The organism is Rhodoferax potami, assembly GCF_032193765.1.
Taxonomy (GTDB): Bacteria; Pseudomonadota; Gammaproteobacteria; order Burkholderiales; family Burkholderiaceae_C; genus Allorhodoferax; species Allorhodoferax potami.
In genome coordinates this window covers 2,953,650-3,400,323 of sequence record NZ_JAVBIJ010000001.1, presented here as the reverse complement: position 1 = coordinate 3,400,323, position 446,674 = coordinate 2,953,650, and the positions used below count along the sequence as shown (strand labels likewise).

At 60.8% G+C, this 446,674-nt stretch carries 440 protein-coding genes, 5 tRNA genes, 11 pseudogenes and 1 riboswitch (2 of these 457 only partly in view); of the genes and pseudogenes, 275 read left to right on the top strand and 181 right to left on the bottom strand.

What is annotated here, in order from left to right:
* The 4 genes in view from RAE21_RS16455 to RAE21_RS16440 are tightly spaced (at most 60 nt apart) and all read left to right on the top strand, a layout consistent with a single transcriptional unit that may run on beyond the window.
* Window positions 1–1,416, top strand: partial view of a glycoside hydrolase family 2 protein gene (locus RAE21_RS16455; RefSeq protein WP_313882286.1) — the 3' portion only. The gene continues 831 nt to the left of window position 1, outside the view; only the last 1,416 of its 2,247 coding nucleotides appear in the window; its start codon lies off the left edge, out of view; the stop codon is at window positions 1,414–1,416.
* 26 nt (window positions 1,417–1,442) lie between these two features.
* A complete protein-coding gene (locus RAE21_RS16450; protein ID WP_313882285.1) occupies window positions 1,443–2,543 on the top strand; it encodes an ABC transporter ATP-binding protein in 1,101 nt (366 codons plus the stop codon).
* 9 nt (window positions 2,544–2,552) lie between these two features.
* A complete protein-coding gene (locus RAE21_RS16445) occupies window positions 2,553–4,727 on the top strand; it encodes an alpha-galactosidase (protein ID WP_313882284.1) in 2,175 nt (724 codons plus the stop codon).
* Window positions 4,728–4,787: 60 nt separating this feature from the next.
* Entirely contained in the window at window positions 4,788–5,114 is a 327-nt protein-coding gene (locus RAE21_RS16440) for a rhodanese-like domain-containing protein (RefSeq protein WP_313882283.1), read from the top strand.
* 24 nt (window positions 5,115–5,138) lie between these two features.
* Here RAE21_RS16440 and RAE21_RS16435 read toward each other — a convergent pair whose 3' ends face one another.
* Window positions 5,139–6,143, bottom strand: a complete 1,005-nt coding sequence (locus RAE21_RS16435; RefSeq protein WP_313882282.1) for a DUF1176 domain-containing protein — start codon at window positions 6,141–6,143, stop codon at window positions 5,139–5,141.
* 70 nt (window positions 6,144–6,213) lie between these two features.
* Here RAE21_RS16435 and RAE21_RS16430 point away from each other — a divergent pair, with 70 nt between their 5' ends.
* Entirely contained in the window at window positions 6,214–6,717 is a 504-nt protein-coding gene (locus tag RAE21_RS16430; RefSeq protein WP_313882281.1) for a DNA-deoxyinosine glycosylase, read from the top strand.
* Between the two features lie 13 nt (window positions 6,718–6,730).
* Here the strand turns inward: RAE21_RS16430 and RAE21_RS16425 are convergent.
* A pseudogene (locus RAE21_RS16425) lies at window positions 6,731–6,883 on the bottom strand (PEP-CTERM sorting domain-containing protein); the annotation flags it as partial.
* A gap of 598 nt (window positions 6,884–7,481) precedes the next feature.
* Here RAE21_RS16425 and RAE21_RS16420 point away from each other — a divergent pair.
* On the top strand, window positions 7,482–7,901 hold the full coding sequence (locus tag RAE21_RS16420) for a hypothetical protein (RefSeq protein ID WP_313882280.1): 420 nt from the start codon (window positions 7,482–7,484) through the stop codon (window positions 7,899–7,901).
* An 87-nt stretch (window positions 7,902–7,988) separates the two neighbouring features.
* Here the strand turns inward: RAE21_RS16420 and RAE21_RS16415 are convergent, their stop codons facing one another.
* Genes RAE21_RS16415 through dcm form a run of 4 tightly spaced genes read right to left on the bottom strand, consistent with a single transcriptional unit; the run spans window position 7,989 to window position 11,305 of the window.
* Complete coding sequence (locus RAE21_RS16415; protein WP_313882279.1) at window positions 7,989–9,281, bottom strand: MvaI/BcnI family restriction endonuclease; 1,293 nt, start codon at window positions 9,279–9,281, stop codon at window positions 7,989–7,991.
* A gap of 42 nt (window positions 9,282–9,323) precedes the next feature.
* A complete protein-coding gene (locus tag RAE21_RS16410) occupies window positions 9,324–9,752 on the bottom strand; it encodes a very short patch repair endonuclease (protein ID WP_313882278.1) in 429 nt (142 codons plus the stop codon).
* Entirely contained in the window at window positions 9,749–10,024 is a 276-nt protein-coding gene (locus RAE21_RS16405; RefSeq protein WP_313882277.1) for a hypothetical protein, read from the bottom strand. The genes RAE21_RS16410 and RAE21_RS16405 overlap by 4 nt, the downstream gene beginning before the upstream one ends.
* Window positions 10,025–10,045: 21 nt before the next feature.
* Window positions 10,046–11,305 (bottom strand): DNA (cytosine-5-)-methyltransferase, encoded by a 1,260-nt coding sequence (gene dcm, locus RAE21_RS16400; RefSeq protein ID WP_313882276.1) that lies wholly within the window; start codon window positions 11,303–11,305, stop codon window positions 10,046–10,048.
* 160 nt (window positions 11,306–11,465) lie between these two features.
* Here dcm and RAE21_RS16395 point away from each other — a divergent pair, with 160 nt between their 5' ends.
* Window positions 11,466–12,566 (top strand): 3-deoxy-7-phosphoheptulonate synthase, encoded by a 1,101-nt coding sequence (locus RAE21_RS16395; protein WP_313882275.1) that lies wholly within the window; start codon window positions 11,466–11,468, stop codon window positions 12,564–12,566.
* Here RAE21_RS16395 and cynS read toward each other — a convergent pair whose 3' ends face one another.
* From cynS to chvE (RAE21_RS16315), 16 genes and pseudogenes are all read right to left on the bottom strand, one after another.
* Window positions 12,567–13,010, bottom strand: a complete 444-nt coding sequence (cynS, locus tag RAE21_RS16390; RefSeq protein WP_313874652.1) for a cyanase — start codon at window positions 13,008–13,010, stop codon at window positions 12,567–12,569.
* A gap of 43 nt (window positions 13,011–13,053) precedes the next feature.
* Complete coding sequence (locus tag RAE21_RS16385) at window positions 13,054–13,500, bottom strand: nuclear transport factor 2 family protein (RefSeq protein WP_313882274.1); 447 nt, start codon at window positions 13,498–13,500, stop codon at window positions 13,054–13,056.
* Entirely contained in the window at window positions 13,497–14,378 is an 882-nt protein-coding gene (locus tag RAE21_RS16380) for an ABC transporter ATP-binding protein (protein WP_313882273.1), read from the bottom strand. Before RAE21_RS16380 ends, RAE21_RS16385 begins: the two co-directional genes overlap by 4 nt.
* 13 nt (window positions 14,379–14,391) lie before the next feature.
* Window positions 14,392–15,249, bottom strand: coding sequence for a nitrate ABC transporter permease (gene ntrB / locus RAE21_RS16375; RefSeq protein ID WP_313882272.1), 858 nt, complete (start codon window positions 15,247–15,249; stop codon window positions 14,392–14,394).
* Between the two features lie 2 nt (window positions 15,250–15,251).
* On the bottom strand, window positions 15,252–16,667 hold the full coding sequence (locus RAE21_RS16370; protein WP_313882271.1) for a CmpA/NrtA family ABC transporter substrate-binding protein: 1,416 nt from the start codon (window positions 16,665–16,667) through the stop codon (window positions 15,252–15,254).
* Window positions 16,668–16,786: 119 nt separating this feature from the next.
* Entirely contained in the window at window positions 16,787–17,458 is a 672-nt protein-coding gene (locus RAE21_RS16365; RefSeq protein WP_313882270.1) for a response regulator transcription factor, read from the bottom strand.
* 2 nt (window positions 17,459–17,460) lie between these two features.
* On the bottom strand, window positions 17,461–18,654 hold the full coding sequence (locus RAE21_RS16360; RefSeq protein ID WP_313882269.1) for a PAS domain-containing sensor histidine kinase: 1,194 nt from the start codon (window positions 18,652–18,654) through the stop codon (window positions 17,461–17,463).
* A 45-nt stretch (window positions 18,655–18,699) separates the two neighbouring features.
* The gene (locus tag RAE21_RS16355) at window positions 18,700–19,497 is read right to left on the bottom strand and encodes a FliA/WhiG family RNA polymerase sigma factor (protein WP_313882268.1); all 798 of its coding nucleotides are present in this window, start codon (window positions 19,495–19,497) and stop codon (window positions 18,700–18,702) included.
* An 83-nt stretch (window positions 19,498–19,580) separates the two neighbouring features.
* A pseudogene (locus RAE21_RS16350) lies at window positions 19,581–20,340 on the bottom strand (TIGR00266 family protein).
* Window positions 20,341–20,465: 125 nt separating this feature from the next.
* Window positions 20,466–21,530 carry a multiple monosaccharide ABC transporter substrate-binding protein gene (gene chvE / locus RAE21_RS16345; RefSeq protein WP_313882267.1) on the bottom strand — a complete coding sequence of 355 codons (1,065 nt, stop codon included), beginning with the start codon at window positions 21,528–21,530 and terminating at the stop codon, window positions 20,466–20,468.
* A gap of 17 nt (window positions 21,531–21,547) precedes the next feature.
* Complete coding sequence (locus tag RAE21_RS16340) at window positions 21,548–22,987, bottom strand: aldehyde dehydrogenase family protein (protein ID WP_313882266.1); 1,440 nt, start codon at window positions 22,985–22,987, stop codon at window positions 21,548–21,550.
* A 16-nt stretch (window positions 22,988–23,003) separates the two neighbouring features.
* Window positions 23,004–24,164 carry a Gfo/Idh/MocA family protein gene (locus RAE21_RS16335; protein ID WP_313882265.1) on the bottom strand — a complete coding sequence of 387 codons (1,161 nt, stop codon included), beginning with the start codon at window positions 24,162–24,164 and terminating at the stop codon, window positions 23,004–23,006.
* 33 nt (window positions 24,165–24,197) lie between these two features.
* Window positions 24,198–25,127: a dihydrodipicolinate synthase family protein gene (locus RAE21_RS16330; protein WP_313882264.1), complete on the bottom strand. Its 930-nt coding sequence runs from the start codon at window positions 25,125–25,127 to the stop codon at window positions 24,198–24,200.
* A gap of 9 nt (window positions 25,128–25,136) precedes the next feature.
* On the bottom strand, window positions 25,137–26,330 hold the full coding sequence (gene mmsB / locus RAE21_RS16325; RefSeq protein WP_313882263.1) for a multiple monosaccharide ABC transporter permease: 1,194 nt from the start codon (window positions 26,328–26,330) through the stop codon (window positions 25,137–25,139).
* 1 nt (window position 26,331) lies between these two features.
* Window positions 26,332–27,864: a multiple monosaccharide ABC transporter ATP-binding protein gene (gene mmsA / locus RAE21_RS16320; protein WP_313882262.1), complete on the bottom strand. Its 1,533-nt coding sequence runs from the start codon at window positions 27,862–27,864 to the stop codon at window positions 26,332–26,334.
* An 87-nt stretch (window positions 27,865–27,951) separates the two neighbouring features.
* Window positions 27,952–28,980 (bottom strand): multiple monosaccharide ABC transporter substrate-binding protein, encoded by a 1,029-nt coding sequence (gene chvE / locus RAE21_RS16315; protein ID WP_313882723.1) that lies wholly within the window; start codon window positions 28,978–28,980, stop codon window positions 27,952–27,954.
* Between the two features lie 194 nt (window positions 28,981–29,174).
* On the opposite strand from chvE (RAE21_RS16315), the gene RAE21_RS16310 reads away from it, so the two are divergent.
* Window positions 29,175–30,149 (top strand): LysR family transcriptional regulator, encoded by a 975-nt coding sequence (locus tag RAE21_RS16310; protein WP_313874643.1) that lies wholly within the window; start codon window positions 29,175–29,177, stop codon window positions 30,147–30,149.
* Between the two features lie 12 nt (window positions 30,150–30,161).
* On the opposite strand, the gene RAE21_RS16305 is transcribed toward RAE21_RS16310, so the two are convergent.
* Entirely contained in the window at window positions 30,162–30,938 is a 777-nt protein-coding gene (locus RAE21_RS16305) for an SDR family NAD(P)-dependent oxidoreductase (protein ID WP_313882261.1), read from the bottom strand.
* A gap of 136 nt (window positions 30,939–31,074) precedes the next feature.
* On the opposite strand from RAE21_RS16305, the gene RAE21_RS16300 reads away from it, so the two are divergent.
* Both RAE21_RS16300 and RAE21_RS16295 read left to right on the top strand, forming a co-directional pair.
* Window positions 31,075–32,799, top strand: a complete 1,725-nt coding sequence (locus tag RAE21_RS16300) for an IlvD/Edd family dehydratase (RefSeq protein ID WP_313882260.1) — start codon at window positions 31,075–31,077, stop codon at window positions 32,797–32,799.
* Window positions 32,800–32,920: 121 nt separating this feature from the next.
* Window positions 32,921–34,462, top strand: coding sequence for a methyl-accepting chemotaxis protein (locus RAE21_RS16295; RefSeq protein ID WP_313882259.1), 1,542 nt, complete (start codon window positions 32,921–32,923; stop codon window positions 34,460–34,462).
* 260 nt (window positions 34,463–34,722) lie between these two features.
* Here RAE21_RS16295 and infA read toward each other — a convergent pair whose 3' ends face one another.
* Window positions 34,723–34,971: a translation initiation factor IF-1 gene (gene infA, locus RAE21_RS16290; RefSeq protein ID WP_087495722.1), complete on the bottom strand. Its 249-nt coding sequence runs from the start codon at window positions 34,969–34,971 to the stop codon at window positions 34,723–34,725.
* 455 nt (window positions 34,972–35,426) lie between these two features.
* Between infA and RAE21_RS16285 the strand changes: the two genes are divergently transcribed.
* Window positions 35,427–36,215 (top strand): glutamine amidotransferase-related protein, encoded by a 789-nt coding sequence (locus RAE21_RS16285; RefSeq protein WP_313882258.1) that lies wholly within the window; start codon window positions 35,427–35,429, stop codon window positions 36,213–36,215.
* Here the strand turns inward: RAE21_RS16285 and RAE21_RS16280 are convergent.
* Entirely contained in the window at window positions 36,212–36,697 is a 486-nt protein-coding gene (locus RAE21_RS16280) for a HugZ family pyridoxamine 5'-phosphate oxidase (protein ID WP_313882257.1), read from the bottom strand. The two genes, RAE21_RS16285 and RAE21_RS16280, sit on opposite strands and share 4 nt — an antisense overlap.
* A 246-nt stretch (window positions 36,698–36,943) precedes the next feature.
* Between RAE21_RS16280 and RAE21_RS16275 the strand changes: the two genes are divergently transcribed.
* Window positions 36,944–37,408, top strand: coding sequence for an Lrp/AsnC family transcriptional regulator (locus RAE21_RS16275; RefSeq protein ID WP_313882256.1), 465 nt, complete (start codon window positions 36,944–36,946; stop codon window positions 37,406–37,408).
* Window positions 37,409–37,413: 5 nt separating this feature from the next.
* Here the strand turns inward: RAE21_RS16275 and minE are convergent, their stop codons facing one another.
* Genes minE through minC form a run of 3 tightly spaced genes read right to left on the bottom strand, consistent with a single transcriptional unit; the run spans window position 37,414 to window position 39,290 of the window.
* Complete coding sequence (gene minE, locus RAE21_RS16270; protein WP_313874637.1) at window positions 37,414–37,674, bottom strand: cell division topological specificity factor MinE; 261 nt, start codon at window positions 37,672–37,674, stop codon at window positions 37,414–37,416.
* 4 nt (window positions 37,675–37,678) lie between these two features.
* Complete coding sequence (gene minD / locus RAE21_RS16265) at window positions 37,679–38,494, bottom strand: septum site-determining protein MinD (protein ID WP_313874636.1); 816 nt, start codon at window positions 38,492–38,494, stop codon at window positions 37,679–37,681.
* A 31-nt stretch (window positions 38,495–38,525) separates the two neighbouring features.
* The gene (gene minC / locus RAE21_RS16260) at window positions 38,526–39,290 is read right to left on the bottom strand and encodes a septum site-determining protein MinC (protein ID WP_313882255.1); all 765 of its coding nucleotides are present in this window, start codon (window positions 39,288–39,290) and stop codon (window positions 38,526–38,528) included.
* Between the two features lie 490 nt (window positions 39,291–39,780).
* Here minC and RAE21_RS16255 point away from each other — a divergent pair, with 490 nt between their 5' ends.
* Window positions 39,781–41,340, top strand: a complete 1,560-nt coding sequence (locus RAE21_RS16255) for a sensor domain-containing diguanylate cyclase (protein WP_313882254.1) — start codon at window positions 39,781–39,783, stop codon at window positions 41,338–41,340.
* A gap of 7 nt (window positions 41,341–41,347) precedes the next feature.
* Here the strand turns inward: RAE21_RS16255 and RAE21_RS16250 are convergent, their stop codons facing one another.
* The 3 genes from RAE21_RS16250 to RAE21_RS16240 form a co-directional block, all read right to left on the bottom strand.
* Window positions 41,348–41,563 carry a DUF2788 domain-containing protein gene (locus RAE21_RS16250; protein ID WP_313874633.1) on the bottom strand — a complete coding sequence of 72 codons (216 nt, stop codon included), beginning with the start codon at window positions 41,561–41,563 and terminating at the stop codon, window positions 41,348–41,350.
* A complete protein-coding gene (locus RAE21_RS16245) occupies window positions 41,563–42,375 on the bottom strand; it encodes a DUF2189 domain-containing protein (RefSeq protein WP_313882253.1) in 813 nt (270 codons plus the stop codon). The genes RAE21_RS16250 and RAE21_RS16245 overlap by 1 nt, the downstream gene beginning before the upstream one ends.
* Window positions 42,376–42,459: 84 nt before the next feature.
* Window positions 42,460–42,945 carry a Spy/CpxP family protein refolding chaperone gene (locus RAE21_RS16240; protein ID WP_313882252.1) on the bottom strand — a complete coding sequence of 162 codons (486 nt, stop codon included), beginning with the start codon at window positions 42,943–42,945 and terminating at the stop codon, window positions 42,460–42,462.
* A 150-nt stretch (window positions 42,946–43,095) separates the two neighbouring features.
* Here RAE21_RS16240 and RAE21_RS16235 point away from each other — a divergent pair, with 150 nt between their 5' ends.
* Both RAE21_RS16235 and RAE21_RS16230 read left to right on the top strand, forming a co-directional pair.
* On the top strand, window positions 43,096–44,031 hold the full coding sequence (locus RAE21_RS16235) for a recombination-associated protein RdgC (RefSeq protein ID WP_313882251.1): 936 nt from the start codon (window positions 43,096–43,098) through the stop codon (window positions 44,029–44,031).
* Window positions 44,032–44,119: 88 nt separating this feature from the next.
* Entirely contained in the window at window positions 44,120–45,010 is an 891-nt protein-coding gene (locus RAE21_RS16230; protein ID WP_313882250.1) for a dienelactone hydrolase family protein, read from the top strand.
* Window positions 45,011–45,013: 3 nt separating this feature from the next.
* Here RAE21_RS16230 and RAE21_RS16225 read toward each other — a convergent pair whose 3' ends face one another.
* From RAE21_RS16225 to RAE21_RS16210, 4 genes are all read right to left on the bottom strand, one after another.
* Window positions 45,014–45,568 (bottom strand): glycine zipper domain-containing protein, encoded by a 555-nt coding sequence (locus RAE21_RS16225; protein ID WP_313882249.1) that lies wholly within the window; start codon window positions 45,566–45,568, stop codon window positions 45,014–45,016.
* Between the two features lie 145 nt (window positions 45,569–45,713).
* Window positions 45,714–45,905 (bottom strand): YgaP family membrane protein, encoded by a 192-nt coding sequence (locus tag RAE21_RS16220; RefSeq protein ID WP_313882248.1) that lies wholly within the window; start codon window positions 45,903–45,905, stop codon window positions 45,714–45,716.
* Window positions 45,906–46,042: 137 nt separating this feature from the next.
* On the bottom strand, window positions 46,043–46,495 hold the full coding sequence (gene cueR, locus RAE21_RS16215; protein ID WP_313882247.1) for a Cu(I)-responsive transcriptional regulator: 453 nt from the start codon (window positions 46,493–46,495) through the stop codon (window positions 46,043–46,045).
* Window positions 46,479–46,676, bottom strand: coding sequence for a heavy-metal-associated domain-containing protein (locus RAE21_RS16210; protein ID WP_313868156.1), 198 nt, complete (start codon window positions 46,674–46,676; stop codon window positions 46,479–46,481). The genes cueR and RAE21_RS16210 overlap by 17 nt, the downstream gene beginning before the upstream one ends.
* A 145-nt stretch (window positions 46,677–46,821) precedes the next feature.
* Between RAE21_RS16210 and RAE21_RS16205 the strand changes: the two genes are divergently transcribed.
* The 6 genes from RAE21_RS16205 (at window position 46,822) to RAE21_RS16180 (ending at window position 53,471) form a co-directional block, all read left to right on the top strand.
* Window positions 46,822–47,277, top strand: a complete 456-nt coding sequence (locus RAE21_RS16205) for a GNAT family N-acetyltransferase (protein WP_313882246.1) — start codon at window positions 46,822–46,824, stop codon at window positions 47,275–47,277.
* Between the two features lie 33 nt (window positions 47,278–47,310).
* Complete coding sequence (locus RAE21_RS16200; protein ID WP_313882245.1) at window positions 47,311–49,566, top strand: heavy metal translocating P-type ATPase; 2,256 nt, start codon at window positions 47,311–47,313, stop codon at window positions 49,564–49,566.
* A gap of 87 nt (window positions 49,567–49,653) precedes the next feature.
* On the top strand, window positions 49,654–49,992 hold the full coding sequence (locus RAE21_RS16195) for a YnfA family protein (protein WP_313874615.1): 339 nt from the start codon (window positions 49,654–49,656) through the stop codon (window positions 49,990–49,992).
* Between the two features lie 166 nt (window positions 49,993–50,158).
* On the top strand, window positions 50,159–51,733 hold the full coding sequence (locus tag RAE21_RS16190; protein ID WP_313882244.1) for a methyl-accepting chemotaxis protein: 1,575 nt from the start codon (window positions 50,159–50,161) through the stop codon (window positions 51,731–51,733).
* A complete protein-coding gene (locus tag RAE21_RS16185) occupies window positions 51,733–52,959 on the top strand; it encodes a YbfB/YjiJ family MFS transporter (protein WP_313882243.1) in 1,227 nt (408 codons plus the stop codon). Before RAE21_RS16190 ends, RAE21_RS16185 begins: the two co-directional genes overlap by 1 nt.
* A gap of 53 nt (window positions 52,960–53,012) precedes the next feature.
* The gene (locus RAE21_RS16180; RefSeq protein WP_313882242.1) at window positions 53,013–53,471 is read left to right on the top strand and encodes a hypothetical protein; all 459 of its coding nucleotides are present in this window, start codon (window positions 53,013–53,015) and stop codon (window positions 53,469–53,471) included.
* 211 nt (window positions 53,472–53,682) lie between these two features.
* Here RAE21_RS16180 and gstA read toward each other — a convergent pair whose 3' ends face one another.
* Genes gstA through RAE21_RS16165 form a run of 3 tightly spaced genes read right to left on the bottom strand, consistent with a single transcriptional unit; the run spans window position 53,683 to window position 56,712 of the window.
* Window positions 53,683–54,291, bottom strand: a complete 609-nt coding sequence (gene gstA, locus RAE21_RS16175; protein WP_313882241.1) for a glutathione transferase GstA — start codon at window positions 54,289–54,291, stop codon at window positions 53,683–53,685.
* A 30-nt stretch (window positions 54,292–54,321) separates the two neighbouring features.
* Window positions 54,322–55,947, bottom strand: a complete 1,626-nt coding sequence (locus RAE21_RS16170) for a GMC family oxidoreductase (protein ID WP_313882240.1) — start codon at window positions 55,945–55,947, stop codon at window positions 54,322–54,324.
* A gap of 6 nt (window positions 55,948–55,953) precedes the next feature.
* Window positions 55,954–56,712: a class II aldolase/adducin family protein gene (locus tag RAE21_RS16165; RefSeq protein ID WP_313882239.1), complete on the bottom strand. Its 759-nt coding sequence runs from the start codon at window positions 56,710–56,712 to the stop codon at window positions 55,954–55,956.
* Window positions 56,713–56,811: 99 nt separating this feature from the next.
* On the opposite strand from RAE21_RS16165, the gene RAE21_RS16160 reads away from it, so the two are divergent.
* From RAE21_RS16160 to RAE21_RS16115, 10 genes and pseudogenes are all read left to right on the top strand, one after another.
* A complete protein-coding gene (locus RAE21_RS16160) occupies window positions 56,812–57,507 on the top strand; it encodes a Crp/Fnr family transcriptional regulator (protein ID WP_313882238.1) in 696 nt (231 codons plus the stop codon).
* A gap of 267 nt (window positions 57,508–57,774) precedes the next feature.
* Window positions 57,775–59,832, top strand: a complete 2,058-nt coding sequence (gene mnmG, locus RAE21_RS16155; protein WP_313882237.1) for a tRNA uridine-5-carboxymethylaminomethyl(34) synthesis enzyme MnmG — start codon at window positions 57,775–57,777, stop codon at window positions 59,830–59,832.
* Window positions 59,829–60,506, top strand: coding sequence for a 16S rRNA (guanine(527)-N(7))-methyltransferase RsmG (rsmG, locus tag RAE21_RS16150; RefSeq protein WP_313882236.1), 678 nt, complete (start codon window positions 59,829–59,831; stop codon window positions 60,504–60,506). Before mnmG ends, rsmG begins: the two co-directional genes overlap by 4 nt.
* Window positions 60,507–60,928: 422 nt before the next feature.
* Window positions 60,929–61,549, top strand: coding sequence for a LysE family transporter (locus RAE21_RS16145; RefSeq protein WP_313882235.1), 621 nt, complete (start codon window positions 60,929–60,931; stop codon window positions 61,547–61,549).
* Window positions 61,550–61,594: 45 nt separating this feature from the next.
* The gene (locus RAE21_RS16140; RefSeq protein ID WP_313882234.1) at window positions 61,595–62,380 is read left to right on the top strand and encodes a ParA family protein; all 786 of its coding nucleotides are present in this window, start codon (window positions 61,595–61,597) and stop codon (window positions 62,378–62,380) included.
* 73 nt (window positions 62,381–62,453) lie between these two features.
* Window positions 62,454–62,999: an RBBP9/YdeN family alpha/beta hydrolase gene (locus tag RAE21_RS16135; protein WP_313882233.1), complete on the top strand. Its 546-nt coding sequence runs from the start codon at window positions 62,454–62,456 to the stop codon at window positions 62,997–62,999.
* Between the two features lie 43 nt (window positions 63,000–63,042).
* Window positions 63,043–64,008, top strand: coding sequence for a ParB/RepB/Spo0J family partition protein (locus RAE21_RS16130; RefSeq protein WP_313882232.1), 966 nt, complete (start codon window positions 63,043–63,045; stop codon window positions 64,006–64,008).
* 74 nt (window positions 64,009–64,082) lie between these two features.
* Window positions 64,083–64,862 (top strand): class I SAM-dependent methyltransferase, encoded by a 780-nt coding sequence (locus RAE21_RS16125; protein ID WP_313882231.1) that lies wholly within the window; start codon window positions 64,083–64,085, stop codon window positions 64,860–64,862.
* Complete coding sequence (locus RAE21_RS16120) at window positions 64,859–65,605, top strand: HD-GYP domain-containing protein (protein ID WP_313882230.1); 747 nt, start codon at window positions 64,859–64,861, stop codon at window positions 65,603–65,605. Before RAE21_RS16125 ends, RAE21_RS16120 begins: the two co-directional genes overlap by 4 nt.
* Window positions 65,606–65,747: 142 nt before the next feature.
* Window positions 65,748–68,502: pseudogene (locus tag RAE21_RS16115) on the top strand (ImpA family metalloprotease).
* 47 nt (window positions 68,503–68,549) lie between these two features.
* On the opposite strand, the gene RAE21_RS16110 reads toward RAE21_RS16115, so the two are convergent.
* From RAE21_RS16110 to RAE21_RS16100, 3 genes are all read right to left on the bottom strand, one after another.
* A complete protein-coding gene (locus RAE21_RS16110) occupies window positions 68,550–69,461 on the bottom strand; it encodes a hypothetical protein (protein ID WP_313882229.1) in 912 nt (303 codons plus the stop codon).
* 11 nt (window positions 69,462–69,472) lie between these two features.
* Window positions 69,473–70,039: a LemA family protein gene (locus RAE21_RS16105; RefSeq protein WP_313874597.1), complete on the bottom strand. Its 567-nt coding sequence runs from the start codon at window positions 70,037–70,039 to the stop codon at window positions 69,473–69,475.
* Between the two features lie 76 nt (window positions 70,040–70,115).
* Window positions 70,116–71,540 (bottom strand): FAD-binding oxidoreductase, encoded by a 1,425-nt coding sequence (locus tag RAE21_RS16100; RefSeq protein WP_313882228.1) that lies wholly within the window; start codon window positions 71,538–71,540, stop codon window positions 70,116–70,118.
* A 101-nt stretch (window positions 71,541–71,641) separates the two neighbouring features.
* On the opposite strand from RAE21_RS16100, the gene RAE21_RS16095 reads away from it, so the two are divergent.
* The gene (locus RAE21_RS16095; protein ID WP_313882227.1) at window positions 71,642–72,226 is read left to right on the top strand and encodes a cob(I)yrinic acid a,c-diamide adenosyltransferase; all 585 of its coding nucleotides are present in this window, start codon (window positions 71,642–71,644) and stop codon (window positions 72,224–72,226) included.
* A gap of 7 nt (window positions 72,227–72,233) precedes the next feature.
* On the opposite strand, the gene RAE21_RS16090 is transcribed toward RAE21_RS16095, so the two are convergent.
* Window positions 72,234–73,013, bottom strand: a complete 780-nt coding sequence (locus RAE21_RS16090; protein ID WP_313882226.1) for a hypothetical protein — start codon at window positions 73,011–73,013, stop codon at window positions 72,234–72,236.
* 117 nt (window positions 73,014–73,130) lie between these two features.
* Between RAE21_RS16090 and RAE21_RS16085 the strand changes: the two genes are divergently transcribed.
* Window positions 73,131–74,279 carry a GGDEF domain-containing protein gene (locus RAE21_RS16085; protein WP_313882225.1) on the top strand — a complete coding sequence of 383 codons (1,149 nt, stop codon included), beginning with the start codon at window positions 73,131–73,133 and terminating at the stop codon, window positions 74,277–74,279.
* A 10-nt stretch (window positions 74,280–74,289) separates the two neighbouring features.
* Here the strand turns inward: RAE21_RS16085 and RAE21_RS16080 are convergent, their stop codons facing one another.
* The 5 genes from RAE21_RS16080 to RAE21_RS16060 all read right to left on the bottom strand — a co-directional run bounded on the left by RAE21_RS16080 (window position 74,290) and on the right by RAE21_RS16060 (window position 79,174).
* Window positions 74,290–74,712 (bottom strand): hotdog fold thioesterase, encoded by a 423-nt coding sequence (locus tag RAE21_RS16080; protein WP_313882224.1) that lies wholly within the window; start codon window positions 74,710–74,712, stop codon window positions 74,290–74,292.
* A 139-nt stretch (window positions 74,713–74,851) separates the two neighbouring features.
* Window positions 74,852–75,958: an ABC transporter substrate-binding protein gene (locus tag RAE21_RS16075; protein ID WP_428984039.1), complete on the bottom strand. Its 1,107-nt coding sequence runs from the start codon at window positions 75,956–75,958 to the stop codon at window positions 74,852–74,854.
* Window positions 75,959–76,002: 44 nt separating this feature from the next.
* Complete coding sequence (locus tag RAE21_RS16070; protein ID WP_313880006.1) at window positions 76,003–77,514, bottom strand: tripartite tricarboxylate transporter permease; 1,512 nt, start codon at window positions 77,512–77,514, stop codon at window positions 76,003–76,005.
* 34 nt (window positions 77,515–77,548) lie between these two features.
* Window positions 77,549–78,037: a tripartite tricarboxylate transporter TctB family protein gene (locus RAE21_RS16065; RefSeq protein WP_313882223.1), complete on the bottom strand. Its 489-nt coding sequence runs from the start codon at window positions 78,035–78,037 to the stop codon at window positions 77,549–77,551.
* A gap of 150 nt (window positions 78,038–78,187) precedes the next feature.
* Entirely contained in the window at window positions 78,188–79,174 is a 987-nt protein-coding gene (locus tag RAE21_RS16060; protein ID WP_313882222.1) for a TRAP transporter substrate-binding protein, read from the bottom strand.
* 82 nt (window positions 79,175–79,256) lie between these two features.
* On the opposite strand from RAE21_RS16060, the gene RAE21_RS16055 reads away from it, so the two are divergent.
* The 8 genes from RAE21_RS16055 to RAE21_RS16020 all read left to right on the top strand — a co-directional run bounded on the left by RAE21_RS16055 (window position 79,257) and on the right by RAE21_RS16020 (window position 86,944).
* Window positions 79,257–81,182: a two-component system sensor histidine kinase NtrB gene (locus RAE21_RS16055; RefSeq protein WP_313882221.1), complete on the top strand. Its 1,926-nt coding sequence runs from the start codon at window positions 79,257–79,259 to the stop codon at window positions 81,180–81,182.
* A gap of 19 nt (window positions 81,183–81,201) precedes the next feature.
* Window positions 81,202–81,843, top strand: coding sequence for a response regulator transcription factor (locus RAE21_RS16050; protein WP_313882220.1), 642 nt, complete (start codon window positions 81,202–81,204; stop codon window positions 81,841–81,843).
* A 149-nt stretch (window positions 81,844–81,992) separates the two neighbouring features.
* The gene (locus RAE21_RS16045; RefSeq protein WP_313882219.1) at window positions 81,993–82,811 is read left to right on the top strand and encodes an ABC transporter ATP-binding protein; all 819 of its coding nucleotides are present in this window, start codon (window positions 81,993–81,995) and stop codon (window positions 82,809–82,811) included.
* Window positions 82,798–83,691 carry an ABC transporter permease gene (locus RAE21_RS16040; protein WP_313882218.1) on the top strand — a complete coding sequence of 298 codons (894 nt, stop codon included), beginning with the start codon at window positions 82,798–82,800 and terminating at the stop codon, window positions 83,689–83,691. Before RAE21_RS16045 ends, RAE21_RS16040 begins: the two co-directional genes overlap by 14 nt.
* Window positions 83,688–84,575 carry an ABC transporter permease gene (locus RAE21_RS16035; protein WP_313882217.1) on the top strand — a complete coding sequence of 296 codons (888 nt, stop codon included), beginning with the start codon at window positions 83,688–83,690 and terminating at the stop codon, window positions 84,573–84,575. The genes RAE21_RS16040 and RAE21_RS16035 overlap by 4 nt, the downstream gene beginning before the upstream one ends.
* Window positions 84,576–84,629: 54 nt before the next feature.
* Complete coding sequence (locus tag RAE21_RS16030) at window positions 84,630–85,634, top strand: ABC transporter substrate-binding protein (protein ID WP_313874584.1); 1,005 nt, start codon at window positions 84,630–84,632, stop codon at window positions 85,632–85,634.
* 100 nt (window positions 85,635–85,734) lie between these two features.
* Window positions 85,735–86,361, top strand: coding sequence for a TetR/AcrR family transcriptional regulator (locus RAE21_RS16025; protein ID WP_313882216.1), 627 nt, complete (start codon window positions 85,735–85,737; stop codon window positions 86,359–86,361).
* Between the two features lie 166 nt (window positions 86,362–86,527).
* Window positions 86,528–86,944 (top strand): hypothetical protein, encoded by a 417-nt coding sequence (locus RAE21_RS16020; protein WP_313882215.1) that lies wholly within the window; start codon window positions 86,528–86,530, stop codon window positions 86,942–86,944.
* A 204-nt stretch (window positions 86,945–87,148) separates the two neighbouring features.
* Here RAE21_RS16020 and RAE21_RS16015 read toward each other — a convergent pair whose 3' ends face one another.
* The 7 genes and pseudogenes from RAE21_RS16015 to nhaR all read right to left on the bottom strand — a co-directional run bounded on the left by RAE21_RS16015 (window position 87,149) and on the right by nhaR (window position 93,507).
* Window positions 87,149–88,240, bottom strand: a complete 1,092-nt coding sequence (locus RAE21_RS16015) for a sulfate/molybdate ABC transporter ATP-binding protein (protein ID WP_313874581.1) — start codon at window positions 88,238–88,240, stop codon at window positions 87,149–87,151.
* Window positions 88,241–88,266: 26 nt separating this feature from the next.
* Window positions 88,267–89,154 carry a sulfate ABC transporter permease subunit CysW gene (gene cysW / locus RAE21_RS16010; protein ID WP_313882214.1) on the bottom strand — a complete coding sequence of 296 codons (888 nt, stop codon included), beginning with the start codon at window positions 89,152–89,154 and terminating at the stop codon, window positions 88,267–88,269.
* A 2-nt stretch (window positions 89,155–89,156) separates the two neighbouring features.
* Window positions 89,157–90,014, bottom strand: coding sequence for a sulfate ABC transporter permease subunit CysT (gene cysT / locus RAE21_RS16005; RefSeq protein ID WP_313882213.1), 858 nt, complete (start codon window positions 90,012–90,014; stop codon window positions 89,157–89,159).
* On the bottom strand, window positions 90,015–91,016 hold the full coding sequence (locus tag RAE21_RS16000) for a sulfate ABC transporter substrate-binding protein (protein WP_313882212.1): 1,002 nt from the start codon (window positions 91,014–91,016) through the stop codon (window positions 90,015–90,017).
* Window positions 91,017–91,173: 157 nt separating this feature from the next.
* Window positions 91,174–92,061 carry a MipA/OmpV family protein gene (locus tag RAE21_RS15995; protein ID WP_313882211.1) on the bottom strand — a complete coding sequence of 296 codons (888 nt, stop codon included), beginning with the start codon at window positions 92,059–92,061 and terminating at the stop codon, window positions 91,174–91,176.
* 21 nt (window positions 92,062–92,082) lie between these two features.
* Complete coding sequence (locus RAE21_RS15990; RefSeq protein WP_313882210.1) at window positions 92,083–92,550, bottom strand: CopD family protein; 468 nt, start codon at window positions 92,548–92,550, stop codon at window positions 92,083–92,085.
* 64 nt (window positions 92,551–92,614) lie between these two features.
* A pseudogene (gene nhaR / locus RAE21_RS15985) lies at window positions 92,615–93,507 on the bottom strand (transcriptional activator NhaR).
* Window positions 93,508–93,639: 132 nt separating this feature from the next.
* On the opposite strand from nhaR, the gene RAE21_RS15980 reads away from it, so the two are divergent.
* On the top strand, window positions 93,640–94,170 hold the full coding sequence (locus RAE21_RS15980; protein ID WP_313874574.1) for an Rrf2 family transcriptional regulator: 531 nt from the start codon (window positions 93,640–93,642) through the stop codon (window positions 94,168–94,170).
* Window positions 94,171–94,281: 111 nt separating this feature from the next.
* Here the strand turns inward: RAE21_RS15980 and RAE21_RS15975 are convergent, their stop codons facing one another.
* The 4 genes from RAE21_RS15975 to RAE21_RS15960 are packed head-to-tail and all read right to left on the bottom strand — an operon-like array spanning window position 94,282 to window position 95,921.
* Window positions 94,282–94,629, bottom strand: a complete 348-nt coding sequence (locus RAE21_RS15975; RefSeq protein ID WP_313874573.1) for a protein tyrosine phosphatase family protein — start codon at window positions 94,627–94,629, stop codon at window positions 94,282–94,284.
* 6 nt (window positions 94,630–94,635) lie between these two features.
* On the bottom strand, window positions 94,636–95,088 hold the full coding sequence (locus tag RAE21_RS15970; protein ID WP_313882209.1) for a DUF6691 family protein: 453 nt from the start codon (window positions 95,086–95,088) through the stop codon (window positions 94,636–94,638).
* A gap of 29 nt (window positions 95,089–95,117) precedes the next feature.
* Entirely contained in the window at window positions 95,118–95,549 is a 432-nt protein-coding gene (locus RAE21_RS15965; protein WP_313882208.1) for a YeeE/YedE family protein, read from the bottom strand.
* A gap of 27 nt (window positions 95,550–95,576) precedes the next feature.
* A complete protein-coding gene (locus RAE21_RS15960) occupies window positions 95,577–95,921 on the bottom strand; it encodes an ArsR/SmtB family transcription factor (RefSeq protein WP_313882207.1) in 345 nt (114 codons plus the stop codon).
* Window positions 95,922–96,030: 109 nt separating this feature from the next.
* Between RAE21_RS15960 and RAE21_RS15955 the strand changes: the two genes are divergently transcribed.
* The 4 genes from RAE21_RS15955 (at window position 96,031) to RAE21_RS15940 (ending at window position 100,398) form a co-directional block, all read left to right on the top strand.
* The gene (locus tag RAE21_RS15955) at window positions 96,031–96,945 is read left to right on the top strand and encodes an MBL fold metallo-hydrolase (RefSeq protein ID WP_313882206.1); all 915 of its coding nucleotides are present in this window, start codon (window positions 96,031–96,033) and stop codon (window positions 96,943–96,945) included.
* Window positions 96,946–96,948: 3 nt separating this feature from the next.
* Entirely contained in the window at window positions 96,949–97,566 is a 618-nt protein-coding gene (locus RAE21_RS15950) for a DUF599 family protein (RefSeq protein ID WP_313882205.1), read from the top strand.
* Between the two features lie 135 nt (window positions 97,567–97,701).
* Entirely contained in the window at window positions 97,702–98,544 is an 843-nt protein-coding gene (locus tag RAE21_RS15945; protein WP_313882204.1) for a phosphate/phosphite/phosphonate ABC transporter substrate-binding protein, read from the top strand.
* 18 nt (window positions 98,545–98,562) lie between these two features.
* Window positions 98,563–100,398, top strand: coding sequence for a sensor histidine kinase (locus RAE21_RS15940; RefSeq protein WP_313882203.1), 1,836 nt, complete (start codon window positions 98,563–98,565; stop codon window positions 100,396–100,398).
* Between the two features lie 53 nt (window positions 100,399–100,451).
* Here RAE21_RS15940 and RAE21_RS15935 read toward each other — a convergent pair whose 3' ends face one another.
* From RAE21_RS15935 to RAE21_RS15890, 10 genes are all read right to left on the bottom strand, one after another.
* Window positions 100,452–101,519, bottom strand: coding sequence for a DMT family transporter (locus RAE21_RS15935; protein ID WP_313882202.1), 1,068 nt, complete (start codon window positions 101,517–101,519; stop codon window positions 100,452–100,454).
* 5 nt (window positions 101,520–101,524) lie between these two features.
* Entirely contained in the window at window positions 101,525–101,833 is a 309-nt protein-coding gene (locus RAE21_RS15930) for a copper-binding protein (RefSeq protein ID WP_313882201.1), read from the bottom strand.
* 12 nt (window positions 101,834–101,845) lie between these two features.
* Complete coding sequence (locus RAE21_RS15925; RefSeq protein WP_313882200.1) at window positions 101,846–102,301, bottom strand: DUF411 domain-containing protein; 456 nt, start codon at window positions 102,299–102,301, stop codon at window positions 101,846–101,848.
* On the bottom strand, window positions 102,301–102,777 hold the full coding sequence (locus RAE21_RS15920; RefSeq protein ID WP_313882199.1) for a cupredoxin domain-containing protein: 477 nt from the start codon (window positions 102,775–102,777) through the stop codon (window positions 102,301–102,303). The genes RAE21_RS15925 and RAE21_RS15920 overlap by 1 nt, the downstream gene beginning before the upstream one ends.
* 32 nt (window positions 102,778–102,809) lie before the next feature.
* Window positions 102,810–104,222, bottom strand: coding sequence for a multicopper oxidase family protein (locus tag RAE21_RS15915; protein ID WP_313882198.1), 1,413 nt, complete (start codon window positions 104,220–104,222; stop codon window positions 102,810–102,812).
* A 27-nt stretch (window positions 104,223–104,249) separates the two neighbouring features.
* Window positions 104,250–105,416: a TolC family protein gene (locus RAE21_RS15910; RefSeq protein WP_313882197.1), complete on the bottom strand. Its 1,167-nt coding sequence runs from the start codon at window positions 105,414–105,416 to the stop codon at window positions 104,250–104,252.
* Window positions 105,413–105,733 (bottom strand): hypothetical protein, encoded by a 321-nt coding sequence (locus tag RAE21_RS15905; protein ID WP_313882196.1) that lies wholly within the window; start codon window positions 105,731–105,733, stop codon window positions 105,413–105,415. The genes RAE21_RS15910 and RAE21_RS15905 overlap by 4 nt, the downstream gene beginning before the upstream one ends.
* Window positions 105,734–105,826: 93 nt before the next feature.
* Complete coding sequence (locus RAE21_RS15900) at window positions 105,827–106,255, bottom strand: hypothetical protein (RefSeq protein ID WP_313882195.1); 429 nt, start codon at window positions 106,253–106,255, stop codon at window positions 105,827–105,829.
* A 112-nt stretch (window positions 106,256–106,367) separates the two neighbouring features.
* Window positions 106,368–106,631, bottom strand: a complete 264-nt coding sequence (locus RAE21_RS15895; RefSeq protein ID WP_313882194.1) for a hypothetical protein — start codon at window positions 106,629–106,631, stop codon at window positions 106,368–106,370.
* 4 nt (window positions 106,632–106,635) lie between these two features.
* Window positions 106,636–106,857 (bottom strand): hypothetical protein, encoded by a 222-nt coding sequence (locus RAE21_RS15890; protein WP_313874554.1) that lies wholly within the window; start codon window positions 106,855–106,857, stop codon window positions 106,636–106,638.
* A gap of 124 nt (window positions 106,858–106,981) precedes the next feature.
* On the opposite strand from RAE21_RS15890, the gene RAE21_RS15885 reads away from it, so the two are divergent.
* On the top strand, window positions 106,982–108,913 hold the full coding sequence (locus RAE21_RS15885) for a 3'-5' exonuclease (RefSeq protein ID WP_313882193.1): 1,932 nt from the start codon (window positions 106,982–106,984) through the stop codon (window positions 108,911–108,913).
* On the opposite strand, the gene RAE21_RS15880 is transcribed toward RAE21_RS15885, so the two are convergent.
* Complete coding sequence (locus RAE21_RS15880; RefSeq protein ID WP_313882192.1) at window positions 108,903–109,436, bottom strand: RBBP9/YdeN family alpha/beta hydrolase; 534 nt, start codon at window positions 109,434–109,436, stop codon at window positions 108,903–108,905. The two genes, RAE21_RS15885 and RAE21_RS15880, sit on opposite strands and share 11 nt — an antisense overlap.
* A gap of 134 nt (window positions 109,437–109,570) precedes the next feature.
* On the opposite strand from RAE21_RS15880, the gene RAE21_RS15875 reads away from it, so the two are divergent.
* Window positions 109,571–110,461, top strand: coding sequence for a DMT family transporter (locus RAE21_RS15875; RefSeq protein WP_313882191.1), 891 nt, complete (start codon window positions 109,571–109,573; stop codon window positions 110,459–110,461).
* A gap of 61 nt (window positions 110,462–110,522) precedes the next feature.
* Here the strand turns inward: RAE21_RS15875 and RAE21_RS15870 are convergent, their stop codons facing one another.
* Window positions 110,523–111,575: a sulfate ABC transporter substrate-binding protein gene (locus RAE21_RS15870; protein WP_313882190.1), complete on the bottom strand. Its 1,053-nt coding sequence runs from the start codon at window positions 111,573–111,575 to the stop codon at window positions 110,523–110,525.
* Window positions 111,576–111,955: 380 nt separating this feature from the next.
* Between RAE21_RS15870 and RAE21_RS15865 the strand changes: the two genes are divergently transcribed.
* The 7 genes from RAE21_RS15865 (at window position 111,956) to RAE21_RS15835 (ending at window position 119,366) form a co-directional block, all read left to right on the top strand.
* Window positions 111,956–113,260 carry an ABC transporter substrate-binding protein gene (locus RAE21_RS15865; RefSeq protein WP_313874551.1) on the top strand — a complete coding sequence of 435 codons (1,305 nt, stop codon included), beginning with the start codon at window positions 111,956–111,958 and terminating at the stop codon, window positions 113,258–113,260.
* A 119-nt stretch (window positions 113,261–113,379) separates the two neighbouring features.
* Entirely contained in the window at window positions 113,380–114,240 is an 861-nt protein-coding gene (locus tag RAE21_RS15860) for a carbohydrate ABC transporter permease (protein WP_313882189.1), read from the top strand.
* Window positions 114,241–114,247: 7 nt separating this feature from the next.
* Window positions 114,248–115,078 (top strand): carbohydrate ABC transporter permease, encoded by an 831-nt coding sequence (locus tag RAE21_RS15855; protein WP_313882188.1) that lies wholly within the window; start codon window positions 114,248–114,250, stop codon window positions 115,076–115,078.
* A gap of 26 nt (window positions 115,079–115,104) precedes the next feature.
* Window positions 115,105–116,148 (top strand): ABC transporter ATP-binding protein, encoded by a 1,044-nt coding sequence (locus RAE21_RS15850; protein ID WP_313882187.1) that lies wholly within the window; start codon window positions 115,105–115,107, stop codon window positions 116,146–116,148.
* Entirely contained in the window at window positions 116,148–116,900 is a 753-nt protein-coding gene (locus RAE21_RS15845; protein ID WP_313882186.1) for an SDR family oxidoreductase, read from the top strand. Before RAE21_RS15850 ends, RAE21_RS15845 begins: the two co-directional genes overlap by 1 nt.
* 44 nt (window positions 116,901–116,944) lie before the next feature.
* Window positions 116,945–118,357 (top strand): D-arabinitol 4-dehydrogenase, encoded by a 1,413-nt coding sequence (gene dalD / locus RAE21_RS15840; RefSeq protein ID WP_313882185.1) that lies wholly within the window; start codon window positions 116,945–116,947, stop codon window positions 118,355–118,357.
* 43 nt (window positions 118,358–118,400) lie between these two features.
* Window positions 118,401–119,366, top strand: a complete 966-nt coding sequence (locus RAE21_RS15835; RefSeq protein WP_313882184.1) for an AraC family transcriptional regulator — start codon at window positions 118,401–118,403, stop codon at window positions 119,364–119,366.
* Here the strand turns inward: RAE21_RS15835 and RAE21_RS15830 are convergent.
* Window positions 119,363–120,160, bottom strand: coding sequence for an AraC family transcriptional regulator (locus RAE21_RS15830; RefSeq protein ID WP_313882183.1), 798 nt, complete (start codon window positions 120,158–120,160; stop codon window positions 119,363–119,365). The two genes, RAE21_RS15835 and RAE21_RS15830, sit on opposite strands and share 4 nt — an antisense overlap.
* A gap of 95 nt (window positions 120,161–120,255) precedes the next feature.
* On the opposite strand from RAE21_RS15830, the gene RAE21_RS15825 reads away from it, so the two are divergent.
* From RAE21_RS15825 to RAE21_RS15815, 3 genes are all read left to right on the top strand, one after another.
* Entirely contained in the window at window positions 120,256–121,203 is a 948-nt protein-coding gene (locus RAE21_RS15825; RefSeq protein WP_313882182.1) for a DMT family transporter, read from the top strand.
* A 221-nt stretch (window positions 121,204–121,424) separates the two neighbouring features.
* Entirely contained in the window at window positions 121,425–122,699 is a 1,275-nt protein-coding gene (locus tag RAE21_RS15820; protein WP_313882181.1) for an efflux RND transporter periplasmic adaptor subunit, read from the top strand.
* A complete protein-coding gene (locus tag RAE21_RS15815; protein WP_313882180.1) occupies window positions 122,696–125,785 on the top strand; it encodes an efflux RND transporter permease subunit in 3,090 nt (1,029 codons plus the stop codon). Before RAE21_RS15820 ends, RAE21_RS15815 begins: the two co-directional genes overlap by 4 nt.
* On the opposite strand, the gene RAE21_RS15810 is transcribed toward RAE21_RS15815, so the two are convergent.
* The gene (locus RAE21_RS15810) at window positions 125,782–126,531 is read right to left on the bottom strand and encodes a TerC family protein (RefSeq protein WP_313874540.1); all 750 of its coding nucleotides are present in this window, start codon (window positions 126,529–126,531) and stop codon (window positions 125,782–125,784) included. The genes RAE21_RS15815 and RAE21_RS15810 overlap by 4 nt on opposite strands.
* 98 nt (window positions 126,532–126,629) lie before the next feature.
* Between RAE21_RS15810 and otnI the strand changes: the two genes are divergently transcribed.
* The 3 genes from otnI to RAE21_RS15795 are packed head-to-tail and all read left to right on the top strand — an operon-like array spanning window position 126,630 to window position 129,117.
* Window positions 126,630–127,442, top strand: a complete 813-nt coding sequence (gene otnI / locus RAE21_RS15805) for a 2-oxo-tetronate isomerase (RefSeq protein WP_313882179.1) — start codon at window positions 126,630–126,632, stop codon at window positions 127,440–127,442.
* A 17-nt stretch (window positions 127,443–127,459) separates the two neighbouring features.
* Window positions 127,460–128,446, top strand: a complete 987-nt coding sequence (locus tag RAE21_RS15800) for an MYG1 family protein (protein WP_313882178.1) — start codon at window positions 127,460–127,462, stop codon at window positions 128,444–128,446.
* Window positions 128,443–129,117 (top strand): Mpv17/PMP22 family protein, encoded by a 675-nt coding sequence (locus RAE21_RS15795; RefSeq protein WP_313874537.1) that lies wholly within the window; start codon window positions 128,443–128,445, stop codon window positions 129,115–129,117. The genes RAE21_RS15800 and RAE21_RS15795 overlap by 4 nt, the downstream gene beginning before the upstream one ends.
* A 49-nt stretch (window positions 129,118–129,166) precedes the next feature.
* Here the strand turns inward: RAE21_RS15795 and RAE21_RS15790 are convergent, their stop codons facing one another.
* On the bottom strand, window positions 129,167–129,760 hold the full coding sequence (locus tag RAE21_RS15790; RefSeq protein ID WP_313882177.1) for a tRNA-uridine aminocarboxypropyltransferase: 594 nt from the start codon (window positions 129,758–129,760) through the stop codon (window positions 129,167–129,169).
* A gap of 64 nt (window positions 129,761–129,824) precedes the next feature.
* On the bottom strand, window positions 129,825–130,682 hold the full coding sequence (gene yghU, locus RAE21_RS15785) for a glutathione-dependent disulfide-bond oxidoreductase (RefSeq protein ID WP_313882176.1): 858 nt from the start codon (window positions 130,680–130,682) through the stop codon (window positions 129,825–129,827).
* Between the two features lie 104 nt (window positions 130,683–130,786).
* Here yghU and RAE21_RS15780 point away from each other — a divergent pair, with 104 nt between their 5' ends.
* The 4 genes from RAE21_RS15780 to RAE21_RS15765 all read left to right on the top strand — a co-directional run bounded on the left by RAE21_RS15780 (window position 130,787) and on the right by RAE21_RS15765 (window position 133,619).
* The gene (locus tag RAE21_RS15780; RefSeq protein WP_313874534.1) at window positions 130,787–131,131 is read left to right on the top strand and encodes a DMT family protein; all 345 of its coding nucleotides are present in this window, start codon (window positions 130,787–130,789) and stop codon (window positions 131,129–131,131) included.
* Between the two features lie 22 nt (window positions 131,132–131,153).
* Window positions 131,154–131,366 carry a DUF4287 domain-containing protein gene (locus RAE21_RS15775; RefSeq protein ID WP_313882175.1) on the top strand — a complete coding sequence of 71 codons (213 nt, stop codon included), beginning with the start codon at window positions 131,154–131,156 and terminating at the stop codon, window positions 131,364–131,366.
* The gene (gene add, locus RAE21_RS15770; RefSeq protein ID WP_313882174.1) at window positions 131,363–132,376 is read left to right on the top strand and encodes an adenosine deaminase; all 1,014 of its coding nucleotides are present in this window, start codon (window positions 131,363–131,365) and stop codon (window positions 132,374–132,376) included. Before RAE21_RS15775 ends, add begins: the two co-directional genes overlap by 4 nt.
* A gap of 118 nt (window positions 132,377–132,494) precedes the next feature.
* Entirely contained in the window at window positions 132,495–133,619 is a 1,125-nt protein-coding gene (locus tag RAE21_RS15765) for a GTP pyrophosphokinase (protein WP_313882173.1), read from the top strand.
* 91 nt (window positions 133,620–133,710) lie between these two features.
* Here the strand turns inward: RAE21_RS15765 and RAE21_RS15760 are convergent, their stop codons facing one another.
* The 7 genes from RAE21_RS15760 to RAE21_RS15730 form a co-directional block, all read right to left on the bottom strand.
* Window positions 133,711–134,982, bottom strand: coding sequence for a Zn-dependent hydrolase (locus tag RAE21_RS15760; RefSeq protein WP_313882172.1), 1,272 nt, complete (start codon window positions 134,980–134,982; stop codon window positions 133,711–133,713).
* A 10-nt stretch (window positions 134,983–134,992) separates the two neighbouring features.
* Window positions 134,993–136,435: a dihydropyrimidinase gene (gene hydA / locus RAE21_RS15755; protein WP_313882171.1), complete on the bottom strand. Its 1,443-nt coding sequence runs from the start codon at window positions 136,433–136,435 to the stop codon at window positions 134,993–134,995.
* An 88-nt stretch (window positions 136,436–136,523) separates the two neighbouring features.
* A complete protein-coding gene (gene preA / locus RAE21_RS15750; RefSeq protein ID WP_313882170.1) occupies window positions 136,524–137,831 on the bottom strand; it encodes an NAD-dependent dihydropyrimidine dehydrogenase subunit PreA in 1,308 nt (435 codons plus the stop codon).
* A 28-nt stretch (window positions 137,832–137,859) separates the two neighbouring features.
* Window positions 137,860–139,212: an NAD(P)-dependent oxidoreductase gene (locus RAE21_RS15745; RefSeq protein WP_313882169.1), complete on the bottom strand. Its 1,353-nt coding sequence runs from the start codon at window positions 139,210–139,212 to the stop codon at window positions 137,860–137,862.
* 268 nt (window positions 139,213–139,480) lie between these two features.
* A complete protein-coding gene (locus tag RAE21_RS15740; RefSeq protein ID WP_313882168.1) occupies window positions 139,481–140,389 on the bottom strand; it encodes a LysR substrate-binding domain-containing protein in 909 nt (302 codons plus the stop codon).
* 8 nt (window positions 140,390–140,397) lie between these two features.
* The gene (locus RAE21_RS15735) at window positions 140,398–141,201 is read right to left on the bottom strand and encodes a carbon-nitrogen hydrolase family protein (RefSeq protein WP_313882167.1); all 804 of its coding nucleotides are present in this window, start codon (window positions 141,199–141,201) and stop codon (window positions 140,398–140,400) included.
* Between the two features lie 5 nt (window positions 141,202–141,206).
* Complete coding sequence (locus tag RAE21_RS15730) at window positions 141,207–142,889, bottom strand: flavin monoamine oxidase family protein (RefSeq protein ID WP_313882166.1); 1,683 nt, start codon at window positions 142,887–142,889, stop codon at window positions 141,207–141,209.
* Window positions 142,890–143,087: 198 nt separating this feature from the next.
* On the opposite strand from RAE21_RS15730, the gene RAE21_RS15725 reads away from it, so the two are divergent.
* Both RAE21_RS15725 and RAE21_RS15720 read left to right on the top strand, forming a co-directional pair.
* Window positions 143,088–144,284, top strand: a complete 1,197-nt coding sequence (locus RAE21_RS15725; protein WP_313882165.1) for an acyl-CoA dehydrogenase — start codon at window positions 143,088–143,090, stop codon at window positions 144,282–144,284.
* 75 nt (window positions 144,285–144,359) lie between these two features.
* Window positions 144,360–145,397, top strand: a complete 1,038-nt coding sequence (locus RAE21_RS15720) for a LacI family DNA-binding transcriptional regulator (protein ID WP_313882164.1) — start codon at window positions 144,360–144,362, stop codon at window positions 145,395–145,397.
* A gap of 51 nt (window positions 145,398–145,448) precedes the next feature.
* Here RAE21_RS15720 and RAE21_RS15715 read toward each other — a convergent pair whose 3' ends face one another.
* The gene (locus RAE21_RS15715; RefSeq protein WP_428984037.1) at window positions 145,449–146,795 is read right to left on the bottom strand and encodes a GH1 family beta-glucosidase; all 1,347 of its coding nucleotides are present in this window, start codon (window positions 146,793–146,795) and stop codon (window positions 145,449–145,451) included.
* Between the two features lie 106 nt (window positions 146,796–146,901).
* On the opposite strand from RAE21_RS15715, the gene RAE21_RS15710 reads away from it, so the two are divergent.
* Window positions 146,902–148,194 (top strand): CaiB/BaiF CoA transferase family protein, encoded by a 1,293-nt coding sequence (locus tag RAE21_RS15710; protein WP_313882162.1) that lies wholly within the window; start codon window positions 146,902–146,904, stop codon window positions 148,192–148,194.
* Between the two features lie 12 nt (window positions 148,195–148,206).
* On the opposite strand, the gene RAE21_RS15705 is transcribed toward RAE21_RS15710, so the two are convergent.
* Window positions 148,207–150,186, bottom strand: a complete 1,980-nt coding sequence (locus RAE21_RS15705; RefSeq protein ID WP_313882161.1) for an ATP-binding cassette domain-containing protein — start codon at window positions 150,184–150,186, stop codon at window positions 148,207–148,209.
* Between the two features lie 69 nt (window positions 150,187–150,255).
* A pseudogene (locus tag RAE21_RS19360) lies at window positions 150,256–150,860 on the bottom strand (GGDEF domain-containing protein).
* Between the two features lie 646 nt (window positions 150,861–151,506).
* Here RAE21_RS19360 and RAE21_RS15695 point away from each other — a divergent pair.
* Window positions 151,507–152,370 carry a pirin family protein gene (locus tag RAE21_RS15695; protein ID WP_313882159.1) on the top strand — a complete coding sequence of 288 codons (864 nt, stop codon included), beginning with the start codon at window positions 151,507–151,509 and terminating at the stop codon, window positions 152,368–152,370.
* On the opposite strand, the gene RAE21_RS15690 is transcribed toward RAE21_RS15695, so the two are convergent.
* Window positions 152,342–153,376: an LLM class flavin-dependent oxidoreductase gene (locus RAE21_RS15690; RefSeq protein ID WP_313882158.1), complete on the bottom strand. Its 1,035-nt coding sequence runs from the start codon at window positions 153,374–153,376 to the stop codon at window positions 152,342–152,344. The two genes, RAE21_RS15695 and RAE21_RS15690, sit on opposite strands and share 29 nt — an antisense overlap.
* Window positions 153,377–153,498: 122 nt before the next feature.
* On the opposite strand from RAE21_RS15690, the gene RAE21_RS15685 reads away from it, so the two are divergent.
* The 3 genes and pseudogenes from RAE21_RS15685 to RAE21_RS15675 all read left to right on the top strand — a co-directional run bounded on the left by RAE21_RS15685 (window position 153,499) and on the right by RAE21_RS15675 (window position 154,814).
* Window positions 153,499–153,984 (top strand): FxDxF family PEP-CTERM protein, encoded by a 486-nt coding sequence (locus tag RAE21_RS15685; RefSeq protein WP_313882157.1) that lies wholly within the window; start codon window positions 153,499–153,501, stop codon window positions 153,982–153,984.
* Between the two features lie 55 nt (window positions 153,985–154,039).
* Window positions 154,040–154,495: pseudogene (locus RAE21_RS15680) on the top strand (FxDxF family PEP-CTERM protein); the annotation flags it as partial.
* Window positions 154,496–154,643: 148 nt separating this feature from the next.
* Window positions 154,644–154,814: a hypothetical protein gene (locus tag RAE21_RS15675; protein WP_313882155.1), complete on the top strand. Its 171-nt coding sequence runs from the start codon at window positions 154,644–154,646 to the stop codon at window positions 154,812–154,814.
* A gap of 123 nt (window positions 154,815–154,937) precedes the next feature.
* On the opposite strand, the gene RAE21_RS15670 is transcribed toward RAE21_RS15675, so the two are convergent.
* Entirely contained in the window at window positions 154,938–156,443 is a 1,506-nt protein-coding gene (locus RAE21_RS15670) for a CoA-acylating methylmalonate-semialdehyde dehydrogenase (RefSeq protein WP_313882154.1), read from the bottom strand.
* 87 nt (window positions 156,444–156,530) lie between these two features.
* Window positions 156,531–157,841, bottom strand: a complete 1,311-nt coding sequence (gene aptA / locus RAE21_RS15665; RefSeq protein ID WP_313882721.1) for an omega-aminotransferase AptA — start codon at window positions 157,839–157,841, stop codon at window positions 156,531–156,533.
* A gap of 262 nt (window positions 157,842–158,103) precedes the next feature.
* On the opposite strand from aptA, the gene RAE21_RS15660 reads away from it, so the two are divergent.
* Window positions 158,104–159,039, top strand: coding sequence for a LysR family transcriptional regulator (locus tag RAE21_RS15660; protein WP_313882153.1), 936 nt, complete (start codon window positions 158,104–158,106; stop codon window positions 159,037–159,039).
* Between the two features lie 301 nt (window positions 159,040–159,340).
* Here the strand turns inward: RAE21_RS15660 and RAE21_RS15655 are convergent, their stop codons facing one another.
* Window positions 159,341–160,666, bottom strand: coding sequence for a D-amino acid dehydrogenase (locus RAE21_RS15655; RefSeq protein WP_313882152.1), 1,326 nt, complete (start codon window positions 160,664–160,666; stop codon window positions 159,341–159,343).
* Between the two features lie 86 nt (window positions 160,667–160,752).
* Here RAE21_RS15655 and RAE21_RS15650 point away from each other — a divergent pair, with 86 nt between their 5' ends.
* Complete coding sequence (locus RAE21_RS15650; RefSeq protein ID WP_313882151.1) at window positions 160,753–161,670, top strand: LysR family transcriptional regulator ArgP; 918 nt, start codon at window positions 160,753–160,755, stop codon at window positions 161,668–161,670.
* 65 nt (window positions 161,671–161,735) lie between these two features.
* Window positions 161,736–162,365 carry a TetR/AcrR family transcriptional regulator gene (locus tag RAE21_RS15645; RefSeq protein ID WP_313882720.1) on the top strand — a complete coding sequence of 210 codons (630 nt, stop codon included), beginning with the start codon at window positions 161,736–161,738 and terminating at the stop codon, window positions 162,363–162,365.
* Window positions 162,366–162,413: 48 nt separating this feature from the next.
* Here RAE21_RS15645 and RAE21_RS15640 read toward each other — a convergent pair whose 3' ends face one another.
* Window positions 162,414–163,337: an aldose 1-epimerase gene (locus RAE21_RS15640; RefSeq protein WP_313882150.1), complete on the bottom strand. Its 924-nt coding sequence runs from the start codon at window positions 163,335–163,337 to the stop codon at window positions 162,414–162,416.
* 400 nt (window positions 163,338–163,737) lie between these two features.
* Here RAE21_RS15640 and RAE21_RS15635 point away from each other — a divergent pair, with 400 nt between their 5' ends.
* From RAE21_RS15635 to RAE21_RS15615, 5 genes are all read left to right on the top strand, one after another.
* A complete protein-coding gene (locus tag RAE21_RS15635; protein WP_313874503.1) occupies window positions 163,738–164,703 on the top strand; it encodes an ABC transporter substrate-binding protein in 966 nt (321 codons plus the stop codon).
* A gap of 81 nt (window positions 164,704–164,784) precedes the next feature.
* Window positions 164,785–166,323 carry a sugar ABC transporter ATP-binding protein gene (locus tag RAE21_RS15630; protein ID WP_313882149.1) on the top strand — a complete coding sequence of 513 codons (1,539 nt, stop codon included), beginning with the start codon at window positions 164,785–164,787 and terminating at the stop codon, window positions 166,321–166,323.
* On the top strand, window positions 166,320–167,387 hold the full coding sequence (locus tag RAE21_RS15625; RefSeq protein WP_313882148.1) for an ABC transporter permease: 1,068 nt from the start codon (window positions 166,320–166,322) through the stop codon (window positions 167,385–167,387). The genes RAE21_RS15630 and RAE21_RS15625 overlap by 4 nt, the downstream gene beginning before the upstream one ends.
* Entirely contained in the window at window positions 167,384–168,352 is a 969-nt protein-coding gene (yjfF, locus tag RAE21_RS15620; RefSeq protein WP_313882147.1) for a galactofuranose ABC transporter, permease protein YjfF, read from the top strand. Before RAE21_RS15625 ends, yjfF begins: the two co-directional genes overlap by 4 nt.
* A gap of 85 nt (window positions 168,353–168,437) precedes the next feature.
* Window positions 168,438–169,421 (top strand): aldo/keto reductase, encoded by a 984-nt coding sequence (locus RAE21_RS15615; RefSeq protein WP_313882146.1) that lies wholly within the window; start codon window positions 168,438–168,440, stop codon window positions 169,419–169,421.
* A gap of 27 nt (window positions 169,422–169,448) precedes the next feature.
* On the opposite strand, the gene RAE21_RS15610 is transcribed toward RAE21_RS15615, so the two are convergent.
* Window positions 169,449–169,871, bottom strand: a complete 423-nt coding sequence (locus RAE21_RS15610) for a universal stress protein (RefSeq protein WP_313882145.1) — start codon at window positions 169,869–169,871, stop codon at window positions 169,449–169,451.
* An 89-nt stretch (window positions 169,872–169,960) separates the two neighbouring features.
* Between RAE21_RS15610 and RAE21_RS15605 the strand changes: the two genes are divergently transcribed.
* Complete coding sequence (locus RAE21_RS15605; protein ID WP_313882144.1) at window positions 169,961–170,854, top strand: DNA ligase; 894 nt, start codon at window positions 169,961–169,963, stop codon at window positions 170,852–170,854.
* Window positions 170,855–170,865: 11 nt separating this feature from the next.
* On the opposite strand, the gene RAE21_RS15600 is transcribed toward RAE21_RS15605, so the two are convergent.
* On the bottom strand, window positions 170,866–171,666 hold the full coding sequence (locus tag RAE21_RS15600) for a metallophosphoesterase (protein ID WP_313882143.1): 801 nt from the start codon (window positions 171,664–171,666) through the stop codon (window positions 170,866–170,868).
* Window positions 171,663–172,625 (bottom strand): LysR family transcriptional regulator, encoded by a 963-nt coding sequence (locus tag RAE21_RS15595; RefSeq protein WP_313882142.1) that lies wholly within the window; start codon window positions 172,623–172,625, stop codon window positions 171,663–171,665. Before RAE21_RS15595 ends, RAE21_RS15600 begins: the two co-directional genes overlap by 4 nt.
* Before the next feature lie 130 nt (window positions 172,626–172,755).
* On the opposite strand from RAE21_RS15595, the gene RAE21_RS15590 reads away from it, so the two are divergent.
* The gene (locus RAE21_RS15590; protein WP_313874494.1) at window positions 172,756–173,163 is read left to right on the top strand and encodes a hypothetical protein; all 408 of its coding nucleotides are present in this window, start codon (window positions 172,756–172,758) and stop codon (window positions 173,161–173,163) included.
* Between the two features lie 126 nt (window positions 173,164–173,289).
* On the opposite strand, the gene RAE21_RS15585 is transcribed toward RAE21_RS15590, so the two are convergent.
* The 3 genes from RAE21_RS15585 to RAE21_RS15575 all read right to left on the bottom strand — a co-directional run bounded on the left by RAE21_RS15585 (window position 173,290) and on the right by RAE21_RS15575 (window position 176,174).
* A complete protein-coding gene (locus RAE21_RS15585; protein ID WP_313882141.1) occupies window positions 173,290–175,176 on the bottom strand; it encodes a phosphoenolpyruvate carboxykinase (GTP) in 1,887 nt (628 codons plus the stop codon).
* Between the two features lie 261 nt (window positions 175,177–175,437).
* Window positions 175,438–176,019: a glutathione peroxidase gene (locus RAE21_RS15580; protein WP_313882140.1), complete on the bottom strand. Its 582-nt coding sequence runs from the start codon at window positions 176,017–176,019 to the stop codon at window positions 175,438–175,440.
* Window positions 176,020–176,033: 14 nt separating this feature from the next.
* The gene (locus RAE21_RS15575) at window positions 176,034–176,174 is read right to left on the bottom strand and encodes a hypothetical protein (protein ID WP_313874491.1); all 141 of its coding nucleotides are present in this window, start codon (window positions 176,172–176,174) and stop codon (window positions 176,034–176,036) included.
* Window positions 176,175–176,330: 156 nt separating this feature from the next.
* On the opposite strand from RAE21_RS15575, the gene RAE21_RS15570 reads away from it, so the two are divergent.
* Entirely contained in the window at window positions 176,331–178,658 is a 2,328-nt protein-coding gene (locus RAE21_RS15570; protein ID WP_313882139.1) for an ATP-binding protein, read from the top strand.
* A gap of 176 nt (window positions 178,659–178,834) precedes the next feature.
* Complete coding sequence (locus tag RAE21_RS15565) at window positions 178,835–179,128, top strand: hypothetical protein (protein WP_313882138.1); 294 nt, start codon at window positions 178,835–178,837, stop codon at window positions 179,126–179,128.
* Window positions 179,129–179,135: 7 nt separating this feature from the next.
* Here the strand turns inward: RAE21_RS15565 and recQ are convergent, their stop codons facing one another.
* Window positions 179,136–180,914 (bottom strand): DNA helicase RecQ, encoded by a 1,779-nt coding sequence (gene recQ, locus RAE21_RS15560; RefSeq protein WP_428984036.1) that lies wholly within the window; start codon window positions 180,912–180,914, stop codon window positions 179,136–179,138.
* Between the two features lie 310 nt (window positions 180,915–181,224).
* Window positions 181,225–181,305: riboswitch (S-adenosyl-L-homocysteine riboswitch) on the top strand.
* Window positions 181,306–181,329: 24 nt separating this feature from the next.
* On the opposite strand from recQ, the gene RAE21_RS15555 reads away from it, so the two are divergent.
* From RAE21_RS15555 to RAE21_RS15520, 8 genes are all read left to right on the top strand, one after another.
* A complete protein-coding gene (locus tag RAE21_RS15555) occupies window positions 181,330–182,406 on the top strand; it encodes a homocysteine S-methyltransferase family protein (RefSeq protein ID WP_313882136.1) in 1,077 nt (358 codons plus the stop codon).
* Window positions 182,407–182,420: 14 nt separating this feature from the next.
* A complete protein-coding gene (locus RAE21_RS15550; RefSeq protein ID WP_313882135.1) occupies window positions 182,421–183,419 on the top strand; it encodes a Gfo/Idh/MocA family protein in 999 nt (332 codons plus the stop codon).
* 29 nt (window positions 183,420–183,448) lie between these two features.
* A complete protein-coding gene (gene metH, locus RAE21_RS15545; protein ID WP_313882134.1) occupies window positions 183,449–186,214 on the top strand; it encodes a methionine synthase in 2,766 nt (921 codons plus the stop codon).
* A 176-nt stretch (window positions 186,215–186,390) separates the two neighbouring features.
* The gene (locus RAE21_RS15540; protein WP_313882133.1) at window positions 186,391–187,203 is read left to right on the top strand and encodes an outer membrane lipoprotein; all 813 of its coding nucleotides are present in this window, start codon (window positions 186,391–186,393) and stop codon (window positions 187,201–187,203) included.
* A gap of 45 nt (window positions 187,204–187,248) precedes the next feature.
* Complete coding sequence (locus RAE21_RS15535) at window positions 187,249–189,015, top strand: GspE/PulE family protein (protein WP_313882132.1); 1,767 nt, start codon at window positions 187,249–187,251, stop codon at window positions 189,013–189,015.
* 2 nt (window positions 189,016–189,017) lie between these two features.
* Window positions 189,018–190,256 carry a type II secretion system F family protein gene (locus tag RAE21_RS15530; RefSeq protein WP_313882131.1) on the top strand — a complete coding sequence of 413 codons (1,239 nt, stop codon included), beginning with the start codon at window positions 189,018–189,020 and terminating at the stop codon, window positions 190,254–190,256.
* Window positions 190,257–190,259: 3 nt separating this feature from the next.
* Window positions 190,260–190,778, top strand: coding sequence for a hypothetical protein (locus tag RAE21_RS15525; protein WP_313882130.1), 519 nt, complete (start codon window positions 190,260–190,262; stop codon window positions 190,776–190,778).
* Between the two features lie 149 nt (window positions 190,779–190,927).
* The gene (locus RAE21_RS15520; protein WP_313882129.1) at window positions 190,928–191,317 is read left to right on the top strand and encodes a pilin; all 390 of its coding nucleotides are present in this window, start codon (window positions 190,928–190,930) and stop codon (window positions 191,315–191,317) included.
* Between the two features lie 62 nt (window positions 191,318–191,379).
* Here RAE21_RS15520 and RAE21_RS15515 read toward each other — a convergent pair whose 3' ends face one another.
* Window positions 191,380–193,482 (bottom strand): O-antigen ligase family protein, encoded by a 2,103-nt coding sequence (locus RAE21_RS15515; RefSeq protein WP_313882128.1) that lies wholly within the window; start codon window positions 193,480–193,482, stop codon window positions 191,380–191,382.
* Window positions 193,483–193,611: 129 nt separating this feature from the next.
* On the opposite strand from RAE21_RS15515, the gene RAE21_RS15510 reads away from it, so the two are divergent.
* The 12 genes from RAE21_RS15510 to RAE21_RS15455 all read left to right on the top strand — a co-directional run bounded on the left by RAE21_RS15510 (window position 193,612) and on the right by RAE21_RS15455 (window position 206,455).
* Window positions 193,612–194,160: a pilus assembly FimT family protein gene (locus RAE21_RS15510; RefSeq protein ID WP_313882127.1), complete on the top strand. Its 549-nt coding sequence runs from the start codon at window positions 193,612–193,614 to the stop codon at window positions 194,158–194,160.
* Window positions 194,153–194,587, top strand: coding sequence for a type IV pilus modification PilV family protein (locus RAE21_RS15505; protein ID WP_313882126.1), 435 nt, complete (start codon window positions 194,153–194,155; stop codon window positions 194,585–194,587). Before RAE21_RS15510 ends, RAE21_RS15505 begins: the two co-directional genes overlap by 8 nt.
* Before the next feature lie 2 nt (window positions 194,588–194,589).
* Window positions 194,590–195,507, top strand: a complete 918-nt coding sequence (locus tag RAE21_RS15500; RefSeq protein WP_313882125.1) for a type II secretion system protein — start codon at window positions 194,590–194,592, stop codon at window positions 195,505–195,507.
* A complete protein-coding gene (locus tag RAE21_RS15495) occupies window positions 195,504–195,920 on the top strand; it encodes a hypothetical protein (RefSeq protein ID WP_313882124.1) in 417 nt (138 codons plus the stop codon). Before RAE21_RS15500 ends, RAE21_RS15495 begins: the two co-directional genes overlap by 4 nt.
* The gene (locus RAE21_RS15490) at window positions 195,920–199,708 is read left to right on the top strand and encodes a LamG-like jellyroll fold domain-containing protein (RefSeq protein ID WP_313882123.1); all 3,789 of its coding nucleotides are present in this window, start codon (window positions 195,920–195,922) and stop codon (window positions 199,706–199,708) included. The genes RAE21_RS15495 and RAE21_RS15490 overlap by 1 nt, the downstream gene beginning before the upstream one ends.
* 161 nt (window positions 199,709–199,869) lie before the next feature.
* On the top strand, window positions 199,870–200,919 hold the full coding sequence (locus RAE21_RS15485) for a hypothetical protein (RefSeq protein WP_313882122.1): 1,050 nt from the start codon (window positions 199,870–199,872) through the stop codon (window positions 200,917–200,919).
* A 21-nt stretch (window positions 200,920–200,940) separates the two neighbouring features.
* On the top strand, window positions 200,941–201,621 hold the full coding sequence (locus RAE21_RS15480) for a PilN domain-containing protein (RefSeq protein ID WP_313882121.1): 681 nt from the start codon (window positions 200,941–200,943) through the stop codon (window positions 201,619–201,621).
* Window positions 201,618–202,241: a hypothetical protein gene (locus RAE21_RS15475; RefSeq protein WP_313882120.1), complete on the top strand. Its 624-nt coding sequence runs from the start codon at window positions 201,618–201,620 to the stop codon at window positions 202,239–202,241. Before RAE21_RS15480 ends, RAE21_RS15475 begins: the two co-directional genes overlap by 4 nt.
* Window positions 202,238–202,714 (top strand): hypothetical protein, encoded by a 477-nt coding sequence (locus RAE21_RS15470; RefSeq protein WP_313882119.1) that lies wholly within the window; start codon window positions 202,238–202,240, stop codon window positions 202,712–202,714. The genes RAE21_RS15475 and RAE21_RS15470 overlap by 4 nt, the downstream gene beginning before the upstream one ends.
* Before the next feature lie 11 nt (window positions 202,715–202,725).
* A complete protein-coding gene (locus tag RAE21_RS15465) occupies window positions 202,726–204,474 on the top strand; it encodes a secretin N-terminal domain-containing protein (RefSeq protein WP_313882118.1) in 1,749 nt (582 codons plus the stop codon).
* Window positions 204,474–205,388 carry an ExeA family protein gene (locus tag RAE21_RS15460; RefSeq protein WP_313882117.1) on the top strand — a complete coding sequence of 305 codons (915 nt, stop codon included), beginning with the start codon at window positions 204,474–204,476 and terminating at the stop codon, window positions 205,386–205,388. The genes RAE21_RS15465 and RAE21_RS15460 overlap by 1 nt, the downstream gene beginning before the upstream one ends.
* A complete protein-coding gene (locus tag RAE21_RS15455; RefSeq protein ID WP_313882116.1) occupies window positions 205,385–206,455 on the top strand; it encodes a tetratricopeptide repeat protein in 1,071 nt (356 codons plus the stop codon). Before RAE21_RS15460 ends, RAE21_RS15455 begins: the two co-directional genes overlap by 4 nt.
* A gap of 75 nt (window positions 206,456–206,530) precedes the next feature.
* Here RAE21_RS15455 and RAE21_RS15450 read toward each other — a convergent pair whose 3' ends face one another.
* Entirely contained in the window at window positions 206,531–208,084 is a 1,554-nt protein-coding gene (locus RAE21_RS15450) for a YifB family Mg chelatase-like AAA ATPase (RefSeq protein WP_313882115.1), read from the bottom strand.
* Window positions 208,085–208,333: 249 nt separating this feature from the next.
* On the opposite strand from RAE21_RS15450, the gene glnK reads away from it, so the two are divergent.
* From glnK to glcF, 6 genes and pseudogenes are all read left to right on the top strand, one after another.
* Window positions 208,334–208,672 carry a P-II family nitrogen regulator gene (gene glnK, locus RAE21_RS15445; RefSeq protein ID WP_087495551.1) on the top strand — a complete coding sequence of 113 codons (339 nt, stop codon included), beginning with the start codon at window positions 208,334–208,336 and terminating at the stop codon, window positions 208,670–208,672.
* Between the two features lie 18 nt (window positions 208,673–208,690).
* Window positions 208,691–210,205 carry an ammonium transporter gene (locus RAE21_RS15440; RefSeq protein WP_313882114.1) on the top strand — a complete coding sequence of 505 codons (1,515 nt, stop codon included), beginning with the start codon at window positions 208,691–208,693 and terminating at the stop codon, window positions 210,203–210,205.
* Window positions 210,206–210,351: 146 nt separating this feature from the next.
* Window positions 210,352–211,218: an aldose 1-epimerase gene (locus tag RAE21_RS15435; RefSeq protein ID WP_313882113.1), complete on the top strand. Its 867-nt coding sequence runs from the start codon at window positions 210,352–210,354 to the stop codon at window positions 211,216–211,218.
* On the top strand, window positions 211,215–212,126 hold the full coding sequence (locus tag RAE21_RS15430) for an SMP-30/gluconolactonase/LRE family protein (protein WP_313882112.1): 912 nt from the start codon (window positions 211,215–211,217) through the stop codon (window positions 212,124–212,126). Before RAE21_RS15435 ends, RAE21_RS15430 begins: the two co-directional genes overlap by 4 nt.
* Window positions 212,127–212,247: 121 nt before the next feature.
* Window positions 212,248–213,416: pseudogene (gene glcE, locus RAE21_RS15425) on the top strand (glycolate oxidase subunit GlcE).
* Window positions 213,417–213,441: 25 nt separating this feature from the next.
* Window positions 213,442–214,682, top strand: a pseudogene (gene glcF / locus RAE21_RS15420) (glycolate oxidase subunit GlcF).
* A 40-nt stretch (window positions 214,683–214,722) separates the two neighbouring features.
* Here the strand turns inward: glcF and RAE21_RS15415 are convergent.
* Window positions 214,723–215,208 (bottom strand): glutathione peroxidase, encoded by a 486-nt coding sequence (locus tag RAE21_RS15415; RefSeq protein ID WP_313882111.1) that lies wholly within the window; start codon window positions 215,206–215,208, stop codon window positions 214,723–214,725.
* Window positions 215,209–215,308: 100 nt separating this feature from the next.
* Here RAE21_RS15415 and RAE21_RS15410 point away from each other — a divergent pair, with 100 nt between their 5' ends.
* Window positions 215,309–216,535: a GGDEF domain-containing protein gene (locus RAE21_RS15410; protein ID WP_313882110.1), complete on the top strand. Its 1,227-nt coding sequence runs from the start codon at window positions 215,309–215,311 to the stop codon at window positions 216,533–216,535.
* Window positions 216,536–216,565: 30 nt separating this feature from the next.
* On the opposite strand, the gene lplT is transcribed toward RAE21_RS15410, so the two are convergent.
* On the bottom strand, window positions 216,566–217,849 hold the full coding sequence (gene lplT, locus RAE21_RS15405; RefSeq protein WP_313882109.1) for a lysophospholipid transporter LplT: 1,284 nt from the start codon (window positions 217,847–217,849) through the stop codon (window positions 216,566–216,568).
* A gap of 126 nt (window positions 217,850–217,975) precedes the next feature.
* Here lplT and alr point away from each other — a divergent pair, with 126 nt between their 5' ends.
* Together alr and RAE21_RS15395 are read left to right on the top strand one after the other, a co-directional pair.
* On the top strand, window positions 217,976–219,070 hold the full coding sequence (alr, locus tag RAE21_RS15400) for an alanine racemase (protein ID WP_313882108.1): 1,095 nt from the start codon (window positions 217,976–217,978) through the stop codon (window positions 219,068–219,070).
* Window positions 219,071–219,075: 5 nt separating this feature from the next.
* Window positions 219,076–220,287 (top strand): HD-GYP domain-containing protein, encoded by a 1,212-nt coding sequence (locus RAE21_RS15395; RefSeq protein ID WP_313882107.1) that lies wholly within the window; start codon window positions 219,076–219,078, stop codon window positions 220,285–220,287.
* Here the strand turns inward: RAE21_RS15395 and RAE21_RS15390 are convergent, their stop codons facing one another.
* Window positions 220,288–222,888, bottom strand: a complete 2,601-nt coding sequence (locus tag RAE21_RS15390) for a cation-translocating P-type ATPase (RefSeq protein ID WP_313882106.1) — start codon at window positions 222,886–222,888, stop codon at window positions 220,288–220,290.
* Between the two features lie 157 nt (window positions 222,889–223,045).
* On the opposite strand from RAE21_RS15390, the gene radA reads away from it, so the two are divergent.
* The 11 genes and pseudogenes from radA to waaF all read left to right on the top strand — a co-directional run bounded on the left by radA (window position 223,046) and on the right by waaF (window position 231,468).
* The gene (gene radA / locus RAE21_RS15385) at window positions 223,046–224,413 is read left to right on the top strand and encodes a DNA repair protein RadA (RefSeq protein WP_313874453.1); all 1,368 of its coding nucleotides are present in this window, start codon (window positions 223,046–223,048) and stop codon (window positions 224,411–224,413) included.
* A gap of 39 nt (window positions 224,414–224,452) precedes the next feature.
* Window positions 224,453–224,788, top strand: coding sequence for a hypothetical protein (locus RAE21_RS15380; RefSeq protein ID WP_313882105.1), 336 nt, complete (start codon window positions 224,453–224,455; stop codon window positions 224,786–224,788).
* Between the two features lie 48 nt (window positions 224,789–224,836).
* Complete coding sequence (locus tag RAE21_RS15375) at window positions 224,837–225,256, top strand: DUF1924 domain-containing protein (protein WP_428984035.1); 420 nt, start codon at window positions 224,837–224,839, stop codon at window positions 225,254–225,256.
* A gap of 72 nt (window positions 225,257–225,328) precedes the next feature.
* Complete coding sequence (locus RAE21_RS15370) at window positions 225,329–225,811, top strand: diheme cytochrome c (protein WP_313882104.1); 483 nt, start codon at window positions 225,329–225,331, stop codon at window positions 225,809–225,811.
* Between the two features lie 15 nt (window positions 225,812–225,826).
* A complete protein-coding gene (locus tag RAE21_RS15365) occupies window positions 225,827–226,588 on the top strand; it encodes a cytochrome b/b6 domain-containing protein (protein WP_313882103.1) in 762 nt (253 codons plus the stop codon).
* A gap of 88 nt (window positions 226,589–226,676) precedes the next feature.
* Window positions 226,677–227,345 (top strand): response regulator, encoded by a 669-nt coding sequence (locus RAE21_RS15360; protein ID WP_313882102.1) that lies wholly within the window; start codon window positions 226,677–226,679, stop codon window positions 227,343–227,345.
* Window positions 227,342–228,700, top strand: coding sequence for an ATP-binding protein (locus RAE21_RS15355; protein WP_313882101.1), 1,359 nt, complete (start codon window positions 227,342–227,344; stop codon window positions 228,698–228,700). Before RAE21_RS15360 ends, RAE21_RS15355 begins: the two co-directional genes overlap by 4 nt.
* Window positions 228,701–228,761: 61 nt before the next feature.
* The gene (locus RAE21_RS15350) at window positions 228,762–229,214 is read left to right on the top strand and encodes a glycerate kinase (RefSeq protein WP_313882100.1); all 453 of its coding nucleotides are present in this window, start codon (window positions 228,762–228,764) and stop codon (window positions 229,212–229,214) included.
* A gap of 50 nt (window positions 229,215–229,264) precedes the next feature.
* Window positions 229,265–230,216: pseudogene (locus tag RAE21_RS15345) on the top strand (branched-chain amino acid transaminase).
* Between the two features lie 2 nt (window positions 230,217–230,218).
* Complete coding sequence (locus RAE21_RS15340; protein ID WP_313874446.1) at window positions 230,219–230,425, top strand: zinc-finger domain-containing protein; 207 nt, start codon at window positions 230,219–230,221, stop codon at window positions 230,423–230,425.
* A gap of 8 nt (window positions 230,426–230,433) precedes the next feature.
* Window positions 230,434–231,468 (top strand): lipopolysaccharide heptosyltransferase II, encoded by a 1,035-nt coding sequence (waaF, locus tag RAE21_RS15335; RefSeq protein ID WP_313882099.1) that lies wholly within the window; start codon window positions 230,434–230,436, stop codon window positions 231,466–231,468.
* A 285-nt stretch (window positions 231,469–231,753) separates the two neighbouring features.
* Here the strand turns inward: waaF and RAE21_RS15330 are convergent, their stop codons facing one another.
* The gene (locus tag RAE21_RS15330) at window positions 231,754–232,416 is read right to left on the bottom strand and encodes a nucleoside/nucleotide kinase family protein (protein WP_313882098.1); all 663 of its coding nucleotides are present in this window, start codon (window positions 232,414–232,416) and stop codon (window positions 231,754–231,756) included.
* A 129-nt stretch (window positions 232,417–232,545) separates the two neighbouring features.
* On the opposite strand from RAE21_RS15330, the gene RAE21_RS15325 reads away from it, so the two are divergent.
* From RAE21_RS15325 to RAE21_RS15310, 4 genes are all read left to right on the top strand, one after another.
* Window positions 232,546–233,532 (top strand): sugar ABC transporter substrate-binding protein, encoded by a 987-nt coding sequence (locus RAE21_RS15325; protein ID WP_313882097.1) that lies wholly within the window; start codon window positions 232,546–232,548, stop codon window positions 233,530–233,532.
* 141 nt (window positions 233,533–233,673) lie between these two features.
* Entirely contained in the window at window positions 233,674–234,633 is a 960-nt protein-coding gene (locus RAE21_RS15320; protein ID WP_313882096.1) for an ABC transporter permease, read from the top strand.
* Window positions 234,633–235,421 carry an ATP-binding cassette domain-containing protein gene (locus RAE21_RS15315; RefSeq protein WP_313882095.1) on the top strand — a complete coding sequence of 263 codons (789 nt, stop codon included), beginning with the start codon at window positions 234,633–234,635 and terminating at the stop codon, window positions 235,419–235,421. The genes RAE21_RS15320 and RAE21_RS15315 overlap by 1 nt, the downstream gene beginning before the upstream one ends.
* A gap of 92 nt (window positions 235,422–235,513) precedes the next feature.
* The gene (locus RAE21_RS15310) at window positions 235,514–236,773 is read left to right on the top strand and encodes an ROK family transcriptional regulator (RefSeq protein ID WP_313882094.1); all 1,260 of its coding nucleotides are present in this window, start codon (window positions 235,514–235,516) and stop codon (window positions 236,771–236,773) included.
* A gap of 4 nt (window positions 236,774–236,777) precedes the next feature.
* Here the strand turns inward: RAE21_RS15310 and RAE21_RS15305 are convergent, their stop codons facing one another.
* From RAE21_RS15305 to RAE21_RS15295, 3 genes are all read right to left on the bottom strand, one after another.
* Window positions 236,778–238,025, bottom strand: coding sequence for a sensor histidine kinase (locus tag RAE21_RS15305; protein ID WP_313882093.1), 1,248 nt, complete (start codon window positions 238,023–238,025; stop codon window positions 236,778–236,780).
* Between the two features lie 6 nt (window positions 238,026–238,031).
* Window positions 238,032–238,748: a response regulator gene (locus tag RAE21_RS15300; protein WP_313882092.1), complete on the bottom strand. Its 717-nt coding sequence runs from the start codon at window positions 238,746–238,748 to the stop codon at window positions 238,032–238,034.
* 104 nt (window positions 238,749–238,852) lie between these two features.
* A complete protein-coding gene (locus tag RAE21_RS15295; protein ID WP_313882091.1) occupies window positions 238,853–240,196 on the bottom strand; it encodes an AmpG family muropeptide MFS transporter in 1,344 nt (447 codons plus the stop codon).
* Window positions 240,197–240,236: 40 nt separating this feature from the next.
* Here RAE21_RS15295 and RAE21_RS15290 point away from each other — a divergent pair.
* Window positions 240,237–241,107 (top strand): annotated as a pseudogene (locus RAE21_RS15290) (M48 family metallopeptidase).
* Between the two features lie 100 nt (window positions 241,108–241,207).
* Window positions 241,208–241,396 (top strand): PEP-CTERM sorting domain-containing protein, encoded by a 189-nt coding sequence (locus RAE21_RS15285; RefSeq protein WP_313882090.1) that lies wholly within the window; start codon window positions 241,208–241,210, stop codon window positions 241,394–241,396.
* 65 nt (window positions 241,397–241,461) lie between these two features.
* Here RAE21_RS15285 and RAE21_RS15280 read toward each other — a convergent pair whose 3' ends face one another.
* Window positions 241,462–242,253 (bottom strand): exodeoxyribonuclease III, encoded by a 792-nt coding sequence (locus RAE21_RS15280; protein ID WP_313882089.1) that lies wholly within the window; start codon window positions 242,251–242,253, stop codon window positions 241,462–241,464.
* 10 nt (window positions 242,254–242,263) lie between these two features.
* Between RAE21_RS15280 and pyrE the strand changes: the two genes are divergently transcribed.
* Both pyrE and RAE21_RS15270 read left to right on the top strand, forming a co-directional pair.
* On the top strand, window positions 242,264–242,938 hold the full coding sequence (pyrE, locus tag RAE21_RS15275; protein ID WP_313882088.1) for an orotate phosphoribosyltransferase: 675 nt from the start codon (window positions 242,264–242,266) through the stop codon (window positions 242,936–242,938).
* Window positions 242,939–243,601, top strand: coding sequence for a DUF4124 domain-containing protein (locus RAE21_RS15270; protein WP_313882087.1), 663 nt, complete (start codon window positions 242,939–242,941; stop codon window positions 243,599–243,601).
* A gap of 3 nt (window positions 243,602–243,604) precedes the next feature.
* Here RAE21_RS15270 and gatB read toward each other — a convergent pair whose 3' ends face one another.
* From gatB to gatC, 3 genes are read right to left on the bottom strand one after another with little or no spacing between them, the layout of a single operon-like run.
* Window positions 243,605–245,119, bottom strand: a complete 1,515-nt coding sequence (gene gatB, locus RAE21_RS15265) for an Asp-tRNA(Asn)/Glu-tRNA(Gln) amidotransferase subunit GatB (protein ID WP_313882086.1) — start codon at window positions 245,117–245,119, stop codon at window positions 243,605–243,607.
* Between the two features lie 2 nt (window positions 245,120–245,121).
* Window positions 245,122–246,639, bottom strand: coding sequence for an Asp-tRNA(Asn)/Glu-tRNA(Gln) amidotransferase subunit GatA (gene gatA / locus RAE21_RS15260; protein WP_313882085.1), 1,518 nt, complete (start codon window positions 246,637–246,639; stop codon window positions 245,122–245,124).
* A 14-nt stretch (window positions 246,640–246,653) separates the two neighbouring features.
* Entirely contained in the window at window positions 246,654–246,953 is a 300-nt protein-coding gene (gene gatC, locus RAE21_RS15255; protein WP_313882084.1) for an Asp-tRNA(Asn)/Glu-tRNA(Gln) amidotransferase subunit GatC, read from the bottom strand.
* A gap of 201 nt (window positions 246,954–247,154) precedes the next feature.
* On the opposite strand from gatC, the gene RAE21_RS15250 reads away from it, so the two are divergent.
* Genes RAE21_RS15250 through mrdA form a run of 4 tightly spaced genes read left to right on the top strand, consistent with a single transcriptional unit; the run spans window position 247,155 to window position 251,630 of the window.
* On the top strand, window positions 247,155–248,198 hold the full coding sequence (locus tag RAE21_RS15250) for a rod shape-determining protein (protein WP_313874432.1): 1,044 nt from the start codon (window positions 247,155–247,157) through the stop codon (window positions 248,196–248,198).
* Window positions 248,141–249,145, top strand: coding sequence for a rod shape-determining protein MreC (gene mreC / locus RAE21_RS15245; RefSeq protein ID WP_313882083.1), 1,005 nt, complete (start codon window positions 248,141–248,143; stop codon window positions 249,143–249,145). The genes RAE21_RS15250 and mreC overlap by 58 nt, the downstream gene beginning before the upstream one ends.
* The gene (gene mreD, locus RAE21_RS15240) at window positions 249,142–249,672 is read left to right on the top strand and encodes a rod shape-determining protein MreD (RefSeq protein ID WP_313874430.1); all 531 of its coding nucleotides are present in this window, start codon (window positions 249,142–249,144) and stop codon (window positions 249,670–249,672) included. The genes mreC and mreD overlap by 4 nt, the downstream gene beginning before the upstream one ends.
* Before the next feature lie 11 nt (window positions 249,673–249,683).
* A complete protein-coding gene (gene mrdA / locus RAE21_RS15235) occupies window positions 249,684–251,630 on the top strand; it encodes a penicillin-binding protein 2 (protein ID WP_313882082.1) in 1,947 nt (648 codons plus the stop codon).
* A gap of 6 nt (window positions 251,631–251,636) precedes the next feature.
* Here mrdA and RAE21_RS15230 read toward each other — a convergent pair whose 3' ends face one another.
* The 4 genes from RAE21_RS15230 to RAE21_RS15215 form a co-directional block, all read right to left on the bottom strand.
* Window positions 251,637–252,401: a sulfite exporter TauE/SafE family protein gene (locus RAE21_RS15230; protein ID WP_313882081.1), complete on the bottom strand. Its 765-nt coding sequence runs from the start codon at window positions 252,399–252,401 to the stop codon at window positions 251,637–251,639.
* 290 nt (window positions 252,402–252,691) lie between these two features.
* The gene (locus tag RAE21_RS15225) at window positions 252,692–254,431 is read right to left on the bottom strand and encodes a GMC family oxidoreductase (RefSeq protein WP_313882080.1); all 1,740 of its coding nucleotides are present in this window, start codon (window positions 254,429–254,431) and stop codon (window positions 252,692–252,694) included.
* The gene (locus tag RAE21_RS15220; RefSeq protein ID WP_313882079.1) at window positions 254,428–255,702 is read right to left on the bottom strand and encodes a putative Na+/H+ antiporter; all 1,275 of its coding nucleotides are present in this window, start codon (window positions 255,700–255,702) and stop codon (window positions 254,428–254,430) included. The genes RAE21_RS15225 and RAE21_RS15220 overlap by 4 nt, the downstream gene beginning before the upstream one ends.
* Window positions 255,699–256,484, bottom strand: a complete 786-nt coding sequence (locus tag RAE21_RS15215; RefSeq protein WP_313882078.1) for an enoyl-CoA hydratase/isomerase family protein — start codon at window positions 256,482–256,484, stop codon at window positions 255,699–255,701. The genes RAE21_RS15220 and RAE21_RS15215 overlap by 4 nt, the downstream gene beginning before the upstream one ends.
* 83 nt (window positions 256,485–256,567) lie before the next feature.
* Between RAE21_RS15215 and RAE21_RS15210 the strand changes: the two genes are divergently transcribed.
* From RAE21_RS15210 to RAE21_RS15190, 5 genes are read left to right on the top strand one after another with little or no spacing between them, the layout of a single operon-like run.
* A complete protein-coding gene (locus RAE21_RS15210; RefSeq protein WP_313882077.1) occupies window positions 256,568–257,704 on the top strand; it encodes an MlaE family ABC transporter permease in 1,137 nt (378 codons plus the stop codon).
* Window positions 257,701–258,498, top strand: coding sequence for an ABC transporter ATP-binding protein (locus RAE21_RS15205; RefSeq protein ID WP_313882076.1), 798 nt, complete (start codon window positions 257,701–257,703; stop codon window positions 258,496–258,498). Before RAE21_RS15210 ends, RAE21_RS15205 begins: the two co-directional genes overlap by 4 nt.
* Window positions 258,499–258,509: 11 nt before the next feature.
* Complete coding sequence (locus RAE21_RS15200; protein ID WP_313882075.1) at window positions 258,510–259,514, top strand: MlaD family protein; 1,005 nt, start codon at window positions 258,510–258,512, stop codon at window positions 259,512–259,514.
* A 29-nt stretch (window positions 259,515–259,543) separates the two neighbouring features.
* Window positions 259,544–260,212 (top strand): ABC-type transport auxiliary lipoprotein family protein, encoded by a 669-nt coding sequence (locus RAE21_RS15195; protein ID WP_313882074.1) that lies wholly within the window; start codon window positions 259,544–259,546, stop codon window positions 260,210–260,212.
* 16 nt (window positions 260,213–260,228) lie between these two features.
* The gene (locus RAE21_RS15190; RefSeq protein WP_313882073.1) at window positions 260,229–260,879 is read left to right on the top strand and encodes an LON peptidase substrate-binding domain-containing protein; all 651 of its coding nucleotides are present in this window, start codon (window positions 260,229–260,231) and stop codon (window positions 260,877–260,879) included.
* A gap of 15 nt (window positions 260,880–260,894) precedes the next feature.
* Here the strand turns inward: RAE21_RS15190 and RAE21_RS15185 are convergent, their stop codons facing one another.
* Window positions 260,895–261,530 (bottom strand): MarC family protein, encoded by a 636-nt coding sequence (locus RAE21_RS15185; RefSeq protein ID WP_313882072.1) that lies wholly within the window; start codon window positions 261,528–261,530, stop codon window positions 260,895–260,897.
* A gap of 120 nt (window positions 261,531–261,650) precedes the next feature.
* Between RAE21_RS15185 and RAE21_RS15180 the strand changes: the two genes are divergently transcribed.
* The gene (locus RAE21_RS15180; protein ID WP_313882071.1) at window positions 261,651–262,553 is read left to right on the top strand and encodes an amidohydrolase family protein; all 903 of its coding nucleotides are present in this window, start codon (window positions 261,651–261,653) and stop codon (window positions 262,551–262,553) included.
* A gap of 13 nt (window positions 262,554–262,566) precedes the next feature.
* On the opposite strand, the gene RAE21_RS15175 is transcribed toward RAE21_RS15180, so the two are convergent.
* A complete protein-coding gene (locus tag RAE21_RS15175) occupies window positions 262,567–263,313 on the bottom strand; it encodes an SDR family oxidoreductase (RefSeq protein ID WP_313882070.1) in 747 nt (248 codons plus the stop codon).
* A gap of 143 nt (window positions 263,314–263,456) precedes the next feature.
* Here RAE21_RS15175 and RAE21_RS15170 point away from each other — a divergent pair, with 143 nt between their 5' ends.
* A complete protein-coding gene (locus RAE21_RS15170; RefSeq protein WP_313882718.1) occupies window positions 263,457–264,392 on the top strand; it encodes a Bug family tripartite tricarboxylate transporter substrate binding protein in 936 nt (311 codons plus the stop codon).
* A gap of 27 nt (window positions 264,393–264,419) precedes the next feature.
* Complete coding sequence (locus RAE21_RS15165; protein ID WP_313882717.1) at window positions 264,420–265,103, top strand: dienelactone hydrolase family protein; 684 nt, start codon at window positions 264,420–264,422, stop codon at window positions 265,101–265,103.
* Between the two features lie 29 nt (window positions 265,104–265,132).
* Here the strand turns inward: RAE21_RS15165 and RAE21_RS15160 are convergent, their stop codons facing one another.
* Window positions 265,133–266,257: a magnesium transporter CorA family protein gene (locus tag RAE21_RS15160; protein ID WP_313882069.1), complete on the bottom strand. Its 1,125-nt coding sequence runs from the start codon at window positions 266,255–266,257 to the stop codon at window positions 265,133–265,135.
* A 4-nt stretch (window positions 266,258–266,261) separates the two neighbouring features.
* Window positions 266,262–267,275: a porphobilinogen synthase gene (hemB, locus tag RAE21_RS15155; protein ID WP_313882068.1), complete on the bottom strand. Its 1,014-nt coding sequence runs from the start codon at window positions 267,273–267,275 to the stop codon at window positions 266,262–266,264.
* Between the two features lie 271 nt (window positions 267,276–267,546).
* Between hemB and RAE21_RS15150 the strand changes: the two genes are divergently transcribed.
* From RAE21_RS15150 to RAE21_RS15050, 21 genes are all read left to right on the top strand, one after another.
* The gene (locus RAE21_RS15150) at window positions 267,547–267,975 is read left to right on the top strand and encodes a CopD family protein (protein ID WP_313882067.1); all 429 of its coding nucleotides are present in this window, start codon (window positions 267,547–267,549) and stop codon (window positions 267,973–267,975) included.
* A 12-nt stretch (window positions 267,976–267,987) separates the two neighbouring features.
* The gene (locus tag RAE21_RS15145) at window positions 267,988–269,082 is read left to right on the top strand and encodes a VanZ family protein (protein WP_313882066.1); all 1,095 of its coding nucleotides are present in this window, start codon (window positions 267,988–267,990) and stop codon (window positions 269,080–269,082) included.
* Window positions 269,083–269,091: 9 nt separating this feature from the next.
* The gene (locus RAE21_RS15140; protein ID WP_313882065.1) at window positions 269,092–269,442 is read left to right on the top strand and encodes a (2Fe-2S) ferredoxin domain-containing protein; all 351 of its coding nucleotides are present in this window, start codon (window positions 269,092–269,094) and stop codon (window positions 269,440–269,442) included.
* Between the two features lie 65 nt (window positions 269,443–269,507).
* Complete coding sequence (locus RAE21_RS15135; RefSeq protein ID WP_313882064.1) at window positions 269,508–270,140, top strand: alpha/beta hydrolase; 633 nt, start codon at window positions 269,508–269,510, stop codon at window positions 270,138–270,140.
* Between the two features lie 69 nt (window positions 270,141–270,209).
* On the top strand, window positions 270,210–271,394 hold the full coding sequence (locus RAE21_RS15130) for a D-alanyl-D-alanine carboxypeptidase family protein (protein WP_313882063.1): 1,185 nt from the start codon (window positions 270,210–270,212) through the stop codon (window positions 271,392–271,394).
* 114 nt (window positions 271,395–271,508) lie between these two features.
* Entirely contained in the window at window positions 271,509–271,886 is a 378-nt protein-coding gene (gene rpsL / locus RAE21_RS15125; protein ID WP_011466063.1) for a 30S ribosomal protein S12, read from the top strand.
* A gap of 163 nt (window positions 271,887–272,049) precedes the next feature.
* Window positions 272,050–272,523: a 30S ribosomal protein S7 gene (gene rpsG, locus RAE21_RS15120; RefSeq protein WP_087495494.1), complete on the top strand. Its 474-nt coding sequence runs from the start codon at window positions 272,050–272,052 to the stop codon at window positions 272,521–272,523.
* A gap of 146 nt (window positions 272,524–272,669) precedes the next feature.
* The gene (gene fusA, locus RAE21_RS15115; RefSeq protein ID WP_313882062.1) at window positions 272,670–274,772 is read left to right on the top strand and encodes an elongation factor G; all 2,103 of its coding nucleotides are present in this window, start codon (window positions 272,670–272,672) and stop codon (window positions 274,770–274,772) included.
* Between the two features lie 110 nt (window positions 274,773–274,882).
* Complete coding sequence (gene tuf / locus RAE21_RS15110; protein WP_296510516.1) at window positions 274,883–276,073, top strand: elongation factor Tu; 1,191 nt, start codon at window positions 274,883–274,885, stop codon at window positions 276,071–276,073.
* Between the two features lie 21 nt (window positions 276,074–276,094).
* Entirely contained in the window at window positions 276,095–276,409 is a 315-nt protein-coding gene (rpsJ, locus tag RAE21_RS15105) for a 30S ribosomal protein S10 (RefSeq protein ID WP_068674876.1), read from the top strand.
* 185 nt (window positions 276,410–276,594) lie between these two features.
* Entirely contained in the window at window positions 276,595–277,269 is a 675-nt protein-coding gene (gene rplC / locus RAE21_RS15100) for a 50S ribosomal protein L3 (protein ID WP_313882716.1), read from the top strand.
* Window positions 277,269–277,889, top strand: coding sequence for a 50S ribosomal protein L4 (gene rplD / locus RAE21_RS15095; protein ID WP_087495492.1), 621 nt, complete (start codon window positions 277,269–277,271; stop codon window positions 277,887–277,889). The genes rplC and rplD overlap by 1 nt, the downstream gene beginning before the upstream one ends.
* On the top strand, window positions 277,886–278,212 hold the full coding sequence (rplW, locus tag RAE21_RS15090) for a 50S ribosomal protein L23 (protein ID WP_087495491.1): 327 nt from the start codon (window positions 277,886–277,888) through the stop codon (window positions 278,210–278,212). The genes rplD and rplW overlap by 4 nt, the downstream gene beginning before the upstream one ends.
* 2 nt (window positions 278,213–278,214) lie before the next feature.
* Entirely contained in the window at window positions 278,215–279,039 is an 825-nt protein-coding gene (gene rplB, locus RAE21_RS15085) for a 50S ribosomal protein L2 (protein ID WP_313874406.1), read from the top strand.
* A gap of 11 nt (window positions 279,040–279,050) precedes the next feature.
* Window positions 279,051–279,329: a 30S ribosomal protein S19 gene (gene rpsS, locus RAE21_RS15080; RefSeq protein WP_313874405.1), complete on the top strand. Its 279-nt coding sequence runs from the start codon at window positions 279,051–279,053 to the stop codon at window positions 279,327–279,329.
* Between the two features lie 10 nt (window positions 279,330–279,339).
* The gene (gene rplV / locus RAE21_RS15075) at window positions 279,340–279,669 is read left to right on the top strand and encodes a 50S ribosomal protein L22 (protein WP_075585605.1); all 330 of its coding nucleotides are present in this window, start codon (window positions 279,340–279,342) and stop codon (window positions 279,667–279,669) included.
* A 16-nt stretch (window positions 279,670–279,685) separates the two neighbouring features.
* Window positions 279,686–280,567, top strand: coding sequence for a 30S ribosomal protein S3 (gene rpsC / locus RAE21_RS15070; protein WP_296511047.1), 882 nt, complete (start codon window positions 279,686–279,688; stop codon window positions 280,565–280,567).
* A gap of 2 nt (window positions 280,568–280,569) precedes the next feature.
* Window positions 280,570–280,986, top strand: coding sequence for a 50S ribosomal protein L16 (gene rplP / locus RAE21_RS15065; RefSeq protein ID WP_068836220.1), 417 nt, complete (start codon window positions 280,570–280,572; stop codon window positions 280,984–280,986).
* 16 nt (window positions 280,987–281,002) lie between these two features.
* A complete protein-coding gene (gene rpmC / locus RAE21_RS15060) occupies window positions 281,003–281,212 on the top strand; it encodes a 50S ribosomal protein L29 (RefSeq protein ID WP_296511048.1) in 210 nt (69 codons plus the stop codon).
* A 10-nt stretch (window positions 281,213–281,222) separates the two neighbouring features.
* Window positions 281,223–281,492 carry a 30S ribosomal protein S17 gene (gene rpsQ, locus RAE21_RS15055; RefSeq protein ID WP_313874403.1) on the top strand — a complete coding sequence of 90 codons (270 nt, stop codon included), beginning with the start codon at window positions 281,223–281,225 and terminating at the stop codon, window positions 281,490–281,492.
* Between the two features lie 92 nt (window positions 281,493–281,584).
* The gene (locus RAE21_RS15050) at window positions 281,585–282,091 is read left to right on the top strand and encodes a peroxiredoxin (RefSeq protein WP_313882061.1); all 507 of its coding nucleotides are present in this window, start codon (window positions 281,585–281,587) and stop codon (window positions 282,089–282,091) included.
* Between the two features lie 18 nt (window positions 282,092–282,109).
* Here the strand turns inward: RAE21_RS15050 and RAE21_RS15045 are convergent, their stop codons facing one another.
* Together RAE21_RS15045 and RAE21_RS15040 are read right to left on the bottom strand one after the other, a co-directional pair.
* Window positions 282,110–282,589 carry a GNAT family N-acetyltransferase gene (locus RAE21_RS15045; protein ID WP_313882060.1) on the bottom strand — a complete coding sequence of 160 codons (480 nt, stop codon included), beginning with the start codon at window positions 282,587–282,589 and terminating at the stop codon, window positions 282,110–282,112.
* A gap of 152 nt (window positions 282,590–282,741) precedes the next feature.
* Complete coding sequence (locus RAE21_RS15040; RefSeq protein WP_313874400.1) at window positions 282,742–283,239, bottom strand: TlpA disulfide reductase family protein; 498 nt, start codon at window positions 283,237–283,239, stop codon at window positions 282,742–282,744.
* Window positions 283,240–283,256: 17 nt separating this feature from the next.
* Here RAE21_RS15040 and RAE21_RS15035 point away from each other — a divergent pair, with 17 nt between their 5' ends.
* Genes RAE21_RS15035 through ptsP form a run of 6 tightly spaced genes read left to right on the top strand, consistent with a single transcriptional unit; the run spans window position 283,257 to window position 288,211 of the window.
* Window positions 283,257–283,958: a DUF4197 domain-containing protein gene (locus RAE21_RS15035; RefSeq protein ID WP_313882059.1), complete on the top strand. Its 702-nt coding sequence runs from the start codon at window positions 283,257–283,259 to the stop codon at window positions 283,956–283,958.
* Window positions 283,955–284,473: a hypothetical protein gene (locus RAE21_RS15030; protein WP_313882058.1), complete on the top strand. Its 519-nt coding sequence runs from the start codon at window positions 283,955–283,957 to the stop codon at window positions 284,471–284,473. Before RAE21_RS15035 ends, RAE21_RS15030 begins: the two co-directional genes overlap by 4 nt.
* A 5-nt stretch (window positions 284,474–284,478) precedes the next feature.
* Window positions 284,479–285,690 carry an MFS transporter gene (locus tag RAE21_RS15025; RefSeq protein ID WP_428984032.1) on the top strand — a complete coding sequence of 404 codons (1,212 nt, stop codon included), beginning with the start codon at window positions 284,479–284,481 and terminating at the stop codon, window positions 285,688–285,690.
* Window positions 285,691–285,713: 23 nt separating this feature from the next.
* The gene (locus tag RAE21_RS15020) at window positions 285,714–286,160 is read left to right on the top strand and encodes a PTS sugar transporter subunit IIA (RefSeq protein ID WP_313882056.1); all 447 of its coding nucleotides are present in this window, start codon (window positions 285,714–285,716) and stop codon (window positions 286,158–286,160) included.
* Window positions 286,129–286,398 (top strand): HPr family phosphocarrier protein, encoded by a 270-nt coding sequence (locus RAE21_RS15015; RefSeq protein ID WP_313882055.1) that lies wholly within the window; start codon window positions 286,129–286,131, stop codon window positions 286,396–286,398. The genes RAE21_RS15020 and RAE21_RS15015 overlap by 32 nt, the downstream gene beginning before the upstream one ends.
* Before the next feature lie 34 nt (window positions 286,399–286,432).
* Window positions 286,433–288,211, top strand: a complete 1,779-nt coding sequence (gene ptsP, locus RAE21_RS15010; RefSeq protein WP_313882054.1) for a phosphoenolpyruvate--protein phosphotransferase — start codon at window positions 286,433–286,435, stop codon at window positions 288,209–288,211.
* An 80-nt stretch (window positions 288,212–288,291) separates the two neighbouring features.
* Here ptsP and RAE21_RS15005 read toward each other — a convergent pair whose 3' ends face one another.
* On the bottom strand, window positions 288,292–289,137 hold the full coding sequence (locus RAE21_RS15005; protein WP_313882053.1) for a DMT family transporter: 846 nt from the start codon (window positions 289,135–289,137) through the stop codon (window positions 288,292–288,294).
* 46 nt (window positions 289,138–289,183) lie between these two features.
* A complete protein-coding gene (mgrA, locus tag RAE21_RS15000; protein WP_313882052.1) occupies window positions 289,184–290,230 on the bottom strand; it encodes an L-glyceraldehyde 3-phosphate reductase in 1,047 nt (348 codons plus the stop codon).
* A gap of 141 nt (window positions 290,231–290,371) precedes the next feature.
* Between mgrA and RAE21_RS14995 the strand changes: the two genes are divergently transcribed.
* Window positions 290,372–290,848 carry a hypothetical protein gene (locus tag RAE21_RS14995; protein WP_313882051.1) on the top strand — a complete coding sequence of 159 codons (477 nt, stop codon included), beginning with the start codon at window positions 290,372–290,374 and terminating at the stop codon, window positions 290,846–290,848.
* 68 nt (window positions 290,849–290,916) lie between these two features.
* Here RAE21_RS14995 and lipA read toward each other — a convergent pair whose 3' ends face one another.
* The 3 genes from lipA to RAE21_RS14980 all read right to left on the bottom strand — a co-directional run bounded on the left by lipA (window position 290,917) and on the right by RAE21_RS14980 (window position 293,005).
* Complete coding sequence (gene lipA, locus RAE21_RS14990; RefSeq protein ID WP_313882050.1) at window positions 290,917–291,951, bottom strand: lipoyl synthase; 1,035 nt, start codon at window positions 291,949–291,951, stop codon at window positions 290,917–290,919.
* Between the two features lie 42 nt (window positions 291,952–291,993).
* Complete coding sequence (gene lipB, locus RAE21_RS14985; protein WP_428984069.1) at window positions 291,994–292,641, bottom strand: lipoyl(octanoyl) transferase LipB; 648 nt, start codon at window positions 292,639–292,641, stop codon at window positions 291,994–291,996.
* A gap of 61 nt (window positions 292,642–292,702) precedes the next feature.
* Window positions 292,703–293,005 carry a YbeD family protein gene (locus tag RAE21_RS14980; protein ID WP_313882048.1) on the bottom strand — a complete coding sequence of 101 codons (303 nt, stop codon included), beginning with the start codon at window positions 293,003–293,005 and terminating at the stop codon, window positions 292,703–292,705.
* Window positions 293,006–293,243: 238 nt separating this feature from the next.
* Between RAE21_RS14980 and RAE21_RS14975 the strand changes: the two genes are divergently transcribed.
* Genes RAE21_RS14975 through RAE21_RS14935 form a run of 9 tightly spaced genes read left to right on the top strand, consistent with a single transcriptional unit; the run spans window position 293,244 to window position 300,395 of the window.
* Window positions 293,244–293,744 (top strand): ATP synthase subunit I, encoded by a 501-nt coding sequence (locus RAE21_RS14975; protein ID WP_313882047.1) that lies wholly within the window; start codon window positions 293,244–293,246, stop codon window positions 293,742–293,744.
* A 13-nt stretch (window positions 293,745–293,757) separates the two neighbouring features.
* A complete protein-coding gene (gene atpB / locus RAE21_RS14970; RefSeq protein ID WP_313874387.1) occupies window positions 293,758–294,636 on the top strand; it encodes a F0F1 ATP synthase subunit A in 879 nt (292 codons plus the stop codon).
* A gap of 60 nt (window positions 294,637–294,696) precedes the next feature.
* Window positions 294,697–294,945, top strand: coding sequence for a F0F1 ATP synthase subunit C (gene atpE, locus RAE21_RS14965; protein WP_019429175.1), 249 nt, complete (start codon window positions 294,697–294,699; stop codon window positions 294,943–294,945).
* 35 nt (window positions 294,946–294,980) lie between these two features.
* Window positions 294,981–295,451: a F0F1 ATP synthase subunit B gene (locus RAE21_RS14960; protein WP_087495437.1), complete on the top strand. Its 471-nt coding sequence runs from the start codon at window positions 294,981–294,983 to the stop codon at window positions 295,449–295,451.
* Between the two features lie 9 nt (window positions 295,452–295,460).
* Complete coding sequence (locus RAE21_RS14955; protein WP_087495436.1) at window positions 295,461–295,991, top strand: F0F1 ATP synthase subunit delta; 531 nt, start codon at window positions 295,461–295,463, stop codon at window positions 295,989–295,991.
* 48 nt (window positions 295,992–296,039) lie between these two features.
* Entirely contained in the window at window positions 296,040–297,593 is a 1,554-nt protein-coding gene (gene atpA, locus RAE21_RS14950) for a F0F1 ATP synthase subunit alpha (RefSeq protein WP_087495435.1), read from the top strand.
* A 29-nt stretch (window positions 297,594–297,622) separates the two neighbouring features.
* Window positions 297,623–298,501 carry a F0F1 ATP synthase subunit gamma gene (gene atpG, locus RAE21_RS14945; RefSeq protein ID WP_087495434.1) on the top strand — a complete coding sequence of 293 codons (879 nt, stop codon included), beginning with the start codon at window positions 297,623–297,625 and terminating at the stop codon, window positions 298,499–298,501.
* 58 nt (window positions 298,502–298,559) lie between these two features.
* Complete coding sequence (gene atpD, locus RAE21_RS14940; RefSeq protein ID WP_087495433.1) at window positions 298,560–299,975, top strand: F0F1 ATP synthase subunit beta; 1,416 nt, start codon at window positions 298,560–298,562, stop codon at window positions 299,973–299,975.
* A 3-nt stretch (window positions 299,976–299,978) separates the two neighbouring features.
* Window positions 299,979–300,395 carry a F0F1 ATP synthase subunit epsilon gene (locus RAE21_RS14935; protein WP_313882046.1) on the top strand — a complete coding sequence of 139 codons (417 nt, stop codon included), beginning with the start codon at window positions 299,979–299,981 and terminating at the stop codon, window positions 300,393–300,395.
* 60 nt (window positions 300,396–300,455) lie between these two features.
* Here the strand turns inward: RAE21_RS14935 and RAE21_RS14930 are convergent, their stop codons facing one another.
* From RAE21_RS14930 to RAE21_RS14920, 3 genes are read right to left on the bottom strand one after another with little or no spacing between them, the layout of a single operon-like run.
* Entirely contained in the window at window positions 300,456–300,971 is a 516-nt protein-coding gene (locus RAE21_RS14930; RefSeq protein ID WP_313882045.1) for a TPM domain-containing protein, read from the bottom strand.
* On the bottom strand, window positions 300,971–301,888 hold the full coding sequence (locus tag RAE21_RS14925; RefSeq protein WP_313882044.1) for a TPM domain-containing protein: 918 nt from the start codon (window positions 301,886–301,888) through the stop codon (window positions 300,971–300,973). Before RAE21_RS14925 ends, RAE21_RS14930 begins: the two co-directional genes overlap by 1 nt.
* A gap of 1 nt (window position 301,889) precedes the next feature.
* Window positions 301,890–302,522 (bottom strand): LemA family protein, encoded by a 633-nt coding sequence (locus RAE21_RS14920; protein WP_313882715.1) that lies wholly within the window; start codon window positions 302,520–302,522, stop codon window positions 301,890–301,892.
* A gap of 79 nt (window positions 302,523–302,601) precedes the next feature.
* Here RAE21_RS14920 and RAE21_RS14915 point away from each other — a divergent pair, with 79 nt between their 5' ends.
* The 3 genes from RAE21_RS14915 to RAE21_RS14905 are packed head-to-tail and all read left to right on the top strand — an operon-like array spanning window position 302,602 to window position 304,617.
* The gene (locus RAE21_RS14915) at window positions 302,602–303,057 is read left to right on the top strand and encodes a YybH family protein (RefSeq protein WP_313882043.1); all 456 of its coding nucleotides are present in this window, start codon (window positions 302,602–302,604) and stop codon (window positions 303,055–303,057) included.
* Window positions 303,058–303,095: 38 nt separating this feature from the next.
* Window positions 303,096–304,088: a YheT family hydrolase gene (locus RAE21_RS14910; RefSeq protein ID WP_313882042.1), complete on the top strand. Its 993-nt coding sequence runs from the start codon at window positions 303,096–303,098 to the stop codon at window positions 304,086–304,088.
* Window positions 304,081–304,617 (top strand): DUF2946 family protein, encoded by a 537-nt coding sequence (locus RAE21_RS14905; RefSeq protein WP_313882041.1) that lies wholly within the window; start codon window positions 304,081–304,083, stop codon window positions 304,615–304,617. The genes RAE21_RS14910 and RAE21_RS14905 overlap by 8 nt, the downstream gene beginning before the upstream one ends.
* Window positions 304,618–304,718: 101 nt before the next feature.
* On the opposite strand, the gene RAE21_RS14900 is transcribed toward RAE21_RS14905, so the two are convergent.
* Entirely contained in the window at window positions 304,719–305,243 is a 525-nt protein-coding gene (locus tag RAE21_RS14900) for a c-type cytochrome (RefSeq protein WP_313882040.1), read from the bottom strand.
* A gap of 88 nt (window positions 305,244–305,331) precedes the next feature.
* Between RAE21_RS14900 and RAE21_RS14895 the strand changes: the two genes are divergently transcribed.
* Window positions 305,332–305,407, top strand: a tRNA-Arg gene (locus RAE21_RS14895).
* A 75-nt stretch (window positions 305,408–305,482) separates the two neighbouring features.
* On the opposite strand, the gene RAE21_RS14890 is transcribed toward RAE21_RS14895, so the two are convergent.
* Together RAE21_RS14890 and pobA are read right to left on the bottom strand one after the other, a co-directional pair.
* Window positions 305,483–306,721, bottom strand: coding sequence for an EAL and HDOD domain-containing protein (locus RAE21_RS14890; RefSeq protein ID WP_313882039.1), 1,239 nt, complete (start codon window positions 306,719–306,721; stop codon window positions 305,483–305,485).
* 92 nt (window positions 306,722–306,813) lie between these two features.
* Complete coding sequence (gene pobA / locus RAE21_RS14885) at window positions 306,814–307,986, bottom strand: 4-hydroxybenzoate 3-monooxygenase (protein WP_313882038.1); 1,173 nt, start codon at window positions 307,984–307,986, stop codon at window positions 306,814–306,816.
* A 124-nt stretch (window positions 307,987–308,110) separates the two neighbouring features.
* On the opposite strand from pobA, the gene RAE21_RS14880 reads away from it, so the two are divergent.
* The 15 genes from RAE21_RS14880 (at window position 308,111) to RAE21_RS14810 (ending at window position 322,385) form a co-directional block, all read left to right on the top strand.
* On the top strand, window positions 308,111–308,926 hold the full coding sequence (locus RAE21_RS14880) for an IclR family transcriptional regulator domain-containing protein (protein ID WP_313882037.1): 816 nt from the start codon (window positions 308,111–308,113) through the stop codon (window positions 308,924–308,926).
* 114 nt (window positions 308,927–309,040) lie between these two features.
* A complete protein-coding gene (locus tag RAE21_RS14875) occupies window positions 309,041–309,259 on the top strand; it encodes a hypothetical protein (protein ID WP_313882036.1) in 219 nt (72 codons plus the stop codon).
* Between the two features lie 173 nt (window positions 309,260–309,432).
* Complete coding sequence (locus RAE21_RS14870; RefSeq protein WP_313882035.1) at window positions 309,433–310,068, top strand: response regulator; 636 nt, start codon at window positions 309,433–309,435, stop codon at window positions 310,066–310,068.
* Window positions 310,069–310,116: 48 nt separating this feature from the next.
* Window positions 310,117–311,361, top strand: a complete 1,245-nt coding sequence (locus RAE21_RS14865) for a DEAD/DEAH box helicase (protein ID WP_313882034.1) — start codon at window positions 310,117–310,119, stop codon at window positions 311,359–311,361.
* A 56-nt stretch (window positions 311,362–311,417) separates the two neighbouring features.
* Complete coding sequence (locus RAE21_RS14860) at window positions 311,418–311,921, top strand: low molecular weight protein-tyrosine-phosphatase (protein WP_313882033.1); 504 nt, start codon at window positions 311,418–311,420, stop codon at window positions 311,919–311,921.
* Window positions 311,922–311,937: 16 nt separating this feature from the next.
* A complete protein-coding gene (locus RAE21_RS14855) occupies window positions 311,938–312,267 on the top strand; it encodes an ATPase with chaperone activity (protein WP_313882032.1) in 330 nt (109 codons plus the stop codon).
* Between the two features lie 217 nt (window positions 312,268–312,484).
* Window positions 312,485–313,489, top strand: coding sequence for an ABC transporter ATP-binding protein (locus RAE21_RS14850; RefSeq protein WP_313882031.1), 1,005 nt, complete (start codon window positions 312,485–312,487; stop codon window positions 313,487–313,489).
* 58 nt (window positions 313,490–313,547) lie between these two features.
* Window positions 313,548–314,849, top strand: a complete 1,302-nt coding sequence (locus RAE21_RS14845; RefSeq protein ID WP_313882030.1) for an ABC transporter substrate-binding protein — start codon at window positions 313,548–313,550, stop codon at window positions 314,847–314,849.
* Window positions 314,850–314,952: 103 nt separating this feature from the next.
* Window positions 314,953–315,957: a carbohydrate ABC transporter permease gene (locus RAE21_RS14840; protein ID WP_313882029.1), complete on the top strand. Its 1,005-nt coding sequence runs from the start codon at window positions 314,953–314,955 to the stop codon at window positions 315,955–315,957.
* On the top strand, window positions 315,954–317,126 hold the full coding sequence (locus RAE21_RS14835) for a carbohydrate ABC transporter permease (protein WP_313882028.1): 1,173 nt from the start codon (window positions 315,954–315,956) through the stop codon (window positions 317,124–317,126). Before RAE21_RS14840 ends, RAE21_RS14835 begins: the two co-directional genes overlap by 4 nt.
* Window positions 317,127–317,198: 72 nt before the next feature.
* A complete protein-coding gene (locus RAE21_RS14830; RefSeq protein WP_313882027.1) occupies window positions 317,199–318,851 on the top strand; it encodes an alpha-glucosidase family protein in 1,653 nt (550 codons plus the stop codon).
* Between the two features lie 36 nt (window positions 318,852–318,887).
* Window positions 318,888–319,748 carry an MATE family efflux transporter gene (locus RAE21_RS14825; protein ID WP_313882026.1) on the top strand — a complete coding sequence of 287 codons (861 nt, stop codon included), beginning with the start codon at window positions 318,888–318,890 and terminating at the stop codon, window positions 319,746–319,748.
* A gap of 80 nt (window positions 319,749–319,828) precedes the next feature.
* On the top strand, window positions 319,829–320,902 hold the full coding sequence (gene istA / locus RAE21_RS14820; protein WP_428984048.1) for an IS21 family transposase: 1,074 nt from the start codon (window positions 319,829–319,831) through the stop codon (window positions 320,900–320,902).
* The gene (istB, locus tag RAE21_RS14815) at window positions 320,899–321,726 is read left to right on the top strand and encodes an IS21-like element helper ATPase IstB (RefSeq protein ID WP_313879687.1); all 828 of its coding nucleotides are present in this window, start codon (window positions 320,899–320,901) and stop codon (window positions 321,724–321,726) included. Before istA ends, istB begins: the two co-directional genes overlap by 4 nt.
* A gap of 137 nt (window positions 321,727–321,863) precedes the next feature.
* Complete coding sequence (locus RAE21_RS14810) at window positions 321,864–322,385, top strand: MATE family efflux transporter (protein WP_313882025.1); 522 nt, start codon at window positions 321,864–321,866, stop codon at window positions 322,383–322,385.
* A gap of 9 nt (window positions 322,386–322,394) precedes the next feature.
* On the opposite strand, the gene RAE21_RS14805 is transcribed toward RAE21_RS14810, so the two are convergent.
* From RAE21_RS14805 to RAE21_RS14795, 3 genes are all read right to left on the bottom strand, one after another.
* Window positions 322,395–323,282: an SMP-30/gluconolactonase/LRE family protein gene (locus tag RAE21_RS14805; RefSeq protein ID WP_313882024.1), complete on the bottom strand. Its 888-nt coding sequence runs from the start codon at window positions 323,280–323,282 to the stop codon at window positions 322,395–322,397.
* On the bottom strand, window positions 323,273–324,052 hold the full coding sequence (locus RAE21_RS14800; RefSeq protein WP_313882023.1) for an SDR family NAD(P)-dependent oxidoreductase: 780 nt from the start codon (window positions 324,050–324,052) through the stop codon (window positions 323,273–323,275). The genes RAE21_RS14805 and RAE21_RS14800 overlap by 10 nt, the downstream gene beginning before the upstream one ends.
* Before the next feature lie 72 nt (window positions 324,053–324,124).
* A complete protein-coding gene (locus RAE21_RS14795) occupies window positions 324,125–324,883 on the bottom strand; it encodes a FadR/GntR family transcriptional regulator (protein ID WP_313882022.1) in 759 nt (252 codons plus the stop codon).
* Window positions 324,884–324,941: 58 nt separating this feature from the next.
* Between RAE21_RS14795 and RAE21_RS14790 the strand changes: the two genes are divergently transcribed.
* A complete protein-coding gene (locus RAE21_RS14790) occupies window positions 324,942–325,850 on the top strand; it encodes a 2-dehydro-3-deoxygalactonokinase (protein WP_313882021.1) in 909 nt (302 codons plus the stop codon).
* A complete protein-coding gene (locus RAE21_RS14785) occupies window positions 325,850–326,488 on the top strand; it encodes a 2-dehydro-3-deoxy-6-phosphogalactonate aldolase (RefSeq protein WP_313882020.1) in 639 nt (212 codons plus the stop codon). Before RAE21_RS14790 ends, RAE21_RS14785 begins: the two co-directional genes overlap by 1 nt.
* Here the strand turns inward: RAE21_RS14785 and rsmI are convergent.
* Window positions 326,485–327,408, bottom strand: a complete 924-nt coding sequence (gene rsmI / locus RAE21_RS14780) for a 16S rRNA (cytidine(1402)-2'-O)-methyltransferase (protein WP_313882019.1) — start codon at window positions 327,406–327,408, stop codon at window positions 326,485–326,487. The two genes, RAE21_RS14785 and rsmI, sit on opposite strands and share 4 nt — an antisense overlap.
* Between rsmI and RAE21_RS14775 the strand changes: the two genes are divergently transcribed.
* From RAE21_RS14775 to RAE21_RS14765, 3 genes are read left to right on the top strand one after another with little or no spacing between them, the layout of a single operon-like run.
* Window positions 327,409–327,795, top strand: a complete 387-nt coding sequence (locus tag RAE21_RS14775) for a YraN family protein (RefSeq protein ID WP_313882018.1) — start codon at window positions 327,409–327,411, stop codon at window positions 327,793–327,795.
* A gap of 57 nt (window positions 327,796–327,852) precedes the next feature.
* Window positions 327,853–328,446 carry a phosphoheptose isomerase gene (locus tag RAE21_RS14770; protein ID WP_313874342.1) on the top strand — a complete coding sequence of 198 codons (594 nt, stop codon included), beginning with the start codon at window positions 327,853–327,855 and terminating at the stop codon, window positions 328,444–328,446.
* A gap of 2 nt (window positions 328,447–328,448) precedes the next feature.
* A complete protein-coding gene (locus tag RAE21_RS14765; RefSeq protein ID WP_313882017.1) occupies window positions 328,449–329,075 on the top strand; it encodes a BON domain-containing protein in 627 nt (208 codons plus the stop codon).
* Between the two features lie 64 nt (window positions 329,076–329,139).
* On the opposite strand, the gene RAE21_RS14760 is transcribed toward RAE21_RS14765, so the two are convergent.
* The 3 genes from RAE21_RS14760 to RAE21_RS14750 are packed head-to-tail and all read right to left on the bottom strand — an operon-like array spanning window position 329,140 to window position 332,317.
* The gene (locus tag RAE21_RS14760) at window positions 329,140–330,066 is read right to left on the bottom strand and encodes an NAD(P)-dependent oxidoreductase (RefSeq protein WP_313882016.1); all 927 of its coding nucleotides are present in this window, start codon (window positions 330,064–330,066) and stop codon (window positions 329,140–329,142) included.
* A gap of 50 nt (window positions 330,067–330,116) precedes the next feature.
* The gene (locus RAE21_RS14755; protein WP_313882015.1) at window positions 330,117–331,253 is read right to left on the bottom strand and encodes a PilT/PilU family type 4a pilus ATPase; all 1,137 of its coding nucleotides are present in this window, start codon (window positions 331,251–331,253) and stop codon (window positions 330,117–330,119) included.
* A gap of 20 nt (window positions 331,254–331,273) precedes the next feature.
* Window positions 331,274–332,317, bottom strand: coding sequence for a type IV pilus twitching motility protein PilT (locus RAE21_RS14750; protein ID WP_313874338.1), 1,044 nt, complete (start codon window positions 332,315–332,317; stop codon window positions 331,274–331,276).
* A 46-nt stretch (window positions 332,318–332,363) separates the two neighbouring features.
* Here RAE21_RS14750 and RAE21_RS14745 point away from each other — a divergent pair, with 46 nt between their 5' ends.
* Window positions 332,364–333,062, top strand: coding sequence for a YggS family pyridoxal phosphate-dependent enzyme (locus RAE21_RS14745; RefSeq protein WP_313882014.1), 699 nt, complete (start codon window positions 332,364–332,366; stop codon window positions 333,060–333,062).
* Here RAE21_RS14745 and RAE21_RS14740 read toward each other — a convergent pair.
* The 3 genes from RAE21_RS14740 to RAE21_RS14730 are packed head-to-tail and all read right to left on the bottom strand — an operon-like array spanning window position 333,059 to window position 336,673.
* Entirely contained in the window at window positions 333,059–334,186 is a 1,128-nt protein-coding gene (locus RAE21_RS14740) for an ABC transporter substrate-binding protein (RefSeq protein WP_313882013.1), read from the bottom strand. The genes RAE21_RS14745 and RAE21_RS14740 overlap by 4 nt on opposite strands.
* A gap of 42 nt (window positions 334,187–334,228) precedes the next feature.
* Entirely contained in the window at window positions 334,229–334,699 is a 471-nt protein-coding gene (locus tag RAE21_RS14735) for an Lrp/AsnC ligand binding domain-containing protein (protein ID WP_313874335.1), read from the bottom strand.
* A gap of 9 nt (window positions 334,700–334,708) precedes the next feature.
* Window positions 334,709–336,673, bottom strand: a complete 1,965-nt coding sequence (locus tag RAE21_RS14730; protein ID WP_313882012.1) for a methyl-accepting chemotaxis protein — start codon at window positions 336,671–336,673, stop codon at window positions 334,709–334,711.
* 147 nt (window positions 336,674–336,820) lie between these two features.
* Here RAE21_RS14730 and RAE21_RS14725 point away from each other — a divergent pair, with 147 nt between their 5' ends.
* Window positions 336,821–337,948 (top strand): OmpA family protein, encoded by a 1,128-nt coding sequence (locus RAE21_RS14725; protein ID WP_313882011.1) that lies wholly within the window; start codon window positions 336,821–336,823, stop codon window positions 337,946–337,948.
* Window positions 337,949–338,105: 157 nt separating this feature from the next.
* Window positions 338,106–341,186 (top strand): L-glutamate gamma-semialdehyde dehydrogenase, encoded by a 3,081-nt coding sequence (locus tag RAE21_RS14720; protein ID WP_313882010.1) that lies wholly within the window; start codon window positions 338,106–338,108, stop codon window positions 341,184–341,186.
* An 85-nt stretch (window positions 341,187–341,271) separates the two neighbouring features.
* Here RAE21_RS14720 and RAE21_RS14715 read toward each other — a convergent pair whose 3' ends face one another.
* Window positions 341,272–343,017: an ATP-binding response regulator gene (locus RAE21_RS14715; RefSeq protein WP_313882009.1), complete on the bottom strand. Its 1,746-nt coding sequence runs from the start codon at window positions 343,015–343,017 to the stop codon at window positions 341,272–341,274.
* On the bottom strand, window positions 343,014–343,418 hold the full coding sequence (locus RAE21_RS14710; protein WP_313882008.1) for a response regulator: 405 nt from the start codon (window positions 343,416–343,418) through the stop codon (window positions 343,014–343,016). The genes RAE21_RS14715 and RAE21_RS14710 overlap by 4 nt, the downstream gene beginning before the upstream one ends.
* A 190-nt stretch (window positions 343,419–343,608) precedes the next feature.
* On the opposite strand from RAE21_RS14710, the gene RAE21_RS14705 reads away from it, so the two are divergent.
* Window positions 343,609–345,024, top strand: coding sequence for a methyl-accepting chemotaxis protein (locus RAE21_RS14705; protein ID WP_313882007.1), 1,416 nt, complete (start codon window positions 343,609–343,611; stop codon window positions 345,022–345,024).
* Between the two features lie 93 nt (window positions 345,025–345,117).
* Complete coding sequence (locus RAE21_RS14700) at window positions 345,118–346,149, top strand: MBL fold metallo-hydrolase (protein WP_313882006.1); 1,032 nt, start codon at window positions 345,118–345,120, stop codon at window positions 346,147–346,149.
* Here RAE21_RS14700 and purT read toward each other — a convergent pair.
* Window positions 346,146–347,359, bottom strand: a pseudogene (gene purT, locus RAE21_RS14695) (formate-dependent phosphoribosylglycinamide formyltransferase). The gene RAE21_RS14700 and the pseudogene purT sit on opposite strands and share 4 nt — an antisense overlap.
* A gap of 195 nt (window positions 347,360–347,554) precedes the next feature.
* Between purT and RAE21_RS14690 the strand changes: the two are divergent.
* Window positions 347,555–349,561, top strand: a complete 2,007-nt coding sequence (locus RAE21_RS14690; RefSeq protein ID WP_313882005.1) for a methyl-accepting chemotaxis protein — start codon at window positions 347,555–347,557, stop codon at window positions 349,559–349,561.
* On the opposite strand, the gene rocF is transcribed toward RAE21_RS14690, so the two are convergent.
* Together rocF and RAE21_RS14680 are read right to left on the bottom strand one after the other, a co-directional pair.
* Window positions 349,547–350,461 (bottom strand): arginase, encoded by a 915-nt coding sequence (rocF, locus tag RAE21_RS14685; protein ID WP_313882004.1) that lies wholly within the window; start codon window positions 350,459–350,461, stop codon window positions 349,547–349,549. The genes RAE21_RS14690 and rocF overlap by 15 nt on opposite strands.
* Entirely contained in the window at window positions 350,458–351,465 is a 1,008-nt protein-coding gene (locus RAE21_RS14680) for an asparaginase (protein WP_313882003.1), read from the bottom strand. The genes rocF and RAE21_RS14680 overlap by 4 nt, the downstream gene beginning before the upstream one ends.
* A 103-nt stretch (window positions 351,466–351,568) precedes the next feature.
* Here RAE21_RS14680 and RAE21_RS14675 point away from each other — a divergent pair, with 103 nt between their 5' ends.
* Window positions 351,569–352,423: a phytanoyl-CoA dioxygenase family protein gene (locus tag RAE21_RS14675; RefSeq protein ID WP_313882002.1), complete on the top strand. Its 855-nt coding sequence runs from the start codon at window positions 351,569–351,571 to the stop codon at window positions 352,421–352,423.
* A 195-nt stretch (window positions 352,424–352,618) separates the two neighbouring features.
* A complete protein-coding gene (locus RAE21_RS14670) occupies window positions 352,619–353,029 on the top strand; it encodes a hypothetical protein (protein WP_313882001.1) in 411 nt (136 codons plus the stop codon).
* An 8-nt stretch (window positions 353,030–353,037) separates the two neighbouring features.
* Here RAE21_RS14670 and RAE21_RS14665 read toward each other — a convergent pair whose 3' ends face one another.
* From RAE21_RS14665 to RAE21_RS14650, 4 genes are all read right to left on the bottom strand, one after another.
* Entirely contained in the window at window positions 353,038–354,540 is a 1,503-nt protein-coding gene (locus tag RAE21_RS14665; protein ID WP_313882000.1) for an FAD-linked oxidase C-terminal domain-containing protein, read from the bottom strand.
* 127 nt (window positions 354,541–354,667) lie between these two features.
* A complete protein-coding gene (locus RAE21_RS14660; protein ID WP_313881999.1) occupies window positions 354,668–355,540 on the bottom strand; it encodes a LysR substrate-binding domain-containing protein in 873 nt (290 codons plus the stop codon).
* Window positions 355,541–355,597: 57 nt separating this feature from the next.
* Window positions 355,598–356,365, bottom strand: coding sequence for a coniferyl-alcohol dehydrogenase (locus RAE21_RS14655; RefSeq protein ID WP_313881998.1), 768 nt, complete (start codon window positions 356,363–356,365; stop codon window positions 355,598–355,600).
* Window positions 356,366–356,381: 16 nt separating this feature from the next.
* Window positions 356,382–357,836, bottom strand: a complete 1,455-nt coding sequence (locus tag RAE21_RS14650) for a benzaldehyde dehydrogenase (protein ID WP_313881997.1) — start codon at window positions 357,834–357,836, stop codon at window positions 356,382–356,384.
* A 255-nt stretch (window positions 357,837–358,091) separates the two neighbouring features.
* Here RAE21_RS14650 and RAE21_RS14645 point away from each other — a divergent pair, with 255 nt between their 5' ends.
* Together RAE21_RS14645 and RAE21_RS14640 are read left to right on the top strand one after the other, a co-directional pair.
* Window positions 358,092–359,894, top strand: a complete 1,803-nt coding sequence (locus tag RAE21_RS14645) for a sigma 54-interacting transcriptional regulator (protein WP_313881996.1) — start codon at window positions 358,092–358,094, stop codon at window positions 359,892–359,894.
* 252 nt (window positions 359,895–360,146) lie between these two features.
* Window positions 360,147–360,638, top strand: coding sequence for a MarR family winged helix-turn-helix transcriptional regulator (locus RAE21_RS14640; protein WP_313882714.1), 492 nt, complete (start codon window positions 360,147–360,149; stop codon window positions 360,636–360,638).
* An 8-nt stretch (window positions 360,639–360,646) separates the two neighbouring features.
* On the opposite strand, the gene RAE21_RS14635 is transcribed toward RAE21_RS14640, so the two are convergent.
* A complete protein-coding gene (locus tag RAE21_RS14635) occupies window positions 360,647–361,531 on the bottom strand; it encodes an amidohydrolase family protein (protein WP_313881995.1) in 885 nt (294 codons plus the stop codon).
* Between the two features lie 148 nt (window positions 361,532–361,679).
* Here RAE21_RS14635 and RAE21_RS14630 point away from each other — a divergent pair, with 148 nt between their 5' ends.
* From RAE21_RS14630 to RAE21_RS14605, 6 genes are all read left to right on the top strand, one after another.
* Window positions 361,680–362,477: a crotonase/enoyl-CoA hydratase family protein gene (locus RAE21_RS14630; RefSeq protein WP_313881994.1), complete on the top strand. Its 798-nt coding sequence runs from the start codon at window positions 361,680–361,682 to the stop codon at window positions 362,475–362,477.
* Window positions 362,478–362,481: 4 nt separating this feature from the next.
* Complete coding sequence (locus RAE21_RS14625) at window positions 362,482–364,353, top strand: feruloyl-CoA synthase (protein WP_313881993.1); 1,872 nt, start codon at window positions 362,482–362,484, stop codon at window positions 364,351–364,353.
* Window positions 364,354–364,378: 25 nt separating this feature from the next.
* The gene (locus RAE21_RS14620) at window positions 364,379–365,164 is read left to right on the top strand and encodes an SDR family NAD(P)-dependent oxidoreductase (protein WP_313881992.1); all 786 of its coding nucleotides are present in this window, start codon (window positions 364,379–364,381) and stop codon (window positions 365,162–365,164) included.
* A gap of 54 nt (window positions 365,165–365,218) precedes the next feature.
* Window positions 365,219–366,205 carry a Bug family tripartite tricarboxylate transporter substrate binding protein gene (locus tag RAE21_RS14615; RefSeq protein ID WP_313881991.1) on the top strand — a complete coding sequence of 329 codons (987 nt, stop codon included), beginning with the start codon at window positions 365,219–365,221 and terminating at the stop codon, window positions 366,203–366,205.
* 84 nt (window positions 366,206–366,289) lie between these two features.
* Window positions 366,290–367,129: an archaetidylserine decarboxylase gene (gene asd / locus RAE21_RS14610; protein ID WP_313881990.1), complete on the top strand. Its 840-nt coding sequence runs from the start codon at window positions 366,290–366,292 to the stop codon at window positions 367,127–367,129.
* 62 nt (window positions 367,130–367,191) lie between these two features.
* The gene (locus RAE21_RS14605; protein WP_313881988.1) at window positions 367,192–368,856 is read left to right on the top strand and encodes a methyl-accepting chemotaxis protein; all 1,665 of its coding nucleotides are present in this window, start codon (window positions 367,192–367,194) and stop codon (window positions 368,854–368,856) included.
* A gap of 62 nt (window positions 368,857–368,918) precedes the next feature.
* On the opposite strand, the gene purU is transcribed toward RAE21_RS14605, so the two are convergent.
* From purU to RAE21_RS14585, 4 genes are all read right to left on the bottom strand, one after another.
* Complete coding sequence (gene purU, locus RAE21_RS14600) at window positions 368,919–369,767, bottom strand: formyltetrahydrofolate deformylase (protein ID WP_313881987.1); 849 nt, start codon at window positions 369,765–369,767, stop codon at window positions 368,919–368,921.
* Between the two features lie 56 nt (window positions 369,768–369,823).
* Window positions 369,824–370,126, bottom strand: coding sequence for a BTH_I0359 family protein (locus RAE21_RS14595; protein WP_313874305.1), 303 nt, complete (start codon window positions 370,124–370,126; stop codon window positions 369,824–369,826).
* An 85-nt stretch (window positions 370,127–370,211) separates the two neighbouring features.
* Entirely contained in the window at window positions 370,212–370,979 is a 768-nt protein-coding gene (locus RAE21_RS14590; protein ID WP_313881986.1) for a DUF3108 domain-containing protein, read from the bottom strand.
* A gap of 15 nt (window positions 370,980–370,994) precedes the next feature.
* On the bottom strand, window positions 370,995–372,155 hold the full coding sequence (locus tag RAE21_RS14585) for a DUF3108 domain-containing protein (RefSeq protein WP_313881985.1): 1,161 nt from the start codon (window positions 372,153–372,155) through the stop codon (window positions 370,995–370,997).
* 78 nt (window positions 372,156–372,233) lie between these two features.
* Between RAE21_RS14585 and RAE21_RS14580 the strand changes: the two genes are divergently transcribed.
* The 3 genes from RAE21_RS14580 to fghA all read left to right on the top strand — a co-directional run bounded on the left by RAE21_RS14580 (window position 372,234) and on the right by fghA (window position 375,383).
* Entirely contained in the window at window positions 372,234–373,346 is a 1,113-nt protein-coding gene (locus RAE21_RS14580; RefSeq protein ID WP_313881984.1) for a fumarylacetoacetate hydrolase family protein, read from the top strand.
* The gene (locus RAE21_RS14575; RefSeq protein WP_313881983.1) at window positions 373,343–374,461 is read left to right on the top strand and encodes an S-(hydroxymethyl)glutathione dehydrogenase/class III alcohol dehydrogenase; all 1,119 of its coding nucleotides are present in this window, start codon (window positions 373,343–373,345) and stop codon (window positions 374,459–374,461) included. Before RAE21_RS14580 ends, RAE21_RS14575 begins: the two co-directional genes overlap by 4 nt.
* A 61-nt stretch (window positions 374,462–374,522) precedes the next feature.
* A complete protein-coding gene (gene fghA, locus RAE21_RS14570; RefSeq protein WP_313881982.1) occupies window positions 374,523–375,383 on the top strand; it encodes an S-formylglutathione hydrolase in 861 nt (286 codons plus the stop codon).
* A 60-nt stretch (window positions 375,384–375,443) separates the two neighbouring features.
* Here the strand turns inward: fghA and RAE21_RS14565 are convergent, their stop codons facing one another.
* Window positions 375,444–376,049: a MarC family protein gene (locus RAE21_RS14565; protein WP_313881981.1), complete on the bottom strand. Its 606-nt coding sequence runs from the start codon at window positions 376,047–376,049 to the stop codon at window positions 375,444–375,446.
* Window positions 376,050–376,130: 81 nt separating this feature from the next.
* On the bottom strand, window positions 376,131–376,490 hold the full coding sequence (locus tag RAE21_RS14560) for a TraR/DksA family transcriptional regulator (RefSeq protein ID WP_313874299.1): 360 nt from the start codon (window positions 376,488–376,490) through the stop codon (window positions 376,131–376,133).
* Window positions 376,491–376,611: 121 nt separating this feature from the next.
* On the opposite strand from RAE21_RS14560, the gene RAE21_RS14555 reads away from it, so the two are divergent.
* The 9 genes from RAE21_RS14555 (at window position 376,612) to RAE21_RS14515 (ending at window position 385,769) form a co-directional block, all read left to right on the top strand.
* A complete protein-coding gene (locus RAE21_RS14555) occupies window positions 376,612–376,974 on the top strand; it encodes a DUF2946 family protein (RefSeq protein WP_313881980.1) in 363 nt (120 codons plus the stop codon).
* A 164-nt stretch (window positions 376,975–377,138) separates the two neighbouring features.
* Entirely contained in the window at window positions 377,139–377,645 is a 507-nt protein-coding gene (locus tag RAE21_RS14550) for a YcnI family copper-binding membrane protein (RefSeq protein WP_313881979.1), read from the top strand.
* Between the two features lie 18 nt (window positions 377,646–377,663).
* Window positions 377,664–378,155, top strand: coding sequence for a copper chaperone PCu(A)C (locus RAE21_RS14545; RefSeq protein ID WP_313881978.1), 492 nt, complete (start codon window positions 377,664–377,666; stop codon window positions 378,153–378,155).
* 53 nt (window positions 378,156–378,208) lie between these two features.
* Window positions 378,209–378,592 carry a DUF2946 family protein gene (locus RAE21_RS14540; protein ID WP_313881977.1) on the top strand — a complete coding sequence of 128 codons (384 nt, stop codon included), beginning with the start codon at window positions 378,209–378,211 and terminating at the stop codon, window positions 378,590–378,592.
* A 96-nt stretch (window positions 378,593–378,688) separates the two neighbouring features.
* The gene (locus RAE21_RS14535) at window positions 378,689–380,095 is read left to right on the top strand and encodes a PepSY-associated TM helix domain-containing protein (RefSeq protein WP_313881976.1); all 1,407 of its coding nucleotides are present in this window, start codon (window positions 378,689–378,691) and stop codon (window positions 380,093–380,095) included.
* 143 nt (window positions 380,096–380,238) lie between these two features.
* Window positions 380,239–380,919: a PhaM family polyhydroxyalkanoate granule multifunctional regulatory protein gene (locus RAE21_RS14530; RefSeq protein WP_313881975.1), complete on the top strand. Its 681-nt coding sequence runs from the start codon at window positions 380,239–380,241 to the stop codon at window positions 380,917–380,919.
* 35 nt (window positions 380,920–380,954) lie between these two features.
* Window positions 380,955–382,217: an FIST signal transduction protein gene (locus tag RAE21_RS14525; protein WP_313881974.1), complete on the top strand. Its 1,263-nt coding sequence runs from the start codon at window positions 380,955–380,957 to the stop codon at window positions 382,215–382,217.
* A gap of 73 nt (window positions 382,218–382,290) precedes the next feature.
* Window positions 382,291–384,087, top strand: coding sequence for a methyl-accepting chemotaxis protein (locus RAE21_RS14520; protein WP_313881973.1), 1,797 nt, complete (start codon window positions 382,291–382,293; stop codon window positions 384,085–384,087).
* Window positions 384,088–384,188: 101 nt separating this feature from the next.
* The gene (locus RAE21_RS14515; RefSeq protein ID WP_313881972.1) at window positions 384,189–385,769 is read left to right on the top strand and encodes a methyl-accepting chemotaxis protein; all 1,581 of its coding nucleotides are present in this window, start codon (window positions 384,189–384,191) and stop codon (window positions 385,767–385,769) included.
* A gap of 107 nt (window positions 385,770–385,876) precedes the next feature.
* Here the strand turns inward: RAE21_RS14515 and tgt are convergent, their stop codons facing one another.
* Window positions 385,877–387,088: a tRNA guanosine(34) transglycosylase Tgt gene (gene tgt, locus RAE21_RS14510; protein ID WP_313874291.1), complete on the bottom strand. Its 1,212-nt coding sequence runs from the start codon at window positions 387,086–387,088 to the stop codon at window positions 385,877–385,879.
* 198 nt (window positions 387,089–387,286) lie between these two features.
* On the opposite strand from tgt, the gene RAE21_RS14505 reads away from it, so the two are divergent.
* Window positions 387,287–389,527, top strand: coding sequence for an esterase-like activity of phytase family protein (locus RAE21_RS14505; RefSeq protein WP_313881971.1), 2,241 nt, complete (start codon window positions 387,287–387,289; stop codon window positions 389,525–389,527).
* Window positions 389,528–389,554: 27 nt separating this feature from the next.
* Here the strand turns inward: RAE21_RS14505 and queA are convergent, their stop codons facing one another.
* The 3 genes from queA to RAE21_RS14490 all read right to left on the bottom strand — a co-directional run bounded on the left by queA (window position 389,555) and on the right by RAE21_RS14490 (window position 392,379).
* Window positions 389,555–390,634 carry a tRNA preQ1(34) S-adenosylmethionine ribosyltransferase-isomerase QueA gene (gene queA / locus RAE21_RS14500; RefSeq protein WP_313881970.1) on the bottom strand — a complete coding sequence of 360 codons (1,080 nt, stop codon included), beginning with the start codon at window positions 390,632–390,634 and terminating at the stop codon, window positions 389,555–389,557.
* 85 nt (window positions 390,635–390,719) lie between these two features.
* Window positions 390,720–391,334 (bottom strand): hypothetical protein, encoded by a 615-nt coding sequence (locus RAE21_RS14495; RefSeq protein WP_313881969.1) that lies wholly within the window; start codon window positions 391,332–391,334, stop codon window positions 390,720–390,722.
* A gap of 61 nt (window positions 391,335–391,395) precedes the next feature.
* The gene (locus tag RAE21_RS14490; protein ID WP_313881968.1) at window positions 391,396–392,379 is read right to left on the bottom strand and encodes a Bug family tripartite tricarboxylate transporter substrate binding protein; all 984 of its coding nucleotides are present in this window, start codon (window positions 392,377–392,379) and stop codon (window positions 391,396–391,398) included.
* 69 nt (window positions 392,380–392,448) lie between these two features.
* Between RAE21_RS14490 and recG the strand changes: the two genes are divergently transcribed.
* The 5 genes from recG (at window position 392,449) to ubiA (ending at window position 398,419) form a co-directional block, all read left to right on the top strand.
* On the top strand, window positions 392,449–394,551 hold the full coding sequence (gene recG, locus RAE21_RS14485) for an ATP-dependent DNA helicase RecG (RefSeq protein ID WP_313881967.1): 2,103 nt from the start codon (window positions 392,449–392,451) through the stop codon (window positions 394,549–394,551).
* Between the two features lie 50 nt (window positions 394,552–394,601).
* The gene (locus RAE21_RS14480; RefSeq protein ID WP_313881966.1) at window positions 394,602–395,543 is read left to right on the top strand and encodes a hypothetical protein; all 942 of its coding nucleotides are present in this window, start codon (window positions 394,602–394,604) and stop codon (window positions 395,541–395,543) included.
* Window positions 395,544–395,568: 25 nt separating this feature from the next.
* Window positions 395,569–396,459: a DMT family transporter gene (locus RAE21_RS14475; protein ID WP_313881965.1), complete on the top strand. Its 891-nt coding sequence runs from the start codon at window positions 395,569–395,571 to the stop codon at window positions 396,457–396,459.
* Between the two features lie 62 nt (window positions 396,460–396,521).
* Window positions 396,522–397,493 (top strand): LysR substrate-binding domain-containing protein, encoded by a 972-nt coding sequence (locus RAE21_RS14470; protein WP_313881964.1) that lies wholly within the window; start codon window positions 396,522–396,524, stop codon window positions 397,491–397,493.
* A 68-nt stretch (window positions 397,494–397,561) separates the two neighbouring features.
* Window positions 397,562–398,419 (top strand): 4-hydroxybenzoate octaprenyltransferase, encoded by an 858-nt coding sequence (ubiA, locus tag RAE21_RS14465; protein ID WP_313881963.1) that lies wholly within the window; start codon window positions 397,562–397,564, stop codon window positions 398,417–398,419.
* Window positions 398,420–398,474: 55 nt separating this feature from the next.
* On the opposite strand, the gene RAE21_RS14460 is transcribed toward ubiA, so the two are convergent.
* On the bottom strand, window positions 398,475–398,792 hold the full coding sequence (locus RAE21_RS14460) for a PsiF family protein (protein ID WP_313881962.1): 318 nt from the start codon (window positions 398,790–398,792) through the stop codon (window positions 398,475–398,477).
* 141 nt (window positions 398,793–398,933) lie between these two features.
* Between RAE21_RS14460 and argS the strand changes: the two genes are divergently transcribed.
* The 9 genes from argS to RAE21_RS14415 all read left to right on the top strand — a co-directional run bounded on the left by argS (window position 398,934) and on the right by RAE21_RS14415 (window position 407,838).
* Window positions 398,934–400,631 (top strand): arginine--tRNA ligase, encoded by a 1,698-nt coding sequence (argS, locus tag RAE21_RS14455; RefSeq protein WP_313881961.1) that lies wholly within the window; start codon window positions 398,934–398,936, stop codon window positions 400,629–400,631.
* A 20-nt stretch (window positions 400,632–400,651) separates the two neighbouring features.
* Window positions 400,652–401,356, top strand: a complete 705-nt coding sequence (locus RAE21_RS14450; RefSeq protein ID WP_313881960.1) for an SPOR domain-containing protein — start codon at window positions 400,652–400,654, stop codon at window positions 401,354–401,356.
* 63 nt (window positions 401,357–401,419) lie between these two features.
* Entirely contained in the window at window positions 401,420–402,076 is a 657-nt protein-coding gene (locus RAE21_RS14445) for a thiol:disulfide interchange protein DsbA/DsbL (protein ID WP_313881959.1), read from the top strand.
* 91 nt (window positions 402,077–402,167) lie between these two features.
* The gene (locus tag RAE21_RS14440; RefSeq protein WP_313881958.1) at window positions 402,168–403,100 is read left to right on the top strand and encodes an exopolyphosphatase; all 933 of its coding nucleotides are present in this window, start codon (window positions 402,168–402,170) and stop codon (window positions 403,098–403,100) included.
* Between the two features lie 74 nt (window positions 403,101–403,174).
* Entirely contained in the window at window positions 403,175–403,783 is a 609-nt protein-coding gene (lptA, locus tag RAE21_RS14435; protein WP_313881957.1) for a lipopolysaccharide transport periplasmic protein LptA, read from the top strand.
* Window positions 403,780–404,556 (top strand): LPS export ABC transporter ATP-binding protein, encoded by a 777-nt coding sequence (lptB, locus tag RAE21_RS14430; protein ID WP_313874275.1) that lies wholly within the window; start codon window positions 403,780–403,782, stop codon window positions 404,554–404,556. Before lptA ends, lptB begins: the two co-directional genes overlap by 4 nt.
* Window positions 404,557–406,158 carry an RNA polymerase factor sigma-54 gene (gene rpoN / locus RAE21_RS14425; RefSeq protein WP_313881956.1) on the top strand — a complete coding sequence of 534 codons (1,602 nt, stop codon included), beginning with the start codon at window positions 404,557–404,559 and terminating at the stop codon, window positions 406,156–406,158.
* Window positions 406,155–407,429 (top strand): THUMP domain-containing class I SAM-dependent RNA methyltransferase, encoded by a 1,275-nt coding sequence (locus tag RAE21_RS14420; protein ID WP_313881955.1) that lies wholly within the window; start codon window positions 406,155–406,157, stop codon window positions 407,427–407,429. The genes rpoN and RAE21_RS14420 overlap by 4 nt, the downstream gene beginning before the upstream one ends.
* 1 nt (window position 407,430) lies before the next feature.
* On the top strand, window positions 407,431–407,838 hold the full coding sequence (locus tag RAE21_RS14415) for a putative toxin-antitoxin system toxin component, PIN family (RefSeq protein WP_313881954.1): 408 nt from the start codon (window positions 407,431–407,433) through the stop codon (window positions 407,836–407,838).
* Between the two features lie 11 nt (window positions 407,839–407,849).
* On the opposite strand, the gene RAE21_RS14410 is transcribed toward RAE21_RS14415, so the two are convergent.
* Both RAE21_RS14410 and RAE21_RS14405 read right to left on the bottom strand, forming a co-directional pair.
* Complete coding sequence (locus RAE21_RS14410) at window positions 407,850–410,582, bottom strand: sensor histidine kinase (RefSeq protein WP_313881953.1); 2,733 nt, start codon at window positions 410,580–410,582, stop codon at window positions 407,850–407,852.
* Between the two features lie 44 nt (window positions 410,583–410,626).
* The gene (locus tag RAE21_RS14405) at window positions 410,627–412,252 is read right to left on the bottom strand and encodes an FMN-binding glutamate synthase family protein (protein ID WP_313881952.1); all 1,626 of its coding nucleotides are present in this window, start codon (window positions 412,250–412,252) and stop codon (window positions 410,627–410,629) included.
* Between the two features lie 55 nt (window positions 412,253–412,307).
* On the opposite strand from RAE21_RS14405, the gene RAE21_RS14400 reads away from it, so the two are divergent.
* Complete coding sequence (locus RAE21_RS14400) at window positions 412,308–413,129, top strand: UPF0149 family protein (RefSeq protein WP_313881951.1); 822 nt, start codon at window positions 412,308–412,310, stop codon at window positions 413,127–413,129.
* Between the two features lie 10 nt (window positions 413,130–413,139).
* Here the strand turns inward: RAE21_RS14400 and RAE21_RS14395 are convergent, their stop codons facing one another.
* The gene (locus RAE21_RS14395) at window positions 413,140–413,862 is read right to left on the bottom strand and encodes an SDR family NAD(P)-dependent oxidoreductase (protein WP_313881950.1); all 723 of its coding nucleotides are present in this window, start codon (window positions 413,860–413,862) and stop codon (window positions 413,140–413,142) included.
* A complete protein-coding gene (locus RAE21_RS14390; RefSeq protein WP_313881949.1) occupies window positions 413,855–414,766 on the bottom strand; it encodes an alpha/beta fold hydrolase in 912 nt (303 codons plus the stop codon). Before RAE21_RS14390 ends, RAE21_RS14395 begins: the two co-directional genes overlap by 8 nt.
* 118 nt (window positions 414,767–414,884) lie before the next feature.
* Between RAE21_RS14390 and RAE21_RS14385 the strand changes: the two genes are divergently transcribed.
* Complete coding sequence (locus RAE21_RS14385) at window positions 414,885–415,739, top strand: substrate-binding periplasmic protein (RefSeq protein WP_313881948.1); 855 nt, start codon at window positions 414,885–414,887, stop codon at window positions 415,737–415,739.
* A gap of 9 nt (window positions 415,740–415,748) precedes the next feature.
* On the opposite strand, the gene RAE21_RS14380 is transcribed toward RAE21_RS14385, so the two are convergent.
* The 8 genes from RAE21_RS14380 to RAE21_RS14345 form a co-directional block, all read right to left on the bottom strand.
* Window positions 415,749–416,195, bottom strand: coding sequence for a CinA family protein (locus RAE21_RS14380; RefSeq protein WP_313882713.1), 447 nt, complete (start codon window positions 416,193–416,195; stop codon window positions 415,749–415,751).
* A gap of 74 nt (window positions 416,196–416,269) precedes the next feature.
* A complete protein-coding gene (locus RAE21_RS14375) occupies window positions 416,270–416,863 on the bottom strand; it encodes a phosphatidylglycerophosphatase A family protein (RefSeq protein ID WP_087495328.1) in 594 nt (197 codons plus the stop codon).
* Between the two features lie 34 nt (window positions 416,864–416,897).
* Window positions 416,898–417,632, bottom strand: coding sequence for an amino acid ABC transporter ATP-binding protein (locus tag RAE21_RS14370; RefSeq protein ID WP_313876985.1), 735 nt, complete (start codon window positions 417,630–417,632; stop codon window positions 416,898–416,900).
* Entirely contained in the window at window positions 417,619–418,269 is a 651-nt protein-coding gene (locus RAE21_RS14365) for an amino acid ABC transporter permease (RefSeq protein ID WP_087495326.1), read from the bottom strand. Before RAE21_RS14365 ends, RAE21_RS14370 begins: the two co-directional genes overlap by 14 nt.
* 3 nt (window positions 418,270–418,272) lie before the next feature.
* A complete protein-coding gene (locus RAE21_RS14360; RefSeq protein WP_313881947.1) occupies window positions 418,273–418,956 on the bottom strand; it encodes an amino acid ABC transporter permease in 684 nt (227 codons plus the stop codon).
* Between the two features lie 28 nt (window positions 418,957–418,984).
* Window positions 418,985–419,782 (bottom strand): transporter substrate-binding domain-containing protein, encoded by a 798-nt coding sequence (locus RAE21_RS14355; protein WP_313881945.1) that lies wholly within the window; start codon window positions 419,780–419,782, stop codon window positions 418,985–418,987.
* Window positions 419,779–420,552 carry a GntR family transcriptional regulator gene (locus RAE21_RS14350; RefSeq protein ID WP_313881944.1) on the bottom strand — a complete coding sequence of 258 codons (774 nt, stop codon included), beginning with the start codon at window positions 420,550–420,552 and terminating at the stop codon, window positions 419,779–419,781. Before RAE21_RS14350 ends, RAE21_RS14355 begins: the two co-directional genes overlap by 4 nt.
* A 116-nt stretch (window positions 420,553–420,668) precedes the next feature.
* Entirely contained in the window at window positions 420,669–421,565 is an 897-nt protein-coding gene (locus tag RAE21_RS14345; RefSeq protein ID WP_313881943.1) for a LysR family transcriptional regulator, read from the bottom strand.
* Between the two features lie 137 nt (window positions 421,566–421,702).
* On the opposite strand from RAE21_RS14345, the gene RAE21_RS14340 reads away from it, so the two are divergent.
* Together RAE21_RS14340 and RAE21_RS14335 are read left to right on the top strand one after the other, a co-directional pair.
* The gene (locus RAE21_RS14340; protein ID WP_313881942.1) at window positions 421,703–421,882 is read left to right on the top strand and encodes a hypothetical protein; all 180 of its coding nucleotides are present in this window, start codon (window positions 421,703–421,705) and stop codon (window positions 421,880–421,882) included.
* A gap of 2 nt (window positions 421,883–421,884) precedes the next feature.
* Window positions 421,885–422,304 carry a tautomerase family protein gene (locus RAE21_RS14335; RefSeq protein WP_313881941.1) on the top strand — a complete coding sequence of 140 codons (420 nt, stop codon included), beginning with the start codon at window positions 421,885–421,887 and terminating at the stop codon, window positions 422,302–422,304.
* Here RAE21_RS14335 and RAE21_RS14330 read toward each other — a convergent pair.
* The 3 genes from RAE21_RS14330 to RAE21_RS14320 all read right to left on the bottom strand — a co-directional run bounded on the left by RAE21_RS14330 (window position 422,286) and on the right by RAE21_RS14320 (window position 423,617).
* Window positions 422,286–422,702, bottom strand: coding sequence for a PilZ domain-containing protein (locus tag RAE21_RS14330; RefSeq protein WP_313881940.1), 417 nt, complete (start codon window positions 422,700–422,702; stop codon window positions 422,286–422,288). The two genes, RAE21_RS14335 and RAE21_RS14330, sit on opposite strands and share 19 nt — an antisense overlap.
* A gap of 179 nt (window positions 422,703–422,881) precedes the next feature.
* Window positions 422,882–423,283 carry a DUF2177 family protein gene (locus RAE21_RS14325; protein WP_313881939.1) on the bottom strand — a complete coding sequence of 134 codons (402 nt, stop codon included), beginning with the start codon at window positions 423,281–423,283 and terminating at the stop codon, window positions 422,882–422,884.
* 109 nt (window positions 423,284–423,392) lie between these two features.
* On the bottom strand, window positions 423,393–423,617 hold the full coding sequence (locus RAE21_RS14320; protein ID WP_313874262.1) for an HNH endonuclease: 225 nt from the start codon (window positions 423,615–423,617) through the stop codon (window positions 423,393–423,395).
* Window positions 423,618–423,856: 239 nt separating this feature from the next.
* Here RAE21_RS14320 and RAE21_RS14315 point away from each other — a divergent pair, with 239 nt between their 5' ends.
* Window positions 423,857–424,771, top strand: coding sequence for an EAL domain-containing protein (locus tag RAE21_RS14315; protein WP_313881938.1), 915 nt, complete (start codon window positions 423,857–423,859; stop codon window positions 424,769–424,771).
* A 54-nt stretch (window positions 424,772–424,825) separates the two neighbouring features.
* Here RAE21_RS14315 and thiL read toward each other — a convergent pair whose 3' ends face one another.
* Genes thiL through apaG form a run of 3 tightly spaced genes read right to left on the bottom strand, consistent with a single transcriptional unit; the run spans window position 424,826 to window position 428,234 of the window.
* Window positions 424,826–425,848: a thiamine-phosphate kinase gene (gene thiL / locus RAE21_RS14310; protein ID WP_313882712.1), complete on the bottom strand. Its 1,023-nt coding sequence runs from the start codon at window positions 425,846–425,848 to the stop codon at window positions 424,826–424,828.
* A 5-nt stretch (window positions 425,849–425,853) separates the two neighbouring features.
* The gene (locus RAE21_RS14305) at window positions 425,854–427,833 is read right to left on the bottom strand and encodes a site-specific recombinase (protein ID WP_313881937.1); all 1,980 of its coding nucleotides are present in this window, start codon (window positions 427,831–427,833) and stop codon (window positions 425,854–425,856) included.
* Between the two features lie 8 nt (window positions 427,834–427,841).
* Complete coding sequence (apaG, locus tag RAE21_RS14300; protein ID WP_313874258.1) at window positions 427,842–428,234, bottom strand: Co2+/Mg2+ efflux protein ApaG; 393 nt, start codon at window positions 428,232–428,234, stop codon at window positions 427,842–427,844.
* Between the two features lie 78 nt (window positions 428,235–428,312).
* Between apaG and rpe the strand changes: the two genes are divergently transcribed.
* The 4 genes from rpe to gph are packed head-to-tail and all read left to right on the top strand — an operon-like array spanning window position 428,313 to window position 432,533.
* Entirely contained in the window at window positions 428,313–428,990 is a 678-nt protein-coding gene (gene rpe, locus RAE21_RS14295; RefSeq protein WP_313874257.1) for a ribulose-phosphate 3-epimerase, read from the top strand.
* Window positions 428,991–429,033: 43 nt separating this feature from the next.
* Window positions 429,034–430,719, top strand: coding sequence for a PAS domain S-box protein (locus tag RAE21_RS14290; RefSeq protein ID WP_313881936.1), 1,686 nt, complete (start codon window positions 429,034–429,036; stop codon window positions 430,717–430,719).
* Window positions 430,682–431,836 carry a putative bifunctional diguanylate cyclase/phosphodiesterase gene (locus RAE21_RS14285; protein WP_313881935.1) on the top strand — a complete coding sequence of 385 codons (1,155 nt, stop codon included), beginning with the start codon at window positions 430,682–430,684 and terminating at the stop codon, window positions 431,834–431,836. The genes RAE21_RS14290 and RAE21_RS14285 overlap by 38 nt, the downstream gene beginning before the upstream one ends.
* 1 nt (window position 431,837) lies before the next feature.
* On the top strand, window positions 431,838–432,533 hold the full coding sequence (gene gph, locus RAE21_RS14280) for a phosphoglycolate phosphatase (RefSeq protein WP_313882711.1): 696 nt from the start codon (window positions 431,838–431,840) through the stop codon (window positions 432,531–432,533).
* Between the two features lie 33 nt (window positions 432,534–432,566).
* Here the strand turns inward: gph and RAE21_RS14275 are convergent, their stop codons facing one another.
* Together RAE21_RS14275 and RAE21_RS14270 are read right to left on the bottom strand one after the other, a co-directional pair.
* The gene (locus RAE21_RS14275) at window positions 432,567–434,096 is read right to left on the bottom strand and encodes a methyl-accepting chemotaxis protein (protein WP_313881934.1); all 1,530 of its coding nucleotides are present in this window, start codon (window positions 434,094–434,096) and stop codon (window positions 432,567–432,569) included.
* A 160-nt stretch (window positions 434,097–434,256) separates the two neighbouring features.
* Window positions 434,257–434,838, bottom strand: a complete 582-nt coding sequence (locus RAE21_RS14270) for a chalcone isomerase family protein (RefSeq protein ID WP_313881933.1) — start codon at window positions 434,836–434,838, stop codon at window positions 434,257–434,259.
* Window positions 434,839–435,226: 388 nt separating this feature from the next.
* Here RAE21_RS14270 and RAE21_RS14265 point away from each other — a divergent pair, with 388 nt between their 5' ends.
* The 18 genes from RAE21_RS14265 to rplJ form a co-directional block, all read left to right on the top strand.
* A complete protein-coding gene (locus tag RAE21_RS14265) occupies window positions 435,227–436,744 on the top strand; it encodes an anthranilate synthase component I family protein (protein WP_313881932.1) in 1,518 nt (505 codons plus the stop codon).
* Entirely contained in the window at window positions 436,741–437,073 is a 333-nt protein-coding gene (locus tag RAE21_RS14260) for a chorismate mutase (RefSeq protein ID WP_313881931.1), read from the top strand. Before RAE21_RS14265 ends, RAE21_RS14260 begins: the two co-directional genes overlap by 4 nt.
* Window positions 437,070–437,645 (top strand): anthranilate synthase component II, encoded by a 576-nt coding sequence (locus RAE21_RS14255; protein WP_313881930.1) that lies wholly within the window; start codon window positions 437,070–437,072, stop codon window positions 437,643–437,645. Before RAE21_RS14260 ends, RAE21_RS14255 begins: the two co-directional genes overlap by 4 nt.
* A gap of 67 nt (window positions 437,646–437,712) precedes the next feature.
* Window positions 437,713–438,795, top strand: a complete 1,083-nt coding sequence (ltaE, locus tag RAE21_RS14250) for a low-specificity L-threonine aldolase (RefSeq protein ID WP_313881929.1) — start codon at window positions 437,713–437,715, stop codon at window positions 438,793–438,795.
* Window positions 438,796–438,810: 15 nt separating this feature from the next.
* Window positions 438,811–439,473, top strand: coding sequence for a LysE family translocator (locus RAE21_RS14245; RefSeq protein WP_313881928.1), 663 nt, complete (start codon window positions 438,811–438,813; stop codon window positions 439,471–439,473).
* Window positions 439,474–439,483: 10 nt separating this feature from the next.
* Window positions 439,484–440,527: an anthranilate phosphoribosyltransferase gene (gene trpD / locus RAE21_RS14240; RefSeq protein ID WP_313881927.1), complete on the top strand. Its 1,044-nt coding sequence runs from the start codon at window positions 439,484–439,486 to the stop codon at window positions 440,525–440,527.
* Window positions 440,528–440,542: 15 nt separating this feature from the next.
* On the top strand, window positions 440,543–441,331 hold the full coding sequence (gene trpC, locus RAE21_RS14235; RefSeq protein ID WP_313881926.1) for an indole-3-glycerol phosphate synthase TrpC: 789 nt from the start codon (window positions 440,543–440,545) through the stop codon (window positions 441,329–441,331).
* 5 nt (window positions 441,332–441,336) lie between these two features.
* Complete coding sequence (locus tag RAE21_RS14230) at window positions 441,337–442,071, top strand: uracil-DNA glycosylase (RefSeq protein ID WP_313881925.1); 735 nt, start codon at window positions 441,337–441,339, stop codon at window positions 442,069–442,071.
* Between the two features lie 109 nt (window positions 442,072–442,180).
* Window positions 442,181–442,266 (top strand) — tRNA-Tyr (locus tag RAE21_RS14225).
* A 34-nt stretch (window positions 442,267–442,300) separates the two neighbouring features.
* Window positions 442,301–442,374 (top strand) — tRNA-Gly (locus RAE21_RS14220).
* Window positions 442,375–442,434: 60 nt separating this feature from the next.
* A tRNA-Thr gene (locus tag RAE21_RS14215) sits at window positions 442,435–442,509 on the top strand.
* Window positions 442,510–442,595: 86 nt separating this feature from the next.
* Window positions 442,596–443,786: an elongation factor Tu gene (gene tuf / locus RAE21_RS14210; RefSeq protein ID WP_296510516.1), complete on the top strand. Its 1,191-nt coding sequence runs from the start codon at window positions 442,596–442,598 to the stop codon at window positions 443,784–443,786.
* A 12-nt stretch (window positions 443,787–443,798) separates the two neighbouring features.
* Window positions 443,799–443,874, top strand: a tRNA-Trp gene (locus RAE21_RS14205).
* A gap of 103 nt (window positions 443,875–443,977) precedes the next feature.
* Entirely contained in the window at window positions 443,978–444,361 is a 384-nt protein-coding gene (gene secE, locus RAE21_RS14200; protein ID WP_313874244.1) for a preprotein translocase subunit SecE, read from the top strand.
* The gene (gene nusG / locus RAE21_RS14195; protein WP_313874243.1) at window positions 444,361–444,948 is read left to right on the top strand and encodes a transcription termination/antitermination protein NusG; all 588 of its coding nucleotides are present in this window, start codon (window positions 444,361–444,363) and stop codon (window positions 444,946–444,948) included. Before secE ends, nusG begins: the two co-directional genes overlap by 1 nt.
* Before the next feature lie 131 nt (window positions 444,949–445,079).
* Window positions 445,080–445,511, top strand: coding sequence for a 50S ribosomal protein L11 (gene rplK, locus RAE21_RS14190; RefSeq protein WP_313874242.1), 432 nt, complete (start codon window positions 445,080–445,082; stop codon window positions 445,509–445,511).
* Window positions 445,512–446,207 carry a 50S ribosomal protein L1 gene (gene rplA, locus RAE21_RS14185; protein WP_313874241.1) on the top strand — a complete coding sequence of 232 codons (696 nt, stop codon included), beginning with the start codon at window positions 445,512–445,514 and terminating at the stop codon, window positions 446,205–446,207.
* A 226-nt stretch (window positions 446,208–446,433) separates the two neighbouring features.
* Window positions 446,434–446,674, top strand: the 5' end (the start) of a protein-coding gene (gene rplJ / locus RAE21_RS14180) for a 50S ribosomal protein L10 (RefSeq protein WP_313874240.1). The gene runs 287 nt beyond the window's last position; the window shows 241 of its 528 coding nt (coding positions 1–241); the start codon lies at window positions 446,434–446,436; its stop codon lies beyond the right edge, outside the window.

Sequence of the window (446,674 nt, the reverse complement as noted above, 5' to 3'; positions counted from 1 at the left end):
CGCGGCCTCAACCGCCACCAGAGCTACCCCTACGTGGGCTACGCCATGGGCCAGCGCGCCCAGGCCAAAGATGCCGACGTCATGAAAGACGTGCTCAAGTGCAACCTGGTTCGCACCTCGCACTACCCGCAGTCCACCTACTTTTTGGACCGCTGCGACGAGATCGGCCTGCTGGTATTTGAAGAAATCCCCGGCTGGCAGCACATCGGTGGCCAGGCTTGGCAGGACGAGTCAGTGGAGAACGTGCGCCGCATGGTCGAGCGCGACTGGAACCACCCCTCCATCATCATCTGGGGCGTGCGCATCAACGAGTCGCAGGACAACCACGACTTCTACACACGCACCAACGCGATGGCCCGCAGCCTGGACAGCACCCGCCAGACCGGTGGCGTGCGCTACATCGAGAACAGCGAGCTGCTGGAAGACGTGTACACCGTGAACGACTTTTGCCACGTGGCCCCCCCGGAGTGGATGAAGGGCATTGCCCCCACCCCGCTGCGCCAGCCCCGCCAAGTGACAGGCCTGGCCCACGAGGTGCCGTACCTGGTGACCGAGTTCAACGGCCACATGTACCCCACCAAGCGCATCGACCCCGAAGACCGCCAGGCCGAGCATGTGCGCCGGCATCTGGATGTGCTGAACAAGGCGTATGAAAACCCGGTCATCAGCGGCGCTATCGGCTGGTGCATGTTTGACTACAACACCCACAAAGACTTCGGCGCGGGCGACCGCATCTGCCACCACGGCGTGATGGACATCTTCCGCGAACCCAAGTTCGCCGCTTGGGGCTACACCAGCCAGTGCAGCCCTGCAGAGCAAGTGGTGCTGCAACCCGTGACCTACTGGGCCCGTGGCGAGAAAGACCGCTGCGAAGTACTGCCCCTGATCGTGCTCACCAACTGCGACTACGTGGAACTGCAAGTAGGCGACTTTGCGCCCAAACGCGCCGAGCCTGACCGCGCGCTGTACCCCCACCTGCCACATGCACCGGTTGTTTTTGACAGCCGCCACGTCAACATGAACGACCTCGGCGCCTGGGGCATGCTGTGGCGCGATGCCACGGTAACGGGATACATCGACGGCAAAGCGGTTTCCACCGTCAAGCTCTCGGGCAACCCAGTGCCCACAACCCTGCAAGTGGAAGTGGACGACACGCAATTGCACGCCCACGAGAAGGACGCCACCCGCGTCATCGTGCGCGCGCTGGACCAAGCGGGCCGCCTGCTGCCGTTTATGGACGACGTGGTGCATGTGGAAGTCACCGGCGCAGCTAAGCTGCTGGGCCCCGATTTGCTCACACTCAAGGGCGGCACTACCGGCTTCTGGCTGGAAACCACCGGCGCGGTGGGTGACATCAGCTTGTGCGTATCCACCCGCCGCATGGGCGAGCAGCGCGTGACGCTGCAAGCTGCGTAAATTACTGAGTCGACGAGGAATAGAACATGGCAGACGTCAAACTCACCCAGGTCCGCAAATCATTCGGCGAGATCGACATCATCCGGGGCGTGGACCTCGACATCAAACACGGCGAGTTCGTGGTGTTCGTGGGCCCCTCGGGCTGCGGCAAGTCCACACTGTTGCGCGCCATCTCGGGCCTGGAAGACATCACCAGCGGCGAGCTGCGCATCGGCGACCAGGTCATGAACCATGTGGACCCGTCCAAGCGCGGCATTGCCATGGTGTTCCAGAGCTACGCGCTCTACCCCCACATGACGGTGCGCGAAAACATGGGCTTTGCCCTCAAGCACGCCGGTGTGGCCAAAGACGTGGTCAAGAGCAAGGTGGACTCCGCCGCCAAGATTCTGGGCCTGGAGCCGCTGATGGACCGCAAGCCCAAGGCCCTGTCGGGCGGGCAACGCCAGCGCGTGGCCATCGGCCGTGCCATCGTGCGCGACCCGCAGGTTTTCTTGTTTGACGAGCCGCTCTCCAACCTCGACGCCGAACTGCGCGTGCACATGCGCATCGAAATTGCGCGCCTGCACCGCGAGTTGGGCAGCACCATCATCTACGTGACGCACGACCAAGTAGAGGCCATGACCCTGGCCGACAAAATCGTGGTGCTGCGCGCCGGTGTGGTCGAGCAAGTGGGCGCACCGCTGGAGCTGTATGACAACCCGGCCAACACCTTTGTGGCCGGCTTCATCGGCTCGCCGCGCATGAACTTTCTGGAAGGCACCGTAACCGGCCAGCCGCGTTTCAATGGCACCAACTACTGCGAAGTCACCCTCAAGGGTTTTGACGACACCGTAGTGAACCTGCCCTTTGCCGGCGCTGTGCCGGCCGTGGGTACCGAGGTGTCAGTGGGCGTGCGTCCTGAGCACTTTCAAGACGACGGCGACGCGGTCTTGCCCGTCACCATCGACATGCTGGAGCACCTGGGCGGCGAAACCTTTATGTACGCCCGCTCCAGCGGCGACGCCATGGTGGTCATTGAAAGCAAACACGGCCGCAGCCTGCGCTCGGGCCAGGCTCTGGAAGCCCGGTTTGACGCCGGCAAAGCCCTGCTGTTCCACAAAGACGGCCAGCGCATTTACGCGCACTGAGTGTCCGCCATGTCCACCCACGCACCTGAGGCTTCTGCCACCTTCACCACCCTGCACGGCACCCACACCAGCGTGGTGCTGGAGGTGCGCCCGGGTGAGGCGCCGCTGTGGCGCTACTGGGGCCCCCGCCTGCCGGAACACTGCGTGCCCCTGGCTCCGCTGCGCGATGGCCGGGCCATCCCGCCCAGCAGCATGGAGTTCGACCAGCCGCTGACCGTGGCCCCCACTTTCGGCGTGGGCTGGTACATGCAAAGCGCCTTGCTCGCCCACCGTAGCGGCCAGCAGTTTGCGCAACAGTTCACCCACTGCGAAGTGGAAACGTTGCTCACCGGCAAGCGCATTGCCATCCACCTCACTGATAGCGTGGCGCAACTGCGCCTGACGCTGCACATGGCGCTAGACGCGCACGATGTGCTGCAACTCAGCAGCACGCTGGTGAACGACGGGCCCAATGTGCTGGACGTGCAGTGGCTGGCCGCAGGCACTGTGCCGCTGCCCGGCAACGCCCAGGCGGTGCGCTCTTACACCGGCCAATGGGCCAACGAATTTCAATTGCAGGTGGATGCCCTCTCGCGCAGCACCTGGCAGCGTGAGAACCGGCGCGGCCGCACGTCACACGACAGCTTTCCCGGTGCCGTGGTCACCACACCTGGCAGCACCGAACACGCCGGCACCGTGTATGGCGCGCACTTGGCCTGGTCGGGCAACCACCGCCAGGCCATCGAGTGGCTGCACGACGGGCAATACCAATGGCAAACGGGCGAATGGCTGGCCCCCGGCGAAGTGCGCTTGGGCGCAGGCGAGCACCTGCAAACGCCCACCCTGTTTGCCAGCTGCTCGGTGCAGGGCCTGAACGGCCTGGCCGCCAACTTTCACGCCACGGTGCGCAGCCGCCTGCCCTGGCCCAGTGGCCGCATGCGCCCGCGCCCGGTGCACCTCAACACCTGGGAAGCGGTGTACTTTGACCACCGCACCGACGACATCAACGCACTGGCCGAAGCCGCCGCCAGCGTGGGTGTGGAGCGATTTGTGCTGGACGACGGCTGGTTCCAGGGCCGCCACAGCGACCGCGCCGCCCTGGGCGACTGGTGGCCCGACCCCGCCAAATACCCCAACGGCTTGCAACCCCTGGCCCGCCATGTGAACCAGCTGGGCATGGAGTTCGGCCTGTGGGTCGAGCCCGAAATGGTCAACCCCGACAGCCAGCTCTTCCGCACCCACCCTGACTGGGCGCTGCAGCTGGAGGGCCGCCCCCTGCTCACCATGCGCAACCAGCTGGTGCTGGACGTAGCCCGCCCCGAGGTGGCCGACTACCTGTTTGCCAAGCTGCACGCACTCTTGAGCAACGTGCCGATTGCCTACCTCAAGTGGGACATGAACCGCGACCTCACCACCGCCGGCGACGCACTGGGCCGCCCGGCCTACCGCCGCTTTGTGCACGCGCTGTATGCGCTGGTGGACCGGGTGCGCGCCGCCCACCCGCAGCTGGAAATTGAAAGCTGTGCCTCCGGCGGCGCGCGGCTGGACATGGGCGTGCTCGCCCACACCCACCGCGTCTGGACCAGCGACTGCAACGACGCACTCTCCCGCGTGGCCATCCAGCGTGGCGCGCTGCAGTTTTTGCCGCCCGAGATTCTGGGCGCCCACATCGGCCCCGCGCCCGCGCACACCACCGGCCGCAGTCAGAGCCTGAACTTCCGTGCCGGTGTCGCGATCAGCGGGCACCTGGGCATAGAGGCCGACGTGCGCCACATGAGCGACGAGGACCGCATGGCCCTGGGCCGCTGGGTGGGCATGTACAAACAGCTGCGCAACCGCCTGCACACCGGCCAGGTGTGGCTGGGCGAGGCGAGCGACGGCGTAGTCTGGCAAGCCCATGGCGACGCCGGTGCCAGCGAAGTGCTGCTGCTGGTGTACCGCACCGCGCCCACCACCCACCGCAACACACCGCCCCTGCGCCTGCCCATGCTGCGCCCGGCGGCGCACTACACCATCGAGCGGCTGGACCCGACACCGCCTGAGTGGACCAGCAGCCCGCTCAACGACGCGGCGCTGGCCTCCGGTGCCCAAGCCGCCCTGCCGCCCACCGCCCACGGCGCGTGGCTCGCCGCAGTGGGCCTGCCGCTGCCACGCATGTACGCCGAGAGCGCGCTGATCTACCGGCTGCGGTTTATCCCGCAGTAGACCGGGTTGGCGCGAGGCGGCGACAATTCCTAGGAACCCACCATCTCCTGAGGCCCCCGCATGAAAACACTCGTCGCCAACATCACCCTCGCCCTCACCATGTCCTTGGCGGCCCTCTCGGCCCAGGCCAAAGACGTCATCATCGATGTGCGCAGCCCGCAGGAATTTGCAGCCGGGCATGTGGAAGGCGCCATCAACATCGAGCACGGCAACATCGCCCAAGAGATTGCCAAAGCCGGCGTGGGCAAAGACGACACGGTGCTGCTGTACTGCCAGAGTGGCCGGCGCAGCGGCATCGCGCTGGACACCCTCAAAGGTATGGGCTTTAGCAAAGCCGAGAACGTGGGCGGCATCGAGCAGGCCCGCAAAACCCTGGCCAAGAAGTAAAGCTGCGCCTCGTCTAAGCCCTGTTCAGGGCGCGATGTCTGCGGTGAAGGTTCGCAAGCTGTAGCCACCGCCCGGCATTCCCCGGCACAGTGGCGCGCTCCAGGCGCCGGTGAGCGCGAAACCCTTGGCAGTCCAAGCCCAGTCGTAACCGGCGCCGCAGTCATTCACACCACGGCCTTTTTCATACGAGGCAAAGCGGCCATCGGTAACGCTGAGGTTCATCACATAGTCGCTGGTCTTGCCCTGCGGCAAAGGCAACTCCAAGCGCTTGGCCGCATAGGGCGGTTTGCTATTGGCCAGCCAAACGCCGCTCCCGCCTTGGTACGCCCCCCGCCCGCATTCGCGCATCACCAGCACCTGCGTGCTCGACACACGCACGAGGGATGTGTCAGGGCTACTGTCGTCGGGCAAGTCGTCCCAACAGTCCCGCGGCGTGATGGATTTCAGAATGGGCTGCAACAGCGCTTCATCTGCCTTGGTGGTCTTGGGCAAAGTGGCGGCATGCACCTTTGGCGCGGATACTGCGGGCAACACCGTGGCCTCAGGCTTCTTGCCTTTGCGAACCAACGCACCCGGTGTGCCCACACGGCCCTGCACATCGTCCATTTTGAGCAGTGCCGCATGGCTGCCCGCCAAGGACAATTCCCACCGTTTGGCGCCATCTGCAAGCGTGAGTGTTTGCCCGGCCAGCACATGCGCCAGCAACTGTTTGGTGTGGGCCGGGCTCAGGTCTTGCCCGCGGGAGATGCCCTTCAAGGTGGTCGTGCCGAGACGCAAGCCCAGCTGCTTGGGGTCTTCGCTCTCATCCATGTCCACCTGCACGCGCACTGGCGTATCCGGGCCCGCGTCGCGCGACAACCAAAGCACCACAGGCGCGGAGTCCAATTCCTCGCTTTGGTAAGCGACGGCTTCACAGTGGCGCGTGTTGTCGCAGGCCACCGCCCAGTCTTTGAAGGCAAAGACTTGGGCGTGCGCCACGCCAGAGAGCGCGAGGGCATACAGTGCAGCCCATGTTTTCAAGATAAGCATGGAGGGAAGAGCAGGAAGCCGGGGCATAGATTGACGAGAATAGCGCAGCAATGCCCTTGAGGATCTCCCCATGACGACCACTCTGCTCACCGGCCTGCCGCCGCTGGTGTCACCCGCCACCAAGGTGCTGATACTGGGCAGCTTTCCCGGTGTGCGCTCATTGCAGGCGCAAGAGTATTACGGCCACCCGCAAAACCAGTTCTGGAAGATATTGCAAGCCATTTGGCCCTCTGGCGCTCATGGAATATGCGCTAGCAGCTATGAAAATCGTAGCAAATGGCTGCTGGGGCGCGGCCTGGGCGTGTGGGATGTGTACGCCCGCTGCGAGCGCGAAGGCAGCCTGGACAGTGCCATCCGCAACGCGGTGCCCAACGACATCGCCGCGCTGCACCTGCCGCAGCTACAGGCCATCGCCCACAACGGCGGCGAGAGCTTCAAACACGCCCGCCACACCCGCACCTTGGGCGTGCCCGTCTATCAACTCCCCAGCACCAGCCCGGCCAACGCCAGCTGGAGCTTTGAGCGCAAGCTGGCGGCTTGGCGGGAGGTGATGGAGAGGCATGGGTTGGTTTGACGTTGCTCTTTAACTACCCCCGCGTGCCTCGCCACAGAGCGATTGCTTGAGCGGCGGGCTTTTTGCGGCGCGCTATAGCCCCAACCACGCCTAGGCCCGCCAACAGCAACGCATAGGTTTCGGGTTCAGGGACAGCAGTCACTGAGAAACGAATGTTGTCGATACCCACATAGTAAGCACTGGCCTTCACTCAATGATGACACCGGTGGTTGACGACAACGCTGGGCTATACGTAGTCAAAGTAGCCAAAGGGCCGACGGATGCGAATGAGGCCCCCCCCCCTACAGAGTAGACCGCCCATTGCGAGGAAAAAGTGCGTGGGGCACCCGTCAGATATGGAGTTAAGTCAAAAGAGTTGAGCGTAACTTGGTAGCCCGCATAGGGGGCAATAGTGATGCGACCATGCGAGCCGGCGTCGGTGACACCTGAATAGAGTACATCCCGCGTTCCTTGGTAACCCGTGGTCCAACCCAAGAGTGAGAAGGAGGGAGTCGTTAAGTCCCGATAGGTGACGTCCCACGTTGGTCCGTCGCCATAGTTTTGGGACAGCCTTACGCCGTTACTAACAGCTCCATTGAAGTCCAGGTCCACAGCATGTGAAGCTACGGGTGCTGCAAAAAGTAGCGCTGTTGCAACTACGGACATCAGTTTTTTTGCGTTTTGCATACTTCAAATATCTCCCTATGTTGAGTGACTTGAAAAACATGTTGAGCGTGAGCATGCTATGGCCGTGGATCCGTGATTATCAATAGTCCAAACGAACCATGCAGCGCGCCTACAGCGTTTCAGGTCAGGTAGGCGGCACTGGCTCTGGAATGCAAGCGCATATCTTTTGGGGCTTTGGCCCACATGGAATACGTACCAGCAGCTATGAAATCCATAGTGCATGGCTGCTGGAGCGCGGCTCAGGCGTGTGGGATGTGTACGCCCGCTGCGAGCGCGAAGGCAGCCTGGCCAGTGCCATCCGCAACGCGGTGCCCAACGACACTGCCGCACTGCACCTGCCGCAGCTACAGGCCATCGGCCACAACGGCGGCGAGAGCTTCAAACACGCCCGCCACACCCGCACCCTGGGCGTGCCCGTTTACCAACTACCCAGCACCAGCCCGGCCAACGCCAGCTGGAGCTTTGAGCGCAAGCTGGCGGCTTGGCGGGAGGTGATGGAGCGGCATGGGTTGGTTTAAGAGACAAATCGGGCTCTAGCGCTCGTGGATATTGCGCAAGCAGCTATCAAAATGGAAGCATTTGATGTATTTCACGTTACATATTCTCTACAGATCTTCAGCAGAAAAGTGGGTATACAGCTTGCTTAAATCCTTAACCGTAATTCTGAATTGGCTTCTGGCTTTTACTGTCCCAGCTTTTTCGGAATCGGGACCATAGATCTTTGAGCCTGGATCAAAAACAATCATCCCCCTCGCCAAGGCTTGCAGATATTTACTGAAATCCGTTTGCTCGCCCATCAATATCGGACTTTTGTAGTGGTACTCATTAGTAGCGCTATACCTCTCAGTAGGGACATAGGCTGCAAACGCATGTTTTCTATTCCAATGTGTGAGTAGGCTCGAAAAATCCCACACTGCGATTTCTTCGCCTAGTGCGTCCACAAGATAGATTGCACCGTCTACCGCCATCTTGTCTGGTAAATCAGGGTTGTATCCCCTCAACTTCAAAGTGGTTCCAGCCAGTTCTGTTGGTTTATCAACCTTATGCGCGCCGGTGAAGTATTTATCCCCAGCAGCTGACAAATGTCCATACTTTTCAACAAAAGCGCGGACACCTTCTCGTCCGTAAAACCCTCCATTCGGTTCGGGCGTCATCAGTGTCACACGGGATTTCGTGTAGGCCTTAATTTCCCAGCCCATGTAATCGGGCTCTGCTCGAGAATTGGGAGCAATGCCAAGCAGCGCTTCCAAGGTATAGCCGCCACCATTGCGCGCTGTATAAGGTTTAACTGTCCCATCCGAGTACATACGTTTGGAGCTGTGCGGCCCTGTCTGATGTATCTCCCGCAGAGCGTCCAGAAGTTTTTGCTTGTTTTCTTGAGAGCCAACTGGGAGTGTTAGTTCGATCAGTAGCTCATCGGATGCACTGGGATGGGCGCGTAGCTCTTTGGAAAGATGTGTGTTCTCGGCGGCCAAATAGGCAAACGTCCTTCCATCTGCCGTTGTTCCAAAAATCAATACCCGCCCATCGAACCCTCGGCGACATTCTTCGGGTACTTCGCGCATATGTTCACTTGGCGCTATTCGGCAGCCAGTCAAAAAACCTGAAAGGCGAACCTCTGGATATGCTGGATAAAGAATTAATTGAGCACCGCGCGCCTTCTCTACCGTGCTTTCGTCAAACCAAAAAAAATCCAAAGGGGCTTTGAAATTGGGTACCTTCAGATCCGGGTAGGCAACAATTTCCCCATAAGGGAAAAAACTCAGCGCGGCAAAACTACTACCCAGATAGATCTGTTGCTTTCTGTTGTCGTTCTCAGCCAGTTTCTTAAAAAAAACTCGCTCGGCTCCCAGTGCACGAAAACGCAGAAGCAATTTTTCGACAGTCTCAATCGCCATTTCTTCCCCCTTTTTATGGCGATCTTAAAACCATCCTTCGTCTCATTTAATCGACTTCAATTCGAGAAGCAGTTGCTCTATAGATTCATTGGGAAGCTGAAACCTTGTTTCTCGTAGCTCGCACTCCCAGACAGTAAAGACTAACCATCCAAGCTGTTTCAATGCTGCTTTCACGCACATGTCGCGCTTTACATTTCTGTCGAGTTTGGTTTTCCAAAAAGCGCCATTGCTTTGAGGCCATTTGAAGTACCTGCATTCGTAGCGATGCCAAAAGCACCCGTGCACGAATACAACCGCTTTTCTTGATGGGAAGACTAGATCAGGCTTGCCAGGTAGTCCGCAGCCGCCAAGCCTGTAACGCAGGCCTTGTGCATGCAAGGCTTTTCGCAAGAAAACCTCCGGCTTGGTGTCCTTGCACTTGATACCCGCCATCATTCGACTGCGGGTAGCAGGGTCAACAATATCAATCACTCTGGCTTAATGCCCATGGCCTTGTGAACGTGCTTTATGCAAACGTCGTAAACCTTATCTCCATGGACCTCAAACATTTGGTCGATCAGCGCATCAAGTAGTTCACATTCAGCTGGGTCAAACACTTGCGTATCCGTTTCAATGTCAACGATGTCTTCAGCGCGTTCATCAGGGTGATAGAGCAGGCCCGCCAGTTGCATCTGCTGGAACCACCTGTTCATTGCAAAGTAAGACTTATTTGGCAGTGATGGAATGCGCGATGTTGTCTGCATGTTGGACTCCTTGAAAAGTGACTATTTCTTCTTTGCCTTTGCAGCACTGGCTGGGCTGCAGATATGTGGTCGCATCGCCTTCGCAACAGCCTCCATGACTGGGACCACTACGGAGTTTCCGAACTGCTTGTAGGCGCGGGTATCTGACACAGGAATCTTGAAAGTGTCAGGGAATCCCATCAATCGGGCGCATTCCCTTGGGGTCAAGCGACGAGGATTTTTGTCATCACCTTGATCCACAAGAATTTCTGATCCGTCCTTGTAATAGCGTGCAGAAAGTGTGCGAGTGACGCTTCCTTCGTTGACCATCCCAAAGCCAAATCCATTGCCAGCGGCTTGGTGTTTCTTCTTGTAGTTCTGCAGGTACGTCCACAAGTTGTCTGTCAGCGTGTACTTGCTCAGCAGCTTCTTGTTCTCATAGTCAAAGTAATTGCTGCCATCGACTTTCGCTGCTGCCTCGAGCTTGGGTTTGTGAAGAATCTCGCCAAGAGTGACGTTGCCTTTTCCGGGCAATTTCACTTTGTCCCAATCAAAGTCAACATCGTCCCTGAAGCCAACAATGATGATCCGCTCGCGATGCTGTGGCACAAAGTGAGCGCCATCAATCACCTTGAAGAAAACGTTGTAGCCAAGATCATCACGAAGCGTCCGATGGATCACGTCAAAGGTGCGACCTTTGTCATGCGATTGCAGGTTCTTGACGTTCTCGAGCATGAACGCCTTGGGCCGCTTCTTCGCAATGATGCGTGCCACATCAAAGAAAAGCGTGCCTTGTGTTTCATCAGCGAAGCCGTGCGCACGGCCAAGCGCATTCTTTTTTGACACACCCGCGATAGAGAAGGGCTGGCAGGGGAAGCCGCCCAGAAGCACGTCATGGTCCGGGATGTCTTCCGCATCAATCTGGGTGATGTCTCCGTTGATGACGTGCGAACTGGGGAAGTTGGTAGCGTAGGTCTTCTGCGCATAGCTATCCCACTCGCTGGTGAAGACGCACTCGCCACCAATCGCTTCAAAAGCCAATCTGATCCCGCCGATACCGGCAAAGAGATCGATAAAGGTGAAGTCACTGGTTGGCTTGGAGTCAATCCCAAAGTCGAGAAGGCGCTGAAGCTCTTCGGCTACATGGGCCGGTATTGGTTGTTCACCCTTTTCCCAACGTCGTACCTGCCTTTCACCAAATTTCAGATGCTTGGCTAGGTCAGCTTGTGAGTGGGATTTGCGTGCCGCCTGCAAGTATTGGAGGGCGGCGGAGTTGTCTTCGGTGGTGATTGGGCTTGTCATACGGCGGGAATACTACCGGACATTTGTCCGGTTTTTGTCCCTTTGTGAATTTATACAGTAATTTATTTCAAACGCCCCAAACTACGCACCGTCTAAAATACAAGCCAAATCACCCTCTAGCGCTCGTATTACCTGCGCGAGTAGCTATCAAATTCATAGTATGACCACCTCCACCATCGCCGCCCTGACCACCCACGACACCACCCGCATTGACGATGTGCGCATCGGCGCGGTGCGCCCGCTCATCACCCCCGCGCTTCTGGAAGAAAAGCTGCCCGTGCCGGCCGCGGCCGAGGCGCTGGTGGAGAGCAGCCGTGCGGCCATCTCTCGCATCCTGCAGGGGCAGGACGACCGGCTGGTGGTGGTGGTGGGGCCCTGCTCCATCCACGACCACAGCCAGGCCATGGAATACGCCCGCCTGCTCAAGGCGCAGGCGGATGCACTGAGCGCCGACCTGCTGGTGGTGATGCGCGTGTACTTTGAAAAGCCGCGCACCACCGTGGGCTGGAAGGGCTATATCAACGACCCGCACCTGGACGGCAGCTTTGCCATCAACCAAGGGCTGGAGATGGCGCGCCGCTTGTTGCTGGACGTGCTGGACACCGGCTTGCCTGCAGCCACCGAGTTTTTGGATTTGCTCTCGCCGCAGTTCATCAGCGAACTGGTGAGCTGGGGTGCCATTGGTGCGCGCACCACCGAGAGCCAGAGCCACCGCCAGCTGGCCAGCGGCCTGAGCTGCCCCGTGGGCTTCAAGAACGGGACGGACGGCGGCATCAAGGTAGCGACCGACGCGATTCAGGCCGCGCAAGGCGCGCACGCTTTCATGGGCATGACCAAGATGGGCCAGGCCGCCATCTTCGAGACACGCGGCAACAACGATTGCCACGTGATCTTGCGCGGCGGCAAGGCGCCCAACTACTCCGCCGCCGATGTGGACGCAGCTTGCGCGCTGCTCAAAGCCGCCGGCCTGCGCGAGCAGGTGATGATTGACGTGAGCCACGCCAACAGCAGCAAGCAGCATGCCCGCCAGATCGTGGTGGCGCAAGACGTGGCAGCACAGATTGCCGCTGGCGATGAGCGCATTACCGGCCTGATGATCGAGAGCCACCTCAACGAGGGCCGCCAGGACATCGTGGACGGCAAGCCGCTGCAGCACGGCGTGAGCGTGACCGACGCCTGCATCAGCTGGGCGCAAACCGTGCCGGTGCTGGAACAACTGGCGGCCGCTGTGCGTGCGCGCCGCCAGAAAGCTGCTGCTTAATCAGTACGTCTTGTAGGGCAAGAACTTGCCCGACAGCACCACGTTCACCCGGTCGCCCTTGGGGTCGGGCTGGCGCACGATGTCCATCGAGAAGTCGATGGCGCTCATGATGCCGTCGCCAAACTCTTCGTGGATGAGTTCTTTGATGGTGGTGCCGTACACGCTGACGATTTCATACCAGCGGTAGATCAGCGGGTCGGTGGGCACGGGGGTGGGCAGCGAGCCTTTGTAGGGCACCACTTGCAACCACTTTTGCTCTTCTACCGTCAGGCCGAAGATTTTGCCCACGATCTTGGCTTGCTTGTCGTCCAGCGTCATCTGGCCCAGGCAGGCGGCGGTAGTCCACTCTTTGCTCAAGCCCACTTTTTTGGCCACCGATTCCCAGGTGATGCCTTTGCTGACTTTGACGGTAATGATTTTTTCAGTGATGTCGTTGCGGTTCATGGAGTGCTCCTTTGGGTGTTGATAGATAAAAAGGGGTAATGGGCTAGGCCGCGACCGGGCGTGGCCAGTGGAACTTGCGATCGGCTGCTTGGATGGGCACATCGTTGATGCTGGCTTCGCGGCGGCGCATGAGGCCGTGATCGTCAAACTCCCATTGCTCGTTGCCGTGCGAGCGGAACCAAAAGCCCGCGTCGTCGTGCCACTCGTACTCAAAGCGCACCGAGATGCGGTTGCCGGTAAAGGCCCACAGCTCTTTCTTGAGCCGGTAGTCCAGCTCCTTGGCCCACTTGCGTTTCAAGAACTCGCGGATCATGGGGCGGCCCGACAAGAAATCGGCGCGGTTGCGCCACACCGAGTCTTCGGTGTAAGCCAGAGCCACACGGTCGGGGTCGCAGCTGTTCCAGGCGTCTTCGGCCTTTTGCACCTTTTCTTTGGCTGTCTCCAGCGTGAACGGTGGCAGGGGCGGGCGGCTGAGTAAGGGGCTGCTCATGACGAGGCCTCGTCTAGGGTTACTGGTGCGGTCGGTGTGAGTGCGGCCAGCCCGGGCTGCACCACCGGCGGGTGTGCAGGCGCGCGGCCGTTGGACAGGTCTTTGGACCGGCTGACCAGAAAGTCCACCAGATGGTTGCGCAGCGGGTAGTACTGCGGGTCGTGGTGCACGGTGGCGCGCTGCCGGTCGCGGGGCATGGTGTTGTGCACGATCTCGGCTACCCGCGCGGTGGGGCCGTTGCTCATGAGCAGCACTTTGTCGGCGAGCAGCACGGCTTCGTCCACATCGTGGGTAATCATGAAAACGGTTTGCCCGGTGTCACGCACGATGGTGAGCAACTCGTCCTGAATGGTGCCCCGGGTGAGCGCATCCAGTGCGCCAAAGGGCTCGTCGAGCAGCAGCATTTTGGGCTCGATGGCAAACGCACGGGCAATACCCACGCGCTGTTTCATGCCGCCCGAAAGCGCTGCAGGCTTTTTGTCTATAGCGGCACTCAGCCCCACCAAAGCCACATATTTTTCGACCTGCGCTTGCACTTGTGCAGCAGACCAATCGGGCCACTTGGAGCGGACTGCAAACGCAATGTTGTGGCGCACTGTGAGCCACGGCATGAGGGCATGGCCTTGGAACACAACGCCACGCTCCAGGCCGGGCGCATTGACCTCCCGGCCATCCATAAACACGTGACCCGCGCTGGCTTGCTCCAGACCGGCCAACACATTGAGGATGGTGGTTTTGCCGCAACCCGAGTGGCCGATGATGCAAACAAACTCGCCTTTGGCCACGGTGAAGTTCACCTGATCAAACACGGGCTCAGTAGCGCCGGGATAGCTCTTGGCCAAGCCCTCGATTTGCAAAAAGGGGCGGGGCGTTGTCATTGTGGTGGTGGGCTCAGTCTGCATAGGTCACCCATTTCTGCAGGCGGGCAAACACCAGGTCCAGCAGCATGCCCATGACGCCGATGACGCCAATGGCAAACAGCACGTTGGTGAGTGAAAGGTTGTTCCACTCGTTCCAGACAAAGTAGCCGATGCCGGTGCCACCCACCAGCATTTCAGCCGCCACAATGACCAGCCAGGCAATACCCATGGAGATGCGCATGCCGGTCAGGATGGTGGGCGCGGCTGCAGGCAATATCACCTGAAAGGCTTTGCGCAGGGGCTTGACCTCCAGGGTCTTGGCGACATTCAGCCACTCGCGCTTGACGCTGGCCACGCCGAACGCCGTGTTGATCAGCATGGGCCACACCGAGCAGATGAAGATCACAAAGATGCCGGAGGCCGACGAGTCCTTGATGGTGTAGAGCGCCAGCGGCATCCAAGCCAGCGGCGAGATGGGCTTGAGGATCTGGATAAACGGGTCCAGCGCCCTGTGCAGCAGAGGCGACATGCCGATCACAAACCCCAACGGTATCGCCACCACACACGCCAGCAAAAAGCCCAGGCCCACCCGCGCCAGCGAGTGGCCCAGCTGGATGGCGATGCCTTTGTCGTTGGGGCCTTTGTCATAAAAGGGATCTGCCAAGTGCTTCCAGGCGGCTTGCCCCATTTCGGCAGGGGTAGGAAAACCGCCCTGCTTTTGCGCACCGGGGTCTTTGCCCAGCATCTTGAGGTACTCAGCCTGCTCTGCACTCAAGTTGCTAGCACTGGCGCTGGCACTGGACTGGGAAGCCACTTGCCAGATACCCAATAGCGCCAACAGCAGCAAGACCGAGATCAGCAGGGCCCGTAGGTTCAGATTCGTGCCCATGCTCAGCCCATTTTGTGAATGGGGAAGCTCTTGACGTAGTCGTCAGGCTTGGCCGCGTCAAACACTTTGCCCATGATGGTGAACTTGGGGTAGGCGCCTTCGGGGGCCTTCATGCCGAGTTCGGTCATGCGCTTTTTGGCGTCGGTGAGCAGGAAGACTTTTTCAGCGATTTGTTTGTAGTTCACATCGCCCTTCACGTAGCCCCAGCGCTTCATTTGCGTGAGCATCCACACCGCCATGGACTGCCAAGGGATGGGGTTGAAGTCCGCCCGGTCGGGCACGGTTTTGATGTTGCCCAAGCCGTCTGCAAAGCGGCCGGTGAGCACTTGGGTGAGCACGGTTTCGGGTTGGTTGAGGTAGGCCTGCGGCGCGATCACTTTGGCAATCAGCTCGCGGTTCTCGGGGCCGCGCGCCATGGCCGCCGCAGTGAGCACTGCGCGGTACAGCGCGGCAAAGGTGTTGGGGTTGCTCTGGATGAACTCGGTGCTGGTGCCGAAGGCGCAGCAGGGGTGGCCATCCCACAGCTCTTTGGTCAGGATGTGGATAAAGCCGATTTCCTCAAACACCGCGCGCTGGTTGAACGGATCGGGGCCAAGGTAGCCATCGATGTTGCCTGCGCGCAGGTTGGCCACCATTTCAGGTGGGGGTACCACGCGGATTTGGATGTCGGTGTCGGGGTTCAAGCCGGCTTCTGCCACGTAGTAGCGCAGCAAAAAGTTGTGCATGCTGAACTCAAAGGGCACGGCGAATTTGAGGCCCTTCCAGAGCTTGGGGTCGCGCTTGTCTTTGTGTTTGTTGGCCAGGGTGATAGCCTGACCGTTGGTGTTCTGGATGGTGGCCACGTTCATGGGCACCTGGGTGGAGCCCACCCCCATGGAGATAGCCAGCGGCATGGGCGACAAGAAATGCGTGGCGTCGTATTCCTTGTTGATCATCTTGTCGCGGATCAGCGCCCAGCCTGCGGTCTTGGTGACCTCTACATTCAGGCCCTGCTTGCTATAGAAGCCCAAGGGGTGGGCCATGATGAGCGGGGTGGCGCAGGTGATCGGGATAAAGCCGATCTTGAGGTTGGTTTTTTCCAGCGTGCCGGGCTTCTTGCCGGCCTCTTGCGCCATGGCTTGCATGCTGGCAATGGGCAGCACACTGGCAATGGCGGCCATGGCAGTACCTTTGCCCACCGCGCGCAGGAAGTTGCGCCGCTCGCGCTCCTGCGGAAAGATGGCCTTGATGAGCGATGCCTCTACAAACGCGTTGGAGTAAGCCTCGAACTCTGCGGTCTCGCTGCGGCGTGTAAGTTCAGCGGTGGCACTCAGGGCTGCTTGTTCTTTGTGGTGCTCTGCCACCGTGTGCTCTTTGCCGCAAGTGCAGCGCATCAACAAGGGGCGATCAGCATCGTAGGGAGAAAAGTCAACGGACATGGCAGGCACCTTTCGGGTTGGAAGATGCAGCCGCGTTGCAATGAGCGGGCCAGAAAGTGCCGGAACGCAGGCCTTGCAAAAAGTGGCGGGAGTTTCAGCAGCTCGTTGTAGGGGCAGCCCTACAAATGCCCGTTGTTGACCTGTTGTTGGGCGAAAAGCGCGAGTTCCACGTCGTTTTTGGTGCCGGTTTTTTCGAGGATGCGCTGCCGGTAGGTGCTGACCGTGTTGGATGCAAGCCCCAGCTGTGCACCAATTTCGCCCACGGTTTTGCCGGCGGTAAGCAGCCTGAACACCTGGTGCTCGCGGTGAGAGAGCGCCTCCGCACCCTGATGGGCCGCATTGGCTACCGCACTGGCCAATGCCTCAGCCGCTTGTGCAGACACATAGACGCCGCCGCTGGCCGCCTTGCGCACCGCGGCAATCATGTCGTCGGGGTCTGCACCCTTATTCAGATAGCCCGCCGCGCCCAGTTTGATGCAGCGTACGGCGTATTGCTTCTCGGGGTAGGTGCTGAGCATGAGCACCGGCAGCTTGGGCCATGCGGCCTTGAGGGCTTGCAGCACATCCAACCCGTCGCGCCCGGGCATGGCAATGTCGAGCAACACGGCGGACAGGCCTGCAGTACCGCCCAGAGCCTGCACCGCGTCCAACACCTCCGGGCCACTGGCGGCCTCTGCCACCACGTGCAGGTCAGCCGCGTCGGCCAGCACTTGCTTGAGCCCTTCACGCACGATACGGTGGTCGTCACCTATCAAGATGCGGTAGGGTGTGTGGGTGGTGGAGCTTGGCATTGCTATGATTTTGGTAGCTGCACGCGCAGATTGAATGAGGACCCGAGGCCGATTTGGCTTGTAATCTCCAGGCTTCCGCCCAAGTGCCTTGCCCGCTCCCGCATGCCCATGATGCCGTAGGCGTCGGGCGCATCAAAGGCCTGCAGGGGGGCGCCCCGGCCGTTGTCTTTGACGGAGATAGTGATATCACTGGCATCGGCGCGGATTTCAATAGTGAGGTGACTGGCTTGTGCGTGGCGGCCTACGTTGCTGAGCATTTCCTGAAAGATGCGGAAGATAGCGATGGTGTGGGTATCGGGCACAGGCTGCGCAGCACTCACGTCCATGGACCAGTCCAGCCCCAGCTCTGCCGCCTGCACAAACTCATGGGCCTGCCAGTCGAGAGCGACCCACAGGCCCTGGTGGTCGAGGATGCTGGGGCGCAGGTCGGTGATGATGCGGCCGACGTTGTCCACCGCGGCTTCAATCAGCTGGCTCATATTGCGGCATTTGTGCTGCATTTGCTCGCGCATGGCTTGGGCAGCATCCGGCGCCCGGCCGGGTTGCTCCCCTAAGCGCTTTTCGAGCCAGCCAACATCCATCTTCAAGGCGACCAGCAGGCTGCCCAGCTCGTCATGCACTTCACGGGCAATGCGGGTGCGCTCTTCTTCACGCACCGAGTGGCTGTGGGCAGTGAGTTCGCGCAGCTGCTGCAGGGCTTCGGAGAGTGCCAGGGTGCGCTCCTCCACCCGCTGCTCCAGCTCGGTGTGGGCGCGTCGCAAAGCGTCTTCGGCGTTACGGCGGGCCGAGATGTCTACAAAGGTGACAACCGCACCTTGCACCACACCGCTATCGACGATCGGGTACGACGAGTACTCCACGGCAAAGGCTGAGCCATCGCGGCGCCAGAACTGCTCGGTGTCTATCCGGCAGGGCAATGCCTTGCGAAAGGCGTTGAAGATGGGGCAGGTGTGTTCGGGGTAGTGTTCGCCACCCGGATGGCTGTGGTGGGCCAGCTCGTGCATGTTGGCCCCCAGCACTTCGTGGGGTTCGTAGCCCAACATGGCTGCACCGGCGCGGTTGATGAAGGTGCAGCAGCCATCCATATCGATACCGAAGATGCCTTCACCGGTGGACTCCAGCAGCAACGAGAGGCGGTCACGCCACAGGGGCTGAATCGGGCCGGAGAGAGCGACGGTTGCGGCATTGGAGTGCATGCAATCCGGGCAGCAAACATCGTGCCTAGGCCGTGTGCACTTGCCTCAAACGCTCTGAAACGCGGTATCCGGCTGGTTGCGCGGCCGCTTGCGGGGTGTTAGCAGGCTCTGAACGTCTCGCATGGCCAGCGAGGCCCGCAGCTGGGCGATGGACTGGGTGTGCATTTGCGAGATGCGCGCCTCTGACAGGCCCAAGTGCCGGGCGATCTCGTGCATGCGCATCTCGTGCTCGTAGTACAGGGTCAGCAGTATCTGGCTCTTGCGGGGCAGCAACTCGATCGACTCGGCCAGCGCTTTGCGCAAGCTGGCGCGCTCCAGCACGGCAAAGGGGTCTTCGTGCTCGTCCATGCAGCGCTGCAGATAGTGGTCGACGTTGTCGCCACTCAGGTCTTGCAAAGAGAGCAGCACATAGCCCTGTGCGTCTTGCAAAAGGCATTGGTAGTCGGCCAAGGGCATTTCCAAGTGCTCGGCCAGCTCGCCTTCAGTGGGCGCACGCCCGAGCTGGTGGCTCAGGAGCTGGAGGGACTTTTCGACCTTGCGCATCTGGTCGCGCAGGCTACGGCTCATCGGATCAGCGGCGCGCAGGCCATCGATCATGGCACCTTGGGCCCGCAGGGCAATGTAGTTCTCAAAGTGCGAGCCCGAAGACTCTTTGGTCCAGCGCAGCAGCGCCTCCATCAGGCCGAGCATGCCGTCTTGCACCAGGTCCGCCCGGTCTACATTGGGGGGCAGGCGTTTGGCTACGTGGCGCGCCACCGAATGCACCACAGGCTGGTGGGTTTCCACCAGTTTGCGGATCTCATCGGTGAGTTGCGGGCGTTTGGATCGGGGGGTTGTGGCCATAAGGCGCGGTAGGTAGTGCACAACATTGTGCGCCAATGGCCTGATGCGCTGATGACAGGCCGCTTGGCACCTCTGCGCGGGGCTTAGTCGTCGTTGCCGCCACCCCCGACCAGGCTGCGGGTTGCAGGGGCCGACAGCATGATGCGGTTGGCTAGGCGCGAGAGCGGCAGGCTTTGCAGCCACACCTTGCCCGGACCCTGCAAGGTCGCGAAAAACAAGCCTTCGCCGCCAAAGATCGCAGACTTCACTTTGCCGACAAACTGGATATCAAAGTCCACCGAGGGCTGGAAGGCCACCACGCAGCCGGTGTCGACCCGCAGGGTCTCGCCCGGGGCCAAGGTGCGCTCCATCAGGGTGCCGCCGGCGTGGACAAAGGCCATGCCGTCGCCCTCGAGCTTTTGCATGATGAAGCCCTCTCCGCCAAACAAGCCTGCGCCCAGCCTTCTCTGCAGGGCAATGCCCAGCGCCACACCCTTGGCAGCACACAAGAAAGAGTCTTTCTGGCAGATCAGGGTGCCGCCCAGTTGGCGCAGGTCGATAGGCACAATCTTGCCGGGGTAGGGCGCGGCAAACGCTACGCGTTGTTTGGCATTGCCGTCGTTTTGAAACACAGTGGTGAACAAACCTTCACCGGTGAGCAGGCGTTTGCCCACGCCCATGAGCTTGCCGAAAAAGCCGCCTTGCTGCGAGCCATCGCCGAAGATGGTGTCCATGGCTGATGCCGTTTTCCATGTACATCATCACGCCGGCTTCGCCGATGGCGGCCTCGCCGGGGTCGAGCTCGATCTCGACGTATTGCATTTCAGCGCCGAAGATTTGGTAGTCAATCACGTCCATAGTCATGTGGGTTCCCCTGTGTGCGCGGCCCGTGACCGGGGCCTAGTACCGAACCTTAGCAGCACCGCGTGGCACACGCGTAAAAAAGCCCCCTGCACGAGGGGGCTATGCGGGGGCCGGCAGGGGCGTGCTTAGCGGAACTGGTCGGGCTTGTAGTAGCCCGAGTTCACCAGCGTGGCGCGCCAGTTGTTGATATCGACCACCGCCGGTTTGAGCAGAAACGCGGGCACGATTTTTTGGCCGTTGTTGTAGGTTTTTTCGTCGTTGATGGTGGGTTTTTTGCCCGACAAAATAGCGTCCACCATGGTGGTGACGACCTGGGCCAACTCGCGGTTGTCTTTGAAAACCGTAGACGTTTGCTCGCCCCGGATGATGGAGCGCACCGAGGGCATCTCGGCATCCTGCCCGGTGACCACCGGCAAGGCCTGGCCGGCTTGGCCGTAGTTGGCTTTTTTCATGGCGGTGATCAGCTCCATGCTGATGCCGTCATAGGGCGAGAGCAGCGCGTCCAGGCGCTGCTTGGTGTAGTGCTTGTCCAGAATCTGCACCAAGCGGGCGCGGGCTACCGAGCCGCTCCAGCGCTGGGTGGCTACCTTCTCCATGCCCATTTGGCCGGAGCCCACCACCAAGCGACCTTTGTCGATATACGGCTTGAGGACCGACATGGCGCCGTCGTAAAAAAAGAAGGCGTTGTTGTCGTCGGAAGAGCCGCCAAACAGCTCGATGGTGAACGGGCCTTTGCCTTTGTCGACGCCAAGGTGCTCAATGATGTAACTGCCCTGCAACACGCCCACCTGAAGGTTGTCAAAAGTGGCGTAGTAATCCACATACGGGGTGTCGCGGATCAGGCGGTCATAGGCGATGACCTTGATTTGCCGGTCGGCCGCTTTCTTCAACACGGGGGCGAGCTTGCTGCCGTCGATAGCGCCGATGACCAGCACCTTCATGTCGGGGCTTTTGAGCATTTCCTCGGTTTGGGTGATCTGGGTGGCCACATCATCGTTGGCGTATTTGAGGTCAGGGCGGTAACCCAGCTTGTCCATGGCGCGCACCATGGCCAGGCCATCCACCACCCAGCGCTGGGAGGTGACGGTGGGCATCAAGATGCCCACACCGCCCTTGTTGTTCTGCGCCTGGGCCCACGGCATGGACACCAACAACAAACTGCTCAAAAAGATCCGTCGAAGGGTGCGCATGCGGTGGGCCTTGCTGCTTATGCCAGTGTGTAAGCCGTCTTCACCGTGGTGAAGAATTCAGCCGCGTATTTGCCCTGCTCGCGCGAGCCGTAGCTGCTGCCTTTGCGCCCGCCGAAGGGCACGTGGTAGTCCACACCCGCAGTGGGCAGGTTCACCATCACCATGCCGGCCTGGCTGTGGCGCTTGAAGTGGGTGGCGTATTTGAGGCTGGTAGTGGCAATGCCGGCAGACAGGCCGAAAGGCGTGTCGTTGGCTACGGCCAAGGCTTCTTCGTAGTCTTTGACGCGGATGACGCTTGCCACCGGGCCGAAGATTTCTTCGCGGTTAATGCGCATGGACGGAGTGCTGTCCACCAGCAGGGCGGGGGCCATGTAGAAGCCCTCGGTATCACGCGTCAAACGTTCACCACCGGTGAGCAGCGTGGCGCCCTCAAGCTTGCCGATTTCCACATACGACAAATCTTGTTCCAACTGGGCTTGGGACACCACGGGGCCAATATCGGTGCCCGCAGCTAGCGCATCACCCACCTTGATGGCGGCCATGCGTTTTTGCATGGCTTCGATGAAGGCGGGATAAATCTTGTCGGTCACGATCAGGCGGCTGGATGCGGTGCAGCGCTGGCCGGTGGAATAAAAGGCGCTCTGCACGCTGAGTTCGACCGCGACGTTGAGGTCAGCATCGTCCAGCACCACTTGGGGGTTCTTGCCACCCATTTCGAGCTGCACTTTTTTCATGTGACCGGCACAAGCGGCGGCAATACGCTGGCCCACGCCTACCGAGCCAGTGAAGCTCACGGCGGTGATACCGGGGTGGTTGACCAAGGCGTCACCAATCACGCGGCCCGAACCCATGACGAGGTTGAACACACCGGCGGGGATGCCGCTGCGGTGGATGATGTCGGCCAGCGCCCAGGCGCAACCGGGTACCAGATCTGCAGGCTTCAAAACTACGCAGTTGCCATAGGCCAGTGCAGGTGCAATCTTCCAGGCGGGGATGGCGATAGGAAAGTTCCAGGGAGTGATCAGGCCGATCACGCCCAAAGGCTCACGGGTGACTTCCACCCCGATGCCGGGGCGCACCGAAGGCAATGTTTCACCGGCCAGGCGCAGGCACTCACCGGCGAAGAACTTGAAGATGTTGCCGGCACGGGCCGCTTCGCCAATGCCTTCAGCGCGGGTCTTGCCCTCTTCACGGGAGAGCAGGGTGCCCAGCTCTTCTTTGCGGGCCAGGATTTCGGTGCCGATTTTGTCGAGCGCGTCGGCGCGGGCCTGGATGCCGCCGGTGGACCAGGCGGGGAAGGCTTTTTGGGCGGCCGCTACCGCCGCATTCAGCTGTGCGACGTCCGCTTGGGCGTATTCGCCCACCACATCGGCGAGGTTGGACGGGTTGATGTTGGCCGAGTAGCCGGTGCCGGCGAGCCATTCGCCGTTGATCAGGTTGTTGTGTTGGGTGGTCATGGTGTGATGAGGTTAGTTAAACGGTGGTCCAGGCGCCGTTGTGACGGCTGGACTCGATGGCGGCGGCCACAAAGCGGATGCCTTGCAGACCGTCGGTCGCATTCGGGAAAAATTGGTTCAGCGGGTCAGGCGTGTTGTCACTGCGTTGCGCGGCAATGGTGTCTGCCGCATTGGTGTACAGATTGGCAAAGGCCTCATGAAAGCCCTCGGGGTGGCCGGCCACGATGCGCGAGGCGCGGGCTGCCAGGGGAAGGGTGCCGGGGCCGTTGGGGGTGCGCACTTGGGCGGGGGCATCTAGCGGTTTGAACTGCAGCACCTGCGGGTGCTCCTGGTGCCATTCCACACTGCCCAGTGAGCCGCTCACGCGGATGCGCAGGCCGTTTTCCACACCGGCTGCGGCCTGTGTGACCCAGAAGCTGCCGCGGGCACCATTGCTCATGCGCAGCATGGCGCCGGCGTAGTCGTGGGTGATGCGGTCGGGCACGATGGTGCCTACATCGGCAGCCACTTCGACCACTTCGAGGCCGGTGATAAAGCGCAGCAGGTTGTGGGCGTGGGTGCCGATATCGCCCATCACGAGCGAGGGGCCGCCACGGGCCGGGTCTTCTTTCCAGGCCTTGCGACCGGGGCCGCCTTTGGCGCGGCCGCCCTGCACGTATTCCACTTGCACCAGGCGGATGTCACCCAACAAACCTTCCATCACCATGGCCTTGGCTTGGCGCACCATGGGGTAGCCGGTGTAGTTATGGGTAAGGCAAAACACCCGACCACTGGACTGCACCTTGGCGTGCAGCGCCTCGGCTTCTTGCAGGGTGTTGGTCATGGGTTTGTCGCAAATGACATCCATACCGTGTTCCAGCGCGAGCATGGAAAAACGGAAATGGCTGTCATTGGGCGTCATGATGGCCACGACCTCCGCACCATCGGCCCGCTGGGCTTCGGCTTCAATCAAAGCGCTGCCATCGGCATAGCAGCGGTCTACCGGAACACCGATGCTTTGACCACCGGCTTTGGATCGCTCGGAGTCTGAAGACAGCGCTGCGGCCACCAGCTCATACCGGTCATCTAGCCGCGCCGCTTGGCGGTGCATCGCACCTATGAAGGAACCGGGGCCTCCACCGATCACGGCCAGTCGCAAGCGGCGACCCAGGAATTGGAAGACGGTGTTTTCTGACATGGGGGCGAGGTCCTTGCAGGGTAGTGAGCGGGTTTACCGGCCCCAGCGCAACACCATGGGGTCCAGACGCTGGGCCGTGTCGATCAAACCGGCGCGGGTGTCGGGGTGCATGGCGGGGAAAGGATGGCGGCCGGCTTCGCAAGCGATGACACCGCCTTCTTTCATCAGGGCCTTCGCGGTGAGTATGCCGCCCTGGCGGTTTTCAAAATTGATGAGCGGCAGCCACTGCTGGTAGTGATCGGCGGCCTCGTCACGACGGCCGGCGGCATAGGCGTCCACAATCTTGCGGATGCCATCGGGGTAGGCACCACCAGTCATGGCGCCGGTGGCGCCGGCGTCCAGATCGGGCATGAGGGTGATGGCTTCTTCGCCATCCCACGGGCCTTCAATAGCCGCACCGCCCACGCGGATGAGTTCGCGCAACTTAGAGGCAGCACCTGCTGTTTCAATCTTGAAGTACGACACCTGCTTGATCTCTTGCGCCATGCGGGCCAAGAAAGGCACCGACAGCGGCGTGCCGCTCACCGGTGCGTCCTGGATCATGATGGGAATATCAATCGCATCCGACAGGCGGGCGAAGTATTCATAAATCTGACCTTCAGGTACACGGATAGTGGCCCCATGGTACGGGGGCATAACCATGACCATGGAGGCACCCAGCTGCTGGGCCTGCACACTGCGCGCGATGGTGACCTGAGTGCTGAAATGGGTGGTAGTCACGATGACCGGCACCCGGCCATTCACATGCGCGAGGATGGTTTTGGTGAGCACTTCGCGCTCGGCATCGGCCAGTACAAACTGCTCGGAAAAGTTGGCAAGGATGCACAGGCCGGTGGAGCCGGCTTCGATCATGAAGTCGACACAGCGTTTCTGGCTGTCCAGGTCCAGCTCACCGGCGTCGTTGAAAGTCGTAGGGACGACAGGAAACACACCCTTGTAGCGGGCGTTAGAGGCGGAATACATGGTGAGTCCTTATTTGTTTTTGTTGTAGACGTCGAAGCAGACGGCTGCCAACAAGACCAGGCCCTTGATGACCTGCTGGTAGTCGATACCGATGCCCATGATGGACATGCCGTTGTTCATGACGCCCATGATGAAAGCGCCGATCACCGCGCCTAGCACCTTGCCCACACCACCGGAGGCGGATGCACCACCGATGAAGCAAGCAGCAATCACGTCGAGCTCAAAACCCAAGCCCGCTTTGGGGGTGGCGGTGTTCAGGCGCGCTGCGAAGATCAGACCGGCGAGCGCAGCCAACACACCCATGTTGATGAAGGTGTAGAAGGTCAAACGCTCGGTGCGGATACCGGAAAGGCGTGCTGCTTTTTCGTTGCCGCCCAAGGCGTAAATGCGGCGGCCGATGGTGGTGCGGGAGGCGATAAAGTCATAGACCAGCATCAACAGCAACATGACGACCAGCACGTTGGGCAGGCCTTTGTACGACGCCAGCTGGTAGCTGAAGGCCACGATCATGGCAACAAAAATCAGGTTGGCAATGGCGAAGAAAGCGATGGGCTCGTTCTCCATGCCATGTGCCGCACGGTCTGCACGGCCGCGCACCTTGGCAATCAACATGACCAAGGCAATCAGCAGGCCGATCACCAGAGTAGCCACACGCAAAGTTTCGCCTGCAAACGGATCAGGAATAAAGCCGGTGCTGAGCAACTGAAACTCGGGCGGGAACGGGCCGACGGATGCGCCTTCGAGCACGGCCAAAGCCAAACCCTTGAAGACCAACATGCCAGCCAGCGTCACGATGAAAGACGGGATCTTGTAGAACGCGACCCAATAGCCCTGGGCTGCGCCGATAACGCCGCCCAGAATCAAACAGACGATGGCGGCGGGCACATAGTGCCAGTTGTAGTTCACCATCAGCACGGCTGCCACCGCACCGATAAAGCCGCACACCGAGCCGACCGACAGGTCAATGTGGCCGGCGACAATAACCAGCAGCATGCCCAGGGCCATCACGATGATGTAGCTGTTTTGCAAAATCAGGTTGGTCAGGTTCAGGGGCTGGAATAAGGTGCCGTCTGTCTGCACCTGGAAAAACACCATGATGATGACCAGTGAAATCAGCAGGCCGTATTCGCGCAGATTGCTTTTCAGGAAAGCCATGCCGCCACCGGTGGCGGGGGCGTTTGTTTCCGGGGTTGTGCTTGTCATTTCAGTTCACTCCTGACGTCACGATAGAACGCATAATTTTTTCTTGTGTTGCCTCTGCAGCCGGGAATTCCGCCACAAAAGCACCTTCATTCAACACACAGATCCGGTCGCACATGCCCAGCAACTCGGGCATCTCGCTGGAGATCATCAGCACGCATTTCCCCTCGGCGGCGAGCTGCGCGATGATGGTGTAAATCTCATACTTGGCACCTACGTCGATACCGCGGGTAGGCTCATCTAGGATCAGCACTTCGGGCTCCGAAAACAGCCACTTGCTTAGCACCACTTTTTGCTGGTTGCCACCCGACAAATTGACGGTGCGGGCAAACACATTGGGGCTGCGGATATTGAGCTTTTTGCGGAAATCCTGGGCCACGCTGAACTCTTTGCCTTCGTCCACCACCGTTTTGTTGGAGACCGCAGGCAGGTTGGCCAGCGTGGTGTTCCAGGCAATGGTTTCGTCCAGCACGAGGCCATAGCCCTTGCGGTCTTCGGTCACATAGGCAATGCCGTGGTCAATGGCTTTTTGCACTGTGCTGGTGTCGACTTCTTTGCCATTGAGCAGCACTTTGCCGCTGATGTTCTGGCCATAGGTGCGGCCGAAGATGCTCATGGCCAGTTCGGTGCGCCCCGCGCCCATGAGGCCGGCAATGCCGACAATCTCGCCGCGTTTCACGTGCAGGTTCACACCCTTGATGACTTTGCGCTCGGGGTGAATGGCGTGGTGCACCACCCAATCGCGCACTTCAAACACGGTGTCACCTACATTGGGCGTGCGCTTGGGATAGCGGTCCGCCATTTCACGCCCGACCATGTGGCGGATGATGAGATCTTCACTGACGGGTTCTGCACGGCAGTCCAGCGTGGCTACCGTCGCACCGTCGCGCAGCACCGTAATGGCGTCTGCGACCTTGGAGATCTCATTGAGCTTGTGCGAAATCAGGATGCAGGAAATGCCCTGGCGCTTGAGTTCGAGCAGCAGTTCCAGTAGCGCATCGCTGTCGGTCTCATTCAGACTGGCGGTGGGCTCATCCAGGATCAGCAGCTTGACCTCTTTGGACAGCGCTTTGGCAATCTCGATGAGCTGCTGTTTGCCCACGCCCAGATTGGTGATCAGGGTGTTGGGGGATTCTTTCAAACCGACTTTGTTCAGCAAAGCCTGCGTTTTGACGTAAGACGCGTTCCAGTCAATCACGCCACCTTTGGCTTGTTCGTTACCGAGAAAAATGTTCTCGGTAATGGAGAGCAGCGGCACCAGGGCCAGCTCCTGGTGGATGATGATGATGCCTTTTTCTTCACTGTCCTGAATACCGCGGAAGCGGCATTCTTCGCCCTGGTAGCGGATGGTGCCTTCGTAGTCGCCGTGGGGGTAAACGCCGCTCAGCACTTTCATCAGGGTGGATTTGCCGGCGCCGTTTTCGCCGACGACGGCGTGGATCTGGCCTTCTTGCACTGTGAGGTTCACATTGCTTAGGGCGGTTACGCCGTGGAATGTCTTGCGCATTCCACGCATTTCTAAAATGGGTTCAGCCATGGTGCCTCAACGATCGTTCTCTTGAACCAGAAGAATGTAAAAAGCCCTGTGCTGTGGGGCACAGGGCCTCTTTACCGCCGCTAAAGATTACTTCAGCTGCTCTTCTTTGATGTATCCGCTACCCACCAACACTTGTTTGTAGTTGGACAAGTCCACAGCCACTGGCTTGAGCAGGTAGGAAGGCACCACCTTGATCTTGTTGTTGTAGGTCTTGGTGTCGTTGATTTCAGGCTGTTTGCCTGTCATCACAGCATCGACCATGTTGGCAGCCACTTTGGCCAGCTCACGGGTATCTTTGAAGATGGTGGAGTACTGTTCCTTGCGGATGATGGACTTCACGGAAGGCACTTCTGCATCCTGGCCGCTCACGAAAGGCATGGGCTGAGCCGCAGTACCGTAACCCACTCCCTTGAGTGCGGACAGGATACCGATGGAGATGCCGTCATACGGAGACAAAACAGCGTTCACTTTGTCTTTGCCGTAGAAGGCGCTCAACAGGTTTTCCATACGGGCTTGTGCCACTTGGCCGTCCCAACGGAGGGTTGCCACTTTTTGCATGCCGGTTTGCTTGGAGCGAACCACCAGCTTGCCGGACTTGATGTACGGGTCCAGCACGGACATGGCGCCGTCGTAGAAGAAGAAGGCGTTGTTGTCGTCAGAGGAGCCACCGAACAATTCGATGTTGAAGGGGCCCTTGCCTTCTTTCAGACCCAGCGCTTTTTCCAGGGACTGGGCTTGCAATACGCCCACTTGGAAGTTGTCGAAGGTGGCGTAGTAATCGACGTTCTTGGAACCGACGATCAGGCGGTCATACGAGATGACCTTGATGCCCTTGTCTGCAGCTTTTTGCAGCACGTTGGTCAGGGTGGTGCCGTCAATCGCGGCAATCACCAACACCTTGGCGCCCTTGGTGATCATGTTTTCGATCTGGGCCAACTGGTTGGGGATGTCGTCTTCGGCGTATTGCAAATCGGCCTTGTAGCCCTTGGCTGCCAAAGCAGCGACCATGCTGTTGCCGTCGGCGATCCAACGGGTAGAGCTCTTGGTGGGCATTGCGACGCCGACCAGGCCCTTGTCTTGTGCATTGGCCACGGTGGTGCCGAATGCCAGACCCATGGCAAGGCTTGCTGCAAGCGCCTTGAGGGTGGTTCTACGTGCTGTCATGAAATGTCTCCTGTGTTTGATTGCTTCTGTCAGATACGTCTTCGCCATTTCGGCTCAGGCGGCAAATCTTACTTACCACATTGATTTATTTCCAATATAGTTTGAGGCTTATTCGATATGCAAATGCAGATTGGTGCTAACCCTAAATGACGAATTACACCCATTGGTTCTTACGTGCAAGGCTCAAAACCAGGCAACTTTTGCTATTGGTCGCATTGGCGGAGGAGGGCAACATCCACCGGGCGGCGCAAGTACTGAACATGACGCAGCCCGCTGCGTCTAAATTGCTGAAAGATCTGGAAGATGTGCTGGGGGTGTCGCTGTTTGAGCGATTGCCCCGCGGCATGCGCCCGACCTGGTACGGCGACACCATGATTCGCCACGCGCGTGCTGCCCTTGCGAGCCTGAATCAGGCCCACGAGGAATTGCAAGCCGCCAAAAACGGACAGTTCGGGCAGGTGAACATCGGCTCCATCACAGCACCCGGATTGGCGCTTTTGCCACCCACAGTGGCAGCGGTCAAGCAAGCGCACCCGAACCTGCAGATCACCATCCAGATCGAACCCAGCAATGTGCTGATCGAAAAACTGAACCGGGGTACCCTGGATATCGTGGTCGGCCGCTTGTCACCCGAGCACGACAAGGCGGCTTTGCGGTACGAAATGGTGGCCGAAGAACCCATTTGTGCAGTAGCCCGCCCGGGGCACCCTTTGCTGACCGCCATCAAGCCAAGCCTGGATGATGTCTTCAAGTTTGGCTGGATCTTGCCCCCGGCGGGCAGCATGCTGCGGCACCGGTTTGACCTGATGATTCAGGAGCTCGGGTTGGAGCAGCCATCGAATAGCGTGGAGACCAGCGCGCTGCTGTTCATCAGCAAAATGATGCAGCAGAGCGACATGGTGAGCGTGATGGCGGTAGACGTCGCGCGGTATTACGCCAACCACGGACTGATGTCGATTTTGCCGGTGGCCATGCCTTGCGAGATGGAGCCCTTCGGGTTCATCACCCGAAGGGACCGGCTTTTGTCGCCCGCCGGCGAGGTGGTTTTGCGCGCGCTGAAAGCCTCTGCCATGACGGTCTACGGCAAAGCTTTCAGCGTGGAGCCCAGCGCAGCGGTCTGAGCCCTGCGGGGCTCAGTTCCAGCCTGCGTCGACTTTGAATTCCTGGGCGGTGCACATCGCGCCGTCGTCAGACGCGAGGAACAGGACCATGCGCGCAACATCGGAAGGTTGGAGTTTGTCCGGCAAACACTGGTTGCGCTGGATGTCGGCTTCGCCTTCGGCATTGAGCCACATGCTGATCTGGCGCTCTGTCATCACCCAGCCGGGCGACACGGTGTTGATGCGGATGCGATCAGCGCCGAGGCTATCTGCCAAACCCCGGGTCAAGCCGTTCACTGACGATTTGGCAATCGCGTAGCAGGGGTAGCCGCTCCCTTTGGTTTGCCAACCGGTGGAGCCGAGATTGATGATGGAGCCGCCGCCGAGCCGTTTCATGCCGGGCACCAGAGACTGAATCGCAAAAAACGCCGGACGCTGGTTGACTGACATGCGCTCATCCCAATACTCGGGGGTGACCGATTCGAGCGTGTGGCGATCGTCGCGCGCCACGTTGTTCACCAATACCGAAAAGTCACCCAGTTCGCGGGCGGCATCGTTGGTTGCCGCCTGTAGCGCTGCCACATCGCGCACATCGCAGGTTCGCCACCAGATTTTTGGCTTGCTACTACTTGCCAGCTTTTCTACCAGTGCGCGGCTTTCGGCCTCGGCCACATCCACAAAGGCCACATGGGCACCTTGTTCGACAAAGGCGGTGACGATGGCCGCACCGATACCGGTGCCGCCACCGGTAATGAAAACGTTTTTACCTTCCAGACTGAGATAACGGGCGAGTTTTGTGGGGTCTGACATCATTTTTTCTCAAATTTGATTGCAATATAGATATATGAACTGTCTCTAAATTCATTTTCTATTATCACTGTGCATTGTTACCATGCCTGCTGTCAAGAACCGGAGGCCCCGCCTCCACCCATAAAGAGGCAACCCCATGGATTCCGAAAAACCCCCATTTCGCCGCAGCCAAGCATGGTTCGGCCGCCAGGACCGCGATGGTTTTGTGCACCGTAGTTGGATCAAGAACCAAGGCTATCCCCACGACTTGCTGGATGGCCGCCCGATCATCGGCATCTGCAACACCTGGAGCGAGTTAACCCCTTGCAATGGCCACTTCCGTGAGTTGGCTGAATTCGTCAAGCGTGGGGTGTACGAAGCAGGCGGTTTCCCGCTCGAGTTTCCAGTGATGTCGCTGGGTGAAACCCAGCTTCGCCCCACGGCCATGTTGTTCCGCAATCTGGCATCGATGGATGTTGAAGAAAGTATCCGTGGCAACCCGATTGACGGCGTGGTGCTGCTCATGGGTTGTGACAAGACAACCCCCTCCTTGATGATGGGTGCAGCCAGCTGTGACCTGCCGACCATCGGTTTGTCGGGCGGCCCCATGCTCAACGGCAAGTTCCGTGGGAAAGATGTGGGCTCCGGCACAGGTGTCTGGCAAATGTCAGAAATGGTGCGCGCCGGTGAGATGACGATGGAAGAATTTTCGTCTTGCGAGAGCGACATGCACCGTTCCAGCGGCACCTGCATGACGATGGGAACTGCGTCCACCATGGCCAGCATGGTGGAAGCGCTCGGCATGGCACTGCCTGAAAATGCAGCCATTCCTGCCGCAGATACACGTCGCAAACGCTTGGCCCAATTGACAGGCCGCCGTATTGTCGAAATGGTCAAGCAAGACATCAAGATGTCGCAGATCATGACGCGACAGGCGTTTGAGAATGCGATCCGCACCAATGCGGCTATTGGTGGCTCCACCAACGCGGTCATTCACTTGCTGGCGATTGCAGGGCGCATTGGCGTCGACTTAAAACTCGAAGACTTCGACAAGCTGGGTTCGGAAGTCAACAACATCCTAAACCTGCAACCGTCGGGCAAGTACCTGATGGAAGATTTTTGCTATGCCGGCGGCTTGCCCGCGGTGATGCGCGAAATTCTGCCGATGCTGCACGGGGATGCGCTCACGGTAAACGGAAAAACCATCCGCGAAAACGTGGCCAACGCCCCTTGCTACAACCGCGACGTGATCAAAACCGTCGACGATCCTTTCATGCCGGCAGCCGGCATTGCAGTGGTCCGTGGCAATCTGGCCCCTAACGGCGCCGTGATCAAACCATCTGCCGCGTCCAAGCATCTGCTGCAACACCGTGGGCCTGCGGTGGTGTTTGAATCGATTGAAGAGTTCCACGCCAAGATTGATGATCCTGACCTGGACATCGATGAAAACAGTGTCATGGTGTTGAAAAACTGTGGCCCGCGCGGTTACCCCGGTATGGCAGAAGTCGGCAATATGCCCCTGCCACCCAAGGTGCTCAAAAAGGGCATCACCGATATGGTCCGCATTTCCGATGCCCGAATGAGTGGTACCGCTTACGGCACAACGGTTTTGCACACTTCTCCGGAAGCGGCGGCTGGCGGCCCATTGGCCGTGGTGCAGAACGGCGACATGATTGAACTCAATGTGCCGGAACGCAAACTGCATCTTGAGATTTCAGACGAAGAACTCGCGCGCCGCTTGGCCCTGTGGAAATCGCCTGAAAAGCCGAAACGCGGTTGGTACAAGCTCTATGTCGAGACCGTGCAGCAAGCGCACTTGGGTGCCGACCTGGACTTTTTGGTGGGCGGAAGCGGAGCGGCTGTTCCGCGCGATTCCCACTAAAAATTGCGTACTGTTTGAAGCCTTGAAGGCCCATAGCGACGGAAACACCGTTGTTATGGGCCTTTTTCGTCGTTGCGACGCTTGCTAATTTGGCCCCGCTATAACCATAAGGAGACAGGCCATGACTATGAAAGATATGAAGATTTCCACGCGCCTGATGGCCGTGATGGGCGGTCTGACTGCACTGCTGGTTGCCGTCGTGGTGCTTGCAATCTCACAGATGCAAGCCATGCGCCACGACACCACCGCCATTACCACCAATTGGCTACCCACTATTGGACTGGTGGGCGATCTGAAAGCGGGCTTGGCGGACTTGCGGGCATGGGAAAGCCAGCACGTGCTCAACACCGATGAAGGTGCCATGGAACGCATCGACAAGTTGGCTTCGCAAGCAGTAGCGACCGTCGAGGCCACACGCCAGGAATACGGCAAGCTGGTGAACGAACCTGAGGAAAAAGCCCTGTTCGCTGCTTTGGAAACCGATTGGAAAGCGTATCAGGCACTTCACGCGCAGCTGATGGATATGTCCACCAAACGCGAAAAGTTCCCGGCCCGCAAGCTGCTGGAAGGGGATGGGAAAGTCTTGTTTGACAAGATCATCGTCACAACCAAAAAGATCTCGGAATACAACCAAACCGGTGCGACGAGTGCCAGCAGCAAAACCGAGAAAAGCTTCCATACCGCGCGCGTTTCCATGCTCACGGCCTTGCTGGTGGGTGCGATTGCTGCAGTTTTCGCCACCTTATGGGTCACCAAGTCGGTGACTAGGCCCATATCGACGGTGATCGATTTGGCTGACAACATCGCAGATGGGGATTTGTCTAAAACCATTACCGTAGATTCAATGAACGAGACAGGCCAACTGCTGGCTGCGTTACAGCGCATGCAAGCCAAACTGGCCAGCGTCGTCTACCAAGTGCGTTCGGGCTCCGAATCTGTCGCCACCGCCAGTTCTGAAATTGCCCAAGGTAACCACGATCTGAGTGCACGTACCGAACAACAAGCCAGCGCCTTGGAAGAAACCGCAGCTTCCATGGAAGAACTCGGCTCCACCGTCAAACAAAACGCCGACTCTGCCCGCCAAGCCAATCAGTTGGCCATGAATGCGTCTACCGTGGCTATTCAAGGTGGCGAAGTGGTGGGCCAAGTGGTGGAGACGATGAAAGGCATCAACGAGTCCAGCCGCAAAATTGCAGACATCATCAGCGTGATTGACGGCATCGCTTTCCAGACCAACATCCTGGCCCTGAACGCCGCAGTCGAAGCGGCCAGGGCCGGTGAGCAGGGAAGAGGCTTTGCGGTGGTAGCTTCCGAAGTCCGTTTACTCGCCGGCCGCAGCGCCGAAGCCGCGAAAGAAATCAAGAGCCTGATCAACGCCAGTGTGGAACGGGTAGAGCAGGGCAGCAGCCTGGTGGACAAGGCTGGCGAGACCATGACCGAAGTCGTCAGCAGCATCCGCCGGGTGACCGACATCATGGGAGCCATCAGCGCGGCGAGCTCTGAGCAGAGTGCCGGTGTCTCCCAAGTTGGAGAAGCGGTTACCCAGATGGACCAAGCTACCCAACAGAACGCCGCCTTGGTGGAGGAAATGGCGGCCGCAGCCAGCAGCTTGAAGAGTCAGGCCAATGACCTGGTACAGGTAGTGGCAACCTTCAAGTTATGAGCCAAATCGGGTTCTAGCGCTCATGAAATCTGCGCAGGATGCTATCAAATCAGGAGCAAATTTAACAGGAGTTTCTACGGTGAACGTAGCCCAGAATCCGTAGACCAAGGCATTGCACCCGGTCGAGCATGGGCGAGGGCCCATGCAAATTCATGCTTTTGCACTCCTCCACCAATCAAAATTGGCGGAGACGCAAGAGAACTGAAGTACCGGCTTGGACGCACTAAAAAGCGCTTTGCGGCCGGTTCCTTTTGCGCTGATCAGCGACGTGGGGTCATCGGGCCGCGGCCTTCGATGTGGCGGAAGTTGATACGACCCTTGCTCAGGTCGTAAGGAGACAACTCGAGGGACACACGGTCACCCGCCAAAATGCGGATGTGGTTCTTGCGCATCTTGCCCGCCGAATAAGCGATCAGCTGGTGACCATTATCCAGAGTCACGCGAAAACGCGTATCGGGCAGAACTTCGTTCACTACGCCCATCATTTCAATCAGATCTTCTTTAGCCATATAACGTCCTCTGAACTTATGTATTACCGGGGACCGACAAGGCCAGAACCCCATGATTGCCTGATGCGATTGCAGCGACTGCAGTTGCATCCAGCGTGAAAAATTTGTCGTGATTGCGCATGATTCGATCGGTAGATGCGTTAACGCTCACGATCGGTGCTTGTGCAGCTGCCTTCCAACACAATGTGACTGGATGCGGGCAACAATGCGGTGTTTGCCGGTGATGACTGGATGCAAATCGTCAATCTAATTTCGGTTCTGAATCAATAAAATACAAACACGCTGGCCACAGCAGAGGCAAGTTGCTCACGAGGAGAAAAACTGCCGTTTTGTGGAATCTATCGCTGCAAGTGGCTTTATTGGAGCCGGATTGGACTCTCCACAGCCGGGAGAATTGTGTTTTTGCATCACGCATTCACACTGCCAATCGCTTTTTGGCGACTCGCTAATGTAGCATGGAGCGCTCAAAAGCGATATTCGGCGGGGATTCCCGGCCGATTGGGTGTGGTTTTCTTAGTGAAACAGCGACAGGCGAGATGATGAAAATTTGTATTCTGGACAACGACACAATCGACGAAGCACTGGTTCCAACCTATCGTAGCTACGGTGCGATGCTGGAAAAGGTTTTGCGTCAGGCGGGCGCAACAGACTGGGCGATGGATCATTTCAGCACCCCCCTCCAGCAATACCCTGCCTCTTTTAACGATTACGACGCTGTCTTGCTAACTGGCAGCAAAGCCGATTCATTTTCTGATGAAGCTTGGGTCGTCGAGCTGCGTCGTCGGGTGACCGAACTCCTGAAGACCGACACCAAATTGCTGGGTATCTGTTTTGGCCATCAATTAATTGCTTATTGTCTTGGAGCTAAGGTGGCAAGAGCTCCCCAAGGCTGGGTGACTGGTCGCAACACCTATCAATGGCATGACGCGGATTTCGCAGCTAGTGGCCGGGAGCAGTTTGCCTTGTTGGCAAGCCATCAAGACCAGGTTCTGGAACTGCCGGAGGGTGCCCGCCTCCTGGCCAGCAGTGACCGCTGCCCGATTGCTGCGTATGCAAAAGGAAATGAAGTATTGTGCATACAGCCGCATCCGGAGTTTGTGGAAGATTACAGCGCCTATCTGCTGAATAAACGCAAACACGTCTTGGGCGAAGCCCATTACGCAGAGAGTATGGAAAGCCTAGAGCACGGGCACGAAGGCCAGGACTTTGCCAAAGTGATGGTCAAGTTTATTGAACAAGCCTAATCTGAGGCTACAACGCCCATCCATTGCGAGAGTTCTATTGCTCGGGCTGCTCCAAAGCCTGAAATCAGGCGTACGGATCGTGGAACCAGACGTACCAATGAAAAATCAGCGAAATCGGTCATGAATGCCATGTCCGGAAACCGAGAGGTATAGATCTCTTTCGTTTTCTCATAGAGTGCTGCATCGCGGTCCACAAAACGAGCTTCCAATTGCAGTGATACGCGTGGCAGCGCATGAACCCCTGTGCCGGCTTGTTCTGGCTGCATGACCATCAAACCAGCTGATGCTTGTTTTCTCAAGTTGGCTGTATGCGTGGACAAGGTACTCACATGGATGACCAAATGACCCGTTTCGCGATCCAAGGCAAACGGCACCATCGATACCTGTGGATCCCCGTGTTCGTCCACGGTCCCCAAGGCGGCAACCCGTTGCTGAAACAGTAGATTTTGCAAAACTGTTTGGTAAGGAGCTTGTTCAGTCATGCTGACATCCTAGCGGCGAAAAAAATGCCCTGACTCCGGGTGGAGGTCAGGGCATTTTTTATGGGTCATCCGGTTTGCGGATTTCCCGAATAAGCGATCTTGATCGGATCACTTCGTTCAACAGGATCGTTGTTCAATCCATGGCTAAAGTGTAAAACTGAGGGTGAGTCAGGTTATAGCGTAATTGCAGAGATTTCGCGTATTAATGGCACAATATTTCAATAATCAATGAAAAATTGGAATCCAATGAATATCGATCGCTATGACCAGCAAATTTTGGAAATTCTCCAAGTAGATGGCCGTATTGCCAATCAGGACCTTGCGGACCGCATTGGTTTGTCTCCATCACCGTGTTTGAGACGCGTCCGCGCTTTGGAAGAGTCTGGTTTGATTCTGGGATACAGGGCGATGCTGGACGCGAAAAAGCTGGGTCTATCACTGATAGCGCTCGTCCACATTTCCATGGATCGGCACACACCGGAGCGTTTTGCCAACTTCGAAGCCAGTGTTGCAGTCCTGCCGGAAGTGTTGGAGTGCCTGTTGATCACCGGACAGGATGCGGATTACCAGATCAAAGTCGCCGTCAAGGACATGGACCATTACCAAGCCTTGCTGCTCAACAAGCTCACCCGTATCGACGGCGTTACCGGTGTGCACTCCAGTTTTGTCTTGCGCCGCGTCATCGACAGAACTGCGCTGCCGGTGACCTGAATCGCTTAACGAGCGTCAGGCAGTTCGATCTTGACTTCCAAAACCTCAAGATTGTCCTGGCGCTCCAGATGTACCTTGATGTCATCCGGATTGATATGGATGTATTTGCTGATAACGGCGACCAAGTCGCGCTGCAATGCAGGCAGGTAATCCGGTTCGGCCGCATTGCGGCCGCTGCGCTCGTGGGCAAGAATGATTTGCAAACGCTCTTTGGCAACACTTGCTGTTTTTTTCTTTTCACCAAGCAAAAAGGAAAGAAGTGACATGGCCTTACTTGCCTCCAAACAAGCGTTTCAGCAGACTTTGTTTGGGTGCTTCTGTAAAACGCATCGGCTTGTCAGTGCCCAAGAAACGGTCAATCACGTCTTTGTAAGCCTCTGACACATCACTGCCTTGCATGTGGACGGCAGGAACACCTTGGTTCGATGCCTGCAAAACAGACTCGCTCTCAGGGATAACGCCGATCAAAGGAATACGCAAGATGTCCTGGATATCGTCCAAGGACAACATTTGTCCCTGATCGACTCGCGCAGGGTTGTAGCGGGTAATCAGCAAATGCTCTTTGATGGGCGTTCCGCCTTCCATGGCGCGTTTGGTCTTGCTCGACAACATTCCCAAAATACGATCGGAATCCCGGACAGAAGACACTTCAGGATTGGTAACCACCAAGGCTTCATCGGCAAAATGCATAGCCATGAGTGCACCGGTTTCAATACCGGCGGGTGAATCGCACACGATGAATTCGAAATCCAAAGCGGACAAATCCTTCAGGACTTTTTCTACGCCTTCCTGGGTCAGTGCATCTTTATCCCGGGTTTGCGAAGCTGCCAGGATGTAAAGGTTGTCGCACTGCTTGTCTTTGATAAGCGCCTGATTCAGGTTCGCTTCTCCCTGGATCACATTGATCAGGTCGTACACCACGCGGCGTTCACAACCCATGATCAGATCCAGATTCCGTAAACCCACATCAAAGTCAATAACCGCTGTTTTTGCGCCCCTCATCGCCAGACCTGTTGCAAAACTTGCGCTGGTCGTTGTCTTTCCAACGCCCCCTTTACCTGATGTGACAACAATGATCTTGGTCATGAAAAGCTAATCTTTCAAAAGGTGTGGAACGTTAAGCCTTGAGGGCTTCAATCAGTAATTTTTCTTGCCCATCTTCGCTCAAGCGAATCTGGGCGGTTTTCCCGTGGATGTCTTTGGGTAAGGGATTCTCGCTGGTGCGGTACACCCCGGCGATAGACACCAGCTCAGGTTCCAATTGCAAAGCAAAAATTCTCGCTTTGGTGTTTCCACGCGCACCTGCCATGGCTTTACCACGCAAGGGGGCATACACGTGAATGTTACCGTCAGCAACGACTTCAGCGCCTTGGTTGACGATGGCCAACACCACAAGATCGCAGCCTCTCGCATAGACTTTTTGTCCAGATCGCAAAGGTTTGTCGACCACCATCGTTGAAGGCCCGGGTACTTCCCGGATCACTTCCTGAATAACGGTTTCTTTGGCTGCTACCGGTCTGGCCACTTGTTTGCTCAGTTGCACGTCTTGTTCAGCTTCTGCTAAACCGGCTTTCAGGCCGAACTCTTTCCATGCAGGGTGACCCCCACGGACAGCAACAGGCGTCAAACGACAGCTTTTGAGAAATGCAGTGAATTTCACAAGATCCCGCGGCTGCTCATTGTCGGGAACCTGTGAGAAATCAATGACTAACGCATCGTTGTCAAAAAAATCAGGCGTTTCACCTGAAGGTCCAAAAGCTTTCGCGAGTTCTTCTGACAACTCTTCCAAGTTTGCGGACTTCACCAGCAAAGCGACCAGATTCATTTGAGCGCTTTTGATTTCAAACGTCTGACGCGTTTGCGCTGCAGGAGTAGCTGGCATGGAGGGTTGTAGGTACTGAACGGATTCGAATACGCAAATCTTACTTGATCGATGGTGCTGTTTGAGCGGATTCAGTCACGAAATTTCAGATGTACACAAGTTTTTTTCGTGAAAAAAAACAAGCTCAAAAAAGTGGAAAAAAAGTTGCTTGCTATTGTCTTAATTCTTTAAATTCAAAATAGTAGTAGTAGATAAGGATTGACCTCTTCTGTGGATAAGCAAATTTTCACTATATGAATCAATAACTTACGGTCTTCTCACTCTTGTGCGTGACTCTGCTTTTGAGTTGTACCCAAAGCTTGAATAACTTTGAGTTTTTCAAAAATTTTGTGGATAACTCTGAGTTGTTGTGAAGTTTATGCACAGAGTTATTCTCATCGAAGGTTCGCGGTCTGAGTGACAATGGCGAAGAGGAGAGATGTCTCTCCATCCATTCGAACGACAATGAGGTCCCGCTTGGTAAAGGCGTGAGTCAAAGAGAGAATTGCGCATGGTCGAAAAACGTTCTTTTGAAATTGCCAGAGAAACGCTGAAGCAACTCACCGCCAGAAAGCTGGTACCTACGCCTGCGAATTACCAGTCGGTCTACAACGAGATCGCTGGCATTCCGTCCATACAACCGTTCCCGGCGGATTTCCTTCGGGATCTGTCGCAGTCCTTGCCACTCAAAACGCCCGGACAGCAAAAGCAAAAGGCCTTGCTGGACTACGCGATTGATCGCTTGAGTTGGGATGGTGTGAAAACAGCCTTGGTGGGCTATGGTGGTTTTGTGTCGACGGTGGCAACAGATTCGTCAGGCAGTGTTCCACTGGCAGGCGCAGAGAATGCGACTGGAGCCGCGACCCCCAATCCGGCAGCGCTGACCAGCGAGTTTTTTGTACAGATAGCGCGTTTGATCGAATACGCACAACCTGCGCTTGACACTGATGATGCCCGATTCCGCGAGCAAACACAGCAGTTGCTGCAAGCCATGCGCGATCCCAAGGCAGAGGCGTTGACCCTCAAAAACTTGCTGTCCGCATACAGTCACCGTTTGTCTTTTGCAGCCGAAGATCAGGCAGAAATCCGCAATGGCTTACTTAAGCTTTTGCACCTGGTGTTCGTCAATATCGGCGAACTCAGCATTGATGAGCAATGGCTCAAAGGCCAGATGGATGCCTTGATCAGTGTGTCTACGCCACCTCTGAGCTTGCGCCGGATCGACGAGCTGGAGCGATTGCTCAACGATGTGATCTTCAAGCAAAAAGATGCCAAATTCAAAATGCTGGAGGCGCAGGACGAAATGCGTACCATGCTGGCGACCTTTATTGAGCGCTTGGCCCAGATGACCCAATCCACCGGTAGTTTTCAGGGCAAATTGGAAGAAAGTGCACGCTTGATTGAGCAAGCGAAAAACTTGTCAGACATTGCGCCTGTTTTGAAAGATGTTGTGGGTACTACCCGCGGTATGGCGCAAGAGAGTCAGATATCGCGCGAACAGCTGGGGGCCATGCAAGAGCGCGCCAAGCAAACCGAAGTCGAGTTGGCCAAGCTGCACAAAGAGTTGGACCGCGTGAGTCTGCAAGCTCGCCATGATGCGTTGACAGGGGCTTTGAACCGCAAGGGCCTCGACGAAGCGCTCATTCGTGAGGTGTCAACCACCAAGCGGAATGCCAGTGTGTTGAGTGTGGCACTGTTGGACATTGATAACTTCAAAAAGCTCAACGACACGATGGGCCACGCTACGGGCGATATCGCGCTCACCCATTTGGCCACGGTCGCGCGTGAATGCATGCGACCGCAAGACACTCTGGCCCGCTACGGCGGCGAGGAATTTGTGATCTTGCTGCCCGATACGGTGCTCGACAAGGGAATCGAGGCTATGACCCGTCTGCAGCGTGAATTGACCAAACGGTTCTTTCTGGCCGGTACTGAGAAGGTGTTGATCACCTTCAGTGCCGGGGTCGCCCAAATGACCGAAAGTGAAACACCGGCTGAGGCGATACGCCGTGCGGATCAGGCGATGTACCTTGCCAAAAGAGCCGGTAAAAACCGGGTACTCGGTGCCTGAGGCGGCTTCACAGTGCGGAAGTAAGAAACCACTGAATCAGGAATTTGGCGATAAAACCCACCATGCCGAAAGCAAGCCCCAGGAACAGGACAAAGGTGCCAAACTTTCCGGCTTTTGACTCCCAAGCCAGCTGAGCAATGATGAACAGCATGTAGAGAATAAAGGCGCCGACTCCGAACGTGAGTCCGAAAGTGGCAATCTGTTCTTCAGAAAAACCCAGCATCAAGGCGCCTCGTCAGACAAGGGCTCGACGCGCACCAAATCCCGGTAGGCATGCCAACTGGCATGGCCCAACATGGGGATCACCAGAATCAATCCGAGCAGCAAGGAGGCCAATCCCAGCAAGGTGAAGCCAATGATCAGGGCGGCCCACCACGCCATGACTGCCGGGTTTTCGAGGACAACCCGCCAACTGGTCAATATGGCGGTTTTGAGTGTGACTTGCTGGTCCAGTAGCAAAGGCATTGCGACCACTGTCGATGCAAACATCGGGGCAGCCAGCACCGCACCCAAGGCCAGCCAGACTTCAAAAAGCCAGCCATCTTTGGCCAAGATGACAAAGTGAACAAAGTCGATGGGCGAGTGAACAGGCGAAGGTGCAAACAAAGTAATGAGTGCGGCCGACGTCAATACCCAGGTCGTGGCGGCACCGGCCAGCAAGATGCCAAAGCGCAGCATGCGCCAGTAGTCTTCGCCCCAACGGTTCAGGCGCTGGTCTTGCCAATTCAGCCAAGTTTGAGAAATCACGCCCCAATCTGCAGGCTCATCCCGCTCGAGGGCGCGACTCAGTGCGTACAAGCTGGTGGCGAGAACCGGTGCAATGACGAGAAATCCACTCAGTGCCCCCGCCAGAAGCCAAAATTGATGGCGGGCAAAGGCCACCATCGCGGCTCCGATAAACGTCAGTGCTAGTCCATGGGTCAGGCTGACAATTCCCGCCCTGTGCAGGTCCCGCCATCCCATAGCCAGCCAGGCCAAGGGTTGCAAGAAACCCACTTGGCGAATGATGATGCGAGAAATGGGGGTTGGGGCCATAGTGCAAACCAGTCTATGGCACCCCTCCCCGTCATCGATTGACGAAAATCAATTCAATGGTTGAAAGCGGAAGCTTTCACAAGGTCAGTGCTTGGACTTCCCGCCGTGTCCACCCTTGTGCTTGGAAGATTCAGTGTCGAAAATCTTCTTTTGCTCAGGTGTCAGGGTGGCGTAAAAGGTCTTTACGGCTTGGTCGCGTTGTTCCATGCGGCTGTTGTGTTCACTGGTCATCTCTGTGCGCATAGCTTTCATCTTGTCCAAGCGTTCAGGAGTCGACAACTTCGCCAATTCAGCGCGGTCCATTTTGGGCTTGTCAGCCCGCGCTGCTGGTTTCATGGCATTGGAGAACGTGGTCCAGTTAGCCTCTTGGGCAGCGGTAATCTTGAGTTTGTCTTTCAGTTCAGCGCTGCGCTTGGCGTGCATTTCTTCCATTTTTGCGGGATCCATCCGGTGCATGCCCGGGCGACCGCCCATGGCTTCATCAGGATTTCCATGCTTTTGTGCCATCGCTGAAAAGCCAGCCGTTGCCAACAAGCCTGCAACTACCAAAGTTTTGAATGCGGGTTTCATAGGTTTGTCCTTTTGGGGTGCACCTGGCAGCGGGAATCGCGTTCAGGTTGAGAGCAAGTGTGGTCCGGCCATGTAACTGCGATGTGCAGGAAGCATGGTGCTTTGTAAAGATGCGTGAAAATGCTCCATTAACAAATCGATAGGTGTTGTGTGTTTAAAAACGTGATCGTGTACCGCTTGGCGTCACCCTGGTCTGTCACCCAGGTTGATTTAGAAGACGCTTTGCAACCGGACCGCTTTGTCGAGTGCGGTGCCAGTCAAGAAAAGTCCGTAGGCTGGGTGGAGCCACGTGGACAAGCCCATGGCCCGCTGGTCGAAGTGGTCGGCGGCCAATGGGTACTCAAACTCATGATGGAGGTGAAGTCGGTCCCCGGCTCGGTGGTCAAGCGCAAGGTGGAAGAACAGGTCGCACAGATCGAGGTAAGCACAGGCCGCAAGCCCGGCAAAAAAGAGGTGCGTGAACTGCGGGATGAAGCACGCTTGACCCTGCTCCCCATGGCGTTTACCAAGCAGGGTAGTGTGGGTGTCTGGATTGATCCCAAAGACGGCCTACTCGTTTTGGATGCAGGCAGCCAGAGCAAGGCGGATGAGGTCATGACTGCGCTGATCAAGGTGATTCCCGGCTTTGCGGTGCAATTGGTGAACACCCAGATTTCACCTGCCGCTGCGATGGCGGTGTGGTTGTCGACTCGCGAGTCCCCCTCTGACTTCTCAGTAGACCGTGAATGTGAACTCAAGGCATCTGATGAATCCAAGGCCGTGGTCCGCTACACCCGCCACCCATTGGACACCGAAGAGGTGAGCCAACACATCGCACTTGGAAAGATGCCGACCCGCTTGGCCATGACATGGAACGACCGCGTCTCTTTCGTGTTGACCGAGGCACTGCAGTTAAAGAAAGTGACTTTTCTGGATACTGTATTTGAAGACTCGCCCAAAGCCGCAGGAGACCGCAAAGAAGACAACTTTGATGCCGACGTCGTGATTTCTACCGGTGAGCTATCGCAACTGATTCCGGATTTGATGGAAGCACTGGGCGGTGAAGTCCCCTTGGGTTCCATGCCCGGCATGCCCGTTGCCCCATAAAGGCGCGACGCAGGCAGGGGCTTCCGACTGACGGCAGCCCGGGCACTGCCGGGCTCGGCTACGCTGTCGCTTTTTCAAGGGAGACCGCATGTCACGCAAAACTGCCCAAGACTTTGACCAGGAACTGCTCATTCTGTTTGATGCCTATGTGCATGGCATCGTGGACCGGCGGGGGTTTTTGGAAAAGGCTCAGAAATTTGCAGTCGGTGGTTTAACGGCAGCAGGCTTGTTGGCGGCGCTCAGCCCCAACTTTGCGGCGGCACAGCAGGTACCGAAGGATGACAAACGCCTGCTGACCAGCACGGTGGAGCTGCCATCGGCCGCCGGTTACGACACGGTCAAGGGCTATCTGGTGCGGCCTGCGGGTGTGACTGGCAAATTACCAGTGGTATTGGTGGTGCACGAAAATCGGGGCTTGAACCCGCATATCGAAGACATTGCACGCCGCGTTGCATTGGAAGGGTATTTGGTACTGGCGCCTGATGCTCTGGCGCCGCTCGGTGGCTACCCCGGTGATGAAGACAAAGCCCGCAACCTGTTTGCGACGCTGGACCAAAAGAAAACAGCTGAAGATTTTGTGGCCGCTGCCCATTGGCTGCAAGCCCATCCCGACTCCACAGGCAAGCTCGGTACCGTGGGTTTTTGTTATGGCGGCGGTGTGGCTCACGCGCTGTCTGTGCGTTTGCCCGGCCTGTCAGCGGCCGTGCCGTTTTATGGCAACCACCCGGCGGCAGAGGATGCGGTCAAAGTCAAAGCGCCTTTGTTGATTCATTTTGCCGGGGTGGACGAGCGCATCAATGCCGCTTGGCCCGCGTATGAAGCCGCCCTGAAGGCAGCTGGCGCGCGGTACACCGCGCACCAATACGCCGGAACCCAACACGGCTTCAACAACGACACCACGCCTCGCTTTGACGCGACTGCTGCAAAGCTGGCGTGGGAACGCACCTTGTCATTCTTCAGCCAGACTTTAAAGAGCTAAGGCTCAGTCGCGGAACCGGTCATGGCCGCGGCCTTTGCCGCGGTGGCCATGGTGCGGCTTGTGATGGCCAAAGCCTTTGCGGTAGCCACGGTCATCATCGCGGTAGCCGGTTTGGTAACCCGGGTGGCGAGGGCCACCCTGTGCGTAACGCTCTGCTTGTACATGGTCATTCATGCCGCGTGCGATACCCGTGCCCGCAGCGCCGCCAATACCAGCCCCCACCACGGCGCCTGAACGGCCACCGACCGATTGGCCCACCGCCGCACCGGCAGCTCCACCCACTGCACCGCCAATCATGGCGCCACTCTGGTTGCGTCCGGGCGAGGTCACGGCCGCACCTGTTGCGCCGCCGATAGCACCACCAATCACGGCACCGTTTTTGCCACCGACGCTTTGCCCCAGTACAGCGCCAGCCGCTGCGCCTGCACCACCGCCCAGGATAGGCGTCCAGTCACTGGCGTGCGACAGTGGCGCCGCACACAAGGCTGCGGCCATCAGGGGGGCCGCCATCCAACGGGAAGGTGTCAAGGCACGACGAAGGGTAAACAAGTTCAACATGCAACAAGGGGCGAGGCCCGTACCGTTAAAAGTAACGGTTTATGCACTTTCAACGTGTGGATGTCTGCCCGGATGACGCCGATTACAGGTCTTTACACCTGCGGCCACTTGCTTACGTCTGGCCGAGGGCGCTTCACTTGGCAAATCAGTTTTTCGCAGGGCAGGTACTAATGCCCAGCACAGCGTAGGCGGGGCACCAGCCGATGAAACCGGTGAGCACCGGCAGGACGCCGATCCACCCCCAAGGGCCAATGATGTCGGTGGCGGCCAGCCCGATCAGCACGGCGCCCACCCAAATGCGGAGAAGCCGATCCCCGTTGCCGGTGTTGGTACGCATGCTGCACTCCAGAAGTTGTGGAAGCCTTCATTGGAGCGGCGAGTGCGCTCACTGTCGGTGCTATGGACCACACTGGTGCGGTGCCACGACTTATGGACATTTTTGCACGCTAGCGCTCGTAAAACCTGCGCAAGTAGCTATGGATTTGATAGCAGATGGCTCTCGCCCGACAGATCGTCGAGGATGGGGCACTGGGGCCGGTCGTCACCATGGCAGCCATGCAGCAGGGTGGAGAGAGTGCGCTGCATGGCCTGCATGGCGGCGATGCGCTCGCTCAGTTCGTCCATGTGCTTTTGGGCGATCTTCTTGACGTTGGCACTGGCGCGGCGCTTGTTTTGCCACAGGCCCACCAGTTCCCCGATTTCGGCCATGGAAAAGCCCAGGTCGCGGCAGCGCTTGATGAAGCGCAAGGTGTGCACATCGGCCGGGCTGTAGAGCCGGTAGCCGCTGTCGGTGCGCGTGACGGTGCCCAGCAGACCCAGCGACTCGTAATGCCGCAGCATCTTGGCGGACACTCCGCTTTGGCGGGCAGCTTCGCCGATGTTGACGGGTTGGCTGGACAGCGCCGCTGACTTAGTCTTTGACGGCATAGCCCTCTTCGGCAATCGCCTTGGCAAGGATGTCGCGGGCTTGGGTGGATTCGACTTCCACCAAGTTGGCGCTGCGGTCGATTTTTACCTGGGCTTGGGGGTCCGCGTCCTGGATGGCGCGGGTCACGGCCTTCTCGCAATGGCCGCAGGTCATGCCGGTGACGGTAAAGGTCTGGTTCATAGGGACTCCTGAAAGGTAGATAAAAGCATTGTGAACCTTGCCATGGTGGGAGGGTCAAGCGCCTGTGTCAGTGGCCTGCCGCTCTTTGGGCACACAAAAATGCACGTAAGCTTGTTTTCCCATGGGTTGAAGAGGGGAGGATCACTTGGACATCATCAAAGCCACGGTCGAAGACGCTCCTGCCATCAGCCGCCTGATCGGTAGCGTGGCCCGGTTCTTCACTTTGCAGCCAGACGGCGCGGGTGCGGAAGACTTTCTGAAGACGATTTCGCCCGACGCTTTAGCCGGTTACCTGGCAGATCCGCGCTTCGCGTATTTCAAGGCGGTCGACAACGACGCGCTGGCGGGCGTGGTGGCGGTGCGCGACAGCAGCCACCTGTATTACTTGTTTGTGGACGCGTCATTCCAGCGCCGGGGCTTGAGCCGTTTGCTGTGGGACCATGCCCGTGCAGCGGTGGGCGAGGCGAACCCGGGTTACTTCACGGTTAACTCCACGCCCTATGCCCAGCCGGTGTACGAGCGCTTCGGCTTTGTGGCCGCCGGACCGCGGGTGGAGGCCAAAGGCATTGCTTTTGTGCCCATGCGTTGGCTAACCGCTTGACCTTCCCACCATGGCAAGCCCTAAGCTTGCGCCATGAGCACTGAAAACACATCCCCCACGACCATCGATATCGGCATAGGCGGCATGACCTGCGCATCGTGTGTGATGCGGGTGGAAAAAGCCTTGAAGAAGGTGCCCGGCGTGGACAGCGCCACCGTGAACCTGGCCACCGAGTCCGCCCGCATTGCCGTGCACGATGCCGGCATGGAGGCCCGCCTGCGCCGCGCGGTGCGGGATGCGGGCTACGAGCCGCTGGCGCCTAGCGCGGCAATAGATGCAAAGGATGCATCCGCCTGGGCTGGTTTCGGGCCGGTCGGTATCGGCCTGGCGCTGTGTCTGCCGCTGGTGTTGCCCATGGCTGGCGACCTGTTTGGCAAAGACTGGATGCTGCCTGCACTCTGGCAGTTTTTGTTGGCTACGCCGGTGCAGTTTGTGTTGGGCGCACGCTTCTACAAAGCCGGTTGGCACGCACTGCTGGCGCGCGCCGGCAATATGGATTTGCTGGTGGCGCTGGGTACCTCAGCGGGCTGGGGTTTGTCCATGTGGCTGTGGCTCAGCTTTCTGTGGGGGGGCGCAGCGGAACACGCGGCCCACGGGATGGCGGTCATGGAGCCGCACCTTTATTTCGAGAGCAGCGCCGTGGTGGTGACCTTGGTGTTGTTGGGCAAATGGCTGGAGACCCGCACCAAGCGCCAGACGACTTCCGCTATCCGCGCTTTGCATGGTTTGCGCCCGGACACGGCGCACTTGATCGGCCGTGATGGCGAAGTGGACGTGCCCGTGGCCGAAGTATTGGTGGGCGACAAGCTGGCAGTCAAACCCGGCGAGCGCTTTCCGGTAGACGGCACCCTGCTGGAAGGCCGCACGCAGGTGGACGAATCCATGCTCACTGGCGAGCCGTTGCCGGTCACCAAAGAGGTGGGCGCCAAGCTCACGGGTGGCAGCATCAACGGCGAAGGCCGCGTGGTGCTGGAGGTACGCGCGGTGGGGGTGGACACGGTGCTCTCCAGCATCATCCGCCTGGTGGAGGACGCGCAGGCCGCCAAAGCGCCCATCCAGCGGCTGGTGGACCAGGTGAGCGCGGTGTTTGTGCCGGTGGTGCTGGTGATTGCGCTGGTCACGCTGTTGGGCTGGTATTTCACCGGCCACAGCTTTGAAGTGGCGCTGATCCACGCGGTGGCGGTGCTCGTGATTGCCTGCCCCTGCGCGCTGGGCTTGGCCACGCCGGCCGCCATCATGGCGGGTACCGGGGTAGCGGCCAAGTTCGGCATTCTGATCAAGGACGCCCAGGCGCTGGAAGTGGCGCACACCGTGAACGTGGTGGCTTTTGACAAAACCGGCACGCTTACTGTGGGTCAGCCACGCCTGACCGCTTTGGTGCCCGTGGGCCTGACCGATGACGAAGCACTGGCCTTGGCCGCCGGTTTGCAAAGCGGTAGCGAGCACCCCTTGGCACGCGCGGTGCTGCAAGCGGCCAAAGACAAAGCACTCACGGTGACAGCACCTACCGATGTGCAAGCAGTAGCCGGTCGTGGCACCCAAGGCAAAGTGGGTGAGCGCACGTTATTGCTGGGTAGCTTGCGCTGGATGGCGGAACTGGGGGTGGACATGGCGCCTGTCGCGGCGCAGGCGGCCGATTTGCAAGCCGGTGGCGCCACGGTGTCGGCCATGGCAGAGCAACAAGCCGGCGGCGCAAAGCTGCTGGCGTTGCTCGCGTTTGCAGACGAGCCCAAGCCCGGTGCCAAGGAGGCACTGGCCACCCTAAAGGCCCGCGGCATCCAGACTGTGATGATCTCCGGCGACAACCGTGGCGCGGCCGAGGCCATGGCCAAGCGCTTGGGGCTGGATGCCAAAGATGTGTTGGCCGAGGTGCTACCCGGCGACAAGGCGGCCAAAGTAGCTGCCTTGAAAGCAGGCGGCAAAGTGGTTGCCATGGTGGGCGACGGTGTGAACGATGCGCCCGCGTTGGCGGCGGCCGATGTGGGCATAGCCATGGCCAACCCCAACGGCGGCGGCACAGATGTGGCCATGCATGCGGCCGGCATCACCCTCATGCGCGGCGACCCGCTCTTGGTGGCCGCAGCGCTGGATATCAGCCGCCGCACGGTGGCCAAGATTCGGCAAAACCTGTTTTGGGCCTTTGCCTACAACGCGGCCGGCATTCCGTTGGCAGCGCTGGGCTACCTCAGCCCGGTGGTGGCAGGTGCTGCCATGGCGCTGAGCTCGGTGAGCGTGATGACCAATGCGCTGTTGCTCAAGCGCTGGACGCCCGAGAAGGGCGGCAAGTAGGCCGCTGAATAGTAGTAAAAAGTGCCTCTGGCGCTCATGGAATGTGCGCAGTTAGCTCCTAAAATGTGAGCAAACTCCAAGGCGCCCATGCAATCCCTGCTGCTCACTACCGGTCTCTATGTGCTCACCGCGGTCGCCGAGATCGTGGGGTGCTACCTGCCTTGGCTGTGGTTGCAGCAGCGCGCACCGGTGTGGGTGCTGCTGCCGGCGGCAGCGTCATTGGCCTTGTTTGTTTGGCTGCTCACCTTGCACCCCGCAGCCAGCGGCCGGGTGTATGCGGCCTATGGCGGTGTGTATGTCGCCACTGCACTGGTGTGGCTCTGGTGGGTGGATGGCATTGCGCCGACCCGCTGGGATCTGCTGGGCGCCGGCCTCGCGCTGGCGGGCATGGCGGTGATTGTGTGGGCGCCGCGCGCGCCGGTATGACGTAGGTCAAGACACGGCACCGCCCCTTGTGGGATTCTTGCAGCGCTGCAGCAGTTGGAAATGGCGGGCAACACAGGGGTTTTGCCTCGGATTGCCGCTTGTAGCCCGCCGTAGACTCTGAAAGAATGGCTGAACACGCACGATCGGCACACCCGAGGAACACCACATGACCATGATGACAATGATGCGCCAATTCACGATCCGGCTGCGCATGCTGGGTGCCATTGCTATGGTGTTGGCGCTGCTCAGCATGTTGGGCTTGGGGGGGCTGTGGGGCATGGGGCAGATCAAAGACCAGAGCGATGATTTCTTGTCGCACTCGTTTGCAGAAGTGCAGCACCTGTCTCACCTGCGTGGCGCGCTCGCCATGGTGCGCATGGCAGAGAAAGACATGATCATCGAATACGAGCGCCCCAACGAGGTCGAGAAAGCCTATACCCGCTGGAAACAGAACCTCGCAGAGACCGAGAAGGTCGCCAATGGATTTTTGGAGGGCGAGGAAGACCCGGACAACGTGGTGGTGCGTGAGCTGATTTTGCGCTTGCAAAGCTATGCCAAGTTGTTTGAGCCTGTCACCGTGCAGCTCAAGAGCAGTGGCTATGAATCTGCCACCACTGCCAACCGCATGAGCCAAAAGGCACTGGCCGAGTTCTTGGTGATCGACAAGCAGGTGTCAGAGCTAGAAGTCATTCTGAACCGGGAGGTCGAAGAGTCGGTGCAAGACCAGCAAAAAGTGGCCGAGGTGGTGCGCTGGGTCTTTATTGCGGCACTGGCAGTGGCATCGCTGGTGGTGGTGCCGTTGACCATTTTGAACATGAACTCGATTTGCCAACCCTTGGAGCAAGCCCGGTTGTTGGCCCAGGCGATTGCCGGGGGGGATTTGTCGCAACGGGTGGTGGTGCATGGCAAAGACGAGGTGGCTGATTTGCAGCGCACCCAACAGGCGATGCAAGACGGCCTGAGCGCCCTGGTTTCGCAGGTGCGCAATGCGAGTGAGAGTGTGGCCACGGCCAGCCAGGAAATTGCCTCCGGCAACCAGGATCTGTCGATTCGCACCGAAAAGTCTGCCAGCAGCGTGCAAGACACCGTGGGCTCTCTGGCAGAGCTGACCGAAAACGTGCAGCAAACCGCCCACGCGGCACAGACAGCGCGCCAGTTGTCCGACTCGGCTTACAAGCTGGCAGCCCGTGGCGGCCAGGTCGTGACCCAGGCGGTGGGCAGCATGCACGAGATTGCCGCCAGCAGCAGCAAGATCAATGACATCGTCGGGCTGATTGATTCGATCGCCTTCCAGACCAACATCCTGGCGCTCAACGCGGCGGTGGAAGCCGCCCGCGCCGGTGAGCAAGGCCGGGGTTTTGCGGTGGTGGCGTCCGAAGTGCGGATGCTGGCCAAGCGCTCCGCCGCAGCGGCCCAAGAAATCAAGGGCCTGGTCAGCACCAGCGTGCACGCGGTGGATGGCGGGGTCAAGCTGGTGGAAGAGGCCGGTGCCGCCATGAAAGAAATGGTGGACGGCGTGCAGCGCGTGGGCGAAATCATTGGCGAAATTTCTTCGTCTTCCACCGAGCAGTCCAGTGGTATTGCGCAGGTCAATCAATCAGTCGGCCTGATCGACCAGGCGACCCAACAAAACGCCGCCTTGGTGGAGCAGAGCGCAGCCGCAGCCCAGGGCTTGCGCGAGCAGGCTGATGCCTTGGCACAGGTGGTGCGCCAGTTCCGCTTGCAGGGCAGTGCCGCCTGATGGCGGGCGCGGACCAACCCTTAGCCACTCCTGTAGCGATCTCTTTTCAAGGCTGGTGCCTCGCGCTGGCTTTGTCTTTGGGGGCTGCTGTTTCTCTGGGGATTACCCGTTTTGCCTATGGCCTGCTTTTGCCAGCCATGCGCACCGATCTGGGCTGGAGCTACACCCTGGCTGGCGCCATGAACACGGCCAACGCGCTGGGCTACTTGATCGGGGCGCTGTGGGCGCCCCGTTTGTTGCGCACCCGCGGCCCGGGCGAGGTGCTGTGGCGCGGCGCGGTGCTGGCCTCGGTGTTCATGGGCCTGAGCGGGTTTTTTACAGATACCACGGCCTTGCTGGCGCAGCGCTTGTTGGCCGGTGTGGCGAGTGCGCTGGTGTTTGTGGCCGGTGGTTTGCTCGCAGCCCGCTTGGGCGCACGTTTTCCGCGCCATAACGGTTTGCTGCTGGGCATGTACTACGGTGGCACCGGCCTGGGCATTGTGTTGAGTGCCCTGATGGTGCCTTGGCTGTTAGAGGCGTTTGCCGCGCAACCGCATGGCTGGCAGTGGTCGTGGTGGGCCCTGGCTTTGGCTTGCGCTGTGGGTACCGCTGTGTTGGTGTGGCCGGCGCGGGTGATGTCGCGCTGGGCGCTGCCGGGCGCACCTGCGGGTGCGGGCGGGCCGCAGCAGTTTCACTGGAGGGATTTCCGCTTTGGCCTGGCCGGGTACACGTTTTTTGGGGTGGGCTATATCGGCTACATGACGTTTGTGGTGGCGCTCCTGCGATCCCAGGGCACATCGGCTGCGGCGGTGACGGTGTTTTATGCGCTCTTGGGTGCGGCGGTGATCGCCTCCAGCCGCATTTGGGCGGGCCTGCTCGACAAGCACCAGGACGGCCGGCCCTTGGCGACGCTCAACACCCTCTTGGGGGTGGCCATTGTTTTGCCGTCGCTCACCCAGTGGTGGCCGGCGTTACTGGCCTCGGGTTTGTTGTTTGGCGCGGTGTTTTTGTCGGTGGTGGCGTCCACTACCGCCTTGGTGCGGCATAACTTGCCGCCGACCGCGTGGGCAGCGGGTATCAGTGCGTTCACCACGGTGTTTGCGGCCGGCCAGATTGTGGGCCCCACGGTGGTCGGCTGGATCGCAGACGGCCCCGGTGGCTTGGCGCGGGGGCTGGTGTTCTCGGCCGCTGCTTTGTGGGTGGGCGCGGCGCTGGCGATACGTCAAAAAGCACTGCAGCGCTCGTGAAACCTGCGTACATCGCTATATATTTAATAGTAAATATATAGGGAGGCTCAATCGTGTGGATGTGGTACCGGCGCGTGGGGATTGTTTTGTTGGCAGGTGTGGTGGGCATGACGGCATGGCGCCACCGTGACGATGCCTGGGTGCAGGCTCTGTGGCGCCCAGAGGCCCCGCCCAAACCGGTGGTGTTTGACAACGGGTCGGTGCGGGACAGCGCGGTTCGCATGCCGCCACAGCCCAAGGCGGAGGGCCCCGACAACCTGCCCGGCCAGATGAAAAAGTGCATCAAGGGCAAACAGGTGGTCTACACCGAGCTGCCCTGTGAAGCGGGCGCCAAGGTGGCCGCCGTCACAGGTGGCAATGTCACGGTGGTGCCCTCCGACACCCCCAAACCCGCCACGCAACCCCAAGGTGCACAGGCACCCGCCGTGCGCAGCAACCTGCACGACGCCCTGGATTTGAATGGCAATGACAACCTCCGTGACAAGATGATGGAGCGGGCCATCAACCGGTAGCACGGCCCCATTGCCTTGAATGCCGCCAAGTGGTCGGAGCGCTTGCCACGGCTGATGCTGGTGAAACTGTGTGCGCGCGTGCCCGGCGAAGCAGCGCCTTACCCGAGCTGCCTCTAGCTCCCGCAGAATATGCGTTCGCAGCTATCAAAGTAGTAGCATTTTCATGAAAAAGGGCCCGTAAGGGCCCTTGGTTTTTTGAGCGCGCTGCGTTTTACTTCAGCAAGCCTTCTGCACGCATGGCGGCTTGTACGCCGGGGCGCTCGCCAACGCGGGCCCGGTAGGTCAACAGGTTGGCAAAAGTGCTGAGGTCTACTTTTACCAGACGGGCCCAGTTGGTCACGGTGAACAGGTAGGCATCGGCCACGCTGAAGGTCGTGCCGAGCAGGTAGTCCTTGCCGGCCAGCTCGCCGTCCACCCATGCCAAGCGCTTCGCGAGGGTTTGTTTGGCTTGCTCTTTGCCTTCGAGGGGCGCTGCCGGGTTGAAGAGGGGGCTGAAGTTCTTGTGCAGCTCGGTGCCAATAAAGGTGAGCCACTGCTGCAGCTGGTAGCGCTCAAAGGAGCCGTTGGCCGGGGCGAGGTGCTTTTCAGGCACCAGGTCTGCCAGGTACTGCACGATGGCCGGCGTTTCATGCAGGCTGCGGCCGTCTTGCAAGACCAAAAACGGCACGTAGCCCAGCGGGTTGATCGTGTAGAAGTCGGTGCCGTCAGGCAACTGGTGGGTCTTGGTGGGCGCGGAAATGGCTTCAAACGCCAAGCCGGCTTCGTGCATCACGATATGGGGTGCCAGCGAGCAGGCGCCTTGGGAGTAGTACAGCTTCATGGTGGGCCTTAAGTAGGTGAAGGCAGCATGCTAGCGGACATGGGCTGCACGGATGCTTTGCACGGCCTTTTCCGCAATCATGATGGTGGGCGCATTGGTGTTGCCGGTCACCAGGTCGGGCATGATGGACGCGTCCACCACCCGCAGCCCTTGGATGCCGTGCACCCGCAGATTTGCATCCACCACGGCCATCGGGTCGCTGGCGGGACCCATTTTGCAGGTGCCGATCGGGTGGTATTCGGTGTCGGAGTGGTCGCGCAAAAACTGCTCGATTTGCGGGCGGTTGTTGCGCTCCACCGGGTAGAGCATCTTGCCGCGGTAGGGCTGCAAGGCCGGCGCTTCCATGATGTCCAAGCCCATTTGGGTGCCGCGCACCAGGGCCTCGAGGTCTTCAGGGTCTTGCAGGTAGGCGGGGTCGATCAGCGGTGCGTCCTCGGGGTTGGCACTTTGCAGGGTCACACTGCCACGGCTCTTGGGCCGCATCAGGGTGACGTGCAGGGTGTAGCCGTGGCCGAGGTGCGGCTTGCGGGTGTGGTCGTCCACGATGCCGGTGCAAAACGCGAGCTGGATATCGGGGATGTCGAGCTCCGGGCGTGTTTTCATGAAGCCTTGGGACTCGGCCACGTTGGTGGTGATCCAGCCGGTGCGCTGGCTGCGCCATTCAAAAATGGACTTCAGCATCGCAAGCGCGCCACCGAATGAGAAGCCCAGCGTTTCGCGCTGGTGTTGGGTGCGGTAGATCAGCACGGTGGTGATGTGGTCTTGCAGGTTTTGACCGACGCCGGGAAGGGCGTGCCGCACCGGAATGCCATGGTGGCGCAGGTGCTCTGCCGGTCCGATGCCTGAGAGCATCAACAACTGCGGCGAGCCGAAGGCGCCGCTGCTGACCAGCACCTCGCGGCGGGCGCGCAGCTCGTGCATTTGGCCCTTGTGCTCGTACTGCACACCGGTGGCGCGCGGGTCACCGTGGCTGCTGTCGAGCAGCACCTTGTGGGTGTGGGCTTGGGTGATGACTGTGAGGTTGCTGCGATGGCGGTGGGGGGTGAGGTAGCCCTTGGCGGCACTCCAGCGTTCGCCGTCTTTTTGGGTGACCTGGGCGGGCGCTACGCCCCATTGTTGGGTGCCGTTGTAGTCGGGTGTGCGGGGCAGGCCCTGGCTTTCGCACGCCTCAATAAAGGCCTGGTTCAGCGGGCTGGGGCTGCGCAGGTAGCACACGTTCAGGGGGCCGCCCACACCGCGCAGGTCGGTGGCGCCGAAGCATTGGTTGTTTTCGGATTGTTTGAACAACGGCAAGACATCTCGGTAGCTCCAGCCGGGGTTGCCGTGGTCTGCCCAGCGGTCGTAGTCGGCAGCGTTGCCGCGGGTGTAGACCATGGCGTTGAGCGAGCTGCTGCCCCCCAGCACTTTGCCGCGTGGCGCGAAGCCGCGACGCCCGCCCAAGCCGGGTTGCGGCACGCTTTCATAGTTCCAGTTGAAGATGCCGAGCGGGGCGGTGGCTGCAAAGCCCAGCGGTGCATGGATAAAGGCGCTGGTGTCCGGGCCACCGGCTTCGAGCAGGCAGACGGTGGTGTTCGGGTCTTCGCTCAATCGGCCTGCGAGCACGCAGCCGGCAGAGCCGCCGCCGACGATGATGTAGTCAAATTCTGTGGGGTTCATACGGTCTCAATCCAGGTAGCCGGGGTCTATGCGTTGCAGTTTGCGCAGCAGCGCCGGCCAGACAAATGCGCCACCCAGCCCGCCGGTTTGCACCCGCATGGACTCGGCCACACCGCTCACAATGCGCGGGTCGACATGGGTCAGGGCGCCACCGCCCGATTGGGCGGCGAGTTGGATCTGGCAGGTGGCCTCGAAGGTGTACATGCTCAAAAAAGCATCGGCAATGGTTTTACCCACCACCAACAAGCCGTGGTTACGGAGCACCATGAAATTGGCTTGCCCGAGGTCGGCTTGCAAGCGCGGCTTCTCGTCCGGGCGGAAGGCGACGCCTTCATAGTCGTGGTAAGCCAAGGACGCCAGCACAAAGGTCGATTGCTGGCTCAACGGCAGCACGCCATCCTTTTGGGCACTGACAGCGACACCGGCCCGGGTGTGGGTGTGCAGCACGCAACCGGCGTCTTCCCGCGCTTCATGGATCGCGCTGTGAATCACAAAACCGGCCGGATTGACGGAGTAGGGTGAGTCATTCAGCTTATTGCAATGCTGGTCCACTTTGACGAGACTACTCGCAGTGATTTCATCAAACATCAATCCGTAAGGGTTGATGAGGAAGTGGTGATCCGGGCCCGGTATGCGCGCACTGATGTGGGTGAACACCAGGTCGCTCCAGCCGTAATGGGCAACCAGGCGGTAGCAAGCAGCCAGATCCTGGCGCAGCTGCCACTCTTGCGCACTGACTTGGGCTTGCACGGATGAAGCGGGCATGGATGCCTCCCTAGTTACAACAGGGCCCAGCGTACTTGCATCGCGATCGATACACTGTAAAAAAACTAACAATTCAGGGTAATCACTAAAGGGGAATGGATGACACACTCCAAAGCAGAGTTATTAAAAAAAATGTCAGTCAACACCTGGTTTGATGGCTTGCCTATTGCCGAGCGCAAAGCGCTCTTGGCGGTGGCCATTGAGCAAGAAGTGTCTCCGGGTGAAGCGGTGTACCGCCGTGGGGATGCGAGCGGCGGCTTTTATGGCGTGCTCTCCGGCGTGTTCCGGGTTACCGCTTCGGGGGAAGATGGGCGCGAGGGGATTTTGTCGGTCCTGGAGGCCGGACACTGGTTTGGTGAGACCTCCATGGTCGACGGGGAAATCCGGCCCCACGACGTCGTCTCCCTGCAGGCAGGCACTCTGCTGGTGATTACGCCCCGTGATTTTCAAGGCCTGATGCAGCGGATCGGGTTTGTGCAAGGCATCAGCGTGCTGCTGGCGACCCGGGTGCGGGGTTTGTGTGGGTTGGTCGAAGACTCGATGTTGCGCTCCACGCGCACCCGGGTGGCGCGGCGCCTCATCAGCCTGGCCCGCGGAGACATGACCCTGTCCCACCAGAGCCGCAGCGGTGTGCAGGTCTCACACGAAGAACTGGCCATGATGCTCGGCGTAACGCGCCAAACGCTTGCCAAAGAGCTCAAGTACCTAGTGGGCGCAGGCGCGCTCGCGCTAGGGTATGGGCACATCGAGTTCCGGGACACCGAGCTCTTGAAGCGCGAGGCGGCGCTCGCTTAAAAGGGCGACGGTGCCCAGGCCTGTCATCCAGTCGAATTGCGTGGGGTCGCTGCTTGGTCCCATGGTCCCGAAAGGTGCTATCGAATCAGGAGCAGTTCGCTCAATATCTATTAAGGTGATGGGCGCTTTTATTCACTAAGCCAGCGGCTGTCAGGACACCAAGCCCCCGCACTCGGCAAAAAGGGGAGCTGCCGTTAAAATAGGCAACTCCCTTTCTTTTTGCGCCGGCCGGACCCGCATCGTGGTCCGCCCTTGCGCCCCCTTGCCATGTTGTACCCACAAGAATTCGACGTCATCGTTGTCGGCGGCGGCCATGCCGGCACCGAAGCTGCGCTCGCCGCTGCCCGCATGGGCAGCAAAACCCTGCTGCTTTCCCACAACATCGAGACCTTGGGCCAGATGAGCTGCAACCCCAGCATCGGCGGTATTGGCAAAGGGCACCTCGTCAAAGAGGTGGACGCCATGGGCGGTGCGATGGCGCTGGCCACCGACGAGTCGGGTATTCAGTTCCGTATTCTCAACAGCAGCAAGGGCCCTGCAGTGCGCGCGACCCGCGCGCAGGCGGACCGCGTGCTCTACAAGGCCGCCATCCGCCGGATGCTGGAGAACCAGCCGAACCTCTGGCTGTTCCAGCAAGCGGTGGACGATTTGATGGTCGAGGGCGACGGAGACGGCGCCCGTGTGGTGGGTGCGGTGACACAGGTTGGTATCCAGTTCCGGGGCAAGACCGTGGTGCTGACTGCTGGCACCTTCTTGGACGGCAAGATCCATGTGGGCCTGAACAACTACGCCGCCGGCCGGGCAGGGGACCCGCCCGCCGTGTCGCTGTCTGCCCGACTCAAGGAACTGAAGCTGCCGCAGGGCCGCCTCAAGACCGGCACCCCGCCGCGGATCGACGGCCGCAGCATTGACTTCAGCAAATGCATTGAGCAGCCTGGTGACGGTGTCGCCGGTGGCATGAGCGATGTGATGCCGGTGGTGAGCTTCATGGGCAACACCGCCATGCACCCGCAGCAAGTGCCGTGCTGGATCACCCACACCAACGAGCGCACCCACGACATCATCCGCAGCGGGTTTGACCGCAGCCCGATGTTCACCGGCAAGATCGAGGGCGTGGGCCCGCGCTACTGCCCGAGCGTGGAAGACAAGATCAACCGCTTTGCCGACAAAGACAGCCACCAGATCTTTTTGGAACCTGAAGGCCTGACCACTCACGAGTACTACCCCAACGGCATCAGCACCAGCTTGCCTTTTGACATCCAGTACGACCTGGTGCGCAGCATGGCCGGCCTGGAAAACGCGCACATCTTGCGCCCCGGCTACGCCATTGAGTACGACTACTTTGACCCGCGCTCGCTCAAGAGCAGCTTCGAGACACGCCAGATCGGCGGCCTGTTTTTTGCCGGCCAGATCAACGGCACTACCGGCTATGAAGAAGCGGCGGCACAAGGCATGTTCGCAGGCATTAACGCGGCACTGCAAGTGCGCGCCATGGGGGGCTGCAATGTGGCGCTGAGTGCTGCTGGTGCTGCCAGCTATACCGGCAGCAGCTGGTTGCCCGGCCGTGACCAGGCCTATCTGGGTGTGCTGGTGGATGACCTGATCACCAAGGGCGTGACCGAGCCTTACCGCATGTTCACCAGCCGGGCCGAGTTCCGCCTGCAGCTGCGTGAAGACAATGCCGATGCCCGTTTGACCGAAGTGGGCCGCGAGCTGGGCTTGGTCGACAACGCCCGTTGGGACGCTTTCTGCCGCAAGCGGGATGCTGTTTCACGTGAAACAGAGCGCCTGCGCAGTATCTGGGTCAACCCCCGCAACCTCGCTGCCGACGAATCCGAGCGCGTGTTGGGCAAATCGATTGAACACGAATACAACCTTGCCGACTTGCTACGCCGCCCGAATGTGAGTTACGGCGGATTGATGTCACTGGACCATGGAAAGTACGCCAACCGTGATTTGCTGGACACTGTTTCACGTGAAACAGCGGGCCTGCCGGCGACGGATCTGGCTGAGGCGGCATTTGTAGCGGCTGTTGTGGAGCAGGTGGAAATTGCGGCCAAGTACTCCGGTTACATCGAACGCCAGAAGGATGAAGTCGAACGCGCCGCCCACTACGAAAACCTCCGCTTGCCTGAAGACCTGGACTACATGCAGGTCACGGCCCTGAGCATTGAGGCACGCCAGCGCCTGAGCAAATTCAAGCCGGAGACGCTAGGGCAGGCTTCCCGCTTGTCGGGCATCACCCCGGCGACGATTTCGTTGTTGATGATTCACCTCCGGAAAGGCAACTTCCGCGGCTTTGTGGAAAAGGCGGAGGCGGTATGAGCGGGGCAGGGCATTCGGAGCAATTGGGTCGGGCTTGTGCGGCGCTAGGCCTCACCTTGCAGCCTGCGCAGTCGGCGGCGCTGCTGGAGTACATGGGCTTGATCCAGAAGTGGACCAAGGTCTACAACCTGACGGCCGTGCGCGATCCAGCCGAGATGCTGACGCACCACCTGTTTGACAGCTTGGCAGCGATTGCACCGCTACAAAAACAGTTGGCGGTGCAGCAGACAGCAAGTGTTTGTGGTGACAAACCCCGCCTGCTGGATGTGGGCTCCGGCGCTGGCTTGCCCGGTATTGTGATTGCGATTTGTTGCCCCCACATCACGGTGCACTGTGTGGACACGGTCGCTAAAAAGGCAGCGTTCATTCAGCAAGTGGCGGTGACCTTGAAGTTGCCGAATCTGCGTGGCATTCACGCCCGGGTAGAGAGTTTGAGCGAGCCCTACGATGTGGTGAGCTCGCGCGCTTTTGCATCGTTGGTCGACTTTACGACTTGGTCAGAAAAGGCCTTGGCAGAGCAGGGTGTGTGGATGGGTATGAAGGGCAAGCACCCTGCGGATGAAATGGCTGCGCTGTCCGCTTCGGTGGAAGTGTTTCACGTGGAACAACTTGTGGTGCCGTGGTTGGATGCGGAGCGGTGCATTGTGTGGATGCGTAAGCGGGTGGTGGGCTAAGCCTTTTCGCTTTTCCCTTTGGCGAGGGTTGGGTGGGGTCACGCGTTTTGCTCCGTGTCCCCCGCCCGCTGCGCGGGCTCCTCCTTGACCTGCGCAAAACGCGTAACCCCACCCAACCGCGCGGTGTGATTGATCCTCTTGCGGCCTGTTGAGTTTCTGGGCGCTCTTCGTAGTCTTGGGGTAGGCGTGAACCCCAGAGTGAGGTCAAGGAGGAGCCTGCGCAGCAGGCGGGGGACACGAACGGCGGGGCTCACGCCTACCCCAAGACGTGCTCAGCAAGATCGTTAATGAGCAAGCTGCGCACAGGCAAGTTTCACGTGAAACAACACGCCGCTGCCTTTCTATCGCCCGCTTGATGGAACCCAACGCCCGCCACGAAGTTTCCAACGTAAACTCGACGCCTTCCCCCCGAAAGAAAACCCATGCTCGGCGTCACCGATTACGGCACCTTTGTCATTACCATCATCGTGTTTCTGGCGATCCCCGGCCCGGGCAATCTCGCGCTGGTCACGTCTACCAGCAAGGGTGGCATCAAGGGTGGGCTGGCCGCAACCCTGGGTGTGATTCTGGGTGACCAAGTGCTCATGTGGTCTGCGGTGGCCGGCGTAGCAGCGCTCTTGGCGGCGTATCCGGATGCCTTTCATGCCGTGCAGTGGGCGGGTGCCGCGTACCTCGGGTGGTTGGGCTTCAAGATGCTGACGGCCAAACCCGGCGCAGCACCGGTGCTCAACATCAAGGCCGGCCACTACTTGCGCCAGGCGCTCCTGATCACCTTGCTCAACCCCAAGGCCATTTTGTTTTACATGGCCTTCTTCCCCCTGTTTGTGGACCGCACCAGCCAACAAGGGCTGGTGACGTACGCCTTCATGGCGGCCACTATCGCTTTCCTCACATTTTTGTACGGGCTGGGCGCCACGCTGCTGACCCACTTTCTCGCCGAGCGCGTGCGCGCCAACCCCATGATCGGGCGGGTGCTCGAGAAGCTGGCGGGCCTGTTTCTGGTCGGCTTCGGTATCCGTCTGGCCTTGCAGTCGGCCAAATAAAAGTCCCGTTGAACCGGTTTTCTGTTTTCTCACCCTGAGCGCTTTATGGCCAAAATTTTCTGCGTTGCCAACCAAAAAGGTGGCGTCGGCAAAACCACTACTACCGTGAATCTGGCGGCCGGACTGGCCAAAGTCGGCCAGCGCGTGCTGATGATCGATCTCGATCCCCAAGGCAATGCAACCATGGGTTCGGGCGTAGACAAGCGCAAGCTGGAGCTCACCGTGTACGACGTGTTGCTGGAATCCGCCTCAGTGGCAGAGGCCCGCACTCGCAGCGAGAAGCTGATCGAGGGTGGCTGCAGCTACGACATTCTGGGTGCCAACCGTGAGCTTGCCGGTGCCGAGGTCGAGATGGTGGAGCTGGAGCGGCGCGAGCGCCGTCTCAAGCAGGCGCTGGCTGTGGTGGACCATGAATATGACTTCGTGCTCATCGACTGCCCCCCATCCTTGAGCATGCTCACCCTCAACGGCTTGTGCTGCGCCCATGGCGTTATCGTGCCAATGCAGTGCGAGTACTTTGCACTCGAAGGGCTGACGGACTTGGTCAACACCATCAAGCAAGTCAAAGCCAACCTGAACGACGACTTGCAAATCATCGGCCTGCTGCGGGTGATGTTTGACCCGCGCATTACCCTGCAGCAGCAGGTGAGCGAGCAGCTCCGCGCCCACTTCGGCGACAAGGTGTTCAACACAGTCATCCCCCGCAACGTGCGCCTGGCCGAGGCGCCCAGTTATGGGGTGCCGGGCGTGGTGTTTGATCCCCAGTCCAAAGGGGCACAGGCCTTTTTGACCTTCGCGCAAGAGATGGTGGACCGCATCAAGGTGATGTAGGCGCCATTGCAAGCCAAATCCACCTTTGGCCCAGACGCTTGTTGCCCCAGTAGCTCCTGAATTCATAGCAACCATGTCCACTCCTACCATCCTCCTACTGCCAGGCTGGCAAAACTCCGGTCCCGCCCACTGGCAAAGCCGCTGGGAGGCGCTGCACGGCTTCACCCGTGTGCAGCAGCACGACTGGATGCAACCCCTGCGGGGTGACTGGATGATGCAGCTCGAAGAAGCCATATTGGCTGCGCCCACACCCGTGGTGCTGGTAGCGCACAGCCTGGGTTGCATCCTCACCGCCGCCTGGGCCCAGCATTCGCAAAACACCCACCGCGTGAAAGCGGCCTTTCTGGTCGGGCCCGGCGACCCGGAGCGCGAAGAGCTGCAAGCCCCGCTCAAAAGCTGGTGGCCAGTGGTGATGGACAAACTGCCGTTTCCCGCTGAGCTGCTGGGCAGCCGCAATGACCTGTATTGCACCTTCGAGCGGGCACAGCAATTCGCCACCGCTTGGGGGGCTGATTTTGTGGACTGCGGCAACGCCGGCCACCTCAATGCCGACTCCGGCCTGGGCGATTGGCCCGAGGGCATCGCCCGCCTGCACGCGCTGATGGCGCGCGCAGGCTGATCCGCCGGCCACCACCACACACGATATCAAGAAGGAAAAGAACATGGTCACCAAAAAACCCAAAGGCCTGGGCATGGGCCTCGAAGCCCTGCTCGGCCCCAAAGTGGTCGATGCGCCCCCGGCTACCGAGTCCACGGGCACCACCACTGCTGCTGCCCCCAGCACCTTGCCTTTGGCTGACATGGTGGCCGGCGTGTACCAGCCGCGCACCCACATGGACGAGGGCGCTTTGTACGAGCTGGCCGAGTCCATCAAGGCGCAGGGCATCATGCAGCCGATTCTGGTGCGCAAGCTCGATGAGGCAGATGCGGCACCCAACATCGGCGAAGGCCGCAAGCGCGCCATTTACGAAATCATTGCTGGCGAGCGCCGTTTCCGCGCCGCCAAGTTGGCCGGCCTGACCGAGGTGCCGGTGCTGGTGCGCGATGTGCCTAACGAGGCTGCGGCCGCGATGGCGCTGATCGAGAACATCCAGCGTGAAGACCTCAACCCGCTTGAAGAGGCCCAGGGCCTGCAACGCCTGATCAAAGAGTTCGGCCTGACCCACGAAACCGCGGCCCAGGCCGTAGGCCGCTCGCGCAGTGCTGCCAGCAATTTGCTGCGCCTCTTGAACCTGGCCGACCCGGTGCAAACCATGCTGATGGCTGGCGATATCGACATGGGCCATGCCCGTGCCTTGCTGGCACTCGACCGCGCCACCCAGATCACGGCGGCCAACCAGATTGCCACCAAAAAGATGTCGGTGCGCGAGGCCGAGAGCCTGGTCAAGAAGCTCGGCGCCGAGTTTTCGCTCACCCCGCAAAAGCCGGCCAAAGAGAAATCGCGCGATATCAAGCGGGTTGAGGAAGAGCTCTCTGACCTGCTCATGGCGCAGGTGGATGTGCACATCAAAAAGCGTGTCAAACGCCACGGCCGCATGGAAGAGATGGGCGAAGTGGTGATCCAGTTCGGCTCGCTCGAAGAGCTTAATGGCCTGATCGACCGCCTGGCACCCGGCGGTAATCGTTAACTGCAAAGCGCTATGAAAATGAGAGCATTCTGCGCATATCCCACGAGCGCTAGAGGCTCTTTAGGCTGTTAAACATGATGCGCCGCCTCAACCCCGCCCATTGGCAATGGCCGCTGCCTGCGGTGTTTGCCTGGGCTGCTTGCTGGGCACTCTTTCGCGCCTTGCTGGGGGAGGGGGTCGCGCTGTCGTGGGCCCTTGGACTGAGCAGTGCGCTGGGCGTGGCTTGTAGCCTATGGGGCCCCACCTGGTGGCGACGCCTGCTGATCGCGGGGGGCTTTCCGCTGTCCTTGGTGGTGAGCCTCTCCACCCTGGGCGCAGAGTCCTTGCCGGCATGGGCCTGGTTGCTGCCCCTGGCGCTGCTGTTGCTGGTCTACCCGGTGAATGCCTGGCGCGATGCGCCGCTGTTTCCCACCCCACCCAACGCGCTCGCAGAGTTGCCTGCCCACGCACCGCTGCCCGTGGGCGCCCATGTGCTGGATGCCGGGTGCGGCCTGGGTCATGGCCTGCAGGCGCTGCGCCAAGCCTATCCGCAGGCCGAGCTGCACGGCATGGAGTGGAGCTGGCCCCTGCGCCTGCTGTGCGGGCTGCGCTGCCCGTGGGCGCGTGTGACGCGGGGCGACATCTGGCTGGCCAACTGGTCTACCTATGACATGGTCTATGTGTTCCAGCGCCCGGAGAGCATGGCACGCGCGGTCGCCAAGGCCAATGCAGACATGCGCCCCGGCACTTGGCTGGTGAGTTTGGAATTTGAAGCCACCAGCGCGGCGCCTGTTGCCCATTGGCGTGGGCCGGGTGGCAAAATGGTGTGGCTATACCAAGTGCCTCTGCCGTTGCAACCAGGAGAAATTGCATGACCGAAACCAACCCTGCTCCCCTTGTCGACGTCCATGAAGCCTTGCACGCCGCGCAGGTCGTGGTGTTTGCGTTGGCCACTCTGGCGGAGTTGCGCGACTCTGACACCGAGAGCCACCTCATCCGAGTGCAACAGTATGTGCGGGCCCTGTGCGGCGAGCTGCAAAAGAACCCCGCCTATGCCGACACACTGACACCGGCGTATGTCGAGACCCTTGCGGGCAGCGTGCCGATGTACGACATGGGCACCGTGGGTATTCCCGACCGGATCTTGCTCAAGCCCGGGCGCCTGACGCCGGATGAAATCGCCATCATGCGCACCCACACCACGCTCGGTCACGACGCCTTGGTGCGGGCGGAGAAAACCCTGGGCAGGGCATCGCCCTTGTTGACCGTTGCCAAAGAGTTGGCGCTGTGCCACCAGGAGAAATGGGACGGCACCGGCTACCCCAAAGGCCTGTGGGCGGAGCAAATTCCGCTGTCGGCGCGCATTGTGGCGCTGGCAGACGTGTTCGATGCGTTGATCAGCAACAAGGTCTACAAAGATGGTGTGTCGCACGACCGGGCGGTGCAAATCATCACCGAAGGGCGGGGAGTGCACTTCGACCCTGCTGTTGTAGATGCTTTTTTGGAAGTACACGAAGTCTTTCGCAGCATTGCGGTGCGCCATGCGGATACCAATGCTGACATGCAGCAGAAAATCGAATACATGGCCAACGCGATTGCCGAGGTCGCGGTTCTTTGACCTTTCCGTGAACGCCGTGCCCGTGGCCGGGTAAGCGTTTGTAAGCCGTGTTGCGGGCTGTCAGCCCAGCGGCAAGAGGGCGTTTGAGGGGCTGGAAAATCGCCCGACCCTGCGCAATGGAGATGCAGGGCGGAGACCCGTTGTGCCCCTCTTTTGTCGATTTCAAGCCGCTTTTTCTTCCCGTATCCGGGGCCCGCTGGCAGTTGTGGTGCTCGCCTCACTCGCTGCTTGCGGTGGCGGCGGGAGTGGTTCGGGTGATAGCGCCAGTGGTGGCGCATCTAACACGGTGGCCACGGTTCCAGCCCCTGCTGCCGACACCACCGTAGCCCGGGCGCTGACCAGCGGAGACGCCGCCGGCCTAAGTGACGCCAAGCTGTTGGCCCAGCACGCCCAATACGCCCAGCAACAAATTACCCTGGCGCAAGCTGCCCGTACCAGCAGCCTCTACCAAGGCGTGTCGACCGAGTACGACCCCAGCCAGTGGAGCTATTGGATTCAGCCGCGCAATACCGCCATGGCACAACCCCTGATCGTGGGGGACCAGGGCAATGCCTTGGCCAGCATCAGTGTGGCTGAGGGCGGTCGCAGCGCGGCTTACGGCGTGCAGGTGCTGTCCAAGTTCAACAACAATGAGTTGCAGGCCTATCGCCCCGCATTCCGGCGATTGCTGGCGTGGCTGGTGCGTGGCAATGCCGCAGAGGCGCTGCCCGCTACCCTGAACGTGGCTTTTGCCGGTATCAACGCCGGTCAAAGTGCTGCCGGCATGGCCAAGGCCGGAGTTCCGGTCAGCACCGTCAGTTGTAACTTCATCGCGACCCCGGCCTGTGCTTCCACGGTGCACCTTCTGGTCGTGGGCGGCGATCTGGCGGCCAGCGCCGGACTGGAGGCCGCAATACGCGCGCTGGTAGCGGCTGGGCGACCGGTCTTGTATGTGCACACCAAAGCCAATTGGACCAGCGACTCCGCCATTCAGATTCTGGCCGGCATGGGGCTGCAGTTCGGGCCCTATGGTGGCAACTACTGGGCCAGCGACAAGGTGGCTGCCGGCCGGAGCGCCGCAACCCAAGAGACTCTGAGCAACCAATTTGCCAAAACCACGGCCCTGCTGAATCTGCTCGCCTCTGACAGTTTCAGCATGCCGTATGACTGGGGGCCTTGCACCGTGTCTGCGGGCAAGACCGATTGCACCAATGTGGCGGGCCTGCAGGCTGGCTTGTTGAGCCCGGTGGATGCGCTGCGCAGCCAAATCGACACCTTCAACCGGGCCGGCCAGAACCTGTTCGCCACTGACAACACCGACGTGCTGCGGTACCTGGTGCTCTGGGCCGATGTGGTGCGCCGCCAGATGCGCTACCCCATGGACAAAACCACCCAGCCAGCCGCCTTCCAGAAGGCCCTGATTGCGGATGCGCTGGTCAGCTATGTCCGCCCGGTCGCGGTGGCGCAGGCGGATCTGGGCTCCTTTGCCAGTGCACTGACCAGCGGCATGGCGGTGAGTAGCACAGACGAGACGGTAGAGGTGACCTTGCCCTCGGTCAGCGGCTTTACCGCGATCGGCCGCCTTGCGGCCCCGGGCAAGCCGGTCACCGTAGAAGTGCTAGATGCCGGCGCCGCCACGGTGGCGCTGCGCCTGAACACCCAGCGCACCGGGTCTACCCGTTTGTGGGACCCGAACCGCTACAACCGGCCAGCCAGTGCAAGTCAACAGCCCGTATGGCGGCACCTTGCAACTGGTGTTCAGCAGTGCCACCCCTGCACAAACCGTGCGCCTGCGGCTGCGGGGGGTGGCCCGCCATCCGTTTCTGGACCAATCGGCAGGCGCGGGCGACCAGCCGGCGTTTGTGACTGCCCTGAATGCCGCCCAACACGAATGGGCCGAGATCAAGCTGGCGGGCATTGAGATCCATTCCCGCGCGGACAAAATGCGCGCAGTCATCAACACAGACTTTGGCGGCGATGTGGACCGCTTCTTGTCCGAGGTGAAAACCCTCTTTTTTGAAGACCTGTACCAACTGGCCGGCTTTGCCGTGCCGGGCAAGACCCTCACCTCCCATGTGCAGGCCATGTGCACCCAACTCGGCTGGAACTGCACCGATGCCGCGCTCCATCGCGTGCCGGGTACTCAGCACATCAATGTGGACAACTACGCCCAATGCGGAAGCGGTTGCTCAGGCAATCCCTATGACCAGGACTGGGGCCTCAACCCCCGTGGTTGGGGCGAAAGCCACGAGGTCGGGCACAACCTGCAAAAGGGCATGCACAAGGTGTACGACGACCGCAGTACCGAGGTGTCCAACAACCTGTTTCCCTTGCGCAAGGGCTGGCGCATGCGACTGGAGTTGGGTGACAACCGCTCAAACGACCGGGTCAGCTACCGCTCGGCGTTTAATATGGTGATTGCCGCCAGAGCGGAGGCCGACCCTGTCGAGGGGGCCTATCAGCGCATCTGGGGTAACGCTGCTTATGCGGTGCAAAACGGCGAGCGCATGGCCTTTTACATGCAGTGGGTCCATTACTGGGCACAACGGCAGGCCCATATTCCGACCGGCTGGGACATCGTCACCTTGCTCTATTTGCACCAGCGCCAGTTTGACGCCGTGGTCGCTGCCGATTGGGCCGCAAACCGCAGCGCGCTCGGCTACAGCACCTATGCCACCAAGCCCAGCCCGACGGGCAATGACAACCTGTTGATCACCCTGTCCTGGATCACCGGGCGGGACCACCGTGCCACCTTTGATCTTTGGGGTGTGCGCTACTCCGCGCAGGCGGCGGCCCAAGTGGCGGCATTCGGATTTGCTGCTGAGCCGGCACTGATGTATGTCAACACCTCCACCAACGACCACAGCACGGTGCGCAAAGTCGACATGTCGGCCGCGAGCCCCGCATGGCCATTCTGATGACATGCCCTGGAGGCCTCTGGCGCAGATAAAGTCTGCGCAGATTGCTATGCTTTCAGGAGCAATTTGAGCGCCACATAGGCGGCGCCCAGGCACACACTCAGGTGTAGCGCGCTCCACAGCAGATAGCGCCGGCGCAGGGCCTGCGGCGAGAGGGGGGAGAGCAAAAACAAGCGTCCATCCTGCGGGGCGCGCAGCATGTGCACACCGGGTTGGGCCCGGATGTTGCGGTGTTCATGCTCTACCGTGCGCACCGCCAGGCGGCGGGCCAGCTCCCACTCTTGGAGGTCAATCTCCCCGTCGCGGTTCAGGTCGAAGCGCCGGTGCAGATCGGTGGGGTTTTGTTTCCAGGTGGTGAGCAGGGCGTTCACGTCTTCGCGCAAGCTCAATGCAGAGTTGGCACCGCCGATGGTTGTGAACTCTCCCAGCGCATACAAGGTGCGGCCCCCGTGCAAGAGTTCTTCGACATGCTTGTGCTCGTTGGCATAGCGGGTCACTACCTCGGCCCCCATGACCTCGCCATGGTCGGGGTCGATAGTGCAACTCCCACTACCGTCGAGCAGGTCAAAGGTGGCGCTGCTCACGCCGCTGTCCACTTCGCGCCATTCGTCTTTGCTGTTGTTGCGCTCGTAGATCCGGTAGCGGTACCAGATGCAGGCGCTGTGGGTCAGCGGGCTGTAAATCAGGTCGGTGGTGCTGGTGCGGCCCTGGAGCTCCACATAGCCCTGCGCAGCCGAGGCAATGCGCGAGGTCGCGATATTGGCAATCGCCCGGGCACGACGCAGGGAGGCCCCCCAGGCCAGCAAACCGATGGCGCTGGCAGCCCCGACGCACCAGAGTTGCGCGCGCCCCGGCCCGAAGTGAAAAGCCGCACCGGCGGCTCCAGAATATGCCGCCGCCAGCAGGCCGTTCAGGCTCTGGCTGCGCACCCAGCGCAGGCCTGTGAGTCCCAAGTCCACGCCGCCCCCGCTCAGGCTTTGAATCGGGCGCTGACGTCCACGTCGGTGAGTTCTTCGGCGGTGAACTTGAGCAGTTCAAACGCCTTGAAGTTGAAGAGTCGCGCCACCAGCACACCGGGAAACTGCTCGATGCGCACGTTGTTGATATTGACCGACTCGTTGTAAAACTCGCGCCGGTCGGCGATGCTGTTTTCCAGGCTGCTGATACGCGCTTGCAGTTGCACAAACTGCTCGTTGGCTTTCAGGTCGGGGTAGCTCTCGGCCAATGCAAACAACTGGCCCAGGCCGCTGCGCAAACCGGTCTCGGCCCGGCCCACTGCGGCCACGTCTTGCGACTCGCGCGCATTGGACACCTTGGCCCTGGCTGCAATCACCTTCTCCAGGGTGGCTTGCTCGTGCTGCATGTATTGCTTGCAGGTGTCGATCAGCTTGGGCAACTCGTCATGGCGCTGTTTGAGCAGCACATCGATGTTGGCCCATGCTTTGGACACCGCGTTTTTGACCTCCACCAGCCCGTTGTAGAGGCTGATCAGGTAAAACACCGCGACCGCCAAAACCACCCAAAACATCACGCCCATTGCCAACCCCTTGTCGTAAATTGATGAATAAATACCTTGCTAGCGCTCATGAAATATGCGCAGTCAGCTATCTAATTTATAGCGCAAAAATTTTGCCGGGATTCAGGATGTTGTGCGGGTCCAGCGCGCGCTTGATGGTGCGCATCATCTCCACCGCGCCATTGCCGGTTTCCTCCACCAAAAAGCCTTGCTTGTGCAGGCCCACGCCGTGCTCGCCGGTGCAGGTGCCGCCCAGCTTGAGCGCGCGCGCCACCAGCTGGTGGTTGAGCTGCTCGGCCAACTCACGCTCGGCCGGAATGGCCGGGTCAATCAGGTAGCCCATGTGGAAATTGCCGTCGCCCACGTGGCCGACCAGGAAGAAGGGCAGACCCGCCTCTTGGGCCTCGGTCACACTGTCCAAGAGCGCGTCGGCCAGGCTGGAGATGGGCACGCAAGTGTCGGTGGTGATGGCCTTGCAGCCCGGGCGCGACTGAATACCGGCAAAGTAGGCGTTGTGCCGCGCGGTCCACAAGCGGGTGCGCTCTTCAGGCGTTTCGGCCCACTCGAACGCGGCACCGCCGAACTCGGCTGCAATGTCCTGCACGGTCTGCATCTGTTCTTTCACGCCTTCGGGCGAGCCGTGGAACTCCATCAGCAGCATGGCGCCTTCGCGCAGCGTGAGCTTGGAGTGCGCATTAACCATGCGGATGGTGTTTTCGTCCAGCAGCTCGCAGCGTGCTATCGGCACGCCGAGTTGAATGAGCTGGATCGTGGTGTTGACTGCGTCTGCCAGACTGTTGAATGAGCAGGTGGCTGCCATCACCGCCTCGGGCAGCGGGTAGAGCTTGACGGTGACTTCGGTGATCACGCCCAGCGTGCCTTCACTGCCCACCATCAGGCGGGTCAGGTCGTAGCCGGCGCTGCTCTTCTTGGCGCGGGTGCCGGTGCGGATGATTTCTCCGCTGGCGGTCACCACTTCCAGAGCCAGCACGTTTTCGCGCATGGTGCCGTAGCGCACCGCGTTGGTTCCGCTGGCACGGGTGGCGCTCATGCCGCCAATGGTGGCATCCGCGCCGGGGTCGATGGGGAAGAAGAGGCCGGTGGATTTGATCTCGTCATTGAGCTGCTTGCGTGTCACGCCGGGCTGCACGGTGACGGTCAGGTCCTCGGCGTTGATGGAGAGCACCTTGTTCATGCGGCTCACATCCAGGCTGATGCCACCTTGCACCGCCAGCAGGTGGCCTTCGAGCGAAGAGCCCACGCCGAAGGGAATCACCGGCACCAGGTATTGCGCCGCCAGCTTCACCGCATCGCTCACGTCTTGTGTGTTTTGCGCGAACACCACCGCCGAGGGTGGCGGCACGTCAAAGGCCGACTCATCACGCCCGTGCTGCTCGCGCACCACCAGCGCGGTTGAGAGCTGATCGCCAAAGCGGGCCTTGAGGGCCTCCAGCAAAGCAGCGGGCACTTCGCGCAGGTTCACTTGGGGCAACAGGTGGTTCAGGGCGGTGGGGGCGTTCATGGCGTGTCTCCTTGTTTTCGCCATTGTAGGAATCTGCGCGGCGCGAGGGGCTGTCACTTTGCTGGCGGGCAAGCGGCAGCCGTGCCTGCCACAATGGGCGCATGGCAAACCGACTCACACAAATCGCCACCCGCACAGGGGACAACGGCACCACGGGGCTGGGCGACAACACCCGTGTTTCTAAAAACAGCCTGCGGGTGCACGCCATGGGCGATGTGGACGAGCTCAACAGCCACCTCGGTGTGCTGCTGTGCGAAGACATGCCGCCTGCGGTGCGCAGCCTGTTGGTCGAAATCCAGCACCAGCTTTTCAATCTGGGCGGCGAGTTGTCGATCCCCGGGTTTGAATTGCTTAAGCACGAAGCGGTGCTCGCGTTGGACGAGGCTTTGGCAGAACACAACGCCGCGCTGCCGCGCCTGGAGGAGTTCATTCTTCCGGCCGGTACCCGCGCTGCGTCGCTGGCGCATGTCTGCCGCACCGTGGCTCGCCGGGCCGAGCGCGCAGTGGTGGCGCTGGGCAACGAAGAGGCCTTGAAAGACACGCCCCGCCAGTATCTCAACCGCCTTTCGGACTTGATGTTCGTGCTCTCGCGCGTGCTCAACCGCTACCGAACCGATGGCACAGTGGGGGACGATGTGTACTGGAAGAGCGAGCGCATGGCCAAGAGCGGCAGCGAGTCTGCCTGAACACCACTCACTCTGCAGAGAGTGTGAAGTTGCCTATGCCGGTGCTGTGCTCTGCCGCAGGCCGGCTGGTGCTGGCGGGCACAAGAAAGCTCATGCGCACCGCCATCGGGAAAATGTTCGGGAGTAAGGTGCCCGCAACCACCTCGGCACGGCTCAACTCCCACTGGAAATTTTCGGGGCGGCTCAGTGCAACGGTTTCCTCGCGCAACACTGCACCGTCGCGCACTTTGACGAGTTGCAGCTGATAGTTGCCCATGCGCTGGCCAACGGTGTGGACTTCCACGCGCCAACGCCCTCCCGGCAGGACTTGCACCTGCAGTTCACTGATTGTGAAGGCGCCTTCTACCGATGCCTTGAAAGCCGCCACGTCCTCGGCGCTTTGTTTTTCGCGCGCCTGGTAGGCCGCAGCCACCGCCGCGCAGGCTTTGGGTGAATGGTTGGAGCCGTCCCCCAGCAGCGAGCGGCGCTCCACCACCTTGGCACACAGTTCCGCACGCCCGGTGCGGCGCACCAGCTCCATGTAGCAGGCCGAGCGGTAATAGTAGGTTTTACCGCCTATGCCAAGCGTGCCCCAGCCACCGTCGGTCAAGCCACTGATGTACCGGGTGGGCGACATGGCGTCGCACACCGCCTCCAGCTGGGCGGGGGTGTAGCTGTCGTAATGGTTGGCGGGGTCATCGCCGCCTGCTTGGGCCTGCGCGGCTTGACTCCCCAAAAGCAGGGCGCAGAGAAATGTGTGGCTTGCAGCAAGCGCGGTGCGCCGGGTTATGGGGTGTACCGGAATCACAAAGTTGCCTCGTGGTTTGGCGGGCAGTATGGCGTGCGCAGGGCGGTTGCACAAGGCCGGCTCTGGCTTGGTAGTTCCCCTAGCGCGCGGGCATCACTTGTGCGTTAGCGTGTATACATGATTGACCTTCACACGCCTACGTTGCTACTGGTCATTCTGGTGGTGAGTTTTACCTTGAGTGCCACGCTGGCTTCTGTGGCCCGCCGCTTCAAGCGCGACGGCATGATGTACTGGGCCTGGGGTTTTGTGTTGCACACCCTGACCTATGTGCTGTTTGTGCTGCGTGGGCATATCAGCGATCTGGTGTCGGTGGTGCTGGCCAACACCTTGCTGGCGATCAGTTTCGCGCTGATTTCAGAGGGGGTACAGCAGTTCTTGCAGGTCCGCTGGTCACGCTGGCTGGTGTGGGCTCCGGTGCCTCTGGTGGCGGTACTGTTCTTTGTGCTGTTGGGCCATGCCCATACCCGCATCATCCTCTCCGGTGTGATCATTGCCTGGCAATGTGCGCTGATTGCCTGGCAGTTGGGCTCGCAGCCTGACAAGACGACCGGCCGGGGGGCTTATTTTGTGATCGGCAGTTTTCTCGCTATCAGCGCCGCTTTTGTCCTGCGCACCGTGGGCGCCTTGTCCGGCGAGGCGGGCATCGGGTCTATCAACACGTCCAATCCTGTGCAAAGCGCTACTTTCTTGTTTGTATCGGTCGCGTTGATGATGGTGTGCCAGGGGCTGGTACTCATGACCAACGAACGTGCGGACGAACGCAATCGCCTATTGGCCATGCAGGATGAGCTCACGGGCCTGAGCAACCGCCGATTCATCATGGAGGCGCTGGCCCTCCAGCTGGCGCAGGCCCGACGGAGCGGCAAACCGGTTTCTATCCTCATGCTGGATGTGGACCATTTCAAATCCATCAACGACACCTATGGCCACCTGACGGGGGACCGGGTCTTGCGCCATTTGGCCGCCGGTTTGCGCAACAGGCTGCGCGAGCAAGACATGGCAGGCCGGTGGGGTGGGGAAGAGTTTTTGGTGGTGCTACCCGATACCGATGCAGTGGGTGCAGTAGCCTTGGCAGATCACTTGCGTGCGGATGTCGAAAGCGCCGGGTGGAGCACACCGGATGGCCGCAGCATTTCGCTGACGGTGAGCATTGGGGTGCACACCTGTGACAGCGCCCCGGAGGCGCTGGACACCGTCATCAGCGCTGCAGACGAGGCGCTTTACCGTGCCAAGCAGGCCGGCCGCAACCGGGTGGAGCAGGGCTGAAAACGCGCCTTTAGCGAGGCGCCAAGATGGCCATGGTGATGCGCGACACGCAGGTCAATTCGCCGGCGTCGTTGTGCATGTCGATCTGCCACACGTGGGTGGTGCGGCCCCGGTGTACCGGCCGGGCAATACCGGTCACCCAACCGGTCTTGACGCCTTTGAGGTGGTTGGCATTGATATCCAGGCCCACCGCGTTGTAGCCCTCGGGAACCGAAAAGCCCGCACCACAAGAGCCAAGCGTTTCAGCCAGCACGACCGACACGCCGCCATGCAATAGGCCATAGGGTTGATGGGTGCGGTGGTCAACGGGTACCCGGCCTTTGAGGTAGTCGTCGCCGACTTCGGTGAACTCGATACCGAGCTGTTCGACCGCGGTGTGTTTGCTGATGTGTGTAAGGATCTCCACAGAGACCGGTTTCTGCCAAATGCGCATGGGAAGGAGCTCAGGTAAAGGACGTTGTTCGCAATATAGCGATTGCCGCATGCGCGTGCTGTCGCCTGGGCAGTGGGCGTCGGAGGTACGGCTGCGGGCGCTGCGTAAACCTTTGTAAAGCAGCAAGTGAGCTGGCTGTCTAGCGTCTGAATTTACCTGACGCAGTAATGATGGACAAGTCGGCGAAATCGAGGCCGGTGTGGTCGGTGGTGCTGAAGCTCAGGCTCAAGCCGCCCAGATCAAACCCTTTGATGGATTCCAGCGCGGTCTGCAACTTGGCCCGGGTCGGCTTGGGGCCTGCACGGCGCAGCGCTTCGACCAGGACCTTGGCAGACACAAACCCTTCCAGCATGGCGGGGCTGACATCCAGAATGTTTTTGGCCTTGGCCATGCCCGAAGCCTCTTGTACCAACGCGTAGTTGGGGGACTGCGGCAGCACCTGGCTCACGATCACGCCGCTCGCGTGGTTGCCCAGTAGCTTGATGAAACCGGACGAGGCGTTGTTGGACAGGGTCAGCAACTGTGCACTGCTGCCGTTGTCGCGCAAGGACTTCATGGCGTCGACCACGGCGGTGCCGGAACCGATGACCATCACGGCTTGCGGTTCGAGTTTGGCAATGCTGGGGCCGATTTGAGAGAAGTCGGGTTTGTTCCGATCGAACTTGGCCACCGCGACCGGGCTGAGTTTGACGGCCTCCAAACCTTTTTGGGTGCCCGCCAGTCCGTCAAGGCCAAAGCTGTCATCGACGTGGATGATGGCCATGCGAGTCAGCCCCGTGGCTGCCAGGTGGAGCACAGCGCGCTCGGCCTCCCGCTGGTAGGTGGCGCGCACATTGAAAATTAATTTCTTGAGCGGTTGGTGCAAGGACATGGCACCTGTGGAGGGCGCCAGCAGCGGGACGCCGTACTTTTCAAGAACAGGAATCAGCGCTTCGGTGTGCGGCGTTCCGCGCGTCATGAAAAGCGCGAGAACGCCCTTGTCCTCAATCAGCTCTTTGGCGTTGCTCACCGTGAGCTTGGGGTCGAACTTGTCATCCAGGGTGAGCAGCTCGATCTTTTCGCCACCCACACCACCTTTGACGTTGACGGAGTCGAGGTAGAGCTGCGCGCCCAAGCTGGCTTCTTGCACGGTGGCAGCGACGGCACCCGTCACCCCCACCGTCTGCCCAATTCGGAGTTGGGCCTGGGCGGAGACCCAAGCGCTGGTAAGGCATAGCCCCAAAAGGGCAGATCGGATGAATGTCAAGGGAGTCTCGACAATGAGTGGAAGAATGGGATGAGATTCTGCCCTCAATCGTCCACAAAAGCCTCTTCCCGCTTAGCCTTGATGGAAGGCAGCATCACCACGACAAGCAAAGCCAAAGCCGCCAGCAGCAGGGATGCAGACAGAGGCCGTGTCACAAACACACTCCAGTCGCCACGGGAGAGCAAGAGTGCCCGGCGCAAATACTCCTCCATCATCGGCCCCAGAATAAATCCCAAGAGCAGCGGTGCAGGCTCAGTACCCAGCTTGATGAACAAATAACCAATGATCCCGAAGATCGCCACCATCCAGATATCGAAGGTGTTGTTGTTGGTCGAATACACACCGATCGCACAGAACAGCACGATAGAAGGGAACAACCAGCGGTAAGGCACGGACAAGAGCTTGATCCAGATACCGATCAAAGGCAGGTTCAGGATCACCAGCATCAGGTTACCGATCCACATCGAAGCAATCAGACCCCAGAAGAGTTCCGGATTGGCTGTCATCACCTGCGGTCCGGGCTGGATGTTGTGGATCGTCATCGCACCCACCATCAACGCCATCACCGCATTGGGTGGGATACCCAGCGTCAGCAGAGGAATGAAAGAGGTTTGGCTGCCAGCGTTGTTCGCCGCTTCAGGAGCTGCTACACCACGGATGTTGCCCTTGCCGAAAGGTACTTCACCGGGCTGGAGCTTGGTCTTCTTCTCAATCGTGTAAGCCGCAAAGGCTGCCATCACTGCACCACCACCGGGCAAGATACCCAACAGTGAGCCCAAGGCAGTACCACGCAGAACAGCAGGCACCATGCGCTGGAAGTCTTGTTTGGTCGGCAAGAGGCCGGAGACAGAAGCGGTAAAGATCTCCCGCTCACCCGCACTCTTGGACAGGTTGCTGATGATCTCGCCGTAGCCGAAGACGCCCATGGCGATCACGATGAAGCCGATACCGTCAGTCAGCTCAGGGATATCAAAGCTGTAACGGGCCACACCGGAGTTCACATCGGTGCCTACCATCCCCAGCAAGAGACCCAAGAGAATCATGGCAATCGCCTTGAGCAAAGAGCCCGAGGCCAGCACCACCGCACCAATCAAGCCCAGAATCATCAGGCTGAAGTATTCGGCAGGGCCGAACTTGAAGGCCAGCTCGGTCAAGGGGCCTGCAAAGGCCGCAAGAATCAAAGTGCCCACACAACCGGCAAAGAAAGAACCCAGACCCGCTGCAGCGAGTGCAGGGCCTGCGCGTCCATTACGAGCCATCTGGTAACCGTCAATCACGGTCACCACCGACGAAGACTCGCCGGGCAGGTTCACCAAGATGGCTGTCGTTGAGCCACCGTACTGGGCGCCGTAGTAAATACCGGCCAGCATGATCAAGGCAGCTACCGGCGGGAGCGCATAGGTAGCTGGCAAAAGCATGGCGATAGTCGCCAAGGGTCCGATGCCGGGCAAAACGCCGATCAAAGTACCAAGCAAACAGCCGATGAAGGCATAAATCAGGTTTTGGCCGGTGAAGGCCACGCCAAAGCCGAGGGCGAGGTTGTCAAAGAGTTCCATGGTGTGCAGTTCCTGTCGATGGTTCAGTCGTGGCTTAGGCGGTGAAGTAAGCAGGCCAGACCGGGAACTGCAGTTTGAGGAGAACGATGAAGGCGACGTAGCTCAGGAGCGCCAGGATGGTGGCCAACACAGCGACTTCCTTGAACTTGTGTTCATCACCGGCGTGGCTGGCGATGTAGGTGAGTAGGTAGATGCCCACGATCAGGCCCAGAGGTTTCAAGCCAATGACTGGCAGTCCGCCGATGCAGGCTCCAAACACGAGGTTGGCGCTGATGATGAAGAACAGCGGCTTCCAGGCGAATTTGCCGACCTTGTCGCCGTCTGGCGTGGGGGTGATCATGCTCTTCACAGCAATCGCGCAGCCCAGCACTGCGAGCAGAACGCCCAGGATCAGGGGGAAGTAGCCCGGGCCCATGCGGGCGCCGGTACCCAGCTGGTAGGAGCTTGCGCCCAGCGCAAAACTGCCGCCCACGATGGTGAACATCAGGCCGGAGTAGAAGTCTTTTTGACTTTGGATTTTCAAGTGAGTGCCTTCTTTGTTTTTGGGGAAAACGAGATCGCGGGCGTAGCGGCCGAAGCTGCAACCCGACTCTGCGGGGCGAAGGTTATCCAGTGGTGTCTGACCCGGTAACTGTGGCGTTCAACAGCTCGGGAAAACCCTTCAGTAGTAACCCTAGGCCCCTTTGGGGAGGGCGTTTTGCACGGTGCGCAACCAGTCCTGCCCGATACGGGCCGCCAGCTCGGCGTGCACCGGCTTTGATGCGTTCTTGAGGAGCCGGGTTTGCGCAGGGGTCGGGTTATGGATGTGGGCTGCGCCCGTCAGGTGCAGCGCTGCGAGTGCTTTGTCGTTTTGTGCGTCTGCAATTTCATTGCCGAATACCAGCGCGTCTTCGAGCGCGCCTTGCATGATGCGGCGATCGCCTGCCGGGAGGTTCTCCCAGAAGCGCTGGTGGGTGACGACCGCGTAGCCTAGGTAGCCATGGGTCGTGAGGCTCAAGTCGCTCTGTACCGCTTGCATGCCCTGGGTCCAGAAGTTGGACACCGGGTTCTCGGTGCCGTCGACCACCCCGGTCTCCAAGGCTCGTCGGGTTTCGCTGAAGGGCAGGGTCACAGGCCATGCGCCCCAAGCGCGCATTTGCTGTGCGATCACCCGGGAGGCCTGCACCCGCATGCGCAGACCGACAAAGTCGCGGGGCTCCAGCAACGGCCGGTTCGCACTCATGTGCTTGAAGCCGTTGTCAAAAAACCCCAAGCCGGATAGCCGCTGTCGTTGCAAACTGTCCAGCAAAGTCTTGCCCACTTTGCCACGCGTGAGGCGGCGTACCGCCTCCAGGGTGTCGAACAAAAAGGGCAGGTCGAACAACTCGAACTCCGGGAAGCCGATGGGGCCGAACTTGGACAAGGAGGGCGCCACCATGTCAACCGCACCGAGCTGCAGGGCTTGCATTTCGTCATGGTCGCCATAAAGCTGGCCCTGGGGGTAAATCTGAACCCGCAAGCGCCCTTGGCTGCGCTCTTCGGTCAGGGCGCGGAACCGTTCCAGCGCCATGCCTTTGGGCGTGTCCCGCGCCACGACATGGGACAGTCGTACCGTGATCGAAGGCGCCCCCCAAACCTTGGGCGCCGTATTGGCCGCGCCAATGGCTGCAGCCAGCTGCAAACCAGTGGCGCCGTGTCAGCGCGGGGGAGGGGCTCGAGGGCATGGCCGCTATTATGCGAGTGCCTTTGATTTCACCTTCACCATGCCTGAGCGCAACCCGTCCGCTGCTTTGAACTTTGCTGCCTTGCGCGAAAGCGGCACAGGCACAGGGAGCCGTAGCCGCTGGCCCGGGGTGTGGCTGTCGGGTTTCCTGGCCTTGGTGGTGGGTTCGGTGATTGCGTTGGTGCTGTACCTCCAGCACTTTGAATCGGAAGAGGACACCCGGCGCAGGGCTGCAGACGCACAGTGGCTGGAGCAGAGTGTGCAGTTTCACTTCCGCCGCCTCGAAGAAGACCTGCGGGTCGCTGCGCGCCAGTCGGCGGATGTGCAAGGGGGCTTGCTGTGGCGCGAGCCCGGCGTTTTGCTGGCCCAAGGCTGGGTAGGCGCTCCCCTGAACGCCCCGCCGGGTTTGTGGCAAGTGGATGAGTCTCGCCATCCCCTGAATGCACAGGCACTCGCCACCATGAATGACACCGCGCGAGGGCTGCGCCGCTCCGCTTATGGGGGCCCGATGCGGGCGGCCGATGGCGCTTTGCTGCCCGTGGTATGGCTGGCGGTGCCGTATTTTGAGCGGGGCTATTTTGTCGGCAATTACGTGGCTGCTTTGTCACTCGACACCGCTGTTTATGGCTTGGTGCCGGAGTGGTTTGCCCGCTCGCACCAAGTGCGCCTGGTACTTGACGAGGGAGCGGTGCCGGCAGAGCCCTCTTCCTTCAAACCATTCCGTGCTGCCATGAATCTCGCGGGTACCGATGTGTACCTGGAGGTCACACCGATCCAGGGGCAACCCGCTACCGTGCCGCGTATTTTTTTGTTGGTGGCCATGGTGTTTTTGGGCGGCATGCTGGTGAGCCTGTGGGCCCTGCGGCGCGATATCCAGAAGCGCCAGCAAGTGCAGGCGCGTTTGCAGGCCGAGGTGGCCCTGCGCACCGCCATGGAGAACTCGGTCACCATTGGCCTGCGGGCATGGGACATGGCGGGCCGTGTGCTGTATGTCAACGAGGCCTTTTGCCGCCTGGTGGGCTACCCGGCGGAGGCGCTGGTGGGCGTCTCGGCACCCATGCCGTATTGGCCCAAGGGCAATGACAGTCATATTGAGCAAGTGCATCGCGACATCCTGGCCCATGGCACGCAGATCGATGGTGTCGAGGTGCAGTTTCAGCACCGGGATGGCCATTTGTTGGATGTGCTGATCCACGAAGCCCCATTGCACACCGACACCGGTGCGCACATCGGCTGGATGAGCTCGGTCCTGGATATCAGCGAGCGCAAGCGGGCGCAAGCCGTTGCCTTGCAGCAGCAGGAGCGTCTGGAGGCCACAGGCCGTCTGGTGGCCGTGGGCGAGGTGGCGTCGACCCTGGCCCATGAACTCAACCAGCCGCTGGGTGCCCTCAGCAGTTTTGCCACAGGCTTGCTGAATCGGTTGAAAGACGGACGCATCAGCCCTGACGAGACGGCGCCTGTGGTGCAACGTATCGCCGGTCTCGCGGAGCGCGCCGGCCGCATCATTCAGCGGGTCAACGCCATCGCCCGGCGGCGCGAAATTTCCTTACAGCGGCTCGATCTGGTGCCGGTACTCCAGAGCATGGCACCCCACGCCATGCCCGAGCTCGCACCGGTGTGGGTCAAGGCGGATGAGCTGCTGATCGAGCACCTGCTCAACAACCTGCTCACCAACGCCCAAGAGGCTGCCCAAGCGCACTCGGATACGCCGCAAGTGCATGTGGCGTTGCTGGTGGAGGGGGCGTGGGCGCAGCTCAGCGTTTCGGACAACGGGCCGGGGGTGCCCGATGAAAACCAAGCGCACATTTTTGATGCGTTTTACAGCAGCAAAGAAGGCGGCATGGGCATGGGCTTGCCGATTTGCCGCTCGATCGTCGAGGCCCACCATGGGCGCATCGTCGTAGACCGTGCACCGGAGCTAGGGGGCGCACGGTTCACGGTCAGTTTGCCGCTGGCGGCACAATAGGCCCCCCAGAAAGGCACCTGTGAGCACTGCAGCCATTTACATCGTTGATGACGACGCCGACATGCGCGAGGGCTTGGCATGGTTGTTTGACTCGCGGGGTCACAAAGCCACCACTTGGGACAGTGGCCCACCGTTTATCGACTCGGTCAAAGCCCGCGCCGGTGTGTGGGAGCAGGCTGTGGTACTGCTCGACATCAGGATGGTGCCCATGACCGGCCTCCAGGTGTTTGAGCAACTCAAGGCATTGGCCTGCCCCTGGCCCGTGTTGTTTTTGACGGGCAATGGCGATGTGGGCACGGCGGTTGCCGCCGTGAAAAACGGGGCCTGGGACTTTCTGGAAAAACCGTTTCAAGACAATGTGCTGGTCGACCGTGTCGAACAGGCCCTGGCCGCTGCAGCGGCACACGGCAACGCCAACCAGGAGGCGCACCGCCTGCGTTATGCACTGGCTTCGCTGAGCCCCCGTGAGCGCGAGGTGCTGGACCAGCTCATTCTGGGGCACTACAACAAGAACATTGCGGATCATTTGGGCATCACTCCGCGCACGGTGGAGTTTCACCGCGCCAACATCTTCGAAAAAATGGGGGTGAGCTCGGCCATCGAGCTGGCCCACAAGCTCGGCCGCCTGCAGCCCATAGGCGCTCCCCCGGACAAGGTTTGAAACACAGGCCCCGTACAAACCCCGTAATAGGTTTGGCACGGAACTGGCTAGGATGGGTCTATAACTTGACCGTTTGGTTAACTTGTGACGGTTGAATCGGCGGCTGTGCCCATCCTTGGTGCAGCCATGACTCCTGCTACTGTGTGCCAATGAACCATTCCGAAGCATCAGGCCCCCGGGCCACCTCTGACTCCGCTGCCCGCACCGCGGTGGCTGTCCGCAATGCCAGCGTCATCTACCAGACGGCAGATACACCGGTTCACGCGCTGTCCAACATCGATCTGGACATACGTGCCGGCGAGTTTGTCTCCCTGATCGGCCCGTCCGGTTGTGGCAAAACCACGCTGATGCGGGTGATTGCAGATCTCGAGCACATCAGCTCCGGCGAGGTGCTGGTCAATGGTGTGAGCCCGCATGACGCCCGGCTGGCCCGTGCCTATGGTTATGTGTTCCAGGCACCCGCGCTGTTCCCTTGGCGCAATGTGCTGGCCAACGTAACCCTGCCGCTTCAAATTCAGGGCAAAGGCAGGGCAGAGGCCAAAGCCATTGCCCTCGAGCACTTGGAGCGCGTGGGTCTCAAAGGCTTTGAGGGCAAATACCCGTGGCAGCTCTCCGGTGGCATGCAGCAGCGCGTGTCGATTGCGCGCGCGCTGTCCTTCGAGCCCAAGATCCTGATGATGGACGAGCCCTTTGGTGCGCTGGATGAGATCACCCGCGACCGGCTCAACGAACAGTTGCAGCAGCTCTGGCAGCGCGAGCGGCGCACCGTGGTGTTTGTGACCCACAGCATTTCGGAGGCGGTCTATCTGTCCACCAAAATTGTGGTGATGTCTCCGCGCCCCGGGCGCATCGTCAAGGTGATTGATTCCCCCTTGCCCGATGAGCGCCACCTGGGCTTGCGGGATACGCCTGCTTTTATGGAGCTGGCCCACGAAGTGCGCGAGGCCTTAGCCGATGGCCACCACTAAAACCCTGACCCAACGCATCGCGCACGACTGGCTGCCGGTCATGGTGGTGCTGCTGGCCGTCGTGCTGGCTTGGTACGGCGCGGCCTGGGGCATGAACGCGCAAGGCGCCATCGAGCGTGTGCTGGACGAAGAGGCTGGCTACACCCAGATGGAGTTGTTTGAAGCGACCATGACCATGGAGCGCCCCCTCGTGCCCGCGCCCCACCAGGTGGCTGCCGACTTTTATGAGAGCCTCACCGAATGGCCCATCGATTCGCCCCGCAACCTGATCTATCACGTCATCGTCACCGGCCAGTCGACCTTGCTGGGCTTTGCCATGGGCACGGCTTTGGGCTTGCTGCTGTCGGTGCTCATCGTGCACAGCCGCACGCTGGACAAAGCCTTGCTGCCCTGGATCGTGGCCTCGCAAACCGTGCCGGTGCTGGCAATTGCGCCCATTGTTTTGGTGGTGCTGGGTAGCCTCGGTTTTGCAGGCACTGCGCCTAAAGCATTTATTGCGATGTACCTGTGCTTTTTCCCGGTCACGGTAGCCATGGTGCAGGGGCTGCGCTCACCGCAAAAAATAGAAACCGAGATGATGTACACCTACGCCGCCTCGCGCTGGCAATCGCTGTGGTTGCTGCGTTTGCCGGCGGCTCTGCCTTTCTTGTTTCCAGCACTGCGGGTGGGCGTGGCGGCGGGCCTAGTCGGCGCCATGGTGGCGGAGTTGCCCACCGGTGCGCAGGCCGGCTTGGGTGCCCGCTTGCTCACAGGCTCGTATTACGGCCAGACCACGCAAATCTGGTCGGCGTTGGTGATGTCCGCCCTGTTGGGTCTAGCGCTCACCGGCATCGTCGCTGGTGTGGAGCGTTTGGTGTTGCGTAGCCGGGGGGCGAAATGAGCGATACAGCCGCAATCGAAACCGTCGCTACCGGCGTTGCTCCATGGTTCTGGCCCGGCATCGTGCTGTTGGCCCTGGTGGCGGGTTACAGCGTCTACCGCATGGCAGCCATCCAGGGTCGCAGCTGGGTGGGCATGGCCACCGCGGCCCTGTTTGGTGCCTGGGTGGTGCTGTTCTGGGAGATTTTGGTGCGCGCGCTGGATGTACCCCGCGTGTTGCTGCCCGCACCCAGCCTGGTGCTGGGGGCCCTTTGGGACCATGCGCCCAAACTCTGGGGCGACTTTGTGCAAACCGTGGGCAAGGCGGTGCTCATCGGTTGGGCGCTGGGCTGCGGCTTGGGCTTTTGTGTGGCGGTGGCGATTGACCGCATGCCGTTTTTGCAGCGCGGCCTGCTGCCGGTGGCCTCACTCACCAGCGCCATTCCGCTCGTGGGTGTTGCGCCGATTGCTGTGATGTGGTTCGGGTTTGACTGGCCCTCCAAAGCTGCGGTGGTGGTGCTCATGACCTTCTTCCCCATGCTGGTGTCCACCTTGGCGGGCTTGCAGGCCGCCGGCAAGCTGGAGCGCGAGCTGATGTACAGCTATGCCGCCAGCTACCCGCGCACCTTGCTCGCGTTGCGCTTGCCGGCCGCGCTGCCTTTCATCTTTGGCGCGCTCAAGGTGAATGCCACCTTGGCGCTCATCGGCGCCATCGTGGCGGAGTTTTTTGGTTCGCCCACGGCGGGCCTGGGTTTTCGCATCAGCACTGAGGCTGCGCGCATGAACATGCCGCTGGTCTGGGGCGCGATTGTGGTGGCGGCGGTAACCGGATCGGTGGCCTACGCCTTGCTAGTTGCATTGGAGCGCCGGGCGGCGTTCTGGCATCCCTCGGTGCGCGAAGGGTGAGCCCGCGCTTGGTCTGTGTTGCGATTTTTCATTAACCCGTAGAAGGAGCTTTCCATGATGTGTTCTTCCCAATGCGCCAAGAGCCTGCTGGCTCTGGCGCTGGCTGCTGCAGGCTTTGCCGCCCACGCTGCCGACAAGGTGACTGTGCAGCTCAAGTGGGTGCCCCAGGCCCAGTTTGCCGGCTACTACATGGCTGCGGCCAAGGGCTTCTACAAAGACGCCGGCCTGGACGTGACCATCAAACCCGGTGGCCCGGATATCGCCCCCACCCAGGTGATTGCCGGTAAACAAGCCGACATCGTGGTCGACTGGATGCCCTCGGCCTTGGCCGCGCGTGAAGCCGGTGTGCCCTTGGTGAACGTGGCCCAGGTGTTCAACCAGTCCGGCCTGATGCTGACCTGTAAAAAGGCCAGCGGTGTAGCGAGCCCCAAAGACTTCAAGGGCAAGACCCTGGGCGTCTGGTACGGCGGCAACGAATACCCCTTCCTCAACTGGATGGGCAAGCTCGGCTTGAAGACCGACTCCGACATCAAGATCCTGAAGCAAGGCTTCAACGTCGACCCGCTGCTGCAAAACCAGGCCGCCTGTATCTCCACCATGATTTACAACGAGTACTGGCAAGTGGTGGACGCAGGTGTGAAAGAGAAAGACCTGGTCACCTTCTTCTATGAAAAAGAAGGCGTCGCCACGCTGGAAGACGGCTTGTACGTGCTCGAAGGCAACCTGAAAGACCCCGCCTTCGTGGCCAAGATGGGTAAATTCCTCAAAGCCACACTCAAGGGCTGGGACGCTGCGGTCAAAGACCCTGAAGGTGCTGCCAAAGCCGTGGTGGCTGCAGACACCTCCGGCAGCGCTAGCGTGAAGGTGCAGAAGCGCCAGATGGAAAACGTGGCCAAGCTGATCACCAATGCCGGTACCAAGAAGATTGGTTACCTCGAGCCTGCCGCTTACGAGCGCACCGTCAAGGTGTTGCTGGCCGGTGGCAGCGACCCGGTGATCAAGAAAGACCCGGGTAAGGCTGCGTATTCGCACGCCATCTATGAAGCTGCGCAGAAGTGATGACGTTTCGCCGCCGGGCCGCCCCAAGGCGTAACGCGCCACCTCGGGGGGCAGCGACCCGCGCAGCGGCGGAGCGTGGGGGCGTTTATAGTTCGGCGACATGACCCACGTTGCCGAAGCTCCCAAGGGCCTCATTCGCCGGGCGAATGAGGCCCTTATTTTGTCCGCCGCCGAAAAAGTGTTTGCCCGTGCCGGTTTTGGTGGCGCCACCATGGCCGCGATTGCCGAGGCCAGTGGCCTGCCCAAGGCCAACCTGCACTACTACTTCGGCAGCAAAGAAGTGCTGTACCGCGCCGTACTGGCCCAAATTTTGAGCGACTGGCTGGTACCCACGCATGGCATCACCGAAGACGCCGACCCGCGCACCGCGCTGGAGCAATACATACGCGCCAAAATGGAGCTCTCCGCCCAGCGGCCTGACGGCTCCAAAGTGTGGGCCAATGAATTGCTGCACGGCGCGCCCGTGGTCAAAGAGCTGCTGGCGACCGACCTGCGCCAGCTCACCCTGGAAAAAGCCGCGGTGGTGCAAGCATGGGTGGACGCCGGGCGCATCGCCCCGGTGGACGGCATGCACCTCTTCTTCACCATCTGGGCCGCCACCCAGACCTATGCTGACTTTGATGTGCAGGTCTGCGCGGTGATGGACCAAGAGACGCTCGGTGAGCAAGACTTTGAGCGTGCAACCCAGCACCTGGTGTCGTTTATTCTGCGGGGCTGCGGCTTGTGATTTCAAGCCAAATCTGATGCTAGCCCATATGCAGTCTTCGGGAGTTGCTATGTTTTTAGTAGTAACTGCCAGGGCCCGGTGCCCCTACCGCTTCCGGTGAAAACGGGGCATCCCGCAAAATGAAGGGGACACGCAGGGTCCTTTAACCCCCCAGGAGGAGATTTTCATGGCCGCAGGAACCATCATCACTGTGCTTTCCAACGTCCCTTGGGGCCAAGTGATCGACGCTGCGCCCAAAGTCGCAGAGGGTGCCACCAAATTGTGGAGCGCGGTCACCCGCAGAAAAAAGAGCGACGCTGAGGTGGCTCCCCAAGCCGGTGCCGGCGCTACGGGGGGCGTTGTGCCGGACGATTCACTCCAGCGCTTGCGTGCGGATGTCCAGGTGTTGCAGGCCTCGGTCGGAGAAGTGCGGGAGGAGTTGCTATCTGCCACCGGTCTGATCAAACAACTGGCCGACCAGAACACCGTCTTGGTGCAACGCGTGGAGCTCCATCGCCGTAGACTGGCGCTGGTGTCTTACCTCACTGCGGGTGCCGTCACGATGTTGGTGTTGGCGGTTGTTTACTTGTTGACCACGCGCTAGGCCTGTGCGCACTCCTTGGCACGCCGGCCACCGGCGGGCGCTTGTCAGAACTGCCATTTGGCGCTTTGTCGGCCAGCGACTTCATCAAGGTCTGAGTCTTCGCCGGTACACACCGGTGTTACAAGTAAAAAGAGCTGCTAGCGCTCATGGAATTTGCGCTAGCAGCTCTTGTTTTTATAGCGCTTTCGCGCTAATCATCTCGCCTTAAGCCGTAAACACCCGTGCCTTGCGCGGTGTCAGCACCACGGTGTCGCCGTCTTTGAGTTCCAGCGCTTTGTACTCCTGCGCGCCGATCTGGGCTTCGATGATGTCGCCGCTGCCCGCTGCGCTGCGGTCTTCGGGCAGCAGCTCCAAGCGGGCAATCGGGCCGACCACGATGGCGCGCACCAGCTTGGCAACGATGCCGCTTACCGGCTGGCCTGCCTTGTAGGGCTGCACATCAAGGTCGTGCGGACGCACATAGGCAAAGGCTTTGGCGTTTTGCGCTTCGCTGTGCTCAGGGCTGGCCAGGCGCACGCCGTGGTGGTCTTCGCCGATCAGCATTTCGCCTTCGTGGGCACGTCCGTGGAATAGGTTCACATCGCCCAAAAAGCCATAGACAAACGGGCTGGCGGGGTGGTCCCATACCTGCTGGGGCGAGCCGATCTGCTCGACTTTGCCGCTGTTCATCAACACCACGCGGTCGGCCACTTCCAGTGCCTCTTCCTGGTCGTGGGTCACGAAGATGCTGGTCACATGCAAGTCGTCGTGCAGGCGGCGCAGCCAGCGGCGCAGTTCCTTGCGCACCTTGGCATCCAGCGCGCCAAAGGGTTCGTCCAGCAGCAGCACTTTGGGCTCCACTGCCAAGGCGCGGGCCAGCGCAATACGCTGGCGCTGACCACCGGAGAGTTGCGCGGGGTAGCGGTCGGCCAGCCAGTCCAGTTGCACCAGGCCCAGCAGGTCGTGCACCTTTTGCTTGATGACGGCTTCAGACGGGCGCAGGGCGCGCGGCTTCATGCGCAGGCCGAAAGCCACGTTGTCAAACACGCTCATGTGGCGGAACAGGGCGTAGTGCTGGAACACAAAGCCCACGTTGCGCTCACGCACATGCACGTCAGTGGTGTCTTCGCCGCTGAAAAGGATGTTGCCGTGGTCAGCCGTTTCCAAGCCGGCGATGATGCGCAGCAGCGTGGTCTTGCCGCAGCCGGATGGGCCGAGCAGGGCAACGAGTTCGCCGGACTCGATGTCCAGGTTCACGTCCTGCAGCGCCTTGAAGGTGCCGAAGTCTTTGCTGACGTTGCGAATTGCAATACTCATGATGTTTTACTCAAAAAGGCGGGCGCTCAGGCCAGCGGTTTTTCAGGGGGCAAGTCTGCAGCGGCCTTCTGGTCGCGCTCAAACTTCCACTCCACAAAGGACTTGATGACCAGGGTGACCAGCGCCAGCAGGGCCAGCAACGAGGCAATGGCGAAGGCGGCTACCGACTGGTATTCGTTGTACAGAATCTCGACGTGCAGTGGCATGGTGTTGGTCTGGCCACGGATGTGCCCGGACACCACCGACACCGCGCCAAACTCGCCCATGGCGCGTGCGTTACACAAGATGACGCCATAAATCAGGCCCCACTTGATGTTGGGCAGCGTCACATGCCAGAAGGTCTGCAAGCCGCTGGCGCCCAGCACTTGGGCAGCCTGCTCTTCGTCAGTACCCTGGGCCTGCATCAGCGGGATCAACTCCCGGGCAATGAAAGGGACCGTCACAAAGATGGTGGCCAACACAATGCCGGGCACGGCAAACACGATCTTGATGTCATGGGCCATGAGCCACGGGCCGAACCAGCCGTGCGCTCCGAACATCAGCACATAGATCAGGCCTGCAACGACGGGCGACACCGAGAACGGCAGGTCCACCAGCGTGGTCAAAAAGGCCTTGCCCTTGAACTCGTATTTGGCAATACACCAAGCGGCGGCCACACCGAACACCAGATTCATCGGCACCGTAATGGCGGCGATCAGCAGGGTCAGGCGGATGGCGCTCCAGGCGTCCGGCTCTTTCAGGGCCAGCAGGAACTCTTCGCCGCCTTTGCGCAAGGCCTCGGTGAACACCGCGGCCAGTGGCAAGACCAGAAACAAAAAGATAAAGCCCAGCGCCACAGCGATGAGCGACCACTTCACCCATGCGGGTTCGGTAGTGCCGGCTTTGGCGCGGCGGATCGTGCGTGTGCTACTCATGGTCAGGCTCCCGCACGTTTGCGCTGCCAGGCTTGCAGGCTGTTGATCACCATGAGCATGACAAACGAAGCCAGCAGCATGACGGTGGCGACCGCAGTGGCGCCCGCGTAGTCGTATTGCTCGAGCTTGCTGATGATGATGAGCGGGGTGATTTCAGAAATCATGGGCATGTTGCCGGCAATAAAAATGACCGAGCCGTACTCACCCACACCGCGGGCAAAGGCCATGGCAAAGCCGGTGAGCAAAGCGGGCGCGATGGTCGGAAAGATCACGTGCCTGAAGGTCTGCCAGCGTGTGGCACCTAGGCAGGTAGCGGCTTCTTCAAGTTCTTTTTCTGCGTCTTCCAGCACCGGCTGCACCGTGCGCACCACAAAAGGCAGGCCGATGAAGATCAGGGCAATCACGACGCCATTGCGGTTGAACGCCAGCTGGATGCCATGGGGCTCCAGCAAGCTACCGATCCAGCCGTTGCCGGCCAGCAGTGCGGTGAGCGAAATGCCCGCCACTGCAGTGGGCAGGGCAAAGGGCAGGTCGACCAAGGCGTCAATGATTTTTTTGCCGGGGAACTGGTAGCGCACCAGTACCCAGGCGATCAGCAGGCCGAACACGGCATTCACCAGTGCCGCAATAAACGATGCCCCAAAGGTGAGCTGGTACGAGGCCACCACCCGCGGGCTGGCCACGGCTGCCCAGAACTGGTCTAACGTGAGGGTGAAGGTTTTGAAGATCAGCGCGGAGAGCGGCAACAGCACGATCAGCGCCAGATAAAACAAGGTGTAGCCCAGCGTCAGCCGGAAACCGGGCAGCACCCGTTTGGGCGCCCGCTTATTAAGCGGCGCCTGCAGAACAGCAGCAGTCATTTACTTGACGGTGTAGAGCTTGTCGAACTGGCCGCCGTCGTTGAAGTGCACTTTTTGCGCTTCAGCAAACGAGCCAAAGAATTCTTCCGCACGGAACAGCGTGATCGGCTTGAAGGTGCTGGCGTACTTCTTCAGGATGGTCGGGTTGCTGGGGCGGATGGCGTGCTTGGCTGCGATTTCCTGGCCTTCATCGGTGTACAAGAAGTTCAGGTAAGCGCGGGCCTGCTCGGCAGTGCCTTTCTTGGCTACGGTGCGTTCGACCACGGCGACCGGGTTCTCGGCCACGATGGAAATGCCGGGGTGAATCGCATCGACCTTGCCGGCGCCGAACTCTTTGTCCACCGACACGACTTCGGATTCAAAAGTGATCAGCACGTCGCCGATGTTGCGTTGCAAGAAGACGCTGGTCGCATCGCGGCCGCCCTTGGCCAGGATCGGCACGTTTTTATACAGCTTGCTCACAAAGTCTTGGGCTTGGGCATCGGTGCCGCCCTTTTTGCGCACTTGGCCCCATGCGGCCAAATAGGCCATGCGGCCGTTACCGCCGGTTTTGGGGTTCACCACCACCACCTGCACGCCGGGCTTGATCAGGTCATCCCAATCCTTGATGCCCTTGGGGTTGCCATTGCGCACCAGGAACAGCATGGTGGAGCTGGTGGGGGCGGCGTTGTTCGGGAATTTCTTGGCCCAGTCTTTGGCCACGACACCGGTGCCGGCCAGAAAGTCCACGTCGGTGGTGGTGTTCATGGTGACCACGTCGGCTTCCAAGCCATCGTTCACGGCGCGTGCCTGGGCGCTGGAGCCTGCGTGGGACTGGTCGATCTTGATGTCTTTGCCGGTGGTTTTCTTGTAGTTGGCAATGAACGCGGTGTTCACGTCTTTGTAGAACTCGCGCGCCACGTCATACGACACGTTGAGCAAAGTGGTTTGTGCTGCTGCAAAATTGCTAGCAGTCAGTGCAATGGCAGCGAGCGCCAACGAGGTTTTTTGTTTGAAATTCATATCGGCTCCAGAAGGTGGGTTGGCCGCGTGTGTGCGGCTGACGAGTCGGTAACAGCCCGATTCTGAAGACGAGAGGTGCAAACCACAACGAATAGTTCGTTGTTTGTTTATGCGCAATTACATCTAAGTGCAGGGCCTTAGCCCCGCAACTTGGTTATTAGTAAGCCCGGGCTTCGGAGCGCCTGAGCGTCCAGTTCAGGCCAATGCCGGCCGAGGTGCCGGTGCTGCGCAGATGCAGCGGGCTGCTGGTATTGGCGTTGCCGGCATAGTTTTCGGCACGCACAAAACCGAACACCCGCAGATCCGGCCCCAGCGCGCGCGAGGCGCTGACAGAAAAGCGGGAGGCAATCAGCCCGCTTTGCGCGTCATAGGCGGGGCGCTGGGCCGTGGCCAGGTCGGCCGGTACCCCATAAAAGTAGCGGTTGAGCCGTGCATCCCCAAAGATCAGGCTGGCACTGGTCGAAAACCGCCACGCCGATCCGGGCGCACGCGTCTCCCAGATCAGCTCCGGCTCCGCTGCAAAACCTTGGGTGCGCAGGCCGCCCTGGACTTCGATCACGCTGCGCAATGGCAGCTCCAGCCGCACTTGGCTCTGGCTGTCAGGGCGGGCCAGCACGGTCTTCAGGCGGGGACCGAACTCGACCAGTGTGCCCAGGTCGGGCATGCCCTTGCGGGCGGCAATATCGTTGGAGCTGGCAGGCAAGGAGGCTGCAAAGCCAATGTCGAACTCGGTGTCCTCGGTGTGCACCAAGCGGGCACCTACGCTGCCACGCTCAGCCCGGAAGATTTCCCCGCGGTACACCAGCACCGGCAGCACCAGCCCGAGGCCACTGCGCTCTACCGATGCAGGGTAGGCCGGGGTGGACACCGCGCCGGCAAACACACCCAACTCCCACAGCGGCAGGCCTTCGCTGGCGGTGTCGGCCTGGGCCGGTGTAGCACCCAAGGCAGTTGCGAGCAGTGCGGCCGCGCACAGGGCGGAGCGGAGGGGCGTAGTCGCCTTAAAGGGGGTTGCCGGTGTGGGGCAGGGGCGCTGATGCGACATAAATAGACCGAGAAAAGTGAGTTACAGCAGCTTCACGGCGGCAATAGCAGCCCAGCCGAGCACAAAGTTAATGACGACCAGCAAGTGAATTTGCTCGGCCGCTTTGGCAGCGACGGGCCACTGCATGCCGGCCACGGCGCGGCGGAACTTCTTGAAGCCCGCAAAGTAAATGTGCCCGAAGATCAAAAACATCAGGCTGCCCAGCGTGGTCATGATCGTCCAGCCCAAGGGCACCACGGCATGGCCTGTGGCTTCACGGGCGGCCTTCATGGCGCCGCCAAACATATAACCGCCGGTTGCCAGCAGCACCACGATGGCAATCAGTACCGCGGCAAAAAACCGTTGCCAGACCTGGTCCATCAACCGGGCGCGGGGCTGCGCGTCCATGACCGCCAGGGTGGCAGGGCGCAGCGCAATCAGCATGAAGGTCATGCCCCCCATCCAGACGATGGCAGCAATCAGGTGCAGAAGTTTGGACAGGTCGTACATCAGGGGGCTTTCATAAGTGATGGGGTCAGGTGCACATTGTCTACGCCCATAGGCTTTGCGAGCGTTAACTGAACAATTGCCCCCGCGCCGTTTTGGTGATCGCGACCACACAGGGGTGGGTAATACGCCGCTCCACCGACACCGCAAAGAACTCTTCCACCAGCTCGTCGCTACGGCCGATCACTTCCACCCCGAACTGCTCGACGATGTCTGCCTCCATGACCGATGGGGCCATGAAGATGCCGCGGCCCTTGCGCCCGAAGGCGTTCATGAGCGCACCGTCGTCAAATTCGCCGATGGTGCGTGGGTGCAGCTGGTGGCGGCTGAGCCAACCCTCCCATTGCTGGCGGATCGAGGCTTGTGCCCCTTGGATCAGCATGGGCGCGTTGTTCAGGCACTCCGGGAAGTCGCCCTTGAGCGTCTTGCGCAAGGCCGGGGCGCAAAAAAGCTCATCGGGGTGCTGCCCAGCTCGTGGTTAAAGGCTTTGACACTCATGCGCTTGGACATGGGCTCATCCGCAATCACCAGGTCGAGCTGGTTCAAGGCGAGCTTGGCCAGTAGGTCGGGGAACTTGCCCTCGCTGCAAATCATGCGCACCGGATCTTCGAGGTTGAGGGCCGGCTCCAGCAGGCGGTAGGCCAGGGATTTGGTGACCGAGTCCGCCACGCCGACCTTGAAGTCCAGCACTTTGTGAACGCCCCGGGGCAGGCGCACCACGTTTTCGAGTTCGGCACCCAGCGAAAAAATCTGGTCTGCGTAGCCCAAGGCGAGGCGGCCGTCTTCGGTCAGCTCCAGGTTGCGGCCGCTTTTCTGGAAGAGTTTGCGGCCTAGCCACTCTTCCAGCAGCTTGATCTGGCCCGACAGCGTTTGGGGCGTGGTGTGCAGTTGTTCGCCTGCGCGCATGATGCCGCCCGCCTTGGCGGTGACCCAAAAGTAGTGGAGGTGCTTGAAGTTCATGGTCGCCTTCTTGGATACAAACTGAATTACTGCGAAAAAAACGAATTAAAAATTTACAAAATTCGAATTTACGCGAAGCATAACCATCTCTACAGTACAGGTCTATCAGTCGTTCACCAAAGGAGACCTTGTATGCGACTCAGTACCCGCGGACGTTTTGCCATCACTGCCATGATTGACTTGGCCCTGCGCGAAAGCGGTCAACCGGTGCCCTTGCAGGACATCGCGCTGCGTCACCGTATTTCGCTGTCTTATCTCGAGCAGGTGTTCGCCAAATTGCGCCAGCACGGTCTGGTGGAGAGCACCCGTGGCCCCGGCGGCGGTTATTCCCTGGGCTTCCGGGGTGACAGCATCACCGTGGCTGACATCATTGGCGCTATCGAAGAGAAAGAGGAGTCCAGCCGTGAAACCTCGCAGAGCGCACAGGACATGACCCGCGATTTGTGGGCTGCGCTGCAAGGCACCGTGGTGGCGCACATGCGTACCATCACCCTGCGCAGCTTGGCGGACGAGCAGCGCTCCAAGGGTTTTGCGGTCAAAGAGCGCAAGATCACCAAAAAGGGCGTGTTGCAAAAGCTCAAGCCCCAGTCGGTGATTCGCACGACGGCGCCGAACTCGGTATTTGCCTTGGGCCAGTCCCTGTCATTCAACAGCGGACGCTAAGCAAAAACTGCTGCTAGCGCGCACAACGTGTGCGCCAGCAGCTACCAAAACAATAGCAAAAAGGGCTACCGGTCAAACCGGTAGCCCTTTTGTGCTTTACAGGGGGAGTGTTCAGGCAGCGGTTTGCTGCGCCAGCATGAACAGCTGGGTAGAGCGGGCGCCAGAGCGGCAAAACGCCAGCACCGGCTGTTGGGCAGCGTCCAGTGCCTGCTTCATGGCAACCGCCTGTTCGGGGGTGATGGAGCCAGGCACTACCGGCAGGTACACATAGTGCAAACCAGCAGCAACGGCCGCAGCTTGCATGCTGCTACTGGCCGGTTGCTCGGCGCCGCCTTCCATGTCTGGGCGGTTGCAAATCACGGTTTTGAAGCCCATGGCGGCTGCGGCAGCCATGTCTGTGGGCGCCAGTTGCGCGGCCACATAAAACTCGGGGGTGACGGAACGTACGGGGAGGCTCATGGCGTTTTATCCTTTCAGCGCGAGTTTAGCGGGGCGGCGTTCCAGCACTTCAAACAGCGCCATACCGGCCAACATGGCCACCACAAACACTACGGCCTTGGGGTTGCCGGTGCCCAGAGACACCAGCGCAGGCCCGGGGCAGAAGCCTGCCAAGCCCCAGCCGGCGCCAAAAAGCAGGCTGCCGGTGACCAGGCGTTTGTCGATGTCGCGGCTGGTGGGCAAGCGCATGGCACCACCCAAAAAGCTGGAGGTGCGTTTCTTGGCCAGGGTAAACGCACCCAGGCTCACCAGAATCGCGCCGCCCATGACGAAGGCGAGCGAGGGGTCCCACAAGCCAGCCAAGTCCAAAAAGCCCAAGACCTTGGACGGGTCGGTCATGCCGGCCAGGATCAGGCCGATGCCGAACAACAGGCCTACGCCGAATTCGGCCAGGCGGTGGGGGTGAACAGCGTTTTTCATATCAGTGGCTCCAGATTCAACGATTCAACTCAGGCCAACAAGTGGCGAATGACAAACACGACGGCGAAACCCGCGCCCATGAAGGACAGGGTGGCGACCAGCGAACGGGGTGACAAGCGCGACAAGCCGCACACGCCGTGGCCGCTGGTGCAGCCCGCGCCATAGCGGGTGCCCACGCCCACCAGCAGGCCGGCGACGATCAGCGTGGACCAGCCGGCATCTACCGTGGCTAGTACCGGTCCGGCAAACAGGGTGTAGACCGAGGGCGCGATGACCAAGCCCAACACAAATGCCAGCCGCCAAGAGGTGTCTCCTGCGCGTGGTGTGAGCAGGCCGCCCACGATGCCGCTGATGCCCAGAATGCGCCCGTTCACCAAAATGAAGAGGCTGGCGGAGAGCCCCAGCAAGAGGCCGCCGATCAGCGAGGCCCAGGGGGTGAAATGGTTCCAATCGATTTGCATGGTGTGTCTTTCTGAGTGGTTGTTGGTTTACTGGCCTTCAGTGGCTTGGCAGAACTGGTTGTAGAGAACGCCCATGACCGCCATGGCCTGGGGGCTGTCGATGCCGTAGTAAATGGATTTGCCTTCGCGCCGGGTGGTGACCAGGCCTTCTTCCCGCAACACGCCGAGTTGCTGCGACAGGGTGGGCTGGGCAATGCCCACCAGCTCTTCGAGTTCGCCGACCCGCTTTTCGCCCTGGCTGAGTTGGCACAGCAGCAGCAGGCGGTCGGGGTTGGACATGACCTTCATCAGGCGGCAGGCTGCGTCCGCAGAGCGGCGCAGTTGGTCGAGGTCCAAGGTGGGAGGGTTGGGGTTTGTCGTCTCTGCCAGCATGAACAGGCTCCTTTCACATTCGATGACGATAGTTTATTGACAAACAAAATATAAGTCAATAAACTATCGTCATCGCAATTGAAATAACGACCTTTACAAGGAGTTCTCGATGACCGCTTCCACTGCTAGCCCCGCGACCTTGACGGGCGCTACCCCGAACATCAAATCCTTCTTTGACCCCGCCACCTGGACCGTGAGCTATGTGGTCTATGACCACACCGGTGGCCAATGTGCCATCGTTGACTCAGTGCTCGACTACGACGCCAAGGCCGGCCGCACCAGCACCACCTCGGCAGACGCCCTGATGGCGTTTGTGAAAGAGCAGGGTTTGAGCGTGCAGTGGATTCTGGAAACCCATGCCCATGCCGACCACCTGTCTGCCGCGCACTATCTGCGCAAGCACTTGGGCGGCCGCATTGCCATCGGTGCCGCTATCACCCATGTGCAAAACGTGTTCAAGGGCATCTTTAACCTCGAGCCCGAATTCCACCCGGACGGTAGCCAGTTTGATCATCTGTTTGCGCCGGACGAAACCTTCACCATTGGCGAACTCAGCGCGCAGGCCATGGCCGTGCCCGGCCACACCCCCGCGTGCATGGCCTTTAAGGTGAATGGCGGTAAAGAACCCGACGCCGTGTTCGTGGGCGACACCTTGTTCATGCCCGATGTGGGCACCGCCCGCTGCGACTTTCCCGGCGGCAATGCCAACACCTTGTACCGCAGTGTGCGCACCTTGCTCGCCATGCCCGAAGACACCCGCCTCTACATGTGCCACGACTACCCGCCCGCCGGCCGCGAAGCCGCGTGGGAAAGCACCGTGGGCCAGCAACGTGCGGGCAACATCCATATCCGCGACGGTGTGAGCGAGCAAGACTTCGTGGCCATGCGCACCACCCGCGACGCCGGGCTGGCGATGCCTAACCTGATCCTGCCCTCGGTGCAAATCAACATCCGCGCGGGTGACCTGCCGCCCGCCGACAGCAACGGGGTGTCTTACTTGCGCATTCCGCTCAACGCGCTCTAAGCAATGACTACCTTGCAACCCGCTTGGTGGGCGTGGGGCGTCATGGTTGCCATCATGGTGGCCTACACGCTCTACCTCGCACTCCTGGCACGCACCGTGGCTTGGCGCACCCACGGCCAGTTGCGGCAGGACTGGCTGGATGCCATGTCCGCGCAGCCCGGCTCCGAAATACTGGCGGTACAAACCCTGCGCAACTCCGTCATGACCGCCACCATGACAGCGTCCACTGCGGCACTCGGGCTCATGGGCGCACTGGGGCTGGCTGCACCGGCTTTACGCACTTTGTCGGAAAGCGGCGGCAGCCCCGTGTTGACGCCCGCATTGGCGGGGGAAATCACGGTCATGCTGTTGTTGGTGCTGACCTTGGTGAGCACCACCTTGTCCATCCGCTACTACCACCACACCGGCTTTGTGTGCGCCATGCCTGTAGGCTCACCAATGCGCGCCCGCTGGATGGACACGGGGCGAATGCACCTACGCTATGCGGGTGTGCTTTACAGCGTAGGCCTGCGAAGCATGGTGTGGGTCACTCCGTTTCTGGCGGGAATGGTGTGGCACATCGCTGGTGTGTTTGTGGCGCTATTGGTGTTTTTTGCGTTGTATCTGGCCGACCGCGGCTGACCCAGTGGCGTGCACCGTAGGCCGCGCCTGGTGGCTGTGCTGCAAAGGGTTACCAATAGGTCTTGTGAAAGCAGCCCATGTCATACTGAAATCCCCTGAACTGGCGTTTGTCCATTCCCCAAAAGGAGTCTCAAGGTGCTGCATATCCATCGGAACCTTCCCGGTTATCTCCTTGGCCTGCTGGTAGCGTGGTTCTCATCGGTCACGGGAGTACGCGCAGAAACCTACAGCTTTGCAGTGGTTCCCCAGTTTCCAGTGGTGGAAGTCTTCCGCTCCTGGCGTCCGCTTCTCGATGCGCTGGAAGCTGAAACAGGGCATAAATTCGAGCTAAAAACCTCCGAAAACATTCCCAAGTTTGAGGCGTCATTTCTCGCCGCTGAACCCGACTTTGTCTACATGAATCCTTATCACGCGGTCATGGCTCACCGCGCGGGTGGATACATTCCGCTGGTACGAAGTAGCGAAGCCTTGTCGGGCATTCTTGTGGTCCGTAAAGACAACAGCATCCGTGAGTTGTCCGAACTCAGGGGCAGCGCCATCGCCTATCCTGCACCGAACGCTTTTGGGGCATCGTTGTATATGCGCGCCCTTCTGGGCGAGCGTTTCAAGATTCCTACGGAGCCGGTCTACGTTCAAACCCATGTGAATGCTTACCGTGCCGTGATCCGGGGTGACAACCCCGCTGCAGGCGGCATACGCTCCACTCTCGATCGCGAACCCGCCGAAGTCCGGGACAAGCTCCGAGTTCTGTACGAAACCCCGGCAACGGCCTCACATCCAGTCGCCGTGCATCCACGTGTGAATGCTTCTGTTCGAACCGCGGTGCGCAATGCACTCCTAAAAATGGCAAAAACCGAGGCAGGAAGCAAGTTGCTCGACGGTGTCTCGCTGGAGGCCCTCGTAGCGGCGGACTACGCAAAGGACTATGCGCCGCTCGAAGCACTCCGTCTGGACCGCTTCGTGGTGCAGCCCAAGTAAAACCTTGTTTGTGATCGCATGCAGCAGCTAGGTTTCCAAGTGTTTGCGCAGGAAAAAATACCGCGGTCTTTGCTGGCGCAAGTGTCATGGTTGACGGTGGTGGTGACTTTGATTTCGCTTCTGTCCTATGGGCTGTGGTACGAGTCGCGGATTGCCCAAGTCAATCGCAGCGCTGCCGAGGCCCAAGCCCAAACACTGGCCACTACCCTTGCCACAGCGGCTGAAACAGCGGTGATCACGCGCGACAGCGGAGCGCTTGAGGCACTGTTGATCAATATGCGCAACTCGCCTTACTTGATGCAGCTGGCCGTTTTTGATCCCCAGGGCAGGCCGCGCGCTGTGGTTGACGTAACGCCTGAGCGTGAGCCAAAGTTGAACTTTGACTTGGGCCCGCAAGCACCCCCCGCCGAGCCGGTCATCAAGGTTCAATTGGTGGGCGATGATGACAGAGGGCAAATTCAGGTTTGGGCGCCGATTCAGGTGGGTACGTTGGCGGGTTGGACGCGCGTCACTGTGGACAGGCAGGGCGAGGCGCAGGCCCGCGCACTGGTGCGGCAGCAGACAGTCGTCTCTGCATTGCTGACGTCTGCTTTTACGTCTGTGGCCCTGTTTGTATTTCTGCGCACACGTCTTCGGCCGGTTGCGCAATGTGCGGCCTTCGCAAGTGGCATGGCTCAGAATTTCGGTGCCTCTTTGGTAGTACCGGCCCGAAGCCGTGAGGTGGCCCAGTTGCAGCGGGCACTCAATGGCGCCTCCCAACAACTGCAGCGGCAATATCACGACATCCTCGAACGCAATGAGCGCCTAGACGCCATTTTTGCTTTGAGCAGCGACGGGTTGGTCGTGTTTACTGAGCGTGGCGAGTTGGCTTACGCCAACCCAGCATTTGGCTCTATGAGCAACATGGCCATAGAGCCCGGTCAAACATGCGCCGCCTTTGATGCTGCTTTAGTGTCACAGTGTGAAACGCCCGCAGACTACCAAAGTGCCACCGCTCACAATACACAACGCGTGCTCAACATCATGCTGGTCCGCCCGGTACGTCGATTATTGCGGCGTGAGCATCGTGTGAATGAACGCGGACAGATGGTGCTCTACTTCCGGGACATCACCGCAGAGTCAGAGGTCGCGCGCATGAAGAGCGAATTCTTGACGACGGCTGCTCACGAACTGCGCACCCCCATGGTGAGCATCTTCGGGTTTGTAGAGCTTCTGTTGAGGCGCAAATACCCGGAGGAAGCCCAACGCAGCATGCTCGATGTGATTTACCGGCAATCCAAGCGCCTCATCAGCATGGTGACTGAACTGCTTGATTTGGCCCGCATCGAGGCCCGAGCCGGGTTGGACTTTGAGCTGAGCGTTCAAGCCCTTGCGCCGCTCATCGAACAAGCGTGTGCGGCAGTGGCCGTGCCGCAGGGCAGCCACACGCTAGTAGTGGAACTGCCGGATGCTAGTCTGTGTGCCGACTATGACCCCGCCAAAATGCGCCAGGCCTTGGAAAACGTTTTATCCAACGCTATCAAATACTCCCCGGCTGGTGGCGAAGTGCGGGTATCGGTAGTGCAAGGTTCTGCTGGGCAAGTGTCACCCCTAGTAGGCATCGTTGTACAAGACCAAGGCATAGGCATGACGCCAGAGCAGTGTGAACACGCGTTTGAGCGCTTTTATCGTGCAGATGCCTCAGGCAATATCCCGGGGACCGGGCTAGGCCTTTCTCTCGTGAAAGAAATTGTGGAGATCCATGGCGGGCGGGTCGAGCTGCAAAGCAGTCCGGGCACAGGAACCAAGGTCACCCTCTGGCTCAAATCAGCTACTGCAATCGCTCCGGTGAATCAACAGGGCCACCTTTCCTGAGCCGGACTGTCTATGCCACTATTGGTCGGCTTCGAGACGGGTGATTTGCCGCCTCATGGGTGCGCGTGTTGGTGGTGCGCGTCCGGGTAATGCGGGTGGCTGTGATGCAGCGGCGCGTGGTAGTGCGCATGGGTGTGCACCTCGCCGGGGGCGAGCACCAGTCCGGGTAGGTCGGGGTGATCGTGCTGGTGGTGCAGGTCGTGGCTATGCGGATGGCTGTGGTCCAAGGCTTCATGCACATGGGGGTGGGCATGGTGTTCGGTCAGGTGCAGCCACAGCCCGAGGCCCATGAGCGCAGCCGCCACTGCGAGCTGCCAGGTCAGCGGCTCGCCAGTGGCCAGACCCAGAGCCGCACCAAAGAACGGAGCCAGCGAAAAATACGCGCCGGTGCGCGCCGTGCCCAGCTCCCGCAGGCCCACCACAAACAGCACTAGGCTCACGCCGTAAGCCAGCAGGCCCACCAGCATGGCGCCGCCGAGTGCCGGTAATGTCGGCAAAGCGTTGCCCAGCAAGAGCGCGAGTAACAAATTCACACTGCCCGCCACCAGACCTTTGACGCAGGCAATCCAGCTCGCATCGTGCAGCGACACCTTGCGCGTGAGGTTGTTGTCCAGCGCCCAGGCCAGGCAGGCCCCCAGAATGCACAGCGCCGGCCACGCACCCGCAAACCCGGGCTGCGAGGGCCAGCTCAGCACCAGCGCACCGGCGGCAATGGCGGCCATACCGAGTGCAATGCGCCGGTCCACGTTCTCGCGGAAAGCCACCCATGCCAGCACGGCGGTGAACACACCTTCAGCATTGAGCAGCAAAGAGGCGCCTGACGCCGGCATGCCGCTTAAGCCCACCATCAGCAACATCGGGCCCACCACGCCCCCGCTGGCAATCGCACCCAACAGCCAGCGCCACTCGCCGGGGGCGAGCTGCACCGGTGCCGCACCACTGAGCCTGCGGAACAGGCCCAAGCCCAACCCGGAGCCGAGGTAGAGCAAGCCCGCCAGCATCCAAGGCTGCACATCGCCCATCAGCCATTTGGCCAGCGGCGTGCCGGCCCCGAAGAGCAGAGCCGCCAGCAAGGCGGCGCTGATGCCACGAGGGGTGAGGCGGTGCAGTAGAAGCTTCATGGGACTTATCGGTCGGCTTCGAGTCGGGTGACGATGTACTTGCCGCCCTCCAGGATGACATCGAAGCGGATTTTGTCACCCGCCTTGGCGTTTTCCAGCAAGGCCGCGTCTTTGACGCCGAACACCATGGTCATGGGCGGCATCTCGATGGAGGGAATGTCGCCATGCTTGATGGTGATCTTGGCGGCCGCCTTGTCGACCTTGCGGACCTCGCCCTGGGCCAGCCCGGCGGTTTCTTGGGCAAACACGGACGCTGCGCAGACCAGCGTGGCAAGGCTGATGCCGACCCAATGTGCCAGTTGAGAGAAAGTCATGGTGCAGTCCTTTCAGCGGTAACTCTGGAACACGGTGCTGCTGCCATTCGCGGCCACCAGCAGCACATCGAACGGGTCTTTGCGGCCCTTGTAAATCGCGCCGTCCATGCCCGGCGAACCGATGGGCATGCCCGGCACTGACAGGCCCAGCGCCTTGGGCTTCTCGCGCAGCAGGCGTTGGATGTCTTTGGCCGGCACATGGCCCTCAATGACATAGCCACCGACCACGCCGGTGTGGCAAGAGCCCAAGGTCTGCGGCATGCCGAGCGCTGCGCGCTTGGCCTCGTTGCCCGTGTCGTACACCCGCACGGCAAAGCCGGCTTGTTCCAGGTGTTTCACCCAATCTTTGCAGCAGCCGCAGTTAGGGTCCTTCCAGACCTCCATGGGGGTTGCCGGTGGCTTGGCGGCCCACGCAGGTGCGGCCAACAGGGCGCCCAGGGTCGCGATTACCGTTCGGCGTGTGTTCATCATTTGGCTGCCCCCACTTTCACAGCGCCTTTCATGCCGGCCTCATAGTGACCGGGGTGCAGGCAAGCAAAGTTCACCGTGCCCGCTTGGGTGAACTGCCAGATCACTTCGCCCGTTTTGCCGGGCGCCACGCTGGCGATGTTGGGTTCGTCGTGTTCCATTTCGGGGAATTTCTTCATCATTTCGTAATGCTCTTTCAGGTCCTTCTCGGTACCCAGGTTGAACTCGTGTTTGAGCTGCCCGGAGTTTTTGACGACAAAGCGGACGGTCTCGCCTTTGCGCACCGTCACGGTGGAGGGCGTGAAGCGCATGTTGTCGGTCATGTCGATTTGCACCGTGCGGCTCACCTTGGCGGCAACGCCGGGCTTGCCGATGGCCTCGGTACCGTGGCCTCCGGCATGGCTTCCAGCAGCAAAAGAGCCGGTAGCGCACGCCAATAGTGCGCAAGTAGCTATGAATTTAATAGTATTTTTCATGATGGGTACTCGTTGCTTGAAGTGAAAAAGGCTCAGTGGTTCATGGTGCCCATGGGCTTGCGCACCTGGACCTGGGTGTCGTGATGGGGCGGCTGGGCCAGCGGCATGCTTCCCTTGCCTTCGGCCTGAAAGCGTGCGGGCTCGGGCAGAGCGCCGGTCCACTCAAAGGCGCGGGTGCCGGGAGGCTGTGCATACCAACCGGGGTCTTTGTAATCCCCCGGTTTCTGGTCTTTGCGCACCTTGAGGATGCTGAACATGCCGCCCATCTCCACCCCGCCATAGGGGCCGCTACCCGTCATCATGGGGGCGGTGTTGTCGGGCAGGGCCATTTCCATTTCGCTCATGTCGGCCATGCCGCGCTCGCCCATCACCATGTAGTCAGGCATGGCCTTTTGCAGTTTGCCGACCAGCCCACGGTGGTCCACGCCGATCATGGTGGGCACGTTGTGGCCCATGGCATTCATGGTGTGGTGGCTCTTGTGGCAGTGGAAGGCCCAGTCGCCTTCTTCGTCGGCCAGAAACTCAAACTGCCGCATCTGCCCCACCGCGATGTCGGTGGTGATTTCGGGCACCCGCGCGGCCACCGGCCAAGGCCCGCCGTCGCTGCCGGTCACCATGAACTCGTGGCCGTGCAGGTGGATCGGGTGGTTGGTCATGGTGAGGTTGCCCACCCGGATGCGCACCTTGTCCATCTTGCGCACGTTCAGCGTGTCAATGCCCGGGAAGATGCGACTGTTCCAGCTCCAGAGGTTGAAGTCCAGCATGGTCATGATTTTGGGGGTCATGCTGCCGGGGTCAATGTCGTAGGCATTGAGCAGAAAGCAAAAGTCGCGGTCCACCTCGCTGATCAGTGGATTTTTGGTTTTGGGGTGGGTGACCCAGAAGCCCATCATGCCCATGGCCATTTGCGTCATCTCGTCCGCATGCGGGTGGTACATAAAGGTGCCGGGGCGGCGCGCCACAAACTCGTACACAAAGGTCTTGCCCACGGGTATCGGCGCTTGGTTCAGGCCTGACACGCCGTCCATGCCGTTGGGCAGGCGCTGGCCGTGCCAGTGCACGCTGGTGTGCTCGGGCAATTTGTTGGTCACAAACACGCGTACCCGGTCGCCTTCCACCACCTCGATCGTGGGGCCGGGGCTCTGGCCGTTGTAGCCCCACATATTGGCCTTGAAGCCGGGCGCCATTTCGCGCACGACCGGCTCGGCCACCAAGTGGAATTCCTTCACACCCTGGTTCATGCGCCAGGGCAGGGTCCAGCCGTTGAGGGTGACCACCGGGTTGTAGGGCCGGCCGGTGCCGGGCACCAGGGGCGGCATGGTGGCGGGCGATGTTTGCAGCACCGGCTCAGGCAGCGCGGCCATGGCCACGCGGCTGACCGAGGCGGCGGCCACCGCACCCATGGCGGTGGCAGCAGCACCGTTGAAAAAGTTACGTCGGTTCATACAGATCCTTGAATGGGGGCGGGGCGCTCAGTGCGCCGCTTTGGCGTCGGGGCCGGCTGCGGCACCGGTGCGGGCGGGGGCGCTGCCTTCGGGCGACACGCCGGCCTGCACCGCCTGCACATCGGCAAATGCCAGCCAGTAGTCGCGTAGCGCTTCCGCAGCGGCCAGACCGCTGAGCGTGCGGGTGCGGCTGTCGGCCATGACCTCAAACACGCTCGTCAGCATGCCGTTGTAGCGCAGGGTCAGCTCGTCGTGAATGAACTGGCGCAGCGGCACCACTTCGGTTTGCAGGTGGTGGGCCATGTCCCATTGGGTGCGCAGGTTGTAGGCGGCTTCACGCGCCTCGCTGCGTACCAGCACCGCTTGCACGCGCACCTTGGCCGCGTCGCCCAAGGCATCCCAACGCTCGTCAATGCTGGACGGCACGGTGCTGGCTTGTTTGCGCTGCCAGCTCAGGCGCTCGGCTTGCAGGCTGCTGCGGGCGGCTAGGGCGCGGGCTTCCAGATCGGTGGTGTCTGTGGGGCTGGCGGGTAATGAGGGCAGGGTGGTTGCCAGGGTAAAGCCGGTTTGCGCACCCCACAGGCCCAGCACCCGGATGAGCTGTTCGCGCGCGGCAAATGCCGCTTGCTCGCCCCGCGCCAGCGCCACCGCCGTCTCAGACAGCGTGGCCTGGCTTTGGGCTTGTGTCAGGCGGCTCACATTGCCGGCGCGCACCATGCGGCGGGTGAGTTCGTCAGCGGTTTCGGTCGTGGTCTTGGCCTCGCGCAGCAGCTGGGCGCTGCGTTCTGCGGCCACCGCGTTCACCCAGGCCTTGTAGGCGCGCAGGGCCAGGCGGGTGGCTTCGTCGCGGGCGCGTAGTCGTGGCGGAAACCCAGTGCTTTGGATGTCGGTGATGTTGCTGCCCTCCGCCCCCAGCGCCATCTGCAACTCGGGGTTGTGGAGCAGCGCGATGCGCATGGCAGTCGGTCCATCCAGCGGGGCTTGGAGCAGCGTGGTCAGCTCATCGGTGCCGGCAAAGGTCGGGCTGGCGATGCGCAATGGCGCGCCTACCGGGCCCAGCAAGGCGCTCAGGCGGCTTTGCACCTCGGCTTGCAGGCCTTGCACGCCGCCATCCAGTGGCGCGGCGTGGGCGTGGGTGAACAGCAGCGCCAGGGCCAAAGGGAGTGCGCGCAGCGGCAGGTGGATGCGGCTCATGGCTGCTCCTTCGGTTTGGCGGCGCGGGCTTTTTCCCACTGCAGCAGGTCGATATGGCCACGCGGGAACTGGCCGACTGCCTTGTTGGCGGCCTTCCAATCGCCGCTGCCTTCTTCGACGCCCTTGGGCAGGTCGGCAAATACCGAGCGGTAGGGCAGCGCGGGCACGGGGCTGGCGGCGTTACTGGCTTGCAGCGTGCGTGCAGGCTCAGTCAGGGTGGGGGCTGCGGGCTGGGCCTGCGCGTGGGCCACCAGCACAAGGGCGGAGCCCAAGCCAGTAGCGCAGGCGGCCCGCCGTAGCGAACGGAGAGAGAACATGGTTGATTTCCTGATTCAAGGTGAAAACACCCCGCCCGCAGGATGCGCGCGGCAACCGGTGAGCGGACTACAGACCCACTACGGGCCTTGGAATCAGGAAATGGGTGGTTTTTGAGCCAATGCCGCGGGGGCGCTGGCAAAGCGATCGGCGTGCGCAGGCATGGGCATTTGCGGGCCGAATACCGATAGCGCGACCTGCAAATCAGCCGGCATGGCGGTAGCGGCACACATCTGGCACAGGGCGCAGTTTTCGCAGCCATCGTGCGATGCCATGGTGGCGGACGGGCTGGCGTGGTGCGTGGATGCGGCCTCTGTTGCGGCGGCCGTTTGTTCGGGCATGGCGCTGGTGGCCATGTCGTCGCAGTGGTGGCCACTTGCTTGCGCAGCAGCCGGTGTGCCGTGGTGCGCGGTGGTTGCTACGCTGGCCGTCAGCGCAGCGGCCATGCGGGTCGCCATCAGCTCATTGGCCATGCCGCGCAGAGGCGCCAGGGCGATCAACAGAATGAGGAGGACAACACGCATAGGTAGATGATACGCCGCAGGCCCCCTAAGTTCCATTGCTGGCTGCATGGAGTGCTAAATTGGCCTGAAGTCCTTGTGAATATTGCGCAGGCAGCTATGAAAACAGGAGCAATCAAGCGCCGCTCTGCCAGTGCACCCAAGCGGCAATCGCCGCGATCACCAGGGCCATGAAGCCGCCCAGCCAACGCTGGATGGTGCGGGTCTGCACACAGTCGTTGCAGATGCGGCCATGCTTGTCGGTGGTGTGGGGCACCGCGCCGCAGCTGTAGCACTGGCCGGCACGTTCCCATTTTTCGCGCCGCTTGGTGCGCCAGGTGAACACCACCACCAGCACCAGCAACACCACCACCAGAAAGTTGAATCCGAGCTTGAGCATGGTTTTAGCGCCCCGCCATGACTTTGCGGATGCGCTCAATCGTCTCGGGCATGCGCGCCTTGCGTGACACATCCAGACCCAATTCGCGGGCAATGTGGTTCACCACCGCCACATTCAGCGGCAGGCCCCCCGCATCCACGGCGCGCAGCAGGTCGCGCGCGCGCTGCTCGGCGGTGCGGGGTTTGGGGCGAAAGAGGCGGGTGGAGAGAGCGGTAAACCAGTTCATGCGTGTCCTGCGGATTGGCAGGACTGTAGCGCGTCCCGGCGCGCCTTCTGCCGGCAAGGGCGCGTCGCCTAGCGGCATGGCGCTACCATTTGCCGATGCTGCGACACATCAAGGGAGTTGGATTTTGTTAGTTCCAAGCAAAGAGCAGATCGACATCATCAACACAGTCGCACCACGCATCCTCATTGAAGCCAACGCCGGCTCGGCAAAGACCACGACGGCGGCCATGCGCATTCAAAAGCTGGTGGAGCGCGGGGTGGACCCCGCCAAGATCGTTGCATTGGCCTACAGCACCCCTGGGGTGCGAGCGTATACAGAGGCGTTTTACCGCATCGGTATGGCCGACGCGGTGGCGTCCAAGGTGCGTGTGGGAACGGTGGATGCGTTGTGTGCCACCCGTCTCAAACGGGTGGAAGCCGAGGTTCAGGATGGCGTGCGGGCACACCCGGTAAAAACCTTTGAGCGGGCAGTACAGGTCCGGCCCTATGTGCTGCAGGCGGTCCTGCGTGCCCGCGAGGCATCGCAAGAGAGGTTTGCCAACGACTTTTCAATTCAGGGTACCGGCGCGCTATCGGTGGAGCATCTGCTGGAAGAGTTTGCGGTGCTCAAAGGCACCTTGGCCGTCCCCCGCTATGGAGAAGATTTCCGGTGCACCCCTGCGGTGGCTGCCGAGCTGGGCATGGACTACACCCCGCTTGCTGTTTTCCTCCAGTACGAGCGGGACAGAACCGGCTTCGCCAACCCGGAAGGTGAGAGAGTCACATTCCGGTACCCGGGGGACGCGACCTACGACATGGCGCGGTGGTTGTTGTCAGAAAACGCACCGTGGTCGTGGGACAGGCACACCCTCAGCCTGGGCATCGAAGCCATCGTGCTCGATGAAATGCACGACTGTGGTTGGGCGATCTTCACCGTCATCCGCGCCTTGCTGGAACACAACCCGGGGGCCACCTTCCTCGGCGTGGGTGACAGGGATCAGGTCATCCATGCCAAGAACGGGGCGGACTCGTATTTCCTGGGGCCCGACCTCAGCCGCGAGCTGGGCGAGGTGGCCACATTCCCGTTGACGGTGACCCGCCGGTTCGGCCCCTCCATCGCCCGCCCCTTGGGGGTATTCGCCCGTAAGGAATACAACACCGATCCGGGCCACACCTCGAACGCCATCCTGCGGCTGGCCGATGGTCCGAAGGCCAATGCAGACCTGATCACGCAGCTTATTCAGCAGCACAAGGTCGACCCCAACACCCTGGGCGACGACTTTGCGGTGTTGCTGCGGCATCCGGGCGCCTCGGTCGGCATTGAGCATGAGTTGCTGTTGAAAGGAATGACCTACCAGACCGTGGGCTTCCGGCCTTTCCTCCAGCGCCCGGAGATTGCATTTGTGCGGATGCTCTTGGCGATCGCGGTCGACCACCAGAGCAAATTCATTGCGCCCGCGCTCCTGGAGGCCAAGCAAGCCGTTTGGGAATTCATGGGCGCCAACCTTTCGGTGCTTGATGCGCAAGACGCGACAGATGCGGTCATCCATTCGGCCACGGAAGACAATTTCAGGCAGTTTGTGTTTCCGGATTTACTGGGTGCCGCCGATCCAGACACCCAGCACTCCATCCACGCAGCCCTGGAAATTGCGGCGAGCAATGAAGCTTCGAAAATCACAGACTTCATGAGCGCGCTGGATTTCAACCGCATCGGCCAGAAGATCTATGTGTCTGAGGCGGACTTTGAAGAGGTGCGCTATGCACTGGACAGCCTGGGCAAGGTTGCCAACCAATACACGTCGATTGACGCCTTCTTGGGCGCCATGAACATGTTTGACCACACGCTCAGAAAGCCCAGTGCAGCACACCGCCAGCTCAGGCTCTCCACCATTGAGGATGCCAAGGGCTTGGAGTTCCGTATCGTGTTCATCCCGGACTGCAATAAGAAGACTTTTGACAACACGACCCAGGACGAGCGCAACCTGTTTTATGTGGCCGCATCCCGCGCCAAAGAGTTGCTGGTAATGGGGCATGCCCAGGGTTCAGAGTCCTCTTTCCTGAAGCCTTTCAGGCACTAGTCTCGACCAGCAGCAAGCTCTGCAGCAGTGCACTGCCCAGCGGCCAGGGGCCGAAGCCGGCCTCTACGTTGATGTGGCCGGCGTCGGGCAGGCGCACAAATTCGCTTTTCCAAGCCCGTGCATAGGCGCCAGCAGTGCGCACCGGGCAAAACGGGTCATTGGTGCTGGCCACCACAATGCTGCGGTAGGGCAGGGGCTGGTAGGGAGCAGGGGCAAAGTCCGCCAGAATGCCACGCCGTTCGGGGTCGGCCGGCGCTACCAGCAGGGCGCCCACAATGCGCTCCGCCGCTTCCGGAGGCAAGTGGCTGGTGGCAATGCAGCCCAGGCTGTGCGCGGCAATGACCACGGGGCCATCGATCTCCAGAATATGGCGCGTAATGGACGCTATCCATGCCGAACGTCTGGGGGTGATCCAGTCGTCCTGGTGCACCCGCACCGCGCCCGGCAGTTGTTCGGCCCACAGCGTTTGCCAATGGCCGGGGCCTGAATCACGCCATCCGGGAACAATCAACACTGTAGACATGGATTCACCTTCAAAACTTGCGAGGGGCCATTCTGCGCAAGCGGCCCCTGATTCCTAACGAATACTTTGTTGTTTGCTTATGCGCAGCCAATGCGCGTGTCTCGCTCCGCAAGGTGGGTCTTTAAGATCGCTGCATGACTTCGCGCTCCACCTCTTCTGCTTCCCCTTTAGCTGCCCTGTATCCGCTCTTGTTTGTGGCCTTGTGGAGTACCGGTTTCATCGGTGCCAAGTTTGGTTTGCCGTATGTGGAGCCACTCACTTTTCTGACCGTGCGCTACGCCGCGGTGCTGGTGCTCATGGGTTTGGTTGTGTGGCACACGCGGGCGCCCTGGCCATCCACATTGCGCGAGTGTGGGCACATTGCCGTGACCGGCGTGCTGGTGCATGCGGTGTACCTGGGTGGTGTGTTCATTGCCATCGGCCATGGCCTGCCTGCCGGTGTGGCGGCCATTGTGGTTGGGTTGCAGCCCTTGTTAACTGCGTTGGGTGCCGGCTGGCTGCTGCGCGAAAAAGTGCGCGCCACGCAATGGGCCGGCCTGGCAGCAGGCTTTGCGGGCGTGGCGCTGGTGGTGGCGCACAAGGTGGCCGCCGGTGCGGGGCTGGCTACGCTGTGGACGCTGCTATTCCCGGTGGCTGTGGCCTTGCTGGCCATCACGGCCGGCACGCTGTACCAAAAGCGCTACTGCCCTTCGTTTGATTTGCGCACCGGCTCGCTCATTCAGTTCATTCCCAGTCTGGTGCTGACGGGTTTGGCAGCAGCCGCCACCGAGACCATGCACATTGAGTGGACCGGCTCTTTTGTGTTCGCACTGGCCTGGCTGGTGCTGGTCTTGTCGCTGGGTGCAGTGACCTTGCTCAATGTGCTGATCCGTAGCGGCAGCGCCGTCAATGTGGCCAGCCTGTTTTACCTGGTGCCGCCCTGCACCGCGCTGGTGGCCTGGGCGCTGTTTGGCGAGACGTTGACCGGTTTGGCGCTGGCGGGCATGGGGCTTACGGTGTTTGGCGTCTGGCTGGCGCGCAAATAGATGTTGCTATTGATTTAATAGCTACTAGCGCAATCAAATACTGCGCTAGCAGCCTATTTGGTTACTTTTTGGCGTAGATCTGGTCAAAGCTGGCGCCGTCGGCAAAGTGGGCTTTGTCGGCCTTGTCCCAGCCACCGAAGGCCTGGTCGATGGTGAATAGGTTGATCTTGGGGAACTGCTTGGCGTATTTGGCTTGCGCTTTGGTGGAGACGGCAGGGCGGTAGAAGTGTTTGCCGGCAAGGTCTTGGCCTTCTTCGCTGTACAGGTACTTCAGGTATTCCTCGGCCACAGCACGGGTGCCTTTTTTGTCCACGTTCTTGTCGACCACGGCGACTGCAGGCTCCGCCAGGATAGAAAGGCTAGGTGCCACCACATCAAACTTGGCGCCGAACTCTTTCTCCAGCAAGTAGGCCTCGTTCTCCCAGGCGATCAGCACATCGCCCTGGTTGCGCTGGGCAAAACTGATGGTGGAGCCACGGGCGCCGGTGTCCAGAATCGGCACGTTGCCGTACAGCTTGGCGACGAACTCTTTGGCCTTGGCATCGCTGCCGAACTTGCGCTTGGCAAACTCCCAGGCGGCCAGGTAGTTCCAGCGGGCGCCGCCACTGGTCTTGGGGTTGGGGGTGATGACTTTCACATCGGGGCGGATCAAATCATCCCAGTCCTTGATGCCTTTGGGGTTGCCCTCGCGCACCGCCAATACGATGGTGGAGGTGTAGGGCGATGCGTTGAGCGGCAGGCGCTTTTGCCAGTCGGCGTTGATCCAGCCACCGTTGCGGGCCACCGCGTCGGTGTCACCGGCCAGGGCGAGGGTGGCGACGTCTGCGTCCAGCCCGTCAATGATGGAGCGTGCCTGCTTGCCCGAGCCGCCGTGGCTTTGTTTGACGGTCACCGTCTGGCCGGTTTTGGCTTTCCAGTACTTGGCAAACGCGGCGTTGAACTCGACATAGAGCTCGCGGGTCGGGTCATACGACACGTTGAGCAGGGTGATGCTTTGTTGCGCAAAGGCCTGGCCTGTGGATGCTGCGATGGCGCCAGCGAGTACTAGCGTGCCGAAGCCGCGGCGGGAGAGGGGGGCGCTGCGTGGCGCAGTAGCAATAGATGCAAAGGGCATATCAACTCCAGAAATCAACGCGTTAATGCGATAAGGGAGATTCTGGAAGCCCCGCGTTAAAACTGGAACTACGGAATTTTCAGTTCTAAATAACCAAAACATCCTTAGGGTGGGTTTGCGGGGCGCTAACGGCGGGGCTGTACTCCGTTACACGCGCCGCGGTGGGTGCCGGGCTTCTCTGCCCGAAGTTCGCAAAAATTTCGCCAGACCGATACGTTATCGCATCTGTGTGGGAAAACCCTAGTAACTCACTGCATCAAAATACCGCTATTTGTGCCCAGAGTATCAACCTCCCTAAGGGCCAACTTCTACTATTCAGACCTGTCGATGCACGCTAGGCATTGGCTGAACCCCCGAAATTAACAACAGGAGACAGTTACATGAAACTCAAAGCGTCTTTAGCTTTGGCCTTCGGCTTGGTAGCCAGTGCTGCGTTTGCGCAGACAGAGTTGGTCGTTGCGACTGTGAACAACGGCCACATGGTCGAAATGCAGAAGCTCAGCAAGAACTTCGAAACCGCCAACCCCGATATCAAGCTCAAGTGGGTGACCCTGGAAGAAGGCGTGCTGCGCCAGCGCGTGACCACCGACATCGCCACCAAAGGCGGCCAGTTTGATGTGATGACCATCGGCATGTACGAAACCCCGATTTGGGGCAAAAAGGGCTGGCTGCAAGAACTCAAGACTGACGCCAAGTACGACGCGGACGACATCCTGCCCGCCATGCGCAACGGTTTGAGCGTGGACGGCAAGATGTTTGCGGTGCCTTTCTACGGCGAATCCTCGATGCTGATGTACCGCAAGGACCTCGCTGACAAGGCCGGCATCAAAGTGGCAGACAAGCCCACCTGGACCGACATCAAGGCCTTGGCCGCCAAGATCCACGACCCCAAGAATGGCGTGTACGGCATCTGCCTGCGCGGCAAGCCGGGCTGGGGCGACAACATGGCGTTCTTGACCACGCTGGTAAACACCAACGGCGGCCAGTGGTTTGACACCAGCTGGAAACCCCAGTTGGAGAGCAAGCCTTGGAAGGACTCCATCAACTTCTACGTCGACCTGCTCAAGAACTACGGCCCTCCCGGCTCGTCTGCCAACAGCTTCAACGAAATTCTGGCGCTGTACAACGAGGGCAAGTGCGGCATGTGGATCGACGCGACCATTGCGGCGTCTTTTATCACCGACCCCAAGCAGTCCAAAGTGGCTGACAAGGTGGCATTTGCGCAAGCACCGACTGCAGTGACTCCCAAGGGGGCCAACTGGTTGTGGGCATGGGCACTGGCCATTCCTGCAGGCTCCAAGAAAGTGGACGCTGCTACCAAGTTTGTGACCTGGGCAACTTCCAAGGAATACATCGAGCTGGTGGCCAAGACCAATGGCTGGGCCCATGTGCCCACCGGTACCCGCAAGAGCACCTATGCCAACGCCGAGTTCATGAAGGCAGCCAAGTTTGCAGCGGCTGAAAAGGCGGCGATTGACTCTGCCAACCCGAACGACAGCACTTTGCCCAAGAGCCCGTATGTCGGCGTGCAGTTTGCGGCGATTCCTGAGTTCCAGGCCATCGGCGCCACCGTGGGTCAGGAAATGAGTGCCGCACTGGCTGGCAAGAAGTCGGTAGACGCAGCCCTGAAGGCTTCTCAAGTCGCGGCAGAGCGCGAAATGAAGAAGGCTGGCTACTACAAGTAAGCATCTCTCCGGTAGGTTGACTTTAGGCGCGCGGGGGAACCTGCGCGCCCTTTTATGTCGCGTTTTCCGCCGCTGTCTGCGCCTGTGTGGACCGGCCACTCTCACTGAGAGACATCTTCATGAACCGATTTATCCCCCGCGCACTCATGGCGCCGGCAGTGATCACCCTCTTTCTGTGGATGATCGTGCCCCTGGTGATGACCATTTATTTTTCGGTCATCCGTTACAACCTGATGCAGCCCGACCAGACCGGCTTCATTGGTTTGGAGAACTTTGAATATTTCGTGACCGACCCTTCGTTCGGCACGGCGGTGCTCAACACCTTGCTGCTGCTGGGCAGCGTGATCCTGATTACGGTGGTGTTGGGTAGCCTGATTGCGCTGCTGATTGACGATCCGTTCCCCGGCCGCGGCCTGGTGCGCATTTTGTTGATCTCGCCCTTCTTTGTCATGCCCACGGTGAACGCTTTGCTGTGGAAGCACATGATGATGAACCCGATTTACGGGGTGCTGGCCCAGGTGTGGCTCTTCTTCGGCGGCACGCCGGTGGACTGGTTGACCGACTTGCCGCTGCTCAGCGTGATCATCATCGTGTCGTGGCAATGGCTTCCGTTTGCAACGCTGATTTTTATTACCTCGCTCCAGAGCATGAACCGCGAGCAGCTCGAGGCCTCCCGCATGGACGGCGCCAATTACCTGCAGCAACTGCGCTACCTCTACTTGCCCCACATGGCCCGCTCGGTGGCAGTGGTGGTGATGATCGAAATGATCTTCTTGCTCAGCGTGTTTGCTGAGATCTACACCACCACCGGTGGTGGCCCGGGCGACGCAAGTACCAACGTGGCCTTCCTGATCTTCAAGCAGGCGCTGTTGAACTTTGATGCCGGTGTGGCCTCCGCAGGCGCTTTGTTTGCCGTGGTGCTGGCCAATATCGCCGCCGTATTCCTGATCCGCATGGTCGGCAAGAACCTCGATAAGTGAGTTGCAGATGACACACGCTAAATCTTTCCCCTGGCTGCATTGGCTGCGCACGGTGGTGGCCTGGTTGGTCACGCTGCTCTTGTTTTTCCCCTTGGGTTGGCTGGTGCTGACTGCCTTCAAGACGGAGCTGCAAGCCATCTCGGTGCCGCCGCTGGTGTTGTTCACCCCGACCTTGGAGAACTTTCAGATCGTGCAGGAGCGCAGCGACTACATGCTCTACGCCACCAACTCGCTGATCACCAGTGTGGCCTCCACCATTCTGGGCTTGATGCTGGCTTTTCCTGCGGCGTATGCGATGGCCTTCTTCAAGGGCAAGTACACCAAAGACATCCTGATGTGGATGCTTTCGACCAAAATGATGCCCGCCGTGGGCGCCCTGGTGCCGGTGTATGTGATGGCGCAAACCAGTGGCTTGTTGGACACCCGCACGGGGCTGGTGATTGTGTTCACGCTGTCCAACTTGCCCATCATGGTGTGGATGCTGTATTCCTACCTGAAGGAGATTCCCAACGAGATTCTGGAAGCCTCCCGCATGGATGGCGCCACGCTATGGAGCGAGTTCCGCTACGTGCTACTGCCCCTGACCATGGGTGGTCTGGCGTCTACCGGTTTGCTGACGCTGGTGCTGAGCTGGAACGAGGCCTTCTGGTCGCTCAACCTGAGCGCTGCCAAGGCCGGCACGCTGGCCACCTTGATTGCCAGCTACTCCAGTCCGGAAGGCCTGTTCTGGGCCAAGTTGTCGGCTGCCTCTTTCATGGCCATCGGCCCCATCGTGGTCTTCGGCTGGTTCAGCCAGAAGCAATTGGTCCAAGGCCTGACCTTCGGCGCCGTCAAGTAACAAATAAAGATCAGGAGACCTCTTTCATGTCTTACCTCCAACTCAGCGGCGTTGAAAAGCTGTTCGGCGAACACCGTGTCATCAAGGGCATTGACCTGGCCATCAAGCAAGGCGAATTCGTGGTGTTTGTGGGCCCGTCCGGCTGCGGCAAGTCCACGCTCTTGCGTCTGATTGCCGGCCTGGAAACCATCGATGGCGGCAGCCTGCAGCTCGACGGCCGCGACATCACGCACCAGCCCTCTAGCAAGCGCGACTTGGCCATGGTGTTCCAGAGCTATGCGCTCTACCCGCACATGAGCGTGTTCGAGAACATGAGCTTTGCCTTGAAGCTGGCCAATGTGGACCCCGCCATCATCAAAGACAAGGTGGACCGCGCCGCCAAGATTCTGAACCTCACCAACTACCTGCAGCGCACACCCAAAGAGTTGTCCGGCGGGCAGCGCCAGCGTGTGGCCATCGGCCGCGCCATCGTGCGGGCACCCAAGGTGTTTTTGTTTGACGAGCCGCTCTCCAACCTCGATGCAGCCCTGCGCGGCCAGACCCGTATCGAGATTGCCAAGCTGCACCGCGACCTGGGTGCCACCACCATTTACGTAACGCACGACCAGGTGGAAGCCATGACCCTGGCCGACCGCGTGGTTGTGCTGCGCGACGGCAACATTGAGCAGGTGGGCACACCACTGGAGCTGTACGACCGCCCGGCCAACCAGTTTGTGGCGCAGTTCATCGGCACCCCGCAAATGAACGTGGTCGAAGCCGCCAAGCTGCCCTCGGTGACTACCGTGGCCGGTGTGCAGGTGCCTGCGCTCGGTTCTATTGGCCTGCGGCCTGAGAGCATCACGCTGGTGCCGGCCGGCGAGGGTGCCATACAAGCCAAGGTAGAGTTAATTGAAGCGCTGGGTGCCGAGACCCTGATTTACGTGACCACCCAGAGTGGCGCCCAACTGGTGGCCCGCCTGAACACCCGCACCGAGCTGCATGTGGGCGGCGACGTAGGCGTGCAGATCGATGCCGACGCGGCCCACTTGTTTGATGCCAATGGCCGTGTTGTAGCCGCGGGCGCACTTTGATGTCCGCCGTCATGACACCTCACCCACAGCAACCCCTTCACGGCCAAGTGGCCGCGGTCACCGGTGCCGCATCAGGTATCGGTTTTGCCAGCGCGAACGCCATGGTTCAAGCCGGTGCCCGCGTGGTGCTGATTGACCGTGACCGCAACGCGCTGGACAAAGCCTGCGCCACCCTGGGCCCCCAAGCGGTGCCCCTGGTGCTGGACCTGCTGGACCGCGACCAGTGCGCCAGCTTGCTCACCCAAGTGCTGGCACTGGAAGGGCGCCTGGATGTGTTCCACGCCAACGCCGGCCTGTATGTGGGCGGCGACCTGGTCGACAACGACCCGGACGCTATCGACCGCATGCTCAACTTGAACGTGAATGTGGTGATGAAGAACGTGCACAACGTGCTGCCCCACATGATTGCGCGGGGCTCGGGCGACATCATCGTGACCAGCTCACTCGCCGCGCACTTTCCTACCCCCTGGGAGCCGGTGTATGCGTCGTCCAAGTGGGCTATCGACTGCTTTGTGCAGACGGTGCGCCGCCAGGTGTTCAAACACGGATTGCGCGTCGGCTCCATTTCGCCGGGGCCGGTCATTACCTCTTTGCTGTCCGATTGGCCTGCCGACAAGCTGGCAGAAGCCAAGGCCAAAGGCAGTCTGCTCGAAGCCTCCGAGGTCGCTGACGTGGTGATCTTCATGCTGACCCGCCCCCGCGGCATGACCATCCGCGACGTGGTGATGATGCCCACCCAGTTTGATCTCTAAGCGATCTCTAAGCGACCCCCGATTCATTTTTTTCACGCCTGACCATGACCACGATTCTTCACCTCGGACTGGGCTCGTTCCACCGCGCACACCAGGCGCTTTACATCCACGAACTGCGACAGCGTGGCGATACCGAATGGTCCATCACCGGCGGCAATTTGCGCCCGGACATGCTGGCCACCATGGAGGCTCTGCAGGTCCAAGGCGGCGCGTACACGCTAGAAACTGTCACGCCCCAAGGCGAGCGCAGCTACACCCGCATTGAATCCATTCAAAGAGTCATTCCTTATCAAGATGACCTCGCCCCCTTGATCGCAGCAGGCGCTGAGGCAGCCACCCGCATCATCTCGTTCACCGTGACCGAAGCCGGTTACTACTTGGACGCGAAAAACCAGCTGGACTGGGCGACCTTTGCCGACTTGCGCGCCGACCTTGAAGCCGTCAAGGCAGGCCGCGCCGGCCACACCATTTACGGCGGCCTGGTCAGCATCTTGCGGGCCCGCATGCACAGTGGCGCCGGTGCCGTGACCCTGATGAACTGCGACAACCTGCGCCACAACGGCGAGCGCTCACGTGCTGGCTTGCTGCAGTTCATTGACGCACTTGGCGACACCGCGCTCAAGGCCTGGGTGGAGCAAAACACCAGCAGCCCTAACGCGATGGTGGACCGCATTACTCCGCGCCCCACGCCGGATGTGGCCCAGCGCGTCAAGGCTGCCACCGGCTGGGACGACCAAGCCGCCATCATGGGGGAGAGCTTTATCCAGTGGGTGATTGAAGACAACTTCATTGCCGGCCGCCCTGCCTGGGAGCAGGTGGGCGTGGAGATGGTGCAGTCGGTGGACGCCTATGAAGAAGCCAAGATCCGTTTGCTCAATGCCACCCACAGCTGTATCGCCTGGGCCGGCACTCTGGTGGGCTACCAGTACATCCATGAGGGTACTCACGATGCGGTGATCCGCCGCATCGCGTATGACTATGTGACCGACGACACCATCCCGGTGCTGGATACGCCCGAAAACCCCAGCCCGCTGGACCTGCGCGCTTACCGCGACGTGGTCCTGGACCGCTTCGGAAACCCGGCCATTTGCGACACCAACCAGCGGGTGGCCATGGACGGGTATTCCAAGATCCCCGGCTTCATCGTGCCCACCATTCGTGAGCGCTTGGCGCGCGGCGAGTCGATTGCCAGTGTGATCATGTTGCCCGCACTCTTTCTGGCCTATCTGCAGCGCTGGCATGAGGGCAAGATCGCCTACACCTACCAGGACCAGGCGATGGACCCGGCGGCAGCCCACGCGATTTGTGAGGCGGCCGACCCGGTGGCGGCTTTTGCCGCTGATACGGTGCTGTGGGGCCCGCTGGCCTCGACACCGCGCTTGCTCGATGCGCTGCGGGTGGGCTATGCCCGGGTGCAGCTGTTTGTCCAGAACCACTTGGGTGCAGGGCCGGCGTAATTGCTGGTAACGTGAGGCATTCCCGTTTATTGCTCAAGTCGCTATGGCTGCTACCCCACACTCGCACCCTCTATCGGGCTATCCCGTCAGTCGGCACCGGGCTCCGGAGCTGGAGGCTGACTACAACCGCAACCCGTCGCTGGGCTATGAGCCTACCGACGAGGTCGGATTCATCCGCTGCCTGGGTCACGGCTATCCGACCCCCTTGGCGCGTTGGCATTGCCATGATGAATATGAGTTGCACCTGATCACCCAGAGCTCCGGTAAGGCGTTTGTCGGGGACTGGATCGGCCCGTTTGAGCCGGGCCATCTGGTGCTGTGCGGGCCCCGCCTCCCGCACAACTGGATTTCTCTGGACGTGCCCGACGAAGGTGTTGCGATGCGCGATTTGGTGATCCAGTTCCGGCATGAGCCGCTGGCACAGGCCTGCCAGTCCATCCCCGAGCTGCAGGAGGTGCTGCCCCTATTGGAGCGCGCCCGCCACGGTATCGAGTTTTTTGGCCTCTCGGACCGTGCCCAAACGCACTGGCATGCGGTGCGCGGTTCACGCGGGCTCAAGCGCTTGGCCGCGTTCTGTGAATACATGACCGATCTGTCCCGCTGGGGGGACTATCGCCTGCTCTCCAACGTGCAAATGCGGGGCGCGGAAAACGACACTGAGCTCGACCAGATCAACACCCTCGTCAACCGCATCACCGAGAACCCGTCGCACTCCCAGTCGGCAGCCGAGGTGGCGGCAGAGCTGGCCATGAGTGAGAGCCGGTTTTCGCGTTTCTTCCGGCGTGCGACCGGCAATACCTATACCGACTTTGTGAACCGGGTGCGCATCAACCGCGCCTGCCAGCTGCTGATGACCTCAGACCGCTACGTCACCAATATTTGCTACGACGTGGGTTTCAACAACGTAGCCAATTTCAACCGCCGGTTTCTGGAGCTCAAGGGCATGACGCCCTCGGAATTCCGCAAACAGGCGGAGAGCCGTTTTGGCGGAGCACCCGCTACGCTCTAGGCGGCGCTCAGGGTGCCGCGGCGGAGCTCATCCGGCGTGGTGCCCATCAGCTTCTTGAACATGGCAATGAAGGCCGACGCACTGCCGTAGCCCAGATCCAGCGCAATCGTCTCCACTGTCTGGCCCGCCTCCAGCAGGGGCATGGCCCGCACCACCCGCAGGCGCTGGCGCCACTCGGCAAACGGCATGCCCAAGTCGCGCTGGCAGCGGCGCATCAGGGTGCGCTCGGTGCTGTGGACTGCATGGGCCAGCTCGGGGAGCGAGCGGTTGTCGCCAGGGTGGGCTTGCAGCAGCCGTAGCACGGCGCCCAGCGCCGGATCGTCAGAGCCGGGCAGGTAGCTGCCTGCCCGCGGTGCGAGGGTGAGCTGGTCGAGCAGCACTTTGAGCAAGCGGGCTTCAGGCCCCGACACCGCACTGCCGGCTGGCTGCAAGCGCAGATGTTCCAGCATGGCGCGCACCAAGGGGCTCACCGTGAGTGCGCAGGGCTCGCTTGGCAAGGGGCGGCACAAGGCGGTAGACACATACAAAGAGCAGTGGTGTGCCGCTTTGCGGTTCAGGCCCACATGTTCCAGGTGGGGTGGCAGCCAGATGCCGTATTGCGGCGGCGCCAGGAAATGGTGGCCTTGCACTTTCACCTCCATCACGCCGCTGAAGGAATACACAAACTCGCCCCAGGCGTGCTGGTGCTCGGGGTAGAGCCCGTGGTCCGGCACATAGGCGCTGCGGAACATGACCGGTGCCGGTAGGGTGGGGCTGGTGAGGGGGATGTCTAGCTTGGGACGCAGGATGGGCATGCTTGTCCGCTATGGCGTATGGCTTGTCATGTTTTCACTATATCAATGAAAGCCGTCAGCTGAATAATCGATCGATTGTTTGGTATGGGAGAGTTATGGATACGCGCAAACCGGTGGATGGGTCCGCCGTCCTGTTGATGATGGTCTTGTGTGCCACTTGGGGCATGCAGCAGGTGGTGCTCAAAGCCACCGCGGCGGATATTGCACCGGTCATGCAAATTGCCCTGCGGTCCGGCGTGGCCGCCTTGCTGGTGGGTTTGGTGATGTGGTGGCGTGGCGAGTCCATGTCGCTGCGTGATGGAACGCTGGTGCCGGGCTTGGCGGTCGGTGTTTTTTTTGCCACCGAGTTTTTGCTGGTGGCCGAGGGCCTGCGCCATACCAGTGCGTCGCACATGGTCGTGTTTTTGTACACCGCTCCGATTTTTGCCGCGCTGGGTTTGCACTGGCGGATTCCGGCAGAGCGCCTGAGTGGTTTGCAGTGGAGCGGTATCGCGATTGCATTCGCCGGTATTGCCATGACCTTCCTGGGCCGTGGGCACGGGGCTGCCACCGGTGCCGCTGCAACGGGCAGCACCTTGTGGGGCGACTTCTTGGGGGTGCTCGCCGCTATTGCCTGGGCAGCTACGACCGTGGTGGTGCGCTGTTCCAGCCTTGCCAAAGCCCAGCCTTCCAAAACTTTGCAATACCAATTGGTGATGGCATTCGGGGTGTTGCTGTGCGCGGCCTGGATGTCGGGGCAGGCAGAGGTGAACTTCACACCTCGCGTGTGGGCCAGCCTTGCGTTTCACGCGGTGGTGGTGTCGTTTGCCAGCTTTCTGGCCTGGTTCTGGTTGTTACGCCACTACCTGGCGTCGCGGTTGGGCGTGTTCTCGTTCATGACGCCCTTGTTCGGCATGTTGTTCGGTGCCTGGTTGCTCGATGAGCCGATTGAGGCGGGCTTTCTGGTCGGTGCGATTCCGGTGTTGGTGGGCATCGTGCTCGTGAGCGCAGGCCCATGGTTAGGGCAGATCTGGGCAGACACCTTCAAGGCCCGGACGCGTTAATCGCCCGGAGCGGCGAGGGAAAACCTGTCTTGGTTTTGCCACGCAGCAGTCATAGACTGGCATGCCTGCGTGGCGGGCGCAAACTTTACAGATGCTTTGCATCCTGGTCGGATTTAATCCGGTGAGTTCGCGTCTTAGCAACCTATGATTAAAAATGAAGGCCGAACGCCCGCGTTTGTGCTGTTCTCCCTCCAACCTGCCCCCTTGTTGTTGCCCTGCCCATGAAATTTCATCGTGCCAAAGTTGTGCTGGCGTGCTCCGCCCTGCCCTTGTTGATGTGGGGTTGCTCCGGCAAGTCCGAGACTGCTTCTACCGCTCCCGCAACCGCCGCCTCCGGCGCAGCCGGCCCGGCTGCCGCACCGGCGAGTGCCGCAGCCAGCGCACCGGCCGGTGGCCCGGCGTCGGTGACTACTGTGAAGGCCCAGAAAAAAGACCTCAACGTCACCCTCAAGGCCAGTGGCACCGTGGTGCCACTCAATGTGGTCGATGTGCGCACCCAGATGAACAGCACCATCAAAAGCGTGCATTTCAAAGAAGGGCAGTTCGTCAAGGCCGGGCAGTTGCTGTTCACCCTGGACGCCCGCAGCGACGAGGCCAATGTGGCCAAGGCTGCCGCGCAGTTGGCCAAAGACAATGTGTCGCTGGCCGATGCCAAGCGCCAGTTTGAGCGCGCCAAGCAGTTGTTTGCGCAAAACTTTATCTCCCAAGGATCGGTCGATACCGCCCAAGCGCTGGTCGACAGTGTGAACGCCACCGTGGTGGCCGACCAGGCCGCGCTGGATGCGGCCAAAGTCGCCTTGTCGTATTCCCGCATCGTGGCGCCGGCGTCCGGCCGTGCCGGTGCGGTCAATGTCTTTGTGGGTAGCGCAGTGCAGGTGAACGTGACCAGTCTGGTCACCATCACCCAGTTGGACCCGGTGGGCATCCAGTTCAGCATTCCCCAGCGCAACCTGAGCGACGCACTCGCCGCACTGAAGGAGGGCGCCTCGGTCAAAGCCACGCTCGCTGATGGCGGCGGCACCTTCAAGGGCAAGTTGCAGTTTGTGGACAGCGCCGTCGACGCGAGCTCGGGGGCCGTGAAAGCCAAGGCAGTGTTCGCCAACGCCGACAACAAGCTCTGGCCCGGCGCATTTGCCGAAGTGCACCAAACCATTGCCAGCATTCCCGATGCGGTGGTGATTCCTGTCGCCTCCATCGTGCAAGGCGCACGCGGCACGATTGTGTATGTGGTGGAGGACGGCAAAGCGGTGCTCAAACCGATCAAGCTGGTGTATTCCGAAGCGGGCGACGCCGCAGTGACTGGTATCAAAGCCGGTGATGCGGTGGTGCAAGAAGGCAAACAAAACCTGCGGCCCAATGTGCCAGTGGTGGAGCGTGCCAAAGAGAGCCCAGAGGGCAAAGGCAAGCCCAAAGACGGCGACGCCAAATCTTCAGACGCCAAAGCCCCGGATGCCAAGCCCGCCGCCAGTGACGCAGCCAAGCCCGCCACACCATGAACATCTCTGAACATTTCATCCGCCGTCCGGTGATGACGGTGCTACTCAACCTCGCCATCGTGATGGCGGGGGTGATCGGGTTTCGCAGCATTACGGTAGCGGCCTTGCCGAGTTACGACACGCCGGTGATCAACGTCTCGGCGTCTCTCGCCGGTGCGAGCCCGGAGACCATGGCCACATCGGTGGCGCTGCCGCTTGAAAAACAATTCCAGACGGTACCGGGCCTCAAAACCATCAGCTCCACCAGCACGCTGGGCAGTACCTCGCTTACGCTGGAGTTTGAAGAGTCCCGCAATATCGATGCGGCGGCTGTCGACGTGCAAGCCGCCTTGCTGCGCGCGCAGCGTGCCTTGCCCTCTGACATGACCAACCCGCCGTCGTACCGCAAGGTGAACCCTGCGGACGCCCCGGTCTTGCTGGTGGCTTTGCAGTCCCCCTCGCTGTCGCCAGCCGAGTTGCAGGACTACGCCGAGCACCTGATCGTGCCGACCCTCTCTACCGTGAGCGGTGTGGCGCAGGTCAACGTGTTTGGCTCCAAGCGCTATGCGGTGCGGGTGCGGGTGCAGCCGCAGGCGCTGGCTGCCCGCAACATCGGGCTGGATGAAATCAGCGCGGCTCTGAGAGCGGCCAACGTGAATACACCGGTGGGTACCCTCGAAGGCCCCAAGCAGACGCTGGTGCTCCAGGCTAACAAGCAACTGCGCAATGCGTCCGAATTTGCCGATCTGATTGTGAGCACCAAGGGCGGCAACCCGGTGCGTCTGCGCGATGTGGCCAAGGTAGAAGACAGCCTGGAAACACTCCGTAGCTGGGCCACCCTGAATGGCGAGCCCTCTATTACCTTGGCGGTACAACGCCAGCCGGGCGCCAATACGGTGCAGGTGGTGGACTCCATCCGCGCGGCATTGCCTGCCCTGCAAACCCAGATGCCGGCCTCGGTGAAGATGACGCCGGTGAACGACCGCTCGTTGTCGGTGCGGGAAGCCTTGCACGACGTCACGCTCACCCTGATCGGCACCATTATTCTGGTGGTGCTGGTGATCTTTTTGTTCTTGCGCCGCTTTGTGGCCACGGTCATTCCGGCCTTGTCGTTGCCCGTGTCGCTGGTCGGTGCGGTGGCGTTGCTCTGGGGCCTGAACTACAGCCTCGACAACATCTCGCTCTTGGGCCTGACGCTCGCTGTCGGCCTGGTGGTGGACGATGCCATTGTGGTGCTCGAGAATATCATCCGCCACGTGGAAAAGGGTGAGAACGCGTTTCAGGCCGCCCTGCGCGGTGCGCGCGAAGTGGGCTTCACCATTATTTCGATCTCGGTCTCGCTGATCGCGGTGTTCATTCCCATCTTTTTCATGCCCGGCGTGATCGGCCTGTTGTTCCACGAATTTGCGGTCGTGGTGGGCCTGTCGATTGTGGTGTCGGCGTTTGTGTCGCTGACCTTGGTGCCCATGCTGGCCAGCCGCTTTCTGAAAGATGAGGCGCACATGAAGCGCCCCGGTGTCGTTGTGCGCAGCTTTGAGCGTGCCTTCAACGCCACCTTGGCCGGCTACACCCGCATGCTGGACCTGGCCTTGGCCCACCGCTGGGTGATTTTGGCCATTGCGCTGTCTACCTTCGTTGCCACTGCCTGGCTGCTACAGGTGATCCCGAAAGGATTTTTCCCGGAGGAAGACATCGGTCAAATCCAGGTCACGACCGAGGCCGCGGAAGACACCTCGTTCACCGCCATGGTGGCCCTGCAAGAGCGTGCGGCTGAAATCATCCGCAAAGACCCGAATGTGGCGGTGGTCAGCTCGTTCAACGGGGGAGGCGGTGCGCAAAACACCGGTCGCATGTTTGTGACACTCAAGCCCCAATCTGAACGCGAGCCGATGAAAAAAGTGGTCGAAGGTCTGCGCAAGAAATTGCGGGGCGTGGCCGGTATCAACGTGTTCATGCGCCCCACCCAAAACTTGCAGCTTGGCGGTCGCCAGAGCAAGGCGCAGTACCAGTACATCCTGCAAAGCATCCGGGCCGACGAGCTCAGCACTTGGGCCCAGAAGCTGCAAGAAAAGCTGCGCTCTGACCCGATGTTCCGCGACGTGACCAGCGACTCCCAGCTGCGCGGTTTGCAAGCCCAACTCAAAATCGACCGCGACCGCGCCAACTCTTTGGGCGTGTCGGTCGACAGCATCCGAACCGCCCTGTTCAGTGCGTTCGGTGAGCGCCAGGTGTCCACCATCTACCTGCCAACCGACAGCTACCAAGTCATCATGGAAGTTGCCCCCGAGGCCAAGCAGGACGAATCTGCCATCAACGGCATTTACGTGCGCTCCAGCAACGGCGGGCTGGTGCCGCTGAGCAGCTTCACTACCGTGGAGCGCTCGGTAGGCCCAACCTCGATCAACCACGTGGGCCAACTGCAAGCGGTGACCGTGTCGTTCAACCTGGCGCCCGGTGCCGCGCTGGGCGATGCCACTGCCAAGATCGATGCGGCCCGCGAGGCCATCCAGATGCCGAGCTCCATCATCAGCAGCTACGGCGGCGATGCTGCGGTGTTCAAAAACTCGCAAGGCAGCCAAGCGATCCTGATCATTGCGGCGCTGCTCGTGATTTACGTCTTGCTGGGGGTGCTGTACGAGAGCTATATCCACCCCATCACCATCCTGGCCGGCCTGCCTTCAGCCGCCACCGGCGCGCTGGCGACGCTGATGTTTTTCGGTCAGGACTTGACCCTGATTGCCACCATCGGCTTGGTCTTGCTCATCGGGATTGTGAAGAAAAACGCGATCATGATGATCGACTTTGCGCTCGATGCGCAGCGTCATATGGGCATGACTCCGGCAGAGGCGATTCGCGAGGCTTGTATCTTGCGCTTCCGCCCCATCATGATGACCACCTTGGCCGCGCTCATGGGGGCTTTGCCGATTGCACTGGGAATCGGCGCCGGCGCCGAGCTGCGTCAGCCCTTGGGCTTGGCAGTGGTGGGCGGCCTGATTTTTTCGCAGGCCATCACCTTGTTCATCACGCCGGTGCTTTATCTGCTGCTCGAACGCTTTAGCGGCACCGGCCCTATTCAGACGCCGGAGGCCGCTCAGGTCGAAGTTTAAGAACCCGTCTGGGCCTTGCGCTTGCCGCGGGCCCGGATGTTCAAGGCTTCCACCGCCAGCGAGAAAGCCATGGCAGCGTAGATATAGCCCTTGGGGATTTCCTGGTCAAACGCTTCTGCGGTGAGCGCCATGCCCACCATGACGAGGAACGCCAAGGCCAGCACCTTGACCGACGGGTGGCGGTCCACAAACTCACCGATCGGCTTGGCAGCTACCAGCATCACCCCGACCGACACCACCACTGCGGCGACCATCACGCTGATCTGGTCGACCATGCCGACTGCGGTAATCACCGAGTCCAGCGAAAACACAATATCAATGATGGCAATCTGGCCGATGATGGACCAGAACAGTTTGGTGCCGGCCGCCTTCATGACCGCGTCTTCGGTGGCGGCGGGGGCGTGTTCGTCGCGCGCTTCTACTTCCACAAAAATCTCGTGCGAGGCTTTGTAGAGCAAAAAGAGCCCGCCGGCGAGCAACACCAAGTCCCGGCCGCTGAAGCCCTTGCCGGCCACGCTGAACAAGTCTTCGGTCAGGCCCATGACCCAGCTCAGCGAAAACAGCAGCAACAGGCGCGACACCATCGCAAAGCCCAGGCCGAGGCGGCGTGCCTTGTCCCGCATGTGGGGTGGCAGGCGCCCGACCAGAATCGAGATGAAGATGATGTTGTCAATGCCCAGCACGATTTCCAGTGCTGTCAGCATGGCAAAGGCAATCCAGACGTTCGGGTCGCTCAAAAATTCCATGGTTTTGTCCTTGTAGAAAAGAAGGTTGTTCTGGCCGCCATCCTAGCCGCTTGGCGTGACCCCGGCATCCCCCGGTCGGCCGGTACACTTTCACAGCTATGCCCCGCTTTGCCGCCAACCTTTCGCTGCTCTACAACGAGCACCCCTTTCTCGACCGATTTGCCGCTGCTGCGGCCGACGGTTTCACGGGGGTAGAGTTTTTGTTTCCATACGCCTTTGCCGTGAAAGAGCTGGCGGCACGCTTGCAAACCCATGGCCTGCAACAGGTGCTGCTCAATGCACCGCCCGGTGATTGGGATGCCGGTGAACGCGGCATTGCCGCACTGCCCGGGCGGGAGGCCGAGTTCCAAGCCGGTTTCGCCCGCGCGCTGGACTATGCCCATGCCCTCGATTGCCCCCGCATTCACGTGCTCGCCGGTGTGTTGCCGCCCGGTGCAGACCCCGCCGCCTGCCACGCGACCTACCTGCGCAACTTGCAATGGGCCGCCGCGCAGGCGGCATCGGCGGGCCGTGCGGTGCTGGTGGAGCCGATCAACACCCGCGACTTTCCGGGTTACCTGTTGCAAACACAGGCCCAGGCCCACGCGATCGTGCTGGCGGTAGGGGCGCCCAACCTGCAAGTGCAGTTCGACCTGTACCACTGCCAGATCATGGAAGGCGATGTCGCCACCAAGATCCGCGAATACTTGCCCACCGGGCGCGTCGGTCACTTTCAGATTGCCGGTGTGCCCGGCCGCCACGAGCCCGATGTGGGGGAGTTGAATTACCCGTATCTGCTGGACGTGATCGACGAAGTGTCTGCCGCGTTTGGCTGGGACGGCTGGGTGGGCTGTGAATACCGTCCCCGGCGTGGAGTGGTGCCGGGCGCCACCCGCGAGGGCTTGGGCTGGCTGCAACGCCGATCAGGGTAAGTCCCTAAAATCGGCGGATGACTGAAACCTCCACCACCGTAATCGCCACCCATAGTGGCACCTTTCATGCCGACGACGTATTCGGCGTGGGCATTTTGATGGGGGTGTTTCCCTCGCACCGCCTGGTTCGCACCCGTAAACAAGAGTTGATCGATGCGGCTGATTTCGCGGTCGATGTGGGGGGCGTGTGGGATGCCGCCAAGGGCCGCTTCGACCACCACCAACGCGGATTCGATGGCGCCCGCCCGGCCCAATTGGTGGATGGCAACACCGTACCCGGCGTGGGCTATGCCAGCGCGGGTTTGGTGTGGTCCCAGTACGGCACCGCCTATGTACAGGCTTGGTGCGCAGCTCAGGGCCACGCGCTGGATGCGGCAGCGATCGAGCAGATCGTGCGCTCCATCGACCACTCGCTGGTGCAGTACCTCGACATTGTGGACACCGGGCAGGGCGACGTGTCGCCCGGCATCTTCGGCCTCTCCAGCCTGATCGCCCAGCTCAACACCCATTGGCTCGAAGAAAAGGGCTTGGACCATGCGGCCAAGGCCCAGCTGTTGGAAACCCGATTCCGCGAAGCGATTGCCATCACCCGCAAGTTCCTCGACCACGCCATCAGCAAAAAAGTGGCCCAGCTGCGCGCTATGGACACGGTGCGCCAGGCGCCGCGCCTGTTGGGCGGCCGGGTGCTGCACTTGCAAGAGGGCGGCATGCCTTGGACGCATGTGGTGCTGAATGAAATGCCCGAGGTGGTGTTCGTGATTTACCCCGACTCCGATGGCGACCAGTACCAGATCAAAACCGTGCCGGTCGAAGCCGGCTCGTTCACCGCCCGCATGGACCTGCCTGCCAGCTGGGCCGGCCTGCGCGATGGCGAGTTGGCCGCAGTGAACGGCGTGGCTGACAGCGTGTTTTGCCACCTGAACCTGTTTATCGGTGGCGCCCGCAGCTTTGAAGGCGCGGTGAAGATGGCAGAGTTGGCGCTGGCGGACGCCGCCGCCGCATGACAACCCTGCAGTCACCCTCTGCCCTGCAACAAGTCCGCGCGGCTATCCGCGCCAACGCGCTGCCCGGCGTGCTGCTGTGGTGCGGCCTGGCTGTGCTGCTGCTGGCCTACGCCACCGTGCCCGCCTTCCAGCAGGGCCTGGCCCGTTGGGGCGATGTCAAAGAGGCCTGGGGCCTTGCGTTTGCATTCGTGTCTTACGTGGTGTTTGCAGTGCTGGTGCCCGAGGGCTTGAGCGTGGCACTGGGCCGCCAGACCTGGACCCGCAAGACCACCCGCGACGTGCTCTACGCCGCGCTGGTGTTTGGCAGCATCGGACTCACGGTGGATGTGCTGTACGGCGTGCAGGTGCATCTGTTTGGCGAGCAGAGCGATGCGCTCACGCTGGTCAAGAAGATGCTGTTTGACCAGTTTGTGTATTCGCCGGTGTCCAACTTTGTGATCGTTGCGCTGTTCGCTTGGCGCGAGGGCGGCTTCTCCCGCAAGACGCTGCGCCATTTGTTCTCTGCCGACTTTCTGGCCCACCAGTACCTGCCGGTGCTGATTGCCATGTGGTGCGTCTGGATACCGGGCGTGATGGTGATTTACTTCATGCCCACCGAGTTGCAGTTCCCGGTGGCGTCTTTGATTCTTGTCTTCTGGATTCTGATTTTCAAGTTCGTCCGTAAAGGCTGATTGCTATCAAATAAATAGCTGCTAGCGCACATTCCATGAGCGCTAGCAGCTATTTTTTTATATAAACCATCTGCCCGGCCACGAACGCATCAAAGGCGGCCAGCAGCGATTGCCATCGCTCCGCGTTGCGCTCCAGCTGCGCCAACGCCGCGCAGGTAGCCTCCAGGGTCGAGAGCTGGCCCGGCGCATGCGCCTTGCGGATCGCGTAGCGGCCGGCCGGCACCTCGTCCAAGGCCAGGCGCGGTAGGCGCTGCAGGCCCGGGCTCAAGTGCAGCATCTTGCGGCTCTTGCGCCAGGTGGCGTCCAGCACCACCAAGCGCAGCGTCTCGGGGTGCTGCAGTTGCGAGGGCTCCAGCAGGGCGGGTACCGCATGCCCCTCATACGCGGTGGGCGGGTACAGCAGCACCGTGGTGCGCGGCCCGGGTAGCAGGGCTTGCAGTGCGACCTCGTCAAACGCTTCTCCCACCACGATGCGGCTGCCCGGCACGCTCAGGTGCAGCAGGCGCGCGCTGTTTTTGGCGTGGTGTACTTCCAGCGGGTGCTGCAGGATCAGCAGCTCGCAAGCGCTCGCTGTGGCCACGGCCAAATGGCACAGGCAGGTGGCTTGCGGGCGCAAACAGTGGGGGCAGGTAGGGCGGCTCATGAACCGGCCAAACTCCACCGGCCTATCTGCAAACTCAACACCAAAGTGCGCACACCCAGTGGCTTCAGGCCAAGGTCTTGCCGTCGAAGTCGCTGGCGTCGTGGCGCTCGCGCACTTGTTCTGCGGGTTCGCCGGTCACCTTGTTCACCATACGGCCGCGCTTGACGGCCGGGCGGGCGTAGAGCTGGTTTGCCCAGCGTTGCACGTGTTGGTATTCGTGCACGCTCAAGAACTCGGCAGCGCCATAGGCCCAACCCTTGACCAGCCCGCCGTACCAGGGGAAGACGGCCATATCGGCAATGGTGTACTCGCTGCCCGCCAGGTACTCGTTATCGGCCAGGCGCCGGTCTAGCACGTCGAGTTCGCGCTTCACTTCCATGGCAAAGCGGTCAATCGCGTATTCAATTTTGGTGGGCGCGTAGGCATAAAAGTGCCCGAAGCCGCCACCCAGGTAAGGCGCACTGCCCATCTGCCAGAAGAGCCAGTTCAGGGTCTCGGTGCGGCCCGCAATGTCTTTGGGTAAAAAGGCGCCGAACTTCTCTGCGAGATACAGCAGGATGGAGCCCGACTCAAACACGCGCAAAGGCTCAGGCCCGCTGCGGTCCAGCAAGGCCGGAATTTTGGAATTGGGGTTCACGTCCACAAAGCCGGAGCCGAACTGGTCGCCGTCGCGGATGTTGATCAGCCACGCGTCGTACTCGGCACCGGTGTGGCCCAGCGCCAGCAGCTCTTCGAGCAGGATGGTCACTTTCACGCCATTGGGGGTGCCCAGCGAATACAACTGCAGTGGGTGCTTGCCCACGGGCAATTCTTTGTCATGCGTGGGGCCGGCAATCGGCCGGTTGATGTTGGCGAACGCGCCGCCATTGTCTTTGTCCCAAGTCCAAACCTTGGGCGGCACGTAGGGGGAGGAGTCGGTCATGTGGGGTTCCGGGGTGATGGAGGGGAGTGTGGATTCCATGATATTCGTGAACCGCAAAACATGTCTGCGCAGGGATGCTTGCCGTGCCTCAGAGACAATGCCGCATGAGCACTTTTCTTCTCCTCGTTGCGTCCAATATCTTCATGACGTTTGCCTGGTACGGCCACCTCAAGTTCGGGCACGACTGGCCGCTGTGGCGTGTCATTCTTGTCTCTTGGGGCATTGCCTTTTTCGAGTACTGCCTAGCGGTGCCGGCCAACCGATTGGGCTATGGTGAGTTCTCCGGCTTTCAGCTCAAGATTTTGCAAGAGGTGGTGACACTCACCGTCTTCGTCGGCTTTGCGGTGCTGGTATTGAAAGAGAAGTTCGCTTGGAACTATGTAGCCGCGTTTGTGTGCCTAGGGGGCGCAGCGTTCTTTGCGTTTGCGTTCAAGGCGCCAGCGGCGTAAAAAGCAGGGCAAGGAGTTTTCCATGGCAGCGTCCGAGAAAGTCAAAGGCCCCGCGTCCTACTTCCCCTCCATCGAAAAAACCTACGGCCAGCCCATGGCCCATTGGTTTAACTTGGTGAAGCAACAGCAGGGAAAGAAGCACATGGAGATCGTGGCCTGGCTCAAAGCCGAACACGGCTTGGGCCACGGCGACGCCAATGCCATCGTTGCGCACTGCTTGACAGGCGCCCAGTGAGCGCGCCCATTGCACCCGCAGAGGCCGCGCGCCTCAAAGCCCTGCCCAAAGCCGAAGTGCACCTGCACCTAGAAGGCTGCTTTGAAGCCGCGCTGATAGCGCAGTGGGCCCAAACCGAAGGCGTGGCCTTGCCCAGGCCGCAAGAAGACCTGTTTAAGTTCTCGGGCTTGGCGGACTTTTTGGGCTTCTTGGACCTGGCCTGCGGCTTGGCCTGTACGCAAGACCGCTTGGTGGAGCTGAGCTACGGCCTCAGCCAGCGGCTGGCGGCCAACGGCACGTGTTATGCCGACGTCATCTTCAACCCCACGCACTGGCACGCATGGCACGGTCGCCTGGGCCCCATGCTCGACGCCATCCACGCGGGCTTTAGCGCGGCGGAGCAAGACGGCCTGCCCGGCGTGGGCCTGTGTGTCAGCCTGCTGCGCACCCAGTCGGCTAACGAGGCCATCGAGCTGGTGGACACATTGATAACGCTGCGCCACCCGCGCGTGGTGGCCCTGTCGGTAGACGGCAACGAGGCCACTGCGGGCCGCACGGGCCCCCGGTTTGCAGAAGCCTTCCGCAAGGCCGGCAGCGCCGGCCTGCGCCGCACTGTGCATGCGGGCGAATCCAGCGGGCCCGAAGGCGTGTGGGACGCCGTGGACCTGCTGGGCGCCGACCGCATCGACCACGGCGTGCGCGCCATCGAAGACCCGGCGCTGGTGCAGATGCTGGCAGACCGGAAGATCCCGCTGGGCGTGTGCCCCACGTCGAATCTGGTGCTGGGGGTGTATCCGTCGATAGAGGCGCACCCCGTTGAGCGGCTGCGGTTGGCGGGTGTTCGCGTGTCGCTCAACACCGATGACCCGGCACTGCTGGGGGCGAGTTTGGTGGGGGAATACGCGCTGTGTCGGCAGGCGTTTGGGTGGACGGATGAAGTGACGCGGGATGTGGCGCGGACTTCGATTGAGGCTAGTTTTGCGGATCAGGAAATAAAAAACCAATTGTTAGAGAAATCAATTGATTGGTGAGATTGTTAATTCCTACTGGCCTCTAAGCAGAGTGAGAATTTCCGTTGGATTGAAGAGGTATGTCAACAAATATACTGGCCGGAAAAGCACGCCAAATAGATATGCATGGGAGTAGATGATGACTTCAGAATCACAAGAGAAATTTGACTTTTCTCGTCACGAGCAGATTGCAGTTTCCGACTATTTGAGGGTGTCCGGTTTCTACGCTGATTTGGCTGCGGTAGCGAAACGCATTGCTGAGGAAGCATTGAAACGGAGGGGCATTCATCCCCAATCAATTGAAGCTCGTGCGAAGGATGCAGCTAGTTTCGGGAAGAAGGCAGCAAAACCTTCCAAGCACGATCCGAATCGCCCTATGTATCCAAGTCCCTTGGATCAAATCACTGACAAGGCAGCCATTCGAATAATTGCTTTTTTTCCCAGAACTCTCGAAGAGATTGACGTAATGCTTCGTGATGAGTTCTCAGTTGTTGAGCACTCGGACAAGGGAATAAGCCTTTTGGAAGAAGAGCGCTTTGGATATCACAGTGTTCACTATCTTGTGACGATCAACGACCCAAGGATTGCTTTACCAGAGTACGGAAGGTTCAAAGGTGCAATAGTTGAGGTGCAAGTTAGGACCATTCTTCAGCATGCTTGGGCTGAAATTGAGCATGACATTCAATACAAATCTTCGTCTACGATTCCACGTGATATCAAGCGAAGATTCATGTCATTGGCTGGTCTGTTGGAAATCGCAGATCGTGAATTTCAAGCGATTCAAGATGCAGATCGTGACCTCGCTACTAGGGCAGATACGCTGATTACAGAAGGCAAACTTGATGCGGTAGAGATTACACCTGCCTCCCTAAAAACGTATCTCAACAGACAGTTGGGGCCGGATGGAAGAATGTCCGAGTATTCATACGATTGGACGGCAAGGCTACTTCTTCGATTGGGATTCGTATCCTTGAATCAGGTAGATGAAGCAATTAAGCCATACGATCACGACACCTTGTCTAGGTTGGCAGATGGTGCGAGACAGGGGCAACTCACCCGGTTTGAATTCACGTTATTGGCGGCGATGGGTGAAGAGTATTTGCGTCGCCACCCGTGGCATGCGGAAACCTGGTTCCAGCCAAGGCATGCACGTATTCTCGAAACATTCCGCGCAAATGGGATTGAAGTCGGTGCCTTCGATCCATTGCCTTCTGAGCCGGTGAAGCATGAAGACAGTTTTCCTGAAGCAGATTTAGATTTGTAAGTGCCTCCGTGCACTACAAAATCAGGAGCTGCTCGCGCAATGAATACGGGGGCTAGAGGCCAATAAGCCTCATATCTCCCCCGAAAGCCCTTCAAACCACTTTCGCCCGCTCCAGCATCGCATGCAACAGCACATTGCACCCTGCGGTGATGTGCTCGGGCTTGGCGTCTTCAATCTCGTTGTGGCTGATGCCGTCTTTGCAAGGGATGAAGATCATGCCGCTGGGCGCCAGCTTGGCCATGTAGACCGCGTCGTGCCCGGCGCCTGACACAGCGGGCATGTGGCTGTAGCCCAGGTTTTTGGCGGCGCGGCCGACGGCATCCACGCAGTCGTCGTGAAAGGCAATCGCCGAGTAGCTGGAGACCATTTCAATCTTCACGTCCACGCCATGCTCTTGCGCCACTTTGGCGGCAAAGGCTTTCACCTCGTCGGCCATCTGGTCTACCAGCGCATCGGTGCTGTTGCGCAGGTCGATGCTGAACTTCACCCGGCCCGGAATCACGTTGCGGCTGTTGGGGAACACCTGCACCATGCCCACGGTGCCACGGCCATGGGGCGGGTGGCGGTGAGCGGCTGCCACCACGTCTTGCATGATGCGGGTGGCCGCCAGCATCGCGTCTTTGCGCAGCGCCATGGGGGTGGGGCCGGCGTGGGCTTCCATGCCGGTGACGGTGCAGTCAAACCAGCGGATGCCCAGCACGCCGCTGACCACGCCGATGGTCACGTCGTTGTCCTCGAGCACCGGGCCTTGTTCGATGTGGGTTTCGAAATACGCGCCGATGGGGTGGTCGCCCGGCTCCTGGTCGCCGATGTAGCCGATGCGCTCCAGCTCCCCCTTGACGGTTTTACCTTCGGTATCGGTGGCGGCATAGGCATGCTCCAGCGTGAAGGCTTTGGCGAACACGCCCGAGCCCATCATCACCGGCACAAAGCGCGAGCCTTCTTCGTTGGTCCAAAAGGCCACTTCAATCGGCGCTTCGGTTTCTATGCCCAGGTCGTTCAGGGTGCGCACTACTTCGATGCCGGCCAGCACGCCGTAGTTGCCATCGAACTTGCCGCCGGTGGGCTGGGTGTCGATGTGGCTGCCGGTCATGATGGGCGGCAGGCTGTTGTTGCGCCCGGGACGGCGCATGAAGCCGTTGCCGATCTTGTCGATGGTGACTGTCATGCCGGCCTCCACCGCCCAGCGGGTCACGAGGTCGCGGCCTTGCTTGTCGAGGTCGGTAAGCGTCAGGCGGCATACGCCACCTTTGGGCGTGGCGCCAATTTGCGCCAGCTCCATCAGCGAGGCCCACAAGCGTTTGCCGTTGATGCGGATGCGGGAGAGGTCGAGCACAGTGTCGATTTGGGTGTCGGTGGTCATGGTGCTTCCTTTAGCGTTTGACGGCCGTGGGGGCCAGGGTATCGGCGCGCAGCTTGCTGGCCGCAAAGTTGGAGCTGAACGGTGCCCGCTTGATGTAGCGGCCCTTGCCCTGCACGGCGCGCAGGTCGCCTTGCACATAGACCAGCTCGCCCTGGCTCACGGTGTGGCTTGGAATGCCCTTGACCGTGCGGCCCTCAAAGATGTTGAAGTCGCCCTTGCTGAACTGGGTTTTCACCGACAGCGTCTTGGTGCCTGCCGGGTCCCAGATCACCAGGTCGGCATCGGCGCCCACGCTCACGCTGCCCTTTTGCGGGTAGATGTTGAACAGCTTGGCCGTGTTGGCAGACGTGACCGCCACAAACTCGGAAGGCGTCAGGCGCCCGGTGTTCACGCCTTCGTCCCAGATCACCGCCAAGCGCTCTTCCACGCCGCCGCAGCCGTTGGGGATTTTGGTGAAGTCGTCTTTGCCGGCTGCCTTTTGCGCAGCGCAGAAGGTGCAGTGGTCCGTGGCGGTGGTGTGCAGATTGCCGCTTTGCAGGCCGCGCCACAAGAACTCGCTATTGCCCTTGGGGCGGAAGGGCGGGCTCATCACGTGGGCAGCGGCGGTGGCAAAGTCGGGGTGGCGGTAGACGCTGTCGTCCAGCACCAGGTGGCCAGCCAGCACTTCGCCATACACGCGCTGGCCGCGGGCACGGGCACGGGCAATGGCCTCAGCCGCTTCCACACAGCTCACGTGCACCACGTAGATGGGCACATTCAGCACATCGGCAATCGCAATCGCGCGGTTGGCAGCTTCGGCCTCCACCATGGGTGGGCGGGAGAGTGGGTGGCCTTCTGGTCCTTTGATGCCCATCTCAGAAACAGTTTTTTGCAGCAGGTAGACCAACTCGCCGTTCTCGGCATGCACGGTGGGCATGGCGCCCAGTTCTAGGGAGCGCTTGAAGCTGTTTACCAGGGTCTCGTCGTCGCACATGATGGCGTTTTTGTAGGCCATGAAGTGCTTGAAGCTGTTGACGCCCTCGTCATTGACCAACGTGCCCATGTCTTTGCGCACCTGCTCGCTCCACCAGGTGATGGCGACGTGGAAGGAGTAATCAGACGCTGATTTCTCGGCCCAGCCGCGCCACTTTTTGTAGGCGTCCAGAATGTTTTCCTGTGGGTCGGGAATCACAAAGTCGATGATGGTGGTGTTGCCACCTGCTAGGCCTGCGGCAGTACCGGTAAAGAAGTCGTCCATGGTCACCGTGCCCATGAACGGCAGCTGCATGTGGGTGTGGGGGTCGATACCGCCGGGCATCACATACTGGCCGCCCGCATCCACCACCGTGGCGCCCGCAGGGGCGCTCAGGTTCTCGCCCACGGCGATGATCTTGCCGTCCTGGGTGATGACGTCCGCTTTGAACTCACGGTCGGCATTGACGACAGTGCCGCCACGGATAAACAGAGTGCTCATAGTTGCTCCTAAATTAATAGCTGGTCGCGCAATGAAACAGGGCGGGAAAAGCGATTTTCATGCCTAAGTGCCGCCCTTACAAGTCCGTTCAGGCACCCACCCGCATGGGGTTGTTGGGATGGGTGGTCCAGTCGGCGTGCACGCCGCTCACCGGTTTGCCGGTGCGCAGGTCCATCTCACCGACTGCCAGATCGCGCATGCTGATGGTGTCCGGCACCGGGCACACCGTCACGCACAGGTTGCAGCCCACGCATTCGTCTTCCTTCACCTCAAAGTGGCGCTTGCCGTCTTTCTCGAAGGTAATGGCCTGGTGGCTGGTGTCTTCGCAGGCAATGTGGCAGCGGCCGCACTGGATGCAGCTGTCCTGGTTGATGACGGCCTTGCTCACGTGGTTCAGGTTCAGATAGCGCCAGTCGGATACGGTGGGCACCGCTTTGCCCACGATCTCGCCCACACTCTTGAAGCCCATTTCGTCCATGTAGTTGGAGAGGCCGCTTTCCATCTCTTGCACGATCTTGAAGCCGTACACCATGGCCGCAGTACACACCTGCACCGTGCCCGAGCCCAGCGCAATAAAGTCCAGCGCGTCCCGCCAGGTGCCGATGCCGCCAATACCGCTGATGGGCAAGCCCGCAGTTTCGGGGTCGCGGGCGATCTCGGCCACCATGTTCAGCGCAATCGGCTTCACGGCCGGGCCGCAGTAGCCGCCGTGGCTGCCCTTGCCGCCGGTGCTGGGCGACATGGTCAGGGTGTAGGGGTCCACGCCCATGATGGAGTTGATGGTGTTGATCAGGCTCACCGCATCCGCGCCACCGCGCTTGGCTGCACGGGCAGGGTTGCGGATGTCGGTGATGTTGGGCGTGAGCTTCACGATGACGGGCAGCTTGCTGTACTGCTTGCACCATTCGGTCACCATCTGGATGTACTCGGGCACCTGGCCTACGGCAGCACCCATGCCACGTTCGCTCATGCCGTGCGGGCAGCCGAAGTTGAGCTCAATGGCGTCAGCGCCGGTGTCTTCCACGCGGGGTAGGATGGCCTTCCAGCTTTCTTCCTGGCAGGGCACCATGAGCGAGACGACCATGGCGCGGTCCTGCCAGTTGCGCTTTACTTCGGTGATTTCGCGCAGGTTGAGTTCCAGATCGCGATCGGTGATCAGTTCAATGTTGTTGAAGCCGTTGAGCCGACGGTCGGCAGACAGCAACGCGCCGTAGCGCGGGCCGTTGACGTTGACGACCGGTGGGCCGGCTTCGCCCAATGTCTTCCAGACAACGCCGCCCCACCCGGCCTCGAAGGCACGGTTGACGTTGTAGGCCTTGTCGGTAGGCGGTGCAGAGGCGAGCCAGAAGGGGTTGGGGCTTTTGACGCCAGCAAAGGTGGTTTCTAGATTGGCCATGGTGTTTCTCCGGAATGCGTGGCGCCAGTTAGGCGGTGATGAAGGCGTGAATAGCGAGGGCGGATTGCTTGCCGTGCTCCACGGCTTCGACCGTCAGGTCCAATCCTCCGGCACGGCAGTCGCCGCCGGCCCACACGCCCTTCAAGTTGGTGGTGCCGGCTTCATCGGTGGCGATGCGGCCGTCCTTCAGGGTCAGGCCGCTCTCGGCCAACACCGGGTTGCCCAGCTTCTGGCCGATGGCCTTGAGCACCATGTCAGCTGCCAGGGTGGTGGTGTCACCGGTAGCGCTCAGCTTTCCATTGACCATGGCTTGTCGCGCGAAAGTCACGCCTGTGGCGTGGCCGGTTTCGCCCATCACTTCGACCGGAGCCAACCAGTGGTGGATGGTCACGCCGTTGGTCTGCGCCCATTCCTGCTCGGCGGTGGATGCGGACATGCTCTCCTGCCCGCGGCGATAGACGATGTGCACCTCTTCGGCGCCCAGCAGCTTGCTTTGCACCGCGGCGTCCACCGCAGTCATGCCGCCGCCGATGACCACGACACGGCGGCCCACCGGCAGGGTGGAGAGGTCAGCGGTTTGGCGCAGGGTGGCGATGAAGTCCACCGCGTCCTGCACGCCGCTCAAGCTGTCGCCGGGCACGCCCAGTTGCTGGGTGGTGGACAGGCCCATGCCGAGGAACACGGCCGCATAGTCTTTGCGCAGGGCTTCGAGTTGCGCCACGGTGTCTAACTTCCAGTTGTTCTGGATCGTGATGCCACCGATGCTCAGCAGCCACTGGACTTCGCGCTGGGCAAAGTCATCCGGGGTTTTGTAGCTGGCCAAGCCGTATTCGTTCAAGCCACCGGCTTTGGGTTTGGCGTCAAACACCACCACGTCATGGCCTTGGCGGGCCAGGGTGTAGGCACAGGCCAAGCCTGCAGGGCCAGCACCTACAACAGCCACTTTTTTGCCGGTGGCGGGAGCGCGTGTAAAGACCTGGGGCTTGTCGCTTTCCATGAGCGCGTCCACGGCGTGGCGCTGCAGGCGGCCGATGGCCACGGGCCGGTCTTCCTGGGTGTTGCGCACGCAGACGGCTTCGCACAAGTTTTCGGTGGGGCAGACGCGGGCGCACATGCCGCCCAAGGGATTGCTGTCCAGAATGGTCTGGGCCGACCCGCGCAGGTTGCCATCGGCAATGCGCTTGATGAAAGACGGCACATCAATGCTGGTGGGGCAGGCGGTAGCGCAGGGGGCGTCATAGCAATACAGGCAGCGTTCGGCTTCCAGCAATGCTTGCGACGCCGTGAAGCGCGGGGTGGCGTCGGCAAAGCGTTTGGCGTATTCCTCGGTGGCGAGGCGGCCTGCACGAACGTCGGCGGGAGAAGAAGAGGGGGTGGACACGCTGGCAACTCCTTAAAAAACTGACCGTTTGGTCAAGTCATGAGATGCATGCTAGCAATCCACGTGCCACGCTGTAACTAGGGGTTTGCACCATAAAACCGGCCCCAATCGGCCGCTTATCGGCCAATTGGCGCGCATCAGACCTCACGCTGGTGCATGGCGACCCAGTTTGGGGAGCGGTGTCATCGCGCCTCATGCGCTGGGGCTAACACCGATGTCGGTCACGGTGCAGACATGCCGGCCGCGCCTGCTTTGCGCTCGTTGTGCCTTAGTGCGCGTCAGAGGTGCACACCGATTGGAGCCATTCGCTGAACAGCTCTACGGCGGGGCCGGCCTCGGTGTTTTCCGGCAGCACCAGGTAGTAATGGCGCTCACCGGGCAGCGGCGCAGGGTGGGCCAGTACCAGTTCGCCCCGGGCCAGCTCGGCTTCGATCAACAAGCGGGGCACCAAAGCCACACCCATGCCGCAAGCGGCCGCCGACGAGGCCATGGAAAACTGCTCGTACCGCGGTCCGGCAAAAGCGTTGGGCGCTTCAATGCCTTGCGCCGAAAACCAGCTTTGCCAACTGTCGGGCCGGGTGCTCTGCTGCAACAGCGGCAGCAAAGCTACTTCTGCCGCAGTCAAAGCCCTTCGGCTCCGCAGCAAAGTCGGGCTGCACACCGCAACTACCTGTTCTTGCAGGAGCCGGTAGCAGCGCGTGCCTGCCCAATGGCGGATTTGCAACTCCGTGCACGCGAAGATGGCTGCGTCGAACGAGGTGTCGTTGAACAGAAACGGGCGCGTGCGGGTTTCAATGTGCACGACCGTATTCGCGTGCTTGGCATGAAAGTCAGGCAGGCGCGGCAAGAGCCAACGCGCTGCAAAAGTGGGCACGCTGGCCAACTGCACCGCGCCACCATGGCCGCGGGTGGACATCAGGTCCAGCGTGTCCTGCTCCAGCCCGCGCAGCCACGATGCGACCTGCGTGGCATAGCGCGTGCCCGCAGGGGTCAGCGCCACACCATGCCGTGTGCGGCGGAACAGCGCCATGCCCACCAGCTCTTCGAGCGTGGTGATCTGCCGCGAAATGGCGCTTTGGGTAAGCGACAACTCTTGCGCCGCACGGGTGAAGCTCTCGTGGCGCGCCGCGGCCTCGAAACACAGCAGGGCCTGGGTGGCAGGTATTTTTCGTCGCATGGGGCGGCCTAAATCGGTGGGTTGCGGCGAGCCGTCAAGTCGCGAACATGCTGTGCGGCTTTGCGAGCGGCAGTGAGGCGTTTTTCATCGAAAGTGGCGATCAATAGCGTCTCTTCGCGCTCGGCTTGTGCAAGGGTGGCGCCGTCGGGCCCGGCCACCACACTCAGGCCACCGTACTGCAGTGCGCCCTCGGGACCGGTGAAGTTGGCGTAAGCCACAAACAACTGGTTCTCATAAGCGCGCACCGGCACCAGCGAGCGGGCCACGAAGTCGTAGTCCGCCATGTTGGCCGTCGGAACCACAATCAGGTCTGCGCCTGCAAGCGCGAGTGCGCGGGTGGCTTCGGGAAACTCCACGTCGTAGCAAATCAGCATGCCAACCTTCCAGCCATGGAAGTCGAAGGTCCGGGCGCTTTGCACTTCGGCTACAAACTGGCTGCGGTCGAGCTCTCCGAACAAATAGGCCTTGCGGTAGTTCAGGCAGCGCCGGCCTGACGCATCGATCCATTGGGCTGCGTTGAATACCCGGTCGTCCGCGCCGCGCTCGGGGTAGCCGTACACCACCGCCAGTTGGTGGCGCTGCGCAATGGCGGCCACGGCATCGGCCCAAGCGCCGTCTACCACTTGGGCCAGGGCCTGCACAGCCGGCGCACCGATGGCGTAACCCGTGATAAACATCTCCGGGCACACTAGGAGTTGTGCTCCTGCACTGGCGGCCTCGCGGGCAGCAGCTTCCAGTCGCTCCAGATTGCCCGGCACGTCCAGCGGTGCAGGGGCACATTGCCACAGTGCCAATTTCAGAGGCGCGCGCATAGCAGTCATTCGGGGAGCGCAATCGGCCCCAGGGTGTCGAACACATCGCCGGGGCCGGGGTTGGCGGCATGGGTGTGACCGCCCAGATGTTGCACGATGCCCCACACCGCGTTCAAAGATGTCTGCACTGCCCCCTCTACCCATGCGGGTGTCCAGGAGACGTCATCCCCTGCAATGAAGATGCCGCGTTGTTGCTGCGGCAAATCGTCCTGCTTGAAGTGGGCGTACATGCGCTGGTTGTAGCGGTAGTGCCCCGGCAATGCGCCCTTGAAGGCTCCCAAAAAGTAAGGGTCAGCCTCCCAGGACACACAAATCGGGTCGCCGATGATGTGGCTGGCAATGTCTACCTTGGGGTAGATCTTCCTGAGGGCCTGCAGGGCCAGCTTGACGCGTTTTTCCGGAGTTTGCGGCAGCATCTTGAGGGCGTCGCCCATCCAGGCATAAGACAGACAAATCACGGCAGGTTTGTCCGGCCCGTTGTCAAACAGGTAGGTGCCGCGGGTCAGCCGGTCGGTGAGCGTCATGCTCATCACGTCGCGGCCGGTTTCCGGGTCTTTGTCTTTCCAGAATGGCCGGTCCACCATGACAAAGGTCTTGCTGGATTGCATGTAGCGGGTGCGATCCAGCGCCATCCACATCTTGTGCGAGAACAGAGATTCTTCGACCGCAATCTGGGTGGTGAGCAGCCAGCTCTGGCAGGTGGTCAGCACCGCGTTGTAGTGCCGCGTATCGCCCCAGCAGTCGGTGACGGCAAGCCGGCCATCGGCCGCGCGGGCAATCGCCGCTACCCCCGCACGGGTCGCGCCGCTGTGCAGGCTTTGCAAGGTAGTGCCTGCCGGCCAGTGCACCAGTTGGGTGGGGGCGTGGCGCCACAGGCCGTGAGGCACCTGGTCGGCCCCGCCGACGATGAGCCGCTGGTTGTCATCGCAGTTGGTCAGCACCACCCGCAGGATTTCCAGCATGGAATTGGGGAAGTCCGAGTCCCATCCACCGGTGCCAAAACCCACCTGACCGAAGATTTCCCGGTGATGGAAGGACAGCTTGGCAAACGCCTTGGAGTTGGCGATGAAGTCGTAAAACGTGCGGTCATCCCAAAGCGGCACCAGCGCATTCCACATGCGCTTGAGAGCGGGCACATCCCGGTTGCGGATCGCGTTTTGCATGTCGCTGAAGCGGGCATCGTCTTCCAGTGCTTGCGCCCAAGCGTCTGCCACCTCCTTGAAGATAGGGGGCAGGTCTTGCAGGCTGCGCGCGTAGTGGGTGTTGCCCTCCAGGTCGATGACCGTGCTGCCCGAGGCGGGCGTCAAGGGGTTGGGGAAGTCCCGCGTCTCCAGGCCCAGCAGGTGGACGTAGTGGTAGAACGCGGTGCCCGAGACCGGGAAGCGCATGCCGCCCAGTTCCGCCACCACATCCTGCGTACCTTCAAATACTTGCGAGCGCAGCCGCCCGCCCATCTTGGACGCTTCATAAATCACCGGCTTGAGGCCCAGCTTCATCAGCTCGTAGGCTGCGACCATGCCGGCCATGCCTGCGCCAACGATGGCCACCTCTTCACCGAGCCGATGTGCGGGTAGCTGGCCCAGCCCCTCGGGGTGGGCGATCCAGTCGTCAAACGCGAACGGGAAATCCGGGCCGAAGATGGTGACCGGCTTGCGCACCTCAGGTGCTGTTGTCGTGGTGTTGCTCATGGAATTACTCTCCAAATTGGCGCGCACTATGTCATAGGTATGCATCATGCGCAATACATCCACGTCAAAGCGTCAAAAATCGGGATTTTTGGGATTTAAAAATGAGTTTAATGCATGTCTTTGTGCAAAACGCTTGCTTGCACAGGCAGGGTGCAGGGGCTACGATCCCGCCATTCCTTTCATTTGCCGGAGCACTCCATGAGCCACGCCGCCTTCAATTGGCAAGACCCTTTTTTGCTGAATAGCCAACTCTCTGATGACGAGCGCATGGTGCGCGATGCCGCCGCTGCGTACTGCCAGGACAAGTTGCTCCCCCGCGTGACCCAAGCCTTCCGGGACGGCAGCACCGACCCCGCCATCTTTCGCGAAATGGGCGAGTTGGGCCTGTTGGGCCCCACGATCCCCGAGCAATACGGCGGCCCCGGTCTGAATTACGTGGCCTATGGCCTGATCGCCCGTGAAGTCGAGCGGGTTGATAGTGGCTACCGCAGCATGATGAGCGTGCAGTCCTCGTTGGTGATGGTGCCTATCTTCGAATTCGGCACCGAGGCCCAGCGCCAGAAGTACCTGCCCAAACTGGCCACCGGCGAATGGATCGGTTGCTTCGGCCTGACCGAACCCGACCACGGTTCCGACCCCCAGAGCATGGCCACCCGTGCCCAAAAGGTGCCCGGCGGCTACAAGCTCAGCGGCAGCAAGATGTGGATCAGCAACAGCCCGATTGCCGACGTGTTCGTGGTCTGGGCGAAAGAGGTCAGCGAGGCCGGTGCGGTCGGCCCCATCCGCGGCTTTGTGCTGGAAAAAGGCATGGCCGGTTTGTCCGCCCCCGCCATCCATGGCAAGGTGGGTTTGCGCGCCAGCATCACTGGCGAGATTGCGATGGACGGCGTGTTTGTGCCTGAAGAAAACGCCTTCCCGGAAATCCGCGGCCTCAAAGGCCCGTTCACCTGCTTGAACAGTGCGCGCTATGGCATTGCCTGGGGTGCACTGGGTGCGGCTGAAGATTGCTGGACCCGCTCCCGCCAGTACACCCTGGACCGCAAGCAGTTCGGTCGCCCCTTGGCTGCCAACCAGCTGATCCAGAAAAAGTTGGCTGACATGCAAACCGAAATCGCATTGGGCCTGCAAGGCTGCCTGCGCCTGGGCCGCATGAAGGACGAAGGCACGGCGGCGGTGGAAATCACCTCCATCCTCAAGCGCAACTCCTGCGGCAAGGCGCTGGACATTGCGCGCATGGCCCGCGACATGATGGGTGGCAACGGCATCAGCGACGAGTTTGGCGTGGCGCGCCACTTGGTGAACCTCGAGGTGGTCAACACCTATGAAGGCACTCACGATATCCACGCCCTGATCTTGGGCCGTGCCCAAACCGGTATTGCGGCGTTCGCCAACTGAGGCGGGTTTTACCCCACAGCCCGGCACGGGGGCATCGCATAAACTCCGGCGCACCCCCTCCGCGCCCGATATTGCATGCCCCTCACCCCAGATACCGCTACCCCGTTCAGCAACGAACCTGTGACCCTGCTGGAGGTCGCCCGTGTAGCCGGGGTGTCGCCGAGTACGGTATCCCGCATATTGAACGGCACCGCCAAGGTGGCACCCGCCAAGCGCGAAGCCGTCGAGGCGGCGATCGCCCAGCTCAAGTTTCGCCCCAACATTTTTGCCCGTAGCCTGAAGACCGGCATCACCATGACGGTGGGTGTGCTCACCCAGTCGATTGAGAGTCAGTTTTATTCGCGTGCACTCAAAGGTATCGAGGTGGGGCTGGAGGCGAGCGGCCATTCCCCCATCATCGTGAGCGGTCACTGGAATGCTCAAACCGACGTAGCCAGTCTCAAGCTGCTGACCTCGCGCCGGGTGGATGGTGTCATCATCCTGACCAGTGACATTGCCGACTCGGATGTGCTGGACGTCGCCAAGCAACAGCCGGTGGTGATTACCGAGCGAGACTTGGAGGGGCCCAACTTGCGCTCCATCCATGTGGACCAGAAATTCGGAGGCTACCTAGCCACCCGCCATTTGCTGGCGCTGGGCCATACCCGTATTGCCCATATCGCCGGGGTTGAAAACCGTGCCGATGCGCAAGGCCGCTACCTCGGTTACCTCGAAGCCCACACGGAGGCCGGTGTGGAGCCCGACCCGCGCTTGTTGGAACGCGGTAATTTCACGGACAAAGGCGGCTTTGCTGCCGCGCAGCGCTTGATGGACAGCGGTGTTCCGTTTACTGCGATCTTTTGCGCCAACGACGATACGGCGCTCGGCGCACGGCTTGCGCTATACCAGCGGGGTATCCGGGTGCCGGACGACGTGTCGCTGGTGGGCTTCGACGACATGCCCACCTCCAGCTTCATGACCCCGCCGCTCACCAGCGTGCGCCAGCCGGTGTATGAGGTGGGCCTCTATGCGGCCCGCATGCTGCTGGACATGATGGGCTACCCCGCAGAGGCGGTGCAGTTGCCCCCGCTGGAGCTGATGGTCCGCGAGACCACCCGCAATTGGCAGGCTTGAGGCAGGCCTGAAAAGTAGACATAAAAAAAGGCCCTAGGGGCCTTTTTTCATTCAGCGCTTGCGCTGGCTGGCGATCAACGCGCGGTAGCGCAGGGCACTGTCTTTCAGGGTGCGCTGCTGGGTGGCGTAGTCCACGTGCACCAGCCCGAAGCGTTTGTCGTAGCCGCAGGCCCATTCAAAGTTGTCCATCAGGCTCCAGTAAAAGAAGCCGCGCACATCCACACCCGCGACCATCGCCTCGTGCAGTGCCTGCAAGTGGGTCTGCATGTAAGCCTGGCGGCCCGGGTCGATCACACGGCCATCGACCACCTTGTCGGCTTCCGCGAACCCGTTTTCCGTGATGTAAATCGGGGGCAGGGTGTAGTCGCGGTGGATGCCTTGCAGCAGGTCTGAGAGGCCTTGTGCGTAGTTTTCCCAGCCCATGTCCGACACGCCGTCTTGGTTGGGCGGCGGCACCGGTGGTGTGCTGGTGCTGGCCCAGATGCGGGTGTAGTAGTTGATACCCAGAAAGTCCAGGGGCTGGGCAATGATGTCGAAGTCACCAGCCTCGATGTTGTCGGGCTGCGCCAATTCCGGGCCTTGCGGGTAGGCCTTCTTGAAGATCGGGTCCATGTACCAGCGCACAAAGCGGTCGTACTCGCGCTGGGCGCGGGTCTGGTCGGCCGGGCTGTCGGTGGCGGCGGTGGTGGGCGACTGGTTCAGCACAATGCCCAGCGGCGCTTTGACGCCCGCGGCGCGCATGGACTGCAGCGCCAAGCCGTGCGACAGCAGCAGGTTGTGCGAGACGCGCAGCATGGCCGGCACATCTTTCTTGCCGGGGGCGAACACGCCCTGGTCGTAACCCAGGGTGGCGGTGCACCAGGGTTCGTTGTGGGTGGCAATGCTGGCGACGCGGTCGCCCAACAAGCGGCCCATGCGCTCGGCGTAGTCGGCAAAGCGGTAGGCGGTGTCGCGGGCTTCCCAGCCTTGTTGCAGGTCTTGCAGGCCTTGGGGCAGGTCCCAGTGGTACAGGGTGGCAAAGGGGGCAATGCCGCGCCTTAACAAGCCGTCGACCAGGCGCTCGTAAAAGTCCAGGCCTGCGGTGTTCCAGGCGCCGTAGCCCAAGGGCTGCACCCGGGACCACGCGATCGAAAACCGGTAGCTGTCCACGCCCAGGCTCTGGATCATGTCGAGGTCGGACTCGAGGCGGTTGTAGTGGTCGCAGGCCACATCGCCAGTGTCGCCATTCACCACTTTGCCGGGGGTCTTGGAAAAAGTGTCCCAGATGGACGGGCCACGCCCGTCCTGGGCGGCTGCGCCCTCAATCTGGTAGGAGCTGGTGGCGACGCCCCAGCGGAAATCGGAAGGAAAGCGGGGCAGGGGAAATGTCTCGGGAGAGGTCACGGGGCGTCCTTGCATTATTCTCATTTGAAATCGTTTTCAGGTGCGAATTTTACGGGTGAAATCGGGCCTGTCAAACCGGCTGCAGAGGCTACTATGGGTTACTTCACGCACTCGAGCCGGTATGACCCTCCCCAACACCCCCCAAGGCGCACTGTCGCACCTCAAAGTTCTGGACCTTTCCCGCGTATTGGCAGGTCCGTGGTGCACCCAAATGCTGGCAGACCTCGGGGCGGATGTAGTCAAGGTCGAACGCCCGGTCGCTGGTGACGACACCCGCCATTGGGGGCCGCCCTTCATGCCCGATACAGAGGGCCAGCCCACCGCCGACGCCACCTATTTCACCGCCTGTAACCGCAATAAGCGTTCCATCACCATCGACATGGCCCACCCCGACGGGCAAACCCTGATCCGGCAGATGGCGTTGCAGAGCGACATCCTGGTCGAGAACTTCAAGGTCGGTGGCCTGGCCCATTACGGCCTGGACTACGCCAGCCTCAAGGCCTTGAACCCGCGTTTGATTTATTGCTCGATCACCGGTTTCGGTCAGACCGGGCCCTATGCCGAGCGAGCGGGTTACGACCTGATGATCCAGGCCATGAGCGGCATGATGAGCATCACCGGCCGGGCAGACGGCGAGCCCGGCGGCGGCCCGCAGCGCGCGGGTGTGGCAATCACCGATGTGTTTACCGGCATTTACGCCACCAGCGCCATCCTGGCCGCGATTGAGATGCGCCACCGCACCGGCGAGGGCCAGCACATCGACATGGCCTTGCTGGATGTGGGCATGGCCATTCTGGCCAACCAAGCGGCGGGTTTCATCAACACCGGTGCCGAGCCCCAGCGCATGGGCAATGCCCACCCCAGCCTCGTGCCTTACCAGGACTTCCCCACCGCGGATGGCGCGATGTTGCTCGCCATCGGCAACGACGGGCAATTCGCCCGCTTTTGTGCGGCGGCCGGCCGGCCGGAGTGGGCGCAGGACGCGCGTTTCACCACCAACACCCGCCGGGTTGAAAACCGCAGCACGCTGATCCCGCTGATGATGGAAGTCACCCGTACCCGTACCACCGCCGAGTGGATTGCACTGCTCGAAGACAAAGCCGTACCCTGCGGCCCGATCAACACCCTGGCCAGCGCGTTTGCAGATCCCCAGGTGCAAGCCCGTGGTTTGGTGCAAAAACAGGTAGTGGCGCAGGTAAATAGTGCGGGTAATGCTCCTGAAAGCATAGCAACGAGCGCGGCAAAGGGGGCGGCAGAAATCCGCACCGTGGCAAGCCCTATGCGCTTGTCCGCCGCACCGGTGCAGCTGCGTTATGCGCCGCCTGCGCTGGGCGAGCACACCACCGAGGTGCTGCGTGAATTGGGTCTGGACGCTGCGCGCATCCAGACCCTGCAGCAACAGGGCATTGTGTAAGGCAGCTGGCCTTTAGGCCGGCTTGCCCAGCACTTCCCAGCGCTCCAGCGCTGCCATCAGGGCTTCGTCAATCGCGGCATTGCGCTCGCTCAGGGCCAGCGCCCGGGCGTTGTCCTTGGCGAACAGGCTTCCATCGGCCAGCGCATCGGCGATCTCTTTTTGTTCCGCTTCGAGGGCAGCAATCTGGTCAGGCAAGGCATCGAGCTCGCGCTGCTCCTTGAAGCTCAGCTTGCGGGCTTTGGCGGGGGCCGGAGCCGCAGGCGCTGTGGCGCTCACCTTGGCGGTCGCTTGCTCCTGTTTTTGTAGCTGCTCGCGCTCGTAGTTAAAGGGCTTAGCTGTGGTTTTGCCTAGGGCGGCCGCAATGTCGTTGGCGCGCTTGGTCTGAATCAGCCAGTCGCTCACACCGCCTTCGTATTCGCGCCACTTGGCGTCGCCTTCGTAAGCAATCGTGCTGGTGACCACGTTGTCGAGGAAAGTCCGGTCGTGGCTGACCAAGAAAACGGTGCCGTCGTAGTTTTGCAGCAGGTCTTCCAGCAGCTCCAGGGTGTCGATGTCCAAGTCGTTGGTCGGCTCGTCCAGCACCAGTACGTTGGCGGGGCGGGCAAACAAGCGTGCCAGCAGCAAGCGGTTGCGCTCGCCGCCCGACAGGGAGCGCACCGGCGAGGTGGCCCGGGCCGGCGAGAACAAAAAGTCGCCCAGGTAGCTCTTGCGGTGTTTTTTCTGGTTGCCGATCTCGATCCATTCCGAACCGGGGCTGATGAAGTCTTCCAGCGTGGCATCCATGTCCAGCGCATTGCGCATCTGGTCGAAGTAAGCCACGGTCACATTGCTGCCCAAACGCACGGTACCCCACGGGCTGTGGCCGGGTTCCGGTTTGGGCGCGTTGGCTGGTGCCGGGTCGGGCTGGTGTTCACCCAGAATGAGCTTGAGCAACGTCGTTTTGCCCGCGCCGTTGGGGCCGAGCAGGCCGATTTTGTCGCCGCGCAGGATGGTGGCCGTGAAATCGCGCACGATCTGGCGCTCTTGCTCGGTGCCCAAGCCAAAGGTTTTGCTGACATGCACCATTTCGGAGACGAGCTTGCCGCTCTTGTCGCCGCTGTTGACATCCATGTTCACGCTGCCGACCACATCGCGGCGGGCTTCGCGGGTGGCGCGCAGCTCTTGCAGGCGGTTGATACGGGCGGTAGCACGGGTGCGGCGGGCTTCCACACCCTTGCGGATCCACACTTCTTCCTGGGCCAGCAGCTTGTCGGCTTTGGCGTTGATGATGGCTTCTTGTGCCAGCTGCTCTTCTTTTTGTAGCAGGTAGGCGGCAAAGTTGCCGGGGTAGCTCATCAATTTGCCACGATCGAGTTCCACAATGCGGGTCGCCACGTTGTCGAGGAACGACCGGTCGTGGGTGATGGTGATGATGGAGCCCTTGAATTCTTTGAGCAGGCCTTCCAGCCACTCAATCGAGTCCAGGTCCAAGTGGTTGGTCGGCTCGTCGAGCAGCAGCACATCGGGCTGCGCCACCAGCGCCTGGGCCAGTGCGACGCGCTTCTTGGTTCCGCCCGACAGGGTGCTCACCACTGCCTCAGGGTTCAGGTGCAGCCTTTGCAGGGTCTCGTTGACCCGTTGTTCCCAGTTCCAGCCGTCCAGCGTTTCGATTTCGCTTTGCATCGCGTCGAGGTCGCCCTCGCCTGCGCAATACTGCTCAATCAAGCCGATGACGCGCTCAAGACCTGCGCGAACTGCTATAAAAATAGTAGCATCTGCATCGAGCACCGGCTCCTGCGCTACATAGGCAATGCGGGTGCCGCCCTGGACTTGCAGGGTGCCGTCATCGGGCCGCTCCATGCCGCCGAGGATTTTGAGCATCGACGATTTGCCGGCGCCGTTGCGACCGATAAGGCCGACACGCTCCTGCGTTTCGAGGGAGAAATCAGCGTGGTCGAGGAGAGGGACGTGCCCGAATGCCAGCTGGGCGTCAAGAAGAGTAATAAGTGCCATGTGGCCCAGATTATCCCTGCACCGGCAAAAGCCCCGCCGGGGCTGGCGCCACCGCGCGAGGCGGGGGCTTCAAATCACCCGGTTGCGCCCGCGCTGTTTGGCCAGGTAAAGGGCTTTGTCTGCCTCGTTGTAGAGGTGGTCAAAACTCCGGCCTTCCGCCGCGGTGGTGCTGGACAGGCCGAAGCTGGCGGTGATGTGCAGTGTCTCGCCCTTCCACTGGAGGGGGCTGGCCTCGAGCCGCTGGCGGATTTTTTCGGCAATGCGCCGGCCCGCGTCTGCATGGGTGTGGGGCAACAACACGATGAACTCTTCCCCCCGAGCCGCCCCACCAAGTCGGTGCTGCGCACCGATTGCACGCTGGTCTGGGCGACGTGGCGCAGCATGGCGTCTCCGGCCGGGTGGCCCCAGGTGTCATTGATGCGTTTGAAGTGGTCGAGGTCGAACAGCAAAATCGTGGTGGAACTGCCTTGCCGGAGGGCGCGCTTGAGTTCGGTGCTGCTGAGTTCAACAAAGGTGTTGCGGTTGAAGAGGCCGGTAAGCCCATCCTGGCGGGTCAGGCGCTCGAGTTCGCGTTGCTTGGTCTGCAGCTCGGCGTTCACCCGGGCCACCTGGGTTTTTTGCAGGGCGATGGTGGTGAAGTTTCTCCACAACAGCACCGACAGGGCCCAGCCCATCAGGGATGCGGTCAGGCCGTTGAGCCGGATCGAGAGCAACATCCGTGGCTCGTCCTGGAAATGGCCCAGTGCGATGAAAAACCCGATATAGGCCAGCACAAAGACACCGAGAGCAGGCGCCGGCCGCAGGTAGAGCCCCACACTGACGCACAGGCAGGCAATCAGGAACGGTGTCACGCTAGGGGTGATCCACTGGTCGGCGCACGCGATGGCCACCGCAAATCCCAACACCACCAGCGCCATGGGCGGCGCCATCCAGCGGGCCAGTGACCGGCGGTAGCGCAAGCCCTTGTGGTGGGCCATCCAGGTCAATGCCGAGATGGTCAGCCCCATGGCGAAATGCAGACCGCAGAGCACCCATTCCCAGGGTGGAGCGTCGTTGGCCGAGCCTTTTTGCAGGGCCAAGAGCAGGAAGACCAGTGCATGAAAACCATTTATTGCGATGATCAAGGGGCCCAGCCAGCGGATGCGCTCCAGGTTCGCAGCACCTGCTTCATCCACCACCAGCGCATGTTCAGCCTGCCAGCGCTGTGCAATCAAACGGAAATCACGGAGTAGGGTGCTATTCATAAGGCGTAAACACTGTAGCAGAGCCCAGTTGGTAGGATGGACCTCCTATTTCACGCAATCCGGCAAGGAGCGAGCTTTGACCTACATCACCCCACGCGCGCACGACCTCGGGGGCGGCTTTACGGTGCGTCGGGTGCTGCCCTCGGTGCAGCGCCAGGCCATTGGCCCCTTTGTGTTTTTTGACCACTTCGGTCCGGTCACCGCCCAACCGGGCGACAACCACGATGTGCGGCCGCACCCCCATATTGGCTTGGCCACAGTGACCTATTTGTTCGAAGGCGCCATGATGCACCGCGACTCGACCGGTGTGGTGCAGCGCATCGAGCCGGGCGCCATCAACTGGATGACGGCCGGCAGGGGCATCGTGCATTCCGAGCGCACGCCCGACGATCTGCGCGCCGTAGAGCGCCACAGCCATGGCTTCCAACTCTGGTCCGCGTTACCGGCGGAGCATGAAGAGGATGCGCCTTCCTTTGTCCACACCCCTGCCAGTGAGATTCCGGTGGTGCAGCTGCCCGGGGTGACGGTGCGGGTGTTGGTGGGGAGTGCGTTCGGCGCCAGCTCGCCGGTGAAAACTTTGTCCCCGACCTTGTATCTGGCCTTGGAGCTAGAAGCTGGTGCCGCTGTGACTCTGCCAGCGGCAGCGGTCGAGCGGGGTATCTACAGCGTGGATGCCGCAGTCTCTGTGGCCGGCACACCACTCCCCAGTGGCCAGATGCAGGTCTTGACGGAGGGCGAGGAGCCGGTGGTTCGCGCAGACCAGGCCACCCGCTTGATGGTGCTGGGTGGCGCGCCCCTAGGCCACCGCTTTATGGTGTGGAACTTTGTGTCCAGCCGCAAGGAGCGCATCGTGCAAGCCCAGGCCGACTGGGAGGCGCAGCGCTTTCCCATGGTGCCCGGCGAGACTGAATTTATACCGTTGCCAGCACGTCGCCCTTGACCGTGGCCTGCGCTTGGGCAATGGCCTGCGCGGCAATATCCAAGGAGCGCAGGCGAAGGGCCGGATCGTAGATGTCGCAGACCAGCATCAGCTCATCGGCTCCGGTGGCGGCCGCCATGGCGTGCAGGCCCTCGCGCACGGTTTCGGGCCCGCCGATCACGGCTTCCCCCAAGAAGTCTTGAATCGCAGCCCGCGCGTCGGGCGGGCATTGCTGCATAAAGCCTGGCACTGGAGGCGGTAGCGATTTGCGCTGGCCGGTCAGAATGCCCAGCACGCGTTGGTAAATGCTGCTGGCCAGCCATTCGGCCGCTTCGTCGGTTTCTGCGGCGACCAGGGGGACACCTACCATCAGATACGGTTTAGCCAGTGTGGCCGAGGGCCTGAACAAATTGCGGTACATCGCCACTGCTTGGTGCAGGTAGCGGGGCGCAAAGTGCGAGGCGAAGGCGTAGGGCAGGCCCATGTGGGCTGCGAGTTGCGCAGAGTACAGGCTGGAGCCGAGCAGCCAGATGGGCACATGGGTATCAGCCCCCGGCATGGCCACCAGTTTTTGGCCGGCTTGCATCGGGCCCAGCAGGGTTTGCAGCTCGGCGACGTCCCGCGGGAAGTCGTCTTCGTGTTCTACCTTGTTGCGGCGCAGGGCCCGCATCGTGGCCTGGTCGGTGCCCGGAGCGCGGCCCAGCCCGAGGTCAATGCGGTTGGGATAGAGCTCTGCGAGGGTGCCAAAGGCTTCGGCCACGACCAGCGGCGCATGGTTAGGCAGCATGATGCCGCCAGAGCCCACTCGGATACGCTGGGTACCACCGGCAATATGCCCCACCAGCACGGCGGTGGCTGAGCTGGCGATCCCCGGCATGTTGTGGTGTTCGGCTAACCAGTAGCGCTCAAAGCCCAAGGCCTCCGCATGCTGTGCGGTTTTCAAGGCGAGTTGCAAGGCTTGTGCGACGGTGCCGCCTTCACGGACGGCCACCAGATCGAGCATGGAGAGGCGAGGGCTTGGGGACATATGCATGTAAGGATTGTCGCGAAAGCCGTAAAGCCATGTTGCCGATAGTCCGATCGCACTATTGCTGCAGTGCCGCAAAAAACCGACACTTCGCTCATTCTGAAATTTGATGGGAGAAGTCTGTGTACAAATCTTTGGTGAAAAAAGCAGCCCTAGCGCTAACGCTCGTAGCGTCTGCCGCAGTGGCTCAGGCCGCGACTTTCAACATCGGCGCTTTGGGTAACACCTACCAAAACACCGTAGAGGTGTCAGGCACATTTGACGATCTGTACACCTTCACCCTGCCGAGCCAATTCACTGGCGTGACGGGTGGTTACTTTGCCGTGGACTATGTCGGCTCGGGCTTGGACACCTACTTAACCGTGGGCCAAGGTTCTGCTATCCCTCTGCCTATTACCGGTAGCCTGAGCGGTTTGGATGTGGCTTCTTACCAATCCACCTTCAACCTCACACCCGGCGGCACCTACTGGTTTAAGTTGTCCGGTTACGGCGAAGCAGCGTCTTACACCGTGACATTGGCTCCGGTACCGGAACCTGAAACTTACGCGCTTCTCTTGGCCGGTCTGGGCTTGATGGGTGCTGTCGCTCGCCGTCGCCAATCCAAATAATCAGGGGATCCGCATGAAAAAAACTATCCAAGCAATCGCAGCAGCAGCTGTATTGGCAGCGGCTGCGAACAGCCAGGCAGCCAGCACCAGCGCCTCCTTCGAAGAAGCCACCAACGGCGCCTTCACTGAATCCTTTGTGGTGACGCCTACAACGACCGACAAGCTCGTTCTGCGTGTAACGGGTCTCGCAAGCCAGTTCTCTGCTCTGTCGGCCTCCTTGTGGTCCGGAGCTATCCAACTTGCGGCATTCAGTTCCAGCAATGCGGGCGGCAATCGCACTATCCTAGTGAACGATGGCGCAAACCACGCATTTAGCTTGTTGGCCGGCCAAGCCTACACCCTCAAGGTGACGGGTACCAGCACCGCATTGCCAAATACCGCCAAAGGTGCGGTAGTAGCTTTCAACGGAACTGTTAGTGCTGTGCCTGAGCCAGAATCCTTTGCTTTGTTGCTCGCTGGTTTGGGTCTGGTGGGCGTTGCTGCCAAGCGCGGCCGTCAAAAATCTGCGTAAACCAAGCGCCTTTGCTTCCGGAAGGCCTGCCTTGTGCAGGCCTTTTTGTTGGGGGTGTTGGAGCGGGTGTGATGGGTCCGAATGGACTATTGCTGCAATGCAGCATAGGGTTAATACTGACCTCGTCACACATCTTTCCGGAGGCCTTATGAAGATCAAATTACTGCTGTTACTCGCAGTGGCTGCGCTACCCGCTTGGGCAGTTCAGACTGCCGGCCCCGACGCGATGCAGCTGGTGACGCCTGATGCCAGTTCCGGCGGTTTGGTATTGGCTGGCTTGGGATTGATGGCGACGATTGCGCGACGTCGTTTCAAGTAAGGACGCTAGCGGCTGGTCTGCATGGCTCTACCGAAAAAAAGGCTTGTCGAATGACAAGCCTTTTTGCTTTTGGGCGGGTCCGTGGAGCGTGCAAGCCCGGCGGTGGCCGGGCGCACTTCAGACTCAGCGGCTGCTCGGAAAGTTGAACACCGCACCCTCACGCACACCGGCACTAGGCCAGCGCTGGGTGATGGTCTTGCGCTTGGTATAGAAACGCACTGCGTCCGGTCCGTAGGCGTGCAGGTCGCCGAACAGGCTGCGCTTCCAGCCGCCGAACGAGTGGTAAGCCACGGGCACCGGCAAGGGCACGTTCACCCCCACCATGCCGACCAGAATGTTGTCGGTGAAGTAACGAGCGGCTTCACCGTCACGGGTGAAGATGCAGGTGCCGTTGCCGTATTCGTGGGCGTCGATCATGTCCATGGCCTCTTGCAAGGTTTTGACGCGCACCACGCCCAACACAGGGCCAAAGATTTCTTCCTGGTAAATCACCATGCCCGGCTTGACGTTGTCAAACAGGCAAGGGCCGAGGTAGTAGCCGTCTTCATGGCCGGCCACTTTCAGGCCGCGGCCGTCCACCACCAGTGTGGCGCCTTCTTTCACGCCCTGGTCCACATAGCCCTTCACCTTTTCGAAGTGCGGCTTGGTGACCAGCGGGCCCATGTCCATGCCGGGGGCGGTGCCGGGGCCCACTTTCATCTTGGCGATCTCGGTCTTCAGGCCTTCAATTACCGCGTCCGCGGTGGCGTCACCCACCGCCACCACCAGCGGGATGGCCATGCAGCGCTCGCCGCAGGAGCCGTAGGCTGCGCCCATGAGCGCACTCACGGCATTGGCGACGTCGGCGTCGGGCATGACTACCGCGTGGTTCTTGGCGCCGCCTAGGGCTTGCACACGTTTGCCGTGTTTGCAGCCTTCAGCGTAGATGTATTCGGCAATCGGGGTGGAGCCGACAAAGCTCACGGCCTTCACGCGCGGGTCGCGCAAGAGCGTGTCCACGGCTTCTTTGTCGCCGTTGACCACGTTGAGCACGCCCGGTGGCAGTCCGGCTTCGAGTGCCAGCTCGGCGATGCGCAAGGTGGAGCTCGGGTCACGCTCGGAGGGTTTCAGGATGAAAGTGTTGCCGCAGGCCACGGCCATGGGCCACATCCACAAAGGCACCATGGCCGGGAAGTTAAAGGGCGTGATGCCAGCTGTGACGCCCAGCGCTTGGAACTCAGACCAGCTGTCGATGGCGGGCCCCACGTTTTTGCTGTGCTCGCCTTTGAGCAGCTCGGGCGCGTAAGACGCGTATTCCACGTTCTCAATGCCGCGCTGCAGTTCACCCAAGGCGTCAGAGAGCACCTTGCCGTGTTCGGCGGTGATCAGGGCGCAGAGTTCTTCAGCGTGCTTTTCCAGCAAGACTTTGAGGTTGCTCATCACGCGGGCACGCTTGAGCGGAGGTGTGTTGCGCCAGGCGGGGAAGGCCGCTTGAGCATTAGCAATGGCTTCTTCTACCGTGGCTTTGGGGGCCAGCAGCACGCGCTTCTCGGCTTTGCCGGTGGCGGGGTTGAAGACGTCTTGCGCGCGATCGCCAGTGGTGATGATCTTGCCGCCGATGAGGTGGCCGACTGTGGGGAGTTGAGACATAGAGAGATTTAAGAGTCAAAAGGGCTGCAAGCGCACAGAGAATATACGCAAGCAGCTATAAAAAGGATAGCGAGTAGGTGTTTTGCTTCAGGCGGTCGCGTTGATGGCTTCGCCCAAGGCGTTGACCAGGCTGTCGATTTCGGCCTCGGTGGTGATGAAGGGTGGCGCCAGCGCAATGCAGTCACCGGCGTATCGCACATAGAAGCCCTTGTCCAGGCAGCGCATGGCCACCTCGTAGGGGCGCTTGGCAGGCTCGCCGGGCACGGCAGCCAGGGTGAAGCCGGCCGACAGACCGAGGTTGCGGATGTCGGTGATGTGTTTGGCGCCGCGCAGGCTGTGTACCGCTTTCTCGAAGTAAGGCGCCAAAGCTGCCACGCGCTCCACCATGTTTTCCTTGACCAGAATGTCCAGTGCCGCAATGCCGGCGGCGCAAGCCACGGGGTGGGCGGAGTAGGTGTAGCCGTGGGGGAATTCCAGCATGTAGTCGGGGCCGCCGGCTGCCATGAAGGTGTCGTAGATCTCTTTCTTGGCCACCACTACACCCAGAGGCTGCGCGCCATTGGTGATTTGCTTGGCGGCGTTCAGGATGTCCGGCACCACGCCGAAGTAACCTGCGCCGGTGTAAGCGCCCAGGCGGCCGAAACCGGTGATCACTTCATCAAAAATCAGCAGGATGTTGTTCTGGGTGCAGATTTCGCGCAGGCGCTGAAGGTAGCCCACGGGCGGCACCACCACACCGGCCGAGCCGGACATTGGCTCCACAATCACCGCGGCAATGTTGGACGCGTCGTGCAGGGCAATCAGGCGCAGCAGTTCGTCCGCCATGTCTCCCCCTTTTTCAGGCAGGCCGTGGCTGAATGCGTTGGAGGCCAGCTGGGTGTGGGCCAGGTGGTCCGCCTCAATGCCTTGGCCGAAGGTCTTGCGGTTGGCCGGCAGGCCGCCGACCGAAATGCCGCCGAAGTTCACGCCGTGGTAACCCTTCTCGCGGCCGATCAGGCGTGTTTTGGTGCCCATGCCCTTGGCGCGCCAGTAAGCGCGGGCCATTTTGAGTGCGGTGTCAGCCGACTCGGAGCCGGAGCCGGTGTAAAACACATGGTCCAGGCCTTGGGGCATGAGCTCGACAATCTTGTTGGACAACTCAAACGACAAAGGGTGGCCGAACTGGAACGCGGGCGAGAAATCCAGGGTGCCGATCTGCTTGCTCACCGCCTCGGTAATCTCGCGGCGGCCGTGGCCCAGGCCCGCGCACCAAAGGCCGGAGAGGCCGTCAAAAATCTTCTTGCCGTTGGAGTCGGTGAAGTAAGCGCCTTGGGCACTCACCATCATGCGCGGGTTGGCTTTGAAATCGCGGTTGCCGGTAAAGGCCATCCAGTGCGATTCCATCCACTCGCGGGACATGGGAAAGGTGGATGTGCTGGTTACTGCCTCGCCAGTGGCGTTGCTGCTGGTGTCATTGAGCTTCATGGGAACTCCAGAGGGTGGTGTGGGTAAGCCTTATGGGGCGATAGTGCATTGTGGGTGGCTCTGTTACTCTTATAAAGTCACAAATAGCACTATTTACTTCGCAAACTATGAAAGTAACTTTTGCCCCCACGCTTCCCCATTGCATGTGGGTCGCTGCCCCCCAAGGGGGCGCCTTTCATCTTGGGGCGGCCCGGCGATGAAAGCTTCGCCCTCTAAAAACAAGGCCGTTCTCGGCCAGATCAGTGACATGGATTTGCGCTTGCTACGCGTCTTCAAGGCGGTGGTCGATTGCGGAGGCATGGCTGCCGCCGAGCTGGAGCTCAACATCGGCACGTCCACGGTGAGCCGCCACATCAAAGACCTGGAAACCCGCCTCGGCCTGACCCTGTGCCGGCGTGGCCGGGCCGGGTTTGCGCTCACCGCCGAGGGCGAAAAAATCTATGCCCAGACCACCCAGTTGCTGGCTGCGACCGACGCATTCCGCAGCAGCGTGGACGAAATCCACCAGCGCATGGGCGGGCAACTGCAGGTGGCGGTGTTCGACAAAACCGCCAGCAACCCGGCGAGCCACATTGCCGAAGCCATCGCTCACTTCCACGCAGAAGCCCCCGATGTGGGGCTGAACCTGCATGTGGCCACCCTCACCGCCATCGAGCGCGGGGTGCTGGACGGGCAGTTCCATGTAGGCATCATCCCCGGCCACCGCGCGTCGGATGTGTTGGACTACACCCCCTTGTTTGACGAGCACATGCTGCTGTACTGCGGCACTCGGCATGCGCTGTGGAACGCGGATCAGAGCGCCCTGAACTGGGAGACTTTGCCTAAATACGAGTTTGCGGGGCTGGGCTACCACTCGCCCAACATGGAGCTGAGCCAGCGCATGCGCCTGCCGCGCCGTGCCACGGGGTTTGACCAGGAGTCGATTGCGACGCTGATCCTCTCAGGCCAGTTTCTGGGGTTTTTGCCCGATCACTATGCCGAGAGCTTTGTACGCCGCGGCCTGATGCAAGCCGTGCGGCCTGATTTGCTGAGTTACGCCTGCCAGTTTTTTGCCATCACGCGCAAGTCACCCCAGCCGAGCCGGGCGACGTTGGCGTTTCAGGCATGTTTGGCGCGGGCGCACGGGGGGTAATTGCAGCGATTGTGTTCGCGCCCGCGTGGAGCGGGGGTGTGCGCTTGCGCTCGTGTCCCCCGGCCGCGCTGCGGCCTCCTCCTTGACCTCGCTTCAGCGCACACCCCCGCCCCACGCTAGAGGGTTTGATCTCTTCTGAGTCAGCACACCAAGTTCGCGCAAGAGCTGGCGGGGTAGGTGTTCTGCGCAGGTCAAGGAGGAGGCCGCAAAGCGGCCGGGGGACACGGAGCAGAACGCCTACCCCGCTAGCTCCCGCCAAGCAAGGTAGTGAACCTGCACCCGAAGAAAGGAAAAGTCAGGCCTACGCCCCGTAGAACTTGAAGTTCATCTGCGGCTTCATCCCGTGGATCAGCTCCGCAATCGCCTTGCCCGACCCCGCGCCATGCGTCCACCCCAGAGTGCCGTGACCGGCATTGACCCACACGCCCTTGACCGGCGATTGGCCGATGTAGGGAATGTTGGTGGGGGTAGCAGGGCGCAGGCCGGTCCAATACTGGGGCTGGCCGCCTTGTTCTTCGGTGCGGGTGTCGCACACGCCGGGCAACACTTCTTCAATCCGGCGGGACAGCATGTGGCAGCGCGCCTTGGCCACGGGCGAATCCAGCGTCAGGTCGAAGCCGCCGACCTCGATGGTGCCGGCCACACGCAGCTCATCGCCCAAGCGGCTGATGGCCACCTTCTTGGCGTCGTCAATCGTGGAGACCAGCGGCGCCAGCTCGGGCTTCAAGATCTTGAAGGTGGCGCTGTAGCCTTTGCCGGGGTAAATCGGCAAGTTCACACCCACAGTGCGCAACAGCGGCGCGGTGTAGGAGCCGGTGGCCACCACCACATGGTCTGCCTTCAGTACCTTGAATGATCCGGGCACATTTTGGCCTTTGGCGCCCGAGGAAAGTGCGCGAACAGCTACTGATTTGATAGCGCCGCCGTCGGTATTGAGCTGCTCTACGCTGTACTCATACAAGAACTCGGCGCCACGGGCTGCGCACAGCTTGGCCAGCTCCTGGGTGAACACCTTGCAGTCGCCGGACTCGTCGCTGGGGGTGATGGTGCCGCCCACGATCTGGTGTGCGAACTGGCGGTAGGCCGGCTCGATCTTCAGGAACTCTTCTTTGCTGATGACTTTGCGGTTCACGCCGTACTTGCGCATCAGCGCAGCGGCGTCGCCCGCCGTGTCAAACGACTTCTGGTCGCAGTAATAGTGCGCAATGCCGCGCTCTAGGCGGTTGTACTGAATGCCGGTGCTGGCGACCACATCCTTCAAAGCGGCGTGGCTGTAAGCGCCCAGGGCTACGAGCTGCTGCACATTGCGCTCAAATGCAGCGTCGTTGCAGTTCGCCAAAAACTGCAAGCCCCAGCTGTATTGGTGCAGGCCGGGGCCGAAGGGGTTCTGGGGGCGGAACAGGAGCGGCGCTTCTTTGCTGAGCATCCACTTGAGGGCCTTGAGCGGCGCCTCTTTGTTGGCCCAGGGTTCGCAGTAACTCACCGAGATTTGCGCGCCGTTGGCGAAACTGGTTTCCAAGGCGGCGTCGGCTTGACGCTCGACCACCGTGACTTCGTGGCCGAGTTCCAACAAATGCCACGCTGTGCAAATGCCGATGGTGCCTGCGCCGAGAACAATAATTTTCATCCGCGCAGTGTCAGGCAAGCGGAAGCCGAGTAAAAGTAAAATTAACTGGATTGCGAAAACATTAGCTGCATTAATAAAATTACACCATGCGTACTTTTGATTCAGACGCCCTGGAATGCCTTGCCGCCATCGTGGAAGAAGGCGGCTTTGAACGCGCTGCGGTGCGCCTGTCCATCACCCAATCTGCCGTCTCGCAGCGCCTGCGCGCACTCGAGGCGCAGGTGGGTACGGTGCTGCTGGTGCGCAGCCGGCCGGTGAAAGCGACCTCGGCCGGGCGATTGCTGATTAAGCACGCGGTGCAGATGCGCTTGCTGCGTGCCGATCTGGAAACCGACCTCAAAGACCTCGCACCCAGCACCGGTGCGGTGCGCGAGGATGAGCGCATATCCATAGCCATCAATGCCGACAGCATCGCCACTTGGGCTCTGCCCGCGCTGGACCCGCTGGTGCACGCGGGATTGCCGCTGGAAATCATCACCGATGACCAGGACTTCACCCACGAATGGCTGCGTGAAGGCCAGGTGCTGGGCTGTGTAACCACCCTCAAGCAGGCGCTGCGGGGCTGCAAAGTGCAGTCGCTGGGCGCCATGCAATATGTGGCGGTGGCCAGTGCCGAATACGCCCAGGCGCATTGCCCCCAGGGCCTGACTCCGCACAATTTCCGCAGCATCCCTTTTGTGGCTTTCAACCGCAAAGATGACTTGCCCACCGAATTTGTGAGCCGGGCGCTGAACCTGCGCCGCGTGTCTTTGAGCCAACGCTTCGTGCCCAGCTCCGAGGGGCAGGTGCGTGCGGTGCTGGCCGGTTGGGGTGCGAGCATCGTGCCCGAGCTGCTGGTGCGGGGGCTGCTCGAGAGTGGGCACCTGGTGAATCTGGCGCCCAGCTTGAGCCTGCCGGTCAATTTGTACTGGCACTGCTGGAACCTGGACTCTGAGGTGATCGACCGGCTGACCCACGCCTTAACCGAGGCCGCCAACCGGCAATTGACCGAGAAAACCAAGTAGTCATAAATTGACCTCTGCCTCTACTTTGCGACGTGGAGGGCCATAAAATAGACAGCATGACCGATATGCCTGTTTCTGACGTGCCCAAAGCGCCTGTCAAAGTGTCCTTCAAGAAGCAAATGCTGCAAGCGCGGGAGGACGCGATCATCCGCTCCGTCAACCTGCTGCTGGCAGAAAAAGGCTTTGAAGCCATGACCGTGGACGAGGTGGCTGCCAGTGTGGGCATTGCCAAGGCCAGTCTGTACAAGCACTTTCCCAGCAAAGAAGACCTAGCTGCCGCCGCCATGGCGCACCTGATGGGTCAGGCTCAGGCGTTTTTGAATTCATTGCCCGACGACATGTCGCCCCTGCAAAAGCTGCGTGGGGTGGTGCGCTGGACCATGCTGTTGAAGCTGGCTGGCGAGATGCCTTCGCTCCCCAGCCAAAACTCCACCTTGCGCGCCACGCTGATGAGCCACAAAGCCTATATGGATGGTTTGATGGACGTGAGCGACCGCGTGGGCGGCTGGATCGAGGCCGCACAAGCCCAAGGCGCCATCAACCCTGCGCTGCCGGCCATCGCCGTGCTCTACACCCTGTACGCCCGCGCCTGTGACCCGGTGCTGGAGTTCTTGCGCATGGGCGGCCAACACACTGACGAACAGATCATTGATCTGGTGCTGTCCACCTGCTTTGATGGCCTAAATAGCCGCTAGCGCAGGCAGTGATTGCGCTGTCCGCTATATTTTGTATAGCAGGTGAGGCTACTGGCCCAGCGACTCGAACCGCCACTCCACGGCTAGACGCAAGGTCTGGCCGGTCTCCAGCACCTGCAACCCCGGGCGGCCTTCCATGTGGAACGCGTCAATCGGGTGGGTGACCGGCTCAAAGCAAAAGTGAGGCCCTTCAGCCGGGCGGTAGAGCAGGCAAAACCCATCGTTCCGGCCACGGGCCACGACAGCGGGGTCGCGCATATGCAGGCGTAGCGCGTGTTCCGGCCAGTCCACATGCGCCTGGCCGCTCCAGCCGGCATAGGCGTTGTCAATCAGGCTGCCACTCACCTCCATACCGCTCCGCGGGTCCCACCCAGCCGGGAATAGGGTCGTGAATCCGGTGGGCATGGGGTCTGCGCCGCTGAGCCAGACGCCTTCTACCTGTGCGTGCAAGCGAGCGTTGGGAGTGCGCAAAAATGCCGGGTGCTGTCCCAGACCGTAGGGCAGGCTGCCCGGGCCCAGATGGGTGACTTCCAGCAGCTGGTCCATGCCGTCATCCCGCAGCACAAAACGTTGCAGGGCGCGGTAGTGATAGGGGTTGCCATCAAAGTGGCTGGATTCGAGGTGCAGCTCCAGCGTGTCGTGGCGGGGCTGGTGGATCACCCAGGGCTGTAGCCAGCCATCGCCGTGGATGGGGTAGGGCTCGCCCGCCCGGTTGGGGCGCATGGGGTGGTGGGTACCGGCATGGCTGAACCCGCCTTGCCCGATGCGGTTGGACCAGGGCACCAGTGGGAAGGACGCCGTCGTGTACAAGTCCGCCGCACCGGCCCAGGGGCGCCAGATATCCACCAAACCCTGCCCCGCGTCCCGCTGCCAGGCGGCCACGCTACCGCCCAAACCCGGAATCAGGCCCAAGCGCTGCCCCCCGTGTTGCAGCCAATGGATCGGGTGGGAGGGTGCAGAAAGAGAGGTCATGGCGAAAGGGGGGAGTGGAGCTGGTTCGATGGCGTGCCGAGGGGCAGGGCTGGCGCATGCTAGTCCCGCAGACGCCGAAAAGAAAATCACAATTCAGGCTTGTGACATTGCAATATTGCAATGAATAAAACAAGTGACCACATTTAGTCTGCTGGGAAAACTAAATCAATAAGTCCTTTAAAAACAATAATTTAGGGTAAACCTGAATCATTCGATTGATATCTGAAAGATCTAAATATCTATTAGATTGATATCTTTTTGAATCCTATGATGACACTCACTCCTCCCAAACTGGGCCGCTTTGAAAACGTTGCCTGGTTGACAAGGGAGGCCCAGTAGTCGAACGCGGGAGGCTGCTTTGAAATCGATTTCCCGCATCTACAAGGAAAGAGGAGACATCATGAACAACAACCGTCGGACCGTATTGGCATCCGCCCTCGCAGCATCGATCACCGCCGCTGTGCCCCTGAGCGCTTTTGCGCAAAAGAAGATCGTGGTGGGCTTCAGCCAGATCGGTGCAGAAAGTGAATGGCGCACCGCCAACACCAACTCCATGAAATCCGCAGCGGCAGCCGCCGGCATCGAACTCAAGTTCTCGGATGCGCAGCAGAAGCAAGAAAACCAGATCAAGGCCTTGCGCTCCTTCATCGCCCAAAAGGTGGACGTGATTGCACTGACCCCGGTGGTGGAGTCCGGCTGGGACACGGTGCTCAAAGAGATCAAGGATGCCAAGATTCCCCTGATCCTGATGGACCGCTCGGTGGACTCCAAAGACACCTCCCTGTACGCCACCCACATCGGCTTTGACTTTGTGAAGCAAGGCGAGATGGCAGGCCAGTGGCTGGCCGACCGCGCCAAGACCATGAAGGGCGACATCAATGTGGTGGAGCTGCAAGGCACCGTGGGTTCTGCCCCCGCCATCGACCGCAAGAAGGGTTTTGAGACGGCCATTAAGGGCAACTCCAACATCAAGATCATCCGCTCGCAAACCGGTGACTTCACCCGCGCCAAGGGCAAGGAAGTCATGGAGGCCTTCCTGAAGGCCGAGGGTAAGAAGATCAATGTGCTTTACGCGCACAACGACGACATGGCGATCGGCGCTATCCAGGCCATCGAAGAAGCCGGCCTCAAGCCCGCCAAAGACATCCTGGTGATTTCGGTGGACGGTGTGAAGGGTGCCTTTGAAGCCATGATTGCCGGCAAGTTGAACGTCAGCGTGGAATGCAGCCCGCTGCTCGGCCCGCTGGTCATGGCCACCGCCAAAGACATCGTGGCCGGCAAAACCGTGGCACGCCGCATCATCGGTAAAGACGGTGTGTACCCCATGGAAACCGCGGCCAAAGAGTTCCCCAGCCGCCAGTACTGATCTCCCTGATCTCCTGTTAGTTCGCTTCGGTCATTCGTTTTGGCCTGCGGCTTCGGCTGCAGGCCTTTTTTCACGTAGAACATGACACACACACCACCAACGGCGCAGGCTGTGGCACCGGTGCTGGAGCTCTCCGGCATTGCCAAACAGTTCGGACCCGTGCGGGCGCTCTCGGGCGTGGGACTGCGGCTGTATGCCGGTGAAGTCCATGCGCTGATGGGCCAGAACGGCGCGGGCAAATCCACCCTGATCAAAGTGCTCACCGGCGTCTACCAAGCGGATGAAGGCGACATGCGGCTCAACGGCCACTCTATCCGCGCCACCTCCACGCTAGACGCCCAGCGCTTGGGCATCAGCACGGTGTATCAAGAGGTCAACTTGTGCGCCAACCTGTCGGTCGCTGAAAACATATTTGCGGGCCGATACCCCCGCAAGGGGGTCGCCGGCGCATGGGCCATTGACTGGCCCGCCATGCACCGCGATGCGCGCACCCTGCTGGCACGCCTGAACCTCGACATCGATGTGACCCAGACGCTGGCGAGCTACTCGGTCGCTGTGCAGCAAATGGTGGCCATCGCCCGGGGCCTGAGCATCTCGGCCCAAGTGCTGATATTGGATGAACCCACCTCCAGCCTTGATGATGAAGAAGTAGAGCGCCTCTACGTCGTGCTGCGCCAGTTACGCGACCAGGGCATGGCCATTTTGTTTGTGACCCACTTTCTGGACCAGGTGTATGCGCTGTGCGACCGCATTACCGTCTTGCGCAACGGCGAGCTGGTGGGCGAGTATCCGGCGGCAGCGCTGGGCCACAACGCCCTGATTGCCGCCATGGTGGGGCGCGAGCTCGCCGCAGCCTCCAGCGCAGACGCTGCCAACGACGCCAGCCGCGTACAAGCCCCTGAGTGGCTGCAAACCAAAGCGCTCAACCGCCGTGGACATGTGAAAGCCATGGACCTCGGCATCCGCCGGGGCGAGGTGGTGGGCCTGGGTGGGCTGCTGGGCTCGGGGCGCACCGAGCTGGCGCGCCTGCTCTTCGGGCTGGACCGCAGCGATGCGGGCGAGATCACGTTCGACGGCAAAACGGTGCGCATGGACTCGCCCGTCACCGCCATTCAGCTGGGGCTGGGCCTGTGCCCGGAAGACCGCAAGGCCGAGGGCATCATCGCCGAGCTCTCGGTGCGCGAAAACATTGTGCTGGCCTTGCAGGCCCGCCAAGGCCTGTGGCCCTCGATTGGCCGGGTGCAACAAACCACGCTGGCCGAGGGCTATGTCAAAGCCCTGGGCATCAAGACCGCCGATGTGGACACGCCCATCGGGCAGCTCTCCGGCGGCAACCAGCAAAAAGCAGTCTTGGCCCGCTGGCTGGCCACGCAACCCAGCCTGTTGATATTGGACGAACCTACCCGCGGCATCGACATCGCCGCCAAGCAGGAAATCATGAACGAGATACTGGCACTGGCCAAACAGGGGATGGCGGTGCTGTTCATCTCCTCCGAGATGGAAGAGGTGGTGCGCGTCTCCGACCGCATCGTGGTTCTGCGCGACCGCGCCAAGGTGGGCGAGCTGCCTGCCGGCACGAATGACCAGGCGGTCTACGCCATGATTGCGGGGCAGGCATGAGCACGTTGAACGCACCTTCCCTTGTGAAGCGGGTGCAAACGCACCCTTTGCTGTGGCCGGTGGTCACGCTGGTTCTGATCCTGATGGTCAACGCCAGCCTCAACCCCGGCTTCTGGATGCTGCAGTGGCGCGATGGCCACCTGTACGGCAGTGTCATCGACATCCTGAACCGCGCAGCGCCGCTGATGCTGGTGTCTCTAGGCATGACGCTGGTCATTGCCACACGCGGCATTGATATCTCGGTGGGCGCCACCGTGGCCATCAGTGCGGCCGTAGCGGCCTTGATGGTGGGCGGCAAGCTGGTCATCACCGACGGTGTAGCCCAGCATGTGAGCCGCTTCCCCATGTGGCTGGCTATCGTGTGTGCCCTGCTTACTGCGCTGGCTTGCGGGCTGTGGAACGGGGTGCTGGTGGCCAAGATTGGCCTGCAGCCCATCATTGCCACGCTGATCCTGATGGTGGCGGGCCGGGGTGTGGCGCAGTTGCTCACGGACGGACAGATCGTCACGGTCTACTACCCGCCGTATTTCTTTATTGGCAGTGGCTATCTGTGGGGCTTGCCCTTTGCGCTATTCATCGCGGGCTTTGTCTATCTGTTGATGCATCTGGCGGTCACGCGCACCGCGCTGGGCCTGTTCATTCAGGCCATCGGTATCAACCCCGCAGCGGCCCGTGTGGCCGGCGTGCGGGAGCGGTTGATCAGCATCTGTGTGTACGCGTTTTGTGGGCTGACAGCGGGCATTGCCGGCCTGATCATCAGCTCCAACGTCAAGAGTGCGGACGGCAACAACGCCGGCAACCTGCTGGAGCTGGACGCCATTCTGGCGGTCACGCTGGGTGGCACCTTGCTCACCGGCGGGCGCTTTTCGTTAGCGGGCAGCATGATTGGCGCGCTGATCATTCAGACGCTCACCTCCACCATTTACTCCATCGGCGTGCCGCCCGAGATCAACCTCGTGGTCAAGGCCGCCGTGGTCTTTGTGGTCATGCTGATGCAGTCCGCAGAGTTCCGCCGCGCCGTGCGCGGCTGGGTGGTGCGCCCCGCTGCAGGGAGCCACGCATGAAACTCCAGAGCAAATACATTCCCCTGGCGGCCACCATCTCGCTGTTTGCTGCCATGTCGGTGTTCGGGGCGGTGTCGTACACCGGCTTTCTGTCGCCCCAGGTGTTCCTGAACCTGTTGATCGACAACGCCTTCCTGGTCATCGTGGCGGTGGGCATGACCTTCGTCATCCTGTCCGGCGGTATCGATCTGTCGGTGGGCTCGGTGGTGGCACTGAGCACCATCGTGCTGGCCAAACTGGTGCAACACCTGCATTGGGACCTGATGGTCGCCATTCCGCTGGTGCTGTGCATGGGCACGCTGTTTGGCGCCTTTATGGGCTGGTTGATCCAGCGCTTCCGGCTACAGCCCTTCATCGTCACGCTGGCGGGCATGTTCCTGGCGCGGGGCCTGTGCTACCTGATCAGTATCGATTCCATCAGCATCACCGACGAGGCCTACACCGTGCTGGCGCAAACCCGGCTGCACCTATGGTCGGGCGGTCCCATGGTGTCCATCAGCGCGGTGCTGGCGCTGGTGGTGCTGGCTGTTGCGGTGTTTGTGGCGCACGGCACCGAGTTCGGCCGCACGGTGTATGCCATAGGCGGCTCCGAGCATTCGTCCGTGCTCATGGGTCTGCCGGTGGCGCGCACCAATGTGCTGGTGTATGCCCTGAGCGGCTTTTGCGCAGCGCTGGGCGGGGTGGTGTTCACCTTCTACATGCTGTCGGGCTACGGCCTGCATGCGGTGGGGCTGGAGCTGGACGCGATTGCTGCCGTGGTCATAGGCGGCACCTTGCTCAGCGGCGGGGTGGGCTACATGGTGGGCACGCTGTTCGGGGTGCTGACCCTGGGCGTGATCCAGACCTTGATCATGTTCGACGGCTCCTTGAGCTCGTGGTGGACCCGCATTGTCATCGGGGCGCTGCTGTTTGTGTTCTGCGTGCTGCAACGCGTGTTTGAAGCCGGTCGCAAGCCAGGGGTTTGAACTTTAGAGTCAAATAGGCTGCTTGCGCCCATTGAATGTGCGCAAGCAGCTCCTGAATTCATAGCAAACAACACCGGAAATCCTTATGCAATACCGTCCTCTCGGCCGTACCGGCTGGAATGTTTCCACTGTGAGCTTCGGCGCCTGGGCCATTGGGGGTACCTGGGGCGAGGTCGATGACAAGGACTCCATGGCCGCCCTGCACCGTGCGCTGGACCTGGGGGTGAACTTCTTCGACACCGCCGATGTGTATGGCGATGGCCGCAGCGAGCGCCTGCTGGCACGCCTGCGCAAGGAGCGCAGCGAGCCGTTTTATGTAGCCACCAAAGCCGGCCGCCGGCTGGTGCCCCATGTGGCAGCCGGTTTCACCCGCGCCAACCTGACTGCCTTTGTGGAGCGCAGCCTGCAAAACCTGGAGACCGAGGCGATCGACCTCCTGCAACTGCACTGCCCGCCGACCGACGTGTTTTACATGCCCGAAGTCTTCGGCGTGCTGGACGATCTAGTGGCCGCCGGCAAGCTGCGCCACTACGGCGTGAGTGTCGAGAAGGTGGAAGAAGCGCTCAAGGCCATCGAGTACCCCGGGGTGCAGAGTGTGCAGATCATCTACAACCTGTTCCGCCAGCGCCCGGCCGAGCTGCTGTTCGAGCAAACGCAAAAGCGCGGTGTGGGCATTCTGGCCCGTTTGCCGCTGTCCAGCGGTTTGCTCAGCGGCAAGATGAATGCGCAAAGCACCTTCGGTGCTGATGACCATCGTGGCTTCAACCGCGAAGGGGCGGCTTTTGACAAGGGCGAAACCTTCTCGGGGCTGGATTTCGGGGTGGGCCTGGAGGCCGTGGAGGCCATGCGGCCGCTGGTGCCCGCCGGCATGAGCATGGCGCAAATGGCCTTGCGCTGGATCCAGATGAATCCGGCAGTCACCTGCACCATTCCCGGTGGCAAGAACCCGGCCCAAGTGAGCGACAACGTCGCCGCAGCGGATATGCCCTTGCTCAGCCACGCCACCATGCAGGCCTTGGCGGATGTCTATGAGCAGTACGCCAAACCCTTGGTGCACCAGCGCTGGTAAAGCCCGCGGCGCGAATGCCAACGGACCTTAGCGGACCAGCAAGACCGGCGTTTTGCAGTGGGCCAAGACCTGGGTGGCGACCGAGCCCATGACCAGGTTGCCCAGGGCACTGTGGCCGTGGGAGCCCATGACCAAAAGGTCAAACTGCCCGTCCTCTGCCAGCTTGCCGATCAGGCTGCCGGCGGGGCCAACCTTCCACTCCACCTTGGCATCTATGCCATGGCGTTTCAAGAACTTGGTAGTCGTCGACAGCACCTTGGCCGCTTCTTCGGCGTGGTAAGTGTCCACGGTGCTTTTGCCGAGCGCCGCTTTGGCCCGTGGGGGCAAGGCGGTTTGGGCGTTGAATACGGTGTAGTCGTGGCCCGGAGCCAAGAGCGCTTCATGCGTGCTCAAGTAGGCCAGCATTTTTTTGCTGTAAGAGCTTCCATCGACAGCGAGCAAAATCTTCATGGTTATCTCCTGGTTATGAGGCCAGTGTAAAAACAGCTCCTGACTGCGGATTTGCGCTAAGTCAAGAAACACCCCCTCTGGAGGCATGTATGGTCATTGCGCTATTTACCCGGCGCCGTAGCTCTTTGAAATGGCTAGGCGCCAGTGCGCTCGCGGCCATGTTGCCGGTCGGCAAGGTGCAGGCGGCCAACCGCCCCGCCTTGATGCTGGCCACCGAGCACACGCCCAGCTTTGCCGGAGGCGATGCCTGGGTCAGCGAAAAATACGATGGGGTGCGCGCCTATTGGGATGGCAGGCAATTGCTCACGCGGGGCGGCCATCGTATCGAAGCCCCTGCATGGTTTACCGCGGGTTGGCCCGCCTTTGCGCTGGATGGTGAGTTGTGGGCCGGTCGCGGGCGCTTTGCCGAGGCGGTGTCCACCGCGCGGCGAGAGTCGCCCGACGATGCCGCTTGGCGTGGCCTGCGTTACATGGTGTTTGACTTGCCTGCGCAGGGTGGCCGCTTTGAAGCCCGTTACGCAGCGCTACTTGCCGCAGTGCAAACCATGCAACAGGCATGGGTGCAACCGGTGCTGCAAAGCCCTGCCCCGGATGCTGCGGGCTTGCAGGCGCTGCTGGCGGATACCACCCGCGCGGGCGGTGAGGGCTTGATGTTGCACCGGGCCAGCGCGCTGTACCAGGCGGGCCGCTCGGCAGACTTGGTCAAGCTCAAGCAGTATCAAGATGCCGAAGCCCGCGTGCTCTCGCATGTGGCGGGGCAGGGTCGTTTGCAGGGCCGGACCGGCGCGCTGTGGGTCGAGTGGCGCGCCACTGAAGGTGCCAAAGCGCATCGTTTCAAACTCGGAAGCGGCTTCACCGATGCCGAGCGCGCAGACCCGCCGGCGGTGGGCAGTTGGGTCACGTTCCGCTACCGGGGCCTCACTGCGCAGGGGGTGCCGCGCTTTGCCAGCTATTTGCGACCGGCTGCCCCGATGAATTGGTAGCGGGGGGAGTGTCAGACTTCGATTAAAAAGTCTGACCGAAAGCCCAGTTGCTCGTTTTTGCGCACATAGCCAAGCGGGTTGGCCACCACACGGCAGCGGCCCACGCGGTAATCGCTCGGGGCGTGCAAGTGGCCGTGCAGCCACAGGTCTGCTGCGGGGAGCAAGTCGTCCAGCGCATTGCAAAAGCCTGCGGTGCCGGGCACCATGCCGTAGCGCGGATCGGCACTTTTCAAGCTGGGGGCAAAGTGTGTCACCACTACCGTGGGCCCCTGGTGCGGCTCTGAAAGAGCCGCGCGCAACCAAGCTTGGCAGGTCATGGCCTGCTCGCGCAGGCCCTCTGCCAGCCACGGTGCACCGTGGCGGGAGACAAGGGCTTTCTTCAGGTAATAGTTGGCAGCGCGGAATGCCTTTTCTCGCGCCTTGAGTTGCCGCTCGGGCGGCTCACTCGCGGCCAGCGCATCAAAGTCGGTCCAAAGCGTGGTGCCGATGAAGCGCACGCCGTGCATCACCAGAGCCTCGCGCTCCAGCCACTGAACGCCTAAGCGGGCACAGGTCGCGCGCAGGCGCGTGTGGGCTTCGTCAAAGTCGAGGGTGTCGTACTCGTGGTTGCCCGGCACAAACAGCACCGGCACCGGCCAGCCGTGCAGGGGCGAAAAGCGCTCCAGCCCGAAGTCGTCTCCCGCCAGCTGGGACCCGGGCTGGTACGAGCCGATATCTCCGGCCAGCACCAGCAGGTCAGCGCCGGGCAGCGGCGTGGCTTGCCAATGAGGGTGCGCCTCCAGGTGGAGGTCTGAGAGCAGTTGAATCTTCATGCTGAAAAAATGGTTTGACCCAGCGCTGCCACCTGGGTTCGCAGCCATGCGTGGGGGCTGGCACCGTCTAGGCGTTGGTGCCACAGCGCATCCACCTGGATCGGCGGCACGGCAAACGGCAGCTCGCGGATCACGAGTTGATCGGCATAGCCCGTCACATTCACAAAATGGCGCGGCAGCACCGTCAGCAGGTCGGACTGCACCACCACCTTGCCCGCCGTAAAAAACTGGTTCACCGTGAGCACAACCCGGCGCGTGCGCTTGAGGCTGACCAGCGATTCGTCAATGAAGCCGAAGGCCCGCCCCGAGAAGCTCACCAACATGTGCGACGCCGCGCAGAAGCGATCCAGCGTCAATTCGCCCACCGTCAAGGGGTGGTCCTTGCGCATGACGCACACATAGTCGCCCACAAACAGGCGGTGGTGCAAAAAAGTCTCGGCAGCGCCGGCCTGTGCGCGCGCGGTCAGGTCGGCTAGCACCGCCGGGAAGTGGCCGATGGCCAGGTCTGCTCCGCCTTCTTCCAGCACTTTGCGCGGGTCGCGGGTGGTGAGCGGCACCACCCGTAGCGACACGCCCGGGGCATCCCGGGCCAGCACTTTGACCAGGCCGGGCATTAGCTCCGCCGCGGTCGCGTCAGCCATGGTGAGTACAAAGGTCGTGGTGGCACCGCTGGGCTCAAACACGCTGGGGGCGAGAGATGCCTGCAGCTTTTGCAGCGTCTCGCGCACGGCGGGCCACAGCTCTTGCCCGCGGGCGGTCGGCTCTAGGGTACGGCCGTTGCGCACCAGCAGCTCGTCGTTCAGCGCCTCGCGCAGGCGACGCAGCGCGTTACTGACTGCCGGTTGGGTGAGGTTGAGTTGGGTGGCAGCCCGGGTCAGGCTGCGCTCGGACATGACGACATCAAAGACCTTGAGCAGGTTCAGATCAAAAGTCCGGAGATTGATGCGGTTGGTGGGCATGGCTAACTATAAATGCCGTGAATACCAAGCATCACCAACATAAAGTTGAATGACACTAGGGGAAACCCTATGATTCGCTCACTTCAAAAATTTTTATCCAGTGAGCATCAACCTTTTCAAGGAGTTTGCCATGACACCCGTTACCTCTACCCCCTATTTTTCGTATTCCACCGCTCAGCCCCGTGCCACCCGCGTACGCCGTGAAACCGTGGAAGCCTCCCGCACTCTGTCCGGCATGTTGCTCGCGGCTGTGCTGTCCGCCTTGTTGGTGGTTGCCGACCAAGTGATCGACACTTGGGTCGACGGCCATATGTTGGCGGCTTGGGTCGCGTTGTGGACCGTCGCATTTGCCGCTTTGGCTCTGCTGGCGCCTCCCCTGCGCAAAGTTTCCTCAGGTTTAGCCACGTTCATGGCAGTGGCTGTGCAGTCCTACAAAGTGCGCCGCATGGAAGAAAAGATGTGGGAATATGCCCACCACGATCCCCGCATCATGGCCGAACTGCAACACGCCTGGTTGCGCAGCCAGAGCCAGATCTGACCTGATCCCGTGTTGATTCCGACCCTCGCTCACGGGTCGTGACGAAAAAAAGCCACCGCAAGGTGGCTTTTTTGTTGTGTGGCAGGCTGCAGCGGTGTTCGCTGCGCCTGGCTCTGGGTGTGTCCCTCAGGCAGCTAAACGCTGGGCCAGTTGGGTTTTGGTCTCTTCGAGTTCCTTCGGCAAATGGTAGGCCAGCTGGCTGAATAGTTCGGTGTGCAAGGCGATTTCTGCCTTCCAGTCGTCTTTGCTCAGGCTGGTTACGGAGTCAAACTGCACTTGAGTGAAGTCCAGTCCGGTCCAATTGATTTCGCTGTACGCTGGGGCCACACCGAAACCGGTCTCGACGCCGGCGGCCTTGCCTTCCAGGCGGTCGATCATCCATTTCAGAACGCGCATGTTTTCACCGTAGCCAGGCCAGACGAATTTGCCGTCTTCACCCTTACGGAACCAGTTGGTGGTGAAGATTTTGGGCTGCTTGGCACCGCTACCGGCCAGCTTGGAGCCGATGTTGAGCCAGTGTTGGAAGTAGTCGCTCATGTTGTAGCCCATGAAAGGCAACATCGCAAACGGGTCGCGGCGCACGATACCTGCTTGGCCGGTGGCTGCTGCGGTGGTCTCGGAGCCCATGGTCGCGGCCATGTAGACGCCTTCGGTCCAGTTGCGTGCCTCTGTGACCAATGGCACGGTGGTGGAGCGGCGGCCACCGAAGATGAAGGCGTCAATCGCCACACCGTTGGCATCGTCCCACTGGCTGTCCAGCGCGGGGTTGTTGCCGGCGGCGACCGTAAAGCGGGCATTGGGGTGGGCGGCTTTGGCGCCGGTTTCCTTGGCGATGGCGGGAGTCCAGTCCTTGCCTTGCCAGTCAATCAAGTGGTCCGGCATGCCGCCGGTGTCTTTTTCCATGCCTTCCCACCAGATGTCGCCATCGTCGGTCAGCGCGACGTTGGTGAAAATCACGTTCTTGTCCAAGCTGGCCATGCAGTTGGGGTTGGTGTGATAGTTGGTGCCGGGAGCTACGCCGAAGTAACCTGCTTCGGGGTTGATGGCATACAACTTGCCGTCGGCATTCGGCTTGATCCAGGCGATGTCGTCACCGATGGTGGTGACCTTCCAGCCTTCAAATCCGGTGGGCGGCACCAGCATCGAGAAGTTGGTTTTACCGCAGGCGCTAGGGAAAGCCGCTGCCACGTGGTACTTCTTGCCCTCTGGGTTGGTCACGCCCAGGATGAGCATGTGTTCTGCCAACCAGCCTTGGTCACGCCCCATGTTGGAGGCAATACGCAGTGCAAAGCACTTTTTGCCCAACAGGGCGTTGCCGCCGTAGCCCGAGCCATAAGACCAGATTTCGCGGGTCTCGGGGTAGTGCACGATGTACTTGGTCTTGTTGCAAGGCCACTTCACATCGGCCTGGCCTTCTGCCAAAGGTGCGCCCACGGTGTGCACGCAGGGCACGAAAGCGCCGTCTACGCCCAACACGTCATACACCGCCTTGCCCATGCGGGTCATGATGCGCTGGTTAACCGCCACGTAGGCGCTGTCAGACAACTCGATGCCGATGTGCGCAATGTGCGAGCCCAAGGGGCCCATGGAGAAAGGCACCACATACATGGTGCGGCCTTTCATGCAGCCGTCAAACAGGGCGGGTGTGCCATCGGCCTGACCGGTTTGCAGAATCTTGCGCATCTCTGCAGGGGCCATCCAGTTGTTGGTGGGGCCGGCGTTTTCTTTGCTCTCTGCGCAGATGTAAGTGCGGTCTTCCACGCGGGCCACGTCGGTCGGGTCGGAGCAGGCGAGGAAACTGTTAGGGCGCTTGAGCGGGTTGAGTTTTTTGAAGGTGCCCGCATCGACCAACTGTTGGCACAGGCGTTGGTACTCTTCTTCAGAGCCGTCGCACCAGTACACGTCTTTGGGTTTGCACAAAGCCACCATGTCGGCCACCCAAGCGACCAAGGCTGGGTTTTTGACGTAGCTGGGGGTGTTGAGGGACAAGCCCTGCATCACGGGTGCGTTCATAAAAAGCTCCTAAGTTTGAAAATCGTCTTTTCAAAATCAGGTGCTGCCACGCGCTCAGCCACGAACTTTGAGAAACCGGCTTTCGTCCGACGCATTGGCTTTGAAGCCTTTGGATCAGGAGCCTGATTCTATGAACTCGTTCTAAAGTTACAAAGCGATTACTGCTTAACTTTATGCAAAAGGCGCATTGATTCATGCGCGAAAATAAGAGGCCCAAAAAAAGGCGAGAAATCCTCGCCCTGTGGAAATCGCGGTACCGGCTCAGGGAGCCGTCAATACCTTTTCAATCTGGGCGATCAGCTTCGGGTCTTCCGGGGACATGTCACTAGGGAAGCTGCCCACCACTTTGCCGCGCCGGTCCACTAGGTACTTGTGAAAGTTCCAGCGCGGGCTCTGGCCCGTCTGCGCCGCCAGCTCTTTGAATAGGGGATTGGCCTGTACCCCTGTGACGGCGCTCTTCGCGAACATCGGGAACTTCACCCCGTAGGTGTTGAAGCACAGGTCCGCAATCTGCTTGCTATTGCCGGGCTCTTGCTGACCGAAATCGTTCGATGGGAAGCCCATCACCACTAGGCCGCGCTGCTGAAAGCGGGCGTATACCTTTTCAAGGCCTTGGTACTGCGAGGTAAAACCGCAATAGCTGGCGGTGTTCACGACCAGAGCCACTTTGCCGCTGTACTGGCACAGGTTCTGGGGACTGTCGTCTTGCAGGCGGGGCAGGTTCTTTTGCCAGAGGGCAGGGCAAACTGCTGCCTTGCTATCCAGTGGCGTCGCCGTAGAAACGCCTGCTGCAATGCCCAATAAAAAAGCGGCCGAAGCCGCTTGTTGGATGCCGGAGGCCATCGGGTCCGCCCCTGTCAGGCCATGGACACTGCAATGAACGCCAATAGAAACATCAACACGGCACCCACGATGGGCAGCACGATAGGCATCAAAGGCACTACCTCGTCCACCGGATCGGCGGGGTGGTTGTCATCGGAGTGAACGGGTGCAGACATGGTCGATCCTCAGGGTGTCGTTGGTATGGGTGGATTTTAGCGCCAGCAGCCCGATTTGGCTCAACAATGCTGCTCAGCGTCTTGTCACAGGTACTTCACACCTGCCAAAGACTGCGTTATCGTGGTCACAGCACAAGCCTGTGCCGGAGGCGTTGGATGACCAAGCGTTCGTTGTTTATGCCCCAAGGTGGGCACCTGATCCCGTCGCCGGGGTTGGAGCGCGCGCCTGTTCTCGACTTGATGTGCTCCCATTTCGTGCTGACATTGGCGGCCCGGCAAGGGGCGGGGTTCAATGTGCGGCGCGATTTCAATGGAGTCGTCGGTCTGGCTGGCCGCCATTTGTTGTGGCCGGTGTCTGTGTTGGGCCGTCTCCGCGAGTTTCTGGGGCGACGCTGCTTGGGTAATGAGCTTTGGCGGGGCCACGAGTCTTTGTCCGCCACGGAATTTTTGGAGAGGTACGGCGTCTGGTGCGGCCCCTACGATGAAGCGACGCTGTTTTTCTTCCTGGATGAATATGTCAAGGATCAGCCGAAAGACTTGATATCCGTGCTGGCCGTCACGGGCGAGTGGCTGAACGGCGCTCTGAAAAAGCAGTCCACCCTCGTCGAGAAAAACATCAACGCACTTGCCGGCTTGTTGCAGCTCAACAAGGCCGAGCGGGCCTTGTTGCTCTACGGGACACTCGCCCGTTATCAACGGGACATGCGCAGCATCCTGGTGGAGTTCAAAGTGAACAACGCCGCGGAGGCGTATGCCGCCATTGCCGATGTTGCCCATGTCAATGCCCAGGAGCTGGGCGAGGCCTTGCGCGCTGGCTCTCGGCTGGAGCGGATCGGGCTGGTCGAGAATCTGATCTCGGAGCACAACATCACTGACCTGGCAGACCTCATGAAGGTCAGTGAAAAGCTCCCGCCGGTGCTCATGCGGCAATACCGCGACCACGCCGAACTGATGGCAGTTTTTACCCGGCTGTCGAGCAAAACAGAGCTGCGAATGCAGGACTTTGATTTTGTGGCCGAAGACGCCGCGGTGCTGTGCCGCGTCTTGCAACATGCGGTCGCCCGGCAGGAGCCTGGTGTCAACGTTTTGCTGTACGGCCCCCCGGGGACAGGCAAGACGGAACTGGCCAAAGTCATGGCCCACCACGCAGGCTTGGAGCTGTTTGAGGTGGAATATGCAGACCGTGACGGCAACTCCCTCAGCGGCCGTGACCGCTACCGCTCCCTGCAAATCGCCCAGGTTTTTTTGAAAGGTAGCGCACAGGCCGCACTGTTGTTTGATGAGGTGGAGGATGTTTTTCCGCCGCTTTCGACGGAAACCGTCAGCTATCTGGCCCGTGCAGATGCTCACGCCGCCACGGCCAGTGGCAGCGTAAGCGGCAAGGCGTGGGTCAACCAGATTTTGGAGTCCAACGCGGTACCCACCATTTGGGTGACCAACCGGATTGAGCAGATCGACCCCGCTTTTTTAAGGCGCTTTGCCTACCATTTGGAGCTGAAGTCCCCACCCCCCGGCGCCCGGGAGGGCGTTGTTCGCAAAACCCTGGAGGGGACGCCGGTCAGTGACGCTTTTGTCGCGCGGCTCTCCAGCCGCAAGGGGCTGACGCCTGCCCAAATCCGAACCGCCGCCCGCTTCGCGCGCCTAGGCAGAACCGACGCGGAGCAAGGGGATGTCGCCGGCCTCGAGGCGCTCATCGACCGCCAGCTTAAGAATGCCGACCACGCTTTGGGCCGCCCGCCCGCTACGCCAGGCCGCGCGCAGGCACTCAGCCGATATGACCTTGATTACCTGAATATCGAATGTCGCTTTGAATTGCCGCGAATTGTGCAGGCGTTGGCGGCGCGGGGGCACGGAACCCTGTGCTTTTATGGACTCCCGGGTACCGGCAAGACGGCGTTGGCCGAGCACATTGCGCAGGAACTGGGCCGCCCGCTGCACATCAAGCGGGCGAGCGACCTGATGAGCAAGTATGTGGGCGAGACTGAGCAGAACATGGCTGCCATGTTCCGCGAGGCAGAGGCCGAAGGTCTTGTTTTGCTTTTGGACGAGGCAGACAGCTTTCTGCAGGACAGGCGCTCAGCACAACGCAACCACGAAGTCAGCGAAGTCAATGAAATGCTGCAAGGCATGGAGCGCCACCGTGGTGTTTTCATTTGCACCACTAACTTGATGGATAGGGTGGATGAGGCCGCTTTGCGCCGATTTACTTTCAAGATCCAGTTTTTGGCCCTGAGCACGGAGCAGCGCGAGCGCTTGTTCATTCAAGAGGCCTGCGGGAACGAGCCGTCCGCGTTGACGGCGGCTCAACGCGGACTCCTGAAGCAGCTCGATCAGCTTAGCTTGGGCGATTTTGCGGCCGTCAAGCAGCAGTTGGCGATCTTGGAGACAGAAATCAGCCCCCAAGAGTTTTTGGAGCAGCTCACTGCAGAGCACCGAGTCAAGCCGCTGGTCCGTGAACGCCGCAGCATGGGTTTTATGCCCTGAGCCTGCGATCCGGTGCGAGCGGCAGCCTCGTAACTCGTTTGAAACTTTTTTAAAGTTTGTGTCAACCGCTCCCGTATCTGGTGCGTGATATATCCAAGCGGGTGCGCTTACTCCGGGCCGTTGGAACCAAACCGGGGCATGAACTGCACTCCATTGCAACCTAACGTGCAGCGAATATGCAAAAAAACACGATTGAAGTGCCGGAAAAAGGAACCTATAAGTGGCAGTTGTTTGACTACTGGTCGGGCGAGTACCGCCAGACGCATGCCACACACCACGCCTATATCGCACTCAATTTCGCTGGCACGCTCGACGCGTGCAAGTCCAAGTTCCAAGCGCTTGTGCAACAGCACCGCGCCAAACTGGCTGATGCTGAAACCGGTGCCCGTCACCAACGTGCGATCGAGCGACTGCAAAACACCCTGTCCGGTGCCGCCGTGGCCTATGAAAGCGGTTTTCACCGCCATTAACCGGCGCTTACTGGAGTGCGACGACCTTTAAAACGTCGTCGGCATACGCCTCCAGCTTCTTGGCCCCGATGCCGCTGATGCCTTGCAAGTCGTCAATGGTTTGCGGGGCGCGCTGGGCAATAGCCGCCAGCGTGGCGTCGTGAAAAATCACGTAAGCCGGCAGATTGTGTTCTTGCGCAACCTCGGCGCGCCAGGCCTTGAGGGCTGAGTAGCGGAGCAAGCCTTCGCTATCCAGATTGATAGGCGCTTTGACCACTGCCCCCAAGCGGGCACTCTTGCGCGGTTTGCGCTCTGCAGGGCTCGACACTGACTCGCGCAGCATCACCGCCACTTCCCCTTTAAGCACCGCGCGCGACTCTGCAGTTAATTGCAGGGTATTGAAAGCCTGCGCATCCACCGCCACTGCGCCCATGGCAATCAATTGGCGCAGCACGCCACGCAGTTGGAGCTCGCTGAAGTCTTTGCCGATTCCGAAGGTGCTCAGGGCTTCATGGCCGTATTGGGTGACTTTTTCGGTCGTCTTGCCCCGCACAATGTCCATCAAATGCCCTGCACCGAAGCTCACGCCGCTCATCTGCTGGATGCGGTAGATGGTGCTGAGCAGTTTGCGGGCTGCATCTGTGCCATCCCATACATCAGGCGGGTTCAGGCAGTTATCGCAATTTCCGCAAGGCAGGCTTTTCTCGCCGAAGTAACCCAGCAATCGGACGCGGCGGCAATCGGTGGCTTCTGCCAGGCCTAGCAAGGCGTCCAGCTTGCCGCGCATGACCTGCTTGAACTCTTCGCTGGCCGGGCTCTCGTCAATCATGCGGCGCTGGTTCACCACGTCTTGCAGGCCATAGGCCATCCACGCATCTGCCGGCAGGCCATCCCGCCCGGCGCGGCCGGTCTCCTGGTAGTAGCCTTCGATGTTCTTGGGCATGTCGCGGTGAGCCACAAAGCGCACATCCGGTTTGTCGATGCCCATGCCAAAGGCAATCGTGGCCACCATGACGATGCCTTCTTCGCGCAAAAACCGGTCCTGGTTCAGTTGGCGTACCTTGGCGTCCAGCCCGGCGTGATAAGGCAGGGCCTTGATGCCCGCGTCCACTAATGTCTGCGCCATGTCTTCCACTTTTTTGCGGCTCTGGCAGTAGACGATGCCGGCCTCTCCCTCGTGTTCCCGCTCGATGAAGCGCAGCAGCTGGGTGGTCGAGTCCTTCTTTTCGACAATCGTGTAGCGGATGTTGGGCCGGTCGAAACTACTGACGAAGGCGCGTGCCTCTTCGAGTTGCAAGCGCTCCAGGATGTCGGCACGGGTCAGGTCGTCAGCCGTGGCCGTCAGGGCGATGCGCGGAACCCCCGGGTAGCGCTCATGCAACACCGTGAGGTTGCGATAGTCGGGCCGGAAATCGTGGCCCCACTGACTCACACAGTGGGCTTCATCGATGGCAAACAGGCTCAGCTTGCCGCGCTCAAAGAGCGAATCCAACAAGGCCAAGAAGCGTGCGTTGCTGACCCGCTCCGGCGCTGCGTACAGCAGGGTGATCTCGCCGCGCAGCAGTTGCTGCTCGATTTGGTAGGCCTCGTCGCTGTTGAGGGTGGAGTTCAAAAACGCGGCGCTCACACCGGCTTCATGCAGGGCACCCACCTGGTCGTGCATCAGCGCAATCAGGGGGGAAATGACCAGCGTGGCGCCCAAGCCCGCCTGCTGACGGGCGATGGCTGGCACCTGGTAGCACAAGCTTTTGCCGCCACCGGTAGGCATGAGCACCAGCGCGTCACCCCCCGCGATCACATGTTCCACGATGGATTCCTGAGGCCCGCGGAAGGCCGCGTAACCAAAAACATCGCGAAGAATGGACAGGTGAGGCACTAAATTGCTATCAAAATAAGAGCTGGTTGCGCAAGTAGAACGAGGGCTAGAGCTCAAAAACATACAAAATCCGGCGGTGTGGCGTGATGCTGGCACGCCGAGGCACCGCGCGCCCTATTGTCGGGCATGGTCGTGGCCCTGCCGGCAGCGCTGCGGCACAGCATGGACCCGAAACTGCATGGCGATGCGCACTTGAGGGTATGGGGCCAGAGAGGGGCTGCCGTTGTCGTTTAAAATCCGTGAACCCAAGGGGCGCTGCAGCCGGGGTCCGCCGCACGGCGGAACCGGTCAGGCTTGGGGACTCCAACTGCGCTCACTTGTTTCAATCCACACAGTGAGCCGCACCATGAAGCCCATTACCTATACCCGCGCGCAATCGCTCCCCGGCATTCTGGCCAGCCGCATCGCCATTCTGGATGGCGCCATGGGCACCATGATTCAGCGCTTCAAGCTGGGCGAAGCCCAATACCGCGGCGAGGGGTATGCCGGCCCGGGTAGTCAGGGCGACCGGTTCAAAGATTTCCCCAAAGACGTCAAAGGCAACAACGAGTTGCTGAGCCTGACACGCCCGGACGTGATCACCGACATCCACGAGGCCTATCTGGCTGCCGGCGCCGACATGATTGAGACCAACACCTTCGGCGCCACCACGGTGGCCCAGGCGGACTACGACATGGCCGACTTGGCCATCGAGATGAATTTGGTTTCCGCCCAACTGGCCCGTGCCGCCTGCGACAAGTACAGCACACCCGACAAACCGCGTTTTGTGTGCGGCGCCCTCGGCCCCACACCCAAAACCGCCAGCATCAGCCCCGATGTGAACGACCCCGGCGCCCGTAACGTGACGTTTGAAGAACTGCGAGCCGCCTACTATGACCAGACCAAGGCGCTGGTCGAAGGCGGGGCAGACGTGATTCTGGTGGAGACTATTTTCGACACGCTCAACGCCAAAGCCGCGCTGTTTGCGGTGGATGAGTACTTTGAGGCCAGCGGCGAGCGCCTGCCCATTTTGATCAGCGGCACGGTGACCGATGCGTCCGGCCGCATCCTGAGTGGCCAGACGGTCACCGCCTTCTGGCACAGCGTGCGCCATGCGCAGCCGCTCGCCATCGGCTTGAACTGCGCGCTCGGTGCAGCACTCATGCGCCCCTACATCCAAGAGCTGAACAAGGTGGCGACCGACACCTTCATCAGCTGCTACCCCAACGCCGGTCTGCCCAACCCCATGAGCGATACAGGCTTTGACGAAACTCCCGATGTCACCAGCCGCTTGGTACGGGAGTTTGCGGCCGAAGGCCTGGTCAACATTGTCGGCGGCTGCTGCGGCACCACCCCGGACCACATCGGTGCCATCGCGCAAGCGGTGTCGCCCTTGGCGACCCGTAGCGTGCAGCGCGGGTACTTTTACAAAGAGGCGGCTTGAGCCGAGACATCGCCATGAAAAAAGTCCGCTGGGGCGTGCTCAGCACTGCCAAGATCGGCATGGAAAAAGTTACCCCTGCGCTGCAGCGCAGCCAGTGGTGTGATGTGCAGGCCATTGCCTCGCGCTCCCTGGAGAGTGCGCAGGCGGCGGCGGGCAAGTTGGGTGTTCCCAAGGCCTACGGCTCCTACGAGGAGCTGTTGGCGGACCCGTCGATCGAGGCCATCTACAACCCCTTGCCGAACGACCAGCATGTGCCCTTGACGCTGGTGGCAGCCCGCGCGGGCAAGCATGTGCTGTGCGAAAAACCCATCGCCTTGAACGCCAATGAGGCGGCCCAGTTGCGCGAGGTGGCGGACAAGGTGCACATCATGGAAGCGTTCATGGTGCGCTTTCACCCCCAGTGGCTGCGTACCCGCGAGCTGGTGCAGAGTGGTGCGCTGGGTGATCTGCGCGCGGTGCAGGTGTGGTTCTCGTATTTCAACCGCAACGCAAAAAACATCCGCAACGATGCCAGCAAGGGCGGCGGCGCGCTGATGGATATCGGTTGCTACCCCATCGTGGCCGGGCGCTTCCTTTTTGGCACAGAGCCGGTGCGCGTGATGGCGTTGGCGGACATGGACCCGGACTTCGGTGTGGATCGCAGCTTCAGTGCCTTGCTCGATTTCGGCAATGGCCGCCGCTTGGATTTCACCGTGTCCATGCAAACCACGCCTTACCAGCGGGCCCACGTGGTGGGTACTGAAAAGCGGGTGGAAATTGAAATCCCGTTCAATGCGCCCCAAGGTCAAGAAACCCGCATCTTTATCGACGACGGCAAGGTACTGGGCGGTCGCGAAGCAGTGGTCGAAACCTTTGCCGCCTGCGACCAGTACAGCCTGGAGGGCGATGCCTTCTCGCTCGCCATCCGCGGTGGGCAACCTTTGCAATATGGCGTGGAAGACGCCATCCAGAACATGCGCATCATCGATGCCCTGTTTGCCTCCCAGCGCAGTGGTGCCTGGGTTGCGGTGTAAGCCGCTGAATTTTGATTTTTAGGTCTTTTATGCCTCAAGCCCTCGTATCGTCTGCGCCAGCAGCTATCAATTCCGTAGCACCCATGCTGCTCTCGGGCTTGGAGCCCATCTCCATCGACAGCAGCAGCCTGTTTGTGAACGTGGGTGAGCGGACCAACGTCACCGGCTCCAAGGCATTCGCCCGCATGATCTTGAACGGCCAGTTCGAAGAAGCTTTGGCCGTGGCCCGCCAGCAGGTGGAAAACGGCGCGCAGATCATCGACATCAACATGGACGAGGCCATGCTGGACAGCCAGGCCGCCATGGTGCGCTTCCTGAACCTCATCGCTTCCGAGCCGGATATTTCCCGCGTGCCCATCATGATCGACAGCTCCAAGTGGAGCGTGATCGAAGCGGGCCTGCGCTGCGTGCAGGGTAAGGCGGTGGTGAACTCCATCAGCATGAAAGAAGGCTTGGATGAATTCAAGCGCCAGGCCAAGCTGCTACGCCGCTATGGCGCTGCCGCCGTGGTGATGGCGTTTGATGAAAAAGGTCAGGCCGATACCTATGCTCGCAAGATCGAGATCTGCGAGCGCGCCTACCGCGTGCTGGTGGACGAGGTGGACTTTCCGCCCGAGGACATCATCTTCGACCCCAATATCTTTGCGATTGCCACCGGCATTGAAGAGCACAACAACTACGCGGTGGACTTCATCGAGGCCACCCGCTGGATCAAGCAGAACCTGCCCGGCGCCAAGGTGAGCGGTGGCGTGTCCAACGTGTCCTTCAGTTTCCGCGGCAACGACCCGGTGCGCGAAGCCATCCACACCGTGTTCCTGTACCACGCGATCAAAGCCGGTATGGACATGGGCATCGTGAACGCGGGCATGGTCGGCGTATACGACGACCTGGAACCCGCGCTGCGCGAGCGGGTGGAAGACGTGGTGCTGAACCGCCGCGAAGATGCCGGTGAGCGCTTGGTGGAGATTGCTGAAACCGCCAAGAGCGGCGCCAAAGACGAGAGCAAAAAGCTCGAATGGCGTGGCACGCCCGAGGCCCCTGTGGCGGTAGCCCAGCGCCTGAGCCACGCGCTCGTGCACGGCATTACCGACTTCATCACTGTCGACACCGAAGAGGCCTACCGCGAAATTCTGGCCAAGGGTGGCCGTCCACTGCACGTGATCGAAGGCCCGCTCATGGACGGCATGAACGTGGTGGGCGATTTGTTCGGTCAGGGCAAGATGTTCCTGCCGCAAGTGGTGAAGAGTGCCCGCGTCATGAAGAGCGCGGTGGCGCATTTGCTGCCCTACATCGAGGCTGAAAAGCTCGCCATGGTGGAAGCCGGTGGCGAGGCGAAAGCCAAAGGCAAGATCGTGATTGCCACCGTCAAAGGCGACGTGCACGACATCGGCAAAAACATCGTGACCGTGGTGCTCCAGTGCAATAACTTTGACGTGGTGAACATGGGCGTGATGGTGCCTTGCCACGAAATTTTGGCCAAGGCCAAAGAGGAGGGCGCAGACATCATCGGCCTCTCCGGCTTGATCACTCCTAGCCTGGAAGAGATGCAATATGTGGCCGGCGAAATGCAGAAGGACGAGTACTTCCGCAGCCGCAACATCCCGCTACTCATTGGCGGCGCCACCTGCAGTCGCGTCCACACCGCGGTGAAGATTGCGCCGAACTACGAAGGCCCGGTGGTCTATGTGCCCGATGCCTCACGCAGCGTCAGCGTGGCCCAAAGCCTGCTGGGCGATGGTGCGCCCAGCTACCTTGCGGAATTGAATGCTGACTACGACCGCGTGCGCCAGCAGCACGCCAACAAAAAGCAGACGCCGCTGTGGAGCCTGGCCCGCGCGCGCGCCAACAAGACGCCTATCGACTGGGCGGCCCACCAAGCCGCGGTGCCCAAGTTCATCGGCCGGCGCGTGTTCAAGAATTTTGACTTGGGCGAGCTGGCCCAGTACATCGACTGGGGCCCCTTCTTCCAGACTTGGGATCTGGCCGGCCCCTACCCGGCGATTCTGCAAGACGAGGTGGTGGGCGAGCAGGCCCGGCGCGTGCTGGCCGACGGCCAGGCCTTGCTGAAAAAAATCATCGATGGCCGCTGGTTGACCGCCAATGCGGTTGTGGCGCTGTACCCGGCCAACACGGTGAACGACGACGACATCGCCTTCTACACCGACGAGTCCCGTACGGAGGTCGCCATGACCTGGTACGGCCTGCGCCAGCAAACCGAGAAGCAGGAGATTGATGGTGTTATGCGCCCGAGCCGCTGCTTGGCTGACTTTGTGGCACCCCGTGGCGTCCAAGCCGACTACGCCGGCATGTTCGCAGTCACTGCTGGTATCGGTGCGGACAAGCGGGCCGAAGCCTTTGAAGCCGCGCACGACGACTACAGCGCCATCATGCTCAAGTCGATTGCCGACCGCCTGGCCGAAGCCTTTGCCGAATGCCTGCATAAAAAAGTGCGCACCGACCTCTGGGGCTACGCCGCTGGCGAAACCCTGAGCAACGAAGACCTGATCGGCGAAAAGTACCAAGGCATCCGCCCCGCACCCGGCTACCCCGCCTGCCCGGACCACAGCGCCAAGAAAGACATGTTTGCGCTGCTGCAGTGCGACGAGGTGGGCATGACGGTGACTGAGAGCCTGGCCATGACCCCGGCAGCCAGCGTTAGCGGCTTCTATATTGGCCACCCTGATGCCACTTACTTCAACGTCGGCAAGATCGGCGACGACCAGGTGCACGACCTGGCCGAGCGCCGCCAACTGGACCGCGCCGAGCTGGAGCGCTTGTTGGCGCCTAACCTGTAATTCTGCATGTCTGCCCGCTACCGCAGTCATAGTGGCTGCGGTAGCGCAGCTTTACCCAGCGTTACAAATCAGATACCTCCCCGTCGTGCAGGCTGTGTACCTTCAGGGCCTGTCAAGCGTTAGCTGAAGAGCAGGCGCCGAAAAGTGCAGCCTGTTTGTCTGAACGAAGGAGATGTATGTCGACTGTTGTGTCCCAACCCGCGGTTGTTGCGACGGGTAATAAATTTCTATGGGGTGCCATCGGCGCTCTGAGCGTCAGCACCTTGGCGTTGGGTGCGGTTGTGCTGCACCAGCAAACCAAAACCGCTACTGCGGAGGCCCCAATTGAAGTGCTGGCCATCAGCACCCCTGCTGCTGCTACGCCCGTGGTAACGGCTTCCCCTTCTGTTGTAGCGCCGGACACGGCATCCACTTCGGTACATGCGGAGAAAAAGCAGTCAAAACCGACCTCCGCCCAAGAAAATCAAGCACCTCGCGCTGCTAAAGTCATAGCGCAGCAGCCTGTAGCAAAAGCGCCGGCGACACCGGTCGTTGCACCAGCGCCGGCTGAGCCCCCGGTTGCTACCGCCCAAGCGCCGGCACACGCACCCGCGAAAGTGCCCTCCAAGGTGGTCTGCACCCAGTGCGGCGTTATCGAGGGCGTGACCCCCATCCAGCGTGAAAGCGCCAACCCCAGCGGGGCCGGTGCCGTGGCGGGTGCAGTGCTGGGTGGCTTGGTGGGTAACCAGTTCGGTGGCGGCGACGGCAAGGCCTTGGCCACCATCGCCGGCGTGTTGGGTGGCGGCTGGGCGGGTAACACCGTGGAAAAGCGCTTGAAGAAAGACACCGTCTACCAAGTGGATGTCCGCATGGAAGATGGCAGCTTGCGCACCGTGGAGCAGTCCACCGCCCCGACCATCGGCCAGGCGGTGACGCTGGACGGCAACCGGATCAGCCCGGCGGCCGCCGCTTCTGACCGGAATTCGGGGGCTTTTCCCAGCAACACCTGAGGGGCCCCATGCTATTATTTTTGCAAACCGCAAAAGGAATAGCGCATGAATATGGCAACGGCTTCGCCCGGTGCGACGGACGCTCCGCGGCCGCCCTCGGGCCGCCCGGAGAAGCTGCGTTTGGGCGATGTGCTGGTGCAGCAAAAGCTCATTTCCCAGGAGCAGTTGCAGCAAACCCTTGACCTGCAGCGCACGACCGGCAAAAAGGTCGGGCGTCTGTTGATTGAAACGGGCGTGATCACCGAAGAGCTACTCGCCAACGGCTTGGCCCGGCAGCTGCGTGTTCCCTTCGTCAACCTCAAAACCTTTCCTTTCCGTGCTGATGTGGTGAAGCTGCTGCCCGAAGCGGCTGCGCGCCGCTTCAAGGCGCTGGTGCTCGAGGACAAGGGCGATGTCTTGCTCGTCGCCTTGGCCGACCCGCTGGACCTGTTTGCCTACGACGAGCTCACCCGCCTTCTCAAGCGCAACATCGGTATTGCGGCAGTGCCCGAGAGCCATTTGGCTTTGGCCTTCGACCGGCTGTACCGCCGCACCGAAGAAATCAGTGGTCTGGCCCGCGCGCTGGAAAAAGACCTCGGCGATGCGGTGGACTTCGGTGAACTTACCGCCAGCGTGGGCCAAGAGGGCGCACCGGTGGTGCGCTTGCTCCAATCGCTGTTTGAGGACGCAACCCAGGTGGGCGCGTCCGATGTCCACATTGAACCGCAAGAAGGCTTTTTGCAGATCCGCGTGCGGGTCGATGGCGTGCTCCAGACCCAAACGCAAGCCGACAAGCGCATTGGTGGCGCACTGGCCCAACGTTTGAAACTGATGGCCGGCTTGGACATTTCTGAGAAGCGCTTGCCCCAAGATGGCCGCTTCTCGGTCCGGCTGAAGGACAACACCATCGATGTGCGCCTGTCCACGCTACCCACCACCTACGGCGAGTCAGCCGTGATGCGCTTGTTGAACCAGGGCGCCGGTATGCGCCGCCTGGACACCATCGGTATGCCGGCCGACATGCTCAAGCGTTTTCGCGATGTGCTGTCCCGCTCCTCCGGCATGGTGCTGGTGACCGGGCCTACAGGCTCCGGCAAAACCACCACTCTCTATGCCGCCTTGGCCGAGATCAATGCGGCAGAGCTTAAAGTGATCACGGTCGAAGACCCGGTCGAATACCGCTTGCCAGCCATCACGCAGGTGCAGGTCAACGACAAAATTGAATTGACATTTTCGCGCGTGCTGCGGGCTTGTCTGCGCCAGGATCCGGATGTGATTCTGGTCGGGGAAATGCGCGATGCCGAGACTGCAGAAATCGGCTTGCGCGCCGCCATTACGGGACACTTGGTGCTCTCCACCTTGCACACCCGGGATGCCATCGGTACCCCGTTCCGCTTGCTGGATATGGGCGTGCCGGCCTTCATGGTCGCCACGTCCTTGCAAGCCGTGATTGCCCAGCGCTTGCTGCGCTTGAACTGCCAAGAGTGCCTGGCACCGCACACCCCCACGCCGCAAGAGCAGTCGTGGATGGAGGCCATGTTGGAGCCCGGTGAGGTGCTCAAGCCCAAGCGCGGTTTGGGTTGCTCGCAGTGCAATGGCACTGGCTATTCGGGGCGCCAAGGCGTGTATGAACTCTTGGAGATGGATGCCGCCCTGACCCACGCTGCCACGCAGAGCGACCCTGCTACTTTTCTGAAGACGGCGCGCGAGCGCATGAAGGGTCAAACCATGGCCTTCCATGCCCTGCAGTTGGTGCGCAGCGGCAAAACCTCCTTGGCCGAGGCGCTGCGCATCGGGTTCGACTCGGATGGCGATGAGGCCATGTTGGGCTGACCATGGCAATCTACGACTGGCGCGGACGTAACAACCGGGGTGAATCCGTAAGCGGGCAGTTGGAGGCCATGACCGAAGGCGGTGTGGCCGATCAGCTCATGTCCATCGGCGTTGCGCCGGTGCACATTGCGGTGTCCAAGGCAGTCGATACCAAAGACAAAAAAGACCCTCTGGCTTTTTTGACAGCCCGCCCGGTGGATGTGGACGACGTGCTGATTTTTTCGCGCCAAATGTACACCCTGAACAAGGCGGGCGTGCCGATTCTGCGGGCCTTTGCGGGGCTGGAGGCCTCGGCCACCAAGCCGGCCATGGTCGACTTGCTCAAGGATGTGCGCGCCAGTTTGGACCAGGGGCGTGAGCTCTCGGTGGCCTTGGGGCGCCATGTCGCGTTGTTTGGAAACTTTTATATTTCCATGATCCGGGTCGGCGAAATGACCGGCCGCCTCACCGAGGTGTTCCTCCGGCTCAATGAGCACATGGAGTTTGAGCGCGATGTCCGCGAGCGCATCAAACAAGCTACCCGCTACCCCACCTTTGTGTTGATGGCGATGGCCGCGGCCATTGTGATCTTGAATATTTTTGTGATCCCGGTCTTCGCCAAAGTATTTGCCGGGTTCAACACCGAGTTACCGTTGATCACCCGGGGGCTGCTCGGGTTTTCAAATTGGATGCTCAATTGGTGGCCGCTGCTGATCGTGGCCTCGGTGGTGGTTGCCATTGGTGTTCGCGCGTATTTACGAACGCCCGGCGGGCGTTACAAATGGGATGCGCGCAAGCTCAAGCTTCCCATCATTGGCGAAATCATTCTCAAAGCGACGCTGGCCCGTTTCGCCCGTAGCTTCGCCTTGAGCAGTCAAAGTGGCGTTCCTCTGGTGCAAGCGCTAACAGTCGTGGCTCAAACGGTGGACAACGCCTTCATCGGAGCCCGGATCGAGCAGATGCGGGACGGCATTGAGCGGGGTGAAAGTATCTCGCGTTGCGCAGCCGCCACGGGCGTGTTCACGCCGGTGGTGCTGCAAATGATCAATGTGGGCGAAGAAACCGGGGAGCTCGATAACCTGTTGTTCGAGATCGCCGGCATGTATGAGCGTGAGACGGACTACAACATCAAGGGCCTGTCTGCGGCTATTGAGCCGGTGCTGTTGGCGGTGATCGGCGCCCTGGTCTTGTTGCTGGCGCTGGGTGTGTTTCTGCCTCTGTGGAATATGGGGCAAGCCGCCATGGGCAAGGGCGGAGGCTAGGCCATGGCCACTGCCCGCACTCCGGTAGCCCGCGTGCGTTGGAACAGCCGCTGGGTCGAGTGGGGCGTCTTGACGCTGTGTATTGGCATTGCCACGGCTGTGTTGTGGCGCTATGGCCAGCAGGTTCGTGCGCAAACCGAGCGGGCTGCGGTGCAAAGCACGCTGGGCGCCTTGCGGACTGCGCTGGTGCTCGACTATGTGCAATCCATGCTGCCCCAGCGCAAGCGAACCGGTGACCCGGTGGCAGCCAACAGTGTGGTTCCCAATCCTTTCGGGATGCTCCAGCAGCCTGTCGCCAACTATGCCGGTGAAGTACCGGCCGCGCTGCTGCAAGAGGTCGCGCCGGGTCGTTGGGTGTTTGACAAGCGGTGCGGGTGTATCGGCTACAAGCCCTTGGAGCCCGGCGGTTTGGACGCACCCTCAGGCGCGCAAGCCGTGTGGTTTATGGTGGAAAGCACGGCCGCGGCCTACCAGTTGCGGCCGATTCAGGCCTATGTATGGGGCGGATTGCCCTTGGAATGAGGGCGCTTGGCACCCATGGGTGGCGTAAACCCAAAGGAATCTTGAGAAAAGTCACGGACTATCGGCTTAATCCTCAGGCACAAGAGCTTGTGCCTCCCCTAGAATGATCTAGCATTGGTACTCACATTTTTCTTTTGAAGGTGGACAACATGAAACAAGTACAGCGCGGCTTCACATTGATCGAGTTGGTCATGGTGATCGTGATCTTGGGCATCTTGGCAGCAGTGGCCATCCCCAAATTTGTCGATCTGTCTGCGGATGCCCGCAAGGCATCGGTGCAAGGCGTAGCGGGTGCTCTGTCTTCCGGCTCCGCCATCAACTACGCAACGTTCTCCGCCCGCGGCACCGGAACGGCTGTGAATTCATGTGATGCTACTAAAGCTACCTTGCAAGGCGGAAGCTTCCCATCCGCGGAATACACCGCGGATACAACCACTTTTACCACTACGTCTGGTACCAGCAACAATTGTGTTCTGACATTTACACCAAGCGGTGGCACCGGAGTAACCGCGTCTTTTATCGCCATTACAACGCCCTGAGGTAATAGCAGCTTACCTGCTTCAGACCTTGTAAAGCCAGTGTGGTTTCGCACTGGCTTTTTTCATGGGCGAGCCGTTTCGTTGAGTTTGCTCATATCTTCCCGCCAAGCGGCGGGAGCGGCATTCAGGCTCGTTGCTTGCGCCTGGCGGTCTTGCGGCCAGTGGCGTACCCACAGCTGGTAGGCCTGTGTCGTCAAGGCCTCGTCCCGGGTTTCAAGGCCAATCGCGATGGCCATTTGGATCAAATCGTACTGAAGCACCCCTCCTGCAAAGTAGGTGCGGAGCTTGTGGGCCGCCTCGGCGGTCTGGCCGGCGCGCCGCATAAGCAGAATGTCTAAAGCCCGCGTACGCGGGGTATCCGGTTGCAAGGCTGCAAGAGCGGCAAACGCCTCGGCGGCAGGGCCGTTGCGGTCCAGGGCGACATTCAGCAAGATTTGGTTGGCACGGACATCCGGAATGTACGGGCGCGATACCGCAATCGAGTTTTGGGCCCAGAGTGCTGCCTGCAAGTTGCCGGTGGCGGCAAAACCGTCTCCCGCTTGTGCCGTGAGCTTGCGGTAGTGGGGGTGAATCTCCACCCCTTTTTTGAGCCAGTCCCACGCCTTGGTTTGTAGCCGTTGCCACTCTGCAGGCGGCATGGTGGGGTTCTTCAGGATGAGGTTGAGCGTCTGGATGCTGCGAATAATGGCGAATTCGGCCCGGAATGCCAAGCCACTCACCACCAGACTCACCAAGCCCGCCAAGCTTGTTGCCACCAACCCTGCGCGCAAAGTGGCGGCGCTGGCCAGGTAGGGGCGCGGGTCTGCGTGGGCCAGCACCGCCAGCCCCACCATGAACAGCGCCCCGGTGCTGGCGAGTCGCCACGGGAACCCCGCATTACTCACCAGCAACAGCCCCAACAGGCTGCACAGGGCTATCGCACACAAGGCTTCCGCTGCCGAGGGCCGGGCGTGAGCCAAGCGCTGCCAGCGGGTTTGGGCGCTGAAAAGCAGGTACCCGAGCAGGCCTGCCAAAAGGCCACCGCCGACCGGCAGGCCGTATTCGGCCAGCAACTGCAAGGGTTCGTTGTGGGCATAAAAGTCGGTTTCGACGGAGTTATTGGCACCCTGGTAGCGCGGAATATGCACCTCCCAAGCACCCGCACCGACTCCGGTCCACGGCTGATCTATCAGCATGCGGATGCTGGCACGCCACATGAGCGCGCGTATCGAAAACGAGCCTTCTGTGTACTCTTCGGGCTTTGCCACCGAGCCCGCACGGTACACACTGCGCTCCAACGGGGTTAAGCCATACCCTTGGGCCACGATGGTCGGGCTATTGCTCGGGATGAGCGCCAAGCCCGCAAGCCCCAGCAGCAAAATCGAGCTGGTGAGCGCTACGTCTCGCCGAGACCAAGACGGACTATCCGCCGCTCGCCGGTAGAGCCACAGCACGACCAGAGTGACAGGCACCATGATGGCTGCTGCTATCAGTGCCGAGCGGGTGCCGGTCATGAGCAGGGCTGCGAGGTTCCCTGCCAGTGACAGTGCCATGAGGGTTCGCCCCTTGGGGGAACGCAGCTGCGTCAGGGCATACGCCGAGAACGGCAGGGTGCACACCAGATACTCCGCAAAGAAATTGCGATTCACAAACACCGAAGCCGGTGCGGCCACTTGCGGGAACCAGGAGAGGTCTCCCCAGAACTGCGCTGCGCCCCACGCCGCCGCACCGATTGCGCCCGCATGGATGCCCCACACCAGCAGCTTGGCGTGTCCGCCCCGTAGCACCTGCAGGCATGTCCATAACAGCGCGCCAAGCATGCACCAGCGCGCAGCCTCTGCCCCCGCCAGATAGCTGTGCGACCACGCCATGCTGCCCAGTGCATACAGGCACAAGACGGCTGGAAAGGCCAGCAGGCCATGGAAATACCACTCGGTGCTTTCCTCACGAGGGGCCTGAAGCGCTCGAATGAGCAGCAGTGCCAAGGCGCACACCACGCCCATGGCCAGCAGCGCAGACTTCAGTGTGTCCTGCAACACCCATTCCCCGGGAACACCCAGCGCCGGTACGAGCGCAATGGTGAGCGCGAGTGCCCAAGCGGCGCCCCGGGTCTTCCGGTGAGCGGGCGTAGTGGCCGCAGAAATGGCGGTACTTTCGGGTGTATTGGAGGCTGGTGCAGCAGGCATGTTGGGGGTAAGCTTTGCGGGTCCGCCGCGACCCCGCTACGGGGTCAACGATTAATGATTAAATAAGGCTGTAGCGCTTGCTTTTCCTGCGCGAATAGCTCCTAAAAGCATAGCAAATGTAAACGATCCATGTCTCCGCCTTTTTCCTTGGATTTTGCGTTGGAATCGATGCCCGCGTCTCGGGGCAAGCGCATGCGCGGATTCACGCTGGTGGAGCTGGTCATGGTGATTGTGTTGCTCGGGGTGCTGTCGGTGTACGCGGTGCCGCGCATGATCAACACGGGCGACTTCTTTGCCCGCGGGTTCCACGATCAGTCCATGGCCTATTTGCGCTATGCGCAAAAGACGGCCATCGCCCAGCGCCGCACCGTGTGTGTGACCCTGAGTGCCAATGCCATCAGTTTGCGGATCGCGGGTGCTGCCGGGATCAACAACTGCGACCCGGCCTCACCGCCAGCCCCCAGCGGGACGGCCTTGAGGGGGCCCGCCGGTGAAGCGGGACTCAGCGCCCGCAGCGGAGTTGCCTTCAGCGGTACGCCGATTAGCTTTAATTTCGATGCCCTAGGCCAGCCGGTGTACAACAGTTCCGGGGCCGCAGCCGCAACCCAGACATTGCAGGTCGAGAACGTTGGTAGATCCATCACGATTGAAGCCGCCACGGGGTATGTGCATGAATAGCCCACGCCGTCATTCCGGCTTCACGCTGATCGAGCTCATCATCTTTATTGTGGTGGTGAGTGCCGGTTTGGCGGGTATCTTGTCGGTGATGAACACCACCGTGAAGTCCAGCGCAGACCCGATGGTGCGCAAGCAGGCCATTGCGCTGGCCGAATCGGTGTTGGAGGAGGTGCTGCAAAAAGCCTATGCCGACCCCGACGGTACAAATACCGATGAGACCGATCGCACCAACTGGGACAACGTGGACGACTACGACGGCAAGACCGAGGCCGACCTCGCGTTGCCTGCGGCGGTATCGGCCTATTCGGTGCGCATTGCGGTGAGCGATGGCAGCGCAGTGCTTGGTATTGCAGCCAGAAAAGTTACGGTGACGGTGAGCAGGGGCACAGAGTCCATCACCTTGGCCGGTTACCGGACGAATTACTGACTATGGCCCGCACTCTCTTCGCTTCGCGGCAACACGGCTTCACTTTGGTGGAACTGGTGATGGTGATCGTCATCCTCGGCATCGTGGGGGCCATGGTGGCGGTGTTCATGCGGGCGCCGATTGAGGCCTACTTTGCCAGCGGGCGGCGGGCGGCGTTGACGGACGTGGCTGATATCGCCGTACGTCGCATGTCCCGAGACTTGCACAAAGCGCTGCCAAATAGCGTTCGTACGTCCACCGTCAATGGTTCTGACAGCTGCTTGGAGTTCATTCCTACCCGAACTGGTGCGCGCTACCGCGAGCAAGACAGGGTGGCTAGTGATGGCAAGGGGTTGACCTTTGCTGCAGCCGATAGTGCATTCAACATGCTGGAGCGCAATGCGGACTGGAGCGCGGACCAGCAAATCAAGGCCAATGACCTGATTGCGATCTACAACCTAGGGATCACCGGCGCCAACGCCTACAACGGCGACAACGTAGCTCGCGTGAGCACCCTGGCGGCAGACATCAGCAGTGGCACAGAAGAGACCAGCATCAACTTAGCTGCGGCCAAGCAGTTTCCGCTGGAGTCTGGCGCCAAGCGCTTTCATGTGGTGCCGGTGGAGGAGAACGTAGTGGCCTATGTGTGCACAGGTGGGACCCTGCGGCGCTTGGCGACGCCTGGCCTCGCCACTGGAACAGCCCCCTTGTTTGCCAACAGCGCTACGGGTTTTTGCGGTACACCGGCCCAATTAGCCAGCGCGCCAGTAATGGCTAACAACATTCCATTCGACTCAGCAGCTGGCAGATACCTGTGTTCATTCACTTACAACGGCAGCGATTTGCAACGCAACGGCTTGATTCAAATGTCCCTCAGCCTTACCAGTGACGGGGAGATGGTGAGCCTGTTTCACCAGATCAACATAAACAACACGCCATGACAATGACATCGCGCGTTCAACACGGGTTTGCTGCCATTGCCGCCATTTTTCTGGTGGTGATACTGGCGGCACTCGGTGGATTCATGATTACGTTTTCCAACACCCAGCAACTGAGCTCTGCACAAGACTTGCAGGGGTCACGCGCCTATTGGGCTGCGCGTGCCGGTTTGGGTTTCGGTGTGGCCAAGGTAATCGCGGACTCAACGGCATGCCAGAGTGGCACTCCCACGGCCATGACCGGTGCCCCGGCCAGTGTGGAGGGCTTTACCCTGACGGTGACCTGCAGGCGAGCCAGCTATATCGACGGGGTCAACACCATTCTGGTGTACCGTTTTGAGTCGAGGGCCAGCGCAGGCTCATCAGGAAATGCCAACTATGTGGAGCGCAGCGTCAGCGCTTCAGTGGAGATGTGATGTTCACTATCGAATGTATTTCGGGGAAGGCAAAGAGGCTTCTTTGCATCTTGTTTCCGCGCACTCAACTACTTGCACTTTGCCTGGGTTTGATGCTTTTCATCCCAACGGGTGTACACGCGCAAATTGTTTACAGAGGCGCAGCGCAGGCCATTTCGACGGTAGCAACGTCTTTTGCGGTCACCAAGCCGGCTGGCGTAGTGGATAAAGACGTTTTGATCGCCAGTGTTGCGTTGAGTCCCAATACGGCAACGGTTAGCCCTCCAGCCGGGTGGATCCTGATTTTGGATACGCCACAGGCGGCCGTGAACAGTTCCCGTTTGGTAACTTATTACAAAGTTGCAGGTGCTAGCGAACCCGCGTCGTACACATGGACGGTGTCAGGTGTCGGCATAAGTGTTGCAGTTGGCATAACTGCTTTCGGAGGTGTCGATACTGCCAGCCCGATCGTGGTCAGCGCTGCTGCAGCAACTCCGGCATCACTGACGCATTCAGCGCCATCTGTCAGTCCTAACGTGCCCAGCGGCGTATTGGTCACATCGCATGAATACGCAAGTTCTTCGTCCTGGGCGCCACCGAGTGGAATGACCGAGGCGGTAGATGTCGCAACTTTACCTACCCTCCCGGCAACCGGAGTGACGTTATCGATGAATTACAAGGCGTTGAGTGGAGCGGGTGCAACCGGTGGGCAGATAGCCACCGCCGCTAACAACGCGGATGCGGGCGCCGCGCATTCCTTGGTTTTGCGAGCGTTGCCGGTTTTGACCAAAGTTTCCAGCGCATCTGCTGCTGTACAAAACTCCGTCGTGACGTTCAGCATCACGATGTCGAATCCAGCCATGACAGATTTGTCAGCGGTGACAGTGACAGATGTATTGCCTGCATCGATGGCCTATGTAACCAGCGCTGTATCTACCGGTTCAGTGGCAGTCAGCGGCCAAAATCTGACGTGGACGATTCCAACCATTCCCGCGGGTGAAACTGCGCAACTTACGCTGGCTGTCAGGTTGTTGCAAAGCGGCGTATTGAGCAATACGGCGAGCAGCAACGTCAGTGGATCAGCGACTGCATCTGTCTTGTCATTGACTGGCAGCATTACCCATTTCAAGTTTGATGCGCCAGTCGGCAGTTGGACTGGTGCAGCGGGAGAGGTTTTGGACTCCGGAGGAACAAACCTTCACGGGAAACGGATAACCACATCCGTGCCGACCACAACAAATGAAGTACTCCCCGCAACGGCGATTTCTTCTCAATTCAGCGCCGTCAATGGTGACTTTTGTAATGCAGCGAGATTTGACAGAAGGGCGGTAGTCGAGGTTGCGAGCAGCCCCCTCTTTGACTACACCACCCAGCTCTCAGCGTCTGCATGGATTTTTCCGACTGCATATCCATCGGTCGCCAATGGTGCAGATTTGTTTTCTGTTTTGTCCAATGATGTGAATTACGAATTTCACATTGATAGGAACGGCAAACTCTATTGGTGGTGGAACGGTCCCTCGATCACTTCCGCCACCACGATTCCGCTCAATCAGTGGACGCACGTTGCGATTACTTTTAATTCGATTACAGGACAGCAGCGCATTTACATCAATGGTGTTGCCGACGCCAATGTTGGCACTTGGAAGGGTACGTTGACCGCGAACAACTGCAATTTTTATGTGGGAGGCGACGTAGGAACGGGTACTTGCGCAGTGCGAACGGATAGAAACTTCCAAGGCTTGATAGACGAGGTCAAGCTTTACAACACGCAACTCAGCGAAGCGCAAGTTCGTGCTGATATGACCATCGGGCGCTCTTGCTCCGGGACCTTTGACCACATTCGGATTGAGCATGACGGCAATGGCTCGATTTGCAATCCAGAGACCGTCACCATCAAAGCCTGTCAAAACGCCAGTTGCTCAACGTTGTACCCGGGGGACGTGCAGGTGCAACTTACGCCTACTGGCGCCTGGACCAATGGTGATTCCTTCACCGTTTCGGGAGGGGTCGCCACACGTCAGCTTGGTAGAAGCACGGCGGGCGCTGTCACTTTGGGTACTGTCAACGTGTCACCGGCCCCCGGAGGAGCGACGCGTTGCTTTGCGGGCTCCACGGAGTCTTGCACCATGACGTTTGCATCGGCATCTTGCAGCTTTGACGCCGTAGAACAAGGTGCGGCCCCTAAATCTAGGCTGTTCACCAAATTGGCGGGAACCGGATTCAATGTAGATGTTCTGGCTCTCAACGCCTCCGCTACGGTAAACACTGGCTATACCGGAACCGTGGCGGTTGATTTGGTAGACGCGTCTACGGTCGACTGCCCGACCGGATCCGGCTTGAATACATCCACCAATGTAGTTTTTGCGAGCGGTAACCAAGGACGAAAGAACCTCTCGCTGACGTATCCCAACGCAGCCTCGAATGTGCGCGTGCGTATGAGGGTGGGTGCCTCAGCACCTGCATGTTCCAGCGACAACTTCGCGATCCGCCCCACTCAACTGCAGGTGACGGCGCCGACGCTGAACAACGCTAACCTGACGGGCAGTCCCAGTGCGGTTGCAGGTTCCAGCTTCGCGTTGGAGGCCACCGCGTTGAATGTGAGTGGTGGTTACGTGGGTAGTGCACCGGCGGTTGTCGCGTCCAAAGTCAAAGATCACAACAATGTGACGGTGGCTACCGGATCTTTCTCAGGTAGTTTTAATCCCTCGAGTGGCACAAAGGCCAGTGGCAGTAGCTTTAAATACTTGGACGTTGGCAATCTCCAGTTTGAGGTGGACGGCGTTGTGGACTCCGCATTTACGGGTGTGGATCGAGTGAATGCAGATTGCGTGGTGGGCAGTACTTCCAACGCGCTCAACAGCGGCAAATACGGCTGCAATATCGGAAGTGCAGCCTCCCCCAAATTTGGCCGCTGGTTTCCCAGCCATTACTCTTTTACCGGGACCATCACCCCCAGTTGCGCGGCTGGCGGCTTTACCTATATGGATGAAGACGCCTTGGGTGTATTGCTCACCATCAAGGCCCATGCCTCCAGTGGTGGCACGGCATCGGCGACCGACCCGGTAGTCAGCCGTTACACCACCGGCTACACCAACCTTGCATCTGTGACCATCAGTGGGGATAACGATGGCCCAGCAGTGGCCACCTCAAGGCTCAGCAGCCCGACTTTTCCGACAATGCCAAACTCGGCACTTTGGAGTTCCGGGCAGTGGGTCATAAATGACACTTACGCCTTTAGCAAGCTGCTGGTATCGCCGGACGGGCCCTATGACAGTTTCAAGCTCAATGCCGCAATTGCAGATCCCGATGGGAGCACGTTCTTCAGTGCGACCAACGAGACCGGCACTACTCGCATTCGTTATGGTCAGTTGCGGATGTCCAATGTGTATGGCTCGGAGTTGATGAGTTTGCCTGTCCCCTTGGAAGCCCGCTATTGGAACGGCTCATACTATGTAACCAACATCCGGGACAGTTGCACCACACTGAATCTCTCCAGCATCGCCATGTCCAGCTATTCCGGTAACCTCGCCGCCTGTGAAACACAGATTTCACCTACGGCGACGCAAACCCTGTCGAACGGGAAGCTATCCGGCAGCGGCGTAGTCCTGAGCAGGCCGGGCCAAGGAAATAGCGGCAGTGTGCAACTCACCATGAATGTAGGCGCCACTGCATCCGGTAGTACCTGTGTTTCCAGCACATCTAGTTCGGCTACCGCCGCCAATCGACCGTGGTTCGGTAGTAACCCCACCGCCAAGGCCACTTTTGGGGTTTACAAGAGCCCCTTGATCTACTTGCGCGAGAACTACTGAAAACGGCAATTCATCAACTGACATGGAAAACCGGCCAAATCGATGTCATGATTGCGCGACAAGCTATTAAAATGAGAGCAAGCGGATCCGACTTTCAACAGATTCATGATTGAAGCCACGCACACAATTTTCAGTATCTACCTCTCCGGAGGCGGCTAACCATGCGCTGGCCTTGGCGTCGCGCCTCCAGTGGAGAGCGTTTGGTGGTTTCTTGGTCGGGTAAGACCTTGGCATACGTGCTAGCGGCGGGTGCTGGCAAGGATTTCACCATCATCCGCTCCGGTGTGGAGCCGCAAGGTACAGATACCCTGGAAGAATTTTCCCGGCGTTTGGTGCAACTCGGTCTCAAGGGCTATGTCACTGATGTAATGCTGAGACCCGAGCAGTACCAAGTGCTGCAAATCGAAGCCCCGTCGGTGCCCCCTGAAGAGTTGCGCTCTGCTGCCCGCTACCAGGTCAAGGAAATGGTGGATGCGCATTTGGATGACCTGACAATGGATGTGCTCCGGGTCGGCGATGGTGAGGGCCGGGCTGCATCGCAAATGTTTGTGGTGGCGGCGAATAACAGTTTTGTGCGCGATGTCATGGGTCTTGGCGAGGCCATGCACTGGGATGTTCGGGTGATCGATGTCCAGGACATGGCGCAGCGCAACTTGCAAACCTTGCTGGAGCCCGCGCGAGCTACCGGTGCGCTTTTGTTGTCGGGCGGCAGGCAGGCGTTGTTGACCATCAGCGCAGCCGGCGAACTGTTCTACAGCCGCCGCTTGGACCTGCCTGAAGGCTTCATGGGGATGACCTGGACCGCCGCTGCGGCGCCAGAGCCTGTAGCGGTGGATACCTACACCCCGGTAGAGGAATACGTGCCTGACTATGCGGGCGGCGGATCTTACAGCCCGAACTTTTCGACCACAGGCGCAGATTCCGCCCCGGCAGAACAGGGCGATATCGACCGTGCGCAGCGTTTGTTGGTGGAAGTGCAGCGCTCGATAGACCTGTGGGAGCGCACCTGGACGCAATGGCCCTTGGCGGGTTTTCAGGTGTTTGCGGGGGAGCGCAGTGCGGAGTTGGCAGAGTGGCTGAGCCGCGATACCGGTCAAAACGTGAGTGCACTCGAAATCGCCAGCAGCTTTGCGGGCTGGGACACGGTGGCAGAGCCGGACCGGCCTTTGTGCTTGCCTTTGCTTGGCATTTTGTTGCGCGGTGACGCCTAGACTGCACCAGGACCGGACACCATGCCCCAACAAATCAACCTGTGCTCCGTTTCGCTGATCAAGCCCCGTCAGCAGTTCGAGGCGAACACCATGGCGTTGGCCCTTGGCGTGTTCGTGGTCCTGGGTGCCGCACTGTGCGCCACCTGGGTGTGGAACTTGCAGAATGCCCAGCGCGGCTTTGCTTCGGCTTTGCAGACGCAGGCCTCGGAGATGCAAAGCCTGCAAGCCGCTATCGCCCAGAGCAAAGCCCGTGCGGAGCCACCCTCCCCAGCGTTGATCCAAGAAGCACAAGCTAAAAAAGCCGAGATTCAACTCAAAAATCAAGCCTTGCTGGCATTGCAGCAAGGGCAATTCAAGCCCGGATTCGGCCACTCTGACCGGTTGGCCTTGGTGGCACGCAGCATCCCCGATTCAGTCTGGATCACAGCGGTGCGCGCCGATGCGGGCAGCATGGAGGTGACCGGCTTCACCTTGGAGCCGTCTTCTTTGAACGATTGGGTCGGGCGTTTGGCCCAGAGCCCCCTGATGGACGGTTTGCGCCTCAGCACCGTGAAAATCCAGAGCACGGCGCTGGCGCCGTCAGTGGGCGGCGCTGCGCTGGCTGCATCCGCAGGCGCCTCGGGTGCCCGGGGGCGAGAGGCGTGGTCCTTCAACCTGGTGAGCGCCCAAGCGCAGCCCGAAGCGCCGGGAGTCCAACCATGAAAGCCTGGTGGATTGCACAGTCAGCCCGCATCAATGCGCTGAGCCTGCGCGAGCGTTTGTTTTTGTTCATTTCCCTTTTGGTGGTAGCGCTCGCATTGGCTGATTTAATTTGGCTCACGCCGGCTCAGAAGGCCATGAAGCAAGTGCAGCAGCAGTTCGTGACGCAGTCTTCCGAGGTCAACCGTTTGCGGGCCGAGCTGGCGCTGGTGTCCAAGCCCACCGATTTGAATGCGGATGTCCGCGCTGAGCTTGCCCAGTCGCAAGCGACCCTGGATGCCCTGCAGCGCGATATCCAAGCGCTCGCACCCTCCGGTGCCAGCGGAGAGCCGTCGATAGAGCCGGTGCTTGCCCAGTTCTTGAAGCGCAGCCCGGGCTTGCGCCTGGTGTCTTCCGGCACGGTATCGGCGGATGGCGCGACCCCGGCGTCTGAAACAATCCCGGGCGTTACCCGCCGGGGCCTGGAGCTCAAAGTGACCGGCTCCTACAGCGAATTGACGCGGTATGTGAAAAGCCTCGAGCAAGCTTTGCCCCGCCTGCGTTGGAGCGGCTTCCAGTTGCTGGTTGGTCCCCAAGGGCCGGAGCTCACCCTGCGTGTCTATGTCTTGGAGGCGCAGCCATGATGACAAGTCGTCTATGGGTGGGTAGCCTTTTGCTGGCAAGTTGGCTGGGGAGTGCTGGGGCCGCCGAGCGCGATCCGACTGCGCCTCCTGCTGCAGCGGGCGTTGCCTTGCCCCCGGGGGCTGTCATGGATCCTACAGAGGAGCCGTTGCCCAATATGAGCGTGATGGTGCAGAACGGGGTTCCGTATCTCGTGGTAGGCACCCGCCTGGTCGGCGTCGGTAAAAAGGTCGGTGCGGCTACGCTGGAACGCATCACCGAGACTGAAATCTGGTTGCGCGACGGCCGCAAGATCCGCAAGTTGCCCCGCTTTGCCGGAATCCAGCGGTCTGTGGCCAAGGCGGCTGGCGCCTGTGAGCGTGCCGCCCCTCTTTCAGACCCTGAATCGCCCCGCAAGTCGGCACCAAAAACTGCCCGCCCGAAGTCCGCCCAAGCCGTGACCCCTGTTGCGCCATGCACCGGCACACAACCGTGAAGTCCCGACCTATGAACCCCATTGCTATATCCTCCACCGCTTTTATTCCGCGCTCTGTTTCGGTTCTGTGTGCCACGGTGAGCGCGGCGCTTCTGGGCGCTTGTGGCAGCATGGACCGGCCCTTGCGTACGCCCGATGTGAGTGCTGCCATCCTGGCCGAAATACCCGAAGCCGCACCGCGGGCGCAAACGGTGGTTCCCGCCAAAGTGAGCGAAGCCCTGGCAGAGCCCGCACCCCCCGTGGTGGCCCCGCCGCCCGAGCCGCGTCTGGATTTGCTGGTTAACAATGCCCAGGCGCGTGAGGTGTTCCTGGCGATCGTGGCAGACACCCGTTACAGCATGCTGATGCACCCTGACGTGGCAGGGACCTTGTCTGTGACCTTGCGCGGCGTGACCGTGACCGAGGCTTTGGAGGCGATCCGCGATGTGTATGGCTACGACTTCAAAATAGAAGGGCGCCGTATCACGGTGTACGCTCCGACCCTCCAGACCCGTGTGTTTACTTTGAACTACCCGACCTCGCAGCGCCAAGGCAGCAGCGAGTTGCGGGTCTCGTCCGGGGCGGGTTTGCCGCAGTCATCGTCTGGCGGGACAAACACAGCCGCCGGTGCAACTGGTAACGGCGGAACCGGTGCCCAACCGGAAAACAGCCGGGTATCGACCACCTCCAAGTCCGACTTTTGGGGCGAGCTCTCCGGTGCCGTGCGCAGCCTGCTGGGCAGCGGCGAAGGCCGCAGTGTGGTCGCCAGCCCGCAGGCCGGCATCATGGCGGTGCGCGGCATGCCTGAAGAATTGCGGCAGGTGGAAAAATTCCTCAAGGCAGCGCAAGCCTCGGTGGAGCGGCAAGTCATGCTGGAAGCCAAAGTGGTAGAGGTCGAGTTGCGCGATGGCTACCAGAGCGGTGTGAACTGGGGGGCTTTCAATACCAATGGCTCCACCCAGGTCGCTGCCGGCGTGATCGGGAGTGGGGTGACGAGCACCAACGCCTTTGTGCAAGGCAGCACCACGATCAACGGCGCAGTGTCCTTCCCGTCCGTGGCGACCGGCGGCGGTTTGTTCGGTTTGGCGCTTGCAACCACCCAGTTCGGCGCGGTGCTGGGTTTTCTGGAAACCCAAGGCGATGTGCAGACGCTCTCTAGCCCCCGTATTGCCACCCTCAATAACCAAAAAGCGGTACTCAAGGTGGGCACCGATGAGTTCTTCGTGACCAATGTGTCAGGCGGAACCAACTCCACCAGCTCTAACAGCAACAGCGCCACCACTAGCACGCTGCCGACGGTGACCTTGACGCCGTTCTTCTCCGGAATCTCGCTGGATGTGACGCCTCAAATCGACGACGGCGTCAACGTGACCTTGCATGTGCACCCCGCACTGACCACGGTGACTGAAAAGTCCAAACAAATCGACCTGGGCAGTGCCGGTAACTTCAAGTTGCCACTGGCCTCCAGTGCGGTGAATGAAACAGACACCCTGGTGCGCATTCAGGACGGCGCCATTGTGGCGATTGGTGGTTTGATGCAGCTCGAATCGAGCCGCAATGCATCGGGCATACCGGGCACCACCAGCATGCCGGGATTGGGGGCCTTGTTCGGGAACCGCGCCAACCAGGGCCGCAAGAAAGAGGTGATTGTGCTGATCAAGCCCACCATCATCCGCAGTGCGGCGGACTGGGATGCGCAGAACCGGCGCGCCCGCGCCGCGATTGATGACATGGATGCCGCCCGCGCCCGGGTCATCCAGATTGATGGTTCGGCCAAGTAATGTATCTGGGGCACTTTGCCCTGCGTGAGGCCCCGTTTTCCATCACGCCGGACACCGACTTTTACTTTGCCCATGACGGTGCGCAAGCGACCCTGAACACCCTCTTGGTCGCCTTGCGTAGCGGCGAGGGTTTTTTGAAAGTTGTAGGCGAGCTGGGTTGCGGCAAAACAGTGTTGTGCCGGCAACTCCTCAAGACGCTGCATAGCGAGTGCGTGACCGCCTACATTCCCAACCCGGATATGGGGCCCGACGATTTGCTGTGCGCGTTGGCGGCCGAGTTGGGGCTGGATATCCAACTCCCGACCAACCGTCACACTGTCATGACCCTCATCGGCAACTGCTTGTTGAACCATGCCGCTGCCGGGCGGCGTGTGGTGGTGTGTATTGACGAGGCGCAGGCGATTCCGGTGCGCAGCCTCGAGAGCCTGCGCCTGGTTTCCAATCTCGAAACCGAAAAGCGCAAATTGATTCAGCTAGTCTTGCTCGGCCAGCCCGATTTGGACACCAAACTGGCGCGTCCCGAGATCCGGCAACTGCTGCAGCGCATTACCTTTAGCGAATACTTGGGCCCCATGGCTGGCGCAAGTGTGGGCGACTATCTGCGCCACCGCCTGGCGCGGGCGGCTGCCACTGAGCACACCGATCTCGAGGTGTTCACCCCGGAGGCTATCGAGCGTTTGGCCGTGGCCACGGCGGGTGTGCCGCGTTTGATCAATATCCTTGCGCACAAGTGCCTGATATTGGCCTACGGGCAAGGGGTGCACCGCGTCTCTGCGACGCACGTCAAGCTGGCCGTCCGCGATACGCCGGGCCTGCGTCCATTTCCCACCAGTGGGGGCCCTTGGTGGAACCCGTGGAATTGGTGGAAGCGGCGGTCCGGCCCCACCCGCACCGCTGGGGAGGTGTTGGAATGAGTGTGATCAATCAAATGCTGCGCGACCTTGACAAGCGCAGCGCCAGCCCGCTGGAGCCCGGGCTCGGTGCCGGTACCAGCGCGCGCGTGGCGATACGCGGTCACGCCGTGCATCGCAGCTCCCCGCGCATCTTGCCGCTGGCCGGCGGGGCTGCAGTGGCGGCAGTTTTGGCAGGCGCTGCTTGGTGGTGGTTTGCGGCGTCCCCCGCATCACCGGCTTCAGAACCCCGGGCCGTGCTGCCCGCCGAGAGCCCGGTGGCGGCTGCTTCTGCCGCGTCCTGGTCGGGCTTGAGGCTTGCAACCGAGCTCACGGAAAAGCCTGCGTTGACCGCGGAGGCTCCAGCGCCCGGTAGCAAGCAAGCCCCTGCAGTACCTGCGCCCGCGACGATCACCGCAGCAACCGCGGTGCCAGCAGCGGCTGCCCCACCGGCTGTTGCCGTGACACCGCCCCCTATGCCTACGGCCGCGCTAGCACCCGCTGCCCAGCCGGCCGCGATGCCTACTGCACCCCCATCAGCCAAACCGGCGCAGCCGGCGGCGGACGGGGCGGTTGCAGCACAGCGCCAGCAAACGGCAGTGCGCGACGTGCTCGCCCAGGCGCAATCGCTGTACAACAGCGGCTCTGCGGATGCAGCGATCCAGTTGCTGCAAGACTCTCTGGCTGGTGCCGAGCGGGCCCAGCCGTCCACTCCGGCCGCCACCCAGCTGATGCTGGTGCGCGAACTGGCCCGGATGGAGCTGGCACAAGGCCGCTCAGCCGCCGTGCTGGAGTTGATGACGCAGGTAGAGCCGCTCTTGGCCGGGCAGCCGGAGTTGTGGGCGGTGCGTGCGAACGCGGCGCAACGTCTGGGCCGGCATCAGGATGCGGTGCAGTTTTACGGCGTGGCGCTTCAATCCCGCCCGGCGGAGCAACGCTGGCTGCTGGGCACTGCGGTGTCTTTGTCGGCCTTGGGGCAACTTGTCGCTGCGGCGGAATCTGCGGAGCGGGCGCGCAGTCTGGGCCCCGTCAGCAAAGAGGTCTGGGCTTACCTGCGGCAGCAGGGGGTGACGCTTCCCGAGAGGCCTTGAGTGCCAAAAATGCCTGTGGCGCTCTGGCTATCTGCGCTAGTCGCTATATAAATAATAGCAAACTGCGCTACCTTCTCAGTTAGCACCGCGCAATACGCGCCGGTATTGCATGGCTTCCGCTACATGGTGGAGTTGCGTGTCTGCGCTGCCAGCCAGGTCGGCGATAGTGCGGGCGATTTTCAGGGTGCGGTGGGTGCTGCGCGCAGACCAGCCGAGCTGCGCAGCCGCTGTCTGCAAGAATTTAAGGGCGGCAGGCTCCAGCGCAATATGCTGGTCGATCGCTTGGCCGGCCAGCGCCTGGTTGCTACAGCCCTGGCGCTGAAGTGCCCGCTCCCGCGCTTGGTGGCTGCGTTCGCGGATGTTGGTACTGCGCTCGCCGGGGGGGCTGTGCAGCAGCTCTTCGGCTGCAAGTGCTGGCACCTCGACGTGCAGATCAATCCGGTCCATCAATGGTCCGCTCAGTTTGCCCTGGTAGCGGCTCACTTGGTCCGGCGTGCACCGGCAAGGGCGTGCCGCCGCCCCGAGGTAACCGCAGGGGCAGGGGTTCATGGCTGCAATCAGCTGGAAGCGCGCAGGAAACTCAGCCCGCCGGGCCGCCCGGGCGATAGTGATGCTGCCGGTTTCCAGCGGCTCGCGGAGGGCTTCAAGCGCCTGGCGCGGAAACTCGGGCAGCTCGTCTAAAAACAACACCCCATGGTGCGCTAATGAAATTTCTCCGGGCCGGGGTGGCGAGCCACCGCCCACCAAAGCGACAGCGCTCGCGGAGTGGTGGGGGCTGCAGGTGGGGCGCAGTCCCCAGCGCTGCAAGTCAAAGCGCCCGCACAGGCTGCCGATGGCGGCGCTCTCCAGCGCTTCGTCGGTGTTCAGGTCCGGCAGCAAGGCTGCAAAACGCTGGGCCAGCATAGATTTGCCAGAGCCCGGCGGGCCAACCAATAACAAGCTGTGTCCGCCTGCGGCTGCAATTTCGAGGGCGCGCTTGGCAGCTACTTGGCCTTTGACATCGGCCATGTCCAGCCCGAGTGCGGGGGCTTGCAAGGGGGCGGGCTCCACCCGGACCCAACCGTCCGGGTCTTGCTCCAGGGGGATGCCTTCCGCATCCTTGGCCTGACCGCCCGGCGCAAAGTGGTGCACCACATCCAGCAGGCGACGGGCCCTGATCACCCGGGAGTCGGGCACCAAGGCGGCCTCTTCGGCATTGCCGGGTGGCAGCACTAGCTGGGGGCGGCTGGCTGTTTTCCGCAGTGCCAACGCCATGGCTAATGCACCGCGCACTGCGCGCAATTCTCCGGACAAGGACAATTCACCCGCAAACTCAAAGCCTGCCAGTGCCTGGGCATCCACCTGTCCGCTGGCCGCCAGAATGCCCAGGGCGATCGGCAAATCCAGCCGGCCGGAGTCTTTGGGCAGGTCGGCCGGCGCCAAGTTGACGGTGATGCGTTTGTTGTTAGGGAACTCGAGGCCACTGTTCTGAATGGCGCAGCGCACCCGCTCACGGGCTTCTTTGACCTCTACATCGGCCAAACCGACCAAGGTGAAGCTCGGGAGCCCGTTGGACAAGTGCACCTCCACGGTTACTTGAACCGCTTCGAGCCCCAATAACGCGCGACTTTGCACCAAAGACAAGCTCATTTCCCTGATTTCCCAAAAAGGTGCGCAATATCTCGGTGCATTGCGCTGTGGTGCACCATTGCCGTGCAAACTGTTGTTTTGTACAGTGATGTTAGCGGAATCTGCAGAAACTGTGGGGCTTTTTTGCAGAACACCACCGGCACGCAACTTGGCACGGCTTCTGCTTTATGCCTCTTAGCTCCCGAAAACCTGGCGCGGCAAACCACCAGGCCCGGACTCTGTCATTAACTATCAAGCTGAGGTGAACACATGAAACTCGTGACGGCCATCATTAAACCGTTCAAGCTCGATGAGGTGCGCGAAGCCTTGTCCGGCATGGGAGTGCAAGGCATTACCGTGACTGAAGTCAAAGGCTTCGGCCGCCAAAAAGGCCACACAGAGCTGTACCGCGGTGCAGAGTACGTGGTCGATTTCCTCCCCAAGGTCAAGATTGAAGCGGCGATTGACGACGCTTTGGTAGAGCGCGTCATCGAAGCGGTCGAGGGCGCCGCCCGCACCGGCAAGATCGGCGACGGCAAGATTTTTGTCTACGACCTTGAACAAGTGGTCCGCATCCGCACCGGTGAAACCGGCAAAGAAGCGCTGTAAATAGAAAGAGAGCACGACATGAAAAAACTTCTCGCCACGCTGGCTCTGGGCTTGAGCCTGATGACAGCCGGTTCTTTTGCGCTAGCCCAAACCGCCGCACCGGCGGCGGATGCGCCTGCCGCAACCGCTTCTGCCCCTGAAGCTGCAGCGCCTGCCGCTGCGCCCGCACCGGCTGCAGCACCTGCTGCCGCTGAAGCGGCTCCAGCCGCTGCACCTGCACCGGTTCCTAACAAGGGCGACACCGCCTGGATGACGATCTCGACGGCCATGGTCCTGTTCATGACCTTGCCCGGTCTGGCTTTGTTCTACGGCGGCCTAGTCCGCAGCAAGAACATGTTGTCGGTGCTGATGCAAGTGTTCGTGGTCACTGCACTGATCTACGTGTTGTGGGCCATTTACGGCTACACCTTGGCCTTCGGCGGTGACGGTGCCTTCTTCGGTACTTTCGACAAGCTGTTCCTGAAGGGCGTCACCGTGGACTCGGTGGCCGCTACCTTCAGCAAGGGCGTGGTGATTCCTGAGTTGACCTTCATTGCTTTCCAAGCCACTTTCGCGGCCATCACTTGCGCCCTGATCGTGGGTGCCTTCGCTGAGCGCATCAAGTTCTCTGCGGTACTGGCTTTCTGCGTGATCTGGTTCACCTTCAGCTACCTGCCCATGGCACACATGGTCTGGTACTGGGCCGGCCCTGACGCCATCTCCGACGCCGCCTCCCTGGAAAAAGTCGTGGCAGCTGCCGGTTACTTGTGGGGCAAGGGTGCCTTGGACTTCGCTGGCGGCACCGTGGTGCACATCAACGCAGCGGTTGCTGGTTTGGTCGGTGCCTACGTGGTGGGCAAGCGTATCGGTTACGGCAAAGAGCCCATGGCTCCTCACAGCCTGACTTTGACCATGGTGGGCGCTGCCATGCTGTGGTTCGGCTGGTTCGGCTTCAACGCCGGCTCCAACCTGGAAGCCAACGGTCTGACTGCATTGGCCTTCATCAACACCATGTTGGCAACGGCTGCCGCTACTTTGGCCTGGATTACCGGTGAAGCTCTGTCCCGCGGCAAGGCTTCCATGTTGGGTGCGGCCTCCGGTGCAGTGGCTGGTTTGGTGGCGATCACTCCTGCTTGCGGTTTCGTGGGTCCTATGGGCTCCATCGCTATCGGCTTGATCGGCGGCTTTGCTGGCCTGTGGGGTGTGAACGGCCTGAAGCGTCTCTTGGGCGCAGACGACTCCCTCGACGTGTTCGGTGTGCACGGTGTCTGCGGTATCGTGGGCGCTTTGTTGACCGGCGTGTTTGCAGCGCCTTCCTTGGGTGGCACCGGCGTGTATGACTACGTGGCCAACGCTGTGGGCGCTGAGTACTCCATCGCCAACCAGGTATGGATCCAGGCGGAAGGCGTGTTGATCACCATCGTGTGGTCGGGCGTGGTGTCCTTCATCGCCTTCAAGTTGGTGGACTTGGTGATCGGTCTGCGCGTCTCTGAAGAAGAAGAGCGCGAAGGTCTGGACATCTCCAGCCACGGCGAAACCGCTTACAACCGCTAAACTCTGAATGCGGCGCAGCGCGCCGCAGTTTCAGACGGGTTTCGAAACCCGCCCCAAACCCGGCCACCGCAAGGTGAGCCGGGTTTTTTGATGGGCGCAGGTGCACAATCCAGCGCAGTTGCAAACAACCCAAGGATCGATTCCTCATGAGTACCCCTTTGACCCTGCGCCATGGCGCATTGCGCTGCGATCTTTGCCCCGCACTGGGCGGTGCGATCGCCGGTTTGTGGTGGCGCGACCTGCCCGTCATGCGCTCCACACCGGGCGCAGAGTTGACCAGCGTGCGCCAGTCCGCAAGTTTTCCTTTGGTGCCGTTTTCCAACCGCATCGGCCATGGGCAATTGCAGTGGGACGGAACCAGCCACCCCCTGATCCGGAACTTCGATCCGGAGCCCCACACGATCCACGGCATCGGATGGGAGCGCCCCTGGACTGTGCTCGAGAGCACCGAGAACTCGGCCTTACTCTCCATGGAGCACCGAGCCGATGCAGCCTGGCCCTTTGATTTTGATTGCTCGCAAACCTTTCGCTTGGGCGACGGCACTCTGGATCTCGGCCTGAGCGTGACCAACCAAGGCGCCAGCCCTGCGCCGGTGGGTCTGGGTTGGCACCCTTACTTTGTCAAGCGCGCCGGTGCCACGGTGCAATTTGCCGCCACCGGCCGCTGGGAAATGGCCGCGGACAAACTGCCGACCCATCGCGCGCCCCATGCAGGGCTGGATCAATCGACCGACACCCTGACGGTAGACCATTGTTTTGATGGCTGGGGCGGCGCGCTGCACTTGCGCGATGCCCTGATGCACATCACCGTTCGCTCGGCACTCAGCCGTCTGGTGGTCTTCACCACCCCCGAGCGCGACAACATCGCGGTCGAGCCGGTCAGCCACGTCAACAATGCGCTGAACTTGATGGCCACGACCGGCGCCAGCGCCGACAGTCTCGGCGTGCGGGTGCTACAGCCGGGCGAGAGCTGGAGCTGCAGTATGCAAGTCACCGTGGAGGAGCAGGTATGAGCTGGCACGCATTGAGTGAAGACCTTTTCGAGCTGGGCGAGTCCCCGTTCTGGCACCCCGCTGAGCAGCAGCTGTACTGGGTGGATATTCCCGGCAAAGCCATTCTGCGGGCTAATATTTACATGGGCACCGTGCAGCGTTGGGACATGCCCAGCGAACCCGGTTGCATTGCCCCCGCAGCCAAAGGCGGCCTGGTGATCGCCCTGCGCGATGGCGTTTTCCGCGCCCACTCGTGGGGCGGAGAGCTGGAGCGTATTGCTACCTTGCCGTATGACACCGCAGTCATTCGCGCCAACGATGGCAAGTGCGATGCCTTGGGCCGCTTCTGGGTGGGCACGATCGACGAGCCCAAGGCCGGACGGGCCGCGGAGCTGTACTCCATCGATTGCCGCTCCGGCGCTGCTGTGGTGCAAAAGCATGCGGGCGATGCGCTGACCGCCAACGGCTTGGCCTGGAGCCCTGACCAGCGCACCGTCTACTGGTCGGACACACCGAACCATGTGACCCACGCGTGGGACTTTGACCTTCAAGCCAACGCCCTGAGCGCCCACCGCGTCTGGCGCCAGTACGAGCCCAAGCCCGCCGGCTGGACCTTCGAGAACACCCACTATGCCGGCCGCCCGGATGGCGCTGCGGTGGATGTCGAGGGCAATTACTACGCGGCCATGTTTGAAGGGCGCCGCATCTGCAAATTTGCACCGGACGGCCGCCTGTTGGCCAGCTTGGAGACGCCGGCCCAGTGCCCGACCATGCCCTGTTTTGGCGGAGAGGACCTCAAAACCCTCTACATCACCACGGCCCGGCACGGACGCAGTGCCGCGGAGCTCGCGCAGTTTCCTTTGTCGGGCGCGGTGTTCTTCATGCGTGTGGACGTGGCGGGGCTGCCGGTGCAGGCCTTCGCGGACTGAGCCTCAAGACCCAAGGGCCTGAGGGCGGCCTGGCCCGGGGCGGCAGGGACTCAAATTTCCGGCGTTTGGCTGTTCAAAAAATTCACGCCGCAGGGCAGGGGGGCCGCTTACCATTGCCGCCATGTTGCCCTTGCCCGCCGCCATCCAGCCCTTTGTTGACCAGATCCGTGCCGCCGCAGCGGACCAGACGCCTCTGCAGATTCGCGGCGGAGGCAGTAAAGACTTTATGGTTGCCTCCAGCCCGCAGGCCTGCTCGACACCCGCAGCCTGAGCGGCGTGGTCGATTACGCGCCCAGCGAGCTGGTGGTCACGGTGGCCACCGGAACACCGCTCTCCACCCTCGAGGCCCTGCTGGCCGAGCGAGGCCAGTGTCTGCCTTTCGAGCCGCCGCACTACCAGTGGTCTACCCGCGTTGCCGGCGCCACAGCGAGCACCGCTACCGTGGGTGGTTTGGTGGCCAGTGGTTTGGCAGGCCCCGCCCGTGCCAGCGTTGGCAGCGTGCGCGACTATGTGCTGGGCTTGAAACTCATCAACGGTCGCGGGGAGTACCTGACCTTCGGCGGCCAGGTCATGAAAAACGTGGCCGGTTACGACGTGTCCCGCCTGATGGCAGGAGCTATGGGCACCCTGGGCCTGATGACCGAGGTCTCGCTCAAGGTGCTGCCCTTCGCCCCCGCCGAGGCCACGCTGGTGTTCCCGCTAGGGCAAGCGGCCGCCCTCGAGCAACTCCACCGCTGGGCCGGCGAGCCGCTGCCCCTGAATGCCAGCTGCTGGGTGCACGACGAGAGCGCGGGTGTGGCGGGACAAGATTTGCTGTTTGTGCGACTGCGCGGAGCGGTGGCCGCCGTGGAAGCGGCCGGCCAGCGCATGTTGCGCGAGGTACCGGGCGAGCGCATGGACCCGGCGCAAGCCGCCGCCGATTGGGACCGTTGTCGCGACCAGACGCTGCCCTTCTTTACCGACGGTGCGGCCACCGGTCACGCCTTGTGGCGCTTGTCGGTGGCGCAAACCGCGCCAGTGCTGGACTTGCCCTGGGCGCAGCTGATCGAGTGGCATGGCGGTGTGCGTTGGCTCTGGGCGCCGTTGCAAGCCGGACCTCAATTGCAGACCGTGGCTCGCGCAGTCGGTGGTAATGCTATGGTTTTTGTAGCTGGAGCCGCAGACCTTACCAGCGCCAAGTGCCAATTTCGCTCTGATGTTCCGGGGCAGGCCGCTTTGCTCAAACGCCTCAAGGCCGCGTTCGATCCGGCCGGTATCTTCAACGCCGGCAGGCTCTACCCCGACTTCTGACGCCGGGCGCCACTCACCACACCTTATGCAGACCCAACTCGCCCCCGAATACCAGAACACCCCGGACGGCCAAGCCGCCGAGGCCATTCTGCGCAAATGTGTCCATTGCGGTTTTTGCACCGCAACGTGCCCGACCTACCAGCTGCTCGGCGATGAGCTTGATGGCCCGCGCGGCCGCATCTACCTGATGAAGCAGGTGCTGGAAGGTCAAGAGCCCACGCGCGCCACCCAGATGCACCTCGACCGTTGCCTGACCTGCCGCAACTGCGAAAGCACCTGCCCCAGCGGGGTGGACTACGGCCATCTGGTCGACATTGGGCGCAAGCTGGTTGATGCCAAAGTGCCCCGGCCCGCGGGCGAGAAGGCCCTGCGCTGGGCGCTGAAAGAGGGGCTGCCTTCCCCCTGTTCGCCCCTGCCATGAAGCTGGGCCAACTGGTGCGCCCGCTGCTGCCCCAAAGCCTGAAAAACAAAGTGCCCGCGCCGCAGGATGCCGGCCAATGGCCCGACCGGGAGCACCCGCGCCAGGTGTTGATGCTGGCCGGTTGCGTGCAGCCCAGCATGTCTCCCAATATCAACAGCGCCACGGCCCGGGTGCTGGATGCGGCCGGTATCCAGCCCTTGCTGGCACCCGCTGCAGGGTGCTGCGGTGCAGTCAAATTCCACCTCAACGACCAGGACGGCGGCAAGGCGCAGATGCGCGCCAACATCGACGCCTGGTGGCCCTATGTGCTGGACGGCGTAGAGGCGCTGGTGATGAATGCTTCGGGCTGCGGCGTCACAGTCAAAGAGTACGGCCATATCCTGCGCGATGACCCTGTCTATGCCGCCAAGGCGGCGCGCATCAGCGCCCTCACGCGCGACCTGAGCGAGCTGTTACCAGAGTGCCTGCCGCGACTCAAGTCCCTGGTCCGGCTGGATGCCAGTACCCCGGCGCTGGTGTTTCACCCGCCCTGCACCCTGCAGCACGGCCAGAAACTCAAAGGCGGGGTGGAGTCGCAGATGGCGGAACTCGGGTTTTCGGTGCGGGTTGCCAGCAACGAGTCGCACCTGTGCTGCGGCTCGGCCGGCACCTATTCGGTGTTGAACCCCGAGATCTCTTACCAGCTGCGCGACCGCAAGCTGGGTCATCTGGCGCCGACCGTCAACGAGGTCATCATCAGCGCCAACATCGGGTGTATCACCCATTTGCAAAGCGGCACCACTACCGCCGTGCGCCACTGGATCGAGGTCTTGGACGCTGCTCTGGCGCCTGCCAACCGGTCTTGACGCAGTCTTGAGCAGGCCCCGCGCCCGGGTGTCCTTGCCTTTATGCTGCCAGTGCAGCCTCGATGTCTTTGGAAAGGCTGGCAGGCGTGTCTGTAGGCGCGTAGCGCTTGAGCACTTTGCCGTCTTTGCCCACCAAGAATTTGGTGAAGTTCCATTTGATGGCCTTGGTGCCCAGCAGGCCCGGTGCTTCTCCGGCCAGCCACTGGTACAGCGGGTGGGCGCCGCCGCCGTTGACCTCAATCTTGGCCATCATCGGGAAGCTCACGCCGTAGTTGAGTTGGCAAAAAGAGGAAATCTCGTCATTGCTGCCCCTGTCCTGTGCGCCGAATTGGTTGCACGGGAAACCCAGCACCACCAGCCCTTTGCTGCCGTACTCCTGGTGCAAAGCTTCCAGCCCAGCGAACTGCGGTGTGAAGCCGCAGGCACTGGCGGTGTTGACGATCAATAGCGCTTTGCCTTTGAAATCGCCCAAGCCGATCGGCTGGCCCTGGATGTTCAAGGCCTCGAAGTCATACACACTGCTCATTCGCATCTCCCAAGAAAGTGGGCTTCACCATAGCATTCCTTGCAAAAGCTTGTGTTGAGCGGGCATTGCTGGGAAGATTTGGAAAACGAGGAGTTCAGGATTGTTTTTCTCCCCTTGGTATCAGCGCTGTCGTGCGCGCTTCATCGCGAGCAAGCTTGAGAATGACCGGGTGCAGGGCGAGGCCACCATCGAGTCCTTGAAGCGCTACCGGCGCCTCGCCTTTTTTCTGGTGCCTCTGCATGCGGCGTTGGCCTGGTTTTTTGCGCATTTCGCCCCTCCGGAATTCAGGCCCGAGCTGGCGCAGTGGGCCCACGACCTGGCCTACGCCCAAGGGTTGGCCTGTGTGGGCGTGCTCGTCACCGTGCTGGCGGGTCATATGTTTCTGGAGCGCCATACCCGGGCCACGGCCGGTGCGATTGCCCTGCAAATCTTCATTGCCGCGGCGTACCTGAGTTACGGGGCTTACATCACGCTGTTGGACCTGGAATACAACGCAGGTGCCGGCCTGGCGAGTTTTTTGCTGATCTGCGTCACGTTCGGCGTGCTGGCGCTGATGCGACCTGCGATATCGGTGCCGGTTTTTGGTCTGAGCTACGTGGTGTTTGCGGTGTTACTGGAAAACGCATTCATCAATCCCTCGCAGCTCCCGAGTTTGCGCATCGTGGCGTTCATCACCCCGGCGCTGGCGCTCATGGCGTCGATCATGAACTGGAACCAATACGCCAGAGCCGTGGTGCTGCGCCGCCAGCTCAGCAAAAGCAATGCAGCCCTCGTGGCCCAGCAGGCGGAGCTGGCTTTTCTGGCCGATCACGACGCGCTCACCGGCCTCTACAACCGCCGCGAGTTCATGCGCCTGGCGCAAATGGAGCTGCTCCGCGCTACGCGGGTGCCGTGCCATACCGCCGTCATCATGGTGGATCTGGACTTCTTTAAAAGTGTGAACGACCGCTATGGCCACCCCGGGGGCGATGCGGTGCTCAAAGCCACTGCACAGTGCCTGAGCTACTCGCTGCGCATCACCGATACATTGGCACGCATGGGCGGCGAAGAGTTCATCGTGTTGTTGCCGGACACCGGGCGCGAAGGTGCCATGCAAGTCGCCAGCAAATTGCGTGATGCGATACGCGCCATGGACGTGGATTTTGAGGGCCAGCCTATCCAGGTGACTGCCAGCTTTGGGGTCAGCACGCTGGCACCCACAGTGCGCGGTACGGCCGATGCCATTTATGCCGCGGCCGACCGCGCGCTGTATGTGGCCAAACAAACCGGCCGTGACAAAGTGGAATACGCGGCGCCCGAGGCGTCAGAGCTCAAGCACAAAGCTTAGCGGCTGCTGCCGGAGGCCCAGAGGCAGGGTTCAGCCGTGCAGGTTGTCGTTGCGGGCTACGTCCAGCAAGTGGTTGACCTCGTCGGCATGGTCGCGGACGTTGCGCTCATGCCAGCGCTTGATGATCCACATAAAGCCCGCCACCACAATACCGAAGGCACTGATGGCGCCGAAGGCAGAGAGCCCCATGCTGGTGGACAGCGCGTACATCCCGCCCAAGCCCAGAATACAGGCCTGCTCATTGAAGTTCTGCACCGCAATCGAGCGGCCGGCGCCCATCAGGTTGTGACCGCGGTGTTGGAGCAGTGCATTCATCGGCACTACCAAGAAGCCGCCCAGCCCGCCCAGCAAAATCAGGAAAGGTGCTGCCACCCACACGTTGTCGATGAAATTCAGCAAAATGACCAGCAGGCCCATGCCGATACCCAAGGGCATCAGTTTGACGGCATGTTCCAGCCGCATGCGCAGCGACGCGGCCACCGCACCGACCGCGGTGCCGATGGCCACCACGCCCACCAGGGCCGAGGCTTGGGTGACGCTGTAGCCCAGAGCCGCCGCCGCCCACGCCAGCACGATGTAACGCAAATTGCCGCTCACGCCCCAGAACAAGGTGGTGGTGCTCAACGAAATTTGGCCCAGCTTGTCGTTCCAGAGCTTGGTGTTGCAAGTCCAGAAGTCAGGCAACAGGCTCATGAGGTTTTTGGGCATGGGCCGCATGCTCACGCCGGTCTCGGGAATGCGGGTGTTAAACCATGCAGCGGCCAGGTACACAAATATCAGGATGCCGATGGCGGCTTCCGGCGCGGTATCAATGCTGGTGGTGATGAACGGGAAATCAAACGACAGCAGCGCGCTGGAGATCATCGGGCTCACCAACTGGCCACCCAGCAACACACCCAGAATGATGGAGGCAATCGTCAAGCCTTCAATCCAGCCGTTGGCTTTGACGAGTTGGGAAGCCGGCAGCAGCTCGGTCAGGATGCCGTATTTAGCGGGCGAGTACGCGGCAGCCCCCAGCCCCACAATGGCGTACGCCATGAGCGGATGCGTGCCGAACAGCATCAACAGGCAACCCACCACCTTGATGGTGTTGCTGATGAACATGACCTTGCCTTTGGGCATGGCGTCTGCAAATGCGCCCACAAAGGGCGCCAGCACCACGTAAAACAAGGCAAACATGGGAACCAGTGCGGCTTGCTGCCATTCCGGTGCGCCGGAGCTTCGCAGTAACTGAACGGCACCCACAAACAAGGCGTTGTCGGCCAGCGAGCTGAAGAACTGCGCTGACATGATGGTGTAGAAGCCGCGTTTCATGGGTAGGTTCTGGGCGCATTAGCGGGGCTAATGCGCGGAATATTGTTGTGGGTCTCCAAGCGTGCGACGGTTATAGCACGGCGTGGAATGTCAAAATCATTGCGGTCCCTTGTTGTTACCCACTCTATGCCACGTCCTATCCAAGCCACCATTCATGTCCAGGCCCTGCGTCATAACCTGGAGGTGTGCCGCCGCGCGGCGCCGGATGCCCGCATCTGGGCCGTGGTCAAGGCCAACGCGTACGGGCACGGCATTGAACGCGCCTTTGACGGCTTGCGCGGCGCAGACGGCATTGCACTCCTGGATCTGGACGAGGCCCAGCGGGTGCGCAGCTTGGGTTGGCGCGGACCTATCCTGTTGCTCGAAGGCGTGTTTGAGCAGCGCGACCTGGAGCTGTGCTCCCGCCTTGGTCTGTGGCACACGGTGCACTGCCAGGAACAGATCGACATGCTGGCCATCCACAAAACCAACGAGCCGCACCGGGTGTTTTTGAAGGTCAACTCCGGTATGAACCGTCTGGGCTTCCAGCCCGAACAGGTGCGCTCTGCGTGGACCCGCCTGAATGCCTTGCCCCAAGTGGACGAAATTTCGCTCATGACCCACTTCAGCGACGCCGACGGCCCCAAGGGCATTGCCGGTCAGATGGCGGTGTTCAAACAAGCCACCGACGACTTGCCCGGCGAGCGTACGGTCAGCAACAGTGCGGCCACCTTGCGGCATTCGGGCTCCGGCCTGGTGTCGGACTGGGTGCGCGCCGGCATTGCCACCTACGGCAGCGCGCCGGACTACCCCGAGCACGACATCGCCCACTGGGGCTTGCAGCCCACCATGACGCTTGCTGCAAAAATCATAGCTACCCGCGCACTATCGGCGGGCGATACGGTCGGATATGGCTCTAACTTCACCGCTGACAAGCCGATGCGTATCGGCGTGGTGGCTTGCGGCTATGCCGACGGCTACCCCCGCATCTGCCCCACCGGCACCCCGGTGCTGATCAATGGCGTGCGCAGCCGTGTCGTGGGCCGGGTCAGCATGGACATGATCACCGTCGACCTAGACCCGGTGCCCCAGGCTGGCATGGGTTCCGAAGTCACCTTGTGGGGGCGCGCAGCCAACGGTGCGGTGCTGCCGATTGACGAAATTGCGGCCGCTGCCGGCACCGTGGGCTATGAATTGATGTGCGCGCTCGCGCAGCGGGTACCGGTCGTCGTGGCAGACTAGCCTCCATGAAATATGTGCCCATTCCGATTGCCATGCTGGAAGTGGGACGGCCTTTGCCGATCGACATCTGGAGCGATACCGGCCAGCTGCTGTTGAAGAAGGGGCAGCCGGTCGTCTCCGAGCAGCACCGCGACAAGCTCCACGCCTTCAACGCCAGCTCCACGCCGGGCGACGCCATGGCTTGGCAGCGCGCCTACGAGCGCATGGTGCACGAGATGCTGCGCGACGGCGTGGATGTGCAAACCATTGCCCAGGCGCCCATGCCCTCCCGCATCCGCGAGGTGGACTATGTGGCGGGCACCGCACTGAGCGGCGGCTGGCCCGATTTGCAGGATGTGCTGCGCGGCATCTTGTACCAGGGTGGCTTGGCCATCAACCCGCTTTCCCGGCTGGACGGCATGGCCCGCACCGTGCTCAAGTTGCTGGAAGCGGACCCGGACGATGCGCTCTTTCGTCTGTTCCAAATGCTGGGTGACAACAGCCTGGGTTACTGCTCCACCCACGCGCTGCTGACCGGCACCATCAGCCTGCTCACCGCTGACAAGTTGGGCCTGGACCCCAGTGTGCGCCGCAGCCTGCTGGATGCTGCCCTGACCCAAAACATCGGCATGGCCCGCGACCAGGACAGTCTCTCCCGCCAGAACGCTGCACCCACCGAGTGGCAGCGCCAGCTGATTGCCGACCATGCGGGCCGGAGTGCCGACACCCTGCACCACCTCGGGCTGGAAGACGAAGACACCCTGGACCTGGTGCGCTGGCACCACAAGCCGCTGCACCCCGAGGCCCTGCCGCGTAACCGCATGGCACGCCGGGTGCTGGCGACGGCCGATGGGTTTGTGGCCAAAATGGCCGCCCGCAAATCCCGCACGCCCATGCCCGCCATCAGTGCCGCCAAATCCATATTCGCCGCGGCCGAGGGCGAAGCTGCCACCGTGGGCGGCGCCATGGCGACCAGCACCGGCTTTTACCCGCCGGGCACCTATGTGTTGCTGGTCAACGGTGACACCGCGGTTGTCGCCCAGCGGGGCGCGCGCGCCAATGCGCCCTGGGTGATCCCGGTGATGGACAAAAACAGCATGCCGGTCACGGTCTACACCTGCCGGGACACCCATGACCCGGCCTGGGCGCTGGTGACCCCCTTGAACTTTCAGTCGGTGAAGGTCTCGGTCAGCGCGGACCGGGTGCAGCGGGCCCGCGCCCGCATGCCCAAGGCCTAGTTACGCGGCCAGGGCCGCCGGGTGCTGCCGGCCGGCCCACTTCAGGCCGGCGCAGGCCAGCAGGGTGAGCCCCACCAAGCCTGCGCACACCGCCCATTGCTCGGCATTCAGGGCGGCAAATGCGGCCAGCTGCTGTATCCACGGCACATACACCATGGCCAGCAACACACCCAGTGCCACCGCACATACGCCCCACAACACGCCATTGGGCCGCAGCAACCAGGCGCGCGGGTTCAGCTGGGCGCTGCGGTTCATGAAAATCAGGCTCAGGTTGACCAGCAGCAGGGTGGTAAACGCCAGCGTGCGCGCATGCTCGGGGCTGGCATGGGCCAAACCCCAAGCCATTGCGCCCATGACCGCCATCAGGCCGACCACGCCCTGGGCCAGTGCCTGCCAGAGCGTGCCAGGATTCAGCAAAGCCGCCTTCACATCGCGCGGGGGCTGTTGCATGCCGTTTTGCTCGGCGGGCTCGTTTTCAAACACCATGGAGCAGGCCGGGTCTATCACCAGTTCCAGAAAGGCAATGTGCAACGGGAACAAGGCTGTAGGCCAACCCAGCAGCACCGGCAGCAGCGCCATGCCGGCAATCGGCACATGCACCGCCAGCACATAGGCCATGGACTTTCGCACATTGTCAAAAATACGCCGGCCCAGCCGCATTGCGGCAGTGATGGACGCAAAGTTGTCGTCCAGCAGCACCAGCGCTGCGGATTCGCGGGCCACATCGGTACCGCGTTGGCCCATGGCAATGCCCACATGGGCCGCTTTGAGGGCGGGGGCGTCGTTCACACCGTCGCCCGTCATAGCCACGATCTGCCCTTCGGCTTGCAAGGCCTGCACGATGCGCAGCTTTTGCACCGGTGCTACCCGGGCGCACACTCGGGTGTGGCGCATGCGTTCGCGCAGGGCTGCGTCGTCCAGCGAGTCGATGTCGTCGCCACTGAGCACTTCATCGGCCGCCGTGCTACCCGGCCCTGTGGCTGCGGTGAGGATGCCTGCATGGCGGGCGATGGCAGTGGCCGTGCCCGGGTGGTCGCCGGTGATCATCACCACCCGGATGCCGGCCTGCAAACACTCCGCCACCGAGTCCGCAATACCAAGGCGCAGCGGGTCTTCCAGCCCGATAAGGCCCAGCAAAGTGAAGTCAAAGTCGTGCTCCTGCCCTGGCAGGGTGATAGTGCCCGCTGCACCCGGTACCCGGCTGGAGGCCACGCCCAGCACGCGCAGTCCTTGGTTTGCCAATGCAGCGGCTGCCGCTTGGGCACGGGCCAACTCGGCAGGCGGCAGGTGGCACAGGTCGAACACCGCCTCGGGCGCGCCTTTGGCGGCCACGATGTGGGCATCACCGTCATCGGCTGTCCACACATGCGACATGGCGCGCAGCTGCGGGCTCAGGCCGTATTCGCGAACCAGGGTCCAGTCGCGGTGCAGGTGCTCGGTGTCTTGCAGGGTCTGGGCACCCAGCCGGTGGAAGGCCTGTTCCATCGGGTCAAACGGCTCCTCCACGCTGGCCAGAATGGCGTACTCGGCCACGCGGTGAAATGCCTCCGGCAGCGCGTGGGGTTCGCCGTCGGGGAGGGCCAGAGTTTGATCGGCTGCCGTGCCGCCATAGGCAAACAAGGCGGCCACCCGCATGCGGTTTTCGGTCAGGGTACCGGTCTTGTCGACACACAGCACCGAGGTCGCCCCTAGGGTTTCAATGGCGGCCAAGCGGCGGGTCAGCACCTGCTGTTTGGCAAGCCGCCAGGCCCCCAACGCCGGCAGCACGGTGAGGATGACGGTGAACTCTTGTGGAAGCAAGGCCAAGGCCAGTGCGATCCCCGAGAGCAGTGCGGCGGTCCAGTTGCCGTGCATCAGCCCGCTGGCCAGAAACAACAGCAAGCTGGCAGCTAACGCCACCACCGCTAGGCGTTTGACCAGCACGGTCGTTTGTTGTTTCAGCAGCGAGTCTTCCGGGCCCAGCCCGTCCAAGGCGCTGCCGATGCGCCCCATGGCCGACTTCGCGCCGGTATGCTCCACCCGCGCCAGCCCGTGGCCGCGCACCAGCAGGGTGCCGCCGAAGAGCGCGGCGTCGCCCCCTGTGGCGGCCTTTTCGACGGGCACCGATTCGCCGCTGAGCATGGATTCGTCCGCCATCACATCGCTGCCGCTCAAGAGCGTGGCATCCGCGGCCACCCGGTCGCCCTCGGCCAGCACCAGCACATCACCCGGCACCACGGTGCTGCCCGGCACGGCTTGGGCCTTGCCGTCGCGCAGCACCAGGGCCTGCGGGCTGGCGAGTTGGCGCAGGGCCTGCATGGCGTGTTCGGTTTTGCCCTCCTGGTAGAGCGTGAGCGCCACCACCATCACCACCAGCCCGAGCAGAATGCCGCCCTCTTGCCAGTCGCCCAGCAGGCCGTAGAGCACGGCAGCCCCCAGCAGTAGCAGGAACATGGGCTCGGTCAGCGTCTCGCGGGCGATGGCGGTCCAGCGCCGTGCGCCGGCGCCGGGCAGTGCGTTGGGGCCATGGGTGGCCAGCAACTTGGCGGCTTGCGCGCTGCTTAGGTCTTGGGGGGCAGTGCTGTCGGCAACAGATGCCGTTGTTTCAGGTGAAATTGGCATGTAGCCCTTGTGGAAGGTGCGCGAGCAGCTCCTGATTTAGTAGCAAACTCCCGGGGCACTTTTCACCATGCTAGGGGCGCGTGGCGCTGCTGTCTGTGATCTGGCGCATGGTCTGCGCTGTTTGATATCTGTGGTTTTGTACAGTATTATTCCCGCCATGGCCAAAGACAAAACTATCTACACCTGCAACGAGTGCGGCGGCACCAGCCCCAAATGGCTGGGCAAGTGCCCGCACTGCAACGCCTGGAACACGCTGATCGAATCCGTGGCCAGCAGCGACGGGCCGGCCAAAAACCGCTTCGCCTCGCTGGCCAAGACGGCCGAGGTCACGGTGCTCTCCGACATCGAGGCGCAGGACGTAGACCGCACCCCCACCGGCCACGAGGAGCTGGACCGTGTGTTGGGCGGCGGCATGGTCGAAGGCGGCGTCGTGCTGATCGGCGGGGACCCCGGCATTGGCAAGTCCACGCTCTTGCTGCAAGCGCTCGATTCGCTGCAGCGCTCGGGCAAGTCCACGCTCTACGTGACCGGTGAAGAGAGTGGAGCGCAGGTCGCCTTGCGCTCGCGCCGCCTGGGGCTGGACCACTCGCAGGTCAAGGTGCTGGCCGAGATTCAGCTCGAAAAAATCCTCGCCACCCTCGAGGCCAACCGCCCGGACGTGGCGGTGATCGATTCCATCCAGACCGTGTACTCCGAGCAGCTCACCAGCGCGCCGGGCTCGGTCGCCCAGGTCCGCGAATGCGCAGCCCACCTGACCCGCGCGGCCAAGGCCAGCGGCACCGCCATCGTGCTGGTAGGCCATGTGACCAAAGAGGGCGCGCTGGCCGGACCGCGCGTGCTGGAGCACATGGTGGACACGGTGCTGTACTTTGAGGGCGACACGCACAGCCAGTTCCGGCTGGTGCGCGCCATCAAAAACCGCTTCGGTGCGGTGAACGAGATTGGCGTCTTCGCCATGACCGAAAAAGGCCTCAAGGGCGTGAGCAACCCCAGCGCCATCTTCTTGAGCCAGCACGCCGAGCCGGTGCCCGGCAGTTGTGTGATGGTGACGCTGGAAGGCACCCGCCCGCTCTTGGTGGAAATTCAAGCGCTGGTGGACATGGGTGGCCCGTCGCCCCGCCGTTTGAGTGTGGGCTTGGACAAAGACCGCTTGGCCATGCTGCTGGCGGTGTTGCACCGCCACGCTGGCGTGGCGTGTATGGACCAGGATGTATTTATCAACGCGGTGGGCGGCGTGCGCATCGGCGAGCCGGCCGCCGATTTGGCGGTGATGCTGTCCATCACCTCCAGCCTGCGCGGTAAGCCCTTGCCCAAAGGCTTTATCGCCTTTGGCGAAGTGGGGCTGGCCGGCGAGGTGCGCCCTGCACCCCGTGGCCAGGAGCGCCTGAAAGAAGCGGCCAAGCTGGGCTTCACCATCGCGGTGGTGCCCAAGGCGAATGCGCCCAAAAAGCCCATCGAGGGCATGACCATCCACGCAGTAGAGCGGGTGGAAGAAGCCATGAACGTGGTGCGCGGCTTGACCTGAGGCAATACGCTCCGGCCTGTAAATGCCTACACTGCAGGCATGCGCTGGCTGACCAAACTGCCCCATTCGATCCGCTCTGCCTCCGGGCTGGAGTGGGCCTTGTGGCGCAAGCTCCCCCTGATTGCGTTGGTGGGCACCGTGCTGCCTTTGCTGGGGCTGGCGCTCTACCAGGCGTTCGCAGAGGCTGCTAGCCCTGCAGAGGCGAGGGCTCTGCAGTTGGCGGAGTACATTGTGTTCGGGGTCATCGTTTTCCACTGGACGCTGGTGATCACCGCGGCCATCGGCTGTGTGGTGGTCATGGTGATGAAAGGCCCCGGCTATGTGGCCGACGGGCTGGAAGTCAGCCATAGCGATCAGCCGCGCGCCGACCTGTAGCGCACTGCGGCGCACCCCTTAAGACCGGCTTAATCTTCGCGGGCCACCATGCAGGGCATGGAGGTCACTAAGTCATGTATCCGCACCGCAGCCCGCGCACTCATGCTGGCTGCCGAACTGGCCGGCACTGCCTGGGCCGGCACCTCGCAAGAGCAGCTGGGCGCCCTGAGCGCCCAAGCCGGCCGCAGCCCCAGCGCGGCGCAAGGCCAGCAGTTTTTCAATGCCCAACATGGCCGCGAGTGGAGCTGCGCCTCTTGCCACAACGCCCAGCCCACGGGTGCAGGCAAGCACGCGAATACGGGCAAATCCATCTCCGCGCTCGCGCCCGCATTTAACCCCGAGCGCTTCACCGATCCCGCCAAAAGCGAGAAATGGTTCCGCCGCAACTGCAATGACGTGCTCGCCCGCGAATGCACCCCCGCTGAGAAAGCCGATGTGCAGGCCTGGCTGGTGAGCCTCAAGCGCTGAGTTGTGCCCCTTCGCAAAGGAATAACTATGAAAAACAAGTCCCTATCGCCCGTCCTATATGCGCAAGCAGCTATGAAATGGATAGCAATTTTGCTGCTGGCCGGCGCTGGCCTGGCGCGCGCCGACAGCCCGCAACGCGTCACGCCGCTGCCCAAATACCAGCAAGAGTGCGCTGCCTGCCACTTGGCGTATCCGCCCGGCATGTTGCCCGCCGCGTCGTGGAAGCGACTCATGGGCTCGCTGGATAAACACTACGGCACCGATGCCTCGCTCGACGAAGCCAGTGTGCGCGAGATCAGTGGTTGGCTGCAAACCCATGCGGGTACCTACAAGCGGGTGTCTGAAGAGCCACCGCAAGACCGTATCACCCGCTCGCAGTGGTTTGTGCGCAAGCACAGTGAGGTGGATCCGCAAATCTGGAAGCAGGCGGCCGTCAAAAGCGCCGCCAATTGCGCGGCGTGCCACACCGCGGCCAACAAAGGCAGCTTCCGCGAATCTGAAATCCAATTTCCCAAAGGGCTGGACGCGCGCTTTCGCCGCAACTGGTCTGATTGATTGAAAGGCAGCCCCATGGTCACGACCTCCATTCCCGGCTCTACCGGGGCCGGCAAGCCCGGCACCCCCGCCTTGCCGGTGCGCAGCCGGCGTATGGTGGATGCGCCTACCCGCATGTTCCATGCCTTGTTTGCGCTGTGTTTTCTGGGCGCCTATGTCACCTCCGAGGGGGAGTCCATGCGCTTGCTGCATGTCACGCTGGGTTACAGCATGGCGGGGTTGTTGGTGTTTCGGGTGATCTATGGTTTGGTCGGTCCGCGCCATGCCCGGCTGTCCCTCTTGTGGCGCAAGCTGCAGACGGCGCCGCAGTGGCTGGGCTCAGTCCGGCAGTCCCTGTCCGGCAGGGCCGGCGTGGCGGTGAACTGGCGTCAGGGGCAGAACTTGGCACTGGCTTTCGCCGTGGTGGCCCTGTTGCTGATGGTGGTGCCCCTGGCACTCAGCGGCTATGGCAGTTACAACGAGTGGGGCGACTGGCTGGAGGATGTGCATGGGGTGATCGGCGATGCCTTTTTGGCGCTGGTGCTGGCCCACATTGCGCTGATCGCGGTCATGAGCGTGTTGCGCCACAAAAACATGGCGATGCCCATGGTGCACGGCCGCACCGAGGGCCCCGGCCCGGACTTGGTCACGCGCAACCACGCGTGGTTGGCCGTCTTGGTCCTGGTGGCGGTGCTGGGCTATTGGAGCTGGGAGTGGCAGCAGTCCCCCAAGGGCTTGGTCTCTGCGCAGGCGGTGAGCGACTTGCTGAGCGGGCGGGAATCCGGTGATTCTGATTGAGTGGCACGCGAAAGATGCGCGCACAGCGCGGGTGCAAAATGACACGGCGCCCCCACTTCGCGCCCCCGATTTTTTGATGGAATAACCCATGCGTATCCTGTTGGCGGAAGACGACTCCATGCTGGGCGACGGCCTGCGGGCCGGCCTGCGGCAGGCCGGCTTTCAGGTGGACTGGGTGCGCGATGGCGTGGCCGCCGAACGCGAGCTGCGCGCGGTGGACTACGCCGCCGCCGTGCTCGACCTCGGCCTGCCCGGCAAAGACGGCATGGAGGTGCTGCAGGCCCTGCGCGCCGCCCGCAACACCACCCCCGTGCTGGTGCTCACGGCCCGTGACGCGGTGCCCGACCGCATCCGTGGGCTGGACGCCGGGGCTGACGACTATGTGCTCAAACCGGTAGATCTGCACGAGCTGGCCGCGCGGCTGCGCTCGCTGGTGCGCCGCTCGCACGGGGTGGCGCAAGACATCTTGCAGGCCGGCGCGCTGCGGCTGGACCCCTCTGCCCGGCAAGTCACCTGGCAGGAGGCGGTAGTGCCTTTGTCGACCCGCGAGTTTGATTTGCTGCACGCCTTGATGCGCAGCGCCGGCCGGGTGCTGTCGCGCGAACAGCTGGAGCAGCAGATGTACAGCTGGGGGCTGGAGGTGGAGAGCAACACCATTGAGGTGCATATCCACCACCTGCGCCGCAAATTGCAGGCCGACGTGATCCAGACCGTGCGGGGCGTGGGCTACATCCTTAACCCAAAGGCGGGCTTGTGAGACTGCCTGCACTCCACTCGATGCAGCTGCGCCTGCTGGCCTATTTGTCGGCCGGTGTGGCACTGGTGTGGCTGGCAGCCGCCGCCTGGACCTGGGTGGATGCCCGCCACGAGCTCGACGAGCTGCTGGACAGCCATCTCGCCCAGGCTGCCGCCTTGCTGGTAGTGCAGCAAAGCCATGTGGACGATGACGAGAACGAAGAAGAAGAAGCCCCGGTGCTGCACAAATACGCGCCGCGGGTGGCATTTCAGGTGTTTCACGAAGGGGTGCTGGTCGCCCGCTCCGGCAACGCGGGTCTGACGCCCATGAGCCGCGAGACCCGTGGTTTTGACACGGTGACCCTGGACAACGGCGACCGCTGGCGGGTGTTTGCCACCCGGGGCAGCAGGCGCGATATCCAGGTGTATGTGGGGGAGCAGCTCGATTCGCGCGACGGCATTTTGCGGGCGGTGTTACGCGGCATGTTGCTGCCCTCGATGTTGGCCTTGCCCCTCTTGGCCGCCCTGATGTGGTGGGCAGTGCGCAAGGCGATGGCCCCGCTGGATGCCCTGGGCCACAGCCTGCGCAGCCGCGCACCAGACAGCACCGCGCCGCTGCCCCGCGACAGCCTGCCCACAGAAATGCGCCCCATGGTCGACGAGCTCAATGCCCTGTTGCGGCGCATCGAGGGCATGGTGGCCTCCGAGCGGCGCTTTACTGCCGATGCGGCTCACGAGTTGCGCACCCCGATTGCCGCGATCCGCACCCAGGCTCAGGTCGCCATGGGCGCGGTGGACGATGCGGATGAGCGTCGCCATGCCTTGCAGAACACGCTGGCCGGCTGTGACCGTGCGGCGCGTTTGGTGGATCAGCTGCTCACGCTGGCCCGCTTGGATGCACCCGCCAGTGCAGCCGCCTCGGGGCGCACCGACCTGAGTGCGCTGGCGCGCAGTGTCGCCGCAGACATGGCGCCACAGGCCTTGGCGCGGGGCCAGGACCTCGAGCTGCAAGCGCCGCAGCAGTGCCCGGTCACTATCGACGAGGTGCTGCCGCGGGTCCTGCTGCGTAATCTGCTGGACAACGCCTCGCGCTATGCGGGCGACGGCGCGCGCATAGCAGTGTCGGTGGCTGTGGTGCGGGGTTGGGTACAGCTCACGGTGCAGGACAGTGGGCCGGGCTTGTCACCGGCCGAGATGGCCCGGCTGGGCGAGCGCTTTTTCCGGGTGCTGGGGACGGCGCAGACCGGGAGTGGCTTGGGCTGGTCTATCGTCCGGCGCATTGCGCAGGCCACGGGGGCGCAGGTGGAGGTCACACACTCTGCAAGCTTGGGCGGCTTGCAGGTGCAGGTGTCCTGGCGGATGGCCGAGCCCGCTTAGTGGCAGTGCGGCGCGTAGGGCGTTTGATTGCAGCGGCACCGGAGCCTGCGAAAATCGCCTGATGATGTTTCAAAAAATCCAACGAATCGTGATTCCGCTGGCCGCTTTGGCGGCCTTGATCCTTGGCTACCGGCACTATGGCTGGCCTGGCGTAGCTTTGGTGGGCGGTGGCCTGATCATGTGGCAGTTGCTGCACTTCACCCGCATGTTGCAAGTGCTCAAGCGGGCGGCCAACCGGCCTATCGGCCATGTGGACAGCGCCGTCATGCTGCACGCCAAGCTGCGAGCCGGCTTGCCCTTGCTGCATGTGGTGGCCATGACCCGCTCGCTGGGGCAGCTCGAATCCCCCAAAGACACCCAACCTGAGCGCTATCGCTGGACTGATACCTCGGGCAGCACGGTGCTGTGTGTGTTCCATGGCGGCAAGCTCCAAAGCTGGGACTTGCAGCGTCCCTCGCAAGACGAAGCGTTGCCAGAGCCCGCGCACGCCGCTGCGGTGGAATCGGCCTCGTAAAATCCCCCTTTTTGCAAATTCCTGCAAATCCCTCTCTTCAAGGACACCCGATGAGCGTACTCCCACCTTCTATGTCTGATCGCGACGGCAAAATCTGGATGGATGGCCAGATGGTCGAATGGCGCGATGCCAAGATCCACGTGCTGAGCCATACGCTGCACTACGGGTGCGGTGCCTTTGAAGGCGTGCGGGCCTACAACACGGTGAATGGCCCCGCCATCTTCCGCCTGCAGGAGCACACCGAGCGCCTGTTCAACAGCGCCAAGATCCTGCGGATGACGATCCCCTTCACCCAGGAGCAGGTCAACGAAGCCCAGTGCGCCGTGATCCGCGAAAACAAACTCGAATCCGGCTACCTGCGCCCCCTGACCTGGATCGGCGACAAAAAGCTGGGTGTGTCCCCCAAGGGCAACACCATCCACTTGATGGTGGCGGCATGGCCATGGGGTGCGTACTTGGGCGAAGAGGGCATGAAGCGCGGCATCCGCGTCAAAACCAGCAGCTACACCCGCCACCACGTCAACATCACCATGACGCAAGCCAAGGCGGTGAGCAACTACACCAACTCCATTCTGGCCAACATGGAAGCCACCGATGACGGTTACGACGAAGCCTTGTTGCTCGACAGCTCCGGTTTCGTGTCTGAAGGCGCGGGCGAAAACATTTTCGTCATTAAGAACGGCGTGATCTACACCCCCGACTTGTCTGCCGGCGCCCTGAACGGCATCAGCCCGCAACACCGTGTTCCACATCGCCAAAGATCTGGGCCTGGAAATTGTGCAAAAGCGCATCACCCGCGACGAGGTGTACATCGCTGACGAAGCCTTCTTCACCGGCACCGCCGCAGAAGTGACCCCGATCCGCGAACTCGACCGCATTGCCATGGGCAAGGGCGACTACGTGGGCAGCCGTGGTCCGATCACTGAAAAAATCCAATCCGCGTTCTTTGACATCGTCAACGGCCGCAACCCCCAATACGCCCACTGGCTCACGAAAGTCTGAATATGTCCCAAGCAGTAGTTGAACTCCTGGCCAGCGATTTGAACCACCAAGGTGGCGTGTTTTGCCCCAGCCCGGTGGCAGGCATGCAAACCTGGAACACCCACCCCAAGGTGTACCTGGATGTGGGTCGCTCCGGCGAAGCCAAGTGCGCGTATTGCGGCACCGTGTACAAGCTGAAAGACGGCGAGCACTTCGCAGCAGGTCACTGAGCGTGCAGATGGCCCCAAGCCAGGCGGCCACCGGCCGCTTCGGTGGGGAGTCATTGATCATCGCTCCCCAATGGATCGGGGATGCGGTGATGACCGAGCCGCTCTTGCGCCGGTTGGCGGCGCGGGGTGAGCGCATTACTGTGGCTGCGGTGCCGTGGGTGGCACCGGTCTACCGCGCCATGCCCCAGGTGGCAGAGGTGCTGGTCTTGCCCTTCGCGCGTGGCGGCGTCCAGTGGGCTGCGCGCCGTGCCTATGCGGCCGGTTTGCGGGGCCGATTCAACCGGGCCTATGTGTGCCCCAACTCCCTCAAAAGTGCGCTGATCCCTTTCTGGGCCGGCATCCCTGTGCGCGTGGGCTACTCGGGTGAGCTGCGCTTCGGGCTGCTGAACCGCCGCCTGCCCAATCCCCCCCAAAACAGCCGCCCGCCCATGGTTGCGTTTTATTCCGCCTTGAGTGGCGAAACCGGCGTGGACCACGACCGGCCGGCGCTGCAGGTTGCACCCGGCGCGATAGCGGCGGTGCTCGCGCCGCGCGGCTTGCAATCGCAAGGTTTTTATGTGGTGGCACCGGGCGCAGAGTACGGCCCGGCCAAGCGCTGGCCGGCAGCCCATTTCGCTGCCATGGCCGCGGGGCTGGAGCAGCCGGTGTTGTTGCTGGGCTCGGCCAAGGATGATGCGGTGTGCACCGAGATTGCAGAGGCGGTGAATGCCCTGCGCCCGGGCCATTGTGTGAATCTGGCCGGGCGCACCAGCCTGGACGAAGCGGTGGCGCTGATTGCCGGCGCGCACGCCATGGTGAGCAACGACTCGGGCCTGATGCATGTCGCGGCCGCATTCGGGGTGCCGCAGGTGGCGATCTTCGGATCGTCCAGTCCGCTGCACACGCCGCCGCTGAATCCGGCGGCCACGGTCCTGTGGCTGAAGAATGACCCCGCCTACCAACCGCCGCTAGATTGCGCGCCGTGCTTCAAGCGGGAGTGTCCGCTGGGGCACACACGCTGCCTGAACGACATCACTCCGGATAAAGTGCTATCGATTTTGTAGCTTCCTGCGCAGATTCTGCCAGCGATAGCGCCTGATTTGGCGCAAAAAAAAAGCCACCCGAGGGTGGCTTTATAAAGTCCCCGGAGGGACGTCGTTGGAACCTGTTGAAGGAGGCCTATTGATTGGCCTTCTCTTCTATCCTTGTGAACTGTGACAGCAGCTGGGATGAATTTTCTCGCGCATGTGCACTGAGCGGTATCCCCCATTCGGGTGAATTTGCACTCTTTTTTCACATTTTTTGTGCAGTGCAGCGTTTTCTCATGCGGGCTGCCGGGATCGCAGTCGCTACCAGCTTTGCAGCACCCAGTCCGCACGATGTCGGGTGGCTGCAATGCGGACAGCGTTGGGCTCGTCCGTGCTGTCTATCCATGCCCGGGCCTCTGGTTCGCTGCGTCCGAACCGCATGTGTCGGGCCAACAAGCGGGCGTGGCGTAAGGCCGGGTCCAAGTCTAGGTACCACGCCTCGTCGAGCAAACCCCGCACCCGGGACCAGGCGCCATCCTCGAGCAGCAGGTAGTTCCCTTCCGTGATGATCAGCGGCTTGTCCGCATGGAGGGGGATCGCGCCGGCGATGGGTTCTTCGAGCTGGCGGTCAAAGTCGGGGGCGTAAATGGTTTCGCCCTCGGGCTGGCGGCGCACACGTTCGAGCAGGTGCACATAGCCTGCGCTGTCAAAGGTGTGCGGCGCACCCTTGCAGTGGCCTTGTTGCAAGCGGGCAAGCTCCCGGTTGGCGAGGTGGAATCCGTCCATTGGCAGGTATTGGGTCTGCGCACTGAACCGGGCATGGAGGGCCTGTGCCAGGGTGGATTTGCCGGCCCCCGGGCCTGCTGCAATCCCCAGAATGGTCCGGCGCCCGCTGGACAAAAGCGCTTCGATGCGGGTGATTGCCTCTGGCGGCAGGGCGCTCTGAGGGGATGCACTATTTGGCGTCAAATAAGGGTTTTCCATAATTAAAGTAACTTGATTTACTAACATCGATGAGTCTATAGTCTCACCACGCCAAAACCTGTGCGTAGTTCCCCGGGGTCCTTCTCGGGGGTCCTAACCATAAGTGTCATATTGACCGAGGAGACCTGAATGAAGAAATCTGCCCCCCTGATCTTGTCCGCATTGGCTTTGGCCGCTTCCGGCGCTTTTGCTGCCAACGAACCGGTGATCGGCCTGATCACCAAAACCGAAACCAACCCCTTCTTCGTCAAGATGAAAGAAGGCGCGACCGCTGAAGCGAAAAAGATGGGCGCCAAGTTGTTGACCGCGTCCGGCAAAAAAGACGGTGACACCGCATCCCAAATCGCCGCTATCGAAAACATGACCGCTCGCGGTGCGAAAACCATTCTGATCACCTCCTCCGGCGATGCGATCCTGCCTGCGGTGAAAAAGGCCCAGGAAAAAGGCGTGCAAGTCATCGCCCTGGACAGCCCGTTTGATGGCGCTGACGCATTGTTCGCGACCGATAACTACAAAGCCGGCGAGTTGATTGGCCAATACGCCAAGGCCGCCCTCGGTGGCAAGCCTGCCAAGATCGCCATGTTGGACCTTTTCCCCGGCCACCCTGTGGGCGCACAGCGCCACAACGGTTTCATGAAGGGTTTCGGCTTGCAAGCCAACGACGCCAAGTCCAACGAACTCTCCAAAACCGCAGAAACCGTCTGCGCTGCTGACACCGATGGCAACCAAGCCAAGGGCCAGACCGCCATGGAAACCTGCTTGCAAAAGGACCCGGCCATCAACGTGGTGTACACCATCAATGAGCCAGCTGCTGCAGGTGCCTACAACGCACTGAAAAAAGCCGGCAAGGAAAAAGGCGTGCTGATCGTCTCGGTAGACGGCGGCTGTGCCGGCGTGGCTGATGTGGGCAAGGGCGTGATCGCAGCGACCTCTCAGCAATACCCCCTGAAGATGGCCGCCATGGGTGTGGCTGCCGGCGTGGAATACGCCAAGGGCGGCAAAAAAGCATCCGGCTATGTGGACACGGGCGTGACCCTGATCGCCGGCAAGCCCGTGGCAGGCGTTGACAGCAAAGACGTCAAAACCGGCACCGAACTGTGCTGGGGCAAGAAGTAAGTTGAACCGGGGCTGACACTGCGTTCAGCTCCATCCGGGGCCGGTGATTTGCACGCGCAAATGCCGGGCCCCGTGTTTCCCTGAGTCGGCGCCACGCGCCTCCTGTTTTCAAGCGAATCCGGCGTCACTCCGGACCACACCATGGCTACAACCAATACCAAACAAATTCCATGGGCCATGCTCGGCCCGTGGCTCGCCTTGTTGGCTGCGTGCACCTTTTTCGCCACCCAGTCCGACCGCTTTCTGACGGGTGAGAACCTGTCCCTCGTATTGCAGCAGGTCATGGTGGTGGGTTTGCTCGCGATCGGGCAGACACTCATTATTTTGACCGCCGGTATCGATCTGTCCTGCGGCATGGTCATGGCGCTGGGCGGGATTGTGATGACCAAGTTCACCATGGACCTCGGCATTCCCCCCTTCTGGGCGGTGCTGTGCGGGATTCTGGTTACCGCATCGTTCGGCTTGCTCAACGGCTTGCTGGTGACCCGTGTGAAGTTGCCCTCGTTCATCGTGACCTTGGGCACCATGAATATCGCCTTCGCCATCACCCAAATTTATTCTGAGGCGCAAACCGTGGGTAACCTGCCGGAATCCATGACCGCGCTGGGTAACACCTTCAGCCTTGGCGGCACCTCGGTGGCCTGGGGCACAGTGGTCATGCTGGGTATGTATTTGCTGGCCTGGCACCTGCTGCGGGATACCGCCGCCGGCCGCCACGTCTATGCCGTGGGTAACAACCCCGAAGCCGTCCGCTTGACCGGTATTTCTGTGGACCGGGTATTGCTCGGTGTGTATGTGTTGGCCGGCGTTTTGTATGGCGTGGCCGCGCTCTTGTCGGTGGCGCGCACCGGTGTGGGTGACCCGCAAGCGGGCCAGACCGAGAATCTGGACGCGATTACCGCGGTGGTTCTGGGTGGCACCTCGCTGTTCGGCGGCCGGGGTGTGATCTTGGGCTCGCTGGTGGGTGCTGTCATCGTGGGTGTGTTCCGCAACGGACTGACGCTGATGGATGTGGCGTCGGTGTACCAAACCCTGATTACCGGCATTCTGGTCATTCTGGCGGTGGCAGCCGACCAACTTTCACGCAAGGGAGCACGCTAATGAGCAGCCCGCAAATCGTTTTGAAGGCCAGTGGACTGGTCAAGCGCTACGGCGGCGTTACCGCCCTCGATGGTGTGGATTTTGAACTGCGCGCCGGAGAAATTCTGGCGGTGATCGGCGACAACGGTGCCGGCAAATCCAGCCTGATCAAGGCCTTGTCGGGTGCCGTGGTGCCGGATGAAGGCCGCATGGAGCTCGATGGCAAACCAGTGCTCTTCCGCTCGCCAATTGATGCACGCCGCCACGGCATTGAGACCGTGTACCAAGACCTCGCAGTGGCCCCTGCGATGTCGATTGCTGAAAACCTGTTTCTGGGCCGCGAACTCCGCCGCCCCGGCGTGTTGGGCAGTGTGTTCCGGTCACTCGACAAAAAGCGCATGCTCGAAGAGGCGGTTTCGCGGATGAATGACCTCAAGGTTGGCATCCGCTCGATGACCCAGGCGGTGGAAACCCTGTCCGGCGGCCAACGCCAGTGCGTGGCGGTGGCCCGGGCGGCTGCATTTGCCCAGCATGTGGTCATCATGGACGAGCCGACCGCAGCCTTGGGTGTCAAAGAGGGCAACATGGTGCTCGAATTGATCCGCCGGGTCCGCGACAAGGGGCTGCCGGTGATTCTGATCAGCCACAACATGCCCCATGTGTTTGAAATCGCGGACCGGATCCATATCCAGCGCCTCGGCAAACGGGCCTGCGTGGTGAATCCGAAGGCGATCAGCATGAGCGACACCGTCGCAGTCATGACCGGCGCCAAAGCGGTTGAAGACATTCCGGCCTCTGCGCTAGCGTGAGGCCGGGGGACGTGCTGCAAGGTTACAGGGCGGGGAAATCCCCTAAAACTAATCTGGTTCGCACGGGCTTCATCGGTGAAAATCTGAAGACCATGAATTTTGAAGCCACCCTGCCCAATGCCTTGCCCGAAGCCCCGGCTTCGACGGCAGCCCATGCTCCTTCGGTATTGCGGCCACGGGGCTCCAACCACGTGGGCATGCGCCAATTCAATGAGCGGGTGGTACTGCAGGCCATCCGGCTGAACGGCAGCCTGCCCAAGGCCGATTTGGCCCGCTTGACCGGCCTCACAGCCCAAACCATCGGACTGATCACCACCCGCTTGGAGGACGATGGCTTGCTGCTGCGCCAGGACCGTGTGCGAGGCCGTATCGGACAGCCCTCGGTGCCGATGGCTTTGAACCCCGACGGCGCCTTCTCGATGGGCATCAAGATCGGCCGTCGCAGTGCAGACTGGTTGCTGGTCGACTTCACCGGCGTGGTCAGGGCGCGTGAAACCTTGTCCTACAGCTTCCCCGATGCAGATACGTTGCTCCCGCAAGTGCAAAGCCGCATGCGCAGCCTTCAGGATGGCTTGGGCGCCTTGGCCCCGCGCATCGTGGGTGTCGGGGTAGCGGCCCCCTTTAACCTGGGTGGCTGGCACAAGATGCTGGGCCTGTCGGCCTCGGTGTCTGACCAATGGAACCATATTGACCTCGCGGCGCAAGTCCAAGCGATGACCGATGTTCCGGTGAGCTTCGCAAAAGACACCCAAGCGGCGTGTGTGGCAGAGCTGGTGGCCGGGCGCGGGCGCGATTTGAAGAGCTTTTTGTACCTGTTTGTTGACACGTTTGTCGGCGGTGGATTGGTGCTTAACTCGCACCTGCACGGCGGCATTCATGGCAATGCGGGCGCTGTTGCTTCGCTGCCCTTGCAGGTGGCCAGCGGTGGTGCGGTGCCGGAGCAGCTATTGGCCCACGCTTCTTTGTGGGAGCTGGAGCAGCATTTCAAGGCCAGCGGCCTCGACCCCGCCGCCGCCTACGACGACCGTGCGCTGGAGGGTGCTTATGCACCCCTTACCGAAGCCTGGATTGCCAGTGCCGCCCAAGGCCTGGCGCAGTGTGTGGTGAGTGGCACGGCATTTCTGGATCTGGACGCGGTGGTGATCGACGGATCGTTCACCCGCGCCATGCTCAAGCGCCTGATTGATCAGACGACCTCTGCCCTGCGCAATTACGACTGGGAAGGCCTGTGGCCAGCCAAAGTGATTGCCGGCAGCATCGGGTCGGATGCGCGGGCGTTGGGGGGGGCCTTGCTGCCCCTGCATGAAAACTTTGCCCCCGATCGCGACCTTTTTCTCAAGGTCACCGCCTGAGGCCTTAAGCGCTTTTGAGCGGCAAGCGGATCTCGAAGCAGGCACCGCCTTCCGGCCGGTTGGTGCAGCGCACGGTGCCGCCGTGTCGCTCGGCGATGGATTTCACCAAAGCCAGGCCGAGTCCGACGCCGCCCTCGCGCTCAGATGCGCCCGGCAGCCGGTAAAAGGGCTCAAAGATTCGCTGTTGTTGCTCCGGGGGCACGCCAGGGCCGCTGTCGCACACCTGAATCAGGGCCCACTCGGCCTCTTCGCGCACCACCAGACGCACGTCGCCCGCACCGTAACGGCGCGCGTTTTCCAGCAGGTTGCGTACTGCGCGCCGCAGCAGTTTGGCGACACCGGGAACCTCCAAAGCCTGTAGCTCAACTTCCAGCAGCGCCTGGTTGCGCGCGCACTCTTCGGCGGCCAGCCCGACAAGATCTACTGACTCCACCGTGCCGAGGTCGGCTTCTTTGGCATCCAGCCGGCTGGCCAGCAGGATCTCTTCAATCAGTTGATCGAGCTCGGCAATGTTGCGGGCAACCTCTTGCTTGAACGCCGCGCTGGGCGTGCTACCCATCAACTCCAGCCCCATGCGGATGCGAGCCAGCGGGGAGCGTAGCTCGTGCGACGCATTGGCTAAAAGTGATTTTTGAGAGGCCAGCAGGGTGTCGCGCGCCTGCACCAGGGTTTCGATTTGTTCGGCGGCGTGGTTGAAGCGCGCGGCCAGAAAGCCCACCTCATCATCGCCCTGCATGCGCACCCGGGCACCCAGATCCCCGTTGCCCCAGCGCTCAACCCCGTTTTGCAGTGTTTCCAGCCTGCGGGTCAAACGGCGGATGATGGGGTAAGTGCCCAGCGCCACCGCGACCGCGACCAGCGCAAGTGTCCAGGCAAAGCCGAAGGGGGCCTTGAAATTGTTGTTTGGCGGGCGAGGTAGGTGGAGGTGAATGGTTTGGCCATCGGCCATACGCACCAGAAACTCCGGGCCCCGGCCGAAACGGCCCGGGCGCTCGCTATCGCGGTCATCGCTGGCGTCGTCTTTGGTGTCGGGTGGGGGCGGATGGTCTCCCAGGCTGAGGCCGGGCATAGGGGGTGGGCGGCTCAGCCGGGCCCGGCCGTTGCCGATGACCTCGCCAAATTCATTGCGCACTACGACTTCCCGCAGGGGCGGCTCGCTGGTCATGCGCCACACCCATCCGACCAGCAAGGTCAGTACCACGACCGTGAGCACCACGGCCAGCCAGATGCGGACATACAGCTTGTGCAGCATTACCGGTTAGTCCTGCTGCCGTGCAAAAACATAACCTACGCCACGGACCGTCAGGATGCGTTTGGGCTCCTTGGCGTCTGCTTCGATGGCTGCGCGGATGCGGCCCATGTGCACATCGATGGAGCGGTCAAAGGCCTCTAACTCGCGGCCACGCACCGCTTCCATGATCTGGTCGCGGGTCAGCACCCTGCCGGCCCGCTCTGCCAGCGCGACCAGCAGGTCGAATTGGTACGAGGTGAGCTCGCAGGCGGTGCCGGCCACCGTGACGGTGCGGGCATCGCGGTCGATTTCGAGGGTGCCGAAGCGCAAGGCTTTGGCGTTCGTGGCGGGTGTCTCCCCCTTGCGTCGCAGGATGGCGCGAATCCGTGCCAGCAGTTCGCGGGGTTCAAAAGGCTTGGGCAGGTAGTCGTCGGCGCCGATTTCCAGCCCGATGATGCGGTCCATTGCATCCCCTTTGGCGGTCAGCATCAGCACTGGGACTTGTCCCATCGCGCCGGGCAGGGCGCGGATGCGGCGGCAAATCTCGAGGCCATCCATGTCCGGGAGCATCAGGTCTAGGATCACCAAGTCCGGTGGCGGGGCTCCGCTGTCGGCGGCGAGCCGGGCGAGGCCGCTATGCCCATCGCCCGCGTGGGCTACGGAGAAGCCGGATTGTTCGAGGTACTCGGCCACCATGGAGGCAAGCCGGGCATCGTCTTCGATCATGAGCAGGTTTTGGCGCATGCCCGCAGTCTAGCGGTGACCATCCCTGCCCAGATGCGGCTGGCTTGAAGATTCCGTAAAGTTGGGTAAATTTTGCTATTAAATATATAGCAATAGGCGCTTGATTAATGAGCGCTAGGGGTCGATTTGATGCGTGATGCCAAAACGATCAGCACCAGCACAGGCAGCCCGATGCAGGCAGTACCCACAAAAAACGGGGTGTACCCGACCGCATTGACCACATCGCCCGAGAAGCCGGCCAGAAACTTGGGCAGCAACACCATCATGGAGCTGAAGAGCGCATATTGGGTGGCCGAGTATTGGATGTTGGTGAGTGAGGACAGGTAGGCCACAAACGCCGCGGTCGCAATGCCGCTGGAGAAGTTGTCGGCCGAGATCACCGCCATCAAGGCGTGCAGGTCGTGTCCGCGGGTGCCCAGCCAGGCAAACAGCAGGTTGCTGCCAGCGCTCAGCACCGCGCCCAGCATCAAGACTTTGAGCACGCCCATGCGCAGCGCCAGCGCACCGCCGACAAAGGCGCCGACCAGCGTCATGATGACGCCATAGACCTTGGTGATCGCCGCAACCTCGCCCTTGGTGTAGCCCATGTCCACGTAAAACGGGTTGGCCATGATGCCCATGACCACATCGCTGATGCGGTAGGTGGCAATCAAGGACAAGATCAACACCGCGTGCCAGCGGTGGCGCCGCACAAACTCGGCGAAGGGCTCAATCAGTGCACTTTGCAGCCATTCACCGGCGTTGCGGGCCGGGCGCAGAGGCGCGGGTGCGGGCTCTTTGGACAGTAGCACCACCAACATGCCCGGCAGCATGCTCATGGCCATGACCAGGTAGGCGGTGCGCCAGGCCGCATATTGGTACAGGTCGGCGCTGGGGGTTTCGTTGGCCGCTGCAATCCAGAGGGCACCTGCGCCGGCCCAGATCATGGCCAGGCGGTAGCCCGCCATATAGGTGGCAGACAGTGCGGCCTGGTGTTGGCTGTCGCCGGATTCGATACGAAAGGCATCCAGCGCAATGTCCTGGGTCGCAGAGGCAAAAGCTAACGCAATCGCGCACCACACCACCGGGGTCAAGGCGTTGCGCGGGTCGGTCAGTGCCATGGTGCAGAGTGCAGCCATGATGGCCGCTTGCGCCACGAGCAGCCAGCTGCGGCGGCGGCCGAGTGCGGCGGTGAGCAAAGGGATGGGCAAGCGGTCCACCAAGGGGGCCCACGCCCACTTGAAGCCGAAGGCGATGCCCACCCAGCTCATGTGGCCAATGGTGCTGCGGTCGACGCCGGCTTCGCGCAACCAGAAGCTCAGGGTCCCGAACACCAACAAGAAGGGCAATCCCGCCGAGAAGCCCAGCGCCAACATCCGCAGCGAGGCCGGTTCTGCATAGACCTTGAGCATGTCCCGCCAGTGGGGTTTGTCGGCGGTAGCGGGGGTGTCGGGCGTTAGGGAACTCATCGGGGAATAATACCTGTCCACTTTGGAGTCAAACGCTGCCATGTTGAGTGATCTTTGTCCTGTGAGTCGCCTCCGCCCATCCCTGATCCGCTGGCTTGGCGGCTTGTTGGTGGTGGGTGGCACCGTGTTCGCCCCGGCCGTGTTGGCGAGAGAGGGCGTGGAGGTGGGGGGCAACTCCGCATTCAGCAAACTGGTGTCTGCGAGCGACATTGAGCAGTCTGCAGCGCAGCAATACGCCCAGATGCTGGCCCAGGCGCAGCAGCAAAGGGCGCTGGCCGGGAATGAGCATCCTCAAGTACAGCGTTTGAGGGCGATCGCGCGGCGCATCATCCCTTACGCCAATGAATGGAATCCCCGCGCGAAAGACTGGCGGTGGGAGATCAACCTGATCGGATCCAAGCAGATCAATGCTTTTTGCATGCCGGGCGGGAAGATCGCTTTCTACACCGGCATCTCTCGATACGCTCAAACTCACAGATGACGAAGTCGCCATGGTCATGGGCCACGAAATCGCCCATGCCTTGCGGGAGCATGCCCGCGAGCGGATGGGTAAAACCGCAGCGACCGGGCTGGGTGCGAACTTGCTGTCGCAGGTGCTGGGGCTTGGGCAGATCGGGCAAACGGTCACCCAATACGGTGCCCAGCTCTTGACCTTGAAGTTCAGCCGTGAAGATGAGTCCGAGGCCGATCTGGTCGGGCTGGAGCTGGCTGCCCGCGCGGGTTACGACCCGCGCGCGGGCATCACCCTGTGGCGAAAGATGTCGGCCGCCAACAAGAATGCGCCGCCGCAATGGCTGTCGACCCACCCTGCCGGCGATACCCGGATTGCCGACATGGAAGCGGCCATGGCGCAAGTGGTGCCCCTGTATGCGAAGGCTCAAAAGCCCGAAAAATCCAAAAAAGTGCCTTAACGCGGGCCTGAAGGGCACCGGAAAACTGAACTTCAGTTTCTTCTCGCAGGGCAACTTGGGCAACGCGTTTGGCAATGGTGACCGCCGTGTAGGTATGGTCTTGAGCAGCGATAAACAGAGTGCATTGTTGATGTTCAACGACAAGGCCAAAGACCACGACTACGACGACATGTTCATCAAGGTCTCCATCATGACACCGGTACCCGAGCCGGAGACTTATGCCCTGATGTTGGGTGGGCTGGCCGTTTTGGGTGCAGTGGCCCGGCGTCGCAAAGCGCAAAAGCCATAAAAAAAGAGCCCCGAGAGGGCTCTTTTTGATGGGAGATCACAGCCCCGCTGTTGCTCGGCAACCGGTCAAAAAGTCCAGTCGTAGGCGACGGTGACGGGTGCATGGTCGGAAAACTTCTCGGCCTTGTAAATGGCGACTTCCTTGGCTGTGGCGGCGAAAGCAGGGGTGGCCAAGTGGTAGTCGAGTCGCCAGCCCACGTTCTTGGCGTAGGCTTGCCCGCGATTGCTCCACCATGTGTAGCTTTCTTCGGTGGCCGTCGGGTGTAGCGTGCGGTGCACATCTACCAGCCCTCCGTCGGTGAGAGCCTTGGTCATCCACGCCCGCTCTTCGGGCAAAAAGCCGGAGTTCTTTTTGTTGCCTTTCCAGTTTTTCAGGTCAATCTCTTGGTGCGCAATATTGAGGTCGCCACACAGCACCAACTCACGCCCTGACCGGAGGTCCTGGAGATGGGGGTAAAACTCTTCCAAGAATCGGAACTTGGCGGCTTGCCGGTCTTCCCCGGAAGAGCCGCTCGGGAAATACGCGCTGATGATGGAGAACTTGCGGCTGGGCGTGTCAAAACGCAGCTCCACATAGCGACCCTCCGCGTCAAACTCTTGGGAGCCGTATCCCACCCGGACGTCGCTCGGTACGGCCCGGGTGTAGATGCCCACACCGGAATAACCCTTTTTCTCCGCAAAATGGAAATGCCCTTTCAGATCGCCAAAGGACTCGAACTTGCCCGCAACGTCCGTGGCCTGGGCTTTGACTTCCTGGACGCAAATACAATCGGGCTGCGCTTGGGCAAGCCAGGCTTCAAGGCCTTTGCTGGTGGCGGAACGGATGCCGTTCAGGTTCAGGCTGGTTAATTTAAACAAGGATTTCCCCATGTCGGACAAAGACCCGTTGGCACAAGAGTTTGTACAGTTTGCTGTGGCATGTGGCGTGCTGCGATTCGGCGAATTCAAAACCAAAGCCGGTCGCATGAGCCCCTACTTTTTCAATGCTGGCCTGTTTGACGATGGCGCCAAACTGGGGCAGCTCGCGGGATTTTATGCGGAGCGCTTGATCGAAAGCGGCATCGAGTTTGACATGGTGTTCGGGCCTGCGTACAAGGGTATTCCGCTGGGCGCTGCCGTGGCGATTGAGCTGGCTCGCCGGGGCCGCAACGTACCTTTTGCCTACAACCGCAAAGAGGCCAAAGACCATGGTGAGGGCGGCACATTGGTCGGTGCTCCCCTGAAAGGTCGCGTATTGATTGTGGATGACGTCATGTCTGCCGGGACTGCAGCCCGCGAGTCGATCGCCATCATCCAAGCCGCCGGCGCTATTCCGCATGCCGTATGCATTGCACTGGACCGGCAGGAGATGGCAACGGAGAATGGCAAAGATGTGCCTTACAGCGCCGTGCAATACGTGCGTGGTCAGCTGGGCTTGAACGTCTGCGCAATTGCGAAGCTGGGCGATTTGATGCAGTATTTGCAAGAGACCGATGGGTCCGCAGCAGACGCCGAGCGTGTGCTGGCTTACCGTCAGCGTTACGGTGTCGATGAAAGTGAATAAATGAAGCAGTCCGCCTTGGTGGCAACGATGGTGTGGGGAGGGCTTTGCCTGGGTGTCGTGCCCACGGCGAGCGCTCAGAGTTCAGCGCCTGCTGCCGGGGGCATCTACACCTGTGTGGATGCAAAGGGCCGCAAGCTCACCGCAGATCGACCGATTCAGGAATGTATTGATCGCGAGCAACGGATCCTGAATCCCAGCGGGACCACCCGCGCCAAGGTCGGCCCCAGTTTGACTTCCAAGGAGCTGGCGGAACTGGAGGCGCGCGAGAAGCGCGAACAAGAGGACCGCAATCGGATCGCCGAAGAAAAGCGCCGGGACCGTGCCCTATTGGTGCGCTACCCGAGCAAAGTTGTGCACGACCAAGAGCGGTCTGATGCACTGGCCCAAATTGCGGTGGTCGTGAAGGCTGCCACCAACCGCGTGGATGAGCTCGCCAAGCAGCGCCTCGCCATTGATGCGGAAATGGAGTTCTACAAAAAGGACCCCAACAAAGCACCTGCATACCTGCGCCGACAGCTCGAAGAAAACGAGCAGAGCAAAGCGGTGCAAGAGCGGTTTATTAGCGAGCAGGACGCCGAAACCAAACGCGTCAATGCCCGCTTTGACGATGAACTGGTTCGGCTGCGACAACTCTGGGCCGCCGCAGCCGCTGCCAACCGGTAAGGCTTAACCCGCTAGTTTGCTGCGTAGCAGGTCGTTGACCTGTTGCGGGTTCGCCTTGCCTTTGCTGGCTTTCATGATCTGGCCGACCAAGCCGTTCAGGGCTTTCTCGTTACCCGCCTTGAATTCGGCCACGTTCTTGGCGTTGGCTTCAATCACTTGAACGACGATCGCTTCGAGCGCGCCGGTGTCGTTCATCTGCTTGAGGCCCTTGGCTTCGATGACCGCATCGACGTCAGTGCCGCCGTCCCACAAGGCATCAAACACCTGTTTGGCTGCGCTGTTGGAAACGGTGCTGTCTGCGATGCGGCTGATCAGTTTGGCCAAAGTCTCCGCGGCAACCGGTGATTGCTCCACCGACAGGTCTTCGCCATTGAGGCGACGGGCCAATTCACCGGTAATCCAGTTGCTGGCCAGTTTGGCTTGTCCACTGGCCTTCGCGGCCGCCTCAAAGTAGGTGGCGAGTGCCAAGCTTTGTGTGAGCTGCGTCGCGTCGTACTCACTCAGACCGTAATCCGCTTGGAAACGCGCTGCCATGTTGCGAGGCAATTCAGCCATTTGCCCGCGAACTGTCTCGATCCACTGCTCTGAAATGCATAGCGGCGGTAGATCCGGGTCCGGGAAATAACGGTAGTCGGCTGCATCTTCCTTGGTGCGCATGGCGCGGGTTTCGCCCGTGTCAGGGTTAAAGAGCACGGTGGCCTGCTGGATTTCCAACCCGTCTTCGATCTGCTCGATCTGCCAGCGCACCTCGTAGTCGATGGCTTGCTGCATGAACTTGAAGCTGTTCAGGTTTTTGATCTCGCGGCGGGTGCCGAGGGGTTGGCCCGGTTTGCGGACCGATACGTTGGCGTCGCAGCGGAAGGAGCCTTCCTGCATGTTGCCGTCGCAGATGCCGATCCAGGTCACGATCTTGTGCAGTTCTTTGGCGTAGGCCACGGCTTCGGCGCTGGAGCGCATGTCGGGTTCCGTCACGATTTCCAGCAGGGGCGTGCCCGCGCGGTTCAGGTCAATGCCGCTTTGCCCGATGAAGTCTTCGTGCAAAGACTTGCCCGCATCTTCTTCGAGGTGCGCGCGCACCAGGCGGACGGTTTTCTTTTCCCGTACCAAGTCAGCGCCTTTGCCTGTCTCGAGAAAAAATTCCACCGCGCCGCCTTGCACCACCGGAATCTCAAACTGGCTGATCTGGTAGCCCTTGGGTAGATCCGGGTAGAAGTAGTTTTTGCGGGCAAAAACGCTGCGTGGCGCGATGTGGGAGCCGATGGCGAGTCCGAACTGTATGGCGCGTTCTACTGCGCCCTTGTTCATCACCGGCAGGGTGCCCGGCAAGGCCAGGTCCACCGCGCAGGCCTGGGTGTTGGGCTCAGCGCCAAAGGCGGTACTGGCGCGGGAGAAAATCTTCGACAGGGTCGAGAGCTGGGCGTGGGTCTCAAAGCCAATGATGACCTCGTAGCCGTGCACCAGAGGGCCGGTGGGGCGACCCTGTTGTTGTGCTTCGAATGTGTTCACGGTCTCACTCATATTCAGAATCCTGCAGGCTTGGCCAAGTGGTAGTCAGTCGCTTGTTGGAAGCGGTGCGCAGCGTTGAGCAGGCGAGCTTCGTCAAGATAGTTGCCCAGCAACTGCATGCCGATGGGCAAGCCCTTGTCCGCCTCCGCTTTGGCAAAGCCGACAGGAATGCTCATGCCCGGCAGACCGGCCAAAGAGCCGGAAAGGGTGAAGATATCAGCCAGATAGTTGGCAACCGGGTCATCCGATTTTTCGCCGATCTTCCATGCCACCGTAGGCGCAACAGGGCCGGCAATGACATCGCACTCCTTGAAGGCATTCTGGAAATCGTCCGCAATCATGCGGCGGATTTTTTGGGCCTGCAGGTAATAGGCGTCGTAGTAGCCATGGCTCAGCACATAGGTGCCGATCATGATGCGGCGCTTGACTTCGTCGCCAAAGCCTTCGGCGCGCGTCTTTTTGTACATGTCGGCGAGGTCGCCGTAGTTTTTGGCGCGGTGGCCGAACTTCACGCCGTCAAAACGGCTCAGGTTGCTCGACGCTTCAGCGGGCGCAATGATGTAGTACACCGGGATGGAGAGCTCGGTGCGTGGCAATGCAATCGGCACTAGCTTGGCGCCGAGTTGTTCGTATTGCTTGAGCGCTGCATCGACCGACGCGCGCACATCGTCAGACAAACCTTCGCTGAAAAACTCTTTCGGCACGCCGATGCGCAGGCCTTCAATGCTGTCGTTCAGCTTGCGCGAGAAGTTCTCGGCAGGTGCATCGAGCGAAGTGGAATCGCGGTCCGGGTCCGGGCCGCACATGGCTGACAAAAGCAAGGCGCAGTCTTCTGCGCTGCGGGCCATGGGGCCGGCTTGGTCCAGACTGGATGCAAACGCCACCATGCCGTAGCGCGAAGCGCGGCCGTAGGTCGGCTTGATGCCGGTGATGCCGCAAAACGCGGCCGGTTGGCGGATCGAGCCGCCTGTGTCGGTGCCGGTCGCAGCAGGTGCCAAGCGGGCGGCTACGACGGCTGCACTGCCGCCGGAAGAGCCACCAGGAATGCGGGTGGTATCCCACGGGTTGCGCACCGGTTCTACGGTGTCGCTGCCCACGGGCGCAACCGCCGTGTTTTCGTTGCTGGAGCCCATGGCGAACTCGTCGCAGTTCACTTTGCCCAAAGTAACCGCGCCTGCATCTGCCAGTTTGCTCACCACAGTGGCATCAAAAGGCGAGCGGTAGCCCTTGAGCATGCGGGAGCCGGCGGTGGTGGCGAAATCACGGGTCACAAAAATGTCTTTGTGCGCTAGGGGCAAGCCATCCAGGGGGCGGGCGTTGCCTGCCGCAATGCGGGCGTCCGACGCGCGGGCCTGGGTCAGGGTGGCTTCGGGGTTGCTGTCGACATAGACGCCGAGCGCACTGTGGGCTTGGCCCCGGTCCAGAAAATGCTGGGCGAGTTCGGTGGCAGATACTTGTTTGTCGGCGAGCGCGGTCACCAGTTCTTGAACACTCAAGTCATGCGGCGCGCGGGTGGAGAGGGGAGTCGTCATAAATTTACGTAGCTTTACTCAATAACCTTGGGCACCAAAAAGAGCCCGCGCTCCACGGCGGGCGCGCTGCGTTGGTTGGCCTCGCGTTGGTTTGTCTCTGTGGCAAGGTCGTCCCGCAAGCGCAGGGTGATGTCTTGAATGGTCGCCACCGGGTGTGCCAAGGGCTGAATGCCCATCGTGTCGACTGCGCGCATGGTCTCCACGATTCCAAAAAAACCGTTCAATTGGGTCAGCATGCGCTCACTTTCCTCCGGTTGGAGTTCGAGGCGCGCTAAATTGGCGATACGAGCGATGTCGGCAGATGTCAAGGACATGGGTGTAGAAGGGTTGAAACCGGCGGTAAATCGTGTGAAACCACGCTTTCCGTCCGGAGTTATTCACAGGGGATGGGTTATTATCCTGCCTTTGGCCAGAGGCTCGGAAACCCGCGGTCTTTGACGCCAAACTTACGAATTTATATTGTTAAAACCGGTGGTGTTGCGCCGAAGCGCGCGGCACGCTTGAGAGGAAATGTAATGTTTGGAGCTTTCCGTCAGTATTTTTCTACTGACTTGGCGATTGACCTTGGCACTGCCAACACCCTGATTTACGTGCGAGACAAGGGCATTGTGCTCGACGAGCCCTCAGTGGTCGCGATTCGCCACGAAGGCGGTCCTCAAGGCAAGAAGACGATCCAGGCCGTAGGCCGCGAAGCCAAAGCCATGTTGGGCAAAGTGCCCGGCAACATCGAGGCGATCCGCCCGATGAAGGACGGCGTGATTGCCGACTTCACCGTGACTGAGCAGATGCTCAAGCAGTTCATCAAGATGGTGCACCCCCGCGGCGTGTTCAAGCCGAGCCCCCGCATCATCATTTGCGTGCCTTGCGGCTCCACCCAAGTGGAGCGTCGTGCCATCCGCGAATCTGCGCTGGGCGCAGGTGCCAGCGACGTGTACCTGATTGAAGAGCCCATGGCAGCAGCCATCGGTGCCGGTTTGCCAGTGGCCGAAGCCAGCGGCTCCATGGTGGTGGACATCGGCGGCGGTACCACCGAAGTCGGCGTGATCTCTTTGGGCGGCATGGTTTACAAGGGCTCTGTCCGCGTCGGTGGCGACAAGTTTGACGAAGCCATCATCAACTACATCCGCCGCAACTACGGCATGCTGATCGGTGAGCCCACTGCTGAAGCTATCAAGAAGCAAATCGGTTCTGCATTCCCCGGCTCTGAAGTCAAGGAAATGGAAGTCCGTGGTCGCAACTTGTCGGAAGGTGTGCCCCGCAGCTTCACGATCTCTTCCAACGAAATCCTGGAAGCACTGACCGACCCGTTGAACAACATTGTCTCTGCCGTCAAGAATGCTTTGGAGCAAACCCCGCCTGAGTTGGGTGCAGACATTGCGGACCGCGGCATGATGCTGACCGGTGGTGGCGCCTTGTTGCGCGACTTGGACCGTTTGTTGGCCGAGGAAACCGGCTTGCCGGTGTTGGTTGCTGAAGATCCGCTGACCTGCGTGGTTCGTGGTTGTGGCATCGCGTTGGAACAGATGGAGCGCTTGGGTTCCATTTTCACCAGCGAATAATCTTCACTTATCCCGGACACAGCGATGCCACTCGGTACGCTGGACAGAGATCCTCCCCCTTCTTCCGTCAGGGCCCTTCGGCCCTGACCAAGCTGGCTGTCTGCAGCGCATTTGCGCTGTTGTTGATGGTGTCAGATGCTCGCTTCAAAGTGATGCAACCCCTGCGCACGGCACTTGCAGCCGTGCTCTATCCGGTGCAGTGGCTGGCTTTGCAGCCTTTGGCCGCTGCGGGGCAGCTGTCGGCGTATTTCTCGACGCTCGCAACCGCAGAAACCGTGCAGGAAGAAGCGCGGCGCAAATTGAGTACGCAGTCACTGCGCGCCAATCAGGTCGATCAGCTCGAGTTGGAAAATCAGCGTTTGCGCAAGCTGCTGGATCTTTCGGCACGCCTTGACACCAATTTCCGTGCTGCCCAGGTCATCTACGACGCTGCCGACCCCTACACCCGCAAAGTGATCATCGACCGGGGGCAACTGCACCGGGTCGCCTTGGGTTCTCCGGTGCTGGATGAGTCGGGTGTCATCGGACAAGTGACCCGTGTGTATCCGCTCACGAGTGAAGTGACCTTGATTACCGACCGGGACCACGCGATTCCGGTGCTGAACGCCCGCACCGGAGCGCGCGGAGTGGCATTTGGTGATACCTCCTCCTATGCAGATGCCCTGGAGTTGCGCTACATGGCGGCCAACGCGGATGTGGCAGTGGGCGACTTGTTGACCACCAGCGGTGTTGATGGCATTTACCCGCCCGGCCTGCCCGTGGCCAGGGTGGAAAAAGTAGAGCGTAAAGTGGATGCGGTATTTGCGCGCATTTACTGCGTGCCGCTCGGGCTGGTCTCCGGTGCCGGGCATGTGATCGTTCTTGATCCACTGGGCGACAAAATACCGGCGCGCCCGCAGCCCGAGCCTTTATCCGTCACCCCGAAAGCCAAAGGGGCTAAACCATGATCATGCGACCCGGGCAGCAATTGCTGTTGCCGGCCAAACCCTTGTTCATATGGGGAAGCCTGCTGAGCGCTTTGTTGCTGAACATGCTGTTCAACATGGGGTGGTGGGGCCGCTCAGCTTGGACGCCTGACATGCTGGCCCTCGTGCTGGTGTTTTGGACGGTACACCAGCCCCTTCGCGTGGGCATTGGTGCCGCCTTTTTCATGGGCTTGTTGATGGACGTCCATCAAGGTGCGCTGCTGGGGCAACATGCCATGTCGTACACGGTGTTGAGCTTTCTGGCGATTGCGGTGCACCGACGCTTGCTCTGGTTTTCGGTTCCTTCGCAGGCTGCCCAGGTGTTCCCTTTGTTTGCGGCTGCGCATGGTTTGGAATTGTTTTTGCGCATGGCCGGTGGCGGTGCTTTTCCCGGCTGGCTATTGATGCTGGCACCTTTTCTGGAGGCTGCGCTGTGGCCGGTTGCGAGTATCGTGCTGCTTGCGCCGCAGCGGCGTGCGCCGGACCCTGATGCCAACCGACCCCTGTAAGGTGCGCTCTGATGACTGAGTTGCGCAATGTACAAGCCGACCTGGCCCGCTTTCGCACCCGCATCTTTGCGGTCAGCGTGCTGGTCTTGTTGTGCTTCGTTTTGCTTTTTGCGCGCCTGGTCTATCTCCAGATATTCCGCCATGACGATTTGCGGGCCCAAGCGGAGAGCAACCGCACCTCCATCGTTCCGATCGTCCCCAATCGCGGCCTGATCATGGACCGCAACGGGGTGGTACTTGCCAGCAACTATTCGGCCTACACCCTCGAAATAACGCCGTCCAAAAGCGGCGGCGTCGAAGCCACTTTGGACGAACTTGCACAAGTGGTCGACATCACGCCGCGGGACCGGCGGCGTTTCAAAAAGCTGATGGAGGAGTCCAAGAGCTTTGAGTCTTTGCCCATCCGCACCCGGCTGACCGACGCCGAAGTCGCCCGGTTTGCCGCACAACGCTTTCGCTTTCCCGGTGTCGAAATCAAGGCACGCCTGTTCCGCAACTACCCCTACGGCGAGTTGGCGAGCCACGTTATTGGCTACATCGGTCGCATCAACCGGGCGGAAAAAGAACGGATCGACGACAGCGAAGACCAGGCCAATTACCGGGGCACCGAGTACATCGGGAAGCTCGGGGTAGAGCAGAGCTTCGAGTCCGTGTTGCACGGCACCACCGGCGTGGAGCGCATCGAAACCTCGGCTGGAGGCCGGGCGGTGCGCAAGCTCGCCAGCAATCCGTCAACGCCGGGTAACGTGGTGATGCTGTCCATCGACATCAAGCTTCAAAAGCTGATCGAAGACATGTTTGGCAGCCGTCGCGGTGCCTTGGTGGCCTTAGACCCCAAGACGGGTGAAGTGCTGGCCTTTGTCAGCAAGCCGACCTTTGATTCCAATTTGTTTGTTGAGGGCATTGACCAGGAGAACTGGCAGATGCTCAACGAGTCCATCGATAAACCCCTGCTCAACCGGGCCTTGCGAGGCACCTATCCGCCGGGGTCGACGTACAAGCCCTTCATGGCTTTGGCCGCTCTGGAAACCGGCACGCGCACGCCCCAAACCCTGATCAACGATACCGGGACCTACATATTTGGGGGTAACCGCTTCGGCAGTCCTGCCAACGAAAAGGGCGGCATCATGGATATGCGCCGCGCGATCGTGGAGTCGAGCAACGTGTACTTTTACTCGTTGGCCAATGAGCTCGGTGTAGACACCATGCACGACTTCATGGCACCGTTGGGTTTCGGGCAACTGACCGGCATTGATGTGAACGGCGAGGTTCGTGGTGTGCTGCCCAGCCAGGCTTGGAAACGCAAGTACTACAAGCGGCCAGAGCACCAAAAATGGTACGCCGGGGAAACCATCTCTCTGGGCATTGGGCAGGGGTACAACAGCTTCACCATGCTGCAGGTGGCACAGGCGGTGGCAGTAATTGCCAATAACGGCGTCAAGCACAAACCCCAACTCGTGATTGCGACACAAGATGCCACGACCCGGGTGCGTACCCCGGTGGCGCCTGAGCCCCCGATTGATTTGGGCTACAAGCCTGAGAATTTGAAGGTGATCCGTGACGCCATGGTTGGCGTAACCCAAGGGGGCACGGGCACGCGCGTATTTGCAGGGGCCGGTTATGTCAGTGGCGGCAAAACCGGGACAGCACAGGCGGTGAGCTTGGGAAAAAACCAGAAATACAACGCCTCCACCATGGAGGAGCATCAGCGCGACCACTCGTTGTATGTGGCGTTTGCGCCGGCCGATGACCCGAAGATCGCTCTGGCGGTGATCGTCGAGAACGCCGGCTTCGGAGCGGCTTCCGCAGCGCCTATTGCCCGGCGTACCTTTGACTACTGGCTCTTGGGCCAATACCCCAGCGAGGAAGACTTGGCCGCGGTCAGCCAAGGTAAAGCCACCGCCCCCCTCGGGAAGCCGCGCGTGGCGGCCGACTTGCCCTGGCCAACGGCCCGCTAAAGCGGGCTAGAGGCCTCGCAAAAAGGCGTCGTAGGCGGTTTTCAGGATCAGTGCGGAAACCACCGCAATAAACACCGAGCGCACAAAACCGGTACCGTGCTTGAGCGCAAGGTGGGTGCCGGCCAGGCTGCCCGCCACGTTGGCCAAGGCCATGAACACCACGTAGTGCCACCAGACATGGCCCGTAAAGCTGAACAACAGCAAGGCGGCCGCGTTCGAGGCGGTGTTCAGTAATTTGGCGCCCGCCGAAGCGTGCAAAAAATCGTAACCCAAGAGCCGCACCAGCAAAAACACAAAGAAGCTGCCGGTGCCGGGGCCAAAAAATCCGTCATAAAAGCCAATGATGCCCCCGACGCTGCAGGCGATCAGCACCTCGTGCCTACCGCTGAAACGCGGCGCATGGTGCCGGCCCAATTCTTTTTTGGCGAGTGTGTAGCCGAGTACCAGCACCAAGATGAAAGGGAGCGCCTTGCGCAAGTATTCAGGGGAGACTTGGGTCACCACCCATGCGCCCGTCAGCGCGGCAGAAAAGCAAACCGCGGTGGCCGGCAGTAGAGCCTTCCAAGGCAAAGACACCTTGCGGTTGTATTGAACCGCGGCAAATGCTGTGCCGGCCACTGCTGCGCCTTTGTTGGTGCCGAACAAGGTAGCCGGCGCCGTGTGCGGAAACAGGGCAAACAGGGCGGGTGTGAGGATGAGTCCGCCGCCACCTACGATCGAATCAATAAACCCGGCCAGACCGGAGGCGAGCGACGCAATAAGCAATTCCATGCGGGGGATTGTCGCATTCGCAGATGGGTAGCTACTGCTATAAAAGTAATAGCAATATGCGCAGATTCCACCTGCGCCAGTGCCTGATTGAAGTGCAAATAAAAAAGCACCGGGGTTGCCAGTGCTTTTGTGAGGCTGCATCGCTATGTGCAGGATTATTTGATGTGTTCTTAGCCGTCTCCTCGGCGTCGTTTCATGCCCGGCCTTGTGGGCCTCGCAGTTGCTGTTCGGTTCAGCGTTGGCATGAAATGTAGCTGCCCCTGCGGTGTCACGGCATCAGGACAAACCCTTCATTCGCGCAAAGCGGCGTCCTCCGCAATCCACTGCGCTGCCTTCTCGGCAATCATCAAGGTGGGCGAATTGGTGTTGCCACTGGTGATCAGCGGCATCACACCGGCATCCACCACGCGTAAGCCGGCCACGCCGCGCACCTTCAGGCGGCTATCTACCACGGCCATCGGGTCCTGGTCAGGTCCGTCGATCCGGCCCATTTTGGTGGTGCCCACGGGGTGGAAGATGGTGGTGGCAATGTCACCGGCGAGCTGCGCCAATTCGGCATCGCTCTGGAATTGCAAGCCGGGTTTGTATTCCTCCGGCTCAAACTTTTGCAATGCGGGTTGCGCCACGATGCGGCGTGTGACCCGCAAAGAGTCCGCCGCGACTTTGCGGTCTTCGTCGGTACTGAGGTAGTTCGGGGCAATGCGCGGCGCTGCATTGAAGTCTGGTGACTGGATCTGTACCGTCCCCCGGCTGGTGGGGTTCAGGTTGCACACACTGGCGGTGAACGCATTGAAGGTGTGCAGGGGTTCGCCGAAAGCTTCCAAGCTCAAGGGTTGCACGTGGTACTGGATGTTGGGGTACTTTTGATCGGGGCTGCTGCGCGTGAACGCACCCAACTGGCTGGGCGCCATGCTCATGGGGCCGCTTCGCTTGAGGGCGTATTCGAGCCCGATTTTGGCTTTGCCCCACAGGCTGTTGGCTTGGGTGTTGAGCGTGGTCGTGTTCTTGACCTTGAATACCGCGCGGATCTGCAAGTGGTCTTGCAGGTTGGCACCCACGCCGGGAGTGTCTTGCAGTACCTTGACGCCGTACTGTTGCAAAAGCTGTGCGGGGCCGATGCCGGAGTGCTGGAGTATTTGGGGGGATCCCACCGCACCCGCACACAGCAAAACTTCCGCGCGCGCAGTCGCTGTCACCATTTCGCTACCGGTCCAGACTTCCACCCCTTTACAGCGCAGAGGGGTGGCTCCAGAGGTGTCTTCTGCCGCCGGTTCGATCAACAGGCGGGCTACTTGGGCCGAGTTCCAGAGTTCGAAATTCGGGCGCCCGTAACACATGGGCCGCAAAAACGCCTTGGCCGTGTTCCAGCGCCAGCCGTCTTTCTGATTGACCTCGAAATAGCCCACGCCTTCGTTATTACCGTGGTTGAAGTCCTCAGTGGCCGGGACCCCCGCCTGTTGCGCCGCTTGTGCAAACGCATCCAGCACATCCCACCGCAGGCGTTGCTTCTCTACGCGCCACTCCCCGCCCGCGCGGTGGTGCCGCAGCACCTCGCCATACACCGTGGCGTTGTTCTTGACGATGGGCGAGGCCGTGCCCTTGGCGCCATGGAGAGGCGTCGCACCGAGGTGGTGGTCTTCATGCAGCTTGAAATAGGGCAGGCTGTTGTCCCAGTTCCAATGGGCGTCGGCCGTGAGTTGGGCCCATTGGTCGTAATCGCGGGCTTGGCCCCGCATGTAAATCATGCCGTTGATGCTGCTGCATCCACCCAGGGTCTTACCTCGCGGGTAGCGCAGGCTGCGCCCATTCAGCCCTGCTTCGGGGGCTGTGTGAAATAGCCAATCGGTGCGCGGGTTGCCAATACAGTACAGATAACCCACGGGAATGTGGATCCAGTGGTAATCGTCCTTGCGGCCCGCCTCGATCAGCAGCACCCGCTTGGAGGCATTGGCACTCAACCGGTTAGCGAGCAGGCAGCCGGCAGTGCCCGCGCCGATGATGATGTAGTCAAAAGTAGTGTCGTTGTTCATAGCAGCAAAAAGCACGCTGCCGCAACGGCAGTCGGGAGAAGGGCGCCGAGCAGCAAGCCGCCGGCACCGATGGATTGGTCATCAAAACCGTGGCGCAGCAGCGCAACGCCCGCCGGGTTGGGGGCATTGGCGATCACCGTCAGCCCCCCGCCCGCAACGGCACCGGCCACCAGCATGTACTGCGAGGCGGGTGAAATACCCTGAATCAACGAGCCCAAGTAGGTCAGTGCCGCATTGTCGGTAAAAGCCGTCAGCACCAAGGCCCCGAAAAACAGCGCCGTGGGCTCGAGGCCGGACACGATCGGTTGGAGCCACCACTGCTGCATGCCCCCCAAGACCACCAGGCCCGCCAAAAAGAATCCGACCAGCAAACCCTCCTTGAGGATCAAGGGCGACTGGAATCGCGCATAGGCCTGGGTGTAGCCCAGAAAGAACAAAAACAAGCCCAGAAACAGCACCGGGTGGTGCGCAAGAACCACCACGCCCGTCAGAAACGCGAGGTGCACCAGGCTCACCAAGGCGGGCACGGGCACCTCCCCCGGTGTGCCGGTGTGAGCGGGCGTAGCCGGCAAATGGCGCCGCAAGAACCAGGTCATGGCACTCGCGTTCACCAGCACGGCGACGGTGGCTTTCCAGCCGAATTGAGTAGCCATGAAGGCCGTATCCCAATTCCAGGTGGCGGCCACCATCAGCACCGGCGGCGCGGCGTACGACGTGAGCGTGCCGCCGATGGAAATATTGACAAACAGCACGCCCAGCGCTGCATATTTAAGTCGCTCAGGCATCTCGGCGCGGAAGATCTGCGGCGCGAGCATCAGGGCCGCCAGCGTCATGGCGGCAGGCTCTGTGATCAGGGAGCCCAGAAGCGGCACCGCAGCCAAACCCAGCCAGGCCAACACCAAGGAAGAGGGCAGCGGCACGATCCGGCTGATGCCATTCAGGGCCGCGCGCACGGCCTCCAGCACCGGGCGTGAAGCGGCTACCACCATCACCACGCACACAAACAGCGGCTCGGTGTAGTGGCGAGACTCTGCATAGGCAATGGCCTCGCTGCCACTGGCGATCAGGGCTATCGCAGCAACCAGCACAAAAGCCCAGAAGCCGAACACCACTTCCACCTCGCCCAGCAGATGAAACAAACCGGCATGCGCCGGATGGCGGTGGGCCAGCGACTCCAGGTACTTGGCGCAAAAAGTGTGAATGAGTGCAATGCCGAACAGTACGGCCCCCACCATATTCAGCAGGCTTGCCGTATCTAGCGAGCCACTCATGTGCCTGTCCAGAGCGGTTTGCGCTTTTCCTGAAAGGCTTTTTGGCCCTCGCGGGCGTCATCGGTGAGGGTGAAGAGCGCGATCTGGCTCTCGGTGAATGCCATTGACTCCTCGAACGCCATGGTCTCCACCGATTTCATGGTGTACAGCCCCCTGCGAATGGCTGCCGGGGACTTGTCCAGTATCCGGTCCAGCAGCCATTGCAATTTGGCATCCACATCGTCGTCCACATGGTTGACCAGCCCATAGGCCATTGCTTGTGCGCTTGTGATCGGTTCGCCGGTGATGCACATCTCGGCAAGCACCCGGCGCGGCACCAAGTGCTGCAGTACCGTGAGTACCTGCGCCGGAAACACGCCAACTTTGACTTCCGGCAGGCCAAAGGTGGCGTGGCTCGCCGCCACGGCCATGTCGCACATGGACAGCAGGCCCATGCCACCGGCCAGACAAAAGCCGTTGACCCGCGCGATCAGCGGAATATGGCTAGCGCGGGCCGCGCGCAAGAGCTGGGCTAGATGGGCGTGGGGTTGCGAATAGTCGCCGGTAAAGACTTTGGAGGCCTGCAAGTCAGCGCCCGAGCAAAACGCCTTGGGGCCTGCACCGGTGATCACAATCGCGCGGATGTCCGGTTGGTGCTGAGCCGCGCGAATCGCATCGGCCATACCAGCAATCACGCCGTGGCTCATGGCATTGCGGCGCTCTTCGCGCTGGATGGTGAGCCACAGCACGGCGCCGCGTTGTTCGATTCCCAGTTCTTCGGTCGGGCCTACATTTTCTTGCATGGTCGGTTTGTCTCCTGTCGATATTTTGCTTGCATTTGTGAGCAGTTACCATGCGCACCTTAGCCACTCACACTACCAGACCCGTGGAGGACACCCAGCCCGCACTCAGCATCACCCAGGACCCAGAAGGTCTGCGGGTCACTCTGCGCGGGACATGGACGGCTGATGCGCTCTCAGCGCCTGCCGCCTGGCTTGGTATCGAGGCCCAATGGCGCACCGTAGCGGCGGCGGTCAAGGCTGCTCCGGCGGTGGTGTGGGATGCGCAGCCGGTGCTGCGTATGGACCATACCGGTGCCCAGGCGCTCTGGAACTTCTGGAGTCGCCACTGGCCGGAGCAACTGCTGGCCGAGCCTATCCACAAAGCCCTGCTGGAACGGGTGGCCCGCTTTTCGGTGCCACCGCCTCCCGCCGACCCTATGGATTGGCATGTGTTGTTGACGGCCTTGGGCCGCAAACTCGCCGGTGTGCAGTCGCACCTGGTCGGGCTGCTGCGCATGACGGGGCAGTTGCTGTTGGACTGCGTGCAACTCGCCCGCCACCCCCTGCAGGGCCCTTGGCGGGATGTGTCGGGGCACCTTTACCGCATCGGGGCCACTGCGCTGCCGATAACCGCGCTCGTGGGCTTTTTGATCGGTGTGGTGTTGGCGTACCTGATGTCCAAGCAGCTGCGCCAATACGGCGCGGACAGCTTCATCGTCAATATTCTCGGCATGTCGCTGATACGCGAGCTCGGGCCTGTGCTGGCAGCGATTCTGGTAGCCGGGCGTTCAGGCTCGGCGATCACGGCGCAAATCGGCGTCATGCGGGTGACGGAAGAGCTCGACGCCATGCGCGTCATGGGCATTCCCAAGGGGTTCCGGCTCGTCATGCCTCGCACCTTGGCCATGGCGGTGGCCATGCCCTTGGTTGCAGTGTGGACCACGCTGGCGGCCTTGCTGGGCGGCATGCTGGCCGCAGACCTGAGCATGGGTCTCACACCGGCTTACTTTGTGTCTGCTTTGCCCAAAACCGTAGAGATTGCCAACCTGTGGCTGGCCCTGGGCAAGTCCTGTGTGTTTGGCGTCCTGATTGCGCTGATCGCCTGCCACCATGGCCTTCGGGTCAAGCCAGACACCCAGAGTCTGGGCCAGGGCACCACCGCATCGGTGGTGAGTTCCATCACCATGGTGATTCTGGTGGATGCGCTTTTTGCGGTCGTCTTTAAATCGGTGGGCCTATGAGCGACGCTGCCAAGGCCATGGTGCAGATCGACCAGCTGTGGTCCGTGTTCAAAACCGCCGGCACTGCTACCGTGATCCACCAAGACCTCGACCTCACAGTCGCGCAAGGCGAGCTGCTCTCGATCGTGGGCGGCTCCGGCAGCGGCAAAACCGTCTTGCTGCGCCAGATGCTCGGGCTGGAAACACCGACCCGTGGCACCGTGACCGTGCAGGGCCGGCCTGCTGCAGAGCTGGGGCGCGCCGGAGCGTCCAGCCGGGTAGGCATGTTGTTTCAGCACGGGGCTTTGTTTTCTGCATTCACGGTGCTGGAGAACATTGCATTTCCGCTGCGCGAGCGCGGTACCCTGCCGCCCGCCTTGGTGCGCGATGTGGCCATGGTCAAGTTGCAGATGGTGGGGCTGGACCCCAAGCACGCCCACAAAATGCCCTCGGACTTGTCCGGCGGCATGATCAAGCGGGTAGCACTGGCGCGCGCACTCGCCATGGACCCGCCCTTGCTGCTGCTGGACGAACCCACCGCAGGCCTGGACCCCGATAGCGCCGATGCATTTTGTGCGCTCTTGCAGAGCCTGCACCGGGAGCTGGACTTGACGGTGGTGATGGTGACCCACGACCTCGATACCATTTTCGAACTCAGTACCCGGATTGCGGTCGTGGCGGACAAGCGGGTGGTGCTGGATGCGGCACCAGAGGCGGTGGTGGCTTTTGAGCATCCGTTTGTGCAAGACTTTTTCAGGGGTGGACGAGGGCGCCGTGCGCAAGCGCTCTTGCATTCGCCCTCCAATGCAGGTTAGATCGACAAGGTATGGAAAACAAATCTCACGCCCTGGCTGCCGGGGCCTTTGTGGTGGCACTGTTGGCATTGCTGACTGCACTAGCAGTGTGGCTGACCCGGGACACCACCGAGCAGCGCATGTTCGAGATATCGAGCGCCGAAGGCGTGACCGGACTGCAGCCCCAGGCAGCAGTCCGCTACAAAGGGGTGCTGGTCGGCCGGGTGACCGACATTGCACTCGACCCCCTGCAGCGAGGCAATGTGCTGCTGCGGATTGCGGTCAATGAAGCTGCCCCGATCACCCGCACTACCTATGCCTCGCTGGGTTTCCAGGGTGTGACTGGTTTGGCCTTTGTGCAGCTCGACGACAAGGACGAAGGCAGCCCCGCGCTGGTGGCAGAGGGCGACGCGGCCCCCCGCATCCCGATGCGGGCCAGCATGGTGTCGCGCTTGTCGGAGCAGGGCGGCAACCTGCTCACCCAGCTCGAGCAAGCCAGCATCCGGATGAACGGCTTGCTGGCGAACGACAACCAGAAGCAATTGATGGGCGCGATCAGCAACCTGAGCGATGCCGCGGCCAACATCAGCGCCCTGACCAAACGGGCAGACCAGGTGTTGGGGGCCGACGGCAACCCGGTGGCGATGAACCTGCCCCACATGGTGGCCCAGGCAGACGCCACCTTGAAAAGTATCCAAATCACCACCGAGCGCTTGGGCGCCAGCGCCGATGCGGTGCGCAACTCGGCCACCGAGTTCCAACGGACCTCCAAGCGCATGAGCGACCCGGGGGGCACCCTCGACAAAATCGGCCAGAGCACCGATGCACTGGCCACGACCAGCCGCCAGATCCAGATCCAGTTGCTGCCGCGCCTTCAGCGCACGGTCGAGGACACCGGCCGCACAGCCCGCCAGGTCGGCCGCGCGGTGGAGAGTCTGAATGACAACCCCCAGAGTGTGCTGTTCGGGCGCACTACCGGTCTGCCCGGCCCCGGCGAGTCCGGCTTTGTGGCGCCTGCGCCGGCTACAGCACCATGAGGGTTCTGAACCATGAGAGTGATTTTGCTATGAAAAAAATAGCTGCTCGCGCAGGTATTGCTTGGGCTAGAGCCTCATTGGGCTTGATTTTTGTCGTGGCGCTGGGCGCCTGCTCTGCGCCGCGTGGGGTGACCACGGCGGTGTATGACTTCGGCCCGGGCGTGGTGGAGCCGCAGCCGCAGAACCGCATGGCGCCCTTGCCTTTGTTGGTGATGGCCGATGTTCAGGCCCCGCTTGCCTTGGAGGGCTCGGCAGTGCTTTACCGCCTCAACTACACCGATGGCCAGCTGTTGCGCCCCTATGCCCAAGCCCGCTGGAGCATGCCGCCTGCGCAGCTACTGCGCCAGCAACTGCGGGCTACACTGAGCGCACAGCGCCCGATCCTCAATGCGAACGAAGGTGGCCCCAGCCCTGCCGGAGCACTGGTGTTGCGCATGGAGCTCGAAGAGTTCAGCCAGCTGTTTGACAGCCCGCAGGCCAGCCGCGGCGTGCTGCGGGTGCGGGCCACCTTGCTCCGTGCAGGTCCAGGGGGCGAAACCCTGGTGGCGCAGCGCACCGTAGTGGCCAGCAGCTCCGCGCCCACGCCCGATGCGGCCGGTGGTGTGCGCGCCTTGACCGTAGCGGCCCAGTCCGCGATCACACAGCTCGACGACTGGGTGCAGCAAACCCAAGCCGCCTTGCCCACCACCAGACCCTGAACCCACGGGCGAAGCCATGGCTGAACTTCTGACCTTGCAATCCCTGCCGCTGTTTCCGCTCAACACGGTGCTTTACCCCGGTGGCAGTTTGCAGCTGCAGATTTTCGAGGTGCGCTACCTGGACCTTATCGGCCGGTGCCACAAAACCGGAGCCCCTTTCGGCGTGGTCTCGCTGACCCAAGGGCAAGAGGTGCGGCGCCCCGAGGCTTCTGGCGACGGGTTTGCGAACGAAGCGTTTGTGGACATCGGCACCCTGGCGACCGTGACTGAGTTTTCGGCACCGCAAGCGGGCTTGATGCTGGTGCGCTGCACGGCGGGCGAGCGCTTTCGCGTTACCCGGCGCGAGCGTCTCAAGCACGGTTTGTGGGTGGCGGATGTGCAAGGCCTGCCGCCTGATCGCACCATGCCGGTGCCGGACGATCTGAAAGTAGTGTCCAAGGCGCTGGAGTCGCTGTTGGAGAACCTGAGCCTGCGCAACGGAGCGGCAGAGCTGCCGGTGCAGCCGCCTTACCAGTTTGACGACTGCGCCTGGGTCGCCAACCGGTGGTGCGAGTTGTTACAGCTCCCGCCAGAGCTGCGCCAAGGACTGATGCAGCTCGACAACCCTTTGCTCCGCTTGGAGCTGGTGGGCGACTTTTTAAACCGCCACGGCATAGCAGACACCTGAGTCTGCGCGGGTCACTTATTGGCCGCCGAGTACCGGGAAGAGCTTGGTCAACCCGTCGCTCATCACCTCGACGGCCAAGGCCGCCAAAATCAGCCCCATCAGCCGGGTCATCACATTGATGCCGGTTTTGCCCAGAAAACGCGCAATCGGTTGTGCCAGCGAAAAGCACAGGGCCGTAGCCAGCGCGATCACCACGCCGTACCCGACCAGGGTCCCGAGTTGGAAAAACGTTTTGGCCTTGTCGGCATAAATCACCACGGTGGACATAGTGGCCGGGCCGGTCAGCAGCGGGATAGTGAGTGGCACGACCGCAATGCTGGCGCCCATGGCGGCTTTTTCTGCGCCATCTTGCAGTTCGTGGCTGCTGGGTTTGGCTTCGGCGGGTTGCGCGTTCAGCATGTTTAGGGCACTGGTCAGCAGCAACATACCGCCGCCCACCTGGAAGCTGGCCAGCGAAATGCCGAAAAACTCCAGAATTTGCAAGCCCAGCAATGCGCTGACAGCAATCACCAAAAAGGCGCTGAACGACGACACCCAGATAGTGTTGCGCCGTTGGGCCCCGGAGAATCCCTGGGTGTAGTGGATGAAAAATGGCACGATGGCCAGCGGGTTCACGATGGCCAGCAGGGTCACCAGAGGTTTAAGGTCCATAGCGCAGTCCAGTTGGTGCTGCCGGGAGCGGCAGAGGCACGGATAGTAATGCACCCGGGCAGTGCGCGCATCGGTAAAACCTGCTACACCTGCGATCCATTCTTTGGCGGAGCGCGCACGATGCAACACACGTTTTTGACCTGGCTGTTTACCGGAATGGCATGGGCGACTGGCGCGCAAGCCGCCGACTATGCGGGCCCTATTTTTGATGCCCATCTGCACTACAACGTGGAGGCACAGCAAGCCCACCCCTTGGACGACGTGCTGGCCCGCATGCAGCGCAGTGGGGTGCGGGCGGTACTGGCCAACTCCCGCCCCAATGACGGCACCCGCACGTTAGCGTCAGCCGGTGCTTTGACGCAGGCGGCCGGCGTCACGGTGGTCCCGCTGGTTCGCCTCTACCGGGACCGGGCCGATTACGACAACTGGTTTCGCGACCCGACGATTGCCACTATGGTGGACATGGAGTTGGCGCGGGGCACGGCGGCCGGCCCTTACCGGGGGCTGGGCGAGTTCCATCTTTATGACAGCGCCAATGCCAGCGGCCCAGTGGCGGTGCAGTTGATGGCGCGGGCGGAGCGCGAAGGGCTGGTGGTGCTGGCGCATGTGGACGACATCACCATCGATGGCCTGTTGGGTGCCACCCCCTCCGGCGGCGCGCGCAGCCGGCTCATTTGGGCGCACACCGGCATAGGCGGTGTCCCGGTAGAGAGGGTGCGCGCCTTGCTGCGCAAGTACCCGGGTTTGATTGGTGAGTTGTCTTACCGCCCGGGGCTGACCTGCGCCACCGGATCGGCCCCCGTGCTATGCCCTGAGTGGCGGGCTTTGTTGCTGGAGTTTCCGGACCGGTTCGTGATCGGCTCTGACACCTGGGTCAACCAGCGCTGGCAGTATTACGAAGCGCTGATGTCCGAGTACCGCGCCTGGCTGGGCGGCTTGCCGCCTGCTGTGGCCCGCAAGATTGCATGGGGCAATGCGGCGGCGCTCTTCGGCTTGCCGCCTGAGCCCGCCGCACGGCCGTAAGGCGAGGGCGCGGTCAGCGCCCGCCGGCTACATCCAGCAGCGCGCCGGTGGTGTAGCTGGACTGCGCGCCCAAAAGCCACACGATGCTGGCGGCCACCTCCTCGGCGCGGCCGGGGCGCTGCATGGGCACCTGGGGCGCTAGCCGCTGGGCCCGGTCTGGTTGTCCGCCCGAGGCGTGGATGTCGGTGTCAATAATGCCAGGCCGCACCGCATTCACCCGGATGCCTTCAGTCGCCACTTCGCGCGCCAGACCCAATGTAAAGCTGTCGATCGCGCCTTTGCTGGCCGCATAGTCCACATACTGCCCGGGCGAGCCGAGGGTAGCGGCCACGCTGGAGAGGTTCACGATGCTGCCGCCCTCACCCCCACAGCGGGTGCTCATGCGGCGCACGGCTTCGCGGGCGCACAGCATGCTGCCCAACACGTTGGTATTGAGCATGCGGCGCATGCGCTCTGCACTCATGTCGGCCACGCGGCAGGCATGGTCTACCACCCCGGCGTTGTTGACCAGCCCGGTGATGCGGCCGAGTTTGGCATCGACTTTGTCAAACATGCCGAGTACCTGGGCCTCTTCGGCCACGTCGGCCTGTACCGTGATCGCGGTCCCGCCCTGCTGGCGGATCTGGCGCACCACCTCGTCGGCCGCCAGTGAGTTGTGTGCGTAGTTGACGGCGACGGCATAGCCGGCATTCGCTGCCGCGAATGCCGTAGCGGCACCGATACCGCGGGAGCCGCCGGTGATGAGAACAATAGGTTGCATGGTGCCCATGGTAAAGCGCACGCCGTTTTTTGGCTTACGCTTGTGGCTTACCGCCGCAACGACGGCATTCAATGGTCAATCCGGAGGACTTTATGGCAAATTGGATCGTAGGAATGCGCCGCGCAGCGGCATGGGGTGTGCGTATGGCCGTGGCATCGGCCTTTATGGTCTCGGTAGCACAGGCCCAGACCGGGCCTGTGCGGATTCTGGTCGGCTTTCCTGCTGGCGGGGGAACTGACGCGATTGCCCGCACCTTGGCGGACAAACTCAAAGACCAGCTCGGTGTGCCGGTGGTGGTGGAGAACAAGGCCGGTGCAGGCGGCCAGATCGCGGCTCAAAGCCTTAAAGCGGCAGCCCCCGATGGCAACACGCTGTTTTTGACCCACGACCACACGATTTCCATCTTGCCGCAGGTGGTCAAGAACCCCGGCTTTGATCCGGCCAAAGACTTTGTTCCGGTCGCTGGTTTCGCCACCTTTGTGAATGCTTTGGCAGTGTCTGGCGGCACCCCAGCCAAATCGACGGCCGAGTACGTGGCCTGGGTGCGCACCCAGGGCGGCAAGGGCACGCTGGGGGTGCCGGCGCCGGCCTCCACCCCGGAGTTTCTGGTCAAGGTGCTGGGCGAGAAATACAAGCTGGACTTGGTGGCTGCTCCGTACCGCGGCAGCGCACCGATGATGGCCGATATGCTGGGCAATCAAATCGCCGCTGGCGTGGGCTCGGTGCCGGACTTTATTGAAAACCACAAGGCCGGAAAAATCCGCATCGTGGCGGTGCTCGGTGGCAGCCGCCAGGCGGTCCTGCCGGATGTGCCCACATTCAGTGAGCTCGGGTTAGGCGGTTTGGAAGACATGCCCTACTACGGGTTGTTTGCTCCGGCCGGTACGCCCAAAGCGGCCATCGACAAGGTCTCGGACGCGCTGGCCAAAGTGCTGGCACAGCCCGACGTGAAAGACCACCTCACCGCCATGGGCCTGACGGTGGGCTTCATGAACTCGCAGCAACTCGCCAAGCGTGAGCAGGCGTACACCCAGGTCTGGGCAAAGCTGATCAAAGCCAGCGGCTTTCAGGCGCAGTAAACAGCGCACGCCATGTCAGGACACCCCATGGGCAGCAACATCACTCTCACCTGTGTCGACGGCACTTCCATTCCCGCCTATGTGGCCACGCCTGCCGCTACCCCGCGTGGGGGCTTGGTCTTGCTGCAAGAAATCTTCGGCGTGAACACCCACATCCGGGCAGTGGCAGACAGCTACGCCGCCGATGGCTACTTGGTGGTGGCGCCTGCCATGTTTCATCGGGTGCAAGCCGGCGTCGAGCTGGGCTACAGCCCGGATGATGTGGCCGCCGGTGTCGCGCTCAAGGCGCGCACCGAGGCGTTGCCGCCGCCCGGCCCCCTGCAAGAGGTGCAGGCCGCGGTGGACGCTGCGCGCAGTGCCGGCAAGGTGGCGGTGATGGGTTACTGCTGGGGCGGCTGGCTGGCTTGGCGTGCAGCCGAACAGGTGCCGGGCTTGGCCGGGGCGGTGCCCTATTACGGGGGCGGCATGACAACACCGGTCGAGGCCGCGCGCACGCCCGCGTGCCCGGTGATGGCGCATTTCGGCGAGCAGGACCACGCCATTCCCTTGGCCACGGTGCAGGCGTTCACGCTGGCGCAGCCGGGGGTGGAGGTGCATCTCTATCCGGCCCAGCACGGCTTTAACTGCGACCAGCGCGGCGCGTACCAGGTCGAGGCCGCTGCGCTCGCGCGGCAGCGCACGCTGGCTTTTTTGCGCACCCACGTCGGTTGACGAGTGGGGCGCCGATACCCTAAACCAGGCTACCGGTTGGTGCGCGCGAGGTAGCGTTTGCGCCAGAAGACGAGGGCCAATGCAGCCGCCGTCAGGCCCATCGCCCCCAAAATCCACCAGAAGCCACCTTGCTGGTGGAGCAGGGGGATGAAGTCGAAGTTCATCCCAAAAATACCAGCCATCAGATTCAGCGGCAAAAAGATAGCGGTCAGCACCGTGAGCGTGCGCATGATGTCGTTGGTGCGGCTGCCTTGCACGCTGAAGTGCATTTGCACGGCAGTCTCCACGCTTTGCTCCAGGCGACGCACGTGGTGGACTACCCGCTCAATATGTTCCAGCACATCGCGGCTGCGCACCTCCAGCAGCTCGCGTTCGCGGGCATCGGCGGGGCCCGTCGTCTCCGGCCAGGTCTTGATGGCTTCTATCCAATCCTGAATGCTGGAGCGCTGCTCTTCGCACACATCATCGAGCTGGTGCAAGGCCATGCGGGCCTCCAGCAGGGAGGTCCAGTTGGTAAAGCGGGTGCGGGGGCTCAAGAGCTCGTTTTGCCAGTGGTCGAGCTGTTGTGTGAGTTCGCGGCGCAGCGCGAGGTAGCCATCCACCATCGAGTTCACGATGCGCAGCATCAAGTCGGCGGGGCCGGTGGGCTGGCGGGCGCCTGCGGCGCGCGGCTCGGCGGCAGGTGTTGCCTGCAGCAGTTTGTCGGCATAGGCATCGCGCACGGTGCAGTCGTCGGGGTGCACAGAGAGCAGCACGTTGTCAAACACCGCAAACCCGACCGGGCTGGTGTCGATACGCCGCAAGATGGGCGGGCCGCTCAAGCGCGGCGATGTGCCTTCCGCCTTGGGCGCATTCAGGGGCAGGGTGCCGGTGCTGCCGGCGACCAGGCGCCTGAACACCAGCATGTCGTATTGGGAGGTGTAGTCGTAGTGCGACGGCAGCTGCTTGTTGATCAGGTCGGAGATGTGCAGATCGACCAGTTGCTCGCCGCATAGCTGCTGCAGTGCGGCTTGGACGCGCGCTTGTTCCGCTTCAAATTCGGGGCGGCTGCAGGCAATCCACACATAGCCCGAGCCTTTCAGGTCAGCGGCAGAGAGCTGCTCTAAATCTGCGCTTTCACGGACATGGCCGGGCTCAATGTGGAAGATGCGCATGGCTTCAGGCGCGCAGTGCCCGCGCTGCATCGATGGCGAAATAGGTCAGGATGCCGTCGGCGCCCGCGCGTTTGAACGCCAGCAGGCTCTCGAGCATGACCGCATCGTGGTCCAGCCAGCCGTTGAGGGCGGCGGCTTTGAGCATCGCGTATTCGCCGCTCACCTGGTAGGCGAAGGTAGGAATCCTGAACTCGTCTTTGACGCGGCGCACGACGTCCAGGTAGGGCATACCGGGTTTGACCATCACCATGTCCGCCCCTTCGGCGATATCCATGGCCACTTCGCGCAGGGCCTCGTCGCTATTGGCCGGATCCATTTGGTAGGCTTTTTTGTTGCCCTTGCCGAGGTTTCCTGCCGATCCCACCGCATCGCGGAAGGGGCCATAAAACGCGCTGGCGTATTTGGCGCTGTAGGCCATGATGCGGGTGTGGGTCAGCTTTTCAGCTTCCAGGGCGGTACGGATGGCGCCGATGCGGCCGTCCATCATGTCGCTCGGCGCCACGATATCAACACCCGCGCGCGCTTGGGTCAGCGCCTGTTGCACCAGTTGAGTGGTGGTCTCTTCGTTCAGGATGTAGCCGTTTTCTTCGGGCCGGGTGTCGGGAATGCCGTCTTGCCCGTGGGTGGTGAACGGGTCCAGAGCCACGTCGGTCATGACGCCGAGGTCGGGGAATTCCTTTTTCAAAGCCCGCACCACGCGAGGGACTAGCCCATCCGGATTCAGGGCTTCGGCACCATCATAAGTTTTGAGCGACGCATCGACGACCGGGAACAAGGCCATGACGGGAATGCCCAGCGTCACACATTGCTCGGCCACCGGCAGCAACAAATCGAGGCTGAGTCGTTCTACGCCGGGCATGGATGCGATTGGCACGCGCTGTGCTTGTCCATCCACCACAAAGACCGGGTAGATCAGGTCATGGGCGGTCAAGGCGTTTTCGCGCACCAGATTGCGGGTGAAACTGTCGCGGCGCAAGCGGCGCGGGCGTCCGGCGGGGAAGGGGGCGTAGGGGGTCATGCCCAAAATTGTGCCCGAAAGCGGCCGGCCCACGGGGTTGACCAAGCAGTCAATTTGCTGAATACCTCAGCGAATTGGAGGGGTATTGCCCGAAATTGCTTGTCACACCACCGCAACATTGCTAAATTCAACCCCGGGTAGCTTGCTATCCCCCGCTTTCCTCCCTGAGCGGGGCCTTGATGTGTGACAGCAAAAAAGGCTTACCACCCCAGCCGTGTGCTGGGGTTTTTTTTGCCCGTAGCAAACGCAACCGTCCCGCTACACTTTGGTCATGCTCTGGATCAAAGCCTTTCACATTGTTTTCATCGCCAGCTGGTTTGCCGGCCTGTTTTATCTTCCCCGCATTTTTGTGAACTTGGCCATGGTGCCCGCCGGCTCGGATGCCGAGCGAGCCCGTCTGCTGCTGATGGCACGCAAATTGTTGCGGTTTACTACCCTGTTGGCTGTGCCAGCCTTGGGGCTGGGCCTCTATCTTTGGTTGGGTTATGGCATCGGGCGTGGGCCGGGCAATGGGTGGATGCACGCCAAGCTGGCTTTGGTGCTGCTGGCTATCGGCTACCACCACGGATGTGCGGTGATGTTGCGCAAGTTGGAAGCCGGCCTGAGCCAGCGTAGCCATGTGTTTTTCCGGTGGTTCAACGAGATCCCGGTGTTGTTGCTGACCGCAATCGTTGTTTTGGTGGTGGTCAAGCCGTTCTGACGGTATCGAACCGTGCACAAATCCACCGCATGGCCACTTGCCGCTCTGTACGCGGCACTGGTCGCGTATGCGAGTTTGTTCCCCTTTGTAGAGTGGCGCGACCAGGGGATTGCCAGCTGGGAGTTTTTGCTGGCACCACTGCCCCGGTATTGGACCGGTTTTGATGTCGCGATCAACATTGCAGGTTATGTTCCGTTGGGGGGGCTGGTTGTTCTTGGCGCTTTGCGCTCGGGGTGGCCACGTATCTCCGTTTGGCTGGCGCCGCTGGGGGTCATGCTGCTGTCGCTGCTGATGGAAGCCTTGCAGAGCTACTTGCCTTTGCGGGTGCCGTCTCGGGAAGACTTTCTGTTGAATTCACTTGGTGCTGGCTGCGGTGCAGCCATCGCTTTTGTGTTGCAAAGGGCCGGTGCTATCGATCGGTGGAACCAAGTGCGAAGCCGCTGGTTTGTGTCGCATTCCCGCGGCGGAATCGTGTTGCTCTCCACCTGGCCCTTGGGTTTGTTGTTCCCGTCTTCGGTGCCTTTGGGCTTGGGTCAGGTAGTGACCCGGGTAGAGGAGATGCTACGCAGTGCGCTGCTGGACTCTGAGTTTGAACGCTGGTTGCCCGAAGGTCCTACGGAATGGCCTGCCTTGGCTCCGAGCACAGAGTTGCTATGCGTTGCGTTGGGTTTGCTGATCCCTTGTCTGCTGGGTTTTTGTATTGTGCGGGCCCGGTGGCGACGTGTGGTGGTCGTGGTGGTGACGACTACTTCGGCGGTGTTGGTCACCGCTTTGTCGGCTGCTTTGAGTTGGGGGCCCGGCCATGCCTGGGCTTGGCTGGATTTGCCGACGCAAATCGGCATGCTGGCGGGGGCCGGCTTGGCGTTGTTGCTGGTACTGGTGTCATGGCGCGTCAGTGCGGCCGTGGCACTGTTGGCGCTGGGGGTCTATTTGAGTCTGTTGAATCAGGCGCCTGAAAGTCCGTACTTCGCACAGACCTTGCAGTTGTGGGAGCAGGGGCGGTTTATCCGGTTCAATGGTCTGGCGCAATGGGTGGGGTGGCTCTGGCCTTATGTGGCGTCCTTGTATCTTCTGGGGCAAATCGCGCGCAGAGATACTAAAACCTAAAATCAGTGCATGACTGATTCCACCACTCCCGCCCCCTCCTATTACGAACGCCATATTTTCTTTTGCCTGAACGAGCGAAAGAACGGTGAAGACTGCTGTGCGCACCACAACGCCCAAGAGGGTTTTGACAAGTGCAAGCAACTTGTCAAAGAGGCCGGACTGGCGGGCCCCGGTAAAGTCCGTGTCAACAAAGCGGGCTGCTTGGACCGTTGTGCCGGCGGCCCGGTGGCGGTGGTGTATCCCGAAGCGGTTTGGTACTCGTTTGTGGATGGGCAGGATATTGAAGAGATTGTGGAGTCGCACCTTAAGAACGGCAAAGTCGTTGAGCGACTGCTGACACCCGCCCACTTGGGTCGCTGATTACAGCGTATTCGATAGTTGGCGCCCTCATTTCTTGCGGGTGCTGCTATAAAAATAATAGCATAATGAATTCTTCTACCCAAAAGTTCCAGATGGCGGGTCCGGCCGGTTCGCTGGAGGGGCTGGTTGACGAGCCCTCGAACCCACCCTTTGATGCCGCGCGCGGCACGGTGGTGATCGCTCACCCCCATCCCTTGTTTGGCGGCACCATGGACAACAAAGTGGTCCAGACGCTGGCCCGGGCGTTTGTTCAGGCCGGATGGCGTGCGGTCCGTTTCAATTTTCGGGGTGTCGGCGCCAGCGAAGGCGTCTACGACCACGGCAACGGGGAGTTGCAAGATTTCCTGGCGGTAGTGCAGCACACGGCCCCTGAAGGAAGGCTTTCGCTGGCCGGTTTTTCATTTGGCGCGTTTGTGACCAGCCATGCGCTGTTGGCATTGGCCGCGCGTGAGCCTGAGCAGGTGGTGCTGGTCGGTACGGCGGCGAGCCGCTTTGCCGTGGCCCCCGTTGCACCCGACTTTCATGATCGCACGTTGGTGCTGCACGGCGAGCAAGACGACACCGTTCCGCTTGCGGATGTGATGAATTGGGCCCGGCCGCAGAGCTTGCCTGTGACGGTCGTGCCCGGGGGCGGACACTTCTTTCATGGACAATTGCCATTACTGCGCAACATTGTGGCGCGTCATCTGCGTGGCTGACGCTGCGCCAGCTCTCTCGGGTTGCTCCCGGCGCTTTCTCGACATTTTTTTCTCCAACCTGACTGAACTATGAAACTATTGATTGCCTCCGTTTTGGCGGCTTTGAGCTTTGCGGTGGCCGCTGAAGCACCGCGCCCGCCGGAAGTGGCTGCACGCTCCTATTTGTTGATGGACGTCACTGCGAATCAAATCCTGGCATCCAAAGATCTGGACATGCCAGTGGAGCCAGCCTCGCTCACCAAGCTGATGACAGCGTATCTGGTGTTCGACGCTTTGCGATCCAAGAAGATTGATCTCAAGCAGACCTTCCCCGTGAGTGAGCGTGCCTGGAAGATGCCCGGCTCCCGGATGTTCATCGACCCCAAGATGCAAGTGCCCGTGGAAGATTTGATCAAAGGCATGATCGTGCAGAGCGGAAACGATGCAACGATGGCGCTGGCAGAGGGCGTTGGCGGCTCTTTGGAGCGCTTTGTCCAAATGATGAATGAGCAGGCCAAGGTGCTCGGCATGAAAAATACGGGCTACAAAAACCCCGAAGGCCTTACTGAAGCAGGGCACACCACGACGGCCCGGGACTTGAGCATTCTGGCGATGCGCTTGATGAGTGACTTCCCTGATTTCGTGCACTTTTACGCGATCAAAAAGTACCGCTACCCCGGCACACCTGCCGCGAACGACAGCAACCGCAATCTGCTGTTATTCCGTGATCCGACGGTCGACGGGCTAAAGACAGGCCATACCGCTGCTGCGGGCTATTGCCTTGTGGCCACTGCTAAACGTGATTTCCCGGCCTTAGTGACTGCCGGTGCGCCCGCTGGTTCGCCTGCCGCTGCGGGGAGCCGCCGGTTGCTGTCGATTGTTTTGGGTACTGAGAGCGAAAGCGCGCGTGCCAATGAGTCACAAAAGCTGCTCAATTGGGGTTACACCGCCTATGAGGCGGTCAAGTTGTATGACGCGGGTGCTGCGGTGGTGACGCCCAAGGTCTGGAAGGGTGCCGAGTCGGCAGTCAAAGTCGGTCGTCCGCAAGGTGTCATCGTGGCGGTGCCTGCCGGAAGCGGCGCGCAGCTAAAAACCGAAGTAGTGCGCAACGAGCCGATTGTGGCGCCGGTCGCCAAAGGGCAAGTGCTGGGCACTTTGAAGGTCCGCTCCGGTGAGCAAATTGTTGCCGAAGTGCCTTTGGTCGCACTGGATGCCGTCGAGCAAGCGGGCGTCATTGGCCGCACGTGGGATGCCTTGCGCCTCTGGATTCGCTGAAGATCGGGCCACAGTTTGCGCGTAAACCCTTGTTCTGCTACATTAGAAGGCTTTTCGGAATTTCCGAAGGGATTCACGTTTTCGTAATATTCAAACGTTTAGGGACGTTTTTCAATGCCAACCATTAACCAACTCGTGCGTCAAGGCCGTGAGGTCGAGACCATCAAGTCGAAGAGCCCTGCTATGCAGAACTCTCCGCAGCGTCGCGGTGTATGCACACGTGTGTACACAACGACTCCTAAAAAGCCTAACTCCGCTCTGCGTAAAGTTGCCAAAGTGCGCTTGACCAACGGTTTTGAGGTGATCTCTTACATCGGCGGTGAAGGCCACAACTTGCAAGAACACAGCGTTGTGCTGGTTCGCGGCGGTCGTGTCAAGGACTTGCCAGGTGTGCGTTACCACATCGTCCGCGGTTCTTTGGACTTGCAAGGCGTGAAAGACCGCAAGCAATCCCGTTCCAAGTACGGTGCTAAGAAGCCAAAGGCTAAATAAGCCCTGTAGGTTCGAATTTTCGGTGCTGTTTCCCCGCGTGGCGCGGAGATACGGCGAAGTGACCCGAAACCCGGAATTGTCCGAGTGGGTCGAGTAAGTGGGGGTTTTGATTAACTCTCGCGGTGTCTGAAAAGATACCAACTGAAGCAATATGAGGTGAAATATGCCACGTCGTCGCGAAGTCCCTAAACGTGAAATCCTGCCGGATCCCAAGTTCGGCAACGTAGAGCTGTCCAAATTCATGAACGTGATCATGGAAGGCGGCAAAAAAGCGGTTGCAGAGCGCATCATTTACGGCGCACTGGAACTGATTGCTAAAAAGCACCCCGATAAGGATGCTCTGGAAGCGTTCACCGTTGCGATCAACAACGTCAAGCCCATGGTGGAAGTGAAATCCCGCCGCGTGGGTGGTGCTAACTACCAAGTGCCTGTGGAAGTGCGTCCTGTCCGTCGTTTGGCTTTGTCCATGCGCTGGATCAAGGAAGCTGCCCGCAAGCGTGGTGAAAAGTCTATGGCTCAGCGCCTTGCCAACGAAATGTTGGAAGCCACTGAAGGCCGTGGCGGCGCCATGAAGAAGCGTGACGAAGTGCACCGTATGGCTGAAGCCAACAAGGCCTTCTCTCACTTCCGTTTCTAAGCAACGGAAATCGCGGCTTTCAGAGCTTGGCAGGTCCGGGCAGCGCAATCGCGCTGTCATGTGGGCTGGCCATACTCTGAAAGTCGTTTGTCTTGCTGCATGGTGCAGCGGACCCTCTCAAGAATTTGATCAACCAAGGATCCATCATGGCTCGCACTACCCCCATTGAGCGCTACCGCAATATCGGTATTTCAGCGCACATTGACGCCGGCAAAACCACCACGACCGAGCGTATTCTTTTCTATACCGGCGTGAACCACAAAATCGGCGAAGTGCACGATGGCGCGGCCACGATGGACTGGATGGAGCAAGAGCAAGAGCGCGGTATTACTATTACTTCCGCTGCTACGACTTGCTTCTGGAAGGGGATGGACACATCGTTCCCTGAGCACCGCATCAACATCATTGACACGCCCGGACACGTGGACTTCACGATTGAAGTGGAGCGTTCCATGCGCGTTTTGGACGGCGCCTGCATGGTGTACTGCGCTGTGGGTGGCGTGCAGCCTCAGTCTGAAACCGTGTGGCGTCAAGCTAACAAATACAAGGTTCCACGTTTGGCCTTTGTGAACAAGATGGACCGGACTGGCGCCAACTTCTTCAAGGTTGTGGATCAGATGAAGTTGCGCCTCAAGGCCAACCCTGTGCCAATCGTGATTCCAATCGGTGCAGAAGAAAACTTCACCGGCGTGGTGGATCTGCGCAAGATGAAGGCCATCATCTGGGACGAAGCTTCCCAGGGCATGAAGTTCACCTTCGAAGAGATCCCTGCTGACCTCGTGAGCGTCGCTAAAGAGTGGCGCGAAAAGATGGTCGAAGCCGCTGCTGAAGCCTCTGAAGAGCTGATGAACAAGTACCTTGAGGAAGGTGACTTGACCGAAGAAGAAATCACCGGCGGCCTGCGTAGCCGCACTATCGCTGGCGAAATCCAGCCCATGTTGTGCGGTACCGCGTTCAAGAACAAGGGTGTTCAACGCATGTTGGATGCTGTGATCGAATTGATGCCTTCTCCTCTGGACGTGAAGGCCATCAAGGGCTTTGACGAAGATGAGCAAGAAATCACCCGCAAGGCTGATGACAACGAAAAGTTCGCTGCGCTGGCATTCAAGTTGATGACCGATCCGTTTGTGGGTCAGTTGACATTCGTGCGCGTGTACTCCGGCGTTCTGAAGAAGGGCGACACTGTGTACAACGCGGTGCGTGGCAAGAAAGAGCGTATCGGTCGTATCGTGCAAATGCACGCCAACAACCGCGAAGAAGTGGATGAAATCCGCGCGGGCGACATTGCTGCTTGCGTGGGTCTGAAAGACGTGACAACCGGTGAAACCTTGTGTGATCCATCGGCAGTCATCACACTTGAGCGTATGGTGTTCCCTGACTCCGTGATTCGCCAAGCTGTTGAGCCTAAGACAAAAGCTGACCAAGAGAAAATGGGTATTGCCCTGAACCGCTTGGCTGCTGAAGATCCGTCTTTCCGCGTGCAAACCGACGAAGAGTCCGGCCAGACCATCATCGGTGGACAGGGCGAGCTGCACTTGGAAATTATTGTGGACCGCATGAAGCGCGAATTCGGCGTGGAAGCTAACGTAGGTAAGCCACAAGTGGCCTACCGCGAAACTATCCGCAAGAGCGTGTCTGACGTGGAAGGCAAGTTTGTTCGCCAGTCCGGTGGTAAGGGTCAATACGGTCACGTGGTGTTGACAGTTGAGCCTAACGAAGCCGGCAAGGGCTTCGAATTCGTCGACGCGATCAAGGGCGGTGTGGTTCCTCGCGAATACATCCCTGCGGTTGAAAAGGGCGTGATCGAAGCTTTGAACCAAGGTGTTTTGGCGGGCTACCCCGTGGTGGACGTGAAGGTTACTTTGACTTTCGGTTCTTACCACGATGTGGACTCGAACGAAAACGCGTTCAAGATGGCCGCCATCTTCGGCTTTAAGGAAGGTTGCCGCAAGGCCAACCCCGTGATTCTGGAGCCCATGATGGCTGTGGAAGTGGAAACGCCTGAAGACTACGCTGGTAACGTGATGGGCGATTTGTCTTCACGTCGCGGCATGGTGCAGGGTATGGACGACATGGTCGGCGGCGGTAAGGCCATCAAGGCAGAGGTACCTTTGTCTGAAATGTTCGGCTACTCGACGACACTGCGTTCGATGTCCCAAGGCCGTGCAACCTACACGATGGAATTCAAGCACTACGCGGAAGCTCCGCGCAACGTGTCTGAAGCCATCATGGCAGCGCGCGCTAAGTAATTTTTAGTGGTCTGCGACGGTGTGCCGCCCTGTTCCCGTGCGGGGCGATATAGCAACATCGTGCAGACGTAAAACCAACACACGGGATTAGCTCTTTGGAGAATTGAAAAATGGGTAAAGAAAAATTCACACGTACCAAGCCACACGTCAACGTGGGCACCATTGGTCACGTGGACCACGGCAAGACCACACTGACAGCGGCTATCACCACTGTGTTGGCAGCCAAGTTTGGCGGATCCGCCAAAGCGTACGACCAGATCGACGCAGCGCCTGAAGAAAAAGCACGCGGCATTACCATCAACACTGCACACGTTGAGTACGAAACCGCCAACCGCCACTACGCACACGTGGATTGCCCCGGACACGCTGACTATGTGAAGAACATGATCACTGGCGCGGCTCAAATGGACGGCGCTATTCTGGTTTGCTCCGCAGCTGACGGCCCAATGCCTCAGACACGCGAACACATCTTGTTGGCTCGCCAAGTGGGCGTGCCTTACATCATCGTGTTCCTGAACAAGTGCGACATGGTTGACGACGCTGAGTTGTTGGAACTGGTTGAAATGGAAGTTCGCGAACTCCTGTCCAAGTACGACTTCCCAGGCGACGACACCCCCATCATCCACGGTTCTGCCAAGCTCGCCATGGAAGGCGACAAGGGTGACCTGGGCGAAGGCGCGATCATGAAGCTGGCTGACGCACTCGACTCCTACATCCCCCTGCCAGAGCGCGCAGTGGACGGCGCATTCCTGATGCCCGTGGAAGACGTGTTCTCGATCTCCGGTCGTGGCACCGTGGTGACAGGTCGCGTTGAGCGCGGTATCGTCAAGGTCGGTGAAGAAATCGAAATCGTTGGTATCGCCGACACACAAAAGACCACCTGCACAGGCGTCGAAATGTTCCGCAAGCTGCTCGACCAAGGTCAAGCAGGCGACAACGTTGGTATCTTGTTGCGCGGCACCAAGCGCGAAGACGTGCAGCGCGGCCAAGTGCTGTGCAAGCCCGGTTCGATCAAGCCACACACCCACTTCACTGGCGAAATCTACGTTTTGTCCAAGGATGAAGGCGGACGTCACACTCCTTTCTTCAACAACTACCGTCCCCAGTTCTACTTCCGTACAACGGACGTGACCGGTGCGATCGAGTTGCCAGAAGGCAAAGAAATGGTGATGCCTGGTGACAACGTGTCCATCACTGTGAAGTTGATCAACCCCATCGCCATGGAAGAAGGCCTGCGTTTCGCTATTCGCGAAGGCGGTCGTACCGTGGGCGCCGGCGTGGTTGCCAAAATCATCGCGTAATTCGCACATTAAGGAATTACGATGGCCGCCAAACAAAAAATCCGCATCCGCCTGAAGGCGTTTGACTACAAGCTGATCGATCAATCGGCAGCTGAAATTGTTGACACTGCAAAGCGCACCGGCGCGATTGTCAAAGGCCCCGTGCCTTTGCCAACACGCATGAAGCGCTTCGACATCCTGCGTTCACCTCACGTGAACAAGGCCAGTCGTGACCAGTTCGAAATCCGCACGCACCAGCGTTTGATGGACATCGTGGATCCAACGGACAAAACCGTTGATGCACTGATGAAACTCGACCTGCCCGCAGGCGTGGACGTAGAAATCAAGTTGCAGTAATTGAATTGAGGCCCCGTTACTGCGGGGCCTTCTTAGGCGAACGGCTGAGCACTTGCGCACTCCGCAAGTGCAGGCTATACTCGCTGGCTCTGCGTGGAGACGCGCGGGGTTTTATTAACAGTCTCCCAAGTAAAAAACATTGCAGCCAATTGAAGTTGCAATGGTTGGGAGTTACGGAGAAAACAATGAGTCTTAGCAATCACTTAGGGTTGCTGGGTCGCAAAGTTGGCATGATGCGTCTATTCACGGACGACGGGGACGCTGTTCCTGTTACCGTGGTGGATGTGTCTAACAACCGTGTGACACAGGTGAAAACCCAAGAGAACGACGGCTATGTAGCCTTGCAGGTTACATTTGGTGCACGCAAAGCTTCGCGTATTACCAAGCCCGTCGCAGGCCATTTGGCCAAAGCTGGCGTTGAAGCCGGCGAAATCATTCAAGAGTTCCGCGTTACTGCTGAATCTGCTGCAAAGTACGCAACTGGCGCCACTGTGCCAGTGACCGATATTTTTGCTGTGGGTCAAAAAGTGGATGTGCAGGGCACTTCGATTGGTAAAGGCTACGCCGGTACCATCAAGCGTCACAACATGTCCTCGCAGCGCGCATCCCACGGTAACAGCCGTTCGCACAATGTGCCCGGTTCTATCGGTATGGCTCAAGATCCTGGTCGCGTGTTTCCTGGTAAGCGCATGACTGGTCATCTGGGTGATGCCACCGTGACAACTCAAAACCTCGACGTAGTTCGTGTTGACGAAGCTCGCCAGCTGTTGTTGATCAAGGGTGCTATCCCTGGATCCAAGGGCGGTTTCGTGACCGTGCGTCCTGCAGTCAAAGCCAAAGCCTCTAAAGGAGCGAACTGATGCAAGTCGAACTCCTGAATGAACAAGGTCAGGCAACTTCCAAATACGACGCTCCTGAAGCAGTCTTTGGTCGTGACTACAACGAAGATCTGGTGCACCAAGTGGTCGTGGCCTTCCAGGCCAACGCTCGTCAAGGTACACGTGCACAAAAAGACCGTGAACAGGTCAAGCACAGCACCAAGAAGCCTTTCAAGCAAAAGGGAACCGGTCGTGCTCGCGCTGGTATGACCTCCTCGCCACTGTGGCGCGGCGGCGGTCGTATCTTCCCGAACATGCCTGATGAAAACTTCGGCCAGAAGATCAACAAGAAGATGTACCGCGCAGGTATGGCATCTATCTTGTCTCAGCTGGTGCGCGAAGGCCGTTTGGCCGTGGTGGATTCCCTGAAAGTGGAATCTCCCAAGACCAAGGCTTTGGCTGCGAAGTTCAAGGCAATGAATCTGGAATCCGTGTTGGTGATCGCTGATGAGGTTGATGAAAACCTGTATCTGGCATCCCGTAACCTGGTGAATGTTCTGGTGGTTGAGCCCCGTTATGCTGACCCCCTGTCTTTGGTTCACTACCGCAAGGTGTTGGTGACCAAGGCTGCCATGGACACACTCAAGGAGATGTTTGCATGAGCCACGGTCCCAATCTGACCAAATTCGACGAAGGTCGTTTGATGCAAGTGCTCGTCGCTCCCATTGTGTCCGAAAAGGCCACCATGGTTGCTGAAAAGAGCAATGCTGTGACTTTCAAGGTGCTGCAAGACGCTACCAAGTATGAAATCAAGGCCGCTGTGGAATTGATGTTCAAGGTCGAGGTAAAAGGCGTTTCTGTGGTGAACACCAAGGGCAAGACCAAGCGTTTCGGTAAGTCTGTTGGCCGTCGCGACAATGTTCGCAAAGCCTACGTGACACTGAAGCCAGGTCAAGAGCTGAACCTCGGCGGGGAGGCTGCGTAATCATGGCTGTCATTAAAATGAAACCAACTTCCCCAGGCCGTCGTGGCGTGGTGAAGATTTCGCGTGACCACCTGCACAAGGGTGCTCCCCACGCTGCTTTGTTGGAGCCACAATTCCAACAAGCCGGTCGTAACAACAACGGCCACATCACCACCCGTCACAAGGGCGGTGGTCACAAGCATCACTACCGTGTAGTGGATTTCGTCCGTAACAAGGATGGCATCCCTGCGAAGGTTGAGCGCATTGAGTACGATCCAAACCGTTCCGCGCACATCGCTCTGGTGTGCTACGCAGACGGCGAGCGCAAGTACATCATTGCTCCTCGTGGCCTGGAAGTTGGCGCAACCATTCAAAACGGTTCCGAAGCTCCTATCCGCGTGGGCAACACATTGCCTATTCGCAACATTCCAGTGGGTTCCATCATCCATTGCGTAGAGTTGCAAGTTGGCAAGGGTGCTCAAATCATCCGTTCCGCTGGTACATCTGCTACTTTGCTGGCTCGCGAAGGCACCTACGCTCAAGTGCGTGTGCGTTCTGGCGAAGTCCGCAAGATCCACATCGACTGCCGCGCGACCATTGGTCAAGTAGCAAACGAAGAGCACAGCCTACGCCAGTTGGGCAAGGCCGGTGTGAAGCGTTGGATGGGTATTCGCCCAACCGTTCGTGGTGTTGTGATGAACCCTGTTGACCACCCACACGGTGGTGGTGAAGGCAAGACCGGTGAAGGCCGTCATGCAGTCGATCCTTGGGGTAATCTGACCAAGGGCTACCGTACCCGTAACAACAAGCGCACGCAGGTCATGATCGTGTCGCGTCGCAAGAAGTAAGGGGTAGGTAAATGACTCGTTCACTGAAAAAAGGTCCATTCGTCGACCATCACCTGATTGCCAAGACCGAAAAGGCCGTGGCAAACAAGGACAAGAAGCCGATTAAGACTTGGTCCCGTCGCTCCATGATCCTGCCCGAGTTCATCGGCTTGACCATTGCTGTGCATAACGGCAAACAGCACGTGCCTGTCTATATCACCGATCAAATGGTTGGCCACAAGTTGGGTGAGTTCGCGCTCACACGTACTTTCAAGGGTCACCCTGCGGACAAAAAAGTCCAGAAGAAATAAGGAGGTGACCATGGAAACTCGTGCAACCCTTCGTGGCGTCCGTTTGTCTGTTGACAAAGGTCGTCTGGTCGCGGACTTGATCCGTGGCAAGAAAGTTGATCAAGCTCTGAACATCTTGCAATTCACACAGAAAAAAGCTGCTGTGATCATCAAGAAGGTTTTGGAGTCCGCAATTGCCAACGCCGAACACAATGACGGCGCTGACATCGACGAATTGAAGGTTAAAACCATCTACGTCGAGCAAGGTGCTTCGCTGCGTCGCTTCACCGCGCGCGCCAAGGGCCGTGGCAATCAAATCCGCAAACCCACGTGCCACGTGTACGTGACGGTTGGAAACTGAAAGAGGCCAGGAAGATATGGGACAAAAAATCCACCCAACCGGCTTTCGTTTGGCGATCAGCCGTAACTGGTCTTCTCGCTGGTACGCAAGCAACCGTGATTTCGCCGGCATGTTGTCGGAAGACATCAAGGTTCGCGAGTACCTGAAGGCCAAGCTGAAAAACGCTTCGGTTTCGCGCATTCTGATTGAGCGTCCTGCCAAGAACGCACGTATCACCATTTTCTCGGCTCGTCCGGGCGTGGTGATCGGCAAGAAGGGCGAAGACATCGAAAACTTGAAGCGTGACCTGGGCAAGCAATTGGGCGTGCCAGTGGCAGTGAACATCGAAGAAGTGCGCAAGCCCGAAATCGATGCGAAGCTGATCGCTGACAGCATCACCCAGCAGCTCGAAAAGCGCATCATGTTCCGTCGCGCCATGAAGCGCGCCATGCAAAACGCTATGCGTTTGGGCGCTTTGGGCATCAAGATCATGTCGTCCGGCCGTTTGAACGGTATCGAAATTGCACGTACTGAGTGGTACCGTGAAGGCCGCGTGCCTTTGCACACTCTGCGCGCAGACATCGATTACGGAACTTCTGAAGCTAAGACAACTTACGGCATCATTGGCGTGAAAGTTTGGGTTTACAAGGGTGACACTTTGGGCCGTAACGATCTGCCAGCAGCCGTTGAGCCTCGTGCTGAAGAAGAGCGTCGTCCTCGCGGCCCACGCCGTGATGACCGCGGTGCGCGTCCAGGCGCTGCACCTCGTGGCGCCCGTCGTCCGGTCGGTAGCAATGCCGCTCCCGCTGATGGCAGCGACAAGCCCGCTGAAGCACTTGGTGCTGACGCTAAAACCGCCGTTAAGCGCGTTCGCAAAGTCGCCGCGCCAGCTGCAGCAGCTGACGGTAAAGGAGAATAATCATGTTGCAACCCGCTCGCCGGAAATACCGCAAAGAGCAAAAGGGCCGTAACACTGGAGTCGCAACCCGCGGAAGCTCGGTTGCCTTTGGTGACTTCGGTCTGAAATGTACTGACCGCGGCCGTCTGACGGCTCGCCAGATTGAAGCTGCACGTCGTGCAATTTCCCGTCACGTGAAGCGTGGCGGCCGTATCTGGATCCGCGTGTTCCCTGACAAGCCGATTTCCCAGAAGCCTGCTGAAGTGCGTATGGGTAACGGTAAAGGTAACCCCGAGTACTACGTGGCTGAGATTCAGCCCGGTAAGATCGTGTTTGAGATCGTCGGCGTGCCCGAAGAACTCGCTCGCGAAGCTTTCCGTTTGGCTGCTGCAAAGCTGCCATTGCGTACGACATTTGTCAGCCGCATGATCGGCCAGTAATTCAGGAGAAATCGAAATGACGAAAGCTGCTGAACTGCGCCAAAAAGACGTTGCCGGCCTGAAAGACGAAGTCAAGGCTTTGCAAAAAGCCCACTTCGGTCTGCGTATGCAAAAGGCCACGCAACAAATCAACAACACCGCTTCGTTGCGCTCTGCGCGCCGCGATATTGCTCGCGCCAAGACTATTCTTGTGCAAAAGCAAAGCGCTGAAAAATCCGCCAAATAAGGAGCGATAAATGACGGAAGCTAAAAAATCCCTCAAGCGCACCTTGGTTGGCAAGGTGGTCAGCGACAAGCGTGCTAAGACTGTGACAGTGCTGATTGAGCGTCGTGTGAAGCACGAGCTCTACGGCAAGATCGTTGCGAAGACCAGCAAGTACCACGCCCATGACGAAAAGGGCGAGTACAAGTTGGGCGACGTGATCGAAATTACCGAAAGCAAGCCTATCTCCAAAACCAAGAACTGGGTTGCGACCCGTTTGGTAGAGAAGGCAGCTGCGGTTTAAGTCTTTACGACTTCATTCCTGCAGTTGAATAAGAAACGGCCCACAATGTGGGCCGTTTTCATTGGTATTAACACTTTGCATAAGGAGCAAATATGATTCAAGTCGGCGACGCACTTCCAGACACCACACTTATGGAGTACTCAGAGATCGAAGGCGAAGGTTGCAGCATCGGTCCTAACGCAGTGCCTGTCGCGAAGGCCACCGCGGGCAAGACCATCGCCGTGTTTGCTCTGCCTGGCGCCTTTACTCCCACCTGCTCTGCCAAACATGTGCCCGGCTATGTGGAGTATGCAGAGGCTTTTAAGGCAGCTGGTGTCGACGAAATCTGGTGCGTGAGCGTGAATGACGCGTTTGTGATGGGCGCATGGGCGCGCGATCAAAAAACCGGCACCAAAGTGCGTATGCTTGCCGACGGTGACGCTGCGTTTGCCAAAGCGACTGGCTTGACTCTGGATCTCACCGGTAAAGGTTTGGGTCTGCGTTCCAACCGTTATTCGATGTTGGTCAAGGACGGCAAAGTCGCAACTTTGAACATTGAAGGCCCCGGCAAATTTGAAGTGAGCGACGCTGCCACCTTGCTGGCTCAAGCCCAGGCCTAAGCGAGAACGCGGGTGGAGCTAGAGTTCTGCCCGCAAATAGTGGGCCCCTGCTATTGGGTTGAAGTAATACGGGGGCACTTCAACGAAGCCCAACTCTCCGTACAAAGCGCGTGCGCTCTCCATGTCGTTCAGGGTGTCTAGAAGCACGCAGTCATAACCCATGGTTCGGGCTGCGTCCAAAATTGCCTCTGCTAACAAGCGACCTAGCCCCAGTCTCCGGTAAGCGGGTCGGACAAACAGACGCTTCATTTCGGATGCGTTGGGGTAGTCCACGTTATCCAGCGGGCGGAGTGCGCAACATCCGGCCCATGCGCCATCAATCTGAACTGCCAGCAGGCAACCGCGCGGGGCCGCATACTCTCCGGGCAAGGTGCTCAGTTCTTCTTCAAAGTTCTGAAAGCACAAATCCACCCCAAGGCTGTCGGCGTATTCGATAAACAGCCCGCGGATACCCTCTAGCGTGTCAGGAGTGTCGGCAATCAGAATGTGCGGTTGCATGGAGGCGTGGGGTAAGCGGAGTTAAGCGGTGGGCCATACGCGATCGCTGCTGAATGCGGCCACTTTTGAGTAGGCAATGTATCACTACAAGCCCTGGCACACGCTTACCCACCTTATAGGCTTCGCGCCTCGCCGTAGCTGTTTCTCAGCTGCTAGGATTCTTGCAAAAGCTTTTCGATCAGCTGGTGTAGCTCATCAAAGTCGGGTTGGCCTACGTAGCGTTTGACAATATCGCCCCGCTTGTTCACCAGATAGCTGGTGGGGGTTAAGGTCACCTCACCCCAAGAGCGGGCCACAGCACCAGTGTTGTCGATGGCCACATCGAACGGAAGCTTGCGTGTCTGTGCAAAGTTCACAACGTAGCTCGGCGGGTCATAGGCCATCGCAACTGCAACGGTACCAAATCCTTTGTCTTTGAACTTCTCGTAGGTCTGCACCATTTGGGGCATTTCTGCGACGCAAGTTGTGCAGCTCGTAGCCCAAAAATTCACCAAGGTCACACGGCCCTTAAGGTCGCTGGTCTGCTTGCTGCTACCGTCCAGCAAAACGAAAGTAGACGCCGGCGCGGCCTTTGTATCGGACACCAAAAAAGCACCACCAGCGACCAAGCAAGCCGCTACGATGGCACCCAATACCACTTGTTTTTTCATACGCAGGAAATCTCTCCATGGACCGTAGACAGTTTACGTCGCTCTCACTGCTCACCGCGACCCTTTTCAGCACCATCACCCAGCACGCCCACGCCCTGAGTTTGGCCGACCTCAGCAACACGGATGCGAGCAAAGGGCTGAAAGTAGCGCTTGAGAAGGGCGCCTCGGCGGCTATTCTTCAACTCGGCGCAGTAGATGGATTCCTTGGCAACGAGAAAGTTCGCATCGCATTGCCGGGATATCTCGAAGACGCAGCTAAATTGATGCGTACATTCGGCCAAGGGGGCAAAGTCGATGAGCTGGTGACTTCCATGAATCGTGCGGCTGAAGCCGCGGTTCCGATGGCCAAAGATGTGTTGATGAAGGCAGTGCAAGGCATGTCGGTGCAGGATGCCAAGGGCATACTCGCAGGCGGCGACACCGCTGTCAGCCAGTTCTTTGCGGATAAAACCCGGGCACCGCTGGGCACCAAGTTTCTGCCTATCGTGACCCAAGCCACCTCCAAGGTGGGGCTCGCCGACAAATACAACCAATTCGCAGGCCGGGCCTCCGAGTTGGGGCTCCTGAAGAAAGAGGACGCCAACATTCAGCAGTACGTCACCGGCAAGTCCTTGGACGGCCTGTACTTCATGATTGGCGAGGAAGAGAAAAAAATCCGGCAAAACCCTGTTGCTTACGGCAGCAGCATTCTCAGCAAAGTATTCGGCACGCTCCGATGAGCCGTGTTCGCTGGGTCCGCGCGATGGCGGCATTCGCCGTCATCGCGGCTGTCTCTGCGTGCAGCCCGACGATGAACTGGCGCAAAGCTCCGCTAAGCGCGGTGGCCTTCAATCTTCCCTGCAAGCCTGACAGCGCCACACGCAATCAGCAAATTGGCGATAAAACCCTGTCACTGGACATCATGGGCTGCGAGGCTGGGGATGCGCTATTCGCGATCAGTCAGGTCGCCGTGCCCGATGGAGCGGCGGCTCGCGATATTCAAAGTGCATGGCAACAACAAGCCCTGCGTTCCATGCGCGCAGGAACGCCAGAGGCTGCTCCATGGACGCCGCCCTCCTGGAGTAAAAGCGCCATTTCCATTCAGGCAACCGGTGTCGATCCACAGGGAAAGCCTATACAGGCGCGCCTCAGCTGGTTCTTGCATGAACAAAGGCTGTATCACCTCGCTGTTTACGCGCCAAAGGTTTTGCCAGAGTGGGCGCTAACATTTCTGGAAGATATCTCTCTGTTATGAGTTTCATGTCACGCAATAAAGCGATCGCCGTATTTTTGGCGTTCGCCTTCGCTTACTTTTTGTCCGCCCTGATCCGTGCGATCACTGCCACGATAGCGCCTACTCTGGTTGCAGAGTTTCAACTGCAATCCGCTGACCTTGGCTTGCTCGCTGGCGGGTATTTTCTGGGCTTCGCTGCCATGCAACTCCCTCTGGGCAAATGGCTGGACAGCCATGGCCCACGGAAGGTAGAGCTGTTTTTCTTGGCGGCAGCCTTGGCGGGATGCATCGCGTTTTCACAGGCCGACGGCTTTGTGGGCCTTTTGTTTGCGCGGATTCTCTGCGGTATTGGAGTCTGCGCTTGCCTCATGGCGGCCCTCACCGGATACCGTCGCTGGTTCGCCCCGGAACAACTGATGCGCGCCAACTCGTGGATGTTGATGGTGGGTGCATTTGGCATGGTCGCTTCCACATTGCCGGTTCAGTGGCTCTTGCCAGTCATCGGTTGGCGCGGCATCTTTTTAGTGTTGGCGGCCCTGATGTTGATCAGCATGGTCTTGATCGCCTGGCAGGTCCCCGCGTGGGAGGCACCTGCAACCGCTGCCGGCGCCAACGCACAGGTGCAGGGCTATGCCGAGGTGTGGCGCAACCCGTATTTCAGGGCTCTGGCCCCGCTGGGCTTCGTCAACTATGGCGGCCTCGTGGCCATGCAAACCCTGTGGGCGGGCCCGTGGATGACCAAGGTGGCCGGTTACACACCGGCCCAAGCCGCCAGTGGTTTGTTTTGGTTGAATGTGGCCATGCTGCTTGCGTATTGGCTGTGGGGATTGGCAAACCCATGGCTGGCTCGCAACGGGCATACCGCCGAAAAGATGATCCGCCGTTGGGTGCCGCTCAGTTTTGTGACGCTTGCTATATTAATCATAGCGGGTCCCGCACTATCGGTGAGTGCTGCAGTGGTATTTGCCTTGTATTGTGTCGCTTCCACGGTCGCCGCACTTGCGCAGCCGGCTGTGGGCATGGCCTTTCCTGCCGGGCTGGCTGGGCGGGCTCTGTCGGCCTACAACCTGGTGATCTTTGCGGGCGTGTTTGCGGTGCAGTGGGGCCTCGGCCTGTTGCTGGACGTCCTGAAGGCCCAAGGGCTGCCTGAAGTGCAGGCGTTTCAAGTGGCGTTTGCGACTTTTGGTGGTGCCAGTGTGCTGGCTTATCTGGTGGCGTGCCGGGCAAAGACGCCATAATCAATGCCCAACTCTGACTTCGTATGAACACCGGCATCCTTATCATCGCCCACGCTCCCCTTGCCAGTGCATTGCGAGCTTGTGTGCTGCATGTGTACCCGGACGCGGGAGACGGCATCAGCGCACTGGATGTTCCTGCCAACGAAAACCCCGACGTGACACGCGCAGCGGCCCAAGCGCTGCTTCGCCAATTGGGTGCGCCGCAGGCGCTGGTGCTGACCGACGTGTTCGGCGCCACCCCCTGCAACGTGGCCCAAAAAGTGGTGGATGGTCATCAGTCTAAGCTGGTGGTGGGTGTCAACCTGCCCATGCTGCTGCGCACCGTCAATTACCGGCATGAGCCGCTGGACGTTTTGGTCACCCGAGCGCTCGCCGGTGGCACCCAGAGCATCATGCAAGTCGCGGTCACCGCACCGCAAAACCAACATCGTAAAACCCATGATCAGCACCAACACGACCATAGTCAATAAACTGGGCCTCCATGCACGGGCCTCGGCCAAGTTCACCAAATTGGCGGGCAGCTTCCCTTGCGAGGTCTGGATGTCCCGCGGTGAGCGCCGTGTCAATGCCAAAAGCATCATGGGCGTGATGATGCTGGCAGCCGGCATCGGTTCCGAGATCACCCTAGAAACCAGCGGCGACCGTGAGCAAGAAGCCATGGACGCTTTGTTGGCCCTGATCAACGACAAGTTCGGAGAAGGCGAATGAACCCGCTGCCCCTGACCCTGCGGAGCCTGCAGACATGACATTTTCGGTCCACGGCCTCGCGGTTTCCCGGGGCATTGCCATCGGGCGCGCGGTCTTGGTCGCGTCAAGCCGGGTGGACGTCGCGCACTACTTCATCAAACCGGATGAGGTGGATGCTGAAATCGCACGGGTGCGGGCAGGCCGCGATGCGGTGGTTGAAGAAATCTACCGCCTCCAAACCAGCATCAGCCGCATGGGGCCCAAAGAGGCGCCTACCGAACTGGCCGCCTTGCTGGATGTGCATTTGATGCTGCTGCAAGACGAAGAGCTGGTCGGCGGCGTCAAGCACTGGATCACAGACCGCCTGTACAACGCAGAGTGGGCCTTGACCACTCAGCTTGAAATCATTGCCCGCCATTTCGATGAAATGGAAGACGCCTATCTGCGCGAGCGCAAGGCCGACATGGAGCAGATTTGCGAACGGGTGCTGCGCGCGATGAAGGGCGGCCAGTCGCCGGTACTGCCTGCTCAGCGGCCGGGCCGCAAAGGCGCACAGCAGGATTTGTTGCTGGACGACACCGTGGATGTGCCTCTGGTGCTCATCGCCCATGACTTGTCGCCGGCTGACATGTTGCAGTTCAAGCAAAGTGTGTTTGCGGGCTTCATCACCGATGTGGGCGGCAAGACCTCGCACACCGCCATCGTGGCGCGCAGCATGGATATCCCCGCGGTGGTGGGCGCGCGCACCTGCAGTCAATTGGTGCGGCAGGATGACTGGGTCATCATCGATGGCGATGCCGGTGTGGTCATCGTGGACCCATCGCCCATCATCCTCGCGGAATACGGCTTCAAACAGCGCCAGGGTGAACTCGAACGTGGCCGCTTGCAGCGCTTGCTGCACACTCCTGCCGTGACCATGGATGACGAAAAAATCCAGTTGCTGGCCAACATCGAAATGCCGGAAGACGCCCAAGCCGCACTCAAGGCAGGTGCTTTGGGCGTCGGGCTGTTTCGCAGCGAGTTTCTGTTCATGGGGCGCCATGGCCAGTTGCCGGACGAAGAAGAGCAGTACCGGGCCTACAAAAAGGCGGTCGAAGGGATGGAGGGCTTGCCTGTCACCATCCGCACCGTGGATGTGGGGGCTGACAAGCCGCTGGATGAGTCAGTGCATGACGACGCCCACCTCAACCCTGCGCTGGGCTTGCGGGCGATCCGCTGGAGCTTGGCCGAGCCTGCTATGTTTTTGACGCAGCTGCGCGCGATTTTGCGGGCGGCTGCGCATGGCAAAGTCCGTTTGCTGATACCGATGTTGGCCCATGCGAGCGAAATCCGCCAAACACTGGCCCACATTGAGCGCGCCCGCGCCCAGCTTGACCGCCGTGGCGATGTGTATGGCCCGGTGCAGTTGGGCGCGATGATCGAGATCCCGGCGGCCGCTTTGAGCCTGCCCTTGTTTTTGAAGTACTTCGACTTTCTGTCGATCGGTACCAACGACTTGATCCAGTACACCCTCGCCATCGACCGCGCGGACGAATCGGTGGCCCACCTCTACGACCCGCTGCACCCCGCAGTGCTGCGGCTGGTCGCAGACACGATTGCCGAATGCCGTGCGCAGGGCAAAGACGTGAGTGTGTGCGGTGAAATGGCGGGTGATGTGACCCTGACGCGTTTGCTGCTGGGCTTGGGACTGCGCAGCTTCTCCATGCACCCCGCGCAGATTCTGGCGGTCAAGCAAGAGATCTTGCGCTCCGACACCACCAAGCTGGCTCTTTGGGCCCAGCGGGTGCGCACCGCGGAAGATCCGGCCTTGGAGCTGGCGGGCGGATACGTGTGATGTAAATGCCGTTGAGCTATTGTTTTAATAGCTAACGGCGCACTTTCCGTATGGGCTACAGCATGTTTCTGTTGAGATGCTCAAGCCTTGGCGCGTGAACCCAACACGGCTGCTCCCACGATCATGGCAGCGGCCAATGCCACACTGGCGCTAGGCCACTCGCCTCGCATCCAAAGCAAACCGAGGGTGGACAGCAGTGGCGTCAGAAATGACAACACGCCGATGGTGCGTGCATCTCCGCGTTTGAGCGCTGCATCCCACAGGTAAAACGCACCACCCAAAGGCCCCAAACCGAGCGCTGCCAGCAACTGCCAATCGTGGGCCGTCAGCGTGACGGATGGCTCCAAGAGCGCGTGGCACAAGAGCGAAAGCAGTCCAGACACCAGCCCAAACAAGCCGATTGCCGCATTTGGGAAGGGCGGCACCCGCCGGGTCATCAGCGAATAGCTGGCCCACACAAAGGCAGAGGCCATGGCCGGCAGATAGCCCCATGCCCAACCGCCCATGCCGCTGCCTGCATCGCGGCCCCCCAATATGGCCAGCGCCGCGCCGGCAAAACCGAGCAAGGCGGCCGCCACGTGCAGCGCACCCAGCCGCATGCCGGGCAGAAACAGCGGGGCCATCAACACAATGCCCAGCGGCCACAGGTAGTTGACTAAATTGGCTTGCACCGGTGGCGCATGGCGCAGGGCGATAAAGAGCAAAAAGTGAAACCCAAACAGCCCATAAACCCCCAGCGCCAACGTGGCGGCGGGCACCTTCCATGCACTTACCCGGCCGCGTGACAGCAGCAAGCCAATCACACTGCCGATGACCAAGCCCACGCCTGTGAGCAGAAAGGGCGGCACATGGCCCAATGAGACGCCCAAAGGGGCGAGACTGCCCCAGAGGGCGATAGCGGCTAAAGCAAGAAGGGATGCATTCATGCCCGCAAGCTTAGCCGCTCGGTAATCGCTGTCTGGCGTAGCCGGCTCAGGCAAGGCGCTGGTCAGTGGACGGGCGCTTCCACAGGTTTATGCCACCGTCCACCGCGTGGCTGTCAATGGCAGCTAACTCCTCTGCACTGAAGGTGAGATTGCTCATGGCGCCCACCAGGTCCACGATTTGCTCGGGCTTGCTGGCGCCTATCAGCGCGGAGGTGACGCGTGCATCGCGCAGTACCCATGCGGTGGCCATTTGTGCCAGGCTTTGGCCGCGGGCTTGGGCGATCTCATTGAGGGCGCGCACATGCTTGAGGTTTTGCTCACTCAAATGGTCCTGCTTGAAGGAGCCGCCGCCCGGGCGGTTGATGCGCGCGTCTGCGGGCACACCGTTGAGGTATTTGTTGGTCAGCAGACCCTGGGCCAGCGCGCTGAAGGCGATGCAGCCCATGCCGGTTTCGTCCAGCGCGTCCAGCAGGTCTTCTTCGATCCAGCGGTTCATCAGGCTGTACGAGGGTTGGTGGATCAGCATGGGCACGCCCATACTTTTCAAGATGGCAGCAGCTTCGCGGGTTTTGGTGCCGGAGTAGCTGCTGATGCCGGCATACAGCGCCTTACCCTGCTGTACGGCAGTGGCCAGCGCACCCATGGTTTCTTCCAGCGGGGTGTCGGGGTCAAAACGGTGGCTGTAGAAGATGTCCACGTACTCCAAGCCCATGCGCTTCAAGCTCTGGTCCAGGCTGGCGAGCACGTATTTGCGCGAGCCACCGCCCTGTCCATAAGGGCCGGGCCACATGTCGTAGCCGGCCTTGCTGGAGATGATCAGCTCATCGCGGTAGGGTATGAAGTCGCGGCGCAAGTGTTCGCCGAAATTGGTCTCCGCGCTGCCAAACGGCGGGCCATAGTTGTTGGCCAGGTCGAAGTGGGTGATGCCCAAGTCGAACGCGGTGCGCAGCATGTCGCGCTGGGTTTGAAACGGTGTGGCATCACCGAAGTTGTGCCACAAGCCCAGCGACACCGCTGGGAGTTTGAGGCCGCTTTTGCCGCAGGTGCGGTAGGGAACACGTCCGTCGTATCGGTCAGAGGCTGCGTGGTACATGGTGTGTATGAGGGGTGAAAGTGACAACTAAGGATCGCTATTGTTGTTCATTTTTTATGCGCTTAAATTCAGAAGAAAATTGCCCTGATTTCTGCACATCTCATGGGGGCTGTGTGCCTATCTCCCTGCATACTCCACGCCATGAATTTGAATGAATCCGACATGAAGACCCAAGAGCCGCGCCTGTGGATCAGCGATGGCTGGACTGCCCGCGTGGTGAAGAACGAAGACGACGATGGCTGGGCCGTTGCGATGACGGCCGATGGTGCCTCAGAGCCTGCGCTGATCGGTCCCTGGACCATGGGGCGCGATAAAAAGAACCCCAAGCCGCTGGACCAGAGTGCCTTCTTGACGCTGGTAAAAACAGCCCGCGAATTTGTGCGCCGTAGCGAGCAGCAATTGCACGCGAGCCTGCACCAAAGTATGGACGTGGCGGCAGGCGAGGGCCGCGTGACGGTCTACCTGGACATTGAGCCCGACGAAGAAAATCCCACCGCCACCCTGACGGCGAGGGATGAGGGCGATGACGTGATTGCGCAGGTCAAGGTGTCACCCGCTTTCAAGCTCAGCCGCGCCAGCGCGGTAGCGTGGGTTGAGCGTGGATACGCCAAGCCTTGAGGTAAAAATAGCTGCTAGCCCACATTGAATGTGCGCTAGCAGCTATTAAATTTATAGCAATTCGGCTTTTAGGCGGCGGGTGCGCTCATTGCGTGACCGGCTTGCACATCTGCGTGGTAACTGGAGCGCACCATGGCACCGACCGCCGCGTGTTTGAAGCCCATTTTGTAGGCCTCTTCTTCAAACATCTTGAAGGTGTTGGGGTGCACATAACGGCGCACCGGCAGGTGGCTGGTGGAGGGCGCGAGGTACTGGCCGATGGTCAGCATCTCGATGTTGTGGGCGCGCATGTCGCGCATCACTTCGAGGATCTCTTCGTCCGTCTCGCCCAAACCAACCATCAAGCCGCTCTTGGTGGGTACATCGGGGAAGAGCGCCTTGAATTTCTTGAGCAAGTTCAGCGAAAACTGGTAATCCGAGCCGGGGCGCGCTTCCTTGTAGAGGCGGGGAATAGTTTCCAGGTTGTGATTCATCACATCGGGCGGCGCGGCCTTCAAAATTTCTAAAGCGCGGTCGTCGCGGCCGCGGAAGTCAGGCACCAGCACTTCAATCTGAGTCTTGGGGGATAGTTCGCGCGTTTTGCGAATGCACTCCACAAAGTGGCCAGCACCGCCGTCACGCAGGTCATCGCGGTCTACGCTGGTAATCACCACGTAATTGAGCTTGAGCTGGGCAATGGTCTTGGCCAGGTTGTCGGGCTCGTTCACATCCAGCGGGTCGGGGCGGCCGTGGCCCACGTCGCAGAAGGGGCAGCGGCGGGTGCACTTGTCGCCCATGATCATGAAAGTGGCAGTGCCTTTGCCGAAGCATTCGCCGATGTTGGGGCAGCTGGCTTCTTCGCACACAGTCACCAGTTTATTGGCCCGCAGTGTCTCCTTGATTTCGTAGAAGCGGGTCGTCGGGCTGCCGGCTTTGACGCGGATCCAGTCCGGTTTTTTGAGCACTTCGCCTTGTTGCACCTTGACCGGGATGCGCGCCAATTTGGCCTGGGCTTTTTGCTTGGCCAAGGGGTTGTAATCGGCGGTCGATTGGGCCTCGCGCACCGTGGGGTTCGCAGTGCTGTGTTCGCGCTTCGTGTCGAGGGAGGTGTCGCTTTGGCTCATGGTGTGGCGTCTCTGCTGCGGGGCCGTGGCCCCGGGCGCACCTTAAGGTGCAAGGTAAGTGGCGAGTTTTTGGCCCAGTACGTCTGCGGCATCTTGCCAGCTGACTTGAACCCCGATTGTAGAAAGGTCTATCGTTTGCAGCTGCGAATAGCCGCAAGGGTTGATCCGCGAGAAGGGCTCCAGGTCCATGGCCACATTCAACGCGACGCCGTGGTACGTGCAGTTGCGGCTGACCTTGATGCCCAGCGCCGAAATTTTGCCCAGCCCTGTGAAGTCCGGGTCTTGGTGGTTAGTCGCTCCCATGCGGGGGCGCTGCTCCAGGGGGGGGTGGCCGCAAGGGTCACTCAGCCGGACGTATATGCCCGGTGCGCCCGCCACGCGGTGGCCGGTCACGCCAAAATGGAACAGGGTTTTGATCACCGCCTCTTCGATGCGATAGACGTATTCTTTGACGAAATAGCCCGCCCGTTTGAGGTCGATCATCGGGTAACCCATCACCTGTCCCGGGCCGTGATAGGTCACCTGGCCGCCACGGTTGGTTTGTACGACTGGAATGTCGCCCGGCATGAAGATGTGTTCAGGCTTGCCTGCCAGGCCCTGTGTATAGACCGGCGGATGCTCACATATCCATAGCTGATCACGCTCTTCTGACGCAGGGCCTACGGGCCTTTCGTTCGTAAAGCGCTGCATGGCCTCATAGGTCGGCACATAGTCCAACCGGCCGCGCTGAAACAGGTCTATCGCCACGGGTTTACAGCACCACTTTCACCATGGGGTGCGTCGACAAGGTGCGGTACAACTCGTCGAGTTGCTCGCGACTGGTGGCAGTCACCGTGATGGTGACGCCAAGGTAATTGCCGCCCTTGCTTTCGCGGAGCTCAATGGTCTTGGCATCAAACGCGGGGTCGAATTGTTGCGCAATCATGCTGATGGCACGCACCAAGCCATCGACCTTGTGGCCCATCACTTTGATGGGGAACAGCGACGGGTACTCAATGAGGGACTCAGCGCGTGGGTTGTTTGTGTTGTCGCCTGGGGGCGTTTGTGTGGCCATGCTCGCGCCTTTCTAGGGTTGTCTGCGGCCCAAAGGTTGTTGACCTATTGGCCGCTGCGGTGTCAGATGAGCCGGATTATCGCTTTCGGTGGTCCGGGCATACGCCAGACGAATGTCGGGGCGCTGTGAGTGGTGTCGCGGCCGCCTTTTTGATTCGCTGTAGTCTTTTAGATAGGTTTCTACGTATAATCGGAGGCTGTGCATTGAACTGGGTAGCGGTCTGAGCGCGATTTTGATAATGACAAACACGCACGCAGACCACGGGTCCGTAGACGCTGACAACCCAGATGGGGTGGCAGATGACGAGTTCAAGCCCCTGACGGCTGAAGAAGCTAATCAATGGCGCCGGCGCAACCCTTCGGTATCCCCTTGGTGGGTCATTGGGATGCAGGTTGTGGCTGCTTTGGTGGTGGCAGTAGTCGTTAGTTGGGGTTTCGGGCGCGCGGCGGGGTTTTCTGCTGCGTACGGAGCACTGGCGGTGATTGTTCCTGCAATGGTGTTGGCCCGCGGATTGCGCAGGCAGTCCCTGTTGAAGGACTCCGGGGCGGCCTTTTTGAGTTTTGTGGTGTGGGAAGTGGTGAAGGTGGTTTTGACAGTGGCCTTGCTGCTGGCAGCTCCTAAGCTGGTTCCCTCGCTAAATTGGTTGGCCCTTGTGGCTGGCTTCGTGGTGACGATGAAGGTGTATTGGGTGGCCGCGTGGCTGCAATCCAAGCGCCAGCATCCCGCTGAAAACCTTTGAATTTTGGTGACATATGGCTTCTGAAAACGCTGAAACCCATGCCCCATCTGCTGGTGAGTACATCCAGCATCACCTGCAGCATTTGCAGAAAAACTTTGACTTCGAAAGCGTTAAGCAAACGAGCATTGTTGACTTCAGCCTGTTTAACCTCGACTCCGTGTTTTTCTCGGTCGTTTTGGGTGTTTTGGGCTGCTTCTTGCTGTGGAATGCAGCTCGCAAGGCGACATCTGGAGTTCCCGGCCGTTTCCAGGCTGCTGTTGAGATCCTGTCCGAAATGGTGGAAAACCAGGCCAAGGGCGTAATTCACAACGCCACCAGCCGCAAACTGATTTCTCCCTTGGCTTTGACAGTGTTTGTCTGGATTTTCCTGATGAACGCGATGGACATGCTGCCAGTCGACCTGATTCCTGCTATCTGGCACAGCGCAGGCCCAGCTTTGGGCTTTAAAGACTACATGCGTGTGGTTCCGACTGCCGACTTGTCTACGACACTGGGCTTGTCCTGCTCCGTTTTGTTTGTCTGCTTGGTTTACAACATCAAGATCAAGGGTCTGGGTGGCTGGGCGCACGAATTGATTGCTGCACCGTTTGGTGATCACTGGGCTCTGTACCCCGTGAACTTCCTGATGCAGATGATTGAATACCTTGCCAAAACCGTGTCCCATGGCATGCGGTTGTTCGGCAACATGTTTGCAGGTGAGTTGGTGTTCATGTTGATTGCCCTGATGGGTGGCGGCTGGGCGCTGTCGGCAACCGGAGTTGGTTTGGCTATTGGCCACATCGTCGCCGGGACCGTGTGGACACTGTTCCACATCCTCGTGATCACCTTGCAAGCCTTCATCTTTATGATGTTGACGCTGATCTACACCGGTCAAGCGCACGACGCACATTGATGTAACTTTTCTCTGTTTCGTTTTTCTTTTTTCTTTTCCACTAACTTTTAGGAGCTTCTCATGGAAAACATTCTCGGCCTCGTGGCACTGGCTTGCGGTTTGATCGTTGGTCTGGGCGCTATCGGCGCATCTATCGGTATCGCACTGATGGGTGGCAAGTTCCTCGAATCTTCTGCTCGTCAACCTGAATTGATGAACGAACTGCAAACCAAGATGTTCATCTTGGCTGGTCTGATTGACGCTGCGTTCCTGATCGGTGTTGCTATCGCTCTGCTGTTCGCATTCGCCAACCCCTTCGTTCTGAAGTAATCAACGGCCCTTCACGTTAGAGAAGGAATCAAACCGTGAACATCAACGCTACCCTGTTCCTGCAGGCTATCGTTTTTGCGATCCTGGTGTGGTTCACGATGAAATTCGTGTGGCCCCCGATCACAAAAGCGCTGGACGAGCGGGCACAGAAAATCGCCGACGGCCTTGCTGCCGCCGACAAGGCAAAGGCGGAACTCGCCAATGCCAACAAGCGCGTGGAAGCCGAACTGGCTACATCACGCAATGAAACTGCAACCCGCTTGGCTGATGCCGAGCGCCGTGCCCAGACGATTGTCGAAGAAGCCAAGGCTCGCGCCGTGGAAGAAGGCAACCGCATCATTGCCGCTGCAAAGGCTGAAGCCGAGCAGCAGTCCGTGAAGGCCCGGGACGCTTTGCGTGAACAGGTCGCCGCTCTCGCCGTCAAAGGTGCTGAGCAGATCCTGCGCAAGGAAGTCAATGCTGGTGTGCACGCAGATTTGCTGTCGCGCCTAAAGACTGAGCTGTAAGGGAATCACATGGCTGAACTTGCCACCATCGCCAGGCCTTATGCCGAAGCTTTGTTCAAGGCTACGCAAGCGGACTTGAGCGCTGCAGCTGTGTGGCTGGACGAACTTGCTGAAGTTGCGCGCAACAGCCAACTGCAGCAATTCGCCGGCAACCCCAATAGCTCCAACACTCAAGTTTTTGACTTGGTTGCCGGAGTTATCAAGGCTGCATTGCCTGAGCAGGGAAAGAACTTCCTGCGCACTGTGATCGATAACGGACGCCTCGCAGCGTTGCCGGAAATCGCAGCCCAGTTCCGTGCACTGAAGAACGCCCAAGGCGGCTTTTCTGATGCCGTTGTGTACAGCGCCTTCCCGATCGATGCAGCTGCATTGGCGGAAGTCGCCGCTTCTCTCGAGAAGCGTTTCGGCCGCAAACTCAACCTTTCCGTTGAGTTGGACGCTGAATTGATCGGCGGGATCCGCGTGGTGGTGGGTGACGAAGTTCTTGACACATCCGTCAAGGCCCGTCTGGAACAAATGAAAGTGGCTCTTTCAGCGTAAGGCTTAGCCTTTCGCTGTCAGCCCAACCAAAGAAAGAAGGAAAGAGTCATGCAACTCAATCCCGCAGAAATTTCTGAATTGATCAAGAGCCGCATTGACGGTTTGTCCGCGAGCGCAGACATCCGCAACCAAGGTACCGTGGTTTCTGTGACCGACGGTATCTGCCGCATTCACGGTCTGTCCGACGTGATGCAGGGCGAAATGTTGGAATTCCCCGCTGGTAGCGATGGCTTGCCCACCTACGGCTTGGCACTGAACCTGGAACGTGATTCCGTGGGTTCCGTGATCTTGGGTGAGTACGAGCACATCTCTGAAGGCGACACTGTGAAATGCACAGGCCGCATCTTGGAAGTGCCCGTGGGTCCCGAGTTGCGTGGCCGCGTGGTAAACGCGCTGGGTCAGCCTATCGACGGCAAAGGTCCTATCAACGCCAAGATGACTGACGTGATCGAAAAGGTGGCACCTGGTGTGATCGCCCGCGAATCCGTGAGCCAGCCTATGCAGACCGGCCTGAAGTCTATCGACTCCATGGTTCCCGTCGGCCGTGGTCAGCGCGAATTGATCATCGGTGACCGTCAGACCGGCAAGACTGCCGTGGCGATTGACGCGATCATCAACCAGAAGGGTCAAAACATGACCTGCGTGTACGTAGCGATCGGTCAGAAGGCTTCTTCTGTCAAGAACGTGGTGCGCGCACTGGAACAAGCCGGTGCCATGGAGTACACCATTGTGGTGGCTGCTACTGCCTCTGAGTCTGCAGCGATGCAGTACGTGTCTGCCTACTCGGGCTGCACCATGGGCGAGTACTTCCGTGACCGTGGCGAAGACGCCCTGATCGTGTACGACGACTTGTCCAAGCAAGCCGTGGCCTATCGCCAAGTTTCCTTGCTGTTGCGTCGTCCTCCAGGCCGCGAAGCTTACCCCGGCGACGTGTTCTATCTCCACAGCCGTTTGCTGGAACGCGCAGCTCGCGTGAACGCTGACTACGTGGAAGCTTTCACCAAGGGCGCCGTGAAGGGCAAGACCGGTTCTTTGACCGCATTGCCAATCATCGAAACCCAAGCAGGTGACGTGTCTGCCTTCGTTCCTACCAACGTGATTTCCATTACTGACGGTCAGATCTTCTTGGAAACCTCGTTGTTCAACGCCGGTATCCGCCCCGCTATCAACGCCGGTATCTCCGTGTCCCGCGTCGGTGGCGCAGCGCAAACCAAGCTGGTGAAGAACCTGTCCGGTGGTATCCGTACCGACTTGGCCCAGTACCGTGAACTGGCAGCGTTCGCGCAGTTCGCTTCCGATCTGGACGAAGCTACCCGCAAGCAGCTTGACCGTGGTGCACGCGTGACCGAATTGCTGAAGCAAGCCCAGTACAGCCCCCTGACCATCAGCTTGATGGGCGCTACGCTGTTTGCCGTGAACAAAGGTTTCATGGACGACATCGAAGTGAAAAAGGTGCTGGCGTTCGAACACGGCCTGCATGCTTTCCTGAAGGACAAGCACGCGGCCCTGTTGGCCAAGCTGGAAGCAGACAAGGCCATGGACAAGGATGCTGAAGCCGAGTTGAACGCTGCAATTGCTGCGTTCAAGAAGTCTTTCGCCTAATTCCGACCTGATGACCCAAGGAGCCTTGTATGGCAGCAGGTAAGGAAATACGCGGCAAGATCAAATCGGTGGAAAACACCAAGAAGATCACCAAGGCCATGGAAATGGTGGCCGCATCCAAAATGCGCAAGGCGCAGGACCGGATGCGGGCTGCCCGTCCGTATAGCGACAAGATTCGCAATATTGCTACCAACCTCGGCAAGGCCAATCCGGAATACACGCACGCATTCATGCAGACCAACGACGCAAAGACCTCCGGGTTTATCGTTGTAACCACAGACAAGGGTCTGTGCGGTGGTATGAACACCAACGTGCTGCGTTCGGTGACCGGCAAGCTGCGTGATTTGCAGGCTGCAGGCGTTTCGGCGCAAGCAGTGGCAATCGGTAACAAGGGCTTGGGTTTCTTGAACCGTGTGGGCGCCAAAGTGGTTTCGCACGCAACCCAGTTGGGCGATACGCCCCACCTCGACAAGCTGATCGGGCCTGTCAAGGTTTTGCTGGATGCGTATGTCAAGGGTGAAGTGAATGCGGTGTACCTGTGCTACACCAAGTTCATCAACACCATGAAGCAGGAGCCCGTGGTTCAGCAGTTGTTGCCTCTGTCTGCTGCGCAGATGGAAGCTGAATCTCAAGCCAGTGGTTCCAACCACGCTTGGGATTACATCTACGAACCCGATGCGCAAGCGGTGATTGACGATCTGTTGACCCGTTACGTCGAGGCACTGGTGTACCAGGCCGTGGCCGAAAACATGGCGTCCGAGCAATCGGCGCGCATGGTGGCCATGAAGGCTGCGACGGACAACGCTGGAAGCGTGATTGGTGAACTGAAGCTGGTCTACAACAAGACCCGCCAAGCCGCCATTACCAAAGAGTTGTCGGAAATCGTGGCCGGTGCCGCGGCGGTGTAAACCATACCGCACGGAAGCATCTGAGTTTTTGTTAAAGATTTAATTTTTGGAGCGAAAAATGGCTCAAGCTAACTCCCAAGTCCAGGGAAAAATTGTTCAGTGTATTGGCGCGGTGGTGGACGTTGAGTTCCCACGTGACAAGATGCCCGGCATTTATGACGCGCTGAAGATGGAAGGCTCCACCCTGACGCTGGAAGTTCAGCAGCAGCTGGGTGACGGCATCGTCCGTACCATCGCTTTGGGATCTTCCGATGGCCTGCGCCGCGGCATGATCGTGTCCAACACCGAGAAGCCGATCATGGTCCCCGTGGGCCAGGCTACTTTGGGTCGTATCATGGACGTGCTGGGTGCACCCATCGACGAACGTGGTCCTGTAGCTTCCGAGCTGACAGCTTCTATCCACCGCAAGGCTCCTACATACGACGAACTGAGCCCTTCACAAGAGCTGCTGGAAACCGGCATCAAGGTGATTGACTTGGTTTGCCCGTTCGCCAAGGGCGGTAAGGTCGGTCTGTTCGGTGGTGCCGGTGTGGGCAAGACCGTGAACATGATGGAACTGATCAACAACATCGCCAAGGCCCACAGCGGTTTGTCCGTGTTTGCCGGTGTGGGTGAGCGTACCCGTGAAGGTAACGATTTCTATCACGAGATGGCTGACTCCGGTGTTGTGAATCTGGAAGACCTGCCCAAGTCCAAAGTGGCGATGGTGTACGGCCAGATGAACGAGCCACCAGGCAACCGTTTGCGTGTTGCTCTGACCGGTTTGACCATTGCGGAATCCTTCCGTGACGAAGGCCGTGACGTGTTGTTCTTCGTGGACAACATCTACCGTTACACCTTGGCCGGTACCGAAGTGTCCGCTCTGCTGGGTCGTATGCCTTCTGCTGTGGGCTACCAGCCTACATTGGCCGAAGAAATGGGCCGTCTGCAAGAGCGTATTACTTCTACCAAAGTGGGTTCCATCACTTCCATCCAGGCCGTTTACGTGCCTGCCGATGACTTGACCGATCCGTCGCCTGCGACCACCTTCGCTCACTTGGACTCCACCGTGGTGTTGTCGCGTGACATCGCTTCTTTGGGTATTTATCCTGCTGTGGATCCTCTGGACTCCACCAGCCGCCAGTTGGACCCCAATGTGGTGGGTGAAGAGCACTACAACACTGCCCGTGCAGTGCAGGGTACTCTGCAGCGCTACAAGGAATTGCGTGACATCATCGCGATTCTGGGTATGGACGAATTGGCCCCTGAAGACAAGCTGACTGTGGCACGCGCTCGTAAGATCCAGCGTTTCCTGTCCCAGCCTTTCCACGTGGCTGAAGTGTTCACCGGCTCTCCCGGCAAGTACGTGACCTTGGCTGAAACCATCCGTGGTTTCAAGATGATCGTTGCCGGCGAATGTGACCACCTGCCAGAACAAGCGTTCTACATGGTCGGTACCATTGACGAAGCGTTCGAAAAAGCCAAGAAGGTTTAAGTCATGAACACCATCCACGTTGATGTGGTCAGTGCAGAAGAGTCCATCTTCTCCGGTGAAGCCGTCTTCGTGGCGCTTCCAGGTGAGGCTGGCGAGTTGGGCATCAAGCCCCGCCACACGCCCCTGATCACGCGCATCAAGCCCGGCTCGGTGCGCATTCAAAAAGCCGATGGCAGCGAAGAGTTTGTGTTCGTAGCCGGCGGCCTGTTGGAAGTGCAGCCTAACTGCGTGACTGTGTTGTCGGACACTGCCATTCGCGGCAAGGATCTGGACGAGGAAAAATCCAATGCTGCCAAAGCGGCTGCGGAAGAAGCCTTGAAGAATGCCAAGAGCGAAATCGACATCGCCCGTATCCAGTCGGAAATCGCTGTGATGGCCGCAGAGATCTCGGCAGCACGCAAGTTCTTGAAGAAGAAATAAGCTCTGTTGCTTGAACAAAAAAGCCACCCTCGGGTGGCTTTTTTTATGGGCTGAACATCACTACTGGAGGGTAGGTGTGTCGCTGATCTCGTTCGTCGGCGTTCTACCTTGAGTGACGGGAAAGTGTTCGGCCAGCAACGTCGACATCTCACCCAGAAACTCGAGCATGCCCACTTCTATATCGCTTGATTGCACATGCTGTGCCATTCGAGACAGCATCGACTCCCACTGAGCGCCATCGATGGCACGTTGTACAGCACGATCAAAGACAAGCTCCACGGAACGTTCAGCCAGACAAAGATAGATAAGCAGGCCGTTGTTTTCTTCGGTATCCCAAATGCCTTTGGACGCAAACAAATCCTTTGCACGCATTTCGAGCAGCGCCGACATTTCTCGCTTGCGCCACAAGTAGGAAGTTGGCAAAGAGCTTTCGATATGTAGGCTAACCTGTGCGCTGTGAGCCTGCTCACTACGTCGAATTCCTTCGGCTAAGCGCTCGACAAACCCGTGCGGAAGACGAAGGGCAGCGTCGTCCAACCAGCGATGTCTAATCCATCGAAGCAGGCGGATTTCCATTACCAACCTCCTGAGGCGCCACCACCGCCAAAATTGCCGCCGCCTCCCGATCTGAAGCTGCCGGCAGAGGAGCTGCCCGCGTCGTGCCCGGAGGTGGTGCCGGTGCCAAAAGACAAGCCCGATGCATGGTGACCCATAGATCTGGTGCTAGCGCGACTCATCATGATCGAAAGCATAAAGCCGCCTACGCCCGCAATCAGGCAGCTCAGCCACCATTGAGTGACATAAAACACCAATGCAGCCGACAAAACACCGACCACAGCAGAGCCGAGGCGAGTACCCAAGGCCTGCCGGGCCATCGTGCCTCCGATGGCAGAGGCAAAGAAGACAAATACGCCAAGTTCCACCCAATTGAAGTTCTGCGCGTGTGCCCCGGAACCAGAAGGCCCCTGCGGGGCAGGTAGCCCTTCCGCTTTAATAAAAGATGCTAGGGCCGCTACGCCATTACGTAATCCGCCAAGGTAGTCTCCCTCCGCAAAACGTGGAGCCATTTGCTGTTGGATCACGCGCCCTGCCATCACGTCAGGAATGGCTCCTTCGAGAGCCTTGGCCACCTCAATGCGAATCCGCCGGTCGTTCTTGGCTACGAGGATCAGCAGGCCGTCACCCTCCAGCTTTCGGCCGACCTTCCATTCATTAGCCACCCTGTTGGCCAATGCCGCAATGTCCTCGCCGCCACTGCTGGGCAGAAGCCAGATCACTAACTGGCTACCTGTATCAGTCTCGATAGCAGCCAACTCCGCTTCAAGTTGCCGAATCTCCTCGGCTTGTAAAGTGCCACTGGTATCCGTGACCCGAGCCTGAAGTGCAGGAACGGCGATCACACCCGCGGCATGCGACCCCAGCCCGACGCCCCACATCACCATGCCGAACAGCAAGGTAACAAGGCCGCGCGACCATCGGTTCCGCAGTTCCATGCTATTTTTTCTCGAAGTCCACGGTCGGCGGTACGGTGATGGCGGCTTCATTCGCAACCGCTAAAGTGGGTTTTGGCTGATACCCTAGGACGGACGCCGTGAGGTTGCTAGGAAAGCTACGCGCCAGGATGTTGTAATCCTGCACACTTTGGATGTAACGATTACGGGCCACCGTGATGCGGTTTTCGGTTCCTTCCAGTTGGACACGCAGATCACTAAAGCCTTGGTTTGCCTTCAAGTTGGGATACTGCTCGCTCACTACCAGCAGTCGGCTCAAAGCTCCACCCAGTTCTCCCTGAGCCTTCTGAAACTTGGAAAAAGCCTCCGGATTATTCAAAGTCTCGGGAGTCACTTGCATGCTGGTTGCCTTAGCGCGAGCCTCCACCACTTTGGTAAGGGTGTCCTGCTCGAAAGCGGCTTCACCCTTAACGGTAGCCACGATGTTGGGCACCAGGTCAGCGCGCCGCTGGTATTGGTTGAGCACTTCGCTCCACGCAGCCTTGGACTGTTCATCCAAGCGCTGAAACTCGTTGTACCCACAGCCTGACAAAACCAGCGCAAATCCGAGTGCGGCTGCATACGCTGTGAACCGTGCGAACAAATTCCCTTTGTGGGGTGTGTATCGATACACCATGAAAAACTCCTGAACTGAAGTGCTCATCCTACTGTACCCTGACCCTTCAGGACCATGACAGATACGCGAGAATGCGAATATGCCTAAAAACCCAGCAAAAATGCACGCCGCTATTGGCGGAACGCCTGATGAAATTGAAGCCGCTTTCTACGAAGCGATGCAGCTTGGCGACATCGACAAGCTGATGGCGTGTTGGGCGGACGAAGATGACATCGCGTGTATCCATCCCGGTGGTACCCGATTGATCGGCGTGGGTGCGATCCGCGCCGCATTCGAGGCGATGTTCGCGCACGGGGGGGCTATCCATGTAAAGCCGGAACATATTCGTCGGGTGGAGTCCCTGGCCAGTGCGGTTCACCATGTGCTGGAAACCGTGGAGATTCTTACGCCCGAAGGCCCTAGCAAAGCGCATGTTGTTGCTACTAACGTGTACCACAAGACTCCGCAAGGCTGGCGGCTCGTCGTACACCACGCGAGCCCGGGGAGCCCTGAAGATGCAGCCCAGCACCATCAAACACCACAGGTTCTCCATTGAATAGCGGCAGCACGCCCATGAAAAAAGCGCCAAGCGCTATGAATTATGTAGCGCCTTCTTGGTTGCCGGGTGGCAATCTCCAGACCATTTGGCCGGCCTTGTACTCGCGACGCGTCTTCGGCCCGCATCCGGAATACCGCCGGGAGCGCTGGAGTACCCCCGACCGAGACTTTGTGGATGTGGATTGGCTGGTCACACCAGCACTGGCAGAGCGCCCGCTCCTGGTGCTGTTTCACGGGCTCGAGGGCAGTTCGCGCAGCCATTACGCCGAAGCCTTTGCGGACTATGCACGCGCACAAGGCTATGCCTACGCCGTGCCCCATTTTCGGGGCTGCAGCGGCGAGCTGAATCTGGCGCCCCGCGCTTACCATTCCGGGGACTATGAAGAAATAGGCTGGATCCTCGACCAGTTCCGCAAACGCCATCAGGGCCCCATCATCGCAGCCGGCGTGTCCTTGGGTGGCAATGCCCTGCTGCGATGGGCCGAGGAGGCCGGTGACACAGCAGGCCAAACGGCCCAAGCTGTTGCGGCCGTGTGTTCGCCCATCGACCTTGCCGCAGGTGGCTACGCCATCGGACGCGGCTTTAACCGGTGGGTGTACACCCGCATGTTCTTAAACACCATGGTCCCCAAGGCGCTGCAAAAGCTGGCCCAGTTCCCCGGCTTGTTTGATGGCGACGCCTTGCGCGCCGCCAAAGACCTCTACGAGTTTGACAATCTGTTCACTGCGCCCCTCCACGGCTTCAGCAGTACCGAAGACTATTGGGCCCGTGGCTCCGCCAAGCCGCACTTGTCACGCATTCGCATACCTGCGCTGGTGGTGAATGCGCGCAACGATCCATTTGTGCCCGCGTGGAGTCTTCCCTCGCAGGCTGATGTTGGCGACTTTGTGACCTTGTGGCAACCAGCGCATGGAGGCCATGTCGGCTTCCCACATGGAAACGTGCCGGGTCATGTTCGTACCATGCCAGAGGCGGTGGGCAACTGGCTCGCTTCAGCATTGCCCGGCGGGGAGCGCGCCCATGGATGACATTGTGAAACAAGCCATGGCCAAGTGGCCAAACGTGCCTGATTGCTATGGCTGGCTTGGGCTGGATGGACGCGGCGATTGGTACCTGCGGGACGACGCCGCGCAGGCCAATGGGGCCTTTGCATCCAATATTTTGGAAGCGCGAGGTAGCCGCTTACAGCATGAAAAACTGATCGACTTTATCCAACGGAACTATGCCGCCGATGCATTGGGTTGCTGGTACTTTCAGAATGGGCCGCAGCGGGTGTATGTGGAGCTGATGCACACACCTTGGATCTGGCGCATTCAACCTGACGGACAGGTTCGCGCCCATACGGGAGCACCAGTGTCTGTGTTGGAAAGCTATATCGACGAGCAAGGCTTGCTGTACTTGCAAACCAGCTTGGGCGTTGGACTGGTTCACACCGCGGATATGGCCCACGCAGCCGCCCATGTCGAGCAGGGCGTGTGGGTGCCCAGCGAAATTACCAGTGACTGGTTGGCTGTGCATTTCCAGTTTGTGCGTAGCCCGCTTGCAGCCCATGCCTGATTTGAATATTGCTATTAAATAAATAGCAGAGTGTGCAAATTCTATAAGGGCTAGAAACAAAAAAAGCCGACTCGCGTCGGCTTTTTCGATGGGACGAAAGATTACTTCGCCTCTGGCTCTGGCTTCTTCGGCTCGTCGAATTTGCCGCCACCCGCGTTCGCCAGGAACACGACAGCACGCCCGATTTCGTAGTCAGAAAAATCGCCGCCCGCCTGCGCACCCATGGCGCCTTTGCCCTTAATGGCTGAGTTGTAGAGAGCTTCGAAGCCTGTCTTGACGCGTGCACCCCAAGCGCTCGCATCGCCAAATTTAGGCGCGCCGGCAGCGCCCACTGCATGGCAGGCCGCGCACTGGGCTTTGTAGACCTCTTCACCGGACTTCATCTCGCGGTTGGCATCGCGGATCTCGACCATGCCGATCTTTTGAATGCGCTCGGCAGTGGCCTTTTCTACATTCACAGAGCCTGCTGCAGGTTTGTTGGCCGAGGTCACGTAATACACCAAACCAATGATCACGAAGATTGGAATGACAAACGAGAAAAACGCCGCCAACAACAATTGCTTGGGGGTTTTGACGGGGCCCGTGTGGTCTTCTTCGTGCGCAGTTGCTTGGCTGTTGTCGCTCATGGGTGTCCTCAAATTAATCGGGGGCTTTCAAACTGCTGGCAATTATAGCGGTCGGCCTTCTGAAACCACCTACAATCCACGCACTCTTGCGGCTGTAGCTCAGTGGATAGAGTATTGGCCTCCGAAGCCAAGGGTCGTGGGTTCGATCCCCGCCAGCCGCACCATATTTACGATTCAAAAACCCGCTGTTTTTGAACTCCGCGCTTCACGAAGCGCCGCCACGGACGGTGGCACTTCAGTCAGGCGGCAAGGCTATCTGCCCAGACCAACGCTTCCATGTGCGCAATGTTGACTTGCTTCAGGGTGAAGGGAAGTCTTGCAAACGCGTTACTGAATTCCGTCTCCTCGTCTGACTCACACGCGCAAACCAAGGCCAGCAGATCCCCAAAAGCGCCTTGGCCTGTGAGCAGGGTTTCTGCCACGCTTTCATCTAATGCCAATTGCGCCAGCAGCTCCGGCATCGGTCTGCCCAGTAGCGTGTCGAGCTGTGACAGCAGCCCTACCAAAAAAGCGGAATCAGCGGTGTCTACGCCACTTTGTTGGAGCGCGAGCAGCTCCATCATGCGGCCACGAACGACAGCCGCAGTACCCGGAATGCTGGCATGTGCACTGGTGTTGGTGAGCACGAGGGCTGACCAGCGAACCAGCCGCTCGTAGCCGATCAACATCACGGCCTGCCGCAATGATGTGACTTTTTGAGGCAACCCGGTACTGGCTGCGTTGATGATCCGCAGCAAGCTCACGCCCAGACCTGCATCCTTTTTGAGGGCAGTTTCTACCTCGACCAACTCTGCGCCGGATCTGAGCAGTTGAAAGAGGTGTATTGCGCTGGCCTGCGCGGGGGTCAGCACTTTGGATTGGGTGGTCTCGGGCACGGAGAGCCAATAGCCTTGGAATTCAGTCACGCCCAAAGCCAGCATGCTTTCAAATTGCGTTTGCTGCTCAATCTTCTCGGCAATCAATACTGCGTTGGTTCTCACTCTGGTTGCGTGCACTAGCGGCTTGTATTGCGCCGGCTCGATGCGTCCGACATCGAGTTTCACGAAGTCTGCCAAGCCTTGCCATGGCTTGTACACGGGTGCGACCACACTATGTTTGAAGGCCAAGCGAAAGCCGCGCGCTTTGAGCGCTTGGAGGGCCGGCACCAGCGCCTGCGCAAAGTCAGCGCTGTGGTGCGGTGCTGGGCTGACCTCCACCACCGTGCGGGTGGGGGGTAAAAAATCCCACTGTTGGCCGGTCAGCCCCTTGTGGACCGAGTGGATGAAGATGTCGTGCTTTTGTGTTGAAAAGGGTGCACCGCTTTGGGCGACTGCGTGCAGGGCCAGCGCCAGATCGCTGGCCTCTGAGTGTTCGTTCGCCCGGGTCGAGCGGTTGAACAGTTGGTACGCCAGTACCGATCGCTCAGGGCTGACGATGGGCTGCCGGGCGATCGACATTTTGTCTAACAGCTCAGGCAGCGGGGTAGGTGGCTCGTTCATGCTAAGTGGGGTCGATGCGTGACCACACTAGGCTAACGTAGACCCTTTGCACTGACAAGTCAGGTACGGGCGCAACCTGCGGTGCTGTAAGGCTACAAGGGCAACCCCACATAGTTTTCTGCAAGCGCTGTAGAAGCGGCCTGGGACTGCACCAGATACTCCAACTCTGCGTTTTGCAACTTCTGCCCGATGGCACCATCGGCAGAGAACCGGTGCATCAAGCTGGTGAACCACCAGGAGAAGCGCTCGCCCTTCCAGATTCTGGCCAAGCAGCGTTGCGAGTAGTGGTCTATGCCTGCTGAGGATCGCTCGGCAAAGTACTCAATCAGCGCTGTGGACAGGTACTTGACGTCTGTGGCGGCGAGGTTCAGGCCCTTCGCGCCGGTAGGGGGGACGATGTGCGCCGCATCCCCGGCGAGGAAAAGTCGGCCGAATCGCATAGGCTCCGCCACAAAGCTGCGTAATGGAGCAATGCTCTTTTCCAGCGAGGGGCCGGTGATCAGTGTCTCGGCCGCGTGCGGGTCGAGCCGCAGGCGCAACTCATTCCAGAACGCATCATCCGACCAATTTTCGACCTTGTCCGTCAAGGGCACCTGCAGGTAGTAACGGCTCCGGGTCATGCTGCGCTGAGAGCACAAGGCAAACCCCCGTTCGCTGTTGGCGTAAATCAGTTCATGGTGGACCGGCGGAGTGTCAGCCAGCAGGCCCAGCCAGCCGAAGGGGTACACCTTTTCGTATTCGGTCACGGCACCGGGAGGAAGGCTCGCACGGCAAACGCCATGAAAGCCATCGCATCCGGCGATGAAGTCGCAGTCCAAGGTGTGCCATTGACCGTCTTCTTGGTAGCGCACCTGGGGGTGTGTCGTGTCGTAGTCGTGAATCGAGACCTCTTTGGCTTCGTAGACTGTCTTCAGTCCCGCGGCAGCACGAGCGGCCATCAAATCCCGGGTGACCTCGGTTTGGCCATAGACCATGACCTGCTGCCCGCCCGTCAAAGCCCGAAGGTCGATCCGATGGCGTTCACCGCCGAACAGCAAATCGAAACCCGTGTGCGGCAATCCTTCCTGGTGCATGCGCGCGCCCACTCCGGCCTCGTCGAGCAGATCTGTAGTGACTTGTTCCAACACGCCGGCTCGAATGCGCGAGCGCACATAGTCGGCGCTCTGCCGCTCAATGATGACGGTGTCGATGCCTGCTTTGTGCAGGAGTTGCCCCAATAACAAGCCCGATGGGCCTGCGCCAATGATTGCCACTTGTGTCCGCATGTCTGCTCCTTTTGATTGAGCGAAAGGTTATCGGCGCGGCGGTATTTTGGGGTCTGGTGCGACGGGCTTTTGTGCGATCAATAGAATCGATGTGCGAATATCGCGCAAAAACAGGAGTTGAGTGATGTCTGACGCCCCGGATGCAGATGCCCCATTTGTGGTTGCCAAAGCAGACCTGATTGCCGGTATGGCCAAAGGCATGGCGGTGCTGGAGAGCTTTGATACAGAGCGGCAGCGTTTGAACGCGACCTTGGCCGCTCAAAGGGCAGGGATCACCCGGGCAGCCGCGCGCAGGCATTTGCTGACGCTGACCGCACTGGGTTACCTGGAGACGGACGGGAGCTACTTTTGGTTGTCCAGCAAGGTTTTGCGCTTCTCCGGCACCTACCTGTCCTCGGCGCGGTTTCCCCGGGTGGTGCAGCCCGCGCTCAACCGCCTGGCGGCACATACGCAAGAGTCGTTTTCTGCGGTGGTGTTGGATGGCAGCGAAGTGGTGATCGTGGCCCGCAGTGGGAACGATTGGCGCAGCTCACCCGCAGGCAAGACCCAGGTGCTCGCGTATGGCTTGCACCTGGGCGCGAGACTGCCTGCGCACGCTACCTCGACCGGGCGGGTGCTTTTGGCCGGGCTGTCTGATGCGGCTCTGGCCCAGTGGTTGTCCGCCCACCCTTTGCGGCGTTTGACGTCGCACACCGTGACAGACCCCGCGGTGCTCAAGGCGCAGGTCGAGGCGGCGCGCAAGGCAGACTACAGCGTGGCCTTCCAGGAGCACGAACTCGGTGTGCAGGCTTTGGCGGTCCCTTTGCGCAACCCGGAGGGCAAGGTTGTCGGTGCGTTGAATGTCGTAGCCGCTCCACACCGGTGGCAGCCCGAGGAATTCAGGCTCGCCTTGCTACCCGTCTTGCAAGATGCCGCTCAAGAGTTGCGTGCGCTACTGTGATAGTTTGAATACGTCAACTGAGAAGTAGCCCCGAAGAGCGCAACTACATTTTCTTTCGGCGGGTTTATGAAAATGTTATATTTTATTTAAATTGATTTAAATAAATTTACAGCCATGCAAAAATCTTCTGAAACAGTGGAAGTATTGCCTTTCAGTTTTTGGTTAAATCCAAACGTGGTGCCTTATCTGCGGAGTGAAGGCGTGGCTGCCTCTGGAAAGGCGGAGGGCGCCAGCGATGGGGTGCAAATTCCGTTCAATAAAGCACCACTTGAATCCGCAGTACTTGCTGCCGAGTCAGAAAAGCACGGTCGAAATACGAATATTTCTCGATAGGTTGTTGCTGTGTTTATTGACAAATAAACTGTTAATAAATTGGTAAATTAACGACGTTTTGCGGATGTGCGGCTGCGCCAAAGTGGCGTGTGTCGAATAAAATGCAATGGAAGCCCCAAAACTGAAAGATTTAAATTCGGTCGCGGTTCCCAGAGCCTTTTAATCCCTTTGCCATGACTAACAGCAGCGACGTTCTGACGACACAACAAGCAGCCCGTATCCTCGGGCTGTCCACCACATCGGTGCAGAAAATGGTCATCAGCGGCGAGTTGGAAGCTTGGGTCACTCCCGGGGGGCATCGCCGCATCTTTCGCAGCGCCATCGACAAGCTGGTGCAGTCGCGCGGTACCGCCGCCCCCACGGAAACCGGTGCGCGCCCCCTGCGTGTGTTGCTCGCCGAGGATGATCCTATCCAAGTGGCTTACTTTCAGGCCCTGTTGGCGTGTGGCGGCCACGATGTGGCTCTGACGGTTGCCAACGACGCATCGCAAGCGCTGATTCAGTTGGAGCGTCAGCGCCCGGACTTGGTCGTCACCGATTTGATGATGACGCCTTTTGACGGCTACCACCTGATCAACGCCATGGCGCAAGAGAGCGCCTACCAACCGATCGAGGTCATTGTGCTCACCGCGCTGACCCGTAAGGAAGTCGAAGAAGACGGCCGCTTGCCTAACTGGGTGACGCTGTACCAAAAACCTCTGCAGGCAGAGCGCTTGTTGGGTTACCTCGACGCGCTCGCCACCCGCTTGAACCGCGCGGGCCAATTTATCCAAGCGCCTGCACAGCCCAAACGCGGCCCTGCGGCCTGAACGCTCACGGGGGCTCGTGCCGCCGTGGCTGCCACTGAGTAACCCGACATGTCATTTTCAAATTTAGGCCTTAGCGCCCCACTGGCCTCTGCTATGGAGCGGCAGTTTGCTGCGCCCACGCCGGTGCAAGCAGCCTCCCTTCCTGCCGCACTTGCGGGCCGTGATGTGCTGGTCTGCGCCCAGACGGGCTCTGGCAAAACAGCCGCCTTTGCGCTGGCGGTGCTGCAGCGCTGGGTGGTAGAGTCGTCGTCCGCTGGGCGTAACCCCCAAACCTTGGTGTTGGTGCCCACGCGGGAGCTCGCCGTTCAGGTGGGCGGCGTCCTGTCCGGCCTGGCGCGCGATGCCGGCCTTGGCGTCAAGGTCTCGGTCGTCTTCGGTGGTGTGTCGATCAACCCGCAAATGATGGCCTTGCGGGGTGGCACTGATATCGTGATTGCCACCACCGGCCGCTTGCTGGATCTGGTCGAACGCAATGCTGTGCGCCTGGACCAGATTCGCTGCCTGGTTCTGGATGAGGCCGACCGGATGCTCGATTTGGGTTTCGCCGAAGAGCTGGACCGGATTGACGCGCTACTCCCTGAGCGGCACCAAAGCCTGCTGTTTTCTGCCACCTTCGGCCCTGCAGTGCGCAGCCTTGCCGAGTCGCGCTTGCGGGATCCTGAGAGCATCACACTCGACACCGAAGAGCAAGCGCCGCCCGATATCCTGCAGCGAGCCATCCGGGTGGATGCCAATCGCCGCACGCAGCTCTTGCGGCACTTGGTCACGGCCGAAGCCTGGCCGCGTGCGCTGGTATTTGTGGCGACCAAATATGCCGCAGAAATGGTGGCGGACAAGTTGCGCCGCGCTGGATTGCAGGCAGAGCCGTTTCACGCCCAGTTAAGCCAGGGCAAGCGCAGTCAGGTGTTGTTTGATTTCAAGGCCAGTGTGGTGCAAGTGGTGGTGGCTACCGATGTGGCTGCCCGTGGTGTGGATATTGCCGGGCTGCCGGTAGTGGTGAATTACGACCTGCCACGTGCCGCAGCAGACTATGTGCATCGCATCGGCCGTACTGCGCGTGCGGGCAAAACCGGTACCGCGGTCAGCTTTGTGAGTGCAGAAACCGCCGCACATTTCGCCTTGATCGAAAAGCGCAATGCCCTCACCGTGCCGCAAGAAGAGGTGCCGGGCTTTGAGCCTGCGCAGGCGTTGCCGGCCATCAGCGCTGATCGCGCAGCGGGCGGAATCAAGGGTCACCGGCCCAGTAAAAAAGACAAATTGCGCGCAGCCGGCCTGCTGCCGCGATTGCAGTAACGCTATAAAAATAATAGCTACTCGCGCAATATTTATGAGCGCTAGCAGTCAATTTCATGCCTAAGTCCACTGCGCCCACGACTTTGCTGTTTGTCTGCATGGGCAACATCTGCCGGAGCCCTACGGCCCATGGCGTCATGCGCCACAAAGCGCTGGCACAGGGTTGGGGTGCCGATGTCTTGCGGATCGATTCTGCAGGCACCCACAACTATCACCCCGGTGCGGCGCCCGATCCCCGCAGCTTGCAACACGCAGTCCGCCGCGGATACGCGTTTGCCGACCTGCGGGCCAGGCAGCTGGAGGCTGGTGATTTTGCAAGCGCCGACCTCATTCTGGTGATGGACTGGGACAACCTCGCGCTCGTCGAGGCGCAGTGCCCCGACTACAACCATCACAAAGTGCGCAGGCTGACCGAGTTCTGTATCCGCCACGATGCAAGCGTGGTTCCTGATCCGTATTACGGCGGAGATGCTGGTTTTGAGCAAGTGCTGGATCTGGTGGAAGACGCCTGCGACGGCCTCCTGGCCCACATCGCCCGTCAGCAAGCCCGCACGAAATAGGCGCTGACAATGGGGTATGAACGAATACACCCCCTCCATTGAAATTCCCCCCTCATTTCTCCAGCTGTACGTGGTGCCGGGCCGCACCAAACCGTCTGCCCCCTTGTCCCAGGTGTTGAGCGAGTACGAGCTCTGCGAAGACATGGCCCAAATGCTGGCCCCGACTGCGGCAGACATGCAATTCAAGCTCGGTGTTACCGAGCAGGACGTGATCGAACGCTGCTACCTGGGCCTGCGCACCGAACCTTGCGTGCTCAATCCAGCGCAATCTGCATGGGTCGTTCAAAGAATGGCTGAAATCTTGTCGTGGCCATGGCAAAATCTTGAAAACGTTGTCAAAGCGTAACTATCCGGTAACCAAATTGCCAAGCCACGTGGTTTAGCTCCGGTTGGCCGTCGGCGTGTCTCCTTTGTACAAAACCGATTTTGATTTTGTTGAAAAAAGCGCAAAAGCATCGATTTCTAAGGGTTTGCCCGAGGTGGTTGAGGAGGTAATTTAATTACCATCCAACACATCCCGCTGCAGTCTCACCAAGACTGGGCCCCCCGTCAGGAGCATGTTTATGAGTCAGTCTGATGTCCGCTTGCGCGGAATCATCAAAAACTACGGCAAGGCAGATGTCATCCACGGCATCGACTTGGATATCGAGCCCGGCGAGTTCGCTGTGTTTGTGGGGCCCTCCGGTTGCGGCAAAACGACTCTGCTGCGCATGATTGCCGGCTTGGAAGAAATATCGGGTGGCGACCTCAACATCGGTGGCGCCCGGGTGAATGACCTCGGGCCTTCCGAGCGCGGCGTGGCCATGGTGTTCCAGAGCTATGCGCTGTACCCCCACAAGACCGTGTTCGACAACATGGCCTTCGCCCTCAAGATTGCCAAAACACCCAAAGCAGAAATTGAGCGGCGAGTCCGCGAGGCATCCGACATCCTCCAGCTGACTGAATACCTCGAACGCTTGCCCAAAGCGCTGTCCGGCGGCCAGCGTCAGCGGGTCGCTATCGGCCGCGCGATCGTGCGTGACCCCAAGGTGTTCCTGTTTGATGAGCCCCTCTCCAACCTCGACGCCGCCTTGCGAACCAAGATGCGGGTGGAGCTGGCCACACTGCACCGCCGCCTCGGGGCGACCATGATCTATGTCACCCACGATCAGGTGGAAGCGATGACCCTCGCAGACAAGATTGTGGTTCTGAATAAGGGCCGGGTTGAGCAGGTGGGCAAACCCCTCGACCTCTACAACAAGCCCGCAAGCATGTTTGTGGCCGGTTTTATCGGCTCCCCCCAGATGAACTTTTTGGGCGGCGACATCGCAGCCCGCCACAACGTCGCCACGATTGGTTTGCGCCCAGAGCACCTGAGGGTCACAGAGGGTGGTCCGATCCAAGGCACCCTCAAGCACTCAGAACAGCTGGGTAACGAAACATTCGCCTACGTCAGTGCGGGTGCGTTTGGCGACATCACGGCCCGCATGGACGGCACCTTGGGCCTGGCGCCCGGACAGCCGATTGCCTTGGGTTTTGCGCCTGAGCATTTGTACAAGTTCAATGCCGAAGGCAAGCGGGTCGACTGATCTGCGACAGTTTTTAACGCGCCGTGGATGGGCTGCGGCGCCACAAGAGGAGAAGACGATGATGAAGAAAACCATGATTGCCGGCGCTTGCGCTCTGGCAGCAGCAGCCGTGACCGCACCGGCCATGGCAGCTGACTACAAAGGGCCAAATTTGAAGGGTGAAGTGGTCACCATCACTTGCCCTTGGACAGGTGCTGAAGAAGGCATGTTCAAAAAAGTGATCGCGAACTTTGAGAAATCAACCGGCGCCACCGTCAAGCACTCCTGCTCCCAAAGCTCCGAGCAGCAGATCGTGATCGACATCAAGGCAGGTTCCCCATCCAACATTTCCGTGTTCCCGCAGCCTGGTCTGGCTGCCAACATGGCCGCCATTGACGGCTTGAAGCCGCTGGGCGCCAAGGCCCAGGAATGGGTCAAAAAGAACTACGCAGCAGGCAGCTCCTGGGCTGACTTGGGCACCTACGCCAACAAGGCCGGCAAGAAAGAGTTCTACGGCATGTTCTACAACGTGAACGTGAAGAGCTTGGTCTGGTACATCCCTGAGAACTTCAAGGAAAAGGGCTACAAAGTGCCCAAGTCCATGGAAGAACTTCAAACCCTGACCAAGAAAATTGCAGCCGATGGCGGCAAGCCATGGTGTATCGGTCTGGGCTCTGACGCCGCTACCGGCTGGCCTGCAACTGACTGGGTCGAAGACATGATGTTGCGAACTCAAACGCCTGAGGTCTATGACCAGTGGGTCAGCAACAAGATGAAGTTCAACGACAAGCGCGTGATCGAAGCGATCGAAGCCTACGGCTGGTTCGCCAAGAACGACGCCTATGTAGACGGCGGCGCCAAGGCCGTGGCCACCGTGAGCTTCAAGGACAGCCCGAAGGGCATGTTCGGCTCCCCGCCCAAGTGCTATATGCACCGTCAAGCGTCTTTCATCCCCGCTTTCTTCCCAGAAGGCAAGGCGGACGAAGCCGACTTCTTCTACTTCCCCTCTTACAGCAGCAAGAAGCTGGGCAACCCGGTTCTGGGTGGCGGCACGATTCTGACTATCACCAAAGACAGCAAGGGTGCCCGTGCATTCATGGAATACCTGCAGCACCCCCAGTCGCATGAAATCTGGATGGCTGAAGGCGGCTTCCTGACACCGCACAAGGGTGTGGACCTGGCCAAGTACAAGACCGCCTCGCTCAAGAAGCAAGGCGAGATTCTGCAAAACGCCACCACCTTCCGTTTTGACGGTTCCGACCTGATGCCCGGCGCAGTGGGTGCAGGCAGTTTCTGGAAGGGCATGGTCAACTACTCCGGCGGCGCCTCTGCCAAGGAAGTGGCTGACGAGATCCAGAAGAGCTGGGACGCGATCAAGTAAGTATCTCCTCTGACGTCGCCTTGCGGCACGTCTTCAGGCCGGCGGCTTCGGCTGCCGGCCCTTTTGAATCCCCTTCCCTACGACACGCAAAAGCATTGATCCCATGACTGATCAAGTTATCCAGACCATCACCGCTGTACTGGTCAGTATTGCGTTCTGCTTGCTGTACTTCGCCGGCTCCAACTTCGTGTTGGACAAAATCGTCCAGCTGCCAGTGGGCAGTAAAAACGGACGAGAAATTTTCCGCTCCAACGTGCGGCCCTGGCTCTTTATTGCGCCCGCCCTGTTATTGCTGGGTACCTACCTGGTGTACCCCTTGTTTGAAACCTTCCGCTTGAGTTTTTATGACGCAACGGGAGAGCAATTCGTCGGACTCGCCAACTTTCGCTGGGTGTTCGCAGACCAGAATTTCTTGCTGACGATCCGCAACAACTTTCTCTGGTTGCTGGTCGTTCCCGCCGCAGCCACTGCTTTCGGCCTTGTGGTCGCAGTGCTCGCAGACCGCGTCTGGTGGGGTGGATTTGCCAAGTCCATGGTGTTCATGCCCATGGCCATCAGCTTTGTGGGCGCCAGCGTGATCTGGAAGTTTGTGTACGACTTCCGGGGGCCTGATGCAGAGCAAATCGGCATCTTGAACGCTATGGTGATGGGGATGGGCTTTGAGCCCCAGGCGTGGGTCACGATTCCGTTCTGGAACAACTTTTTCCTGATGGCGATTTTGATCTGGATCCAGACAGGCTTCGCCATGGTGATTCTCTCTGCCGCCCTGCGGGGTGTGCCGCACGAAACCATCGAGGCTGCACGCATCGATGGCGCCAGCGAGCTGCAGATCTTTTTCGAAATCATGGTGCCCCAAGTGATGTCCACCATTCTGGTGGTGTGGACCACCATCACCATCACGGTGCTCAAGGTGTTTGACATCGTGATGGCCATGACCGGTGGCCAGTGGGATACCAGTGTGCTGGGAAATCTGATGTATGACTGGATGTTCCGTGGTGGCGGCGACTATGGCCGCAGCTCTACCTTGGCCATGGTTTTGATGTTTGCAGTGGTACCGGTGATGGCCTTCAATATCCGCCGCTTCCGCACTGAGGAGGCTCAGCGATGAAAAAGTATTTCTCTCTCCCATCCTTGATGGCGCAAGCCTTGTTGCTGGTCATCGTGTTGATGTGGGTGCTCCCGACTTTCGGCCTCTTGGTTTCAAGCTTCCGGGAAAAGCAGCAACTGGTCAGCAGTGGCTGGTGGACCGCGCTGTCCACCCAAACCCGTGCAGACATGCGCCGGACGGCAGGGGCTCAAAGTCTGGTGAAAGAAGGTGAGCGCTACGTCATCAGCGGCCGCTTGTTCCCCGAAGGTGGCGGAATACAAATCAAGCAGTTTTCGCTCAAGTCGGCCAACCCCAAAGAGTTCGCCGTTGGTACGACAGTGGAAGTGTCGGATGGGCAAATCTTTGACGAGGAAGACGGCAAGCCCGACGGCACGCTGACGGTGAAAGCCGATGGAAGCTATCGCCTGGATCTGGACCAGCCCTATGACAAGGATCGCGGTGTCCGGGTGTTTTATGTGGCCGAGTCTCCACCCGTTTTTATGACCCAGAATTACGAAAAGGTGATCGCGGGTGAAGGGGTAGGGCAGGCATTCTTGAACACCTTCAAGGTCACGATTCCGGCTACCTTTATTCCGATTCTGATCGCAGCCTTTGCCGCGTATGCCTTCAGCTGGATGGAGTTCCCCGGCCGCAAATTCTTGTTTATTGTGGTGGTGGGCCTGCTGGTGGTGCCCTTGCAGATGTCCCTGATTCCGCTGCTGCGGCTCTACAACCAGATGGGCGAGGTTTTTGGCACAGAGTCCAAGTCTTACCTTGGAGTATGGCTTGCCCACTCCGCGTTTGGTCTGCCCCTGGCGATTTACCTGCTGCGCAACTACATTGCGTCCCTGCCACGCGACATCATCGAGAGCGCGCGGATGGACGGTGCTTCGCATTTTCAGATCTTCACTAGCATCGTGCTGCCCTTGTCGATCCCTGCGTTGGCGAGTTTTGCCATCTTCCAGTTCCTGTGGGTCTGGAACGACTTTTTGATTGCACTCGTCTTCCTCGGCAAAGCGCCGGACCAGGTGGTGCTCACCATCAAGCTCAACGACTTGCTGGGCTCTCGCGGTGAGAGCTGGGAGATCTTGACCGCCAGCGCATTCGTCTCCATTGCGGTGCCGGTTGCCGTGTTCTTCTCGCTGCAACGCTTCTTTGTGCGCGGGCTACTGAGCGGCTCCGTCAAGTAAATTTGAGACCAACCTTCCTTGGCGAATTTGCGCAAGCAGATTCGCCGTTTTCATTCAAGGGACCTTTCAATCATGGCTAAAGCAACTAACAACAACTGGTGGCGCGGTGGCGTCATTTATCAGATCTACCCGCGTAGTTATGCGGACAGCAATGGCGACGGCGTGGGCGATCTGGCCGGCATTACCGCCAAGCTGGACTATGTGGCCGACCTGGGCGCAGACGGCATTTGGCTGTCGCCCTTCTTCAAGAGCCCGATGAAGGATTTCGGCTACGACGTCAGCGATTACTGCGACGTGGACCCGATGTTCGGAACGCTCGATGATTTCAAGCAGCTGGTCGATCGCGCACATGCACTGGGCTTGAAGGTCATGATTGACCAAGTGCTCTCCCACAGCTCCGACCAACACCCTTGGTTTGTAGAAAGCCGCTCCAGCCTGAACAACCCCAAGGCCGATTGGTATATCTGGGCCGATGCCAAACCCGATGGAAACCCGCCCAACAACTGGTTGTCCATTTTTGGCGGCAGTGCATGGCAGTGGGATACCCGCCGTTGCCAGTACTACATGCACAACTTCCTGACCAGCCAGCCGGATTTGAATTTTCACAATCCCGAAGTGCAAAAAGCGCTGCTGTCCACCGTCAAGTTCTGGTTGGATCTCGGGGTGGATGGCTACCGCCTGGACACCGCTAACTTTTACTTCCATGACGCCCAACTGCGCGACAACCCCGCACGCGGTCGCCCCGATGGTGAGGACCCTGCGGTCAACGCAGTGAACCCCTATGGCTGGCAGTGGCACCAACATGACAAGAGCCAGCCCGAAAACCTGGCCTTCTTGCGTGAGCTGCGGGCCTTGCTGGACGCGTACCCCGACACCACCATGGTGGGTGAGATCGGTGACGACGACGGTCTGGCCCGTGTGGCGGAATACACCAGTGGAGGTGACAAGCTGCACATGGCGTACTGCTTTGACCTGCTGGGTACCGCGCACAGTGCCGCGCACTTCCGCGGTTTTGTGAAGCGGTTTGAAGAGGTGGCTCCCGGTGGATGGCCTTGCTGGGCCCTCTCCAACCACGATGTGGTGCGGGTTGCTACCCGCTGGGCCAGCACTGCGGCGGTTGCGGCGCCTGAGTTGTTGCGCCTTGGCGCAGCCTTGCAAATGTCTTTGCGCGGTTCCCCTTGCATCTATCAAGGTGATGAGTTGGGCTTGCCAGAGGCAGACATCGCATTTGAAGACCTGCAGGACCCCTACGGCATCACGATGTGGCCCGAGTTCAAAGGGCGCGATGGTTGTCGCACCCCGATGCCGTGGCTTGCGGATGCAGCCGATTTAGGCTTCTCCTCATCGCCCGCACCTGCAAAGCCATGGCTGCCCGTGGCCGCGACCCACCGGGCGTTAACCGCCGAGGCGCAGATTCAAGACTCTGCATCGCTGTTGCATTTCTATCGCAACCTGCTGCGCTGGCGCAAAACCCAGCCCTGCCTGGTGAGTGGTACCTTGGAGGTGCTGGATGCGCACCCTCAGGTGTTCGCCTATGTGCGTCGCCATGAGGGTCAAAGCATGGTCTGCGTATTCAACTTCAGCCCTGAGCCGGCCCAGTGGGTAGTCCCGGAAGCCTTCGCTGCGATGCTCACGGTGACGGGCAGTGGTCTGGGTGATGCAGTTCGCCAGGGCGCAGTGCTGCAGTTGCCTGCATGGGGCGGCGCTTTTCTGGGCCATGCCTGACCTCCTGCAGGTAAAGGGCTCGGGTACATTCTTCGAATGAGTACACCCGAGCGTTTGCGCCTGAATACGATCGCCGGGCCTTTGCTCGGCGAGTTTTTGTTGGGTATGACGGTCGCGATGGGCGGGCTGTGGCTGGCTTCGCATGAGTCAGATGCCGCAGCCGGTGCGTTCGGGCTGGTGAACCAGATCCTGGAAACCCTGAGCGTCGCTTTCCGGGTGCTTGCCATCGGCTTGGGCGTGATGGTGACGCAATATGTCGGGGGAGGGCAGCACGCCGCCGCCCGACGTGTCGCCCTGTTGGCCTTGGGTGCCAGCAGCTGGGTGGGTGCTGCGATCATGCTTGTGGTGGTCGCAGGCAACGACGTCATGCTCGACTGGTTAAACGCCCCGGCCATGGTGGCGTCCTTAGCCGCCCCGTATCTGCAATGGTTTGCACCGGCCTTGCTGCTGGATGCCTACAACCTCAGCATGGCGGCAGTGCTGCGCGCCCACCTGTTTGCCAAAGACTCTTTGCGGATCATGATCGCCATGCACGGCACGCACTTGGCGCTGGCCTTTGTGATCATGCGGGGTTGGGGCAGCTGGGATGGCATGGGCCTTGAGGGCTATGCCATAGCCATGCTGATCAGCCGCGCATTGGGGCTGGTATTGCACCTGTGGTTCTGGCGGGTACGCATGCAATTGACCCCCTCCAAGCAAGACTGGTGGCGGTTTGCGTGGGTGGACTTTGCGCCGGTGTTGCGGGTCGGGCTTCCGGGTGCCGGGGTCGAGGTCACTTACCGCGCTGCCTTCATGGTGTCGCTGGCGGCCACCGCCCGCCTAGGGGTCACGGCACTGGCCACCCACTCTTACACCTTGCAGCTGCTCAAATATGTGCTGTTGTCACGCGCAGTATGAAAATGACACGCAAACGCGGTGAGGAATTGATACACCTCGACTAACGTGCCAAGCCATCCGAACCATGGATGGGACTGGCAATGATTACGAACGAGGAGTACATGGAACTCAAGGTTTTAAGGAAGCACAGGCTGAGCTTGCGCGAGATATCGGCGCAAACTGGAATGGCAGTCAACACGGTGCGTAAGTATTTGGAGGGCGGTCCGCCGGCCATGAAGAAACTGCCGGAACGTAAAAGCAAGCTCGATCCATTCAAGGACTACTTGGCTGGACGTATTCAGGCGGCCAAGCCTGATTGGATTCCCGCAACGGTGCTGCAGCGTGAGATTGCCGCACAGGGGTATACGGGCTCCGTGCGCATCCTGCAGGAGTACCTCAAGGAGTTGCGTCCACAGGCGCGCCCGGATCCGGTTGTGCGGTTCGAGACCCAGCCCGGTGAGCAAATGCAGATGGACTGGATCGAGTTCCGCAAGTCTGGGCATAAAGACGGCATGTTGGCGGCGTTTGTGGCAACGCTTGGCCACAGCCGGGCGACCTTCGCGGAGTTTGTCACAGACATGAAGCTGGAGACACTACTGGCGTGCCATGTCAGGGCGTTCGAGAGCTTTGGTGGAGTCACCCGTGAAGTGCTGTACGACAACATGAAGACCGTCATCCTCAAGCGTGACGCCTACGGCAAGAACCTGCACCAGTTCCAGGGTGCCTTTGCTGACTTTGCGCACCACCATGGCTTTGTGCCGCGGGTGTGCAAGCCCTATCGGGCCAAGACCAAGGGCAAAGTCGAACGCATGAATGGCTACATCCGGCGCAGCTTCTGGGTGCCATTGGTGGCGAGTATGAAGCAGCAATGCTTGGTGGTGGACGCGGACACAGCCAATCGGGAAATGCGCACCTGGCTGCGTGACGTTGCCAATGTGCGGATCCACGGAACCACTGGGTGTGTGCCGGCACTGGCTTTGCAACAGGAGCGCACACATCTGCTGGCCATCCCCAGCGCCTACAGTGGGCGAACAGTGCGTCAATTGCAAAAAGTCACCGGTAGCGGCGCAGCAGTCCGGCCAATTCCAGCCGCGGCATGGCGAGGCCTGCAGCATCCTCTGGCGATGTATGACACGCTGGTGCACAACCAAGCCTCAGCAGGAGGACGACCATGAGCCTGCAAATGGAAAGACTGCGTGAACTGTGTGATCAGCTGCGCCTGCTCAACTTACCCGATCAGCTTGCCCACTTGGGGCAAATGGCGGCCAAGAAAGAGCTGGGGTACCTGGAGTTCCTGGAGCAAGCCTTGCGTGGCGAGGCTCTAGCCAGAGTGGAGAGAACACGCGCCATGCTCACGCGCATAGCGGGCTTCCCCGCCATCAAGACGCTTGATGAGTTTGACTTCCAGTTTGCCAGCGGCGTGCCCAAACCCCTGGTACAGGAGCTTGGCAGTCTGGCCTTCGTGGAGCGCAGCGAGAACGTGGTCTTGCTGGGCGCCAGTGGGGTGGGCAAAACCCACTTGGCCATCGCCTTGGGCTACAGGGCAACCCAGGCTGGAATCAAGACGCGTTTCATCACGGCGGCAGATCTGCTGATGACACTGAGCACGGCACTACGGCAGAACACCCTGGAAGAGGCTATCAAACGCATCGTGCGTCCCTACCGGCTGTTGATCATTGACGAGGTCGGGTACCTTCCCATGAATCGGGAACAGGCGAATCTTCTGTTCCAAGTCATTGCCAAACGCTATGAAGTGGGAAGTCTCATCCTGACCTCCAATCTGCCGTTTGGGCAATGGGACCAGACGTTTGCAGACGATGCCACGCTGACAGCGGCGCTACTTGACCGACTGCTCCACCACGCCCATGTGGTCCCGATTTCAGGAGACTCCTATCGCCTGAAAGATAAGCGGCGTGCCGGTGTGATTGCCGCCAGCAGCAATACCCTACTCAAACGAAAACGCAGTCACCTTGATACACAGGAGGAACAGGCAGCCTAAGGGCGCCAAGCAGTCAGTGGCGAGCCACTGACTGCTTGAAAGACAAGCAAAGACAAAACAGACAATCGCCCCACACAACGGTGTATCAAATCCACGCCGCGTTTGCGTTCGACAGCTGTATCAAATCGAAACTGCGTTTGACACTGTTGACCAGCATGGCCATCGGCTGGGCCTGTGAAATCATGGTGGGCCGCCTCGTCGGGGCCGGCGATTTGAGGGCAGCTAACGGACTGGTCCGCAAGGCGGTGCGCAATGGGCTGCTGGCCTCCGGCTCGCTGGCACTGTTTGCCGCGTTGGGTGCCCCTTGGTTGATGCGCGCTTTTACCAAAGACGCGGCCGTCATCGAGGCCGCGCAAACCTTGCTGTGGCTGTCTTTGCTGCTCGAGACCGGCCGCGTTTTCAATCTGATTTTGAACGGTGCCTTGCGTGCGACGGGCGACGCCATTTACCCGGCAGTGTCCAGCGTCGCATCCCTTGTGTTGGTGCTGGGAGTCGGCTCTTTTTGGTTGGGCCGCTTGTTCGGCCTGCCCGGGATCTGGTTGGCCTATGCGCTGGACGAGTGGATTCGCGGCTTGCTGTTGCTCAGTCGTTGGCTCTGGCGCGGCTGGCTGCCCAATGCACGGGACAGCCGCCGTCGCTTGCGCGCAGAGAAAAACTAACGCCTCGTATCAGCCAAACGCCAGGGGCAGCACCCCTGTCGCGCCGGTGCGCAGAGTGAACACACTACCCGACAAGGGGTACTGCGCCAATTCCGCATCACCCAGTCCCACCCTAGCTGTGGTCACCAGCATTGTCTGGAGGTCTGCGCCACCAAAACTGATGCTCGTCACCTGGCTCGCGGGTATCGCGATGGTCTGCAGGCACTCCGCGTCCGGCGTGAAGCACCGAATGCAAGCACCGCCCCAGAACGCGATCCAAACGCGGCCTTCGCTGTCCAGCGTCATTCCGTCGGGCGTGCCTTCGTCTTCTGAGAAAACCCGCCACACCGATTTGGCGGTGAGGTTGCCTGCAGCATCCAATGTGTACCGGTAAACCGTGTTCAGAAAGCTGTCGGTGTGTAGCATCCACCGGGCGTCCGGTGCAATTGCGGGGCCGTTGGCAATATAGATGCCGGTTTCCACCACAGTACATTGCAGATCCGGGTCCAGGCGGGCGAGCCGTCCTTTGCAGCGGGCCGGGTCGTCGTTGTCCATCGAGCCGGCCCAGATACGGCCGAAGGCATCTGCCTTGGCATCGTTCAGCCGGACGGACGGTTCACCAGGATGCGGCTGAGCCACCGGCTCCCAGCGCAGTTCTGGCTCCAGCGTCAGATGCACTATGCCGCTTTGGAAGCCCGCCATGTAGCCGTCCCCGTTTTTGCGGGGAATCAACCAGCCGATGCGCTCAGGCATCTTCCAGCTTTGGCGCGCATCCGTCGCGGGGGTCCAGGCGTGCAGAGCACAACCATGGATGTCGACAAAGAAAAAGCGTCCGGTCCGGGCTTCCCAGACGGGGCCCTCACCCAGCAGCAGTTCTGCAGGCCAGATGGCTTGGGGGAGTGTGTGATTCAGGTCCATCCGGCGTCCACCACAAAGTCTTGGGCTGTCACCATGCCGCTGTCAGCGGCCGATAAAAACAAAGCCATATTCGCCACATCGGCGCCGAGAATCCGGCCGGGCAGGCAATGGTTGTCCTGCATGGCTTTTTCACCCGCCTCATCGACCCACAAAGCCAGTTGCTTGTCGGTCATGATCCAGCCCGGCGTCAAGGTGTTGACCCGGATATTGAACTCACCCAGTTCTCGCGCCAGGCTGCGGGTCAGACCCACGGTCGCTGACTTGCAGGTCGCGTAGACCGGGTAGCCCTTGCCCTTGATCTTCCAGCTGGTCGAGCCCAGGTTCACGATGGCGCCACCGCCGGAACGCTTCATGCCCTCGGCAACCGCCTGGGCGGCAAAAAAGTGGGGTCGCAAGTTGACCGATACCCGCCAGTCGAAGTCTTCCGCCGTCACATCGGCAAGCTCGTGCCGCTGGTCATTGGCCACGTTGTTGACCAACACCGTGATGTCGCCAAAGCGCTCGGCCGCTGTGCCGATGGCCGCTTGCAAGGCTTTCACATCCGACGCGTCGCTTTGCAGGAACAGCGGTTCAGGGCCCAGTTGCCGCGCTGCCTCAATGACTTGCTGGGCGGCCTCGGCATTGCGGCCGGTGAACGCCACTTTGGCGCCTTGGCGCGCAAAGGCAATCACGATGTCGCCACCGATGCCAGAGCTGCCTCCGGTGACAAAAACACTGCGCCCTTGCAAGCTCGGGTACTGCGCGAAGTGGGAGAGGGTGTCCGGCTTCATAGGTCTCCAAGAGGTAAATAGACGACGATTGTAAAAGCAATCATCATACAAATAAAGCCTAAAAGAAGCCGCTTAGCTTGTCTGGATCGTGGTGCGGATCAGGCTGCGGGTGTCAGAAAGCATGCTGGCCATGCGGTGCAAGGCGTTCTGCGGCTCTTGCAGGCGGATCGCTTCAAACACCTTCTGGTGGTCCGGTAACGCTTGCTTGAAGTTGTCCGAGGTGCGCGCGGTAACACCCAGCAAAGACTCCAAGGCACTGCCGATAATGGCGGCCAGTGGCATCAGCAGCGGGTTGTTGGTGGCTTGGAGTACGGCGGTGTGAAAGGCCAGATCGGCTTGCACCCAATCGGTGATCGAAGCTGCCGACTCCATAGAGCGCAGCGCCTGCGCGATCGCCTGGAGTTGCTCTTCACTGCGGCTGGTCGCGGCCAGTGCGGCCGCGGAGGGCTCAATGATTTCGCGCAGCTCGGTGAGGTGTCGCAAAAACTCCGCATCCACACCGGTGGCGCAGCGCCACGCCAAGATATCTGGGTCCAGCAGGTTCCACTGGTCTTTGCTGCGCACCCGGGTGCCGATGCGGGGCCGGGCTTCCAGCAGACCTTTGCCCGCCAGTACCTTGACGGCTTCACGCAGGGCAGTGCGGCTCACCGCCAGCTCCTGGCACAACAGCTCCTCATTCGGGAGCACCTGCCCGGCGGGGTAGATGCCCCCTGCGACCCGGCGGCCCAGCTCATCAACCACCTGTCCATGCAGTTTGCGGCCGCTGTAGCGCGCGTGGGAGGCCGGAGTGGGCGGTGTTTTGGGATCGACAGGCGTCATGCGAATTGGCATTTAATGATCATATGTTTAAATCGGGGGGAAACCCATCTTCGTGAACTTAACTATGACTATGAGCCCAACATCCGCCATTGTCGGTGTGGACTGGGGAACTACCCACCGCCGCACCTATGTGATCCGACCGACGGGGGAGTGCATCCGGGAGTCCAGCGATGGCGATGGCGCGCTGGCCTGCAAAGGGCGCTTTCCAGAGGCGCTCACCGGCGCGCTGACCAGCGTGCAGGCTACCCCGTCTTTGGTGGTCGCCTCCGGAATGGTGGGGAGTGCGCTCGGGTGGCATGAAGTGCCGTATGTGGACGCGTCTGTGCCCTTGCAGGACTTGGGGCGCCATGTATTCAGGGTCCCGGATGCTCCCGGAGAAGCGCCCGTGGTGTTGGTCCCCGGCTATTGCATTCGCAACTCCGCAGGTGTGCCGGATGTGATGCGCGGCGAGGAAACCCAACTCCTGGGCGCTTGGGCTTTGGGCCATGTATCTGGTTGGTTCGTGCTACCTGGCACGCACAGTAAATGGGTGTTGCTGCAAGATGGGGTGGTGCGCAAACTCCGCACCTATATGACCGGTGAGCTCTATGACCTGTTGCGCAAGCACGGCACACTGGCCGCCGCTGCGGGCGGACAGGCTGAATGGGACGATGCTGCTTTTGCAGCCGGGGTAGATGCGGCCGGACACCATGCGCTGAGCCATGTGCTGTTTGGCACCCGGGCCCGTGTGGTCAGCAAAGACATGGCGCCGCAAGCCAGCGCCTCCTATTTAAGCGGCCTCCTGATTGGTGCGGAACTGAAAGATGTGCTGGGTGCGGAAGCCGGCGAGGTCCCCACGTTTCAGTTGATCGGCTCACCCCAGCTCGCAGAGCTTTACCAAAAGGCGGCGCAGCGCCTTGACTGCCGTTTTGACATTCTGGATGCCCGCAAAGCCTTTCTGGCCGCCGTGCAACACATTCATTCCCATTGGAGCGCTTGATGAGTTCTGTTTTCCCTTTGTTGGCGCAAGCCCGCCACATGCCTTTGATTGCCATTTTGCGCGGGCTCACGCCCGAAGAGGCTTTGAATATCGGCCAGGCCTTGTACCAAGCGGGCTTCCGAAGCCTCGAAGTGCCCTTGAATCGCCCCGGCGCTATCGAATGCATAGCGGCTCTCGTAGCTGGATTGCCGGCTGATGCCCTTATTGGCGGTGGAACCATGCTTACGGTTGAACAGGTGGACGCGGTGCATGCGGCCGGCGGCCGCTTGATGGTCTCTCCCAATTGCGATCCGGCGGTGATCCGCCGTGCGGTGGAGTTGGGCATGCTGGCGTCCCCCGGTGTGGCAACACCGACCGAAGCGTTTGCGGCCTTGGCCGCTGGCGCGCACGCACTCAAGTTGTTCCCGGCGGAGTCGCTGGGGCACGGTGGCTTGAAGGCGCTCAAGTCCGTGGTTCCCGCCGGGACCGATCTTTGGCCGGTGGGCGGCATCACCCCCGAGAGCATCGGACCATGGGTCAAAGCCGGCGCCACCGGCTTCGGCATCGGCAGCCAGTTGTTTGCGCCGGGTGTCACAGCGGCGCAGGTCTACGAGCGTGCCAGTGCCTATGTGCAGGCCTGGCAGGCTGCTACGGCCTAGTCTTCGCTGCCAGCGCCCTGCTTGAGTAGCAGGGCGCGCTCATACAGCGCGTTGCGCGGCTCGCCGGTGATATCTGCGGCCAGCTTCACTGCAGATTTGAGCGGCAGTTGCTCCAGCAGCAAACTCAAGACGCGGTCATCCGCCGTGCTGGCGGCTGCAGCCGCAGGGTGAATGACCAGCGCGAACTCGCCGCGCAAGCGGTTGGCATCTGCGGCCAACCAAGCGCTGAACTCGCTCGCATCCACGGTGGCCACCTCTTCAAATTGCTTGGTCAGTTCCCGGCCTACCGTGACTTTGCGCGAGCCCAAGGGCGCCAGTGCCTTGGCCAGTGCCTCCAGCCGGTGCGGCGCCTCCAGCAGCACCACCGCGTCGGGCTGCGCAGCAATCGCCGCGACCTCGTTGGCGCGCTCGGTGGCTTTGGAAGACAAAAAACCCCGGAACACAAAACCACCATGGCCTTCGCCCGCGGCGACCAGCCCGGCCACAGAAATAGCGGTCACCACGCTGCTTGCCCCCGGCAGCGGAACAGCGCGCAAACCTTCCGCCCGCACTTGCGCCACCAGCCGTGCCCCGGGGTCGCTCACGCCCGGCGTGCCGGCGTCGCTCACATAGGCGACACGTTGGCCTTCCCGCAGGCGGGCGATCACGGTCTGTGCCGCCTCGGTCTCGTTGTGCTGGTGCACGGCCAGCAGGGCCGAGCCCGCTTTGTCGATGCCGTAGGCGCGCAGCATTTGCTGGGTGTGGCGTGTGTCTTCACAGGCAATGCAATCGGCAAGCCCCAGTACATGCAGGGCACGCAGGGTGATGTCGGCCAGATTGCCGATGGGCGTGGCGAGGACATACAAGCAGCCTTGCGGATAATGCTGCGCACCGGCCGCATCTTTGGCGGCTTGGATGGCTGAAGAAAAAGACGCACTCATATGGGCTTACTTCCATCACGACCCGCTTCCCGCACGACCAAACAAGTGGGCGATGCGGCGGAGGAGCGGGCGTCGGGTTTTTTGCAAGCCAAGGGGCTGCAATTCGTTGCCCGCAATTATCGGACCCCCGGGCGGGGCGGTGGCGAGATCGACTTGATCATGCGTGACCGCGACGGCACCCTGGTGTTTGTCGAGGTGCGCAAACGCAGCCGCACCGATCATGGCGGGGCCGCTGCCAGCGTGGGGCATGTCAAACAGCGCCGCATCATCTTTGCCGCAAGGCATTACTTGCTCCAGTTGCGTACGGTTCCCCCATGCCGGTTTGATGTGGTGGTGATGGACGGCGACGCGGTCGAGTGGTTGCGCGCCGCCTTCGATGCATCCTGAATCCCCTGACAGGGCTCCGACATCAGGGTTTATACGCTGCGCGGTATCATGCCGCCCATGCTGGAACAACGTATACAACAACACTTTATCGACAGTGCGGACCTCAAATACCAGGCTGCCCAGACACTGAGCAAACCGATTGCGGATGCGGTGCAAGCCATGCTGGCGTGTGTGACCAGTGGCGGCAAAGTATTGGCTTGCGGTAACGGGGGCTCCGCGGCGGATGCCCAGCACTTCGCGGCAGAGTTTGTCGGCCGGTTCGAGCGCGAGCGGCCGGAACTGGGCGCGATTGCGCTCACCACCGACAGTTCCATCATGACGGCGATCGCTAACGACTATGACTTCAATGTCATTTTTTCGCGCCAGGTACGCGCCCTAGGTGCTCCCGGTGACGTGTTGTTGGCCATCTCGACCAGCGGCAACTCTGCCAATGTGCTGGCTGCGATCGAAGCCGCCCATGAGCGTGAAATGGTGGTGGTCGGGCTGACCGGAAAATCCGGCGGCAAGATGGCCCAGCTGCTGCGCGATACCGATGTCCATATCTGCGTGCCGCACGACCGGACGGCCCGTATTCAAGAAGTCCACATCCTCACACTACATTGCATCTGTGATGCGGTGGATGCCCAATTACTCGGTGAACAGGAACCTTAAACATGAAACAACTTCTTCAACGCCTGACCCTCGGCACCTTGGTGGCCGTCAGCCTGAGCGGCTGCTTTCCTTTGGTAGTGGGTGGCGCCTTTGTCGGTACCGGTTTGGTGGCGACCGATCGCCGCACCTCCGGCAGCTTGGTGGAAGACGAGGGCATTGAGCTCCGCGCTGCCAGCCGCATTCGCGAGAACTTGGGCGAGCGGGTGCACGTGAACGTGACCAGCTACAACCGCCAAGTTTTGCTGACCGGTGAAGTGCCGAACCTGCAGGACAAGCAGCTGATCGAAAAAATTGTGGCCGGCGTGGACAACGTGCGCAACATCGTCAACGAGCTTGAGGTGATGGGCAACACCACCCTGACCCAGCGCTCCTCGGACACCCTGGTGACCGGCCGTGCCAAGGCCGCTTTGGTGGACGCCAAAGATTTGTTTGCCAGCGCCTTCAAGTTGACCACTGAGCGCGGTACGGTCTATGTGATGGGCCGTGTGACGGCGCGTGAAGCCAAGCGCGCAACCGACATCATCAGTGGCGTCAGCGGCGTCGGGCGTGTGGTGCGGATTCTGGAAATCATTTCCGAAGAAGAGCTAGCCCGTACCTTGCCGCAGCCGGCTGAGCCCGCCAAGAAATAAGCGGTTCGCTCTGTCCAGTAAAAAGGCCTGCAACTGCAGGCCTTTTTTTTATGGGGGCGGCGCCTTACTTGAGGCGCTTGATCAGGCTGCTGGTATCCCAGCGGTTGCCACCCATGACTTGCACATCGGCATAAAACTGGTCGACCAGCGCGGTCACCGGCAAGCGTGCGCCATTGCGCTTGGCCTCGTCCAGTACCAGGCCCAGGTCTTTGCGCATCCAGTCCACGGCGAAACCAAACTCAAATTGGTCCGCGACCATGGTTTTGCCCCGGTTGTCGAGTTGCCAGCTCTGGGCGGCCCCTTTGCCGATGACGTCCAGCACCTGGTTCATGTCCAGCCCCGCGCGCTGGCCAAAGGCCACTGCTTCGGACAGGCCCTGCACCAAGCCGGCAATACAAATCTGGTTCACCATTTTGGCCAGCTGGCCGGAGCCGCTCTCGCCCAGCAAGGTGAATGCGCGGGAAAACGCCATGGCCGCTGGCTTGACCGCCTCAAACGCAGTGGCATCGCCCCCGCACATCACGGTCAACATGCCATTCTGTGCGCCGGCTTGGCCGCCGGACACGGGCGCATCGATGAATTGCAGTCCACGCGCCACCGCTGCAACGCTCAGCTCCCGGGCGATGTCCGCCGAGGCGGTGGTGTGGTCTACAAAAATCGCCCCGGGCTTCATGCCGGCAAAGGCGCCGTCGGTACCCAGCGTTACGCTGCGCAAATCCGCATCGTTACCCACACAGCAAAACACGATGTCCGCTGCCAGCACTGCCTCACGGGGCGTCGGTGCATGGGAATGTGTGCCCAATTGGCTGCTAGCGCTCTTGAATTCATCGCACCATGCTATTGATTTGCTAGCAGTGCGGTTGTAGACCGTGACCTGGTGGCCGGCGCGCGCCAAGTGGCCCGCCATGGGGTAGCCCATGACACCCAGGCCCAGAAAGGCGACAGAGTAAGCGGGCGAGGGTTCGTAGGTTTTGTCGTTGATATTGGGCATGGATATGAGGGTTCAGTGGAACGGATGGGCCATTTTGCGCCGGGCCACATTCACAGGATGGCGAAGTTTTCAGTGCCCGCAGAGAGGTCGGTCGACTTGCCGCGTTGGCTGTTGAGTTTGATCTGCAGGCGCAGGTCGTTGAGCGAGTCGGCATTGCGCAGCGCATCCTCGTAAGTGATGGCGTTGCTCTCATACAAGTCAAACAGCGCTTGGTCGAAGGTTTGCATGCCGGCTTGGCGGCTCTTTTTCATGATCTCTTTGATTTCGGAGACCTCGCCCTTGAAAATCAGGTCCGAGATCAGCGGCGAATTGATCAGCACCTCGACCGCAGCAATGCGGCCTTTGCCATCTTGCTTGGGAATCAGGCGTTGCGATACCAGCGAGCGCAGGTTCAGCGACAGATCCATCAGCAGCTGGCTGCGCCGCTCTTCGGGGAAGAAGTTGATCACCCGGTCCAGCGCCTGGTTAGCGCTGTTGGCGTGCAAGGTAGCCAGGCACAAGTGACCGGTCTCCGAAAACGCAATCGCGTGCTCCATGGTTTCGCGGTCGCGGATTTCGCCCATCAGGATCACATCCGGCGCCTGGCGCAGGGTGTTTTTCAAGGCGGCCTCCCAGCTGTCGGTGTCCAGCCCGACTTCGCGCTGGGTCACCACACAGTTTTTGTGGGCGTGCACAAACTCCACCGGGTCTTCGATGGTGATGATGTGGCCGTGGGAGTTTTCATTGCGCCAATCGACCATGGCCGCCAGCGTCGTCGACTTGCCGGAGCCCGTGGCTCCCACCAGAATGCACAAGCCGCGCTTGGCCTGCACGATGTCTTTGAGCACCTGCGGAACACCCAGCCCGTCAATCGTGGGCAGCACCTGCGGAATCACCCGCAGCACCATGCCCACTTTGCCTTGCTGAATAAACGCATTCACCCGGAATCGGCCGATGGCAGCCGGCGCAATCGCGAAATTGCTCTCCTTGGTGCGCTCGAATTCGGCGATCTGCTTGTCGTTCATGATGGAGCGCGCCAGCGCCATGGTGTGCGCTGCGTTCAGTGGCTGCGGCGACACCTTGGTGACCTTGCCGTCCACCTTGATAGCGGGCGGAAACTCTGCGGTGATGAACAAGTCGCTGCCATTGCGGCTGACCATCAGCTTGAGCAGGTCGTTGATAAATTTCGTGGCTTGATCGCGTTCCATGAGAACACCTACCTTTCTGTCTAGCCTGGGAAGTTCTCAGGAATCTTGGCTTTGCTGCGTGCTTCGGCAGCGCTGATGACATTGCGCTTAACTAGCTCGGTGAGGTTCTGGTCCAGGGTCTGCATACCCACGCTGTTGCCGGTCTGGATGGCGGAATACATCTGAGCCACCTTGGCCTCGCGGATCAGGTTGCGGATCGCGCTGGTGCCCAGCATGATTTCGTGGGCGGCGACGCGGCCCTGGCCGTCTTTGGTTTTGCACAGCGTTTGCGAAATCACCGCCTGCAGCGACTCGGACAACATGGCGCGCACCATTTCTTTTTCTTCGGCCGGGAACACGTCAATGATCCGGTCAATGGTTTTGGCAGCGCTCGAGGTGTGCAAGGTGCCGAACACCAAGTGTCCGGTTTCTGCGGCGGTCATGGCCAGGCGGATGGTTTCCAGGTCGCGCATTTCGCCCACCAGAATCGCGTCCGGGTCCTCCCGCAGCGCAGACTTCAGGGCGGCCGCAAAGCTCAAGGTGTGAGGGCCGACTTCGCGCTGGTTGACCAGGCACTTTTTGGATTCGTGCACGAATTCGATCGGGTCTTCCACCGTCAGGATGTGGCCGAACTCGGTTTCGTTCAAGAAGTTCACCATCGCTGCCAATGTGGTGGATTTGCCGGAGCCGGTGGGGCCGGTCACCAGCACCAAGCCGCGGGGCTTCAGGGCCAGGTCGGCAAAGATGCGGGGGGCGTTGAGCTGCTCCAGCGACAGTATCTTGCTCGGAATTGTCCGGAACACGGCGCCTGCACCGCGGTTGTGGTTGAAGGCGTTGACGCGGAAGCGGGCCAGACCATCGATCTCAAACGAGAAGTCGATCTCCAGAAACTCCTCGTACATCTTGCGCTGGGTGTCGTTCATGATGTCGTACACCATGGCGTGGACCTGCTTGTGGTCCAGGGGTTCGACGTTAATCCGGCGCACATCGCCGTGCACCCGGATCATCGGCGGCAGGCCTGCCGAGAGGTGCAAGTCCGACGCTTTGTTTTTGACGCTAAATGCGAGCAGCTGGGTAATGTCCACGGAGTCCTCTCTAGGCGAATGGCAGGTTTGTTACGCTCGAGAGATTATGACGATGATTGCCACTAATCTCCACGCTGTTACAGACCGTATCGCGCAGGCTTGCGCACGTGCCGGACGGGCCACGGGCAGCGTGCAATTGCTGGCCGTTTCCAAGACCTTCGGGCCTGACGCGGTGCAGCAGGCTTTTGATGCCGGGCAGCGCGCCTTCGGCGAAAACTACATCCAGGAAGCGGTCGACAAGATCACAGCGCTTGCGGCTTTACCGATTGAGTGGCACTGTATCGGCCCCATCCAGAGCAACAAGACCCGCCTGGTGGCGGAACACTTTCAATGGGTGCACACCGTGGACCGGCTCAAAATCGCCCAGCGCCTGAGCGATCAACGCCCCGCCCATTTGCCGCCCCTGCAGGTCTGTATTCAGGTGAATGTGGATGGTGGGCCGACCAAGTCCGGCGTGCTCCCGGCGGAGGCCGCGGCGCTGGCGCTGGCGGTCCGGGCGCTGCCGCGTCTGCAGCTGCGGGGCATCATGTGCATCCCGGAGCCTGCTCCTGATTTTGTAGCTGCGCGCGCAGTATTTATGAGCGCTAAGGCCATATTTGATGCCATCGTGCAGCATGGCGTGCCGCTGGACACGCTTTCCATGGGCATGAGTGGTGATCTCGATGCTGCCATTGCCGGCGGCAGCACCATGGTGCGGGTGGGCAGCGCCATTTTTGGCGCCCGCCACTACCCCGGTGTTGCTTAAACCCGGACCTTGCCGTCGCCAGTGAGCATGGACATTTCGACGAAGGTCGAGGCCACGTGATCCGCCTTGGAGAAGTTCACATTGAACCCACCCATTGACATGTTGTTGATGCTCTCCAGCGCAGTCATCAGGCCATCGGCGCCACCTTTGCCACCACTGCGGCGTAGCCCCTCCGCCAGCACTTTGGCGGCGATATAGCCTTCCATGCTGGAGTAGTTGCTTTGCACCGCGCCATTGGATCGGCGCACTGCGTCGGCAAATTCCCGGGAGATGGCTTTGCCGCCGCTGTAAGGCGACGGCACCACCTGGGACACCACCACACCGGCTCCGAATTTGCCCAGCTCGTCGGCCAGCGCTTGGGTGCCCACGAAGGACACGTTGTAAAACCCGCCGCCGTACCCCGCCTTGCGGGCGGCACGGATATAGGCTGCGCAAGAGGTGTAAGCGCTGATCTGGACCACAGCCTCAGGGCTGGCTGCGTTGATGGTCTCGACCGCTTTGGCCACGTCGACCGAGTTGCGCTCAACCGTTGCAATGGCGACCGGCTTGAGGTTGTGTTTGGCCAAGGCCAATTGCACCCCATCGAGGCCCGCTTTGCCGTAGGCGTCGTTTTGGTACATGACCGCGACTTTGGTGAGGCCCACATTGCGCAGTTGGTTCACGATGAGCGCGGTTTCGTCGTTGTACGACGCGCGCACGTGAAATGCGTAGCGGTTGAAGGGGTTGCGCAAGGCCATGGCACCGGTGAAGGGTGCGATGAACGGAACCTTGGCTTTGGTGGCCAGTGGCAGTGCGACCGCGCTGGTTGGGGTGCCCACGTAGGCGAACAAGGCGCTGACATCCTCTTCGAGCAGCTTGCGGGTGTTCTCTTCGCAACGGGCGGGCTCGTAGGCGTCATCGAGTTTGCGAATTTCCACCGAGCGCCCGCCGATGCCACCTTGGGCATTGAGCTGGTCGAAAAAGAGTTTGGCGCCGGCGTGCAGCTGGATACCCAACTGCGCGGCCGGGCCGCTGAAGGCGGCGGACTGCCCGATGATGATTTTCTCGGACTGTGCGTGGACAGCCGGAAAACCTGCCAGGGCGCTGGCCCCGGCCGCTAAAGAAAATTGGCGACGATTGATCATCGCCCCATTTTCCTTGAAAGCAGCCGGTTTGGGTGTCGCCTGTTACAGCTTGAGCTGATTTGTGTTTTTGACCTCTTCCATGACCGCGTAGGTCCGGGTCTCGCGCACGCCGGGCAATTGCCACAGGACCGTGCCTGCAAAGTGGCGGTAGGCGGCCATATCGGCCATGCGGGTCTTGAGCAGGTAGTCAAACCCGCCGGCCACCATGTGGCACTCCATGATCTCGCCATGCACTTGCACCGCGGCCTTGAAGGCCTCGAACACATTGGGCGTGGTGCGGTCGAGCAGCACCTCCACAAACACCATCATGCCGGCCCCAAGTTTGAGCGGGTTCAGGCGTGCCTCGTAGCCGAGGATGTAACCCTCTTTGCTGAGTTTTTGGACCCGGGCCAGCACGGCGGTGGGGGAGAGCCCCACCGTCTCTGCCAGCTTCAGGTTCGCAATGCGCCCGTCGGCTTGCAGGCAGCTCAGGATGCGCAGGTCTATGCGGTCGAGTTCGATGTGTTCGTTCACACCGTGAGCTTACTTCAGCTTGAAGAAGGACACCTCTTGTGCCAACCGGGCCGCCTGGTCGGACAGCGCGGTCGCAGCCGCCGCGGTTTCTTCGACCAGTGCTGCGTTTTGCTGGGTGTTTTGGTCCAGATCGTGCACTGCAGCACCGACCTGGTTCACCCCCAGCGACTGCTCCCGGGTGGCATTGGCGATTTCGGTCATCAGGGTGTCAATACGGCCGGCGTTGCCCAAGATGTCTTCAATCGTTTTGCCCGCTTCGCCCACCACTTGGGTGCCGCGTTCCACTTGCTCGATGCTGGCGGAAATCAGGCGCTTGATCTCTTTGGCCGCCTCGGCGCTGCGGCCAGCCAGCGAGCGCACTTCAGAAGCCACCACCGCAAAGCCGCGGCCTTGCTCGCCGGCGCGGGCGGCTTCTACCGCGGCGTTCAGGGCCAGGATGTTGGTCTGGAAGGCGATGCCGTCAATCACGCTGATGATGTCGGCAATCTTGGCGGACGACGCATTGATGCCCTGCATGGTGCTCACCACCTGCGAGATCACTTCGCCGCCCCGCTTGGCGGACTCGGCGTTCGAGCGCACGATGCCGGCAGCCCCTGCCACCGTGTCCGAGGTGCGCTGCACGGTTTCAGAAATCTGGGTCATGGTGGCTGCGGTTTGTTCCAGCGCGGCAGCGCTGGCCTCGGTGCGCCGGGACAGGTCTTGCGAGGCAGCGGCAATCTCTTCGCTAGCAGTATTGACGTTGCCCGAGCTGTCCAAGGTGTTGCGCACGATCACGCGCAGGCTGGCCTCCATGTCGCGCAGGGTGATCATCAGGTGGGCCGCTTCGTCCTTTCCCCACGGGGTGGGCGCGGTCACCAGATTGCCTTTGGTGATTTGCTCCAAGTGGCCGGTGACTTCGCGCAGGCCACCCATCATCACCTTGTAGAAAGCCAGCAGCATGTAGAAGGCCACGGCCACGAAAAGTGCGGCAACGTCGAGTCGAGTCCAAAAGCTCATATTCAAATCTGCGACCCGCTCGCCTAGGCGCACTTCGAGTTGGGTCAGCATTTTTTCGTTGAGCTTGCGCTCGGCCTCCAGCGACGCGTTGCCCAGCTTGAGGTAGGCATCGGCATCACCCTCCACCTTGTCGCCGATGACTTGCTTTTTGGTGGCTTCTTGAAACGCGTCGTATGCGTCGTCCACAGCCTTCATGCCATATTGGGCGTCGGCCTGGGGCGTGCCGCCGGTGCTGCGGATGTAGGCGTTTTCCACAATGTTGTCGACGAAGCGCAGGATGCCGAAGTCTTCGTTGGCGCGCTCGGAGATGAAGTCATTTTTACCGCCCGCCTTGATGGCGGACCAGCCCAGCACCGACAGCTCGGAAACGTTTTCCATCTGCTGCGGCCCGTAAAGCACCGAGTACACCATCAGGTAGTAGGTTTCCAGCTGCGGGTCCAGAGCCAGCTCAGAAGAGTCGGCCACGTGTTCCCCCAGCTTGATGAGGGCGTCGATGTATTCGTTGTGGGCTTCGAAGGTCTCTCGCTCGTCTTTGCCTTTCGGGTTGGCCAAGAGGGCCTGGTGCAGTTTCTCGACTTTGCCCAAACCTTCTGCAGTGTCCAGGTCTTTGCCCAATGTCTTGTCGACGGCCAGCAACTTGCCGAAGGCCTGGGTGACTGCCGTTTGGTTGGCGCTAAGGTCTGGTGATTGGGTGATGGCGCTCAGCCGTCGGAGTTGGGCCTGGCGGATCAGTTCGTGCAAGGGTTTGACGTAAGTGACCCCTTGTAATTCGTGCTCGGTGGTGGCTATTTGTGTGCGGGTGTTGTTCCAAACATCAACCATCAGCAGCACGATGGGAATCAGGAACATCACCGCGATCCATGCCGACTTGGCCGGGAAACTCAGGCTGCGGAATAGGCGGACTCCCGGGGACAGCCATCCGTGGTATCGAAAGAAAGAACCAAATCCGGCATCGCCGACCAACGTTGCTTCGCTCACCAAATCCCCTTCATAAAGTGGGTTAATTTAGGCCGATCATAGGCCAGCGCTACGAATTGAAACCAATTTGTTGCGGGTGCTGTAGCCTCATTCATACAGCCTGCCTACACTCGGTACCCATCAAAAAACAAATGGGAGGAATAAGCAGTGCTTTTCATTAAAGAGTCATGGCGCCGTGGCGCTTTTGCAGTGGCGGTGGTCCTAGGGCTGACAGCCCTGCCGGTTGTGGCGAGTGCGGAGCAAGGGGCCGACCACCCCGAAGTTGCCCGCTTTCCCGGCGCCCGCATCAACAACTACGACTACAAGGAATACGAGGAATTCCAGCTCATCCTCGCCAAACCCCAGCGCGCCCCGGGCGGAGCGTTTACTGCGGCCAAGTTGATGCCTTTGGAAGGCAAAGTTACCTATATCCACTATGAAATGCCCAAGTCGGTCTCGCCGCTGCAGGTGTTTCGCAACTACCAGTCGTCCCTGCGCCGTAGCGGCTTTAGCGATCTGTTCACCTGTGATCGCCCCTGCACTACGGAGAACCTCAGCAATTTCCAAGGCTTGATGAAGGCGCGTCAGCTCTATCTGAACTACAGCACCGACAACCAGTACCTGGCAGCCCAGCGCAACAACACCTATGTGTCGCTCTGGGTGAACGATGGCGGGGCATTCTTGTTTGTAGTGGAGAAGGAAAAGCTGGACGACGGCCTGATGGCCGTGACCGGCGAGAGCCCGATTGCCAAAGCGCTGGGCGCAGAAGGCAAGGTGGATTTGTATGGCTTTCAGTTCGACACCGGCAAAGCGGTGCTGCGCGATGGTTCCAAACCCACCTTGCAAGAGCTGGGCAAGGTGCTGCAAGACAACCCGGGCCTGAATGTGGAGGTAGTGGGCCACACCGACGATGTGGGCGGTGCGGACGGCAACCAGCGCCTGTCAGAGGCGCGCGCTGCGGCGGTGGCAGAGGCGCTTAGCCGCAGTTACGGCATTGCCGCGCCGCGCCTCAAAACCCGTGGCATGGGCCAAACAGTGCCGCTGGCCGCCAATACCACTGAGGCCGGCCGCGCTCAGAACCGCCGGGTCGAGATCATTGCGCAGTTGCCTGCAACCCCCGTGGCGGCCCCTGCCACCCGCCCGGCGCCTGCCGCGCCAGCGCAAACTGCCAACACGACTGCCCCGCAACCAGCACCGGCCCCCGCGCAGGAAGCGCCTAAAACCCGCAATCTGATGGACGACGCCAATAAGGCGATGGAAGCGGCCGGCAAGCTCAAGAGCCTGTTCGGACTCTGATTCTTCTGCCCTCTAGTGAAAAACCGGTCTGCGGGCCGGCTTTTTGCATGGTTGGTAGATAAATTCACTATTTATACAAATAAATAAAGATAAAAACTCAGGCTAATCTTCTGAAAAATAGCGACAAATCATTTCGTTGCCTTGTGCAGGAGTCGCTATGTCCCAGTCCGCCCGTTCCACCGCATTCACCCCAGTCCCGCCCCGTTTGCCCACGCCCTATCGCGCGGAAGATCACATCGTCTCTCACCGTTTGCAGGTGTTGGAAGGCGCGCTCGACTGGGCCCATGCTGCCCGCTCCGCGGAGCCTTGGGTGCAAGCGGTGCGCGAGAACCCGCCGCCCTTCTGGGCGATGGAAAGCCTGCTCAAGGAATACCCCATCTCCAGCGCCGAGGGCTTGGCCCTGATGCGCTTGGCCGAGGCTTTGCTGCGCGTGCCCGATGCCGAAACCGCGATTGCGCTCACCACCGACCAACTGGGCCGTGCTGACTTTGAGGCTAGCGGCGACAAAGTGCTCTCCCGCCTGTCCAGCACCGCCATTGCCCTGTCCAAGCACTTTTTGCCGGATGCCCAGAATGAGCCCGGCATGATGGCCAAGCTCGGCGCCCGCACCGTGGTGGCAGCCACCCTGCGCGCAGTGCAGCTGCTGGGCCGCCAGTTTGTGCTCGGCCAAACCATGCCGGAGGCGATGAAAGAGGCCGATGTGTCTCGCAAAAAGGCCAATGTCCGCTTCAGCTACGACATGCTGGGCGAAGGCGCCCGCACCGACAAGGATGCGCTACGCTACCTCAAGAGTTATGCAGATGCTATTGAATTCATAGCTGCTCGCGCTAACAAGACGGGCGCCCTGGCCGAAAACGATGGTATTTCCATCAAGCTTAGCGCCCTGTACCCGCGTTATGAAGACGCGCACCGCCAAGCAGTCTTGGACGAGCTGGTGCCCCGCGTCTGGACGCTGTGCGAAGCCGCCGCCGCCGCCAATATCAACCTCACCATCGACGCCGAAGAGGTGGACCGCCTGGAGCTGTCGCTCGAAGTGCTGGAAGCCCTGTTGGTGCAAGTGGCCGCGCACTGCCCGCAGTGGGCCGGACTGGGGCTGGCCATGCAGGCCTACCAGACCCGTGCGCTGGAGCTGATCGAGCACGTCACCGCGCTGGCCCGCAAATACAAAATCAAGCTGATGTGCCGCCTTGTCAAAGGCGCGTACTGGGATGCCGAGGTCAAGCGCGCCCAGGAGCTGGGCCTGCCGCACTACCCCGTGTTCACCCACAAGCACCACACCGATGTGTCCTACCTGGCCTGTGCCCGTGCGTTGCTCGCGGTGCCGGACGCCATTTACCCCCAGTTCGCCGGCCACAACGCCGGCACCATCGCCGCCATCCTTCAAATGGGCGCAAAAACAGGTGCGCCCTTTGAGCTGCAGCGCCTGCACGGCATGGGCGAGGGCATTTTTCGCGAGGTGCTCAAAAACCCGCTGGTCGCCTGCCGCGTCTACGCCCCGGTGGGCGCGCACAAAGATCTGCTGGCTTACCTGGTGCGCCGTTTGCTCGAGAACGGCGCCAATTCCAGCTTTGTGCACCAGCTCGCCGACGAATCGGTGGGTATGGGCGAGCTGCTGATTTCACCTTTGCGCCTGGAGCCGCACCCCAGTCTGCCCCTGCCGGCCGACCTGTTCGGCAAGCACCCCGGCAGCCGCGCCAACAGCACCGGCCTGGACCTGACCGTGGCAGCCATGCGCGACCCGCTGCTGTCCGCGTTGCAGACCGCGCCCGTGCCGGTGGTGCCGGAGTTTGATGTCAAAAACATCCCTGGCGCTTATGCAGCATGCGCAAGCAGCTATCAAAAGTGGAGCAAAGTGCCGGTGGAAGAGCGCGCAGCAGCGTTGCGCCGTGCGGCCGATGCACTGCAAACCGCTATGCCGCAGTTCTGCGCGCTCTTGGTGAAAGAAGCCTTCAAAACCTGGGGCGACGCGGTCAGCGAAGTGCGCGAGGCGGTGGACTTCTTGCGCTACTACGCCGACGAGGCGCAGCGCATCATGCAGCCCATTGCTTGTCCCCAGGTGCATGGCGGAACCCATGCGCCCTCCGCATCCTTGGCCAATGCCCAAGCGGGCTACCAATACGGCGTGACCGGCGAGACCAACACCTTGCGCCTGACTGCGCGCGGCGTGTGGGTGTGCATCAGCCCGTGGAACTTTCCGCTGGCCATCTTCATGGGTCAGGTCGCTGCCGCACTGGCGACTGGCAACACCGTGCTGGCCAAGCCGGCTGAGCAAACGCCCGGAGTGGCAAAAGCCGCCGTGGATTTGATGGTCGCAGCCGGCGTGCCGGCGGATGCGCTGCAGCTCTTGCACGGCGCCGGCGAAACCGTTGGCGCCGCACTTGTCGCCCAGCCCGGCGTGGCCGGTGTGGTGTTCACCGGTTCCACCCAGGTGGCCAAAATCATCCAGCGCGCGCTGGCTGCCAAAGACGGCCCCATCGTGCCGCTGATTGCCGAAACCGGTGGAATCAACGCCATGCTGGTCGACAGCAGCGCGCTGCCCGAACAGGTGGTGGATGCGGTGGTGATGAGCGCCTTCCGCTCCGCCGGCCAGCGCTGCTCCGCGCTGCGCCTGCTGGTGGTGCACAGCGCGATTGCCGATGGCGTGATCGAGATGCTGCAAGGTGCAGCCAAGGAGCTGCAGGTGGGTAACCCGGCCGACCTGACCACCGACCTAGGCCCGGTGATTGACCGCGAAGCGTTTGACAACATTCAGCGCCATATCACTCGCCTGAAAAATGAATCAAAAGTGCTTCTAGCGCCCACAGATTCCTCGCAAGTCGCTACTAAATCAATAGCAAACCTGATTGCGCCCCATGCGTTTGAGGTAGCGAGCATTGCCCAGGTAAAGGCCGAAATTTTCGGCCCGGTGCTGCAAGTGGTGCGCTGGGACGGTAACCCGGAAGACGTGATCGCCCAGATCAACGCGCTGGGTTACGGCCTGACGCTGGGCATCCAGACCCGCATCGACAGCCGTGCGCAGGCACTGGCTGCTGCCGCACACGTGGGCAACATCTATATCAACCGCAACATGATCGGCGCGGTAGTGGGCGTGCAGCCATTTGGCGGTGAAGGGTTGAGTGGCACCGGCCCCAAAGCCGGTGGCCCACACTACTTGTATCGCTTCTGCGCCGAGCAAACCGTGACGGTGAACACCACCGCCGCGGGAGGCAATGCCGCTTTGTTGGCAGGCATGCACTGATAGGTACCGTCCGTTCCCGCGTCTGTAACCACAGCAGGCGTGGGACGGCGGAGTGCCACGAAGCGCCGCCCCCGACGCGCTTCTATCAAGCGGTAGGCGCTGTCACGCTCCGGCGCAGCAAGCTCCGCAGCTTGGCGGGCTGAATGGGTTTCTTCAAGAGCGTAAGGCCGGCGCGGTGGGCTTGGTATTTCACATCTTCTTCCAGGTCGCCGGTGATCAGGCAGGCCGGGATGTCGGATTGCGCGGCGTCTCGCAATTCCAGAATCGCTTCGATGCCGGTCAGGTTGTCGCGCAAACGGTAGTCGCTGATGATGAAATCGGGCCAATTGCCGTTTGCAGCGGCGTCCAGCGCTTCCAGGCCGCTTTCAAACCAGGTGACGTCGCAGCCCCACGATTGCAGCAGGCCCTGCAGCGCCTCCCCACCCATTTGGTTGTCTTCAATCAGCCAGATGGCCGTGCCATGGACATCATGGGCCACGGTTTGCTGAGCGACCGGTGGCTGCTCGGTCACAGCCGGACGCAAGGTCGTGCTGTTCGCGGTGACAGAAAAACGGCTGCCGCAACCCAAATTGGAGCGCAAGTTCAGCGTGTGGCCCAGCAGCCGGCACGCGCGGTCCACCATGCTCAGCCCCAGACCCAGGCCTTTGGCGCGATCCCGCTCGGGGTTCTCGACCTGGAAAAACTCTTCAAATACCGTGGTGTGCAAGCTCCGGTCGATACCGATGCCGCTGTCCCACACCTGGATACAGGCTTGCTGACCGCCGCCAGCGGGCCGGCAGCTGACCAGCACGGTTCCGCAGGGGGTGTATTCGATCGCATTGGCGATCAAATTCAGCAACACCCGCTGCAAAAGCACCGGGTCGCTGATGATCCAGGTCGACGTGGGGCGTATCCGCAGGCGCAGGCCTTTGCTGTTGGCAGTTTCTGAGAACAGCACCCGCATTTGGTTGAATATTGCATTCACATTGACCGGGCACAGGGGGCTATCGGTGGAGTTGGCCTCCAAGCGTGAGTAGTCAAACAGCACATCCAGCAGCTCTTGCAAGGCCTGTGCAGAGGCTTCGACGCCCTGCACCAGATCGGGGTAGCTCTCTGCGGCTTGCGTGCCATCTACACGACGGTTGTGCATTTGGCTCAAGCGGGCCACAAACATCCCCAGCGCATGCGCCGGTTGTCGCAAGTCGTGGCTTGCCGCTGCCAAAAAGCGGGACTTGGCCACATAGGCCGCTTCCACCCGGTCGTTGGCCAGACGCAGTTCCCGGTTGTGAGTTTCCGACTGTTGCAGCGCCCGGTTCTTGGTGCTCTCAAAAATCTGGGTCAGCAAAAACAGCAGCAGTACAAAGCCAAACAGGCTGCAGCTGAAAAATATGTGGGTGAGCTCGGTGTTGTAGTTGCGCGGCACCGGGATGCCGATCAGCGGCAGCAAGCCGAACACAGACACCGCCCCGAGCGTCATCAGGAGCCAAAACACCGTCCTGCTGGTGAATCCAAACAGCAAGGTGGCCGCGATCGGGGCGAGTGCTACCCACACGATCACCGGAGATTGCACCCCGCCCGTTTGTTGAATCACGGCACAGACGGCCAGAAAACAAATTGTGGTTTGGGTGGTGGCCAAGCGGTTGTAGGCGCTGTGGCTATCGATGCTGCCGAGCCGCAGCTGGTTGAGCATCAGCAATAAGCCGTTGCCCAACATGATCCACACGCCCGTGAAAAACCCCATCAGCCAGTTGAACCCGGCATAAAGGCAACAAGCGAGTGCAACTGCGGAGCCGAAATAGCTCAGCAGCTGGACCCGCTCCGGGTCTAGCATCGGGGTTTGCGTTTGGCTCACGCGGGGTCGGAACCTATGAAGTCTGGCACATGGGGTTTGCCATCCAGTACCTGGCGCACCGCTTCACGAATGGCGCGCAGTCCGCTGGATTTGGGGCAATAACCGTTGGCGCCCGCTTGAATGGCTGCATGGTAGTCGGCCGGGTTTTCAGAACCAGCGACCACCAGCACGGGCAAGGCCGTTTGCATCTGGCGAATCTGGCGGATGGTCGGTAGGCCGCCCAATGGCTGCATTTCCAGATCGATCAGCACCGCTTTGATGCGCGGATACCGCTCTAACAGTTCCAGCCCGTGGGCCCCGTCAGTAGCCTCGAGCACCTCAACCCCGGGTTGGAGTTGCCGCAACGCCGCGACCAAGCCTTGGCGCACGATCGGATGATCATCTATGACGAGCAGTTGCATTCGTAGAGTGTAGTCTCTTGTTTTTAGCCTGATTGTTCCCGCGCGAAGGCCAAGCGGTTACAAAATGTGTACCGCCTGCCCATTGAACGGGCTGCCTCAAGCGGGGATGTGTGCCTGATTCCTAGTGCTTTTCGCCATTGGCAAAAGCTCACAATTTGGTATGGTGGGGATCTGTTATTTAGGAGTTCCCATGACCATCGCTGAAAGCCGGACCAGTACAGAAGCCCTTGCCCAGTTGGGCGACAAGGTGCTGCTGTCAGCCATCGTGTTGTCTGCGGTGGTGTCGGTCGCACTGGGCTTGTCTTTTGTAGACAGCGGGCTGGCCATTACCGCCACGGTGTTGCTGCTGGGGCTTGCCTTCGGGGTGTTTGCGGTGGCCCGATACACCGTGCTTAGCCGGTTTGTGCTGGCGTTTGTGTTGGTCTCTTTCGTGGCACTGCACATCCAACTCGCCAGGGGCATGGAGGAAATGCACTTCGGGGTGTTTGTCTCCTTGGCGCTCTTCTTGACTTACCGCGATTGGCGGGTCATTGTTTTTGGTGCCGTGCTTTACGCGATCCACCACGTGGTGTTTGACCGTTTGCAGGCGGCAGGTTTTGGTTTGTACTGCATCACCGAGCCCAACTTTGGCCGTGTCGTGATCCATTCGGTGTACGTGGTCATCCAGTCCGGCGTGCAATCCATCATGGCGATCAACATGGCGCGCGCAGGCCGGGAGGGCGACGAGTTGCGGGTGCTCGTGGCCCAGGTCAACCGGGAAAACACGATCGACCTCAATGTGCACGACATTCCGACCGCCACCCGCGGTGGCACCATGCTCCGTGAAACGCTGGCGCGCATGGATGCCGCAGTTTCGGCGGTGCGTCGCAGTACCGGCAGCATCGATGTAGCCTGTGACGAGATTGCGACGGGTAACGAAGACCTCAGCAACCGTACCGAGCAAACCGCCGCTAACTTGCAACGCACGGCTAACACGATGTCGCAGCTCACCGGCGCGATGGCCCAGTCGGCCGAAAGTGCCCGTCAGGCCAATGCACTCGCTATGACCGCCAGTACCACTGCGGCCCGCGGTGGCGAGGTGGTGAGCGAAGTGGTGCTCACCATGCAAGGTATCAATGAGGCGAGCCGCAAGATCAGCGACATCATCGGGGTCATTGATGGCATTGCCTTCCAGACCAATATTCTGGCGTTGAACGCCGCAGTCGAGGCGGCCCGCGCCGGTGAGCAAGGGCGTGGTTTCGCGGTGGTGGCCAGCGAGGTCCGGAGCCTGGCCGGCCGCTCTGCCGAGGCCGCCAAAGAAATCAAAACCCTGATCAGCACCAGCGTGGACCGTGTGGAGCAGGGTACTACCCTGGTCGACAAAGCCGGCGAAACCATGACCGAAGTGGTAAGCAGCATCCGCCGGGTGACAGACATCATGGGCGAGATCAGCGCCGCCAGCGCTGCGCAGTCCGAAGGCGTGAACCAGGTCGGCGAGGCTGTTACCCAGATGGACCAGGCCACCCAGCAAAACGCGGCTTTGGTCGAAGAAATGGCGGCTGCCGCCGGCAGCCTGCGCCAACAGGCCCAGGACTTGGTGCGCACCGTGGCGGTGTTTCACACATAGCCCCAGCAGGCGTAGTGCCTGCCGCCCTGCGGGGCTGGCGGGTCTGGCACCTTGGGGCATGATGGCAGCCTTTCAACCTCCTCCGTTTGACTGATGCCCGGCAACCGCTCTGTACCGAACCGCTTCTCCAACTCGGACCCACAGGTCCAGCTCGGTAATTTCCCTTGGTACGAGATGTTGTGGCGCACATTGCGCGGTGATTTCAAGCCGCTTCGCGCGCCAGACCAAGGCTATGCGGCTTTTGAAGCCGCATGGACCGTACCCGTAAACCACTATGCTTTGCGGCAAGCGCCGGAGTCACCACAGGTGACCTGGCTGGGGCATGTGACCGTGTTGCTGCAGGTCGCGGGGCTGAATGTCTTGATGGACCCTACGCTGGCAGAGTTTGCCGGCCCGGGGGGCCGGGTCGGTGCCCGCCGCCGTGTAAAGGCGCCGCTGACGCCCGCGCAGCTGCCCCGCATAGATCTGGTGTTGATCTCTCATAACCATTACGACCATTTGTGCGATGCCACGATCCGTGGCCTGCTGGCCGCCGGTCAGACGCCGCGCTTCATCGTGCCTAAGGGACTGAAAGCCTGGTTTGACCAGCGCGGCATTTCTCGGGTGCAAGAGCTGGACTGGTGGGAGTCGCTCGATGTGGCAGAGGGTATCCGGGTGCACTTCACGCCGGCCCAACACTGGAGCCGGCGCACTCCGTGGGACACCAATGCCTCGTTGTGGGGCGGCTATTGCCTGGAGTGGCAAGCAGCGCCCGCGGCACCTTGGCGGTTTTTGTTCCCCGGGGACACCGGCTACAGCCGTGACTTTCAAGCTATCCGCCAGCGGATCGGGCGTATGGATTTTGTGGCGCTCCCCATCGGGGCTTACCTGCCGCGCGACTTCATGAAGCCTATGCACGTGAATCCGGCCGATGCGGTGCAGATGCTGCTGGACCTGGACGCGCCCCTCGCCATGGGAGTGCATTGGGGCACCTTCATGCTGACCCAAGAGGCATTTGATCAACCCCCTCGCGACCTTGCGATCGCGCTGGCCGAGCGCAATCTCGCACCCGGGCACGTGTGGTTGATGCGGCATGGCGAGACCCGCGCCATACCGCTGCCAGCAGCCGACCGGATCGCCGCTTAAACCACGCGCGGTTTTACTTTCGACGCAGCCAGCTTGGCGTTGCTGCGTGCGGTGTCGGTGTCCACGGCCCGCGCTAGCGCGACCCCCATTCGACGCTTCGTAAAGCTCTCGGGTTTACCGAACAAGCGCAGATCGGTGCCGGGGATTGCCAAGGCCTCGTCCACCCCGTCAAACACCATGCCTTGGGCATCGGCCCCGCCGTAAATCACGGCACTGGCGCCCGGATTGCGCAAAGAGGTGTCGACCGGCAAGCCCAGAATCGCGCGGGCATGGAGCTCAAATTCGCTCTGGTGCTGGGTGCACAGAGTCACCAAGCCGGTGTCGTGGGGGCGGGGGCTGACCTCGCTGAACCACACCTGCTCGCCTTTGACAAACAGCTCTACCCCAAACAGGCCTTGCCCGCCCAGGTTGTCGGTCACCGCCTTGGAGACTTCGCGTGCGCGCTCCAGGGCAGCGGCGTGCATTTGCATGGGCTGCCAGCTCTCGACATAGTCGCCACTGACCTGCACGTGCCCGATGGGGTCGCAAAAGCTGGTCACGATCTGGCCATCTGCGCCGACCGAGCGCACGGTGAGCTGGGTGATTTCGTAATCGAAATCGATAAACCCTTCCACAATGACCCGGCCGTGGCTGACGCGGCCACCGGCCATGGCGTAGTCCCATGCTTTTTGGACATCTTCCGGGCCGTCAATTTTGCTTTGGCCTTTGCCGGAGCTGCTCATGACCGGTTTGACGATACAGGGGTAGCCAATGCCTTGCCCGTTTGTGCCATCGATCGCTGCCTGCAACTCGGCCAGCGAGTCACAAAACTGGTAGGGGCTGGTGGGCAGGCCCAATGTTTCTGCTGCCAAGCGTCGGATGCCTTCGCGGTCCATCGTCAAGCGGGCGGCCCGGGCGGTCGGAATCACGCGCACCGTGCCTGCGGCCTCCAGCTCTTCGAGCATGGGCGTGGCAATGGCTTCAATTTCCGGCACCACCAGCATGGGGCGCTCCGCTTCAATCAGTGCCTTGAGCTGCGCTGGATCGCTCATGGTGATCGTGCGCGCGTGGTGGGCCACTTGCTGACCGGGCGCGTTCTCATAGCGATCCACCGCAATGGTCTCGACCCCCAGGCGTTGCAGTGCAATCAACACTTCTTTGCCCAATTCACCGCTGCCGAGCAGCATTACTTTGGTCGCATGGGGGAGAGAGGCGTTCCGAGTGTGGTCATGGTCAAGAGGGGGTAAAGATGGTTAGGATGCGATTGTCGGTGTGAACAGGGCAGGTTCGGTGGAGGACCGGATTTTCAAACCAAAAACCCTTTTGCCCTCATGGGAATGTGCGGTTTTTATGCTTTTTTCATTAAATCCATTAAATTTAAGATCTGTAAGTTGCGTCTGATGTCGGTCGCTGAATTGGAGTCCCTATGCAGCAAAGTTCCTGGTTTTCCCGCTTAGGCGTGGGTAGCAAGCTCTCTTTGAGCTTGATGGCAATGGTGAGCGTGTTTGTCGCCCTGCTCGTGATAAGCATCGGTGTGACCTTGGTCCGCGTGGTGGAGTCCCGTGCCAGCGATGAGGTCGCCGAGAAAACCAAACTCATCGTGTCTTTGGTCGAGGCCACCGACAGTGATTTGCGCAGCCGTACGGTCACTCTGGCCAAAACGTTTGACGCGCGGCTCGGTGCCGGGTTTGATTTGACCGGAGAGAGCATCGACATTGCCGGCAAACCCACGCCAGCATTGGCTCTGGGTGGCAAACCCATCAATATGGATTTCAGTGTGGTGGATCAATTCACCGAGGCCACCGGCGCGGTTGCGACCATCTTTGCGGCATCGGGCCCGGACTTTGTGCGGGTGAGCACTTCCCTGAAAAACGACAAGGGCGAACGTGTGGTGGGCACACTGCTTGACCGCGCCCACCCCGGCTACAAAGCCGTGATTGAAGGCGGGACCTATGCCGGACCGGCGACCCTGTTCGGCCGCCAGTACATGACGCACTATGAGCCGATCAAAAATACTGCCGGCAAAGTGGTTGGGTTGGCATTCGTGGGCATGGACTTCAGCAACTACCTGAAGCAACTCAAAGACACGATCCGCGCTATGAAGATCGGCGAGACCGGCTACTTCTATGTGCTGGACGCCCGCACGGGCCCCAATTTGGGCAACCTGATCGTGCACCCCGCCCAAGAGGGCAAAAACATCCTGGATTCCAAAGACTCCAGCGGGCGCGAATTCATCAAAGAGATCCTAGAGCAAAAGAACGGAAGCATCCGCTACCCCTGGAAGAACGCTGAACTCGGAGACTCTGCCGCGCGTGAGAAGGTGGTGGCCTTCAGCCACTTGAAGCCTCTCAACTGGGTGATCGCTGGCGGCGCCTATGTGGATGAGTTCACTTCTGAGGTGCGTCAGATCCGGAATATTTTTGCTGCGGTAGGCGTGGGCGTTGTGCTCTTGACGGCCATTGTGTTGTTTGTGATGGTGAAGCGACTGGTGTCGGTTCCATTGCAGCAGGTGCAGCTTGCCGCCAGCCAAATCGCCAGCGGCGACTTGACGGTGCAGATCAAGGCCCAGAGCCAGGATGAAATCGGGCGCCTGGTCGAAGCGATCAACCAGATCGGCTCTGGCCTGGCTGGTGTGGTGTCTTCGGTGCGCGAAGGCTCTGAGAGTGTGGCCAATGCCAGCTCCGAAATTGCCCAAGGCAACCACGACCTGTCGATGCGCACCGAGCAGCAAGCCAGCGCGCTGCAGCAGACTGCCAGCAGCATGGCCACCCTGAGCAGCACTGTGAACCACAACGTGGACAACGCGCGCCAAGCCAACCAGATGGCTGTGAACGCGTCAGACGTGGCCCTGCGCGGTGGCAAGGTGATGGACCAGGTGGTGGAGACCATGAAGGGCATCAACCAGTCCTCGGCACGGATTGCCGACATCATCGGTGTGATCGACGGCATTGCCTTCCAAACCAACATCCTGGCCTTGAATGCTGCAGTCGAGGCGGCGCGTGCGGGTGAGCAAGGCCGTGGCTTTGCGGTGGTGGCCAGCGAGGTGCGCTCACTGGCAGGCCGGAGTGCCGAGGCGGCCAAAGAGATCAAGGGCCTGATTGATGACAGCGTCGGCCGTGTGGAGCAGGGCACCAAGCTGGTGAACCAGGCGGGTGAGACCATGACCGAGGTGGTCGCGTCGATCCGGCGGGTGAATGACATCATGGGTGAGATCACGGCGGCGAGCTCCGAGCAGAGCGCCGGTGTGCACCAAGTGAGCGACGCGGTGAACCAGATGGACCAGACCACCCAACAGAACGCCGCACTGGTCGAGCAAATGGCTGCCGCAGCGAGCAGTTTGCGCACCCAGGCGGGCGAGCTGGTCAATACCGTAGCGGTGTTCCGGACCGGCAACGATGCCGGTCACTCGTCCACCCGCCTACTTTCGCATTAAGGTACTTTTCCCGAACAGGGATTCGATCAAATCTACCGCCACTTCGGCGGTGCGATTACGTTCATCGAGCGCGGGGTTCAGTTCGAACACATCAAGGCTGCCCATGCGCCCGGTGTCTGCAATCATTTCCATGCAGAGCTGCGCTTCGCGGTAGGTAGGGCCGCCCCGCACGGTGGTACCTACGCCGGGTGCGATATCCGGATCCAAAAAGTCGACATCAAAGCTCACATGCAGGTGGGTGTTGCTGTCCATCAGGGCGAGGGCCAGCTCCATGGCGGAGCGCATGCCCATCTCGTCGATGTAGCGCATGTCGAACACTTCTATGTTCTGCTCATGCACGAAGCGCTTTTCGCCTTCATCCACACTGCGGATACCGATTTGGCGTACCCACTTGGGTGAGATCGCCGGCACATGACCGCCAATCTCGATCAACTCCTGCGGGCCGAAGCCGCAAAGGCAGGCCACGGGCATGCCATGGATGTTGCCGCTCGGGGTGAGCGTGTTGGTGTTGAAGTCGGCATGGGCGTCCAGCCACAGCACCCGCAGCTTTTTGCCGGTGTCGCGGCAGTGGCGGGCCACGGCGCTGATCGAGCCGATACCCAGGCAGTGGTCCCCGCCCAGCACGATGGGCATGCGCCCGTCTTGCAACTCGGTGTAGACCGCGTCATGTAGGCTGCGGTTCCAGGCGGTCACTTCAGGCAAATGGCGGTACCCATTGACAGGGGGTTGCCACGGGTTACTCGGGCCGCTCAGGTTGCCCTTGTCCAGCACTTCCAGGCCATGGCTTTGCAGCACGCTGGTGATGTTGGCTACGCGCAGGGCTTCCGGGCCCATGCTGGCGCCACGGCTGCCCGCGCCGATGTCGGTAGGTGCGCCTATCAGGCTGATCTTGTGGTTCATGGTGTTTGTAACTGGAATACGGGAAGTCGCTCGCCAACCAGCAGGCCGCGTGCGTTGCGGATTTCGGCAGCGCGCCAGGGCTTCAGTGCGGCGCGTTGCGCATCATCCAGCCAACCCAGTTGGTCTAGCACCTCGACGCTGGCGGCAAACAGGGCGGGTTTGTTGCCGTCAATGATCTTGAGGGCAAAAGCCTCGCCACGGCTTTTGCTGCCGACCACCTGCACACCGTCGGCACCGACCTTGCTGACCCAGTCGCCCCGGCCCACGCGCATGAAGTCCAGGTCGTTACGCCCTGTGCCGCTCACCATCTCGGGGTAGGCGGTCATAGCCTCGCTCAAGAGTGCAAAGCTGGCGCCGAACTCCGCATCCTGCGCGCCACTGGCCAGGCGCGCATAGCCGGTCGCGAGCTTGGACAAGGGCATGGCAAAGTTGGGTGCAGAGCATCCGTCAATGCCGCGCGGCATGTCTTGCACGTCCATGCCGACGGCGCGGGCAACATCACGGGCAATGGCTTGCTGCAGCGGATGGTCGGGGGCGGTGTAGTCGTCCAAGGGCAAGTCGTGCTGCACGCAATAGGCCACAAAGCCGGCGTGCTTGCCGCTGCAGTTGTTGTGGGCTTCGGTGTAGGTGGCGCCCTCGGGGGCGCCTTTGTCAAAGTAGGTGAACAGCAGTGGCACATGGCAGCCGCAGCGCAGGGTCTGATAGGTGTTGCCCGATTTGCCCAACATGCTGACGGCGGCATCCACGTGCATGGCCTCGCCGTTGTGGCTGGCGCAGAGCAGGGCGTTTTCAGCCTGGGTGAAGCCAAAGGTCGCGGGGCCACCCGCTTCGACAAAAGGCAGCGCTTGCAGCGCCTTGAGGGTGGACCGGGTAAAGGTCACCAAGTGCGGGTCACCGGCAAAGGCCGTGAGTTGTCCGAGGCGGTTGGTCACAGCGACCGCGCCGAAATGCAGGCACTCGGGAGTGCCGCCGCGGGTGAGTTGGATCAGGGGTGTGAGGTTCAAGTGCGTGTATCTCCTGCACACAAGCGTATCCGAATTTGCGCATTCCCTTGCCCGGGCTGTCTATACTGAAACGCTATCTACACTGCCAACCTCTGCATAGCCCATGCTTACCTCTGAACAGAAAATCCGCTACGCGGAAGACGGCTACCTGATCCTCCCCGACTTCAAATCCAAGGCCGAGATTGCAGCCCTGCGCGCGCGGGCAGAAGCCATCGTGGACGCCTTCGATCCGGCTGAGAGCCGCACCATTTTCACCACCAATGAGCAGGCGCGCAAGGTGGACCATTACTTTTTGAACTCGGCCGATCGCATCAGCTGCTTTTTTGAAGAAGAGGCGTTCGATGCAAACGGCGCCTTGCGACAGGCCAAGGCGCTCTCGATCAACAAAATCGGCCATGCGATGCACGACAAGGACCCGGTGTTCGAGGCCTTTTCGCATGGGCCTGCGTTGGCAGAGTTGGCGGCCGATCTCGGGCTGACCCAGCCGCAAGTCTGGCAGTCGATGTATATCTTCAAGCAACCCGGCATCGGTGGCGAAGTGGGTTGGCACCAGGATGCCACCTTTTTTGACACCACCCCCATCAGCGTGACCACCTTCTGGTTTGCCCTCGAAGACGCCACCTTGAGTAACGGCTGCCTCTGGACCGAGCCAGGCGGCCACCGGGGCCCCCGCGGCGTGTTGCGGGAGCGCTTCGAGCGCGAGGGCGACACCATCACCATGCGCAAGCTCGACAGCACCCCGTGGCCTGCCAGCAATGTCAACGCGGTGCCCCTGGAGGTTCAGGCTGGCGCTTTGGTGGTGTTCCATGGCTTGCTGCCGCACTACAGTGCACCGAATCGCTCTGCCGTGTCCCGCCATGCCTACACCCTGCATGTGACCGATGCGAGCACCACCTATGCCGCGAGTAACTGGCTGCAGCGCAGCGCAGCGGACCCGGTGCGGGGTTTTGTGGTTTGATTGCTATGTAATTCATAGCTGGTGGCGCAGTTTTTATAAGGGCTAGGTGCCTATTTGGCTTGATTTTTAGAGCCGCCTGCGCGCTGCGGGCCGGGCGGTAAGCGCAACACCACGTTGCAAAATACCGCCAATTAGCGCTTTTCAAGCCGCGACGGCTGTGCGACATTGGGCTCCTGCGTGTGTCAGGAGGGCCCGATGAACCACCCAGTCTTTGCAGTTGCCTTGTGCGCCAGCTTGACGAGCCAGGCCTTTGGCCAGGAGGCCATCTCCCTGACCCGCCTGCCTTCGGGTGCGGCGCCTTCGCTCAATCAATCGGACCGCAGCTTGCTCGACAAGGCGGTGGCGGAGCGTAAGTCGATCGGGCTGCTACTGCACAACACCGTGGTGGCCTTCGATACCCGGTATGACGGTGCCCGCAAAAAAATAGGCGTGTCCCTGACCTCGTTCAGCAACAGCCCCTTGGAGCTCGCCTACGACCCCACCGGCAAAAGCCTGATCGCCCAATGGCGCTCGGTCCACACCACAGCGGCCGGTCAGTCTTTTCAGTACCAAGCGTTTGTCGGCGAGTCCGGGGCGATCAACTTCGTCGTCAGTTCGAAGTTCTGATCCCTGCGCTAAAAGCGCGGCAGGTCGGGGTGCTTGAGCTTGCCGCCGCGCACTAGCTCTTTGCCGTATTCGGCGCAGCGCTGCAACGTGGGAATGACCTTGCCCGGGTTGAGTAGCCCCTGCGGGTCGAAGGCGGCCTTCAGCGCAAACATCTGGGCATTTTCTTCGGCGCTGAACTGCACGCACATGCTGTTGAGCTTCTCGATCCCCACGCCGTGTTCGCCGGTCACCGTGCCGCCCATGGCCACGCTGGCCTCCAGAATTTCGGCACCGAACAGCTCGCAGCGGCGCAGCTGGTCGGGGTCATTCGCATCAAACAAGATCAGCGGGTGCAGGTTGCCGTCACCGGCGTGGAACACGTTGGCGCATCGCAGCTGGTATTTCTTCTCCATCTCTGCAATGGCTAGCAGGATGTCGGCCAGCCGAGCGCGGGGAATGGTGCTGTCCATGCACATGTAGTCAGGGCTGATGCGGCCACTGGCGGGGAAGGCGTTTTTGCGCCCGCTCCAAAAGCGCAGGCGCTCGGCCTCGCTGTTGCTCACCGCAATGCCGGTAGCACCGGCTGCGCGCAGCACTTCACTCATGCGCCCGATTTCTTCTTCCACTTCTTCGGGGGTGCCGTCGCTTTCGCACAGCAGAATGGCTTCGGCGCTCAGGTCATAGCCCGCGTGCACAAAGTCTTCCACCGCGGCGGTCATGGGCTTGTCCATCATCTCCAGCCCGGCGGGGATGATGCCGGCGGCGATCACCGCGGCCACCGCATCGCCCGCTTTGCGCAGGTCGTCAAAGCTGGCCATGATGCAGCGGGCCAGCTGGGGCTTGGGCACCAGCTTGACAGTGACCTCGGTGGTCACGGCCAGCATGCCCTCGCTGCCGACCACCACGCTCATCAGGTCGTAGCCGGGGGCGTCGAGCGCGTCGCCACCAAACTCGATGGGCTCGCCTTCCATAGTGAAGCCGCGCACCTTGAGCACGTTGTGCAGCGTCAGGCCGTATTTCAGGCAGTGCACGCCGCCTGAGTTCTCGGCCACGTTGCCACCAATCGTGCAGGCAATCTGGCTGCTGGGGTCCGGCGCGTAATACAGACCATAGGGTGCGGCCGCTTCACTGATGGCCAGGTTGCGCACGCCGCACTGCACCACCGCCGTACGACTGCGCTTATCCACCTTCAGGATTTTGTTGAACTTGGCCAGCGAGAGAGTGACCCCTAAAGCATGGGGCATGGCACCACCGGACAGGCCAGTGCCCGCGCCGCGGGCCACCACCGGCACATTTAAGCCATGACACACCCGCAACACCGCAGCCACCTGCTCTTCAGTTTCCGGCAGGGCCACCATCAGCGGGCGCTGGCGGTAGGCGGTCAGGCCGTCGCATTCATAAGGCGTGGTGTCTTCGGTCTGGTAGAGCAGCGCATGCTTAGGTAAATAGGCCTCTAGCGCAGGCAGTATCTGCGCTAGAAGCTCTCTTTTTTGTAGCATTTCCCGGGCGGTTGGATCAAGTGGGGCGTTCATGGGGGGCTATCCGGTGCTGAAAGGGCGGTGGCGTGGAACCTCACTCTAAAAGAAAGCGGCCCCCCGTGGCGTGAAGAAACTTGCAGCGCTGTGTGAAAAAGGGCCCGGTGACGGGTCTCGGGGGCGACTAACCCACCGCCTTTTTGAGCCAGTCGGCAAAGGCAGCCACTTCCCAGCGGTCCATGGCGCCGGTGCGCCAGCACAGGTAGTGCGCGTGGGGGCTGGGCGCGTTGTGGGCATACAGGCGCACCAGCGAGCCGTTGTCCAGCCAGGGCGCACCCAGCTTTAGACGGATCAGGCCCACGCCCATGCCGGCAGCGGCGCCATCGCACATGAGGCCGATGTCGTTGAACTGCGAGCCCTCTACCGGCTCCGGCCAGTCCAGCCCGTTGGCGGCAAACCAGGTGCGCCAGGGCTCCAGCGGGCTGCGCAACAGAGGCAGGTTGGCCAGGTCTTGCGGGGTTTCGAACGGGCCGTGCTCGCGCACAAAAGCGGGTGAGGCGAGGGGCGTGATCTCGTCCTTCATGAGGCACACATGCTCCATGTCGGCATAGCGGCCAGCTCCGAAGCGCACCATCAGGTCTGCATCTTCAGCCACCACGTCGAGCAGCGGAATGGACACCTGCAGTGTCAGGTCGATCTCGGGATAGGCGTCGGTGAACTGGCGCAGCCGCGGGATCAAAATGGAGCGCGAAAACGTGGGCGTGACCGCGAGGCGCAGCTTGCGCTTGCCAGGTGCCGCAGCGGCGCTGGGAAATTTCTGCAGGATGGCCAGGCCTTCGCGCACATGGGCCAGGTATTCGCTGCCCTCGGTGGTCAGCGAAAAGTCCGCACGGCCGAACAGCTTGGTGCCGATGATCTGCTCCAGCTGCCGCACTCGGTGGCTGACGGCACTAGGGGTGACAAAGAGTTCTTCTGCCGCCAGGGTGACCGAGCGCAGGCGCGCCAGGGCTTCAAAAGTCAACAGGCACTGAATCGGGGGGATGCGGGAGGCACTCATGGCGGGGATGATGCCACTGAACCGTCCCGCCCTTCCAGGCGGAGTTCCCCCGTGGGCTCAGAGGTAGGTCGAGGCCAGCCCGCCATCGACCGGGATGTTGACACCACTCACCCAGCGCGCCGCGTCGCTGCACAGCCAGGCAATGACCGAGGCCACCTCGTCCGGGAAGGCCGGGCGCGCCATGCGGTGGGCATCGGCCTGCACACGGTCTGCGCCTAGCATGGTGACGAAATCGCCGAGGATGGGGGTGAACACCGGGCCGGGGGCCACGCAGTTCATGCGCACCCCGGTTTTCAGGAACCATTCCTGTGACTGCACCGTGTTCCACACAATCAGGGCTTCCTTGAAGTACTGGTAGCAGGTCTCTTGGGGCACCGGGTGTGCCTGCAGCCACTGGGCCCCCGCGTCAAAGCCTTGGACTACAGCCAACGCTTTGTGGACATCCAGCCTCAGCGGCCATTCGGCTCCGAGAATGGACGCCACATTGACAATGCCGCCGCCGCGCCGGATGTGCGGCAAGACCTGCTCGCTCAGATGGCGCAAGCCGAGGTAGTTCACCCGCGCCACCAGCTCGCGATCGGCGGTGCCGGGAACGCCGGCAATGTTGCAGAGCGCGTCGATCTGCGCGGGCAGTTGGGCCACTGCGGCATCGATACCGGCCACCGTACTCAAGTCCGCTTTGACAAAGCCCGCCATCGAGATGCTGGCGTCATTGCGGTCCACGCCGATCACTTGGGCGCCTTCAAAACGAGCCAGCCGGGCTACCTCGGCCCCGATGCCGGAGGACACGCCGGTCACGACAATCGTTTTTCCATGCAAGTTCATCATGTTCTCCTGGTGTTCAAAACGGGTAGGCGGTGGCGTGGTCTTTGATGGTGACCCACTGCCACTGGGTGTATTCCTCCCAGTCAGCCGGGCCGCCCACACTGGTGCCGTTGCCGGCAATGCCGGGGCCGCCAAAGGGGTTGACGCATTCGTCGTTCACCGTCTGGTCGTTGATGTGAACCATGCCCGACTTGAGCTGCCGGCCCACCGCCATGGCGCGGCCCACGGAGGCCGAAATCACCGCCGACGCCAAGCTGCCGTGGTGCTGGTTGGCCAGCGCGACGGCTTCGGTTTCGTTGCGGTAGCTGATGATGTTGGCCACCGGGCCAAAGGTCTCTTCGTCAAACACCCGCATGCCGGGGCGCACACCGGAGAGCACCGTGGGCTGGTAAAACAAGCCTTCAAACGTGCCACCCGCCTCCAGCTTGGCGCCAGCGGCAATGCTGTCTTGCACCAGTTGGTGAATGCGATCGCGCTGTTTGGCGTCGATCACCGGGCCGAGTGCCACTTGGCCGCTGGCACCATTGCCGACCGGCAGGTGCGTTGCCTTGGCCACCATCTTTTCAATCAGGCCTTGCGCCATGCTCTCGTGCACCAGAATCCGGTTGGAAGCCATGCAAATCTGGCCCTGGTGGAAGAACGCGCCCCAAGCGGCATTGCTGGCCGCGACGTCGAGGTCCGCGTCATCCAGAATGACCAGGGCATTGCTGCCGCCCAACTCGAGCGACACCTTCTTCAAATGGCGGCCTGCCAGTTCGCCGATACGGCGCCCCACGGCAGGGGAACCGGTGAAGGCAATCATGGGCACCAGCGGGTCGGTGACCAGCGCTTCGCCGGCCTCCGCATCGCCCGGCAGCACTTGCAGCAGCCCTGCGGGCAAACCGGCCTGGGCGAATACGCTGGCAATCATCAAGCCGCCGCTCACAGGCGTGCGGGTGTCCGGTTTGATGATGACCGCATTACCGGCAGCCAAGGCGGGTGCCACCGCACGAATGGCCAGGATCATCGGAAAGTTGAACGGCGAGATCACGCCCACCACCCCATGTGGCACGCGGCGGGCCAGGCTGGTGCGGCCGTATTGGCTGGGCAGCACCTGGCCTTGGGCTTGCAAAGGCATGCCGGCCGCCAGGTTGCAGATCAGAGCGGCCTCGCGGATTTCATGTTGCCCCTTGGGCAGAATGCCGCCCGTCTCTCGGGCGACGAACAGCGACAGGGTGTCGAAATGCTGTTGAAACAGACTCGCAGCGCGGCGGAAGATCTCCGCCTTTTCGCGGGGATGCACCATCACCCACCGGGCTTGGGCAATGGCGGCCTCTGCCGTTGCCTTGGCAACGTCCGTCGCGTTGGCAATACCCACGGTACACAGCACCTCGCCGGTGGCGGGTTCGATCACTTGGCGTACACCGTTGCCGAGGGCGGCCGGAGGGGTGGCTGAAAAATCCAGCCATGCATTGGTCTCAGTCGTTCCCATGGGAAAGCATCCTTTCAATCGGTTTATCAAATCGCCACTTCGCGAGTGGTTGTTTGATGGATTGCAAGGCGCAGACCAGCAGGGGGCGGGGACCCGGGAAAAGTGCACGGTAGTGACCCGGAGTTCACTCGAGGGTTAAGGACTTTCCCTAGGTGACTTTTTTGTGCGCGGCAAAGGGTTAACCCGCGCCGGAAAATGCATCAAATGATTAAATAATATAACGATATTTCACCATTTGATCACTTGAAAACCGCTATGCCATCCAGGGCCTCACGCATCTCACTGGCCGATGTGGCCCGCACCACCGGCACTGTGTTGGGCGGCGCACAGCCCGAGCGCAACCGTGTGTTCGGGGGCGGTTTTGCCAGTACCTCTGTCAGTGGCGATGCGCACCCGAATCTGACCGATATCAGCGAGTGTTTGTTTTTTTCGCCCGGAGACGGCCGCATCTGGCTGCAAGACCAGCGGGTCGTGCTGATGCACACCGAGGCGCTGGGCTCGCTGCGCCGCGAGATGGTGGACAGCTTGGGCCTGAAGCAGGCGCGCGGCTTGCTGACCCGGGCAGGCTATGTGAGCGGCGCCCGGGATGCGCAACTGGTGCGCAAGCAATGGCCCGATGCCGAGCCGCTGGCCTCTGCGATTGCCGGAACCCGCCTGCACGCCCTGGAGGGCATGGTGCAGGTGGAGCTGGTGCATGTGGCCTATGACGCCAAGACCGGCAGCTACGAAGGCGAATTCTTGTGGCACAACTCCAGTGAGGACGACGAACACATTGCGGCCTATGGGGTCGGCGGGTCACCCGCCTGCTGGATGCAGGTGGGCTACGCCACCGGCTATGTGAGCACGCTGTTCGGGCGCCTGATTGTGTTTCGCGAGCTCGAATGCCGCTCCATGGGGGACGGGCATTGCCGGGTGGTGGGCAAATCGGCCCACCAGTGGGACGGTGTCGAGGAAGACATGCGCTATTTGAATGCGCATGAGTTCGTGGATGCCGCCGCGTATGACCGCGGTGACGAGCAAGCCGCCGAGTTGCCCGCCGCAGACCGCGTGGCAGGCGACGCCATGGTGGGCGCGTCTTCGGCGTTTAAAGCGGCCTGCCAGCAGCTTAGCCGGGTGGCCCGGACGTCGGCGACGGTGCTGTTTACCGGCGAGTCGGGCGTGGGCAAAGAGAAGTTTGCCAGCATGTTGCACCAGATCAGCCCGCGCAAAAATCAGCCCTTTATTGCGGTGAATTGCGCGGCCATTCCGGAGACCTTGATCGAGTCGGAGCTGTTCGGGGTGGAGCGGGGTGCGTTCACTGGAGCCACGATGTCGAGGCCGGGCCGCTTCGAGCGCGCCCATGGGGGTACCTTGTTTCTGGACGAAATCGCCACCCTGAGCTTTGTGGCCCAGGGCAAACTCTTGCGCGCCTTGCAGGAAGGGCAGATCGAGCGTGTGGGCGGCACCCGCAGTGTGGCGGTGGATGTGCGGGTGGTCGCCGCGACCAACGAGGCATTGCGCGAGGCAGTGCGCAAGGGGACGTTCCGGGAGGACCTGTTTTTCCGGCTGAATGTGGTGCCCATCCATCTGCCGCCCTTGCGCGAACGCAGGGATGACATACCGCTGTTGATGAACCATTTCATCCACCACTACCGCCGCAAGCACGATTGCGACGTCAAAGGCTTTACCCAAGCGGCCGTGCGCCACCTGGTGAACTACGACTACCCGGGCAACATCCGTGAACTGCAGAACCTGGTGGAGCGGGCGGTGATTCTGGCGGATGCCGGCGGCTTGATTGATGTGCATCACCTCTTCACCGGCGGTGAGGTTCACCGCTCGGAGGCGCTGACTTTGCGGCAAACAACCGATGGCGGTGTGCTGAATCTCGCAGGCAAAACGGCTGCAGCGCCCGCGCACCCGGTCTCGGCGGCGCAGGCAATGACCTTGGAGCAAACCGAGCAATCGCTGCTCCAAAAGGCGATTGCAGCTTCGGGGGGCAACCTGTCGGCGGCAGCACGGCTGCTGAACACCAGCCGCGCCAAACTGGCCTACCGCGCCAGAAAGCACGGGCTGGTCTGAGCCGGTGCCGGTGTCTGTGCAGCCAGTTTGCGGCAAGGTTCAACCGTTAGCATTCACCCCACGCGGTCAACAGTTGGGTTGAATTCAACGTGTTGATCGCTCCTTTTTTGATAGCTGCTTGCGCATATTCCGCGAGGGCTAGGCGTTGATTTTGTTCTGAATCCATTGAAAAAAATTTCTACCTCTGCCCAGTCGCCCTCCGTCAAGTCCAAGCCGGTGGCTCGTGTGCGCAAACCTGCGGCGTCGGCCAGTCTGGCAACTGCCAAAAGCGGGCGTCAGCGCGCGGCGGCCCCTGATGCGCTTCCGGTAGAACCTGTAGACACCAGCTACTTGCGCACGCTGGTGGGCTACAACGCCCGGCGCGCGTCACTCGCGATCATCGAGACCTTCATGGTGCGCATGGCACCCTATGACCTCAAGGTGGTGGACTTCTCGGTGCTCTCGCTGGTCGCCCACAATCCGGGCATCACGTCCCGCCAGCTGTGCGCAGCACTCAACGTGTTGCCGCCCAATCTCGTGGGGTTGATTGCCACACTGGAGCGGCGGGGTCTGATTGAGCGACTGCCCCACCCAAGCGATGGCCGGGCCATGGGCGTGCACCTCACGCCCCAGGGGGTAGAGCTGATGGCGCAGGCCGAGCAAACGGCCTTTGACCTCGAGATGGATGCCACCTCCCGCTTAACGGACGCAGAGCGCAAAACCCTGATCCGCCTGCTGCAAAAGGTCTATACCCCAGCCAACTGAGCCGCGCTTTACTCGCCGGCTACCGCCGTCGGGTCGAGGCGCAGCAAGCGCACCGCGTTGTCTTTCAGGATGCCGGGCATCACCTCGGGTTTGAAGCCTGCTTCCTGAAAGTCTTTCATCCACCGTTCCGGGGTGATGAGCGGGTAGTCCGAGCCGAACAAGACGCGGTCTTTGAGCAGGGTGTTGGCGTATTGCACCAGTTGCTTGGGAAAGTATTTGGGGCTCCAGCCCGACAGGTCAATCCAGACGTTGGGCTTGTGGGTGGCCACGCTCAAGGCCTCGTCTTGCCATGGGAAGCTGGGGTGGGCCATGACGATTTGCATGTCCGGGAAGTCGATGGCCACATCGTCGAGGTGCATGGGGTTGCTGTATTCGAGCCGCAGTCCGCCGCCGCAGCGCATGCCGCTGCCGATGCCACTGTGGCCGGTGTGGAAAATGGCCGGCATGCCGTATTCGGCGATCACCTCGTAAATGGGCCAAGCCATCTTGTCGTAGGGGTGGTAGGCCTGCACCGTGGGGTGGAACTTGAAGCCCTTGATGCCGTGCTCCTCGATCAGCTTGCGCGCCTCGCGCGCACCCATCTTGCCTTTGTGCGGGTCGATGCTGGCAAAGGCCGTCATCATGTCGCTATTAGCTTTGGCGGCTTCGGCAATCTCTTCGTTGGGAATGCGGCGGCGGCCCATTTTGGACTCGGCGTCCACGGTGAACATCACCAAGCCGACTTTCTGTTCGCGGTAATAGGCCACGGTTTCTGCAATCGTGGGGCGTCGCCCGTTTTTGAAGTACTTGTCGGCGGCGCGGTCGTACTCCTCGCCGTAGTTGTCAAACGGGTTCCAGCAACTCACTTCCGCGTGGGTGTGGATATCGATGGCGCGCAGGTTTTTGTAGTCCATGGTTGTCTCCTGTTAGTTGTCTGTGGACGCACGGGGGCAGCCTCCCTGATTACGTGCTTTCCGGGAAGGATGGCAAGGGAAACTACCTAGAAAAAGAGCGTTCAAGTGACTTGATTTGGTTATTAACTATAACCAAAATTGCGCCATTATGAAAACTTTTACGCAACACCCCGATATCCATTTCGAACGCCTCGGTGAGGAACAAGAGGTGGCGGTGATCCGCCTGACCCGCGGCGCCAAGCGCAACGCCCTGAACGACGGACTCATCCTCGCCCTGCGGGATCTGTTCGAAAACATGCCCGAAGGCGTGCGGTCTGCCGTGATCGCCGGCGAGGGGCCGCACTTCTGTGCAGGTCTGGACTTGAGTGAGCTCAAAGAGCGTGATGCCGGCCAGGGCTTGCACCATTCCCGCATGTGGCACGCCGCGCTGGAGCGTGTGCAATACGGGCCCGTTCCTGTGATCGCAGCTCTGCAAGGCGCCGTGGTGGGTGGGGGCTTGGAGTTGGCAAGCGCTTGCCACATTCGAGTTGCGGATGCATCCACTTTCTATGCTTTGCCGGAGGGTTCCCGCGGCATTTTTGTGGGCGGCGGCGGTGCGGTGCGCATTCCCAAATTGATCGGTGCGGCCCGTATGACCGACATGATGCTCACCGGCCGTGTGTACAACGCGCAGGATGGTGAGCGCATTGGTCTTGCGCAATACCTGGTGCCGGAAGGTGCTGCCTTCGACAAGGCCGTTGAGCTGGCGGTGCGAGTGGCGCAGAACGCACCTCTGACGAACTACGCCCTGATGCACGCCTTGCCGCGCATTGCAGAGCAACCGGCCGACCAAGGGCTGTTCACTGAAGCCATGATGGCCGCTATTGCCCAGAGCGCACCGGAAGCCAAGACCCGTCTGAACGACTTCTTGGAAGGCCGTGCCGCCAAGGTACGCAAGCAGGACTGAGGCCATGAGCGACATGCAACTCCCCACCCCGCGTTACCGCGAGACCAAATTCGGCGTTACCCGCATTACCGTCACTGACGGCGCGCCCGGCGTCCGGTATCTGCAGGCTGATCTGGCATTGGGTGCCTATGCCCGCCGGATCGCTGACTACCTAGTGCATTGGGCGGAGATCACGCCGGAGCAGACTTTCCTGGCCCGACGCCGGCAGTTGCCGGACGGCACGACCGGCGAATGGCTGCACATCACCTATGCCCAGGCGCTGGAAAGCGCCCGCAGCATCGGGCAGGCGCTATTAGACCGGGGCTTGAGCCCGGAACGGCCAGTCGTCATCCTGAGCGAGAACAGCCTCGAGCACGCCATGATGGCGCTGGGTTGCCTGTATGCCGGCGTGCCCTATTGCCCGGTGTCTCCAGCCTATGCCACCGTGAGCCAGGACTACGAGAAGCTGCGCCACGTGATGGACACCCTGACGCCGGGGCTGGTGTTTGTGGCAGATGCATCACGCTATGGCGCTGGCTTCGCCGCCACGGTCGGCCCGGATGTCGAAGTGGTAGCTGCAGCCGGGCACATGCAAGGCCGGGCGGCAACTTTCTACGCGTCCCTGTTGGCCACAACGGCCACGCCCGCTGTGGACGCTGCCATGCATGCCACCGGCCCGGGCACCATCGTGAAGTTCTTGTTCACCAGCGGTTCCACCAAGCTGCCCAAGCCGGTCATCAACACACAGCGCATGTGGTGTGCCAACCTGCAGCAGATCTCCTTGTCCTTGCCCGTGTTTGCCGAAGCACCACCCGTGTTGGTGGACTGGCTGCCCTGGAATCACACGTTTGGTGGCAACCACAATTTCGGGCTCACCCTGCAACACGGTGGCACGCTGTACATCGATGACGGCAAGCCCACTGCGGCGCTTATTGGCGAGACGCTACGTAACCTGCGGGAGATAGCGCCGACGGTGTACTTCAATGTGCCCACCGGCTTCGAGATGATCGCGTCGGCCATGGAGTCGGATGAGGCGTTGCGCACCACCTTGCTGTCGCGCCTGAAGGTGTTCTTCTATTCCGGTGCAGGGTTGTCTCAGCCGGTGTGGGACAAGCTCCACGCTATCCAGGAGTCCGCCATCGGCGAGCGCATTGTGATGGCCACCGGGCTCGGCATGACCGAGTCTTCGCCCTCTGCCATGTTCGTGAACAGCCCGGATGTGGCGTCCGGCGACATCGGCGTGCCGGTGCCGGGCATGACGCTCAAGCTGGTGGAGGTGGATGGCAAAACCGAAGTGCGCTACCGCGGGCCCAACGTGACCCCCGGCTATTGGCGTACCGAGGCTGCCACCCGGGATGCATTTGATGAGGAAGGTTACCTCTGCACTGGCGATGCGGTGAAGTGGATTTCCGAGTCTGATATCCACCGTGGCCTGCGCTTTGATGGCCGGATCGCAGAGGACTTCAAGCTCTCCACGGGTACCTTCGTCAGCGTGGGCCCCATGCGCGCCAAGATCGTGGTGTCGGGCGCGCCCTACATCCAGGACGCGGTGATTACCGGACTGAACCGCAAAGAAGTCGGGGCGCTGCTGTTCTTGTCTGCGGCTTGTCGCGACGTCGCAAATCTTCCTGCGGATGCGCCTTGGGCGGATGTGGTCCAGAGTGCGCCAGTGCGCCAGCGTATAGAGGCTGTTATCGATCAGCTGGCCCGCGAAGCCACAGGCAGTGCAAGCCGCATCGCCCGCGCACTGCTGATGGTGGAGCCACCGTCCGCCGAAAAGGGCGAGATCACCGACAAGGGCTCGCTGAACCAACGGGCTGTCTTGAAACACCGCCACACCTTGGTCGAGGGGCTGCACGACGACGCCCTGCCTTTCATCATCAAACCCACGGCCTGAGTGCGCCTCAGCCCAGGAAAAAGACATGCATATTCAAGGACAAACCGCACTGGTGACCGGTGCAGCATCGGGTTTAGGTGAAGCGACTGCCCGCGAGCTGGCCAGACTGGGCGCGAAAGTCGCCGTGCTGGACATCAATGAAGCACAAGCAGAAACCGTGGCGTCCGCGATCCGGGCAGAGTTCGGTGAGGACCGTGCCATCGCGCTGCGTTGCGACATCACGCAGACTGACAGCGTGCAAGCTGCTTTAGATGCATCCGAACGCGCCTTGGGTGCCGCGCGCATCCTGATGAACGTGGCCGGCATCGGCAGTGCCAAGCGCGTGGTGCAGCGTGATGGAACTGCAGCGCCCTTGGAGGACTTTGCGCGTGTGGTGTCCATCAACCTCATAGGCGCCTACAACATCAGCCGCTTGTTCGCGGCCGCCTGCAGCAAGCTGGCTCCGCTGGACAACGGCGAGCGTGGCGTGATGATGTTCACGGCATCGGTTGCGGCTTTTGATGGCCAAGTGGGTCAGCAGGCCTACAGCGCATCCAAGGGTGGCCTGGTCGGCATGACGCTGCCCATGGCCCGAGACCTCGCGCAGCACGCGATTCGGGTGTGCACGGTAGCCCCCGGTTTGTTTGCCACCCCCTTGATGAAGGAGTTGCCGGAAGCCGTGCAGCAATCTCTTGCGGCCAGCATTCCCTTCCCGCCACGCTTGGGCAAACCACAAGAGTTCGCCGAACTGGCCTGCCACATCGTGACCAATGGACACCTCAATGGCGAGGTGATCCGGCTCGATGGCGCGCTGCGCATGGCGCCCCGCTAACTCAGCAGCATTTCTTTCCCTGTGCAACCTGCCAATTAAAAATAGGAGACAACCATGTTCACTCGCAGGCAACTCATTCAGGCCTTGGGCAGCAGCGCTGCTTTGGGCGCGCTTTATCCACTCACTGCGCAAGCGCAGGTAGACCAAGTCAAGGTGTATTTCGGCTTCCCGCCGGGAAGTTCCGGCGACACCGTGGCGCGCCGGGTCGCGGAAAAGTGGGCGGGTACGCCCTTCAGTAAAAACGCAGGCATTGTGGAAAACAAGCCCGGCGCTGGCGGTCGTATCGCCCTCGAGGCCCTCAAAAGCGCGCCGGCCGATGGTTCGGTGCTGGCGCTCTCGCAGGTGTCAGCGCTTGCTAACTATCCGCACATCTTCAACAAGATGCCCTACACCGACAAGGACTTCGCCCCTGTCTCCATCGCGGCCATCATGCACCACGGCCTGGCGGTGGGCCCCATGGTGCCTGCCAATGTCCGGACAGTGAAGGATTTCCTGGCGTGGGCCAAGGCCAACCCCAAGGATGCGAGTTACGGTTCGCCCGGGGCGGGCTCCACACCGCATTTCATTGGCGCTTTGCTGGGCATCAATAGCGGGGTGGACCTCCGGCATGTGCCGTATCGCGGCTCGGTGCCCGGCGTGACCGATCTGGTGGGTGGTCAAGTGGCCGCCATGGTGACGCCGCACGGCGACTACCTGGCCAATTACAAGGCTGGCAAGTTGCGCATTCTGGCTACCTCCGGCCCCAACCGCTCGCCGTACGCGCCCGAGGTCCCTACCTTTGCCGAACAGGGTTTCCCGGAGCTGACGACCGAAGAGTGGTTCGGTTTCTATGCGCCTGCAAACACTCCGAAGTCAGTGGTGACGGCCGCTAGCACGGCGATCAACGCAGCCTTGAAGGAGAAATCGGTCATCGACAGCTTGGCGCTGGTCGGCTTGATTCCCCGCGGCTCCACCCCTGAAGAGCAAGCCCGCTGGCAAAAATCAGAGTTCGACACCTGGGGGCCCTTGATCAAGAAAATCGGATTCACCGCCGATTCCTGAGATCCGGGAAAGTAGGGGGAAACGCTCTATCGAGAACAAGAGGCGTCAGTAGAATGGCCCTCTTTTTCTTTCGGGAGTTGCCCTGTGTCTGATGCCCTCGCCGTACTCCCGCAGTACCTACTCCCCAAAAAAGCCCTTACGGCGTTTGCCGGTCTGGTGGCTGGCGCGCGCGGGGGTAAGGCTACAACGGCGCTGATTCGCTGGTTCATCGGCAAATACAAAGTCAACATGGCGGAAGCCGCCAATCCAGACCCCGCCGCGTACCCGACCTTCAACGAGTTTTTTACCCGGGCTTTGAAGCCTGGTGTCCGCCCCCTGGCACACGCACCCTTTGTGTGCCCTGTGGATGGCGCGATCAGTCAGTTCGGTGCGATCGACAAGGACCAGATATTCCAGGCCAAGGGTCACCACTACAGCAGCACGGCTCTGGTGGGTGGCGATGCCGAGTTGGCCGCTCAGTTCGACCACGGCACCTTCGCTACCATTTACCTCAGCCCGCGCGACTACCACCGCATCCACATGCCCTGTGACGGTGAATTGCGCCGCATGATCTATGTGCCGGGTGACTTGTTTTCAGTCAACCCCACGACAGCCCGCGGCGTGCCGGGCCTGTTTGCACGCAACGAGCGGGTAGTCTGCGTGTTCGATTCGCCCCATGGTGAGTTTGTGTTGACTTTGGTGGGTGCCACCGTGGTCGGCAGTATGGCAACCACCTGGCATGGCCTGGTGAACCCCCCGCGATTGCCACAGGTGACAGAGTGGCATTACGAGCCGGGTAACGTAGTTCTCAAGCAGGGTGATGAGATGGGCCGTTTCTTGCTTGGCTCTACCGTCGTTTTGCTGTTTCGCAAAGATGCGCTGAACTTCAACCCCGAATGGTCGCCCGCCAAACCCGTACAACTGGGTGAAAGCATGGGTATTTAATCGAGCGGACGGGGCTGAAATTCAGTATCCTGAGTTTTTTGAAACCCCACAGAGGGCTTACCATGAGTAACGCTGACGTCGTACCCGAATCTTCTGCTTCTGTCGTTGGAAGCAGTGAGCCCCCTGAGTCGGTTCCTTACCGCCGAACGCGCATCGCTGCGCTGGACCATTTGACCGTCCGCTCGACTTTGTGGATGGCGTTTGCCAGCATGCTGTTGGGCGCGGTGGTGATTGGGGTGTTCTCTCTGTTCCAGATGGGACGCTTGAACGCCTCCACCAAGGTGATTTACGAGCAGGAGTACGCCGCAGGTCAGGCTGCCGAGGAGGCTCGTAGCCTGATTCTTCGCGCCAGCCGCGCCCAGACACAGCTGCTCACGGCTACCACGGCAGCTGAGCGGGACACCTTGGGCGCTGCGATCGAAACCAGCTTGGCGGATATTGCCAAGCGCTTGGACATCATCAAAGGCCTGTCTGATTCTGAGGAAACCACGGCCACTAGCCAACAGCTGATCGATGCCATGGGCAGCTGGACCAAGCGCCAACGTGCCTATATTGCATTGGTGAAAGAGCAGCCCCTTGATCTGTTGCAGATGAGTACCGATGTACCCACCGAGGACGCTCGCCTGCTCAACGACACCCGCAAGTTGGAAAAGCTGGTCGATACCTTGGTGGAGCAACGCGCACAGTCGGCCAAGGCCACGATTGAAATGGCAGGCCAGATTTACCAGTCTTCTCAAATGTGGGTCGTCGGCATCATGCTGTTGCTACTCGTGTTGTCGCTCGTGATCAGCGCTTGGGTTACCGGACGCTTGTCCCGCCAGCTGGGTGGTGAACCTGCCTATGCCAAGTCCATTGCCAGCCGTATCGCGGATGGTGACCTGACCATGCAAATCCGGCTTGCCCCCAAAGACAGCGACAGTCTGCTGTATTCGCTGCGCGACATGCAGATGAAGCTCTCGGACACCATGCGCGACATCGCCGACAGCTCCAAGCAAGTGGCCAATGCCTCGCGCGAGATCTCCATGGGCAACCTCGATTTGTCCCAGCGCACCGAGCAGCAAAGTGCCTCCCTAGAAAAAACCAGCACCAACGTGGAGCAGATGGCATCGCTGACCCGGCGCTATGCCGAGAGCGCTGCGGAAGCTGCACAGCTCTCGGGCAATGCCAGCCGCTCCGCCCGCTTGGGGGGAGAAGTGGTGGCCGATGTGATCAGCACCATGGAGAAGATCAGCAAGAGCACCCAGGCCATTCACGGCAACATCAGTGTGATTGAGGGAATCGCCTTTCAGACCAACATCCTGGCGCTCAATGCGGCGGTCGAGGCGGCGCACGCCGGAGAGCAAGGACGTGGCTTTGCGGTGGTTGCGCAGGAAGTGCGCTCACTGGCCGAACGCAGTGCCAAAGCAGCCCGTGAAATCAATGCGCTGATCGAGGAGTCCACCCGCCAGGTCACTGAAGGCGCAGAACTCGCCAGCAAGGCGGGCCAGACCATCAGCGAAATGGCAGAGACTGTGCAGCAAACCAGTGCCGTGATGGACGAGATCTCAGGCGCTTCGGCGCAGCAGAACCACGGCATTGAAGAGATCAACCGGGCGGTTGCGCAGTTGGATGACAGCACCCAGCAAAACGCCGCGCTGGTGGAAGAGGCCGCCGCTGCAGCGCAATCGCTGGATGAGCAAGCGCAGTCGTTGGATCAGCTAGTAGGACGCTTCCACTTGCGCAGTTAAGTCTTTGGTTGGCACCAACAAAAACGGCGCCCCATGGCCGCCGTTTTTTATTCCTGGTGTCGTTAGCGGAAGATCACCGTCTTGTGGCCGTTGAGCAGCACACGGTGTTCGCTGTGCCACTTGACCGCGCGTGCCAACACTTGGCTTTCGGTGTCGCGGCCTAGCGTGGTCAGGTCCTCTACGGTGCGGCTGTGGTCCACGCGGGCCACATCCTGCTCAATGATCGGGCCTTCGTCCAAGTCTGCCGTCACGTAGTGGGCGGTTGCACCGATCAGTTTCACGCCGCGGTCATGGGCTTGGTAGTACGGCTTGGCACCCTTGAAGCTGGGCAAAAAGCTGTGGTGGATATTGATGGCACGGCCATTGAGTTGTTGGCACATGTTGTCGCTCAGGATCTGCATGTAACGGGCCAACACCACCAGTTCCGCGCCTTCTGCCTCGATGATCTCGAGCTGCTTAGCCTCGGCCTGCTCTTTGGTAGCGGCAGTCACCGGGATGTGGTGGAAGGGCACGTTGTAGCTGGCAGCGAGTTGATAAAACTCGCGGTGGTTAGACACGATGGCCCGGATGTCGAGTGGCAGCAGTCCGCTCTTCCAGCGGAACAGCAAGTCGTTCAGGCAATGCCCTTCCTTGCTGACCATGATGACGGTGCGCACCGGCTGTGCCTGGGTGTGCAGGCTCCATTGCAGCTGCAAGGTTTGTCCCAAGGTGCCGATCTGGGCTTTTAACTCATCCGCACTGAGCGAGTCGCAGCTGAACTGCACCCGCATGAAAAACAGGCCGGTGTCGTGGTCGTTGTACTGGGCTGCTTCTTCAATGTTGCCACCGCGTTCCAGCAAAAAACCCGAAACAGCATGGACAAGCCCCAAGCGGTCGGGGCAGGAAAACGTAAGAATATAGGTCTGGCTCATCCCCCGATTGTCGCAGTTCCGCGCAACCGGGGCAGAGCCGCCGGCAATGTCCCGAGTCAGTGAATCTGCACCGGCGTTTGCGCCAGCTCGGCGTATTGCTCCAGCGTGTCTTCCACTTCCTCTTGGGTGGGCGTGTTGACTTGCCAGGCCATGATGTGCTGCTGGAAGAGTTCGGCCCAAGAGCCGTCCAGGTACACCTCTTTGTTGGAGCGTTTGTCCACAATTTCGAAGCCATGGCGCGCCAGGCTCGGTACGCCCAAGGGGTAGCGCTCGGTTTTTTCCGGTGCCTGACCCTCGGCCTCGCCATTGGCGAGCATGTGGGTGACGGAGAAAGAATCGGAGTCGTAGAGCGTTTGCATAGGTGTTACCTGAGAGATGAACCGTAAATGGATGCCATCTGCACCGATTCAAGAGTAGCAGCAAAAACGCGCCCGCGTGCGAACCTCAGCGGAATTGGGTATTTGCCCCCACTAAATCAAGGTAATCCCCGTTGGCCTCGGTAATGCGTATCCGCACCGGTACATAGTGCGGGGTGGGCGCGTACCAGAGATCCAGGCGCTGCTTGCGCTCTGCCGTGGGTTCATGGGTGAGCTTGATGGCCTGAAGCGCCCCGCTTGGCAGCTTCACCGTTTCCGGCGCGGACGGGTGAAAGCTCCATTGTTCGGCGTACCGGTCGCCAATCGCTTGCATGCCGATGGCTTTTCCCGAGGTCGCAGATGTACCGGCGCCGCCCAACAGACTGGCCAGTTGCATGAACACGCTGAGTTGGTCTTGGGCACCGCGCTGCAAAGGGGCATTCGGAGTGCCGGCGCTAAAGCGGATCCGGTTTGCATCCCGTTCGAAGTAGGCAAATATCTCGGCTTGGCCTATTTTTTGGCTGCTGAAAGTCTCGGGCTCTAAACCGCGTGCGGTGAGCCTGCCCGCACTGGTCCACGCCTGAAGCGTGAGTCCGAATTTGCGGATCAGCAACTGCGTTTGATAGTTTTTGCTATCCCGCGTCCACACCAACTCCGCGTTGCCGCTGTAAGACGATCCGCCTATGAGCCCATCCACGTCATAGGCGATGCGAGCCGATGGTGGCGGCTGGTACAGCCCGGCAGAAGCCGGTGCGGCCTCTGCAGGGCTGGTTTGGGCCCAGGAGGAGCCGGCCCATGCGGCTGCGAGCGTCAGCAGGGCGCGTCTTGAGGTGGTAGCGAATGAATCAGGGGGCACAGGTGATGGGGTTATTCAAAGGGGTTGGCTGCCGGTCCAGACCATGTCGAGCACGTTGCCGTTGGGTTCGGACAGTCGGATGTGGGCGGGCATATAAGCCAGTTGGGGTGCCAGCCAGATTTCTGCTTTGGTGCTGTACTCCCCCGTGGGCTCGCGTGTGAGCTTGATGGCTTGCATATTGCCGCCCGGAACGCTGATGCGATCTTCCGCAGACACCACAAAAGTCCAGGTTTCCGCTTGCCTCGGGCCGATGGACTGGAACGACAGCGAATCGCCAGCGCCAAACCGGTTGGGCTCACCGGCCCACATGCTCGCCAGTTGCATGAACACACTCATATGGTCTTGCGCCCCCGGTAGCAGGGGGGCGGGCGCAGAGTTGGCGCTAAAAATCACACGGCCTTCTTCACGCACAAAGTGCGACGCGACTTCTGCGCGACGGAAGCCTTTTTCGCCAAACCGCGCAGGTGCAAGGCCGGCGACGGTCAACGCGCCTTTGCTGTTCCATTGCCGCAAGCTCAGCATGAATTTGGTGACGTTCAGGCTGGCTTGGTAGGCCGCGCCGTCGTGTCGCCATGCAATCGTTGCGCTCACCACGTTTTGTTGGCCGTCCGTCAGTCCGCTCACGTCGTAGTTGAGTTGCATTGGCGGTGGAAATGCGAAGCGCAAAGGCCGCTCGGTGTTCTTGGCGGGCGCGGCTGGGGGCGTAGGCGGGGCGGGTGCTTCGGCGGCGCTGTCTGCGGCTTTGTCCAGACCTGCCGGCTCGCTGGATGGTGCCGCGGTGGCGGCCTGTTCACCCGGCGAGTCTGCGGGCGGCGTAGTGGCCGGGTTGTCGCTTGCAGGCGTTGTGCTGGCACCGCTGGCGGTATCGCTGTTGACGGCCACGCCAATGTCGGTGTGACGGGGGGCGGCTGCTGCAGGCCGCGTGCGTGCTACGGCGGGGGCTGCAGTGGGCGGCGGCGTGTCCGGTTCGGCCTGGCTTGCAATCACCCGGGTCGACAGTGACGGGAGGAGCATAGGGGGCGCATCCACCGCGCTGCTTTCAGCCAGCCACGGCATGGTGTACGCAAAGCCGCCTAGCAAACTCCAGTGCAACACCAGCACCAAGACCCCCAGGGCTACGAGGTGCCAAGGGCGTCGGCGCAGAGGCGCTGAGGTGGCGTAATCGGTGGCCATCATGGTGTGTAGAACGTTGCGCGGCAGTGTACGGTAGACACAAGTGTGCGCAGGCTTTGCAAACCCAGCGAAAATGCGCGCATGAAACTCGCCACCTACCAGGACGGTACCCGTGACGGCCAATTGGTCGTGGTCTCGCGGGACTTGAGTCAGGCCCATTACGCCACCCATATTGCCAATCGATTGCAGCAGGTGCTGGATGACTGGAATTACCTTGCCCCGGCTTTGGAGGAGGTCTACACCCAGCTCAACCAGGGGCGGGCGCGTCACGCGTTCGCTTTTGATCCGGCCCAGTGCATGGCGCCTTTGCCACGGGCCTATCAGTGGCTTGATGGCTCTGCTTATCTGAACCATGTGGAGTTGGTGCGCAAAGCCCGGGGTGCAGAAATGCCCGAGAGCGCACAGACCGACCCCTTGATGTACCAAGGCGGTAGCGACGACTTGGCGGGCCCGCATGTCGATATCGTGTGCGCCAGCGAGGCCTGGGGCGCGGACTTCGAGGCCGAGCTCGCCGTGGTGACCGGCGATGTGCCCATGGGCTGTGCCTCAGACCGTGCCTTGGACGCAGTCCGCCTGATCGCGCTGGTCAACGATGTGACCCTGCGTAACCTGGTGCCCGATGAGCTAGCCAAAGGCTTCGGATTTGTACAGAGCAAACCCGCGACCGCGTTTGCGCCTGTCATGGTCACTCCGGACGAACTGGGCGACGCCTGGGCCCGCGGCCGGGTCCACCTGCCGGTGCAGTGCATATGGAACGGCCGCAAAGTCGGGCTCTGCGAGGCCGGGTCCGACATGCATTTCCACTTTGGCCAGCTCATTGCGCACGCGGCCAAAACCCGGCGTCTGCGGGCTGGCAGCATCATCGGTTCGGGCACCGTCAGCAACAAAGGGGTGGTGCGCAAGAACCGTACAGACTGGCCCAACGGCTACAGTTGTATCGCCGAAAAGCGTGCCATGGAAACCCTGCAAGACGGCAGGCCCACCACGGAGTACATGAAGTTCGGCGACACCATCCGCATCGAGGTCAAAGGCCGCGATGGCGCCAGTGTGTTCGGCGCCATCCTGCAAGAGCTCGTGCCGGCGGAAGGCCGGCCGCGGGCTGCTGCTCAAGCCAGCGCTGTCACCCCAGAATCCACCATTACCGATGCGTCCCCTGATGCATCTCCAGAAACCACCCTAGGGAGCTCCGAATGAAAACACGTGCCGCCGTCGCCTGGAAAGCAGGCCAACCCCTCACCATTGAAACCGTAGACCTGCAAGGCCCCAAGTTCGGCGAAGTGCTCGTCGAAATCAAGGCCACCGGCATCTGCCACACCGACTACTACACCCTGAGCGGTGCCGACCCTGAAGGCATCTTCCCCGCGATCCTGGGCCACGAAGGCGCCGGCATTGTGGTGGACGTGGGCCCGGGCGTGACCAGTCTCAAAAAGGGCGACCACGTCATTCCGCTCTACACCCCCGAGTGCCGCCAGTGCAAGTTCTGCCTGTCCCGCAAAACCAATTTGTGCCAGCTGATCCGCGGCACCCAGGGCAAGGGCCTGATGCCCGATGCCACCAGCCGCTTCAGCCTGAATGGCGACCCCATCTTCCACTACATGGGCACCAGCACCTTCAGTAACTACACCGTGGCTCCTGAAATCAGCTTGGCCAAAATCCGTGACGACGCTCCTTTTGACAAGGTTTGCTACATCGGCTGCGGCGTGACCACTGGTATCGGCGCAGTGATCTTCACCGCCAAGGTGGAAGCCGGCGCCAACGCGGTGGTGTTTGGCTTGGGCGGCATCGGACTGAACGCGATCCAGGGCCTGAAGATGGTGGGCGCGGACAAGATCATCGGCGTGGACCTGAACCCCGAGCGAGAGGCCATGGCCCGCAGCTTCGGCATGACCCATTTCCTGAACCCGAAAGACATCGAAGCTGCTGGCGGCAACATCGTGGACGCGATCGTTCAACTCACCGACGGCGGCGCGGACTACAGCTTCGAGTGCATCGGCAACACCAAGGTCATGCGCCAGGCGCTGGAGTGCACCCACAAGGGTTGGGGCCAGAGCATCATCATCGGTGTGGCCGAAGCTGGTGCCGAAATCTCTACCCGACCTTTCCAGCTGGTCACCGGCCGGGAATGGAAGGGCTCTGCCTTCGGTGGCGCACGCGGCCGCACCGATGTGCCCAAGATCGTGGACTGGTACATGGAAGGCAAGATCAACATCGACAGCCTGATCACCCACACCATGCCGCTGGAAGACATCAACAAGGGCTTCGATTTGATGAAGCGCGGCGAGTCGATCCGCGGCGTCGTCATTTATTGATGAAAAGTGCTGCTGGCGCTGGTAACGCTTGCGCAAGCAGCTACTCTTTTGATAGCAAACAATGCAAAACCCCCACTTTGAACTGCTGAGCGAGCACGCGTGTTTCGGCGGCGTGCAGCGCTTTTACAAGCACGCCTCGACAGAAATCGGGCTGCCGATGCGTTTCGGCGTGTTTCTGCCGCCCCAAGCATCGGCAGGGCCGGTGCCTGCGCTGGTGTTTCTGGCGGGGCTGACCTGCACCGAAGAAACCTTTGCTTTCAAGGCCGGTGCCCAGCGGGTGGCTGCCGAGTTGGGCCTCGCACTGATCACCCCGGACACCAGCCCGCGTGGTGCGGGGCTGGCGGGCGAGGCGGAGCATTGGGACTTTGGCGTGGGCGCAGGCTTCTACCTTGATGCCACCCAAGCGCCCTGGAGTGGCCACTGGCGCATGGAGAGTTATTTGATCGGCGAGCTGTTGCCGCAGATCACCCGGGAGCTGCCAGTCGATGCCGCCCGCATCGGCTTGAGCGGGCACTCCATGGGTGGCCACGGCGCCCTGACCCTGGCGCAACGCCACCCCGGCATGTTCAAAACCTTGTCGGCGTTGGCGCCGATTTGCGCCCCCACCCAGTGCCCCTGGGGCAAAAAGGCGTTTACCGGGTATTTGGGGCCGGACGAGAGCCTGTGGGCTGCGCACGACGCCAGCGCCCTGATGGCGGCTCAAACCGCTGCGCCGTACCCCGGCGGCATTCTGGTGGACCAGGGGCTGGCAGACAAGTTTTTGGCGGAGCAGCTGTACCCGCAGGCCCTCGAGGCCGCGTGTGCGCAAGTCGGGCAGCCGCTCACCCTGCGCCGTCATGCGGGCTACGACCACGGGTACTACTTCATCAGTACCTTTATCGAAGACCATGTGCGGCACCACGCCGCGGGGTTGGCGGGCTAAGCGCCTGACCCACAAAAAAGCGCTCCCTGTGGAGCGCTTTTTTCATGGAGCTACGGCAGCTCAGCTGGCTGCGGCGACCTGCTGCACAAAGGTCTTGATGCCGCGCAGCATCATTTCAATCGCCACCGACACCAGCACCAGACCCATCAGGCGCTCTGCCGCCACGACCAGTCGGTCGCCGATGATGCGCTGAATCCGCTCGGCCGACACCAGCACCACCGCGCTGACCAGCATGGTCACGCAGAGCGCGCCGATCCATTCCATGCGGCGGTCGGGCTGTTGGGACACGAGCAGCAACACTGTGGCCAGGGCCGAGGGGCCGGCCACCGCGGGTATAGCCAGCGGCACGATCAGGGGCTCGGTCTTGATCTCGCTCTCTGCGGTGCTCGGTGGAGGAAACACCATGCGCAGCGCAATCAGGAACAGAATCACGCCGCCGCCGATCTGCAGGGACAGCTCGCTCAAATTCATCACCCGCAAAAAGCTCTCGCCCACAAACATGAAGGTCAGCAGCAGGGCGAAAGCGATCAGGATCTCCCGCAGGATCACCTTGTGCCGCCGCTCGGGCGCCACGTGTTTGAGCGCGTTGGCAAAAATGGGAATGTTGCCGATCGGATCCGTGATCAGGATCAGCAGAATGGTCGCAGAGGCGAAGGTGTAATTCATCATGGCGCATAACGCCGGGCGGGCCGGCGTGGTCGAAAGAGCGCCCGAGAATACCAGCCCTCCGCGCTGCCGCGGTGCCGATCAGGCGTCTTCGAGGGCGCTTTGGCAGTCGATGCAGCGCTCGGCGTCCGGAGTGGCGCGCAGCCGGGCTTCGGGGATGGTGGTGCCGCAAGCGATGCACCGGCCATAAGTGCCGAGCGCTGCCCGTTGCAAGGCCGCATCGATGCGGCGCAGTTCGGCCGTTTCGTGCTCGTCCAGCGCCAGCTCCAGGTCGCGCTCGGTGTTGGCTTGTGCTTGGGGGTCTTCGTGTCCGCTGAAATGTGCGGCCGAGGCCAATGCCCGGCTGGGTTCGCCACCGCGCAGCTGGTTCAGGCGGGCGCGCAAGTCGTCGCGCTGCTGGAGCAATTGTTTCTGGTAGCTGTGGAGGTCGGGGTGTGTCATGGTGTTTCCTGCGTTGTGGTTTTGCCATGCTCTACCTGCCCGCCGGAAAAAGCTTTGATGCGGGTCAAGCTTGGGGCGATGGCCAGGCCCCCTGCCGCCGGCTCGTACATAATCCCGACCCATGTCCACCCTTCAATCCTTGCGCCAGGCACGCTCCATCATCCGTTGGATGTTGGTGTGGTTTGCGCTGTCGATTGGCGTGGCGGTCGCGGCACCCGTGGTGAACCCGCAGGCGCTCACCCTGGTGTGCACCACGGCGGGTGTCGTCAAGCTGGTGTCCGGTAGCGATGACACCGGCGCCCAGCCGATGGCTCATGCGCTGGACTGCGTGCTGTGCTTGTCAGCAGGTGCGCCGCCGTCCGTCTTCCCCGGGGCGGTATCGCCCGAAACTCCTCCTGCCGTCCGGCCAATGGCCGCCTTCCGGCACTTCACCCCCCAAGATGCCGACCCCGCGTCGGCCCGCGGCCCCCCCGCTTTGGTCTAAGCCCGTCGGCAGCTTGTGGCTGCCCGGCTGGCGGCTCCCGCTTTCCATTCGTTTTTTGTGAGTCAGGTGTGCCTTGCCGTGCGTGTTCGCACCGGGCTAGGCCGATCCTATTGGGGTGTTGTATGGTTCGTTTTGCTATTAAATTAGTAGCTGCTTGCGCAATGATGACGGGCGCTAGCGCTGTTTTTTCTCATGTAACGCTGGCTGACCAGGCTGCAGCAGCCGGCGCGGGTTACCGTGCGGTTCTGAGGGTGGGGCACGGCTGTGCCGGTGCGGCCACCACGGCGATCACGGTGGCAATCCCTTCCGGGTTCACGAGCGCGCAGCCCCTGGTCAAGCCAGGTTGGGTGGTAAGCACCAAAATCGGCAAGCTCGAGCAACCCTACGAAGCCCATGGCAAAACCTATACCGAGGGCGTGCAGGAAATCACCTGGACCGCCAAAGGCGCTGAGAATGCGCTCCCCGATGCGTTTGCCGACGAATTTGTGTTCCGCGGCACCACCCCCAAGAAGCCGGGTACTTTGTGGTTCAAAGTGGTGCAGGCGTGCGAGTCCGGCCGGAACGCTTGGGTCGAGATCCCCGCGCACGGGCAAAACGCCCACCGTTTGGAATTCCCCGCGGCCCGTCTGGATGTCTTGGATGTCCAGGCCGCCGGCGGCCATGCCCACTGAACTTTTACAGGAGTAGCTATGACATTGATCCGTTCTATTGCCACCGCGGTGTGCGTCACCGGTCTTGCATTCACGTCGTGGGCCCAGGCCCAAAACGTGGAGGTGCAAAACGCATGGGCCCGCGCCACGGTGCAAGGCCAGAAGGCCAGCGGCGCCTTCATGACATTGACCGCGCAAACGCCCGGTCGCTTGGTGTCCGTCAGCTCCCCGGTCGCCGGAGTGGCCGAGGTGCACGAAATGAAGATGGAGGGCGACGTCATGAAAATGCGTGCGCTCGCTAACGGCTTGGAGCTGCCTGCGGGCAAGCCAGTCGAGCTCAAGCCGGGCGGCTATCACGTCATGTTGATGGACTTGAAGCTGCCTTTGCAAAAAGACACCACCATCCCGGTCACCCTGGTTTTCAAAGACGCCAAGGGCGTAGAAACCAAAAAAGAGCTCAAGCTGCCGGTCTCGCAAACTGCCCCCGCCGGAGCGGCTGCAGCGCCTGCGCACGGGGCCCACAAGCACTAAGTGGCTAACGCCTCAGAGCCTGTAGCGTGGCCTTGCCCCACTCCATGAACCGCATGCCACTCCATCGCCGATGGGCGGTGTGGCTCATGCTGTGCGTCATGGGGCTGGGTGCGGCATTGCCCACCGTATCTCGCGCAGCGGCATGGGCCAGCGCCGGGGCGTGGGTCGAAATTTGTTCCGCCAATGGTGCAGCCCAGTGGGTGCGCGGAGCTGCAGATGCGTCGGTAGATAGACCTGCCGACGCGCCTTTGGCCCTCTCGCTGGACCACTGCCCGTTTTGCCTGCAACCCTCAGACCGTGCGGCGCCACCGCCCGCCGCCTTGCCCTTTGCGGCGGAGCCTGCCGGTAGCGTCGCGATTGCGGTGCTGCCAGCCGCGCACCTGCTTCACACACTCTCGCGTCCGCCGCCAGCGCGGGGCCCGCCGGACTTGACATAAGCACCTTCCTGCACCGGCTGTGTGCAGGCTCTCTCCGCGGCCTGGCGATGTTTCTTCGCCGGTTGCGGTGCTTCATGTTTCGTGGATGTTTGAACTATGTCTTCTCTTGCCCCTAAGGCGGCGCCAGCGCGCGCAGCCTCGTCTTCCCATCTGTATGCAACTGCTTGGCGCTGGCATTTTTATACCGGTCTGTTTGTGGCTCCCTTTTTGTTGGTGCTGGCGATCACCGGTTTGGTGATGGTGTATTTCACCGGTTTCCAGAGCCGCCTCGGCAACCTGGTGTACGTGCAGCCGCAAGCCACGACCCAAGCGGTTACCGCCCAAGCCAAGGCCGTGTTTGCCCAGTTTCCGGATGCCACGCTGAAGGAATACATCGCACCCAAGTCGCCGGACTTGGCGGCCTGGTTCATCCTGGCGCGGGGTGACGCGACCGAGGCGGTTGCGGTCAACCCCTATACCGCTACTGTCATCCAGTCCACAGACAAAGAGAGCACCGGCTTCGCCTGGGCCCGGAAGATTCACGCCAGCCTGCTGCTGGGGGACACCGGCAAGCGCGTCATGGAGGTGGCTTCCGGTCTGGGGATCGTGATGATCGTGACCGGCCTGTACCTGTTCTGGCCGCGCAATGGCAGCGGCTGGTCGCAGGCGCTGGTGCCTGAGTGGCGGGCCACAGGCCGCCGGTGGTGGAAGTCTTTGCACACGAGCATTGGCTTCTGGATCAGCGTGGTGCTGTTCTCTTTCTTGCTGACCGGCATGTCGTGGACGGAAGTCTGGGGCGGCAAGTTTGTGCAGCCTTGGGGCACCTTCCCTGCGGCCAAGTGGGACGCGGTGCCCACCTCCGACCTGACCCACGCCAGCCTGAACTCAGCAGGCATCCGCGATGTGCCTTGGGGCCTGGAGCAAACCCCGGTGCCGCAGTCCGGTTCGGGCGCTGGCGTACCGGGCGTAGCCGCCGGGGAGCCGGTCAATCTCGATGGCGTGGCGGCTTTGGCGAATCGCTTGGGCTTTGCCGGGCAGTTCCATATCAACCTGCCGCAGGACGAGAAGGGGGTGTACACCGTCTCCGCCGACACCATGAGTGGCGACCTGACCAATCCTTTCAAAGACCGCACCGTGCACATAGACCGCTATACCGGTCGGGTGCTGGCCGATGTGGCGTTTGCCGACTACTCAGTGGTTGCCAAAGGCATGGCCATCGGCATTGCGCTGCACCAGGGCGATATCGGCCTGTGGAGCGCCTGGGCCAACATCCTGGCCTGCCTGGCCATTGTGTTGCTTTGCGTCAGTGGTGTGGTGATGTGGTGGATTCGTAGGCCTGCGGGGAGTGGTCGCTTGGTTGCACCGTCGGTGCCCGCGCAGACGCCCTTGTGGAAGGGTGGCGCCATCGTCATGGTGCTCACCGGTCTCGCGTTTCCTTTGGCCGGTGGCGTGATGCTGGCCGCCATCGTGTTGGACTATGTGCTGATTTCGCGGTGGCCCGGGCTCAAGGCCGCCTTGTCTTGACATGCGGGTGACGCCCCGGTTCGCTGAGGGCGTCGCTGTGGGGCGGGAGTTTGCAGGCCCGAAGCAGGGGCTTTTCTGCTCTTCAATTTCTGTGGCTTGGAGTAAGCTGTCGGTGTGGCCTATATCGAGCCCGAGGAGCAGCAATGAGCGATTCAGACAGCACCGGTTTCGGCAAATTTGTGCCCGGTTTTGACTTTCTGCAAAACCTGGCCAAAGGTGCCGGCAGCAACATCCCCCAGATGCCCAACCTGGGCAACTGGGTGGCACCGACCTTGAATGTGGAAGAGCTGGACAAGCGCATCGATGAGCTGAAAAACGTGCACTTCTGGCTGGAGCAAAACTCGCGGGCCCTGGCCGCCACGATTCAGGCACTGGAGGTCCAGAAGATGACGCTGGCCACCCTCAAGGGCATGAATTTCAACATTGGCGACATGGCCAATGCACTCAAGCTCAAGGCGGCTGATTCGGTTTACAGCGGTGTTCAGAAAGCGACCGAGAAAGCCACCGAAACCGCAAAATCCATTGCCGAGGCTGCTACCGGCAAATCCGACAGCAAAGCCGAGAGCAAATCAGCCGATGCGCCGGCCGCCAACCCGCTGGGCGACCCCCTGCAACTGTGGGGCGCGCTGACCCAACAGTTTCAACACATTGCTGCCAACGCGCTCAAAGAGGCCACGAGCAAAACAGCGGTAGACATCACCAAAAACATGGCCGCCGGTTTGGCCAAAGACGCCCTCAAAACAGCCAAGGCAGCCACCAAAAAAGCGGTCGCCAAAAAGGCGGCTCCGCGCAAAGCGCCGGCCCGCAAAGCCAGCGGCCGTTAGGCCTGCGGCTTATTAACGGAGTTGGTACACCAGTGATGCGTTTGTTCCCCTATGCCCACGCCACCCATCCGCAGTGGCCTATGGCCGCCGCGCTGGTGTTGGCGCAGTTGCGCGCGCAAATGGCGCTGCCGGACTACGCGTCCCAACCCACGCTGGCCTTGCTCTACATCACCGACCATTACGCGCCCCATGCGCAAGACATCCTGGAGCACCTGAGCGGTGAACTTCCCCTCGTGACCGATTGGTCGGGCACGGTGGGCGTCGGGATTGCGAGCAACAACGTCGAGTACTTTGACGAGCCCGCGCTGGCTGTGATGTTGATGGACATACCCGGTGACCAATACCGGGTGTTTTCCGGGATCGCCCCGCTGGGGCTCGGGTTTGAGGCCCACACGGCGCTGGTGCATGCCGACGGCGGTACGGTGGATTTGGGCGATTTGGTCGAGGAAATGGCCGGTCGCACCACCACGGGCTATTTGTTCGGCGGCATCAGCAGCAGCCGGGGCCGCAGTGTGCAGTTTGCCGTCGCAGCCGATGGCAACCTGAGTGGTCACGGGACGGCAAGCGGGGTTTTTTCCGGAGGCTTGAGTGGCGTGGCTTTCACCCGCGAGGTCGCTCTGGTGTCGCGGGTCACGCAAGGGTGCAGCCCGGTATCCAAAACACGTACGATCACCGAAGCCGATCGCAATGTAGTGATCTCTTTGGACGGCAAACCCGCCTTGGACGTGCTCTTGCAGGACCTGGGTGTCACCCTCGATCAGCCCGAGGCTGCGCTACCGACAGTCCGGGCGACCTTGGTGGCCTTGGCGGCCAGTGCCGCGGACGATGCGCCCGGCATGGTGCGCAGCACCGGCAATTTCGGCAGCGAGGTCATGGTGCGCCACATCATCGGGCTGGATCCGGGGCGCCGTGGCTTTGCAGTCGCAGAACAGATCACCGTGGGGGCGCAGCTGGCTTTTTGCCGCCGCAACCGCGAGGCTGCCCGCGCAGACCTGATGCGCATCGGGGCGGAAATCCGCGAAGAGCTGGAGCCCCAGGAATTGAGTTTTGCATTAGCGACTGCACTGCACGCAGACGAGGCCATGTCCGCCCCCCATCCGGCGCGGCGCATTGCCGGTGCGGTGTATGTGAGTTGCTCCGGGCGCGGGGGGCCGCACTTTGGCGCACCTAGCGCCGAGATGCAGATCGTGCGCCGCGCTTTGGGCGACGTGCCACTGGTGGGTTTTTTTGCGGGTGGCGAGATTGCTGCCGATCAGTTGTACGGATACATCGGCGTGTTGACGGTTTTTCACGAATAAACGGTACGGTTCTGAACCCCACGAAGGTGCGGCTACAGGGCCCATCCGACCCATAGATTAAGAGGAGATTGCGATGGGTAATTTGAAGATTGGCACCCGGCTTTATGCAGGCTTTGGTGTTTTGTTGCTGTTGATATTGCTGGTCGTCGGCTTGGCTCTTAATCGCTTGGCGGCCTTGGAAGGGGCTGCCAAAGCAATTGCAGAAAACGCATTGCCCAGCGTGCAAGAGGCGAATCACCTCAACACCCTGATCTCAGACTTCCGCATTTTTGAAATGCAGCATGCCCTCAGTATCGAAGAAGGGGCCAAGCAAGATATTGAAAAAGTCTTGGATGCGACACAGGCGCTTATCAAAGCGAGCCGCGAGCGCTACGAGCCGCTCATTAGCTCCGACGAAGAAAAGCGCCTGTATGAAGAGTTCGTCAAATTCCGGATGAAGTATCTCGATCTTCATAAAGACATCAAAGACTACTCCCGCCGCAACGATGCAACCGGCGCGGCCATGTTGCTCGATGCTGAGTCAAAAGCCATGTTTGAGCGCTCCAAGGCGACGCTGCAAAAAATGATTGATCTCAATCGGGATGCCGCAGACGCGCAAATCAAAGAGGCTGATGCGACCTATGCGGCTGCGCGCAACACGCTAGGGGCTGCCTTGCTGCTGGCCTTGGTTTTCGGGGTGGTGATTGCCACTGTTATTACCCGTTCGATCACCCGCCCCTTGGGTCAAGCGCTCCTGGCCGCTGAGGCAGTCTCTAGCGGTAACCTGAGTGAGCCTATCAACAGTACCAGCCAAGATGAGGTGGGCAAGCTGTTGCAGGCCATGCAAGGCATGCAGGACAGTCTGGTGCGCGTCGTGACACAAGTGCGCCAAGGGTCAGAAGGGGTGGCAAGTGCCAGCTCCGAGATCGCACAAGGTAACCACGACCTGTCAGCCCGGACGGAGAGCCAAGCCAGCGCCCTGGAAGAAACCGCAGCCAGCATGGAAGAGCTGAACTCAGCGGTCAAACAAAACGCCGACAACGCCCGCCAGGCAAACCAGCTGGCAACCAACGCCTCCACGGTGGCGGTGCAGGGCGGAGAAGTCGTAGGCCAAGTGGTAGACACCATGAAAGGCATCAACGAAGCCAGCCGCAAGATCGCCGACATCATCAGCGTCATTGACGGCATTGCTTTCCAGACCAACATCCTCGCCCTCAACGCAGCGGTGGAAGCTGCCCGAGCCGGCGAGCAAGGCCGGGGCTTTGCCGTGGTGGCCTCCGAAGTCCGCTCCCTGGCGGGCCGCTCGGCCGAAGCAGCCAAGGAAATCAAAATGCTCATCAACGCCAGCGTAGAGCGGGTGGAGCAAGGCACCGCCCTAGTGGACAAAGCCGGCACCACCATGACAGAAGTGGTAAGCAGCATCCGGCGGGTGACAGACATCATGGGAGAGATCAGCGCAGCCAGCCACGAGCAGAGCGCAGGGGTCAACCAGATCGGAGAAGCAGTCACCCAGATGGACCAGGCTACGCAGCAAAACGCGGCCCTGGTGGAAGAGATGGCTGCCGCAGCCAGCAGCCTGAAGAGCCAGGCCAATGACCTGGTGCAGGTGGTGTCGGTATTTAAGCTTGCCGCGGGGCAGCAGACCCGCACGGTATCGGTGCCCTCGATCGCACCGCCCGCACGACCCGCGCCTGCACCCCGCCCCTTGCCCAAACCGGTCAGCAAGCCTGCGCTGCGGCCGCCAGCCCAGCACCTAGCCAAGCCCGCCGCATCACGCCCGCCAGCGGCCAAAGCGCCGTCGTCTTTGTCGGCTCCCAAGGTAACCGCCCTGCCGAAGCCGGTAGCTCGGGTCACTCCGGCGGGCGGCGATGATGATTGGGAAACCTTTTGAGCGCCGTGCGCCAGATTTTTCGCCGGCTCGGTCATGAAGACCTGGACTAAGCCGGAGTTTCACCTTTTGCGCGTTGGAAGCGCCCTCTGCGGAGAACGTCGATGAGCTTGAACCATCTGGGCATACGTGCTCGCATCACCCTGGGCTTGGCCCTGATTTTGGCTTTGGCCATTCTGAGTGCGGCCAACTCGCTGTACCGCAATATGTCGGTCAAGTTCGAGTCGGGCGAGGTCGCGACCTCATGGATTCCCGCCATCGAGAACCTCGGCAACATGAAAGGTTTTGTGGCAGATCACTACCTGCTGGTCAGCGACCGGGTGGGCGGCCGTGACAAGCAAGACCTGGCTACCTTCAGCCGCCGGCTCAACGAAAACGGCGAGGCCTTGCGCAAAGCCACCGAGGTCTATGCCGCGACCCTTTTGTCTTATGAGGCGGGGGATCCGCAAGCGGATGCCGAAAAGGCCTTGTTCGCGGAATACCAAGCGCAACGGGATGCCTATTTCGGGATCGTGAAAGCAGTGCTGGATGGCATGGGCAGCGCCAGTGGTTCAGAAGAAGCGTTAGCCCGTGCCCGCGACGATTTCGCCGCAAAAGCCCCTGCCGCTTTCCAGCAAACCTTTGGCGCGATGGAGAAGATCCTCAAGTTCAACCTGGACGGAACGGCCAAGGCGGCCCTCAAGGTGCAGGACACCGTGGCCTCGGCAGAGCGCGCCATGGTGGGTGCCTTGCTGGTCATTGTGCTGGTCGGGGTGTTGTTGATCTGGATGGTGCCTGCGAGCGTGATTCAACCAGTGCAGCAGGCAATGGAGTTGGCCGGCCGGATTGCCGACGGTGATTTGAGCAGCCGGGTGGCGATCAAGGGTACGGATGAATTGGGGCGCTTGCTTGGGAGCCTGGAGCAGATGCAGACCAAGCTGGGGCATGTGGTCTCCAAGGTCCGGGAGGGCTCGGAGTCTGTGGCTACGGCCAGTGCGGAGATTGCGCAAGGCAACCACGACCTCTCAGCCCGGACGGAGAGCCAAGCCAGCGCCCTGGAAGAAACCGCAGCCAGCATGGAAGAGCTGAACTCAGCAGTGAAACAAAACGCCGACAACGCCCGCCAGGCCAACCAGCTGGCGACCAACGCCTCCACGGTTGCGGTGCAGGGCGGAGAAGTCGTAGGCCAAGTGGTAGACACCATGAAAGGCATCAACGAAGCCAGCCGCAAGATCGCCGACATCATCAGCGTCATTGACGGCATCGCCTTCCAGACCAACATCCTGGCCCTCAACGCCGCGGTGGAAGCCGCCCGTGCCGGAGAGCAAGGCAGAGGCTTTGCCGTGGTGGCCTCAGAGGTTCGCTCACTGGCGGGCCGCTCGGCCGAAGCAGCCAAGGAAATCAAAATGCTCATCAACGCCAGCGTAGAGCGGGTGGAGCAAGGCACCGCCCTAGTGGACAAAGCCGGCACCACCATGACAGAAGTGGTAAGCAGCATCCGGCGGGTGACAGACATCATGGGAGAGATCAGCGCAGCCAGCCACGAGCAGAGCGCGGGGGTCAACCAGATCGGTGAAGCAGTCACTCAGATGGACCAAGCCACGCAGCAAAACGCGGCCTTGGTGGAAGAGATGGCTGCTGCTGCCAGCAGCCTGAAGAGCCAGGCCACGGATCTCGTTCAGGTGGTGGCGACCTTCCGGTTATGAGTCAAATGGGCTGTTGGCGCAGGTAATATCTGCGCGGGTAGCTATCAATTCAGTAGCAAGTAAAAGGGGCCTAAGGGCCCCTTTTACTTGTGCCGTTTGGCGCAGGCTCACACTCCGCGTGCGCGGTCTGCGTGAAACTGCTGCACAAAAGCGCCAAAGCGGCCTGCGTCCAGCGCGTCGCGCACTTCTTGCATCAGGTTCAGGTAGTAGTGCAGGTTGTGCACGCTGGCCAGCATCGGGCCGAGCATCTCACCGCAGCGGTCCAGGTGGTGCAGGTAGGCGCGGCTGAAGCCTTCGCGTCCGCCGTCCGCCCAGCTCACACCACTGGAGCCCGCGCAGGCGTAGCAGGTGCAAGTCACGTCGAGCGGCTGCTCGTCGCTCTTGTGGCGGGCGTTTCGGATTTTCAGGTCGCCGTAGCGGCTGAACAGCGTGCCGTTGCGCGCATTGCGGGTGGGCATCACGCAGTCGAACATGTCGATGCCGTTTTGCACGCCGGCAATCAGGTCTTCCGGGGTGCCCACGCCCATCAGGTAGTGCGGCTTGTGCTTAGGCAGCTTGGGGCCGATGTGCTTCAGGATGCGCATCATGTCTTCTTTGGGCTCACCCACCGACAGGCCACCCACGGCGATGCCGGGGAAGTCCAGTGCTTCGAGCCCAGCCAGCGATTCGTCGCGCAGGTGCTCAAACATGCCGCCCTGCACGATGCCGAAGAGTGCGTTGGGGTTGTTCAGGCGGGCAAACTCATCCTGGCAGCGCTTGGCCCAGCGCAAGCTCAGTTCCATGGAGCTGCGGGCTTCGCGCTCGGTGGTGATCTGGCCTTTGGTCTTGGTCTCCACCGACAGGTAGGGGGTGCACTCGTCAAACTGCATCACGATGTCGGAGTTCAGCGTGGTCTGGATCTGCATGCTGATTTCGGGCGTCAAAAACAGCTTGTCGCCGTTCACGGGCGAGGCGAACTTCACGCCTTCTTCCGAAATCTTGCGCATCTCGCCCAGGCTCCAGACCTGGAAGCCGCCCGAGTCGGTGAGGATGGGCTTGTCCCACTTTTCGAACTGGTGCAAGCCGCCGAACTTTTCGACCACGTCCAGGCCCGGGCGCATCCAGAGGTGGAAGGTGTTGCCCAAGATGATCTGGGCGTTCATGTCGTGCAGGCTGCGCGGCATCACGCCTTTGACAGTGCCGTAGGTGCCCACAGGCATGAAGATGGGGGTTTCGACCACGCCATGGTTCAGCGTAAGGCGGCCGCGGCGGGCGTGGCTGCCCAAGTAGGCGCCGTCGTCGGTGGCGGGGTCGTTGTTCAAAAGTTCAAATTTCAGCATGCCTCTATTGTCCGCGAAGCGACTGCAGCGGCGCACAGCGCGGAGCGGCCGCCTCTCGCAAGCGGTGGCTTGGGGGCGAGCCATGGGACACGGATGTGTCACCGTTTCGTCATATCCGCGGCTTCCAATCGGCGGTTTTGGCGCGAAAGCCTCCGCAAGGTGTGGCTGTGCGCTCCCTCGCCACCGTAAGGAAAATCCATGCGTTTGCATCCCCTGTATGCGTCACTCGCGCTCAGCCTGGTTTGCGTTGCCGCCGTGCACGCCGCCCAACCTAAACAGTCACCCAAGGCCACGGCCACAGGCCCTTACTTCAACCGCGTCGCCACTTTTGAAGCGCACCGTAATGTGCCTGCCGGGCGCAACGTGAGTAAAAAGTCGGTGGCGGAGATCGTCGCAGTCAGCGCAGACGGCATGACGCTCGCCTACACCGATGGCGAACAAATGGGCATTGGCCTGATCGACATTCGCAACCCTGCGCAGCCCAAGCCTGCGGGCTTTTTGCCGGTGGAAGGCGAGCCCACCTCGGTGACGATTGCACATGGCAAAGTGTTGGCAGCGGTTAACTCCACCAAAGACTTCACCCAGCCCACCGGCCATCTGGCAGTGTTTGACCTGGCCAGCCGCAAGGCCCAGGGGACCTGCCCCTTGTTCGGCCAGCCCGATTCGATTGCCCTGGACAAGGGCGGGCGCCACGCTGTCATCGTGATGGAAAACGAGCGGGACGAAAAGTTCAACAAAGGCGTCATCCCCCAGCTGCCGGGTGGCAATCTCACCATCATTCCCCTGAGCGCGACAGGCATGCCGGACTGCACGCGCGCGCACCCTGTAGCCTTGAACGGCTTGGCCGAGATCGCTCCGGACGACGCTGAGCCCGAGTTGGTCAAGGTCAACGCCCAAGGCATTGCGGTGGTGACACTGCAAGAGAACAACCATATCGTGTTGGTCGACGTGGCCAAACGCCAAGTCATCAAGCATTTCTCCGCCGGTGCGGTGGACTTGAAAGAGATTGATCGCACCCGCGACGGCATCATCAACCCCAGCGAGTCCGCCAAAGGCCTGCTGCGTGAGCCCGATGCCGTAGCCTGGCTGGACAACACCCGTTTTGTGACCGCCAACGAGGGCGACTACAAAGGCGGCTCACGCAGCATCTCCATCTTCAACACCGATGGCAAAGTGGAGTGGGACAGTGGCAACTTCCTGGACCATGAAGCAATGCGCCTGGGCCATTACCCCGAGAGCCGCTCCGCTGCCAAAGGCAACGAGCCCGAAGGTGTCGAGGTCGGCGTGTTTGGCAAAGACACCCTGATCTTCGTGGGCTCCGAACGTTCTTCGCTGGTCACCGTGTGGCGGGACCGGGGTGCAGGCAAAGCGCCTGAATATCTGCAGGCTTTGCCCGCCGGCAGTGGCCCTGAAGGGCTGACTGCGATCCCGCAGCGCGGCTTGTTGGTGGCGGCCAGTGAAAACGATGGCGTCGCCCGTTCGAGTGTGATGATTTACCAGCAGGGAGCGGATGCACCGGCGTACCCTACGCTCATGTCCAGCGACTCGCCCGCCGGCCCGCCCATTCCTTGGGGCGCGATCTCCGGCATCACTGCAGACCGCAAGCAGGCCGGGCGCCTGTTCGCTGTGACTGACAGCGTCTACGCAACTACCCGCATTCTGGAAATCGACACGAATTTCACGCCCGCACTGATCACGAACGCGATGACCGTCACCAAAGACGGCAAGCCCGTGGGCTACGACGGCGAGGGCATTGCCCAGCGTGCGGATGGCGGCTTCTGGGTGGCCTCGGAAGGTGACCCGGACAAGAAGCCTGCGCCCTTGCGCAACATGCTCTTGCGCCTGAATGCCAAGGCCGAAGTGCAAGAAGAAATCGAGTTGCCCGAGGCACTGGCCCGCCATGCCACCCGCTTTGGTTTTGAAGGCGTGACCATTACCGGCGCCGGCGACCAGGAAGTGGTGTGGCTGGCTGTGCAACGCGAGTGGAAGGATGACCCCAAGGGTTTCACCAAAATCTTGCGCTACACCCCGGCGACCAAAACCTGGGGCGTGCTGCACTACCCACTGGAAGCGACCAAGGCCGACGGCGGCTGGGTAGGCCTCTCAGAAATCACGGCTGTCGGCCCTGACACCTTTGTCGTGATCGAGCGAGACAACCAGTTTGGCGATTCCGCCTTGAAAACCCTGCACAGCTTCTCGGTGGCTGGATTGACCGCCGCCGCCCCCGGCGATGCCAAAGTGCCGGTCGTGAGCAAGCGCCTGCTACGCGACCTGGTGCCCGACCTGCAAAAACCCCACGGTTATGTCCTGGACAAGGTGGAGAGCTTTGCGGTGGACAGCGCGGGCCAGACCTTTGCGATTACTGACAACGACGGTGTGGATGGCTCCAACGGCGAGACGCAGTTTTTGCGCCTCGGTGTGTTGCCAAGCCTGCGCTGACCAGCGACCCGTGTAGCGAGGGGGCTTCTACCTCCGCGTCAGCAGCATGGAATCGCCATAGCTGAAGAAGCGGTAGCCGCGCGCAATCGCGTCGCGGTACAGGCCCATCACATGGTCATAGCCGGTGAAGGCGCTCACCAGCATCATCAGGCTGCTCTTGGGCAGGTGGAAGTTGGTGACCAGCACATCGACAAGCTTGAACTCAAAGCCGGGGGTGATGAAGATGTTGGTGTCGCCACTGGCAATGCCTGTCTTGGCCCAGCTCTCCAGTGTGCGCACACTGGTGGTGCCCACCGCCACTATGCGCCCGCCACGTGCCTTGCAGGCGGCAATCGCTTCCTGGGTTTCTGTGGGCACGTTGTACCACTCGCTGTGCATCTGGTGCTCGGCGATATTCTCGGTTTTGACCGGCTGGAAGGTGCCAGCGCCCACATGCAGCGTCACATGCGCACGGTGTACGCCCATGGCATCGAGCTGCGCAAACACACCCTCGTCAAAGTGGAGGGCCGCAGTGGGCGCGGCGACCGCGCCGGGGTTCTTGGCAAACACCGTCTGGTAGCGCTGCACATCCTCCGGTGAGTCGCTGTGGGTGATGTAGGGCGGCAGGGGCACATGGCCGTGGCGCTCCATGAGCGTGTAAGGGTCATCGCCCCGGTCGTTGCTCAGGACAAAGCGGTAAATCGGCCCATCCACATTCGGCCAGCGGCCCAGCAGGGTGGCGCAAAGCCCGTCTTCCTGGCCGGGCGCGCAGGTCATTTTGATGGTGGCGCCCACCTCGGGCTTTTTGCTGACCCGCATGTGGGCTGCCACCTGGTTGCCGCCCAGCACCCGCTCGATGAGCAGTTCCACCTTGCCGCCGGTGGTTTTTTCACCGAAGAGGCGGGCGTTGATGACCTTGGTGTCGTTGAACACCAGCAAATCGCCCGCACGCAGCAGGCCGGGCAGGTCTTTGAAGATGCGGTCTACCGAGGTGTCACCCGTGCCGTCCAGCAATCGGGAGCCACTGCGTTCTGTAGCGGGGTGTTGGGCAATCAGTGCTTCGGGGAGTTCAAAGTCGAAGTCGCTGAGGGTGAAGACGCGTTGCGCGTCAGAAGTAGGCAAAGACATGGTGCTTGAGGGCCGGACAGGCCCGTTCCAAGGTGGAGGGGCGGCTATTTTCCCATAGCCGCGCCTTTGCGGGGTGCTGAGCGGTTCAAGCCATTAACTGCTGGTAGTGGGCTAATGCCTCAGAGGTGAGCTGCACATAGGCGTTGGTATTGTTGGCAATGTGCGCTTGCATCCATCGCGCGCCGGACTGCGGTTCGCTCACCCAGATTTTGTCTTTGCCAAAGCCCGCGCGGAGGCTGGCCAAGGGCGTGCGAATCGAAATGACATCAGACGGGCCCCACAGATACGCCGGCGATTCCTCACCGGTCCAAGGGTATCCGTTGGCTTCGGCATAGATATGGTTGTGTTCAAAAGTGAAGTCGATCAGCTCCACCGGAGCTGCGTCATCCGACTCGATCCAGCAGTGGTAGGCACCGCCCAGCGGGTTGCTGAATGCCTGCTCATCGGCCATCACGATGATCTGGTCATTGCCCGCATCAATAGCCGCCAAACCCGCAACCGGGCGGTAGTTGCGATCGAGCGCGATGCTCGCCACATTCGACCCCACCACCGCAAAGGCGTGGCACAGGGAATGGAAATTGTGGGGAAATCTGTGGCACAGGCAATTGCGGACACTCAGGGCAATCGCAGACCGTATGCGCAGCGTGAGCGGCGAGGTTTCTGTCGGGCGCGCTTCGAGTTCCGGGTGAGCCATTTCCATGCCTTGATATCGGCAGGAAATGGCAGATCTGAAGCAGTTGCGTTTTGCGGCTTCTGTCGGACTACTCCACCTTGGCGCCGGAGGCCTGGACAATGCCCTTCCACTTTGCGTAGTCCGTTTTCAGCAGGTTTCCGAATTGCTCGGGCTTCATGGCCTGCGGCTCTGCCCCTTGGGCGTGGATGGCGGCCTTGAATTCAGCGGTGGCGAGCAGCTCATTGACCTTGCTGTTCACCAAGGTGACCACGTTGGCGGGCGTGCCGGCGGGCATGAAAAGGCCGTACCAGGTGCTCACATCAAAGTCTTTGTAGCCGGACTCGGCCACGGTGGGCACATCGGGCAGCGAGGTGCTGCGGGCGGCAGAGGTCACTGCCAAGGCGCGCAATTTGCCCGCCTTGATCTGGGCAATCGCCGAGGGTACAGAGGACACCAACAAATCCACATTGCCGGCCAGTGCGTCCATCAGTGCGGGGTTGGAGCCTTTGTAGGGGATGTGGCGGATATCGACCTTGGCAGCCTTTTCGAACAGGTTGCCCGCGAGGTGAATGGTGGTGCCGTTGCCGGGTGAGCCGTAGGTAATGGTGTCAGGTGCGGCTTTGGCAGCGGCGACCACGTCCGCCAGCGTCTTGAACTTGGAGTTGGCGGCGGTGGCAATCACCACCGGGGTGTAGGCCACGTGGGCCACGGGCACCAAGTCTTTGGTCGGGTCCCAGGGCAGGTTGCCGTAGAGCCAGGGGGCCACGACCAGGTTGTCTTTCTGGCCCATAACCATGTCATACCCTGTGGGCGCGGCTTTGATGGCTTCGGCAATGCCGATGGTGCCGCCGGCACCTGCCTTGTTGTCGGGCACCACGGTCCACTGGAAGTTTTCGGTCAACTTGTTCGCCACCAGGCGGGAGAGGATGTCGGTGCCGCCTCCAGGCGGGAAGGGAATAACCAAGCGGATGGGCTTGGACGGGTAGGCCGCGGTTTGGGCGTAAGCGGGGGCGCTGACGGCGCTGCCCAGCAGGGTGGCCACGACGGCCAGCGGTGCAATCCATTGTTTCATGTGTACTCCTCGGTGACTGAGCCTGCGCTGGCAGGCAAACACCCCAGTGTAGTGCGGCACAATGCGCCCATGCCTGAAGTCAAGCCCAAAACCGAGTCGCAAAAAGCCCTCGAAAAGCTGGGCCTGCGCCGGGATATCGACCTCGCCTTGCACCTGCCCCTGCGTTACGAAGACGAAACCCGCATCGTCAAGCTCAGCGATGTTCGCGACAGCTACCCGGTCCAGATTGAGGCCACGGTCACGCACCAGGAGGTGACCTACCGGCCGCGCCGCCAACTTATCGTGACGGTGGACGATGGCACCGACACCTGCACCCTCCGTTTCTTTAGCTTCTATGGCTCGCAGCAAAAGGCGCTCGCGGTAGGCAACACGGTGCGGGTGCGCGGCGAAGTCAAGGGCGGCTTTCTGGGACGCACCATGTTGCACCCCAGCTTCAAGGCCGCCGGTGGCGACCTGCCCACGGCGCTCACACCGGTGTACCCCACGGTGGCAGGCTTGCCCCAGGCCTACCTGCGCAAGGCGGTGCTCTCCGGCCTGGCGCGTGCCGATTTGAGCGACACCTTTGCGCCCGGGGACTTGGAGTGGCTGCAGCACCGCCAGCATCAAAACCACCAGCAGCCCTTGTGGACCCTGCGCGACGCGCTACAGTTTTTGCACCACCCCACGCCGGATGTGTCGATCGACACTCTGATGGACCACAGCCACCCCGCGTGGCAACGGCTCAAGGCCGAGGAGCTGTTGGCCCAGCAACTCAGCCAGCTGCAAAGCCGGCGCGAGCGGGCGGCGCTTAAGGCCCCGCAGCTGCAGGCGGTGGAGGGCAGCACCTTGCATGCCCGGCTGCTGGCGGCCCTGCCTTTCGGTCTGACGAATGCGCAACAACGCGTGGGTGAAGAAATTGCCCGCGACATGGCGCGCCGCATCCCCATGCACCGCTTACTGCAAGGCGATGTGGGTGCCGGCAAAACGGTGGTCGCCGCCTTGGCCGCCGCGATCTGCATGGATGCGGGCTGGCAATGCGCCCTGATGGCGCCCACCGAAATCTTGGCCGAGCAGCACTTCCGCAAGCTGCTGGGCTGGCTGGAGCCCTTGGGCATCACCACCGCCTGGCTCACCGGCACCCAAAAGGCCAAAGAGCGCCGGGCCATGCTGGCCCTGATCGAGAGTGGTGAAGCGCAGTTGGTGGTGGGCACCCACGCCATCATCCAGGACAAGGTGAAGTTCAAGAACCTGGCCCTGGCCATCATCGACGAGCAGCACCGCTTCGGCGTGGCGCAACGCCTAGCGCTGCGCAACAAGCTGCACCATGAGGATATGGAACCTCATTTGCTGATGATGACGGCGACGCCGATTCCGCGCACGCTGGCGATGAGCTACTACGCGGACCTTGATGTCTCTACCCTCGATGAGCTGCCCCCCGGGCGCACGCCCATCGTCACCAAGGTGGTGAATGATGCGCGGCGCGACGAAGTGATAGAGCGCATCCGCGCCCAGATCAGCCAAGGCCGGCAGGTCTACTGGGTGTGCCCGCTGATTGAAGAGAGCGAGGCGCTGGACCTGAGCAATGCCACCCAGACCCACGCGGACTTGGCCGAGGCTCTGCAGGGTGCTACCCGCGCGGACGGCCAGCCGGTGCTGATCGGGCTGCTGCACTCGCGCATGCATGTGGATGACAAAAAGGCCGTCATGGGCGCCTTCACCGCGGGGCTGATGTCGGTGCTGGTGAGCACGACGGTCATTGAAGTGGGTGTGGACGTGCCCAACGCCTCGCTGATGGTGATTGAACATGCCGAGCGTTTCGGCCTTAGCCAACTGCATCAGTTACGCGGGCGTGTGGGGCGGGGTGCCGCGGCATCGGCTTGTGTGCTGCTTTACTCCACCGGCGATGCGCCGCGGCTGGGCGAGGCAGCCAGGGAACGGCTGAAGGCCATGGCCGAGACCAATGACGGGTTTGAGATCGCCCGCCGTGACCTTGAGATCCGCGGCCCCGGTGAGTTTTTGGGCGCCCGGCAGAGCGGCGAGGCCATGCTGCGCTTTGCAGACCTCTCGGTCGATGTGGATTTGCTGGAGTGGGCCAAAGCCGAGGCGCCCATGCTGCTCGACACCTATCCCCATCTTGCGGCCAAGCATGTGGCGCGCTGGTTGGGTGGCAAGGCTGAGTTTCTCAAGGCCTGATCGGGCCTGGTGTCATCGTGGCCCGTTAACATCGCTGCATGAGTGGACAAATGGATTGGATCTTGTGGAGTGTGGGGGCGATCTTCGTGCTGTCGATCGCGGCTTACCTCTATGCCGAGTTGCAGGCCTTTTGGATGCGCACTGCGGTAACCAAAATCCCCGGAGGCCAGCGCTTTGAGGCCCATGAGTTCAGCGTCGACATGCTGCGCCGGGCAGGCAAGATACGGGTCAAGGCGCGCAAAGCCACCTACCACCAGAAGGCGCGCGAAGGCCAGACTGAGATGGAAAAACAGGGCGCGCTGGATGTGACCTTTGATGCGCTGGGCCTGCGCATCGAACTCGCCCGCATGGTGCGCACCCTTAGCAATCCCAAGCCGGGTCAGGAAGCGACCGAGCCTTCCGGCTGGCACAGCCTGGCATTTCTGGCAACCGAAGAGGATGCTGAGCTGCGCCTGGCGCCACTGCCCAGCAAGGTTGCAGACGAATTTGTCACCTTCGCCAAGCAAATCCAGCTGTGGGTAGAGCGCTTGGAGCACCAGCGCCAAGCGCGCCTGGATGCGGAAGAAGCGGCCAAGCGCGAGGCCGAAGAGGCTGCTGCGGCCAAGGCAGCCCTCAAGGCCAAAGGCAAAGTCAACGCGATGTCACCCGACGAGCAAATCGCCCAGTGGCGGCGTGTGGCGGGCTTTACCGGTACCACCAGTGAAGTGGGTCTGGATGGCAAAGGCGGCATTGAGTGGTTTATTGACCTCGACGCGACAGGCCGCATCACCTTGCATTCCGGCAAGCAGACGGCCCACACGACGCTACGGGGTGCCACCGTAACCTCTTTGGGCGGGGAGCTCGAAATCAATGTGCTGGACGCCGAGGGGCACCCAGACCCCCACTCCTTCCGGGTGCTGAAAAATACGCCGCCCGATGTGCGCCGCGCATGGAAAGAGCGCATGGAAATTCTGCGCGACAGCCTCAAGAAAATGGTGCCCGCCACGACCTGACGTCGGTGGGCTGATTTCACACACTATGGTTCAAACAATGGTCATGCGCTGGCAAGCGCTGCAGGGCAATACCCGTGGGGTTTTGCTGGTCATCATGGCGATGTTGTGCTGGTCTGTGCTGGACGCCTGCAACAAGCAACTCATGGCCCAAGGGCTGGTGCCCAAGCAGGTGCTGTTTTTGCAAGCGTCCATTGTCTTGTGCATGCTGATGCCCGTATGGGTGGCGACAAAGGGGCGGGTGGTGCGCAGTCGCAAGCCCCTGATCCATGTGCTGCGGGCGGGCTTCATCGTCACCTCAGCCTGGTGCGCGGCCTACGCGGTCTCGCATTTGCCGCTGGCGGAGGCGAGTGCCTTTTTGATGACCGGCTCTCTCTTCATGTTGCCCTTGGGGGTGTTCTTTTTGGGGGAGAAGCCGCATTGGCTGCGCTGGACAGGCGTGGCTGTGGGCTTCGGCGGGGTGCTGGTGATTTTGCAGCCGGGCACGGGAGCCTTTCATCCGGCGGCATTGGTGGCTTTGCTCGGTGCGCTCATGGAGTCGATGCTGGGCATCGTCTTGAAAAAATACTCGGGCACCGAGCACCCGATCGCGGTGCTGACCTGGAGCCAGGTGGCATGTTGGCTCACGTTCGGGCTGTTTACCGGCTTTGCGCTTCCCGCAGTGCCTGCGAATTTGTGGCCCCTGTTGCCGGTGGTGGGCATGGCCGCGGCGGGGATTTACCTCGGTTATTTTTTCGCCTACCGGGCGGGCGATGCGTCGGCGGTGGAAGCGGGTAGTTTTTCCTTGCTGTTGTTCAGCCCGGCGCTGGGCGCGATGTTTTTTGCGGAGACGCCGGACGCTGCGTTTTGGAGCGGTGCAGGACTCTTGGTCTGCGGTATTGCGCTGGTCATCATCGAGCCCAAGGGCCATGCCCATTGAGAGGCGGCATTGATTCAGACTATCGGCCGTGGCATCATGGTTGACGATTAGGAGGCGACGGTATGACGCTGACAGAACTGAAATACATTGTGGCGGTGGCCCGTGAGCGGCACTTCGGCAAGGCAGCAGATGCCTGCTTTGTCTCGCAGCCCACGCTTTCCGTGGCGGTCAAAAAGCTCGAAGAGGAGCTGGACTGCAAGCTGTTTGAGCGCAGCGCCAACGAGGTGACGGTGACCCCGCTCGGCGAAGAAATTGTCCGGCAGGCCCAGAGTGTGCTGGAGCAGGCAGCCAACATCAAAGACATCGCCAAGCGAGGTAAAGACCCCTTGGCTGGCCCCCTCAAATTGGGGGTGATTTACACGATTGCGCCTTACCTGCTGCCAGCTTTGGTGCGGCAAGTCATCACCAAGAGCCCCCAAATGCCGCTGGTGCTGCAAGAGAACTTCACGGTGAAGCTACTCGAGATGCTCCGCACCGGAGAGATCGACTGCGCCATTCTGGCCGAGCCTTTTCCGGATACCGGCCTGGCGCTCGCGCCGCTCTATGACGAGCCCTTCTATGCGGCGGTACCCGCAGGGCACGCACTCGCCAAGCAAAGCTCGGTCACGGCGGAGCAACTTAAAAGCGAAACCATGTTGCTGCTGGGCAATGGCCATTGCTTCCGCGACCACGTGTTGGAGGTCTGCCCCGAGTTCGCGCGTTTTTCCAGCGATGCGGAGGGTATCCGCAAAAGTTTTGAAGGCTCGTCGCTGGAGACCATCAAGCACATGGTGGCTGCCGGCATGGGTATGACACTGGTGCCCCGCCTGAGTGTGCCCAAAGAGGCGCTGGAGCCCAAAAAGCGGGGTGCAGAGCCCGGGTTCGTCAAATACCTGCCGGTCCTGGATGCCAAGCCCGATGGCAGCCCGCTACCGCCGCCCATGCGCCGCGTGGTGCTGGCCTGGCGCCGCAGCTTTACCCGGTACGAGGCCATCGCCGCTCTGCGCAATGCCATCTACAGTTGTGAGCTGCCGGGTGTGACCCGTTTGTCTTGAGTTGAATAAAAACGGCTGTTTGCCCACGTTTTAAATGGGCGAGTACCTATCAAAATCATAGTAATCCTGTGCGCGTGAAACTCTCTCTTTATCTCGACCTGATCCGCTGGAACCGGCCTGCTGGCTGGCTGCTTCTCTTGTGGCCGACCTTGTCTGCCTTGTGGTTGGCCCATGGCGGGTTTCCGGGTTGGCATTTGGTGGTGGTGTTCACCTTGGGCACCATCTTGATGCGCAGTGCCGGCTGCTGCGTGAATGACGTGGCAGACCGGGAGTTTGACAAGCACGTCAAGCGCACTGCCCAGCGCCCGGTGACCAGTGGCCGTATTTCGAGCCGCGAGGCCCTGGCGGTAGGCGGTGTGCTGGCCGCAGCCGCTTTCGGCTTGGTGCTGACGACCAATGCCGTCACGATTGCATGGTCCTTCGCCGCGCTGGCGGTGGCCTTGGTCTACCCCTATGCCAAGCGCTATGTCTCGATGCCGCAGGCGGTGTTGGGCGTGGCGTTCAGCTTTGGCATACCCATGGCCTATGCGGCCGTGAGGGGTGATATTCCGTGGCAGGCTTGGGCGCTGTTGGTGGGGAACCTGTTTTGGGTGTTGGCCTATGACACCGAGTACGCCATGGTGGACCGGGACGACGACCTGCGCATCGGTATGAAAACCTCTGCCATCACCCTGGGGCGCTGGGATGTGCCCGCTGTGATGGCGTTTTATCTGGTCTACCTTGCCCTCTGGTCGTGGCTTGTGCTGCCCGAGTTGGGCGCTGCTTGGGGGTGGTGGCTGGGGGTTGCCGGGGCCGCAGTGCAAGTGGTTTGGCATGGCACGTTGATTCGTGACCGATCCCGCGAAGGCTGTTTCAAAGCCTTCCGTTTGAACCACTGGGTGGGTTTTTCAGTGTTTGTGGGCGTGTTGCTCAGCGTCGGGCTATAAAAAAAGGCCCGGGCAGTGATGCCGCCGGGCCTTGGATACAGCGATGCCGGGTGGCTTACTTAGCGCTCAGGCACTCGCTCATGAACTTCTTGCGGTCATCGCCCTTGAGGTCTTTGGTCTTGGCGTCCGCATTACAGGTCTTCATCTTGTTTTGCTGCGCGGTTTTGCCGCCTTCAGCTGCGGCGGGCTTGGCGCTCAGGCAGTCCTTCATGAAGGCTTTGCGTTCATCGCCTTTGAGGTCTTTTGTCTTGGCATCGGCATTGCAGGTCTTCATCTTGCCTTGCTGGGCTGTCGGAGCCTTTTCGTCTGCAGCATGCGCGCCGCCCACGGCCAGAGCCAAACCCAAAGCGATATAAGAAATCAGTTGCTTCATGTGGTGTCCCGTAAAAAAGGCAGCGCGGCTGCCGTTGCAGAAATCCCTCAATGGGAGCCCTCAGCATACAGCGTGCCCATGACCACAGGGGCGGACAAAGTCACAGAAATCACAGTTTTTCCAGGCCCGTAAAATCTGCGCATGCTTACTGTCAAACACGAACTTCTGCAGGCGCTGGCCGCCTGCCTTGAAAAACTGTCTCCCGGAGCCGGCCCCAAGGCCGCCTTCGAGTCGCCCAAGGTGGCGGCCCATGGCGATTTCGCCACCACGGCGGCCATGCAATTGGCCAAGCCGCTCAAGATGAATCCGCGCCAGCTTGCCGAAACCCTGCGCACGGAGCTACTGGCCACCCCGGTGTACCAACAGTGGGTGCAAGACGTTGAAATTGCCGGCCCCGGCTTTATCAACATTCGCCTGAAGCCAGCTGCCAAGCAGGAAGTGGTGCGCGAAGTGCTGGGCCAAGGCTTGCGCTTTGGCTACCAGGCGGACAGCGGCAAGCCGGTGTTGGTGGAGTTTGTGTCGGCGAACCCGACCGGTCCGTTGCACGTGGGCCACGGCCGCCAGGCGGCGCTGGGCGACGCTATCTGCAACCTGTTTGCCACCCAAGGCTACAAGGTGCACCGCGAGTTTTATTACAACGACGCCGGCGTGCAAATCGAAACGCTCACCAAGAGCACCCAACTGCGCGCCAAGGGCTTCAAGCCGGGCGACACCTGCTGGCCCACCGACCCCGATAACCCGGAGAGCAAGGCGTTTTACAACGGCGATTACATCCAGGAAATTGCCAACGATTTTTTGGCCTGTGCGACCGTCAAGGCAGACGACCGCGAGTTCACCGCCAATGGCGATGTGGACGATTACGACAACATCCGCCAGTTTGCGGTGGCCTACTTGCGCAACGAGCAGGACAAAGACCTGCAGGCCTTCAATCTGCACTTTGACCAGTACTACCTCGAGTCCAGCCTGTACACCAGCGGCCGTGTCGAAGCGGCGGTGAACAAGTTGGTATCCAACGGCAAAACTTATGAGCAGGACGGCGCGCTGTGGCTCAAGAGCACCGACTACGGTGACGACAAAGACCGCGTCATGCGCAAGAAGGATGGCACCTACACCTACTTCGTGCCCGATGTGGCGTACCACATTGCCAAGTGGGAGCGTGGCTTCAGCAAAGTGGTGAACATCCAGGGCACCGACCACCACGGCACGATTGCCCGGGTGCGTGCCGGGCTGCAAGCGGCCGATGTCGGCATTCCCCAAGGCTACCCCGACTACGTGTTGCACACCATGGTGCGCGTGGTCAAGGGCGGTGAAGAGGTCAAGATCAGCAAGCGCGCCGGCAGCTATGTGACGCTGCGCGACCTGATTGAGTGGACCAGTAAAGATGCAGTGCGTTTCTTCCTGCTGAGCCGCAAGCCGGACACCGAATACACCTTCGATGTGGATTTGGCAGTGGCCAAAAACAACGACAACCCTGTCTACTACGTGCAGTACGCCCACGCACGCATTTGCTCGGTGCTGGCGAGCTGGGGTGGCGATGTGGCCCTGCTCAAGGGGGTTGACCTGTCTGCCCTCGAGAGCCCGCAAGCCCAGGCCCTGATGCTGCTGTTGGCAAAATTCCCCGAAATGCTGACCGCCGCTACTGAGGGCGAGGCGCCGCATGACGTGACCTTCTACCTGCGCGAATTGGCGGCCAGCTACCACAGCTACTACGATGCCGAGCGCATTCTGGTGGATGACGAGGCGGTCAAACTCGCGCGCCTGGCGCTGGTCGCTGCGACTGCGCAGGTGCTGCACAATGGCCTGGCGGTGCTGGGCGTGAGCGCTCCGCAGAAGATGTAATTTCTCTGAGAAAGCAAGGCATGAAGAACGAGCGTGGCGGAACCCTGGTCGGGTTCATCGTAGGCGTGGTGGTGGGCTTGGGCGCAGCGCTGGCGGTGGCGGTTTACGTCACCAAAGTGCCTGTGCCTTTTATGAACAAGAGCAACAGCCGCAGCGCCGACCAAGATGCTGCCGAGACCCAGAAAAACAAAAACTGGGACCCGAACGCGCCGATGTACGGCAAAAATCCGGTCGGGGCTGTGCCTGCTACCAGCGTGCCGGGACTGGCCGCTTCCAGCCCGAGTGCGCCGAGCAAAGTTTCTGAGGCGAAGTCGCCGGCTGTCGACGCCAAAACGGATGCCAAATCCGAAGCAAAGTCAGAAGCGAAGACAGATACCAAGGCCGATGCCAAAACAGCCGCCAAGCCGGATGCCAAAGCAGACCCCAAAGCCTCTGCCGATCCTTTGGGTGATCTGGCAAAGGCCAAGGTGGCAGCCTCAGAGTCGGAGGTGTTCTCTTTCTGGGTGCAGGTGGGCTCGTTCCGTACTGCCGAGGATGCAGAAAGCCAGCGTGCCAAGCTTTCGTTGAGCGGTATTGAAACCAAAATTTCTGAGCGCGAGCTATCGGGTAAACCGGTGTTCCGGGTCCGGGTCGGTCCTTTCGAGAAGAAAGAGGATGCGGACAAGGCCAAGGAAAAGATGGACAAAGCCGGTTTGGAAACAGCGCTGGTGCGCGTGCAGCGCTGAGCCAGAGCGGGAACTTTGGGCGCGGTGCTTGCTCACACAGCGCCTCTATGGAGTCTTTTTGATATGAAACGTCGTGCATTTACCCATGTCGCTGCTGGCGCCGCCTTGAGCGCCGCCGGAACCTGGTCTTCTTTGGCTCAAGCCCAGGCGAAAAAGCCAGAGGCCGGTACCGACTATCAGGTGGTAGATCCCCGCGCGCCGGTCGAGGCGCCCGCAGGAAAGATCGAGGTGGTGGAGTTCTTTTGGTACAACTGCCCGCACTGCAACGCGTTTGAGCCGGCATTGCAGGCCTGGACCAAAAATCTTCCCAAAGATGTGTCGTTCCGCCGTGCGCCGATTGCTTTCCAGGAAAGCTTTGTTCCCCAGCAGCGCTTGTTTTACACACTGGAGGCCATGGGCTTGGTGCCCAAACTCCACGCCAAAGTGTTTGCCGCCATCCATGTGGAAAAGCAAAACCTGGCGCGGCCCGAGGCCATCGTGGAGTGGATCAGCCAACAGGGCGTGAACCGAGAGCAGTTTGTGGCCCAGTACAACTCATTCACAGTAGCGACCAAGGCCGGCAAGGCACTGCAATTGCAAAACGCCTATAAGGTGGAAGGCGTGCCGGCCCTCGGTGTGGCGGGGCGTTTTTATACCGACGGCTCCATGGCCGGCAACATGCAGCGGGCCTTGCAAGTGGTCGATGCATTGATCGCCGACCAGCGCGCAGGACGCGGCTAATACCCAAGCCCTGCACTAGGCAAACCTGTGGCGCTTGGCCTCAGGTGCGGGGCTAGAATGAATTTTTATTCATCGTTGAGGAGTCTGTCGTATGTCTAGCCAGAAGTTCCGTTTGGTCACCCGTAGCGATTTCGATGGCTTGGTGTGCGCCGTTCTCCTCAATGAATTGGACTTGATTGACGACATCAAGTTTGTCCACCCCAAGGATATGCAGGACGGCAAGATCGAGGTCTCTGACCGCGATATCACGACCAACCTGCCGTATGTGCCGGGCGTTCACTTGGCGTTTGATCACCACGAGTCTGAGACGCTGCGCAACACCGGCGAGCGGCCGAATCACATCATCCTGCCTCATGCCGATTCGGCGGCCCGCGTGGTCTATGACCACTATGGCGGCGCCAGCCGCTTTCCGGCGCGCTTCCACGACATGATGGAGGCGGTGGACAAAGGCGACTCTGCCCGCTTCAGCCACGATGAAATCATGAATCCCACAGGCTGGGTGCTGCTGAATTACCTGATGGATTCGCGCACCGGCTTGGGCCGATTCCGTGAGTTCCGGGTCAGCAATTACCAGCTGATGATGGATTTGATCCAATACTGCCGTCACCACGGTATCGAGCAGATCCTGCAGCTGCCGGACGTGGTCGAGCGGGTCGAGCTCTATTTTGAGCATGCAGCCAAGGCCAAAGAGCAGCTCTTGCGCTGCTCTACCGTGCACGGCAATCTCTTAGTGCTGGACTTGCGCAATGAGGACATCATTTACGCAGTCAACCGGTTCATGGTGTATGCCCTGTTCCCGGACACCAATATTTCTATCCACGTGTTGTGGGGTCTGCAAAAGCAAAACACCGTGTTTGCGACCGGTAAATCGATCACCAACCGCAGCTCCAAAACCCATGTTGGCGAATTGATGCTGAGCTACGGCGGCGGCGGTCATGCCAATGCCGGCACCTGCCAAGTGGATAACGCCCAAGCCGCCGAAGTGCTGCAAGCACTGATCCACAAAATTAACGCAGACGGCTGAGTACTGCGGGGGCAGGAGCCGTGAAGTGCTCGGTACAATGAGCCGAGCGCTCTTCGAGCAAGTTTCGTGCCCCTATGAAAAAAATTGTGTTGTCCCTGTCGGTTCTGCTGGTCTTGTCGGGCCTTGTGGGCAGCGTTCGCGCCGAAAAGGCGGACCGCAATAAGCCCATGAATGTGGAGTCCGACGCTTTGCGCTACGACGACCTCAAACAAGTCAGCATCTTCACGGGCAATGTGATCCTCACCAAGGGGAGCATCTTGATCCGGGGGAGCCAGATCGAGGTTCGCCAGGACCCCGAAGGCTATCAATTCGGCTTGGTGACCGGCTCACCGGACAAGCAGGCCTTTTTCCGCCAGAAGCGCGACGGCATCGATGAGTACATCGAGGGCGAGGGCGATACGATCGAATACGACGGCAAAGCCGATACCGTGCGCTTCATCAAAAAAGCCCAGATGCGCCGTTTGCGCGGCGCAACGCTGGCGGACGAGGTGACCGGTGCGGTCATCCTCTATGAGAACCTGACCGACCGTTTCACGGTGGATGGTGCGCCCAAGACAGCCGCAGCCCCTGCAGGGCGGGTGCGAGCCATGTTGACACCCAAGCCCGAGCGGGGCACTGCGGCGCCGATTGCCAGTGGTGCTGAACTCAAAGTTACGCCCCAAATCGAGAAGGTCGGCCAGTGAACGACCTCGTCAAAGACACCCCGGACAGCAGTGCCGGGCGGCTCGAAGCCCGCCATCTGCAAAAGTACTATGGCAAACGCCAGGTCGTGAAAGATGTGTCGCTGGCGGTTCGCACCGGCGAGGTGGTGGGTTTGCTGGGCCCCAATGGCGCGGGTAAAACCACGTCGTTTTACATGATCGTGGGTTTGCTGCGAGCCAGTGCGGGCGATATCACCATCGACGGCCAAAGCATCGAGCACATGCCGATTCACCGCCGTGCCCGCCTCGGCTTGGGCTACTTGCCGCAAGAAGCCTCCATCTTCCGCAAGCTCAATGTGGAAGACAACGTGCGCGCCGTGCTGGAGCTGCAGCGCGACGATGCCGGAGCCCCTTTGAAGTCCGATGAAATCGAACGCCGACTGACTGATTTGCTCCAAGAGCTCCGGGTGGAGCATTTGCGGGAATCGCCCTCGCTGGCCTTGTCCGGAGGGGAGCGCCGTCGTGTCGAAATTGCGCGGGCGTTGGCCACCAGGCCCCGCTTTATCTTGCTGGATGAGCCCTTTGCGGGTATCGACCCGATCGCGGTGATTGAGATCCAACGCATCATCAACTTCCTGAAGGCCCGCGGTATCGGCGTGCTGATCACCGACCACAACGTGCGTGAGACCCTGGGTATTTGCGACCACGCGTACATCATCAGCGACGGGCATGTGCTGGCAGAGGGCACGCCCTCAGAGATCGTGAATAACGCCGATGTGCGCCGGGTGTACCTCGGTGAACATTTCAAGATGTAGATGAAACAAGGTCTCTCGCTCCGAGTTTCGCAGCACCTGGCACTCACGCCCCAGCTGCAACAATCCATTCGCCTGTTGCAGCTCTCCACCCTGGAGCTCAGCCAGGAAGTGGAGCAAATGCTGGATGAAAACCCGTTTCTGGAGTTGACCGAAGAGCGTGCCGAGCGCGAGGACTTCGGGCTCGATACGGTCGATGCCACGGTGAGCGAAGGCGATCGCCTGAGCGAGCGAGAGCCTGATTTTGCTATCAATTCAGTAGCTGAGTACGCAAGCAGTACGAGCGCTAGCAGCACAAATGAGGAAGAGTCCTCGCCCTTGTCTAGCAGCGACGAACCCAGCTGGGAGGGCGACGGCACGACCGAAATGACCCCGGACGATGGCGAATGGGGCGTTGACGCGAAGGCCAAAGCCAACAACCTTGACGACGACGAGCAGAAAGACGCCACCGAACTGGCGCGCTCGGGCGAGTCATTGCAGATTTTTTTGCACCGCCAGGCGGCGGGCTTGCGCCTGAGCCCTGAGGATGCAGCGGCCCTGCGGTTCTTGATCGAGTCCCTGAACGACGACGGTTACCTCGAGGAGCCGCTGGCGGAATTGGCTCAAAGCCTGCACCCCGGTGACGAAGAGCAGCTCCATGAGCTGGTGCACCACTTCACCGTTGCACGGGGCTTGCTGCACAGCCTGGAGCCGGTGGGGGTGGGCGCGCGTGACCTGGGCGAGTGTTTGCGCCTGCAGATCCAGGCCCTGTTGCAAACCGCGGATGACGATGGCGAATGGGCCCGCATCGAGGTGCTGCAGGTGGCGTTGGCGATTTGCCAACAGCCCATGGAGTTGTTGGCGCGCCGGGACATCAAGCGTTTGGTGCAAGCCGGCGTCGGGAGCGACGCGCTGGTGCGCGAAGCCATTGCCCTGATTGCCCGCCTGGAGCCCAAGCCCGGCCGCCGTTTTGTGGATGTTGAGCGCAACATTGTGGTGCCCGATGTGCTGGTCGTGCCGATCGGCAGAGTGGGTGGCGCCGCCAAGTTTCGCGTGCAGCTCAACCCCGATGTGATGCCGCGGCTTAAAGTCCACGACATCTATGCCAACGTGCTGCGCAACCACAAAGCCAGCTCCAGCCATGCCGGGCTGCAGCAGCGATTGCAGGAAGCACGCTGGTTCATCAAAAACATCCAGCAGCGCTTCGACACGATTTTGCGAGTCAGCACCGCCATCGTCGAGCGACAAAAGAATTTCTTCACCCACGGTGAGCTGGCCATGCGCCCTCTGGTGCTCCGTGAAATTGCTGACGAGCTGGGTCTACACGAGTCCACCATCAGCCGCGTCACGACCGCCAAGTACATGGCCACGCCGTTCGGCACCTTTGAGCTGAAATACTTTTTCGGCTCCGGCCTGGGCACCGAGAGCGGTGGCAATGCGTCCAGCACCGCGGTGCGGGCGCTGATCAAGCAATTTATTGCCTCCGAGAGCCCCAAAAAGCCCTTGAGCGATAACCAGATTTCCGACATGCTCAAAGAGCAGGGCATTGAATGCGCCCGGCGCACCGTGGCCAAATACCGCGAGGGGCTGAAGATTGCCCCCGCCTCACTCCGCAAAGCGCTATGAACCAATTGACTCTTTTTCTCCCCTGCGCTGCCGGCGTGGAGGACTATCTTGCCCCCGAAATTTTGCAGATCACCGGTCTGCCCCCGGGCTGTATCACCAAGCAGCGCGGCGGCGTAGCCGTGCGTACCGGGTTTGAGCATGCAATGCTGCTCAACCTCTACAGCCGCCTGGCCCAGCGGGTGCTGGTCTTGGTGTCGTACACCGAGTACCGCAGCGAGCAGGACTTGTACCGCGCTGCCATGCAAGTGGCGTGGGAGCGCTGGTTCACGCCGCGCGAAAGCATCAAGGTCGAGGTCACGGCGCAGCACAGCCCCTTGACCTCGTTGAACTTTGCTGCCTTGAAGGTGAAAGACGCAGTCTGCGACCGCTTCCGCGAAGTGGCGGGCGGCGTGCGCCCGGATGTGAACACCCAGTGGCCGGATGTACGCATCTTCGCCCACCTGACCACCGACAGCTGTTCGCTTTATATCGATACCTCGGGTGAGCCCCTGTTCAAGCGCGGCTGGCGCGAAGATAAGGGCGATGCGCCGCTCAAGGAAACCCTCGCAGCCGCCATGATCGCCGCTAGCGGCTGGGCCTCGGGCGATGCCGATTTGCTGCCCCTCTATGACCCCTGCTGCGGCAGCGGCACGGTGGTCATTGAAGCAGCCCAGATTGCCTGCAATATTGCAGCAGGTTCGCTGCGCCGCTTTGCGTTTGAGAAGTACAAGCCTTTCCGATCGGAAGAGTGGGCTGCTATGAAAAAAGAAGCGGCAGAGGCCGTCGTGAAGCCGGAGCCAGGTCAAAAAGCCTTGATCTACGGCAGCGATGTGTCCTTCCGGATGGTCGACTTTGCCGAGCGCAATGCGCAGCGCGCTGGTGTGGCTGATGTGATCGAGTTCCGCGGCGGCGATGCTTTGCAGCGCATGCCCCCTATTGATGTGAGCGACACCGGGGGTGGCGTCATGTTGATCAACCCACCGTATGGCGAGCGTATCGGTATCAGCGGCGTGGCGGGTGAGGGCGAAGGCGCCCGCTATGGCGCGCGTGAGCTGGCGGAGACCGATGAGGGCGTGGACTTTTTCAACCAGCTGGCCAGCCACTGGAAGAAAAACTACAGCGGCTGGACCGCCTGGATGCTCACCCCCGACCTCAAGCTGCCCAGCAAAATGCGCCTCAAAGAGTCGCGCCGGGTACCGATGTGGAACGGCCCGCTGGAGTGCCGCCTGTTCAAGTTCGACATGGTCAAGGGCCGGCTTGCCAAGCCCGGTACACCGGCTCCCGATGCCTGAGATGGCGCCGGGCATTGTGCTCGACACCAACATCGTCCTCGATTTGTTGGTGTTCAAAGACCCGCTGACCCAGCCTTTGCAGACTGCTTTGAGCACAGGCGCGCTGCGGTGGATTGCGACTCCCGCCATGCGGGACGAGCTGGAGCGGGTGCTGGCCTACCCGCAAATCGCCAAACGTCTGGCGTTTTATGCCCTGCTGCCCGAGGCGGTGCTGGCCGCGCGCGATGCGCTGGTACACACCGTGGCGGTGGCCGACAAGGCCCCGGTGACCTGCAAGGACCCGGATGACCAGCGCTTTATTGACCTGGCGGTCGCCCATCGGTGCACCGTGCTCAGCAAGGATCACGCGGTACTTTGCATGGCAAAAAGACTGCTAGCGCTCGGTGCGCGTGCGCGTGCTGCTATTTAAAGCATAGCAACTCAGAATCCGGGCTGGCTGACGCCTTTGGCCAAAGGGTGGGTGGCTACGTCCGGCGCGGTGCGTGGGATCGTGATGTCTACCCAGGTCCCCTCGCCGAGCGAGCTTTGGACCTGGATACGCCCTCCAAGAATATTTGTCACCAGGTTGTAGACCAGGTACATCCCGAGCCCGCTGCCGCCGCGGCCGAGTTTGGTGGTGTAAAAGGGCTCAAAAATGTGGGCCAGGTTGGCCGCCGGAATGCCGCAGCCGTTGTCCCGGTAGTGCAGCAGGATCTGCTCACCCTGCGGTTCAGCCCGAATCACCATTTCGCCGGCCACATCGGCTGCAAACGCGTGGTGGACCGAGTTGGTCAACAGATTGGTCATGATCTGCTCCAGCGGGCCGGGGTAGCTGTCGAGCTCTAGGTCAGGGGGGATATCGAGTGTGACCGTGTGGCCCTTCCCTTTGAACAGCGGTTGAGTGGTGTGCAAAATTTCCTGCATGACCTCCAGCAAAGAGAAATGGCGCCTGCGCGAGCTGGTCTGGTCCACTGCCACTTCTTTGAAGTCGCTGATCAGCTTGGCCGCACGGGTGGCGTTGCGCTCGATCAACACGCTGGCTTCTTGCAGGCGGAGTGCGCCTTTTTCAACGTCGCCCCGTCGTGCACTGCCAGAGAGCAGCTTTTGGGAAAACGAGGCAGCATCTTCGGTCAAGGTGCTTGCGACCGCCAAGACATTGCCGATAGGCGTGTTGAGCTCATGGGCCATGCCGGCCACCAGGCTGCCGAGTGCGGCCAGCTTTTCACTTTGCAGCAGCTGACCCATCGCGCGCTGCAGCTCTGCATTGCGGGTCTCTACCCGGGCTTCAAGTTCACGGTTCAGGGTTTCCAGATCGGTTTGGATGAGCTTGAGCGGCGTGATGTCGATCATGGTTTCAATCGCACCGGTGATGGTGCCGTCTGCGTCACGCAGCGGCGATGCGCAGAAGCGGCCCCACATGCCTTGGGTCTGGTCCGCATTCGTGAAATAGCCTTCGCCCTCCAACGCTCCGGGCACGTGGGTGCTGGCTCGCAGGTTGTCGCCAAAGAAACGGGTGATGTCATCGGCCTTGGTACCGTCGACCAGCACATCCAGCAGGCAGGGGCGTTTGGAAGGGTAGATGCCGCGCCAACTGTCGGTAGTGCCCACCACGTCTTGCGCTTTGACGCCGGTCAGGCGCGTCATTTGCGGGTTCCAGAAAGTCACGCGGTGCTGGGCGTCAATGGCAAACACCGCCACCGGGAGGTTCTCGTAAATCTGCCGGATGCGGTGTTCCATCTCTTGCGCCAGCGACTCGGCCCGCTTGCGGTCGGTGATATCGCGCAGGTTGATGACCGCACGGTTGGAGGTACCCACCTGCAGTTCGATCGCAGAGACCTCGGCCCAGAACACGCTGCCGTCTTTGCGGCGGAGCTGGGCCTCAGTCGCCTGTGTCGGGGTCAAGGGGGCGGCCCCCGCCTCCACGCGCAAATCTTTGAACTGCAGTTGCCGTGCCTCGATGGCGGTGTAGCCGAACATGCCCAGAAAGCGCGGGTTGACCTCGACCGTGTGCCCACCGGGAAGCGCTTGGATCAGGATCCCGTCCGGGCTGTGGTCAAACAAGTCGCGGTAGTTTTTTTCGCTTTGCCGTAGTGCGCGCGCTGCGATCTGGCGGCTGCGAATGCCGTACAGCAGCAAGCCGATGATGATCAGCAGACTCCCGAACAATGCGGCCAGCCACACCAAGTAGGGGCGCAAGTCTTCGAGCGGGTTGGGCGGTGGGTTGAGCACCACCGCATCAGGCGGCAGCAGGTCCGGGTCTATGCCCCAGCGCTGGAGTTGCGGGTAGTCAAACGTGGCCTGTACCGGGGCTGCTTTCATCGGCAGGGGTTGAGGGGCGCTGCCGCTGATGAGCTGCTTCGCCAGTTCCCCCATGGCCTGCCCCTGGGCGAGCCCCGACACCAAAAAACCACCCAGAATCCCGGGCCGCATTGCGACATCGCGGGTTACCGCGACCGGCGCTCGCGAGGCGCTGGCCCAGAGGTCTGCGGCCTCCTCGTGGCTGAAGAGGGCGCCGTTGGCATCCCGGTTGAATGGCAGCGCAAACACCAAGTCCTGCGGCCCGAGTTGTGCCAAGCGCGCTTGCACCGCGGCGGCGGGCAGGTCGGTCAGGTATTCCACCTCCAGCCGTGGCTGGGCGGCCAAGCCTTCGCGCAGAGTCTCGACCTGGGCCAGGCTGGTGCGGCTTTGGTCGTGTACCACCACAATGCGCCGGGTGGCGGGGAGCATTCGGAGGACCACCGTGAGGCTGCTGCCCACGTTCACATCGTCAAACACGCCGCCGATACGGGTTTCGCGAGCCAGTGCTTCCGAGCGGCTGATCGCCACGCCAGAGAACAACACCGGCACTTGCGGATAGTGGCGTCTGCGGAGTTGCAAAGCGAGGTCCAGGGCATCATCGTCCGAAGCCAGGATCAAGGCCGGAGCAGAGGCCCCGATCTTGCTCATCAAGACCGCTTCTACCAGGCGGAAATGCTTGTCGCTCGGCGCGACGCGTTTCGTGTCGAGGTACTCGATTTGCAGGTCAATCGGCGGCGCGACCCCCTCGAGGGCCGTCCGCACACCGGCGAGTTGCGCATCGCTCCAAGCCATGCCCGGGTGGTACGACACCAGCATCAGCACCCGTGTGCCGTCTCCGGCCAGGGCCGGAGATGCGACGCACCAGAGCCACGTCATCAGCCATAGAACTCGCCTGTAAAACGCTGCCGGCCGGAACTGCATTATTCGGGGCGGAGCGCAAAACTGTGGGCCTGTGCCCGGGGCCAGGTTTGGCGGTAGATCAAGGGCAAGCTGGCTACCGATTCGCCCAGCAAGGCGCCGTTGGGCAACTGCGTCAGGATGAACTGTGCCAGCGAGCGGACCTTGTTGTCGCTGCGGCGCACGATGTGGTGGGCCGTGATTTCGTTCGGGTGGTACACCCCCACGGCTTGCACCATTTCCTTGAGCGCAAACAAGGTCTGTTGGTGGAAGTTGTAGACCCGATCCGCCTTGTCAGGCACGACGAGGCTTTGCTGTCGCAGCGGGTCTTGGGTGGTCACGCCTGTGGGGCAGTGGCCTGTGTGGCAGTGTTGGGCCTGGATGCAACCCAAGGCAAACATGAAGCCCCGCGCGCTGTTGCACCAGTCGGCCCCCAGCGCCATGTAGCGGGCCACATCAAATGCGCTCACCACTTTGCCAGCTACCCCGATTTTTACGCGATCCCGCAGGCCCACGCCCCGCAAGGTGTTGTGTACCAGCAGCAGACCCTCTTGCACCGGAGCACCCACGTGGTCGGTGAATTCGAGCGGTGCGGCTCCCGTGCCGCCCTCGGCACCATCCACCACAATAAAGTCCGGGGTGATACCGGTTTCCAACATGGCTTTGACCATGGCAAACCACTCCCACGGATGGCCGATACACAGCTTCATGCCGGTCGGCTTGCCACCCGAGAGGTCGCGCAAGCGGGCAATGAATTGCATCATTTCGATCGGTGTGGAAAACGCGCTGTGTGAGGCCGGCGAAATACAGTCCACCCCGACCGGCACGCCGCGTGCCTGCGCAATCTCAGGGGTGACTTTGGGGCCCGGCAACATGCCGCCATGGCCCGGCTTGGCCCCTTGGCTGAGTTTGAGCTCAATCATTTTGACCTGCGGGTCGCGGGCGTTGTCTGCGAATTTGTCGGCGTTGAAGCTGCCGTCGTCATTGCGGCAGCCGAAGTAGCCTGACGCGACCTCCCAGATCAAGTCGCCACCATGCACCCGGTGGTGGGTTGATATCGATCCTTCGCCCGTGTCGTGGGCAAAGTTGCCCCGCTTGGCGCCTTTGTTGAGCGCGAGGATGGCATTGGCACTCAGCGACCCGAAGCTCATGGCCGAAATGTTGAACACACTGGCTGAATAGGGTTGGGCGCTGTGCTCGCCGATGGTGATGCGGAAATCATGCGATGTGATTTTGGTGGGCGACACCGAGTGGTTGACCCACTCGTAGCCATCGGCATGGACATCTAACTGGGTGCCAAAGGGCCGCTTGTCCGGGTCCCCCTTGGCCCGCTGGTACACCAGTGAACGCTGAGACCTGGAGAACGGCGTGGCCTCGTTGTCGCTCTCGATAAAGTACTGGCGTATCTCCGGCCGCACAAACTCGAGGATGAAGCGCAGATGACCGATGATGGGGTAGTTGCGCAGAATAGATCGTTTGGTCTGGCGCAGGTCGTACACCCCCACGCCGACCAGCAAGCCGGTGATCAGCAATGAGCCGAAGCCCACACCGAACACCAACACGCTGAAGACGCTCAGCAGCAATGCGAAAACACTGAGCCCCAGCACGGTATAGCGAATCGGGAAAACGGCATTCAGGGTATTGAGCATGGCATGGCACTCCTTCGGAGAGACAATACCAGCCTGCACTCTCTTTGCACAGCTTATGACCACCAATACACCGACCGAATCCGCAACTGATCTGGAAATGTCCCAGGGCTACAGCCTGAGCCCCGAGGAATTTGATGAAATTGACACCATCCTGGACGATCTGCGGACCCGCCATGACGAAATTCCCCAATGGGAATTCTGCGAAGGCTTTATGGCCGCGCTCGTGGTTTGCCGTCGCCCGATTGCGGCTGACGAATATTTCCCGGTGCTCCTCGACATGGAAGTCCCGGCCGCCGGCGAAGCCGGTGGATTTACGGATGCCGCGCAAGCCGCGCGTTTCATGGCCCTCTGGACCCGCCGCTGGGACGATGTCGTGCGCGGTCTGGGTGTGGAAATCAACGGCCTGGATGACGAAAACGCCTACCACCCGGAGGTGATGGATGTCCGCGGTGCGGTCGCCTCTTTGCCGGAGGAAGACCGCGCCAAGATGGAAGGCGAAGACTTGCCTTCGTTCGGTCAAGTCTGGGCCTTGGGCTTTATGTTCGCCGTGGAATCCTGGCCGGAAGAGTGGGCCGCCCCGCGCGACAAAGAGGCGGAAAAGTGGCTGGACGCCTCCTTGCAAGCCATCGTCGCGCTCACCGAAGACGACACCGACGAACCCACCATCTCGGTGTTTGACGACAACGGTCCGGCCAGTGTGAGCCAGCGCCGCATCAATGACTTTTCAGATGCCGTTTGGGCGGTCTACGACCTGCGCGAACTCTGGCGCAATTTCGGCCCCCGTGTCGAGACCGTGCGCAAGGAAGCTGAACCCGGCCGCAATGACCCGTGCCATTGCGGTAGCGGCAAGAAGTACAAGAAGTGCCACGGCGCTTAAACCAGCTAGGTCACCACGGCAACTCCGTGCCATCGTGATTGATGAATCCGCCGCTCTGCTCCGGCTGCAGTTGGTGGATCACTGTCAGCAGGCGTTCGGCGGCGGCGTCTGGTGTGCGCACATCTAGTCCGGTTTTTGCAAACGGGGTGGACAGGCCGGTGTCCACCGTGCCCGGGTGCAGGGCGACACACACGGCATGCGGGTGGCGGCGCTTTAACTCAATGGCTGCGGTGTGCACCAGTTGGTTGAGTGCCGCTTTGCTCGCGCGGTAGCTGTACCACCCGCCCAGCCGGTTATCGCCGATGCTGCCCACCTTGGCTGATAAGGTGACGAAAGCCGTTTTCCCTTCGCGGGTCAACAGCGGCAAAAAGTGCTTCATGAGCAGCGCCGGCCCGATGGCATTGATGGCGAAGCTGTGCGCCATGTGCGCGGGGTCGAGCTGCTGCCAGCTTTTCTCCGGGCTCCAGGTGTCGTTGTGCAGAAAACCGGTCGCATCCAGCACCAGCCGGACGGGTAGACCGGTGGCTTGAATAGCCTGTGCCGATGTCCGGATGCTGTCTTCATCCAGCAGATCCAACGCTGGCGTCGTGTGGCGCCCCAAGCCCCAGACTGTTTCAAACTGGCCAGAAGCCTCCAGGCTGCGCAACAACGCAGCGCCGATACCGCCGCCGGCGCCAATGACGATGGCGCTTCCGCCACGGGGCAAATGGGTGATTCCGGTGCCCTCATCCATGAAAAAACTCCTTCAAATGGCGCGCAGTGAGCTCAGGGAGCTCTTCGGGGATGAAGTGGCCTGCGGCCATGGCCACGCCGGTGACTGTCGCTGCGCATTGGGCCTGCCACAGTGTCAGCGGATCAAACAGGCGGTTCACCACGCCCCGCTCGCCCCACAACACCAAGGTGTTGCAGGCAATGCGCCCAGCCCCGTTCGGCAGTGCCCGGCTGGCGCGGTCGTGTTCGAGGTCTATGCCTGCGCTTGCCCGGTAGTCCTCGCACATGCTGTGCACCGTGCCCGGCAACAAAAAACAGCGCTCGTATTCCGCCATGGCCTGCGGCTCAATGAAGGTGGTGCCGGTGCCGCCCCAGCCGCCTAGTTTGGTGTGCAGATAGGGCAGGGGCGCACCCAGGATCATGGTCTCGGGCAAAGGCGTGGGCTGAATCAGGTGGAACCAGTGGTAATACGCACTGGCATAGGCAAAGTCGGTGGCGGCGTACATGTCCAGCGTGGGGGCGATGTCGATCACGCACAGGCCTTGCACCCGTTCCGGGTGGTCCACTGCGAGCCGGTGGGCGACGCGCCCGCCCCGGTCATGCCCGCAGACGCCGAAGCGGGCGATGCCCAGCGCATCCATCACGGCCACCATATCGGCGGCCAGTGCGCGTTTGCTGTAGTTGCTGTGGTCCGGCAGGCCGGTAGGTTTGCTGGAGTCGCCATAGCCGCGCAAATCCGGCATGACCAGGTAGAAGACCTGGGCCAACTGTTGTGCCACCCGGTGCCACAGCACATGGGTTTGCGGGAAGCCATGCAAGAGCAAAAGCGCGGGCCTGTCACCCGGCGCGTCCTGGGGTACCCGGGCGTGGATGCGCACTCCATGGACCTCGAAATCGCGTTGCTCGAAACCATCAAACCAGGACATGTGTGTCTCCATGAGTGTGCAAAACCTTGATCTAAGGCTAAGTGATTTGTAAAACAGGGCTTGTCCCGCGTGCAATAGCCACAGGCCGCACTATGATGATCAAGGGATCCACACAGGCATGACATCGATGGGCTTCACCAGTTTTCAACTGCAAGCTTTTCGCCCCAGCATCGGGGCTGCGCTACTGTCGCTGGCGTGTGCGTGCGCGCCGGCTACCGCCGAGGTGCTGCGGTTGGCGACCGGCCAGTTTGCGCCCTATGCCACCCAGGAGCGGCCTGACCAGGGTATTGCACTGGACATTGTCCGGCGCGCCTTCGCCCTGGAGGGGTTTGAGGTGGAGTACACCTTCAAGCCCTGGACCCGCACCCTCGAAGAATCGCGTGCCGGCTTGTGGGATGCCACCGCCTATTGGGGCCGCAACCCCGAGCGGGACAAAGGTTTCCTGATCAGTGACAACGTGCTGACCGAGCAGTGGGTACTGGTGTATCGCCAAAGCGCTTTCAAGGAAGCTCCGTTCGACTGGCGGGGGCTCACTGACTTGAAGGGCCTGCGCATTGGGGTGGTGCAGTCTTACACCTACACCCCGGAGTTCCTGGCTCTGCTGAAGGCGGGCACTTTGACCACGGTCACCGCGCCAGACGACCTGGCGAGCCTGCGCTTGTTGATTGGCGGGCGTTTGGATGTGGTGCCCATGGAGCGCAACGTGGCGTGCTACCTGATGCAGCACCATTTTATGGACAGCGAGGTGCAAGACCTGCGGGCGCACCCGCGACTCTTTGCCCCGAACTTCACCACCCATGTGATGTTCAGCGACAAGCTGCCCGACAGTGCGGCCCGCTTGCAGGCCTTCAACCGCGGCTTGCGGGCACTGAAGCGTACTCCCGCTTATACAGAAAAGCTCAATTGGCCGGGCTGCCGCTTGAATGCCATGGCCCCGGCGCCAGAGCGCACGCCCACCAAGCCCAAACGTTAATGCGGCCCTTTAGGTCGCAGGTGTGAGCAGCTCCACCAGCCGCGTGAGGCTGTGGTGCAGGGTCGCGGCCCGGACTGCGGCGCGGTCCCCGTCAAAGCGCTGCACGTCGCTCCACACACCATCGGGTGTGGCCCAACCGAACCAGACCGTGCCCACCGGCTTGTCCGGGCTTCCTCCGCTGGGGCCGGCTATGCCTGTCACCGACAGGGCCACCTGCGCCCTGGAGTGTTGCAAGGCACCGCTGGCCATGGCTCGTGCCACCGGCTCACTGACCGCACCGTGGGCGGAAATCAATGCAACCGGCACGCCCAGCATGTCGGACTTGGCTTCGTTGGAATAGGTCACAAAGCCGCGTTCAAACCAGGCGCTCGACCCCGCGAGGTCGGTGCAGGCAGCGGCAATCATGCCGCCGGTGCAGCTCTCGGCGGTGGTTAGCATCCATTGGCGATTGAGCATCAAATCGGCCAGTAGCGCACATGGAATATGCGCGAGCAGCTCCTGATTTGATAGCGAATGATTGGGTGTCGCGCTCACGCAAACCTCCAGATGGCAATCACCATCAGCGTGCAGCCGGCGGCCACCAGGTCGTCGAGCATGATGCCCCAGCCGGCCTTGGTCCAGGCATGGCGGTCGGTGTCGGCCTGAAGGCCGTGGAAAAGCCGGTCTGCCCAGCCCACCGGGCCGGGTTTGGCTGCGTCAAAGTAGCGGAACAGGCCGAAGGCCAGTGCCTGCCCCACCAGTGAGGTGGGGGTGACCAACCAGAGCACCAACCAGAAGGCCACGATCTCGTCGATCACGATATTGCCCGGGTCCAGCACGCCCATGTTGCGTGCGGTGACGGTGCTGGCCCACCAGCCCACCGGAATACTTAAGGCGATCAGCACGCCCCAGCCGAATTCGCCCAGCCACTGCGACAGCGCAATAAATGCCACCCAGGCCCACAAGGTGCCTGAGGTGCCGGGTGCAATGCGCGATAGGCCGGAGCCCAAGCCCAGCGCAATCACATGCGCGGGGTGGGAGAACATGAATTGGGCGGTGGGTCCAGCTGGTTTGCGCGGGCGGGGCGGGTACAGGGGTTCGCCGGTCTGGGTATCCAGGGGAATCAGGGTGACAGGTTCGCTCATGCCCCGATTATTCAACGGCGCAGGCGGTGTGCACTCAATCGTGCAGCGACTTCAGAAATTGCTGCAGCTCCGGCGTTTGCGGATTGCCGAACAGCTCTGCCGGTGGCCCCATTTCATGCACACGCCCTTGGTGCATGAAGATCACCCGGTTCGAGACACGGCGCGCGAAGTTCATCTCATGCGTCACCATCAGCAGGGTCATGCCTTCCTGCGCCAGTGTTTCCACCACACGCAGCACCTCGCCCACCAATTCGGGGTCCAGGGCGCTGGTGATCTCGTCGCAAAGCAACACCGCGGGTTCCATGGCTAGGGCGCGAGCGATCGCCACGCGCTGCTGCTGCCCGCCGGAGAGCTGGTCGGCAAAGGCATCGAACTTTTCGGCCAAGCCCACACGCTCCAGCAAGGCGCGGGCATGGGCCTCGCCGCTGGCTGTGTCCTTGGCCTTGACCAGACTGGGTGCCAGCATGATGTTCTTGCCCACCGTGAGGTGCGGGAAGAGGTTGAAGCCCTGGAAGATCATGCCCACCCGCTGGCGCAGGGCGCGCATGGCGGCTGCGTTTTTGTGGAGCAGGGGTTTGCCGTCCACCGTGAGCTCGCCGCTCTGGAATTCTTCCAGGCCGTTGATGCAACGCAGCAGCGTGCTTTTGCCCGAGCCGCTTTTACCGATGATGGCGATGACCTCGCCGGGCTCCACTTGCAAGTCGATGCCTTTAAGCACCTCGTTGCTGCCATAGGATTTGCGCAGGGCGCGGATATCAACGATGGGCATGTAACTTTCTCTCCAAAGATTTGGCGTACAGGCTCACCGGGTAGCACAGCACGAAATACATCAGCGCAACGCAGCTGAACACCAGAAACGGGCTGAAGGTGGCATTGGCAATGGTCTTGCCGACCTTGGTCAGCTCCATGAAGCCGATCACCGAGGCCAGTGCCGTGCCCTTGATGACCTGCACCAAGAAGCCCACGGTGGGCGCGACCGAAATCTTGAAGGCCTGGGGCAGGATGATGTAGCGTAGCTGTTCGGCAAAGTTCAATGCCAGGCTCTGCGAAGCCTCCCACTGACCGCGCGGTATGGACTCCACGCTACCGCGCCAGATCTCGGTCAGAAAGGCGCTGGCGTACAGCGTGAGCCCCATGCCTGCCGCTACCCACGGCGAGGTGTTGATGCCGAAGAGGCCCAAGCCGTAGTACGCCAGAAACAGCTGCACCAGCAGCGGCACGCCCTGGAAGAGCTGCACATAGCAGCTCACGAATACGGTGGCACCCGGCAACTTGCTCAAGCGCAGCATGAGCAAGAGCAGCCCGACCACGCCGCCGCCGATGAAGGCGATCAGCGAAAGCCCCACCGTCCAGCGCAGGGCCAGCAGCAGGTTGCGAAAAATGTCCCAGAGGGAAAAGTCCACCATGGCTCAGCGCCTTCCGAACACAAAGGTGGCGCCCAGCCAGTTGAGCACATGGCGCACCACAAAGGACAGCAGCAGGTACACCGCGCCCACCACCATGAAGGCCTCAAACGAGCGGAAGTTGTTGCTCTGGATCAGGTCGGCCGCGTAGCTCAGTTCCTTGGTGGAAATCTGCCCGCACACCGAGGAGCCCAGCATCACGATCACCACCTGGCTGACCAGGCTGGGCCAGATCTTCTTCAAGGCCGGTGGCAGCACCACGTAGGTGAACGTTTGCAGGCGGTTAAGCGCCAGGCTCACCGCCGCTTCGATCTGCCCCTTGGGCGTGGCTTCCAGCCCGGCGCGGATGATCTCGGTGGCATAGGCCCCGAGGTTGATCACCATGGCAATGAAGGACGCCGTTTCCGCGGACAGCTTGAAGCCCGCCGCTGGCAGCCCGAAGAAGATGAAAAACAGCTGCACGATGAAGGGCGTGTTGCGGATCAGCTCCACATACCCGCCCACCACCGCTTGCAGCCAGCGCGGTGCATGGTCCGCGCCAAAGCCGCGTGCCCGCACCCATGCGCAGCCTACGCCCAGGGCGGTGCCCGCCACCACGGCCACTGCCGTGAGTGCCAGGGTCCAGCCCACACCGGTGAGCAGCAGCGGCCACTCGGCCAGTACCGCCCCGAAGTCGAGTTCAATGCGCATGGAATGCTCTCGTCAGTTGCGTCAGGCCTTACAGGGGCAACTCACCCAGACCACGACCCAGCCACTTCTTGGCCATGGCTTCGAGCTCGCCGCTCTTCTTGGCGTCGGCAATGATCTCGTTCACTTTGGCCTTGAGCTTGTCTTCACCCTTGGCGATGCCGATGAAGTTGGGGCTGTCCTTGAGCAGCAGCTTGTACTCGGCTGACAGCTGCGGGTTCTTGGTCATCATGTTGCCGGCCACCGATGCGCCCAGGGCCACAAACTGCACCTGGCCGGCGGTGAAGGCGGCGATGGTGGCGTTGTTGTCTTCAAAGCGCTTGGTGTCGATACCTGTTGGGGCCACCTTGCCCAGCTCCTGGTCTTCCATGGCGCCGCGGGTCACGCCCACCGACTTGCCGGCCAGATCCGCAAAGCTCTTGACGGGGATGTTTTTGGGGCCGAACACCGCCTGGAAGAAGGGGGAGTAGGCCGACGAGAAGTCGATCACTTTTTCGCGGTCCGGGTTCTTGCCCAGAGTGGCAATCACCAAGTCGGCCTTTTTGGTTTGCAGCGCGGGAATGCGGCTGGCGCTCACCACTACTACCAGCTCCACCGGCACGCCCAGTTTTTTGCCGATGAGGTTGGCCATGTCCACGTCCAGGCCGATGGGCTTGAGGTCGGTGCCCACAAAGCCGTAAGGCGCAGAGTCGGTCTGCACGGCGACCTTTAGCACCTTGGATTTCATGATGTCGTCCAGCGCGGTTTGCGCTTGCACGCCAGAGGCGGCCAGCAAGGCGCCGGTGGCCAGCGCCAGGGCGAAAGTGCGTTTGTTCAAGGGGAAGGTCATAGCAGGGCTCCAAGGTAGGTTGAGGGGGATGAAGAGGATTTGTCTGCAAGGCTTGTATGCAAGCCCTGTGCCAAACGCGCAAGTTTGGGCTTGCTGCTTTCGCCCACGGGGCTGAGTGCATTGCGCAGCTCAGCCAGCGGGTCCTCGGCAGCGGGCTGCAGGCGCAGGGCGTCTTGCACGTGGCCGATGTGTTGTTGCATGAGTTGTTCGGCCAGCACCCAATCGGACTTCTCCAGGGCTTCGACAATGCGGCCGTGTTCTGCACAGGAATGGGCCGCATCGTGGGATGACTGGTAGAGCATGGCGATCAAGGTGGTGCGTGCGGTGAAGTCGCGCAGGGTGTCGGCCAGCAGGCTGTTGCCCAAGCATTCGGCCAGGCACACATGAAAATCGCCCAGCAGGTAGCTGCGCAGCCCCACATCGGTGCCTTTTACGGCGGCCTGCTCGGTCTTGATGTGCGCTTTGAGGGTTTTGATGGCAGCTTTGCTCACCTCGGTGGTGCAGCGGATCAGGCCCATCTCGATCACGCGGCGGGCCTCAAAGGCCTCGCGCGCTTCACTGAGCGAGGGCTCGATCACATACCAGCCACGCCGGCTGCTGACGGTCACAATGCCGCGCGCCGCCAGGCGGGTCAGAGCCTCGCGCACGATGGTGCGGCTGCAGTCAAACACCATGGCCAATTGCTGCTCGCCCAGGCGTGCGCCCGGGGCCAGCTTCTGGGCCATGATGGCTTCAATGATGCGGGTGCTGATGTCGGATGCGTTGGCCATAGTGCATCCGGTACAGCAGATTCCGTGCCACTGGTATACAAGCGATGTGCACCATGGCAGGGACGGGTGTGCACGGGAGCGGGGATTAACCTCCCTACCCCGGTGCGAAAAGTGCCTCAGGACATGCCGGTAATCCACTCCGCCCAGTAATCGATACAGGCGCGGATTTTCGGCAAGCGGTGCCGCTCCTGCAGCATCACAGCATAGATGGGGACGCGGCCACCGTCGAAATGCGTTTGCAGCAAGGGCACCAGTTCGCCAGAGCGCACCAAGGGTGCTGCCATCAGGTCATTCAGGCGGGCGATACCTACTCCATGACGCACCAGGCTGAGCACTACTGCGGTGTTGTCGGTGCGGGTGTGTCCGGGCACGGTCAGCGCCGCGGTGGTGCTGCCTCCAGCGCGAGTCCAACGGTTCAGGTTAGGGCTGGCGCTGTTGGCGATCAGGTGATGGCGGGCGAGGTCGTCCGGGTGCTGCGGTGTGCCACAGCGCGCCAGATAAGCGGGGGCGGCATAGAGGCTGCGGCCGTGTTCTCCGATTTTTCGCGCCACCAAGGTGTCGCTGTTCGGGCTGCCGGTGCGAATGGCAATGTCAATGCCGTCGCGGGCCATGTCAGCAACGCGGTCGTCGGCGTTGATGTCGAGGTGTAAGGCCGGGTGACGGTCATACAAGCCTTGCAGGCTAGGTGCAATGACACATTCGGCCAGTAAAGGGCTTACGCTGACACGCACCCAGCCACTGGGCCCGCTGAGCTTGCCGCTGAGCTCGCTGTCCAGCTCGGCGGTGGTGTCCAGCAAGCGTTGACCATAAGAGAGCAAGGTGTCGCCTTCGTCGGTCAGGCTCAGGCCGTGGGTGGTGCGGTGCAGCAGGCGCACACCGCAGGCCGCCTCCAACCGGGTCAGCGCACGGGTGACTTGGCTGACCGGCACATTGCGCTCGCGGGCTGCGGCCGACAGGGTGCCCAGCTTGGCAATACGGGTGAATAGGGCGACGTCATCGAGTTGGAGTTGCATGGCGCGATTGTGCCGGTGTGAGCTTCGGTTTTGCAAATAGTGCAAAACCAATATCGCCTTAGCGCGGTTTCCGAAGGTTGGTGTTCTCCATAAAGTTCAAACCATCGCAGCAAGACCTGAACCTACCGGAGCCCACCATGTACCCAGCCGCCCCTGAAAACACTGCACTCGTCCAACTTCATGATCACGCCCGTCGGGAAGCCCGTCGCCTGCGCCGCGAAGCGGTAAATGAGTTCTGGTGCAACGCTGCCCGCCTGATGGCGCACCAGGTCCGCCGCCTTACCCATTCCACCCCAACCACTACCCAGAAAGCCTGACCATGCCAACTTTGCAACTCAAAGTCTCGCCCCTCCAAAACCCATCTCGCTATCGCGCACTGGCCGAAGCGCTGACGCGCATCACCGCAGAGGAATTAGGCAAACGTGCAGAGGTGACCGCAGTGGTCATCGACGATGTGCCCGCCGCGCGGTGGCACGTAGGGGGTACCGATGTGCAGCGCCCCACGGCGATGCTGGAGATCAGCATCACCCAAGGCACTAATACGGCGGCTCAGAAAGCGGCATTTATTGCACGCGCATTCGCCGAGCTGGAGGCCCAACTCGGCCACGGGCAGGGGCTGGAGCCCGCCAGCTATGTGATCGTGCGGGAAGTGCCGGCCAGCAACTGGGGGTACGGCGGGCAGACACAAGCTGCCCGCGCACTTGCCAAAACGCCTGCCGCTCAGGCCATCGCCATGTGACCCACAGGGTAGAGCGCGCAGCGAATCACCTGCTCGTTCTGCACCGGCAGGCCTTGCAGCAAGGTAGCCAGGCTATGGCCCTCGGCGCGGGACACAAAGCCGCTGCGGGTGTAAATGCCTTCGGGCTGCGACCAGACCCACTGGACTTCGCCGCCATCCACCACTTCGAACCCATCCGCACTGGCCACATGCAAATCCAGACGGAATGATTTGCCGGTGAGGTAGGAGCCCGCTTGCGACAGAATTTGCACCCCGCCTTCGCTGATGTCCAGTATCAGCGCGGCAATCGCATCGGGCTTGTCCGCATCGCGGAACACAAAGTAAGACGCTGTCTGGGTCCCAGTACCGAGGCGGAAATAGGTAGCGCGGGTGTGGACGCGTTGTTCAGACACTGCCATAGCAAAACCTCTTCAAAAAATGCAACAGCAAGCATCCTGCGCCAGGCGCGTTGCAGGAATATGACGACGTTTTGATGACGAAACTTTTGCAGCTTGCTGACACCACGGTGTCAGCAGCACCTTTATTCACTTCGCTGAAGCCTGAGAGGCACAGGATCCATGAGTGCCCAAACCCCTATTTATGCAAAGCGCTGAAATACCAGTCTTCCCGCGGAAGAAGCGGCGCAGCTCGCCACACATCCCCATGCCATGTCCAGCATCGCCAGCCCTGCAGGCCACCCTTTGAGCGTGGCCAGGTTGGTCAGGTCGTAGGTGGCATAGGCCACGAGTCCGAACAGCGCGCCGCGCAGCAAAGTGGCGGGCCAGTCGTCAGTCACCCCCCGAGGGGCTACAACAAACACCAGCAAGCCTATGGGATACAGCGCGTAAAACAATGCAGCCACGCCAAGCCGGGGTTGCTCCGCCATCAGGTGGCCGATGCCCTCCTGGTAGAGGGACTGGGCCAGCCCGCCGATCCACAACACATCAAGCATCAAAAGCACAAAAGCGGTGGCCGCATAGGCCGCGAGGTGTTTGTTCATGGGTACAGCTTACCCAAAGCCGTGGTCGACTTGCAGCATCGGGGCGGGCCCGCCCAGCTGACGCAAGACAGCGAGGTTTACAAAGTTTTACCTCGAGCGCCTAGACCTCTCAGGCGGCCTGTTGTGGAATGTGACGTCCCCGGTTGCAGGTGCCATGGCTGATGGCCAAATTTTCCAGGTGGCTGCTGCCGCCCTCGCTTTGGGGGCGGATGTGCTCCAGCGTGGCGTCTTCGGGCGTGACGTGTTGACCGCAAACCCAGCAGGGCACTTGCCCATGCAGCTGCCGGGCGACGGTGTTGTAGATCTTGGTCCGGGTGAGAGAGAGGCGGCTCATGCCCTGATTTTCGGGGCAATTCAGGCACGTCTAAGGCTTCGGCTTGCGTTCGATCGGCAGGCGGCGTGTAATTGCCGGACATGGTGGGCATGTGGGGTTTGCTGGCAGTGTTGTCGGCAAATCCACAGGATCGGTGGCGGACTGTCACCTGCAACCGGTCTTGATTGAAACGGTCTCTTCCGCGAGGGGCCTTGGCCCCGCCGTAGCGGGGAGCTTTGCGGGTTTTTGAAAGGGTTGGAATGTCTGAGTGGTTATCGAAAATGGGGAGCTGGTTGCGCCGGGCGCCGCGAGCCCGGGGTCGCAATGTGATGCAGTTGCTGGGCAGCGAAGGTCTGGCGCCGGTGTTTCAGCCCATGGTGGACCTGCGCACCGGCATCGTGCTCGGGCAAGAGGCTTTGGTCCGCCCGCCGCGCACCCTGGCTGATACGAGTTTGGAAGACCTCTGGAAGACCGCAGAGAAAGAGAACTGTCTCCAAGAATTAGAGCTCGCCTGCCTAGAGGCGGTGATGGAGCAATGGTCCTCGCAGATCGGCAAAGGCAAGCTGTTTGTGAACTTCAGTGCCCAGTCATTGGTGCAGCTCCAGCAGTCGCAGGGAACCGCAAATTTGCTGCAGCTGATGCACAAACACCGGATCAACCCCAAGTATGTGGGTTTGGATGTGTCCGGATACACCCGTGTGCACAAGCTGGATGCCTTGCTCGACGCCTTGTCCCCCTTGCGGACGGCCGGTGTCACGGTGGCGCTCGATAACTTCAGTGCCTCCGAAAAGAGCATGAACGCCTGGAGTGTTTTGCTCCCGAACATGGTGAAGATGGCGCCCCGGTGGACCCACAACATCGCCACCGAATCAGAACAAAGCCGAATGGTGCGCAGCCTGGTGCGGATTGCCCGCACGCAAAACGCCTTGCTGGTGGCCAAGTCGGTGGAAACCGGGGTGGAGCTGCTGACGATGAAGGCCTTGGAGGTGGATATTGCCCAGGGCTTTTTCTTGGGTAGTCCTTCGTTGGAGCCTGCCCGCAGTTTGAATCTGCGGGCGCGGGACGCGCTCGGGTCCGGAGAAAATCTCAGCCCGCCCACCACCTCTGCCATGCCGATGACCTCGGCGGAGGATATTCCCCCGGAGCTGGCGCAACGCTACTCGCTGTTGAACTAGGGGGGCGAGGCAGCAGGGGCGGTCACTGGTCTTTCGCTGCCCCTTCATTACCCTTTAGGGCCCCGGTGTGGCTCCCGCTTTGAAATGGTCAAAGCTGGCCCACTTGCCAAGCGCCTGGCTGCCGTCCGGCCACAGTACCCGCACGCCAGGCGCTGAGGTCACCGTGCCGACACGGGTGACCCGGGTGTTGCTCTTCGTGCCTGCAGCGGCAATGGCCTCGCGCTTAGCCGGGGCTGCGGTGAACACGAGTTCGTAGTCGTCGCCGCCACTCAGCACATATTCGAGCACTGCAGCAGTACGATCCGATTGAGGGTCAAATAGGCCGTTAGCGCTCGTGGAATATGCGCTGCTAGCTATTAAAGTCATAGCGTCAGAGGCCATCAAATCAGCGCCGACCTTGCTGGCTTTGAGAATGTGGCCCAAGTCGCCCAACAAGCCGTCGCTGACATCGGCCGCGGCGTGGGCAACACCGCGCAAGGCTTGGCCCAAGGCGACCCGGGGGCTGGGTTGCTCCAGGCGCTGGCGGGCTCGTGCCAAGTCGGGCGCCGGCAGTGCATCGCGGCCCCAGAGGCAATGCAGCGCCAAGGCCGCGTCGCCCAGCGTGCCGCTGACCCAGATGTCGTCGCCCGCTTGGGCTCCGCTACGCAGCAGCGCTTGGCCGGGCGGGATTTCGCCAAACACGGTGATACAAATGTTGAGCGGGCCTTGGGTGGTGTCGCCACCCACCAAGGGGCAGCCATGGGCATCGGCCAACGCAAACAGGCCTTGCGAAAAGTCATGCAGCCATTGGGCATTGGCTTCTGGCAGGCTCAGCGCCAGGGTGAAGCCCACAGGCGTAGCGCCGCAGGCGGCCAGATCGCTCAGGTTCACGGCCAGTGCCTTGTGGCCCAAGGTGCGCGGATCCACATCGGCAAAAAAGTGGCGCCCACTGACCAGCATGTCGCTGCTGATGGCCCATTGCATGCCGGGGGTGGGTTGCAGCAAGGCGCAGTCGTCGCCAATGCCCAGCACCACCTGGGTGGGCAGCGGCCGGTGGGCGCGGGCAAAATACTGCGCGATCAGCTCAAACTCACCCAGTGAACTCATTCTTTGGCGGGCCACAAAAAGCTCATCGGGGCTGCGCGCAAGCGCTGCCATATGGCCGACCGGATGCGGGAGCGGTCTACCCCCGAGATATTGTGAGCCTGCAGGGCCACCCTGAATGCGAGGTAAAAGCTCACGCCCACGTTCAGCAAGCCGATCAGCGGGATGCTGGCTGCCGCCCACCACAGGGCCGGGCTGCGCACCACCTCCCAGCCCAGCGCCGCGCAGGCCGCGCCCAATTGACCGGCTGACAGCGTGACGTGGCGCACGTCGAGGGCAGGGCCCAGGAACGCCAGGATGGCGGGGACCAAGCCGAGCATCATGCCCAGCGAGATGTTGGCCGCCAAGCCCGAGATGTTGTGCCGCATGAACTGGGCCCAGCGGTCGGCCCGCAGCGCACCCAGCCAGGCGGTGATGCGGGGGTTGTAGCGGATGGCAGAGTCCAGGCGGTGCAGCACAAACCAGTTTTCGACCCAGCCCGCCACAATGCTGCTCGAGAAAAGCAACACGCCGGTGAACGCTGCAAACAGCAACGAGGGCCCGAGCAGCGTGAGCGAGTGCAGCACGTAATCAGCCTTTTCAGGGGTGAGCATTGGCGCACCGGTGGTCAGCACCATGGCGGTGGACAGCAGCACCGTGACCGGAAACACCAAGACCACGTTACCCAATATGGCCGCCATCTGCGAGCGCACCAGGTGGGTGACTTCGTCCACAAAGGCCTGCAGCGCTTGCGAGTCTGAAATGTCTTTCAACTTGGCGGCCATGGCAGGGGCCGTCATCGCAGGCTGCTTAGTGGCCAGCGTGAAATGCAGCATCTGGATCAGCACAAAGCTGGCGGCATACATCACGCCCGACCAGAACCCGTACCAAAACGCAGACAGCCCCAGCGCCATGATGCCGAACTTCATGGCGGTGGTCAGAGCCGTCAGGGCCCCGCCGCCCGCCGCGTTGCCGAGCATGGCCCGGTATTCCGCGCGGTTGCGGGTGATGTAGTGTTCGCCGGTCTCAGAGCTGCGCTCTGCCACCTTGGCAGCGAGCAGCGAGGAGTTGGAGGCAATCAAGGCGCCCACGCTGCGTTGCTCCTGTCCGACGCTGGCCAAGTGCGAGAGCAGCCTGGCGGTGCTCGTGTGGTCGGTGTCGTCGAGCAGGCAGTCCAGCAGGGCGCGCACCCGCAAGACCCGCTCGCGGAGCTGGCGAAGGCGGAACACCAGATCCACCGAAATGCCATGCGCATCCAGGTGCGAGTACACCGTGGCAGCGGCCTGCCGGCAGGCATCCAGCTGGGTGCGGAAGTGTTGCGCGGCAGCGCCGGTGTTGGCGCCGCCCAGCCAGGTGTCGATGACCTTGTCGAGGTCGGCGGCAAGGGTGTGGAACGGGCTGCCATCCCGCACCGGGCTGCTCATGCGCAGCCGCATTTCCTGGGAGAAGCCTGTGGCCCGGATCTGGCTGACGCAAAACGTTAATGCATTGAGCAAGGTGTGCTGCCAGACACTGACCGGCCGCAAAGCACCCACAGGCCCGGGGGGCGGCACCGACAAGGAAAGCAGGGTTGCCAGCCGTGTCAGGGCATCCGCCGGGAGTGCAGCGATCCAGCGCGCATCCCGCGGGTCGTTGAGCACCAGTGCAAACAATTCGGAGGCGTCTTGGGTTTCCGGCGTGGCCGGCAGGAGCTTGCGGTTCAAGCGCTCCATGAGCTCGCTCATGAAGGCGTTGCGGGACCCGAAGCCGTAGTCCGAGAGCAAGGTGCTGCCGTCGACAGTACCCAGCAGTTCGGCCCACCAACTGCGCAGCAGGCTGGTGGTGTGGGGGCGGGCAGCCAGCACATCCAGTAGCAGCGTCACGCGGGCAACGGGTGCTTCCGGCGCGTCTTCGGCCCCGCGCACCCAGGTAATCAAGCGGATCAGCCAAATATGGCGCTCCACCCCGGTGGTGGGGTGTTCCAGTTGTTCCAGCAGGGTCGAGAGGTCGTCTTGGGCCATGGCGTTACTCAATGCAAGGTGCGCGAGCCGCCGGCGTCGCTCAGGGCGTCTAGAACGAACATCGGAATGTCGGTATCAAACTTTTCACCATCCTCGGCCACACAGAAAAAGCTGCCGTGCATGGTGCCGGTGGGGGTGCGCAAACGGGTGCCGCTCGTGTATTCGAAGGCCTGGCCGGGCTTAAGCAGTGGTTGCTGTCCCACCACCCCCAGCCCTTTGACGCGCTCGGTATGCCCGGTAGCGTCGTTGACGTTCCAGGTGCGCGAGATCAATTGGGCTGTGACCTCGCCGACATTGGTGATCGTGACGGTATAGGCGAAGACGTACAGGTCTTCGTTCGGTGCGGATTGGTCCGCCAGGTATTGGGGGCTGACTTCCACCATAAAAGCATATTTGGCCATCGGGCAATGCTACCTGCGAAAATAAGCAATCCGAAATACCCCTATAAACCCGCTCACCCTTACCCGGACGTCGTTGTTATGACCTTTCGCATTGCTCCCTCCATCCTCTCCGCCGACTTTGCCCGTTTGGGTCAAGAAGTGACTGACGTTATCGCGGCAGGTGCGGACTGGATTCACTTTGACGTGATGGACAACCACTATGTGCCGAACCTGACCTTCGGCCCCATGATTTGCAGTGCACTCAAGCCCCATGCCAAAACAGCGGCCGGCGTGGCAGTGCCGATTGATGTGCATTTGATGATTTCCCCGGTGGATGCGCTGGCGGCGAGTTTTGCCGAGGCCGGTGCGGACTACATCAGCTTTCACCCCGATGCCTCCGGCCATGTGCACCGTAGCGTGCAGGCGATCAAGAGCAAGGGCGTAAAAGCCGGTTTGGTGTTCAACCCCGCCGAGCCTTTGGATGTGCTGGACTGGGTGATCGACGACATCGACCTGATTCTCATCATGAGCGTGAACCCCGGCTTTGGCGGGCAGAGCTTTATTGACTCGGCCTTGCGCAAGATCGAGGCAGTGCGCAAGCGCATCGACGCAAGCGGTAAAGACATCCGCCTTGAAGTGGACGGTGGTATCAAGACCGACAACATCCGCCGCGTAGCCGATGCCGGTGCAGACACCTTTGTGGCAGGCAGTGCCATTTTCGGCAAGCCGGACTACAAGTCGGTCGTCGACGCCATGCGCCTGGCGCTGGCGGCTTGACGCCTCGCTCGCTGATCCAGCGTTGCATCACACTCCGCGATTTGTGGCTACCCCCCGCGTGCTGATGCAGCGACTCCGAGTGCCCCCTTCGGGCTGGCTGTACACCCATGTGCTGGTGCGCTGCGCCATGTACGGGGTGTTGCTGCTGCTGTTGGTGCTCGGGCTTTCCCGTGCCGTTTTGTCTTTGCAGTGGCAGGAAGACCGGCAATTGGACCTGCACATATTGCACAGCGTGTCCGAGCAGCGGGTGTTGCTGCAGCGGCTCAGCCTGTTGGTACCTGACCCGAAGGCTCAAGCGCCGGACCCGGATCGTTGGCAGGCGCTGGCGTCCACCACGCTGCGACTGCGCAAAGAGGCGGATGTGCTGGATCAAATGCAGCGCCGCCAGTCGGAGAGTGCCCCGCTTTCTTCCCGGGAAACCATTGCTGCCTTAAAGGATTGGCTGGTAGTCCGCGAGGCCCTGTGGGCGTCACTCGATAGGGCAAATCTGTCCGGCGAGACGCCCCGGGCGCTGCAGGACACGGAGGTCCGCAGCACCATGATGGTCATCGCGCGTGCGGAGATGACGCTGTACACCTTGGCGCAGCAACTGGCCGCGGACACCTCGCAGCGCAGTCACCGCGTGATCAGCACGATATGGGCCATCGTCGGTGGGATCGTGCTCCTGATCCTTGCGCTGGCGGTGTTTCTGGTGGAGCCCACTGCCCGGGCGGTGCGCCGCCAATATGAAGAGTTATCGCGCCAAGCCGAGCGGCTCAAGCGCATGGCGACTGTCGCCGAAATCAGCTCCAATGCGATTGCGATTACCGATGCCTCCCACCGGGTGACCTGGATCAATCAAGCATTCACCGAGCTCACCGGTTACACCAGCGAGGCGGCGCAAGGCCGCCGGATCGGCACGTTGTTGCGGGGGCGCAGTGCAGACCCGACGCATTTTTCAGAGTTCACCGAAGCCCTGGCCCAAGGCCGTGGCATCAAGCGTGAGGTCCGCATCCTGACGAGGCAAGGCTTGCGGGGCTGGGTACTGGTGGACATGCAGCCGATTGCAGACCCTGCAGGCGGCGACGCCGGTTGGGTGCTGGTGGCGACCGATTTGAGTGAAGTGCGCTCCCAGCAAGAGATTTTGTCGCTGGCCGTATCCGGGGCAGGCTTGGGGATTTGGCATTGGGATCTGGTCGACAACAGCGTGGGCTGGAACCGCCGCATGCAGCAGTTCTTGGGCTATCCCGACGGGGTTTTGTCCCCCCACGCAGCGAGTTGGAGAGCATTGATTCACCCGGATGATTGGTTGCCCTGGAACGAGTCGATTCGCCAACACCTGCTGGATGAAACCCACGAGCACCGGCTCTCGGTGCGCTTGCGGCATCAGTCCGGTCGCTGGATCTGGATTTTGTTTGCAGGCCGCGCGGCGGACCGCACGGTGCAAGGCCGGGTGCTGCGGATTGCCGGGGTGGCGATGGACGTCAATGCCCAAAAAGCCTTGGAGCAGCAGCTCCGCTCTGCTGCGCGCACCGACGACTTGACGGCCTTGCCCAACCGGACCGTGATGCTGGAGTTGATCCGCACGGCGATTGAGCGGCACCGCACCGAACCCGGCTACCACTTTGCCGTCTTGTTCATGGACTTTGACCGCTTCAAGCAGGTCAACGACACCCTGGGGCATACAGTGGGCGACGGTCTGTTGCGCCAAATTGCGCGCCGCCTCGAAGACAGCCTCCGGCCGGGCTGATGCCTTTACTCTGGGCGACGACTTCGAAAAAGTGGCGGCCCGTATCGGCGGAGACGAGTTCGTGGTGCTGCTGGATGACATCCGGGGCGATCTCGATGCAATCCATGTCGCGAGCCGTTTGCTGGACACTTTGGCTGTGCCCTACACCGTGGAGGGGCACCGGGTGATTTCGACGGTGAGTATCGGTATCGTGACCAGCGCCCACGCTGAGCCCGATGCTGACAGCGTGCTGCGCGACGCTGACATCGCCATGTATGAAGCCAAACGCACGGGCCGCGCGCGCTATGTGGTGTTCGACCCTGCCATGCGTTCCCAGGTCAGCAATTCCGTGGCGCTGGAAAACGACCTGCGCGATGCGCTGGCCCAGCGTGAAATGTCGGTGGTGTACCAGCCGCTTGTGGATCTGCCCGGATACGGGCTGGCGGGAATGGAAGCCTTGGTGCGTTGGCACCATCCGGTGCGTGGCGCAGTGTCGCCGGTGGACTTTATTCCGCTGGCGGAGTCTTGCGGCTTGATCGCCGCCCTGGGCCAGTTCGTGTTGCAAGAGGCCTGCCAGGCTTTTGAAAAAATGCAGCGTGTACTGGGGCCGGAGGCGCCACCCAGTGTGTCGGTCAACCTGTCCCGGGCGCAACTCCGGGAGCCGGGGCTGGTGGAGGCGGTGCGGGACGCCCTGCGCCTGGCCAATATGGAGCCCTTCCAGCTGGTGCTGGAAGTCACCGAGAGCTTGGCCGCGCAAGATGCGCTGGTGCAAAGTACTTTGCAAGACCTGCGGGCGATGGGTATTGCGCTGTCGCTGGACGATTTCGGTACCGGCTACTCGTCGCTTGCGTGCTTGCACGAGCTGCCGGTTCACTCGGTGAAGATCGATCGGTCGTTTGTGAACTTGCTCGACAAGAGCGAATACCACCGGGTGCTGATCGAAGCGACCTTGCGGGTTGCTGCGACGCTCAAGCTCGGCACTGTGGCCGAGGGCATTGAAACCGAGGCGCAAGCCTTGCAAATGGCGGCCATGGGTTGCCAGAAAGCCCAAGGGTATTGGATTGCCAAGCCTTTGCCCGTGAATGAACTCGTGTCCTGGATTCAGGCGCGCGCCATCAGGAGTGGAATTCGTGAGTGAGATGTTGGATTGGCCCCGGTCAAATGTGGATGCCGTGATCGTCGACCTGGACGGAACCATGGTCGACACGCTGGGTGATTTTGTGCAGGCTCTGCAGCGCATGGTGGCAGATCTGCCCCTGCCGTACCGCGATTTTGTGGTGGAGCAAGCCTTGGTCGAGCGGCTGGTGGGCAAAGGCTCTGAAAACTTGATAAAAGGCCTTCTGGCGCACATTGATCAAGGGGGTTCTGCTACTGATAACGTAGCACTGTTTGAGCAGGCATGGGCGTCTTACCAGCACCACTATCGTGCGGTCAACGGACGTTACTCCGAGGTCTACCCCGGAGTCCGCGATGCGCTGGCCGGCTGGCAGCAGGCGGGGCTGCCCATGGTGTGCGTGACCAACAAGCCGGCTGCGTTTGCCCGCGACTTGCTGCAAGAGAAGGGTCTTGCGCCATTTTTTCCACTCGTGATTGGCGGCGACACGGTAGTCCGGAAGAAGCCGGACCCCATGCCTTTGTTGCACGCCTGCGAGCGACTCGGCACCGTGCCGGGGCGCACCCTCATGGTGGGAGATTCGAGCAACGATGCGCAAGCCGCTCGGGCCGCAGGCTGCCCCGTGTTGCTGGTCAGTTACGGCTACAACCACGGGGAACCGGTGGATCAGGTCGACGCGGACGCAGTGGTCGACCGCCTGACGCAGCTGCGCTGGATCTAGAAAACGCCCGGCAAGCGCAGGCTATGCCCCGGGTCAGGTGGCGAGCCTGAAGACGGTGACCACGCCCACCAATTCCTTGGCCTGCTCTTTCAGCCCCGATGCAGCGGCGGCCATTTGCTCGACCAGTGCCGCGTTTTGTTGGGTCGCCTCATCGATCAGGGTGACCGCATGCCCCGCTTGGCTGACGCCAATGCGTTGCTCGTGGCTGGCATTGCTGATGTCGCTCACCATGGTGCTGACCTCCCGGATGGCGTTCACCACTTCCGCCATGGTGTGGCCCGCTTGGGCGGCCTGGCTGCTCCCGAGGGCCACTTGCTCCACGCTGGCGTTGATCAGGCTTTTGATTTCTTTGGCGGCCTCGGCACTCCGGCCGGCCAGGCTGCGGACCTCTGCGGCCACCACCGCAAAACCGCGGCCTTGCTCGCCGGCCCGGGCTGCCTCGACGGCCGCATTCAGGGCCAGAATATTGGTCTGGAACGCGATGCCGTCGATGACCCCGATGATTTCTGAAATCCGGCTCGATGCGGTGTGAATGCCTTTCATTGTCTCGACCACTTTGCCCACCGCATCTCCACCGCGCGAGGCGACCTCCGAGGCGCTCACTGCGCGCTCATTCGCTTGTGCTGCACCCTCGGAGCTGCGGCTCACTGTCGCACCCAATTCATCCATGGACGCTGCGGTTTCTTGTAAGGCGCTGGCCTGCTGTTCGGTGCGGATCGACAGGTCGTGATTGCCATGGGCAATCTCCGCGCTCGCATGGGACACGTTTTCCGCGCCTTGCCGTACTTTGGTGACCAGTGTGGACAGGTTGGTCTGCATGGTTTGCAGGGAGCGCAGCAAATGGGCGATTTCGTCTTGCCCCTCGGGGTAAAGGGTAGCCGTCAAATCGCCGCGGGATACCTTGTCTGCGGCACTCACAGCCTCGCTCAAGGGGCGCACAATTTGCCGACTCATCCAAATGCTGCCGGCAAAACCGATCAGGGTGACGAGGGTCATGACCCCATAGGCCAAAGCGCTTCCGCGAGAGGCTAGCGCGCTTGCGCTCTCGGAGGCCAGGGCTTCTTCTTCAGACAGGTGTTTGCGCAGGGTGATCAACAGACCGGCGGACTCCCGGTCTTTGCCGCGGGCGGCTTTGTCACCCACGGTGGCATCGAAACCACTTTCCTTGAACGCCATGAAAGCACTCTCATAGGCCTTGGCGGTGCCGCCCATGGCGGTGGAGAGCCGTGTGGTGAGGTCGCGGCTGGTGCTGTCGTCCATTTCGCGGCTCAGGGCGTCCACACCTTCAATGACCTTTGCCATTTCTTTTTGGTGCGCGGCCCAATAGAGGTCGAGGTCTTTCGGATTCTTTCCACGCAGCAACACGTTTTTCCACTCCTGGATGGCGACGGAAAACTGTCCTGCGATGTCGGCTGCCTTTTTATTGGCCTCAACGTGGCGCAATACGTCGATCCGGTAGGTGTCTACCGCATGGTTGAGTGTTCGTATGCCAAACACGCCCCCCATGAACAGCAATACCAAAGCCAGTGCAAATGCCAGTGGCAGTTTCAAACTGAGTTTCACGTGTGTCTCCCCGGGCTGCAATAGGTGATGGAGGTGGCGCCACCCAATCTAACGCGCCGCTGTGACTTTGTCACCTTGATTTGCGGTGTTTGACGGGCGGCAAGAAAAAAAGGCCGGTACGTTTCCATACCGGCCTATGAGGCTTGGAGTAAAACGGAATTTATTTCTGGCCGAGCAGGGCCTCTTTCAGTTTGAAGTCGGCGGGTGAGGGGCCGAACCAGATGGACATGATGGCCTTGTAGAACTCAGGCTCCTTGAAGGGCTCGCCTTGGACTTTGCCTTTGGCGGTCACGACCATGCCGGTGCCCGGTATCCAGTCGAGATGGATCACATCCCCTGGGACCAGCACTTTGTTCACCGTGAAGATGTCGCCCATGCGGATCAGACCCGGCACCAGCTTGGACATTTCGTTCTTCGGTACGTTGTCTTCCACCCCGCGCGTCAGCAGCTTGCCGAAGGGACCGGCTTCGATTTCGCGCACAAACGTCATGCTCAGGCGCTTGGGCCCGGGCGCTGCAATCAGCTCATCGAGGGAGCTGACCTTCTGGCTGGTGTAGAGCTCACCGACATAGACCTTGAACACGGCTTTAAAGCGGGTGCCTGCACCGTTGAGTTGCAGTTTGCTGCCGGCCAGCGTGATGCTGTCTTCGATTTTGACGCCATGGATCTCTGGTGCCGCAACAGCACTCGTTGCGGCACAAGCCGCCAGCAGCCACGTGGAAAAAAACTGTTTCAATGTCATGGAAGCCTTAAATAGAACGGTCGTTCTTTTTTCTGAAGTCGATTGTGCATTTGTGGAACCGAACGCGCATCAGGGTTTTTGCGGGGAGCCCCGTTTCTTTGTGGTCCGGCTCCTTGGCGTGTTTGCTACACTGGGCGCCTATGTTTATCCACCACATCAGCAGAACAGGTTTGAGCGACCGGGGGGCCTGGCCCTGGCGTACCTTGTCTGTTGTGCCTGGGCTCTGATACCTGCCGGCCGATTCTCTCGGCCATTGCGCACGGTTTTTGGGCCTTGCGCGATCAAGTGGCACGGATTCCCCTCCGATCTATTGCGCGCACCTTTTTCGAGTTGGCAGCTTCGCGTGCCAGCTACCCGTGAATAGATTGTTTGAGAGGCACAGCCCCCGATGACTGAATCCGAATTTCTGGCCTTGCAGGCGCAAGGCTACAACCGCATCCCCTTGAGCATCCAGGCCTTTGCGGACCTGGAAACCCCACTCTCCGTGTACCTCAAGCTCGCCCGCAATGCCGGGGAGGCCGAACCTGCTGCCAACAGCTTTTTGCTGGAGTCGGTGGTGGGTGGCGAGCGCTTTGGCCGCTACAGCTTTATCGGGCTGCCTGCGCGCACTCTGGTGCGCGCCAGTCATTTTGGCGCTGATGCCCGGACCGAAGTGGTCACAGATGGCGTGGTGGTGGAAACCTCGGCTCTCAACCCGCTCGACTTTATTGCGCAGTACCAGCAGCGTTTCAAGGTGGCGCTGCAGCCCGGAATGCCGCGTTTCTGTGGCGGTCTGGCGGGGTACTTTGGCTATGACGCCGTGCGCTATATCGAGAAAAAGTTGCAGCACAGCTGCCCGCCGGATGAGCTGGGCACGCCTGACATCCTGCTCTTGCAGTGCGAAGAGCTGGCGGTGATCGACAACCTGTCGGGCAAGCTGCACCTGATGGTCTACGTGGACCCGGCCTTACCCAGCGCCTATGCCTCCGGCCAGGCGCGCTTGGCCGAGCTACGTGCCAAGCTGGCGCAGGCCGTGAGCGCGCCGGACATCAAGCCTTCGCAAAGTTTTGAAGCCCAGCGTGACTTTGCCAAGGCGGACTACATTGCCGCCGTAGAGCGAGCCAAAGAGCTGATTGCCGGTGGCGATTTCATGCAGGTGCAGGTGGGGCAGCGCATCAAGAAGCGCTACGCCGCATCGCCCCTGAGCCTCTACCGCGCACTGCGCACCCTGAACCCTAGCCCGTACATGTATTTCTACAACTTCGGGGACTTTCAAGTGGTGGGCGCTTCGCCGGAGATTTTGGTCCGCCAAGAGCAAATCACCGTGGGCGACAAGCCCGGTACCAAAGTCACCATACGCCCCTTGGCCGGCACCCGCCCGCGTGGTGCGACCCCTGAGCTGGACAAGGCGGCCGAGGTGGAGTTGATCAACGACCCCAAGGAGCGCGCCGAGCATGTGATGCTGATCGACCTGGCCCGCAACGACATCGGCCGCATTGCCGAAATCGGCTCTGTGAAGGTGACCGATGCTTTCATCGTCGAGCGCTACAGCCATGTGATGCACATCGTGAGCAACGTCGAGGGCACCTTGAACGCCGGCATGACCAGCATGGACGTGCTCAAGGCCACCTTCCCGGCCGGCACACTCACCGGAGCACCCAAGGTGCACGCCATGGAGCTGATCGACCAGCTGGAGCCGATCAAGCGCGGCATTTATGGCGGCGCCTGCGGTTACCTGAGCTACGCGGGCGACATGGATGTGGCGATTGCCATCCGCACCGGCATCATCAAAGACCAGATGCTGTATGTGCAGGCCGCAGCCGGCGTGGTGGCCGACAGCGTTCCTGAGCTGGAATGGAAAGAAACCGAGGCGAAGGCCCGTGCATTGCTGCGCGCTGCCGAACTGGTGGAGGAGGGACTGCAATGAGCCTGCTACACAAAGACCTGCCTCGGGCCCGGCACTGCGACACCATGACCGAGGTGCGCAGCCATATCGACGCCCTCGATGAACGGATCACCGCCTTGCTGGTCGAGCGGACCCACTACATGAGCCAAGCGGCCCGTATCAAACAGGATGTGACCAAAGTGCATGACCAGGAGCGGATTGAATTCATCGCCGCGCGGGTGCGCCGTATGGCTACCGAGCTGGGTGGGCAGCCTGATGTGCTGGAAGCCGCCTACCGCGCCCTGATGGACGCTTCGATTGCATTTGAGCACCGGGAGTTTGCCCGTTTGCGCCAAGGAGAAACCGTATGAAACTCGTGATGATCGACAACTACGACTCGTTCACTTTCAACATCGTGCAGTACTTCGGTGAACTCGGTGCCGAGGTCGAGGTGTTCCGCAACGACGAAATCACCCTCGAAGGCATTGCCGCACGCGGCGCCGACCGGCTGGTGATTTCGCCCGGCCCCTGCTCACCCAACGAGGCAGGAATTTCGGTGCCCGCGATCCGCCATTTCATGGGCAAGCTGCCGATTCTGGGTGTGTGCCTTGGGCACCAGAGCATGGGCGCAGCCCTGGGTGGCAAGATCATCCGCGCGCAGGAATTGATGCACGGCAAGACCAGTGTGATCACCACCACGCAAGAAGGCGTTTTCGCCGGCTTGCCCGAGAAGTTCACCGTCAACCGTTACCACTCGCTGGCGATTGAGCGCGCGAGCTGCCCGCAAGAGCTGGCGGTCACCGCGTGGACGGATGATGGCGAGATCATGGGGGTGCGCCACAAGAACCTGCCGCACGCGGTGCGCATGGAGGGGGTGCAGTTCCACCCCGAGAGCATCCTGACCGAGCATGGCCATGCCATGCTGAAGAACTTTCTGCAATAAACCGGTAGGCGGGTAGTTATTGTTTTGATAGCTACTCGCGCATATTCCATAAGCGCTAGAGGCTCAAATGACTCCTATTGTTGACTTGCGTAGCGACACCGTGACCCGTCCGACCGCCGCCATGCGCGAAGCCATGTGGGCCGCGCCGGTGGGCGACGATGTGTTTGGCGATGACCCCAGTGTCAATGCGCTGCAGGACAAGCTGGCTGCCTTGCTCGGTTTCGAGGCGGCGTTATTTATGCCCACCGGCACCCAGAGCAATTTGTGCGGCCTGATGGCGCATTGCGGCCGGGGGGACGAATACATCGTCGGTCAAATGGCCCACACCTACCGCTACGAGGGCGGTGGCGCTGCGGTGCTCGGCAGCATTCAACCCCAGCCTCTCGCGCAAGATGCGGGCGGGCAAATGGCGCTGGCCGACATTGCTGCTGCCATCAAACCCGATGATTGCCACTTCGCCCGTACCCGCCTGCTGTGCCTGGAAAACACCTGGAACGGCAACCCCATGCCTGCGAGTTACCTAGAGCAGGCAACCGCATTGGCGCGGGAGCGCGGTCTCGCGGTGCACCTGGATGGCGCGCGCCTTTTCAATGCGGCGGTAGCAACCCGGCAAGCGGGTGAAACGGCCTTGGCGTCTGCCCGCCGGATAGCGGGTTACTTTGACAGCGTGTCGGTGTGCTTTAGCAAGGGCTTGGGCGCGCCTGTGGGCTCGGCATTGTGTGGCAGCCGCGAGCTGATCGCCCGTGCCCACCGCATCCGCAAGATGGCGGGTGGCGGCATGCGCCAAGCGGGTTTTCTGGCGGCGGCGGCCAGCTTTGCGCTGGACCACCATGTGGAGCGTTTGGCAGACGATCATGCGCTGGCACAGCGCTTGGCTGCGGGCCTGCACGGGATCGACGGCTTGCAGGTGCGCTCGGCCAATACCAACATTGTGTTTGTGGACGTGGAGCAGGGCCGTGGCCCGGCTCTGCTGGCCCACCTGAAGGAGCGCGGCGTGCTGGCCACCGGGCTGATTGGTCTGCGCTTCGTGACCCACTTGGACGTGGACGCTGCGGGTATCGACCGCGCCATCGAAGCGGTGCGCAGTTTCTTTGCCCAGGCCGTGTCGTCCGCACCGGCTGCTGCGCTGCCCGGCGCCGCGGTCTACTAAGCGGAGGCGCGCGGGATGCTCGCAGAGCTGGGAATCGAGCACCTTGGTTGGTTTGTGCTGTCGGGCTGGTTGCTGAACCTGACCCCGGGCCCCGATGTGCTCTACATCGTGAGTAGTGCCCTGCGCAGCGGGGTGCGGGCAGGTATCGTGGCCGCGTTGGGGATCACGGCCGGTTGCTTTGTGCACATTGTGGCGGCCGGCTTGGGGGTGAGCGCGCTGATGGCGACCTCGGCCGTGGCGTTCAGTGTGCTCAAGTGGGTGGGGGCAGCCTACTTGCTATACGTGGGTGTGCGGCTGCTCCTGTCCAAGGCGCCGGATGCTATCAAAATAGAAGCGGGCAGCGCAGATTCGGTAACGGCTGGAGGCCTAAAATCTTTGTTTTTCAGGGGCTTTTGGACGAACGTACTCAACCCCAAAGTGGCGCTGTTTTTTCTGGCCTTTGTGCCGCAGTTCATTACGCCGGGCGCAGCCCATCCCACGGTGGCTTTTCTGGTGCTGGGGGTGCTGTTCAATCTCAACGCCATCCCGATCAATGTCGGTTATGCCGTCCTGGCGGCTTGGGCCGCGCGGCGAACCGCTGCGATCCAGAGGGGCATGCATTGGCTGGACCGGCTGGCCGGCGCCTTGTTTGTCGGTTTCGGAATCAAATTGGCGCTGAGTGCAGCGCCCAAAGTCTAAGGAGTCTGTCATGCCGCACACCGTCAAAATCACCCCCCAAGAGGCCTTGCAGCGCACCATCGAACACCGTGAAATCTTTCACGACGAGATGCTGCACCTGATGCGCCAGATCATGTCCGGCGAGATGTCTCCTGTGATGATGGCAGCCATCATTACCGGCCTGCGCGTTAAAAAGGAAACCATCGGCGAAATTACCGCCGCCGCGCAAGTGATGCGCGAGTTTTCTACCAAGGTGGAGGTTGCGGACAAAACCAATCTGGTGGACATCGTGGGCACCGGTGGCGATGGCAGCCACACTTTCAACATCTCCACCTGCAGCATGTTTGTGGCGGCGGCGGCAGGTGCCAAGGTCAGCAAGCATGGCGGACGCAGCGTGAGCAGCAAAAGCGGCAGTGCCGATGTGTTGGAGGCGTTGGGCCTGAACATCAACCTCAAGCCCGAGCAGATCGCCCAGTGCGTGGCGGAGCAGGGCATCGGCTTCATGTTCGCGCCCAACCACCATCCCGCCATGAAAAATGTGGCTCCAGTGCGCAAGGAAATGGGTGTGCGCACCATCTTCAACATCCTGGGCCCGCTGACCAATCCGGCCGGCGCCCCCAACATCCTCATGGGCGTGTTTCACGCCGATTTGGTGGGTATTCAGGTGCGCGCTTTGCAGCGCTTGGGCGCGGAACACGCTATCGTGGTCTACGGCCGTGATGGCATGGACGAGGTGAGCCTGGGCGCCGGCACACTGGTGGGTGAGCTCAAGAACGGCGAAATCCGCGAATACGAAATCCATCCCGAAGACTTCGGTATGGTCATGGCCAGCAATCGTGCCTTGAAGGTGGAAACCGCAGAGGACTCCAAAGCCATGTTGATGGGCGTGCTGAACAACCAAGGCGGACCGGCCAAAGACATTGTGGTCTTGAACGCCGGTGTCGCACTCTATGCCGCCAATGTGGCGGAATCTATGGAAGCCGGCATCAAGCTTGCGCAAGCTGCTATCGAATCAGGAGCGGCGAAGGCGAAGCTGGATGCGCTGGTGGCCCTGAGTGCCCGGCTGGCGAACTAAACAACAGGAAACATCATGAGCGACATTCTCGACAAAATCGTAGCCGTCAAACACCAGGAAGTGGCGGCCGCTATCCGCCGCAAATCATTGGACATTGTGCGAGCCGACGCGGAATCGCGGGTGCTGACACGCGACTTCGTGGGCGCGCTGCGCAGCAAGATTTCGGCGGGCAAACCGGCGGTGATTGCCGAGGTAAAAAAGGCCAGTCCGTCCAAGGGCGTGATCCGGGAAGACTTCATTCCTGCGGATATTGCGCAGAGCTATGCCGAGCATGGCGCGGCGTGTTTGTCGGTGCTGACCGATGTGCAGTTTTTTCAGGGCGAGGTGGACTACCTCAAGCAAGCGCGCGCCAGCTGCCAGTTGCCGGTATTGCGCAAAGATTTCATGGTCGACCCCTATCAAATTTATGAATCGCGCGCCATGGGCGCTGACGCCATCCTGCTGATTGCTGCGTGCCTGGACGATGCGCAAATGAAAGACCTGGAAGCAATCGCTCTAAGCCTCGATATGGCGGTGCTGGTGGAGGTCCATGACCAAGCTGAGTTGGAGCGCGCCTTGAAGCTCAAAACGCCGCTGCTGGGCATCAACAACCGCAATTTGAAAACGTTCGAAGTGACGCTGGACACCACGCTCGCCTTGCGGGCCATGGTGCCGGCGGACAAGCTGTTGGTAACCGAGAGCGGCATCCACACCCGGGACGATGTTTTGCGCATGGGCGCCGCCGGTGTGAACGCATTTCTGGTGGGCGAGGCGTTCATGCGGGCGCCAGAGCCCGGCGAGGCGCTGGAGGCGCTGTTCGGCTGACCCGCATGCATTTTTCGCTGCTGCCGTATGACGGGGGCGGGCCAGCTTTTGCGAGCTCGCAATTGCAGTTTGCTGATCCCGGGCGGTGGCCAGTTCATCCGGGTTGGCAGGCTGTCACCGATCCATTTTTCTCTGGCGCGGTGGGCCAAGGGCTTCTCGGATTCTTGCAGCAGCGCTTGGCGGCGGGCGCGGTCATTTTTCCTCCGCAGCCAATGCGTGCCTTGGAGCTCACGCCGTTGAACTCCGTCAGAGTGGTCATCCTCGGGCAAGACCCCTACCATGGCCGCGGCCAAGCGGAAGGTCTTGCTTTTTCGGTGGCGTCCGGAGTCGCTGTGCCGCCTTCTTTGCGCAATATTTTCAAAGAACTGGCGCGCGAGCCTCTCGCGCTCGATGGCTGCTTCCCCATCACGCAGGGCAGCCTGTTGTCGTGGGCAAGTCGAGGTGTCTTGCTGCTCAACACCTGCTTGACGGTGGAAGAGGGGAAGCCCGCGAGCCATGCACGCCGCGGCTGGGAGACTCTGACGGATGCAGTCATCAGCGCGGTATCGGGTGCCCCGGGCCGTGTGATTTTCATGCTCTGGGGGGCGCATGCCCAAAGCAAGCGGACGCTAATTGACGAAGGCCGTCACACGGTGCTGTATGCGAATCACCCGTCTCCCCTTTCTGCCCTGCGCCCACCAGCGCCCTTCATCGGATGTGGTCATTTTTCCGAGGCAAACCGGATATTGTCCGCAGAGTGATTCGTCCCGGACGCTGGGCGCCCAAGAACTATTTCAGTGCAATTTGCAAAAAAAACAGCGCGAAGGTGACGCGGTGGAATAAAGCTGGCATAATCCGGGGTTCACCGAAGGAGAGGTGGCCGAGTGGTTAATGGCAGCAGACTGTAAATCTGCCCTCTTACGAGTACGCTGGTTCGAATCCAGCCCTCTCCACCAGTGACTTGAAAGACTGTTAGATTGGCGGGCCTGTGCGGGGTTCGTATAGTGGTAATACCTTAGCCTTCCAAGCTAAAGCGAGGAGTTCGATTCTCCTACCCCGCTCCAAAGTCGCAAGTTGCTGTGTTTGTGGTGTTGAGATATCAAGGTTTGCGGAAGCAAATCTTTGCCCTTTTGGCTCAGTGGTAGAGCACTCCCTTGGTAAGGGAGAGGTCGCGGGTCCGATTCCCGCAAAGGGCACCAATTTTGGCGTTGCCGCTGGCATGCTTGTGATGGCGGTAGTACGGCGATAGTTATTTGTTTGAACCTATTACTTTTCGGAGCTAAGCATGGGTAAAGAAAAATTCACACGTACCAAGCCACACGTCAACGTGGGCACCATTGGTCACGTGGACCACGGCAAGACCACACTGACAGCGGCTATCACCACTGTGTTGGCAGCCAAGTTTGGCGGATCCGCCAAAGCGTACGACCAGATCGACGCAGCGCCTGAAGAGAAAGCACGCGGCATTACCATCAACACTGCACACGTTGAGTACGAAACCGCCAACCGCCACTACGCACACGTGGATTGCCCCGGACACGCTGACTATGTGAAGAACATGATCACTGGCGCGGCACAAATGGACGGCGCTATTCTGGTTTGCTCCGCAGCTGACGGCCCAATGCCTCAGACACGTGAGCACATCTTGTTGGCTCGCCAGGTGGGCGTGCCTTACATCATCGTGTTCCTGAATAAGTGCGACATGGTTGACGACGCTGAGTTGTTGGAACTGGTTGAAATGGAAGTTCGCGAACTCCTGTCCAAGTACGACTTCCCAGGCGACGACACCCCCATCATCCACGGTTCCGCCAAGCTCGCCATGGAAGGCGACAAGGGTGACTTGGGCGAAGGCGCGATCATGAAGTTGGCTGACGCACTCGACTCCTACATCCCCCTGCCAGAGCGCGCAGTGGACGGCGCATTCCTGATGCCCGTGGAAGACGTGTTCTCGATCTCCGGTCGTGGCACCGTGGTGACAGGTCGCGTTGAGCGCGGTATCGTCAAGGTCGGTGAAGAAATCGAAATCGTTGGTATCGCCGACACACAAAAGACCACCTGCACAGGCGTCGAAATGTTCCGCAAGCTGCTCGACCAAGGTCAAGCAGGCGACAACGTTGGTATCTTGTTGCGCGGCACCAAGCGCGAAGACGTGCAGCGCGGCCAAGTGCTGTGCAAGCCCGGTTCGATCAAGCCACACACCCACTTCACTGGCGAAATCTACGTTTTGTCCAAGGATGAAGGCGGACGTCACACTCCTTTCTTCAACAACTACCGTCCCCAGTTCTACTTCCGTACAACGGACGTGACCGGTGCGATCGAGTTGCCAGAAGGCAAAGAAATGGTGATGCCTGGTGACAACGTGTCCATCACTGTGAAGTTGATCAACCCCATCGCCATGGAAGAAGGCCTGCGTTTCGCTATTCGCGAAGGCGGTCGTACCGTGGGCGCCGGCGTGGTTGCCAAAATCATCGCGTAAAGGAAAGTCTGTAGGGGTATAGCTCAATTGGCAGAGCGTCGGTCTCCAAAACCGAAGGTTGTAGGTTCGATTCCTACTGCCCCTGCCACCGAAACGGAATTCGGTGGATAACCAAGAGCCCGCTACCGTGTAGCGGGCTTCAGCGTCTTAAGGTCGCTGAAACCGAATGCAAGCAAACGCGAAAAAATAACATGGCATCGACTCAAATTGAAACCGTCAACACGGGCGCAGACAAGTTCAAGCTTGCCGCGGCTGTGGTATTGCTGTTGGCGGCTTTGGCTGCCTTTTATCTGTTGGGCAAGCAAGGTCAGGTTGCGCAATGGGGTGCTTTGTTAGTTGGACTCGCGTTGTCTGCTGCTGCCTTCTTTTCTTCGGAATCCGGGCGCCAGTTGATTGCATTTGGGCGCGACGCATGGCGTGAAGTGAAAAAAGTGGTCTGGCCTGAGCGCAAAGAAGCGATCCAGATCACGGCTTACGTTTTTGGATTTGTGTTGATCATGGCGGTGTTCTTGTGGTTGACTGACAAGACGCTGGAGTGGCTCTTTTACGACTTGATCCTGGGATGGAAGAAATGATGACTGACGATGTGCTAGTTCCCGCTGCGGAAGCGGCTGCGTCTGCTGCCAATCCAGATTTGCGTTGGTACGTGGTCCATGCGTACTCCGGCATGGAGAAGGCTGTGGAGCGCAACATTTTGGAGCGTATCCAGCGCGCTGGCATGCAATCCAAGTTCGGTCGCATCCTGGTTCCCATGGAAGAGGTTGTAGAAGTCAAAAACGGCCAAAAGAAAACAACTGAGCGCAAGTTCTTTCCTGGCTACGTCTTGGTTGAGATGGTCATGGATGACGATACATGGCACTTGGTCAAGCACACGAACAAAGTTACAGGATTTGTGGGTGGTGCTAAAAACCGCCCAGCGCCTATTTCTGAGTCTGAAGTGATGAAAATCGTCAATCAGATGCAAGAGGGTACTGACAAGCCCCGTCACAAGATTGAGTTTGTGGTGGGCGAGTTTGTTCGGGTAAAGGAAGGTCCTTTTACCGACTTCAATGGTTCAGTGGAAGATGTGAACTACGAAAAGAGCAAGGTGCGCGTTTCGGTCACTATCTTTGGTCGCTCTACTCCGGTCGAACTGGAGTTTTCTCAAATCGAGAAGACCTGACAATTTTTGGCGCATTGCGCCGCGGCTTAAAGTGTTTTTCGACTCGGCACTTTGGGCAATTTTTGAGTCGCTAGCCCCGGGGAGCTGAGACCAGTTGCTGGTTAGAGGCGTTTGACCCGTCAGGAGAAATCATGGCAAAGAAGATTGTCGGCTTTATCAAGCTGCAAGTACCGGCCGGTAAGGCCAACCCATCCCCACCTATTGGCCCCGCATTGGGTCAACGTGGTCTGAACATCATGGAATTCTGCAAGGCATTCAATGCCCAGACCCAAGGTGTTGAGCCAGGTCTGCCACTGCCTGTGGTGATCACCGCGTTTGCTGACAAAAGCTTCACTTTTGTTATCAAGACTCCGCCTGCGACAGTCCTGATCAAAAAGGCTATCAAGTTGGACAAGGGTTCTGCCCGTCCCCACGTAGATAAGGTTGGCAAGATCACCCGCGCTCAGCTTGAAGAAATCGCAAAGACCAAGATGAAGGACATGACTGCCGCCGACCTCGACGCTGCTGTTCGTACTATCGCTGGCTCTGCCCGTTCCATGGGCGTGAATGTGGAGGGCGTGTAAATGTCCAAGCTGACTAAAAAACAAAAGACCCAAGTGGGCAAAATCGACAGCCTCAAGCTGTACGCATTGACTGATGCTTTGGCTTTGGTCAAGGAATTCGCTAACGCAAAGTTCGATGAGTCCATCGACGTTGCAGTGCAATTGGGCATTGACGCTAAGAAGTCTGACCAAGTAGTTCGCGGTGCTGTTGTGTTGCCTAACGGCACCGGCAAGACAAAGCGCGTTGCTGTGTTTGCTCAAGGTGCTAAGGCTGAAGAAGCTAAAGCCGCCGGTGCAGATGTGGTTGGTATGGACGACCTCGCCGCCATGGTGAAGGCTGGTGACATGCCTTTCGATATCGTAATTGCTGCTCCTGATGCGATGCGTATCGTGGGTACATTGGGTCAGATCCTTGGACCACGTGGCTTGATGCCTAACCCCAAGGTTGGCACAGTCACCCCAGACGTTGCTACGGCAGTGAAGAACGCCAAGGCTGGTCAAGTGCAGTTCCGCGTTGACAAGGCCGGTATCGTGCACAGCACCATCGGTCGTCGTTCGTTCGAAGCTGGTCAGTTGCAAGGTAACTTGGCCGCTTTGGTCGATGCTTTGAACAAAGCTAAGCCCGCATCTAGCAAGGGTCTGTACCTGCGTAAAGTGGCGGTGTCTTCTACGATGGGCGTTGGCGTTCGCGTCGACATCCAGTCCATCGCGGCGTAATCGTGAATTTGGGTTGGCCCTCGGGCCAATCCGATGTGGTGGGCCGGGTATGCTGTCGAGGCGTACCTGGGCCATCCAAGACCGTTGGTGTGCCCTAGGCACTTAATTTTTGCCAACGCAGATGGCGATCCCGCTGCAGATGGAATGAGAGTTCTGTTAACAGTTGGTCGCTGCAATGTGGAGCATGAGCAGCGTAAGTTGCAAAGTGCATTTAAAGGAGTAGACCTTGAGTCTGAATCGCAGTGAGAAAGAAGCGGTCATCAGTGATGTGACCGGCCTCGCCGCTAAAGCTCAAACGCTCGTGATCGCGGAATACCGTGGCATCACGGTCGCTGACATGACCAAACTGCGTAATACAGCACGCAGCGCTGGTGTGAGCCTGAGTGTGTTGAAAAACACCTTGGCTCGCCGCGCCGTTGCTGGTAGCGCGTTTGAAATTGTGTCCGACCAGATGACCGGTCCTCTGA

Bases quoted from the DNA above. Each gene is read 5' to 3' on its own strand.
- ptsP (WP_313882054.1), top strand. From the start codon at position 286,433: ATGACATTTTCGGTCCACGGCCTCGCGGTTTCCCGGGGCATTGCCATC.
- secE (WP_313874244.1), top strand. From the start codon at position 443,978: ATGGCATCGACTCAAATTGAAACCGTCAACACGGGCGCAGACAAGTTC.
- atpE (WP_019429175.1), top strand. From the start codon at position 294,697: ATGGAAAACATTCTCGGCCTCGTGGCACTGGCTTGCGGTTTGATCGTT.
- RAE21_RS14470 (WP_313881964.1), top strand. From the start codon at position 396,522: ATGACGCTGACAGAACTGAAATACATTGTGGCGGTGGCCCGTGAGCGG.
- RAE21_RS14900 (WP_313882040.1), bottom strand. From the start codon at position 305,243: ATGAGCGACAACAGCCAAGCAACTGCGCACGAAGAAGACCACACGGGC.
- cysW (WP_313882214.1), bottom strand. From the start codon at position 89,154: ATGAGTAGCACACGCACGATCCGCCGCGCCAAAGCCGGCACTACCGAA.
- RAE21_RS14755 (WP_313882015.1), bottom strand. From the start codon at position 331,253: ATGGAACGCGATCAAGCCACGAAATTTATCAACGACCTGCTCAAGCTG.
- RAE21_RS15160 (WP_313882069.1), bottom strand. From the start codon at position 266,257: ATGCGCATCTTCCACATTGAGCCCGGCCATGTCCGTGAAAGCGCAGAT.
- RAE21_RS15270 (WP_313882087.1), top strand. From the start codon at position 242,939: ATGAAGCAGTCCGCCTTGGTGGCAACGATGGTGTGGGGAGGGCTTTGC.
- RAE21_RS15495 (WP_313882124.1), top strand. From the start codon at position 195,504: ATGACAATGACATCGCGCGTTCAACACGGGTTTGCTGCCATTGCCGCC.
- RAE21_RS15995 (WP_313882211.1), bottom strand. From the start codon at position 92,061: ATGTCGCATCAGCGCCCCTGCCCCACACCGGCAACCCCCTTTAAGGCG.
- RAE21_RS14400 (WP_313881951.1), top strand. From the start codon at position 412,308: ATGACCACCAATACACCGACCGAATCCGCAACTGATCTGGAAATGTCC.
- RAE21_RS15025 (WP_428984032.1), top strand. From the start codon at position 284,479: ATGTCACGCAATAAAGCGATCGCCGTATTTTTGGCGTTCGCCTTCGCT.
- cueR (WP_313882247.1), bottom strand. From the start codon at position 46,495: ATGCCGTCAAAGACTAAGTCAGCGGCGCTGTCCAGCCAACCCGTCAAC.
- RAE21_RS15850 (WP_313882187.1), top strand. From the start codon at position 115,105: ATGTCTTACCTCCAACTCAGCGGCGTTGAAAAGCTGTTCGGCGAACAC.
- RAE21_RS15315 (WP_313882095.1), top strand. From the start codon at position 234,633: ATGAGCAGCCCGCAAATCGTTTTGAAGGCCAGTGGACTGGTCAAGCGC.
- RAE21_RS16105 (WP_313874597.1), bottom strand. From the start codon at position 70,039: ATGGGCGTGATGTTTTGGGTGGTTTTGGCGGTCGCGGTGTTTTACCTG.
- RAE21_RS16070 (WP_313880006.1), bottom strand. From the start codon at position 77,514: ATGGAACTCTTTGACAACCTCGCCCTCGGCTTTGGCGTGGCCTTCACC.
- rpoN (WP_313881956.1), top strand. From the start codon at position 404,557: ATGAAACAAGGTCTCTCGCTCCGAGTTTCGCAGCACCTGGCACTCACG.
- rplK (WP_313874242.1), top strand. From the start codon at position 445,080: ATGGCAAAGAAGATTGTCGGCTTTATCAAGCTGCAAGTACCGGCCGGT.
- RAE21_RS15720 (WP_313882164.1), top strand. From the start codon at position 144,360: ATGCCCCTCACCCCAGATACCGCTACCCCGTTCAGCAACGAACCTGTG.
- RAE21_RS14390 (WP_313881949.1), bottom strand. From the start codon at position 414,766: ATGTCCTGGTTTGATGGTTTCGAGCAACGCGATTTCGAGGTCCATGGA.
- RAE21_RS16395 (WP_313882275.1), top strand. From the start codon at position 11,466: ATGACCACCTCCACCATCGCCGCCCTGACCACCCACGACACCACCCGC.
- RAE21_RS14745 (WP_313882014.1), top strand. From the start codon at position 332,364: ATGACGATGATTGCCACTAATCTCCACGCTGTTACAGACCGTATCGCG.
- RAE21_RS15310 (WP_313882094.1), top strand. From the start codon at position 235,514: ATGAATTTTGAAGCCACCCTGCCCAATGCCTTGCCCGAAGCCCCGGCT.
- RAE21_RS15350 (WP_313882100.1), top strand. From the start codon at position 228,762: ATGATGTTTCAAAAAATCCAACGAATCGTGATTCCGCTGGCCGCTTTG.
- yjfF (WP_313882147.1), top strand. From the start codon at position 167,384: ATGAAACTCCAGAGCAAATACATTCCCCTGGCGGCCACCATCTCGCTG.
- RAE21_RS16435 (WP_313882282.1), bottom strand. From the start codon at position 6,143: ATGCTTATCTTGAAAACATGGGCTGCACTGTATGCCCTCGCGCTCTCT.
- RAE21_RS15715 (WP_428984037.1), bottom strand. From the start codon at position 146,795: ATGCAAGGACGCCCCGTGACCTCTCCCGAGACATTTCCCCTGCCCCGC.
- rpmC (WP_296511048.1), top strand. From the start codon at position 281,003: ATGACGAAAGCTGCTGAACTGCGCCAAAAAGACGTTGCCGGCCTGAAA.
- RAE21_RS15510 (WP_313882127.1), top strand. From the start codon at position 193,612: ATGTCTCCGCCTTTTTCCTTGGATTTTGCGTTGGAATCGATGCCCGCG.
- rpe (WP_313874257.1), top strand. From the start codon at position 428,313: ATGACCTTTCGCATTGCTCCCTCCATCCTCTCCGCCGACTTTGCCCGT.
- RAE21_RS15705 (WP_313882161.1), bottom strand. From the start codon at position 150,186: ATGGCACTTATTACTCTTCTTGACGCCCAGCTGGCATTCGGGCACGTC.
- RAE21_RS15370 (WP_313882104.1), top strand. From the start codon at position 225,329: ATGAAATGGATAGCAATTTTGCTGCTGGCCGGCGCTGGCCTGGCGCGC.
- RAE21_RS15460 (WP_313882117.1), top strand. From the start codon at position 204,474: ATGTATCTGGGGCACTTTGCCCTGCGTGAGGCCCCGTTTTCCATCACG.
- RAE21_RS14855 (WP_313882032.1), top strand. From the start codon at position 311,938: ATGAACGAATACACCCCCTCCATTGAAATTCCCCCCTCATTTCTCCAG.
- RAE21_RS15165 (WP_313882717.1), top strand. From the start codon at position 264,420: ATGGGCAGCAACATCACTCTCACCTGTGTCGACGGCACTTCCATTCCC.
- RAE21_RS14540 (WP_313881977.1), top strand. From the start codon at position 378,209: ATGCCACTCCATCGCCGATGGGCGGTGTGGCTCATGCTGTGCGTCATG.
- mmsA (WP_313882262.1), bottom strand. From the start codon at position 27,864: ATGGCTGAACCCATTTTAGAAATGCGTGGAATGCGCAAGACATTCCAC.
- RAE21_RS14615 (WP_313881991.1), top strand. From the start codon at position 365,219: ATGTTCACTCGCAGGCAACTCATTCAGGCCTTGGGCAGCAGCGCTGCT.
- RAE21_RS14370 (WP_313876985.1), bottom strand. From the start codon at position 417,632: ATGCCCATCGTTGATATCCGCGCCCTGCGCAAATCCTATGGCAGCAAC.
- gatB (WP_313882086.1), bottom strand. From the start codon at position 245,119: ATGAGTGAGACCGTGAACACATTCGAAGCACAACAACAGGGTCGCCCC.
- RAE21_RS14415 (WP_313881954.1), top strand. From the start codon at position 407,431: ATGGCGCCGGGCATTGTGCTCGACACCAACATCGTCCTCGATTTGTTG.
- RAE21_RS15035 (WP_313882059.1), top strand. From the start codon at position 283,257: ATGGACCGTAGACAGTTTACGTCGCTCTCACTGCTCACCGCGACCCTT.
- RAE21_RS15875 (WP_313882191.1), top strand. From the start codon at position 109,571: ATGACTTCGCGCTCCACCTCTTCTGCTTCCCCTTTAGCTGCCCTGTAT.
- mnmG (WP_313882237.1), top strand. From the start codon at position 57,775: ATGTTGTACCCACAAGAATTCGACGTCATCGTTGTCGGCGGCGGCCAT.
- RAE21_RS15830 (WP_313882183.1), bottom strand. From the start codon at position 120,160: ATGCCCATCCTGCGTCCCAAGCTAGACATCCCCCTCACCAGCCCCACC.
- RAE21_RS14995 (WP_313882051.1), top strand. From the start codon at position 290,372: ATGAATTTGAATGAATCCGACATGAAGACCCAAGAGCCGCGCCTGTGG.
- RAE21_RS14440 (WP_313881958.1), top strand. From the start codon at position 402,168: ATGTCTAGCCAGAAGTTCCGTTTGGTCACCCGTAGCGATTTCGATGGC.
- RAE21_RS16030 (WP_313874584.1), top strand. From the start codon at position 84,630: ATGATGTGTTCTTCCCAATGCGCCAAGAGCCTGCTGGCTCTGGCGCTG.
- RAE21_RS15490 (WP_313882123.1), top strand. From the start codon at position 195,920: ATGTTCACTATCGAATGTATTTCGGGGAAGGCAAAGAGGCTTCTTTGC.
- RAE21_RS15860 (WP_313882189.1), top strand. From the start codon at position 113,380: ATGAACCGATTTATCCCCCGCGCACTCATGGCGCCGGCAGTGATCACC.
- RAE21_RS15390 (WP_313882106.1), bottom strand. From the start codon at position 222,888: ATGCCAATTTCACCTGAAACAACGGCATCTGTTGCCGACAGCACTGCC.
- RAE21_RS15585 (WP_313882141.1), bottom strand. From the start codon at position 175,176: ATGAACGCACCCGTGATGCAGGGCTTGTCCCTCAACACCCCCAGCTAC.
- RAE21_RS14460 (WP_313881962.1), bottom strand. From the start codon at position 398,792: ATGAAGCAACTGATTTCTTATATCGCTTTGGGTTTGGCTCTGGCCGTG.
- RAE21_RS14765 (WP_313882017.1), top strand. From the start codon at position 328,449: ATGAAACAACTTCTTCAACGCCTGACCCTCGGCACCTTGGTGGCCGTC.
- RAE21_RS15835 (WP_313882184.1), top strand. From the start codon at position 118,401: ATGGCTGCTACCCCACACTCGCACCCTCTATCGGGCTATCCCGTCAGT.
- nusG (WP_313874243.1), top strand. From the start codon at position 444,361: ATGACTGACGATGTGCTAGTTCCCGCTGCGGAAGCGGCTGCGTCTGCT.
- RAE21_RS15530 (WP_313882131.1), top strand. From the start codon at position 189,018: ATGGCAATCTACGACTGGCGCGGACGTAACAACCGGGGTGAATCCGTA.
- RAE21_RS16160 (WP_313882238.1), top strand. From the start codon at position 56,812: ATGACACACTCCAAAGCAGAGTTATTAAAAAAAATGTCAGTCAACACC.
- RAE21_RS14795 (WP_313882022.1), bottom strand. From the start codon at position 324,883: ATGCCAATTCGCATGACGCCTGTCGATCCCAAAACACCGCCCACTCCG.
- RAE21_RS15340 (WP_313874446.1), top strand. From the start codon at position 230,219: ATGTCCCAAGCAGTAGTTGAACTCCTGGCCAGCGATTTGAACCACCAA.
- RAE21_RS15775 (WP_313882175.1), top strand. From the start codon at position 131,154: ATGGCAGCGTCCGAGAAAGTCAAAGGCCCCGCGTCCTACTTCCCCTCC.
- RAE21_RS15915 (WP_313882198.1), bottom strand. From the start codon at position 104,222: ATGAACCGACGTAACTTTTTCAACGGTGCTGCTGCCACCGCCATGGGT.
- RAE21_RS14630 (WP_313881994.1), top strand. From the start codon at position 361,680: ATGAAAACTTTTACGCAACACCCCGATATCCATTTCGAACGCCTCGGT.
- RAE21_RS14335 (WP_313881941.1), top strand. From the start codon at position 421,885: ATGCCAACTTTGCAACTCAAAGTCTCGCCCCTCCAAAACCCATCTCGC.
- RAE21_RS16210 (WP_313868156.1), bottom strand. From the start codon at position 46,676: ATGAACCAGACCTTTACCGTCACCGGCATGACCTGCGGCCATTGCGAG.
- RAE21_RS14740 (WP_313882013.1), bottom strand. From the start codon at position 334,186: ATGATCAATCGTCGCCAATTTTCTTTAGCGGCCGGGGCCAGCGCCCTG.
- lipA (WP_313882050.1), bottom strand. From the start codon at position 291,951: ATGAGCCAAAGCGACACCTCCCTCGACACGAAGCGCGAACACAGCACT.
- RAE21_RS14720 (WP_313882010.1), top strand. From the start codon at position 338,106: ATGTCCCAGTCCGCCCGTTCCACCGCATTCACCCCAGTCCCGCCCCGT.
- RAE21_RS15880 (WP_313882192.1), bottom strand. From the start codon at position 109,436: ATGTCTACAGTGTTGATTGTTCCCGGATGGCGTGATTCAGGCCCCGGC.
- RAE21_RS16305 (WP_313882261.1), bottom strand. From the start codon at position 30,938: ATGTCAGACCCCACAAAACTCGCCCGTTATCTCAGTCTGGAAGGTAAA.
- cysT (WP_313882213.1), bottom strand. From the start codon at position 90,014: ATGACTGCTGCTGTTCTGCAGGCGCCGCTTAATAAGCGGGCGCCCAAA.
- RAE21_RS15470 (WP_313882119.1), top strand. From the start codon at position 202,238: ATGATGACAAGTCGTCTATGGGTGGGTAGCCTTTTGCTGGCAAGTTGG.
- rplC (WP_313882716.1), top strand. From the start codon at position 276,595: ATGAGTCTTAGCAATCACTTAGGGTTGCTGGGTCGCAAAGTTGGCATG.
- RAE21_RS14925 (WP_313882044.1), bottom strand. From the start codon at position 301,888: ATGGAACTGCGGAACCGATGGTCGCGCGGCCTTGTTACCTTGCTGTTC.
- RAE21_RS14480 (WP_313881966.1), top strand. From the start codon at position 394,602: ATGGATTGGATCTTGTGGAGTGTGGGGGCGATCTTCGTGCTGTCGATC.
- RAE21_RS14650 (WP_313881997.1), bottom strand. From the start codon at position 357,836: ATGGGAACGACTGAGACCAATGCATGGCTGGATTTTTCAGCCACCCCT.
- trpC (WP_313881926.1), top strand. From the start codon at position 440,543: ATGAGCGACATTCTCGACAAAATCGTAGCCGTCAAACACCAGGAAGTG.
- RAE21_RS15515 (WP_313882128.1), bottom strand. From the start codon at position 193,482: ATGCCTGCTGCACCAGCCTCCAATACACCCGAAAGTACCGCCATTTCT.
- yghU (WP_313882176.1), bottom strand. From the start codon at position 130,682: ATGACCGACTCCTCCCCCTACGTGCCGCCCAAGGTTTGGACTTGGGAC.
- RAE21_RS15130 (WP_313882063.1), top strand. From the start codon at position 270,210: ATGAAACTATTGATTGCCTCCGTTTTGGCGGCTTTGAGCTTTGCGGTG.
- RAE21_RS16245 (WP_313882253.1), bottom strand. From the start codon at position 42,375: ATGGCCCCAACCCCCATTTCTCGCATCATCATTCGCCAAGTGGGTTTC.
- RAE21_RS15590 (WP_313874494.1), top strand. From the start codon at position 172,756: ATGACACCCGTTACCTCTACCCCCTATTTTTCGTATTCCACCGCTCAG.
- RAE21_RS16045 (WP_313882219.1), top strand. From the start codon at position 81,993: ATGAACCATTCCGAAGCATCAGGCCCCCGGGCCACCTCTGACTCCGCT.
- RAE21_RS15645 (WP_313882720.1), top strand. From the start codon at position 161,736: ATGCCTGTTTCTGACGTGCCCAAAGCGCCTGTCAAAGTGTCCTTCAAG.
- RAE21_RS14360 (WP_313881947.1), bottom strand. From the start codon at position 418,956: ATGCGCATTGAACTCGACTTCGGGGCGGTACTGGCCGAGTGGCCGCTG.
- RAE21_RS14255 (WP_313881930.1), top strand. From the start codon at position 437,070: ATGAAACTCGTGATGATCGACAACTACGACTCGTTCACTTTCAACATC.
- rsmI (WP_313882019.1), bottom strand. From the start codon at position 327,408: ATGAGTGCGTCTTTTTCTTCAGCCATCCAAGCCGCCAAAGATGCGGCC.
- RAE21_RS16445 (WP_313882284.1), top strand. From the start codon at position 2,553: ATGTCCACCCACGCACCTGAGGCTTCTGCCACCTTCACCACCCTGCAC.
- rpsJ (WP_068674876.1), top strand. From the start codon at position 276,095: ATGGCCGCCAAACAAAAAATCCGCATCCGCCTGAAGGCGTTTGACTAC.
- radA (WP_313874453.1), top strand. From the start codon at position 223,046: ATGGCCAAAGACAAAACTATCTACACCTGCAACGAGTGCGGCGGCACC.
- RAE21_RS15890 (WP_313874554.1), bottom strand. From the start codon at position 106,857: ATGAACTGGTTTACCGCTCTCTCCACCCGCCTCTTTCGCCCCAAACCC.
- RAE21_RS16200 (WP_313882245.1), top strand. From the start codon at position 47,311: ATGAGCACTGAAAACACATCCCCCACGACCATCGATATCGGCATAGGC.
- RAE21_RS15395 (WP_313882107.1), top strand. From the start codon at position 219,076: ATGAAATATGTGCCCATTCCGATTGCCATGCTGGAAGTGGGACGGCCT.
- RAE21_RS14315 (WP_313881938.1), top strand. From the start codon at position 423,857: ATGTCTGAGTGGTTATCGAAAATGGGGAGCTGGTTGCGCCGGGCGCCG.
- RAE21_RS15910 (WP_313882197.1), bottom strand. From the start codon at position 105,416: ATGAGCCGCATCCACCTGCCGCTGCGCGCACTCCCTTTGGCCCTGGCG.
- RAE21_RS14875 (WP_313882036.1), top strand. From the start codon at position 309,041: ATGCAAAAATCTTCTGAAACAGTGGAAGTATTGCCTTTCAGTTTTTGG.
- RAE21_RS16020 (WP_313882215.1), top strand. From the start codon at position 86,528: ATGGCCGCAGGAACCATCATCACTGTGCTTTCCAACGTCCCTTGGGGC.
- RAE21_RS16385 (WP_313882274.1), bottom strand. From the start codon at position 13,500: ATGAGCAGCCCCTTACTCAGCCGCCCGCCCCTGCCACCGTTCACGCTG.
- hemB (WP_313882068.1), bottom strand. From the start codon at position 267,275: ATGACCCCCTACGCCCCCTTCCCCGCCGGACGCCCGCGCCGCTTGCGC.
- RAE21_RS14550 (WP_313881979.1), top strand. From the start codon at position 377,139: ATGACGGGCGCTAGCGCTGTTTTTTCTCATGTAACGCTGGCTGACCAG.
- RAE21_RS15660 (WP_313882153.1), top strand. From the start codon at position 158,104: ATGAAAGCTTCGCCCTCTAAAAACAAGGCCGTTCTCGGCCAGATCAGT.
- RAE21_RS16000 (WP_313882212.1), bottom strand. From the start codon at position 91,016: ATGAATTTCAAACAAAAAACCTCGTTGGCGCTCGCTGCCATTGCACTG.
- RAE21_RS16040 (WP_313882218.1), top strand. From the start codon at position 82,798: ATGGCCACCACTAAAACCCTGACCCAACGCATCGCGCACGACTGGCTG.
- waaF (WP_313882099.1), top strand. From the start codon at position 230,434: ATGGCCCCAAGCCAGGCGGCCACCGGCCGCTTCGGTGGGGAGTCATTG.
- RAE21_RS14340 (WP_313881942.1), top strand. From the start codon at position 421,703: ATGTACCCAGCCGCCCCTGAAAACACTGCACTCGTCCAACTTCATGAT.
- RAE21_RS14320 (WP_313874262.1), bottom strand. From the start codon at position 423,617: ATGAGCCGCCTCTCTCTCACCCGGACCAAGATCTACAACACCGTCGCC.
- RAE21_RS14595 (WP_313874305.1), bottom strand. From the start codon at position 370,126: ATGCAAACGCTCTACGACTCCGATTCTTTCTCCGTCACCCACATGCTC.
- metH (WP_313882134.1), top strand. From the start codon at position 183,449: ATGCCTCAAGCCCTCGTATCGTCTGCGCCAGCAGCTATCAATTCCGTA.
- RAE21_RS15450 (WP_313882115.1), bottom strand. From the start codon at position 208,084: ATGAGCTTGTCTTTGGTGCAAAGTCGCGCGTTATTGGGGCTCGAAGCG.
- RAE21_RS14420 (WP_313881955.1), top strand. From the start codon at position 406,155: ATGAACCAATTGACTCTTTTTCTCCCCTGCGCTGCCGGCGTGGAGGAC.
- rplV (WP_075585605.1), top strand. From the start codon at position 279,340: ATGGAAACTCGTGCAACCCTTCGTGGCGTCCGTTTGTCTGTTGACAAA.
- RAE21_RS16195 (WP_313874615.1), top strand. From the start codon at position 49,654: ATGCAATCCCTGCTGCTCACTACCGGTCTCTATGTGCTCACCGCGGTC.
- RAE21_RS14560 (WP_313874299.1), bottom strand. From the start codon at position 376,490: ATGACACACCCCGACCTCCACAGCTACCAGAAACAATTGCTCCAGCAG.
- RAE21_RS16405 (WP_313882277.1), bottom strand. From the start codon at position 10,024: ATGCAGACAACATCGCGCATTCCATCACTGCCAAATAAGTCTTACTTT.
- RAE21_RS14920 (WP_313882715.1), bottom strand. From the start codon at position 302,522: ATGGTGTATCGATACACACCCCACAAAGGGAATTTGTTCGCACGGTTC.
- aptA (WP_313882721.1), bottom strand. From the start codon at position 157,841: ATGTCCCGCGAGTGGATGGAATCGCACTGGATGGCCTTTACCGGCAAC.
- RAE21_RS16100 (WP_313882228.1), bottom strand. From the start codon at position 71,540: ATGAACGCCCCCACCGCCCTGAACCACCTGTTGCCCCAAGTGAACCTG.
- RAE21_RS15015 (WP_313882055.1), top strand. From the start codon at position 286,129: ATGATCAGCACCAACACGACCATAGTCAATAAACTGGGCCTCCATGCA.
- RAE21_RS15205 (WP_313882076.1), top strand. From the start codon at position 257,701: ATGAGCGACGCTGCCAAGGCCATGGTGCAGATCGACCAGCTGTGGTCC.
- RAE21_RS14585 (WP_313881985.1), bottom strand. From the start codon at position 372,155: ATGATGGCCACCGATTACGCCACCTCAGCGCCTCTGCGCCGACGCCCT.
- RAE21_RS15810 (WP_313874540.1), bottom strand. From the start codon at position 126,531: ATGGAATTTTTGAGCGACCCGAACGTCTGGATTGCCTTTGCCATGCTG.
- RAE21_RS14665 (WP_313882000.1), bottom strand. From the start codon at position 354,540: ATGAACGCCCCACTTGATCCAACCGCCCGGGAAATGCTACAAAAAAGA.
- RAE21_RS16225 (WP_313882249.1), bottom strand. From the start codon at position 45,568: ATGTTGAACTTGTTTACCCTTCGTCGTGCCTTGACACCTTCCCGTTGG.
- RAE21_RS14385 (WP_313881948.1), top strand. From the start codon at position 414,885: ATGACATCGATGGGCTTCACCAGTTTTCAACTGCAAGCTTTTCGCCCC.
- RAE21_RS14450 (WP_313881960.1), top strand. From the start codon at position 400,652: ATGAAGAACGAGCGTGGCGGAACCCTGGTCGGGTTCATCGTAGGCGTG.
- lptA (WP_313881957.1), top strand. From the start codon at position 403,175: ATGAAAAAAATTGTGTTGTCCCTGTCGGTTCTGCTGGTCTTGTCGGGC.
- RAE21_RS15520 (WP_313882129.1), top strand. From the start codon at position 190,928: ATGAAACAAGTACAGCGCGGCTTCACATTGATCGAGTTGGTCATGGTG.
- RAE21_RS15540 (WP_313882133.1), top strand. From the start codon at position 186,391: ATGTCGACTGTTGTGTCCCAACCCGCGGTTGTTGCGACGGGTAATAAA.
- RAE21_RS15230 (WP_313882081.1), bottom strand. From the start codon at position 252,401: ATGGAATTGCTTATTGCGTCGCTCGCCTCCGGTCTGGCCGGGTTTATT.
- RAE21_RS15950 (WP_313882205.1), top strand. From the start codon at position 96,949: ATGACTACCTTGCAACCCGCTTGGTGGGCGTGGGGCGTCATGGTTGCC.
- RAE21_RS15465 (WP_313882118.1), top strand. From the start codon at position 202,726: ATGAACCCCATTGCTATATCCTCCACCGCTTTTATTCCGCGCTCTGTT.
- RAE21_RS15180 (WP_313882071.1), top strand. From the start codon at position 261,651: ATGCAACACACGTTTTTGACCTGGCTGTTTACCGGAATGGCATGGGCG.
- RAE21_RS16135 (WP_313882233.1), top strand. From the start codon at position 62,454: ATGTCCACTCCTACCATCCTCCTACTGCCAGGCTGGCAAAACTCCGGT.
- RAE21_RS15005 (WP_313882053.1), bottom strand. From the start codon at position 289,137: ATGAATGCATCCCTTCTTGCTTTAGCCGCTATCGCCCTCTGGGGCAGT.
- RAE21_RS15580 (WP_313882140.1), bottom strand. From the start codon at position 176,019: ATGGCCTCCGGCATCCAACAAGCGGCTTCGGCCGCTTTTTTATTGGGC.
- RAE21_RS15740 (WP_313882168.1), bottom strand. From the start codon at position 140,389: ATGCGACGAAAAATACCTGCCACCCAGGCCCTGCTGTGTTTCGAGGCC.
- atpG (WP_087495434.1), top strand. From the start codon at position 297,623: ATGGCAGCAGGTAAGGAAATACGCGGCAAGATCAAATCGGTGGAAAAC.
- rocF (WP_313882004.1), bottom strand. From the start codon at position 350,461: ATGAACCACAAGATCAGCCTGATAGGCGCACCTACCGACATCGGCGCG.
- RAE21_RS14760 (WP_313882016.1), bottom strand. From the start codon at position 330,066: ATGCCCAATATCAACGACAAAACCTACGAACCCTCGCCCGCTTACTCT.
- RAE21_RS14380 (WP_313882713.1), bottom strand. From the start codon at position 416,195: ATGCTCAATCGCCAATGGATGCTAACCACCGCCGAGAGCTGCACCGGC.
- RAE21_RS16340 (WP_313882266.1), bottom strand. From the start codon at position 22,987: ATGACCACCCAACACAACAACCTGATCAACGGCGAATGGCTCGCCGGC.
- RAE21_RS15415 (WP_313882111.1), bottom strand. From the start codon at position 215,208: ATGAGCAGTGTGTATGACTTCGAGGCCTTGAACATCCAGGGCCAGCCG.
- RAE21_RS14690 (WP_313882005.1), top strand. From the start codon at position 347,555: ATGCAGCAAAGTTCCTGGTTTTCCCGCTTAGGCGTGGGTAGCAAGCTC.
- RAE21_RS14475 (WP_313881965.1), top strand. From the start codon at position 395,569: ATGGTTCAAACAATGGTCATGCGCTGGCAAGCGCTGCAGGGCAATACC.
- RAE21_RS15330 (WP_313882098.1), bottom strand. From the start codon at position 232,416: ATGGAAAACCCTTATTTGACGCCAAATAGTGCATCCCCTCAGAGCGCC.
- RAE21_RS16085 (WP_313882225.1), top strand. From the start codon at position 73,131: ATGATTGACCTTCACACGCCTACGTTGCTACTGGTCATTCTGGTGGTG.
- minC (WP_313882255.1), bottom strand. From the start codon at position 39,290: ATGCCAGCTACTCCTGCAGCGCAAACGCGTCAGACGTTTGAAATCAAA.
- RAE21_RS14845 (WP_313882030.1), top strand. From the start codon at position 313,548: ATGATGAAGAAAACCATGATTGCCGGCGCTTGCGCTCTGGCAGCAGCA.
- RAE21_RS14635 (WP_313881995.1), bottom strand. From the start codon at position 361,531: ATGGACTACAAAAACCTGCGCGCCATCGATATCCACACCCACGCGGAA.
- RAE21_RS14790 (WP_313882021.1), top strand. From the start codon at position 324,942: ATGAGCCCAACATCCGCCATTGTCGGTGTGGACTGGGGAACTACCCAC.
- RAE21_RS15960 (WP_313882207.1), bottom strand. From the start codon at position 95,921: ATGCTGGCAGAGACGACAAACCCCAACCCTCCCACCTTGGACCTCGAC.
- RAE21_RS14395 (WP_313881950.1), bottom strand. From the start codon at position 413,862: ATGGATGAGGGCACCGGAATCACCCATTTGCCCCGTGGCGGAAGCGCC.
- tuf (WP_296510516.1), top strand. From the start codon at position 274,883: ATGGGTAAAGAAAAATTCACACGTACCAAGCCACACGTCAACGTGGGC.
- RAE21_RS16015 (WP_313874581.1), bottom strand. From the start codon at position 88,240: ATGAGTATTGCAATTCGCAACGTCAGCAAAGACTTCGGCACCTTCAAG.
- RAE21_RS15780 (WP_313874534.1), top strand. From the start codon at position 130,787: ATGAGCACTTTTCTTCTCCTCGTTGCGTCCAATATCTTCATGACGTTT.
- mmsB (WP_313882263.1), bottom strand. From the start codon at position 26,330: ATGACAAGCACAACCCCGGAAACAAACGCCCCCGCCACCGGTGGCGGC.
- RAE21_RS14905 (WP_313882041.1), top strand. From the start codon at position 304,081: ATGGATGACATTGTGAAACAAGCCATGGCCAAGTGGCCAAACGTGCCT.
- RAE21_RS15455 (WP_313882116.1), top strand. From the start codon at position 205,385: ATGAGTGTGATCAATCAAATGCTGCGCGACCTTGACAAGCGCAGCGCC.
- RAE21_RS15825 (WP_313882182.1), top strand. From the start codon at position 120,256: ATGGATACGCGCAAACCGGTGGATGGGTCCGCCGTCCTGTTGATGATG.
- RAE21_RS14580 (WP_313881984.1), top strand. From the start codon at position 372,234: ATGAAACTCGCCACCTACCAGGACGGTACCCGTGACGGCCAATTGGTC.
- RAE21_RS14525 (WP_313881974.1), top strand. From the start codon at position 380,955: ATGCGTTTGTTCCCCTATGCCCACGCCACCCATCCGCAGTGGCCTATG.
- RAE21_RS14355 (WP_313881945.1), bottom strand. From the start codon at position 419,782: ATGACCTTCCCCTTGAACAAACGCACTTTCGCCCTGGCGCTGGCCACC.
- istB (WP_313879687.1), top strand. From the start codon at position 320,899: ATGAGCCTGCAAATGGAAAGACTGCGTGAACTGTGTGATCAGCTGCGC.
- fusA (WP_313882062.1), top strand. From the start codon at position 272,670: ATGGCTCGCACTACCCCCATTGAGCGCTACCGCAATATCGGTATTTCA.
- RAE21_RS15505 (WP_313882126.1), top strand. From the start codon at position 194,153: ATGAATAGCCCACGCCGTCATTCCGGCTTCACGCTGATCGAGCTCATC.
- RAE21_RS15935 (WP_313882202.1), bottom strand. From the start codon at position 101,519: ATGAAGCTTCTACTGCACCGCCTCACCCCTCGTGGCATCAGCGCCGCC.
- RAE21_RS15050 (WP_313882061.1), top strand. From the start codon at position 281,585: ATGATTCAAGTCGGCGACGCACTTCCAGACACCACACTTATGGAGTAC.
- RAE21_RS14375 (WP_087495328.1), bottom strand. From the start codon at position 416,863: ATGAGCGAACCTGTCACCCTGATTCCCCTGGATACCCAGACCGGCGAA.
- gph (WP_313882711.1), top strand. From the start codon at position 431,838: ATGTTGGATTGGCCCCGGTCAAATGTGGATGCCGTGATCGTCGACCTG.
- RAE21_RS15710 (WP_313882162.1), top strand. From the start codon at position 146,902: ATGACCCTCCCCAACACCCCCCAAGGCGCACTGTCGCACCTCAAAGTT.
- RAE21_RS15690 (WP_313882158.1), bottom strand. From the start codon at position 153,376: ATGTCCCCAAGCCCTCGCCTCTCCATGCTCGATCTGGTGGCCGTCCGT.
- RAE21_RS15440 (WP_313882114.1), top strand. From the start codon at position 208,691: ATGAAAAAACTTCTCGCCACGCTGGCTCTGGGCTTGAGCCTGATGACA.
- rplD (WP_087495492.1), top strand. From the start codon at position 277,269: ATGCAAGTCGAACTCCTGAATGAACAAGGTCAGGCAACTTCCAAATAC.
- minE (WP_313874637.1), bottom strand. From the start codon at position 37,674: ATGTCACTTCTTTCCTTTTTGCTTGGTGAAAAGAAAAAAACAGCAAGT.
- RAE21_RS14850 (WP_313882031.1), top strand. From the start codon at position 312,485: ATGAGTCAGTCTGATGTCCGCTTGCGCGGAATCATCAAAAACTACGGC.
- RAE21_RS16035 (WP_313882217.1), top strand. From the start codon at position 83,688: ATGAGCGATACAGCCGCAATCGAAACCGTCGCTACCGGCGTTGCTCCA.
- RAE21_RS14230 (WP_313881925.1), top strand. From the start codon at position 441,337: ATGCATTTTTCGCTGCTGCCGTATGACGGGGGCGGGCCAGCTTTTGCG.
- RAE21_RS14410 (WP_313881953.1), bottom strand. From the start codon at position 410,582: ATGACGTGGCTCTGGTGCGTCGCATCTCCGGCCCTGGCCGGAGACGGC.
- RAE21_RS14670 (WP_313882001.1), top strand. From the start codon at position 352,619: ATGAACCACCCAGTCTTTGCAGTTGCCTTGTGCGCCAGCTTGACGAGC.
- RAE21_RS14910 (WP_313882042.1), top strand. From the start codon at position 303,096: ATGAATTATGTAGCGCCTTCTTGGTTGCCGGGTGGCAATCTCCAGACC.
- RAE21_RS16330 (WP_313882264.1), bottom strand. From the start codon at position 25,127: ATGTATTCCGCCTCTAACGCCCGCTACAAGGGTGTGTTTCCTGTCGTC.
- RAE21_RS16420 (WP_313882280.1), top strand. From the start codon at position 7,482: ATGCAGCGCGCCTACAGCGTTTCAGGTCAGGTAGGCGGCACTGGCTCT.
- RAE21_RS16125 (WP_313882231.1), top strand. From the start codon at position 64,083: ATGATGCGCCGCCTCAACCCCGCCCATTGGCAATGGCCGCTGCCTGCG.
- RAE21_RS15930 (WP_313882201.1), bottom strand. From the start codon at position 101,833: ATGACTTTCTCTCAACTGGCACATTGGGTCGGCATCAGCCTTGCCACG.
- RAE21_RS16440 (WP_313882283.1), top strand. From the start codon at position 4,788: ATGAAAACACTCGTCGCCAACATCACCCTCGCCCTCACCATGTCCTTG.
- RAE21_RS15610 (WP_313882145.1), bottom strand. From the start codon at position 169,871: ATGAAGATTTTGCTCGCTGTCGATGGAAGCTCTTACAGCAAAAAAATG.
- RAE21_RS15820 (WP_313882181.1), top strand. From the start codon at position 121,425: ATGAAATTTCATCGTGCCAAAGTTGTGCTGGCGTGCTCCGCCCTGCCC.
- tgt (WP_313874291.1), bottom strand. From the start codon at position 387,088: ATGCTGAAATTTGAACTTTTGAACAACGACCCCGCCACCGACGACGGC.
- RAE21_RS16365 (WP_313882270.1), bottom strand. From the start codon at position 17,458: ATGCCAAGCTCCACCACCCACACACCCTACCGCATCTTGATAGGTGAC.
- RAE21_RS15480 (WP_313882121.1), top strand. From the start codon at position 200,941: ATGCCCCAACAAATCAACCTGTGCTCCGTTTCGCTGATCAAGCCCCGT.
- rplB (WP_313874406.1), top strand. From the start codon at position 278,215: ATGGCTGTCATTAAAATGAAACCAACTTCCCCAGGCCGTCGTGGCGTG.
- RAE21_RS14935 (WP_313882046.1), top strand. From the start codon at position 299,979: ATGAACACCATCCACGTTGATGTGGTCAGTGCAGAAGAGTCCATCTTC.
- RAE21_RS16130 (WP_313882232.1), top strand. From the start codon at position 63,043: ATGGTCACCAAAAAACCCAAAGGCCTGGGCATGGGCCTCGAAGCCCTG.
- RAE21_RS14505 (WP_313881971.1), top strand. From the start codon at position 387,287: ATGCGTTTGCATCCCCTGTATGCGTCACTCGCGCTCAGCCTGGTTTGC.
- trpD (WP_313881927.1), top strand. From the start codon at position 439,484: ATGCCGCACACCGTCAAAATCACCCCCCAAGAGGCCTTGCAGCGCACC.
- RAE21_RS15435 (WP_313882113.1), top strand. From the start codon at position 210,352: ATGAGTACCCCTTTGACCCTGCGCCATGGCGCATTGCGCTGCGATCTT.
- RAE21_RS15625 (WP_313882148.1), top strand. From the start codon at position 166,320: ATGAGCACGTTGAACGCACCTTCCCTTGTGAAGCGGGTGCAAACGCAC.
- queA (WP_313881970.1), bottom strand. From the start codon at position 390,634: ATGTCTTTGCCTACTTCTGACGCGCAACGCGTCTTCACCCTCAGCGAC.
- RAE21_RS15865 (WP_313874551.1), top strand. From the start codon at position 111,956: ATGAAACTCAAAGCGTCTTTAGCTTTGGCCTTCGGCTTGGTAGCCAGT.
- RAE21_RS14620 (WP_313881992.1), top strand. From the start codon at position 364,379: ATGCATATTCAAGGACAAACCGCACTGGTGACCGGTGCAGCATCGGGT.
- RAE21_RS16380 (WP_313882273.1), bottom strand. From the start codon at position 14,378: ATGACAACGCCCCGCCCCTTTTTGCAAATCGAGGGCTTGGCCAAGAGC.
- RAE21_RS15600 (WP_313882143.1), bottom strand. From the start codon at position 171,666: ATGAAGATTCAACTGCTCTCAGACCTCCACCTGGAGGCGCACCCTCAT.
- RAE21_RS15190 (WP_313882073.1), top strand. From the start codon at position 260,229: ATGGCTGAACTTCTGACCTTGCAATCCCTGCCGCTGTTTCCGCTCAAC.
- RAE21_RS16280 (WP_313882257.1), bottom strand. From the start codon at position 36,697: ATGACTGAACAAGCTCCTTACCAAACAGTTTTGCAAAATCTACTGTTT.
- RAE21_RS15295 (WP_313882091.1), bottom strand. From the start codon at position 240,196: ATGAGTTCCCTAACGCCCGACACCCCCGCTACCGCCGACAAACCCCAC.
- RAE21_RS15970 (WP_313882209.1), bottom strand. From the start codon at position 95,088: ATGAAAAACGCTGTTCACCCCCACCGCCTGGCCGAATTCGGCGTAGGC.
- RAE21_RS15170 (WP_313882718.1), top strand. From the start codon at position 263,457: ATGGCCGTGGCATCGGCCTTTATGGTCTCGGTAGCACAGGCCCAGACC.
- RAE21_RS14265 (WP_313881932.1), top strand. From the start codon at position 435,227: ATGACTGAATCCGAATTTCTGGCCTTGCAGGCGCAAGGCTACAACCGC.
- RAE21_RS15555 (WP_313882136.1), top strand. From the start codon at position 181,330: ATGAAGCCCATTACCTATACCCGCGCGCAATCGCTCCCCGGCATTCTG.
- RAE21_RS14270 (WP_313881933.1), bottom strand. From the start codon at position 434,838: ATGACATTGAAACAGTTTTTTTCCACGTGGCTGCTGGCGGCTTGTGCC.
- chvE (WP_313882267.1), bottom strand. From the start codon at position 21,530: ATGCGCACCCTTCGACGGATCTTTTTGAGCAGTTTGTTGTTGGTGTCC.
- RAE21_RS15140 (WP_313882065.1), top strand. From the start codon at position 269,092: ATGACTGATTCCACCACTCCCGCCCCCTCCTATTACGAACGCCATATT.
- apaG (WP_313874258.1), bottom strand. From the start codon at position 428,234: ATGGCCAAATATGCTTTTATGGTGGAAGTCAGCCCCCAATACCTGGCG.
- RAE21_RS15615 (WP_313882146.1), top strand. From the start codon at position 168,438: ATGCAATACCGTCCTCTCGGCCGTACCGGCTGGAATGTTTCCACTGTG.
- rsmG (WP_313882236.1), top strand. From the start codon at position 59,829: ATGAGCGGGGCAGGGCATTCGGAGCAATTGGGTCGGGCTTGTGCGGCG.
- RAE21_RS14700 (WP_313882006.1), top strand. From the start codon at position 345,118: ATGCCCGGCAACCGCTCTGTACCGAACCGCTTCTCCAACTCGGACCCA.
- purU (WP_313881987.1), bottom strand. From the start codon at position 369,767: ATGAGCCAGACCTATATTCTTACGTTTTCCTGCCCCGACCGCTTGGGG.
- ltaE (WP_313881929.1), top strand. From the start codon at position 437,713: ATGACTCCTATTGTTGACTTGCGTAGCGACACCGTGACCCGTCCGACC.
- RAE21_RS15975 (WP_313874573.1), bottom strand. From the start codon at position 94,629: ATGAGCCTCCCCGTACGTTCCGTCACCCCCGAGTTTTATGTGGCCGCG.
- RAE21_RS14865 (WP_313882034.1), top strand. From the start codon at position 310,117: ATGTCATTTTCAAATTTAGGCCTTAGCGCCCCACTGGCCTCTGCTATG.
- RAE21_RS15900 (WP_313882195.1), bottom strand. From the start codon at position 106,255: ATGCGTGTTGTCCTCCTCATTCTGTTGATCGCCCTGGCGCCTCTGCGC.
- atpB (WP_313874387.1), top strand. From the start codon at position 293,758: ATGGCTTCTGAAAACGCTGAAACCCATGCCCCATCTGCTGGTGAGTAC.
- RAE21_RS16165 (WP_313882239.1), bottom strand. From the start codon at position 56,712: ATGCCCGCTTCATCCGTGCAAGCCCAAGTCAGTGCGCAAGAGTGGCAG.
- RAE21_RS15630 (WP_313882149.1), top strand. From the start codon at position 164,785: ATGACACACACACCACCAACGGCGCAGGCTGTGGCACCGGTGCTGGAG.
- RAE21_RS14800 (WP_313882023.1), bottom strand. From the start codon at position 324,052: ATGAAGCCGGACACCCTCTCCCACTTCGCGCAGTACCCGAGCTTGCAA.
- RAE21_RS14490 (WP_313881968.1), bottom strand. From the start codon at position 392,379: ATGAAACAATGGATTGCACCGCTGGCCGTCGTGGCCACCCTGCTGGGC.
- RAE21_RS15215 (WP_313882078.1), bottom strand. From the start codon at position 256,484: ATGCAAGAAAATGTAGGCCCGACCGAAGAACTGGGAATCGAACAACGC.
- RAE21_RS15550 (WP_313882135.1), top strand. From the start codon at position 182,421: ATGAAAAAAGTCCGCTGGGGCGTGCTCAGCACTGCCAAGATCGGCATG.
- gatA (WP_313882085.1), bottom strand. From the start codon at position 246,639: ATGACGACTCCCCTCTCCACCCGCGCGCCGCATGACTTGAGTGTTCAA.
- RAE21_RS14880 (WP_313882037.1), top strand. From the start codon at position 308,111: ATGTCTGACGCCCCGGATGCAGATGCCCCATTTGTGGTTGCCAAAGCA.
- preA (WP_313882170.1), bottom strand. From the start codon at position 137,831: ATGGCCAATCTAGAAACCACCTTTGCTGGCGTCAAAAGCCCCAACCCC.
- RAE21_RS16355 (WP_313882268.1), bottom strand. From the start codon at position 19,497: ATGGCCACAACCCCCCGATCCAAACGCCCGCAACTCACCGATGAGATC.
- recG (WP_313881967.1), top strand. From the start codon at position 392,449: ATGCCTGAAGTCAAGCCCAAAACCGAGTCGCAAAAAGCCCTCGAAAAG.
- RAE21_RS15675 (WP_313882155.1), top strand. From the start codon at position 154,644: ATGAAGATCAAATTACTGCTGTTACTCGCAGTGGCTGCGCTACCCGCT.
- RAE21_RS15325 (WP_313882097.1), top strand. From the start codon at position 232,546: ATGAAGAAATCTGCCCCCCTGATCTTGTCCGCATTGGCTTTGGCCGCT.
- tuf (WP_296510516.1), top strand. From the start codon at position 442,596: ATGGGTAAAGAAAAATTCACACGTACCAAGCCACACGTCAACGTGGGC.
- RAE21_RS15375 (WP_428984035.1), top strand. From the start codon at position 224,837: ATGCAGGGCATGGAGGTCACTAAGTCATGTATCCGCACCGCAGCCCGC.
- RAE21_RS14980 (WP_313882048.1), bottom strand. From the start codon at position 293,005: ATGGCCACACAAACGCCCCCAGGCGACAACACAAACAACCCACGCGCT.
- RAE21_RS14575 (WP_313881983.1), top strand. From the start codon at position 373,343: ATGAAAACACGTGCCGCCGTCGCCTGGAAAGCAGGCCAACCCCTCACC.
- RAE21_RS14535 (WP_313881976.1), top strand. From the start codon at position 378,689: ATGTCTTCTCTTGCCCCTAAGGCGGCGCCAGCGCGCGCAGCCTCGTCT.
- RAE21_RS15650 (WP_313882151.1), top strand. From the start codon at position 160,753: ATGCGTACTTTTGATTCAGACGCCCTGGAATGCCTTGCCGCCATCGTG.
- RAE21_RS14495 (WP_313881969.1), bottom strand. From the start codon at position 391,334: ATGGAAATGGCTCACCCGGAACTCGAAGCGCGCCCGACAGAAACCTCG.
- RAE21_RS15020 (WP_313882056.1), top strand. From the start codon at position 285,714: ATGAACACCGGCATCCTTATCATCGCCCACGCTCCCCTTGCCAGTGCA.
- rpsQ (WP_313874403.1), top strand. From the start codon at position 281,223: ATGACGGAAGCTAAAAAATCCCTCAAGCGCACCTTGGTTGGCAAGGTG.
- RAE21_RS14520 (WP_313881973.1), top strand. From the start codon at position 382,291: ATGGGTAATTTGAAGATTGGCACCCGGCTTTATGCAGGCTTTGGTGTT.
- gatC (WP_313882084.1), bottom strand. From the start codon at position 246,953: ATGTCCTTGACATCTGCCGACATCGCTCGTATCGCCAATTTAGCGCGC.
- RAE21_RS15790 (WP_313882177.1), bottom strand. From the start codon at position 129,760: ATGAGCCGCCCTACCTGCCCCCACTGTTTGCGCCCGCAAGCCACCTGC.
- RAE21_RS15320 (WP_313882096.1), top strand. From the start codon at position 233,674: ATGGCTACAACCAATACCAAACAAATTCCATGGGCCATGCTCGGCCCG.
- RAE21_RS16285 (WP_313882258.1), top strand. From the start codon at position 35,427: ATGGAGCGCTCAAAAGCGATATTCGGCGGGGATTCCCGGCCGATTGGG.
- RAE21_RS15980 (WP_313874574.1), top strand. From the start codon at position 93,640: ATGCGACTCAGTACCCGCGGACGTTTTGCCATCACTGCCATGATTGAC.
- RAE21_RS14860 (WP_313882033.1), top strand. From the start codon at position 311,418: ATGCCTAAGTCCACTGCGCCCACGACTTTGCTGTTTGTCTGCATGGGC.
- rplW (WP_087495491.1), top strand. From the start codon at position 277,886: ATGAGCCACGGTCCCAATCTGACCAAATTCGACGAAGGTCGTTTGATG.
- RAE21_RS15760 (WP_313882172.1), bottom strand. From the start codon at position 134,982: ATGACCACCGACACCCAAATCGACACTGTGCTCGACCTCTCCCGCATC.
- RAE21_RS14830 (WP_313882027.1), top strand. From the start codon at position 317,199: ATGGCTAAAGCAACTAACAACAACTGGTGGCGCGGTGGCGTCATTTAT.
- pyrE (WP_313882088.1), top strand. From the start codon at position 242,264: ATGTCGGACAAAGACCCGTTGGCACAAGAGTTTGTACAGTTTGCTGTG.
- RAE21_RS16360 (WP_313882269.1), bottom strand. From the start codon at position 18,654: ATGCACTCCAATGCCGCAACCGTCGCTCTCTCCGGCCCGATTCAGCCC.
- RAE21_RS15940 (WP_313882203.1), top strand. From the start codon at position 98,563: ATGCAGCAGCTAGGTTTCCAAGTGTTTGCGCAGGAAAAAATACCGCGG.
- mrdA (WP_313882082.1), top strand. From the start codon at position 249,684: ATGACTGAGTTGCGCAATGTACAAGCCGACCTGGCCCGCTTTCGCACC.
- RAE21_RS16370 (WP_313882271.1), bottom strand. From the start codon at position 16,667: ATGTCCGTTGACTTTTCTCCCTACGATGCTGATCGCCCCTTGTTGATG.
- RAE21_RS15605 (WP_313882144.1), top strand. From the start codon at position 169,961: ATGGTCATTGCGCTATTTACCCGGCGCCGTAGCTCTTTGAAATGGCTA.
- dcm (WP_313882276.1), bottom strand. From the start codon at position 11,305: ATGACAAGCCCAATCACCACCGAAGACAACTCCGCCGCCCTCCAATAC.
- RAE21_RS14245 (WP_313881928.1), top strand. From the start codon at position 438,811: ATGCTCGCAGAGCTGGGAATCGAGCACCTTGGTTGGTTTGTGCTGTCG.
- RAE21_RS16255 (WP_313882254.1), top strand. From the start codon at position 39,781: ATGGTCGAAAAACGTTCTTTTGAAATTGCCAGAGAAACGCTGAAGCAA.
- RAE21_RS16185 (WP_313882243.1), top strand. From the start codon at position 51,733: ATGGCGGGCGCGGACCAACCCTTAGCCACTCCTGTAGCGATCTCTTTT.
- RAE21_RS15475 (WP_313882120.1), top strand. From the start codon at position 201,618: ATGAAAGCCTGGTGGATTGCACAGTCAGCCCGCATCAATGCGCTGAGC.
- RAE21_RS14405 (WP_313881952.1), bottom strand. From the start codon at position 412,252: ATGCTCAATACCCTGAATGCCGTTTTCCCGATTCGCTATACCGTGCTG.
- RAE21_RS14705 (WP_313882007.1), top strand. From the start codon at position 343,609: ATGACCATCGCTGAAAGCCGGACCAGTACAGAAGCCCTTGCCCAGTTG.
- minD (WP_313874636.1), bottom strand. From the start codon at position 38,494: ATGACCAAGATCATTGTTGTCACATCAGGTAAAGGGGGCGTTGGAAAG.
- RAE21_RS16335 (WP_313882265.1), bottom strand. From the start codon at position 24,164: ATGTCAGAAAACACCGTCTTCCAATTCCTGGGTCGCCGCTTGCGACTG.
- RAE21_RS15905 (WP_313882196.1), bottom strand. From the start codon at position 105,733: ATGTTCTCTCTCCGTTCGCTACGGCGGGCCGCCTGCGCTACTGGCTTG.
- hydA (WP_313882171.1), bottom strand. From the start codon at position 136,435: ATGAGCACTCTGTTTATCCGTGGCGGCACTGTCGTCAATGCCGACCGT.
- RAE21_RS14805 (WP_313882024.1), bottom strand. From the start codon at position 323,282: ATGGACCTGAATCACACACTCCCCCAAGCCATCTGGCCTGCAGAACTG.
- RAE21_RS16055 (WP_313882221.1), top strand. From the start codon at position 79,257: ATGCCTGAGCGCAACCCGTCCGCTGCTTTGAACTTTGCTGCCTTGCGC.
- RAE21_RS14260 (WP_313881931.1), top strand. From the start codon at position 436,741: ATGAGCCTGCTACACAAAGACCTGCCTCGGGCCCGGCACTGCGACACC.
- RAE21_RS16250 (WP_313874633.1), bottom strand. From the start codon at position 41,563: ATGCTGGGTTTTTCTGAAGAACAGATTGCCACTTTCGGACTCACGTTC.
- RAE21_RS15800 (WP_313882178.1), top strand. From the start codon at position 127,460: ATGACTGAAACCTCCACCACCGTAATCGCCACCCATAGTGGCACCTTT.
- RAE21_RS15920 (WP_313882199.1), bottom strand. From the start codon at position 102,777: ATGAAAAATACTATTAAATTCATAGCTACTTGCGCACTATTGGCGTGC.
- RAE21_RS15990 (WP_313882210.1), bottom strand. From the start codon at position 92,550: ATGTACGACCTGTCCAAACTTCTGCACCTGATTGCTGCCATCGTCTGG.
- RAE21_RS16170 (WP_313882240.1), bottom strand. From the start codon at position 55,947: ATGAACCCCACAGAATTTGACTACATCATCGTCGGCGGCGGCTCTGCC.
- RAE21_RS16430 (WP_313882281.1), top strand. From the start codon at position 6,214: ATGACGACCACTCTGCTCACCGGCCTGCCGCCGCTGGTGTCACCCGCC.
- RAE21_RS15040 (WP_313874400.1), bottom strand. From the start codon at position 283,239: ATGAAAAAACAAGTGGTATTGGGTGCCATCGTAGCGGCTTGCTTGGTC.
- RAE21_RS14785 (WP_313882020.1), top strand. From the start codon at position 325,850: ATGAGTTCTGTTTTCCCTTTGTTGGCGCAAGCCCGCCACATGCCTTTG.
- RAE21_RS15185 (WP_313882072.1), bottom strand. From the start codon at position 261,530: ATGGACCTTAAACCTCTGGTGACCCTGCTGGCCATCGTGAACCCGCTG.
- RAE21_RS15595 (WP_313882142.1), bottom strand. From the start codon at position 172,625: ATGCCCACCAACCGCATCAATCTCCGGACTTTTGATCTGAACCTGCTC.
- RAE21_RS16140 (WP_313882234.1), top strand. From the start codon at position 61,595: ATGGCCAAAATTTTCTGCGTTGCCAACCAAAAAGGTGGCGTCGGCAAA.
- RAE21_RS15380 (WP_313882105.1), top strand. From the start codon at position 224,453: ATGCGCTGGCTGACCAAACTGCCCCATTCGATCCGCTCTGCCTCCGGG.
- ntrB (WP_313882272.1), bottom strand. From the start codon at position 15,249: ATGGGCACGAATCTGAACCTACGGGCCCTGCTGATCTCGGTCTTGCTG.
- RAE21_RS14565 (WP_313881981.1), bottom strand. From the start codon at position 376,049: ATGAATTACACCTTCGCCTCTGCGACCATTCTGCTGATCCTGATCACG.
- RAE21_RS15955 (WP_313882206.1), top strand. From the start codon at position 96,031: ATGACCGCTTCCACTGCTAGCCCCGCGACCTTGACGGGCGCTACCCCG.
- istA (WP_428984048.1), top strand. From the start codon at position 319,829: ATGATTACGAACGAGGAGTACATGGAACTCAAGGTTTTAAGGAAGCAC.
- RAE21_RS16450 (WP_313882285.1), top strand. From the start codon at position 1,443: ATGGCAGACGTCAAACTCACCCAGGTCCGCAAATCATTCGGCGAGATC.
- glnK (WP_087495551.1), top strand. From the start codon at position 208,334: ATGAAACTCGTGACGGCCATCATTAAACCGTTCAAGCTCGATGAGGTG.
- RAE21_RS14660 (WP_313881999.1), bottom strand. From the start codon at position 355,540: ATGAGTGCCTCCCGCATCCCCCCGATTCAGTGCCTGTTGACTTTTGAA.
- lplT (WP_313882109.1), bottom strand. From the start codon at position 217,849: ATGAAACGCGGCTTCTACACCATCATGTCAGCGCAGTTCTTCAGCTCG.
- RAE21_RS14890 (WP_313882039.1), bottom strand. From the start codon at position 306,721: ATGAACGAGCCACCTACCCCGCTGCCTGAGCTGTTAGACAAAATGTCG.
- RAE21_RS15725 (WP_313882165.1), top strand. From the start codon at position 143,088: ATGAGCCACGCCGCCTTCAATTGGCAAGACCCTTTTTTGCTGAATAGC.
- RAE21_RS15135 (WP_313882064.1), top strand. From the start codon at position 269,508: ATGAATTCTTCTACCCAAAAGTTCCAGATGGCGGGTCCGGCCGGTTCG.
- RAE21_RS14955 (WP_087495436.1), top strand. From the start codon at position 295,461: ATGGCTGAACTTGCCACCATCGCCAGGCCTTATGCCGAAGCTTTGTTC.
- RAE21_RS15225 (WP_313882080.1), bottom strand. From the start codon at position 254,431: ATGAACAACGACACTACTTTTGACTACATCATCATCGGCGCGGGCACT.
- RAE21_RS14345 (WP_313881943.1), bottom strand. From the start codon at position 421,565: ATGCAACTCCAACTCGATGACGTCGCCCTATTCACCCGTATTGCCAAG.
- RAE21_RS15430 (WP_313882112.1), top strand. From the start codon at position 211,215: ATGAGCTGGCACGCATTGAGTGAAGACCTTTTCGAGCTGGGCGAGTCC.
- RAE21_RS14445 (WP_313881959.1), top strand. From the start codon at position 401,420: ATGAAACGTCGTGCATTTACCCATGTCGCTGCTGGCGCCGCCTTGAGC.
- RAE21_RS14675 (WP_313882002.1), top strand. From the start codon at position 351,569: ATGCTTACCTCTGAACAGAAAATCCGCTACGCGGAAGACGGCTACCTG.
- RAE21_RS15200 (WP_313882075.1), top strand. From the start codon at position 258,510: ATGGAAAACAAATCTCACGCCCTGGCTGCCGGGGCCTTTGTGGTGGCA.
- otnI (WP_313882179.1), top strand. From the start codon at position 126,630: ATGCCCCGCTTTGCCGCCAACCTTTCGCTGCTCTACAACGAGCACCCC.
- RAE21_RS16300 (WP_313882260.1), top strand. From the start codon at position 31,075: ATGGATTCCGAAAAACCCCCATTTCGCCGCAGCCAAGCATGGTTCGGC.
- RAE21_RS15250 (WP_313874432.1), top strand. From the start codon at position 247,155: ATGTTTGGAGCTTTCCGTCAGTATTTTTCTACTGACTTGGCGATTGAC.
- mreD (WP_313874430.1), top strand. From the start codon at position 249,142: ATGATCATGCGACCCGGGCAGCAATTGCTGTTGCCGGCCAAACCCTTG.
- RAE21_RS15485 (WP_313882122.1), top strand. From the start codon at position 199,870: ATGCGCTGGCCTTGGCGTCGCGCCTCCAGTGGAGAGCGTTTGGTGGTT.
- RAE21_RS14930 (WP_313882045.1), bottom strand. From the start codon at position 300,971: ATGGAAATCCGCCTGCTTCGATGGATTAGACATCGCTGGTTGGACGAC.
- fghA (WP_313881982.1), top strand. From the start codon at position 374,523: ATGCAAAACCCCCACTTTGAACTGCTGAGCGAGCACGCGTGTTTCGGC.
- RAE21_RS16275 (WP_313882256.1), top strand. From the start codon at position 36,944: ATGAATATCGATCGCTATGACCAGCAAATTTTGGAAATTCTCCAAGTA.
- RAE21_RS15535 (WP_313882132.1), top strand. From the start codon at position 187,249: ATGAATATGGCAACGGCTTCGCCCGGTGCGACGGACGCTCCGCGGCCG.
- RAE21_RS16025 (WP_313882216.1), top strand. From the start codon at position 85,735: ATGACCCACGTTGCCGAAGCTCCCAAGGGCCTCATTCGCCGGGCGAAT.
- RAE21_RS14710 (WP_313882008.1), bottom strand. From the start codon at position 343,418: ATGCAACTGCTCGTCATAGATGATCATCCGATCGTGCGCCAAGGCTTG.
- RAE21_RS14835 (WP_313882028.1), top strand. From the start codon at position 315,954: ATGAAAAAGTATTTCTCTCTCCCATCCTTGATGGCGCAAGCCTTGTTG.
- RAE21_RS14330 (WP_313881940.1), bottom strand. From the start codon at position 422,702: ATGGCAGTGTCTGAACAACGCGTCCACACCCGCGCTACCTATTTCCGC.
- RAE21_RS15730 (WP_313882166.1), bottom strand. From the start codon at position 142,889: ATGAGCAACACCACGACAACAGCACCTGAGGTGCGCAAGCCGGTCACC.
- RAE21_RS15795 (WP_313874537.1), top strand. From the start codon at position 128,443: ATGACAACCCTGCAGTCACCCTCTGCCCTGCAACAAGTCCGCGCGGCT.
- RAE21_RS15030 (WP_313882058.1), top strand. From the start codon at position 283,955: ATGAGCCGTGTTCGCTGGGTCCGCGCGATGGCGGCATTCGCCGTCATC.
- RAE21_RS15815 (WP_313882180.1), top strand. From the start codon at position 122,696: ATGAACATCTCTGAACATTTCATCCGCCGTCCGGTGATGACGGTGCTA.
- RAE21_RS15855 (WP_313882188.1), top strand. From the start codon at position 114,248: ATGACACACGCTAAATCTTTCCCCTGGCTGCATTGGCTGCGCACGGTG.
- RAE21_RS14515 (WP_313881972.1), top strand. From the start codon at position 384,189: ATGAGCTTGAACCATCTGGGCATACGTGCTCGCATCACCCTGGGCTTG.
- RAE21_RS14825 (WP_313882026.1), top strand. From the start codon at position 318,888: ATGAGTACACCCGAGCGTTTGCGCCTGAATACGATCGCCGGGCCTTTG.
- RAE21_RS14350 (WP_313881944.1), bottom strand. From the start codon at position 420,552: ATGGCCAACGCATCCGACATCAGCACCCGCATCATTGAAGCCATCATG.
- RAE21_RS15220 (WP_313882079.1), bottom strand. From the start codon at position 255,702: ATGAGTGGCTCGCTAGATACGGCAAGCCTGCTGAATATGGTGGGGGCC.
- mgrA (WP_313882052.1), bottom strand. From the start codon at position 290,230: ATGTACCACGCAGCCTCTGACCGATACGACGGACGTGTTCCCTACCGC.
- RAE21_RS14645 (WP_313881996.1), top strand. From the start codon at position 358,092: ATGCCATCCAGGGCCTCACGCATCTCACTGGCCGATGTGGCCCGCACC.
- RAE21_RS15640 (WP_313882150.1), bottom strand. From the start codon at position 163,337: ATGACCTCTCTTTCTGCACCCTCCCACCCGATCCATTGGCTGCAACAC.
- RAE21_RS14625 (WP_313881993.1), top strand. From the start codon at position 362,482: ATGAGCGACATGCAACTCCCCACCCCGCGTTACCGCGAGACCAAATTC.
- RAE21_RS15300 (WP_313882092.1), bottom strand. From the start codon at position 238,748: ATGCGCCAAAACCTGCTCATGATCGAAGACGATGCCCGGCTTGCCTCC.
- RAE21_RS15500 (WP_313882125.1), top strand. From the start codon at position 194,590: ATGGCCCGCACTCTCTTCGCTTCGCGGCAACACGGCTTCACTTTGGTG.
- pobA (WP_313882038.1), bottom strand. From the start codon at position 307,986: ATGCGGACACAAGTGGCAATCATTGGCGCAGGCCCATCGGGCTTGTTA.
- infA (WP_087495722.1), bottom strand. From the start codon at position 34,971: ATGGCTAAAGAAGATCTGATTGAAATGATGGGCGTAGTGAACGAAGTT.
- RAE21_RS14530 (WP_313881975.1), top strand. From the start codon at position 380,239: ATGAGCGATTCAGACAGCACCGGTTTCGGCAAATTTGTGCCCGGTTTT.
- RAE21_RS16415 (WP_313882279.1), bottom strand. From the start codon at position 9,281: ATGGCGATTGAGACTGTCGAAAAATTGCTTCTGCGTTTTCGTGCACTG.
- RAE21_RS15925 (WP_313882200.1), bottom strand. From the start codon at position 102,301: ATGAACACACGCCGAACGGTAATCGCGACCCTGGGCGCCCTGTTGGCC.
- RAE21_RS15655 (WP_313882152.1), bottom strand. From the start codon at position 160,666: ATGAAAATTATTGTTCTCGGCGCAGGCACCATCGGCATTTGCACAGCG.
- RAE21_RS15305 (WP_313882093.1), bottom strand. From the start codon at position 238,025: ATGCTGCACAAGCTGTATGTCCGCATCTGGCTGGCCGTGGTGCTCACG.
- RAE21_RS16220 (WP_313882248.1), bottom strand. From the start codon at position 45,905: ATGCGTACCAACACCGGCAACGGGGATCGGCTTCTCCGCATTTGGGTG.
- RAE21_RS15360 (WP_313882102.1), top strand. From the start codon at position 226,677: ATGCGTATCCTGTTGGCGGAAGACGACTCCATGCTGGGCGACGGCCTG.
- RAE21_RS15870 (WP_313882190.1), bottom strand. From the start codon at position 111,575: ATGCCCTTTGCATCTATTGCTACTGCGCCACGCAGCGCCCCCCTCTCC.
- dalD (WP_313882185.1), top strand. From the start codon at position 116,945: ATGACCACGATTCTTCACCTCGGACTGGGCTCGTTCCACCGCGCACAC.
- RAE21_RS16145 (WP_313882235.1), top strand. From the start codon at position 60,929: ATGCTCGGCGTCACCGATTACGGCACCTTTGTCATTACCATCATCGTG.
- lipB (WP_428984069.1), bottom strand. From the start codon at position 292,641: ATGCAGCGCTTTACGAACGAAAGGCCCGTAGGCCCTGCGTCAGAAGAG.
- RAE21_RS14870 (WP_313882035.1), top strand. From the start codon at position 309,433: ATGACTAACAGCAGCGACGTTCTGACGACACAACAAGCAGCCCGTATC.
- chvE (WP_313882723.1), bottom strand. From the start codon at position 28,980: ATGGGTCTGGCATTCGGCACCACCGTGGCCAATGCACAAGACAAGGGC.
- RAE21_RS14655 (WP_313881998.1), bottom strand. From the start codon at position 356,365: ATGAACTTGCATGGAAAAACGATTGTCGTGACCGGCGTGTCCTCCGGC.
- RAE21_RS15195 (WP_313882074.1), top strand. From the start codon at position 259,544: ATGAAAAAAATAGCTGCTCGCGCAGGTATTGCTTGGGCTAGAGCCTCA.
- rpsL (WP_011466063.1), top strand. From the start codon at position 271,509: ATGCCAACCATTAACCAACTCGTGCGTCAAGGCCGTGAGGTCGAGACC.
- RAE21_RS15525 (WP_313882130.1), top strand. From the start codon at position 190,260: ATGGCCACTGCCCGCACTCCGGTAGCCCGCGTGCGTTGGAACAGCCGC.
- RAE21_RS15845 (WP_313882186.1), top strand. From the start codon at position 116,148: ATGTCCGCCGTCATGACACCTCACCCACAGCAACCCCTTCACGGCCAA.
- atpD (WP_087495433.1), top strand. From the start codon at position 298,560: ATGGCTCAAGCTAACTCCCAAGTCCAGGGAAAAATTGTTCAGTGTATT.
- RAE21_RS14775 (WP_313882018.1), top strand. From the start codon at position 327,409: ATGGGCTTACTTCCATCACGACCCGCTTCCCGCACGACCAAACAAGTG.
- RAE21_RS15635 (WP_313874503.1), top strand. From the start codon at position 163,738: ATGAACAACAACCGTCGGACCGTATTGGCATCCGCCCTCGCAGCATCG.
- RAE21_RS14305 (WP_313881937.1), bottom strand. From the start codon at position 427,833: ATGGCCCAAGACGACCTCTCGACCCTGCTGGAACAACTGGAACACCCC.
- RAE21_RS15735 (WP_313882167.1), bottom strand. From the start codon at position 141,201: ATGCGCGCGCCTCTGAAATTGGCACTGTGGCAATGTGCCCCTGCACCG.
- RAE21_RS15965 (WP_313882208.1), bottom strand. From the start codon at position 95,549: ATGCAAATCGATTGGAACCATTTCACCCCCTGGGCCTCGCTGATCGGC.
- RAE21_RS14545 (WP_313881978.1), top strand. From the start codon at position 377,664: ATGACATTGATCCGTTCTATTGCCACCGCGGTGTGCGTCACCGGTCTT.
- RAE21_RS15175 (WP_313882070.1), bottom strand. From the start codon at position 263,313: ATGCAACCTATTGTTCTCATCACCGGCGGCTCCCGCGGTATCGGTGCC.
- gstA (WP_313882241.1), bottom strand. From the start codon at position 54,291: ATGAAGCTGTACTACTCCCAAGGCGCCTGCTCGCTGGCACCCCATATC.
- RAE21_RS14975 (WP_313882047.1), top strand. From the start codon at position 293,244: ATGACAAACACGCACGCAGACCACGGGTCCGTAGACGCTGACAACCCA.
- RAE21_RS14555 (WP_313881980.1), top strand. From the start codon at position 376,612: ATGTCCACCCTTCAATCCTTGCGCCAGGCACGCTCCATCATCCGTTGG.
- RAE21_RS14840 (WP_313882029.1), top strand. From the start codon at position 314,953: ATGACTGATCAAGTTATCCAGACCATCACCGCTGTACTGGTCAGTATT.
- RAE21_RS16310 (WP_313874643.1), top strand. From the start codon at position 29,175: ATGACGAATTACACCCATTGGTTCTTACGTGCAAGGCTCAAAACCAGG.
- RAE21_RS15765 (WP_313882173.1), top strand. From the start codon at position 132,495: ATGACTTCAGAATCACAAGAGAAATTTGACTTTTCTCGTCACGAGCAG.
- rplA (WP_313874241.1), top strand. From the start codon at position 445,512: ATGTCCAAGCTGACTAAAAAACAAAAGACCCAAGTGGGCAAAATCGAC.
- RAE21_RS14915 (WP_313882043.1), top strand. From the start codon at position 302,602: ATGCCTAAAAACCCAGCAAAAATGCACGCCGCTATTGGCGGAACGCCT.
- rplP (WP_068836220.1), top strand. From the start codon at position 280,570: ATGTTGCAACCCGCTCGCCGGAAATACCGCAAAGAGCAAAAGGGCCGT.
- RAE21_RS16240 (WP_313882252.1), bottom strand. From the start codon at position 42,945: ATGAAACCCGCATTCAAAACTTTGGTAGTTGCAGGCTTGTTGGCAACG.
- cynS (WP_313874652.1), bottom strand. From the start codon at position 13,010: ATGAACCGCAACGACATCACTGAAAAAATCATTACCGTCAAAGTCAGC.
- atpA (WP_087495435.1), top strand. From the start codon at position 296,040: ATGCAACTCAATCCCGCAGAAATTTCTGAATTGATCAAGAGCCGCATT.
- RAE21_RS15670 (WP_313882154.1), bottom strand. From the start codon at position 156,443: ATGTCTCAACTCCCCACAGTCGGCCACCTCATCGGCGGCAAGATCATC.
- RAE21_RS15150 (WP_313882067.1), top strand. From the start codon at position 267,547: ATGCTCTGGATCAAAGCCTTTCACATTGTTTTCATCGCCAGCTGGTTT.
- RAE21_RS14770 (WP_313874342.1), top strand. From the start codon at position 327,853: ATGCTGGAACAACGTATACAACAACACTTTATCGACAGTGCGGACCTC.
- RAE21_RS14605 (WP_313881988.1), top strand. From the start codon at position 367,192: ATGAGTAACGCTGACGTCGTACCCGAATCTTCTGCTTCTGTCGTTGGA.
- RAE21_RS16095 (WP_313882227.1), top strand. From the start codon at position 71,642: ATGGCAAACCGACTCACACAAATCGCCACCCGCACAGGGGACAACGGC.
- RAE21_RS16295 (WP_313882259.1), top strand. From the start codon at position 32,921: ATGACTATGAAAGATATGAAGATTTCCACGCGCCTGATGGCCGTGATG.
- RAE21_RS15565 (WP_313882138.1), top strand. From the start codon at position 178,835: ATGCAAAAAAACACGATTGAAGTGCCGGAAAAAGGAACCTATAAGTGG.
- rpsC (WP_296511047.1), top strand. From the start codon at position 279,686: ATGGGACAAAAAATCCACCCAACCGGCTTTCGTTTGGCGATCAGCCGT.
- RAE21_RS15045 (WP_313882060.1), bottom strand. From the start codon at position 282,589: ATGCAACCGCACATTCTGATTGCCGACACTCCTGACACGCTAGAGGGT.
- argS (WP_313881961.1), top strand. From the start codon at position 398,934: ATGCTTACTGTCAAACACGAACTTCTGCAGGCGCTGGCCGCCTGCCTT.
- RAE21_RS16080 (WP_313882224.1), bottom strand. From the start codon at position 74,712: ATGCGCATTTGGCAGAAACCGGTCTCTGTGGAGATCCTTACACACATC.
- RAE21_RS16190 (WP_313882244.1), top strand. From the start codon at position 50,159: ATGACCATGATGACAATGATGCGCCAATTCACGATCCGGCTGCGCATG.
- rpsG (WP_087495494.1), top strand. From the start codon at position 272,050: ATGCCACGTCGTCGCGAAGTCCCTAAACGTGAAATCCTGCCGGATCCC.
- RAE21_RS15365 (WP_313882103.1), top strand. From the start codon at position 225,827: ATGGTCACGACCTCCATTCCCGGCTCTACCGGGGCCGGCAAGCCCGGC.
- alr (WP_313882108.1), top strand. From the start codon at position 217,976: ATGCCACGTCCTATCCAAGCCACCATTCATGTCCAGGCCCTGCGTCAT.
- RAE21_RS16120 (WP_313882230.1), top strand. From the start codon at position 64,859: ATGACCGAAACCAACCCTGCTCCCCTTGTCGACGTCCATGAAGCCTTG.
- rpsS (WP_313874405.1), top strand. From the start codon at position 279,051: ATGACTCGTTCACTGAAAAAAGGTCCATTCGTCGACCATCACCTGATT.
- RAE21_RS15570 (WP_313882139.1), top strand. From the start codon at position 176,331: ATGACCAAGCGTTCGTTGTTTATGCCCCAAGGTGGGCACCTGATCCCG.
- RAE21_RS16230 (WP_313882250.1), top strand. From the start codon at position 44,120: ATGTCACGCAAAACTGCCCAAGACTTTGACCAGGAACTGCTCATTCTG.
- RAE21_RS15575 (WP_313874491.1), bottom strand. From the start codon at position 176,174: ATGTCTGCACCCGTTCACTCCGATGACAACCACCCCGCCGATCCGGTG.
- RAE21_RS14365 (WP_087495326.1), bottom strand. From the start codon at position 418,269: ATGGTGGACTTTTCCCTCTGGGACATTTTTCGCAACCTGCTGCTGGCC.
- RAE21_RS15895 (WP_313882194.1), bottom strand. From the start codon at position 106,631: ATGCTCAAGCTCGGATTCAACTTTCTGGTGGTGGTGTTGCTGGTGCTG.
- RAE21_RS14325 (WP_313881939.1), bottom strand. From the start codon at position 423,283: ATGAACAAACACCTCGCGGCCTATGCGGCCACCGCTTTTGTGCTTTTG.